The following is a 339,472-nucleotide window of genomic DNA, read 5'->3' as shown; positions in this document are numbered from 1 at the left end:
GTTGTTGATCGTCTGGATCTTACGGGTCACCTGACCGAAGCGGTCGTGGCAATACTGGGTAGATCCACCGGGGTGAACCACGCGTCCAACCCGGCCTATGGCGAAGCGCTCTGTCGCTGCGCATGCCGCCGGTGCGACGTCGTGCTGCACCCCCACATCTTGAATGGGATCGGGGTAGCCGATGGACGTTACGCGGTTCAACGCATCGTAGCCATAGGTCGCGGTGACGCCACGCGCATCGCTACGCGTCACCCTGTTGCCTGCGGCATCGACGGTCATCGTGGCGCTCCCCGTGTCCGGGCTGGAAAGGACCAGCAGGTCACCGAAGCCGTTGTACTGATAGCTAGTATGCAGTCCCTCGGACGCGCTCATTTGATGCAATCTTTCTCAGGGCAGAAGAAACGGCCGAAGATACATAGCGGCTGAATTGCATCAAAGCGACGGCGGTCGACACGTCAGCACCCAACCTTTCAAGATGCGAGAAGAGTCTCGAGGCTCACGCCCGAGTGCCGACCCCAGAAACGCTTCGGCGCCTCCAAGTCCCGTCCTTGTCACATGGCAACTCTGAGCGCGGGCAACACTCGTTGGCGACATTAAACAAACTCTTACCGGCTTATCTGGCACTTTCCGCCTTACAGTAACGAGGACTATTCACGTCAGTTTCCCAGTACGTTCCCGCGTATATCAATGCTTCAGCCCCGCGTGCAGACAGCTCAATATCGTGTGCAAACCTGCCATCGCAGAAGATCATCCTCCGGCCCCTAGCGACGAATCGGTCAGATCGTAACGTCCATTCATTTCGCCTTGCCAAGTCAAGGAAGTGCCTTGAGGCCACCTCGACCGTCAACGCCGTCTTGGCTTCAGCCGTCATGCCGATAAATGTCCCGCGGGACAACGCTCTCTGCGTTCGGACATCACTATTCTGCGGGAATCTCAAACCCTCGTTAGCGGCCTTTAATTCCCCGTCGCTTGGTCGGCCAGACCAATCACCTCGAACCAGACTTCGCGTAACTGATAACCAACTTATCACAATAAAAGTACACACCAATGCAACTAGAACGAGTTTGGCTTTCACCACGAACCTCCCCAGCTTCCGTCACTTCGAGATACCTCACCAGGAGAGAACCCGCCACCTATTCCGACGCCCACCTCAGTCGAAGTGCCCGCGTTTGGAGAATAATTTAACCCTCCGCCCACGCCGCGATAGCCGCCTGCACCCGAAATTCCGAACCCCCCGAGATGATCATAGACCTTGGCGCCCGTGGGAACTTCGCATTGATTGAGCCACCCAATACTCAGCGAAGCCTGCAGGCGCCCATTGGGAGAAGGATAAGGTCGACTTAGTCCGCCAGTCACAAATGTGTTCCCGCTTCGAGAAAAAGAGCGAGACGCGCCAAAAACATAGAATGACACACTGACCTTGACAAAGTCAGGGGAGCGAATGTTGTGCCCTTGGCCCCACATTTTCATCTCGTTTGGACTCCCCACCACCTGTAGTCCGAGTGGATCAACCGATCGCAATGGATCTCCCTCCACATACCCATATGTGCTAAGCCCGCCCAATAACCCAATCGGATCACTCTGCACATACCGCCCCACCCCCGCATCATAATCCCGCTGGTAGTTGTAGTTCAGCCCGCTCTCCGGCGTCGCCTGCTGCCCCGGGAACCGCAGTGCAAAACCGAATGCAATCCCATCGCCATCCGGATCCTCATTCGCAGCATCCGCCCCGAACGCCTCACCCGTCAGCGCCCACTCCCACACAGCCACATTACGCGCCGCATCAATGATCACGCGCGGTGTCCCCAGGTGATCCGGCTGCACATACCCCAGCGCAGGCACACCCGCGCTGGATTCACTGAACACCGCAATCGGATAGTTCTCCAGCCACACCACCTGTTGCAGTGGCACCCCGCTTGCGCTGTATTCGCCCAGCCATTGGCCGGATTCGTCATACAGCGTCGTGGTGGTCTTGCCGCCCGCCTGCCGCAGCACGCGCTCGCCCCGGTGGTTATAGCGGTAGATTCCCAGCGAAGTGCTCCCCTGCTTGGCCTGCCCCAGTCGGCCGGCACTGTTGTACCCGTAGGTCAGGCCGTTCATCTGCGTCGTATTGCCCGCTGCGTCATAGCTCCGCGCCTGCCCACCCACGCCGGTCAGGCGATGGCTGGTAGCCGGGTAGTGATACGCCAGCGTTCCGGCAGCGCTGCCGGCCTGCGACCGGTTACCGGTCGCATCCCAGCCATAGGTATGCGTCGGCATCCCCGCAGCATCCGCCGCCTGCAGCAGGCGCCCCATTCCGTCGTAGCGGTAGGTCGCGAGCACGCTTCCGGATGCACCGGCACGCAGCTGGGTAAGCGCCCCCACTGCGTCATATCCAAATCCCAGCTTGAGCCCACCGGTCGAGGCATCGCTGACGCTGCTCACCCTGTAGTCCTGGTCATGCGGACGGTTCAGGCGACGTTCGTTTCCATAGGTCCAGCCGGTGATCGGACCGAATGGCGCATGACCCACCTGCTTGACCAGAACCTGTCGAGCCAAAGTTCCACGCTTCAGGCCTACCTGGGTGACGCGGCCCTGGGCATCCCGCATGTAGTCGACCACCGCCCCACCAGGATAGATCACAGAGGCAAGCCGTCCCGCCTTGTCGTACGTGTACCGCAGGGTCGTTGCGACGTTGTTGATCGTCTGGATCTTACGGGTCACCTGACCGAAGCGGTCGTGGCAATACTGGGTAGATCCACCGGGGTGAACCACGCGTCCAACCCGGCCGATGGCGAAGCGCTCTGTCGCTGCGCATGCCGCCGGTGCGACGTCGTACTGCACCCCCACGTCTTGAGTGGGATCGGGATAGGCGATGGACGTAACGCGGCTCAACGCATCGTAGCCATAGGTCGCAGTGACCCCACGCGCATCGGTACGCGTCACCCTGTTACCTGCGGCATCGACGGTCATCGTGGCGCTTCCCGTGTCCGGGCTGGAAAGGACCAGCAGGTCACCGAAGCCGTTGTACTGATAGTTGGTATGCAGGCCTTTTGGATCGGTAACGCGCGTAACGTTGTCCAGCGCGTCGTACTGCATCAGGGTTTCGGCCGCGACACCCGTACTGTCCTGCAGCGAACGCGCCAAGCGATTCAGCGCATCGAAACCCTGCGTGCTGGGGCGAAGCAAGGCGTCGGTGACGAGGGTCGGATTGCTGTTGGCGTCATAGCCATAGGTCGTAGCGTGGTTACCTGCGTCCTTGAGCGCGGTCAGCTGGCCCAGCGTGTCGTATACGCGTGCCAATGTGCGGCGAAGCGTACCTGCGTTGTCTAGCGCCTTCTCCTGCAGGCGATTTCCCGCATTATCCAGAACATAGTGCAGTGTGTTCCCTGCCGTGTCGGCGATGTCGGTGAGCCGCTGCGCGGCATCGTATTCGTAGGTGACCGCACTACCATCAGGCTGGTTCACCTGCTTGACGTGGCCTGTCGGCCAGTACGCGATCGAAGTAACCCGGTCGTCCGAGGTGGTTGCGCCACGGACGATCACCTGTGTCGGCCAGCCACGGGCGTGGTACCGATAGTCGGTAATTACATTGTTCGCGTCCCGCGAGGAAAGTATCCGCCCCGCCGCGTCGTAGGCCAGCACGTCGACCTTGTGCCCGAGACCGCTGGTGGTGCTGCGCAGATCGCCTTTGCGGAGCGTACACGCGCCGGTGCTGCCGCAGCCGGTATCGTCAGCGGTGTAGTACGCGTAGGTGACGGTGTCGGCCACGCCGCTGCGCGGGCCGTCCACGCTGCGCAGCAGACCAACCTCCGGACAATCAGCGCCCACCGTTTCGCAGTAGGCAAACGTGGTCACGCGTGTCTGCCCGCTCACAAGGTCCTGCACGGTGATCGAGACCGGCTGCATCCTCGCATTGCGCGTGATGCGGGTTTCGCGGTTGGCTTCGCGCTGCAGTACGACGCGATTGCTGCCGACCGCCACTTGGGTTGTCGATAGGCGCTGCTCGGGCAGGCCCACTGCTTCGGTCACGGTGTGGCTCTGCACCGCACCCGCAGTGGGGTCATTGATGTCTGCATACAGGTGGCTGGACGTCGTGCCGCGACGGTCCGTGACGCTCTGCACGCGTCTGCGGAAATCCGTGGTTTCCGGCAGGTAGGTTCGGCTGATAGTTCCCTGGGAATCGGTGATGCCATTGACCTTGCGCGGCAGGCCACTGGTGCCTGAGGCCGTCAGCCCAAAGTTCGACTGCCGACCGAGCGCATCGGTCACGACGGTACCCGTCGCGGTATAGGCCAGTTTGACGCCGTCCACGCCGACGTCGCTCTGCGTGCAGTCGCCCGAATGCCGGCTGCAGGTGACCCGGCCTTTTTCGTCGTAACCGAACCAACTGAATCGCTGGGCATCTTCGGCAGTGATGCCGGTCAGGTGCTGGGGGAAGCGGCTGTCTTCATAGTGGTACGTCCGCGTACCACTGTCGGGGTAGGTTGCCGAAAGCAATTTGCCGTCGCTGGCGTACAGATATGAAGCCACGACGGAGTCGCCCGTTGAAAGCGAGGAGATGACCGCGTCGTCGGAGGGAAACTGATACTGCAGCGTCAGTTGGCGGCCCGTCGAATGCGTGATGGACATCAGGCGCCCGCGTGCGTCATGGACATACTGCAACCAGGTGCCGTCCTCGAATTCACGCCATTGCAGCCGCCCTGCTGCATTGAAGACCATGACTTCGTCGCGGCGCCGCAGCGTCCAGTCGGTGCCCTGCTGCGATACGCGGTCACCGCTGCCATTGTTGGCCTCGTACTCTGTCCCTTGCTTGACGAAGGCGATGTGGCTGCCGTCTGCCTCCACCAGGCCGACCTTCAGTTCGGTCCCGGCAGGCATCGTGGTCGTATCGACGCCCATGGCGAGCCGGATGTTATGTGAGTGCGTCCAACCCGGACCAAAGGCACCACCGGCCGTACTGCTTTGGGAGTGATAGTAGCGTTCGAAGGTCAGCCAGCTGACGGAAAGGTCGTCCTCAGTTTCGAACTTGTCACCTGTCGTGGGATCGCATGGATTGCCGACCTGGCACTCGTTGGTGACCGGGCTGCTCCAGTAGGTGACCCCTATAGCACCAGCCCCCTCATAATCAGGTGCCATGCCGCATGCACCGAGGCCGGAGTTCCACTTCAGCAGGATACTGTTCGGACAGGCGACCGTGCGATTCCGTTGCGCATATGCCCTCCCCGCCATCGCACTACAGGTGCCGTCGCTCTCCTGAAGGTACAACACCCGCTGAAACTCGGATTCTTCGGCAGTATTGTTGACCTCGTCGCCGCCGGGGCCTGCTGAAATGCGCTTCCAGTCGGGTGCGGAGATCGTGGCTGCGGGACACTGGGGATCACTCAAAGACACAAGGTAGCTCAGGAGCTGCTCTTCACTATCAAAATTCCGCGATCCCGACCTCTACTTCCAAGGCGACCGGTTCATGGGCTGCGGCTTCACCCGATAGGCGTAGATTGTTTTGTCTTCAAGAATGGTCTGGTCGCGCACCTCCCACGAGAAAGCACCAAACTGTTGATACATTTCGAAGGAGGCTTCAATCACGCGCTGGGCGTCACGTTCGGTCGGCAAAGGCTGCCCACCGGTGGTGGCGTAGGTGTGCCAGCCCTTGGTGACTTCCTGCGCGCGGGCCAGACCAGGCGCCAGAATGAGCATGAGCACAGCGGCCGCGCACATGCGCGGGACTGCCATTGAAAACGTCAACATCCTTGTCTCCATCCGTTGAGAACGCGGTGGCAGCCGCAACCAACACGGCAGCCCCTGCGCCATCAGAACCCAGGAAGGAAGTGAATGTTTGTGCCCGGCGTCTCGGTTAGCGCATTGCAGGTTTGAGACAGCCGGTTGCCGGCTGACGCCGCTGCGTACGCCGAGCATGGCGATACCGGTCGTGCTGACCGGCACTCTGCGCCCGCCGAGCATGGCTCGGCGCTACCGGGCAAGGTCAGTGGACGGTGGTGTTCCCGCGCGGATCCAAGCGATCGATCACGCCCTGCATGGCACTGTCGAAGGCGCCGTCATCCACGTGCGGGCGCAGGCGGCCCAGGCGCACCATCACCGCCAGTTCTTCCGGCGATGCGACGCAGAAGCGTACGCCGCGGCGGTTGACGAACAGCAGGCGCTGCGAGATCGGGCTGATCCACGACAGCTTGCCGGCCTGCACTTTGCCGTCCTTGTCGATGAAGTCCAGCCAGATGCCGACTTCCATGCGGCGGAATCGATCCGCGTCCGCATTGTCGAAATTGTCGTCTTCCACCGATGCGGTCACTTCCACCGATGCCGTATCCGAAGCCGGCGGGGCGGGCAGTACCACCTGCGGCAGCTCAGGCAGGGCGCGCTCCAATTCCGGGCGCGACTCGGCGATGCTCTGCAGGGTGTCGTGCAACGCATCGACGGCGCGCGCGGCGCCATCACCGTGCACGCCGACGCTGGCGAACACGCGCCCCAAGGCCGGCTGCCAGGCCTGCAGCCACGGCTTGCCGACGATCTTGCGGCGCGCTTCGGCCACTTCGTCCAGCAGGCCGTCGGCCAGGGTCAGGGCTTCGGCCACCGATGCGCCTTCTTCGCCTTCGCGCAGCAGCGCCAGGGTGAGGTGGTGCTGCCACGGCTGGCGCAGGAATTCGGCGATCGCCTGCGGCAGCGTGGCGTCGGCAATACGCCGGTCCAGCTCGGCACTGGCGCGGGCGCGGGCCATTTCCAGTTTCTCCTGGCCGCGCTGGGTTTCCGCGGCGCGCCGCTCGGCGATTTCAATCCGGCGCCGATGCTGGGCCAGGAAATCGCGGAACTCTTCTTCCAGGGTCAGGAAGATGGCGAGGTTCTCATTGAACTCCGCCACCAGCCGTTCGATGATTTCTTCGACCTTGCCCATCAGCACGCGCTCGGCCTGGCTTTCGCCGGTGTTGCCTTCGCATGCTTCGGCCAGCGAATTGAGCAGCTTGCGGGCCGGATGGGTCTTCTGTACGAACATGCGGCGGTCCAGCATGGCGACCTTGACGAAGGGCACCACCAGCCGGCCGATCAACTCGCGCGAACGTCCTTCCAGCTCACGCTCGTCCAGCATCACATCGAACAGCATGCCGACCAGGTCGATGGCATCTTCGTCCTGCGGATCGAGCCGGGCCTGGCTGGGATCCACACCCAGCTGGGTGGCGTTGGACAGCACTTCGCTTTTCAGGCGCTGCGCCAGCGATTCACCGTCTTCGCCGATCGCAGCGCGCAGCGTGGCACTCGGCGTGGCCTGCAGCAGCGACAGCACCGACATCATTTCGCGCTGGCTCAGCGGTCGCTGCTGACCCACCGCGACCTGCGCGGCGGACGTGGCGTCCTCGCGCACATGGCGGGTCTGCCGCAGCAGTTCGTGCAGCGCGTCCAGCAGCATGCCCTGCTCACCGCCAGCACCGCCGTGGCCACCGTCGACTTCACCGGGGTGCCCCTGAAGGTTGCCGCGCTGCTGGGCCCAGCGGTCGGTAAAGCGCTGCGCCCACGCCGGTGCTCCCTGGTTGCCATCGGCGCCGTCGGCGCCGGGCGGATGACGCTGTTCCACCAGATCGTCGAGCATGCCCTGCGGCGGCGGGCTGGGGGCCCGTTGCGGGGCCGCACGGCGCGGCGCGGAGACGTTCGGCAACACCCCGGCCTTGGCCAGGTGGTCGTCGATTTTTTCGTAGATCTTGCCGATCGGGGCGTGCAGGTCGCGCTCGCACAGCTTGATCAGCACCAGCCGCACTTCCGGCGCCAGCTCACAGCCGGCGAAGGCTTCGTGGATGGCTACGCCCAACTGCTCAGGGCTGATCGGATTGGTGTCGGCGTCCAGTTCCAGGCCGCCACCGATCCAGCCCAAGCGCAGGTCCAGCCGGCCCAGCACGGACTTGAAGTCGCGCAGCAGCAGCATCGCGAACTGACGCACCGCCAGCCGCGATTCCAGTTCGTGTTCGCCGACCAGGCTCAGGCCGTCGTCGCGGTGCCCGGAAAGCGTCGCTTCCGCCGACAACGGCGCGCCGCTTTCAAAGGCGTCCCAGCTGCGCTGCAGGTGGGCGGAGAAACCATCGCTGATCTCCTGGCGGCGGCGACGCAGTTCACGCATGCCGTCCAGGAACAACAGCTGGGAGGCGCCTGCGGTAGCGGCGCGATCGAACAGCACGTCGTCAAACCGCGAAAGCACGGTCGTGAACGCAAGCGTGATGGCCGGCAATGCCGCCTCACGGACCAGCATGAGCTGGGACGCGTCGCGTCCCGGCGCTCCCATCGGACTGGGCGTCACCATGCGAGAAGGCTCCCCACCTTCGCAGAATCTCGATACGACAACGATGACATGACTGCCCGCGCCTCCCCAGCGTGAGCAGATCGATGGTAGGCCGTCCACGCCACTGCGGACAGTGAAACAGTCCTCACTTCCGCACCCCATGACCAGACGACCGGCAAGGTACGTATCGTAAGCGCTGCAGGGCCTGCAGCGCGAGCGCTGCAACGCGCTCGGCGCACGGCGGGGGCATGATGGACATCACAGTTGTCGCTGGGGGGAGGTAAACGGGCCGACGGCCCGTCCGGCCTCGAACTATACCGCCGCAAACGTGATGAACCGTTCATCTATGGCGTGAAGACAGTTCGCAGTTTGGCGGTTCACGATGGCGGACATCACGGCGACTCAGCGGGGCGCCAGATGGCGCTCGCTATACTGGCGTTCCGCTCCAAACGGATGGCTCCCCCGCATGTCTGAACCTGCTGCCTTGCTCGCCCTCGACGCCCGCCGTTCCGTGCCTTCGCGGCAGCTGGGCGAGCCCGGTCCGGACGCCGCCACCCTGCTGCGCATGTTGCAGTCTGCGGTGCGTGTGCCTGACCACGGCAAGCGGGTGCCGTTCCGTTTCCTGAAGATCAGCGGGGATGCCCGTCATGCCCTCGGCGCCTTCCTGGCCGAGCGCGCCCTGCAGCGCGATCCGGACATTTCCGCCGCGCAGCTGGACAAGGATCGCCAGCGCTTCTCGCACGCGCCACTGGTGATCACCGTGGTGGCCAGCCCCAAGCCGGACGCCAAGGTGCCCGAGCAGGAGCAGCTGATGACCGCCGGCTGCGTCTGTTTCGCGTTGCTGCAGGCCGCCCAGGCGTTCGGCTTCGGCGCGCAGTGGCTGACTGCCTGGATGGCCTTCGACCCGGCCGTGCACGCCCACCTGGGCCTGGCCGAAGGGGAACAGATCGCTGGTTTCATCCACATCGGCACCCCGAAGACTCCCGTGCCGGAACGCGACCGGCCGGATGCCGCCGCGCTGCTGCAGGACTGGACGGGCACGGCGTGAGCGCGAGCGTGGACCCGCTCGACGCGCTGGATCCCATAGCCGAGGGCATCGCGCAGGCGCTTGCCGCTGAAGCCGGTGCACGCGCGCCGCTGTACCTGGTGGATGCCAGCATCTACATCTTCCGCGCGTGGCACTCGCTGCCCGACCAGTTCCAAGACGCGCAGGGCTGGCCGACCAACGCGGTGCACGGCTTTGCCCGGTTCCTGCTGGAACTGCTGGAGCGCCAGCGCCCGCAGCACATCGCCATCGCCTTCGACGAGGCGCTGGACAGCTGCTACCGCAATCGCCTGTACCCGGCCTACAAGGCCAACCGCGATCCGGCGCCGGAGGAACTGCGGCGCCAGTTCGTCCACTGCAAGGCGCTGTGCGCCGCGCTCGGGCTGGCGGTGATGGGCCACCACGATTACGAAGCCGATGACCTCATCGGCAGCGCCCTGCACGCGCACCGCGCCAGCCACCGCGGCATCATCATCTCCGCCGACAAGGACCTGTCGCAGCTGCTGCTGCAGCATGACGAACAGTGGGATTTCGCCCGCAACGTGCGCTGGGACATGCACGGGGTGAAGGGCCGGCTCGGCGTACACGCGCACCAGGTCGCCGATTTCCTCGCGCTGTGCGGCGATGCGGTGGACAACATCCCCGGCGTCACCGGCGTGGGCAGCAAGTCCGCCGCCGTGCTGCTGGCCCATTTCGGCAGCCTGGACGCGTTGTACGAACGCCTGGACGAGGTGCCGTTCCTGCGCCTGCGCGGCGCCAGCCAGATGGCGGTGCGCCTGCGCGAACAGCGCGAGCACGCCTTGCTGTGGCGCGAGCTGACCACCATCGCACTGAATGCACCGCTGGATGGCACCGTTGCCGGCATGCCGCGCGGCCACGCCGACGGCGAACTGCTGGAAGGCCTGTGCAGCACCCTGCGCTTCGGCCCGCTGACCCGCCGCCGGCTGTTCGCCGCGGCCGGTCTGGCCGACGCCTCCGCACCTTCTCCTTATCCTCCATCGAGCGAATTCGCATGAGCCAGCGCAACAACGAACCCCCGCGCGTCGTCTTCGAAGGCAAGTTCCAGCGCATGGTCGTGCGCGGGACCTGGGAATACAGCGAACGCACCCATGCCGGTGGACTGGCAGCGATCATCATCGCGGTCACTCCACAGGACAACGTGCTGTTCGTGGAACAGTTCCGCGTACCGCTGCAGGCCAAAACGATCGAGATGCCGGCCGGGCTGGTCGGTGACATCGACGTCGGCGAATCCATCGAGATTTCCGCCGTACGCGAGCTGGAAGAAGAAACCGGCTGGACCGCTGAACAGGCCGAGGTGCTGATGATCGGCCCGACGTCTTCCGGTGCCAGCAGCGAGAAGATCGCCTTCGTGCGCGCCACCGGGCTGACCCGGGTTGGTGCCGGCGGCGGCGATGAAAGCGAAGACATCACCGTGCACGAAGTGCCGCGCACGCAGGCCGCTGCCTGGCTGGTGCAGAAGATCGCCGAAGGTTACGAGCTGGACGCCAAGCTGTGGGCCGGGCTGTGGATGATCGACCACCATCTGGACGGTACTCCGCGTGGCTGATACCGGAGCGCACGTGGCGTCGGCGCTGCTGGGAGCGGGTGACCCTGCGGTCTACACGATCCACCAGCCGCAGGGCACGTCTGACTTCCTGCTGCTGGCCGACCATGCCGGACAGCAAGTACCGCGTGCGCTGGCCTCACTCGGACTGCCGCAGGCCGAGCTGGACCGGCACATCGGCTGGGACATCGGCATTGCCGGCACCACCCGCGCGCTGGCGCAGCGGCTGGATGCCTGGGCCATAGAACAGACATATTCGCGGCTGCTGATCGACTGCAACCGGCCGCTGGCATCGCCCACGCTGATCCCCGAAACCAGCGATGGCACCGTGGTGCCGGGCAACGCGGCGTTGACGGCGGCACAGCGGCAGCAACGCATCGATGCCATCCACGCGCCGTACCACGCACGCATCAACGCAGAACTGGATGCACGCCGCGATGCCGCGCGCCCGACCCTGCTGGTGATGATGCACAGCTTCACCCCGGTGATGAACGGCGTGCAGCGTCCTTGGCATGCCGGCGTGCTGTACCACCAGGACACGCGTTTCGCGCATCCGCTGCTGCGCGCGCTGGGCGCGGAAGGCGACCTGGTGGTCGGTGACAACCAGCCCTATTCGGTCACCCCGAGCAGCGATTACGCGGTGCCCGTGCACGGTGAAGGCCGCGGCCTGGTGCACGTGGAACTGGAGATCCGCCAGGACCTGATCGCCGATGAAGCCGGCCAGCAGGCCTGGGCGGAACGGCTGGCCCGGCTGTTCAGCGGACTGCAGGCAGCGCTGCTGCAACGGTAATGCCATGCGTAGTGACGGCCGCTGGCCGTCATCCCCCGGCACTGGCTCCGCTCTGGTGGGTGACGACCGTTGGTCGTCACACGCTTCTGCCAGTGAAGGCGTGACGACCAACCGTCGTCACCCACCGGGTGCAGGGTCACCCGCATCTGTTTGACGGCCAGCGGCCGTCACTACCATGCTGCGCTCAGGCGAACGAATCGGTTGCGCGCACCAGCGCGTCCACGTTCTCGGCTTCGAACGCCGAATGGCCGGAAGCCGGGCTGATCTGCAGCTTCGCCTTCGGCCAGGCCTTGCTCAGTTCCCAGGCGTTGGCCAGCGGGCACACCACGTCGTAGCGGCCGTGCACGATCACGCCGGGGATGTCGGCGATGCGGTGCGCATCACGCAGCAACTGCTCTTCCACTTCGAAGAAGCCACCGTTGACGAAGTAGTGGTTTTCGATGCGCGCGAAGGCCAGTGCGAACTGCGGATCTTCATGGCTGTTGACGAAATCATCGTCCACGTGCAGGAAGCTGGTCGCCCCTTCCCACACGCTCCAGGCCTTGGCCGCGGCCAGCCGGGTGGCTTCGTCTTCGCTGGTCAGGCGGCGATGGAACGCGGAGATCAGGTCGTGGCGCTCAACGGCCGGGATCGGCTTCAGATAATGCTCCCAGGCATCCGGGAACAGGCGGTTGGCGCCTTCCTGGTAGAACCATTCCAGCTCCCAGCGGCGCAGCATGAAGATGCCGCGCAGCACCAGTTCGGTCACCCGCTGCGGATGGGTTTCGGCATACGCCAGCGCCAGGGTGGAACCCCAGCTGCCGCCGAACACCTGCCAGCGATCCACCGACAGGTGCTCGCGCAGTTTTTCGATATCGGCCACCAGGTCCCAGGTGGTGTTGTCCACCAGATCCGCGTGCGGGGTGGAACGACCGGCGCCGCGCTGGTCGAACAGGATGATCCGGTACTTTGCCGGGTCGTGGAACTGGCGCATCTTGTCGCTGCAGCCGCCGCCCGGCCCGCCATGCAGCATCACCACCGGTTTGCCGTCCGGGTTGCCGCACTGTTCGAAGTACAGCGTGTGGCGGTCGTCGACCTTCAGGGTGCCGACGTCGTAGGGGGTGATGGCGGGGTACAGCGTACGCATGCTTGCAGCTCCGTGGTGATGCCCCGCACGCGGCAGGACAGAGCGCCCATTCTAGGCCGGTCGCCGGCCCAGCGTGACCCGGTCGCGCTGCTCCAGGTCCTGTACCGTTTCCACTTCATCCAGGCCGGCCTGCTGCAGCAGCACGCGGATCGCCGCGCCTTGGTTCCAGCCGTGTTCCAGCAGCAGCCAGCCACCGGGCAGCAGGTGGGCGCTCGCCCCGTCGGCGATCAGGCGGATGTCGTCCAGCCCATCCTGCCCGGACGCCAGCGCGGTGGTTGGCTCGAAGCGCAGGTCGCCACGCGCAAGGTGCTCATCGTCGCTGGCGATGTAGGGCGGATTGCTGGCGATCAGGTCGAAGCGGCGCCCCTGCAGCGGCGCATACCAGGAGCCCTGCGCGAACGCGACGTTTCCCACCGTGTTGCGCACCGCATTGCGCTTGGCCACGGCCAGCGCCTCGCCACTGAAATCGGTCGCCAGCACCTGCGCAAGAGGGCGTTCACTGGCCAGCGCCAGTGCAATGGCGCCGCTGCCGGTGCCGAGGTCGGCGATCGTGCGGGGGCGCTCCGCAGGCAGCCGCGCCAGCGCCTGTTCCACCAGCAGCTCGGTCTCCGGACGCGGGATCAGGGTGGCCGGGCTGACCTCCAGCTGCAGCGTCCAGAAGCCCCACTGGCCAGTGATGTAGGCCACCGGTTCGCCTGCCACGCGACGCGCCAGCAGCGCGTGGAAACTTTCGTGATCGGCCCGGTCGACCGGATCCGTGGCATGGGCGAACAGCCAGCTGCGCGGACGCTGCAGCGCATGCAACAGCAGCAGTTCGGCCTCGTGCCGTGCCTCTGGACCGGGCAGCTGGGCCGCGGCGTCAGCCAGCAGGTCGCGTAACAGCATGTCGGGGCGCGCGCTCATGGTCAGGACCTTGCAGGGGGGCGGCAGCTTAGCCCAAGGCGTCGCAACGAGCCCGGCCCGCGGCGACATTACGGCACGGGAGCCGATGCGCGTTGTTCAGGTCCAGCCCTGTGACACATTGGCTGAGGCTATCACGTCACTGGCTCAGGAACTTCCGCAAGTCATTGAATTAAAATAGATAGAGCGGGCGCGTTCGCAAATTCGCTCGCTAGAACAAACGCCTATCAATAGCCACGACCTATTGGATAGATGCAATCAATGGATTGTCCTTATCGAATAGGAGCCGTTACTCTAGGTCCTGTCGCAACACCCACTCCCCTTCACCCAAGAGGAATATCCATGTCCCTGATCAACACCCAGATCCAGCCGTTCGAAGCCAATGCGTACCTGAATGGCGAGTTCATCAAGGTTTCCGACCGCACCCTGAAGGGCCAGTGGTCCGTCCTGATCTTCATGCCGGCCGCTTTCACCTTCAACTGCCCGACTGAAATCGAGGACGCGGCTGACCATTACGCTGAGTTCCAGAAGGCCGGTGCCGAGGTCTACATCGTCACCACCGATACCCACTTCTCGCACAAGGTCTGGCACGAAACCTCGCCGGCGGTGGGCAAGGCGCAGTTCCCGCTGGTCGGCGATCCGACCCACCAGCTGACCCGCGCCTTCGGCGTGCACATCGAAGAAGAAGGCCTGGCCCTGCGCGGCACCTTCATCATCAACCCGGAAGGCGTGATCAAGACCCTGGAGATCCATTCCAACGAGATCGCCCGTGACGTGTCCGAGACCCTGCGCAAGCTGAAGGCTGCCCAGTTCACCGCCGCCAACCCGAACCAGGTCTGCCCGGCCAAGTGGAAGGAAGGCGAGAAGACCCTGACCCCGTCGCTGGACCTGGTCGGCAAGATCTAAACGCTGCACCTCGCTCCCATGCCCGCCCCACGCGGGCGTGGGGGTGAACCGAAGCCAGCCGCGCAAGCCAGCAGCCGCCAGCCCCTTCCACGCTGCTGTCTTCGGTTCACCCCTACCCCCTGTTGGTCCGCTACGCTCAGTCGCGGCGCCACGCCCCCGTTTTGCCTGAAGCCAGGAGAAGACCATGTTGGATGCCAACCTGCAGTCGCAGCTGAAGACCTATCTGGAGCGCGTGACGCGCCCGATCCAGATCACCGCGCATGCCGACGACGGCGCAAAGGCGCAGGAGATGCTGGAGCTGCTGACCACGATTGAAAGCCTGTCCGACCAGATCAGCCTGACCGTGCTGCGCGACGGCGCCGGCCGCGTGCCGTCCTTCGACCTGGGCAGCCCGGGCCAGGACATCCAGCTGACCTTCGCCGGCCTGCCGATGGGCCATGAGTTCACCTCGCTGGTGTTGGCCCTGCTGCAGGTGGGCGGCCACCCGTCCAAGGCGACGGCCGAAGTGATCGAGGCGGTGCAGAACCTGGAAGGCGAGTTCAAGTTTGAAACCTATTTCTCGCTGTCCTGCCAGAACTGCCCGGATGTGGTGCAGGCGCTGAACCTGGCCGCCGTACTGAATCCGCGCATCCAGCACGTGGCCATCGACGGGGCCCTGTTCCAGGACGAAGTGGAACAGCGCCAGATCATGTCGGTGCCGACGGTCTACCTCAACGGTGAAGTGTTCGACCAGGGCCGGATGACGCTCGAGCAGATCGTGGCCAAGCTCGATACCGGTGCCGCCAAGCGCGATGCCGCCAAGCTGGCGACCAAGGACGCTTACGACGTGCTGGTGGTGGGCGGCGGTCCGGCCGGCGCGGCCGCGGCGATCTATGCCGCGCGCAAGGGCATCCGTACCGGCATCGCGGCCGAGCGTTTTGGCGGCCAGGTGCTGGACACGATGGCGATCGAGAACTTCGTTTCCGTCAAGGAGACCGAAGGCCCGAAGATGGCGATGGCGCTGGAACAGCACGTGCGCGAGTACGACGTGGACATCATGGACCTGCAGCGCGCCACCGGCCTGGTGCCGGCCGGCGAAGATGGGCTGGTGCAGGTGCAGCTGGAGAACGGCGCGGTGCTGAAGTCGCGCACGGTGATCCTGTCCACCGGCGCGCGCTGGAGGCAGATGAACGTGCCCGGCGAAGACCAGTACCGCAACAAGGGCGTGGCGTACTGCCCGCACTGCGATGGCCCGCTGTTCAAGGGCAAGCGCGTGGCGGTGGTGGGCGGCGGCAATTCCGGCGTGGAAGCGGCGATCGACCTGGCCGGCCTGGTATCCCACGTCACGCTGCTGGAATTCGACGACAAACTGCGTGCCGACGACGTGCTGCAGCGCAAACTGCGCAGCCTGGGCAACGTGACCGTGCTGACCAGCGCACAGACCACCGAGGTCCTGGGCGACGGGCAGAAAGTGACGGGGCTTGTCTACAAGGACCGCGTCGGCGGCGATTCGCATCGGGTGGAACTGGAAGGCGTCTTTGTGCAAATAGGACTGCTGCCCAATACCGAGTTTTTGACTGACGCCATCACCCTCTCGCCCCGAGGCGAAATCGTCATCGATGATCGTGGCCAGACCAATCTCCCCGGAGTGTTTGCCGCCGGTGATTGCACGACCGTACCGTACAAGCAGATCATCATCGCCATGGGCGCTGGATCGACGGCCGCTTTGAGTGCCTTCGACCACCTGATCCGTACGTCCGTGACCAAGAGCAGCGGTGCAGTCGCCGAAGCTGCCTGACACAGGTTCCCAGATCACCGGGGACACCGCATGTCCGCTGGGTAAGCCACGCCGTCCCGGTCCCTACCCAATGAGGTCTCAGGATGAACCTACGTGATCTGAAGTACCTGGTGGCCTTGGCCGACCATCGCCATTTCGGCAAGGCCGCTGCGGCGTGTTTCGTCAGCCAACCCACGCTCTCCACCCAGATCCGCAAGCTGGAGGAAGAGTTGGGGTTGCCGCTGGTGGAACGCGCGCCGCGCAAAGTGATGCTGACTCCCGCCGGCGTGGATGCGGCCGCGCGCGCCCGCGTCATCGTGGCCGAAGTGGAACAGATGAAGGAAGCCGCGCGCCGCAGCCGCGACCCGGAGGCTGGCGCGGTCCGGCTGGGGATCTTCCCGACGCTGGGGCCGTACCTGCTGCCGCACGTGATTCCACGCATCCGCGAACGCTTCCCCCAGCTGGAGCTGCTGCTGGTTGAGGAAAAAAGCGACGTGCTGCTGGCACGGCTGCGCGAAGGAAAGCTGGATGCTGCGTTGCTGGCGCTGCCGGTGCTGGACGACCAGCTGCACACCGAATTCCTGTTCGAGGAACCGTTCCTGCTCGCCGTATCGGCCCAGCATCCGCTGGCCAACCGTCGCCAACTGGATGTGCAGGAGCTGTCCGCGCAGCGCCTGCTGCTGCTCGAAGACGGCCACTGCCTACGCGACCAGGCGCTGGAAGTCTGCCGGCTGTTCGGCGCCAACGAGAAATCCGAGTTCCGCGCCACCAGCCTGGAGACGCTGCGCCAGATGGTCGCCGCCGACGTGGGCATCACCTTGATGCCGACGCTGTCGGTGAAGCCGCCGGTTCCGCGTTCGGAGAACATCCGGCTGCTCGACCTGGTCGGTGACAACCCGCCAAGCCGCCGGATCGCGATGGCGTGGCGCCGCAGCTCGGCAATGAACGGCTTCCTGGAGCAGCTGGCAGACCAGTTCAAGCACCTGCCCGCCTCCCTGTTCACGTTGTCGGGCGGGCCGCTGCTGCCCTCACGACAAGCCGCAAACGACATCAGCGCCCTGCCGGGCTGAGCCGCAGCCGAACAATGAAGACGGCGGCGTGCGCGGGTGGGTCGATTCCTGCCCCGTTTGTCCCCACAATATGAATCAGGCGGCGCCAACTGGTGCCGCCTTTTGTATGTCCCTTTCAAGGAGTAGTTGCATGACCACCGCAAGCGGCCTGCCGCCGTCCATCACCGTTTCATCCCATGACCTGGCCCGCCTGGAGGCGCTGCTGGACTCTCCTGCCGCGAGCGCCTTGCCGGCTGCTGCGGCGTTGTCCGATGAATTGACCCGTGCCACCGTACTGACCCCTGCCGAAATGCCAGCCGGCATCGTCAAGATGCATTCGCGCGTTGAATGCGAAGACGCGACGACCGGCGACAAACACGTGCTGACCCTGGTCTATCCACGCGAAGCAAACGTCGACGAACATAAAGTGTCGGTGCTGGCACCGGTGGGCACCGCGCTGCTGGGCCTGTCCATCGGCCAGAGCATCGACTGGGATGCGCCAGGTGGACGCAAGCTGAAACTGCGCGTTACCGCGGTTCACGACGACACACCCTGAACAATTCCCGCTACCCGGCTGCGCGCCACGCGCGCCCGCACTGATGGAGCTGCAATGAGCACTACCCCGTCCAAACTGGCCCAGCTGCGCGAACTCTCCGTGGTGGTCGCCGATACTGGTGATTACGACGCCATCAAGCGGCTGCAGCCAGTGGATTGCACCACCAACCCGACCCTGGTGAAGAAGGCGCTGGACCTGCCGGTCTATGCCGACCTGATCGCCCGCGAACTGGCCTGGGGCCGCGAACAGGGCGGTGAGCGCGAGAGCGTTGTCAACGCCGTGGCGGACCGCCTGACGGTCGGTGTCGGCACGCTGTTGAGCACGCTGGTGCCGGGCCGCGTGTCCACCGAGGTGGATGCGGACAAGTCGCATGATACCGAGGCCACTGTCGCCAAGGCGCGCCGCTTCGTGCAGATGTATGCCGACGCCGGCGTGCCGCGCGAGAAGATCCTGATCAAGATCGCCGCGACCTGGGAAGGCATCGAAGCGGCACGCGTGCTGCAGGCCGAAGGCATCGACTGCAACCTGACGCTGATCTTCAATTCCACCCAGGCACTGGCCTGCAGCGAAGCCGGTGCGTTCCTGATCTCGCCCTTCGTTGGTCGCATCCTGGACTGGTACGTGGCCAACGGCCAGGCGCCTGCAAGCATCGATGAAGACCCCGGCGTGGTGTTCGTGCGCGGCGTGTATGCCGAGTTCAAGCGCCGCGGTTCGCCGACGGTAGTGATGGGCGCCTCGTTCCGTTCCACGGCGCAGATCGAAGCCTTGGCCGGTTGCGACCGCCTGACGGTTTCGCCGGACCTGCTGGAAAAGCTGGACGCCGAGCATGGCGAACTGCCGCGCGCGCTGGTGGCGGGCTCTGCCGAATCTGTAGCAACCCCGCCGATCGATGGTGCGCGCTTTGCTGCGGACCTGGCCGCCGATCCGATGGCGACGGAGAAGCTGGCGACCGGGATCGAGGCGTTCGCCAAGGATCTGGAAAGCCTGCGGGCGCGAATCCGCGCGGAGCTTTGATTTTGTTGGGTGGGTCGAACGGGTGAGACCCCCTCGCGGGTGGCTGCGTACAACTGGCTACGCGCTTGGGGCCGGGCGGTGGGGCTGGTCGGGGGACGGCAAAAGCCGCTCCTGCGGGCCTCGTCTCGCGCCATCCATGGCGCTCAACGCCCCCGCCCAGCCCCACCGCCCGGCCCCCTGACAGGTTCCGGGGGCCGCCACCCGCGCAATAAAGAAGAAGAAAGCGGTAGCGCCGACCCATGGTCGGCGAGCGCAGCGGGCCCTTGACGGAAACATTCCGCCGACCATGGGTCGGCGCTACCAAGGCCGACACGGACCTGTCGAAGGTGGGGCGGGGTGGGTTGGCGGGAACGCTCATCGCCATGGATGGCGATGGCGAGCCTACACGGACGTATTCACGGCGATTCCCGCCAACCCACCCCGCCCCGCCAACACGCAGCCCTGCAGCTTTTGACCTTGCCGTTGCCGTCGCTTTAAACGTTGCTCGAAAAGCGTCAGCCCGCCGCAGGCGGCAACCCGATCGGGCAGCTCACGCCGGTGCCGCCGATTCCGCAGTAGCCGTTCGGATTCTTCGCCAGGTACTGCTGGTGGTAGTCCTCGGCGTAGTAATACTCCGGTGCCGGATACACGATCTCGGTGGTGATCGGCCCGTAACCGGCCGCCTGCAGCTGGCCCGCATACGCGTCCCGGCTGGACACCGCCGCGGCGTACTCGGCCTCGGTCAGGCAGTGGATCGCCGAACGGTACTGGGTGCCGGTGTCGTTGCCCTGGCGCATGCCCTGGGTCGGGTCGTGGCTCTCCCAGAACACTTGCAGCAGCTGCGCCACGCTGACCAGCTTCGGGTCGAACACCACCTCGACCACCTCGGTGTGGCCGGTCAGCCCGGAACAGACCTCTTCATAGGTCGGATTCGGGGTTACCCCACCGGCATAACCGACCGACGTGCTGTACACCCCGGGCAACGTCCAGAACTTGCGCTCGGCGCCCCAGAAACAGCCCAAGGCAAAGCGGATCCGCTCGAATCCGGCGAACCGGTCCTTCAGCGGATGGCTGTTCACGAAGTGCTGGTTGCTTTGCAGCGGCAGCGGCTGGTCGCGGCCCGGCAGGGCCTCTTCCGGGCGCGGCAGGCGCTGCTTGAAGGCCCCGATGCCGAGGATGCCGTTACCAAGTCCCAACATGTGGTGCTCCTAGGCCGGCTGTCCGGCAAGATCGTCTGTGTCTGAAATGGGGTCGCCAGGGGCAGCGCCCAAGTCCAGTCCGGCAACGATCGATTCAGCCTCCGGCCGCGCCGCCTCGGGGATGGCCACCCGCAGCACGCCGAACAGCGGCAGCTCGCCCATCCCGCCCAGCAGCGATTCGCCGAACACGAAGGCGGGAATGCCCGCATCCTCCAGCGCGTGCTTCACCAGATGGGCGTCGAACAGATTGTCGGCCTTGTAAACGATATGCATGGCAGCTCCTCGGCAGCTGGCTGCCAGCATACGCCCGCCCCGGTATACGGGCGGTTGCCCGCGGCGATGCCGGGCAAGCCAGCCGCCGACACGCTAGACTGGCGGTCTTTCTGCCCTTGATTGCCGCATCATGTCCGAGCACACCCCTGCCAGCCCCGAGACCCCCGTCGACAGCCCCGAGAAGCGCGATTTCATCCGCCAGATCGTGCGCGAGGACCTGGCCAGCGGCAAGCACCAGGCGATCAAGACCCGCTTCCCGCCCGAACCCAACGGGTACCTGCACATCGGCCATGCCAAGTCGATCTGCCTGAACTTCGGCATCGCCGGCGAGTTCGGCGGCGTCTGCAACCTGCGCTTCGATGACACCAACCCGGCCCGGGAAGATCCCGAGTACGTGGCCGCCATCCAGGACGACGTGCGCTGGCTGGGCTTTGAGTGGAACGAACTGCGGCATGCCTCGGACTACTTCCAGGCCTATTACCTGGCCGCGCAGAAGCTGATCGGCGCCGGCAAGGCCTATGTGTGTGACCTGTCGGCCGAAGAAGTGCGCGCCTACCGCGGCACCCTGACCGAACCGGGCCGGCCCTCGCCGTACCGCGACCGCAGCGTGGAAGAAAACCTGGACCTGTTCGCGCGCATGCGCGCCGGCGAGTTCCCGGACGGTGCCCGCACCGTGCGCGCGAAGATCGACATGGCCAGTGGCAACATCAACCTGCGTGATCCGGCGCTGTACCGCATCAAGCACGTCGAGCACCAGAACACCGGCAGCGAATGGCCGATCTACCCGATGTACGACTTCGCGCATGCGCTGGGCGATTCGCTGGAAGGCATCACCCATTCGCTGTGCACGCTGGAATTCGAAGACCATCGCCCGCTGTACGACTGGTGCGTGGACAACGTGGACTTCGCGCACGACGACGCGCTGACCGCGCCGCTGGTCGATGCCGGCCTGCCACGCGAGGCTGCCAAGCCGCGCCAGATCGAATTCTCGCGGCTGAACATCAACTACACGGTGATGAGCAAGCGCAAGCTGATGGCGCTGGTCACCGAACAGCTGGTGGATGGCTGGGACGACCCGCGCATGCCGACCCTGCAGGGCCTGCGCCGGCGCGGTTACACGCCGGCGGCGATGCGCCTGTTCGCCGAGCGCGTAGGCATCAGCAAGCAGAACTCGCAGATCGATTTCAGCGTGCTGGAAGGCGCGCTGCGCGAGGACCTGGACAGCGCCGCGGCCCGCCGCATGGCGGTGATCGATCCGGTCAAACTGGTGCTCGCCAACATGCCGGAAGGCCACGAAGAATCGCTGACCTTCAGCAACCACCCGAAGGACGAATCGTTCGGCACCCGCGAGGTGCCGTTCTCGCGTGAGCTGTGGATCGAGCGCGAAGACTTCGCCGAAGTGCCGCCGAAGGGCTTCAAGCGGCTGCTGCCGGGCGGCGAAGTCCGCCTGCGCGGTGCCGGCATCATCCGCTGCGATGAAGTGATCAAGGATGCCGACGGCACCATCACCGAACTGCGCGGCTGGCTGGATCCGGAATCGCGTCCGGGCATGGAAGGCGCCAACCGCAAGGTCAAGGGCACCATCCACTGGGTCAGTGCGGTGCACGCGGTGCCGGCCGAAGTCCGCCTGTACGACCGCCTGTTCTCGGTGGCCGACCCGGACGACGAGTCCGATGGCAAGACCTACCGCGACTACCTCAATCCCGCATCGCGCCGGGCCGTGACCGGGTATGTCGAGCCTGCCGCAGCGATCGCCACGCCGGAACAGTCGTTCCAGTTCGAACGCACCGGCTACTTCGTCGCTGATCGCCGCGACCACACCGCGGCCAAGCCGGTCTTCAACCGCAGCGTGACCCTGCGCGATACCTGGTCGGCCTGACCCCGACCGCCCCGCGCGCGGCTCACCCCGCGCGCCATCGCCGCCTGCCCCTGCCCGTCCGCTTCATCGGACGCGGGCTACACTGCGCGCGGCTGTTGTTGTGTTCCACCCCCGTAACCCGATGAGAGGCACCCCGCGATGCTGTATGCGCAAGTCCACCTGACCCTTCCCGCCTGGATCCATGACCAGATCGACCTGGATCAGCGCTATCCCGGCGACGAGGCCAAGGTCGCGCTGGCCATCGCGCTGTCGAAGTCGAACGTCGAGCACGCCAGCGGTGGCCCGTTCGGGGCGGTGGTGTTCGGCCCGGATGACCAGGTCATCGCCGTGGGCGTGAACCGCGTGATGCCCCACAACACCTCGCTGGCGCATGCGGAGAACATGGCCTACATGCTGGCCCAGCAGCGCCTGCAGACCCCGCGGCTGAACGATGTGCTGTCCCCGATCACCCTGGCGACGTCGTCCCAGCCCTGTTGCCAGTGCTACGGCGCCACCGTCTGGGCCGGCATCGATCGGCTGCTGATCGGTGCCAGTGCGGCCGACGTGGAAGAACTGACCCCGTTCGACGAAGGCCCGCTGCCGGCGGACTGGGTGGGCGAACTCAACAAGCGCGGCATCGAGGTGGTGCAGGGCCTGCACCGCGACGACGCGCGCGCCGTGCTGCGCACCTATGGAGAAGCCGATGGCGCCCGCTACTGAGACGTCTGCTGCCACGGCAGGAATCGGCCTGCTGTGCCTGTGCCGCCAAGGCTTCGAACCGGAACTGGCCGGCGAACTGACCACGCGCGCGGGTGAATTCGGTTTCGCCGGCTACGCGCGTACCCAGCGCAATGATGGCTACGTGCTTTTCATGTGCGACGAAGCCGCCGCGCTCAGCCGCATGCTGTCCTGGCGCGAGCTGATCTTCGCGCGGCAGAAGCTGGTGGTGCTGGCCGAACTGCCGCAGCTGGATCCGGCCGACCGCATCACCCCGATGCTGGCGGTGCTGGGTGATGCGCCGCGCTTCGGCGATCTGTGGGTGGAACACCCCGACTCCGATGCCGGCAAGCCGCTGTCCGGGCTGTCGCGCGCGTTCGGCAATGCGCTGCGCCCGGCCCTGCGCAAGGCCGGGAAACTGACCGACAAGCCGAACGAGAAGCTGCCGCGCCTGCACGTGGTGTTCGTCGATGGCACGCATGCCTTCGTCTGCGTCGCCTCACCGATGGACAGTGCGCCGTGGGCACTGGGCATTCCGCGGCTGAAGCTGCTGCCGGATGCGCCTTCGCGCTCCGCGCTGAAGCTGGAAGAAGCCCTGCTGACCCTGCTGACCGCCGAAGAACGCGAGGCGCTGATGAAGCCGGGGATGCGCGCGGCCGACCTGGGTGCCGCGCCGGGCGGCTGGACCTGGGTGCTGACCCGCCAGCACCTGAAGGTGCTGAGCATCGACAACGGTCCGCTGCGCCAGCACGTGCTGGACACCGGGCTGGTCGAACACCTGCGTGCCGACGGCTTCCACTGGTCGCCCGAACAGTCGCTGGACTGGATGGTCTGCGACATGGTGGAGCAGCCGCGCCGGGTCGCCGAACGCATGGCGACCTGGTTCCGCGAAGGCTGGTGCAAGCACGCGATCTTCAACCTCAAGTTGCCGATGAAGAAGCGCTGGGACGAGACCCGGCTTTGCCTGGAACTGTTCGAAGAGCAGGCCGGCAAGTCGCTGACCGTGCGCGCCAAGCAGCTTTACCACGACCGCGAAGAGATCACCGTACTGGCTTCGCCGCTGCGCTGACCCGTCCGGTAGCGCCGAGCCATGCTCGGCGGGATACCGGCACCGTGCGAAGCGTTACCACGAAGCCGGACGTGGGCGCGGCGCGCTCATTTCCGCCCGCGCCGCGCCTGCACTGTGGATGACGGCGGTAGCCGCTTCGATACCCGCATAGACGCAGGAAAGCTCGGTCGCATCGCAGCACTCCACGCCCATCAACCAGTCCTTGGACCAGCGCAGCCCCGATGCCCGCAGCTCCGCGCGTGTCGCTTCGTACTCACCCTGCAGGCGCTCCAGGCTGGTTGCAAGCTTGCGCCTGCTCATGGGTTGCGGTGATTCCTGCAGCTGCTCTCGTTGCAGCCGGTCATGCAGCTTCTGCGCCCGGCTTGAGGGCGTGACGCCTGCGACACTGGCGTTGACCACTGTCAGCAACAAGCTTTCCAGTGCTTTCTTCGCCGCCGCATCAAGCGGCGGTTCGGCGCGGCGGGGAGCGCCCACGCAATGGCTGCGCAGCGCGCGGAACGGGGCAAGGCAGCCCTTGACCGGGAAGCTCATGCGTTTGCTGACTTTGTGGCGGAGGCGGCCACGCGCAGGCTCCAGTTGAACTGCCGTGCCGACTCGAGCGCTGCGCGCGTAGCACCGATCTCCTGCGCCCGTCCACTGCCCGGGCGGGCCCCGGCACTGCGCTGCATCAGGACGTGCAGGATGGACCGCTGCTCATGCTTTACCGCGCGAACCTCGTTGATGATCTGCGCAGGCGTCAGTTTGTTGCTGCCCATGATGTGCGCATCCAGGCGTTGTGCGGCCTTGCAGAGGGAAACCTCACCGCGCAGGGTGCCTGCGTTGTTGACGCGCTTCAGCAAGGCGGCGATCGGCGCCCGTTCACAGCCCGGTGCGTTGGCGATGCGTGCCTGTGCGGCCACCCGGGCGGCCTGTGCCGGTTTGAAAATTTGGACAAGCAGATGACTGACATTCATGGACGGGTACGCTCGCATGGGAAGGATCATGGGACTATGCCCAGCGCGCGCCGTGATGGCTTTCAGAATCAGGACGCGCCACCTGATCCCGTCCCAGAGGAACCTGCCATGCCCTCCCGTTGCGTCCCCCTGCTGATCCTGCTGGCTGCCGGCCCCGCCCTGGCCCAGCAATCCCGGCCCGCGGCCGAGAGCCAGCCGCTGCGCGATGACGCCGGCATCGTGCGCGCGCAGGAACTGTCCGCAGGCAGGGTGACCGGCAGCGTGGACATCGTGGTGCCGCTGGGCGAAACGCCGGTGACGGTGCGTTCGCTGACGCCGTCCAGCGCGGCCGGCCAGTACCGGATCCATTTCGCCGAACTGGACGTGGACGGTGACGGCTACATCAGTGCTGACGAGGCGCAGGCCAATCCGTCGCTGGCCGACGAGTTCATTTCGCTGGACGTGAAACGCCGCGGCAAGCTGGACCGGGAAGACCTGGCCGGGTGGTTGCTGGATTGAATCCCGGCATGTGGCGACCGACGGTCGTCACCCACCACGACGCTGGTCATCACCCACCACCACTGATCACACGCCCGCCGCGCGCTTCCAGAACAGCTGCAGCAGCGGCGACAGCTTGCCGGTGCAACCCAGCACGCGGCCGCGTGCCAGGGTCAGGTGCAGTTCGTCGTTGGAGAACAGCCGGTTGATGCCATCGAAGCTGTAGGCGGCGATCGTATTGTCGCTGCGACGTTCGCGCGCCCAGCGCTGCAGCCGCTGCGGTGACAGCTGCGGCTGGCCACGGCGCTGCGCCGAAGGCGCCAGCCAGCGCTGCAGCGCGGCCACGTCGCGGAGGCCCAGGTTGACGCCCTGGCCGGCCAGCGGGTGCACCACGTGCGCCGCATCACCCAGCGCCAGCACCCGGCCGGCGACGTAATGGCGGGCCAGCTGGCGGCGCAGCGGGAAGGCCGCGCGGCTCGACGCCAGCTGCAGCTCGCCAAGACGGCCGCCGAAGGCGCGGGTCAGTTCGCGGTTGAACGCCGCCTCTTCCAGCTGCAGCACGCGCTGCGCTTCGTCCTCCGGCAGGGTCCACACGATTGAGCTGCGCTTTTCGGCCACCGGCAGCAGCGCCAGTGGTCCGCCAGGCAGGAAGCGCTGCCATGCCGTGGCCTGGTTGGGCAGCGCACTGTCCACGTAGGCCACCACGCCACGCTGGAGGTAATCGTGGCGGTCCACCTCGATCCCGGCCAGCTGCCGCAACGTGGATTCCGCGCCATCGGCGGCAATGGCCAGCGTCGCTTCGATGCGGCGTCCGTCCTGCATGCGCAGGCGCACGCCATGTTCGTCCTGCTCCATGCCTTCGACGCGGGCCGGGCAGTGCACCTCCACCCCGGCGGCCGGCAGCGCGGCCCACAGGCGATCGACCAGCAGGCCGTTTTCGATGATCCAGCCCAGTTCACTGCGGCCGAATCGGTCCGCGTCGAACAGCAGGTCATCGCCCCCCGCGGCATCCCATACCTGCATGCGGCGATACGGATGCGCGCGACCGCGCGCGATCGACTCCCACACGCCGAGACGCTGCAGCAGCTGTACGTTGTCAGCGGCAAAGGCGAACACCCGCAGGTCCGGCTGCGCGGCCTGCCACGGCGGCGGCTCGTGGCCTTCAACCACGACCACCGACAGCCCGGCATCGGCCAGCGCCAGCGCGCAGGTGGCGCCCACCACGCCGCCGCCGACGATCACCACATCGGTGCGTGCGCGGCGGCTCATGCGGCTTCCCCGCGGCACAGTTTCGGCACTTCGCCTCGGAAGCCCATCGAGCCGCCAACCAGCATCGACTGCAGCGATGTGGCCTGGGCCGCCAGCAGGCCAAGGCTGCGCAACGGGCGCAGCAACGGGGCATCGTTGCTGGTCAGGCGCGCCAGTCCACCAGAGAACGCGATGGTCTGCGCACGGTCTTCCTCCCTTCGCGCTGCATAGGCGTGCAGCAGCGGATCGGCACCGGCGTCGCCGTCGGTTTCCAGCAGCTCGGCCAGGGTCAGCGCATCGCGCAGGCCCAGGTTGAAGCCCTGCGCGCCCAGCGGGTGGATGGTCTGCGCCGCATTGCCCAGCAGCACCGCGCGTTCGCCGACCAGCGCACGCGACAGCACCTGGCGCAGCGGATAGGCCGCGCGCGGCCCGGATTCAAGCAGCCGTCCGGCGCGCCAGCCCAGCGCCGCCTGCAGCCGCGCCAGCCAGGCCGCCTCGTCCAGTGCCATGACGGCATCTGCTTCGTCGCGGGCTACGCCATGCACCACACCGAAATGGCGGTCACCGCGCGGCAGCAAGGCCGTCGGGCCGGTATCGGTGAGCCGCTCCCATGCGGTGCCATCCGGTGCACGTTGGCTGCGCACGCGCGCCACAAACAGCGTCTGCTGGAAATCATGTTCCTCCACGCCGATCCCCAGCGCGCTGCGTACGCCGCTGGCGGTGCCATCGGCACCGACCACCAGCCGCGCCTGCAGCGTGTGCTCACCGGCCTCATCGTGCACCTGGACCTGACGATAGCCATCGACGACTGCGCCCAGGCCGATGAAACGCGCCGGGGCCCGCCGCTGCAGCTGCGGCAGTTCCTGCAACCGCGCTTCCAGGGCCATGCCGAAGTCCCGCGCCACCACCACCTGGCCGAACCACGGCCGGCCATAGTCGGCGGCCGCCAGCTGCACGCGCCCGAAGTCCCCGGCGCGACTGACATGGATGCGGGTGATCGGGCCCGGCGCGCTGGACAGCTTCTGCATCACCCCCAGCGCGGTCAGCGCATTGATCGTGGCGGCGGCGAAGCTGAGGTTGCGCTGGTCGAACACGGCCGGCAGCGAACCGGCAGCGCTGGCTTCCAGCAGGCAGGCACTGCGGCCGATACGCTGCAGCGCGATGGCCAGGCTGGCGCCGACCAGCCCGCCGCCGATGATCAGGACATCAACTCGTTCGCTCATGCCGCCATGATACGCGTTCGCCCGCCGCCCCTGCCCCGCCGCCGCGCCTGCACGGGGCGTGCAGCCGGTCTAGAATGGGGTTTGTTCACTTCCCCGTGCGCGTCCTGATGACCACCTCCCCGCAACGTGCCTTCGTGCTGACCTGCCTGGTGCTGTTGATGGCCGCCACGCGGGTGAACCATTTCGCCGCCATCCCGGATGCCTCCTGGGCGGTGTTCTTCATCGGCGGCTTCTACCTGCGCAGCTGGACCCGCTGGGCCTTCCCGCTGCTGATGGCACTGGCGGTGCTGGTGGACTGGATCGTCATCGGCAGCCTCGGGCTGGATTTCTGGCAGCACTACTGCGTGTCGCCGGGTTACTGGATGCTGCTGCCCGCCTACTTCGCGATGTGGGCCGGCGGCATGGCGCTGGGCCACGGTTACCAAGGCGCGCAATGGTCCACGCTGGCCAAGGCGACCGCGCTGGTGGTTGCCGCCGTTGCGGTCTGCCACCTGTTCGCCCAGGGCGGTTTCTACTGGACCACCCGCAACGTCGCCGATCCCACCGTGGGCGGCTGGCTGAAGAACTACGCGGACTGGTTCGTGACTTACCTCGGCACCACCACGCTGTACGTTGGTCTGGCCGCTGCGCTGCAGTTGGCCGTGGAGCAGGTCGGCAAGCTGCGCCAGGCGCAGCGTGACGTCCGCGGCTGAGGTACAGGCAGATGGGCAACCGGCTTTCACGCATCTATACCCGCACCGGCGATGACGGCAGCACCGGGCTGGGCGACGGCAGCCGGGTCGGCAAGGACGATGCGCGCGTTGCCGCCTTCGGCACGGTCGACGAGGCCAATTCGGCGCTTGGCGTGCTGCTGGCCGTGCCCCTGCCTGTCGACGTGCAGGCGCTGCTGACCCGGCTCCAGCACCAGTTGTTCGATCTGGGCGGCGAGCTGTGCATCCCCGGCCATGCGGCGATCACCGATTCCGACGTCACTGCGCTGGAACAGCAGCTGGATCACTACAACGCCGACCTGCCCACGCTGAAGGAATTCATCCTGCCGGCCGGTGGCGAAGCCGCCGCACGCTGCCACCTGGCCCGCACCATCGTGCGCCGGGCAGAACGCGAGACGGTCGCCCTGTCGCGCGTGGAAGCGGTGCGGCCGCAGGCGCTGCATTACCTCAACCGGCTTTCCGACCTGCTGTTCGTGCTGGCCCGCGTACTGGCCCGCGCCGACGGTGCCGGCGAAGTACTCTGGCAGCATTCGCGCCGCCACGGCTGACCTTTCCGGATCCCCTGCGCCCATGCTGGTCTACACCCATCCTTCCTGCCTGCAGCACGACCCCGGTCCGGACCATCCTGAATCCCCGCAACGCCTGCAGGCCGTGCTCGACGCGCTGCACGCGGCGTTCCCGGCACGGCTGGACTGGCGCCAGGCGCCGCCGGCCAAGCGCGGCGACCTGGCCCGCGTGCACGATGCCGAGCTGATCGACCTGGTGCTGCAGGCACAGACCGCCAACCTGCGGCAGATCGACATGGACACCCGCACCTCGCCCGGATCGGCCACCGCCGCCCTGCATGCCGCCGGCGCCGGCATTGCCGCGGTGGACGCGGTGATGCTGGGCGAGGATCCGCTGGCGTTCTGCGCGGTCCGTCCGCCCGGCCACCACGCCACCGCCAGCACGGCGATGGGGTTCTGCCTGCTCAACAACATCGCGGTGGCCGCCGCGCATGCGCGCGACCGCTACGGGCTGGAGCGGATCGCCGTGGTCGACTTCGACGTCCACCACGGCAACGGCACCCAGGACATCTTCCAGCTGGATCCCCGGGTGGCTTACTACAGCACCCACCAGGCCGGCCTGTTCCCGAACTCGGGGCTGCGCCGCGACCGTGGCGCGGGCAACCTGCTGAACATCCTGCTGCCGCCGGGCAGCGGCAGCCTGCGCTTCCGCAATGTCTGGGCCGACGAGATGCTGCCGACCATCGATGACTTCCGGCCGCAGCTGCTGCTGGTGTCGGCCGGCTTCGATGCGCACCTGCGCGATCCACAGGCCGACCTGATGCTGGAAGCGGAGGACTTCGCCTGGATCACCACCGAACTACACGCATTGGCCCGCCGCCATGGTGCTGGCCGGGTGGTGTCGATGCTGGAAGGCGGCTATGACCTGCAGGCCCTGGCCGAGTCCAGCGTGGCCCATGTCGGTGCCCTGCTGGAGGGCCAGGCGGGGGCCGCCTGATGAACCCCGGCCGCCGAAGATGAGCGGCCTTCATTGCCCCTATGCAAGGGATGGGGCAAGCTACGGATCGTTTTCGCCTGAACCATCACGCGTGCGCAAAGCCTTCCGCCTGCTGCCCCTCCCCCTGAGTATCGCCCTCTGCCTGCCGGCGTTCGCCGAAGACAAAGCGCCGAACTGGGGTCTGTGCCCTGCCACCGACGCCCTGCCCGCCTTTGGCGACGCACCGCCGGCGGACAAGGCTGCCGCGGAAACGCGCACCCAACAGCCCACCGACATCGAGGGCGACCAGCTGTATGGCACCTCCACGGTGCCGCAGTACCAGGGCAACGTCGCGCTCAAGCGCGGTGACCAGTTCCTCGGTACCGACCACCTGAGCTTCGATACGGAAACGGGCAATTACACCGCCGAGGGCAATGTCCGCTACTCCGATTCGTCGATCCGGATGGTGGCCAAGCGCGCCGAGGGCAACCAGGAAGCGGACACCCACAAGATCTCCGACATCCAGTACCAGCTGGTGTCGCGCCGTGGCAACGGTGGCGCCGAGTCGGTGGACCTGCAGGGTGCGGTGGGACAGATGCACCGCTCCACCTATACCACCTGCGATCCGTCCCAGCCGATCTGGAAACTGTCCGCCCCGCAGATCGAAGTGGACAACGACGAAGGCTTCGGTACCGCGCGCAACGCCGTGCTGCGCATCGGCAAGGTGCCGGTGCTGTGGGCGCCGTACTTCAAGTTCCCGATCGATGATCGCCGCCAGACCGGCCTGCTGTATCCGGAGCTGGGCCTGTCCGGGCGCAACGGGTTCGATTACGCCCAGCCGATCTACTTCAACCTGGCGCCGAACTACGACGACACGCTGACCCCGCGCTACATGAGCAAGCGCGGCTTCATGCTGGACAACGAATTCCGCTATCTGTACGACGGTGGCCGGGGCGAGCTGCGTACCGCCTACCTGCCCGATGACAAGCTGCGCGAAAAGGATCGTGGCCGCGTCGAGTATTCCGGTTACCACAACTTCAACGCGAACTGGCAGGCCCGCGCCGGGCTGGCGTGGGTCAGCGACGAGCGCTACCTGGAAGACTTCGCCAACAAACTGCTGGGCGTGACCGCGTCCAACCTGCAGAGCCAGGCGGGCATCTACGGCACCGGTGAAAACTGGACCGCCGGGTTGATGGCCGACTACTGGCAGCTGACCGATTACACCCTGACCGAGGAGGCGCTGCCGTACAACCGGCAACCGCGCCTGTTCGGCACCTGGGACCAGCCGATCCTGCCGTGGCTGGAAGTGGGCGTGTATGCCGAAGCCGTGCGCTTCGTGCATGACGACGTGCATGACAAGATCATCGATGCCGACGGTGAGTACGTGCGCAACGGCGTGGAGCGCGAAGTGCTCGGCGGTTCGCGGCTGGACATCAAGCCCTACGTGACCATGCCCTTCAGTGGCGCGGCCTGGTACGTCACCCCGACGCTGGCCTGGCGCTACACCGGGTATGACCTGGAACAGGGCCTGGCCGACAGCATCCGCGCCAACAACCTGGCCGCGGCAGGCATCACCAATCCGACCCCGGACCAGCTGCGCGGCAACACCTCGCCCCATCGCAGCGTGCCGATCGCCAGCCTGGACGCGGGCATGTTCTTCGACCGCGAGACCACCATCGGCGACAAGCCCTACCTGCATACGCTGGAACCGCGCCTGTTCTACCTGCGCACCCCGTACCGCGACCAGAGCGAGCTGCCGGTCTTCGATACGCGTGACTTCACCTTCAGCTGGGGCCAGCTGTTCCGCGATTCGCGCTATACCGGCGCGGACCGCCAGAACGATGCCAACCAGCTGACGATGGCACTGAGCACCCGTTTCATCGACCAGTCCAGTGGCCGCGAGCGGTTCTCGGCCAGCATCGGCCAGATCCTGTATTTCGACGATTCCCGCGTCACCCTGCCGAGCAACCCCAGCCCGGTGGAACAGGGCAAGTCGGCCTGGATCGCCGATACCAACTACATGATCAACGACCGCTGGAACCTGGGCGCCACCTACCAGTGGGATCCCAAGAACAAGCGCGAGGACCTGGCCAGCGTGCGTGCGCGCTACCTGATGTCCAACGACGGCATCGTCAACCTGACCTACCGCCACCGCATCAACCCCGATGGCACCAACCTGCTCAAGCAGGGTGACCTGTCCTTCCTGTACCCGATCAACCCCAGCTGGAGCGTGGTCGGCCGTTATTACTACTCCATCGAGGACAGCAAGCCGCTGGAAATCATCGGTGGCGTGCAGTGGGACAGCTGCTGCCTGGCCGTGCGCGCCCTGGCCCGCCGCTACGTGCGCAACCGCGAAGGCGAGCTGAATACCTCCTTCCAGCTTGAGTTCGTCCTCAAGGGCCTGAGCTCCATCGGCCAGAACACGGACCGTACGCTGCGCCGTGCTATCCTCGGCTACAACCGCGACGACCTCTATCTCGTGCCCCCCAGCACCACCGGCGCGACCCGCGACGACTACGATCCGAATCTGATCCCATGACCAAGACCTTCCCCGTCCTACTCGCCTCCCTGCTGGCGGTGTCCACTGCGTCCGTACCCTTGCAGGTACTGGCCCAGCAGACCCAGCCACTGGATCGCATCGCCGCCGTCGTCGACGAAGACGTCATCCTGCAGAGCGAACTGGACCGCGCGCTGGCCAACATCAAGACCCAGTACGCCGGTCGCGAGAACCAGCTGCCGCCGGACGATGTGCTGAGCCGGCAGGTGCTGGAGCGTCTGGTGCTGGTCAAGCTGCAGGTGACCCGCGCAGAAGGCAGCGGCATCCGCGTGTCGGACCAGGAACTGAACCAGGCCATCAACTCGATCGCCCAGCAGAACGGCAGCAACCTGGAGACCCTGCGCGCCCGCCTGGCCCAGGACGGCATCGATTTCGATGAGTTCCGCCGCTCGGTGCGCGACGAGATCATCGTCCAGCGCCTGCGCCAGAGCTACGCGCAGAGCCGCGTCAGCGTCAGCGAAGGCGAAGTGGATGCGGCCATCAAGCAGCAGGCCGTCACCGGTACGCAGTACCACCTCGCGCACATCCTGATCGCCACCCCCGATGGGGCCGACGCCAGCCAGATCGCCACCGGCAAGCAGAAGGCCGACGGCGTGAAGGCGCTGCTGGACAAGGGCGAGCTGGACTTCAACGCGGCCGCCGTCCGTTACTCGGACAGCCCCAATGCACTGGAAGGTGGCGACCTCGGCTGGCGCTCCATGGACGAGATCCCGCAGGCGTTCCTGCAGGTGATGCAGGACATGAAGGCCGGCGACGTGGTCGGGCCGCTGCGTGGCCCCAGCGGCTTCCAGCTGCTGAAACTGGTGGAAGTCCGCGATGCCAATGCGGCCGCGTCCACCGGCCAGACCATCACCGAATACCACGCCCGCCACATCCTGGTGCGCGTGACCGACCAGCAGAACGATGCCGCCGCCAAGGCGAAGATCGATACGCTGCGTGCCCGCATTGCCGGTGGCGCTGATTTCCAGGCCGTGGCCCGCGAGTCGTCCGAAGACACCAACAGCCGCGGCCAGGGCGGCGACCTGGGCTGGTTCCCGGTCGATGCCTTCGGTCCTGACTTCGGCCGCCAGGTGGAAGGGGTGACCGACGGCAACATCAGCCAGCCCTTCCGCACCGATGCCGGCTGGCACGTGGTGCAGCGCGTGGCGACCCGCCAGACCGACGTCGGCGTGGACAACCAGCGCGCGCAGGTCCGCGAAACCATCGGCCGTCGCAAGCTGGAAGAAGAGTACAACCGCTTCCTGTCCGAACTGCGTGGCGAAGCCTACGTCAGCTTCCGCAGCGGTGACAGGGCGGAAAACACCGCCACCCCGCCGCAGTCCTGAGCCATGCTCCCAGGCGCGAAGCTCGCAGGAGCGGTGCTCCCCGAGCTCGCCCTGGTGCCGGGCGAGCCCGCCGGGATCGGTCCGGAACTGTGTATCCGCCTGATCCAGCAGCCGCGCACTGATTGCCGGCTGCTGGCCTTCGCAGACCCCGCTACCCTGCACGCGGCAGCCGATGCGCTGTCGCTGCCGCTGCAGTTGCTGCCGGCCGATGCCGAAGCGCGCCTGCCGGGCGACCTGCGCCTGCACCCCCTTGCCAATGCGGTGCCCAGCCGGTTCGGCCACGCCGACCCGCGCAACGCCGCCGCCGTGATCGGGGCGCTGCAGGCCGCAGGCCAAGCGTGCCTGGACGGCCGCCTGGACGGCGTGGTGACTGGCCCGGTGCACAAGGCGGTGATCAACCAGGGCGGCATCGCCTACAGCGGCACCACCGAACTGCTGGCCGACCAGGCCGGAGTCAAGGTGGTGATGATGCTGGCCAATGCCATCGTGCGCGTTGCGCTGGCAACCACCCACCTGCCGCTGCGCGAGGTCGCCGATGCGATCACCGCCGAGGGGCTGGAGCACACCCTGCGTACCCTGCATGCCGCCCTGCGGCGTGAGTTCGGCCTCGCCCATCCGCGCATCGCGGTGCTGGGGTTGAATCCGCACGCTGGGGAAGACGGCCACCTGGGCCGCGAAGAGCTCGACCTGATCATCCCGCTGCTGCAGCGCCTGCGCGCCGAAGGGATGCAGCTGGTGGGCCCGCTGCCGGCCGACACCGCGTTCCTGCCGGCCAAGCTGGCCGGCTTCGACAGCGTGCTGGCGATGTACCACGACCAGGGCCTGCCGGTGCTGAAATATTCCGGCTTCGAACAGGCGGTGAACCTCACCCTGGGCCTGCCCTACCCGCGCGTTGCGGTCGACCATGGCACCGCGCTGGAGCTGGCCGGACGAGGCATCGCCGATCCTTCCAGCCTGCAGGCTGCCACTACCCTGTGTGCGCAACTGGCCCGGCAACGTAGACTTAGCGCATGAACCAGTATTCCCCCTCTGGCACGGCATTCACCGCCCCGGCCAAGAAGCAGTTGGGCCAGCACTTCCTGGCCGACCGCCATTACATCGACAGCATCGTGCGCGCGGTCAATCCCAAGCCCGGCGACCGCCTGGTGGAGATCGGCCCAGGCCAGGGTGCGATCACCCTGCCGCTGCTGCGCCAGCATCCCGAACTGACCGTCATCGAGTTCGACCGCGACCTGATCGCACCGCTGACTGCCGCGGCCGCGCCACTGGGCGCGCTGACCATCATCCAGAGCGACGTGCTGCGGGTGGATTTCACCGCGCTGGCGCAGGCCGAAGGTGGCAGTGGACAGATCCGGCTGGTCGGCAACCTGCCCTACAACATCTCCTCGCCGATCCTGTTCCACGCGCTGGACCATGCCGCCGTGGTGCGCGACATGCACTTCATGCTGCAGAAGGAAGTGGTCGACCGCATGGCCGCCGGCCCGGGCAGCAAGGTCTTCGGCCGCCTCAGCGTGATGCTGCAGGCGTACTGCGAAGTGACCTCGCTGTTCGTGGTGCCGCCGGGTGCGTTCCGGCCGCCACCGAAGGTCGATTCGGCCGTGGTGCGGCTGGTGCCGCGTGATCCGTCCACGGTCGGCATCCACGATCCCAAGCGCTTCGCCGACGTGGTCAAGGCCGCTTTCGGCCAGCGCCGCAAGACCCTGCGCAATGCGCTGAACAACGTGGTCAGCGCCGAACAGTTCGCCGCTGCCGGCGTGCGTCCGGATGCCCGTGCCGAACAGCTGGAGGTGGCGGAATTCGTCGCCCTGGCCAATGCAAGCTGATTACACTGCCAAGATGCACGACGACCAGTACGCCATGGACGTGGAAGTGGCTCCGCGCTTCCTCGATGACCAGTCCGCCCCCGAGGACGGACGCTTTGCCTTTGCCTACACCATCCGCATCCGCAACAGCGGCCGGGTCGCGGCACGCCTGGTGGCGCGCCACTGGCGCATCACCGACGCCGAAGGCCGCGTGGAGCATGTCGATGGCGATGGGGTGGTCGGCGAGCAGCCGCGGCTGCGTCCCGGTGAAGACTTCCGTTACACCTCCGGTGTCATGCTCGGTACGGAGCACGGCACGATGCAGGGGCACTACGACATGGTGGCCGACGACGGCACCGAGTTCGCCGCCGACATCGCGCCGTTCGTGCTGACCATTCCCCGAACCCTGCACTGACACGGAGGCCAGGCCATGAGCGTGTGGGCTATCGGCGACCTGCAGGGTTGCTATGACGTTACCCAGCGGTTGCTGGAAAAAATCCGCTTCGATCCGGCGCAGGACACCCTGTGGTTCGCCGGCGACCTGGTGAACCGCGGCGGGCAGTCGCTGGAAACGCTGCGGCTGGTGCATTCGCTGCGCGACCACAGCGTGGTGGTGCTGGGCAACCACGATCTTTCGCTGCTGGCGGTGGGTGCGCGCAGCGAAGAAGAACAGCGCAAGGTCAACCCGGACCTGCTGCGTGTGGTCACCGCCGAAGACCGCGACGTGCTGCTGGACTGGCTGCGCATGCAGAAGCTGGTGCACACCGACCGTGAGCTGGGCTGGATGATGGTGCATGCCGGCATGGCGCCCAAGTGGACCACCCAGATGGCCGAAAAGCATGCGCGCGAAGTCGAGCAGCAGCTGCACGGCAACGGGTACCGCAAGCTGCTTCGCAACATGTACGGCGACAAGCCGATCTGGGCACCGAACCTGACCGGCTACGACCGCTCGCGGGCGATCATCAACTTCTTCACCCGCATGCGTTACTGCACCACGCGGGGACGCATCGGCATCGAAGACAAAGGCACCCCGGGCACCCAGGAGCAGGGCCTGTACCCCTGGTTCGAAGTGCCGGGCCGGGTCGAGCGTGACCTCAAGGTCGTGTGTGGCCACTGGTCAGCACTTGGCCTGACCATCACCCAGGGCGTGCATGCCATCGATACCGGCGCGGTGTGGGGCGGCAAGTTGACCGCGCTGCAGCTGGATACCGACGAACTGCGCGTGGTGCAGGTACCCGGCCGCGATGTGCCGGCACCGGTGCCCGGCGCGCGACCGCCGGCACGTGCCCCGAAACCACGCCCGGAAGGCCAGCAGACCGCGCAGCCCAAGCCACAGCAGCACGCGCAGGCGCAGCCCGGCGGGCAGCCTGCAGGCGGCGAAACGCGTACCCGTGGACCCCGCCGTCGGCGCGGTCGTGGCCGCGGCAACGGCGGTGGGGGTGCAGGCAGTCCGCCCACGGCGGACTGACCGCTGTACCCGCCCTCAGCGGCGGGTGTAGTGCACGAAGCGGAACGCGAACGGATGCCGCGCATCGGCCGCATGCGGCTGGCTGTCCACCTGCTGCCACAAGGCTTCATCGACGACTGGGAAGTGGGTATCCGCCGGTACCTCGGTGTCCACCCAGGTCAGATACAGGTCGCTGGCATGCGCCATCATCAGACGGTAGATCTCGCCGCCGCCGATCACGCACAGTTCGTCGGCGGCTTCGGCGTGGCAGATCGCCAACGCCTGTTCACGCGATGCCACCGCGCGCATGCCGTCGAACGGCACCTGGCCACTGCGGGTCAGCACCAGGTTGGTCCGCCCGGGCAGCGCGCGGCCCAGCGATTGCGCCGTCTTGCGGCCCATCAGCACCGGCTTGCCCAGCGTCAGCGCCTTGAAATGCTTCAGGTCGTCGGGCAGGTGCCAGGGCAGCTGGTTGCCGTGGCCGATACCGCGATTGCGGTCCAGCGCGGCGATCATCGAAAGGCGCGGGGAACTCACACCGCCACCGGGGCCTTGATCGCCGGGTGCGGATCGTAACCGTCGATGCGGATGTCCTCGAAGCGGAAGCCGAACAGGTCGGTGACCTCCGGGTTCAACCACAGCGTCGGCAGCGCGCGGGGTTCGCGCGCGAGCTGCTCGCGGGCCTGCTCGAAATGGTTCGAGTACAGGTGGGCATCGCCCAGCGTATGCACGAAATCGCCCACGCCCAGGCCCGTGGCCTGCGCCACCATGTGGGTCAGCAGCGCATAGCTGGCGATGTTGAACGGCACCCCGAGGAAGATGTCCCCACTGCGCTGGTACAACTGGCAGCTGAGCTTGCCGTCCACCACGTAGAACTGGAACAGGCTGTGGCACGGCATCAACGCCATCTGCGGCAGCTCGCCCACATTCCAGGCACTGATCACCAGCCGGCGCGAATCCGGATTGCGCTTGATCTCGTCCACCAGCCACTGCATCTGGTCGATCTGCCGGCCATCGGCAGCCGCCCAGCTGCGCCACTGCTTGCCATAGACCGGCCCCAGGTCGCCGTTCTCGTCGGCCCACTCGTCCCAGATCCGCACCTGGTTGTCTTTCAGGTAGGCGATGTTGGTATCGCCCTGCAGGAACCACAGCAGCTCGTGGATGATCGAGCGCAGGTGCAGCTTCTTGGTGGTGACCAGCGGGAAGCCATCGGCCAGGTCGTAGCGCATCTGCCAGCCGAACACGCTGCGCGTACCGGTGCCGGTACGGTCGCTCTTCTCCGCACCGTGCTCCAGCACGTGCCGCAGCAGGTCCAGGTAGGGCTTCATGGCTTGGCTCCAGCAGCGGCGACGGGCAGCACGGGCTGCAGCACCGGCGCGCGATGGGACAGCCACAGCAGCACCAGGCCCAGGGCCACAAGCGGCAGGCTCAGGATCTGGCCACGGGTCAGCCAGTCGAAGGCCACGTAGACGCCGTTGTCCGGCATCCGCACGAATTCCACCGCGAAGCGGAACAGGCCGTACATCAGCGCGAACAGGCCCGATACCAGGTAACGGTTGCGCGGTTTGGCCGACACCGCCCACAGCACCGCGAACATCACCAGGCCTTCCAGGAAGGCTTCATACAGCTGCGAAGGATGGCGGGCGTACTGGTTCAGCGCGCCAGCGGCGAACTCCGCCTTCAACGCGGCGGTATCGAGTTGCGCCAGCGGCGCCGGCAGCCCCGACGGGAACACCACGCCCCAGCTGCCGTCTGTGAACTTGCCCCACAGCTCATCGCCGATGAAATTGCCCACGCGCCCGAAGCCCAAGCCCAGCGGCACCAGCGGCGCGACGAAATCCATGGTGTCGAAGAAGTGCAGGCGGTGCCGGCGCGACCACCACCAGCTGGCCCCCAGCACGCCCAGCAGGCCGCCGTGGAAGCTCATGCCGCCGTCCCACACCTTGAACAGCAGCAGCGGGTTGGAAAGGAAATCGCCCAGTGCGTAGAACAGCATGTAGCCCACGCGACCGCCGACCACCACGCCGAGCATCGCGTAGAACAGCAGGTCGGAGAAACCATCGGCGTTGACGCCCGGCAGGCGCCCGGCGGCAATGCGGCGCTTGCCCAGCCACCAGGCCGAAGCGAAGCCAAGCAGGTACATGATGCCGTACCAGTGCACCTGGATCGGCCCCAGCGAGATGGCGATGGGATCGATATCGTGGAAATAGATCATGGGCGGTGCCTTGCAGGAATCGGGTTATTTTAGCGCCGCCGGCGGGCCTCAACCCAGAATCTGCGGCCAATCGGGCAATGCGTCCTGGTCTGACCGCGCGCCCGGCGGAAAGTGCCCGGCCAGCAGCGCCGATACGTCATTGATCGCCAGCACCAAGGCAGCCGCGGGATCGCGTCCACGCAATCCCTCGCGGAGCGTTGCGCAGATCCGCTGCCAGTCGGCTTCGGCGACCCGCCCGTGCAGGCCGCGGTCGGCGACGATTTCGATGGCATGGTCGGCCAGCAGCAGGTAGATCAGCACGCCGTTGTTGTGTTCGGTATCCCACGTGCGCAGCTGCGCGAAGGCACGCTCGGCGGCCTGGCGCGCGCTCACCCCGCGCCACAGCGCATCCAGCGGCAGGTCGGCTTCCACCGCGAACATGACCTGCCCGCCATGGTGTTGTTCGCCCGCGGCAATGGCCTGGGTGATCGCCTGCAGGGTGCTGGCCGGGAAGGTCCGCCGTACCGACGGGGACACGATATGCCGCAGTGCGCGTCCGATCATCACCAGCCTCCCGATGCGCCGCCGCCGCCGGAGCGGCCACCGCCACCGCCCCAGCCACCGCCGCCGCCGAATCCACCGCCGCCCCCGAAGCCGCCTCCTCCGCCCCAGCTGCCGCCGCCCCACCCGCCGCCGCCGGCGAACCGGCCCGGGTGCCCGGAGGTCACCGCCATCAGCAGGCCGACGATGCCGGCAATACCGCTGGCCAGCAGCAGTGAAGTAAACAGGAAGGCCACGACGGCCGCGCCGCCTGCGGCGATCAGCCCGCGCACCGGCCGCGGCAGGCGGCCGAGCACCGCGCGCAGGATCGACCCGACGAAGAAACCGATCACTACCGCCACTACCCAACCGTCGCCGCCGCCGTCGCCCTGCGGTGCGCGATGCGCGCTGACCGGTGCCGGCAGCGGCTCGCCATCGATCAGCTTGACCAGTACACCGGTGGCCTCGGTGATACCACCGGCATAGTCGCCAGCGCGGAACGAGGGCACCAGGTATTCCTGGATCACGCGGTTGGCGACCGCATCCGGGATCGCGCCTTCCAGGCCATAGCCCGGTTCGATGCGGACCCGTCGATCGTCCTTGGCGACCACCAGCAGCACCCCGTCATCCACGCCCTTGCGACCGACCTGCCACTGCTCGAATACCCGGGTGGTGTACTGCGCGATGTCTTCCGGCTGCGTGCTGGGCACGATCAGAACCTGCAGCTGGCTGCCCTTGCGCTGCTGAAGGTCGATCGCCTGCTGCTGCAGTTGGCGGGTCTGCGCGGCATCCAGGGTGCCGGTGGTATCGACCACCGGAGAATCCAGCTTCGGGATCGTGGCCAGGTCCTGCGCCTGCACGCTGCCCAGCGGCAGGCACAGCAACAGCAACCAGCCAAGCAGGCGCAGGTGCATCGATCAGCCGCCCGGCTGCGGGGCCGGCGCCTGCTGCGGTGCAGGCTGCGGGGCCGGCGCACCGGTGTTGAACTTCACTTCCGGCGCGTTGGAAATCTGCGCTTCGTTTTCCACGGTGAAGTTCGGCTTGACCTGATAGCCGAAGATCTTCGCGGTCACCACCTGCGGGAACGAGCGGATGTAGGTGTTGTAGTCCTGCACCTGCTGGATGTAGCGGCCGCGGGCCACGGTGATGCGGTTTTCGGTTCCTTCCAGCTGGGCCTGCAGGTCGCGGAAATTGGCATCGGACTTGAGCACCGGATAATTCTCGGTGACCACCAGCAGTCGCGACAGCGCACTGCCGAGCTCGCCCTGGGCCTGCTGGAACTGGCGCAGCGAGGCTTCGTCATCGGCGTTGACGTTGATCTGGCCGACCCGCGAACGGGCCTCGGTGACTTCGGTCAGCACCTGGCGTTCCTGGGTGGCGAAGCCCTGCACGGTGTTGACCAGGTTGGGCACCAGGTCGGCGCGGCGCTTGTACTGGTTGAGCACTTCGGCCCAGCTGGCCTTGACCGATTCGTCCTTCTGCTGGATGGCGTTGTAGCCGCAGCCGGACAACAGGGAAGCCAGCAGGAGCAAGGGGATGAGGCGGGTCAGCAGGCGCATGGCCGGGCTCCACGGGGGTGTTGGAAGCCGGAGCATCGCATGTTCCAGGTGAATGGGTTGCTGCGGGGTGCGTCGAACGGGTGGAACCCCCTCGCGGCTGGCTGGCGTGCAACAGCAGGCTGCGTGCTCGGCGCCGTGCGGTGGGGCTGGGCGGGGGACGGCAAGAACTGCGTCCATGCGGGCCTCGTTTCGCGCCATCCATGGCGCTCAACGCCCCCGCCCAGCCCCACCGCCCGGCGCCCTGACAGGTCCGGGGGCCGCCAGCCGCGTAAAAAAAAATGAAAAGCGGTAGCGCCGAGCCATGCTCGGCGAGCGCAGCGGGCCGTTGGCGGGAAGATTCCGCCGACCATGGGTCGGCGCTACCAGGCCCGCATGTCCGGGCCACCATAGACCTGTCGAAGGTGGGGCGGGGTGGGTTGGCGGGGGCGTTGAGCGCCATGGATGGCGCGAAACGAGGCCCGCAGGAGCGGCCTTTGCCGTCCCCCGCCAACCCACCCCCGCCCCGCCAACAAGCGATCCCGCTTTTGACGTTGACGTTGACGTTGCTTCAAAAAGCGGGCAGCCGGGCCGCAGGCCCGGCAACCACACCTGATCACCAGTTGCCGGCACCCGGCACGTGATGGGCCACCGCACGGCGCCGCATCAGCAGGTTCAACCACTCCACCAGCACCGAGAACCCCATCGCCGCATAGATGTACGGCTTGGGCACGTGCACGTCCAGGCCATCCAGGATCAGGACCGCGCCGATCAGAAGGATGAAGGCCAGCGCCAGCATCTTCACCGTCGGGTTGGCGTCGATGAAGCGGCCCAGCGGGTTGGCCGCCAGCAGCATCACCGCCACCGACAGCAGGATCGCCGCCACCATCACCGGCACGTGGTCGGCAATGCCGACGGCGGTGATGACCGAGTCCAGCGAGAACACGATGTCGATGATCGCGATCTGCAGGATCACCATCCCGAACACCGCCGAGGCCTTGGTGGTGGTCGGATCTTCGTCCTCGCCGCCGGTGATCAGCTCGCGGATTTCCATGCCGCCCTTGATGATCAGGAACAGCCCGCCCAGGATCAGCACCAGGTCACGGATGGAAATGCCCATGCCGGCCACGGTGAACAGGTTGGCCTGCATGTGCGCCAGGTAAGCCAGCGACACCAGCAGCAGGATGCGGGTGATGCAGGCCACCGCGATGCCCAGCTTGCGCGCGAACGGACGGCGTGCTTCGGGCAGCTTGCTGACCGCGATGGAAATGAACACCAGGTTGTCAATGCCGAGCACGATTTCCAGCGCACTCAGCGTAAGCAGGGTCAACCAGACGTTCGGATCTGAAAGGAGTTCAACAAAAGGCATGGGAAGGTCTTCGAAGTAAGTCGGGAGAGGGTGTCAGAACAAGCGCGGGACCAGGATCAGCCCCCAGCACAGCAGCACATTCATCATCAGCACGAATACCGCGGCCGAGCCCATGTCCTTGGCACGACCGGCCAGTTCGTGGATCTCCGGACCGTAGCGCTCGATCACCGCCTCGATGGCCGAATTCAACAGCTCGGTGGCCAGTACCAGCAGCATCGAGCCGATCATCAGGATGCGTTCGATCGCACTGTCACCCAGCCACAGCGCTACCGGGGTGAACAGCAGCAGCAGCCAGGCTTCCAGCCGGAACGAGGATTCGTGCAGCCAGGCCGCGCGCAGCCCCTGCCACGACCAGCGCGCGGCCTGCAGGATGCGACGCGGTCCGCGCGGCATGTGGCCGAACTGGTCAGCCATGGGAGCGTGCTCCGGCGGGATCGCAGGCGATCAGGTCGCAACGAAGCAACCGCAGGGACAGGAAGCGGACGGTCATGTAAGGCCAGGGTGGGCAGCAGGCGCCTATTTTGCCATAAGGCCCTGCCTGCCATCCCGCCGCGGCCGGCAGCGGCGCTCCCGCCCCGTTATCATCGAACGCTGCACCTTGTCGGAGTTTTTGATGAACCTGCCACGCCGCCCGCTGCTGCTCGCCCTCGCCCTCGGCCTGTCCACCGCCGGCTTCGCCCACGCGCTGTCGCCGCCGCGGCCCGCGCAGGTACCCGAAGAAGTGTCCAACGTGGCCTGGGCCGGTGACATGGCTGCCTTCGCCAAGGCCGACCAGGCCAGCCCGCCGCCGCGCGAGGGCATCGAATTCGTCGGCAGTTCCTCTATCCGCATGTGGGACAGCCTGGCCGCCGATTTCCCGGGCAAGCCGGTGTTCAACCGCGGATTCGGCGGCTCGGAAGTGCGCGACAGCACCTGGTACGCCGACCGCATCGTAGTGCCCTACGCCCCCTGCAAGGTGTTCCTGTACGCCGGCGACAACGACCTCAACAGTGGCCGCACGCCGGCCCAGGTCCGCGACGACGTGGTCGCCTTCGTAGCCCGCGTGCACCGCGACCTGCCGTCGACGACGGTGGAGTACATTTCGATCAAGCCGAGCCCGTCGCGTGCACACCTGCTGCCGGGCATCATCGAAGCCAACACGATGATCCGCAGCGCGCTGGCCGCCCTGCCCAGGACTGGCTACACCGACATCTACACGCCGATGCTGGGCCGCGACGGACAACCCGATCCATCGCTGTTCCGCGAGGACATGCTGCACATGACGCCGGCCGGGTATGCGATCTGGAAGAAGGCGCTGGCGCCCAAGGTCAGCTGCGATTGAACCGCCCGCCGCGGTAGCGACGGCCGCTGGCCGTCATGCTTTCCGCGTCCGCTTCGCTCGCCGAGCATGGCTCGGCGCTACCTGCATCCGGGTTCAGCGGAAGATGACGGTGGCCTCGGTGCCCTTGCCCGGCTGGCTGGTCAGGGTGACCTTCCAGCCGAAGCGGTCGCACAGACGGCGCACGATCGACAGGCCCAGCCCGGTGCCCTGCGGGCGGTCCGGCTCGGCACGGTAGAACGGCTCGAAGGCCTTTTCCAGCGCGTCGGGTGACATGCCGATGCCGGTATCGTGCACGCGCACCCGGTCGTGTTCGACGAACACGTCCACGCGACCCTCGTCGGTGTAGTTGCAGGCGTTGCGCACCAGGTTGCTGATCACCACCTGCAGCACCCGCGGCGGTCCGTGCAGCTCGACCACGCCACTGGCGTGCAGCTCCACGTGCACCGGCCGATCGGCCATCAGTTCGGTGGCGGTGTCCACCTCGTGGCGCACCACCTCCACCACGTCGAACATCTCCATCTGCGGCTCGACATCGGCTTCGCGCGCCAGGATCAGGAAGGCATCGATCACCGCCTCCATCTCGCGGCCGGCGCGCTGGATGCGCTGCAGGCTGCGCTGCTGGCGCGGCGACGCGGTCTCGTCGGCCAGCGCCATGTCACTGGCAACCCGGATCACGGTGAGCGGAGTACGCAGCTCATGGCTGGCATCGCGGGTGAAGTTGCGCTCGCGGGCGACATTCTCGGTGACCCGGTTGGCCAGCGAATGCAAGGCGGCGGCCAGCTGCCGGGTCTCCCCCTGCATGTCGGCGGGCAGCTTCTGCGGATCCAGGTCGCTGGCCTGCGGCTTGGCCGGATCCCAGCGCGATACCCGGCGCGCCAGCCAGTTGACCGGCGATACCAGCCGTTTGGAAGCGCGGTAAGTGACCCAGCTGGCGCCGTACACCGCCAGCAGGGTCAACAGCACCGGCACGATGCCGAACCAGAACGCCAGCAACTCCGCGCGTGAGCGCAGGAACACCAGGTACAGCCGTCCCTCCGGACGCACGTCCACCCAGACCAGCTGGTCGTCGCGGCGCAGTTCATGGAAACCGGCCGGAAGTTCGCGCAGGTTGGCCGGCAGCGAAAGACTGGAGCGCCCGGTTTCCACCAGGTAGCCGCGGATGTTCTGGGTATTGGGCGGCGGCTGGGTCGGCGAGGCCTCATGCAGCGTCCAGAAATACGCCGCTTCCTCGCGCAGTGCAGCGCTGACCAGGCTGTGCTTGATCACCAGCGACACCAGCCACGCACCAAGCAGAATGCCGAGGCTGGCCAGCATGGCCTGCAGGATGAAAGCGATACGTATCTTGCGCGGCAGGCCGTGCGGCATCAGGCGGAGTCACTACAGAAGATGGCCGCGCCGAGTATAGGCAGCGGGTGCGTCAGCCCCCCGTGCAGGGGCCGTTGGCGGCCTGCACAGGGATCATGACGGCGATGTCAGCCCATCGGCTGGGCGATATCGGCGATGCGGTAACCCGCACTCTGCACGGTATGCAGCAGCGGGCGGTCGAACGGCTTGTCGATGATCTTGCGCAGGTTGTACAGATGGCTGCGCAGGGTGTCCGAATCCGGCAGCCCGTTGCCCCAGATCTCGCGTTCGATTTCCTGCCGGGTGACCACGCGCGGCGATTCGCGCATCAGGATGGTCAGCAGGCGCAGGCCGATCGGCGAAAGCTGCAGTTCAGTGCCGGCGCGGGTGGCGCGCATGCTCACCGGATCCAGCACCAGGTCGGCGACCTTCAGCACTTCCGAACCCACCTGCCGGCGCTCACGACGGATCAGGGCACGCAGGCGTGCTTCCAGTTCCTGGATGGCGAACGGCTTGGTCAGGTAGTCATCGGCGCCAAAGCCCAGGCCGGTGAGCTTGTCATCCAGCGTATCGCGGGCGGTCAGCATCAGCACCGGCGTTGACTTGCGGGCGTCATTGCGCAGGCGGCGGCAGACTTCGATGCCGTCCAGGCGCGGCAGCATCAGGTCCAGCACGACCACGTCGTAGCTGTTTTCGGCCGCCAGACGATAACCGTCCAAGCCGTCCTGGGCGTAGTCGACCTCGAAACCACGACCTTCCAGATACTCACCGATCATCTCGGAGATATTGCGGTTGTCCTCGACGACCAGAACAAGGCCGGAGGTTTCCTTCGTCTGACGCATGGTCTTCCCTCTAACTTCAGCTTTGTGAAACATGCCGGATCGACGGTGCACGCGGCGTGAAGTGGATCCACACGCTCACTGAACGCTTCAGAGCAGCGGCTGCAGCAGCGGCCAGACGTTGGAAAGCACCTTCGGCTGGGCGCTGGCGGTGGGGTGCAGGCCGTCGGACTGCATCATTCCCGGCTGCAGCGCGACGCCCTCCAGCAGGAACGGCAGCAGGGGCACCTTGTACTGGTCGGCCAGCGCGCGATACACCGCGGCCAGGCGCTGCCGGTACGCCGGACCATAGTTCGGCGGCACATCAATGCCGAGCATCAGCACCTTGGCGCCGCCCTGCTGGCTGGCCACGATCATCTTCTCCAGGTTGGCGCGGATCTGGGCGGGGGTCAGCCCGCGCAGCGCATCGTTGCCGCCCAGCGCGATGACCACCACGCCGGGCTTCTCCCGCGCCAGCAGTCCCGGCAGGCGGGTCGCCGCCCCGGCGGTGGTTTCTCCGCTCATGCTGGCATTGACCACCCGAGCCGGCGAGCCCGAACGGGTGCTGAGCCGCTTGCCCAGCAGGTCCACCCAGCCGGTGCCGGCCGGGATATTGTGGGCGGCGCTGAGGCTGTCGCCGAGCACCAGCACAGTGGTTGCTTGACCTTTGGCACACGCCAGCACCGGCAACAGCAGCAACCATGCCAGCAGCATTCCCATCCGGCCGATGTTCCGGCCTTGTCCTGTAACGCGCATTGGAGTCTCCTCATCGACAGCCTGTCCCCCCGCAGCGCGCCCGTCGCCATCGCCGTCGACCAGGTCGGCAAATCCGTGCATGGCCCGGAGGGTGAAGTCCACATACTGGACAACATCAGCATGACGGTACATGAAGGCACCTCGGTTGCCATCGTCGGCGCCTCCGGTTCGGGCAAGACCACCCTGCTCGGCCTGCTGGCCGGGCTGGACCTGCCCAGCCGCGGCAGCATCACCTTGGCCGGCAGCGTGCTCGGCAGCCTGGACGAAGAAGCCCGGGCCCAGCTGCGCGCGCGCGAGGTCGGCTTCGTGTTCCAGAGCTTCCACCTGCTGCCGGCGCTGACCGCGGCGGAGAACATCGCCCTGCCGCTGGAACTGGCCGGGCGCGAGGATCCTGCCCGGGTCGAACAGGTGCTGGAAGCGGTGGGCCTGGCGCGCCGCGCGCGGCACTACCCGCGCCAGCTGTCCGGTGGCGAACAACAGCGCGTGGCGCTGGCACGCGCCTTCGTGGCGCGCCCGCGCATCCTGTTCGCCGATGAACCAACCGGCTCGCTGGACCAGGCCACCGGCCAGCACATCAGCGACCTGCTGTTCGCCTTGAATGCCGACAGCGCCACCACCCTGGTGCTGGTCACCCACGACCTGCGCCTGGCGCAGCGCTGCCAGTTCATCCATCGCATCGACAACGGTCGCCTGCAGCAGGTCACGCACGGGGCGGACGCATGAACCTGCTGCGCCACGCGCTGCGTTCGCTGCGCCGCGAAGCGCTGGCCGGCGACCTGCTGACGGTGTTTGCCGCCCTGGTGCTGGGCGTGGCGGTGATGACCGCGGTCGGCACGCTGGTGGACCGGGTCAACCTGGCGCTGGCCAACAGCACCGCGGAGATGCTGGGCGGTGACCTCGGCATCAGCGGGCGCGCCGAAGCGCCGGCCGAACTGGTCGGCGAAGGCACCCGGCGCGGACTGCAGAGCACCCGCATTGCCGCCTTCGGCAGCGTGCTGTTCCATGGCGAAGCCAGCCAGATGGCCACCATCAAGGCGGTGGAAGCCGGTTACCCGCTGCGCGGCCAACTGCGTGTGCGGACCGGCGCCGATGCCGTGTTGAACGAAGCCGCCGCTGCACCAGCACGCGGGGAAGCCTTTGCTGACCCACGCCTGCTGCAGGCCCTGGACCTGCGCATCGGCGATGCACTGGAGTTCGGCGCAGGCACGCTGCGGGTAGCTGGCAGCATCGAATCCGAACCGGATACGTCCAGCGAACTGCTCACCCTGTCGCCCACCCTGCTGGTCAACCGCGCCGACGTGGAGGGCACCGGCCTGCTCGATCCGGGCAGCCGCATCAGCTACCGCACGATGTTCGTCGGCGAGCCGGAGGCCATCGCCCAGTTCCGCCAGTGGCTGCAACCGCGCGTGCAGGGACTGCGCCTGCTCGGCGTGGGCGATACCCAGCGCGGGGTACGTGAGTCGTTCCAGCTGGCCGGGCGTTTCCTCGGCTTGAGTGCCTTGCTGGCGGTGCTGTTGTCCGGCGTCGCCACCGCGCTGGCGGCCAACCGTTTCGCGCTGAGCCGCATCGACCAGGTTGCCGTATTGCGCTGCCTGGGGGCGCGTCAGCGCGACATCCTTGGCAGCCTGGCGCTGCAGCTGTTGTTGATGGCGATCCCGGCCTGTGTGGTCGGTGTGCTGGTCGGCATGGCGGCGCAGGAAGGACTGGTGCAGATCCTCGGCGGGCTGGTGCCGCAGCGGCTGCCGTTGCCGCAGGCCATGCCGGCGTTGACCGGTGCGGGCATCGGCCTGCTGTTGCTGCTTGGCTTCGGCCTGCCGCCGCTGCTGCGGCTGCGCAACGTGCCGCCGATGCGCGTGCTCAACCGCAGTTTCGCCACCCTGCCACCGGCCTCGCTGCTGGTGTATGCCGGCGCCCTGCTGGCCAGCCTGGCGCTGACCGTGCAGGTCACCGGCGACCTCAAGCTGGCGCTGTGGGTGCTCGGCGGACTGGCCGCGCTGGCGCTGCTGGCCGCCGGTGGGGGCTTTGCCCTGCTGATGCTGGTGCGCGGCCTGCAGCATCGCCTGCACGGCAACTGGCGGCTCGGCCTGGCCGCGTTGACCCGCCGCCGCGCGCTGGCGGTGATGCAGCTGGTCGGGCTGTCGTTGTCGCTGTGTTCGCTGTTGATGCTGGCCGTGGTCGGTCCGGGCCTGCTGCAGCAGTGGCGCGACCGCCTGCCGGCGGATACACCGAACTATTTCCTGATGAACATCCAGCCGGACCAGCGCCAGATCGTGCTGGATGCGCTGACCGCGCAGGGTGCGGTGGATGCCAGCGTGGAACCGTTCGCCACCGGTCGCCTGCTGGCATTGAACGGTGACGCACCGCGTCGGCGTGGGGATGACCAGGACGCGGCGCAGGACAACGGCACGCAGCCAGCAGGCGCTGCGGACAACGACCGCGACCGGCCGCTGAACTTCAGCTGGCGCACCACCTTCCCGCCGGCCAACCAGCTGCTGGAGGGCCGTTTCTGGGCCGCCGACAGCACCGCCGCCGAGGCTTCTGTGGAAGAAGGCTGGGCCAGCCGCTACGGCGCCAAGCTGGGTGACCGGGTGACACTGCAGGTCGGCGAACAGCAGCGTGACTACACCATCACCAGCATCCGCAAGGCCGAGTGGAACAGCTTCCGGGTCAACTTCTTCGTGCTGGTCAACGCCAATGCGGTCGGCGATGCCCCGCACAACCTGATCTCGGCCTTCCATCTGCCGCGCGCCAAGGCGGCCGGACTGGGCCAGCTGGTACGCGAGCAGCCGAACCTGTCGCTGCTGGATATCGATGGACTGATCAGCGAGGTGCGGCAGGTGATGGACCGGGTCGCGCAGGCGATCCAGGTGGTGATGGGTTTCAGCCTGCTGGCCGGCGTGCTGGTGCTGCTGGCGGCGCTGCAGTCGACCGCTGGCGAGCGGCGCTACGACAGCGCGGTGCTGCGCACGCTGGGGGCCACGCGGCGCCAGCTGCGCGGTGCGGTGCTGGTGGAGTTCGGTGCGCTGGGACTGCTGGCGGCGATCCTGGCGGTGGGTGCGGCGGCGATCATCGGGGTGGTGGTGTCGCGGCAGGTGTTCGAACTGGCGCTGTTGCCGCCGTGGCCGGGGTTGCTGGCCGGTGGTGCGTGCGGGGTGGCGCTGAGTGTGTTCGCCGGATGGTGGGGCACGCGGCGGATCCTGCATACGCCGCCGGCGCTGGCGTTGCGCGAGGCATAGCCTGCAGGTGGGAGGGGCGCTCGGCTACGTGCCGACGCCGGGTGGGTAGGCCATGCAGGACACGCCGTAAACCCGTCCATGGGGGCTCGCTGTTCGCATCCATGCGAACAGACGGTCCTGCATGGCCCACCCACCCGACGCCCTGACAGGTTCCGGGGCCGCGGCTCGCGTAGACGGAACCCGGTAGCGCCGACCCATGGTCGGCGGGATATGTCCGGCCCATGGAAAATACACTGCGGCGGACAGCGGGCATTACCGACGCGGAAGCCGGGTCTTGGCCGATAACCCTCGGAACCAGACGCGATTAGCGTGGAGACTCCTTCAAGGAGACTGCCCCGATGCGCGCCCCCGTACTGCTGCTCTCACTTGCCCTGTTGTCCCCCGCCCTCGCCCACGGGCAGGCGTTCGTCCATCCCGGCATCCTGCTCGACGCGCCCGCGCTGCAGGCAACGCGGGACGCGCTGCGGGCCGGCGATCCACTCAAGACCACCGCCATGGCCGCCATGCGCCAGAGCCCCTTGGCGTCGCTGGAGCATGTCGCCACCCCGTTCGCGCGTGTGGAATGTGGTTCCTTCGACAAACCCAGCATCGGCTGCAAGCCCGAACGCGACGATGCCCAGGCCGCGTATACGCATGCGCTGCTGTGGGCTTACCTGGGCGAGGAGGCGCATGCACCAAGGCCGTGGAGATCATGGACGCCTGGGCCACCACGCTGACCGGTGGCCACGCCAACAGCAACGCGCCGCTGCAGGCGTCCTGGACTGCGCAATTGTGGACGCGTGCGGCCGAACTCATCCGGCACACCAGCACGGCGTGGCCGGAAGCGGATGCCCGACGCTTCGGCGAATGGCTGATCGCGCAGTATCTGCCGGACATCGACCGCATGGGACCCTGCCCCGGAGGGAACTGGCACGCCAGCGGCGTCGAGGCGCGCATGAACATGGCCATCTACACCGATCGTCGCGACCTCTACAACAGTGCGGTGGAGGATTGGAGTACCCGCTTGCCTACCTATGTCTACATGCCGGTCGATGGTGCCTCCCCGCTGCCGCGCCCCATCTGTGCGACGCCCATCGAAACCCTATGGTTCGGCCAGACCGTCATGGCGGCCGGACTGGCGGAAGAAACCTGCCGCGACCTGGAGCATACGGCCTATGGTCTGGCCGCCTATCTAAACGCAGCCGAAACCAACCGCCTGCAGGGTGGCAGCCTGTACCAGGCGCAGGGCGAACGACTGGTCGCTGCGATGGAGTTCCACACCGACATGCTGGCGCGCCCCGTTGTTCCTGCATGGTTGTGCAAGGGCAAACTGGTTTCAGATGCGCGGCACGCTGGAGATAGGCTACGCGCACTTCGGGGGCCGCCTGCGCCAGGCACTCCCGCACACTGCGGCGTGGCTGGCTGGGCATCGTCCCAGCCAAGGTGATTTCCATTTCCTTTGGGAGACCCTGACCCACGGCTCCGCGCTCGAGGAATAAGCACTGTTGACCTTTCGCGCACGCCGCAGGCGCATAATCCGCCGACCCCACCGGCGTGATCGACATGGCCCAGTACCTCTATCCCGTGCTGCTGCTCCTGGGCAGCAACATCTTCATGACCTTCGCCTGGTATGGACACCTGAAATTCAAGAGCGCACCGTTGATGACGGTGATCCTGATCAGCTGGGGAATCGCGTTCTTCGAGTACTGCCTGCAGGTGCCGGGCAACCGGCTCGGCAGTGCGGTGTATTCGGCACCGCAGCTCAAGGGCATGCAGGAAGTCATCACCCTGGTGGTGTTCGCGTTGTTCTCCGCGTTCTACCTCGACCAGCCGCTGAAGTGGAACCACTACGCGGCATTCGCGCTGATCGTGGTCGCCGCCCTGCTGATGTTCAAGGAGTGACCCCGCACGCCTCAGGCGTGCAGGGCGAGCGGAGCCGATTCTGCCGCGCCTTCGGCGCTTTCCAGCCGTGCGATGCGCCGGGCGGTCGCGCTGCCCAGCGATGACAGCGACGCGAGGCTTGCCGCCAGTCCGCTGCCCTGCTCCACCGCGTGCAGCTGCACCGCGCACATGCGCCAGCGCTGCCCGCCCAGGCTGCCGGCCAGGCGCCGCCACAGGCGCTCGCCGACACTGGCATCGTCGTCGGCAACCGAACGTACCGCCAGCCCGGCCACAAGCCGGTCCCAGGCGAGGAAATCGCTGTCCGGCAGCAGGTACAGCCGCCAGCAGCAGCGGCCGCGTGCATCGGTGAAGCACAGGCTCTCCCGTACACCTTCGCTGTCCAGACCTTGGCAGGCGTGGGCGGCAACGGCTTCCTGCCAACCGGCCAACTCGTTGCGGTCGGCCCGGTACAGGCACAGCACGGCGCCGAGGGCGGCCAGCTGACGGGCGGTAGGCCGGCTGATGGACTGCGATGACGGAAGGCCGCGCGGCATCGTCGCGCGTACTGCGGACAAGGCTCTGCTCATGGGATCACCGTGTTGTGCACCTGGCCGTGCAGAAAGGGATCCCCCGGGGCCGCCACCAGCGCCACGAAGGCGTTGGCCGGAAGACCGAGGGGGAGAGAGACAGAAGGGACGACCGCCCGTGGTGACCGCATCGCGCCACGGCGCGGCGCTGCCTCCGGAGAGAGGCGGCCGACCCGTTTACTTGGTCAGGATCAGCTTGTCGTTGCTGGTGTGGCGCAGCCGATAGAAGCGGTCACCATGTTGGATGAGGATCTCGCGACGCCCTTTCAGCAGGGCCCCGCTGTCGATCACTTCCTCGGCGGGCACGGCACGGACCGGGCGCTCACGGAGGGTCAGGGTTTCGGGACGAAGCAGCACTGCTTGAGCATTCATCGTCTGGACTCGGTGCGAGGGACGACTCAAATGATAACGATTCTCAGTTCGCAATCAACACCCATTCTCAAATTGATTGATGGGATTGATGATTGAACTCAGAATTTCAATAGCCTTGAACTATCAATGGTAGCTCCGAGCCACGCTCGGCGGATCCCCGGAAGCCCCGCCGAGCGTGGCTCGGCGCTACCGCCGTCAGGCGAACACCGCTTCCACCCGGCCCCACACACCGTCTTCCAGCGTCCCCACCAGATCAAGCGCCTGCAGGTTCTGCAGCAGCTGCTCGACCCGGCTGGCGCCCAGGATCACGCTGGAAACGTTCGGATTGCGCAGGCACCAGGCGATGGCCAGGGTGGCCGGGGCGACGCCCAGCTCGGACGCCAGTGCGGTGTAGTGTCGTACCTGTTGCAGGCGCGCGGCGCCGTCGGCACCCAGCACGATGTCCTGCAGCCAGGCCATGTCATCCAGCCCCAACCGCGAACCGGCCGGGAAGCCGTCGTTGTACTTGCCGGTCAGCAGGCCCGACGCCAGCGGCGAGAAGGTGGTGGTGCCCAGCCCGGCCTCGGCGTACAGGGGGGCGTACTCGCGCTCGACCCGGTCGCGGTGCAGCAGGTTGTACTGCGGCTGCTCCATCGTGGGGCCCTGCAGGTTGTGCTGGCGGGCGATGTCCAGCGCTTCCTGGATCTGCGTCGCTGACCATTCCGAGGTGCCCCAGTACAGCACCTTGCCCTGCCGGACCAAGGTGTCCATCGCATGCACGGTTTCTGCGATCGGGGTATCCGGGTCGGGACGGTGGCAGTAATACAGGTCCAGATAATCCACCCGCAGCCGCTTCAGCGCCGCATCGCAGGCATCGGTCACATGCTTGCGCGACAGCCCGCGCTGGGTCGGTGCCGGGTCCAGCGCACTGCCGAAGAACACCTTGCTGGACACGCAGAAGCCATCGCGCGGCAGCCGCAGGTCAGCGATCACATCGCCCATCACCTGCTCGGCGCGGCCATTTGCATAACCCTCGGCGTTGTCGAAGAAGTTGATGCCGTTGTCCCAGGCCGCCGCGACCAGGTTGCGCGCCTGGTCCCGGGCCACCTGGCTGCCAAAGGTGACCCAGGCGCCGAAGGACAGCGCGGAAAGCTTCAACCCGGAGGTTCCAAGGCGGCGGTAGAGCATGCACAACTCCTGCTGCAGGCCCGCAGATCGGGCCGGAAGGGGGTTCATTCTAACCGCGCCATGTCGCCTGCAGGCCTTGTCAATACCGCGCGGATCGGCGCTGATCGCCCCTCGCTACGCGCTTTTCCTTGCCCCGGCCCCTGCCCTGCTCTAGGCTTCCCGTTTTTCGCGGTGCCGTCAGGGGATTCAACATGGTCGAAGGTTTGGGCAGGATCGGCTTCGGCCTGTTTGGTCTGGCGGTGCTCATCGGCATTACCTGGCTGTTCTCCAACAACAAACGCGCGGTGGACTGGAAGCTGGTCGCGACCGGCCTGCTGCTGCAGATCGCATTTGCCGCCGTGGTGCTGCTGGTACCGGGTGGCCGCGACGTGTTCGATGCGCTCGGCCATGGCTTCGTGAAGGTGCTGAGCTTCGTCAACGAAGGCTCCGGCTTCATCTTCGGCTCGCTGATGAACGTGGAGAGCTACGGCTTCATCTTCGCCTTCCAGGTGTTGCCGACCATCATCTTCTTCTCCGCGCTGATGGGCGTGCTGTACCACCTCAACGTGATGCAGGCGATCGTGCGCGTGATGGCGCTGGCGATCACCAAGGTGATGCGCGTGTCCGGTGCGGAAACCACCAGCGTCTGCGCCAGTGTGTTCATCGGCCAGACCGAAGCCCCGCTGACGGTACGCCCCTACATTTCGCGGATGACCGAATCGGAGCTGCTGACGATGATGATTGGCGGCATGGCCCACATCGCCGGTGGCGTGCTGGCGGCCTACGTCGGCATGCTCGGCGGCGGCGATCCGGAATCCCAGGCCTTCTATGCCAAGCACCTGCTGGCCGCCAGCATCATGGCCGCGCCGGCAACGCTGGTGGTGGCCAAGCTGCTGATCCCGGAAACCGGCACCCCGCTGACCCGTGGCACGGTGAAGATGGAAGTGGAGAAGACCTCCAGCAACATCATCGACGCCGCCGCCGGTGGCGCTGCGGATGGCCTGCGGCTGGCACTGAACATCGGTGCGATGCTGCTGGCCTTCATCGCGCTGATCGCGCTGCTGAATGCCCCGTTGACCTGGCTGGGTGATGTCACCGGCCTGGCCGCGGCGATCGGTCGCCCGACCAACCTGTCCACCATCTTCGGCTATCTGCTGGCCCCGATCGCCTGGGTGATCGGCACCCCGTGGGCCGATGCCAGCACGGTCGGCTCGCTGATCGGCCAGAAGGTGGTGATCAACGAGTTCGTCGCCTACAGCGAACTGTCGCGCATCATCAACGGCCAGGTCCCGGGCGTTACCTTGTCCGAAGAAGGCCGCCTGATCGCCACCTATGCGCTGTGCGGCTTCGCCAACTTCAGCTCCATCGCGATCCAGATCGGCGGCATCGGGGGCCTGGCCCCGGAACGACGCCAGGATCTGGCCCGGTTCGGCCTGCGCGCCGTGCTGGGCGGTACCATTGCTACTTTCATGACCGCCACGATCGCCGGCGTCCTGACCCACTTTGGTTGATACCCTCGGGTACCACCGCGCTTCACTGAGAACCGTTTTCCTATGAGCAGCAACGTCGTCGTCGTCGGTTCCTTCAATGTCGATCATGTGTGGCGGTGCGAAGCACTGCCCGCCCCCGGCGCGACCATCGCCGGGCGTTACAGCACCGGCCCGGGCGGCAAGGGCTTCAACCAGGCCGTGGCCGCACGCCGCGCCGGTGCGCAGACCACCTTCGTCTGCGCGCTGGGCGACGATGCCGGCGGTGCCATGGCCCGCGGTCTGGCAGCCCAGGATGGCTTCACCCTGAGCGCAGAGGCGAGCACCGAACCGACCGGCACCGGTGGCATCTATGTCGATGCACGCGGCCGCAACACCATCGTCATCGGGCCGGGCGCCAATGCCGCGCTGAGCATCGGCTTCGTGCAGCAGCAGCAGGCGCTGCTGGCCGGCGCCAAGGTGGTGCTGGTGCAGCTGGAATCGCCGGTGGAAACCATCGAAGCCGCGCTGGCGGTGGCACGCGAGGCCGGTGTCACCACCGTGCTCAACGCGGCCCCGGCCGATGCGCCGTCCAGCATCGGCCTGCTCAAGCTGGCCGATGTCATCACCCCCAATGAAACCGAGTTCGCCGCGCTGCTCAGCCGCCATGTCGGCGAGCGCGTGGACCCGAACGACGTCGCTGCACTGGACGGTGCCAGCCTGCACGCGCTGTGCCGCAAGCTGGTCGGCAGCGGCACCGTGGTGGTGACCCTCGGTGCGGTAGGCGTGTTCGTGTCGCACGATGAAGACACCCTGCGCGGTGACAGCCAGCCGTACTACCGGGTGGGCGCCGAACAGGTGCATGCCATCGATACCACCGGTGCCGGTGATGCCTTCAACGGTGCGCTGGTGGCCTCCATCGCGCACGCGCCGGATGCCCCGTTCGCGCGCCACGTGCGCTTCGCCAACCAGTTCGCCGGCCGTTCCACCGAAAAGGAAGGCGCCGCCGCGGCGATGCCCCACTTCACCCCGGACGACCAGCCGGCGTAAGGCACCGGTAGTGACGGCCGCTGGCCGTCATGCCGTCGCCGCGCCCTTGGTGGGTGACGACCGTTGCCCCTGGTGGGTGACGACCGTTGGTCGTCACGCTGTTGTTCTTGCCGCTGCGCTCGCCGAGCATGGCTCGGCGCTACCACCCGGTCGCGGCTGCTCTTGCCGTTGGTGGGTGACGACCGTTGCCCCTGGTGGGTGACGACCGTTGCCCCTGGTGGGTGACGACCGTTGCCCTTGGTGGGTGACGACCGTTGGTCGTCACGCTGTTGCTCTTGCTGTTGCTCTTGCCGCTGCGCTCGCCCAGCATGGCTCGGCGCGCTACCCCCGACCGGACACGGACACCCAGCCGCCCACCATGCCCCCGCGCCTGGGGGCGGCGGAAGCAACCGTCAAGCATCTGCTGATGCCGGTGTGGCATGAGCCCCATCCGGATAGGCCTGAACCGGGGGCTGCCGGCAGCGGCCCGGCGTGCGCTGCCGCACTACAATGGCCGCATGCAGATCGGCCCTTATTCCATTGCCCCCAACGTCGTGCTGGCGCCCATGGCCGGCGTCACCGACAAGCCGTTCCGGCTGCTGTGCAAGCGCCTGGGCGCAGGGCTGGCTGCCTCGGAGATGACCATCTCCGATCCGCGCTTCTGGACCACCCGCAAGTCCCTCCACCGGATGGACCACGACGGCGAGCCCGACCCGATCAGCGTGCAGATCGCCGGCACCGAACCGCAACAGCTGGCCGAGGCGGCGCGCTACAACGTCGACCACGGCGCGCAGATCATCGACATCAACATGGGCTGCCCGGCCAAGAAGGTGTGCAACGCCTGGGCCGGCTCGGCGCTGATGCGCGATGAAAACCTGGTGGCGCGCATCCTTGCCGCGGTGGTCAACGCCGTCGACGTGCCGGTGACGCTGAAGATCCGCACCGGTTGGGACTGCGACCACCGCAACGGCCCGCGCATCGCCCACATCGCTGAAGACAGCGGCATCGCCGCGTTGGCCGTGCACGGCCGCACCCGTGACCAGCACTACACTGGCCAGGCCGAGTACCAGACCATCGCCGCGATCAAGGCGGCGCTGAGGATCCCGGTGATCGCAAACGGCGACATCGATTCGCCGCGCAAGGCCGCCCACGTGCTCGCCGTCACCGGCGTGGATGCGGTGATGATTGGCCGCGCCGCGCAGGGGCGTCCCTGGATCTTCCGCGAGGTGGCGCACTACCTGTCCACCGGCGAGGAGCTGCCGCCGCCGACCCTGACCGAGGTGCGCGACATCCTGCTCGGCCACCTGCAGGCACTGCACGCGTTCTACGGGGAACCGCAGGGCGTGCGCATCGCGCGCAAGCACCTGGGCTGGTATGCCAAGGATCGCCCGGAAAACGCGGCGTTCCGCGCCGTGGTGAACCGGGCCGAGGACCCGGCCAGCCAGATCGCGCTGACCACGGACTACTTTGATCGCTTGATTGCGGACACCCGAGAAACAGCTTCCGTAGATTGACCCCTTCGCCGGGCACTGGCCCGGCGCTACCCGGATATCCCCATGACGCCGCCGATTTCCTCGCCTACCTACCTGCACGGCTTTTCCAGCACCGAACAGGAGCGCCTGATGATCCAGGCCCGTCTGCTGGAGCCGACTATCTTCGGCCACATCGATTACACCGGCGTGCGCCGCCTGCTGGAAGTGGGTAGTGGCGTGGGCGCGCAGACCGAGATCCTGCTGCGCCGTTTCCCGGAGCTGCACGTGACCGGCGTGGACCTGAGCGAAGCCCAGCTGTCCACCGCACGCGCCAACCTGGAAAAAACGCCGTGGTGCAGCGATCGCTATGTGCTGCAGCACGCCGATGCCGGTGAACTGCCGTTCGGCGCGCGCGCCTTCGATGGCGCCTTCCTGTGCTGGGTGCTGGAACACGTGCCCTCGCCGGCCCGCGTGCTGAGCGAAGTGCGCCGGGTGCTGTCACCCGGCTCGCCGGTGTACATCACCGAAGTGATGAACGCCTCGTTCCTGCTGGACCCGTACTCGCCGCACATCTGGCGCTACTGGATGGCCTTCAATGACTTCCAGCACGACAACGGCGGCGACCCGTTCGTCGGTGCCAAGCTGGGCAACCTGCTGCTCGCCGGCGGCTTCCGCGACGTGCAGACCGACATCAAGACCATCCACCTGGACAATCGCGAGCCGTCACGTCGCAAGACGATGATCGCCTTCTGGGAGCAGGTGCTGCTGTCGGCCGCCGAACAGCTGCTGCAGGCCGGTACCGTGGACGAAGAGACCGTGGACGGCATGCGCCGCGAGTTCCGCCTGGTGCAGAACGATCCGAACGCGGTGTTTTTCTTCTCCTTCGTGCAGGCCCGCGCGACGGTGTATTGATGCGCAATCCTGGTAGCGCCGAAGGCAGCGGCAGGAGCCGCTGCCAACGTCGCCTGCGACGGCCCGCAGGGTGCCGGTCAGGACGACCGGCATAGCCATGCTCGGCGCCACCCACCACAGCGGCGCTACCGCGCGGGCTCGTGCCAGATCCGGTCCCACATCAGTCCCAATCGACGGCTGATGTCGGCGCGCGCTTCGGGGCTGCTGTAATCGCCACGCAACTGCTCCGGCACGATGCCCTGCCACCGCCCTTCGCGCTCGGCCGCCACCGCGAAATTGAACGTGTAATCCGGTTCCAGACCCATCCGCAGGTCGCTCAGCACCAGCCGGCCATCCACCACCTGCGCGCGCATGAAGCCACGATTGAACCATTCCAGCCGCTGCACGGCCGGAATGTCCGCAGCCTGGCGCAGTGCCTGCACATTGGACGGGAATCCTTCGAACTGCATTTCACCTTTGTCTGCCACCAGCGACCGATCAGCCACCACGTAGCCGCTGGGGGTCATCGCCACCACCCGCCACAACAGCGTGTTGAACGGCATGGGCACCGAAAACCGCGGCGCATCGCCCAGGCCCATCGCGGCCAGGCTGCGCTGCGCGGCGCGGTCCACCTGCGCCTTGGCCAGCAGGCTCCATCCCAGGTAACCACTGCTGACCACCAGGGCGACCGCCAGCGCCTTGCCGGCCCAAGGCCGGCTGCGCCCGAACCAGGCCAGCACGCAGCCCAGCAGCAACCACACGGTGTACAGCGGATCGATGATGAAGATGTTCGAGCCCATCACCGGCGAAGGCCGCAGCGGCCACCACAGCTGGGTGCCGTACACGGTCATTGCGTCCAGCAGCGGGTGGGTGACCAGCGCCAGCTGCATGGCCCAGAACCAGCGCAGCGGAGACTGCGCCACCCGGCCATTGCCGAAGCGCTTGAACAGCCACCAGACCAGCGCGGCGACCCACGGCAGCACCAGCAGCGAATGGCTGAAACTGCGATGTTCGGTCATCACCGCCACCGGGTCGGCGGCCCTGAAGCCGAGCCACAGCGCGTCCAAGTCGGGCAGCGTGCCTAGCGCGGCACCGGCCAGCAGGGCGGCGCGGCGATGGCCGACCGGGGCAATGGCGGCGGCTACGGCGCCACCGAGTACGATCTGGGTAAGGGAGTCCATCGACCGATGCTAGCAGCCCCGCGTTGCGGATGGTCTGGTGCCGCTGCGCTGGCTGCGCGTGGCGCGGCGCCACCACGGTCCGGTCATGGTTCCCGGCTACCCTCACCCCGGGCACGCGACCTTAACCACCGGCAACCTGTCGCAGTCCACAATGCACGTGCGACGCGCGCCGTGTATCATTCGCGCCCATCTTTCCATCCGAATTAAAGGATATAACGCCTGATGTCCAGCTACCTGTTCACTTCCGAATCGGTCTCCGAAGGCCATCCGGACAAGATCGCCGACCAGATTTCCGATGCGGTCCTGGACGCGATCCTGGCCAAGGACCAGCGCGCCCGCGTGGCCTGCGAGACCATGGTCAAGACCGGCGTGGCCATCGTGGCCGGCGAGATCACCACCAGCGCGTGGATCGACCTGGAAGCCCTGACCCGCCAGGTGATCCTGGATATCGGCTACAACAGCTCCGACGTCGGCTTCGACGGCGCCACCTGCGGCGTGCTGAACCTGATCGGCAAGCAGTCCCCGCACATCGCCCAGGGCGTTGACCGCAAGAAGCCCGAAGAAATGGGCGCTGGCGACCAGGGCCTGATGTTCGGCTACGCCACCAACGAGACCGACAGCTACATGCCGGCGGCGATCCACCTGTCGCACCGCCTGGTCGAGCAGCAGGCCAAGATCCGCAAGAAGAAGAACTCGCCGCTGTCCTGGCTGCGCCCGGACGCCAAGAGCCAGGTCACCCTGCGCTATGAAGACGGCCAGGTATCGGCCATCGACGCCATCGTGCTGTCCACCCAGCATGCCCCGGGCATCAAGCAGAAGGACCTGATCGAAGCGGTCCGCGAAGAGATCATCAAGCCGGTGCTGCCGGCCAAGTGGCTGCACAAGGGCACCAAGTTCCACATCAACCCGACCGGCAAGTTCGAGATCGGCGGCCCGGTGGGCGACTGCGGCCTGACCGGCCGCAAGATCATCGTCGACACCTACGGCGGCTGGGCCCGTCACGGTGGCGGTGCGTTCTCCGGCAAGGATCCGTCCAAGGTCGACCGTTCGGCGGCTTATGCGGCCCGCTACGTCGCCAAGAACGTCGTGGCAGCCGGCCTGGCTGACCGTTGCGAAGTGCAGGTCTCCTACGCCATCGGCGTGGCCGAGCCGACCTCGATCTCGGTCACCACCTTCGGCACCGGCAGGATTCCGGACGAGCAGATCGAAAAGCTGATCCGCAAGCACTTCGACCTGCGCCCGTACGGCATCATCAAGATGCTCGACCTGATCCACCCGATGTACCAGCAGACCGCGGCCTACGGCCACTTCGGCCGCAAGCCGAAGGATTTCAGCTACCTCGATGGCAACGGCGACACCGTCAATGCCACCGCCTTCTCCTGGGAGAAGACCGATCGCGCCGCCGCCCTGCGCGCGGATGCGAAGCTGAAGTAAGCAGAACGAAGGGCCGCGAAAGCGGCCCTTTTTTTTGGTAGCGCCGAGCCATGCTCGGCGGGTCGCATCACCGTTCGTTGGTGCCGGCGGCACCTCGCCGAGCATGGCTGGGCGCTACCCGTTGCGTCATCGCCCCATGCGAAGATGGCGGCATGTCGACCGAACTGAAATCCCACCAGCTCACCATGACCGTGTTGATGACACCGGACATGGCCAATTTCTCCGGCAAGGTCCACGGCGGCGCCGTACTGCGCCTGCTCGACCAGGTGGCCTACGCCTGTGCCAGCCGCTATGCCGGGCGCTATGTGGTCACCCTGTCGGTGGACCAGGTGATGTTCCGCCAGCCGATCTCGGTGGGCGAGCTGGTCACGTTCCTGGCCTCGGTGAACTACACCGGTACTTCGTCGATGGAAATCGGCGTCAAGGTGGTGGCCGAGGACATCCTGGAGCGCAGCGTGCGCCATGCCAACAGCTGCTTCTTCACCATGGTGGCGGTGGACGATGAAGGCCGGCCCACGGCCGTGCCAGCGCTGCAGCCCACCTCTTCCGATGAAAAGCGCCGGCACGCCGCCGCCCTGCTGCGGCGCCAGCTGCGGCAGGAGATGGAGCAGCGTCATCGGGAACTGCTGGCCTCCAATCCGCCTGCGCCGGAGGCCTGACGGTAGCGCCGAAGGCAGCGGCAGGAGCCGCTGCCAACGTCGCTTGCGACGGCCCGCAGGGTGCCGGTCAGGACGACCGGCATAGCCATGCTCGGCGAGCGCGCAGCGCGGCCTGTGTCAGACCTCGCCGTGCCGGAAAGATTCCGCCGAGCATGGCTCGGCGCTACCGTACGTCAGCCGGTGTTCTGTACGCCCTGCGAGACCCCGTTGACGCAGGCCACCAGCGCGCGCAGCAGGTCCTCGTCTTCGCCGCCGCTGGCGCGCCAGCGCTGCAGCAGGTCCACCTGCAGCACGCTGATCGGGTCCACGTAGGGATTGCGCAGGCGGATCGACAGCGCCAGCCGCTGGTCGTGTTCCAGCAACGAGGACTGGCCGGTCAGTTCCAGCACCCAGCGCTCGGTCAGCGCCCACTCGTCTTCCACCTTCGGGAAGAAGCTGCCGTGCAGCTCGCCGGACAGCCGCGAGAACTGTTCGGCGATGGTGATGTCACCCTTGGACAACACCATCGCGATGTCATCCAGGAAGGTCCGGAAGAACGGCCAGTCCCGCGCCATCTGCCGCAGAGTGTCCTCATGTCCGGCATCCACCGCAGCCTGCAGGCCGCTGCCTACGCCATACCAGCCCGGGATCACCGCGCGCGCCTGGCTCCAGGCGAACACCCAGGGAATGGCGCGCAGGTTGGTCAGCGCTGCGTCCTGGCCCAGCCGGCGTGAGGGACGCGAACCCAATGTCATCCGCTCGATGACGTCGATCGGCGTCGCGGTGCGGAAGTAATCCATGAAGCGCGGCTGGCCGACGAAGGCACGGTAGGCATTGCTGCTGGCATCGGCCACCACATCCATTACTGGCCGCCATGCCTCCTCGCGCGGTTCAGGCGCGCGCGGACGCAGGCTGGAACGCAGCACCGCGCCGGTGGCCTGTTCCAGCGAGCGCACCGCCAGCGCGCGGATGCCGTACTTGCGGTGGATCACTTCGCCCTGCTCGGTGACCCGCAGGCGACCGTCGATGCTGCCACGCGGCGATGCATCCACGGCGTGGGTGGTCTTGCCACCGCCACGGCTGATCGACCCACCACGGCCATGGAAGAAAGTCAGCGCGATGCCGCTTTCAGCGGCCACCTCCAGCAGTTCCACCTGGGCCCGCTGCAGTCCCCAGCGCGAGGCGGCGATGCCCCCGTCCTTGCTGCTGTCCGAGTACCCCAGCATCACCATCTGCACGTCGTTGCGCGCGTGCAGGTGCGCGCGGTATACCGGATCGGCCAGCAGGTCGCGCAGGGTCGCGGTGCCGTGCTTCAGGTCGTCCACGGTTTCAAACAATGGCGCGATATCCAGCGGCACGCCGCCGGCTTCATCCACCAGTCCGCCACGCCGCGCCAACGCCAGCACCGCCAGCACGTCGCCGCGGTCATGCGCCATCGAAATGATGTAGCTGCCCAGTGCATCGGCACCGTGCCGACGGCGCGCATCGGCCAGCGCGGAGAACACCGCGTCCAGCCGCTGGTTGCCCTCCTCGTCCGCCTGCGGCAGTGCCTGTTCGCCACTGGCGTAGGGGCCCAGCAAGGCCGCGCGTGCGCTCGCATCGCGGGCCTCCCATGCGGCCTCGCCATCCAGCGCGGTGGCCAGCGCACGTGCGTGCACGCTGGATTCCTGGCGCACGTCCAGCCGTGCCAGGTGGAAGCCGAAGGTCTTCACCCGCCACAGCAGGCGTTGCACCGCAAAGCCACCGGCGTGCTCGCCGCGGTTGGCGCGCAGGCTGTCGAAGATCAGCTGCAGGTCCTCGATCAGTTCACCCGGCCCGGCATAGGCACCGTGGCCGTCATCCAGCGTGGCCTGCAGCCGCGCGCGCATGCGGTCGTTCAACAGCCGGTACGGCATGTCGCCATGGCGCGGGCGCGACTGCACGTCCGGCAGCCGCTGCTGGTAGTCCGCCAGCCGCGCCTGCAGCGCATCGCTGACGCCCACCCGTTCGGTGGATTGGCTGAGCAGGCTGGCCAGCTGCAGCAGTTCCTTCTGGTACTGCGCCAGCACCGCGCGGCGCTGTGCATCCAGGGTGTTGCGGATGGTGCCGGCGTCCACGTTCGGGTTGCCGTCCATGTCCCCGCCCACCCACGTGCCGAAGCGCAGCAACCGCGGCAGGGGCAGGCCTTCGCCGAAGGTATCCGCCAGCGCCTGCTGCAGCGATTCGTACAACACCGGCATCACCCGGTACAGCACCTGCACCAGGTAGAAGCCGACGTGTTCGCGCTCGTCATCCACGGTGGGCCGCACCGGCGACGAATCGGTGGTCTGCCAGGAAGCAGTAAGCGCCATGCGGAAGCGCGCATCGTCGGCGGCCGCTTCGCCGGGCGTGCGCTGGCCATCCAGGTTGTCCACCAGGCTGGCCACCATCAGCTGCTCTTTTTCCAGCAGCGCGCGGCGCACCGCTTCGGTGGGATGGGCGGTGAACACCGGTTCGATATCGATGCGCGGCAACCAGTCCTGCAGTTCCTGCAGGGTCACGCCTTGAGCCTTGAGCTGCTGCAGGGCATCCTGCAGGCCATCCGGCTGCGGGGTGTGCGTACCCGCGCGCTGGTAGTCGCGGCGGCGGCGGATGCGGTGCACGCGCTCGGCGATGTTGACCACCTGGAAGTAGGTGCTGAACGCGCGGACCATGGCTTCGGCCTGCTGCGGCGAGCGGCCGGCCAGCCCATCGGCCAGGTCGGACAGGGGCGATTCGTTCTCGCGCCGTGCGATGGCGCGCGTGCGCACGCTTTCCACATCGTCGAAGAAGGCTTCCGATACCTGCTCGACCAGCAGGTCGCCGACCAGTGCGCCGAGGCGGCGCACGTCGTCTCGTAGGGGAATATCGGGGTTGGCGAACATGATGCTGCTGCGGAACTCGTTCATCGGCGACGCACGAACCTCAAGCAAGGATCCCTCGCCAAGCCTAGCGCAGTTCGATTGACCACCGGCGGTTGGTTTCAGTAGTGACGGACACGCAGCGTAGTGACGGCCGCTGGCCGTCAGCCTTGCCCTGGTGGGTGACCACCGTTGGTCGTCACGCGGTTGCCGTTGCCGCTTCGCTCGCCGAGCATGGCTCGGCGCTACCCTTTTCGCCGGGCATGGCTATGCCAGTCGTCCTGGCCGGCACCCTGCGGGCCGTCGCAAGCGACGTTGGCAGCGGCTCCTGCCGCCGCCTTCGGCGCTATCCGCTACCGGCCGATGCGTTCGCCCTTGCCGATGGTCTGTTCCAGCCAGCGCTCGCTCTCGGCCAGCATCGTCATGATCGATTCGCGCGCGCGGTAGGCGTGCGATTCGTTGGGCAGCATCACCAACCGCGACGTCCCGCCCAGGCCCTTCACTGCCGCGAACATGCGCTCGCTCTGCATCGGGAAGGTGCCGGAGTTGTTGTCATCCACGCCATGGATGAACAGGATCGGATCCTTGATGTTGCCGGCGTAATTGAATGGCGACATCTTCAGATAAGTGTCCTGCGCCTGCCAGTAGTTGCGCTCTTCGGCCTGGAAACCAAACGGCGTCAGCGTGCGGTTGTAAGCGCCGCTGCGCGCGATGCCGGCCTTGAACAGGCGGCTGTGCGCCAGCAGGTTGGCGGTCATGAACGCACCATAGGAGTGCCCGCCGATGGCGATGTGGTCGCGATCGGTGACACCACGCCGCACCACCTCATCCACCGCCGCCTGCGCATTGGACACCAGCTGTTCCAGGTAGGTGTCGTTGGGTTCCTTGTCGCCCTCGCCGATGATCGGCATCGTCGGGCTGGCCAGCACCGCATAGCCCTTGGCCAGGAACGCTTGCGGACCCCAGTAACTGACCGCAGTGAACAGGTACGGCGAGCCGGTGACCTGGCTGGCCGCCGCCGCACTCTTGTACTCGCCCGGGTAGGCCCACATCAGCAGCGGGCGCGGTCCATCGCGCTTGGGGTCATAGCCGGGCGGCAGCAGCAGGGTCGCGGTCAGGTCCACGCCGTCCTTGCGCTTGTAACGGATCTGCTCCTTGCTCACGCCACGCAGTTGCGGCAGCGGATGGGCAAACGCGGTCAGCGCGCGTGGGCTGGCCGCCGCATCGCCAAGTGGCTGCACGAAGTAGTTGGCCGGCTGCTCCGGGCTTTCGCGGGTGAACAGCAGCGAGGAAGCATCCGCGCCCAACAGCGCGATCGGCACCGAATAGGTGGGCGCCTGCGAATGGAACAGCCGCGTGGTCTTGCCGGTCGCCAGCTCGTAGCGGTCAAGGAACGGGCGGTCGCCTTCCGGCGATGCACCGGCGCCGTAGAAGTAGATGCTGTTGCCGTCGGCACTGGTCTGCAGCAGTGCGCGACCGTTGTCATCGCGCAGCGTGCCCGGCTTGCCCGGATCGCTGTAACGGTCCTGCGCATCGCGGTCGAACAGCAGCTTCGGATCGGTCGCCGCCTCATCCGGGGCAATCAACCAGGTCTTGGTGCGGCGGGTCTTCCACCACGACTCGTTGAGGAGGGCCAGGTCGCCGCGTGCCCAGGTGATGCCGGCATAGCGGCTGGCAAGCTGGGCCAGCGTCACCGGCGGCTTGTCGAACGGTGCGGCCTGCATCAGCACCGCATCGCGGATGCTGGCCTGCCGGTTCGGGTCTCCGCCGTCCTGGGCTTCTGCCCACACCAGGGTGGCCGGTGCATCGGCACGCCAGCTGATGTCACGCACGCCGGTCACTTCGGCATCGTTGCCGGTCGGCAGGCCTTCCACCAGCGGCCGCGTGGCCACGGTGTGCACCAGCTTGCCGGCGCGGTCGAGCACTTCGATGCGGCGCGGGAAACTGCTCACCGGCACCACATACGAATACGGCCGATGCACGCGCTGGCTGAGCAGGTAGCCACCGTCCGGTGACAGGCTCAGGCCGAGGTACACGCCGGCCGTGCCGACTGCGCGAGACTTGCCGTCCAGGCCGATTTCGGTGGGCTGGCTGTTGGCGTAGTAATCGAACAGGCGCGCGTCAGCCTCGTTCTTCAGCAGGTCCTGGTAGGTGCGGATGGACACCACGCCGCTGCCTTCGCTGGTCTGCTGGACGGCCGGGCCGGTTGGCGCCACGTCGCGCGACGGCGGGCTGCCGGCGTCGGCAAGGCGGCTCATCACCAGCAGGCCGCGGCTGTCGGGCAACCATTGGTAGCCATCACCGAGCACGGTGTTCAGCTCACCGCGCAGCCGCCGTGCGCTGGCGCTGGCGACGTCCACCAGCCACAACTCGTTGGCACCGCTGGCCGGATCAACCTGGTTGAAGGCCAGCCATTTCTGGTCCGGCGACCAGGCCAGGCTGGCCACCGACAGCGCCGGGGGCAGGCCGGTGATCTGCCGTTCCCTGCCATCGGCGATGCCCATCAGCCACAGCTTGGCACCGTAGCTGAAACGGCTGTCGGAGAACGTGCGCGGGTTGATCCGGCGGCCGGCCAGCTTCAGCTCCGGCTGCGCGACGACCTCGATGGACGGCAACGGCGGCATCTGCAGCATGGCGGCCAGATCGCGCTGAGGGGACAGGAACAGGCCCGGCGCGCGTGGTTGGTCCACCACCGCCTGCAGCGCGGCCGAAGGCAGCTCATAGCCCGTGGCGCCGGTGGCGGCCGCAGCGGTCGGCGCGGCGGCCCACACGGCCGGCGTCATCGCCAGCAGGACCATCGACAGCACCACTCCGTTCCAACGCCCCGTGCGGCGCGCGCGCTTGCTCATGGCCATCCTTTTGATGCGAGTGAATACCCGACCTTAACAGCCGCCGCCCTGTTCACCCCCTGCCGATGGTTGGGGCCCCCCCGGGCCGCGATATAATGGCCGCCTTCCCCTGCCGAGGGGCGCTGCGACCGGACAACCCGGCCAGGCTCGGAGGGTGGCAATGTAAAACGGCGCCCGGCTAGATACGAGCACCCGCTCGTCCACAACCGGAGCAATGAATGAACGCTGTTGCCAAGACCTTCTCCACCGAAGGTGATTACAAGATCGCCGATATCTCACTGGCCGACTGGGGCCGCAAGGAACTGGACATCGCCGAGCACGAGATGCCGGGCCTGATGTCGATCCGCCGCAAGCACCAGGCCGACCTGCCGCTGAAGGGCGTGCGCGTGACCGGCTCGCTGCACATGACGATCCAGACCGCGGTGCTGATCGAAACGCTGAAAGACATCGGCGCCGACGTGCGCTGGGCCTCGTGCAACATCTTCTCCACCCAGGATCATGCCGCCGCGGCGATCGCCGCCTCCGGTACGCCAGTGTTCGCCTGGAAGGGCGAGACGCTGGAAGAATACTGGGACTGCACGCTGGACGCGCTGACCTTCACCCTGGCCGACGGCACCCTGACCGGTCCGGAGCTGGTCGTCGACGATGGCGGCGACGTCACCCTGCTGATCCACAAGGGCTACGAGCTGGAAAACGGCAGCACCTGGGTCGACGAGCCGGCGGCTTCGCACGAAGAGCAGGTCATCAAGAACCTGCTCAAGCGCGTGGCCAGCGAGCGTCCGGGTTACTGGGGCCGCGTGGTCAAGGACTGGAAGGGCGTTTCCGAAGAGACCACCACCGGCGTGCACCGCCTGTACCAGCTGGCCCAGGCCGGCACCCTGCTGATCCCGGCGATCAACGTCAATGACTCGGTCACCAAGAGCAAGTTCGACAACCTGTACGGCTGCCGCGAATCGCTGGCCGATGGCCTGAAGCGCGCGATGGACGTGATGCTGGCCGGCAAGGTCGCCGTGGTCTGCGGCTACGGTGACGTCGGCAAGGGCTGCGCCGCATCGCTGCGTGCCTACGGCGCGCGCGTGGTGGTCACCGAGATCGACCCGATCTGCGCCCTGCAGGCGGCGATGGAAGGCTTCGAGGTCAACACCATCGAATCCACCCTGGGCCGTGGCGACATCTACGTCACCACCACCGGCAACAAGGACATCATCCGCATCGAACACCTGAGCGCGATGAAGGACCAGGCCATCGTCTGCAACATCGGCCACTTCGACAACGAGATCCAGGTCGATGCGCTGAACGCACTGGCCGGCGTGCAGAAGATCAACATCAAGCCGCAGGTCGACAAGTACGTGTTCGACAACGGCAATGCGATCTTCCTGCTGGCCGACGGCCGCCTGGTGAACCTGGGCTGCGCCACCGGCCACCCGAGCTTTGTGATGTCCAACTCGTTCGCCAACCAGACCCTGGCGCAGATCGACCTGTGGGCGAACAAGGACAGCTACGAGAAGAAGGTCTACCTGCTGCCGAAGAAGCTGGACGAGGAAGTGGCTCGCCTGCACCTGGAAAAGATCGGCGTGAAGCTGACCACCCTGAGCCAGGAACAGGCTGATTACATCGGCGTGCCGGTGGAAGGTCCGTTCAAGCCGGAGCATTACCGCTACTGATCCGCGGGTAACATCGCAGATCGTCTGGACGGGCGCCTTCGGGCGCCCGTTCTTGTTTGATGCCCGGTAGTACCGGGTGCTGGCCGGCAATGCCGGTTTGTCGAGTCCATGGCCCGGATCAAGCCACGCCCTTCAACAGCGCGCTACGATGCCGGCATGACTCCGGCCATCAACCTGCTCCAACGTGAGAACGTCGCCCACACCGTGCGCAGCTACGTGCACGACGCGCAGGCCGATTCCTACGGCGGCGAAGCCGTGCAGAAGCTTGGTTTACACCCAGAGCAGGTGTTCAAGACCCTGCTCGCCAGCACCGAAACCCAGGAGCTGCTGGTGGCCATCGTGCCAGTGGCCGGGCAGTTGGACCTGAAGGCGCTGGCCGATGCAGCAGGCTGCCGCAGGTGCGCCATGGCGCCAGTGGATGCGGCGCAGCGCGCGACCGGCTATCTGGTCGGTGGCATCAGCCCGTTGGGGCAGAAGAAGAAACTGCGTACCTTCATCGATGCCAGCGCGCAGGCGCTGCAGACGCTGCACGTCAGTGCGGGGCGACGGGGCTTGGAGGTGGAGCTTGCGCCGACCGATCTGGCGCGGCTGACCGGCGCGGTGTTCGCCACGATCCGGCGTTGACATGAAATGGGTCGTGAAAGGGGTCAGATTCCTTTTGCGCAGCAAAAGGAATCTGACCCCGCGTCCCCGCCTCGTGTCCCGCCCGTGACCCTTACCCCCGCCAGTTGGCGTTGGCTTCCCAGAACGCCATCGCGCGCGCGTAGGCCTCGCGGTCCAGCGGCACGCCGGAGCCGCCCTCCTCCACGCCCAGCGCGTTGCGCATCATGGTGATCGGTGCCATCGGCACTTCTTCGGGTTCGGCGGTGTAGATGCAGCCGACGATGCCCCAATCGGCGGTGATGTGCGTCCCCTCCTTCGCCAGCTGCTCGGCGCTGTACAGGATCACCACCAGATAATTGGCCACTGGGGATTCCACGCCTTCGAACCAGCGCACCAGCACCGGCAGTTCGTCGCGGTTGCGCGCTTCGTAGCCGCTGCGCAGCTGGTGTTGGTTGGCCACGGTGATCGGCACGGTCAGGCAGCGGGTGCTGGTCCAGTTCTCATACACGTGCAGTTTGCAGAACGGGGCGTAGCCATCCAGTACCTTGAACGGTGCGTGCGTGTTGAGGTGCTGCACGAACTGTTCGGCCGAACAATCCTGGATGGTGTTGGCGCGCGGGGTACGCGGAAACAGACGGGGACGGGCGAATTCGGTTAGTACGATGGACATGGCAGGCACGGCAGGAAGTCTGCCCCAAGGGTACAGGGCGCATCGCGGCCGGGCACCCTGTGGTTACCTCATGACCACCCGCACCCGCATCTCTACCCCCAGCGCACGCAGCGTGCCCACCACGGTGGCGAAGGCCAGCGTGCGCCGGCCCGCCAACTGGCGGTGCAGCACCTCGCACGGCAGCCCGCAGACCCGGGCAACGCGCCGCAGGTCGGCGCCATCGATGAGGGTGAGCAGGGCTTCGGCCAGGATCGGCGCATCACCGCCGCTTTCGACCAGGCAGCCGTCCACGTGCCGGGCGACCTCGCGCGGGGTGCGCAGCACGCCAGCACCGCTGCCCCATGCCGGTTCATCGCGTGGATGCGGCACGCCGTAACACTGCAGCATGCGTTCCAGCTTGTGGATCACTTCCGGCGGCAGATCATGCAGACCCTCGCCGATCAGCGAGTGCAGGCGGGCGGCGTGGCGTGGGTGGGATGGCATCGGGGAAGCTCGCAGGCCGTTGAGGCCGCCTGCGCCGGGGCGCAAGGCGGCGGACGATGCGGGTTGGCATACCAGGACCTGACGAAAAACCGGCGGATGAAATCCCCACGCATCGCCCGCCAGAGAGCTGGCGTGCTGATGCATTCTCCCCGCCGTGCCCAAGGGGCAAGACAGAGCCAATTTCGATAGGTTTGCAGGATGCCAATCCCGGCCGGTGCTTCTACGTCACCGACCCGGACATCCTGCGCAGCCAGCCCCGTCCGGGTTCATCAGAAAAGCTGCAATCGACACCGCCGCTACCGCTTCAGAGCGCCATCCGCTCGCGCAGTTCGCGCGCCTGTCGGCGTGAGACTTCCGCGCGCGCCCCATCGGCAAGGATCAGCTCGTAACCGTCAGCGATGGTCGGCTCCACCGCGCGCACCATCCGCAGGTTGACCAGCGTGTTGCGGTTGGCGCGGAAGAACAACGCCGTCGGCAGCCGCGCTTCCAGCGCGCTCAGGCTGCGCGTCAGCAGTGCGTTCTGGTCGCGGAACCACAGGCGCGCGTAGTTGCCGTCTACCACGATGCGGCTGATCTCGGCCACCGCCACGAACCAGCAGCGTTCCCCATCGCGCAGGAACACCTGGTCCTGCGGGCACAGCAGCGCACGTTCGCCAAGCGCTGCGTCATCGGGCACGCGCCGTTCCAGCGCGCGTTGCAGTGCCTGCTGCAGGCGCGGCGCTTCCACCGGTTTGACCAGATAATCCAGTGCGTTGGCCTGGAACGCCTGTACCGCGTAGGCATCGTAGGCGGTGACGAAAACCACCAGCGGCACCCCTTCCAGCCCATCGAGTACATCGAAGCCGCTGCCGGAAGGCATCTGCACATCCAGCAGCACCACGTCTGGGCGCAGGCGGGCGATGGCCTCGCGCGCGGCCGGTACGTCATCGGCCTCGCCGACACAGCTCACCCACGGCAACGCAGACAGCAAGGTGCGCAGTTCCTGCCGTGCCAGGCGCGCGTCATCCACTATCAGGACCCGCAACGGCGCAGTCATTGCGGCACCTCCAGCACGGCCCGCATGCGGTCCCCTTCGCGCCGCAGTTCAAAGCGGCCGCTGGTGCCGTCCAGTTGGGCGCGCAGGTAGGCAAGGCCAACGCCATGGCCGGCGGTATCGGCGGCGACGCCCAGTGGATTCTCCACGCTGATATGCAGCACGCCGTCCTGCTGCCGTGCGGCGATGCGCAGTTCGCCACCGGACGGGGTCACCGCGATGCCATGCTTGATCGCGTTTTCCACCAGCAGCTGCAGCGCCATGGCCGGCAGCAGCGCGCCGCCGTACGCGCTTATGTCCTTGACCACGCACAGACGCTGTTCGTAGTGAATCGCTTCGATGGCGAGATAGTCATCGACCACGGCCAGCTCCTCATCCAGTGTCACCCGGCCGGCGCCGCCGTGTTCCAGCGCGTGGCGCAGGGTGCGCGACAATCGGGTCACCATTTCCCGTGCGCGTTCCGGGTCTTCGTGGATCAACGCGCGCAGGTTGTTCAGGGCGTTGAAAACGAAATGCGGATTGAGTCGGGCCCGCAGGGCATCACGCTCCAGTGCGCTGTGCGCGGCTTCGGCGCGCAACTGCGCCAGCTGGGCCAGGCGTGCACGCCGCAAGCTGTGCAGCCCGGCCCATACACCCGTCCACAAGGCCAGCACGATGACTGTGTTGAGCCAGTATCCGAGCGCCGATGCGAGGCTGTAATCGGGAGTGCCCGTAGGCAGTCGCACCCATGCGTTGCGCAGTGAAGCCAGCAGCACGGCGGCAATCAGCGCCTGCGCGAGCAGGGCGCCGAACACAACGCTGGCGGCCAGCTTGGACAGCAGCAACGGCGCTGGATCGTCCCACCAGTGCGCAGTGAGCGCACGCCAGCGGAGCACGCTGCTGATCGCCCACAACGCCACCGCCAGCGTCACCCCTATCAGCATGCCGCCACTGCTGGCGCCGCCAAACTGGGCCATCAGGAACACGTTGAGCAGCGCGTAGGCGGCCCAGGCGATGGTATTGAGCAACCAGAAGCGCAGCGGGGAATTCGGTTCGTGCATGGGCTAGCCTGGGCGGGTCATGCGTGGCGGGCTGGCGCCACGCATCAAGGCGCCTCGTCAGTCCGTGGTCTTCAGGAAGCTGCGGATCTGCCCGTACAGCCACTGCGGATCATCCCACATCAGGAAGTGGAAACCCTCCGCACTCATCTCGATCCGCACGCCTGGCAGCTTGGCGTACTGTGCCGCGAAGATGCCACGGGTGGACGCTTGGGTGGCCCCCATCGGCCGATATGCTGCCCAGCTTCCCAGCACCAGGGTCGGCGCGCGGATGCCCGCCACCGCGTCGCGCAGGTCGTTCACCAGCATCGAATGCATCGCCGCCGCCGTGGTGGCACGGTCACTTTCGCGGGCCCAGCGCACCAGCACCGGCATGTGGCCCTGGTCATGCAGCATGCCCTTCAATGCCGCCTCGGCCTGGGCCTGGTAAGCGGCCGGTTCGGCCGCCAACATGCCCGCCCGCAGATGGTCGGCCATCGGCTTGACGCTTGCTGCGGTGGTCTGCGGATTCTGGATGGCCGCATAGAACGGCAGCGAATCGACGATGACCAGCGGCCCCACCGCGTCGGGCGCGGCGATCGCCATCTGCAACGCCAGCACGCCTCCCAGGCTGTGGCCGATGACGGCCGGCTGCTGCAGCTTCTGCGCTTTGGCGTAAGCCAGCAGTTCGTCACGCATGGCCGGCAGGAAATCCTCCGGTAGCGGGTCGGCTGCGGCCGCACCGGCAAAACCGGGCAGCTGCACCAGGTGGCACTGCACCTGCGGCTGCAGGGCCGCGCAGGTCGCACGCCAGATTTCCGCGCCACTGTTGAGGCCGGGGATCATCAGTACCGGCTTGCCGCTGCCGACCACCTCGACCTGCACCTGGCCGGGCTTTCCGGTAGTGGCCGCCTGGCTGGTGCCGACGCAGGCCAGCAGGGCCAGCAGTCCGTTCATGGCCAGCAGCGTGACGCGTCTGGCGCGGTTCCGGGAGAGAGAGCGCTTCATCTGTTGAACTCCAGTCATTGCAGGGAAGCACAGCGTGCCGTGGCAGGGCGCCGCGCGGCACGAAGAATGACCAACGGCCGCAGGCGCACGGCAAGCGGCCGACCCACAGGATGGCCGAATGGGTTGCATATCCATCGCGATGAAGCGATATACTTACAGCGAGCCCGCCGCCGCCATCGCCATGACCTCTCTCAGCTTCGAGTTCTACCCGCCCAAGACCGATGAGCAGCGCAGCCAGCTGGACCGTACCGCCGCCAAGCTGCGCAGCTTCAGGCCGGAGTACGTGTCATGCACGTTCGGCGCCGGCGGCTCCACGCTCAGCTATACCTCCGAGACGGTGCGCCACCTCAAGCAGCACCACCGGTTCGAGGCCGCACCGCATCTTTCCTGCGTCGGCGGCAGCCGCCAGGAAATCCGCGAGCTGCTCAAGCTGTACCGCGCCATCGGCTGCAGCCGCATCGTCGCCCTGCGCGGCGACCTGCCTTCGGGCATGGGCCATCCCGGTGACCTGCGCTACGCCGCCGAGCTGATCGATTTCATCCGTGCCGAGCACGGCAACGCATTCCGCATCGAGGTCGGCGCGTATCCGGAAACCCACCCGCAGGCCAGCGACGCGCTGGCCGACCTGAAGCATTTCAAGGCCAAGGTGGACGCCGGCGCCGATGCGGCGATCACCCAGTATTTCTACAACGCCGACGCCTACTTCCATTTCGTCGATGCGGTACGCGCGCTCGGCGTCAGCGTGCCGATCGTGCCGGGCATCATGCCGATCTCCAACTTCAGCCAGCTGCGCCGTTTTTCCGAACAGTGCGGCGCGGAGATCCCGCGCTGGATCGGGCGCAAGATGCAGGCCTACGGTGATGACAGCGAATCGATCCGCGCGTTCGGCGCGGAGGTGGTGGCGCAGCTATGCCAGCGATTGGTGGAAGGTGGCGCACCCGGCCTGCATTTCTACACGTTGAACCTGGCCAAGCCGACCACCTCGGTGTTGAAACTGCTGCGCAGCTGACGCGGTTTCATCGCGTGGGCGGGCGCTGGGCGCTACCCTGCAGGCAATGAGAATCCTTGCCTGCCTGCCGTTGCTCCTGCTGCTGTCCGCCCCGCCTGCGCCGGCCCACGCGCAGCAGGCGCAACGCCTGAACCGCTGCACCGATGCCGGCGGACAAAGTGTCTACACTGATCGCCCCTGCGAAAGCCTCGGTGCCCGTTCGCGGCTGCCGGAACCCACTGCTGCGGCGGCCGGCAACACCCAGCAGCGCAACACGCTCGGGGCCAGCTGCCCACGTCGGCTGAGTGAACTGGTGGGCGCGCTGCGCGGCGCGATGGCGGCGAACGACGTCAACCGTCTTTCCACGTTGTATCTGTGGGGGTCGGTATCCGACGCCGGTGCCCAGCGCATCCTGGGCCAGCTGGAGTCCATCGCGCGGCGCCCGTTGGTGGATATCGTCCCGGTTTACCCGCAGACGCAGGAACCGCTGCTGCCCGCGGCGGATGGCACGGCGGAGGCCGCGGAAGATCGACCCAATCCGATCGCGCTGCGGTTGGAACAGGTGCTCCCAGGCACCGCCACGCCGGCGCGCAGCGTGCTGGGGCTGCGCCGGCAATACGGGTGCTTCTGGATCACGCTGTAGCCGCTGCGTCGCCGCGCTCGGCGGCTCTCCGTTCCGGGTTCGCGACGCCGGACGCAGGCCGCGCTGCGCGCTCGCTGTAGCGCCGAGCCATGCTCGGCGGCGTTCCGTTCCGGGTTCGCGATGCCGGACGCAGGCCGCGCTGCGCGCTCGCCGAGCATGGCTATGCCGGTCGTCCTGACCGGCACCCTGCGGGCCGTCGCAAGCGACGTTGGCGGCGGCTCCTGCCGCCGCCTTCGGCGCTACCGGTCGGTCGCACGGTTGGTCGGTCGATCGGTCAGCCGGTCAGGCGGGCCACAGGCCACGGATGGCGGCGACGCCCTGCGCGCCGTGGCGGCGGGCGGTGACGATGTCATCGGCACCCAGTCCGCCCAGCGCATAGATCGGCAGGGCCACCTGCGCGCGCAGGGCGGCGAAGCGCTCCCAGCCCATCGGCTCGGCACCGGGATGGCTGTCCGTGGCCTGCACCGGCCCCAGCACCACGAAGTCACAGCCCAGTTGCTGTGCAGCCTGCAGTTGCGCCAGATCATGGCATGAGGCCGCCACCAGTTGGTCGGCTGGCAGCGGACGTTCGCGCAGCGTGGCCAGTTGCTCGGCGCCCAGGTGCACGCCGACACCCAGCGTGCGCGCCAGTTCGATATCGCGGTTGAGCAGCCACTGCCCGGCACGGCGATGGCCGCGTACCACTGCTTCGCACAGCGCCACGCGCCGCAGATGGTCGGGCGGCAGGCGCAGCTGAATGCGCTGGTGCCCGTCCGCCAGGGCACGCCGCAGCTGCTCGCTCCAGCGCTGCTGGTCGGCATCGTCGTCGGCCGGCGGCGGCGTGATCAGGTAGCGGTCGGGCTGGCGCAGCGCGGCCACCACCGGCAGGTCGGCCGGCGGCATGGAATAGCGTCCCAGTTTTTCCGGCGCCACCCAGGTGATCGCCTGGCCTTCGCGGCCGCGCGGGCTGCCCTTCCAACTGCGGATATGCCGCACCTCCAGCACCAGGTCCTTGTCGGGGTAGCACTGCGGCACGTCCATCAGCCAATCGCCGACGTCCGCCTCGATGCCGAGTTCTTCCTGCAGTTCGCGGGCCAGCGCCTGTTCGGAGCTTTCACCGGGTTCGCGCTTGCCGCCTGGGAATTCCCACAGGCCGGCCAGATCGCTGTGTTCCGTGCGACGGTTGAGCAGCACGCGGCCGCGCGCATCGGTGATGACGCCAGCCACCACATGGATGGATCGTTTGGGGGAGGACATGGAGGCAGCATGCCGAATACAGCGAAGGTGACGCAAGCTGCATGGAAAGAGCCTGACGGCCAGCGGCCGTCACTACCGAGGCAACACCCGAACGGCCGAACGACAACGGGCTCCCGAAGGAGCCCGTTGCCGTCCCGCTACTGCTCAGTGGTGAATCAGAACGCCACGTTCCAGTTCAGCTGCGCACCGACTTCGCGCTGGCCGTCACCGGCGCGGCCCTGCGCGGCGAAGGACAGACGGCTGCGGCTGGAGGTATTGACCGATACGCCCAGCTCGGCGATGCCGACGTTGCGCGCCAGCGGCAGGCCCTGCACGGTGAAGCCCTCGCTGCCCGCCACGAAGCGATGCGCCGAGTCCGCGCGCAGCTCACCGGCCGCGTTCTGCCAGGCCAGCCCGGCCTCCAGTCGCGCACCGTCCGGCTGGCCGCCGCTGATGTCCCACGCAGCGCGCACGCCGGCCGTGGTGGTCCACGCTTCGTCCTTGCTGGCGGCGATCGCCAGGGCGGCATTGCCCCCGGTTTCGATGCCGGCATCGGTGGACAGGCGGGTGTAGGCCACTGCCACGTACGGAGTCAGCGTCAACGCATCGTCGAGCTGGAAATCCCAGCCACCTTCGACGAAACCGGAAACAGCATGCGCATCGCGGCGGTTGGACAGGGTCTGCCCCCACGCCGTGCCTGCACCGACCGTACGCCGCGTATCCAGCTCGTAATCGGCATAGCTGGCGCCGCCGTTGAGGTAGGCAGCGTCGCCGCGGAAACCGGCATACAGGCCGCTGTGCACGGCATCCACGTCGGTCGTCGCATTGCGTGCATTGACCTGCTGGCGCAGCGACTCCGGGCCACCGGCCACGCCGAACGTCCAGCGTTCGCCGATGCTCCAGTCGGCACCGGCCATCAGGCCCTGGCGGTGGTCGCGGGTGCGCGCGGCGCTGCCGTTGCCGTCGCGCTGGCTGGAGGCACCGCTGCCACCGATCCAGGCAGACGGGCCGTCGCCGGCCGGCATGCCGCTGCGCAGGCGCTGGTTGATGCCATCGCGCAGGAAGCGGTCTTCCAGCAGCAACGCACGGTTGCTGGCGTGGATTTCGCCGGACAGGTCATCAAAGGCCAGGCGGGCGCTGTCCGCATCCAGCATCAGCAGGCGGTTGTACAGTGCCAGGGCATCACCGGACTGCTGCAGCGTATCCAGCGCGGCCGCCGTGGCCAGCTGGTTGCCGGTCGCCGCGACAGTGACGAACACCTGCGGCGGCGGCGGGGTGATCGGATCCACCGGCGGATTGATCGGATCCACAGGCGGGTTGATCGGGTCGACCGGCGGGTCCACCGGGGGATCGACCGGCGGATCAACCGGTCCGCCGTCCTTCACTGTGATGTTCAGGCGCACGTCGTTGGCGGTGTAGCTCAGCGACGTGTCCAGGAAGGCCGAACGCGAGATCACGTCATCGAAGGTACCCGTCACGCCACCTGCCGCGCTCAGGATCGTGTAGCTCTGCCCATCCTGGTAACTGGTGGCCGGATCCAGCGCGGTCACGCGCACGCCGGTATCGCCGGTCAGGCCGGTATTGGCGCCGTGCCCGATGTACGCCTTGCCGGCCACGGTCAGCAGGTCCGCCTGTCCGTTGCCCAGCACGTCCACGTCGAAGAAGGCCTTGTTCGCGACCTGTTCGGGCAGCAGCGCGTTGGCGTTGTAGAACAGGTCGCCGTCGATGGTCATCGTGCCGACACCGCCATGGCCTGGCGACAGCGTGCCGCCATCGCGCACATAGGTGGTGCCGACCGTGGCATTGCCGGCCAGCACGCCGCTGCCGCTGATTTCGGCCAGCGAGCTGCGACGCACCTCGCTGCCGAGTCCCGCACCGAACTCGATGGTTTGCTGGAAGCCTGCCGCACCGTTCAGCACCAGCGTGCCGCCACGCACGTCGATCTGCTGCTGCAGGGCCTGGCTGGGGCCTGTGTAGCCTTCGCCCACGTACATGTCCGAGTTGATCACCAGGCTGCCGCCGGTGACGGAGATGTCGCCACCGAACGCGCGCAGGTCGCCATCAAGCGTGGTGTTGCCCGACACCTGGGTCAGCGCGCCGCCGTGCAGGTGGGCATTGGACGATCCCGTAGAAACGGTCTGGATGGCGTTGCCCAGGGTGATGTCACCGGTGTGGTTGAACACCAGCCCGCCGGCGTTGCTGTCCATCGAGATCGCTGCGCCATCGAGCGTGCCGGCTTCTTCGGCGGCCAGCCACTGCGGGCCGCCGTCGGCCACCGACCATGTCGCCATGCCACCGCCCAGCACCAGGTAGCCGCTCTGGTCCAGCAGGATGCCGCTGCCACCGGCTACCCGCCCACCGTTGTTCACACTCAACATGCCATACGGACCGCGCATCAGCACGGCGCCGACCGTCAGGCCGTTCACCGCTTCGATGGCCGATCCGACGCCACTGACGCGCACCTGTTCGTCCAGCAACGCCGGTGTCATGGTGACGTCGTTGAGGCCGCCGCTGATGTTGACCGAATCAGTGCGGATGACCGCGCCGTCCAGCACGTCCAGGTTGGTGCTGATGGCCATCGCACCGGTGTTGGTCCAGCGTGTATCCGCCCCGGTGATGCGTGCCGTGCTGGCGGTCGGGCCGAAGCTGTCCTTGATCGCCGCGCGATCGGATTCGATCACGCCACCGGCTTCCAGCAGCAGGTGGTTGCTCGCATCCACGCGCGCGGCGCGGATCGCCGAGCCGGCACCGGTCACCACGATGCTGCCGGTCTGGCCGTAATCACCGCTGCCCAGTGCGTCGTACTTTTCCGCATTGACTTCGTCGGCCGTGACCACGCCGCCACCTTCGACGCGCAGCGTGCCGTCGCCGTTCTGGCCCACCCGCACGGTGGTGGCGTCGACCACCGATCCCGCGCCGCTGACGGTCAGCGCGCCGGTCGCGTTGTTGGAGGCGCCAAGCACCAGATCCTGCGACACCAGCTGGCCGCCGCCGCTGACGGTGATCTCACCGCGACCGCCCTGGGTCGCACCGGACTGCGTGCCTGCGCCAACGTAGATGCCGCGACCGGCCTCGACGCGACCGCCGTCCACGTCGAGGCGGCCCTGCCCCACCTGGCCGACCAGCAGATTGTTGTCGGTAACCAGAAGCTGGCCGCCGTTGCGGACGTTGATCGTGCCGCTGCCCGCGGTGTCCGAGCCAAGGCTGACGCCGAAGTTGTTCACCACGGTATACGCCATCGTGCTGGTGACGCGACCGCCATCGATGTCCAGCGCGCCGGTGCCCTGGCGGCCGACCAGCAACTGGCGCGCGGTCAGGCTGGAGTCGGCGCCGCGCACCAGCGCGTTGCCGGTACCGCCGGCGCCATAACCCAGCGACACCGTGTTGTTGGACGTGGCCGTGCCGCCGTCGAGCAACTGCAGGGTGCCGGTGCCGGCCTCGCCGATACGCAGCGCCGCGCCGGTCATCTGCAGGTAGGCGGTCGGGCCGATCACCCGCAGGGTGCCATCGGCGCCGGCAACGGTACCCAGCGATACCAGGCCATTGGACGTCAACTGGCCGCCGCCGACCAGGTCGATCGCTACGGTGCCGGTGTTGCCGATGAAGAAACCGTCGGCGTAGACACGGGTGTCGCCGATGACTTCGTCGCTGGTGAAGTCGTAGGGCACTGCGAACGCGGACGGTGCCGCGGCGGTACCCAGGCACAATGCGGCCATCACGGCGACGCCGAGCGGTGAGCGACGGCGCGTTGCACCGACGGTGCGGGCCGGCGAGGACATGCCGGACGCAAGTTCAGAGGCCACCTGCATGGCACCGGTGGCGCGGTTGAAGACCAAACGGTAAATCCTGTTCATGAAGCTCCTTGGGGTAACGATCAAGACGCGGGTGAGCGCGTCGCGCGCGGGGGATGCGCGCTGGAACCCTGCGTGTGGAAGAACGCGCGGGGCCAGTGACCCTAAGGGGCTCGTCAGGAAAATCCGAGGGGGTGCTCCTTACTTTCGTGTGGGGATGCACCCGACATGCGGGTCAGGGAATTCTGATTGGCTCCAATAGGTGACATCAATCACACGAGACACATCGCATGTGATGTGTTTGTGGTTGCGCAACTCCTGCACTTCATCACTTGTTTCATGGCTATAGCGAGGCGCGTTTGCCACTTCCGGTGTAATCGCGACACGTCGGCGCGACGGATTCAGCGCAAAAAAAACCCCGCTTGCGCGGGGTTCTTTTCAATCTGCATCAGCGAAGGTGAATCAGCTCAACTGACCGTGGCAGTGCTTGTACTTCTTGCCGCTGCCGCACGGGCACGGATCGTTGCGACCGATCTTCGGCTCGCCGCCCTGCGACAGGCCGTCCTGCTGTGCGGCCTGCACCTGTGCAGCTTCTTCGTCGGCGCCATAGCCGCCGGCATCCTGGTGCTGGAACTGCGACTGGCTCAGGCGCGCCTGCACCTGCTGGCGCTCGGCCGCTTCCAGTGCCGCCACTTCCTCGTCGCTGCGGATGCGCACGCGCGAGAGCATGGTCACCACTTCGCGCTTGACGTCTTCCAGCATGCCGGAGAACAGCTCGAAGGCTTCCTTCTTGTATTCCTGCTTGGGCTGCTTCTGCGCGTAACCACGCAGGTAGATGCCCTGGCGCAGGTAATCCATGCGCGCCAGGTGTTCCTTCCAGCTCTGGTCGAGCACGGTCAGCATGACGTGCTTTTCCAGCGCGCGCATGGTCTCCGGGCCGACGCCGGTTTCCTTCGCCTCGAAGTGCGCATTGACGCGCTCCTGCACCTTCTGCGCGATGCCTTCGGCGTCCAGCTCCTCGTGCTGCCTGACCAGGTCGGTGACCGACATTTCCAGGCCGAAATCGGACAGCAGCGTGGCTTCCAGGCCCGGCAGGTCCCACTGCTCGTCGATCGAGTTGGGCGGCACGAAGCGCGCCACGATGTCGAAGATCACATCGTCGCGGATGCCATCGACATTGTCCTTCACCGACTCGGCGTCCAGCAGTTCATCGCGCTGGGCGTAGATCACCTTGCGCTGGTCGTTGTTGACGTCGTCGAAGTCGAGCAGGTTCTTGCGGATGTCGAAGTTGTGCGCTTCCACCTTGCGCTGCGCCTTTTCAATCTGGCGGCTCACCAGGCGGTCTTCGATGACGTCGTCTTCCTTCATGCCCATCATGCGCATCGCCTTCTGCACCCAGTCCGAGGCGAAGATGCGCATCAGGTTGTCTTCCAGCGACAGGTAGAAACGGGACGAACCCGGATCGCCCTGGCGGCCGGAACGACCACGCAGCTGGTTGTCGATACGGCGCGATTCGTGGCGCTCGGTACCGACGATGTGCAGGCCGCCGGCGGCCTTGACCGCGTCGTGGCGCTTCTGCCATTCGGCCTTGGCGGCGGCGCGTTGTGCCTCGCTGGCCTCTTCGCCCATCTCGTGCAGTTCGGTTTCCAGCGAGCCACCCAGCACGATGTCGGTACCGCGCCCGGCCATGTTGGTGGCGATGGTCACCGCGCCTGGACGGCCGGCGTTGGCGACGATGGTTGCTTCGCGGTCATGCTGCTTGGCGTTCAGCACTTCGTGGTGCACGCCGGCCTTGCGCAGGTGCTCGGACAGCATTTCCGAGGTTTCGATCGAGGTGGTACCGACAAGCACCGGCTGGCCGCGCTTGTTGCATTCCTGGATATCGGCCAGCACCGCGTTGAACTTGCCTTGGCGGTTGAGGAACACCTGGTCCGGCGAATCCTTGCGGATGGTCGGGCGGTTGGTCGGGATGACCACCACTTCCAGGTTGTAGATGCTCTGGAATTCGAACGCTTCGGTATCGGCGGTGCCGGTCATGCCGGACAGCTTGCCGTACATGCGGAACAGGTTCTGGAAGGTGATGCTGGCCAGGGTCTGGTTTTCGCGCTGGACCGGCACGCCTTCCTTCGCTTCCACCGCCTGGTGCAGGCCGTCGGACCAGCGGCGACCGGCCAGGGTGCGGCCGGTGAATTCATCGACGATCACCACTTCGCCATCGCGCACGATGTAATCCACGTCGCGCTGGTAGATGGCGTGTGCGCGCAGGGCGGCGTTGAGGTGGTGCACCACGGTCAGGTTCTGCGCGGCGTACAGGCCTTCGGTTTCGGCATCCAGGATGCCGGCTTCCACCAGCAGGCGCTCGGCGTGTTCCATGCCCGCTTCGGACAGGTGGACCTGCTTGCCCTTCTCGTCGATCCAGAAGTCGCCGTCGCCCTCTTCGCTTTCCTGTTTGACCAGGTTCGGCACGATGCGGTTGACGCGGATGTACAGCTCCGGCGAATCATCGGCCGGGCCGGAGATGATCAGCGGGGTACGCGCTTCGTCGATCAGGATGGAGTCGACTTCATCGACGATGGCGTAGTGCAGGCCGCGCTGGTAGCGGTCGGCCTTGGACAGCGCCATGTTGTCGCGCAGGTAGTCGAAACCGAATTCGTTGTTGGTGCCGTAGGTGATGTCGCTGCCGTAGGCTTCGCGCTTGTCGCCGTGCGGCATGCCAGGGTACACCACGCCCACGCTCAGGCCCAGCCAGTTGTACAGCTTGCCCATCTGCGCCGAGTCACGGCGGGCCAGGTAGTCATTCACCGTGACCACGTGGACGCCCTTGCCTTCCAGCGCGTTCAGGTACACCGGCAGGGTCGCCACCAGGGTCTTGCCTTCACCGGTGCGCATCTCGGCGATCTTGCCCAGGTGCAGCACCATGCCGCCGATCAGCTGCACATCGTAGTGGCGCATGCCCAGCACGCGGCGGCTGGCTTCACGGCAGACCGCGAACGCTTCCGGCAACACCTTGTCCAGGGCCTCGCCTTCGGCGATGCGCTGCTTGAACTCCGGCGTCTTGGCCTGGAGCTGCGCATCGCTGAGCTTCTCCATGTCCGGCTCCAGCGCATTGACCTTGGCGACGATGCGGTTGAGCTGGCGCAGCTGTCGTTCATTACGACTGCCGAAAACGCGGGTAAGCAGGCTGTTGATCATTGAGGGAACCGGTTGTCAGGTGAACGCCGGCACGGCTCCCTTCAGGAATCCGCCCGCCGCAAACGAAACGGGGCGCCCAGCGCCCCGTCGATGGCATCACCCATTGTAACTTGGGATGGAGGTCGGGGGTTTCAAGCGCTTGGCGCTTCGCGGGCGGTGAGGACCACCAGCATAGCCATGCCCGGCGGGATGCCCGCCACATTCGGCACATCCACGGTCGGGCTGCCGCTGCGCTCGCCGAGCATGGCTCGGCGCTACCGGAATCGGTCAGCCGCGGGAAACGCGACCCACCGGCGTGTTGCCGCCATCGCCGAGGAACTTGCGGGGATTGACCACCCGGCCGCTTTCCCAGACTTCAAAGTGCACGTGGGCACCGGTGGAACGACCGGTGGAACCGGCCTTGGCCACTTCCTGCCCGGCACGGACCAGGTCACCAACTTTCACCACCAGCCGCGAATTGTGTGCATAGCGGGTGACGTAGCCGTTGCCATGGTCGACGTCCACCACGTTGCCGTAGCCGCCCTTCACGCCGGAGAAGCTGACCACGCCCTCGGCCACCGACATCACCGGATCACCGACCTTGGCATGGAAATCGATGCCCTTGTGGCTGCGCGCACCGCGGCCGAACGGATCGGCGCGGGTGCCGAAGCTTGAGGTCACGTAGCTGTTGCGGATCGGCATGCGCGAGGGCACGGCGTTCTGCTGCAACTGGTGGTCGAACATCAGCGATTCCATCACCGAAAGCTGGCTGCCTGAAGCAGCGAACCGCTGCTCCAGCACCTGTAAGTCGGCGTTGATGTCCTTGACCGGGATGTCCACGGTCGGGCCGCCGGCATCGCCGTCACCCAGGCCGGGGGTTTCCTGGAAGTCGAATTCACCGTCTTCCAGCTTGCCCATCTGGGTCAGGCGCTCACCCAGGGCGTTGAGCCGGGTGGCCTGCGCCTGCAGCTCGCCGAGGCGGGCCGCCAGGGCGTTGACTTCGGTCTGCGACTGCAGGCGGACCTGCGCCAGTTCGCGTTCCTGGCGGTCGACCTTGGCCTGCAGGCGGGAATCGCCGAGCAGGTTGGCGCCCATTCCACCGGCGAAGCCGATAATGCAGCCCATGCCCAGCACGCTGCCCAACAGGGCGCGGGGGCGATCCTCGAAATAGAAGCGAAGACGCGCAAGTGGCGTTTTTGCCTTTCCATCACGCGTTTTGATTACGATCTTTTTAAATGCCATCAGTGAGTTTTCATGTCTGAGCCGAAATCCAGTACCCGTCCTGCTTCAGCACCGAAACCGGCACTGGATGCAGTCATGGGTGACAAGAGCGGGAACCCGCTGCGTCGTGCCCTGTGGCTCGATGCGTTGGACCTGCAGTTGCGCCCCCATCTGCCGCCCAGCCTGCGCAGCCATTGCCGGCTGGCCAACGTGAACGACGAGCACCTCGTTTTTCTCGTTGAATCCCCTGTGTGGCATGCCAAGGTGCGGCTCGCCGAAGCCCAGTTGATCAACGCGGCCCGGTCCATCGGGCTGAAGGCCACCAAAGTGACCATCAAGACTGCGTCCCCCGCTCCACCACGCTCCCCAGCGATCGACAACCGGAACGGACCCCACGCAGTTTCAGCCGCCACGCACAAAGGACTACGCGACGCCTTGGCTAGCCTCCAGGACACGAAACCGTCCAGGTCCTGATGACGGCGGAGCATCCGGCTCCGCTTCCCCGCGATGCCAACATTCCGTGGAAGTGGCGTGAAACATTTGCGAGGACCGTGGGGCATCCTAACGGCGGATGGCCGCTCAGTCGTTAGGGTTTTGTTATTTAAACGTTAAGTTCAGGCTTTCAGCGGTACAGGTTCACAAACTGTGACGCGCTGGGCGCTTGGACCCGGCGCGTCACATTTGGCGGCCTCAGAACGCGAAACGCCGCCCGGGGGCGGCGTCAAGTTATTGATATAGAATCGCTTTTTCAAGCGTAAGCGGGGGCGCCATAGGCGACAGGTTCCGCCGCTGCCTGGGAGTCGTAGCTCACCCATTCCCACGCGGTCGCGTCGGCCATCAAGGCACGCACCAGTTTGTTGTTCAGTGCGTGGCCCGATTTGAATCCTTCATAGGCGCCCAGCACCTGGCCACCGGCGAGGTAAAGATCGCCGATCGCGTCAAGGATCTTGTGGCGGACGAACTCATCGGCGTAACGCAGGCCGTCTTCGTTCAGCACCCGGAACTCGTCGAGCACGATGGCGTTGTCCATCGACCCGCCGAGGCCGAGGTTGCGCTCGCGCATGTATTCCAGGTCGCGCATGAAGCCGAAGGTGCGCGCGCGGGAGATTTCCTTGGTGTAGGCCGCGGTGGAGAACTCGATTTCCTGGCGCGACTGCTTGGCCGGGATCATCGGGTGGTCGAACTGGATGGTGAAGCCCAGCCTGTAGCCTTCATAAGGTTCGAAGCGCGCGACCTTGTCGCCTTCGGTGACTTCGACGGTCTTCAGCACGCGGATGAAGCGCTTGGCGGCATCCTGTTCGATGATGCCCGCCGACTGCAGCAGGAACACGAACGGGCCGGACGAACCGTCCATGATCGGCAGCTCGGCCGAGGACAGTTCGACGATGATGTTGTCCACGCCGAGGCCAGCCAGTGCCGACATCAGGTGTTCGACGGTCTGGATCTTGGCGTCGTTGCAGGTCAGGCCGGTGCACAGCGTCACCTCGGTGACGAGCTCGGCCTTGGCCGGCACGTCGACCACCGGATCCAGGTCCACGCGACGGAACACGATGCCATGGTTGACCGGTGCCGGGCGCAGGGTCATGTAGACCTTGTCACCACTGTGCAGGCCAACGCCAGTAGCGCGGATCGTGTTCTTGAGGGTACGTTGCGGGATCATGGGGTGTGGCCAGGTGCATGCGGCGGGCCGCGATGGCCTGCCCAAGGGGGTGGGACAGATTAACACGCGACCGGCCCTACCCCGGCTGAAGCCGGGCGGGTCATGGCGCGATGCAGGTAAAGCTCATGCATGACAGGGCTGCCGGGCCCATCCTGGCCCGGCGCCTGTAGTGCAGGACATGGTGCTGGCGACCGGGGAGGACAACCCCGGCGCCGGCGATCAGTCCGCCTGGCGGCGCAGGAACGCCGGGATGTCCAGGTAGTCGTTGGGCAGTTCAGCGGTCTGCGTGGTGGAGCTGCTGGAAGCCGACGAGGAGGAGGCCGACGAGGACGTCGCCACGCTGTCGCTGCTGGCCCGACGCAGGCCTAGACCCACCCCACCGACGGCCTTGGACACCGCATCGCCGCCGTTGTCGAAGTCGGAGAACTCCGGCTGGCCGGTGGTGGCGTTGCGGACCAGCTTGATCGGCGCACGTTCGCCCGGACGCTGGGTCTTGCCGGCAGCCACGCGGTTCAGGCCGGTGGCCACCACGGTGACGCGCACTTCGTCCTGCATGTCCGGATCCAGCACGGTGCCGACCACGACGGTGGCATCTTCCGATGCGAAGCCGTCGATGGTGCGGCCGATTTCGTCGAACTCGGCCATGGTGAAGTCCGCACCGGCGGTGATGTTGACCAGGATGCCGTTGGCGCCGGCCAGGTTCACATCGTCCAGCAGCGGGTTCTGGATGGCCGATTCGGCCGCAGCCTGCGCGCGGTCATCGCCGCGGGCGGTGCCGGTACCCATCATCGCCAGGCCCATTTCGGACATGACGGTGCGCACGTCGGCGAAGTCGACGTTGATCAGGCCCGGACGCACGATCAGGTCGGCGATGCCCTGCACGGCGCCCTGCAGCACGTCGTTGGCGGCACGGAAGGCCTGGATCATGGTGGCGTTGCGGCCCAGCACGGTGATCAGCTTTTCATTGGGGATGGTGATCAGCGAGTCGCAGTGCTGGCTCAGTTCCTCGATGCCCTTCAGCGCGACCTGCATGCGGCGACGGCCTTCGAACGGGAACGGCTTGGTGACCACGGCCACGGTCAGGATGCCCATTTCCTTGGCCAGCTGCGCCACCACCGGCGCAGCGCCGGTACCGGTGCCACCGCCCATGCCGGCAGTGATGAAGACCATGTCCGCACCCTGCAGCGCGTCCATGATGCGCTCGCGGTCTTCCAGCGCGGCCTGGCGGCCGACTTCCGGATTCGCGCCGGCGCCCAGGCCCTTGGTGACATTGGTGCCCAGCTGCAGCTGCAGCTTCGCACCGCAATTCTTGATGGCCTGCGAGTCGGTGTTGGCGGTGATGAATTCCACCCCGTCCACCGCAGAGTTGACCATGTGCGCCACGGCGTTGCCGCCGCCGCCGCCCACGCCAACCACCTTGATCACCGCATTGGGTGCCATCTTTTCGATCAATTCAAAATGCGCCATGTCCGTGTCCTCGGTTGTATCCGCTTCCTTTGGCATGTGGGCGGGGGAGGCATCCTGCCTTCCGCTGCATGCCGCCGTTGCGGCTGTAGTGGTTTGTTGTTGCTGTGTGGTGCAGTGTGTTGCGGTGTTGCGTTTCAAAGCAGCCGGCCGGGGCCGGCGTCGCCGCGGTCAGAATTCGCCGCGGAACCAGGTTTTCAGTTTCTTGAACATGCTTCCCGCGCGCCCGGCCGGTAGTGACGGCCGGCGCGGATGCTCGATCTGGCTGCCCATCAGCAGCAGGCCGACGCCGGTTGCGTGGACGGGATTGCCGACCACTTCGCCCAGCCCGGTGACGTGCTGGGGAATGCCCACGCGTACCGGCATCTGCAGCATTTCCTCTGCCAGTTCGACCACGCCTTCCATCTTCGAGGCACCGCCGGTGAGCACCATGCCGGCGCGCACCAGTTCTTCGAAACCGGAACGGCGCAGTTCGGCCTGCACCATCTCAAAGATCTCCTCGTAACGCCCCTGCACCGCCTGGGCGAGTGCGTGGCGCGGCATGCGGCGCGGCGGACGATCACCGACGCTGGGTACCTGGATGCTTTCCTCGGCGGTGGCCAGCTGGGCCAGCGCGCAGGCATAGCGCACCTTGATCTGCTCCGCTTCCGGGGTCGGCGTGCGCAGCATGTGCGCGATGTCATTGGTGACGTGGTCGCCGGCGATCGGCAGCGACGCGGTGTGGCAGATCGCGCCCTGCACGAACACGGCGATATCGGTGGTGCCGGCGCCCATGTCCACCAGCACCACGCCCAGTTCGCGCTCGTCGGCGGTGAGCACGGCCACGCTGGAGGCCAGCGAAGACAGCACCAGGTCGTCCACCTGCAGGCCGCAGCGCTGCACGCACTTGCTGATGTTGGCGGCAGCGGACTGCGCGCATACCACCAGGTGGGCGTGCACTTCCAGCCGCACGCCGGTCATGCCGACGGGATTGCGGATGCCTTCCTGCGAATCGTCCAGAACGTATTCGCGCGGGATGGCGTGCAGGATCTTCTGGTCGGCCGGGATCGCCACGGCCTTGGCCGCGTCGAGCACGCGGTCCAGGTCGCCCCAGGTCACTTCGCCGTCGCGGATCGGCACGATGCCGGGCGAGTTCTTGCACTGCACGTGGTTGCCGGAGATGGAGGCATACACCGAGCGGATCTCGCAGCCGGCCATCAGCTCGGCTTCTTCCACCGCGCGCTGGATCGATTGCACCGTCGATTCGATGTCCACCACTACGCCGCGCTTGAGGCCGCGCGATTCGTGCGAGCCGATGCCGATCACCTCGATGGGGTTGCCGGGCGAGTACTCGCCCACCAGCGCCACCACCTTGGAGGTGCCGATGTCGAGGCCGACGATCAACGATTTGTCACCCTTGCGATTCATGTCCTGTCCTGCGTTTTCTTCGGCGCTGCGGCCGGCGGTTCACCCCAGCTGAGGGTGAAGCCATTGGTGTATCGGAGGTCGGCGCGCTCGATCGGCGCGGCCTGGCTGGCCAACTGCGGCAACACACGTACATAGCGCTGCAGGCGCGAACGCGCGTCGTCGCGCCCCACCACCACTTCGGTCCCGTTGCTCAGCAGCAGCGACCAGCTGCCGCGTGCATCCATGCTCAGGCGGGTCACGTCCAGCCCGGACGGGGCGAACATCGAACGAGCGTCGTTGTAGAGCGTCACCACTTCTTCGGTCTGGCTGTCCGGGCCATCCAGCTGCGGCAGCTGCAGGTCGGCCAGCTTCTTCGGCGTGGGGAACAGCTTGCCCTGCTCTGACAGCAGGCGATCATTGCCCCAGCGTGCGAACGGCTTGTGCTCGATCAGCGTCACTTCGAGCACATCCGGCCACTGCTTGCGCACGCGGGCGCTTTCCACCCACGGCAGGCGCTCGATGCTGTCCTGCGCATCCTGCAGGCGCACCGCGAAGAAGCCGGCATGCGCATACGGCACCAGCACCTTCTGCAGCTGTTCAGCCGGCACCCGCTTGAACTCACCGTGCACGCGCAGCTTGGCCAACGGCCAGCGTTCGGCGCCCACCCAGCCGTTGAGCACGGCCACCACGGGCAGTGCCACCACGGACAGGGCGATCAGCCAGACGAAGATGCGCAGCACCGCGTTCATGCGTGGCGATTCTCCTGCGATGGATCGGCCAGGGTCTGTTCCAGCACGCGCCAGACCAGTTCTTCGAAACCGATACCGGCCTGGCCGGCGGCCTTGGGCACCAGCGAATGGCTGGTCATGCCCGGGGCGGTGTTCACTTCCAGCAGGAACAGGCGGCCCGTGCTGCGGTCACGCATCACGTCCACCCGGCCCCAGCCCCGGCAGCCGGCGGCGCGGAAGGCGGCCAGTGCGAGGCGACGGATCTCCTGTTCGTCCGCGCCGTCCAGGCCCGGGCACAGGTACTGGGTATCGTCGGCCTTGTACTTGGCTTCGTAGTCGTACCACTGGCCTTTCGGCACGATGCGGATCGACGGCAATGCGACATCGCCGAGGATGCCGACGGTGAGCTCGTCGCCGACCACCATCTGTTCCATCAGCAGCTGGCCGTCATAGCGCGTGGCAAGTGCTACGGCTTCGTCCAGGCCGGCGTCGTCGAAGACCCGGCTGATGCCCACGCTGGAGCCTTCGTTGGCCGGCTTGACCACTACCGGCAGGCCCAGCTCGGCGGCCTGCGCGTGTACGTCCGCGGCGGTCACCTTGCGGTACTGCGGGGTGGGCAGGCCGACGGACAGCCACACCTGCTTGGTGCGGATCTTGTCCATGCTCAACGCCGAGCCCAATACGTCCGAACCGGTGTACGGCACGCCGAAGGCTTCCAGCAGGCCCTGCACGATGCCGTCCTCGCCCCCGCCGTTATGGCCGTGCAGGATGTTGAACACCCGGTCGACCTCGCCGGCGACCAGCGCCTTGGACAGCGCCGGGATGCCATCGATGGCGAACGCGTTGACGCCGCGCGCCTGCAGTGCTTCGAGCACATTGCGGCCGGAATCCAGCGACACTTCGCGCTCGCTCGAGGTGCCACCGAGCAGCACGCCAACGCGGCCGAAGTCCGCCGGGTCGGTGCTGCGCAGCGCCGGGAAAGTGAAGCCGCTCATGCCTGGGCCCCCACGCTGAAGCCTTCGCTGGCGATCTGCTGTGCCACCGCGCCGATATCGCCCGCGCCCATCATCAACAACAGGTCGCCGTCCTGCAGCACGTCGGGCAGCACGTGCGCCAGCTCTGCGGCCTTGCCGACCACCACCGGTTCACCGCGGCCGCGCGCGCGGATGGCACGCGCCAGCGCTTCGGAATCGGCACCTGCGATCGGCTCTTCGCCGGCCGGGTAGACCTCGCTCAGTACCAGCGCATCGACGCTGGACAGCACCGCGGCGAACTTGTCGAACTGGTCGCGGGTACGGCTGTAGCGATGCGGCTGGAAGGCCACCACCAGGCGCTTGTCGGCCCAGCCACCGCGGGCGGCGGCGAACACCGCCTCCAGTTCGCTGGGATGGTGGCCGTAATCATCGATGACGCGGACTTTGGCACCGCTGGCGGTGGTGACTTCACCCAGGTCATTGAAGCGGCGACCGACGCCGGCGAAGCTTTCCAGCGCGCGCGCGATGGCATCCGGGGCCACGCCCAGCTGCCAGCCGACGGCGGCGGCGGCCAGCGCGTTGAGCACGTTGTGCTTGCCCGGCAACGCCAGCACCACTTCCTGGCTGGTGCCCTGCGGCAGGCGCAGGGTGAAGCGCATCCGCGCGCCTTCCTGCACCACGTTTTCCGCACGCACATCGGCGTGATCACTCAGCCCGTAACTCATCACGTGGCGCGGCGTCTTCGCCGCCAACGCGGCCACTTCCGGATCATCGATGCACAGCACGGCCAGGCCGTAGAACGGCAGCCGCTGCAGGAATTCGGCAAACGCCGCCTGCACGCGGGCGAAATCGTTGCCGTAGTTTTCCAGGTGGTCGGCATCGATGTTGGTGATGATCGACATCAGCGGATTCAGGCGCAGGAAGCTGCCATCGCTTTCGTCGGCCTCGGCTACCAGCCACTGGCCACTGCCCAGCTTGGCGTTGGCGCCGGCGGCCAGCAGCTGCCCGCCGATGACGAAAGTCGGATCCAGCCCGCCCTCGCTGAGCACCGCCGCGGTCAGGCTGGTGGTGGTGGTCTTGCCGTGCGTGCCGGCCACCGCGATGCCGCGGCGGAAGCGCATCAGTTCGGCCAGCATGGCCGCGCGCGGCATGATCGGGATGCGCTGGCTGCGCGCTTCCATCAGTTCCGGGTTGTCGTCGCGGATCGCGCTGGACACCACCACGCAATCGGTGCCGAGCACATTGGCGGCCGAGTGGCCGCGCATGATGCGCGCGCCAAGGCCGGCCAGGCGGCGGGTCGCGGTGTTATCGGCGTTGTCCGAGCCGGACACTTCGTAGCCCAGCGTCAGCATCACTTCGGCGATACCGCTCATGCCGGTGCCACCGATGCCCACGAAATGCACGCGCGGGAAGGCGCGCACCAGGTCGTTGGTGTCGTGCAGGCGGCGGATCATGCGCAGCTCCGCGGGGTGTCGGCGCGGTGGCGCGGCACGTTGTTCATACAGCTTCCTCGAGGATGATGTCGGCGATGCGCTCTGCGGCATCGACCTTGGCCAGCGCACGTGCGGCTTTCGCCATCTGCATGCGGCGGGCGGGATTTTCGGATAGTTCACGCAACAGTGACGTGATGCCGGTGACCAGCGCGTCGCCCTGCTTCAACAGCACGGCGGCATCGCGCTCGACCAGATACTCGGCATTGCGGGTCTGGTGGTCGTCGACGGCGGCCGGGAACGGCACCAGTACACTGCCCACGCCGACCGCGCACAGCTCGGCCAGGGTAGACGCACCGGAACGGCACACCACCACGTCCGCCCACGCAAAGGCGTCGGCCATGTCGGCGATGAAGGGCGTGATCTCCGCCTCGACGCCGGCCTTGGCGTAGGCCTCCACGGCCTCGCCATGCATCTTCTCGCCGCTCTGGTGGCGCACCGTCACCGGGTAGGCCGCGCCCAGCGCGGCGATGGCCTGTGGCACGCCGGTGTTGAGCGCGCGCGCGCCCTGGCTGCCGCCCACCACCAGCACGCGGAGGGGACCGCTGCGGCCGGCGAAGCGCTGTTCAGGCGGCGCGATGGCTGCGATCTCGGCACGGACCGGGTTGCCGACGGCCTCTTCGCGCGCGGCGAAGCTGCCGGGGAAACCGGTCAGCACGCGCTGCGCGAAGCGCGACAGGAAGCGGTTGGTCATGCCCGGTGCACGGTTCTGTTCGTGCACCAGCAGCGGCAGGCCGTGCAGGCGCGCGGCCAAGCCACCGGGGCCGGAGGCATAACCGCCGAATGCAATGACCGCACGCGGATGGCGGTCACGCAGGATGAAGCCGGCCTGGCGGATCGCGCGCAGCAGTCGCCACGGCGCGCCCAGCAGCGCCAGCTTGCCCTTGCCGCGCAGGCCGGCGATGTCCAGCGTGTCGATCGGCACGTCATGCTGCGGCACCAGACGCGTTTCCATCTGCCCGACCGCACCCAGCCAGGTCACCGGGACGCCACGCGCACGCAGCACGCGGGCCACGGCCAGGCCGGGGAAGATATGCCCGCCGGTGCCACCGGCCAGGATCATCACAGGACGGTCGGCAGGAGCGCGCGCACTCATGACAACCTCCCGAAGGTCGGTTCGATGCGGGTCTGCAGGCGGCTGGTGCCACGCGGGGCGGTTGCCCGCGCCGGTGCATCCGGGCTCGTTTCCTGGCTGCTGGCGACGTTGGCCACGCGTCCCGGAACGACCGCGGGCGCGGCGCCGCCCGGTGCGCGCACCACCTCTTCGCTTGCATCGTCGCCACCGCCCATGCGCACCGCATGGCGGCGCTCGGCGCGGTCCAGTTCATAGGAAACGCGCAGCAGCAGGCCCATCGCCACGCAGGTCATCAGCACGCTGGAGCCGCCGGACGAAATCAACGGCAGCGTCAGGCCCTTGGTCGGCAGGATGCCCAGGTTGACACCGATCGAGACGAAGCTCTGCATGCTGATCCACAGCCCGATGCCGAAGGCGATGTAGCCGGAGAAGTGGCGCTTCATTTCCACGCAGCGCATGCCCAGCCACATCGTGCGCCCCACCAGCAGCGCATACAGCGCCACGATCAGGCAGGTGCCGATGAAGCCCAGCTCTTCGGCGGTCACCGAGAAGATGAAATCGGTATGCGCTTCGGGCAGGTAGTACAGCTTCTGCACCGAGTTGCCCAGGCCGACACCGGTCCACTCGCCGCGGCCCACGGCCATCAGCGCGTTGGACAGCTGGTAGCCGTCGCCCTGCTGGTCAGCCCACGGATCCAGGAAGGAGGTGATGCGGCGCATGCGGTAGGGTTCGAAGATCGCCAGCGCGGTCATGCCGATCATGCCGAAGATGATCGGCATGGACATGCGCGGCATGTTGACCCCGCCCAGCACCAGCATGCCGGCGGTGATCGCCAGCAGCAGGGTGGACGAACCGAAGTCGGGCTGCAGCAGCATCAGCACCACCAGCGCGCCGGCCACGCCGAGGGGCTTGAGCATCGCCGGCCAGGTGGCGTTGACCTCGTCGCGGAAGCGCACCAGGTAGCTGGACAGCCACACGATGTACAGCACCTTGACCGCTTCGACGGTCTGGAATTTGGAGACGCCCAGGTTGATCCAGCGCCGGGCGCCGTTGACGCTGCTGCCGAGGCCGGGGATGAACACCACGATCAGCAACGCGAAGCAGCCCAGCAGCAGCAGCTGGTTGTACTGCTCGATGGTTTTCAGTTCGGTACGCATGGCCAGCCCGGCCAGCACGATGCCCACGGCCAGGAAGATCAGGTGGCGGTTGAGGTAGTAGAACGGGCTGCTCATCAGCGCGATCGAACTGGACGCGACCATCACCACGCCCAGCCCGGTCAGCGCGATGATCGCGCCGAGCAGCCACTTGTCGAAGTGGCCTCCGATGGCTTCAAGGCGTGTTGCCTGGCGCGACAGGTCATTCATCAGCGCACCTTCAACGTGGCCAGGCCAACCAGCACCAGCACCACCGAGATGATCCAGAAGCGCACGATCACGCGCGGCTCCGGCCAGCCCTTCAGTTCGAAGTGGTGGTGGATGGGGGCCATGCGGAACACCCGCTTGCCGGTCAGTTTGAACGAGGCGACCTGGATCATCACCGACAGCGTTTCAACCACGAACACGCCGCCCATGATCACCAGCACCAGTTCCTGGCGCACGATCACTGCGATGGTGCCCAGCACCGCGCCCAGCGCCAGTGCGCCGATGTCACCCATGAACACCATGGCCGGATAGGTGTTGAACCACAGGAAGCCGAGGCCGGCGCCGGCGATCGCCGCGCAGATGATCACCAGCTCGCCCGCGCCCGGGATCTGCGGGATCTGCAGGTAGTTGGAGAACACCACGTTGCCCGATGCATAGGCGAACACGCCCAGCGCGCAGGCCACCAGCACGGTGGGCATGATCGCCAGGCCGTCCAGGCCGTCGGTCAGGTTGACCGCGTTGGAGAACCCGACGATCCAGAAGTAGGCGATGGCCACGAAGCTGATGCCGGCCAGCGGCAGCGCCACCGATTTGAACATCGGGATGTAGAAGGTCAGCGCGGACGGCACGTCGGCGGTGAAGTACAGGAACAGGCCGGCGGCCAGGCCGAAGATCGACTGCAGCAGGTACTTGTAGCGCGACTTCAGGCCGTTGGGGTCGCGGCGCACGATCTTGATCCAGTCGTCGTACCAGCCGATGGCGCCGAAGCAGATCATCACCGCCAGCACCAGCCACACGTAGCGGTTGCTCAGGTCGGCCCAGGCAAGCACCGCCAGGGTGACGGTCAGCAGGATCAGCGAGCCGCCCATGGTCGGCGTGCCGGCCTTGGCGAAGTGGGTCTGCGGGCCATCGGTGCGGATCGGCTGGCCACCCTTGAACTGGGCCAGCCGGCGGATCACCGCAGGACCCATCCACAGCGACAGGAACAGCGCCGTCAACGCCGCCAGGATGGCGCGGAACGTCTGGTAGTTGAACAGCCCGAACGAGCTCTCCAGCTGCTGCAACCATCGAGCCAGTTCATACAACATGGGGGGCTTCCTCTCCTTGCGCGAGCAGCGCTTTCACGATCTTGTCCATGGCGCTGCCACGGGATCCCTTGACCAGGCAGCGCACGCCGGCCCGGAGGTCGTCCTGCAGCGCGCGCGCCAGTGCGTCATGGGTTTCGAAATGCCGACCACCGTCGCCGAATGCAGCCGACGCGGCAGCGCTGAGCGGCCCCAGCGTATACAGGCGCTTGATGCCGCCCTGGCGCGCGCGCTGGCCGGCCTGCGCATGCAGTGCCACCGCCTCCGGGCCGAGTTCGCGCATGTCACCCAGCACCAGCCAGGCGTCCTGGCCGCTGCTGGCCAGCGCATCGATCGCCGCCGCCAACGAACCGGGATTGGCGTTGTAACTGTCATCCACCAGCACCGCGCCGTTGGGCAGGCGGTGGGCGATCTGCCGTCCCGGCACCGGTTCGGTCACCGCCAGCGCGGCCACGATCTGCGGCAGCGGAATGCCCGCCGCCAGTGCCAATGCGGTTGCGGCCAGTGCATTGCCGATGTTGTGGCGACCCGGCAGCGGCAGCGTTACCTCCGCCTTGCCTGCCGGCGTGTGCAGCAGGAAGTGGCTGCCCGCGGCGTCGAAGCGAATTGCCGAGGCGGACACGTCCGCGCTGTGGTCCAGGCCGAAACGCAGCACACCGCAACGCGGTGGGGTACCGATGAAATGCTGCTCGAACCAGGGCGCGAAGGCGTCGTCGGCGTTGATCACCGCCACGCCATCGGCCGGCAACGCAGCGTAGATCGCACCCTTGGTGCTGGCCACGCCCTGCAGGCTGCCCATGCGTTCCAGGTGCGCGGCGGCGATGTTGTTCACCAGCGACCAGCGCGGACGCACGATGTCGGTCAGGTAGGCGATGTCCCCGGGCTTGCCGGCGCCCATTTCATAGACCGCGAAGTCGGCATCTTCCGGCGCTGCGATCACCGCCAGCGGCAGGCCGATCTCGTTGTTGAAGTTGCCCGGGTTGGCATGCACGACCTTGTGTTCGACCTGTGCATGCTGGCGCAGGATATCCAGCAGCAGCGTCTTGACGCTGGTCTTGCCGTTGCTGCCGGTGATGGCGAACACGCCGGTACTGCGGTCGCGCTGCATGCCAGCGGCGATGCGGGCCAGGGCCAGCTCGCTGTCGGCTACCAGCACCTGTGGCAGGTTCAGCGGCAGCAGGCGTTCAACCAGCAGCGCGCTGGCGCCGCGGGCCTGCGCATCGGTGCCGAAATCGTGCCCGTCGAAGCGCTCCCCGCGCAGCGCCACGTACAGGCTGCCGGGGCTCATCTGGCGGGTGTCGTTGCTGATGGCATCGATGGCGACGTCGTCGCCATGGATCTCGCCGCCGGCCCAGTGCGCGATCAGCGAAAGCAGGGTGCGCCTCATGCCACCCCCTCCCCGTGCGCACGTGACGCCAGCGCGGCGGCGGCCACGTCGGTGTCATCGAAGGCATGGCGGACGCCGTTGATTTCCTGGTAGGGCTCATGGCCCTTGCCGGCGACCAGCACGATATCGCCGTGGCCTGCCGCGGCTACCGCAGCGCCGATGGCGCGTGCGCGGTCACGCTGCACCACCACGGAAGACGCGTCAGCGAAGCCTGCGAGGATGTCGGCCACGATGCGGTCACCGTCTTCGCCGCGCGGGTTGTCGTCGGTCACGGTGACCCGGTCGGCCAGGCGTTCGGCGATCGCGGCCATCTGCGGGCGCTTGCCTGCATCACGCTCGCCACCACAGCCGAACACGCAGGCCAGCTGGCCGGCGACGTGGCCGCGCAGGCTGGACAATGCCTGTTCCAGCGCATCCGGGGTATGTGCGTAATCGATGACCACGGTGGGCTCGCCCGCCGCGCCGCCAAGGCGGTTCATCCGCCCATGGATCGGCTGCAGCTGGCCCAGCACGCCCGCGATGGTGGCCAGCGGATGGCCCAGCGCATGCAGGGTGCCGGCCACGGCCAACAGGTTGTCCACGTTGAAGCGACCGAGCAGCGGCGAGCGTACGTCAGCGCTGTGTTCGTCGATCTGCAGGGCGAAGGCCAGCCCCTGCCCGTCCAGTACGATGTCGCGCGCACGCACCGCAGCGCCAGCCGCATCGCGTGAACTCACGCCGATCGCCTGCTGGCCGGCCGGCAGGCGCGCGTGCAGTTCGCGGCCGAAGCCATCGTCGAGGTTGACCACCGAGGCACGCAGGCCAGGGCGGTGGAACAACCGCTCCTTCGCTGCGCCGTAGGTGTCCATGTCGCCGTGGTAATCCAGATGGTCGCGGGTGAGGTTGGTGAACACCGCCACGTCATAGTGCACGGCGTCCACGCGGCCTTGGTCGAGCGCGTGCGAACTGACTTCCATCGCTACCGCCTGTGCGCCGGCATCACGCAGCTCGGCCAGCAGGGCGTGCATCTGCAGCACCAGCGGGGTGGTGAAGCCGGTCGGCTGCACATCGCCGAACAGCCCGGCGCCGAGGGTGCCGATGCTGCCGCTGCGGGTGCCCAGCAGGTGCCAGGCCTGGGCCAGCAGCTGCACGGTGGAGGTCTTTCCGTTGGTGCCGGTCACCCCGACCATGCGCATCGCGCGCGATGGCGCGCCGTGGAACTGGTCGGCCATCGCGCCCATGCGCGCGCGCAGCCCGGGCACGGCGATGGCGTCAGCCGGTGCGGGCAGCTCCTGCGGCGCTGGTGGTTCGAACAGGATCGCCGACGCACCCGCGCCACGCGCCTGCTCGACGAAGCCGAGGCCATGCGCGCCAAAGCCGGCGATCGCCACGAAGGCATCGCCTGCACAGACTGCGCGGCTGTCCATCACCAGGCCGGTGATGGTCACGTCGCGGCCTGCCAGGGCCACATCGGGAAGCAGGCTTGAAAGCAGCATGGAACGGCTCATTGCGTGCCTCCCGTCGGTGCGGGGGAAGGCGCGGGGGCCTGCGCGGCCGTCGGCAACGCGGCGTCGAATTCAGCGGCGGCATCGGCGGGCAGCACGGCATCGGCCGGTGGCGTCGGCAGCACCGAAGCAGAATGCCCGGTCTTGCCCGACTGCTGCGCCGTCAGCCAGGACTGGATGTCGTCCGGCGGCACGTCCATCAGGCGCAGCGCACCGTCCATCACGTTGTGGAACACCGGCGCCGAGACCAGCCCGCCGTAGTATTTGCCGGCCTGCGGATCGTTGATGACGATCACCGTGGCGAAGCGCGGGTTGCTGGCCGGCACCACGCCGGCGAACAGCGCGTTGTAATGGCCGCGTTCGTAGCCGCCGGGGCCGGCCTTGCGTGCGGTGCCGGTCTTGCCGGCCACGTGGTAGCCGAGTACCGCAGCCTGCTTGGCGCCGCCCTGGGTGACCACGGTTTCCATCATCGCCACCACTTCCTTGGCGACTTCCGCATCGACCACCTGGCGCGCCTCGTTGTGCTGGCCCTTGACGAAGGTCGGCGGAATCAGCCGGCCGCCGTTGCCCAGCGCCGAATACGCAGTGGCGATCTGCAGCGGGGTCACCGACAGGCCGTAACCGTAGGACATGGTGGTCTTGGACGAGCCGCTCCAGCGCGCCGGGCGCGGCAGCACACCACCGGATTCACCGGGGAAGCCACTCCCGGGGCGGCTGCCGTAGCCGAAGTTGTGCACCGAATCGTAGAACACCTGGTCGGTCATCTTGGCCACGACCTTGGCCGCGCCGACGTTCGAGCTGCGGGTGATCACGCCGGTGACGTTGAGCACGCCGTTGTTACGCGGCACGTCGCGGATGGTGTAACGCCCCAGCGACATGTAGCCGGGGTTGGTGTCGATGATCGTGTCCTTGGTGACCACGCCGGCCTGCAGCGCCGAGGCGATGGTCAGCGGCTTCATCGTCGAGCCCGGCTCGACCAGGTCGGTCACCGCGCGGTTGCGGCGCGTGTCCGGCACCGCGCCATCCAGAGAATTGGGGTTGTAGGTCGGCAGGTTGACCATCGCCAGTACTTCGCCGGTGGCCACGTCCATGATCACGATCGAGCCGCCCGCTGCCTTGTTGGCGATCAGCGCGTTGCGCAGTTCGCGGTAGGCCAGGAACTGGATCCGCCGGTCGATGCTGAGCGTGAGGTCCTTGCCCGGCGTGGCGGCGCGCAACAGATCGCTTTCCACCGTTTCGCCCTTGCGGTTGCGGATCACCCGCTTGGCACCGGCTTCGCCGCGCAGCCATTCGTCGAAGGCCAGCTCCAGCCCTTCCTGGCCGCGGTCATCGATGTTGGTGAAGCCGAGCACGTGCGCCATCGCCTCACCCTGCGGGTAGAAGCGGCGGAACTCGCGCTGTGCGGCAACACCGGGGATCTTCAGCGCGACCACTTTCTCCGCATCGTCCGGGTTGATGCGGCGACGCAGGTACATGAATTCTTTGTCCGCCTTCTGGCTCAGGCGGCTGCTCAGGTCGTCCACCGAAAGGCCCAGCGCAGTGGCCAGCTCCGGAATGCGGTCCGGCGTGCGCAGCAGTTCCTGCGGGTTGACCCAGATCGAAGCGACCGGCGTGGAGACCGCCACCGGCTCGCCGTTGCGGTCGGTGATCATCCCGCGCGAGGTCTTGATCGGCAGTTCGCGCAGGTAGCGTGCCTCGCCCTGGCGCTGGTAGAAATCGCTGTTGATCAACTGCACGTAGGCGGCACGACCCACCAGCGACACCGAGCACAGGCCCAGCGCCAGCGCGACCCAACGCAGCCGCTGGCGCAGGTTGAAGGCATTGCGGGGACGGTTGCGACCGGTCTTGTTCATGGGCGGACCACCACCACGTCGGCGGCTTCCGGGAACTTCATGCCGAGTTTTTCACGCGCCACCTGGTCGACCCGGTTGGCCTCGGCCAGGGTCGCCTGTTCCAGCTGCAGCCGGCCGAATTCGATGTTCAACTCATCGCGCACGCGCTCGGCACGGGCCAGCTCGATGAAGGTCTGGCGATGGCGATGGCGCACGAACACCACCCCGATCGCCGAAGCGACCGTGCAGGCCAGCAGCACGATCAGGATCAACCGGCTCATCCGGCGACCTCGCGCTTCTGCGCCACGCGCAGCACCGCACTGCGGGCGCGCGGGTTGCCGGACAGTTCGTCGTCATTGGCCTTGATGGCCCCGCCGATGAGGTCCAGCGTAGGCACGAAGACCTGCTGCTCGGGCAGGCGACGATTGCTCGGAGGCGCTTTGGCCAACCGGTTCATGTATTGCTTGACGATGCGGTCTTCCAGCGAATGGAAGCTGATCACGGCCAGCCGGCCACCCGGCTTGAGCCGTTGCACGGCCGCATCCAGGCCGGCCTCGAGATCGGCCAGCTCGCGGTTGATATGGATGCGGATGGCCTGGAAGCTGCGGGTGGCAGGATGAATCTTGTCCTTGCCGCGCGGCATCACCGAGGCGATCGCCTCGGCCAGTTCGGCGGTGCGGGTGAAAGGCTGCTTCTGCCGGCGGGCGACCAGCGCGCGGGCGATGCGGCGGCTCTGGCGCTCTTCGCCATAGGTCCACAGCACGTCGGCGATCTCGGTGTCGTCCGCGCGTGCCAGCCATTGCGCCGCACTCTCACCGCTGTCCGGATCCATCCGCATGTCCAGCGGGCCGTCCTTGCCGAAGCTGAAACCGCGCTCGGCGACATCCAGCTGCGGCGACGAAACGCCCAGATCGAACAGCACCCCATCCAGGCCGGCGGCCGTCTGGTCCCACTGCAGCAGCTGGGCGAAGCTGCCACGGAAAATCGACACGCGCGGGTCCGGCGCGAAGTCGCGCTCGGCCACGGCGATCGCATCAGGATCCTTGTCCATCACCAACAGGCGGCCGCCCTCGCCGAGCTGCTCCAGCACGCCACGGGCATGACCGCCACGTCCAAACGTGCCGTCCAGGTAGGTTCCGTCTTCGATCACCCTCAGGCCTTCAAGGACCTGGGTGTACAGCACCGGCAGATGACCCGCCGGCGACTGCGACACCGGGAGGTGACCGGTCTGCGCTGTTCCGCGCACCCGGGCACCCCGGCTCACAATTTCAGATCGAGAAGCCCATCGCCCAGATCCTCGTCAGACAACGTCTGCTGGATCAATGCGCGGTGTGCCTGCTCGCTCCACAGTTCAAATTTGTCACCCATGCCCAGCAATACCGCCTTTTTTTCGATACCCACCGCGCCGCGGTGGCTGGCGGGGATGCTGATGCGGCCATTGCCGTCCAGCTCCAGATGTGCGGCCGAACCGACCAGTTTCTGCTGCAGCAGGCGTACCACCCGCTGGGTGTTCGGCTTGGCCATGACGTCGTCACGGACGCGCTCCCACTCCGATTCGGCATACAGCCAGAGGCAGCCGGATTCGAACGGGTTGTAGGTCAGGACCAGGCGGTTGTTGCTCACGCGCGCGACGAGGTCGCGATGAACGGTTGGAACCGCCATGCGCCCTTTATCGTCAACTGTGATGGCCGTCTCGCCCTGAAACACGACGCGTGCACCTTTCCTTCAGCGTGATGAAACATTGAACCACGAAAAACCACAAAAGACCCGGTTTTCCCTCTGTTGCCCACCTTATCAGCGGTCAAAGGGTTGTCAACAACTTTTGGACAAGAAAATCACCTGTCTCATCAATAGCTTGCAGCGATCTTTAGAGACTTGTTCAAGGCTTATCCACAAGTGGCTGTTTCGTCTCAAATTTTCAGATTTCGCCGAAGTTCATGGGTGTGCAGAGGGTGTGAAGTCGCTCCCGCGCATTCATTGAGCGTCCCGATTCCGTAGCAGGCGACTGCGCAAAACAGCACAATGCGAGGCATGTGCCTGCTTGCCCTGTCCTGGCTGCACCACCCGCGCTGGCGGCTGGTGATGATCGGTAACCGCGATGAGTTCCACGCGCGTCCAACCGCCGCGCTGTCCCGCTGGGCCGACGCGCCGCAGGTGATGGGCGGGCGCGACCTTCGCTCAGGCGGCGGGTGGGCAGGCGTCGGTACGGGCGCGCGGATGGCGGTGGTCACCAACGTCCGCGATCCGCTGGCGTCGCAGGCCGGGCCATCGCGCGGCGCGCTGGTAGCCGATTACCTGCGCGGCAGCGCAGCGGCAGCCGTGCACGCCGATCGGCTGTCGCGCGTTGCCGCAACGTACGCCCCGTTCAACCTGCTGCTGGCAGACGCGCAGTCCGTGCAGTTCCTCGGCAACCATCCGCCCGGACAACAGCAGCTGGCAGCCGGCATCCACGGCCTGTCCAATGGCGCGCTGGACGCGCCTTGGCCGAAGACGCGACGACTGATGGATGCGCTTGGGGCGTGGACCAATAGCGACACCTCGTCACTGGAGCCCTTGTGGACGGCCTTGGCCGATGAGCACCGGCCTGCCGATGCTGAGCTGCCGGACACCGGGATCGGACTGGAACGGGAACGCTGGCTCAGCCCGGCCTTCATCCGTGGCGACGACTACGGCACCCGCTCCAGCACCCTCATCCTGATCGACCACGATGGGCGGGGTGCCATCCACGAACGACGGTTCGGCCCGCAGGGCGTGGCCCTGGGCCAGGATCAGCTCGGTTTCCAATAACGCACGGGGCCCAAAGCCCCCTTTGGCAAAGGGGGCGCGGCGAATGCGATGGAAGGTGGCGGAGCCGGCCGATAAGCCGGGTTCTGTCGTGGACAGTCATTCCTCTAGGCGTTACGTCACCGCAACGCTCAAGCAACCTACCCGGACCCGACGCGGGCCGCGCCATGAGGTCCCTATTTGGTCTTGCTCCAGGTGGGGTTTGCCGTACCGGTCTGTTGCCAGACTCGCGGTGCGCTCTTACCGCACCATTTCACCCTTGCCACGCGCCCGAAGGCCGTTCGGCGGTATCTTTCTGTTGCACTTTCCGTCGGCTTGCGCCGCCCAGGCGTTACCTGGCACCTTGCCCTATGGAGCCCGGACTTTCCTCGGCATCCCGAAGGATGACGCGACTGTCTGGCCGACTCCGCCGCGTGCATTCTCCCACATCCGCCCATTTCCGGGGGCGCGATGATCAGCTGCCGTACAGCGCCTTGCGCGGGGCACCGGTCAGCTCGGCCGCCAGCTTGGCCGCGGTGGACGGCGGCAGGTGCTCGCTGAGGGTGGCGTACACGCGACGGCCTTGGGCCAGCTGTGCCTGCTCGTCATCGGCGGCGCCCTGCACCATCACCACGAACTCGCCCTTGCGCTGGTTCTCGTCGGCATCCACCTGCTGCTGCAGGCTGTGCAGGTCACCGTCGAGCACCGTTTCGAACAGCTTGGTCAGCTCACGCGCCAGCACCGCCGGCCGCTCGCCGCCGAAGACCGCGGCCATGTCGGCCAGCGACTCGGTGATGCGGTGCGAGGATTCGTAGAACACCATCGTGCGCAGTTCCCCGGCCAGGCCCTGCAGCCGATCGCGACGTCCGCTGGCCTTGGCCGGCAGGAAGCCTTCGAAGGTGAAGCGATCACTGGGCAGGCCGGCCACGCTGAGTGCGGCAATGGCCGCGCACGCACCGGGCACCGGGCTGACCCGGATCCCGGCCTGGCGCGCCGCGCGCACCAGCCGGAAGCCCGGATCGCTGACCAGCGGGGTCCCGGCATCGCTGACCAGCGCCAGTGACTCGCCGGCCTGCAGGCGGGCCACGATGCGCTGCGCCAGCACCTCTTCGTTGTGGTCGTGCAGGGCCACCAGCGGTTGGGAGATGCCGAAATGGGACAGCAGCTGGCCGGTGCGCCGGGTGTCTTCGGCACAGATCGCCGCCACCGTGCGCAGCACCTCCTGCCCGCGTGGGCTCAGGTCGGCGAGGTTGCCGATCGGGGTGGCAACGACATACAGCGTGGCAACGGTCATTTCAGCGGCACTCCAAGGTCAAGGGTAGAATCCTAGCGTGTACCCGGCCAACGCCGCTGCCCCTCCTGCATGGACCCGATCATGAACAAGCCTGTCGTCCGGATCTCCGCCCTGTCGTTGTCGCTGCTGTTGCTGGCCGGCTGCGCCACCACCAGCCTGACCAGTGCACCGGAGTCACCGGCCCAGAGCCAGGCCCTGCTGCTGATTGAACAAGGCCGTCCACGCGATGCCGCCATGCAGCTGGAAAGCCTGGCCGGCACCCTGCGTGGCGCCGCACGCAGCAACGCGCTGGCCGACGCTGCCTTTGCCTGGCACGAAGCCGGCGATGCGACGCGCGCGCGCAGCCTGATGTCCCAGCTGCAGCCGCGGCAGCTGTCCGCCGCCAGCCGCCAGCGCTACCTGCTGACCACCGCCGAACTGGCACTTGCCGACAAGCAACCCACGCAGGCGCTGGCCGCGCTGTCCGAACCGTCCACCGAGCTGCTGCCGGCGCTGGCATCGCGCTGGCAGCTGGCCCGCGCCGCTGCGCTGCAGGCCACCGGCGACAACTTCGGTGCCGCCCAGGAGCGTGCCCGTGCGCATGTCGGGTTGGCAGGCAAACCCCGTACGGACAACCAGGCGGCCATCGTCGGCCTGCTCGGTACGCTGGACGACGCCACGCTGCAGTCGCGCGCGGCGGCTCTGCCGGCCAATGATCCGCTGTACAACTTCGCCGGCCGCGCCTTGATCGCGCGCGGCATGTCGCTGCCGCGTCCGTTCGACCGCGACGCGGCCAGCGCCCAGTTCGACACCAGCAAGCGTCCGCCGGCGATGAGCGACGGCTACCGGCCGCCGGTGAAACTGGCCGTGCTGCTGCCATTGAGCGGCCGCCTCGCCACGGCCGCACAGCCGGTGCGCGATGGCCTGCTGACCGGTTACTACGGTGAAACCCGGCGCAAGCCGGAGATTGATTTCATCGACACCGCCGGGACCCCGGCCGGCGCCCTGTCGGCCTACGACCGGGCCGTGGCCAGCGGCGTGGATTTCATCGTCGGCCCCTTGGGCCGCGACGAAGTGGATGCCGTCTACGGCCGCGCCCAGTTGCCGGTACCGGTGCTGGCGCTGAACCGCGGCAAGGATGCGCCGCCGGCCGGCAGCGCGGGCTTCTCGCTGGCGCCGGAAGACGATGGGGTGATGGCCGCCGAATACCTGCGTGGCCGCGAACGCGCCAAGGTGATCGTGCTGCACAGCAGTGATGACACCGGCCGCCGCACCGCAGCCGCGTTCGCCGAACGCTTCACCCAGCGCGGCGGCCAGGTGCTGGCCACCATCGGGGTGGCCGACCCCGTGGGGGACATCAGCGCGCGCCTGCGCGCAGCCGGGCAGGCCGATGGCGTGCTGCTGGCGGTGCGTGCCCCGCAGGCCCGCCAGCTGGCGCCGCAGCTTGCCCTCGCCGGCGTCGGCGGCGGCACCCGCGTGGGTACCTCGCAGCTGACCGTGGGCAGCGGCAAGCCGGAAGAAGACGTGGCGCTGGACGGCATCATCTATCCGAACGAAGCCTGGAACGTGCGCGGCGTGGCCGGCCTGCCCAGCGCCGGTACCGCCGGCCAGATGCTGCCCAGCGCACGCGGTGCGGCCGGCCGGCTGTTCGCCTTTGGTTTCGATGCCTGGAAGATCAGCGCGTACATGGAATCGCTGGCCGCCCAGGGCGGGCTGTCCGGCGCCACCGGCACCTTGTACCTGGACGGCGGTGGCAACATCCTGCGCGTGCCGGCGTGGTCGACCTTCAGCGGCGGCCGGCCGATGCCGATCGCCAATGCCAACTGACAGGGCCCGGCGAGGGGCGGCGGTCGAAGCGGCCGCCGAGCGCCTGCTGTGCGCGGCCGGCCTGCAGGTACTGGATCGCAACGTGAACTTCCGCGGCGGCGAGCTGGACCGCGTGATGAACGATGGCGGCACGGTGGTGTTCGTCGAAGTGCGCTACCGCGCACGCGCGGACTTCGGCGGTGCCGCCGCCTCGGTGGACAGCCGCAAGCAGCAGCGGTTGGTACTGGCCGCGCAGCTGTACCTGCAGGCGCATCCGGCGCTGTGCGAGCAGCCGTGCCGCTTCGACGTGGTGCAGGCCAGCGGTGACCCGCCGCGCCTGCAGTGGCTGCGCGATGCGTTCCGGCTGGACAGCTGAGCGCACCCCTTCTTTGCTTCTGCTGGAATCACGATGAACACCGAACTGCCCGCCACGCTGGCTGCCGACCTGTCACTGCTGCTCGGCACCGACGGCTGGCGCACCGATGCCACCGCACTGGATGCCAACGCGCAGGACAATTCGTGGCGCCGCCAGCGGCCGCTCGCGGTGGCGTTGCCGTCCACCCGCGAACAGGTACAGGCCATCGTCAGTGCCTGCCGCGCGCATCGCGTGGCGTTGGTCGCGCGCGGCGCAGGCACCGGCACCACCGGGGCCGCGGTCCCCCTGCAGGGCAGCATCGTGTTGTCACTGGCGCGCATGAACCAGATCCTCTCCATCCGTCCGGGCGATCGCTGCGCCGTGGTGGAGCCCGGGGTACTCAACGGCGATCTGCAGCAGGCACTGGCCCCACACGGCCTGTTCTGGGCGCCCGACCCGTCCAGTGCGGACATCTGCAGCATCGGCGGCAACCTGGCCTGCAACGCGGGTGGGCCGCGCGCGGTGAAGTACGGCACCAGCCGCGACAACGTGCTCGGGCTGGTGGCGGTGACCGGCAATGGCGATCTGATCCGCTGCGGTGGCGCCTATACCAAGGATGCCACCGGTTACGACCTGACCCACCTGCTGGTGGGCAGTGAAGGCACGCTGGCGATCATCGTGGAAGCGACCCTGAAGCTGACCCCGGTGGCGGTGGCCCAGGCAGGGCTGCGCGTGCTGTATCGCGATGCCGACGCTGCCGCGCAGGCGGTGTCGCGGGTGATGGGGCAGCCCGTGGTGCCGACGCGGCTGGAGTTCATGGATGCCCGCAGCCTGCAGTTGCTGCGGCTCAACGGCGCCGACGTGCCGGACGCCGGCGCGATGCTGCTGATCGAAGCCGATGGCGACCATGACACCCTGCCCTACCTGCTGCAGGCCTTGGCCAACGCAGCCGAAGGCGAAGGCATGCTGGCCTTGGACGTGGCGATGGAAGGCGCCGCGCGGGAAAAGCTGTGGGCGGCGCGCAAGGCACTTTCACCTGCGCTGCGCAGCATCGCGCCGGGCAAGATCAACGAAGACGTGGTGGTGCCGGTGTCACGCATTCCGGCGCTGGTGAGCGGGGTGCAGGCACTGGCGGCCGAGTTCGATCTGACCATCGTGACCTTCGGGCACGCCGGCAACGGCAACCTGCACGTCAACATCCTGTATCACCCGGACGATGTGGATGAGAATGCGCGCGCGCAGGCCGCGCTGCCGCGGATCTTCGCCTTGACGCTGTCATTGGAGGGCACGCTCTCCGGCGAGCATGGCATCGGCCTGGCCAAGCGTGGATTCATGGCACAGGCCTTTACCCCGGAAACGTTGCTGGCGATGCGCGCGATCAAGTCTGCGCTGGATCCGGATGGGATTCTCAACCCGGGCAAGGTGTTGCCGCCGACCACGTAGTGCTCCCGCGGGAGTCAGTCGCAGGCAGTCGTGGCCGCAGCCTTCCCGCCGGTGCTGAAGGATGCGATGCATCGCCGGTAGAGATGCACGGGGCTACGTACTGGAATGGTCTGGTTGAAGTATGCAGGATCAGGCAGCCAACGCTCGCTACCCGTCATCATTCATACGCCGCAGTAATCGTGATGCTGGCAGCCACCGTGCCGGCCGCCAGAGCGGAACCTTTCGTGTAGAAGTAGCCGGCGCGCATCGGGAAGGTGGCCTTGTCCGCGGCCACTGTCAGCACCTGGGTATCGCCCTTCTTGATGTAGGTGGTTCCAGTTTTCTCTTTCAGCAGCGACAAGGACACCCCTTCGGCAGCGCCGGTGTTCTGCCAGCGATCGCCGTCGTTCTGAGCGGCGGTGCCCTCGAACGTGAGGGTGGCCTTCTTGACGCCCACACAACCCGTCAACGCGAGATCGACTTCGACCAGGCTGTTGTCGCCTTCCTTCAGTGTATTGGCCGGCATGGCCGGGAGCGTCACCGCAGGCACGTTCAGCGAGCAGGTGCCCGCCCGCAGTTGACCGCTGATGGTCAGGGTAGCCGCGCTCGCAGGCGCAGGCAGGACGACACACGCGCCGGCACCTGTCACAACGAGGCAAGAAGCAAGAGTACGGAAATACATGATGACGCAGTCCTTTCAAAGAGGAGTTGAAGAAAAGAAGAATTCAATCCATGGACCCCGTATGCGTACAGGTGGCCTGGATCCATTCCAGCCCGTGTGTATCGGGGGTTTCAGGGAGTTCATAGACAAGCCGGCAGAGAGCCCGGCCGTCGACTCGGGCGGTCAGTACGCCACGTGTCTGCGCGCCGCGCAGCTGGATCACACTGCCTTGACCTACCGCACCCACGGCCCGTCCCTGCTCGTCGTGAATCACGGTCGCGAAGGGCAGCGGGCGGCCCAGCCAGTCGACGGCATCGATGAACAACACGCGATCGCGACGTACATCGAACGTTACTGGCGCGATGCTGCCAGCCGTGGGCGCGACCTGTTGCGAGGTCCGTGCCACAGAGACGTCGAGCGGCAGTCCACTCGGGTCCAGCTCGATACGGTTCCAGCGATAGGGGCTTGCATGCGGAAGCACCGCGTAGCCGTTACGCGCTATGCGGATGTCGCCCCCCAGGCCCACGCGCGCCCCCTCCGCACCGGCGGCATGGGCCAGCACCAGCGTACCGGGGCTCGCTGGGCCCGCGTTGAGCCCCCCCGCGTGGAGCACCAGACTGCCCGCCGCGCCCAGCGAACGCGTCGCGCCCTGTTCCGCATGCCCCGCACTGGCATGGAATCGGCCATGGCTCGACTGCCATGTCCCGCTCAGGTGGCTGGTGTCGCCATGGCTGCCGCGGCTCGCCGATGCACCGTAGCTGAAAGGATTTGAAGCACCGAGGGAGCCGCTGAGGTCAAGGCTCTGACGCGATCCAGTGTCCGCGCGGTCCAGACGCGTGATCAGCCGCGGAGCGTGCATCGCCCGGCCCAGTGGCATGCTCATGCCAATCGCGTAACGCACGTCCTGGCCGCCGTCACCGAAGTCGCTGCGCGTCGCGGACACGTCGATGTTCACGCTGCCCAGTGACTGCTGCAATCCCATCTGATACTGCAGGTGACCTTGGGCATGTCGCCACGAGGTGCTCTGGCTGCCCATGAGGTAGAACTGACTGTGGTCGCCCAGTCGTTGGTTGATGTTCCAATGCAGACGGGAGCGCTCGGCCTTCGTTTCCTTGCCCCCGCTGTAGGGATCAAGGTGATCGGCCAGGCCGGAGAAACCCCGTGCCAATGTCCACGAAGAGGACAGCCCAAGCCGGGTCGCCGTACCGGCAACATAGCGTTGGTAATTCAGGCGAACACTGGAGCCTGAGCGCGCAGCGACACCTGGCGGGCGTGCAGAAGAAGAGGTGAGATCGGAACCGAACGCACCGATGCGCGTGTTCAGGGCAATGCCTGCCGAAGCGGCATGATAGTGCCCTGCCCACTGCGCGCCGGCCAATGCAGTGACCGTATTGGACAGGCCGCGCGCGTAGGTGGCTTCGACGAAACGACGGCCTGTCCGCAGCGGCGTGTCCCGGTAACTTGTCTGCAGACTGTCCAGTTGACCGGCAGCCACGTTCACGCGCGATAGACCCGCCCGCAGCGCCAAGGGCGCGGCGGAAAAACTGACGTCAAACCGTCGCTCACGACCATCCGCTTCCATTACGGTGACCTGCAGGTCGCCGCTGTAAGCTGTCGGGTAGAGGTCGTCAATGATGAAAGGCCCCGGCGCCACGCTCAGCTCCCGGATGACCTGCCCGTTCTGGCGTATCGTGACCAGGGCGCTGCCTTCTGCAGTTCCTCTTACCACGGGCGCGTAGCCACGTTGTGAATCGGGCAGCATCTGCTCGTCCGTCAGCACGCTTGCGCCGATGAACGGGACGGAAGGAAACAGGCTGCTGCTGGTGGCTCCCTGCCCCATTACAAGCCGGGCGTTCCAGTCGGCCAGATCACGCTGCAACGTAGTGGCGTGCGCCTGATGGTCCAGGCGGCCCCGTCGGCGGCTAAGTGAAAAACGGTGGCGCAGCCGCCATGACCCCGCATTGAAGCCAGCGGCGACGCCGAGATAGGCCGCGCTGCTCTGTGCAGCGGCGTAATGGTTGAACGTGTAATCGATGAAACCGGCGGTCAGCCCTTGATCGCGCTGCGCCGGTGCGACATGACCACGGGGGCCGGCGTCCAACGCGGCCTGCGGTACTGAAATCCGCAACTGCAGGGTGGCGGCATCCACCGTGACACGGGCGCCCTCCACCTGCGTCGATAGATCAGCACACCCGCCGGCCTTGTCGAGCGATTCGCGCAGCGCAGGGCGCAATGGCAGACGCTGCAGGATATCCACCGGCAGGCAGGACGCGCGTCCCTGCGGATCGATGTCGATATCGCTCGTATCGTCCAGCACACCGTTGATGCGGATCTCCAGGCGATGGATTCCCGCAGGCAATGAGTCGCCATCCGCATAGGACTGCGCACTGGCTGGGAGATTGCCGACCAGAAATCCCTCATTGAACACATATCGGCTCTCGTCACGTCCTGCAGCGCGCCCGGCGCAAGGGTGCGCCAAGATGATGGCCAAGGGCAGAAGAAGCCGGAGCGTGTTGCGCATGGGTGTTGCGGAGTATTCCGCCGAGGAGGACGAATAGGCCGCAAGTTAGGTGGATTCCACCGCCACTCACATCAGGTTTCCTGCAATCTGCACTGGCATGGAGAGTTATCGATTGACTCTCGTACCCCGATAGAAACTTGCTGCGCTGGACTTACACCTTCGCTCATATCGGCGACAGACAAGGTCGATAACACTTCCGGAACCGCAGCGCTCTCACCGTGCCGCCACGCCTTCCTCTTCGGACGTTCCCCTGATGAATCTCCTGCCTTGCGTTGTCACGGGCCTGCTTGGCACGACTGTCTCCTTCGCTGCTGGGGCCTTGCCGCTGCAGATACGCGGCGAGCTGGTCACCTCGACCTGCGAGGTCCAGGCCCGTCACCCCGCACTTGCGGTCCTGACCGGGCGCGTCGACCCGGCCGTGGTCAACGGCAATGCACGGGCTGGCCGAAAGGACTTCAGCGTGTTCCTGGCCTGCCCGGCATCCGGTGGCGACCCACCGCTGGACATCTGGATTGATGGGCTGCGCCATGTCGGCGTCGCCATCTCCGATGCCCAGGGCACACCTTGGCCGATCGGGGAATCGGGTGGCCGCTGGCTGCGCGTGCAACGCAGCCCACAGACCCGTGTCGACCTTACTGCCTGGCATGCATCCCCCGTAGGCGATGCCACGGCAGGAACCGCCGCTGCATCCGTCGAGCTCGTGGTGGCCTATCCATGAAGATCTCCGATGCCTTCTTTTTCAGGGTCGCCCTCATGCAGCGTACTCAGTGCTGGTTCCCCCCCATACTTGCGGCGATGCTGATCTCGCCGGCGTCGGCAGCCGTGGTCGTTGACGGAACGCGCGTGGTGCTTGATGCACGCCGCGGCAACGACGTCACGGTCACCGCCCGTAACAACGGCAACGTACCCGCGCTGGTGCAGGTGTGGATCGATGCGGGCGATGCGGGACGATCGCCCGACGACATCCGCACGCCATTCCAGCTGACGCCGGTGGAGCCGCGCCTGATCCAGGACCAGCAAAGCCAGGCCTACCGCCTCACCTACGCGCCGCACCCGGCTGACCCTGCACTGGCTTCAGATCGCGAATCGCTGTTTTATTTCAATCTGCTGGACATTCCCCCGAAACCGCGAGAGGCCCAAGGCAGCAATCTGCTGCAGTTCGCTGTGCGCTCGCGCATGAAGCTGTTCTTCCGCCCGGCAGGCTTAGCTGGCCAACCCGCGGCTGCGGCGGCAGGCCTGCGCTGGTCAACCGCACCTGACGGCGCCCCGCAGCTGCGCGTCTACAATCCCAGCCCCTATCACGTGACACTGACCCGCATCTCCCTTGCAGATGGAAAGGAGCTTGCTGCGGAGATGGTGGCCCCGTTCGGCACATTGCATGTTGCCTTGCCGGACACGGATGCACGCCCTGCGACGATCAGCTACGCGTGGCTGGACGACCATGGTGCGGAGCGCGAAGCGAAGGCGCACGCGCGGCCAGCAGATGACACTATCATCGCTGCTGCGCGGAGTTCACCATGAGCATCCGTCACCCTCGCATGCATGGAACAGCGGGCATGGCGATGCGCATGTTGCGCTGCGCTGTCACCGCAGGCACCTTTCTTACCGGCACGCTGCACGCCTGCAATGTGGTACAGGGCAGCGACCTGATAAATGGCGGTGAGATCACGATAGCGGATGAAACACGACCGGATGTCCTGCTGCATAGCGTCAGCAACGGGCGAGGCGGCGGCCTGCTGTTCACCAACTGCCCACGAGTGACGGCCATCGACATAGTGAGTGTCCCGCAGATGGCGGGACTGACGTATGTCCGCGACATCACATTCAATGGGCGTCCGTATCCTGCTTTTGGCTGGGGACCGGATTCGCCGCTGATCGTGTTCAATTTCGGAAAATACAGTGCCGGCGCGCCCCGCGGCACGGATAACACCCCCTACCGCGCAGACGCGACAAACACGTTCCAGGTGACCAGCGGCCACGGCGGAGGCGTGGACATGACCCTCGGCCTGGGCTATTACATCTATTCGCGCGGCGGGGCGATGACCAACGTAGCTCCGACAACCCTGAGCGCCATCACCACGATGCCGGGTTTCCCCGCCAATGGCTCATTGCAGCACAGCCTGTCATTCAGCCTGGTGATTCCCGCGCGCACCTGTGTCCTGTTCGATACCGCCCTGCAGCTGGGCCCAGCGTCGGCAGACCAGTTCCCCACGGTGGGCGCATCGACCGGCGACACACCATTGAACGTACTGATGAATTGCCCGCGCGATGGCATCAAAGTCAACTTGACGCTTCACGATGCAATGGACGCCGGCAACCAAGGCAGCATCCTTACGCCGACGCCATCCCACAGCGGCACAGGCATTGCGGTGCAGTTGCTGCGTAATGGCCAGCCCGTGCACTTTGGCAACCAATGGACGCATGCAGGCCCGCATGCCGGTGATCAGAACATCGAGTTGACCGCACGCTACGTCCGCATCGCAGGTGCGTTGACGCCCGGTAGCGTGCAGGGGAAAGCGATACTGACCGCTGACTACGACTGATCGCCGGCCGCCATGGGCGGAGACAGGAAATGTACGTAGCCGTGGACCGCTCCTGATCCTGGGCAGTGAACGCCTTCGCCATGCAGCATCGCACCGATGCGTGTCAGCGATATGCCAAGCTCACCGGACAGCGCCAGCAGGCGCCGCCGACTGGTAACGGCCGCAGTAAAGCACAGCTCGTAATCATCCCCCCCCTGCAGTGCGCAGGAGCGCGCAGCCTCGCTACCCAGCACACGCTGCAGCGCCGTCGAGCAAGGCAGCAGATCGGCGTCGACATGGGCCGCCACGCCGCTACGCGCGGCAATATGCCCCAGGTCTGCCATCAGTCCGTCGGACACATCCACTGCAGCGGTCGCGATACTGCGCAGCGCAAGCCCCAGCTGCACGCGCGGCACAGGCCGCAGCAATCGCTGGCGCAGGAACTCGGTCTCCGCATCAGCCGCGGGCCGGGTGACGTCCAGCTCACCACGCTGCCAAAGCGCAAGCGCACCGGCCGCATCACCCAACGTGCCGCTGACCCAGATGTCGTCGCCCACCTGCGCGCCATCGCGCCGCAAGGCCTGCCCGTGCGGTACCTGGCCGAACGCGGTCACCGACAACGACAGCGGGCCGCGCGTGGTATCGCCACCAATCAGCCGCCAGTCATGCGCATCGGCCAGTGCGAAGAAGCCGTCGGCGAAGGCATCGATCCACGCCGCGCTGGCTTCCGGCAGGGACAACGCCAGCGTGCCCCACGCGGGGGTGGCGCCCATCGCCGCCAGGTCGGAAAGATTCACCGCAAGGGTCTTCCAGCCGATGTCGGCGGGGAGTGTTTCCGGCGGAAAATGCACGCCGCTGTTGAGTGTGTCGGCAGTCACCGCCAGCCAGTGTCCGGCCAGCGGCTGCAGCAGCGCCGCGTCGTCGCCGATGCCCAGCACGATGTCATGGCGCCCCTTGCTACGGGCGCGGATACGGTCAATCAGGGCGAATTCGGCGAGGGACATACGAGGTGTCCGTGGCGCCGGACGTCGTCCGCCGCCATCACGGGTCAGTGGCCGCTTTCGGTCTTGCGCCACTCGACGGCGGCACGGTCCAGCACGCCGTTGACATAGGTGTGGCCGTGTTCGGAGCCGAAGCGCTTGGCCGATTCAATGGCTTCGTTGATCACCACGCGGTACGGGATGTCGGCACGGAAGCGCAGTTCATAGGCCGACAGTCGCAGCACCGCCCGTTCGATCGCATCGACTTCTTCGATGGTGCGGTCCAGGTACGGCGCCAACGCCTCGTCGATATCGCGACGGTTGTCGAGCACGCCATGCACAAGCGCTTCGAAGTAGGCCAGGTCGGCGACTTCGCGTGCCTGTTCGTGGGCGAACTGGGCGACCAGTGACTGGCCGTTGCCGCCGGAAATCTGCCAGGCGTAGATGGCCTGCACGGCACGGCGACGTGCGCGCGAACGCAGCACGGGATCGACGCCGTCACGGCGCACGGGTCTGCCGGACGGCCTGCCCTGGGAATGGTTGTTCATGGCAGCTGCTCCAGAAGATTGATCATTTCCAAGGCCGCCAAGGCGGCCTCTTCACCCTTGTTGCCATGACTGCCGCCAGCACGTGCTTCGGCATCCTCGGCACGTTCCACCGCCAGCACGCCATTCAGCACCGGCACGCCGAAGTCCAGCTGCACGCGCATCAGGCCTTCGGCGCAGCGGTCGGCCACGTGTTCGTAATGGCGGGTGTCGCCACGGATCACGCAGCCCAGGGTGATGATGGCAGCATGCTGGTGGGCAGCGGCCAGGCGCGCGGCGACCAGCGGAATTTCCCAGGCGCCGGGCACCCGGATGACATCCACGGCCTCTTCGCTGATGCCATTGCTGGACAGGCTCTGCCGCGCGCCGGTGACCAGCGCGTCGGTGATGCGGGCGTTCCAGCGGCTGGCCACGATGGCCAGGCGCGCCGATCCGGGAGAGCGAAGATCGCCTTCGAAATGGCTCATGTGCGGGTATGGGGGTACGTAAGAGAAGTCAAGTTTACCGCGCGCGGGCGGTGGGCGGGGCCTCCGTGAGCCCGCCCGCGCCATGCCGGGATCAGCAGCCCAGCGTTTCAACCACTTCCAGGCCATAGCCGGCCAGGCCGACCTGGCGACGCGGCGTGCCCAGCACGCGCAGCTTGCCCAGCCCGAGGTCGGACAGGATCTGCGCACCGGCCCCGTTGCGGCGCCACTGGCTTACATCCTTGTCCTTGCCGGGGGCGATCGGCTGCGGTTGCTGGCGCAGGCGTGCCAACAGGGCTTCGCCATCGCGCGGGGCCGACAGCACGACCATCACGCCGCTGTCTGCCGCGGCGATAGCGCGCAGCGCATCGGTCGCGGCCACGCCGAAATCGTCACGGCGCCAGTGCAGCAGGTCCGCCAACGGGTTTTCCACCTGCACCCGTACCAGGGTGGGGGTATCGGCATCGGGGGTGCCGCGGACCAGGGCGAAATGCAGATCGTGCGCGATGCGGTCGCGGTAGGTGACCAGGGTGAAGGCACCGAACTCGGTGTCGATTTCCCGCTCATCGACACGCTCGACTGTCTTTTCGGTGGCCAGCCGGTAGGCGATCAGGTCGGCGATGGAGCCCATCTTCAGGCCATGTTCGCGGGCGAATATTTCGAGCTCCGGCCGCCGCGCCATGCTGCCATCGGGGTTGAGGATTTCCACCAGCACGCCGGCCGGTTCCAGCCCGGCCAGCATCGCCAGGTCCACGCCGGCTTCGGTGTGGCCGGCGCGGGTCAGCACCCCGCCCGGTTGGGCGATCAACGGGAAGATGTGGCCCGGCTGGTGCAGGTCGCTGGCCTTGGCGGTGGGCTTGACCGCAGTGCGGATCGTGTGGGCCCGGTCATAGGCGGAAATACCGGTGGTCACGCCCTCGGCGGCCTCGATGCTGACCGTGAAGTTGGTCTGGAACTGAGCCGTGTTGGCCTGCACCATCGGCGCCAGGCCGAGGTCGGCTGCCCGCTCGCGGGTCAATGGCAGGCATACCAGTCCGCGGCCATGGGTCACCATGAAGTTGATGTCGCTGGGCTTGACCAGCTCGGCGGCCATGATCAGGTCGCCTTCGTTCTCGCGGTCTTCGTCGTCGACGATGACCACCATGCGGCCTTGGCGGATGTCTTCCAGGATCTCGGGGATCGGGGCGAAATTCATGCGCGTGCTCCTTCGCCCAGCAGGCGTTCCACGTAGCGGGCGACCAGGTCGATTTCCAGGTTCACCGCACTGCCGACCGCCGTGTTGGAGAACGCAGTGTGCGTGACGGTATGCGGGATCAGGGCGACGTCGAACCCCTCCTCGTCCACTTCATTGACGGTCAGGCTGACACCGTCGACGCAGATCGAGCCCTTCTTTGCGATGTAGCGGCGCAGGGCGGCCGGGGCGGCGAAGCGCCAGCGCTGCGCGCGTGCGTCGTCATGGATGGACAGGACCTGCCCCAGGCCATCGACATGCCCGCTGACCAGATGTCCGCCGAGCCGGTCGGTAGGGCGCATGGCGCGCTCCAGGTTGATCACCGCGCCTTCGGCCAGCTGGCCCAGGGTGGTAAGCCCCAGCGTTTCGGTCGATGCATCGGCCTGGAAGGTGTGCGCGTCGAAGGCGATCACGGTCAGGCACACGCCGTTGATGGCGATGCTTTCGCCCAGCTGGACGTTGTCGAACGTCAGGCTGCCGACGTGGAAGGTGAAGCGGACATCGCCGCCGAGGGTTTCGCGGGCGGCCAAGTGGCCGAGGCCTTCAATGATTCCAGTAAACAAGTAACGTTCTCCGCAGGAGTGAGCGAAAAACGCCGCAAGGCAAACAGGCACGCACGGCACCGCAAGGTTCCGTGGCACCGTCTTCTTTCATCCGGACTATGACCGTCGGCTCCGGCATCCGACCGGATCTGCTGACCCCCTGCCAGGATGACCCTGCCGGAGCGCTCGCGGGCTCGTGCCGTGTCGGGCACCTACCGCCGGTGGGGAATCGCACCCCGCCCTGAAGACGTTTGTATACCGGCGAACCGGCGGGGCTAGTGTAACAAATGAGGCTGAAGGCTCGCTTTTTGTGAAATTTTCGTTAGAATCCGCGCCGAGTGCGACAACGACGTCGCCCCGGGCGGTCGGACCGGCTGCCTGCAATGGAACGCAACCTCAAGGAAATCACGCATGCGCAAGATGCTGCTGGCCGCCTCCCTGCTCGCCCTGTCGCCGCTGTCGGCCTTCGCCGCCGACGATCTGAGCTACACCTACGTCGAGGCAGGCTGGACCCAGTTCCAGGTCAACGATGACTTCCTGGACGACCCCAAGGTCGACGGCGGCTACATCCGTGGCTCGTTCGCGATCGCACCGCAGGTCTACCTGTTCGGCGCCTGGTCGCAGGTGTCCAAGTCCTACGGCTTCGATGGCGGCAGCCTGAAGCTGGAACTGGACCAGCCCGAGTTCGGTATCGGTTACCACATGGGCATGAGCGACCGCGTGGACTTCACCGCCGACATCGCCTGGACCCGCCAGAACGCCGAACTGACCCTGAAGGAAACCGGCTTCGCCACCGTACGCCAGAAGGACCACTTCAACGCCGCGCGCGGCACCTTCGGCGTGCGCGGCAAGCCGTCGGCGCGCACCGAAGCCTGGCTGAAAGCCGGCTACATGGATGGCAGCGACATGGACGGCACCTGGGTCGGCAACGTCGGCGGCCAGATCAACATCACCCCGATGTGGGGCGTGGTGGGCGAAGTGCAGGTCATCGAAGACGTGACCCAGTACTCGGCCGGCGTCCGCGCCAGCTTCTGATCCTGTCGCTCCAGGCTGCACATGATGGGCTCCTTCGGGAGCCCATTTTTTTTCTGCTCGTGTTGAAGGGTGCGGAAGTGCCGACAGCATCCGGGCCATCTGCGACCCACGATGACGGTTGGCCCTGTCCGGGCCGCCACGCGGCCAGCCTGCCCACCTGCGACCTCCAGGCCGCGCGGGCATTCCACCGACTGCAGTGCCTTGCCAGCGCGTGTCTGATGGACAGCATCCCCGAAGGAGTACCGCCATGTCCTGCAGCGCTTCCTGGCCCTTGCCTCTCCCGCACGACAACGTCCGCTGGCTTCTGTCAGCCGCTCTAGCCTGCCTGCTGCCCTTCCCGGTCTCATCCTCCGAGCCGGTGCTGCAGGATTTCGTCTTCATCTCCGACACGCAACATCCGTGGACCGAAAAATCGGACTCTGGCGAGCCTGAGAGCAACGACGAGACGGTGCGTCGTTCCAAACTCTTCATCAACCGCCAGGCACTGGCCACGATGGAATACCGGATCAAGTTCGGCGGGCTCGACAACGTACCGCTGTTCCTCAACGGCGACATCACCGCATTCGGCCATGGCGGGGAACGGGACTACATGTACAACCACCCCTTCAAGGACTTCTATCGTCGGAATTTCTACGCCAATCTCGGCAACCACGATTACCAGAACAATGTGAACGACTGCGCCAACAACGGCTGCGCGCGGGACATGTACAAAGACATGGCGGGCTGGGCAAGAAGCTACCCCACACGCGCATTCGACTATTCGGTCAAAGACAACGGCTGGGAAATGCATCGTGGCAGCCTGGCTTACTCCCTGGTGCTCGGTGACATCCTGGCGATCCAGCTGCAGAATGAACCGACCTACAGCGTGACGTACGAATCCGCTCGAAGGACGTTCATCATCAATGACTCGCTTGACTTCCTCGAGACGGAGCTGAAGTGGGCGCGTACAGCTGGCAAGGATGTCATTCTCAACATGCACAAGCCACCTTATGCAAACTGGCAGTCGCCCGACAATCCGCGATTCCGGCAGCTCATGAAGGACAATGAAGATCTCATTCTCGGCATCTTCGCCGGACATCTGCACGGCTCGGCAGGAAAATACAAATCAGTCGGCACCATTCCGGTGTACCTGAGCGGCGCAGCTTCCCGTGAGACATTTCTCACCGCTTTTTATAATCCCCAGGACCGCGAACTGCTGGTGTTCAAAGTCAGCGGGAATGATTGGCGCAACAGGAAGCTGGTCGGACGTTCGAAAGCCACGTCTCCTCGCGACGCGTCAAGCCGCGCCCCGGACGGGTACTCGCCCCTTGGCATCAGCGCGCCTGCGGACGTAGCAGCAAGCGTTGATCCTCACCCACCCGTGTCTGTTCAATGACCTGCATGCGCAACTGCTGCGTCATGGCCTGGATGCCAAGTCCTGACAACAACGGCAGGCCCTGCTCGCCGAGCAGGGTCGGCGCCTGGTACAGCAGCAGCTCGTCGACCCAGCCGCCGGACATCAACGCACCCGCAAGCGTCGCACCGGCTTCGGTATGCACTTCGTTGATGCCCTGCGCTGCGAGCAGTGCAAGCACCGCGCCCAGATCCAGCCGACCGGCAACGCTGGGCACGCTGGCGAACTGCGCATCGGCTGCGTCAGGGGCCGTGATGGCCGGATCGTGCAGGTACAAGGTCGGTGCGCCGCCTTCCCGCACCCGCGCGCATTCCAGCGAGCGCAGCCGTGCATCGAGCACCACGCGCAACGGCGGCAGCACCTCGATGCCGGGCAGGCGCACGGTCAGCATCGGGTCGTCGGCCAGCACCGTATCGGCTCCGGTCAGGATCGCACCGGCCCTCGCCCGCCAATGCTGGACGTCTTCGCGTGCGGCCGGCCCGGTGATCCATTTCGAATTGCCATCTGCCATCGCCGTGCGGCCGTCCAGGCTGGCGGCCAGCTTGACCCGCACCCACGGGCGGCCGCGCTCGACGCGCGACAGGAAACCGCGGTTGAGCTCCCGCGCCTGCACGGCCATCAGCCCTTCATGGACCTCGATCCCCGCTGCGCGCAGCAGATCGAAACCGCCACCGTCGACCTGCGGGAACGGATCGCGCAGGGCGGCCACGACGCGGCTGACGCCGGCTTCGATCAGTGCCAATGCACAGGGTGGCGTGCGGCCGAAATGCGCACACGGTTCGAGGGTGACGTAGGCGGTTGCGCCCCGCGCCTGCTCGCCCGCTTCGCGCAGTGCGAACACTTCGGCATGCGGGCCGCCGGCGCGCTGATGCCAGCCCTGTCCGACCACCTGCCCGCCGTGGGCGATCACGCAACCGACCATCGGATTGGGCCGGGTGGTATAGGCGGCGCGTTCGGCCAGGCGCAGGGCGCCGGCCATGTGCAGGTGGTCCAGCGCGGAGAAAGCGCTCATCGGTGCTCCTTGGGCGCAGGCGCGCAGCGGTGCGCGTCAGCCTTTCTTTTTCTTGGTCAAGGCGATCACATCGCCCAGCAGTTGCAGCTGCTCGGTGCTGGCCGGCAGATCCCGCTCCAGCTTCTCGATTTCTTCGCGGAAGTCCGCGACATCCTCGAAGCTGCGGTAGACCGAAGCGAAGCGTACATAGCCGACATGGTCGAGCTTGCGCAGTTCGTTCATCACGAACTCGCCGACGCGGATGGAGGGCACTTCGCGCTCGCCGCAGATGCGCAGCTGGTGGATCACCGAACGCACCGCCGCTTCGATCTTGTCTTCCGGCACCGGACGCTTCTGCAGCGCGCGGTCGAAGCCGGCACGCACTTTTCGCGCTTCGAACGCCTCGCGGCTGCCATCGCCCTTGACGATGGTCGGCAGCTTCAGCTCGATGGTTTCCAGCGTACTGAAGCGCTCGCTGCAGGCCTCGCACTCACGCCGACGACGAATCGTCGCACCGTCTTCAGAGACGCGCGAATCGATTACACGGGTATCGGCATGTTGGCAGAACGGACAATGCATGGGGCGCCTTGAGTCTCGGAAACGTCATGCGATGGACATGGCGGCGTCGCAACGGTACCTGAGAAGGCCATGAGCAGCAAACAAGGGCCGCTCATGGCAGGCGGCAGGCGCGCGGTCGGGCGTCGTCGCCTGGCTGCGGAAGTCCCGATCGCTCAGCCGTACACCGGATACTTCCGGCACTGTGCGCTGACCGCGTCGCGCACGCGTGCGATCACCGCCTCGTCCGCCGGTGCGTCCAGCACGTCGGCGATCCAGTTGGCCAGATCGACACAGTCCTGTTCGCCATAGCCGCGGGTGGTCACCGCCGGGGTCCCCAGGCGCAGGCCGGAGGTCACGAACGGCGAACGCGGGTCGTTGGGGACCGAGTTCTTGTTGACCGTGATGTGGGCCTTGCCGAGGGCCGCTTCTGCGTCCTTGCCCGACACGTCCTTGCCGATCATGTCCACCAGCATCAGGTGGTTTTCGGTGCCGCCGGAAACGATCTTGTAGCCACGTGCGATCAGGGTCTTCGCCATGGCCTGGGCATTCTTCACCACCTGCTGCTGATAGGCGGTAAAGGAAGGCTCCAGCGCTTCCTTGAACGCCACGGCCTTGGCCGCGATGACGTGCATCAGCGGGCCGCCCTGGATGCCCGGGAAGACGATCGACTGCAGCTTCTTGACCAGTTCTTCGCTGGCGCCCTTTGCGATGATGATGCCGCCACGCGGACCACGCAGGGTCTTGTGGGTGGTGGAGGTCACCACATGGGCATGGTCCAGCGGGCTCGGGTAGACGCCGGCGGCGACCAGACCCGCCACGTGCGCCATGTCGACGAACAGATACGCACCGACCTTGTCGGCAATGGCACGGAACCGAGCCCAATCGACGACCTGCGAATAGGCCGAGAACCCGGCGACGACCATCTTCGGCTTGTGCTCGACGGCCAGGCGCTCGACTTCGTCGTAATCAATCAGGCCTTGGTCGTTCACACCGTACTGCACCGCATTGAACAGCTTGCCCGAGGCATTCACCTTGGCGCCGTGGGTCAGGTGGCCGCCATGGGCCAGGCTCATGCCCAGGATGGTGTCACCGGCCTGCAGCAGGGCGAAATAAACCGCCTGGTTGGCCTGCGAGCCGCTGTGCGGCTGCACGTTGGCGTAGTCGGCGCCATACAGCTGCTTGAGGCGGTCGATGGCCAGCTGTTCGGCGATATCGACGTATTCGCAACCACCGTAATAGCGCTTGCCCGGATAGCCTTCGGCGTACTTGTTGGTCAGCTGGCTGCCCTGGGCTTCCATCACCATCGGGCTGGCGTAGTTCTCGCTGGCGATCAGCTCGACGTGGTCTTCCTGGCGCTGGGACTCATCGGCGATGGCCTTGGCCAGTTCGGGATCGTAGCTTTCGATTCGGACGTCGCGCGGGAACATCGGTTTCTCCGGGGGCAGGCAGGAAAGGAACAGCAAGGCTGCCAATTGTAGTGCCTGCGCCGGGAGGGGGGCCAATGCCGGCTTCCCCACAAACGACGACGGCGCCACATCGGCGCCGTCGCGTATCAGCTTACCTGCCCGAGCCCGGATATCAGCGGCCGTTGATCACGAAGTCGGCCAGGATCCCGGTGGCGATGGCGACCAGCAACAGGTTGCCGCGGTCGTCCCGGACCCAGTGGTGACCGCGCGGCGGGCGACGCACGTGGTAGCTGTTGTAGTCGTTCACCACGTAGATCGGGCCACGGTAATAATCGCGGTAGCGGTGGCCGACTTTCCACCCATAGCCGGGCCCCGGTCCATACGCCGGACGGTAGGCAGGACGGTAGACCACGCGCGGCGGCGGGGCAGGACGGTAGTAGCCGTGATGGCGCCGGTCATCGCGCCAATGGCGGCGGTCATGTCGGCGGTCGTCACGCCAATCGCGCCGTGCCTCGCGACGATCGTTGCGGTGGTCGCGGCGATCATCGCGACGGTCATCGCGCCATTCGCGACGATCATGGCCGCGATGGCGGTGGTCATCGGCGAATGCCGGGCTCACCGCCGCAAAGGCCAGTACGGAGGCAACGGCACCGGCCAGGAATCGATTGATGCGCATTGTCTACCTCTGCAGGATGGGTGGGTGATGTCCATATTGCCCATGGGATCTGAATGTATTCCGGCTGGAAACGCTTACCGATGGGTCGGCCGGAACGCCTGTTCAGATTCCGGCAGGTATTTACTCGCCCTGGCTGATCGTCCAGCTTCCGAGCAGATTGACCGGGGCGCCGGTTCCTTCAACGGATACCCAGTACACGCCTGCCCCGAGGCGGGGCAACAGGCAGCGCCGCCACGCATCTCCTTGATCCTTGCAGACTGCTACCGGGAAGCCGCCCCCCGTCGCCTCTCCTTTTACCTGCAATGTCACGGCGGCATTGCCTCCCCAGGTGCGCAGGTCCACATCGGAGGGCTTGGTCAGCCGCAGCTCCAGGGTCTCGGCAAAGGAATCCTCGGCCATCCGGCGGGGAAATACCGGGACGACCTGGCCGGATCTGAGCTGGGGGCGCACCGGGGTCAGCGAGAGGTCGGCACGCATGTCCTTCGCGCCGGTGCGCAGACTGATCCGCAGGCGACGCGCCGAGGTACTGGCGGGCAGCGTCACCAGGCCGCCGACGATGCGCGAGCCATCCAGCACGACCTCCCGCAGCGGCTGCCCATCAGCGAGCGCGATCAGCAGGGTGCCTGACAGACCGGCGCTGTCCGTGGCGGCGACCAGTTCATAGGGCAGCCACTTTTCTGACCGTGCCACCTCGATATCGAATTCCCGCAGGCTGCCGGAGGCGAGCTCCAGATCCTGCAACGCCAGGCTCGATGGCAGCAGCGGCGGGGCCGTCTGGGCGGCAGCCGACAGCGGCAACAGGGCGGTGATCAACAACGTGCGGATGACGTTCATGCGTGATTTCCATGGGTTGGAGCCACCAGCCTGATCGGTGCCCCGGTCTGCCACAGTCGGGATAGCGGCCTTCAAATGCGGTCCTTGCGGCCCATGCCCGGTCGGTGCTCCCCCATGGCTGAATCCGCCGCCGCCTGCCATGGCAGTGAAAGGGGGGATCGGCGATAATCGTGGGTCAAATATTCCGTTTTCCGCCGGCCAGCGCTCTCGGCCCGGTGGATCGACCCTCTGGGAGACTGCATGTCCTCGCAATACATCTACACCATGAACCGCGTGTCCAAGGTGGTTCCGCCCAAGCGGCAGATCATCAAGGACATCTCGCTGTCGTTCTTCCCGGGGGCGAAGATCGGCCTGCTGGGCCTGAACGGTTCGGGCAAGTCCACCGTGCTGAAGATCATGGCCGGCGTGGACAACGATTTCGAGGGCGAGGCCCGCCCGCAGGCCGGCATCAAGGTCGGCTACCTGGCGCAGGAACCCGAACTGGACCCGACCAAGACCGTGCGTGAATCGGTCGAGGAAGGCGTCGGCGAAGTGCTGCAGGCACAGGCTGCGCTGGACGCGGTGTACCTGGCCTATGCCGAGGAAGGCGCCGACTTCGACAAGCTGGCCAAGGAACAGGAGCGCCTGGAGGCGATCCTTGCCGCCGGCGATGCGCACACCCTGGAAAACCAGCTGGACGTGGCCGCCGATGCACTGCGCCTGCCGCCGTGGGAAGCGATCGTCGGCACCCTGTCCGGTGGCGAGAAGCGCCGCGTGGCGCTGTGCCGCCTGCTGCTGCAGAAGCCGGACATGCTGCTGCTCGATGAGCCGACCAACCATCTCGACGCCGAGTCGGTGGAATGGCTGGAGCAGTTCCTGGCGCGCTATACCGGCACCGTGGTGGCGGTCACCCATGATCGCTACTTCCTGGACAACGCCGCCGAATGGATCCTGGAACTGGACCGTGGCCGCGGCATTCCGTGGAAGGGCAATTACACCGACTGGCTGACCCAGAAGGATGAGCGCCTGAAGCAGGAAGACAACCAGGAGAAGTCGCGCCAGAAGGCCATCCAGAAGGAACTGGAGTGGTCGCGCCAGAATGCCAAGGGCGGACGCACCAAAGGCAAGGCCCGCCTGGCCCGCCTGGAAGAACTGCAGTCGGTTGATTACCAGAAGCGCAACGAGACCAATGAAATCTTCATCCCGCCGGGCGAACGCCTGGGCAACGCGGTGATGGAGTTCAAGAACGTCTCGAAGAAATTCGGCGATCGCCTGCTGTTCGACAACCTGAACTTCCTGGTGCCCGGTGGCGCCATCGTCGGCATCATCGGCCCCAACGGCGCCGGCAAGTCGACCCTGTTCAAGATGATCACCGGCCAGGAAAAGCCGGATACCGGCGAAATCGTGGTGGGCCCGACCGTCAAGTTGTCCTACGTGGACCAGAGCCGCGACGCACTGGAGGGCAACCACAACGTCTTCCAGGAAATCGCCGGCGGGCTGGACATCCTCAACATCAACGGCGTGGAGATCCAGTCGCGCGCCTACATCGGCCGCTTCAACTTCAAGGGCCAGGACCAGCAGAAGCTGGTCGGTTCGCTGTCCGGCGGTGAGCGTGGCCGCCTGCACATGGCCAAGACCCTGCTGCAGGGTGGCAACGTGCTGCTGCTCGATGAACCGTCCAACGATCTGGACATCGAAACGCTGCGCGCGCTGGAAGATGCACTGCTGGAGTTCCCCGGCAATACCTTCGTCATTTCGCATGACCGCTGGTTCCTCGATCGCATCGCCACGCACATCCTGGCGTTCGAAGGCAATTCGCACGTGGAGTTCTTCCAGGGCAACTACCGCGAATACGAAGAGGACAAGCGCCGCCGCATGGGCGACGACGCCGCACCCAAGCGCCTGCGCTTCAAGGCGCTGAAATAAGGCAGCAACAGGAAAGGCCGCGCTCGCGCGGCCTTTCTCCTTCTGTAGGTCGCCCGCTAGCTGGCGACGCTCCCGGCGAGACTTCCATGGCCCTCCTCGAACGCCTGTTCCAGCTGCAGCAGCACGGCACCACCGTGCGCACCGAACTGCTGGCCGGCCTGACCACGTTCCTGACGATGTCCTACATCGTCTTCGTCAATCCAGACATCCTGTCCACCACCGGCATGGATGCCGGCGCGGTATTCGTGGCCACCTGCCTGGCCGCCGCGCTGGGCTCGCTGGTGATGGCCTTCGCCGCCAACTTCCCGGTAGGCATGGCACCGGGCATGGGCCTGAATGCTTTCTTCGCCTTCACCGTGGTGGGCGCAGCGGGCCTGCCGTGGCAGCAAGCGCTGGCGGCGGTGTTCATTTCCGGGTTGGTGTTCCTGGTGCTGTCACTGACCGGCGTGCGCGCCTGGCTGGTGGCGGGCATACCGGCATCGCTGCGCTCGGCGATCGTGGCCGGTATCGGTCTGTTCCTGGCGATCATCGCCCTGCAGAAATCCGGGGTGATCGTCGGCAACGAGGACACCCTGGTCGCGCTGGGTGCCCTCAACACCGCCCCGCCGCTGCTGGCATTGGCAGGCTTCCTGCTGATCGCCATCCTCGAAGCGCGCCGTGTGCGCGGTGCGATCCTGATCGGCATCCTGGCCGTCACCGGCGCCGGTTGGCTGCTGGGCAGCGTGCAGTACCAGGGGCTTGTTTCCTTGCCACCCAGCCTGGCCCCGACCTTCCTGCAGCTGGACCTGCCCGGCCTGCTGCACCACGACGGCGGCGCGCCGCTGGCGGTGCTGCTGCAGGTGGTGCTGGTGTTCGTGCTGGTGGAAGTGTTCGATGCCACCGGCACGCTGTACGGCGTGGTCGGGCGTGCCGGCCTGTTGAAATTGCCCGGCGCGCAGAAGCGTTTCGGCCGCGCGCTGCTGGCCGACAGCACCGCCATCGTCGCCGGTTCGCTGCTGGGCACCAGCAGCACCACCGCCTTCGCCGAGAGTGCGTCCGGCGTGCAGGTGGGCGGGCGTACCGGACTGACCGCGCTGGTGGTCGCCGCGCTGTTCCTGGCCGCCCTGCTGTTTTCGCCGTTGGCGGCGATGGTGCCCGGCTACGCCACGTCCCCTGCCCTGTTGTTCGTGGCGGGCCTGATGCTGCGCGAGCTGGTGGAGGTGGACTGGAACGACCTCACCGAATCGGTGCCGGCGGCGCTGTGCGCGCTGGCGATGCCGTTCACCTACTCCATCGCCAATGGGCTTGCGTTCGGATTCATCGCCTATGCGGCGTTGAAGGCTGGCACCGGGCGCTGGCGCGAGGTGCATCCGGCGGTCTGGCTGGTGGCCGGTTTGTTCGTGCTGCGTTACGCGCTGGAGTGATGCGTCCGCCGAGCATGGCTCGGCGCTACCGAGGTGGTTGGGATCGCCGGGTGTTGGTAGCGCCGAGCCATGCTCGGCGAGCGCAGCGGAAGGCGCACCGGATCAGAGCGCTGGCGGCAGCTCGAATACCTGGCGCAGGTAGGCCAGGTAACCGGGGTCGTCGCACATGCTCTTGCCCGGCGAATCACTCAGCTTCGCCACCGGCTGCCCATTGCAGCGGACCATCTTGATCACGATGTTCAGCGGCGTCGGACCGAGGTCATTGGTCAGGTGCGTACCGACGCCGAAGGCGACCTGGCAGCGGCCACGGAAGTAGTCGAACAGGCGCATGACCTTTTCGATGTCCAGCCCATCGCTGAACACCAGTACCTTGCTGCGCGGATCGACGCGGCGCTGCTGGAAATGCGCCAGCATCCGGTCACCCCAGTCGAAGGGGTCGCCGGAATCATGCCGCACGCCGTCGAACAGCTTGCAGAAATACATGTCGAAATCGCGCAGGAATGCATCCAGCCCGACGACGTCGGACAGCGCGATGCCGAGGTCACCGCGGTATTCACGCGCCCACGATTCCAGCGCGGCCACCTGCGAATCGCGCAGGCGCGGACCGATCGCCTGGAACGCCTGCAGGTACTCGTGTGCCATCGTGCCGTGCGGCGTCATGCCGTACAGCCGGGCGAAATGCACGTTGCTGGTGCCGACCAGCTGGGTTCCCAGCGCGTCACGCAGCAGGGGCAGCAGGCGGGCATGCCAGTCGCGCGAATAGCGCCGGCGCGTACCGTAGTCCGCGACCCGGCACTGCTCGAAACCTGGGGTGTCACGCAGCAGCGCCGCCTTGGCCTGCAGCCGGCGTTCGCCTTCGGCGATGTCGGCGGTGGTGGTGTTGCGGAACCAGACCTCGTTGATGATCGCCAGCAGCGGCACTTCGAACATGATCGTGTGCAGCCACGGCCCGGTGATGTCCAGCTCGATCTCGCCGGGCACGCTGTCCGAGGCACGCAGGCTGATGTACTTGCGGTCCAGGTGGAACAGGCCGAGGAAGTCGGCGAAGTCCGGCTTCACGAAGCGCAGGCCGCGCATGTAATCCAGTTCTTCGCTGCTGAAGCGCAGGCTGCACAGGTGATCGATCTCTTCGTCGATCTGGCCGATGAACTGCGCCAGGTCGATGCCTGGCGTGCGGCACTTGAACCGGTACTGCACCGTGGCGCCGGGGTACTGGTGCAGCACCGCCTGCATCATGGTGAATTTGTACAGGTCGGTGTCGAGCAGGGATTGGATGATCATGCCGCCATTATGCGCCGCGTGCGGGGGTTGGTGCCGGGCCTGCGGCCCGGCGCCTGCAGAGGCAACGGCAAGATCAAGAGCTGCAGGGCTGTTGGGTTGGCGGGGCGGGGTGGGTTGGCGGGAATCGCCGTGAATCCGTCCATGGAGGCTCGCCATCCGCATCCATGCGGATGAGCGTTCCCGCCAACCCACCCCGCCCCACCTTCGACAGGTCCATGGCGGCCAGGAAACCAGCGGCCCTGGTAGCGCCGACCCATGGTCGGCGGATGTCGGAGAAATGGGGCCTGATGGTTTCCGCCGACCATGGGTCGGCGCTACCGCTTTTTCTTTCATTTTTACGTGGCTGGCGGCCCACGGAACCTGTCAGGGCGCCGGGTGGGTGGGTCATGCAGGACCGTCTGTTCGCATGGATGCGAACAGCGAGCCTCCATGGATGGATTCACGGCGTGTCCTGCATGACCCACCCACCCGACGCCAAACCAGCCAGCCCAAACCAGGCAACCAACCACGAGGGGCTACGCCGCTCGCAGCAACCTGGGCACCTGCAGCACCGCATGCGCCCATATCGCCCCCCACACCGCCACCCGCACCGGCAGGCTGCGCTGTCGTGCTTCGAAGCGCTGGAAATACCGCCACAGGCCGCGATGCTTGTGCCATTCCACGAAGAACGGCCGCGAGCGGCTGGAGACGCCGCGTACGTGCAGCACCCGCAGGTCGTTGGCGATGGCCACCACGCCGCCGGCCTCGCGCACGCGACGGCACAGGTCGAGGTCTTCGGCGTGCAGCCGGTAGCCGGCATCCCAACCGCCGATGCGCTCGAACAGCGCGCGCGGCATCAGCATCACCGCACCGGAGATCGCCGGCACGCGCTGCATCGCCACGCTGGGATCTCGTGCGATGGCCAGCTTCGACCCGCTCCCGGGCGAGCGCAGCATGGCCAGGAAGTCAGGGTCGCGACGGCGCACCGCATCGTCGGCACGGCCGCTCTCATCGACCTGCTCCACGCCCAGCAGGCAGTCGCCCAGCGCCTGCGCGCGCTCGCACAGCAGGGCCAGGGTCTCCGCTTCCACCATCACGTCAGGGTTGATGAAGGCCAGCCACGGACTGCTGGAATCGCCGACGCCCTGGTTGTTGGCGGCGGCGAAACCGGGGTTGTCCGGGTTGGCGATGAAGCGCACGCGCGGATCATGGCTGGCATGCCGCTGCAGGATATCCACCGTGTCGTCGGTCGATCCGTTGTCCACCACGCGGATCTCTGCGATGCCACGCGCGTCGCGCAGGCGCTGCAGGCAGTCCTCGATGGTGGTGCTGCTCTGGTAGGTGACGACGACGGCAACGATGGCGGGGTTCAAGCGTGCGGCTCCTGCGGCGGCGATGCGGCGCCGAACAGATCGCCCTGCGCCTTGGGCATTATCGCGCGCTGGTAACGAAGCTGCAGGTCGTGGCGTGCGGCACGCAGCGGATCGTGCATCAGGAAATCGGCCAGCCGCGGCGTCCATGCCGGCCAGCGACTGGCCAGCGCTTCCAGGTCACCCGGTGCGTGGCCACCCTCGTCGGCGCGGGCGACGAAGGCGGTCTCGCACAGCACGTTGCGCCAGCCCAGCCCGGCCATGCGCAATCCCAGGTCGATCAGCGCCGCGCTCCAGCCGCCGTAACTGTCCGCGTCCAGTCCGCCTGCACGTTGCCGCGCGGTGCCCCGCACCAGCACCGCGTGGGTCACCGCCGAGGGCAGTTCCGGATATCCGGCCGGCATGTCGGCACAGGCGCGGGACAGCGCTTCCAGCGCGTCGGGCATGGCATTGACCTCGCCCATCCGCGGCCAGCCAACGGTCTCGCCTGCATTGCACCACGGCGTCGCCGTGGCGATCGAGGCATCACGGGAGAAGCAGGCCTGCAGCTGCTCCAGCCACCCTGGAGCCGCCACGCTGTCCGGCGCCAGCACCGCGACATCCAGGCCGGCGCAGGCGCGTAGCATCTCATCCAGATGGGCCACTTCCCCCAACGGCCGGGAACGGCGCGTGTACTCGGCCTGCAGGGGGGTGTGGGCCAGCCAGTGTTCCACCACGGCCTGCGCACGCGGGCCAGCCTGTGCGTCGTCGGCCAGCCATACGGCGGTACCGGGTGGCGTGCCTGCATCCAAGGCCGCCAGGCTGCGGTCCAATGCAGAATCGTCCACGCCCAACGGCAACAACACGATCGCCCCCATCCCGCCTCCGCTGTGGATGCACGGCGGGCGGTTGCCGCGGCCGTGTAGGGCGAGCGTAGCAAGCAGGACGGCCGCAATGCGACCGTCCCTGTCGTTCGCTATTTCCCGCGCGGCGTGTTGATCGGCTCCATGGCGCGGAAACGTCGGCTGTATTCGTCGGTCAGGTCCCGGGATTCCTGGCCGTTGCGGACGATGGTCGGGGTCAGCAGGACAATGACCTCCGAGCGCCCGCTGTTGCGCCCCTTGCTGCCGAACAGCGCGCCAACCACCGGAATACGACTGAGGCCGGGGATGCCGCTGCTGCTGTCGGTGCCGGAGTCGGTGGTCAGTCCGGCGAGCATGATCGTATCGCCGCTCTGCACCGCCGCTTCGGTGGCCAGCTTGCGCGTGGTGATGCGCGGGTTGCAGCCGCCGCTGGCCTGGTCGCAGTTGCTGGCGACCGCCTCGGCGTTGCTCACCTCCTGCACGATATCCAGGAACACCGTGCCATCACGGGTCACCCGTGGCCGCACCTTCAGGATCACGCCGGTATCGATGTACTGCACCTGGCCGTAGGTCCCACCGCCCACGCCGCTGTTGAACGAGGTGCTGGTGATCGGCACCCGCTCACCTACGTTGAGGGTCGCTTCGGCGTTGTTGCGCACGAAAATGGAGGGCGTCTGCAGCAGCCGGACATCGGACACCTTGTCCAGGGCACTGACCACTGCGGCGGCATTGCGCCCGAGGAAGGTCCAGCCCAGTCCGCTACCGCCGGTGACCGCACCGGAGAAGGTCCCCCAGATGTCGCGGCCTGCCGCATTGGGCAGCGTGGCGCCGCCCACCGCGCCGGTATACCCGACGCCCTGCACGGCGTTCTCGAAGTACCAGTTCACGCCATAGCTCAACTCACCGGTCAGCCTGACCTCGGCGACCTGGGCTTCGATATGCACCTGCATCGGCATCACGTCCAGCTTTTCCACCACCTCGCGGATGGAACGCCAGGCCTGCGGCGTGGAGCGCACCAGCAGGGTGTTGGTTTCTTCCACGGCGGACACGCCGACCGTGTCACCGGCGATCTCCAGGGTGACGCTGGCGTTGCCTGACTGGCGCTGCGGCAGGCTCATCGAAGAACCCCCCTGGCCGGGGCTGCTACCGGAGGTCCCCGACGCACTGCTTTCCAGTCCGGCGTCCTGCGCGCGGCTGTCGCCCCCGTCGATCCGCGAGCTGGTACCACCCGGTGCCAACGAGGCGCCGCTGTCGCCTCCACGACCACTGCCGCTGCTGCCGAAGGCCTCTGCCAGCCGTTCGGCAAGATCGCGCGCCTTGACGTAACGCAGCTCATAGGAGAACAGCCGTGGCGCACCGCCGGCGGTGTCGATGCGATCCAGCCACTGCTGGATCTGGTCCAGGTAACGCACCTGCGGGGTGATCACCAGTACCGCATTCGCGTTTTCCAGCGGGAGGAAGCGCAGCATCCCCGCGCTGGGCGTCTCGCTGTCCTTGCCGAAGATCTTCTCCAGATCGGCGGAGACCTGTTCAGCCTTTCCGGAACTGATCGGGAACACGCCCACCGACATCCCGGACAACCAGTCGACGTCGAAGATCTGCACGGTGTGCAGGTAGTTTTCCAGTTCCTGGCGCGTGCCACCCAAGGTGATGACGTTGCGTCCGCTGTCAACATTCACGATCGCGTTGGGCCGCGCGTAGGGCTCCAGCACTTTTTTCATCTCCGCAGCGGAGATGTACTGGAGCGGTACCACGCGCACTTCGAATCCGCGCGCATTGGCCGCTGGCGCGGTGCTCGGCGCCACCGTACCGGCCAGCGCCTGGTCGGCGGCCACGATGTTGTAGCGGCCGCCGCTGTAGACCATGCGTGCGTTGTTCCAGCCCAGCACCATCTCCAGCAGGTTGAGCGCCTGCGCGCCGGACACCGGCTTGGGCGTGGCCAGCGTCACCGTGCCCTGCACGCCAGGCGCGATGACGTAGTTCTGACCCAGCAGGTCGCCCAGGATGGCCTTGACCACCGCATGCAGCGACTCGCCTTCGAAATTGAACGTGGCATCGCCACTGCTGGCCTGCGCCAGCGCAGGTGACCGCGCCGCTGCGGCACTGCGGTTGATCATCGTGCCGGTGCCGCGGCGGATCACCGCCTTCGGCGCGCCCTGCTCTTCCGTCTCGAGGTTCTCGGTGGGCGTGCTGATGCCGGTGTCGAAACGCGCCTTGCGCTGCACGTCCGGAGTGGGCACCGTCGTGCATCCGACCAGCAGGGCGAGGGCGAAAGAGCAGCTAAGGAAACGCAGGTTCATGCTTTCACTCTAAGGGTTGGCAGCGCCGCCGGGGGGCGGCGTCGACTGGCGTTGCTGTTGCTGCTGGAGTTGCTCGCGGCGGGCACGGATGCGTTCGCGGATCGCGCGCATCTGTTCTTCGCTGGGGCCCTGGTTGGCAGGCGCTTCCTTGGCAGCCGGCATGGGCGCGGCAGCTGCAGGAACCACCGCCGGGCTCGGCTGCCCTGCGCGTGCCGCAGCGGCGGCGGGGGGCGGCACGGCGATGCCCGGCCGTGCCGCGCCGGCGGGCGCACGCGGATCGCGTAGCTGGGTAGGCGGTTGCCCGCCCTGGCCATCGAATACCGCCAGTTCCAGCACCTGCGCACCGTCGGGGCCAAGTACGGTCGCGCGGCGCGGTTCCAGCGCCAGCAGCTGCCAGCCTTCGAGCGCCTCGCCGTTCAGGCGCAGGCGCAGTGAACGGTTGTTGTCGCCGGACAGCGTGGCCATGCCGAAGCTGCCGCTGAGCAGTACGCCGGTCAAGCGCAATGCACCCCCGGGCGTGGCCTGCTGCTGCCCCCCCAAGCGGAACGGATGCGGCCGGCGGTCTTCGGCGAATACCGGACGCTCGGTGATGGCGCTGTAACTGGACGGTGCGGCCATCGGATCAGCCGCAGCATCGGGCAGCGTTGGCAGGCGGGGCGCGGCCACCTCGCTGTTGTCTTCGCCACGGATGCGGGTACCCACACCGAGCACCGTGGCCAACCAGGCCGCCGCCGCCAGCAGGGCAAGCCCCAGCAGGATCGCGCCGCGCAGGCTGAAGCGCTCACTCTGCATCGGTCTGCTCCACGTCGGCAGGGGGACTGCCGGCGGCATCGACCTCGTCGGTGGCCGGCGCGGGCGCCATCTCCGTTGCCGCGGCTGCCGCTTCGTCATCTCCCACAGAGGCAGGGGCCGCGCCGGCATCGGCGATTCCCGGCTGCAGATAACCGATCAGCTCGAAGGACACGTCAAGGCCGGTACCGGCTTCCTCGGTGGACTGTTGGAAGCGCTGTGCAAGCATGTTGAGGTTTTCCACGAACAGGCGTGGCGCCCCGGTTTCCAGCGCGTGCAGCACGCTGGCCGTTTCATCCACGCCACAGCGCAACCTGACCTGCAAGGCGACCCGGACATAGCTGGCCTCGGTACGGTTGTCCGGCATCGGCGTGCGGTTGCTGACCACGCAGCCGCGGTTGCCGGGGCTGGCGGACAGCACCACGTCCTGGACGCGCGAGGACAATGCCGCCGCCGCCGCCTCGGCGGTGGCTTCGGGCAGGAAGCCAGGCCGCTCACGCAGCGCCTGCTGCACCTGCTGCAGGCGCGCGCTCACCTCCGGTCGCTGGTCGATCTGTACCTGCACGCGGTGCTGGCGTTCCTGCAGTGCGACGATTTCCTGGTCGATCGCGCGCCACGGCACGGTAAAGAAGGGGTGGACCAGCAGCAGGTAGGCCAGCGCCAGCACGGCGAGCAACAGCGCCAGCGCCAGCCAGCGGTCACGGGGCGTCGTTGGCACCGGCATCGGCCGCTCCCTTCTTCGCCATGGTGGCGGCAGCGTCGGCCGAAGCACGCAGCTCGGCGGTCAAGGTGAAGCGGTCACGGCCGCCTGCGGTTCCATCGGCCTGCAGTACGCCGGTCAGGTTCACCCGCTGCCACAGGGCGGACTGCTGCAGCAGCGGCACCAGCTGGTTGGCCTCGCGGCTCAGCCCGATCAACTGCAGTTGCTGGTTCTCCACACCGATCTTCTCAAGGAAGCTGCCATCGGGCAGCTTCCCACTCAATTCGTTCCATACCGCCAGCATCGTCGGTCGCTTGTGACGCTCTTCGTCAAGGAAGCGCGCCCCATCCACCAGCGCCTGCAGGCGCGCGCGTTCATCGGCCACGCCACGTGCGTTGCGTGCACTGCGCTCGACTTCCGCACGCAGCGTATCGGCGGCCTGTTCGCGGTTATGCAGCAATTGGCCACCCGCCAGCAGCAACATTACCAGCGCGGCCAGCGCCAGCAGCAGCTCCAGCCGCAGCTGGGGATTGCGCATGTGCCGGCGCAACGGAGGCGGCAGCAGGTTCACCTTCAACGGTTCACCAGAGCGATCCAACACGTCGATGCCACTGACTGCATCGGCCCAGCTGCCAACGGCCTGCTGCCACTGCTCAAGGCGCACACGCGGCAGCACCACCAGCTCGACATCCAACTGGCCTGCGCCGGCATCACCCAACAGGCGTACGTCGTGGCTGACCTGGTCGGCGGTGAACGGGGTCTGCCGATCGATTTCGAAGCCCATCACGTCCAGCAGGCGACCCGCTGCAGCAGCCGGAACCCGCAGCGTGCGGCGCAGCACCTGGCCGCCATCCAACAGCCAGTAACGCGGCAGACGCTGCAGGCGCGGCGGCAATGCGGCGGCCAGCGCGGCGGCCTGGCACGGCCACGGCAGCGTGCCCACGGCCAGCCGCTGGGTGCCGATTTCACGTTCCAGATGCAACTGGTCATCCTGTTGCCGCAGCAGCAGGCGCGCTGGCGCCCAGCCCAGCGCCCACTGCCAGCGGGCCGGCAACCAGGCCAGCAGTGAAGTCCGCCACCAGTGCAGGAAGTGGCCGGCGCGCGGCGCTACCTGTGCCGCTACCTGCCTGAATCCTTGCTGCCACGCTGTCATTGCGATGCCATTCCCTGCTCCCATTCAAGCACTGTGTAAGCCCGCCCCATCGCCACGCTCTGGGCATTGCGCACCACGGCCCGGCTGCTGGCGATGCGACCGCGGTCATCCGTGACCCGACAGTCGATACTATAGGTGCCACTGCCGCTGGCAATAGAGGCAGGACGCGACGGATCGTCTGCGCCGCTCCATTCCTGCTCCCGCTGGGCCAACACCAGGGCGGCATCCAGGCCCAGCGCGGTCAACACCGGTCCGCGCGCGAAACGTCCGTCCGGGCGTGACTGGCGGCTGTGCAGGGTCACCATCGGCCGCATCTGGCGGTACAGCGCCGGGGTGATTCCCAGCACCCGCTGCAGCTCGCCAAGGGTCTCGAAGCGGGCGTTGCGCGGGCCGTACGGCAGGCCCGCGGCGACATAGTCGCCCAGCTCGGCGCCGCCTCCCGCGGGACTGAGGTCATCGGCGTCGCGCCAGTCGATGATCGCACCGGCCAGCTGCGTTGCCTGCTGCGGGTCGACCTGCAGTGCGCGCAGGAAGCCCTCGAGCAAGGCGGCGTCGGCCAGGTTCAGGTTGATCTTGCCGCCTTCGTCTTCAATGCGGATATCCACTTTCGCACCATCGAACTGCCAACGATACGGCCGTCCATCGGGCTGCCAGGGGGGACGCACGGGATCGGCGCGCAGCCGCGACATGGCATAGGCCACCCCCGCACGGCCGATTTCCTGCGCGCGCCCGGTGTCGTCCTGCACCCGCTGCTGCAGCTGTTCGATACGTGCCGACAAGGCGAAGGCGCCGACCAGCGCGGTCAGCAACGCAATCAGCCACAGCACCAGGACCAGTGCCGCACCGCGCTGGGGGCGGGGTCGCACGCCGGTCATCGCGCCTGCTCCTGGCCGCTGTTTTCCAGTGCCACGCGCAGTTCCGGCCACGCCGGTCCGCGCAGCGGCTGCACCTGCACGGAAACCAGCAACGGCGGGCGGCGCGTATCCGGCCAAGCGTCCACCCAGTCGCTCAGTTGGCCACTGGTTTCGTCGCGGCCGCGGTAGCGCAGCGTCACTTGGCGCAGGCCATCGGCCAGCGGCTCCGGCGCGCGCGGAGGACGCTCCTGGATCTGCATGCCGTCCTGCACCATCACCAGCCCCAGCTGCAGCCGCACGCCCTGCCCGCTGCGTACCACCTGCAGGTCATGCACGTAGGATCCACCGCGCCCGAGATAGCCCGGGACTTCGGATACGAAGCGCAGGCGCTGCGCTTCACCGATGAAATAGACCGGTTCCCGCGCAGGATCGGCGGGCTCGATGCGGCTGCGCAGGGCCTGGCTCAACTGCCGTCGCAACAGTCCCTGCACCGCGCGCATGCGCTCGTTGTCGGCGGCGATCGCCTCGCCACGCTGGCTGATGGTCATGGCCGAACGCACGGTGACAAAGGCCAACGCGAGCCCCGCGGCCAGCAGCGCAGTGGCCAGCAATACTTCGATCAGGGTGAAGCCTGATGCGCGATGGTTCATGGGCTGGCCTCCAGCGTCGGCGGCAGCAGGCGCAGCGTGCGCCAGCGCAGTTCACCGGCGCGCGGCTGGGTCCAGCGCACCTGCAGTTCAAGCTCCACCAGGCGTGGGCCGGCCGATGCCTGCGCCTGTGCGGGCGGCGCGGGCGTATCACGGGCTTCCACGTAGGGACGCACCTGCAGTTGCCACTGGTAACGGCCCTGCTCCCAGCGGCCCTGCTGCTGGCCTTCCTGCAGTGGCGACTCGATGCCCACGCTGGTCAGCAGGGACTGTGCGTGCAGCACCGCGCGGGTGCGTACATCGGCCTGCCCGACCTGCCGCGCGGCACCGGACAGGGTACCCAGCAACAGGGTCAACGCGATGGCGAGCAGCGCGAACGCGACCAGTACTTCGAGCAGGGTGAAACCGCGCACGCGGCGACGTACCCGCATTGCGTACCGGGCGTGTGTCACGGGGCTGCATCCGGAGCGGAGCGCACTTCGCCGGTCAGCCAGCCCACGTCGATGCGCAAGCGGGCGTCTCCTCGCTTCAGCACGATCCGGCCACCACTGGAGCCGCCATCGGGGTGGAACTCGATCGCGCCGCGCCCAGCGCCCGGCTGAAGCTGCGCGGCACCCTCGAAGCTCAGCTGCAACGATTCGGGCAGGCTGCCGCTGCGTCCGCCCGCGCCTTCCCAGCGGCGCGCACGGGGTTCGATGACGAAGCGCTGCACGGAACCACGCGCGATGGCTTCGGCGCGGGTCAGGCGCAGTTGGCTGGCCAGCTCCTTGCCGGCATTGCGCAGCTGGGCACCGGACATGCCACGCGCGAACATGCCGCCGGTGACCAGCCCGACCAGCGCGATCAGCGCGATGACCAGCAGCATTTCCAGCAGCGACATGCCGCCCACGCGCGGGTGGCACGCGGGCATCGGCTGCAGGCGCAGGCGGCTCAGCCCAGGCATGTGCAGGCTCTTCGCTGCATCACTGTTCGTAGCGGATGTCCGCATCGAAACTGGTGCCACCCGGCTTGCCATCCTTGCCCAGGCTGATCAGGTCATAGTCCTGGCTCTCGCCGGGGGCACGGTAATCCAGCGGCCGGCCCCACGGATCGTCCAGGTCCGATGCTTTCGCATAGGGGCCCATCCATCCGTTCACGCCACTGGGCGCGGTGACCAGTTCATCCAGTTTGCCCGGCAGGCGGTTGGTGTCCAGGCGGTAGTTGTCGATCTTGCTGGCAACGGTCTGCACCTGTGCCTTGGCCAGGTTCGCCTTGCCGCGGTCGGCACCGCCCAGCACGCGGCTGGCCACCAGGGTGAGCACCGCGCCGATCAGCACGATGACGATGATGATTTCCAGCAGGCTCATGCCGGACTGGCGGCGAGCGGAGGTAAAAGCTTTCAGGGGACGGTGTCGCATCGTCAGGGGTTCCTTTCCACGGGGAAAACAGGGTCAGCCAATGGCATTGGTCAGGTCGTACATCGGTACCAGCACCGCGATGATCACCAGCCCCACCACCGAGGCCAGCACCAGGGTGATCGCCGGCACCATCGCCGACAACATGCGGTCGATGCTGCGTGCGGTTTCCTGCTCGAAGGTATCTGCGGTCTTGAGCAGCATGGTATCCAGTGCGCCGGATTCCTCGCCGACCTGGATCATCTGCAGCGCCAGCCGCGGGAAGCGCTTGCCACGTGCCAATGCGGCCGAAAGTCCGTTGCCGTTCTTGACTTCATCGGCGGCCAGGTCGATGTCGGCGGCCAGCGCGCGGTTTCCCAGCACGTTGCGCGCAATGCCCAGCGCCGCCAGCAACGGCACGCCATTGCGCAGCAGGGTGCCCAGGGTGCGGGCCAGCCGCGCAGTCTCCAGCTTGCCGAGCAGGCCACCGATACCCTTGCGCTGCAGCAGCCAGCCATCCAGCGCCAGCCGGAACGCGGGCTGCCGCGCCTTGCGTTCGCCCAGCCAGGCCAGCAGCGCCGGCACCACGATGAAGAAGATCCAGCCATCGCGCACCAGCAGGCCCAACTGCAGCACCAGCTGGGTGAACCAAGGCAGCGTGACATCCAGGCTCTCGTACATCTGCGCGAACTGCGGCACCACGTAGCCGAGCAGGAACAACAGGGCCCCGCCGACCACCACCAGCAGGATCGCCGGGTAGATCAGCGCATTGACCACCCTGCCCTGCAGCGCGCGGCTGCGCTCCAGGTAATCGGCCAGCCGTTGCAGCGTGTCGTGCAGGCTGCCACCGGCTTCGCCGGCGCGCACCATGTTGATGTACAGGCGCGAGAACAGCCCGTGCTGGCGCTCCAATGCGCTGGACAACGATGCGCCGCCGCGCACGGTGTCGCGGATTTCGCTGACCACGCGCCGCGAGCGTTCGTCTTCGGGCAGGCTGAGCAGGATGGTCAGGGCACGGTCCAGCGGTTGGCCGGCACCGAGCAACGTGGACAACTGCTGGGTGAACTGCAGCAGCGCGGCGCCCTGGAACGGGCGCTGCTTGAACAGGCCGCGCAGGCGCCCCGCCTCCAGCCCGCCTTCGCTGGCCAGGCGGGTTTCCATCGGCAGGTGTCCCTGCTCCTGCAGCCGGACCACCAGTTCGGCCTGGCTGGCCGCTTCCATCTGGCCATCGACCACTTCGCCCTGCGCATCCAGTGCCTTGTATCGGAACACCGGCATGCTCAGCCTTCCTCGGTGGTGCGCAGGACTTCTTCCAGCGTGGTCTGGCCGGCCAGCGCCTTAAGCAGGCCGTCTTCGTACATGGTGCGCATGCCGCCACTGCGGGCGATGCGTTCGATCTCGCCCATGCCGTCGCGGCGCATCACCGCGCGCCGCAGTTCATCGTTCATGACCAGGAATTCGACGATCGTGGTGCGCCCCAGGTAACCCGTGGGCGCCAGCGCCGATGGCCGCGGACGATAGAGGTGGATGGTGCCTTCCGGCTGCAGCCGACGCAGGTCGAAGCGTTCGATTTCCTCCGGCGAAGCGGGATAGCGTTCGGCATGGGTCGGCTCCAGGCGGCGCACCAGGCGCTGGGCCAGGATGCCGTTGATGGTGGAGGTCAGCAGGTAGTCCTCCACGCCCATGTCCAGCAGGCGGGTGATGCCACCGGCGGCGTTGTTGGTGTGCAGCGTGGACAGCACGAGGTGCCCGGTGAGCGCGGACTGGATCGCGATACGCGCGGTTTCCAGATCGCGCATTTCGCCGATCATGATGATGTCCGGATCCTGGCGCACGATGCTGCGCAGCGCATTGGCGAAGTCCAGCCCGATCTGCGGCTTGGCCTGGATCTGGTTGATGCCTTCGATCTGGTACTCGACCGGATCTTCGACGGTGATGATCTTGACGTCGGCGGTATTGAGCTGGCTCAACGCCGTATACAACGTGGTGGTCTTGCCCGAACCGGTCGGCCCGGTGACCAGCAGGATGCCGTGCGGCTGCTCGAGCACCTTGCGGAAGGCCGGCAGGAATTCCTCGGTGAAGCCGAGGCGCTGGAAATCGAACACCACGGTTTCGCGGTCCAGCAGGCGCATCACCACGCTTTCGCCATGCGCGGTCGGCACGGTGCTGACGCGCAGGTCCAGCTCCTTGCCCTGCACGCGCAGCATGATGCGGCCATCCTGCGGAAGGCGACGTTCTGCGATGTTCAGCCGCGCCATGATCTTGATGCGGCTGATCACCGCGGCGGTGAGATTGGACGGCGGGCTTTCCCCGTCGATCAGCACACCGTCAACGCGGTAGCGCACTTTCAGTCGGGTTTCGAAGGGCTCTACGTGGATGTCCGAGGCGCGCAGTTCCACCGCACGCTGGATGACCAGGTTCACCAGCCGGATCACCGGCGCTTCGGAAGCGAGGTCACGCAGGTGCTCGATGTCATCCACCGCGGCCCCTTCGCCATCTGCGGTTTCCACGATCGCGCCCATGGCGCTGCGACCCTGGCCGAACCAGCGCTCGATCTGGTCGTCGATCTCCGACCGCTGGCCCACCCGTGGGTGCACGTCCACGCCCATGGCCAGGCTGATCGCCTGGCAGGGATACGGATCATGCACGTCGGCCTGCCACAGCAGCAGGCCCTGTTCATCCAGCGAAACCGGACAGACGTGGAACTGTTTGAGGAAGCGCAGTGTCACCGGCAACGCATCGACCAGCGACGACGGCGGTGTTTCCGGCATCTGCCGCGCATCCAGCAACGGCACGCCCAGCACATCGGCGCTTACCTGCGCCTGGTCGCGTTCGGACACCAGACCCAGGCGGACCAGCAGCGACAGCAGGCTGCCACCGGATTCGGCGTGCAGGGTGCGGGCGCGGACCAGATCGGCATCCTTCAACCGTCCGCGCAGGAGCAGCGCGTCGATCAGCGACGTTTCGATGGTGTCCACGTTGACCTGGTCGGCTACTGCGTTCACAAAGTGCCTCGCCTGCAATCGTCCAGACTTTAGCAGTTCGCCGTCGGTCACAGCCGTCCAGCGCGGGAAAATCTCGATTGCGTCAAATAAAAAGGCCCGCCAGCGAGCTGGCGGGCCGTCCAGGTCAACGTGTTGACTTACTGCGTGGCGAGCAGCGTGACGCCGGAGAACGCCGCGTCACCGGCCAGCTTCACGTAGTAGGTGCCAGCCACCGGCGCGGTGATGCGCACGGTTTCAGCATTGCCTGCACGGGTCGACTTGGCGGTGTACACCACGGTCGAGGTACCGGTGTCCGCGCCCACGTGCAGCGACACATTGCCGGTGCCGCCGTAGGTGACGAAGCTGACCGGTTTGCCGGCCGTGGCCACGAAGCTGTACAGCTTCTCGCTGCCGCTGGCGCCGGCGATGCCGGCCACGGCGACCTTGTTGGTCAGCGGGGTGGCAGGCGGTGCGCAGTTTTCGGTGCACGGCTCCTTCAACGCTTCATCCAGTGCCGCCTTGGCATCGACGATGCCGGTACCGATCGGCGTACCGGCCGGGATGGTGACCGGGAACGCACGCGCGGTCTGCTTGAGCAGCGTCTCCATCTCCGCCGGGGTCAACGGATCGCGGTCCGCATCGGCCAGCGCGCCCTGCACCAGGGCAGCCACGCCGGCGACATGCGGCGAAGCCATCGAGGTGCCGGCCATGCCCATGTAGCTGTAGGCACCGGAGGTCGGGGTGGTGGTGCCGTTGTAACCTGCCTGCCACACGTAGCCGCCCGGGTTGCCGTCGACACCGCCACCGCCGCCCGGGCCGGACAGGTCGACGACCGTACCGAAGTTGGAATAGGAGGCAATGCCGCCGGTGATGCGGCTCGCACCCACTGCGATCACGTTGCTGCAGCTGGCCGGGCGGAAGTTGGCCGCGTTGGAGGCCGAGTTGCCGGCCGCGACCACCACAAGGGTGCCGCGTGATACCGCGCCATTGATCGCATCCTGGTACAGCGGGTCACAGGCCGAGCCGCCGCCCAGGCTCATGTTGATGATGTCGGCCGGGGTCGCATTGGCTGGAACGCCAGCGACGGTGCCACCGGATGCCCAGGTGATCGCATCGGCAATGTCGGACAGGTAGCCACCGCACTTGCCCAGCACGCGCACCGGCAGCACGCTGGCCTTGTGCGCCACGCCAGCCATGCCGAGCGCGTTGTTGGTCGCTTCGGCGATGGTGCCTGCCACGTGGGTGCCGTGCCACGAGCTGTCTTCGGCCAGCGAGCCGTCGTAGCATTCGTTGTCGTTCTCGACCCAGTCGCCCATGTCCAGCGCACCGGGGACGCGCTCGTCGGTTGGACGACGCGACGTTTCCGCATCACTGATGAAATCGTAGCCGGGCAGCAGCGCGCCGCTGGCAAAGTCCGGGTGCTGCGGCAGGATGCCGGTGTCCAGCACCGCCACCACCACGCCTTCGCCGGCACCCACATCCCACGCAGCCGGTGCATTGATGCCACCGGTGGCGCTGTTCAGATGCCACTGGTACTGCGCGTAGTACGGATCGTTCGGCACCAGGGCCGGCGTTGCGTCAGCCTGGACGACGGCACGCGCGCGCGCCGGCGTGCCGGCATCGATGGCATACATGCGTGCGTCCGGCACGGCGTACTGCACGGCCGGATCGGCGCGCAGTTCAGCCAGCACCTTGTCCAGGTCGGCACCGGCCAGGCGGGATTTCAGGCGGATCAGGTCGGCACCCACGCCGAGACGGCGTGCGACCTGCGGACTGAACGCGGCAGCGCGGGCGCTGGCGGTGCCGCGGTTGCCGGACAACGTGGCACGCGACAGCGCACCATTGACGACCGCCACCTTGGCCGCGCTGCTGCTCGCCGCGCTGCTGCCGGCCTTGTACTTGACAATGATGCCGTTCGCCGCCTGCTGCTGCGCAGCGGGGACCTGCTGCTGCGGCGCACTGACCTTCAGGTCGGCGGCCTGGGCCATGCCCGCGCCTGCGGTCAGCGACAGTACGGCGGCGGTGAGTACGTTGATGCGAAGGTTCTGCTTGTTGATCACGTCGAAATCCTCTTCTGGGTCGATGGTGGAACCAAACCTGCGGCCTTACTCCCTGCAACTACCCCTGGCTGGCCTCGCCAGGGTTGCCGTGACCCGCCCCCTCAGGCTTCACTGGCCAGCGGCGACCGGACGGTCGCCGCCGTGTTTCTTCCCTCGTCCAGGCGTTACCAGCCGAAGCCGGCACCGACGCCTACCGAGCTGTCATCACTGCTGAACGCGCCACCGAAGGTCACCGTTGCGCGGTCGCTGACCGCACGCTGGTAGCCCAGTGACAACGCCGATTCGCCGCCCTGGAAGCCGACGCCGACGCCGACCCGGTTCTGGGTGCGCACACCGGCCGCACTGGTGGCCATGTTGAGCATCGCCGCGCTCATCGCGCCCTGCTGGTCGATGCGGCGGTCCATGTTGCGCAGCTTGCCGTCGACGTCGCCCTTGAACACGTCGAAGCTGTCGGCGACCGACTTGATGCGCGAATCGGTATAGCTGTTGGCCGAGGCCACGCCGCTGTCCAGCTGGCCCTTGTTGACCGCGTCGGTGGCCTGGGTACCGGCGGCGACGTTGGTCACCTGGCGTTCGTTGCCAACGCTGCCGACCGACACCGAGTTGGCGCGGTCTGCGACCGAGCCCTGGCCCAGTGCCACCGAATTGTCCGCCGAGGCCGTTGCCCCCAGGCCGATCGCCGTGGCACCTGCGCCACTGGCGACCGCGCCCTGGCCGACTACTGCCTGCGGGCTGACGTCCGCGGCCGGGGTGGCGACCGGCAATGTGCCGCCGGCGGCCGTGGACGGGCCGCTGCCACCGGCGGCCGGCGACGGTGCGGTGCTGACCGGCGTGCCCGAAGCCAGGCTCTGGCCCAGGTTGGAAACCCGGCTGTCCAGCGCGGTCAAGGCGTCGCCGACGTTGTTGTAGGTCTTGCCTTGGATGATGTAATTCGGCGCGACGAACACGCCCTGCAGGCCGACGCTGGCGCCACCGCCCAGCATGCTGGCCGCATTGGCCAGCGACTGGAAGAGCTGGCCACCGTTGACGGCCTGGCGGCTGTCGCCGCTGATGCTGCCGGCGGCGATGTTGTCCACCACCGTGCCCTGGGTGCCGCTGAAGGTCAGCTTGCCGTGCTCGGAGTCATCGTAGGCCAGGGTGTTTGCCTGGGTGGTCTGCAGGCCGCCGATGCGGTTGTCGATATCGCTGACCTTGGTTTCTACCGCACCCACCCGCTGGTTGGTGCTGGTCAGCTGCGAACCGGTCACCGCATCGCTGCTGTCGGCGGTCAGGCGACCATCGGCCACGTTGACGATGCGACGGGTCGCCGGTGCACTGGCTCCGTTGCCGCCGCCGACCGACACCACGTTCGCTTCCAGCGCCTGCGAACCGGCGCCGAGTGCGACGCTGCGTGCGCCGCTGGCAAGCGCGTCACCGCCAAGGGCGAGCGAGCCGGAACCGGAGGCCACGGCCGAGTTGCCGACCGCGGTGGCGTTGAACGCGCTGGCCTGCGAGAGACCACCGACCGCCGTGCTGAAGTCGCCACTGGCATCGGCACGGAAGCCGAGGCTGGCGGCCACGCTGCCGTTGGCACTGCTCTCTGCACCGATGGCCGTCGCCGCATCGCCGGCGGCGCTGCTGAAGTAGCCCACTGCCACCGACTCCACGCCCGATGCTTCGGACAAGGCGCCAGCAGCGGTGCTGCCGGTGCCACTGGCCACACTGGCGGCACCGAAGGCCGAACTGGTTTCAGCCGATGCCACGCTCTCTGCACCGTTGGCGGTAGCGTACTCGGCCGATGCAGCCGCATTGGCGCCGCTGGCAGTGGCATTCGCTGCTGCCGCCAGGGCATTGAAGCCGACTGCCGAGGCGTTGGCACCCACCGAGGTCGCGCCACTGCCCAGCGCGATCGCACCGTCCCCCAGCGCATTGCTGGCTTCGCCTGCGGCCAGCGCGTTCTCGCCGTCCACCAGCGCACCGGCGTCACTGTCTTCGCTGCCGCTTGCGGCGAAGTACTTGCTGGCCGTTGCACCGGCCGCGGCAACGGCTTCCAGCTGGGCCAGGTTCACCGCATCGGTGGCCTCGCTGCCGGCGGCCACGTTGGTGATCTGGCGGGTGGCCCCACCGCCACCGACCGACACGCTGTTGTCGCGGTCGGCGATGGAGTCTGCACCCAGCGCGACGCTGTTGAGCCCTGCGGATATCGCCGCGTTGCCGACCGCGGTGCTGTTGACCCCGGACGACCACGCACCACCACCGACTGCGGTGGAGTAGTTGCCCGATGCTTCGGTGGCGTACAGCCCACCGAGCGCGCCACCGACGGCCACGCTGTTGGTGCCACTGGCGATGCTGGCCTGGCCGGCCGCCGTGCTGTACGCACCGCTGGCCACCGCGTCCCCGCCGAGTGCCACCGAGTTCGCACCTGATGCATCGGCGAAGCTGCCCAGCGCAGTGGCATTGAACGCTGACGCCTGTGCGTAACCGCCCACCGCCGTGCTGTAGCCGGCGGTCGCTTCGGCGGCGAAGCCGAAGCTGGCGGCCGTGTTGCCGATGGCGACCGCTTCGGAACCCACCGCCGTGGCGCCGCTGCCATCGGCGGTGCTGAAGTAACCCACCGCGACCGCTTCTTCGCCGCTGGCTTCAGCCAGCACGCCGCTGGCGGTGCTGCCGGCGCCGGTGGCCATGCTGCCGGCGCCGAACGCCGCACTCATTTCACCCGAGGCCAGGCTCTCTGCGCCATTGGCGGTGGCGTACTCGCCAGACGCCACGGCGTTGGCACCGTTGGCGATGGCGTTGGCGGCCGTGGCCTGCGCGTTGAAGCCGCTGGCGCTGGCATTTTCACCCGAGGCCAAGGCATTGAAGCCGACCGCGGCGGCATTGTTGCCGATCGCGGTCGCGCCGCTGCCCAGTGCGATCGCACCGTCGCCGATTGCATTGCTGGCTTCACCCGCCGCCAGTGCATTTTCGCCTTCGACAAAGGCACCGGCATCGCTGTCCTCGCTGCCACTTGCCTTGAAGTACTTGTTGGTCGCTTCGCCCACTGCCGCCACCGCGTCCAGCTGGTCCAGGTTCACCGCATCGGTGCCTTCGGTACCCGCTGCCACGTTGGTGACCTGGCGCTCGTTGCCGGCACTGCCTACCGAGACCGTGTTGTCACGGTTGGCCACCGAGTCGGCGCCCAGCGCTACCGAGTTGACCGCATTGGCGCTGGAGAAATAGCCGATGGCCGTGCTCTGGTCGCCGGTAGCGAACGCCAGCGTGCCGGCCGCCGTGGAGTTGTCACCGCTGGCCTGCGCACCTGCGCCCACCGCCGTGGCTGCTTCGCCGCTGGCTTCGGTGGAGATGAAGAAGCCCAGGCCAGGCAGCAGATCGACCGGACCACCGATGGCCGTGCTGCTGGTGCCGGTGGCGAGGGTCTGCGTACCGATGGCCGTGGAGTAGTCGCCGATGGCGTTGGATACCGCACCGAAGGCAGCAGACTGCGCGCCGGAGGCATACGCACCCAAACCGTAGGATGCTGCACCGAAACCGCTGGCAACAGCGCTGGCACCGACGGCAGTGCCGCCGAGCCCAGCACTGGTGGCACCGGTATCCACCGGCACGCCGCCATTGGTGATCAACGGATTGCCGTCCTCGTCCACGGCTACGCCGCCAACGGCGACGCTGCCCGGGCCGGTGGCCTGCGCGTTGTTACCGAATGCGGCGCTGTTCTGCCCGGCTGCCAAGGCGTTGAAGCCGACCGCCGTGGCACTCTGACCCACCGCCGTAGCCCCACTACCGAGCGCCGTTGCGCCAACGGCCAGTGCGTTGGACGCCTCGCCGATGGCCGTTGCGTTGGCGCCGGAGGCGAAGGCACCGGCGTCGCTGTCATCACTGCCGGTGGCCTGGAAGTACTTGCTGGTCGCTTCGCCGGCGGCGGCCACCGCGTCCAGCTGATCCAGGTTCACCGCATCGGTGCCTTCGGTACCCGCTGCCACGTTGGTGACCTGGCGCTCGTTGCCGGCAGTGCCGACCGAGACGCTGCGTTCGCGATCGGCGATCGAACCGGCCCCCAGGGCCACGCTGTTGTCACCGGCAGCGCTGCTGCCCGCACCGATCGCGATGGCACTCTCGCCGAGCGCTTCGGAATTGGTACCGATGGAGATGCTGTTGATGGTGTTGCCGAGCGCCTGGTAACCCATCGCGACGCTGTAGTCACCGTAGCCGAATGCACCGCGGCCGACCGCCGTGGAGCTGGCGCCATCGGCCCAGCTGTTGTAACCGATGGAGGTCGACCCGCTCCCGCTGGCCCAAGCCGCCGGTCCAAACGCGGAGGCATTGGTCGCCGTGGCCCATGCGCTGGAACCGAACGCCGTTGCACCTGCCGCGGTGGCGAAACTGTAGCCGCCGACGGCGGTGCTTTCATCGCTGCTCGCCCACGCGCTGTCACCGATCGCCACGCTGTAGCCGCCGGTTGCGCGCGCTTTGTTGCCGCCGGCGAAGCTGTTGTCGCCGGTGGCCTGTGCGCCGGAGCCGAAGGCATTGCTGACCAGGCCGGTAGCCTGTGCCGCGTTGCCCACCGCAGTGGAACCGGCGCTGGCGGTGGTGCCGGTCAGTACCGCGCTGCCGTCATCGTTGAAAATCGGGGAGTTGTATTCGTCATAGGCTTGGCCGAGGCCACCGATGGCCACTGCGCCTTCGCCGCCGGCGCTGGTGTTGCGGCCGACCGCCACGCTGTCGTTGCCGACGGCAGCAGCACCTGCGCCCTGTGCGACGGCGCCATCACCGATGGCGTTGCTGGCCGAACCGGCCGCCAGCGCCCCTTCGCCTTCGGCCCATGCACCGATGTCGGTGCCGGTTTCCGGCTGTGCCTGGAAGTACTTGCTGGTGTTCTCCGCACCAGCGGCGACCGCATTGAGCTGGTCCAGGTTGACCGCGTCGCTGCCCTCGGTACCGGCGGCCACGTTGGTGATCTGCCGCTGCATGTCGGTATTGCCGACCGATACGCTGTCCGCGCGGGTAGCGATGGAGTCGGCACCCAGTGCCACGCTGTTGTCACCGCGTGACTCGGCCGCATTGCCGAGCGCGGTGCTGTTGGCGCCCGGCGACCAGGCACCGCCACCGACGGCGGTGGAGTAATTGCCGGAGGCTTCGGTGGCGAGCAGGCCGAACAGCGCCCCACCGACGGCCACGCTGTTGGTGCCACTGGCGATGCTGGCCTGTCCGGTTGCGGTGCTGTAGCCGCCACTGGCCGCCGAATCGGCGCCCACGGCAACCGAGCTGTTGCCCGTGGCCGCACTGCCGGTACCCATGGCGGTGGAGAAATCACCGGTGGCATTGGACACCGCGCCGAACGCGGATGCCTGCGCGCCGCTGGCATAGGCCCCCACGCCGTAGGACGAAGCGGCGAAGCCGCTGGCGTCGGCGCTGGCACCGACGGCCGTGCCGCCCACGCCGGCACTGGTCGCACCGGTGTCCACGGGCACCCCGCCGTTGGTGATCAGCGGGTCGCCATTGGCGTCCACTGCCGCACCGCCAACGGCCACGCTGCCCGGGCCGTTGGCCTGGGCGTTGTTACCGAAGGCGGCACTGTTCTGGCCGCTGGCCAGCGCGTTGAAGCCGACTGCCGTCGCATTGCTGGCGACGGCGGTCGCGCCGCTGCCGAGCGCGGTGCTGCCGTCGGCCAGCGCATTGGACGCCTCGCCGATGGCGGTGGCATTGGCGCCGGCCGCGAACGCGCCGGCGTCGCTGTCTTCGCTGCCGGTGGCCTGGAAATACTTGGCCGTGGTGTCGGCTACAGCAGCCACTGCGTCCAGCTGCTCGAGGTTCACTGCATCGGTGGCCTCGGTACCGGCCGCTACATCGGTGATCTGGCGCTCGTTGCCGACGCTGCCGACCGCGACCGAATTGGCGCGCACTGCCTCGGAGTTGGCGCCCAGCGCCACGCTGTTGGCCCCCCGTGCCGTGCTGTAGAAGCCGACCGCGGTGCTGTCTTCGCCGCTGGCCCAGCTCTGCGCGCCGAGCGCGCTGGCGCGGTCGCCGGGGGCGTAGGCGAAGTAACCGACAGCAGTGGCCTGCTCGCCGGATGCTTCGCTCAGCGTGCCGCTGGCCAGGCTGAGGTCACCGCTGGCGATGGCACCGGCGCCCACGGCCGTGGCCGATTCGCCGCTGGCCTGGGTCTGAACGAAGTAGCCCAGGCCCGGGATCAGGTCCGCCGGTCCGCCGATGGCCACGCTGCTGGTGCCGGTGGCGACCGATTCGGTGCCGATGGCGGTGGAGTAATCGCCGATCGCATTGGACACCGCACCGAAAGCGGACGCCTGCGCGCCGCCAGCGTAGGCACCCAGGCCATACGAAGACGACGCAAAGCCGCTGGCCTCGGCGCTGGCGCCGACCGCGCTGGCGCCCACCCCGGCACTCGTGGCGCCGGTATCCACCGGCACGCCGCCGTTGGTGATCAGCGGGTTGCCATCGGCGTCCACTGCCGCACCACCGACCGCCACGCTGCCCGGGCCGTTGGCCTGGGCGTTGTTGCCGAAGGCGGCGCTGTTCTGGCCGCTGGCCAGCGCGTTGAAACCGACCGCCGTCGCATTGCTGGCCACGGCGGCAGCACCGCTGCCGAGGGCCGTGCTGCCATCGGCCAGCGCATTGGACGCCTCACCGATGGCGGTGGCATTGGCGCCGGCGGCGAAGGCGCCGGCATCGCTGTCGTCGCTGCCGGTGGCCTGGAAATACTTCGCCGTGGTGTCGGCGACGGCAGCCACTTCGTCCAGCTGGGCCACGTTGACCGCATCGGTGTCGGCCGTGCCGGCCTTCACGTTGGTGATCTGGCGCTCGCTGCCGGCACTGCCGACCGACACGCTGTCGGCGCGGGTGGCGATGGAATCCGCACCCACCGCCACGCTGTTGCTGGCCGATGCCACGCTGCCTGCACCGAGCGCGGTGCTGCTGGTCGCGCTGGCCTGCGCGCCGCCACCGAAGGCGGACGCAAGCGATTTGCCAGCGATGGCGTCGGCGCCGATGGCCACGGCGTACAGGCCGGTGGCGGTGCTGCTGTCACCCACGGCCACTGCGGTCGCACCGGAAACCACTGCGTTGCCGGTCACCGCGCATTGCGCCAGCGAGCCGTCCGCCAGGGTGCACGCTTCGGTGCCACCGACTGCAACGGACTGGGCCAAGGCAGACGGCATGGCCGCTCCCCATCCCAAGGCCATCGCCAACGAGGCGCCCACCAGGATCGGACCACTGCCTCGGCGGCGCTTGTCGATGACGTTGCCGGGCTGGTCGGAAGAGGCCAGTTCCGAGGCCACGACCAGCTGTCCGAGTGCTTTGTTCCAGACCTTGCGATAAATCCGATTCATCTGCGTACGACTCCTGGTTGGGCTGGTTTTCGGGCAAAGCAACGCCACCGCCGGGCCCGATGGCCCAACGTCCCCTGAGGGCGTTTGTTCGCGTGATTTACTGCAGTTGCCGAACGGCGAGCAGTGCAACGTGAAGCGGTGCGCGCGGTCCTGCGGGTGCGGCTGACTGAATGTTTCCAGAACGAGCTAAAGGTTTAACGTGAACATTTCCTGACGTCAATAGCTTGACGAAGAAAAAAGAAATGACGTGACTGCCTTCTCGGTTCAGTGCATTCATGTGAAGAGTTCAGCCTGTTCCAAGCGAGCTGGACTTCGCCTGTTCAGTAACCTATCGGCGCCCAACGTCGCGCATCGAGCATGTTCCAAGAAAAAACCCGCCGGTTGCCCGGCGGGTTCTCAGTACGCCTGCGGATTGGCGCTCTGCATCACTGAACGGTGTTCAGCCGCACCATACGCGGGCGTTGCGGAACATCCGCAGCCACGGCGAGTCGCCCTGCCATTCAGCGGGTGCCCAGCTCAGGTTGAGCGCACGCGGCGTGCGTTCCGGGTGCGGCATCATGATGGTGACCCGGCCATCGGTGCTGGTCAGGCCGGTGATGCCCTCGGGTGACCCGTTGGGGTTGAGGGGGTACTGGCTGGCCACGTTGCCGTCGCCGTCGATATAGCGCAGTGACACCCGGGCAGCGGCCTGGTCCACGGCGGTGTCGAACACCGCGCGGCCTTCCCCGTGCGCCACCGCCACCGGCAGCCGCGAACCGGCCATCCCGCGCAGCAGGATCGAAGGCGATTCCACGACTTCCAGCAACGCGGTGCGGGCTTCGAACTGCTCGCTGGCATTGCGGCGGAACTGCGGCCAGTGCTCGGCACCCGGGATGATCGACTTGAGCTGGCTGATCATCTGGCAACCGTTGCAGACGCCGAGCGAGAAGCTGTCTTCGCGCGCGAAGAACGCCGCAAATGCATCGCGCAGCGCATTTCGCTCCAGGATCGAGGTCGCCCAGCCACGTCCTGCACCGAGCACATCGCCGTAGCTGAAGCCACCGCAGGCGGCCAGGCCGGTGAAATCGCGCAGGTCCACGCGGCCTTCGATGAGGTCGCTCATGTGCACGTCGAACGCACTGAAGCCGGCACGTTCGAAGGCGTTCGCCATTTCAATCTGGCCGTTGACGCCCTGCTCGCGGAGGATGGCGACCTTCGGCCGGATCCCGGTGTTGATGAACGGCGCACCGATGTCCTCATCCAGGTCGAAGCCCAGCTTCGGCTTCAGGCCCGGTGCGTTGAAGGCGCGTGCGACCTCGCGTTCCTGGTCGGCGGTCTCAGGGTTGTCACGCAGTTTCTGCATGGCATGGGTGACCGACCACCAGGCATCGAACAGCGCTTCCCAGCGCCACTCGACCACGTTTTCGCCGTGCAGCGATACACGCACCACCGGTGCGGTGGTCGGCCGCGCGATGCGCTGCGCGCACTCGGTCAGGGCGTGGCGTTCCACCAGGTCGGCGAACGCCGCCCGGTCTTCGCGCGCGACCTGCACCACCGCGCCCAGCTCTTCGTTGAACAGGCTGCGGAACGGATCATCCCCCCAGGCATCGAGCAGGATGTCCAGGCCCATCCGCGAGGCAAACGCCATCTCGCACAGCGCGGCGAAGGCGCCGCCGTCGCTGCGGTCGTGGTAGGCCATAAGCAGTCCGTCACGGCGCGCATCGCGGATCAGTTCGAAGAATGCGCGCAGGCGCTGCGGATCATCCAGGTCCGGCGCGGTGCCACCGAAGGCCGGCAGGCCACCGTGGTCGGCATGCACCTGGGCCAGGATCGAACCGCCCATGCGCTGCTTGCCGGCACCCAGGCCGATCAGCCACAGCTCGCTGTCCAGGTCCCGCTGCAGCAGCGGGGTCAGCTGCTGGCGCACGTCCAGCACCGGCGCGAAGGCGGTGATCACCAGCGACACCGGCGACACGCTCTTGTGCGCCTCGCCTGCGTCATGCCATTGCGCCTGCATCGACAGGGAATCCTTGCCGACCGGAATGCTGATGTCCAGCTGCGGGCACAGCTGCATGCCGACGGCCTTGACCGCGTCGTACAGCAACGCATCTTCGCCGTCGTGGCCGGCCGCGGCCATCCAGTTCGCCGACAGCTTCACCTCATCCAGCGCATCCACCGGTGCGGCGCACAGGTTGGTGATCGCCTCGCCGACAGCCATGCGCGCCGATGCGGCGGCATCCAGCAGGGCCAACGGGGTGCGTTCGCCCAGCGACATCGCCTCGCCGACCACGCCATCGAAGCCGGTCAAGGTGATCGCCACGTCCGATACCGGTACCTGCCACGGCCCGATCATCTGCTCGCGCGCAGTCAGGCCACCGACACTGCGATCACCGATGGTGACCAGGAAGTTCTTCGCCGCCACCGTCGGGTGCGCCAGTACCCGCAGGCCGGCTTCATGCAGGTCCAGGCCGCTGGTCTTCAGCGCCGGCCAGCGCGGTGCCGGCGGATGGTTGGTATCGCGATGCATCTTCGGCGGCTTGCCGAACAGCACGTCCATCGGCAGATCGATCGGGGCATCGGCCGGGATATTGCCCGGCGTCGCACCGTAGGCCACCACCAGGTGTTCTTCGGTGGTGGCCACGCCCACGGCGGCAAACGGACAACGCTCGCGCGCGCACAGCGCGGCGAACTCGGCCAGCCGTTCCTGGGCCACGCCCAGCACGTAGCGTTCCTGCGATTCGTTGCACCACAGCTGCATCGGCGACAGTGACGGATCATCGCTGGGCACCTTGCCCAGGTCGATCACACCGCCCACGCCGGAGTCATGCAGCAGCTCCGGGATGGCGTTGGACAGGCCACCGGCACCGACGTCGTGGAAGAATTTGATCGGGTTGTCCAGGCCCATGCCGACGCAGCGGTCGATCACTTCCTGGCAGCGACGCTCCATCTCCGGGTTGTCGCGCTGCACGCTGGCGAAATCGAGGTCTTCGGCACTTTCACCGGAGGCCACCGACGAGGCGGCACCACCGCCCAGGCCGATCAGCATCGCCGGGCCGCCCAGCACGATCACCGCATCGCCGGCCTGCAGTGGAATCTTGTCGACCTGCACGCGGTCGATGGCGCCCAGGCCGCCGGCCAGCATGATCGGTTTGTCGTAGGCGCGGGTGATGCCGCCCTCGGCCAGTTCGAAGGTGCGGAAGTAACCGAGCAGGTTCGGCCGGCCGAATTCGTTGTTGAACGCGGCACCGCCGAGCGGGCCGTCGAGCATGATGTCCAGCGCCGGGGCCATGCGCGGGTTCAGCGCGCGCGGCGCCTCCCACGGCTGCGGCAGGGTCGGGATGCGCAGGTGCGACACCGAGAAACCGGTCAGGCCGGCCTTCGGCTTTCCGCCGCGGCCGGTCGCGCCTTCGTCGCGGATCTCACCGCCGGCACCGGTCGCCGCGCCCGGGAAGGGAGCGATGGCGGTGGGGTGGTTGTGCGTTTCCACCTTGATCTGGAACGCGCTGGGCAGCACCGCTTCGCTGCGGTACTGGCCGCTGGCCGGATCCGGCCGGTAGCGTGCGGCCGGATGGCCTTCGATCACCGCGGCGTTGTCGCTGTACGCGCTGAGCGTGTGCTGCGGGGTCTGCTGGTGGGTGTTCTTGATCATCCGGAACAGCGAGCGATCCTGCTCCTGGCCGTCGATGGTCCAACTGGCGTTGAAGATCTTGTGCCGGCAGTGTTCGGAGTTCGCCTGCGCGAACATCATCAGTTCCACGTCCGACGGCTTGCGCCCGAGCTGGCCGAAGCGCTCGCGCAGGTAGTCGATCTCGTCCTGCGCCATGGCCAGGCCGAGGCGCTGGTTGGCGCCTTCCAGGTCATCCAGCGCCACGCGTTCCAGTTCGCCGCGCGCTGGGGTGGAGAACAGCGTGCTGCCCTGCTCCACTGTCTCCAGTACCGACTGCGTCATCGGGTCATGCAGCGCCTTCACCAACGCCTGTTGCGCGGCCGGATCGGTCGGCCAACCCAGCACGTCGATGCGCAGACCGCGTTCCACCCGGCTGACCGGCTGGCCCGCTCCGCGCACCAGTTCGGTGGCCTTGCTGGACCACGGCGAGAGGGTACCCAGGCGCGGCACCACGAAGCGTCGGGTGGCGCCTTCGGCCAGCGGCTCGGCCCGTTCACGCGCCTCCAGGATCCGGCACAGAGTGGCGGTATCGGCCACGCCCTGCCCGTCGGGCTGGATGAAGTAGACCTGCCAGGCTCCGCTGATGCGCAGATCGGCGGCAATGGACTGCAGGCGGGATTCGAGACGTTCGCGGCGGAACGCCGACAGGGCGGGCGCGCCCTCGAGGACCATCATGTCCGGGGAACCGTGGTTGGGAAACGGGCCCGATAGTGTACCGGAAGCGGCGTGGCGGGCCCCGATGGCCGATAACTGGAGGCCGCTGCGCGGACAACGCGCGACGGTGATCCTCCCCCAGCCCGACGAGCCCACTGCCATGCTGTCTGCTTCCGCGACCATTCTGTCCACTACGCCCGGCCCCCTGTCCTCGACCGCCCTGCTGCGCCAGGGCCTGCGCCAGATCAGCGCGGCCGGGCTTGCCCCCGCCCCTGTGCCCCGGCATGTCGTCAACTCCGGGCCGGGCCGGATCGCCCCGCACCAGGTAGACCTGGGGGGGCTTCGCGCCGTGCGTGAAAACGCGATGCGCTTCTGGCAGGGCCAGCAGGATCCGCTCAGCCTGGTGCGCCCTGCCCCATCGCCGCAGCGACCGCAAGCGAAACCTCAACCTCAACCGCCCGGGCCGCTGTATGGCGCCCTGCCGTTGCCGCCGCCGCGGGTATTCGCGCTGGCCCGCTGCGGCCCTTGGCAGAGGCCGCAGGTGTCGGCCCCGCCGAGAATCGTCGAGGCCGTGCGCAAGCGCTTCGAGCCCAGCCTGGAACTGGAAAGCGGGTTGAGCGAACAACCCATCGTGGTGCGCCGTGAGGAGCGTCATCCGCTGGGCCTGCTCAGCCTGCAGGGTCTGCCGCTGTTGGAGCGCAATACAAGCCACCGCAGCGAGCCCTGGCCCAGCCGCACCAGCACCAGCGTTGTGCGTGGCACGGTGGCGCGGGCGGTTGCCCAGAAGCAGGCGCGCGACCGAGCGGCCGTTGGCGGGGATCGCGTGTCGTCAGCAGCCAGGAGCGGCCTGGACCACGCCTTGCCCGCCTCACCCGACAGCGGCCTGTCGCTTGACTCCAGCGATGACGACAGGGAGACCTCGGATGCCGACATCTGCGCGCGGCGGATCGCAGCCTTCCATCAGACGTGTCCGGATAGACAGCGATTGGACGATCTGCTGCGTGGACTCATCCCGAAGCCGTCGGCGCAGTGTCCGCACCCCCCGCATTTCTACCCTGTCCGGCCGCAGGCCAGTGAACTGCATCCCTATGGCATCCACCGGGAGTTGCGTGCCGCGTGCCGCTGAGGTCGCCGGCGGCTGCGCGATTTCTGGCGGCGACCGGGTGCTTCAGCGACCACGCTGGGGTCACGCCCTACACCGAGGAAATCCCATGTTCTGCGTCAAGTACACCCCCCCATCCTTCGCCCCGCGCATCGCTGCCGAGCTGCCGCGTGCCGCACGGCAAGCCGAAAGCCTGTCGCTCTCACGCATTCACAACACCGACGCGATGCCGCGTTCGTCTGCCAGGATGGCCAACTACCGTGCGTTCACGCGGAGCTACACGCCCGCAGGACCAGAGGCCGGCTCCCGCCCCTGGATGATCGCCGAGAAAGCTGGCCCGACGGTCCCGGTGCCCGCGACTCTCCCCGCCGCCCGTAAGTTCTGCGCATTTACCGGAATCCCGTTGCGCAATGGGTTGCTCGATGTAACAAGCAGTCCCTCCGTACATCGCGCATCCCCCGCATTGCAGACTGGCTCCCGTGCGCCCACTGTCGTCGGCCGCCGCGCACCGGAAATGCGGCCGTTTTTCTCGATGTTGACCGGGGTCGCAGCGGCCACCACGGCTGAAAACAAGACGCAGCCCACGCCTTCGGCCGCTTCGGTGGTGTCGTCGGCAGGGTCGGCGGCTGCGTGTTCACGCGGCCAGGGTACAGCGCAGCGCAGCGGCGATGAGGTGCTCAACGACATCGGCGCACTCCGCAAGAAGTGGCAGGACGGGTACTTCGCATCAAGCGCAAGCCAGACGTCCGCAATGCAGGATTCCGCTGACAGGGTCAATCGTATCCGCGCGGAGATCGCGCAGGCGCGAAACAGCCGCACCTGAGTCACGCCACGCCGCGCCCCTCCTTTCCCGGACCTGACCACCATGCCTGCACCCTGCCCTGTTCCCAGCCCGGTCATCGCACCGCGCATCGCGTTTCCGTCCCCAGCGACATCGCACGGGTCTTCCCGGTTCTCCGTCGCGAGCGTCCGCAACGGCGAGCCCCCGGGTGGGCACGGGCATGGCGCGGGTGTCGCGGGTGTCTACATGGGCAGCGCCGACCTTCTCTCGGGCAACCCGGCTGCGCGGGCGTCCCAGCAGCCACCGGTCACCCGGGAGCTGTTCGAGCAGCTTGTCCGAGACCTTGACATCCGCCTGGCGGGCCTATCGACCAGCGCGCTGACGGACCAGCGGAACACGCTGCGGGAAGGGACGCAGGTTGGCAACGGGTCGCGGCAACCCACCGAGGTGGAGCGGCAGTGCTTGATCGTCGGCCTCACCCTGGAGCTTCTGCAACATCCGGGCGTCTGGAACGAAGGCGCCGGCGACCTGGTTCCGCTCATCGTTCACAGCGCCCACTGGCCCCCGGACATTGCACTGCGCATCGTAGACGCTGACGATGGCGCTATCCATCTCCATCGGCACGGCCAGCCCGAGTTGTCCCACCGTCGCCCTGGCGACCAGGAACTTCCCGAAGTGCAGGACAACGAGATCATCCTGCTGCGCCATGGCCGTCACTTCGACCTGCTGCGGCGCGATCGGGACAGGGTGATCGATGAGGTCACAGCCGACGGTGACTGCTTCTTCAGCTGCATTTCCAAGGCGTTGGGCCACGACGACATCGAAGCCTCGAACCTGCGGCTGCGCCAGGGCCTCGCCGAGCATCTGTGGAGCCAGCCCGAGGCCTTGCAGGCCGTCGCCGCGTTTGATGGGCCATTGCACGACCCAGGCCCCAACCAGGTGAAGCGAACAGCAGATCGTGTGGAAGAGAAGGGCGTTTTGATCCCGCCCCCGGATTACGAGGGCAGCGATGGCGTGAGCGCGTCGAAAGTGCCTGGGTCGGTCAGTGCATCGTTGATGCCGGCAATGATCGGCTTCTACAACGCGGAAATGCGACGGTTCATGCGCGACGATGTCTATCCCCCGCCCTTGCTTGCACGTATGCACGAAAAGCTGGTCAAGGATCTCTTCAACAAAGTGGTCGAGATGTTGGAGGCTAGCGACAACGGTTCACTGCGGCAGGAACTTGTCACCGCATTCGAAATGGATTTCGAAGCGCATAAAGCCACCAATGCGCACGAGCTCACGCGCGTGCAGGGCCTGATCGCCAAGGCACTCGAGAAAGTGCGCAATGAATATACCGAACAGATAGAAGGCGTGCTTACGGAAAATTCCCACGGGCTGGACGAAACCGCGCTGGAACGCATGAATCTGGACATCCGGCAACGCGTAGTAACGCAGCTGCAAGCTTCGCTGAAAGCGATCCGCAGTAATGAACCGCCGCAGGACCATGTGAAGAGCATCGAAGCGCACATGGACGGATACTTTGCCGCCGTGAAGCTAGCGAACGCCGAAAAACGGGCGACGTCGAAATCTGCTTCGTCTTCTGCATCGAAGTCTGCATCCAAATCTGCGGATTGACCCCCGCGGTCGCGGAGCTATCGGAATGCGCGCCGTGTTGTAGGCGATTGCACCTGGAGTCGTAAAAGGGGAACCAGCGCACGGTTTAAGGTCGGTTAAGATGACAACGTTGTCGCAACCGCCCGCCTTTGTAGCGCGGTGGTCTTGTCCGCCCCCCTCCGCCGCCTGTCCGCGGCGCCCGGACCTGCGTCACGCGCGGCGCCATCGTGGCCCGCGCGACAATCTGATTCGATCGGAGATATCCCATGCATGACCCGATTGCACGCAGTGCCGCTCGTTCCGTCCGCTGTTTCCCGCATCGCTCCGGGTGGCTTCTCGCCCTGGCCATCGGTGGCGCCCTGCCTGGGCTGGCGCAGGCCGCCAACTGCACAGGGGTGGGCCAATGGGACCAGGCCAAGATCTACCGCGCCGGTGACACCCTGCAGAAAGGGGGGGTGCTTTACCAGGCAAAACAGGACATCTGGAATGCCCCGCCGGACCACCCCGCCGGCGCCCCGTACTACACCAACCTCGGCGCCTGCGACGGCGGCGGCAGCAACCAGCCACCGGTGGTCAGCCTGACCTCCCCGTCCAATGGCGCCACCTTCAGCGCCGGCAGCACGGTGAACGTCAGCGCCAACGCCAGCGACGCCGATGGCAGCATCAGCAAGGTCGAATTCTTCCGTGGTGGCAGCTCGATCGGTATCGACACCAGTGCGCCGTACAGCGCCAGCTGGGCCAATGCCAGCGCCGGTACCCACACCCTGCGCGCGGTGGCCACCGACAACAACAACGCCACGGCCAGCACCGCCACGATCTCCATCACCGTCAACGCGGCCAGTGGCGACACCACCGCGCCCAGCGTGCCCGGCGCCTTGGCGGTCGGCACCCGTACCGCCTCCAGCGTCGCGCTGAGCTGGAATGCCTCCACCGACAACAGCGGTGGCAGCGGGGTGGCCGGCTATGACGTGTACCGCAACGGCAGCCTGGTCGGCTCCCCCTCCAGCGCCACGTACGTCGATGGCGGCCTGTCTCCTTCCACGACCTACAGCTACCGCGTCCGTGCGCGCGACAACGCCGGCAATGCGTCCGCCCAGGGCGGTACGGTCAGCGCCACCACGTTGGCCGGTGACGGCGGCACATCAGGCAAGCGGGTCATCGGCTACTTCACCCAGTGGGGCATCTATGGCCGCAACTACCGGGTCAAGAACATCGACAGCAGCGGCTCGGCGGCGGGTCTGACCCACATCAACTATGCCTTCGGCAACGTCCGCAACAACCGCTGCGAAGTCGGCGTCACCCAGCCTTCGGACCCCAATACCGGCGCCGGTGGCGATGCCTTCGCGGACTACAGCAAGGCGTTCTCCGCCGCCGAAAGCGTCAGTGGCAGCGCCGATACCTGGGACCAGCCGTTGCGGGGCAACTGGAACCAGCTCAAGCAGCTGAAGGCCAAACATCCCGGCCTGAAGGCGCTGATTTCGCTCGGCGGCTGGACCTGGTCGCGCGGTTTCTCCAGCGCCGCACGCCCGGAAAACCGCCAGGCCTTCGTAGCTTCGTGCATCGACGCGTACATCCGCGGCAACCTGCCGGTCACCGATGGCGCAGGCGGCACGGCGGCGGCGCTGGGCGTGTTCGATGGCATCGACATCGACTGGGAATATCCCGTCGCCTGCGGCATCGCCTGCGGTGCGCCGGAGGACAACGCCAACTTCACCGCGCTGCTGGCCGAGTTCCGCCGCCAGCTGGATGCGGTGCGGCCGGGTCTGCTGCTGACGGTTGCCGTGGGCGCCGGCATCGACAAGATCCGGGTCACCAATCCAGCGGCCTATCATCCGTACCTGGATTACATCAACGTGATGACCTACGACTTCCACGGCGCGTGGGATCCGCGGACCAACCATCACTCGGCGCTGTTCGATGCTCCCGCTGATCCGTCCACCGGCGACCAGCTGCAGTACAACAGCAATGACGCCATCGAAGCCTTCATCGCACGCGGTGTTCCGGCATCGAAGCTGAACCTCGGCATCGGCTTCTACGGCCGCGGCTGGAACGGCGTGGGCGGCGGCAACAACGGCATGTACCAGACCGCTTCGGGCGCTGCGCCAGGCACCTATGAGGCCGGCATCGAAGACTGGAAGGTGTTGAAGAACCTGGGCTGGCCGACCTATACCGACGCGGCCGCTGGCGCCACCTGGGCCTATAACGGCAGCACGCTGTGGAGCTATGACACCCCCGCCAACGTGACCCGCAAGATGACCTATGTCAAAGCCCAGGGACTGGGCGGGGCGTTCTTCTGGGAATTCAGTGGCGACGACGCGCAGGGCACGCTTTCACGCAGCATCAGTGATGGCCTGAAGTAAGACCAAGACGGCTTCCCGCGATCAGTGCGGGGAGCCGTCGTCTGCTTTACGGAGCGTCAGAAAGGTTTCGGCGGCCGCAGGCGGAACACGCTGGCCGGTGGCAGCGGCCAGGTAGCCGACTCGTCATTGCAGATGGAAACCCGGCGGATGGCCGTGGCGGCGGCGCCACTGCGGGTGTCCTGCGTGCCGGTTGACCCCGCCGTTGCAGGCCGCGGTGGCAGGTTTGCGATCGCGGTGGGCACCGCGCCGGCCGGGCGGGCGGCGACGGGTACCCTCGCCGGCGGGACCGCCGGTCGACCCAGCGGACGCGCCGGGTCAGCGGAAGAAGCAGCGCGCGGCATCATGAGAGATCTCCACCTGTGGATCTCTACGATGCACGCGCTTCACCGCGCCGGCTTGCATATTTACTGCAGCGGTTTCCGCCACTACGCCGGGCCGACCGGCATCACGGAGGGCCGAGATTCAGCGCGCGCGGCGGTCCAGAGCGGCCTTCAGCTGCGCAGGCGGCAGGTAGCCACCCAGCTGGGTGCCATCTGCGGCGAAAATCGCCGGCGTGCCGTTGACGCCGAGCTGCTGGCCCAATGCGTACTGCATGGCCACCGGGTTGGTGCAGTTCTTCGCCGGCACCGGGCTGCCCTGCTTGGCGGCAGTCAGGGCCTTGCGACGATCACTGGCGCACCAGACAGAGATCATGTCGGTGTAATCCTTGCTGCCCAGCCCCATCCGCGGGAAGGCCAGATATTCCACCGTGATGCCGTTGCGGTTGAGCTCGGCGATATCCTGGTGCAGCTTGCGGCAGTATCCGCATTCGATATCAGTGAATACGCTGATGGTGTGCTTGGCATTGGGCGCGGCAAACACGATGCGGTCACCGTGGTTTGCTTTTTCCAGCAGGCCGCGGCGATAACCCAGCAATCCCTCGCTGTTGACCAGCGCCTTGGCCTGGATGTCGTAGGGCTGGGACTGCATCAGGTACTTGCCATCATCGGACACGTACAGCACCTGGCCGGATACGACCACTTCACGGAAGCCGGGGAACGGCGCGGCACCGATGTAGTCGGGCTTGAAGTTGGGATCCAGCTGGGTCAACGCGGCGCGGACACTCTGTTCGGCACCACCGCGTGACGATGCGGCGGGGGCAGCCGGCGTTTTTGCGGCGGGCGGCGCCGGCTGCGCACACGCGCTGAGGCTGAGCATGCCGAACAGCGCGGCGGTAAGGACTCGGAACATCGGGGGCCCGCGGGATCATGAGGAACGCCGATTCTCGCACAGCAGGGCTGAGCGTCGTGCGATGGGCTGGAGGTGTCGCAATCGCCTGAGCGATTGATGGAAGCTTTGATGAAAGGCCTGCCGCAAGCTCGTTGCAAAACAACTCGGGGCGCCTCCATGCAGATCCTCAGCCAGCTCGGATTGATGTTCCGGGCGAACATGCTCCGTCAGCTCAGCGCCAAGGTGGAGCTGGCCCGCACCCATTACTCGCCGTCGCGTTTCACTGCCGCGCTGACCGGCATCAACAACCAGGAGCAGCAGCTGGCAGAGCGCTTCAGCCGCGGACACCTGAGCCTGGAGAAGCTGCAGCGGCAGGCAACCCGCCTGGCCAGCCATGAGGTCATCCTCAATGCCCGGCTGACGCCGGAAGCAGACAAGGATGTGTCGCCCGCACGCCAGCCGGTACAGACCGCCACGGCGTTCCGCAGCGTGTTGCTGCGCGCTTACTGCCTGTCGAACGGGGCAGCCAGGGAGAAGGTGGGTACGCTGCTGGCACCGGATACGGTGCGCGCCCGGGCACGCACCATGCTGGCCGATGCGGTCTGGAACGGGCACCTGGTGACCGTCGATGAACTGGCCGCGCAGGTCCGCCTGCAGGCCCACCACGAAGCACTGGACGTCGGCTGTGCACCGGATCAGCTGGCGCGTCTCGAACGTGATGCCATGCGGCAGATCCTCGCCTTCGTCGGCGCATCGCACCGCCATGCCGCCGCAAGCGAGGCCTCGCCCTACGTCCACCAGCTGCTGCGCGCCACCGTCGACGCGCTGCAACTACGCAGCGAAACGCCGCCGCCGTCCGGTTCCGACGTCCAGGTTCCGCCGTCGTGGAATCGGATCACGGACGCGTTCTGGCGGCCCGGCGCGGCACCGCCGGCGTACACAGCCTTCAGCGCGGCCGTCGCGGCGGCCGTGGACGACGCCCTGCCCCCGGGCCCGGCCGACGCCACCCTGCCGGAACAGCGCTGCCGCCGCACGTTCGAACTCCTTCAGTACATCCGCCATCACGCCCCGTCGGCTTCGCGGCCCGGCATTGCCGAAGCGCGTGAGCTGCTCGAACGCCATGCCCATCGCCTTGAAGGTGAAGCGGTCGATGTCCTTATCAAGGCCAACGACAAGGCGGCCCATGCGTTCCGGCGCAGCGCATCCTCCGGCTCCAGCGACGCCTGACCGATCAGCCGCGCGGATGATGCCTGGCGTGCAGCTTCTGCAGATGTTCGCGTGCCACCAGCGTGTAGATCTGGGTGGTGGAAAGCGAGCTGTGGCCGAGCAGCATCTGCAGCGCGCGCAGATCAGCGCCGTGGTTGAGCAGGTGGGTGGCGAAGCTGTGACGCAGGCCGTGCGGGCTGATCCGTACCGGATCAATCCCGGCCAGCACGGCATAGCGCTTTACCAGGTGCCAGAATGCCTGGCGGGTCGGCGCGCGCAGGCTGGGTTCGATGAACAACGGGACCTGGCCGCCGGCATCGGCTGGCACGCAGCGTTTGCCCGCCAGCTGCGGCCGCGCCTCCTGCAGGTAGCGTTCCAGCCAGTGCTGGGACTCTTCGCCCAGCGGCACCAGACGTTCCTTGCTTCCCTTGCCGGTCACCCGCAGCACGCCCTGGCGCAGGTTCACCGCGGTTGCCGGCAGGCCTACCAGTTCGCTTACGCGCAGGCCGGCGGCGTACATCAGTTCCAGCATCGCGCGGTCGCGCAGGCCCAGCGCCGTATCGATGTCGGGGGCCGCGAGCAGCGCGTCGATCTGGCTTTCGGCCAGTGCCTTGGGCAGCAGCCGTGGCAGTTTCGGCGGATCCAGCAAGGCGGTCGGATCATCGCTGCGTGCACCGCGGCGGACACTGTCGGCAAAGAACGCGCGCAGGGCCGACAGCAGGCGCGCGTTGCTGCGCGGCGACCACCCGTGACGGGTACGCCAGGCCAGGTAGTCGAACAGGCCGGCGCGATCGACGCCGGCAAGGCCGCCGGCCTGTCCGCTGCGCCAGCGCGCCAGCCCTTCCAGGTCCCGCCGGTAGCTGTCCACGCTGGCGCGCGCCAGGCCATGTTCGGCCCAGGCCGCATCAAGAAAACGCGTGATCGCCACCGAATCGGCGGCGTCGAGTTCGGGTAGCGCCTGGATCAGCTGGCGGCGTTCGGCAGGCGAGGAAGCGACGGACATGGGCGAAGGATACGCCGCACGCTGCGCACCCCACCAGCATTGCGTATGCTTCCCCGCATGGCTGATCCGCATGATGCCCCTGCCGCTGCCGCTGCCCCTGCCGCTGCCTCCGCACGCCCCGCTGCGCTGCTGGGCTGGCGGCTGCTGGCACTGCTGTACGACCTTTTCCCTGCGCTGGCGCTGTGGATGCTGGCCGGATCGCTGTTCGTGGGTGCATTCACCATCACCGGCCACACAACCCACGAAAACATCGCTCCGTTCAGCACGTGGCAGTGGGCGTTATGGGCGTGTTGCTGGGTGCTGACCGGCCTGTATGCCACCTGGAGCTGGCGCCGCGGCGGCCAGACGCTGGGCATGCGGCCGTGGCGGATCGCGGTGACCGGCGATGATGCGCAGGCGCCGTCGCTGAGCTCGCTGTGGGTGCGTTATGCCGTTGCAACCGTCTCGCTGTGCGGCGGCGGGCTCGGCTTCTGGTGGGCCTTGATCGACCGCGACCGGCTGACCTGGCACGACCGCGCCAGCGGCACCCGGATGATCCGCCGACCCAGGCGATGAGGCCGTGCCGGGCAGCTGAACCAACGCCGCACTGTCATCAAGCCGTCATCGATCCACGATAGATCGCACACCGGGGCGGTGCGTAGCCTGTGCGGCCAATTCGTTCGATGCCGTGATGATGATGCGCCTGCTGCTGGCCTGCGCGTGCCTGTGGCTGGCCGCCTGCTCCCCTACTGCTTCCACCTCGCTGAGCGAACGCCTGGTATCGCCCGGCGGTGCCTCGCCGTTGCTCGACCAGGCGCATATCGCGGCCACCATCGCCACCCTGCCGAACCGCAATGGCTATGTCACCAGCAGGCAGGACGTGCGGCTGTTCTGGCGCGCCTTCGATGCGGGCGATTATGGGCTGCGCTACCGCTATGCGCGCCCTCGCCATGAAGGCGGCGAACCGGTGGACATGGACCTGCGGCTGGAGCCACCGCGGCCGTTCCATGCGCGTGCGCCGCGCGGCACGGTGGTGCTGCTGCACGGCTGGATGATGAGTGGCGATGCGATGCTGCCGTGGTCACTGCAGCTGGCGCAGTCCGGCTACCGCGTCATCACCATCGACCTGCGCAACCACGGTCACTCAGGCGGTGGCCCGGCGGGTTATGGAACGGTGGAATCGGACGAGGTGATCGACGTCATCCGTGCCTTGCGTGCCCGCGGTGAAGTACAGGGTCCGCTGTATCTGTTCGGGGTGTCTTACGGCGGGGCGACCGCGCTGTTCACCGCCGAGAAACTGGGTGGCGACGTACAGGGCGTGGTGGCCATGGAATCCTTCGCCAATGCAGGCGATGCGATCCGCAGCATGATCCCTCACCTGCTGGCCAGCGAGCCGCATGGCTGGCAGGCGCAGGCGGTGGCGGCCTACGCCCGTTGGCGGTATGCCGACCAGGACATGAACGCGGTGATCGCCGCAGCCAACCGGCGGCTGGGGGTGGACCTGGACCAGGTGGATGTCAGCCGTGCGGTCGCTGCGAGCCACGCCTGCGTGCTGCTGCTTCACGGTGACCAGGACCAGCATATCCGCGTGGACCAGGGACGCCGGCTGGCGCAGGCCAGTCCGCGTGCGCACTACATCGAAATGCGCGGCGAGGACCACATCACCCTGCCGATGCGGATCGATCTGCTGGGCGGCGTGGTGGACGACTGGATGTCGCGTGATGTGTCTGCGCCGGAGGGCCTGTGTCCTGCCCCGCGTCTTCCGCTTGAGGCGAATTTCATGGCGCTTTCGCAGGGTGTGGGTGGGTCGAACGGGTGATGCCCCCTCGCGGGTGGTTTCTAGAGCTGCATCTGGGTTGGGGGCCGGGCGGGGAGGCTATGCGGGGCACGCGCAAGTACGTCCATGTAGCTCTTCGCGGCTCCTGCCGCTCAAGGCCCCGCATAGCCTCCCCGCCCGGCCCCTCTGACAGGTTCCGGTCGCCGCCACCCGCGTAATAAAGAAGAAGAAAGCGGTAGCGCCGACCCATGGTCGGCGAGCGCAGCGGGCCCTTGGCGGAAACATTCCGCCGACCATGGGTCGGCGCTACCAAGGCCCCCGCAGATCTGCCGAAGGTGGGGCGGGGTGGGTTCGTGGGAACGCTCATCCGCATGGATGCGGATGGCGAGCCTACATGGACGTACTTGCGGCGATTCCCACGAACCCACCCCGTCCCGCCAACGCAGCAGCCCTGCAGCTTCTGACGTTGCTGTTGCCGTTGCTTCGGCAGGTGCCGGGCGCAGCCCGGCAATCAAACACACTCAACCCGACTTGCGTCGGAACAGCATCGCGGAAATACCCAGCATCAGGATCGGCGGCAAGGCATACGCCACCCGGTAATCAAACTTCAACGCACCGGCCATCCGCCCGAAGAACAGCTGCAGCAGCCAGAAACCCAGCGCGAACAAAATGCCCAGGAACAAACGCTTGCCCATGCCGCCGCTGCGCAGCGAACCGAACGCGAAAGGCACCGCCGCCAGGCACAACGCCAGCACGTTCACCGGATAGAACCAGCGGCTCCAGTAGACATCCTCGTAATCACGCGCATCCAACCCATTGCGCTCGCGGTATTCGATGCTGGTGCGCAGGTCAGCCGCGCGCAGGTTGCGCGGCCGCGAGATACCGGTCGCCAACGCCGCCGCATCCAGCTGCGAATCCCATTTCTCGCTCGGCGCTTCCTCACGCGTCAGTGAACGCTCGCCAAAAATGTCCCGGCGCACCTGCTTCAGCACCCAGCCGGACGCATCGTGTTCGGCGGTGGCGGCATGGGTCAGCGATACGATCTCGCCTTCCGGGCCGATGCGGTACATGCGCACGTCGTGCAGCACCAGGCGCGTGCCGCCGCCCTCCACCAGTTGCTCTTCACCGCCCTGCGCATTGAGGAACGTATCGCCCTCGCGGGCCCAGACACCGGCGTAGCGGGCCACCGCCATGTCGCCGCCGCGCTTGGCACTCATGCGGATGTTGTCGGCACGTTCCTGACCCCACGGTGCGATCGTTTCTCCGCTCACCACCATCGCCCCGGTCAGCAGCGAAAGCGCGACCGCCACCGACAGGCTCAGGCGACGACGTGACAGGCCCAATGCACGCAATGCGGTCAGTTCGGAGGTCGCCGCCAGCTGGCCCAGGCCCATCAGCGAGCCGATCACCGCTGCGGTGGGGAAGAAGGTATAGGCACGGCGTGGCACGGTATACAGCACCCACGCCGCCGCATGGCCCAGGGTGTAACCGTTCTTGCCGACGTCCTTGAACTCGCCGGAGAACGCCATCACCACGTCCAGTCCCACCAGTACCGCCCAGGTCAGCAGCACGGTGCCGAACACCGCCCGGCCCAGGTAGTAATCGAAACGCATCGGACGCGGAATCATGCGGTCACTCTCTTCGGGCGCGACAGGTGGCCGTCACGCAGGTACATCCAGACCGCCAACGCCAGCAGCGGCAGCGTCAGCCACCACAGGCCGAGCCCATTGGGCACCTTGCCATCGGCAATCCAGCCGGTGCCGATGAACATCAGGTTCATGCCCACCATGTAAGCCAGGAAGGCCAGCATCATCCGGCCGTAGCGCTGCTGGCGTGGCGAGCTGCGCGCCAATGGCACGGTCAGCAGGGCGAAGGCCAGCGCGATCAGCGGCGGGGCGATGCGCGAGTGCAGCTGCGCCTTCGCCTCGGGCCGCTCATCGCCGATCAGCTGGCTGGTCGGCAACAGTTCGGGATCGTTGGACTGGCGGGTCTGCGCGCCGTCCGGCATGGCCACGTCGTTGCGCGCGAAGGTCGCCAGCCGGTAGCCCTTGCCGCCGTCGGCGGGGCCTTCGATCTGGTGACCATCGTTGAGCTGCAGGTAGCGGCGGTCCTTGCCTTCGAAGAACAGCTTGCCACTGGCGGCCGATACGACCTCGATGCGGCCCTCGCGGGCGCGGTTCATGAACACCCGGCCCAGGCCGGTGCCATCCGGGGAGATGGAAGACAGATAGACCACCCCGCCGTTGGACAGGTTGGTGAAGCGTCCCGCCTCCAGCCCGGCCATCAGCACGCTGCGGTTGGCCTGGTCGATCATCTGCTCGCTGGTGCGGTCGGCCCACGGACCCAGCCACAGCGAGCAGGCGCCGATCAGCCCGACCACCGGCAGCACCAGCAGCAGCAAGGGCTTGAGCAGTCGGCGCGGGCCCACGCCGATGGCCGTGATGACCGCCATCTCCGAATCGCGGTATAGCCGTGCCACTGCCAGCAGCAGGCCCAGCATCAGCGCCAGCGGCAGGATCAGCGGCATGTAGACGATGAACTGCAGGCCCAGCTGGGAGAACAACAGGCGGGCAGGCAGGCGCCCGTCGGCGATGTTGCCAAGGATATCCACCAGCACGCCGCCCACGCTGACAACCAGCAGGACGATCAGGGTGGCCAGGAAACTCTGGACGAAATCGCCCAATAGATAGCGGTCGAGCTTCAACATGGGCCGTGGTTTAAACTCTCAGGTTCGTTCGCGGGTCCGCCCAGTCTACTGGCTGGACGTAAACGGTCCGCGATTGTACGGATATGCCAACGGAATCTGATCAATGGCCCTGCAATTCACCCTGAACCAAGCGTCGCCGACCTCTGCCGGGGTCGACTGCGTGGTCGTCGGCGCCTTCGCCGATCTCTCCCTGTCGCCCGCCGCGCAGGCGCTGGACGCCGCCAGCGGCGGTCGCCTGGCCGCCCTCGCCCAGCGCGGTGATGTGTCCGGCAAGACTGGGGCCACGGCCCTGCTGCACGACCTGCCGGGCGTCAGCGCCCCGCGCGTGCTGGTGGTCGGCCTGGGCGATGCCGCCCGCTTCGGCGTGCCGCAGTACCTGAAGGCCATCGGCGACGCCGTGCGCGCGCTGAAGACCGGCGCCAGCCGCAGCGCGCTGTTCACCCTGGTCGACCTGCCGGTGAAGGACCGCGACGCGGCCTGGGCGATCCGCCAGGCGATCATCGCCGCCGACCACGCCAGCTACCGCTACACCGCCACCTTCGGCAAGAAGAAGACCGAAGAGGCCGGCCTGCAGCAGCTGGCCATCGCCGGCAGCGACGAGCAGGCCCTGCTGCAGGGCCAGGCGATCGCCAGCGGCGTGGAGTTCGCCCGCGAGCTGGGCAACCTGCCGCCGAACTTCTGCAACCCGGCCTACCTGGCCGACGTGGCGGTGAAGTTCGCAGGCGAGCACGACGGCGCCGAAGCGGAGATCCTCGACGAGACCCAGATGGAAGCGCTGGGCATGGGCTCGCTGCTGGCCGTCGCCCGCGGTTCGGCCAACCGTCCGCGGCTGGTGGTGCTGAAGTGGAGCAACGGCGGCGATGCCAAGCCCTACGTGCTGGTCGGCAAGGGCATCACCTTCGATACCGGCGGCGTCAACCTGAAGACCCAGGGCGGCATCGAGGAAATGAAGTACGACATGTGCGGTGGCGCCAACGTCATCGGCACCTTCGTCGCCACCGTCAAGGCAAAGCTGCCGCTGAACCTGGTGGTGGTGGTGCCGGCGGTGGAAAACGCCATCGACGGCAACGCCTACCGCCCGTCGGATGTCATCACCTCGATGTCCGGCAAGACCATCGAAGTCGGCAACACCGACGCCGAAGGCCGCCTGATCCTGTGCGACGCACTGACCTATGCGCAGCGCTTCGAGCCGGCCGCGCTGGTCGACGTGGCGACCCTGACCGGCGCCTGCATGGTCGCACTGGGCCACCAGACCGCCGGCCTGATGACCAAGCACGACGACCTGGCCAACGAACTGCTGGCTGCCGGTGAGCACGTGTTCGACCGCGCCTGGCGCCTGCCGTTGTGGGATGAATACCAGCCGATGCTGGATTCCAGCTTTGCCGACGTCTACAACATCGGCGGCCGCTGGGCCGGTGCGATCACCGCCGGCTGCTTCCTGGCGCGCTTCACCGAAGGCCAGCGCTGGGCCCACCTGGACATCGCCGGCGTGGCCAGCGACGAAGGCAAGCGCGGCATGGCTACCGGCCGCCCGGTCGGGCTGCTGAGCCAGTGGCTGCTGGACCAGGTCGCCCGCGCCTGATCCACTGTCGTCCTGTGGCCGGCATCCGTGCCGGCCATGACACGGCCCGGTTTCGACCGGGTCTTCGCCTGCAACCCGGACCCCGCCATGCCCCGCGCTGATTTCTACCTGATTGCCAAGCCCCGCTTCCTGACCGAGCCCCTGCGCCTGGTCTGCGAGCTGGCGCGCAAGGCCAACGATGCCGGGCTGTTCACCCTGGTGCTGGCGCGTGACCAGGCCCAGGCCGAAGAGCTGGACGAGCTGCTGTGGTCCTTCGATGCGGAGGCCTACATCCCGCACCAGATCGCCGGCGAAGACATGGATGAAGAGGAAGCCATGGTGCTGATCGCCGTGCCTGGTGGACTGGAACCGGCGCGCCCTCTGGTTATCAACCTGCGCGATACGCCCTGGATGGGCGAATGCGAGCGGGTACTGGAGGTCGTCCCGGCCGACCCGGACGCGCGCGAGCCGCTGCGCGAGCGCTGGCGGCAGTACAAGGACGCTGGTTACGATCTGTCCAAGCACGATATGTAAGCGGGCGCCGGATGTGCGCTGCCCTTGATGCGCCGACCGATCGCCCTGATTTTTCCCCGAACATCTTCTGGTTGCCCCGCATGACCCGACTCGACTCCAGCTACGACCCGACGTCCTTTGAAACGGACACCTACGACGCCTGGGAGAAGGCTGGCCACTTCAAGCCGTCGGGCAAGGGCGAGCCGTACACCATCCTGCTGCCGCCGCCGAACGTGACCGGCACGCTGCACATGGGCCATGCCTTCCAGCAGACCCTGATGGATGCGCTGGTGCGCTACCACCGCATGCGCGGCTACGACACGCTGTGGCAGGTGGGTACCGATCACGCGGGCATCGCCACCGAGATGGTGGTCGGCCGCAACCTGGCGTTGGAAGGCAATGGCGAGACCCGCGATACGCTGGGCCGCGAAGCCTTCATCGGCAAGGTGTGGGAATGGAAGCAGCAGTCCGGTGACACCATCGAACGCCAGATGCGCCGCCTGGGCACGTCGGCCGACTGGTCGCGCAGCACCTTCACCATGGATCCGCAGCCCTCACAGGCGGTGATCGAAGCCTTCGTGCGCTGGCACGAACAGGGCCTGATCTACCGCGGCCAGCGCCTGGTCAACTGGGATCCGGTGCTGAAGACTGCGATTTCCGACCTGGAAGTGGAGAGCGCCGAGGAAGACGGTTTCCTCTGGTCGATCGCCTACAAACTCGACGACGGGCTGACCTACGAGCACGTCGAGCGCGATGCCGACGGCGTGGAAACGCTGCGCGAAACCCGCGATTACCTGGTCGTGGCGACCACCCGCCCGGAGACCCTGCTCGGCGATACCGCGGTCATGGTGCATCCGGAAGACGCGCGCTACCTGCACCTGATCGGCCGCAGCGTGACCCTGCCGCTGACCGGCCGCAGCGTGCCGGTGATCGCCGATGACTACGTCGACCGTGCCTTCGGCACGGGCGTGGTCAAGGTCACCCCGGCGCATGATTTCAACGATTACCAGGTCGGCCTGCGCCACAACCTGCCGATGATCAACCTGTTCACCCCGGTGGCGGCGATCAATGACAACGCACCGGAGCGTTTCCGCGGGCTGGACCGCTATGACGCACGCAAGGCCGTGCTGGCCGAACTGGAAGACCTGGCGGTACTGGTGGAAACCAGGCCGCACAAGCTGCAGGTGCCGCGCGGCGACCGTACCGGCCAGGTGATCGAGCCCTACCTGACCGACCAGTGGTTCGTGAAGATGGACGAGCTGGCGCGGCGTGGGCTGGAACTGGTGGAAGGTACCGATGGAAAGCCGGGTGCGATCGGCTTCGTACCGCCGAACTGGATCAACACCTACCGCCACTGGATGACCAACATCCAGGATTGGTGCATCAGCCGCCAGCTGTGGTGGGGCCACCGCATCCCGGCGTGGTTCGATGAGGCAGGCACCTGCTACGTCGGCCGCGACGAAGCCGAAGTGCGCGCCGCCAACGGGCTGGGCGCGGACGTCGCGCTGACCCAGGAAAGCGACGTGCTGGAGACGTGGTTCTCCTCGCAGCTGTGGCCGTTCTCCACGCTGGGCTGGCCGAACGAACAGGCGATGGCCGAGCGCGGCTTCGACCGCTACCTGCCCTCGTCAGTGCTGGTCACCGGCTTTGACATCATCTTCTTCTGGGTGGCCCGGATGATCATGGCCACCGACAACCTGACCGGAAAACTGCCGTTCAAGGATGTCTACTTCACCGGCCTGATCCGCGACGGGCAGGGCCAGAAGATGTCCAAGTCCAAGGGCAACGTGCTGGATCCACTGGACATCATCGATGGCATTTCCATCGAAGACCTGGTGGCCAAGCGCACCGGTGGGCTGATGCAGCCCCGCGCCGCCGAGAAGATCGAGAAAGCCACCCGCAAGGAGTTCCCGGACGGCATCGCAGCGCACGGTGCCGATGCGCTGCGCTTCACCATCGCCGCGCTGGCTACCCACGGCCGCGACATCAAGTTCGACATGAACCGCGCCGAGGGCTACAAGAACTTCTGCAACAAGCTGTGGAACGCCAGCCGCTTCGCGTTGATGAACACCGAAGGCGCTGCGTTCGACGGCGCGCCCAAGCCGCGTACCGATGCCGAGCGCTGGATCCTTGCGCGCCTGGCGGCCACCACCGCCGAAGCGCAGGGCCACTTCGCCGCCTACCGCTTCGACCTGCTGGCGCAGTGCCTGTACGAGTTCGCCTGGAACGAGTTCTGCGACTGGTTCCTGGAGCTGAGCAAGCCGGCCCTCAATGGCGCCGATGCGGCCGATGCGGACAGCACCCGCCACACCGTGCTGTACGTATTGGAGGCGCTGCTGCGCCTGCTGCATCCGCTGACGCCGTTCATCACCGAACAGCTGTGGCAGCAGGTTGCGCCGCGCCTGGGTATCAGCGGCGATTCGCTGTCGCTGCGTCCCTACCCCAGCGCCGAAGAGTTCGCCGGTGACTACGCCCAGGCCGAAGCGGACGTGGAGTGGCTGAAGGCGGTGATCAGTGCCGTGCGCCGCGTGCGCAGCGAGCTCAACGTGGCCCCGTCCAGGCTGGTACCGCTGCGCCTGCAGGCCGGGCTGGAGCAGGACCGGGTGCGCATCGAGCGCTTTGCCGCCTCGCTGTCGTTCCTTCTGAAGCTGGAAACCATCCAGTGGCTGACCGATGGCGAAATCGCGCCGCCGGCCGCTCCCGCGATCGTCGGCGAGCTGAAGCTGCTGGTGCCGCTGGAAGGCCTGGTGGACCTGGATGCAGAGCGCGCGCGCCTGGACAAGGAACTGGCCCGCGTGCAGGGCGAAAAGGAAAAGAGCGAAGCCAAGCTGGCCAAGTTCACCGACAAGGTGCCGGCGGCGGTGGTCGAGCAGGAACGCGTGCGCCTGGTCGAATGGACCACCCAGCTGGCCGGCCTGCAGGAACAGCGCGCCAAGCTGTAACGCGCGGCGTGGGTCGTGACGACCGCTGGCCGTCACGTCGGGTAGGTGACGACCGTTGGTCGTCACGCGCTTAGGACGAACCGCTGCGCTCGCCGGGCATGGCTCGGCGCTACCTGACCACCGGCACGGTAATGATGGCCGCTGGCCGTCACGTCGGGTGGGTGACGACCGTTGGTCGTCACGCGCTTAGGACGAACCCCTGCGCTCGCCGGGCATGGCTCGGCGCTACCTGACCACCGGCACGGCAATGATGGCCGCTGGCCGTCACGTCGGGTGGGTGACGACCGTTGGTCGTCACGCGCTTAGGACGAACCGCTGCGCTCGCCGAGCATGGCTCGGCGTTACCTGACCGCCGCCACGGTAGTGACGGCCGCTGGCCGTCATGTGCCCCCGCTTACAGCGGCGGCATCCTGTCGATGTCGTCGGACACTAGTTCGATGGCCATCACCAGTGCATCCTCGCGGCCGTCGGCGGCGGGGTAATACCGCGGACGACGACCGATCTCGTTGAATCCTTCGCTGTGGTACAGCGACAGCGCCGGCGTATTGGTCGGCCGTACTTCCAGGAACACGCGCTGCACGCCACGGTCACGCGCCAGTCCCACGATGGCGCGCAGCAACTGCCGCCCGCGACCGCGTGACTGGTTGAGCGGGTCCACGCAGATGTTCAACAGGTGCGCTTCATCGGCGGCGATGCTCAACAATGCATAGCCGACCAGCAGGCCGTTTTCTTCCATCGCCAGGCCCGGATAACCCGCACGCAGGCAGTCCAGGAAGATGCCACGCGTCCACGGATACGGGTAACCCCGTTCCTCGATCACCATGACCGCATTGAGGTCGCTTTCGCGCAACGCACGCACGCTGGCCTGCACGGGACGGGCCACCGCGCTCATGCGCCGCGCCCTTTCCTGCGCAATGCACGCAGCACGGGCCACAGCGCACGCTTGGCGGCCGGATCGGCGCGCAGCGTGTCCAGCGGCCAGCTGTCCATCAAGGCCTGTGTTTCCGGATCATTGGGATTGCAGCCCGAGGCACGCAGCAAGGCGATCTGCAGGCGGTCCGGCAGACGTACGGACGGACGGCGCACAGTTTCCGTGCGCGGCGCGATATCGCTGCTGGTATCGATCGTGTCCACGGCAGCCGGACGCGGTGCAACCGGCGCGCGCGGGGCCGCCGGCGCCTGTCGCGGTACAGCCGGGCGCGAGGCCACCGGAGCGACGCTCAGTTCAACCGCCGGCGGCTCCATCAGCTGCGCCATGGCGGCCGCGGCCTCCAGCTCGGCCGCCAACGCGCCTTCATGCAGCACGCTGTAGCCCATCGCCTGCAGCCAGGCCTGCTGGGCCGGTGTCCACAGCACGGGCAGGTCGGCACTCACGCCGCGTCCGCACGCTTGCGCAGGCGCTGCATGGCCCACATGACCAGCCCGGACAGCGCATAGATGACGCCTACCGCCAGCAACACGCGTGGCAGGTCGATCACCGCAATCGCGATGCCGATCGGCAGCAAGGCCAACACCAGGAACGGCACGCGGTCGGCACGCGGTCCCTTCGCACCGCCGCCCTTGAAGCTCCAGAAGCGGATCCGGCTGACCATCAGCAGGGCCGACACCAGGGTCACCCCCAGCGCCACGTAGCGCAGCTGCTCACCGGTCCAGCCGAGGGTGCCATCAGCGAAAGCCCAGACGAAGGACATCATCAGGCCGGCCGCAGCGGGGCTGGCCAGACCGACGAACCACCGCTTGTCCACCACCGCCACCTGGGTATTGAAGCGGGCCAGGCGCAGCGCGGCGCAGGCCGCGTACAGGAAGGCGACCGCCCAGCCGACGCGGCCCAGCAGCTCACCGTCGTACTTCAGCGAGGACAGGGCCCAGTGGTACATCACCAGCGCCGGCGCCATGCCGAAGCTGACCAGGTCGGCGAGCGAGTCGTACTGCACGCCGAACTCGCTGCTGGTGCCGGTCAGGCGCGCGACCCGGCCGTCCAACCCGTCCATGACCGCGGCCACGAACACCGCGATGCTGGCGTACACGAAATCACCGTTCGCTGCGGCGATGATCGCGTAGAACCCGGCGAACAGGCCCGCCGTGGTGAACAGGTTGGGAAGCAGGTAAATGGTGCGCGAACGCGGCGGCGGCGGTGTGATGGGATCCATCCCCCGAGTTTAATCGACTTGCCAGCCGGCGGCTGCGGTGCTGCAATCACGCTTTCCCGCCGGTCAGGCCTGGAGTCTCCATGCGTACCCTGTTCTGCTTGAGTTTCCTGCTGCTGGCCAGCGGATCGGCGTTCGCCGGTCCGGTTTACAAATGGAAGGATGCCAACGGCGTGACCCAGTATTCGGAGAGTCCGCCGGCCGGCAAGGCCTTTGAAACCCGGCAGCAGACCCGCGACCCGGGCAATCCGCCGGCAGCGGCGGCGACCGACGCCCCGCTTGCCCCGCAGTGCGTCACCGCGCGGGCCAACCTGGCGCTGCTCGATGGCAGCGGTCCGGTCATGCAGGACACCAATGGTGACGGCACGGCCGAAACCGCGCTGGACGACACCCAGCGCGCCAACCAGCGGGCGCTCGCCGAAGCGGCCGCCAAGGCCTACTGCCCGCAGGCCTGAAACCCGCCCGCCGCCCACGACAGGCGCCGGGCTGGCAGAATAACGGCTTCCGCCGTTAGATGATGCCGACGATGCGCCTGTCCCAGTTCCACCTGCACACCACCAAGGAAACCCCCAGCGACGCCGAGCTGACCAGCCACCGGCTGATGCTGCGCGCGGGGATGATCCGCAAGCTCGCCTCCGGCCTGTATATCTGGTCGCCGCTGGGCCTGCGCGTGCTGCGCAAGGTCGAGCGCATCGTCCGCGAGGAAATGGAAAATGCCGGCGCGGTCGAACTGCAGATCCCGACGATCCAGCCGCGCGAGCTGTGGGAAGCCACCGGGCGCTGGGAAAAATTCGGCCCGCAGCTGCTGAAGATCAAGGACCGCAAGGAGCAGGAGTTCTGCTACAGCCCCACTGCCGAAGAAGCGCTGACTGATTTCGCGCGGCAGGAACTGTCCAGCTACAAGCAGCTGCCGGTCAATTTCTTCCAGATCCAGACCAAGTTCCGCGACGAGATCCGGCCGCGCTTCGGGGTGATGCGCGCGCGCGAGTTCCTGATGAAGGACGCCTACTCCTTCCACCTGCACGACGAAGACCTGGTCCGCGAATACGAAAACATGAAGGCTGCCTACAGTCGGATCTTCACCCGACTGGGCTTGGATTTCCGCATGGTACAGGCCGATTCCGGCGCGATCGGCGGCGACGCCTCGCAGGAATTCCATGTCATCGCCGATTCCGGCGAAGACGCGCTGGTGTTTTCCACCGGCTCGGATTATGCGGCGAACATGGAAGCGGCCGTGGCTGCCGAGCCCGCCGCCCGCACGGCCGCCGCCGAGGCAATGCGCAAGCTTGAAACCCCGACCCAGAAGACCTGCGAAGAGGTAGCCGCCCTGCTCGGACTGGCACTGCAGCGCACGGTCAAGTCGGTCGCGCTGATGGCCGGCGAGACCTTCGTGCTGGCGCTGGTGCGCGGTGACCACGAGGTCAACGAGATCAAACTGGCCAAGGTGCCCGGCCTGTCCGACCACCGGTTTGCCACCGAGGCGGAAATCAGCGAATACCTCGGCTGCGTGCCCGGATTCCTGGGCCCGGTGGGTCCGGCCAAGGCGATCCGTGTCGTGGCTGACCCGGAGGTGGCCGCACTTGCCGATTTTGTCGTCGGTGCCAATGAGGCAGGTTTCCACTTGGCCGGCGTCAATTGGGGCCGTGACCTGCCGGAACCGGAAATCGCTGATATCCGCAATGTGCAGGCCGGTGACCGCGCCCGCGACGGCGGCGAACTGAAGATTGCCCGCGGCATCGAAGTGGGCCACGTTTTCCAGCTGGGCCGCCAGTATGCGAAGGCACTCAATGCCACCGTGCTTGATGAGAATGGCAAGGCCGCGGTGCTGAGCATGGGCTGCTATGGCGTCGGTATTTCGCGCATCGTCGCCGCCGCCATTGAGCAGAACCACGACGAGGCCGGCATCGTCTGGCCCGACGCGATGGCGCCGTGGCAGGTGGTGGTGTGCGTGATCAACCCGAAGAGTGACGCTGCCGTGTCCACCGCCGCTGCCGAACTGCTGGAATCACTGCGTGCTGGCGGGCTGGATGCCGCACTGGACGATCGTGGCCTGCGCCCCGGCGCGATGTTCGCCGACATGGAATTGATCGGCGTTCCGCACCGCGTGGTGGTTTCCGAACGCGGCCTGGCCGCCGGGACTTTCGAATATCGCTCACGCAGTGCCAGCGAGGCCGAGAGCCTGGATCGCGACAGCCTGATGCGCAAACTGCTGGGGTAAAAGATTGAAAGCCGGGTTAATCCCGGCTTTTCTTTCGCCGTTCACCGCAAAAGTGCTATTTCCTGTTTGTGCTTGAAGTAAATGCACATTACTCTTGGGCCCGAGCCAAGGACTGGCAGACCCTTTCCATATTGTCTGGAGCACTGCATGAGTATTGATCTGACCGGTCTGTCGGCCCGTGAACTGGGTGCACTGATCCGCACCGCCAAGAAGCAGCAGACCATCGTCGCCAAGCGTCGCCCGATCACCAAGGTCCGCGCTCAGCTGGAAAAGCTGGCCAAGGTCGAGGGCTACAGCATCGAGGAACTGTTCGGCGGCGCACCGGCACCGCGCGCCCGCAAGGCCGCGACCAAGGCACCGTCCAAGACCGCCGGCCGCAAGCTGGGCAAGGTTGCCCCGAAGTACCGCAACCCGGCCAACACCAAGGAAACCTGGACCGGCCGCGGCAAGCAGCCGCGCTGGCTGGCCGAGCTGACCAGCAAGGGCAAGAAGGTGGAGGATTACCTGATCAAGAAGGCCTGAAAACCCTCGTGATCCTGAAGAACGCCGGCTGCGAAGCCGGCGTTTTTTTATGCTCGCGAAAGCGTGACGACCAACGGTCGTCACCCACCACAGCCCCACCTTTTTTATCTTCAGCGCGGGCCGGCAGCACCGGGAAACTGTCAGGGCGTCGGGCGGGTGGGGTCTGCAGGACGCTGAGCCGCATGGATGCGGCGATGCAGCCTACAAGGACGTACTTGCGGCGTGTCCTACAGATCCCACCCGCCCGACGCCAACCCCGACGCCGTTCAACCTGCCACCCGCTCGCCAGCAAACGACTACAACGTCTTCCGCGCCGGAATCAGCAGGTTTCCAAACAACAACCCCGCCACCAGCGCCATCACCACATTCAACACGGTCAGGAACACCCCCTGCCCCGCCCCGACATCCTGCTGCTGCACCAGCGTCAGCACCCCGCGCAGGCTGGTACTACCCGGCACCATCATGATGATGCCCGGCAGGCGGATGATCGCCCCTGGCCGCTGCACCAGCCGTCCAAACAGGTTGCCCGCCGCCGTCAGCAGCATCGCCGAAAGGAAGATACCCGCCGGCGCACCCCACGCATGCCCAGCGAATTTCGATATCGCATAGCCGGCCACACAGGCCGCCAGCACCCACGGAAAATCGCGCCGGCTGGCCTTGAACAGCATCGCGAAGGCGACCGCCGCGATCAGCAGTGCCGACCACTCCACCCACGCGCCCTGCGGCCGCGAGGCGCGCACCACCGGGTCCAGCCCGATCACATCGGCCAGCGTCACCGCGATCATCGCGCCCACCGTCAGCTTCATGATGGTGGTCAGCGCCCCGGCCACCCGCGCCGTGCCGGACACCCAGTGCTGGCTGGCCAGCTCGTTCACCGCATTGGTCAGGGACATACCCGGCAGCAGGATCACCAGCGAGGCGATCACCACGGTATTGAGGTTGAGCGCGCCCACGTAGGTGGCCACCAGCGTAGCGACCAGCCCCGCCAACAGCGCCGCCAGCGCTTCACTGGCCTCCCTGGTCGCCGCGCGTTTGCCGGTCCAGCGCCCCAGCAGGCCGATCAGCAGCCCGATCGCGCCAGCGGTGCCGATGTCCAGCCACGGCAGTTTCCAGAGACCGGCCACGCCGGCCGCGCCCAGGCTGTAGGACAGCACTTCCTTGACCTTTCCGCGCAGCCCGGGATCGGCGTCAAGCTGGCGCAGCGCGGTGTGTCCCTGGGCCAGGCTCATCCGGCCGTTTGCGACATCTTCGGCGATGCTATCTGCGACGCTGAGTTTATGCAGATCGTTTTCGCCAGGTGCCAGCCGGATCACGCGGGTGATGTCGCTGGAACCAATCGCCTTGGCCGGATCGCTGAAGCTCAGGATGATCCCGGTCGGATTGGACCAGGGCTCGCAATCCAACCCCAGCTGCTGGGCCAGGGCCACCACGGCAGCCTCCAGGCGCTGGGCGGTGGTGCCGTAGCTGTGCAGGCGCCCGGCGATCTCACAGACGAACGCCACGCGCTGCGCATAGGTGGCGGGGGGCGAGGCAATCGGGGAGGCGTCTACAGGCATGCGCGGTAGTATTACCCAGCCCCGGCCCGGGCAGAAGGACATTCGGACAGGACCTACGCTGCATGCGACATGCACACGCTATGCTGCATCCTTGATGCCGACCATGACCTCCGACCAGAATCCCCGGATCGAACGCGATGCCAATGAACCGGGCCGCATCCGCCTGTCCGGTCGTTGGACGCTGCATACCGCCCTTCAGGCCGCCGAGGTGCTGCGCGAGGTTCCCGAGGGGCTGACCGCCATCGATGCCACCGGCATCGAACAACTGGATTCGGCCGGCGTGCTGCAACTGCTGCGCGTCGCCCACCGTGCCGACCTGGGGCAGGACGCGCTGCAGTTCCGCGAAGACCACCAGGCCCTGGTCTGCACCATCGAAGAGGTCGCCGACGACCGGCCCAGGCCGAAACGGGATTTCGGCGTGCTGGCCGCGCTGGATCGGCTTGGCCGCAGCATGCACGCGACCGGCCAGAACATCGTGGCGCTGGCCAGCTTCCTCGGCGAAAGCCTGGTCAAGGGCGCGCGCCTGCTGAAGGAGCCGCGCCGTTTCCGCCTGACCGCCACCGTGCACCAGATGGAGCAGGTCGGGCTGGATGCGGTGCCGCTGGTGGCCCTGCTTTCCTATCTGGTCGGTGCGGTGATCGCCTTCCTCGGTTCGACGATCCTGCGCGACTTCGGCGCGGAGATCTACGTGGTCGAACTGGTCAGCATCGCCTTCCTGCGCGAATTCGCCGTGCTGCTGACCGCGATCGTGCTGGCCGGCCGTACCGCCAGCGCGTTCACCGCGCAGATCGGTGCGATGAAGGCGCGCGAGGAAATCGACGCGATGAAGACGCTCGGCCTGGATCCGATGGACCTGCTGGTGCTGCCGCGCATCGTCGCCCTGCTGATCACCCTGCCGCTGCTGACCTTCATCGCGATGATCGCCGGCCTGGCCGGCGGCATCACCGTGGGCGCCTTCGATCTGGATATCCCGCCGCAGATGTACATCGCGCGCATGTACGACACGATGGAAGTGCGCAACATGCTGGTCGGCCTGGCCAAGGCCCCGGTGTTCGCGCTGGTGATCGGCCTGATCGGCTGCCTGGAAGGCCTGAAGGTCGAGGGCACCGCGCAGTCGGTGGGCGAGCGCACAACCTCCAGCGTGGTCCAGGCCATTTCCCTGGTGATCATCCTCGACGCCTTCGCTGCGTTGTGGTTCATGCAGATGGGCTGGTGACGGTGAACGACGAACGCACCCACGAAATCCACGACGCCCCCGGCGAGGACGAATCGAAGCTGGCCATCCGTGTGCGCGGGCTGGTCAACCGTTTCGGCAGCCAGACCGTGCACGAAGGCCTGGACCTGGACGTGCGGCGCGGCGAGATCCTCGGCGTGGTCGGCGGCTCGGGCACCGGCAAATCGGTGCTGATGCGCTCCATCCTCGGCCTGCGCAACCCGGATGAAGGGCAGATTGAAGTGCTGGGGCGCGATGCGCGCGGTGGCGACAGCGAAAGCCGCCTGCACATCCAGCGCAATACCGGCGTGTTGTTCCAGGATGGCGCGCTGTTTTCTTCGCTGACCGTCGGCGAGAACGTGCAGGTACCCCTGAAGGAACACCATCGCGAGCTGCCCGAGCGCTGGCATTACGAACTGGCGCTGCTGAAGGTGAAGCTGGCGGGCCTGCCCGCCGATGCGATCAACAAGCTGCCTTCGCAGCTGTCAGGCGGCATGCGCAAGCGCGCCGGGCTGGCGCGTGCGCTGGCCCTGGACCCGCCGCTGCTGTTCCTGGACGAGCCCACGGCCGGGCTGGATCCGATCGGCGCGGCGGCCTTCGACCGCCTGATCAAGACTCTGCAGGAAGCGCTGGGACTGACTGTCTTCCTGATCACACACGATCTGGACACCCTGTATGCCATCTGTGACCGGGTGGCGGTGCTGGCCGACCGCAAGGTGGTCGCCAATGCACCGTTGGCCGACATCGAGAAACTGGACCATCCGTGGATCCAGGAATATTTCCACGGACCCCGCGCACGTGCTGCGCGCGGCGAACAGACCGAGAGTGCCTGAGTCATGGAAACCAAAGCCAACTACGTGCTGATAGGCGCGTTCACCCTGATCACCGGCCTGGCCCTGCTGGCCTTCGGCCTGTGGGCAGCCAAGTATTCGTCCGACCGCACCTGGCAGGAATACCGCGTGGTGTTCCGCGAGGCGGTCACCGGCCTGACCGTGGGCAGCCCGGTGCAGTACAACGGCATCGCGGTGGGGTCGATCATCGAGCTCAACCTGGTCCCGGATGACCCGCGCCAGGTGGTGGCCAAGATCCGCCTCAACTCCACCACGCCGGTCAAGACCGATACCCGCGCCAAGCTGGCGATCACCAGCCTGACCGGCCCGTCGATCATCCAGCTCAGTGGCGGCACGCCGCAGTCGCCGACACTGACCTCGGTCAACCGCGATCCCGCGCCGATCATCCCGACGACGCCTTCGGCGCTGCAGAACATCACCGACGTGGCCAACCGCATCGTCGAGCGCATGGACCAGGTGCTGAGCGACCGCAACGTGGCCGCGATCAATGCCACGCTGGCCAATATCGAATCGATCAGCGGCGGGCTGGCCGACCAGAAACAGGGCACCCAGGCGCTGCTGCTCAGCGCGCGCAATGCCGCGCGCAGCCTGGACGAGACCCTGAAGACCACCAACGGGACCATCCAGCGACTGGACCAGAACCTGGTGCAGGAGCTGCCGGGCATCATCGAGAAGCTGGACGCCACCATGACCAAGATGGATTCGGCGGCCGGCAATGCCAATTCGATCCTCGGCGAGAACCGGGCGGCCATCAACAGTTTCGCCAGCGACGGCCTGGGCCAGCTCGGCCCGACGCTGACCGAACTGCGCGGGCTGATCCGCGACCTGCGCCGGGTCAGCGACCGCCTTGAGAACAATCCCGCGCGCTACCTGCTGGGCCGCGACGCACCGAAGGAGTTCGAACCCGAATGAAGCGCATGCCCTCCCTGTCCGTGACGCGCCTGCTGCTGCCGGCTGCCCTGCTGGCCACCCTGGCCGGCTGTTCGATCCTGTCCGGTGGCGACCGCAACGCGGTAACCATCTATTCTCCTTCCGTGCAGGTGCAGGTGGATCCCTCCTGGCCGACAGTGGATTGGCAGCTGGTGCTGTCCAAGCCGAGCGCCACGCGCATGGTCGACAGTCCGCGCATCAACGTGCGTCCCCGCCCTTCGGAGCTGGAAATCTACGCTGGCGCGACCTGGGCGCAGCCGGCCACCGACATGATCGAAGACGCCCTGCTGCGCGGTTTCGAGGATTCCGGCCGGATCGCCGGCGTCGGGCGGGCAGCGGCGGGTATCCGTGCCGATTACCGGCTGGCCACCGACATCCGCCGTTTTGAATCGGATTACCGCGGCCAGCCGACGCCGACCGTGGTCATCGAGATCAACGCCAAGCTGATCCACGTGGTGGACCAGCGCGTGGTGATCGACCGGACGTTCCGCCAGGAACTGCCGGTGGGATCGACCGACGTGCCGGCGGTGACTGCAGCGTTCGAGAAGGGGCTGAATGCACTGACCGCCGATGTGGTGGGCTGGGCGCTGAGCAGTGGGCAGAAGGATACGGACGGCGGTTCGCTGCACTGATTGGTTGGTGCGTCGGTCGTGCCGGCCGCTGGCCGGCAGCTCTTGGCGGGCGATGTCATAATCCAGGCCAGCCTGTCCCGTGACCTTGCCGATGCCACTTTCCACGTCCATTGCCGTCTGCACCTACAACGGCGAGCGCTTCCTGCAGGAGCAGCTGGACAGCCTGCTGTGGCAAACCCAACGTCCGGACCAGATCGTGATCCGCGATGATGTCTCCAGCGACGGTACGCTCGACATCCTGCGCGCGTTCGTGCCGGTTGCTGAAGCAATGGGCATCATGGTTGACCTGCAGGTAAACCCTGAGAACGTCGGCTATCGGCTGAACTTCGATGGCGCACTGCGTGCCTGCACCGGCGAGGTGATCTTCCTCTGCGACCAGGATGATGTCTGGCATGCGGACAAGCTGGAGCGGTTCTGTGCCGAGTTCGAAAGACGCCCCGATCTGCTGGCGCTGCATAGTGATGCGCGGTTGATTGATGGCGAGGGGAACGTGCTTCCGCAGCGCCTTTTCCGTTCGCTGGGAGTGGGCGCACGCCAGATGCGGCGAATGCATCGCGGTGCTGGACTCGACCTCCTGTTGCAGCGCGACCTCGTGACCGGCGCCACCTTGGCACTCCGCAACAGTATTCTGCGGGACGCGCTCCCCCTTCCGCGCTCGGGATGGGTACACGACGCGTGGCTTGCCACGCTGGCCGCCATTATCGGGACGATCGACAGCGTGGAGCGCCCGTTGATCGACTACCGGCTGCATGACGGCAACCAGCTCGGCTTGGGCGGCAATGATCCTTTATCGCCCCAAGCGAGGCGACAGAAGCATCTTGAGCAGGATCTCTCCGAAGTTCTGCTCGCACGTCTACGCGCACTGCATGCGCCGGAACCCCTTCAGAAACTCATCGAGCGCAAGCAGCGCCATATCGCCAAGCGCCGCAACCTGCCGCGATCGCTTATCAAGCGGGTTCCAGCAGTGTTGGGCGAACTGCTGTCGGGCAACTACGGTCGCTTCGGACGCGGGCTGCTGTCCGCTGCAGTCGATCTGGTACGCAGCTGACCCGCTGAGGGGTTCCTGGTCAATTCCCGATCCAGCGGAAGGTCAGGTTGATGCGTTCCCCGTGCACGCGCGAGGATTTCGGTAACGCGTGCTGGTAGTGGGCCTGCGTGCTACCGGCCATCACCAGCAGGTCCCCCTCGGCAAGCAGGAACTCTGCCTTGGCCGCGTGCTGGTCTCGACGGCGCAGCAGGAAGCGGCGCGCAGCACCCAAGCTCAGAGAAGCAATCACCGGCTGCGGCCCCAGTTCCGCCTCGTCATCGCTGTGCCAACCCATGCTGTCCGTTCCGCTGCGGTAACGGTTGAGCAATACGCTGTTGAAGGGCGCGCACAACTCCTCCTGCAATCGATCACGAACGGGCATCAGCACATCCGCCCACGGATGCGGCAGAAAGTCTGCACCGGAGTACCGGTAACGCGCATCCGGATCGCCCATCCAGCAACTCAGCCGCGGTGAATCCACCAACCGCCCGAACATCCGGATCCTGTGCACTTCCCACGGAATGTCCCGCAGCAACGCTGCCTGCAGGGCCCCTGCCTGCGCAGGGGGCAGCCACCCCGCAAGGTGGCGCACATCAGCATCAGGCAGGTCCTGCGGGAACAGCGCGGCCATCAGCTTCGCTTGAACGCCACGCCGGTCTTTTCCACCAGCTCCGCCTCTTCAACGCCCGGCGCGGTTTCCACCAGCACCAGCCCGTCGCCGGTCACATCGAACACGGCCAGATCGGTGATGATGCGATCCACCACGCCGACACCGGTCAGCGGCAGCGAGCATTCCTTCAGGATCTTGTGCTCGCCGTTCTTCGCCGTGTGCTCCATCAGCACCACCACCCGCTGCACGCCGGCCACCAGGTCCATCGCCCCGCCCATGCCCTTGACCATCTTGCCCGGCACCATCCAGTTGGCCAGGTCGCCGCTGTCGGTGACCTGCATGGCGCCGAGGATGGCCAGGTTGACGTGGCCGCCGCGGATCATCGCGAAGCTGTCATCGCTGCCGAAATAGCTGGCGCCCGCACGCGCGGTAACGGTCTGTTTGCCTGCGTTGATCAGGTCCGGGTCGATCTCCGCCTCGGTGGGGAACGGGCCGATGCCGAGCAGGCCGTTCTCCGACTGCAGCCAGACGTCCACGCCGTCGGGAATGTGGTTGGCCACCAGGGTCGGCAGGCCGATGCCCAGGTTCACATAGGCACCATCAGTCAATTCGCGCGCAGCGCGCGCCGCCATTTCGTCACGGGTCCAGGCCATGTCAGTTCGCCTCCTGGCGCACGGTGCGTTGTTCGATGCGCTTTTCGGGCGTGGGGTTGTGCACGATGCGGTGCACATAGATCCCTGGCAGGTGCACCTGATCCGGGTCGATGCTGCCCACCGGCACCACCTCTTCCACCTCGGCGATGCAGACCTTGCCAGCCATCGCGCAGGCCGGGTTGAAGTTGCGCGCGGTGCGGCGGAACACCAGGTTTCCGGCTTCGTCCGCCTTCCACGCCTTGACCAGCGCCACGTCGGCGCGGAGTGCGGTTTCCATCACGTAGTGGCGGCCATCAAACTCACGCGTTTCCTTTCCCTCGGCCACCACCGTGCCGTAGCCGGTAGCGGTGAAGAACGCCGGAATGCCGGCCCCGCCCGCGCGCAGGCGTTCGGCCAGAGTGCCCTGCGGATTGAATTCCAGCTCCAGTTCGCCGGCCAGGAACTGGCGCTCGAACTCCTTGTTCTCGCCCACGTAGGACGAAATCATCTTGCGGATCTGGCGGGTGGCCAGTAGCTGGCCCAGGCCGAAACCGTCCACGCCGGCATTATTGGAAATCACCGTCAGGCCGTTGACACCGCTATCGCGTAGCGCGGCGATCAGCGCCTCCGGGATGCCGCACAGGCCGAAACCGCCCACCGCCAGGGTCTGGCCATCGGCGACCACGCCCTGCAGGGCGAGCGCCGCGCTGGCATATCGTTTATCGCGCTTGCTGCCGGTACCGGAACTATCCATTGCGTTGCTGTCCCACACGGTAAGGATGACGGCATTCTACCGGCACCCCGACCCCCGGCTGGGGTGCGGCGCAGCATTTGCCGCAGTGGGCGCAACTCGTAAACTGGCGGTCCCGGACACGCCTGCATCCCGATGTGCGGCCAGATGCCGCCCTGTTGGAAACATCGCCGATGTCCGTCCTGTTCGATGAAAATGATCTGCATCGCTGGCTCGACGAGCGCACGATCCGCAAGGCGGCCGGCTACCTGGACAGGGTGCATGACCTGCGCACGGAGGGGGACCTGCTGCGCGCCAAGGTGGACGGCACTGCCCCCCAGCCTTATCGGGTAACGATCAACCTCAAGGCACGCCTTCGTAGCCCCCACAGTCGCCTCCACGGCCGCTGCAGCTGCCCGGTAGGTGACAACTGCAAGCATGTGGCCGCGGTCATGCTGTGTGCCCTGCACGGGCCGGATGAGGATCGCGAAGACGAGAAAATCGAGGCACCGTTACCGCAGCACGCGCAACCGGTTCGCGCAGAGCTGCTCACCCGTCTGTCCGAATGGCATGCTCAGCACGCTGCACGCACGGGATCGAGCATGGGAAAGCAGAACCAAAAAAGCGTTGCGTTCGTGCTTTCCATATTCCAGTTCCGCCTCGGCATCCATGCGTACAGGATGCGGCGGACGGCCGACGGCGCGCTGGAGCGGGAGAAGCCGCTCGAGATTACCCCGGAGCTGGTCATCGATCCCCCCGGCTACGTCTCGCAACAGGACATCGCCGTCCTCGGACAGCTGTGTTTGCGCCAGCAGCGCAAGGGCGGCCGGCGTGTCGCCGTGCAGCCGTTGCTGGACATGATCCTGGCCTCCGGCCATGGCTGGGTACAGCACCCCGACACCCGGCAGTTGCTGCCCCTGCGCGCGGGCCCCGCTCGCGCAGGTCACCTGGAGTGGAAGGCGGCCGACAGCCAGCTGGGCGTATGCTCCCGGCCGGTGCTGCAGGTGGACGGGAACGCCGACGGGGCGGTAGAAGGTCAGTGCGCCTGTTATCTGGACGAGAGAACCGGGGAGACGGGTCCGCTGCAACTGGCGGTGGCCAGCCCCGACGCCGACGCTTTCCTTGGGCTGCCACCGCTGCTGCCCGACGAACATTCGCTTACCGCGCAGATGCTCCAGCAGCTGGACCCTGCCCTGCCCCTACCGCCAGCCACCGCCGATGCGATGCCCATCGCCCAGGTGGATGGCATGGTCCCGCACCTGATGCTGCATACCGAAGAGCAACAGCAGACGTGGGGCGCGCGAAGAGGTCAGATGCAGCGGCTGGAATTTGCCACGGTCTCCTTCGCCTACGGCGAGCACTTCAAGCACCTCGATGACCCCTCGCGCTTCGTGCGCGGCGCGGACGGAACGATCGAGCTGCTGCCACGCGACACGGCCGAAGAGGCAAGGCGTGAAAACGAGCTGCGCAGCAGAGGACTTCACCGCCATCCGCAGTCGCCAGCGCTGCTCAGCGGGGCCGGACCCCACTTCCACCTGCGCTCCTACGACTGGGGCAGCTTCATGCTGCGCGAGCTGCCCCGGCTGCAGGAACTGGGGTGGGTGGTCACCGTCCCGGAGGATTTCCGGCACCGCATCACCGTGGTGGACAGCGTGCTCTGGGATGTGCAGCCCGATGACACAGGCGCTGGCTGGCTGGACGTAGCGCTGGACATCGAAATCGATGGCCAGACGGTGCCGCTGGCACCGATGCTGGCGCAGTTGCTGCAGACCGATCCGCGCTGGACGCGGGGCGCGCTGGATGCCATCGACGACGAGGAGCGCATCCTGATCGCCTCGCCCACGGCAGGAGCGCTGTCATTCCAGGCGGGGCGGCTTAAGCCCGTCGTGACCCTGCTCGGCGACCTGTTCGGCAACGGCGCTGAACCCCTGCGTGTTTCCACACGCGACAGGGGACGCCTGCAGGCCCTGCAACAGTCCGGGAGCCTGCAGCTGCGCGGCGCCACCGATACCGGCGCGATGGTGCAGCGGCTGTTGCAGGAACCCACGCCACAACCGGTTGCGGCACCTGTCGGGCTGGCTGCCGTCTTGCGTCCTTATCAGCAGGACGGGCTGGCGTGGCTACAGTACCTGCGCCAACAGGAGCTGGGCGGCATCCTGGCCGATGACATGGGCCTGGGCAAGACGCTGCAGACCCTGGCGCACATATTGCTGGAAAAAGAAGGTGGACGGCTGGACCGGCCCGCGCTGGTGGTCATGCCGACGTCCCTGCTGTTCAACTGGCAGGAGGAGGCCGCCCGTTTCGCACCCGGTCTGCGCGTGCTGGTGCTGCATGGCCCTGCCCGAGAGGCGATGTTCGAACAGATTCCCGCCCACGACCTGGTGCTGACCACCTATCCGCTGGTGTGGCGGGATGAGGCCGCGCTGCAGGCGCATGCCTATCACCTGCTGATCCTCGATGAAGCCCAGCAGGTGAAGAACGCCAAGGCACGCGCGGCGATCACCCTGCGCACGCTGCAGAGCCGGCACCAGCTGTGCCTGACCGGCACCCCACTGGAAAACCACCTGGGCGAGCTGTGGACGCATATCGACTTTGTCCTGCCGGGTCTGCTGGGCAGCGAGAAAACCTTCAACCTGCATTGGCGCCATCCGATCGAGCGCAGCGGTGACGGCCAACGCGCGCAGCTGCTGGCGCAGCGGGTGCGACCCTTCATCCTGCGTCGGCGCAAGGACCAGGTAGCGACCGAGCTGCCACCCAAGACCGTGATCACCCGCCACGTGTCATTGGAGGGTGGCCAGCGCGACTTGTACGAGACAGTGCGATCGGCGATGCAGGAGAAGGTGCGCGAGGCCGTCGCCGGCAAAGGAATGGCCAAGAGCCACATCGTCGTGCTCGATGCACTGCTGAAGTTGCGCCAGGTATGCTGCGATCCACGCCTGTTGCCCGGTGAAGCCGCGCCGCGCACGCAGGGTTCGGCCAAGCTTGACCTGCTGATGACGCTCTTGCCGGAGATGGTGGAGGAAGGACGCCGCATCCTCGTGTTCTCCCAGTTCACGCGCATGCTGGAGCTGATCGCGCAGGCCTTGGACAAGAGCGGACTGGCGTTCGTCACCTTGACCGGCGACACCCGTGACCGGACCACCCCGGTGCGCCGGTTCATGCATGGAGAGGTGCCGATCTTCCTGATCAGCCTGAAGGCGGGCGGTGTCGGCCTGAACCTGACAGCTGCCGATACCGTGATCCATTTCGACCCCTGGTGGAACCCGGCGGCCGAAAACCAGGCCAGCGACCGGGCGCACCGGATCGGTCAAGACAAGCCGGTCTTCGTGTACCGCCTGATCGCCGCCGGCAGCATCGAAGAGCGGATCAGCGAACTTCAGCAGCGAAAGGCGGCGCTGGCCGATTCGATCCTGGAAAATGGCGGCGCGGCAGGGGCTGGGTTCAGCGAGGAGGACCTGCAGGCGTTGCTGGAGCCGCTTCCCGGGGCGCCGGCGAAGAAGGCCAAGCGGACGCCGAAGCGCGGTCATGAATGACTCGCTGCGGTGCTGGTGCATGCGGCCCTGACAACGATTCCCATACACATGGGCGTATAAACTAAGCGGCTGGACCCCCCAATGGAGTGACCGATGCCCCTGCCCGCCTTCAAGGCCTATGACATCCGCGGCCGCGTGCCGGACGAACTGAACGAAGACCTGGCCCGGCGCATCGGCGTGGCACTCTCGGACCAGCTGGAGCCGGGAACCGTGGTCGTCGGCCACGATGTGCGCCTGACCAGCGCAGCGCTGCAGGATGCGCTGGTAGTGGGCCTGCGCGGCGCGGGGCGTGAGGTCATCGACATCGGCCTGTGCGGTACCGAGGAAGTCTATTTCCAGACCGATCATCTGGGCGCTGCCGGCGGCGTGATGGTGACCGCCAGCCATAACCCGATGGATTACAACGGCATGAAGCTGGTGCGCGAGAAAGCGCGCCCGATCAGTTCTGATACCGGCCTGTTCGCGATCTCCGATGCGGTGGCAGCCGATACCGCAGCTGCCCTGCCGCCCAAGGCCGGCCAGAGCGAGCAGCACGACAAGAGCGCCTACATCGCGCACCTGCTGTCCTACGTCGATGTCGCTGCGCTGAAGCCGCTGAAGGTGGTGGTCAATGCCGGCAACGGCGGCGCCGGCGCGATCGTCGACCTGCTGGCGCCGCACCTGCCGCTGCAGTTCATCCGGGTCAACCACGAGCCGGACGGCAACTTCCCCAACGGCATCCCCAACCCGCTGCTGCCGGAAAACCGCGCCGCCACCGCCGAAGCGGTGCGTGAGCATGGCGCCGATTTCGGCATCGCGTGGGATGGAGACTTCGACCGCTGCTTCTTCTTCGACCACACCGGCCGTTTCATTGAAGGCTATTACCTGGTCGGCCTGCTGGCCCAGGCCGCGCTGAAGCGCCATCCCGGTGGCAAGGTCGTGCACGATCCACGTCTGGTCTGGAACACGGTGGAGATGGTCGAGCAGGCCGGCGGCATCCCGGTGCTGTGCAAGAGTGGCCATGCTTTCATCAAGGAAAAGATGCGCGCCGAAGATGCGGTGTACGGCGGCGAAATGAGTGCCCACCACTACTTCCGCGAGTTCGCCTACGCTGACTCCGGGATGATCCCCTGGCTCCTGATCGCCGCGCTGGTTTCCGAAAGCGGTCGATCGTTGGCCGACTGGGTTGAAGATCGCATGGTGGCCTATCCGTGCAGCGGCGAGATCAACTTCAAGGTAGTCGATGCGAAGGTATCTGTGGCACGCGTGATGGAACACTTCGCCTCACATGCGCCGGCGCTCGACCACACAGACGGCATCAGTGCCGATTTCGGTGACTGGCGTTTCAACCTGCGCAGCTCCAACACCGAGCCGCTGCTGCGGTTGAATGTCGAAACGCGCGGCGATGCGGCCCTGCTGCAGTCGCGTACCGACGAAATCTCCTCGCTGCTGCAGCAGTAACATCAGGATGTCCGTACCCATGAACAGCATCCAGCCCGTCATCCTGTCCGGTGGTTCCGGCACGCGCCTGTGGCCCTTGTCGCGCGAGGCGTATCCGAAGCAGTTCCTGCCGCTGGCCAGCGAGCTGACCATGCTGCAGGCGACGTGGAAGCGCGTCGAAGCCATCGCCGCGCGCGGACCGTTGGTCATCGCCAACGAGGAGCATCGCTTCGTCGCCGCCGAGCAGCTGCAGCAGGTGGGTGCCGAGCCTGCCGCGATCATCCTGGAACCGGTCGGCCGCAATACCGCGCCGGCCATCGCGGTAGCAGCCCTGGAGGCAACCCGTGAGGGCGCTGACGCGCTGCTGCTTGTGCTTCCATCGGATCACGTGATCAGTGACAACGCCGCTTTCCTACGCGCGGTCGAGCAGGCGGCAGGCGCTGCCGAGGCAGGCAAGCTGGTGACCTTCGGCATCGTGCCGACCGGTCCGGAGACCGGATACGGCTACATCAAGGCGGCCGCGGGAGAAGGCGCCCGCGCGGTCGAGCGGTTCGTCGAGAAGCCGGACCTTGCCACCGCGACCGACTATGTAGCCAGTGGCCAGTACTACTGGAACAGCGGCATGTTCCTGTTCAAGGCGTCGCGTTACCTGCAGGAACTGGAACGCTTCCAGCCAGCCATGCTGGCCAGCAGCTGCGATGCCTGGAGCAAGGCCCGCCGCGATGCCGACTTCACCCGCCTGGACAAGGAAGCGTTTACCGCGGTGCCTTCGGACTCCATCGATTATGCAGTGATGGAAAAAACCGCCGATGCAATGGTGGTGCCGCTGGACGCCGGCTGGAATGACGTCGGATCGTGGACCGCCCTGCGCGACGTATCGCAGCAGGATGGCGACGGCAACGCGCACCAGGGCGATGTCATCGCGATCGACTGCCGCAACACCTATGCCTACGGGCAACGCCTGGTGGCGATGGTCGGGCTGGATGACGTGATCGTTGTAGAAACCGACGACGCGGTGCTGGTCGGCAAAGGCGACCGCATGCAGGAGGTCAAGGCGGTGGTGGCCCAGTTGAAGGCCGAAGGACGCAGCGAGGCCACCTGGCACCGCAAAGTGTACCGCCCGTGGGGCGCCTACGATTCCATCGACAACGGCGCACGTTTCCAGGTCAAGCGCATCACGGTCAAGCCCGGTGGCACGCTGAGCCTACAGATGCACCATCACCGCGCCGAACACTGGATCGTGGTGAGCGGCACGGCCGAGGTCACCCGAGGTGAGGAAGTGCTGCTGCTCAGCGAAAACCAGAGCACCTACATCCCGCTCGGCGTCACCCACCGCCTGCGCAATCCGGGACGCCTGCCGCTGGAGCTGATCGAAGTGCAGTCCGGCAGCTATCTGGGCGAAGACGATATCGTGCGCTTTGAAGATACGTATGGTCGGCAGTAGCCGACCGTAGGTCCACGCACCCCACCTCGGAGACGGGGTCAGAGTCCTTCCGCGTCGCGGAAGGACTCTGACCCCACGGTACGATTCAGCCCGCGATCTCGCCGATCACCCGCTTCAACCCGTCCTGCCAGGCTGGCAGCGCGATGCCGAAATCCTGCTGCAGCTTGCGGTTGTCCAGTACCGACCAGGACGGCCGCTTGGCCGGCGTCGGGTACTCCGAGGTGGCAATTGCTTCCACGCTCGGCACCTTGGCCAGGACGCCACGTGCGAGGGCTTCGGCGAAGATCGCCTCGGCGAAGCCATGCCAGCTGGTCTGCCCGGAAGCAGTCAGGTGCCAGGTGCCGGACAGCCCGCCCGTGTGCTGCAGGGCCTTTGCGGTGACATCCGCAATCAGCGCTGCCGGCGTCGGCGTGCCAACCTGGTCAGCCACCACCCGCAATGCTTCACGCTCGGCCCCCACGCGCAACATCGTGCGCAGGAAATTGGCACCGTGCGAGGCATATACCCACGCCGTGCGGAAGATCAGGTGGCGCCCGCAGGCAGCACGCACCGCGTCTTCGCCGTCGCGCTTGCTGGTGCCGTACACGCCCAGCGGAGCGGTCGGCTGGTCTTCGTGGTACGGCGCGGTGCCTTCACCATCGAACACGTAGTCAGTGGAGTAATGCACAAACGGCACGCCGGCAGCCGCGCACCAGCGTGCGATCACGCCAGGCGCCTCGGCATTGGCACGGAAGGCCGCCTCCACGTCCTGCTCCGCCTTGTCCACCGCCGTATAAGCGGCTGCGTTGACCACGATGGCGGGTCGCACGCGATCCAGCATCGCAACCAGCGAATCAGGCTGGTTGAAGTCCGCGACCTCGCAGGCGCTGCCATCCGGCAGCAGGCCGCTGCGCGTGGTGGCAACCACCTTGCCCAGCGGGGCCAGCGCACGCAGCAGCTCCTGGCCGACCTGGCCGTTACCGCCGAACAGCAGGATCGTCATGCGACGAACACCGGCAGGCGGTCTTCGGCGATGTCCTTCAGGAACGGGGCAGCCTCATCCTTTGCCGACAACGTCGGATTGGAGATCGGCCAGTCCACCGCCACGTCGGCATCGTTCCAGCGAAGTCCCGAATCCGCCTCCGCCACGTAAACGTCGGTGCACATGTAGTGGAACAGAGCGCGCTCGGACAACACCGCGAATCCGTGAGCGAAGCCCTCCGGGATCCAGAGCTGCCGCCGATTTTCAGCGCTGAGAATCACTGACGCGTGTTTTCCGAACGTCGGAGAGCCTTGACGGATATCCACTGCTACATCGTAGACCTCACCCTCCAGAACGCTGACCAGCTTTCCTTGCGGCCGAGGCCACTGGTAATGAAGGCCACGCAGCACGCCGCGTGAGGACGACGAGACGTTGCTCTGGACAAAGTCCATCTGCAATCCCTCGGCCTCAAAACGCTCCTTGTTCCAGCCCTCGAAAAAGAATCCGCGGGCGTCTCCAAAAACCCGAGGCTCCAGTACGACGCATCCTGGGAGCTGAGTCTGGACGATTTTCACGGAATCGAACCCCGCTGGGCCAAAGCATGGAGATACTGGCCGTAGGCATTCTTGATGAGCGGTGCGGCCAAGGACTCAAGCTGGGCCACGTCAATCCAGCCGTTGCCCAGTGCGATCTCTTCAGGACAGCAGACCTGCAGGCCCTGGCGGGTCTGGATGGTTTCAATGAAGTTCGAAGCCTCCAGCAGCGACTGGTGGGTGCCGGTGTCCAGCCACGCGTAACCGCGACCCAGCGGCTCCAGGTGCAGTGCACCCTCGTCGAGGTAACGCTGGTTGAGGTCGGTGATTTCCAGCTCACCGCGCGGCGAGGGCTTCAGTTCAGCAGCGTACTCACTGGCCTTGCCGTCGTAGAAATACAGACCGGTCACCGCGTAGTTGGAACGCGGCTTGGCCGGCTTCTCGACCAAGCCGATCACCTTTCCATCCTTGTCGAACTCAGCCACGCCGTAACGCTCGGGGTCGTTGACCCAGTAACCGAACACGGTGGCACCATCGGCGCGCGCGTCAGCACGCTTCAGCACTTCGGTCAGACCATGGCCATGGAACACGTTGTCACCGAGTACCAGGCAGCTGGGCTTGCCGTCCAGGAATTCGCGGCCGATCAGGTAGGCTTGGGCCAAGCCATCCGGGCTCGGCTGGGCGGCGTACTGGATGTCCATGCCCCACTGCGAACCGTCGCCCAGCAACTGCTGGAACAGCGCCTGCTCGTGCGGGGTGTTGATGATCAGCACTTCACGGATGCCCGCCAGCATCAGCACGCTGAGCGGGTAATAGATCATCGGCTTGTCATATACCGGCAGCAGCTGCTTGCTGATGCCCTTGGTGATCGGATACAGCCGGGTGCCGGAGCCACCGGCCAGAATGATGCCTTTACGCTGCGTCATGGGTACGAGGTCCTTTGAGGGCTCAGGCGGTGGTGCCGATGCGCTGCAGGCGGTAGCTGCCATCCAGCACGCCGTTCACCCATTCCTGGTTGTCCAGGTACCAGTCGACGGTGAAGCCAATGCCCTGCTCGAACGTGTAAGCAGGCTCCCAGCCCAGTTCGTCCTTCAGCTTGGACGCATCGATCGCGTAGCGACGATCGTGGCCCGGGCGGTCGGTGACATAGGTGATCTGGCTGCTGCGCGGCTGGCCATCTTCGCGCGGACGACGTGCATCCAGCAGTGCGCAGATCGCCTGCACCACTTCGATATTCTGTTTTTCGGAATTGCCGCCCACGTTGTAGGTTTCGCCGACGCGGCCCTTGGCCAGCACGGTGCGGATCGCTTCGCAGTGGTCGGATACGAACAGCCAGTCGCGCACCTGCTTGCCATCGCCGTAGACCGGCAGCGGCTCGCCGGCCAGCGCCTTGGCGATCACCAGCGGAATGAGTTTCTCCGGGAAGTGGTACGGCCCGTAGTTGTTGGAGCAGTTGGTGGTGAGCACCGGCAGGCCGTAAGTATGGTGGAACGCGCGCACGAGGTGATCCGACGCCGCCTTGGAGGCGGAGTACGGCGAGTTCGGCGCGTACGGCGTGGTCTCACTGAACTTGCCGGTCTCGCCGAGGGTGCCGTAGACCTCATCGGTGGACACGTGCAGGAAGCGGAACGCCACGCCCTTGTCGGCCGGCAGCGCCTTCCAGTAGTCGCGCACCGCTTCCAGCAGGCCGAGCGTGCCGACCACGTTGGTCTGGATGAAGGCACCCGGGCCGTCGATGGAACGATCGACGTGGCTTTCGGCGGCGAAGTTCAGCACCGCATCGGGCTGGTGTTCGGCCAGCAAGCGCGATACCAGCGCACTGTCACCGATACCACCTTCCACGAAGACATGGTCGGGATTGCCTTCCAGGCTGCTCAGGGTCTTCAGGTTGCCGGCATAGGTAAGGGCATCAAGATTGATGACCTTGACGCCGCGGGCTGCTGCTTCGAGGACGAAATTACCGCCAATGAATCCGGCGCCGCCGGTGACAAGCCAAGTGGGCACTACCTGTTTCTCCTGTAATGTGATGAATGTCCAGGCCTCCAAAGCGCGGGCGATTCAGCCCCAAAGGATACAACGGGCCTCGATAGAAGGCGTCTCCGGGGGATGAATGGACTGCACCATGCCGCAATGCACCATCGTTAAGCTAACCATACGCATTCGCATGGTCGCCAATCGCCAGTTAGAATCGGGGTCCCACCCCCGAACCGGTTGCTGTTGCCAGGACCGGACGACCCCCGATAGTGAAGGACCCGTACCAGATGAAAATCCTCGTCGCGTACAAGCGCGTGGTGGACTACAACGTCCGCATTCAGGTCAAGCCGGACGGCTCCGGCGTGGTGACCGACGGCGTCAAGCTGTCTCCAAATCCTTTCGATGAAATCGCGCTGGAAGAAGCCCTGCGCCTGCGCGACAAGGGCATCGCCAGCGAAGTCATCGTCGCCACCATTGCCCCGGCCGACGCCCAGGCGCACCTGCGCAACGGCCTGGCCATGGGTGCCAATCGCGCCATCCACATCGTCACCGACGAGGCCATCCAGCCGCTGACCGCGGCCCGCGCCCTGCTCAAGCTGATCGAGAAGGAACAGCCGGAGCTGGTCATCCTCGGCAAGCAGGCAATCGATGACGACGCCAGCCAGACCGGCCAGATGCTGGCCACGATCTGGGGCCGCCCGCAGGCGACCTTCGCCAGCAAGGTCGAGATTGCCGATGGCAAGGCCACGGTGACCCGTGAAGTCGATGCCGGCCTGGAAACGCTGGAAGTGGACCTGCCGGCCGTGGTCACTACCGACCTGCGCCTGAACGAGCCCCGCTTCATCAAGCTGCCCGACATCATGAAGGCCAAGGCCAAACCCCTGGAGACGCTGCAGCTGGCGGATCTGGGCGTTGAAGCCGTGGATACCTTGAAGACCACCCTCTACGCCGCACCAGGCAAGCGCAGCAAGGGCGTAATGGTCAAGGATGCCGCCGAGCTGGTGGCCGCACTCAAGCAGAAGGGGTTGCTGTAATGAGCACGATTCTCGTCATCGCCGAGCACCACGACGGCAAGCTCAACGCCGCCACCGCCAAGACCGTCAGTGCGGCAACCGCCATCAGCGGCGCCGAAGTGCACGTGCTGGTGCTGGCTGCCGATCCGGCCGCGGTTGCGGCTGAGGCGGCAAAGATCAGCGGTGTCAGCAAAGTGCTGACCGTGGCCAACGCCGCCAACGCCAACCCGATCGCGCAGGTGCTGGCGCCGCAGATCGCCAAGGCCGCCGCCGGTTACAGCCACGTATTCGGTCCGTCCACCACCTTCGGCAAGGACCTGATGCCCTGCGTGGCCGCCCTGCTGGGCGTCGCGCAGGTGTCCGACCTGATGACCGTGGAAGGCAGCCATACCTTCAAGCGCCCGATCTACGCCAGCAACGCGATCATCACCGTGGAGGCCCCGGCCGACCAGACCGTGGTCGCTACCGTGCGCAGCGCATCCTGGCCCGAAGCTGCCCAGGGCGGCAGCGCCAGCGTGGAATCGCTGAGCGTGGACGCTGCCCTGCCGACCCATACCCGCTTCCTCGGCCTGGCTGCTGCCAGCAGTGATCGCCCGGACCTGCAGAGCGCAAAGCGTGTGGTCTCCGGTGGCCGCGGCGTCGGTTCGGAAGAGAACTTCAAGGTCATCTACCAGCTGGCGGACAAGCTGGGCGCTGCCGTCGGTGCCTCGCGCGCCGCCGTGGATGCGGGTTACGTGCCCAATGAACTGCAGGTCGGCCAGACCGGCAAGATCATCGCGCCGGAGCTGTACGTGGCGATCGGCATCAGTGGCGCCATCCAGCACCTGACCGGCATCAAGGATGCAGGCACCATCGTGGCGATCAACAAGGACCCGGATTCGCCGATCTTCGAAATTGCAGACATTGGACTGGCGGGCGACCTGTTCACGATTTTGCCCGAGCTGGAGAAAGCTCTGTAGGGCTCATTTGTGGAATAGTAGGCTCCGCAACGTCGGCCGCCCTGTGCGGCCGACGCTCTTCCCGTTCCAACTATTGGATTCTTCACCCGCGTGTCTCCAAATTCTTCAACATCCCTGTCATTGAACACTGCGGATCGGACTGGCACACGGGGTCTTCCGATTGGTCTGGAGGTATCTGTGGTCGTTCCTGTCTATGGATGCGCGGGCTGTCTTGAAGAGTTGACCGAGCGCATATTGGCCGCCGTTAGCGGTATGGGCCGGACCGTCGAGCTCATTTTCGTGGATGATGACAGTCCAGATCAGGCCTGGAGCAGAATCAGCGAACTCTCCGCGCTTCATCCTGCAGTGCGCGGCCTTAAACTATCAAGAAACTTCGGCCAACATGCGGCGATCAGCGCCGGAATAGCGCAAACGCGCGGCGCGGCCGTCATTGTCATGGACTGCGACCTGCAGGATGTGCCTGAAGAAATTCCGGCCCTCCTAGAAGCACTTACCGACGATGTGGAAATTGTCCTCGGGCAGCGTACCGAGCGACGGGACACTTGGTTGAAGCGCACCGGATCCCGCGCGTTCTACCGCACCCTTGGCTGGCTGACTGACACAAGCTACGACCCTAGTACTGCCAATTTTGGCGCATACAGCCGCAAAGTCATCGATGCAATGAACGCGATGCCGGAAACGGACCGATTCTTGCCTCTTCTTGCCCGGTGGACAGGCTTCAGAACCGCGCGCATTTCCGTGGAGCACGGACGACGCACGGAGGGCAGAAGTAGCTACACATTGCGCAAGCTGCTGCAAATGGCCACGCGGATCGCCCTGTCCTTCTCCGACAAGCCGTTGCGACTGGTCATGTCCGCAGCGTTCGCACTGGCCGGTGTCGGCCTGTGCGTCGCTGCGTTTGCTGTCTACCGCTACCTCGTGGGCGACATTCGCGTAGCAGGCTTCACCAGCATTCTCGCTTCGGTATGGCTAGTGGGCAGCTTCCTGATGGCCAGCATTGGCGTAGTGGGCCTGTATGTTGGACGTGTGCACAACGAAAGCAAGAGACGACCGCAATACATCATCTGGCGCGACTCATGGAACGACGAGAATGAATGAATCGCCGCTGCTCAGCTACTCGCCCCTAGATTCAAACCGCTTCTCCATTCGCGTGGAGCGCGCCAGCCTGGGCCGCCACGTTCCTGCGGCAAGCGCGATCAGCGCGATCCAAGCCTCTACGGCTGAGTTGATCATCGCCCGTTTCCCCGCCGGCGATTGCGCAATCCCCAACGCGCTTGTCCAGCGTGGCGAAGCCCTTATCCATGCCGATACGCTGGTCTACTATGACGTGGGCTTGCCTGCGCCGAGCGCCAAGGCAGCAGCCAACGTACGGCTTGCGGAGGTCACCGATCTCGAGGCGATCCGCAGCATCGCTTCCACGGCGTTCAAAAATTACCGCGCGCATTATGCTGCCAACCCGTTACTGCCTGCGGCGCAGGTTCTTGATGGGTACGTCGAGTGGGCGCAAAGCCGAGCCGATCCCTCCGACCCCAGCAGCGATACGTGGCTGGTATTTGACGACTGCGTTGCGGCTGGTTTTGCCACATGCGACATCAAGGATCGCGGGGTGGAAATCGTACTGAACGCAGTCCATCCTTCTTTCGAAAGAAGAGGCCATTACGGAACGCTGCTGCGTCACCTGCTGCACCACTATGCAGAAACCGGACTGGGCCGGTTGAGCATTTCCACGCAGATCTGGAACTACACCGTGCAGCGACAATGGTCCCGTGCAGGATTACTGTTGGAAAGTGCATACGACACCTTCCACATTGATCGGCGCATCGCCGCGCAGCGGAGCACATCATGAACTTATCCCCGACACTTTTTCCCTGGTCGATGGTTGCCGCAACAATCATCCTGACCAGCTATGGCCAGCTCGTCATCAAATGGCAGGCGACTTCGTATCAGGCGACCACGGCAGGGTGGTTGGGCAAACTGCCAACGGTGGTGCAGCTTCTTCTCCAGCCCTGGGTCGTATCGGCCTTTTTTGCTGCTTTCGCCGCATCGCTCTGCTGGATGTTGGCGGTGTCGCGTCTGGAGCTCAGCCGGGCATATCCGTTCATGGCGCTCAACTTCGTGATCGTATGTATTGCAGCAGTGCCCCTGTTCGGCGAAGCATTCACTCCATCCAAGGCGATCGGACTGGTGACCGTTATTGTCGGACTGGTCATAATCAGCCAAGGCTGATTTTACTTAATCGCATCGCAAAGAGACCTCATGATTCCGTTCAATCGCCCGTTCATGACTGGAAAGGAACTCCCCTTGATCAGCCAGGCTCATGCCAATGGCCATCTGTCTGGGGATGGGCCGTTTACCAAGCAGTGCCACGCCTGGTTGCGACAGCGCACCGGAGTATCTACAGCCTTGCTTACGCATTCCTGCACCGCGGCGCTCGAAATGGCCGCTCTGCTTCTGGATCTGAAACCGGGCGACGAGGTGATCATGCCTTCGTTCACTTTCGTATCTACTGCAAATGCATTCGCACTTCGAGGCGCAGTTCCTGTCTTTGTCGATGTGCGATCCGACACGTTGAACATCGACGAGTCACTGATCGAAGCGGCAATCACGCCGCGCACTCGGGCTATCTGTGTTGTCCATTACGCTGGTGTGGCTTGCGAGATGGACATGATCGTTGATATTGCGCAGCGGCGCGGACTGGCCGTTGTCGAAGATGCCGCCCAAGGCATCATGTCAACTTACAAGGGGCGAGCGCTTGGCACGATCGGTGATCTTGGTGCTTTCAGCTTCCACGAAACAAAGAATGTCATCTCCGGGGAAGGTGGCGCGCTGCTGTGCCGAGATGCCTTTTATGGAGAGCGCGCGGAAATCATCCGCGAAAAAGGCACCAACCGCAGTAGATTCTTCCGCGGGCAAGTGGACAAGTACACCTGGGTCGATGTGGGCTCGTCCTACCTCCCAGGTGAAATCATCGCGGCATTTCTGAGTGCTCAGCTGGATGATGCCGAAGAGATCACTGCCAGGCGCCTTGCAATCTGGGATCGCTACCATGCGTGGGCAGCGCCTCACGAAGCCGACGGCACCTTGCGGCGCCCGGTGATACCGGAGGCATGTGAGCACAATGCACACATGTATTACCTGCTGCTACCCAGCCTGGAAGCCCGTGCCCGCTTCATTGCCAGCATGAAGGCTCGCGCCGTTCAGACTGTCTTCCACTACATCCCCCTGCATTCTTCGCCTGCTGGAGAGCAGTTGGGGCGAGCTTCCGGCACGCTGGACGTCACCAACAACATCAGCAACCGGCTGGTTCGCCTCCCGCTCTGGCTCGGCCTGGAGTCGCAGATGGATGAAGTCCTGGACGCCGCCGAGGCGTCGATCCGTGAGGGCTGATGAAGATGACAGCTGACTTGCCAACGTCAAATGCGGATCCGGATCCGACCGGAAGCAGAGACGTATCGACACCGCAGTTGTCCTGGGGACATCGTGTCGACGCAGGCCTGTTGCTTCTGGTGTCCTACGCCGGCTTTTTCCTTGCGTCGAAGATGATCGGGTTCACTCCAGGCTATGGCCTTGATGACTACGGCATCATCCGCAGGGGCGCCGGCGAAAGCCTGGTCGATTTCTTCCTGTCACAGGGACGCTATGGCAGTGCGCTGATGGACGTCGTGCTGCATGCCAGCAACCTGACCATGGCCAGCTTTTCGACAATAGGGCTGGTTGCGACCGCCTTTTTCAGCGGACTGTTCTTCAAGGACGCACTGGATCTCCCCAAGCGATCTTCCCCCATCCTTGCGGTCGGCATCGGCGCCCTCCTGGGCTCCCATCCTTACTACGCAGAGTACGTATCGTTTCGTCAGGCAGCATTGCCGATGTCGGCGATGTTCCTGAGCCTGTGGGCTGCGCTCCGGCTGTATCGCCTCGCATTGGAGCAGGAGGAAGCCAGGGTATTCAACGTACTGGCGAGTCTTTTCGCCATGACACTGGCGATGGGATTCAATCAGTTGGCCGTTTCATACATGTCCATCGCTGTGTTGTGCGTGCACATGCAGCGACTGCAGATGGGCGTCACCCCCACCTACATGGGAAAATCTGCTGGCAGTTGGGCCTGGCTTGAGCCGATCATCAGGGCCATGTTGATCGGTGCAGTACTCATCGCCACCAGTACGATTGTGGCGAAGATGACCATGCTCATGTTCGGCCTTGAGCCTACCCAACGCGCGGAGCTTATCGGGGCGGATATGCTTGGCCAACGCAGCGAAGCACTGATGGGACTTGTGCAGGTTATATGGGCCGATTCGGAGACCGTCGCCGGCTGGCCAGCAAAAATCCTTGCACTGGCAGGTTTCTTTGTCTTGCTTGCCTCCTCTTTGCGCGGGTATCGGCGGGCGGGATGGCTTTCGCTTGTGACGTTCTTGGCGGCTACAGCCGCTGCACTCATACCGACGGCGGCGTCGACGATCTGGTGGCCGGTGCCACGTACACTGATAGCTGTTCCCTTCGCCTTGGCGGCCGCCATTGCACTGCTTGCGGCACGTGGTGGCCGTTTGGCTACACTGGCAGGTGTGCTGCTCGTTGCCAGCGCTGGAATTTTCTCGGCGCACAGCACTCAGATTCTTTCCAACCAGCAACGCCTCAACCGCTGGGACCAGATGCAGGCCCGTGACATTACCCAGATGGCTGTGGGGAAATTCTCCGGGCAGGCATCCAAGCTCGCGCTTGTTGATTCTGACTGGGGACACGATGTGGCGCGTGAAATCGCCCAAGGCGATCTCAATATTTCCGCATTGAGCGTTGCTTGGGCGCTCGATCCGCTGTTCGACGAAGCCACTGGCCGTGATCAAACGGTTCGTCTGGCACCTGAATTCAGTGAGTTCTGCTCGACATCGCCGAAGTATCCTGACCCTGCCTCACTCCATCTGGAAAATGGTGAGGTTGTCGTTTGCATGCAATGAGCAACCTGGTCACCACTGCACCTGCCTTCCAACTATCTCGGGCCCACGTCTACATATGAAAGTTCTGGTAACCGGAGGATCCGGCTTCATCGGCTCACATACCTGTATTGAACTACTGGCAAGCGGCCACGATGTCGTGATCAGCGATAACCTAAGCAATAGCCAGGTTGACGTGCTTGACGCCATTCAATCCATCTCAGGGAAGAAAGTCGCGTTCACGCGTTGCGATGTCCGCGATGGCGAGGCGATGAAGACGGTCCTGAGGTCGCACTCGATTGATGCAGTCATTCACTTCGCGGCGCTGAAATCCGTTGGTGAGTCGTGGCGACGCCCGCTCGATTATTTCGACAATAATATTTCCGGAACGATCACCCTCCTGCAGGCCATGGAAGAGGTTGGCGTACGCCATTTCGTTTTCAGCTCGTCGGCGACGGTATACGGCGATCCTGACCACTGCCCCATTTCCGAGTCCGCCCCGACCCGCACCACCAATCCCTACGGGCGCACCAAACTTGTCTGCGAGCAGTTGCTGTCTGACAAAGTCGCTGCAGACCCGCACTTCCACGTGGCCTCACTTCGCTACTTCAATCCAGTGGGAGCACACCCATCTGGATTGATCGGCGAATCGCCCAATGGCACGCCCAACAACCTGATGCCTTATGTCTCCCAGGTTGCAAGCGGACAACGCGAGTATCTTCAGGTATTCGGTAATGACTACAATACGCCGGATGGAACCGGAGTTCGGGACTACATCCACGTCGTGGACCTGGCTGTCGCCCACGTTCTGGCACTCGATCACATTGTCGGGAATGGTCAGAGCATGACGGTGAATCTGGGTACTGGCAACGGGTACAGTGTTCTGGATGTGGTTGCCGCGTTCGAGCGCGCCAGTGGTCGCAGCGTCCCGGTGCGCATTGTTGATCGCAGGCCCGGTGATGCAGCCAGCTGCTTCGCAGATCCGACACTCGCACGCGAAGTGCTGGGATGGCGCGCCATGCATGACCTGAACCAGATGTGCGTGGATGCCTGGCGCTGGCAAGTCCACTCCGGCGCGACCCTCACCTGACCTGGATCCAGACATCACTAATGCTGCCCCAGATCTCAGCAGTCATCACTTTCCACCGCGAAGGGCTATTGGCCCACAAGAGTCTTTTGTCACTTCGTCGATGCAGACTTGCTGCGGAGCGGCGAGGCATTGCAGTGGAGGTAGTCGCTACGCTTGACAATGCCGACAGTGAGACGTCGCGCATTGTTTCCATGCACCGCGACACAGGACTGATCGACCAGTTGCTGGAGGTGCACTGCGCCGATCTCGGACTTTCCAGGAATGCTGCAATCCTGTCAGCGAGGGGAACATGGATCCTGATCTGCGATGGTGATGATTACCTGTCTGCGGACTTCATCACCCGTTGCTGGGACACCGCGGCCGGTGACGAGCACGTTATCCTGCACCCCGAATTGATCGTGACATTCGGCGCAGAGACCGGAATCTGGTGGCAGACCGCTAGCAATGCCGCAGAGTTCGACGCCAACTGCATGCTGGTCACTAATCCTTGGAATTCATGCAGTTTTGGTGCCAAGGACATCTATCTGGAAACACCGTACGTACTGGCACGTCCAGGAGAGTCCGGATTCGGCTTTGAAGACTGGCACTGGAACTGCCAAACGCTGGCGTTGGGCCACCCCCACCTTATAGCGGAAAAGACCGCTCATTACGTGCGCAAGAAGGAGTCGGGGTCATTGAACAACGCCCATGCGGGTAACCGTGCACTCATCCCACCAACTCGCTTGTTCGCGCCTCGCCCGTGACTTCCAGAGCCTTCATTCGCCGCATCTACCATATCGTGGATCGCCTGATGCTGTCCAAGCTCCAGGAAAGCACGCAGCGCCGACTCCTTTCCCTCATACTTGCGATGATCAGGCGTGTCTGCCCGTCTGCAGGCGGGTCACTGTCAGTCGACCGCCTTCTGGCGCGCAGGAACCTGCGCGAACCGGCAAAACCGATGCGCACACTTCCCGCATGGGCGGTTGATGATATGCGGGGCCTCGCCGTGGAAGTGGACACGCTGCTGTCATCTGGCGCATTCCTCCAATCAGCTCCGGTAGCCCGCTACGCGCCCACGCACTGGGTGGACGCCGGCGCGGCGTATCAGCGCATCCTGGACGAGGTGGGAAATCGTCGCTTTGACACGATCCTGTTCGTGCCGTGGCTCAAGCGCGGTGGCGCCGATCTGGGGGCGCTGCATCACGCAAACCTTTGCCATGGTGACCTAGGGCAACGCACCTTGGTCATTGCCACCGAATCTGGAGACTCGCCTTGGGCTGGTCGCCTCCCCAGGGATGTCGCGTTCATCGATGCAGGCGAGGAAATGGCCGCGCTTAGTGGGCCAACGCGGGAGCCGGAAATCGTGCTCGCCAGGCTCGTGCTACAACTTGCGCCGGACCGCATCCATATCATCAATTCGCATACGGCCTGGAGAATGCTTGAGCAGTTTGGTTTGGCTTTACGGCAACAGACGCGCGTCTTCGCTTCACTGTATTGCGATGAATTTACGGTCGACGGCCGGGTGGATGGACTCGCACAGCGGCATCTTCCCACTACGTCTCACCTGCTGGATGCCGTGATCACAGACAACAGCGCTTCTCCGGTGAGCTGGAACCGCATGTTGGGAATCAACCACGATCTTTTCAAGGTCGTTCATTTCCCTGCGCCACACATGACACGCGCGGCACGTGCGGATGCAGCAGGCAACCGTGTGTTGTGGGCCAGTCGTCTCGAACGCCAGAAAAGACCGGAGTTGCTGCTGCAGCTTGCATCCCGCATGAAGCACCTGCATTGGGACGTCCACGGAACGGCCCTGGCCGCCGACGATCCGGTGCACAAGGAACTGCGCCGCTTGAACAATGTCACGTTGCACGGCCCGTTTGACAGCTTCCGTGACATCGTTTCTGCGGAGCATCTGGCTTACGTTTACACCAGCGCTTGGGATGGCCTGCCAAACGTGCTGCTGGAAGCCGCGCAAGCTGGCCTTCCTATTGTGGCGCCAGATGTGGGTGGAATCCGCGACCTGGTGCCTGCGCGGTGGTTGCTCGCCGCGAATGCCGACGCTGCGGACTATGTACAGGCTCTCGAGGGGCTGCAGGCCAACAGCGATAGTCGGCAACAGCGCTTGCGTGAGCAGGACGAGCGCGTCGCCCTGTTCACTTGGGAATCATTTGCCAATGGCATGCGTCGGATAGAGGGCTACGCGGACATGTGACAGCGGCTGCCGCAGGGGCTCAGCTCCTGCGCAGCTGTCTAAGCCATCCGCCAATACGCGTCCTGAGTGAGGAAGCAATTGGCAGGCGATTCCCTACCAGACGCGCCGCTTCGAAAAGCCCGACGTTCCCGGAGGCGTCAAAACGACGGGTTCTTGCGAAGCGGTTAGCCACCCGCAGCGGCCGTGCCCACCGCCAGGAACGACTGGCCATGATCTCCTGAAGGAGCTTCGTGCTGGCCTCGTCTCTTGCCCTGTGATACACGCTCGCGTCATGCTCCGCTTCGGCCTGCAGACGGTAGCGGCGAGCCTCGAAGCCAACCGCGGTGAGCTGCTCGTTGCACGCCAGAAGACGATCCTCAATCATCCTCTGTTGCTCGAGGACATATCGCCGGACCTGGTCCAAGTGGCCAAATCGTTCGCCGGCGGGCAGCGATGTATCAAACAGACGTTCCAGGCGGCCGTTGGCGTCGGCGGCAGCGGCATTGGCCGCTTGAATCGCCGCATCCATGATCTCGCAACGTTCGCTGGCAGACTGCAACTGAAGCGAGAGCTCATCTCGACCCTGTTCCACGGCCTGCAGCGTCGCATGCATCTGCGCAAGCTTGGCCTCCAGTTCCTGTCGCTGCGCTTCCTTGAGCAGGCTGTCGGCTGAATTCGCAGCATGCTTTTCCAGTAGCTGACCCTTTTCCTCCTGCAACTGGGTGACCGTTTGCCAACTGTCACCCAGCAGCGTCTCCAGCCGGGGCTCTCCCTTGAAATGGAATCGGCGCCGTCCAGGAGCGATCGATTCCCACATCAACGCTCCTCCCTCGCGATCCGCGCTGTCGACTACGGCATCAAGCTTGCCGAGCCACCGGCTTCGCGCTTCCAGATTGGCTCCATGCTCAACCAGCGGAAGTGTCTCCAGGAAGGACTCGAAGCTATTTTCCACTCCCAGCGACCGGCGCTTCTGGTCATAATAATTGTTGCTGCCACGCAACCAGCAAGGAATGCCGTTGAGCTGCAACCACATGGTGACGTGGTAGGAACAGGAGTAGCCGAACTGACCTACCAGCACGCGCGGCTCCCGCGTTCCCGGCGGAGCCAGAATGGCCTCCACGAGCAGCGCAGCTTGGACGCCGGCAAATGGAAATGCCCGTTCAAGCCGCTTGACCGTTTCCAAGGAGTCGATCACCTGTTCGCGACCATCCTGGAACGCCTGGAACAAGACAGGCAGCTGCGAGCCGCCCATACGGGCGGATACCAGTGAGAGATGATGCGTCATCTCCAGCAATGCGGTGTCATTACCCGTGTAGCCGGAGGAGTTGAGGTGAAGGAAGGCCCCCTCCCCTCGGCGAAACTGATACAGCCTAGAGAGCGATTGCAATTGCTCCACGGCATCGTCAAAGGAGAACTCAGCAGACACGCCCTGCTCCTGAACGTTGCGCAGGGAGTCGCGGTCGCGCACACCTACCAGACGCGGCCTGTAGGTCGCGACATGCTCGGCTACTCGTTTTGAATAGCCGGCAGCGACCTGTTGCCCCGAAATAACGTAAGTAGTTCCAGGGAGCTGGCGGAGGAGTTCCTCGGCAATGCTGAGAGAGAAATCGCCCCACATCTCGTTGAGGAATCCCCCGCCATACAGATGGACCAGAGAAACGGCGTTGACCACCAGCACCTGGTGAAGCCCCAAGCGCGCCAGATCCTCGTCGTTCAGGGGCTCGGTCGCCACGAACATCAACGCATCGACCTTGTAAACCCGCCTGAGCGCATCGACTCCAACGAATCTGGAGATGGCCTCAAGGGCGAAGATCGAAACCAGATCCAGCGCCGACGTCTGCTGCAGGTGCGAAACCGCGCCGACGTGCTGTAACACGTCGCCGAAATTGCCATAGCCAAAGTCGCTGCCGAGCAGCACCGCCTTGGGGCGACCGGATCGCAGAACTTCGATACTTTCCGCGTCAGCGTAGAAGAGCATTGTCGACATCAAGAAACCTTACGGGAGTCCAGCCAGCCGAGATCGAGGGCCCCGGCAACCCTTTCTGCAAAAACATCCGCGCCGTGCTGCGCAGCGATCAGTTCGCGCGCCCGAAGCCCCAGTTGCAGCGTAGCCTCCCAATCGCCGTAGATTTCTTTCACGGCATCCACATACGCGGCTATCAGAGAGGCCTCATCAACGCTGTTCACCAGTTTCCCGGTCACGCCGTCAATCACCACCTCACGGATACCGCCAATGTCCGGCGCTATCGCAGGCAGTCCAGCGCCCAACATCTCGAGCAGCACGTTCGGAAGTCCATCAAAGTCGCTGGTGTAAATGAATGCGTCATATTTTTCGATAGGCAAATCCGACACGGACGAGAAACCGCCACGATAGTTCACCTTAGCGCCAGCCGGGCCGGTGCCCGAACCAAAGATCGCCTTCACATCAACGCCCGCGTCGGCCGAGCCAAACGCGTCGATCTCGACATTGACGCCGGCGGTCTTCAATGCTGTGGCGATCTGCAGCAGACGCTCCGGCCGCTTCTGCACATCCACGCGCGATGCCCACAGCAGCCGCTTCTGTACCGAACGCCCTGCGTCTACCACGCGCGGTACGTCACATTTCGCATAGACCACCTCGTAGCTGGGAAGCGGGCCGAGAAAGCGTTGATCATCGTCCAGAACGGCATTGCAATCGGTCACGACTTTCCAGAACCCGGGCAAATGCTTGCGCATCACGCTCACGCCCCAGGGACCACGCCTGATCTTGCCCTGCCAGCTGTACGTGCCATCACAGAAACGATAATAAACAATCCGGAAACTGGCACCCATTACCGGGCCGAACGAGTCCAGCAGCCGATGCGCAAACCCAGAAGATTTCAGGTGCAGACGCGCGCCGTCGGAAGACACCGCCAGCAAGGCTCGGATGGTCATGGCATCCCGCTCGACCTCGTTCAGGGCCGGGAACGCATTGCAGATATCGAGGAATACGCTACCGGCCGGGAGACGCGACACCCATTCGTGCCGCGGCGCGGACTCTCCCGCAACGACCAGCAGACGCGAATCAGGCGCCTGCTCGGCAATCCTGTCCAGCACCTGCATGATGTATTTTTCGCCACCGCCTGGGCGCAGCCAAGGCAACAGCACGATATCAGTGAAGATCTCTCCCCCGATCATCCGGTAGAGATTTTCCAGCTGCATTCCCCAATGTGCCGGGTTCCACGGCATGGGGCTGTAGCTTCCCGCCGACTCGACCCGGTACGCTTCGATCTCGGGCTCCAGCTCAACGGCGTCGCGCAGATAGCCCATCAGCTTTGATGAGGAAGTAAACAGTGCGGTATTGTCCGCCGAGGCGATCTCCTGCCGCTCCCGCACAAGTTTCGCCCAATCTCCGCCCTGGGAGCGCGAACGCTGGACGTCGGCAAGAAACACCTTGCGATCAAACAACAGGCCGTGCGGGATGAGGCGTGATGACGCGGCATCCGCCTGCCGGAGCAGACTGCCGTTACGCTGCCGATAAAAGATGACCGTGTCGGGCGCAACCACCATATCGAAACCGCGGGCACGAAGATTGCAATTGAGATGCCAATCCTCATAGGCGAACCCTGACGCCACCCTCAAATCGTCGTAGCCGCACTGGTCGAACGCGGCCCGCGGCACGAAAATACGGGAAATGTAGGGGTGATGAAGCGCGAAATCCCCTGCAGTGAGATATTTCGAGTCGAAGTATCGGACGTTGTGGTAACGGTCGCCGAAGGCACAGAGATATTCAATGAAAACGACCACGTCCGGATTTGGATTGTTGCGGGCGGTCTCCAGCAAGGCGACGATGGCGTTGGATGAAACCAGGTCATCGGAATCCGAGGTCCAGACGTACTCACCCGTGGCTCGCTCGATGCCTGCGTTTCGCGCCAACCCAAGTGAGCCCACATTCACTTCAACCGTCTCGATACGGGCAAATCCCTCGAGACGCTGCGCGTTGAACGCCTCCCGGGTTGCGTCGTCTGTCCGGTCAAAAACCGCTATCAGTTCGACCGAAATGCCCGCTTTCCTGGCTTCGTGTGCGCACGCTTCAAGCGACAAAAGGGTAGGCGTCAGGAGTAATGACTCCCGATGCAGGTTCAACACCACGCTCACTTCCATACGGCTCACTGGCATTCCACCTTGAAGGGCATTCTGAATTTGAACCACATGGGTTCGTCGTTGTCTGTCAACACATCGAAGACCGCCGCCAATTCGTCGGCATAGATGACGACATTGTCGCTGCGGTCCCATCGGCTGACCTGATTGATACGAATCGCAACCGAGTAGGATTGCCCCCCTCTCAGCAGATTCGCCCCCCTGAATCTGACACGCAACAATTGACCCGCATGCACTTCCACGCCCTTGCGGAAGCTGTTGAAAATGCTTTCCCCCGTCAATTCCTGACCGAACTGGTCCTTGATGAGGAAACCAACGCTGACGTTTTTCAACGCCTTGTGGAACTTGACGTCAATGGCCAACGAGAGCTCGTCCCGCTGTTCGATTCGATCAACCGGTTTGCCATCAGCGTTGAGTACTTGCACCGTCTGCACATGCAGAACGGCACCGTCGGCAGGCATTTCCGCATCGATCGGCGTTGCTTCTTCCTGATCGTTTGCAACAACCTGCGTTGGGCCTGCCACCTCCACGTTGTCGAGCTCATCGTGGATGGGTACGTCGTTTGCTTCAAGAATAAGCCTGTTATGTTCGACGAATACATCATTCATATAGGCATTGGTCACCTCGGTGACATTTCCCTGCATTTTCAGGGTGCCGCCATCGATCCAGATCGCGTAATCGCACAGAGCTCGGACCGCGTCAATCGAGTGGCTGACAAACAGCACGGTGCAGCCACTCTCCATGAGCTTGCGCATGCGCGCCATGCTTTTGTGCTGAAACCATGCATCGCCGACGCTGAGCGTCTCATCGACAATAAGGATGTCCGGGTCCACGTGGATGGCGACAGAGAACGCCAGACGCGCGAACATGCCGCTTGAGTAGGTCTTGACTGGCTGATGCACATGATCGCCGATGTCGGCGAAGGCGATGATCTGATCAAGCTTTCCATCCACTTGGGCGCGGGTGAGACCCAGCAACTGGGCGTTCATGTAGATGTTTTCGATACCAGTGAATTCGGGATTGAATCCCGAGCCCAGCTCAAGCAGCGCCGAAACGCGTCCAGCCACCCTCGCCTCACCTGTCGTCGCCGCCAACGTGCCACAGATGATCTGCAGCAGCGTCGATTTTCCGGCGCCGTTCTTGCCGAGAATCCCGTATACCTTTCCCTTCGGAATGCTGAAGGAAATATCACGCAACGACCAGAATTCCCGGTAGAAACGCTTGTTTCCACCACCAAACAACATCTGCATCAGACGATCACGAGGCGTGTCGTAGATCTGATAGCACTTGCTCAGGTTACTTACTTCAATGGCGTTCTCAGATGACATCTGCGAAACCCTTTCTGGTCTTCTGGAACCAAGCAAAGCCCAAGACAACCATCGCCAGCGACAGTCCAAGCATCTGGCACCATGTCATCCAATGCATGGTGCCATGCCATATGAGCAGGTCTCTTGACTGCTCAATGAAATAGGTCAGCGGGCTCAGGTAGAGGTATGGTCGGAATGCCTCGGGCATCGCAGCCACCGGGAAGAAGACAGGTGACATGAACATCATGGCCGTGGTGACGACGGCGATGACCTGTCCCACATCGCGAAGATACACGCCGAGCGAAGCGAGTAACCAGGAGATGCCCAAACACATCAACGCCAACGGCAGAAGCACGACCGGCAGCCAGAGGGCCTGTATCGACGGGACACCAAACAGGACACCGTAGAAAAGCAGCCATACCAGCATACTGACTGCGAAATGGAACAGCGCGGCACCGAGCGCTACCACTGGAAGGATCTCCAATGGAAAAATCACCTTTTTTACATAGTTCGCGTTGGACAGGATGAGTGAGGGTGCACGGTTCATGCACTCCGCAAACAAACCAAAGATCATCATGCCGATGAACAGAACTACCGCGAATTCTGTCTTGGAGCCCGAACCACCTGTCCAACGGGCTTGGAACACGACGCTGAAGACAAAGGTGTATACGACCAGCATCAAGACGGGCGTAAAGAAGGACCACAGAAGGCCCATGACCGAACCCCTATAGCGGCCGACTACCTCTCGCTTGATCATATCCAGAATCAAGACGCGGTAATGCACTATTGAGCGGATCGCGGTAGTCGGGGCCAGGCTCATCGCTTGGTTTGAATTGAACATTCTTGACTTCCTGAATTGCTGGCGTCGCCCCTCCCAAACGGAGGGCGAGATACGTGGTTTCAACTGAACGAGAGCAGTCAGCCCGAAAGCGCCCTCTCAAGATCCACCATAAGATCCCCCAACTCCTCAACCCCGACACTCAACCGCACCAGCCCCGCACTGATCCCAAGCTTCTCCCGCCGCTCAACCGGAATCGAAGCATGCGTCATCACCGCCGGATGGTTGACCAGGCTCTCCACCCCGCCCAGCGACTCGGCCAACGTAAACAGCTCCGTCCGCTCGCAGAACACCTTCGCCGCCTCGAACCCGCCCTTCAGCACGATCGACACGATGCCGCCGTAGCCGTTCATCTGGCGCGTGGCCAGCTCATGCTGCGGATGGCTCTTCAACCCGGGATAGATCACCTTCTCCACCGAAGGCTGGGTTTCAAGCCACTGCGCCAGCGCCATCGCATTGGCGCAGTGCGCCTTCATGCGCAGCGGCAGCGTCTTCAGCCCACGCAGCGCCAGGAAGCTGTCGAACGGTCCCTGCACGCCACCGATGGAGTTCTGCAGGAAGGCCATCTGCTCGGCCAATCCCGCGTTGTCACCGACCACCACCATGCCGCCGACCATGTCCGAATGGCCGTTGAGGTACTTGGTCGCCGAATGCAGCACCAGGTCCGCGCCGAGTTCCAGCGGGCGCTGCAGCATCGGCGAGGCGAAGGTGTTGTCGACCACAATGACCAGGCCGTGCTTCTTCGCGATCGCGGCGACCGCGGCGATGTCGACGATCTTCAGCATCGGGTTGGTCGGCGTTTCAATCCAGACCATCTTCGTGGCCGGGGTGATCGCCGCTTCGAACGCGGCCAGGTCGGTCAGGTCGACGAAGCTGAAATCCAGGCCGGCGGTGCGGCGACGCACGCGCTCGAACAGGCGGAAGGTGCCGCCGTAGATGTCATCCATCGCCACCACGTGGCTGCCGGCGTCCAGCAGCTCCATCACCGTGGAGGTGGCGGCCATGCCCGAGGCGAATGCGAAGCCACGCGAGCCGCCTTCCAGCGAGGCGACACAGCGCTCGTAGGCGAAGCGCGTCGGGTTGTGGGTGCGCGAGTATTCGAAGCCCTGGTGCTCGCCCGGGCTGCTCTGCGCATAGGTGGACGTGGCGTAGATCGGCGGCATCACCGCGCCGGTGCTGGGATCGGGCGATTGGCCGCCGTGGATGGCCAGCGTGGCCAGGGAAAGCGCGCGCTCGTGGGCCGGCTTTGAGGAGTCAGACATATAAGGGTTTCCTGCTGGGCGCCCAAGTGGTCGCCGTTGAAGGTTCGGGAGTCTATCAGCGCGGCCTTAACGACCTTTGACGCGGATAAACACGGATTCAGTGCGTAAAATCTGCGAACGCCACCTTACTGAACGCGACGGCGCAGGTAGTTCAGCAGATCGATCCGGGTGATCAGGCCCAGGAACGTATCGCCGTCCATGATGATCGCCACCTGGCCGCGGTCGAACACCGGCAACAGCGCTTCGATCGGCGACTTCACGTCCAGCCGGTCCAGCTTGCTGACCATCGCGGTGGACACGGTGTCGCGGAAGCGCGATTCATCGCCGTAGACGTGCAGCAGCACGTCGCTTTCATCGACGATGCCGACCAGCGTGTCGCCATCGACGACCGGCAGCTGGGACACGTCATACAGCTTCATGCGCTGGTAGGCGGTGGTCAGCAGGTCGTTCGGGCCGATCACCACGGTGTCCCGTTGGCCATACGGACGCAGGATCAGGTCGCGCAGATCGCCGTGCTGCGGGCGCTCCAGGAAGCCGTTGTCCAGCATCCAGTAGTCGTTGTACATCTTGGACAGATACTTGTTGCCGGTGTCGCAGACCAGCACCAGCACCCGCTTCGGCGTGGTCTGTTCCTTGCAGTACTTCAGCGCCGCCGCCAGCAGGGTACCGGTGGACGAGCCGCCCAAAATGCCTTCCTTGCCCAGCAGTTCGCGGGCGGTATGGAAGCTCTCGGCGTCGGTGATGGCATACGCCTTCTTGACCCGGCTGAAGTCGGAAATCGACGGCAGGAAGTCCTCGCCGATGCCTTCCACCAGCCAGCTGCCGGACTTGTCATTCAGTACGCCGTCGTTGATGTACTCGGCCAGGATCGAGCCGACCGGATCGGCCAGCACCAGTTCGGTCTTCGGCGAAAGCGTGGAGAACGCGCGGGACAGGCCGGTCATGGTGCCCGAGCTGCCGCAGCCGAACACGATCGCGCCCAGGTCGCCGCCCATCTGCTCCAGGATTTCCGGGCCGGTGCCGAACTCGTGCGCCGCCGGATTGTCCGGGTTGCCGAACTGGTTGATGAAGTAGGCGCCCGGGATCTGGTCGGCGATGGTCTTGGCCAGGTCCTGGTAGTACTCCGGATGGCCCTTGGCCACGTCCGAACGGGTCAGCCGCACTTCGGCGCCCATCGCCTTCAGGTTGAAGATTTTTTCCCGGCTCATCTTGTCGGGAACCACGAGCACCAGCTTGTAGCCCTTCTGCTGGGCCACCAGCGCCAGCCCCAGGCCGGTATTGCCCGCCGTGCCTTCCACCAGTGTGGCGCCGGGCTTGAGGTCGCCGCGCTTTTCCGCCGCCTCGATCATCGACAGGCCGATACGGTCCTTGATCGATCCGCCCGGGTTGGCGCTTTCGAGCTTCAGGAACAGCTCGCAGACACCGGTGTCCAGGCGCTGGGCCTTGACGATGGGGGTCTGGCCAATGAGGTCGAGGACGGAAGCATGGATGGGCATTCGGGGGACTTCGATTCGCGCCGCGCAGGGCCGGACATTGGATTATCCGCTGTATGGGCGTGAAGATGGTAGGCCTTGCAGGCCTGCCGGCGGGTAGGCATGTACGCCGAAGCCAAGTGGCGCGGACGACATGGACCGACGAGGAGGTCCACGCCGCCCGCGACAGGGAACACGGGGGGCGAAACAGCCCGGGCACCACGATCGGCGGTGCCCGGGCGGTGGCGGGCTCAGCGGCTCGCCAGCAGGACGGCCATCATCGGCCGGAACGCCCGACGGGGCGTGGATGGGTCAATGCGAGGGGGAGGATTGCGATTGCGGGGCGGTCTCGAGCATGCGCAGGAGACGTTGCTTGGCCAGCAGCTTTTCCCGCTTCATCCGGCCCAGGGTGACATCACTCACGGCGAACACGCCGAGCTCGGCATCCATGCACTGGCGATTCAACTTCCGGTGTTCGTCATGCAGGGTCCGGAACTCCGGATCGCGCGCGCGGCGGGCCTCGATCTCGCTCTGGGACTGATCTTCAAACATGATGTACCTCCTTCAGCAGAAACACGAACGCCCCGGCCTGGCGGCACGGGGCGTCTGTCGGGAAAAGAAGGGCGCGGTCCGCGCGCAGGGCGGCGTTCCGTCCGGCATTCCACACTGGCCCGTGGATGATTGCCTGCTTCGGTTCGTGCCCAGATTGCATCGGCCCGGCCCTCCCATCGTCCGGTGCGCGGAATGCGTCCCGGACGATTGACCCTACGCTTGCCCGAGGGGGGCTACAAGCCCCATGCGACAAAAAACCCTCTTGCGGCGACGAGGGGTTCAGGCAAGTGAGACCGGACGCCCATTTATTAACGAAAACAATACTTTAAGGTGAAACGATCACCTCTGCCGAACGGGCGCGCGTGGACGCCGCCTTCTTGCCGGCGACCTGGATGCGGTTGCTGGCGACACCTGCAGCGACCAGTGCGTCGCGCAGCGCCTCGGCACGTCGCTGGCCCACGCCGTTGGCGCTGTCATAGGCCTCGATCCGCACCCGCCCCTTGCGACCGATGTTCAGGTACTCGCCGAGTGCCTTCGCTTGGTTCTTTGCCGCGTTGGACAGGGCGGCCTGGCCATTGGCATAGGCATCACCGGTCAGGGTGAACACCTCACCGCGGCTGTCGAATTTGCTGGCCGGCAGCTTCTGCCCGGAGACCAGTTCGGCCTCTTCGCGGGCCAGCTTGGCGGCGTTCTGCTGTGCGGCGCTGAGGCGCTGCTGCTGCTTGCCGGCCACGCTGGTCAGGGCATTTTCGGCGTCCTGGCGGGCCAGCGCTTCGCTTTCGGCAGCCAGGCGCAGGCGCTCGGACTCTTCAGCCTGGATCTGTGCCTGCACGCGCAGGCGCTCGGCCTCCTGGCGCGCGCGCGCCGCCTCGCGACGGCTGGCCTCGATCAGCAGATCGCTGCGGGTGCGCTCCAGCTGGTCCACTTCACGCTGGGCCAGGGCGGCGCGCACGGCGGTCTCGGCGATCTCCACCCGGCGCTCGGCCAGGTAGCGGGTCAGCTCCTGGTCGCGGCGCTTGGCGTTGCTGAAGGTGCTGATCGCCTGCTGCGCCTGCATCCGTTCAAAGGCGCCCAGGTTGGCCGTGTCCGGATTGGCCGAGATCGCCATCAGGCGCTGGTTGAGCTGCATCACCATCGGGTCATCGGCGGCGACGGCCAGCAGCGGCAGGGCCAGAAGACCGGCAGCGAGATAGATCGAACGTGCACGCATCAGCGGTTTTCCCCGGTTTCGAGCTGGCGCTGCAGCTGGTTGACTTCATTGCGGCGCAGCTGCAGCTGCGAGGTCGCGGTGGCTTCCTCGCTGCGTGCGCGGGCCAGGTCGGCATCAGCGGCAGCGCGCAGCGCCATGGCCGGCGCGTTCTTGCGCTCGCGGCGGTCGTCTGCGGCGCGCTGGGCCTGCTGCAGCCCTTGCCGGGCCATGCCGATCAGGTCCGGCGCGTACTGGTCGGCATCTGCCTGGGTGGCGCGGTCCACCGCCTGGCGGGCCTGGGACAACTCAAGCGCGCCGTCCTGGGCGAAAGCCGCAGTGGGGGCGGAGAGTGCGAATGCCAACGCCATCACATACAGGCCATGGCGCATTTGTGCGAAGCTACGTTGATTCATTTGGGGAGGCCGTGCCGGTTGTTGTGCACGGCCATTGTCGTCATGCCGACGCCATGCTTGCAACTTGAGCCGTCGGCGACTCGTTTTTGGGGAAAAACGCGATGGATATCGGCTACTTCCTGAAGCTGATGACCGAAAAGAACGCTTCGGACATGTTTTTGACGACCGGCGCGCCGGTCTACATCAAGATTGAAGGCAAGCTTTACCCGCTGGGCAACACCGGCCTGCCGCCGGGCATGGTCAAGAAGATCGCCTATTCGCTGATGGACGAAGGCCAGGTGCCCCAGTTCGAACGCGACCTGGAGCTCAACATGGCGATCGCCCTGGCCGACACCGGGCGCTTCCGCGTGAACGTGTTCAAGCAGCGCGGCGAAGTCGGCATGGTCATCCGCGCCATCCGCAGCCGGATCCCCAGCATCGAAGAGCTGAACCTGCCGCAGGTGCTGAAGGACGTCATCATGACCCCGCGTGGCCTGGTGCTGGTGGTGGGGTCCACCGGCTCGGGCAAGTCGACCTCGCTGGCGTCGATGATCGACCACCGCAACAGCACTACGACCGGGCACATCCTCACCATCGAGGACCCGATCGAGTACCTGCACAAGCACAAGATGTCGATCGTCAACCAGCGCGAAGTCGGGCTGGACACCCACGCCTTCCACAACGCGCTGAAGAACGCGATGCGTGAAGCGCCGGACGTGATCCTGATCGGCGAAATCCTGGATGCGGAAACGATGGAGGCCGCAATCGCCTTCGCCGAAACCGGGCACCTGTGCCTGGCCACCCTGCACTCCAACAACGCCGACCAGACGATCGAGCGCATCCTGAACTTCTTCCCGGAAAGCGCGCATCGCAACGTGCTGATGAACCTGTCGTTGAACCTGCGCGGCGTCATCAGCCAGCGTCTGGTGAAGGGCCACGATGGCCGCCGCCTGCCGGCGACCGAAGTGCTGATCAACACGCCGATGATCCGCGACCTGCTGCGCCGCGGCCAGGTGCACGAGATCAAGGCCGCGATGGAAGCTTCGCTGGAAGAAGGCATGGAAAGCTTTGACCAGTGCCTGTTCCGGATGGTCAAGGACGGCATCGTCGACATCGAAGAAGCGCTGCGCGCGGCCGATTCACGCGACGGCCTGGCACTGAAGTTCCGGCTGTCCGAAGGCAGCAGCGGCGAGCACGATCCCTACGCGGACTTCTCCGCCGGCCAGCCGACCATCTCGCACGGTTTCTGAAAAAAGGGGACGGAGGGGATTAAGTCGTTTTCGACCGTGTCGGGTCGAAAACGACTTAATCCCCTCCGTCCCCTTTTTCGTCAGGCGGCGTCGGGCTGGTTTTCGGGGCGGGCGGTGTCGAAGGCGGGCAGCGCCAAGCAGGCCGCTTCGATACGGCGGAGGATCGGGTAACCGGCCAGGTCGAGTCCGAAGCGATGCGCGTTGTACAGCTGGGGGATCAGGCAGGCATCGGCCAGGCCGGGCCGGTCACCGTGGCAGAACGTGCCGGTGTCCGGGCTGGCGGCCAGCATCGTCTCCATCGCCGACAGCCCTTCGGCCATCCAGTGCAGGGTCCACTGCGTGCGCGCATCCGGGGGCAGCTGCAACGGCCCCTCCAGGTACTGCATCACCCGCAGGTTGTTGAGCGGGTGGATATCGCAGGCCACCAGCTGGGCCAGGGCGCGCACCCGTGCGCGCCCGGCCGGGTCGGCCGGCAACAGCGCGTCGGCGGCGAACACCTCGTCCAGATACTCCAGGATCGCCATCGACTGGGTCAGCACCAGCCCACGATGCTGCAGCGTCGGCACCAGCTCCTGCGGATTCAACCGGTGATAGCTGTCCTGATGCTGCTCACCGCCCCCGCGCACCAGGTGCACCGCGTGGCCCTGCCAGGCCAAGCCTTTCAGGTTCAGTCCGATGCGCACGCGGTAGGCCGCGCTGGAACGCCAATAGGTATGCAGGACGATCTCGCCCTGCCCGCCCGCAGCAGGCGCCGATGCGCCGCTCACGGCGTGGCGGCCTGCTCGATGCGCTGTTCGATGGCACCGAAGATACTGGCCCCGTTGGCGTCCAGCATCTCGATGCGCACCACGTCGCCGAAGGACATGAACGGCGTGCTCGGCTTGCCGTCGCGCAGCGTTTCCACCGTGCGCAGCTCGGCAAAACACGACGCGCCCTTGCTGGTGTCCTCGTTGGCGATGGTGCCCGAACCGACGAGGGTGCCCGCGCCGAGTGGACGGGTCTTCGCCGCGTGTGCCACCAACTGGCCGAAGTTGAACTGCATGTCCACGCCGGCTTCCGGCGCGCCGAACCACGCGCCGTTGATGTGGGTCACCAGCGGCAGATGCAGCTTGCTGTCACGCCAGGCATCGCCGAGCTCATCGGGGGTCACGAACACCGGCGACAGCGCCGAGCGCGGCTTGGACTGCAGGAAACCGAAGCCCTTGGCCAGCTCGCCCGGGATCAGGTTGCGCAGTGATACGTCGTTGACCAGCCCGATCAGCTGGATGTGCGTGGCTGCCTGTTCCGGGCTGACGGCCATCGGCACGTCATCGGTGACCACCACGATCTCCGCTTCCAGGTCGATGCCATGGTCTTCGCTGACCACCTTCACCGCATCGCGCGGACCATGGAAGCCGGCACTGGTCGCCTGGTACATCAGCGGATCGGTATAGAAGCTGTCGGGCACCTCCGCGCCACGTGCCCGGCGTACCCGCGCCACGTGCGGCAGGTAGGCACTGCCATCCAGGAATTCATAGGCGCGCGGCAGCGGCGAAGCGAGCGCCTGCATATCGATGTCGAACACCCCATCGGCATCGCCGGCATTCAGCGAGTCGGACAACGCCTGCAGCCGCGGCGCGCTACGCGCCCAGTCTTCCAGCGCCGCCTGCAACGTCGCCGCGATACCGGTGGCGCGCACCCCGCGCTGCAGGTCACGCGAAACGACGATCAAGGTGCCGTCGCGGCCACCTTCCTTCAAAGAACCAAGCTTCATGGGCACATCCGGCTGAGGTGGCAAACAAGTTTCAAGTGTAATCAAACCCCCGCGACGCCGGAAAGCTGCGCCGCCGCATGGCAAGGAGTGTATGCCGCGCATGCCGATGATCGGAGACCCCGCTCGCGCCCTACCCTCCGCCGAGCACGGCTCGGCGCTACCCGCTCCCAGACGCCACGGAACCTGTCAGCGGGGCCGGGCGGGGAGGGTTGGCAGGACGCTGAGCCGCATGGATGCGGCGACGCAGCCTACAAGGACGTACTTGCGGCGTGTCCTGCCGACCCTCCCCGCCCGGCCCCCACCCGGATCCGGCTTTTCCTGAACACGCACCTTTGCGCCGGATCTCATTCTTCGGTTAGACTTCGCCGGTCTGCAGCGGTCGTCCGTTTCCCTCCGGGATCGCCGGCGAGCCAGGTCACCCGACCCCTCGCCCGCCCCCACTCCGGCGCCGTTCGTCACGCATTCCAGCCTGCGCTCTCCGCGCCGGCTGCACCCAATTTCTCGCAGCGCGGTTCACGGGAACGCTCCGAGTCAGCCGATCTCATCGATCTGCCCCCGCTTGGCCATTCGGCCAGGCGTTCTCTGTTTTTGGAGCTTTCTCGAATGTCTTTTGAATCCCTGGGCCTTGCGCCCTTCCTGCTGCGTGCGCTTTCCGAGCAGGGCTATGAAACCCCCACCGCCATCCAGGAGCAGGCCATCCCGCTCGCCCTGGCCGGCCGCGACCTGCTGGCCGGCGCACAGACCGGTACCGGCAAGACCGCTGCCTTCGGCCTGCCGCTGCTGCAGCACCTGGCCACCAATTCGCAGGAAGTGTCCAACGGCGGCCCGCGCAAGCCGCGCGCCCTCATCCTGACCCCGACCCGCGAACTGGCCACCCAGGTGCATGACAGCCTGCGCGGCTACAGCAAGTACCTGCGCATCCCGAGTGCCTGCATCTACGGCGGCGTCGGCATGGGCAACCAGCTGGACATCCTGCGCCGTGGCGTGGACCTGCTGGTGGCCTGCCCGGGCCGCCTGATCGATCATATCGAGCGTCGCAGCATCGACCTGTCCGGCATTGAAGTGCTGGTGCTGGACGAAGCCGATCGCATGCTCGACATGGGCTTCCTGCCGTCGATCAAGCGCATCCTGGCCAAGCTGCCCAAGCAGAACCGCCAGACCCTGCTGTTCTCGGCGACGTTCGAAGAGAGCATCAAGCAGCTGGCGATGGAGTTCATGCGCAACCCGGAGCAGATCCAGGTCACGCCGAAGAACACCGTCGCCGAACTGATCACCCACCGCGTGCACCCGGTCGATGGCGGTCGCAAACGCGACCTGCTGCTGCACCTGCTCGCCCAGGACAGCCGCGAGCAGACCCTGGTCTTCGCCCGCACCAAGCACGGCAGCGACAAGCTGGCCGCGTTCCTGGACAAGTCCGGCATCAAGACCGCCGCGATCCACGGCAACAAGAGCCAGGGCCAGCGCCTGCGCGCACTGGCTGATTTCAAGGCCGGCCGCGTGACCGTGCTGGTGGCCACCGATATCGCCGCGCGCGGCATCGACATCAACGAGCTGCCGAAGGTGATCAACTTCGACCTGCCGATGGTCGCCGAAGACTACGTGCACCGCATCGGCCGTACCGGCCGCAACGGTGCCACCGGTGAAGCGATTTCGCTGGTTGCCCAGGATGAAGTGAAGCTGCTGCGCCAGATCGTGCGCCTGCTCGGCCGCGACATGGACATCCGCGACGTGCCGGGCTTCGAGCTGCAGGTGCCGATCCGCTGGGGCAACAGCGCCCCGGGCAAGGCTGACAGCGATATGGGTGACCGTGGCGTGCGCAAGACCTCGCATGCCCGTCGTCCGCATGGCGATGCGCCGCGTCACGCCCATGCAGGCCCGAAGAAGGCCGGCGGTGGTCGTCGCGAAGGCGGCGGTGGTGCCGGCCAGGCGCGTGCTGCGCAGGGCCAGGGCCAGCGCCGTGGTGGCGCCGGCCGCAGCCAGGGCAGCAGCCGCGCGGTCTGATCCGCGCCCTGCGCAGGTGACCGATTTCGGTCGTGGCGCCTGATTGAGAAAGGGACGGAGCGCGAGCTTCGTCCCTTTTTCGTTTGCGTCCGCCGAGCATCGCTCGGCGCTATCAACGGGCTGTTTCAGAAGCTGTAGGCCACGGTCACGCGTGCATTGCGGCCCGGCTCGCTGTACCGGCCGATTCCCTGCTCGTTGACGTAGCCATACAGCGTATTGGTGCCCTCGTAGATACCGCGCACGCGCTGCCACAGGTAGTACTCACGATCGGTCAGGTTGTACACGCCGGCACTGACCCGCAGCTGGTCGGTGACGTTCCAGCTGCCCACCAGGTCCAGCACGGTGTAGCCATCGGCCTTGCCGACCCAGTCGGGCGTCTCGCGCGTGCCGTTGGCCAGCGTGGTGTAGGCATCATCGGCATTCTTGCCCCACGCATGGGTCAGGTTGGCGGTGACATTCCACACCGGTGACGGCGCGTAGCGCAGGCCGACCACCACACTGGCCGGCACGATGCTTTCCAGCGGGTCCCCGTTGGCCTTCTCGCCTTCGCTGTAAGCGGCGGCAATGCGGGAGGACCACGCGTGGCTGAACTGCCAGCGCCCTTCCAGCTCGGCGCCCTTCACCGTGACCTTGCCGGCATTCATCGGCATGGTGGCGTTGTAGCTGTACTGGATCGGCGCGGCCGCAGTGGTGCGGTAGCCGTTGGGGTACGCCTGTGCGGTGGTCACCGTCTCGATGAAGTTGCTGTAGCGGTCGCGGAACAGCGAGAAGCCCAGCTGACCACGGTCGGTGCTCCAGCGGTAGCCCAGTTCCACGTTGAGGCTTTTTTCCGCGTCCAGGTCCGGGTTGGACGAGGACGTATCGAACTGCACCTGGGCACCGGTGATGGCATCGAAGGCAAGCGTGCTGCCGGTCGGTGAGTACAGATCGGCCACGCTCGGCGCGCGGAAACCGCGCCCGACCTGGGCCCACACGGCATGATCGGGCAGGAAGCGGAACTCGGCACCGAGCTGCCAACTGGGCGCGGAGAACCGCAGGTCGCGCACGCTGCCGGTCGGATCGACGAAGGTCGCGTCCACTGTCGGCGAGTAGTCATAGCGGTCATAGCGTGCGCCGCCACTGAGCACCAGACGCTCCTCCATCAGGGTGATGCTGTCACGCAGGTACAGGTTCCAGTTGCGCGCATCGGTCTTCGGCACCTGGCGGGGATCCTGCTCCACGGTGGCGATGTCGCCGGCCGCATACCAGCGCGTATCCACGGCGGTGAAGTCGACGTCGCGGGTCTGCCAGGCCAGGCCGTAGACGATGTCATGGCGCGCGCCGGCGTTGTCCAGCACCTTGCTGAAATCCAGCGCTGCACGGTCCAGGGTCTGTTCGGTGGAGCGGTTCTCGCTGCGCAGGCAGGGCACGGTGCGGCCCGGGCAGCCACTGCCGGCGAGGATGGTGGTCAGCCCACGGCTCTCGGTGACCTGGTGGTCCAGCTGCGCTTCCATGCTGTCGAACAGCGCATTCTGCGGGCGGTACTGCCAGCGCATGCCATAGCGGTCACGGTCGTTGCGGTCGTCACCACGGCGCTCCAGGTAGCCTGGCGAATAGACCCGCGACAGGTTGTCCACTTCATTGCGGGCGCGGCCGCGCTCGACCATGAAGCCCAGCGTGTTGCGCTCGTCCAGCTGCAGGTCCAGCTTGCCCAGCAGGTTGTCGCGGGTGCTGTCCACCGGATCCGGGGTCCGCCGGCCAACGCCGATCCGGTCCACCGTGGTGTCGTACCAGCTTTCCGATTCGTGGCCTTCGCGGCGGGTGTAGACCAGCATCGATTCGGCGATGCCGGTGCGGTTGGCGAAGGTCAGCGTGCCCATCGTTTCGTCGTTGGAACCGCTGTAGCCGAACTTCATGCCGACATGCGTATCGTTGCCGGCCGCCTTCAGGTAGTCGGCGGGGTCCTTGGTGGTGAACACCACCGCGCCGCCCAGCGCCCCGCTGCCGGCGGTGATGGAGTCAGCGCCCTTGATCACCTGCAGGCTCTTCAAGGTGTCGATGTCGACGTCGCCGCGGCCACCGCGGAAGAACTCGTAGGAACGCGCGGTTTCGACCGATTCGCCCAGGCTGAGCCCGTCGACGGTGATCGCCACGCGATCGCTTTCCAGGCCACGGATGTTGAACCCGTTGTCACCGAAGCGCCCCATGTCGACCGCGCTGACGCCGGGGATGTAGCGGATGGCCTCTTCCATGTTGTTGGCCATCTCCGCGTCCAGGTCGGCGGCGCTGAGGACGGTGACGTTCTGGTTGCGCGAGGTGCTCTTCTTCGCGCGCTCGGCTTCCACGCGCACGGTATCGAGGGTGCCGGCATCAGCCGGTGCATCGGCATGCGCGGCGGGAATCGCGGACAGGCTGGCGAGCACCGCCAGCGAGAGCAGGGACAGGGACAGGTTCATCGGGAAAGCTCCGCAGTAAGAAAGGGCTGGACGTACGCCGTTCCTGGCTGTCGGCGCGCTGGACGCCGGTGCGGGCTGGGAGGTCGTGGAAGTTCGTGTTCCGCGCGCGCGAGGCGTGGTCGCGGCGCCGTGGTGCCGGCGGCATGCCGGCACCGGGTTGGATCAGGGTGTGGCCACCGGTTCCGGGTCGCGCGCATCGACGATGCGGTCGCCGTTGGTATCGGCGCGCTCGAACAGGCGCTTGCCCGACACCTGGTACTCGGCGAAGGTCATCTGCCCGTCCTTGTCGGTGTCCAGCGCACCGAAGCGCACACCCGCTTGGCGTGCACCAGCCTCGCGCACCTTGGCGCGCTGCGCATCCAGGCGCCCGGCAAACTCGGCGGTGTACTCGGCCAGATCCAGCTGGCCATCGCCGTTGGCATCGGTGGCGGCGAAGGTCGCGGTACGCGCGGCATAGAATTCGGCCCGGTCGACCACGCCGTCGCTGTTGCGGTCATACAGTTCCAGCATGCCGTTGGCGGTGTGCGACGTCGGCATCTTCAGCGGATCCCGATTGGTCGACGCTGCGCTCTCACGGGTGGCGTCCTGGCTCTTCTCGTAACCGGCCCAGGTACGTTCACCGGCCGCGTCGAACTCCTCGCGGCTGATGCGGCCGTCGTTGTTGCGGTCCAGCGCGTTGAAGCGCGTACCAGTCTGCCGCAGGTGGCCTTCGCGCGCCTTGGCCAGGCGCGCGTCGAAGCGCTGCAGGTATTCGTCGATGTACTCCTGCTTATCGACGCTGCCATCGCCGTTGCGGTCGGTGGCGGCGTAACGGGCGCGCCGGAAGGTCTCGAACTGCGCCCAGCTGACCGCGCCGGTGTCCTGCGGATCGAACTGTTCAAGGAAGTCGGCGGCAGCGGAGGACGGTGCCTTCGCGCCGGTCTGGGGCGCCTGTGCAACAGCGCTGCTGGTTGCGGCCAGCAGGGCCAGGAAGATCACGCTCTTGTTCATTCGGGTGGGCCTTGGAAGGAGGGTTACGGTTCCAACACGCGGAAGCTGAGCGTGTAGTTGTTGCCGTACTGCGGCGCGGCCGCGCCTTCGGGTGCCGCGCCGCGGTAGCGGATCAGCGCCAGGTAGGCGCCGGCATGCTGCAGCGGCAGGCTGGCCTTGCCGGCGGCATCGGTGGTCAGCTCGATCGGTGCCGGCTGCGCCTGTCCATCGCCGAGCGCGCGGTTGATCTCGACCTTCTGCGCTGGCAGCGGCTTGCCGTCGTAGCGCACTTCGAACTGGAAGTGCTCGCCGACGTACAGATCGCTGGGGTGGGTTACGGGCACCAGCTCCAGGCCCTTGCCATACGGTGCGAGCGCTGCGGTGGTCGGCGCGCCGGCGGTCAGGTACACCTCCGAACGCGACAGGCTCTGGTAATGCGAGACGATCTTCGCCCCCGCCGGCAGCGGCTTGGACGGATCGCGGCTGCTTTCCACCTTGCCGTTGACTTCAAAGGTGCGGAACACCGCACCCAGGCGGTTGCCGGTGCTGAAGCGATAGGTGCCCTTCTTGCCCGGCAGGCGCTGTTCCACCACGGCGCGGGTCTTGAGCAGGTGCACGGTATCCGGCGCGTGCTGCATGCCATCCGGATCGGTCACAACGAAGGTGCTGTTGTCGAACACCACTTCAGGCACGAAGAAGGTTTCGGCGAAGCTGGCATCCAGGGTCACCAGGCTGGTGGGCTGGATCTGGAACGTCGCAGGCGCCAGGTACGGCGTATGCGCATGGGCAGGCATCACGGTGGCGGCCAGTAACAGGCCGGCCAGCAGGCAGGTTTTCATCGGCATCTCGAGTGGAAGGCACCGGCCCCAGTCCGGCGGCGCACACTCTATGCCTATTGCGAATGATTCGCAATACGATTTTGGTGCTGCGAGCGGCGGGGCCCCTCGCGGCGGGTGGGTCAGGAGCGGGTTGCTGGGTTGGCGCCGGGTGGGTGGGCCATGCAGGACACGCCGTGAATCCGTCCATGGAGGCTCGCTGTTCGCATCCATGCGAACAGACGGTCCTGCATGGCCCACCCACCCGGCGCCCTGACAGGTTCCGGTGGCCACCGGCCGCGTATAAAAAAATGAAAAGCGGTAGCGCCGAAGGCAGCGGCAGGAGCCGCTTCCAACGTCGCTTGCGACGGCCCGCAGGGTGCCGGTCAGGACGACCGGCATACCCATGGTCGGCGGCTCTTTATCAGTTCACCTGACACCATCCGCCGACCATGGGTCGGCGCTACCGCAGGTTCCATGGCCCCCATGGACCTGTCGAAGGTGGGGCGGGGTGGCTGTGCAGGACCGTCTTTTCGCATGGATGCGAAAAGCGAGCCTACAAGGACGTACTTGCGGCGTGTCCTGCACAGCCACCCCGCCCCAGCAACACATAGCCCTGCAGGCTTTTGCCTTTGCTTCAAAGCGGGCCGCCGGGCTGCAAGCCCGGCAAACCCACCCCTACCCCCGCGGCTTCGCAGGATTCAGCAGATTGCCGAAGAACAGCGCATTGACCAGCAACCGGTCCGTCCCGTGCCAGTACTTGCGGTGCGCCGGATCATCGGCGAACAGCACCACATTGCCCTGCCCCTGCGGCGACACCAGCAACCACGCCGAACCGCTCACCCGCGCTCGATTGCGCTCGGACAGATACCCATTCACGCGCATCTGCTCGTCCACCCGCACCACCGTGGAGAACGGATTGGCGCTGGGCTGCAGCACCACCGCGTTTTCCTTGTTAACCGCCAGCTGCCGGCGCGGCGTGCCGAAGCCCAGCGGATGGCTGGTATCGATGTCTGCGCTCAGGATGTTGCCACTCACCCGCTCGATCGCAGCGATGTCGCGCTGGTCGCCGAAGGCTTTACGCGAGGCATCGGCGGTCACTTCGTCCGCGCCCAGCTTCTCGCCATCCGCCAGCTTTTTCTCGATCGCCCAGCGCGATGCGGTGCCGTAGGTCACCAACGATCCACCGGCCTGGATCCAGCGCTTCAGCGCGCCGACCGCCGCTTCATCCACGCCCTCGTACTTGCCACCGGACAGCACGATGGAGGTGTAGCGGTCCAGCGGGACCTTGCCCAGCTGCGAAGGGTCGATCTTGCTCGCCGGCAGCTGCAGCTGCTGGTCCAGCAGGAACCACGCCGAGCCGATCTCGGTCGCGTTCACGCCCTCGCCCATCACCAGCGCCACGGCCGGCCTGCGCAGCGCCTTGACGCTGTCGCTGCCCAGGTCGATGCCACCGCGGCTCTGGCCGCTGGCCAGCGCGTACGCCTGCACGCCACTGTCCTTGGCCGCGGCCTGTACCGCCTCCAGCAACGCCGCACCCTGCAGCGGCTGGCCGGCGACCGGCACCACGATGCTGCCCGGGGCGAAGTCCACCTCGCCGGCCGACGTTCCGGCAGTAAATGCCCGAAATGCTGCGCGCGTGGACAAGCCCTTGGCCTGCAGCGCATACAGGGCGCGGCCGGCGTTGTAGTCACGCCAGTCGATCACATACGCATAGCCGGCTTGTCCGCCCTGCACGCCACCATGGGCATCCGCCACCGCAGTCACCCGTGCGCCCTCGCCGATGCGGCTCTTGCTGGCCGCGAAGGCCACGCCGTAGGCAGGCGCGATCGCATACGAAGTACTGCCATAGAACACATCGCCCTTGATCTGCGGCGTGTCGGCGAAGATCGAATGCACCAGCCGGAACTGCGGCTGCGCCGCCAGCACCACGTAGGCACTGCCCGGTTCGAAACGGCGTCCATCCACGGTCACCGCAGACGCCAGCGCATGCACCTCGATCCGATGCAGCAGCAGCAGTTCCAGCAGCTTGCGGGTCAGTGCCGGGTCGTGCGCGTCGCCGAACACGAAGCTCTTCAACTGCTGCTGGCCGGCCTGCTTCAGCGCAGACTGGAAGAAGGATTTCTGCAGCGACAGCAGGCCTTCGCGCTCTGCGACCGCGCCGCGCACCGTGCCCAGCCCGGTGGCCACCTGGTTGCGGATGGTGAACGGGAATGTCAACGGACCGTTGACCGATTCCTGCACGCGTCCGCGCGAGCTCGCCTGCTCGACCGTCACGCCCACCCCGCCATGGAAATCCGGGTAGGTGGAGCCATACACCGGCGAGAAGTTGTCATAGTTTTCACCGGTGTAGTACAGCGAACCCAGCGCATCCAGCGAAGCGGCGTGGTACTTGGCCAGGGTCTTGTTGAACTCGTACGACGACGCGGGCAGCAGCGGGCTGTGCATGCTCTTCGGCGACGGCTCGAAGTAATACGTGCTGTCCTTGCCCATCTCGTGGAAATCGATCTGGACATTCGGATACCACTGGTGGAACACCTCGATCTTCGGCCGGCTGTCCTGCTGGGTCAGCGCCAGCCAATCGCGGTTGAGATCGGTGAAATAGTGGTTGGTGCGGCCCTGCGGGAACGGCTCCACGTGTTCCTTGTCGGCCGGATCAGGCGAGGCCGGGCTGGAGGCATACGCGTTGTGCCAGTTCGCCGCGCGGTCGCGTCCATCCGGATTCTGCGCCGGGTCGAACAGCACCACTGCGTTCTGCAGCCACTGCTGGGTTTCGGCGCTGCGGTTGGCTACCAGGTAGTACGCAGTGAGCATCGCCGCCTCGCCGCTGGAGGTCTCGTTGCCGTGCACGCTGTAGCCCAGCCACACCACCACCGGACTGTCACCGGCGGCGCTGCGCGGCTGCGCCGGGTCCACCAGGGTGGCGTGCTGCTGGCGGATCGATTCCAGCCGCGCGTGGTTCTGCGCACCGGTCAGCGTGGCGATCAGCAGCGGACGGCCTTCGTAGCTGCGGCCAATCTCCTGCACCGTGATCTTGTCCGACAACCGGGCCAGCTCTTTGAAATAGGCCACCAGTTGGTCATGCCGGGTGTAACGGCTGCCGACCTCGTAGCCGAGGAACTGCTGCGGTGTGGGAATGGCCGGATCGAAATCCGCGGCGTGCGTGGCCTGCGGGAAGAAGTAGGCGCTCTGCGCCTGCACCGGCGCGGCGGGTAGCGCGACCGCGGCGGCGGCGGCGGCGAGCAGGGACAACAACACACTGCGATGGAAGGACACGACGATTCCCCATGGATGATGGCGCTGCAGCGCCAGTACAGCCCAGCCAGCCACGTGCAGTGGCCGGCCGGCAGAGCGGATGACACGCGCGGAGCGCATCAGAAGCGGTAGTCGAAGCCCACCGTGAAGTAACGACCACGCAGGTCGTACTGGCTGAAGTCGTACGGCGCGCGGATGCCCGGGAACGAGGCGTCGTACGGCGGATCCTCGTCGCCCAGGTTCTGGATCTTCGCGTACAGGGTCAGCTGCTCGAAGCCGGTGTATCCCACGTACAGATCGAACTGGCTGTAGCTGTCAACGCGGTCCTGCACCGCCTGCGCGGTGGCGCTGGCCTTCTGGTCGTAGCCGCTGGTGTAGTACCAGGTGAGCGCGGTCCGCACGTCGCCATGGCTCCAGTCCAGCGTGGTGGTGGCCTTGTTCTTCGGCAGCGTGGCGCCCAGGTTGCTGCCGGCGTAGTTCACCAGCGGCCCGCCGATCACGGTCGGGCGGCGGTAGTCACGCACATGGGTATAAGCCGAACTCAGGTTGAAGGTGCCAAGGCGCTCGGTCGGTATGCGCTGGCGCAGCTCCACGTCGATGCCGGAGGTCTTCAGGTCGCTGAGGTTCTGGTAGCGGTTGTACACGGCCTGTATCTTGCCGCGCTCATCGCGCTGCACCGCGCCCGGCACGTCGTTGGTCACCAGCGTCTGGGTGTTGTTGGTGCCGACCAGGTTCTCCAGTTCGATCTTGTAGTAATCGACACTCAGGTTGGTGTTCGCCCACGGCGACAGCACCACGCCGAAGTTGTAGCTGCGGGTACGTTCCGGCTTCAGCTCGGTGTTGCCAACGGTGAAGAAGGTCGGGTTCTGCCGCGAGCCGGGCAGGTCCGGGTCACGCGGGTCGACCACGCTGCCGTAGGAAATGCTGGTGCTGTCCGAGTTCTCGGAGAGCGACGGCGCACGGAAGCCCTTCGATGCGGCAGCACGCACCAGCAGGAAGTCCAGCGGCTGCCAGCGCAGGCCCAGCTTGGGCGAGAACGCATCGCCGAAGTCATCGTAATGATCCGCGCGCGCGGCCACCGACAGTTCCAGCTTCGAGGCCAGCGGCACGATGGCCTCGGCGTAGGCGGCGCTGACCGTACGCTCACCGTGCACTTCGGCGATCGCCGGGCGCACCTGCAGGCCGGCGTCGATCTGCCACGGGTTGTTGGAATCCAGCTTCTCGCGGCGCCATTCCACGCCGGAGGCGAAGCCGATGTCACCGGCCCAGGTATGGCCGAGCGTGCCGGAAATCTTCGCATCGATGCCCTGCAATTTTGACTCGGCCGGGCGCAGGGTGGCGATGTTGATGCCATCCAGCACCGACTGCGGGGTCGCCGACGGATCCAACAGGTTGTAGCTGCCGGTGACCAGCGCATCGGCCAGCGCCCAGCGGTTGGCGAAGCCCCCGGATACCGTCTCGCGCTCGCTGCTGCGTGCACCGAAGGCGCCCACTTCCCAGTCCCAGCGCTCGCTGCTGCCACGCAGGCCGACCAAGCCACGGTAGGACTGCGAGCGGTTGGTCTTGATCGTGCCGCCGAGGTTGAAGAAGGTGTATTCGATCGGGATGGCACGGCCATACGGGTTGTACGGGTTGCCTGCCGGCAGGTTGGATGACACCGGCTCGGCCAGCCCGGTATCGGCGTTCAGCGCGAAGCGTCCGCTTTCCAGGGTGAAGAACGGGCTGCTCCCGAACCAGGACACGCCCTTGACCTCGCTGTACAGCACTTCGCCGAACGCTTCCACGTTGTCGCTGAGGCGGAAGGTGCCGTTGGCGTAGGCCTGCCAGCGCTTGGTCGACGGTATCAGGGTGGTGTACGGCGCCTGGTTGAAACCACAGGTATCACCGGCCAGGCCGTCGATCGGCGCACTGGCCACGCGGGTGGTGCCGTCCGGGCATTGCCCGTTGGCGTCCAGCATCGGCACCGACACGCCGTTGACCAGGTAACGTGCGCCCTTGGCCGACCAGCCGTTCCAGCGGCCGCCGGGCTGGTCGCTGTAGATGCCGGACCGCGTCAGGTCACGCTCGTCCTGGTCCAGGCGATCGCGGTTGTAGGCTTCCAGGCTGACCAGGATGTTGTAGCCATCGGTCTCCAGGTCGCCCAGGCCACCGACGAACTTCAGCTTGGTCTCGTCCAGCCCGCCCTGGTCGGCGGTGCCGACGCTGCCACCGATCTCCGCGCCCTGGTAGTTCTGTCGGGTGATGATGTTGACCACTCCGGCCACCGCATCGGAACCGTAGACCGCTGACGCGCCGTCCTTCAGCACTTCGATGCGTTCCACCGCGACCAGCGGCAGCGCATTGAGGTTGACGAAGGTATCCGACAGCCCATTGGCCGGGAAGCCGTAATTCGCCAGCCGACGGCCGTTGAGCAGCACCAGCGTGTTCTTCTGCGACAACCCGCGCAGGCCGATGCCAGCCGAACCGGAGGCCCAGCCGCTGTTGGAGGTCTCGTTGGCGGCGTTGCCGGTATTGGCGGAGATCGAACGCAGCACGTCGGCGACCGAGGCCTTGCCGGTCGCTTCGAGCTGTTCACGGCCGATCACCTGCACCGGGTTGGCGGTCTCGGTGTCGGTGCGTTTGATGTTGGACCCGGTGACACGCACGGCGGCCAGGGTGCTGGCATCGCCACTGGCAATGGTGTCGGCAGACGTTTCGGCGGCGGCAGGCAAAGGCGCGGCCAGGGCGGCGGCAAGGGCCGCCACGAGCAAGGTGTGCTGGGGCATGTCGAAATCGTGGGGTGGGTGGTGGTAACAGTTCCGCAGTAGCCCATGAATGGCCGCATCGCGACCAATAACATCTCTTCATACGGATATAAGAGAAGCTACCATCTCTTCATCGCGATGAAAAGGAAGATGTTGTGGATGCAACGGCTTTGTCGTCCCCGGACCGCTACAATCGCGGCATGGAAATCTTCAAAGTCTTCATGATCGAGGCAGCGCATCGGCTGCCGAACGTGCCCCCGGGCCACAAGTGCTCGCGCCTGCACGGGCATTCGTTCCGGGTGGAACTGAAGGTGGAAGGCGAGCCCGGCGCGGAGACCGGCTGGATCATGGATTTCGGCGACGTCAAAGCCGCGTTCCAGCCGATCTACGACCGCCTGGACCATCACTACCTCAACGACATTCCTGGCCTGGAAAATCCGACCAGCGAGAACCTCGCCACGTGGATCTGGCAGGAGCTGAAGCCGGTGCTGCCGGAACTGAGCGAAATCACGGTGCACGAGACCTGCACCTCTGGCTGCCGCTATCGGGGCCCCGCCAACCGCTGAGCAAGCGATTGATCCTGAACGGGATTTGCATCGCGGTTGAAATTTCCCCAGCCCCTGTTGCAATGCAGCACGAAAGGCGTATGCTGCATTGCAACAGGTCGCGAACCGCCGGATTCCGGAGCCGCAGACCGCCAGGACACTGCATGGGTCCCTCCCCCCGTGCAGTCGCAGGACCCGACAGATCCCTCCCTCTGTCGGGTCCTTTTTTTTGCCTAGGGCCGTGCCCGTGGCAGGCCGAACCGGAACGCCGCACCCTGCGCGGTCTCCAGCAGGGCGATCTCGCGCCCGTGCAACTGCACGATGCGCTGCACGATCAGCAGGCCGAGTCCACCGTTCTCGCCACGCCGCGGCCCGAGCGCTGCAGGCGCCTGGAACAAGGTGGCGCGCACCCCCGCATCCACGCCCGGACCGTCATCACTGACCGTGACCCACACGTTGTCCGCATCGGCCGCCAACGCAACCTGCACGTGTCCCCCCTGCGGCGTGTGCCGCAGCGCGTTGTCGATCAGGTTGGTCAGCACCCGCTCCACCAGCCCGACATCGGCACGCACCAGCGGCAGTCCCTGCGGAAATTCGGCATCCAGCTGCTGGCCTTTCGCCTGGGCGGACAACTCGAATTTCTGCAGCACGTCCTGCAGCAACTCCGGCAGGGCGAACACTTCCCACTGCAGCTGCACCTGCCCGTGCTCCAACCGCGCCAGCTCGAACAGCGCGCGTGCCAGCCCGCCGACCTTGGCACTCTGCGAAAGCGCGATTGAAAGATAGCGACGACGCTCGTCCACGCTCAACGTCGCCTCCTTCATCGCCAGTGTTTCCAAGTACCCATGCAGCGACGCCAGCGGCGTGCGCAGGTCATGCGAAATATTGGCCACCATCTCGCGACGCTGCAGGTCCTGCTGCCGCAGCTGCTGCCACTGCTCGCCCAGCCGGTGTGCCATCTGCGCGTGGGCATGCTCCAGGATCAGCAGTTCGTCGCGCTCGTCCTCGCGCAGGGCGGGCAGCGAAGGCAGGTCGGTGGGCGCATCGATGTCGAACGACTGGATGCGCCGGGTCAACTCACGCAGCGGGCGGGTCACCCAGTAGAACGCCACCAGTCCGGCCAGCATGCCCAGCACCGCAACCAGCGCCACCGACCACAGCATGGTCCGCCACTGGCTGCTCGCGGCCAGGTCGTCGGCGAGCATCTGGCGCTGCTCGCCCACCAGCACCACGTACACGTAACCCGCCGCGCGGCCCTGCACCACCAGCGGGGCCACGCTGAAGACCTTGCGCCCGCGTTCGCTGCGCGGATCATCGCCGAGGATCGGCAGCGGCGCGCCGGCCAGCAGTGCCTGCAGCGGCGCTACGTCCACCCGGCCGCGATGCAGGTGGCCACTCGGCGCATCGTGGCCGAGCACGCGGCCCTGGTCATCCAGCAGGTATACCTCCACGCTGGGATTGACTGCCATCAGCTGGCCGAACAGCGCGCGCACTTCCGGCTCGCGCATCCCGGCCTGGTCCATCAGCTCGCTGCGCTGGGCAATATGCCCGGCCAGCCCCAGCGACAGTCGCTGCACCACTTCCTGCTCATGCCGCAGCGCCATCCGCATCTGCATGCCCAGCAGCGCCAGGCTGCACAGCACCAGCAGCGCAGCGAACACCGCGGCCAGTTTCTGCCACAGCCGCAGGCGCAACCTCATGCATCACCTCCGGCGGCGCCGACCAGCTTGTAGCCGCGGCCCCACACCGTGAGGATCTGCTTCGGGTGGGCCGGGTCGGCTTCGATCTTGTTGCGCAGCCGGTTGATGTGGGTGTTGACCGTATGCTCGTAGCCATCGTGGCCATAGCCCCACACCTGGTCCAGCAGCTCCGCGCGTGCGAACACCTGCCCCGGATGGCGGGCGAAGAACAACAGCAGGTCGAACTCACGCGGGGTGAGCTCCAGTTCCCTGCCGGCGTGCAGCGCGACGCGCGCCAGCGGATCCAGCCGCAGGCTGCCCAGCTCGATCGCCCCGGCGTCCAGGCGCGCGCTCTGCGCCATCGCCTCGGCACGCCGCAGCAACGCGCGCACGCGGGCCACCAGCTCGGGCATGGAGAAGGGTTTGGCCAGGTAGTCATCAGCGCCCAGTTCCAGCCCGACGATGCGCTGGGTCTCGCTGCCGCGCGCACTGATGATGATGATCGGCACATAGCGCGCCATCGCCCGTGCGCGGCGACAGATCTGCAGGCCATCCACGCCCGGCAGCATCACGTCCAGCACCAGGGCATCCCACGGTCCGTCCTGTTCCAGCAGCCGCATGCCGTCATCGCCGCTGGCGGCATGCACCACCGTGTAGCCCTCGTCGGCAAGGTGCAGGCGCAGCAGGTCGGCGATATGGACGTCGTCTTCGACGATCAGGACACGCTGGGCATCAGTCATGGAGATAGCGGCAATCAGGAAGCGTAAGGGCATTGTCAGCGCAGGCCGACCCGGATGTATCACGGAAAATTGAACTCTCTGTGAGGATTCGTTGATCCGCCGGGGCGCAGCATGGCCCCATCGTCCCTGCTGGAGATGGCCATGTCACTGTCCCGACGTCACCTGCTTGGCCTGGGGGGCATGGCCGCTGCCGCCAGCGTGCTGGGCATCGGCGCCTGTAGCCGTGCCGCGCCGGCCGCCGCCGAAGCCGCGCCTGCCCGCCGTTTCGAGATCATGCGCAGCGACGCCCAATGGAAGCAGCAGCTGACCCCGGCGCAGTATGCCGTGCTGCGCCAGCAGGCGACCGAGCGTGCGGGCAGCAGCCCGCTGGACCGCGAAAAGCGCCGCGGCACCTTCCACTGTGCCGGCTGCGCGCTGCCGTTGTTTTCCTCTTCGACCAAGTTCGAAAGCGGCACCGGATGGCCCAGTTTCTGGGCGCCGCTGCACGATGCCGTCGGCGAACAGCGTGACACCCTGTTCGGCATGGTGCGCGTGGAAATCCACTGCCGCCGCTGTGGCGGACACCTGGGTCATGTCTTCAATGATGGCCCGCGTCCGACCGGACTGCGCTACTGCATGAACGGTGCCGCGCTGACCTTCGAGCCTGCCGCCAGCACCGATGCCACCGATGCCGGCAGCGCCTGGCGGGTGCCGGTCTGATGCCTTTTCTTTTGTTGATGGAGCGTCGCTGATGCTGTTGCTGCTGGCTTACCTGGGGGGTCTGTTGACCCTGCTCAGTCCCTGCATCCTGCCGGTACTGCCGTTCGTGTTCGCGCGTGCCGGCGGCTCGTTCCTGCGCAGCACCCTGCCGCTGCTGCTGGGCATGGCGATCACCTTCACCGTGGTGGCCAGCCTGGCTGCCGTGGGCAGTGCGTGGGTGGCACAGGCCAACCAGATCGGCCGCTGGGTCGCCCTGGTGGTCATGGCGGTGTTCGCCCTGGCACTGCTGTGGCCGGCCTTTGCCGACCGCCTGCTGGCACCGTTCCAGCGCGTCGGCGCACGCCTCAGCGCGCGTGCCGATGCCGCCGACGACGCCGGCCGTGGTGGGGCCGGTACGTCGCTGCTGGTCGGCATCGCGACCGGCCTGCTGTGGGCCCCGTGCGCCGGACCGATCCTCGGCCTGGTGCTGACCGGTGCGGCGCTCAACGGCGCCAGTGCCAGCACCAGCAGTCTGCTGCTTGCCTATGCCCTGGGCGCCGTCACCGCGCTCGCGCTGGCGGTGTGGGTGGGCGGCCGGGTCTTCAATGCGCTGAAGGCACGCCTGGGGCTGGGCAATGTGCTGCGCCGTGTGCTCGGCGTGGCGGCGCTGCTGGCGGTGGTCGCCATTGCGATGGGCTGGGACACGGGGGTCCTCACCCGGTTGTCCGCGGTCAGCACGGCACGGCTGGAACAGGGCCTGCTGGATGCGGTGCCCGGCGCGCAGGCGGGCGGTGTGGCGATGACCAGCACCGGCGCAGCCGCCGCTGATGTGCCGCTGCCGGTCGAAGGCGAGCTGCCTGCCCTGGAAGGCACCACCGGCTGGCTCAACAGCCCGCCGCTGAACCGCGAACAACTGCGCGGGAAGGTGGTGCTGATCGACTTCTGGACCTACTCCTGCATCAACTGCCTGCGCGCGATGCCGTTCGTGCACGAATGGGCCGAGCGCTATCGCGACCACGGCCTGGTGGTGATCGGCGTGCACACCCCGGAGTTCGCCTTCGAGCGCAACCCGCGCAACGTGATGCGTGCGGTCGAGCAGCTCAAGGTCACCTACCCGGTCGCGCTGGACAACGACTATGCGATCTGGCGAGCGTTCGAAAACCGCTACTGGCCAGCGCATTATTTCGTCGATGCGCAGGGCCGCATCCGCGCGCACCAGTTCGGCGAGGGCAACTATGCGCACTCCGAGCAGGTAATCCGCCGGCTGCTGCAGGAAGCGGGCCAGACCAACCTGCCACCGCCGGCCGATCCCACCGCCGCCACCCTGCAAGGCGTTGCCGAACAGGCCGACATGGGCAACCTGCGTTCGCCGGAAACCTACCTCGGCCATGCGCGTGCGGAACACTTCGCCTCACCCGGTGGCTTCCGCCGCGATCAGCCGTTCGACTACGACCTTCCGCAGCGGTGGGCGCTGAACCAATGGGCGCTGCGCGGCCGGTGGTCGGTCGACCAGGAGTCGGCCACGCTGGCCTCGGCGGGCGGACGCATCGCCTTCCGCTTCCACGCCCGCGACCTGCACCTGGTGCTGGCGCCAGCGGCAGACGGCAAACCCATCCGCTTCCGCGTGCTGCTGGATGGCAAGCCGCTGCAGGCCGCCGATGCCGGTGGCGATGTGCAGCACGACGGCACTGGCGTGGTCGATGAGCATCGCCTGTACCAGCTGGTGCGCCAGCGCGCGGACATCGGTGAGCACCTGTTCGAGATCGAGTTCCTGGACCCGGGTGTCCAGGCCTATGCGTTTACGTTTGGCTGAGGAGGTCGCATGAAATTCTCATTGGAACAAGGCATCGCCGCGGCAGTGGCCGCGCTGGTGGTAGGTGCGCTGGTGGTGTTCGCGGTCGATGCAGGCCCGGCCATCGGCGCGGGCATGGCACCGGCGCGCGCCGTCGAAGAAAGCCGCGCCCTGCCCGCTCCCACCGGCGTGGCGGCGTACAAGGACGAGCGCACGCAGGCCAGCGTGGTATTCGCCGGCGGCTGCTTCTGGGGCGTGCAGGGCGTGTTCCAGCACGTCAAGGGCGTGGGCAACGCGGTCTCCGGCTATATCGGCGGCGACGCATCGACCGCGCGCTACGAGATCATCAGCAGCGGGCGTACCGGCCATGCTGAAGCGGTGCGGGTGGACTACGATCCTCGCCAGGTCAGTTATGGCCAGCTGCTGCAGGTGTTTTTCTCGGTGGCGCACGACCCGACCCAGCTCAATCGCCAGGGGCCGGACCACGGGACACAGTATCGCTCCGCCATCTTCAGCGACGATGCCCGCCAGCAGGCCGCCAACCGTGCCTACGTGGGCCAGATCGGCGCCTCTTTCTCATCCCCGGTGGTGACCGAACTGGGCAGCGGCAAGCGCTTCTATCCGGCTGAGGCCTACCATCAGAACTACCTGGAGCGGAACCCGCAGGCCGCTTACATCCGCTACTACGACGCACCCAAGCTGGTGGCCCTGCAGCAGCGTTTCCCACAGCTGTACCGCCGCGAACCGGTGCTGGTGCCGATGAAGTAAGCGGGAAAAAAAGAACGCACGTCCATCAAGGGCGTGCGTGGGGGAAATGCCGGAGCTGATGCCAGCAAGGCCGGAGCTGATGCCAGCAAGGCTGCATCGTAGAGCGAAGGAAAACAGGGGTACAGTGGCAGGCTCCCCCTGTTTGGTTGGATACAGATGGACGCCCAGGCCGCGCCGCCCCGCTACCAGCAACTGGCCGATGAGCTGTCCCTGGCGATCCACGCCGGTCGCCTGCCCAGCGGTGCGCGCCTGCCCTCGCTGCGGCAGATGGCGCAGCAGCGCAAGGTCAGCCTGAACACGGTGATCGGCGCCTACCGGCAACTCGAAGATGCCGGGCTGGTGGTGCCGCTGCCGCGGTCCGGCTTCGAAGTTGCCGCCCGCCTGCAGGTTCCCCGTCGATCGCTGCGGGATGCACCCTCCGAGCCCACTGCGCCCAGCCAGCCGGCGATGCTGGCACGGGTGCTTGCCGCCCAGCAGCGGCCACAGGTGCTGGACCTGGCCTTCGCCGGCCCGCGCGGTCGCGTCTTCTATCCCGGCGTGCAGCTGCAGCGCGCAACTGCGCAGGTCCTGCGCCGCAGCCTGGCCACGGTGGAAACGTATGCGCGGCCGGATGGCTCGCAGGCCCTGATCCGGCAGATCGTGCAGCGCGGCCCGCGGATGGGCCTGCACACCGTGCCCGGCCGGATCACGCTCACCCATGGGGCAATGGAGGCCCTGCAACTGGCGCTGCGCGCGGTGACTGAACCGGGCGATGCGGTCGGCATCGAAGCGCCATCGTATTTCAACCTCTACCCCCTGTTGGCCAGCCTGGGCCTGCAGGCGATCGAACTGCCCACCCACCCGCAGCGGGGCCTGGACGTGGAAGCTCTCGATGCGCTGCTGGACACCACCGCACTGGCCGCGCTGGTGGTGATGCCCACGGTGCACAACCCGCTGGGCTGCACCATGCCGGTGGCGGCCAAGCAACGCCTGGCCGAACTGGCCAATGCACGCCGCCTGCCGGTGATCGAAGACATCGTGTACGCCGAACTGCAGCACAGCGAACCGCTGGAGCCGCTGCTGAAGGCCTTCGACCGCGACGGCTGGGTGATGGTGTGCGCGGGTTTTTCCAAGACCCTGGCACCGGACTACCGTGTCGGCTGGCTGGAAGGCGGGCGTTTCATCGACCGCATCGCGCTGCTCAAGTTCCATTCCAGCGGTGCCGAATCAAGGCTGCTCGGCGATGCGGTCGCCGCCTTCCTGGAAGCCGGCAACTACGAACACCACCTGCGCCGCATGCGCCGCCTGTACCGCGAACAGACCAGCAAGGTGCGGCAGCTGGTTGCCCAGCATTTCCCGCCCGGCACGCGGGCGACCGAACCCACCGGTGGCTTCCTGCTGTGGCTGGAGATTCCCGGCGTGGACACCGGCGAGTTGTTCGAACAGGCACTGGCCGAGGACATCGTGTTCATGCCCGGCCAGATGTATTCGCGCGGCGCGCGCTACCGCCACTGCCTGCGCCTGTCCTGCTGCCAGGAGCTGGATGCGCGTTACGTGGCGGGCATTGCGCGGATCGGGGCGCTGGCCACGGCACTGGCCGCCAGCACCGTCGTGCCTTGCTAGACTGGCGGCATGTTCGCCACTTCTTCGCTGACCGGCAGCAAGCCGGAACAATACGCCCAGCTGCTGGACCAGGCCCGTGGCCTGGTGCATGGCGAGAGCGACCGCATCGCCAACGCGGCCAACCTCTCGGCGCTGATCTACCACGCCGTGCCCCACCTCAACTGGGCCGGCTTCTACCTGTTCGACGGCACCGAGCTGGTGGTCGGCCCCTTCCAGGGCCTGCCCGCCTGCGTGCGCATTCCGCTGCACAAGGGCGTGTGCGGTGCGGCCGCCACGGAACGCGTAACCCAGCGCGTCGACGACGTCGACGCCTTCCCGGGCCACATCGCCTGCGATTCGGCCTCGCGTTCGGAACTGGTGGTGCCGCTGGTCAAGGACGGTGCGCTGATCGGCGTGCTCGACCTCGACAGCCCGCTGCTGGCGCGCTTCGATGCCGACGACCAGGCCGGCCTGGAAGCGATCGCTGCTGTGTTCGTCGACGCACTGCGATGAGCACCGTGCAGCTGCGCAACATTGGTCCGAAGAGCGCAGCATGGCTGCGCCAGGTCGGCCTGCGCAGCCGCGAAGACCTGCTCGCCATCGGCTCGGTGGGGGCCTTCGTCAAGGTTCGAAGGGCCGGCTTCAAGCCCAGCCTCAACCTCCTGTATTCGCTGGAAGGCGCTTTGCTGGACTGCCACTGGCAGGACCTGACCGAAGCCCAGCGCAGCGCGCTGGTGCACGACTACGAGGCGCGCATCGCCCTGCAGCCGCTGAAAGCGCCGGGGCCTGCCTCCGGCCCGGTGCGCGAACAACGCTTCGACGACAACAACGACTGACGGGGTAGTGACGGCCGCTGGCCGTCAACCTCTTTCCGCTGACCCCGCCGAGCATGGCTCGGCGCTACCGGTACCGGTCGACATCACCGCGAGGGTAGCGCCGAGCCATGCTCGGCGAGCGCAGCGGCGCCGCGGGCCTCCCGCCCCACTTTCAGGGCTGCTGCAGTTCCAGCAACTCGCCCCACAGCCCCGCATCTCCGCGCTCCACCCGCAACCGCAGGCGCGTGCCGTGGTCGATGCGCAGCGCCCAGCACAGTGCCACCGGCAGGCCACACACCTGCGACAGCACCATCCGCAGCGGCCCTCCATGGCTGACGATCAGCGTCGGTGCCGCGTCCTGCTCTTCTTCCTCATCGAACAGCCGGTCCAGCGCGCGCGCGATGCGGCGCTCGAAGCGACCCCAGCTTTCGCCATTCGGCGGGGCGAACGCATGCGGATCGCGATGGAACCCAAGCAGTTCCTGTTCCGGCAGGGCCTCGATCGCCAGGCCGTCCCAGTCGCCGAAATCGAGTTCTTCCCACTCTGCATCCGGCTGCACGTCCAGCCCGCGCGGCACCGCCAGCGCGACCGCGGTATGCAGCGCGCGCAGGCGTGGCGAGCTGATCACCCGCTCCCACTCATGGCCTTGGTAGGCCGCGCACAGCGCATCGTGCGCCCCGGCCAGCAGCGGCCGGTCGGTGCGACCGTCCAGGTGGGTGTCGCGGCCGGTGCTGGCGTGGCGGACCAGGTCCAGGATCATCGCTTGGCCCCGCTGCACCGGTCCGGGATCAGCGGGCAGGCACCCGGGCCTTGGGACAAGGGGGCAACGCAGTACGGCATGGACGTCATGGGCAGATCTGGAACGAAACAGGGGCCATTCTAGTGCACCGGCGCACGCGGCCTGCATCACCGCACGCGATGGCTTAGACTGCGCGCACTTCAAGGTGACCTGCGGCGTCGGCTGGCAGGTTGAAACGGGAAGCCGGTGACGCATCCAGGTGATGCCACTCCGGCGCTGCCCCCGCAACGGTAAGCACGTCACAAGCGGACCTCACGCCACTGTGCCCCCGGGCATGGGAAGGCGTCCGCCCGGTGGACCTCCACCGACGGCAAGCCCGGAGACCGGCCCGGAAGCACCAGGTTGCGATGCGGTGGGCATCGGCGACGGCCACCGCGTCCTGCGCGGTGCGCATCGCCCTGTCTCCGCGTTGCAGCTCCCTTTTTGTCCGCGCGGGCGTGCGCGGCAGTTGGAGTTACCCCATGACATTGCAGTCCCGAATCCTCTCCCTGGCCGTGCTGGCCGCACTGCCTGGCGTGGCTGGCGCACAGAACGCGGCCACCGCGCTGGACCAGGTGCTGGTCACCGCCACGCGTACCCCGATCGCGCTGGCCGACAGCCTCAGCCCTGCGCAGGTGATCGACCGCAGCGCCATCGAAGCCAGCCAGGCCACCTCGCTGCAGGACCTGCTGCGCGGCCGCGCCGGCATCAACCTGGCCAACACCGGCGGACTCGGCAAGCAGACCTCGTTGTTCCTGCGCGGCACCAATTCCTCGCACACCGTGGTGCTGGTCGATGGCGTACGCATCAACACCGGTGACTTCGGCCTGGCCATGCTGCAGGACCTTCCGCTGGCGCAGATCGAACGCGTGGAGATCGTGCGCGGCCCGCAGTCGAGCCTGTACGGCGCGGATGCGATCGGCGGCGTGGTGCAGATCTTCACCCGTCGTGATACCGGCGGCTTTGCACCGCACCTGGAACTGGGCGGTGGCAGCAACGGCCTGCGCCAGGCCAGCGGTGGCATCGGCGGCGGCACCGAGCGCGGCTGGTTCGGGCTGGATATCGCCTACCAGCACAGCGACGGCATCGATGCGTGCCGCGGTTCGGCGGCGACTTTCCAGGGCTGTGGCGCGGACGAGCCGGATCGCGATGGCTACCGCAATCTCTCCAAGAGTGCGCGGGGTGGCTACACGTTCAACCCACAGTGGAGCGTGGAAGGCAGCGCGCTGCGTGCCGAAGGCGAGAACCACTACGACGGCTACTACAACTACTCTGAAACGCTGCAGCAGGTGCTCGGCGGCAAGCTCCGCTACACCCCGTCCGAGCGCCTGGCGGTGACGGCCGGCATCGGCCGCAGCGACAATGAATCGGACAACAGCGGACCGTTCGATGCCTTCGGCAGCGCACAGACCCACCGCGACAGCGCCTCGCTGCAGGTCGACGCCAGCCTGGCCGACAACCAGCTGCTGAGCGGCGGCGTGGACTGGAGTGATGACAGCCTGGATGGCAGCAGCGCCGGCTACCTGGTCGACAGCCGTGACAACACCGGTGTGTTCGTTCAGTACCAGGGTCGCTTCGGCCGGCACCAGCTGCAGGCCAGCGTGCGCAACGATGACAACCAGCAGTTCGGCAACCACACCACCGGTTCACTGGCTTGGGGTGTGGAGCTGGGCGCGGGCTGGAAGCTTACCGCCAGCCACGGCACCGCGTTTAAGGCGCCGACCTTCAGCGACCTGTATGACCCGTGGAGCGGGGTGGCCACGCTGGATCCGGAAAAGGCACGCAGCAGCAACATCGGCATCGCGCAGCAGGGCCAGGGCTGGCGCTGGGGCTTGGATGTGTATGAGACGCGCGTGGATGACCTGATCACCTACGACGCGGCCACCTTCCGCATGACCCAGGTGGAAAAGGCGCGTATCCGCGGCGCCGAGCTGACCGCCGCCACCACCTTGGCCGGCATCGACATCAACGCACAGCTGAGCTACACCGCCCCGCGCAACCGCACCGTCGGTGCGCAGTACGACAACTGGCTGGCGCGCCGTGCGCAGCAGACCGCGCGCATCGACCTGGACCGCCGCTTCGGCGACCTGCGCGTCGGCCTGACCGGCTTCGGCGCCGGCAAGCGCTACGACGATGCCGCCAACACAGTGAAGCTTGCGGGCTACGGCACCCTGGACGTGCGGTTGGAGTACGCGCTCAGCGATGACTGGTCGGTGCTCGCACGGGCCGCCAACGTGTTCGACCGTCGCTATGAAACCGTCGCTTGGTACAACCAGCCCGGGCGTGAATACCAGCTCAGCGTGCGCTACCAGCCGAAGTAACGCGCACGGTAGCGCAGCGCTCCGTGCGCGGAGACATTCCGCCGACCACGGCTCGGCGCTACCCACCAGCCCGCATCGGTAGCGCCGACCCATGGTCGGCGAGCGCAGCGGCCCGTGCGCGGAAACATTCCGCCGAGCACGGCTCGGCGCTACCCACCAGCCGCCATCGGTAGCGCCGACCCATGGTCGGCGGGCGCAGCGGGTGCGGTCGGCCGTTACCCGACTCTGCCCGCGCGCAACCCTGGCAACTGGCGCAGGTCGTCGACGACCGCCACGGCCTCGTTGTGCTGCAGGTCCAGTCCGCGGGGATAGCCATAACGGACCAGCGCCACCGGCATGCCGGCATCCAGCGCGGCGCGGTAGTCGGTCAACGAATCCCCCACCATCAGGCAGTCGCCGGGCGCGAAAGCAAAGTGCCCGGCGATATGCCGCAGTGGCTCGCCGCTGGGCTTGCGCTGCGGCAACGAATCGCCGCCCAGCACCAGCGCGAACCGATCGCCGATGCCCAGGTGATCCAGCAGCGGTTGTACCAGCGCACTCGGCTTGTTGGTGCAGATCGCCATCGGCACGCCACGTTCCTGCAGCTGCTGCAGGGCCTCGGCGACGCCATCGAACAGCCGCGGGCTGCGCAGCAGGCACTCACGGTAGTGCACCATGAAGCCCGGCATCACCCGATCCAGGTCGATCGTGCTGCCCGCCGCGGTGAACGCCTGCTCCACCAGCCGACGCACGCCGTCACCGATCCAGGTCAGCACGGTGGCTTCGGCCACCCGCGGCAGCTGCCAGTCTTCCAGCGTGCGGTTCAATGCTTCGGCGATGTCACTGGCACTGTCCACCAGCGTGCCATCCAGGTCGAACACCACCAGCGGATACGGATACGTCGCTACGTCGCTCACAGGCCTGCCATGTCATGCGGGGGAACCCGCAGTGTAACGGCCGCCCACGGCCGCTTCATTGACCGGCGCTGGCTAGCAGTACGCGGCAAACGCCGGGCTGGAGAACCGCTCCACCAGGAAGTCGACGAAGCTGCGCAGCAGGGTGGACTGCTGCCGACGCGAGGCATACACCGCGTGCAGCCCCATTGCTTCCAACGAGTAATCGGCGAGCAACGCGACCAGCTCACCGCTGGCCAACAGCGGATTCACCTGGTAGGCCGGCAGCATCGCGATGCCGGTGCCACTGCGCACCGCCTCCAGCAGCAGCGACGAATCGTTGGCACTGATGTTGCCGCTCACGCTGACCGCCACCTCGCGTCCATCCCGCTGCAGGCGCCACACGCCCTTGCCGACGTAATGGTGGGTCAGGCAGTTGTGCGTCGCCAGCTGTTCGGCGCTGTGCGGGGTGCCCTGCTGCTGCAGGTAGGCCGGCGCGGCGCACAGCACCGAACGGCAATCGGCCAGCCGACGCGCGATCAATGCCGGATCGATCTGCCGCGATATGCGAACCGCCAGGTCGATCCGCTCCTCCACCAGGTTGACGATGCGGTCCACCATCAACAGTTCGATACGCGCTTGCTTGTAGCGCTTCACGTAGTCGGCTACGGCCGGGGCCAGGTGCAGCTGGCCGAACGACACGCTGGCCGTCACCCGCAGCACGCCATGGGGTTCGGGATCCTGGCTGGCCAGCTCGTCTTCCAGTTCCTGGCGCATTCCACGCATCTGCTGGAAGCGCGTCAGCGCGATCTCGCCCGGGCCGGTCAGCGCGACCCGGCGGGTGGTCCGGTGCAGCAGGCGCGCACCCAGCCACTGCTCCAGCGCGGCCAGGTAGCGGGTAACCATCGGCCGCGACATGTCCAGCGCCTCTGCAGCCGCGGTCAGGCTGCCGCGCTCGGCCACTTCAATGAACACATCGATGGCGGTCAATCGGTCCATCTGCTCGATCCATGCAACAAACATGATCGTTATACGCTGTTTTTCGATCATGTAAGGGCACCTACAGTGACCGCTCACCCCGCTACGGAACGCCCCCCATGAAGATCGCCCTCGTCGGTGCCACCGGCAACATCGGCCGCCAGATCGCCCGCCATGCGCTGGCCAACGGCCACCAGGTCACCGCCATCGTACGCAGTGAGAAACAGCTGCCCGCCGAACTGGACGGCGCCGCGCAGGCCATCGCCCCGCTGGATGACAGTGCCGCGCTGGCGGCCGTGATTGCCGGCCACGATGTGCTGGCCAGTGCCTACGGTCCGCGCCCGGGCGATGACATCGGCCAGATCGCGGTGGTCGCCGGGCAGCTGCTCGATGCCGCGCGCCAGGCAGGCGTGCCGCGGCTGGTGGTGGTGGGCGGTGCAGGCAGCCTGGAAGTCGCACCGGGGGTGCAGCTGGTCGATACCCCGGATTTCCCGGCCGCCTACAAGCCTTTTGCACTGGCCGCACGCGAGGCGTTGAAGACGCTCCAGGCCGTGCAGGACATCGACTGGACGTTCTTCTCGCCGGCCGCGGAAATCGGCCCGGGCGAAGAGCGCGCGCAGTATCGCGTGCAGGCCCGCAGCTTCCTCGCCGACGCCGAAGGCCACAGCCGTATCAGCTACGCCGACTACGCCGCCGCGTTCGTGGAAGAACTGGAAACCCACGCCCACCCGCGCCAGATCATCACCGCCGCGTACTGAAACCCAAAAAGGGGACGGAGGGAATTAAGTTCGCTTAATTCCCTCCGTCCCCTTTCTGGAACAGGTCCCCCTGCAGGACCGGCTCGCGCTCGCGGAAGCCGCCCAGGCCGACGCCCACCAAGCGGTACAGCGTGTCCGGCGGCAGCTCCACGCGATCGCGCAGCGCCAGGGCGATGTCGCGCAGTTCCTCCATCGATTCCGGCGGCCGCTCCGGCGTGTAGCTGCGGGTGAGGATGCGGAACTGCGAGGTCTTCAGTTTCAGCACCACCGTGTGCCCGGTGCGGTCGGTCCGGCGCGTGGCGTTCCAGGTTTTCTCCGCCAGCTGGGCGATCGCCGGCGCCAGTGCATCCAGCGGAACATCCTCGGCGAACGTGTCTTCGGAGGAAATCGACTGCACCGGCTGGTCCGGCTCCACTGGCCGTTCGTCGATACCACGGGCACGGTTGTACAGACTGCGACCGAAGCTGCCGAAGGCCTCTTCCAGCGCAGCCAGCGACCAGCTGCGCAGGTCACCACAGGTCACGATGCCACGCGCCGCCAACTTGCCTTCCATCACCTTGCCCACGCCCGGTACCTTCTTCACCGGCAGCGGCAGCAGGAAAGCGTCCACGCGCTGCGGGGTGACCACGAACTGGCCATCAGGCTTGCGCCAGTCCGATGCGATCTTGGCCAGGAACTTGTTCGGCGCGATGCCCGCCGAGGCGGTCAGCGCGGTTTCATCGCGGATCTGCGCGCGGATTTCGCGCGCGATGTCGGTCGCCAGCGCGATCCCGGATTTCGGCACGGTGACATCCAGGTACGCTTCGTCCAGCGACAACGGTTCCACCAGGTCGGTATGGCGCAGGAAAATCTCGCGCACCTGCCGGGAAACGGCCTTGTAGCGTGCGAAGTCAGGCGGCACGAACACCGCATCCGGACACAGGCGTTCGGCACGCAGCGCCGGCATCGCCGAACGCACACCGAACACCCGTGCCTCGTAGGACGCCGCACACACCACCGAACGCGCGCCACGCCATGCCACCACCACCGGCCGGCCGCGCAGGGACGGATCGTCGCGTTGCTCCACCGACGCGTAGAAGGCGTCCATGTCAACGTGGATGATCTTGCGCATAGTGCTCATGGTGGGTGTTGGAAGGGCATTCGACCTTGGTGGGCCACACGCCGAAGTATGGTCGTTGCACATCAACAGGATGCGCGTTTTCAATGGTAAACACTACGCGTGCGTACGGTGGAAAAGTTTGATCGCGACGTGTGCTGTCATGCATCCTCGGGCGCTTGATCTTCCGTTCTTCGCTTCCAGGATCGTGCTTTCCATGACTCGTCTCCACGCGTTCGACCGCGACCAGCTGCTGGCCAGCGCCCGCGGTGAACTGTTCGGCGCAAGCGCCGGGCGCCTGCCCAACGACCCGATGCTGATGTTCGACCGCATCACCGACATCCGCGACGACGCCGGTCCGCATGGCAAGGGCATGGTACGCGCCGAACTGGATATCCGTCCGGACCTGTGGTTCTTCAACTGCCATTTCATCGGCGATCCGGTGATGCCCGGTTGCCTGGGCCTGGATGCGATGTGGCAGCTCACCGGCTTCTTCCTGACCTGGCTGGGCGCACCCGGCCGCGGCCGCGCGCTCGGCTGTGGCGATGTGAAGTTCACCGGCCAGGTACTGCCGGACGCCAAGCTGGTCAGCTATGAGATCGACATCACCCGCGTCATCAACCGCAAGCTGGTGATGGCACAGGCCGACGCCCGCATGCTGGTGGATGGCCGCGAAATCTACGTCGCCAAGGATCTGCGCGTGGGCCTTTTCACCTCCACCGAGAACTTCTGATGCGTCGCGTCGTCATTACCGGAATGGGCATCACCTCGTGCCTGGGCAACGACCTGGACACGGTGTCGGCCAACCTGCGCGCCGGCAAGGCCGGCATCAGCTACCTGACCGACCACGCCGAAGCCGGGCTGCGCAGCCAGGTCGGCGGCCGCGTCGACCTGGACCTGGATGCGCAGATCGACCGCAAGCTGAAGCGTTTCATGAGCGATGCTTCGGCGTTCGCCTACATCGCCGCACGCGATGCCATCGCCGATGCCGGGCTGACCCCGGAGCAGGTGAGCAACCCGCGTACCGGCCTGATCGCCGGTTCCGGTGGTGGCTCCAGCGAATGGCAGGTGGAAGCGGCTGACATCCTGCGCAGCCGGGGCGTGCGCAAGGTCGGCCCGTACATGGTGCCGCGCACGATGTGCAGCACGGTCTCGGCCTGCCTGGCCACCGCTTACCAGATCAAGGGCCTGAGCTATTCGCTGTCTGCGGCCTGCGCCACCTCGGCGCATTGCATCGGTGCGGCGGCCGACCTGATCCGCCACGGCGCACAGGACATCATGCTGGCCGGCGGCGGTGAAGACCTGCACTGGTCGATGAGCGTGATGTTCGATGCGATGGGCGCGCTGTCGACCAGTTTCAACGAGACTCCGGCCACCGCCTCGCGTCCGTACGACAAGGACCGCGACGGCTTCGTCATCGCTGGTGGTGGCGGCATGCTGGTGCTGGAAGACTACGACCACGCCATCGCGCGCGGTGCCACGATCCACGCCGAGCTGATCGGCTACGGCGTCACCTCCGATGGTGCCGACATGGTCGCCCCGTCCGGTGAGGGCGCGGTGCGCTGCATGAAGATGGCGATGGAGAAGGTGGACCGCCCCCTGGATTACCTCAACACCCATGGCACCTCCACGCCGCTGGGCGATGTCACCGAACTGGGCGCGATCCGCGAGGTGTTCGGCGAATCGATTCCGCCGCTGTCCTCGACCAAGGCGCTGTCGGGCCATTCGTTGGGCGCTGCCAGCGTGCACGAGGCGATCTACTGCCTGCTGATGATGCGCGATGGTTTCATCGCCGGTTCGGCCAACATCACCGAACTGGATCCGAAGGTGGAAGGTTTCCCGATCGTGCGCGAAAGCCGCGAGCAGAAGCTGGACACGGTGATGTCCAACAGCTTCGGCTTCGGCGGCACCAACGCCGCGCTGGTGTTCGGCCGGATGATGTAGTGACGGCCGCTGGCCGTCATCCCCGCCGCTGCGCTCGCCGAGCATGGCTCGGCGCTACCTTTTGACCGCAGCAACTTGTAGTGACGGCCGCTGGCCGTCACGCGCACTGCTGCGCTCGCCGAGCATGGCTCGGCGCTACCGCAACAGCGGCACCAACAGCGCGCGCACATCATGTAGCGACTCCACGATGCGATGCCCCAGCGCGCGCACCGCCGCATCCGGATGCACCAGGTCCGGCACCTGGATGGCCGTCATCCCAGCCGCCAGCGCAGCACGCGTTCCGGTCGGTGAATCCTCCAGTGCCAAGCAGCGCGCGGGATCGGTGCCCAGCCGCTGTGCGGCCAGCAGGTAGATGTCCGGCGCCGGCTTGGGATGCTGCACGTCGCTGCTGGTCACCACCGCATCGAAGTAATCCAGCAGGCCGCTGGCCGCCAGCTTGCGGCTGGCACGCGGCTGCCGCGTCGACGTAGCCACCGCGCGTGGCATACCGCGCTCCTTCAGCAGTTCCAGCAGTTCCAGGATGCCCGGACGCAGCGGCAGGCCGTCATGCGTGCGCGCGTCGTACAGCGCGTGGCAGTGGGCCAGCAGCGCATCGATGCGCGCGCCGTCGTCGATGTGACGCTGCAGCAGCTGCAGGCAATCCCGCTCGCCCAGCCCCACCATGTGCAGGAAGAAGCCTTCCGGCAACGCGATCTCCAGCGTCAGCGCCGCCTCGCTCCAGCACGCGATCGACACCCGTTCGCTGTCGATCATCAGCCCGTCCATGTCGAAGATCACCGCATCCGGGCGGAACGGCAAGGCAGGGATCGTGCTCACGGTGCGAACAGGGTCTCCAGGTCGGCAGCGGCCAACTGGCGCCACTGGCCCTCTTCCAGTCCTTCCAGGCCCAGCCCACCCACGCCGCTGCGATGCAGGGCCTGGACGTGGTTGCCGGTCGCGGCGAACATGCGCCGCACCTGGTGGTAACGGCCTTCATGCAGCACCAGGCGCGCGTTGCGCGGCCCCTGCACGTCCAGCTCGGCCGGCATCAGCGGCGTCTTCTCCGATTCCAGCATCAGCGTGCCACTGGCGAACAGCGCCACCTCGTCACCGCGCAGGTCCTCGGCCAGCTCCACCTCGTACACCTTGGGCAGCTTGGACTTCGGCGAGATGATCCGGTGCAGCAGGCCACCGTCGTCGGTCATCAGCAGCAGCCCGCTGGTATCGCGGTCCAGCCGGCCCACGGTGGACAGCACCGGATCGCGGTCGCGGAACCGCGAGGGCAGCAGGTCATAGACCAGCCGCCCCTTGTCCTTGATCGAACAGGTCACCCCGCGCGGCTTGTACAGGGCGATGGTCAGGCCGACCGGCGGATCCAGCGGCTCGCCATCGACGCGGATCGCTTCATGGGCCACCTGGTCGTCGGCATAAAGCACCTCGCCATCGGCATCGGTGATGCGTCCTTCGCGGAACATCCACTGCACCTGCTTGCGGCTGCCGTACCCCAGGTTGGCGATCAGCTTGACCAGCTTCACCGGCTGCCTCCGCGCACCGCCTCGATCAGCTTGAAGCCATCGCGTTCGGCCAGCACCCGCACCGTGCCGAAGCTGTCATTGAGCACGTTCTCGTACGGCAGGTGGCGGTTGGCCACCACGAACAGGCGCCCGCCGCGCTTGAGCGCCTGCGCCGCCACCGCGATGAAGCGCTGGCCGATGTCCGGGCGGTTCTCGCGCGAAGGGGTATGGAACGGCGGATTGCTGATGATCACGTCGTAGCCGGGCTCGATCCCGGCGGTCACGTCCTGCCACAGGAACCGCAGCGGCAGCGCACGCGGCGGCTCGGCCAGGTTGACCCGTGCCAGGTCCAGCGCGCGGCCTTCGGCCTCGTACAGGTCCAGTGCGGTGATCTTTGGGCAGCGCTCCAGCAGCTCACGCGACAGGTAGCCGTAGCCGGCGCCGAGGTCGGCGGCACGCCCGGCCAGGTCGGCCGGCAGGTTTTCCGCCAGCAGCACCGATGCCGGATCGGTGCGGTCCCACGCAAACACACCCGGACGGCTGGTGAAGCGTCCGCCGAGGATCCTGCGCGGGGCGTCCAGGCTCGCCCAGCGGCTGGCCAGTTCGACATCGTGCTGGCCCTGCGCCGGCGCGCTCCAGTACACCCGGCAATGGTTCTTGGTCAGGCTGCCGCCCAGGCCGGTCAGCTGCTTGAAGTCGCCCTCGCCGGAGCGCGCGCCCTCGTCGTTGTGCTGGCAGGCGACGATCGTGCCACCCGGCGCCACCAACTGCAGGGCGCGGGCGAACAGCGCGCGGGCTTCGTCGCGCTGACGCGGCGGCAGCACCAGCACCAGCCCGAAACGGCCCGCCTGGTCAGCGCCCAGCTCGGCGGACACCTCCAGCCCGGCCGATTCCAGCGCCTTGGCGAACGGTGCGAAGCTCTGCTCGCAGACCACTTCGCGGCCCTGCGCCTGTTCGCGCAGCGGCCATCCGTCACGCGCCCGCAGGAAGGCGACCGGGCCTTCCGGCCAGCGCAGCAGGCCTTGGGAGAGCGGCAGGAACAGGGTCTGCAGGGGAGCGTCGTCGCGGGCGGCCATCGGGCACGTAAGCCTTGGAATCTTCAGGGGGCGTCCATTGTACCGGCTCGGCGCCACCGCCCCCGTGCCGGAGCGCTTTGCGAAAACCGAACATCCCCTTGATGCCGCCCGAACGTCCCAGCGGTCAGGGTAAGCGGACCCATCCCAGCTCTGGAGATATCGAATGCGTGCCTTGTTCGTCGGTGGCGTGGTCGACAACAGCGAAATGGACCTGGAGGGCAGCCAGCCCCCGGTGCACTACCCGGAGGACACCGGTGGCGGCCACTCCCGCTACCGGCTGCACCAGGTCGGCAAGACCCGCGATGGCACCGTGGCCTATGCGGTCTACGGGGCGCCGGACATAACGGACGAGGAAGTCAGCCGGGTTGCCGATGAACGTGCCTACGAGCGCCGTTTCGAGGCCGAGGCTTCGTTGTTCGAACACTGATTCATGCGTGGGCCGGGCGGTCCCCGGCTCACTGCTTCAGCCAGTTCAATGCAGGGCGGTGCGTTCGCCGCTGGCCTGCACGTGGCGTACCGCCGCCACCAGCTGGGCCACCGAATACGGCTTGGCCACATGCTCCTGGAAACCCGATGCCAGTGCGCGACGCCGGTCATCAGCGCGGGCAAGCGCGGTCACCGCCACCGCGGGCAGTGCATCGGCGTCCACGCCCATGTCCTCGCGCAGCGTGCGGATGAGTCCATAGCCGTCCATTCCCGGCATGCCGATATCGGTCAGCAGCACGTCGAAGCGTTGGTGCCGGTTCTCGTCCAGCAGCGCCAGCGCTTCGCCGGCAGACGATGCCGAGGTGACCGCTGCACCCTGCTCTTCCAGCATGCGACGCAGGTACTCAAGGACTTCGACCTGGTCTTCCACCGCCAGCAGATGCAGGCCGCGCAGCGGATACGGTTCGACGATGCGCTCGATGATCGGGCCGCCACTGATCACTTCACGCAGTGGGCGCGAACCCTGGTCGGGCGAATAGCGCGGCAGGCGCACGGTGAACGTCGCGCCGCAGCCGTGGCCTTCGCTGGCCGCCGCCACGGTGCCGCCGTGCAGCTCCACCAGCTGCTGCACGATGGCCAGGCCCAGCCCCAGCCCGCCATGGCGGCGGGTGGTGGTGCCATCGGCCTGGCGGAAGCGGCCGAACAGATGATTGAGGAACTCCGGTGCGATGCCATCGCCGCTGTCCTGCACCGTCACCTGCCAGCCCTCCGGCAGGTCCTCCAGCCGCAGCGTGATCGAGCCTTCGGCCGGGGTGAACTTGATCGCATTGGACAGCAGGTTCCACAGCACCTGCTGCATCCGGGTGGCATCGCCGAGCACCAGGCACGGACGGTCCGGCACGTCCACGGTCACGTCCAGCGCCTTGCCCTCGGCGACCAGCTCCTGCGCGCCCATTGCCTGGCGCAGCTGCTCGGCAAGGTCCAGCACTTCCACTTCCAGCTGTACCTTGCCCAGCAGCATGCTGCTCAGGTCCAGCATGTCCGATATCAGCCGCTTCTGCGCATTGGCGCTGCTGGCGATCACGCCCAGGCCCTTGCGCAGTGGACTGTCCGGTTCCACCCGCTGCAGCAGCAGTTCGCTCCAGCCCAGGATGGTGGTCAGCGGCGTGCGCAGCTCGTGGGACAGGGTGGCCAGGAACTCGTCCTTCAGGCGCGCGGTGTTTTCCGCTGCGGCGCGCGCGGTGCGCTCGGACTGCAGCAGCTCTTCGCGTGCCAGTTCGATGTCGCGTCGTTCGGTCACGTCCGGGCTGCTGCCGGCCAAACCAACGAAGTGCCCATTGCGCGAAAAACGCGGCCGGGCGTTCATCTCCAGCCAGCGCCACTCGCCGTCGGCGCGCCGGGCACGCACCAGGGCATTCATCGAACGCTGCGCACTCAGCGCGCCGCGCAGTTCGTGCTCGAACACCGAGGCATCATCGGGATGCACCAGCCCGCGCCAGACATCTTCCGGCACCCGGTTTTCATCACCGCCGAAGAACTCGGTAAAGGCACTGTTGACGAAGCGCGAGTGACCCTGCTCGTCCAGCACCCAGACCGGCATCGGCAGGCCGTCTGCCAGGGCACTGAAGCGCGCCTCGCTTTCGCCCAGTTCGCCTTCCATCCGTTTGCGTGCGCTCACATCGAAGAACAGCACCGCGACCGTGTCATCGCCCTCGACCCCCACCCGCACGGCATCCACCGAATAGGCCCGGCCCAGCGCCTTGGCTTCCAGTTCGAACTGGGTCGCCTCACCGGTACGCGCTACGTGCCCGTAGATGGTGAACCAGTCCTTCTCGTGGTTGGGTTCAAGCTCGCTCATCCGCCGCCCGACCGGATCCACCAGCCCGGTATGACGTTCGAACGCTGGATTCACTTCCAGGAACACATAGTCAACGGGATGGTCCTGCTCGTCGAAGAGGACTTTGATCACGCAGAACCCCGCATGCATGCGCTCCAGCGCGTGCTGGTACAGGCTTCCGCCACCTGCGGCGGCGTGTGCGGGCAGGGCTTCCAGGGTCGAATTCACAGGGGACAAGGGCTTGGGCCACTGGGTAGCAATATATACAGCATGGTCCAGACTGCGTATTCGCAGCGTCAAGCGCCGGGCGTCATGCGCGGCGTGATGAACTTCCCGTAAGCGCAAGCCCGGGCGTGCTGGAGTGCCGCTTGTCCGGCGCGCCAGGCAGGACCACACTGGTGGCCACACTTACAGCGCTGCCACACGGCGCAGGAGCCTGCCATGAGCCGCCTTTCACTACGCAGCCTGCTGCTGGCAGTCCTGCTCGCCACCTCCGCCGGTGCCGCACTGGCCGCCCCGCGCACCGTGACCGATCCGCAGGCGCCGCGCGCGCTTGAAGCGTCCGGCCCGGTCAGCGTGCGATGGAACGACCCCAAGACCTTCACCGAGCTTCGCAACAGCACCAACCGCTTCGAGGCCGAGCGCGGCAACTGGGTTCATCAATTGGCCGAGTACGCGCGCAAAACCGCGGAGAAGACCCTGCAGCCCGGCCAGACGCTGGACATCACCTTCGTCGACATCAAGCGCGCAGGCGATTTCGAACCGTGGCACGGTCCGCGTGCCAGCGACATCCGGATCATGCGCGACATCTACCCGCCGCGGATCACCCTGCAGTACGCACTGAAGGACGCGGGCGGCCAAGTGCTGGACCAGGGGGAAGCCGCGCTGCGCGATTCCGGCTTCCTGCATGGCAGCACCGGCATGCAGAGCAGCAGCGACCCACTGCGTTACGAGAAGAAGCTGATCGACGACTGGGTGCGCCGCGACCTGGCCAAGCGGATCGCTGCCAACCCGTCCGCTGGATGATGACCGCTCCCTGGAGTGGGTGACGACCGAGGCCTGGTGGGTGAGGTGGGTGACGACCGTTGGTCGTCACGCTCTTCCTCTCCCCTCCCCCTCACCCCTCCACATACTCCCGGCGCACGCGCTTCACCGCGCACGGCAGCTGGTAAGCGCTGACCCCACAACGCGGCGCCAGCTCGGCCAGGCTCAGCGCCTGCCCGCCCCACAGCTGCACCTCGCTACCCACCCCCGCCTGCGGGTGTGCGGTGAGATCCACGGTCAGCATGTCCATCGACACCCGGCCGATCAGCACGCCCGGCTGGTCGTCGATCACCACCGGCGTGCCGTTCGGCGCGAACTGCGGATAACCGTCGGCATAACCCATCGCCACCACGCCCACCCGGGTTCGCTGGTTGGCCACGAAGCGTGCGCCGTAGCCGACCGGCTCGCCCGCTTCGATCCAGCGTTCGGCGATCACCTTCGAACGCATGTTCATCACCGGACGCAGGCGCGCGGTCACCGTGGAATCAACCGCCAGCGGGTTGGCGCCGTACAGCATCAGGCCCGGACGCACCCAATCGCTGCGCACATCCGGCCAGCCCAGCAACGCCGGCGAATTGCAGATGCTGGTCTCGCCGGCCAGCCCGGCCGTCGCCGTAGCAAACAGCGCCGCCTGTTCGTGGGTGCGTCCGCTGTCCAGTTCATCGGCACGCGCCAAGTGGGTCATCATGACGATGCGACCGACCTGCGGCAGCGCGGACAGGCGTGCATGCGCGGCGCGGAAGGCATCCAGGTCCAGCCCGAGCCGATGCATCCCGCTGTCCAGCTTCAGCCATACCGTCAGTGCCAGCGGACGATCGAAGGCGGCCAGCGCCTCGACCTGCCACGGCGAACCCACGGCGGTCCACAACCCGTGTTCGGCGATCAACGGCAGTTCGCTGGCTTCAAAGAAGCCTTCCAGCAGCAGGATCGGGGCGGAAATACCGGCCGCACGCAGTTCCAGCGCTTCTTCGATGGTCGCCACCGCGAAGCCATCGGCTTCGCTCTGCAGCGCCTGCGCGCAGCGCACCGCACCGTGGCCGTAGGCATCGGCCTTGACCACCGCCAACGCCTTGCCACCGCCCAGCGCGCGCGCGAGGCGGTAGTTGCTACGCAGCGCATCCAGGTCGATCAACGCACGTGCAGGGCGCATCAGCGGCGCCCCGCGTGCGCGTCCGCAGCGCGCTTGCCGCCATAGCGGAAGATATCCAGGCCTTCGGTGCTGATCTGCGGCTGGCGCGCGCTCATCAGGTCGGCCAGGTAACGGCCGGACCCGCACGCCATGGTCCAGCCCAGGGTGCCGTGTCCGGTGTTGAGGAACAGGTTGCGCAAGGGCGTGGCGCCGATCACCGGCGTGCCGTCCGGCGTTGCCGGGCGCAGTCCGGTCCAGAACTCGGCGCGCGATGGATCGCCGCCCTTCGGGTACAGGTCACGCACCACCAGCTCCAGCGTCTGCCGGCGCCGCGGCGACAGGGACAGGTCGAAGCCGGCCACTTCGGCCATCCCACCAACCCGGATGCGGTTGTCGAAGCGGGTGACCGCCACCTTGTAGCTTTCGTCCAGGATGGTCGACGTCGGCGCCATCGCCGGGTCGGTGATCGGCAGGGTCAATGAGTAGCCCTTCAGCGGGTACACCGGCAGGTCCAGCCCCAGCGGAGCCACCAGCGCCGGCGAATAGCTGCCGAGGGCCACCACGTAGTGATCCGCGGTTTCCAGCTTGCCGTCCACGCGCACGCCGGTGATGCGGTCGCCTTCGTGCTCTACCCCGGCGATATCCACGTCGTAGCGGAACTCCACGCCGGCCGCGGCCGCCATCGCGGCCAGCCGGCGGGTGAACAACTGGCAGTCACCGGTCTGGTCGCGCGGCAGGCGCAGCGCGCCGACCAGCCCGTCCACGTGGGCCAGCGCCGGTTCGGCGGCGATGATGCCGGCACGGTCCAGCACCTCGTACGGCACGCCATACTGCGCCAGTACCTCGATATCCTGCGCCGAAGCGTCCAGCTGCTGCTGGGTACGGAACAGCTGGGTAGTGCCCAGGTCACGCCCTTCATAGTCGATGCCGGTCTCGGCACGCAGCTGGTTCAGGCAGTCGCGGCTGTACTCGGACATGCGCACCATGCGCGCCTTGTTGATCGCATAGCGTTCCTGCGTGCAGTTGCGCAGCATCTGCCACAGCCAGCGGTACTGGGCCAGGTCCATGCCCGGGCGGATCGCCAGCGGCGCGTGCTTTTCGAACAGCCAGCCGATCGCCTTCTTCGGCACGCCCGGCGCCGCCCACGGCGAGGTGTAGCCGAACGACAGCTGCCCGGCATTGGCGAAACTGGTCTCCAGTGCCGGTCCCGGCTGGCGGTCGAGCACGGTGACTTCGAAACCGGCTTGGCGCAGGTACCAGGCACTGGTGGTGCCGATGACGCCGCTGCCGAGGATGAGAACGCGCATGAGACCTCTCCAACCCGATCAATTCCCTGCGCAGGAGCACGCTGGGACCATAATCAGAGAAGTATAGTCAGCCTGATCCAGCGAATTTGCGCGTTTTATGAAAGCGGCGCAGCATATTTCCCTGAAAACCATCTGCACAGGGCGACACCGTGGCCACCCGCACCCGCGAACTGGACAAAATTGACAGGAAAATCCTAAGGATCCTGCAGGCCGAGGGCCGGATCTCCTTCACCGAGCTGGGCGAACGCGTCGGCCTGTCCACCACGCCCTGCACCGAGCGCGTACGCCGCCTGGAACGCGAAGGCGTGGTCACCGGCTACCACGCCCACCTGGACCCGAGCGCGCTGAAAGCCAGCCTGCTGGTGTTCGTTGAAATCAGCCTGGCGTACAAATCCGGCGACATCTTCGAAGAGTTCCGTCGCGCCGCGCTGAAGCTGCCCAACGTGCTGGAATGTCATCTGGTCTCCGGCGATTTCGACTACCTGTTGAAGGCGCGCATCAGTGAGATGGCCTCGTACCGCAAGCTGCTGGGCAGCACCCTGCTGACCCTGCCGCACGTGCGCGAATCCAAGAGCTACATCGTGATGGAAGAGGTCAAGGAGACTTGGAGCCTGCCGATCCCGGACTGATCGGCCGGACGGGTGAGACCCCCTCGCGGGTGGCTTTCAAGCTTGAGCTGGGGGTGGGCCGGGCGGGGAGGCTATGCGGGGCACGCGCAAGTACGTCCATGTAGCTCTTCGCGGCTCCTGCCGCTCAAGGCCCCGCATAGCCTCCCCGCCCGACCCCCTGACAGGTTCCGGTGGCCGCCGCCCGCGCAAAAAAAAGAAAACCGGTAGCGCCGAAGGCAGCGGCAGGAGCCGCTGCCAACGTCGCTTGCGACGGCCCGCAGGGTGCCGGTCAGGACGACCGGCATACCCATGGTCGGCGGAAACCATCAGATCCCTCCCCCCAAAGCCGCCGACCATGGGTCACTGAAGGTTCCATGGCCACCATGGACCTGTCGAAGGTGGGGCGGGGTGGCTGTGCAGGACCGTCTTTTCGCATGGATGCGAAAAGCGAGCCTCCATGGACGGATTCACGGCGTGTCCTGCACAGCCACCCCGCCCCGCCAACACACAGCCCTGCAGCCGTTGCAGTTGCTCCTGCTTCGGCTTGAAAGGCAGGTGCCGGACGCAGCCCGGCAAACAAACAAACAAACAAACCCAACCCTACGGCTTGATCCTGGCGTCAGCACCCTGCGGCACGCTGTCGTGGTACCGCCCCGTGCGCGAATCGAACACCCGGTTCGGGCCCGCCGGCTTCACCCCCGGAATGATCCGCCCATCGCGGTCATACACCTTCGCCGGGGCCGTGCTCGCCGGCGGCGCCACCACCTTCGCCGGCCCGGTGCTGCGGATCGGCCCCGCCGCCGGCGGCGGGCTGGCAATCGGTCGTGGGGCCTGCACCGGCGACGGCGGCGCAGGCTGCACCACGCGCGGCGGCTGCGGAGCCGGCGGCGGCGGCGGCGGACGCACCGTGGTCGCACTGCGGGTTGCCGTCGGGCTGGACGGCGACGCCAACTGCGCCGATGCCAACGCCGGCACCAGCAACGCAGACAGCAGGATCAATGAACGCTTCATGGCAGCCCCCGGTAGTAGTTCAGCGCAGCGTGCGCCGCCTCCCGTGTGCCTGCCATGAACAGCGCCCACGCTTGCATGCCCCGCCCCACGCCCCCATCTCCGCAGGCAGCCCCCCCAGGAGACACCGCATGAGCGCCTTCGACCTCACGCCCCCGACCGACGCGCAGCGCCAGGCACTGGAATCCTCGCTCAGCCCCGACGAAGCCCGCGTGCTGCTCCAGCACGGCACCGAAGCGCCGTTCTGCGGCGTGTTCCTCGACAACAAACGCGATGGTGTCTACTGCTGCCGGCTGTGCGCCCTGCCGCTGTTCCGCTCCAGCACCAAGTTCGATTCCGGCACCGGCTGGCCCAGTTTCTTCGCCCCGTTCGCCCCCGAACACGTGCGCGAGATCCGCGACATCAGCCACGGCATGATCCGCACCGAAATCACCTGCGCCCGCTGCGGCAGCCACCTCGGCCATGTCTTCCCGGACGGCCCGCCGCCCACCTTCGAGCGCCACTGCCTGAACTCCGTCTCACTTTCGTTCACCGAAAACGGCGCGTCCTATGACGATCCACTGCAGCGGGGCGGCGCCGAAGCCGAACCCGCCGGCTGATCCACGGCGGCAAGCCCGCTGACGGATTTCACACATTGCCTCTTCAGAAACCGCGTGAACGCGCCGTTAGGGAGATACCCCCTCTCCCTGCGTCGCGTCCATGCTCATCCTCATTGGCTTCCTCGTCGTCATCGCCAGCGTGCTCGGTGGTTATCTCGGCGCCCACGGACGACTGGGCGCGCTGTGGCAGCCGTATGAGCTGGTGATCATTGGCGGCGCCGCCGTTGGCGCGTTCCTGGTCGGCACCCCGGCAAAGACCGTCAAGCAGACCCTGAAAGCCAGCGTGGCCGTGTTCAAGGGCCCGCGCTACAAGCAGCAGGACTACATCGACGTCCTCAGCCTGGTGTACGAGCTGCTCAACAAGGCCCGCCGCGAAGGCTTCATGTCGCTGGAAGACCATGTGGAGAAGCCCGGCGAAAGTCCCATTTTCGCCAACTACCCCAAGGTCCAGGCCGACCATCACCTGGTCGACTTCATCACCGACTGCCTGCGCCTGATGATCGGCAGCAACATTGAACCGCACGAACTGGAACCGCTGCTGGAGCTGGAGCTGGACAAGCACCATACCGAAGCGCTGGCGCCATCGCAGGTCATCACCAAAGTGGCCGACGGCCTGCCCGGCTTCGGCATCGTGGCGGCGGTGCTGGGCATCGTGATCACCATGGGTTCGATCGGCGGCCCGATCGAAGAAGTCGGCGCGCACGTGGCCGGCGCGCTGGTCGGCACCTTCCTCGGCATCCTGCTGGGCTACGGGTTCGTCGGCCCGATGGCCGCGGCGATGGAAGCGCGCGCCGAGCAGGACAGCCGCATCTACGAATCGGTGAAGACCGCCCTGCTGGCCTGCCTGCGCGGCTACAACCCGAAGATCGCGCTGGAGTTCGCCCGCAAGACGCTGCCTTCCGACGTGCGCCCGGCGTTCTCCGAGTTCGAGCAGCACCTCAAGACGGTCAAGTAAGCCATGAGCGAGACCAAGCCCACCGTCATCGTCCGCCGGGTCAAGAAGAAGGGCCACGCCGCCCACCACGGTGGCTCGTGGAAGGTCGCCTACGCCGACTTCGTCACCGCGATGATGGCCTTCTTCCTGGTGCTGTGGCTGGTGGCGTCCACCAGCAAGCCCGAACGCGGCGCGATTTCAGAATACTTCCGCAATCCCAGCCCGTTGTCCGGCACGAGCAGTACCCCGGCGCCGGGCATGGCCGGGCCGGGTGGCGCCAGCACCTCGATGATCAAGCTGGGCGGGGCGGCCGATGTCAGCCGCGGCAGCAGCAATGATCCCTTCCAGAACCAGCAGGAAAGCATTCCCAAGGCCGTCGACCCCGACTCGCGCCAGCAGGAAAAGAAGCAGCTGGAAGCGCTGATGCAGGAACTCACCGAGGCCATCAGCAAGAGCCAGGCGCTGGAACCGTTCAAGGACCAGCTGCTGCTCGACCTGACCCCGGAAGGGCTGCGCGTGCAGATCGTGGACAAGCAGAACCGGCCGATGTTCGACCTCGGCGGGGCAGCACTGAAGCCGTATACGCAGACCATCCTGCGCGAACTGGCGAACTACCTGAACCACGTGCCGAACCGGATCAGCCTGACCGGCCACACCGACACCGCCGCGTACAGCACCCAGCACGGCTACGGCAACTGGGAACTCAGCGCCGACCGCGCGAACGCGGCCCGCCGCGCGCTGGTGGACGGCGGACTGGATGAGGCCAAGGTCACCCGCGTGGTCGGGCTGGCCTCTTCGGTGTTGTTTGACAAGGCCAACCCGGCCAACCCGATCAACCGCCGCATCAGCATCGTGGTGATGACCCGGGATGCCGAAGCTTCTGCGCTGGCAGGCGCCGGCTCGCCGGTCGCGCTGTCGCCCACGGTGGCCGATCCAGACGTGCAGGCTGCGCAGGCGCCGGCCGTGGTGCCTGACGCCGCGCCGTAGCGCCAAGCGCGCCCTGCGCCGGGCCATTACAATGGCGGTCTTCCCTTTTTGCAGACTCCCACCATGTCCAAGCTTTCCAAAGCCAAGCGCGACAAGCGCAAGAAGCAGCAGCCCAAGCGCGCCTTCGCCCGCCTGAGCGACCAGCAGCAGGTGCAGAACCATGCCGTGCTGACCAACGAAGAAGGCCAGGTGGTCGCGGCCATCGGCCTGCAGGGCCGCCAGTGGCTGCTGTCGATCGGCGGCCAGACCATGGGCAACGCGGATGATCCGATGCCGATGCTGGCCATGCTCAAGCACCTGGCCAACGTGCAGGGCAAGGAAGGCCGCAAGGTCGACCTGCAGTACTCCGAAGGCCTGGGCGAACTGATCAAGGTCATGGCCGCCGAAAAGGAACTGGACGCCGACGCGTACCTGGACCAGCTGGCCGCCGAGTTCGACAACATCGACGCCGAAGACGCCGCTGAAGGCGAGGCCGCACAGGATGTCGCCGACGCCGAAGCAGCCACCGAGGCTCCGGCAGACGCAGAGGCGGAAACCGAAGCCGACGCCGACGACAAGCCGAAGGCCTGAAGGGCCCCGGGACTCCGGTGACGGTCTACGTCGACGACGCAGTACAGGCCTGGCGCGGACAGCGCTGGGCCCACCTGATGGCCGATACCCTGGCCGAGCTGCATGCCATGGCCGCGCAGCTCGGCATCCCGCGTCGCGCCTTCCAGAACAAGTCCAGCGGCGCGCACTACGACGTCACCGTGGCCCTTCGAGAGCAGGCCATCGCGCTCGGGGCGCAGCCGATTTCCCGGCATACCGATCGCGAACGGGTCAAGGCGGTGATCGCCAACGCCCGCGCGCAGTACCAGCCCGAGTAGCGGGCACCGGATCCGGCCCGGTCAGAACGGATCGCTGCCCAGCCGCACTTCCACGTTCAGCAGCGAACACAGCGCCAGCATCGCGTCGTCGTCGCGGGTCAGTGCCATCCAGCCGGTGAAGCCGTCGCTGCCGGCATCCACGCTCCACAGCGTGTAATTGTTCTCGCGCAGGCGGTCGAAGGCGGTGGACATCAGCTGCACGCCATCCAGCCCGATGCTGAAGTCTTCGTCGTCCAGGTCGCCGCCCCAGTCCACCTGCAGGTTGAAGCGCGCCGACAGCTCGTTGACCGCCGACATCAGCGATTCCAGGTCATCGCGTTCCACCTCGAAGCCGCTCTGCCAGCCGATCGCGGTGAACAACGGCGGGATCCAGTCGCTGTCCGGCTCCAACGGCTCGCCCTGTTCGGCCAGCAGCTCGCGCCAGCGGTTGAACTGGGCCAGCGCCAGCTCTTCGTCGCCGGGATTTATCAGCACCAGCAGGTTCCATGCACGCGCCTCGAAATCGTCCTCGTCGTAGTCGTGGGCGTCTTCTTCGAAGTCGAAATAATCGCTGTTGTCGGGCATGGTCGTGGTCCTGCGGGTACGGTGCTGTGGCACGCATTCTGAGGCCTGGCGGCCGCCGCCGGAAGCATCGGCGTTGGGTCGCGCGCCGCGTACAGGTATCCTTCACCCCATGAAGCCGGCCTTGGTGGCCGTCACAGTGAACCTGAAATGAGCGATACGCCTCCCGACCACCTGGCCATCAACCCGGCCAGCCCCCACCACGATGCGCAGGCGCTGGAGCGCGGCGTGGGCGTGCGCTTCAATGATGTCGAGCGCACCGATGTCGAAGAATATTCGGTCAGCGAAGGCTGGATCCGCGTGCAGGCCGGCAAGGCGCGCGACCGTCGCGGCAACCCGATGACGCTGAAGATCAAGGGTAGCGTCGAAGTGCGCTACCTCGACCTGAAGCCGCAGGCCTGAGGCCAACGCGGCGCCGCGACGGTAGCGCCGAGCCATGCTCGGCGGGCTGTATCAGGCACCGCGGCAAGAACCGCCGAGCATGGCTCGGCGCTACCGTGAGGGCATTGGCCCTCACTCCCTCTGCCGCGATTCCAGCAGGTCCAGGTTGCGGATCAACTTGCGTGATATCTCATCGGAGATCAGTCCGCGACGGGTCAGCCGGAACAGCTCCTCGCGTTCGGCGGTCAGCCCGGCGCCGCGCAGCTGGCGGTAACCGCGTTCCATCCGCCTGACCTTCTCCGGATCCGCATCCGGGCCATGCTCTTTTTCCAGGTTGCGCTGGTACAGCAGGCTCACCCGTGATGCCGCATCGTTGTACAGCTGCACGTTGTCGGTGGTCTGGTTCAGCACCAGCTGCTGGCGCATCCGCTCCACCCCGGCCAGCGCCGCCTTGGATGCCAACTTGCGCGCGACGTCCTCTTCCTTGCGCTCGCCCGAATCAGCAGGCAGCTGCAGGCCTTTCAACAACTGCGGCAAGGCCACGCTGGCGCCCACCAGCGAGAACAGGATTACCGCCGCGGCCAGGAAGATCACCAGGTCACGCGCCGGGAACGGATCGCCGCTGGGCAGGAACAACGGCAGGGTCAGCACGCCGGCCAGGGTGATCGCCCCGCGTACGCCGGCCACCGAGGTCGCCACCACGATCCGCCAGTTCGGCGCCTGGCGCTGCTCGTCGCCGCGACGCCGCGCGCGCAGCAGGTTCCAGCGCAGCGACAGCCATACCCACAGCAGGCGCAGCAGGATCAGCGCCAGGTTGATCACGATCACGTACACCGCCAGCCACCACGGACTCTGGTGGCCGCTCTCGCTCATCGTGGCCACGGCACGCTCCACGATGCCCGGCAGCTGTTCACCCAGCAGCACGAACATGATGCCGTTGAAGCTGAACTGCAGCATGTTCCACACCGCCGAACGCTGCACGCGCATGCTGCCGGACACGCGGCCGGTCAGCTCCACGTAGCTCATCGTGATGCCCGCCGCGACTGCCGCGAGGATGCCCGATGCGTTGATCTCTTCGGCCAGCAGATAGGCCGCGAAGGGAATCAGCAGGTTGACCAGCATCGCCGCGCCCGGCTCCTCGCCGAAGCGGCGCCACAGCCAACGCTGGAAGGTGGACACCCCCAGGGTCACCGCCACGCCGACCGCCAGCCCGGCCGCAGCCACCCACAGGAAGGTCATCGAGGCGGTGGCCAGCGAGAACGAACCGGTCATCACCGCGGCCACCGCGAAGCGGAAGCAGACCAGGCCGGAGGCATCGTTGAGCAGCGATTCGCCTTCCAGGATGTGCATCAGCCGCTTGGGGATCGGCGCCTTCGACGCGATCGCGCCCACCGCCACCGGATCGGTCGGCGAGATGATCGCCGCCAGCGCGAAGCACACCGCCAGCGGCATCACCGGGATCATCCAGTGGATCAGCAGCCCGGCGCCGATCACCGTGAAAATAACCAGTCCGAACGCCAGTTCCAGGATCGCGCCCTTGTCGCGGAACAGACCCTGCTTCGGAATGCGCCAACCGTCCAGGAACAGCAGCGGCGGCAGGAACAGCAGGAAGAACATGTCCGGGTCGAGATCGTGCCCGCGGTTGAATACACCGGCAATCACCGCGCCCAGCGCGATCTGCACCAACGGCAAGGGCAGCGAAAACGGCAGTACGCGGACCAGGTAACCGCTGGCCACGACGGCGACCAGCATCGCCAGGACCACTTCAATGGTGTGCATGCATCATCCAGATGACGGCGCCAACGGGGGAAGGATGGCCGTGCGACCAAGGCGCCAGTGACCGGAAAAAACTAGCACACCACGGCGATCAGGCCCACGCCTGCAGCGAGCGGACTCAGCGGGGCGACAGCAAACCACCGGCCCCGTCGAAGCGGTAGAGATCCATCGCCAGCATGCCGGCATCGATGCCCGCATCGATGCGTCGTGCCCCCAGCCCGCCCTCCCCTGCCGCGCCGATGGCGAAGTGCAGCGGCTGCAAGTGTTCATCGCTGGGATGCGCCTGCGCGGCACCCGGCGCCTGGGCCCGGTAGTCGAGCAGGGCATCCACGTCGTCGGCGGCCAGGCGCTGCTCCACCCAGCCGATGAACGGCCGCACGTAGGGCGCTTCCTTGCCGTCCTGGTAACGGCGGAAATCATGCAGGTTGTGGGTGATGCTGCCCGAGCCCACCAGCAGCACGCCCTGTTCGCGCAGCGGTGCCAGCGCCCTGCCCAGCGCCAGCTGGTGGGCCGGGCCCAGCTGCGGCTGCAGCGACAGCGGCACCACCGGGATGGAAGCGTCCGGGAACAGGAAGCGCAACGGCACCCAGGCGCCGTGATCCAGCCCGCGGCTGGGATCCAGGCGCGCCGGCAGGCCGGCATCCAGCAGCAGCTGCTGCACCTGGGCCGCCAGCTCCGGCGCACCCGGTGCCGGGTACTGCAGGCGATACAGCGCCTCCGGGAAGCCGCCGAAATCATGGATCGTCGGCGGCAGCGGATGCGCGCCCACCAGCGGATGCGCGCTCAGCCAGTGCGCGCTGGCCATGACGATGGCGCGCGGGCGTGGCAGGTCGGCCGCCAGTTCGGCCAGCCGCTGTCCGACCAATCCGGGCTGCAGCGCGGTCATCGGCGAACCATGCGAGATGTACAGGCTGGGCAGGCGGCTCATGGCGGACTCCTCGAAGGACACAGCGCCAGCTTATTGCCAGCAGCCCACGCGAGAAATACTGTGCTCCGAACCGGTTTGTTGCAGGGCAGAGACAATCGTAGATGCGAACGGCAGGATGGTAGCGCCGAGCCATGCTCGGCGAGCGCCAAGCGCGGTGCAGGCATTCCGCCGAGCATGGCTCGGCGCTACAGAACCACTTCCGCCGCGTCCAGCCGCTCGATCACCGTCTTCAGCGGCGCCGGCCGGCCGAGCAGGTAGCCCTGCACCTGGTCGCAACCGTGCGCGGCCAGCCACTGCAACTGCCCAGGCGTCTCCACGCCTTCAGCGATGATGGTCAGGCCCATGCTGTGGCCCAGCGACAACAGCGCGCGGCAGATCGAGGCATTGCGCGGATTGATCTCCACATCGGCGACAAAGCTGCGGTCGATCTTCAGGATGTCCAGCGGCAGGTGCTGCAGGTAGGACATGCTGGAGAAACCCGTGCCGAAGTCATCCAGCGACACGCAGATGCCCTGTTCGTGCAGCCGCTGCATGGTCTGCATCGCCTGGGCCGGCTTGCGCATCAGGCTGCTCTCGGTGAGCTCGACCTGCAACGCACCGCGTGCCAGCCCGAACTCCTCCATCGCGCGGCCAAACTCGCCGACCAGGTCGCTGTTGAAGAACTGCACCGCCGATACGTTCACCGCGATCGGCAGGTCGGCCCAGCCGGCATCCACCAGTTGCCGCTGGGCCTGCGCGGCAGCACGGATCACCCAGCGCCCCAACGCCAGGATCAGCCCGGTGTCTTCGCACAGCTGGATGAAATCGCCCGGCGGGATGAAGCTGCCATCGGCCTGCGGCCAGCGCAGCAGCGCCTCGAGCGCGGCCGGCGTGCCATCGCTGGCGTGGCAGATCGGCTGGAAATACAGCTCGAACTCGGCATCGATGGCGTTGTGGATGCGGCCAGCCAGCCGCAGCCGCTCGGCCAGCCGCGCGTTGACGCTGGGGTCGAAGCGCGCCAGCACATCACCTTCGGCGCGCGCGCTGTGCGCGGCCTGCGCCGCCATGCCAACCACCTGCGCCGCCACCAGCCCATCACCGGGCGCGTGCACGGCCACGCCGATGCTCGGCTCGAACTGGTGCAGCGAGTCCTGCCCGCGCACCGGCTCGGACACGATCTGCACCAGCGCATCCAGCGCGTTCTGCGCGTCATGCGCATCGCTGAAGGCGAACACGAAGTCTTCAGCCGGCTGGAAGGCCAGCCAGCCAAACCGCGCGCCCAGCCCGCCCAGCCGCGTGGCCATCGCCTGCAGCACCGCATCACCGATGTCATTGCCCAACGCATCGGAGATCAGCCGCAGCCCACGCAACTGGATGAAGGCCACCGTGTAGCCTTCGCCACACTCGTCCAACGCTTCGGCCAGCGCCCGCGTGTTGAGCAGGCCGGTCTGCGGATGGTGGCTGGCGTGGTAGGCCAGTTCACGCTCGTAGGCCAAGCGCTCGCTCACGTCTTCAGCGAGCACCAGGCAAGCCGCGCGTCCATCGAAATCCAGCCGCGAAAGATGCGCCCGCACCTCGAACACAGTGCCGTCCTTGCGCTGGTGCAGGCGGATTTTCGCGTCCTGCACCTCGCCGATGCGGGCTTCGGCGATCGCCCCGCGGATCTCTTCCCAGCCTTCGCGCGGCCGGATGTCCAGGATGCTCATCGCCAGGAATTCTTCGCGGGTATAGCCGTATTGGCTGACCGCGGCCTGGTTGACCTCCAGGAAGCGCAGCGTATCCGGGTCGAACACCCAGAACGGCGCCGGATTGCGGTCGAACAGCAGGCGGAACTGGCGTTCGGCCTGGTCGGCGCGCTCACGTGCCAGGTAGCGTTCGCTGATGTCGGTCATCGCACCGATCATCCGCCGCTGGCGATCGCCGATCATCACCCGCCGACCGCGTGCGGACACCCAGCGCACGTCGCCGCCCGGCAGCACGATGCGGAACACCTCATCCAGCACCGCATCACCGGCGAAAGCCCGGTCAAATGCCGCCTGCATGCGCACGCCGTCTTCGCGGTGCACGCGCTGGAAGAACTCGGACAACGGCAGCGCATCGACATCAACGCCGAAGATCTCGCGGGCCAGCGGCGACCAGTGCAGCTGGCAGGCATCTTCATCCACGTGCCAGGTGCAGACATGACCCACCTGATGGGCCAGCAGCAGCTCGGCGTGGCCGGTGCGCAGTTCCTCGGCCAGCACATGCTGGCGCCGCGCTGCACGGCCGACTCCCCACACCAGGCCGGCCAGCAGCCCGCAGTACAGCAGCAACATCGCCACCGAGGCGTACACGTAAGGCCACCATGCGGCCAGCACTTCGCGGTGGCCCAGTCCGGCGTACACCGCAAGCGGATACTGATGCAGCGTGCTCATCGCCGATATGCGCGCCACCCCGTCGACCGGGCTGGTTTCCACGCCCAGCGAACGCACCGCATCACTGCCCAGCGTCTCGCGGTGGGCCAACCCGAAGCGCTGCCCCACCACGTTGCCGTCCATCGGTGAGCGCGCCAGCACATGGCCTTCCACATCGCTGATCGACACCACCCCACGCGTGCCGATATCCAGCCCGCCGATGATCCGCTGCAGTTCACTGGTATGCAGGCGCACCAGCAGCCAGCGGTCCTGTTCCAGCTGCAGGGCCAGCGGCAGCACCCAGTTCAAGCCGTCGCGTCGCTGTGGCGGCCCCAGGTACAGGTCACTGCCACTGCCACGCCGTTGCCCGTCCACCCACAGCGGCAGCTGCAGGTCGCCGACGCCGCTGGTCAGCGCGCGGCCGTGCTGGTCCACCACCACGACGCTGTCCAGCTCGGCATGCCGGTGCAGCACGCCGGCGATGTTCTGGTCCAGCAGCTCCGGTGCCTGTTCGGGCACGCTGCGGAACAGTTGTGCAGCGTCTGCGCCGACGCCCTGCATCGCCCGTTCCAGGTTGCGCATCTCCAGCCACAGCAGGCGCTGGCTGCCCACGGCCAAGGTGCGGCTCTGGCGCTGGGCAACGTCCTGCCGGCGCTGGAAGTCACTGGCCAGCATCGTCGCCAGCCCGGCGGCGAACAACAGACCGAGCAGCATTCCACCCCACAACAGGGCACGCTGCGGCCGAACCAGCATGCGGCTCAGTGCGGCCATCGATGGCAACGTCGGCTGTGGTGGCCTGGTGCTCTCATGCGCTAACGTTTTCCTGTGATCCAGACCTAAGCGGCCGCGGATCGGCTTTCTTGACCGTGCTGTGCACTCTCCGGGGGTACCACGTCGAACGCGCTTCCTCCCGGCCCCGTCGTGCAGCATGCATCACGCCGATGACGACAGGAAGAGTGCCCGACCCTGTTCAGCCAGATCCGGCACACGCCGTCCCCGGTTTCGGTACGGTTGCCGTTGCAACCAGCCCCGCCAGCAGGGATTAGACTGGCGGTTTCCCGTCGCCCGAGTACTTCATGCCCACGTTGCGTCGCGCTCCCCTGCTGCTGGCGATCACCGCCAGCCTGTCCCTTTCGCTGGCTGCATGCAGCGGCGACACCCCGCCCAGCGCGCCCGTTGCGCAGCAGCAGGCAGCGGCCGCGCAGGCGCCCAAGCCGCAGCTGGGCAGTTTCGGTTTCGACGCCAACGGCATGGACCGCAGCATCGCCGCCGGCGACAACTTCTTTGATTTCGCCAACGGCACCTGGGTCAAGAACACTGAAATCCCGGCCGACCGTTCGCGCTTCGGCAGCTTCAACGTGATCGCCGAAAAGACCCAGGCCGACACCCGCGCCATCCTGGAAGGTGCCGCCAACAACGCCCAGGCCAGTGGCGAAGACAAGCTGATCGGCGATTACTACGCCGCCTTCATGGACGAAGCCGGGATTGAACAGCGCGGGCTGGCGCCGGTGCAGCCGCAGCTGCAGGCGATCGACGCACTGGCCGACAAGGCCGCCTTGGCGCGGGCGCTGGGTGCCGACGTGCGCGCCGACGTGGACCTGCTCAATGCCACCAATTTCTATACCGACCGCCTGTTCGGCCTGTGGGTATCGGTGGACCTGCTGCAGCCGGCACGCACCGCGCCCTACCTGGTGCAGGGCGGCCTGGGCCTGCCGGACCGTGACTTCTACCTGGGCGATGGCCGCATGGCCGAGCTGCGCAGGCAGTACCAGGAATACATCGGCCAGGTGCTGACCCTGGCCGGCGTTGCCGATGCGGGTGCCAAGGCGCAGCGCATCGTCGCCCTGGAAACCAGGATCGCCAAGGCGCACGCCACCCAGGAAGAAACCAACGACGTGGCCAAGGGTGCCAACCCGTGGACCCGCGAAGACTTCAGCGCCAAGGCACCCGGCATGGACTGGGCTGCGTTCCTGGAAGCGTCCGGACTGTCGCAGCAGCAGGACTTCATCGTGTGGCAGCCGAAGGCCGTTGCCGGCCTGTCGCGGTTGGTCGCCACCGAGCCGCTGGAGGCCTGGAAGGACTACATGACCTTCCACGCGCTTGATCGCGCAGCCCCTTACCTGCCGAAGAAGTTCGCCGATGCGCGCTTCGCCTTCCATGGCACCGCGCTGAGCGGCACCCCGCAGCAGAGCGATCGTTGGAAGCGCGCGGTGGACGATGCCAACCATGCCATCGGCGAGGCCATCGGCAAGCGTTACGTGGAAAAGCACTTCGATGCCAAGACCAAGGAACGTGCCGACGAGATGGCGAAGAACATCATCGCCGCCTTCGGCAAGCGTATCGATGCACTGGACTGGATGTCTCCGCAAACCAAGGCCAGCGCCAAGGCCAAGGTCGCGGGGCTGAAGGTCGGCATGGGCTACCCGGACAGCTGGCGTGACTACAGCGGCCTGGAGATCAAGCGCGATGATCCGCTCGGCAACGCGCAGCGCGCCGAGCAGTTCGAATACCAGCGCAACCTGGCCAAGCTGGGCAAGGCCCCGGACCACGGCGAGTGGGCGATGCTGCCGCAGACCATCAATGCGATGAACGTGCCACTGGAAAACCGCCTGGTATTCCCGGCCGCCATTCTGCAGCCGCCGTTCTTCGACGGTGCGGCCGACGATGCGGTGAACTACGGCGCCATCGGTGCGGTGATCGGCCATGAAATCAGCCACGGCTTCGACAACGCCGGCGCGCTGTTCGACGAAACCGGCCGGCTGCACAACTGGTGGACGCCGCAGGACCTGGAGAAGTTCAACGCGGCCGGCGACGCGCTGGCGGCACAGTTCAGCAGCTACGAGCCGTTCCCCGGCGTGCACGTCAACGGGCGCCTGTCGCTGGGCGAGAACATCGCCGACGTGGCCGGCCTCGGCACCGCCTACGATGCCTACCAGCTGTCGCTGCAGGGCAAGCCGGGCGAAACGCTGGAAGGCTTCACCCCGGACCAGCGCTTCTTCCTCGGCTTTGCCCAGGCATGGCGCAGCAAGAGCCGCGAACAGGCACTGCGCAATTCCCTGCTGACCGACGTACACGCGCCGGGCCAGTTCCGTGCGCTGACCGTGCGCAACCTCGATGCCTGGTATCCGGCCTTCGAGGTCAAGGAAGGCCAGAAGCTGTACCTGGCCCCGGAAAAGCGCGTCAAGGTCTGGTAAGCAGCAGGTCTGGTGGATGATCCGATCTGGTGGGTGATCCGGCCTGGTGGGTGACGACTGTCAGTCGTCACGCTCCCCCAGGCCACACCTTCAGCACCTCCACCCCGACCCCCATCCGCGCACACGCGCGGCTGGCGAGGCCATCCGGCAGCGCGCGGCGGAACAATGGCGCCGCGCCCTGCAGCACGCGCATCGAAGCGCGCGCCTGCAGTCGCTGCTTCGTCCCGTGCCCCAGCATCCCGCCTGCCCAGGGCGGCAACAAGGCCGCCGCCGCGCCCAGGAACACATCGCGCGAGAGGCCCGGCACCGGTACCGGCAGCCGCACCGACTGCAGTACCTGCAACACCTCGCGGGCCCGCTCATCCAGCCGCAGCTGCGGTTGCTGCAGCGCGAACCAAGCGTCCACGTCGGCTTCGCTGCGCGGCACGCCGGTGGCGCCCAAGGCCTCGGCCACGCGCCGGTATTCATCGTAGTAACGGTCGGCCAGCGGCCCGGGCACCGCACGCCCGTAGCGCCGGAAACCCTGCAGGAAACCATAGGCCTCGGTCACGTGCACCCACGTCAACAGCGCCGGATCATCCGCCGCGTAGGGCACGCCATCCACGCTGCCACGCACGTTGGCATGGATGCGGCGCACACGCGAAACCAGCTTTTCCACCTCGGCTGTCGGCGCGTAGGTGGTGCCAGCCACGAACGCGGTGGTGCGGCGCAGCCGGCCGACCAGGTCTTCGCGGAAATTGGAATGGTCATACACCCCGGCCAGCGCACGCGGATGCAACAGCTGAAGCATCAACGCGCACAGCCCACCAGCCAGCATCGAAGGCAGTTCGGCATGCACCCGCCAGGTCATGCTGTCCGGCCCGAACCAGCCAGGATCGCCCGCCGGGTGGTCATAGTCGATGCCACTCTGGCCGCGCGGGAAGGCGTCCAGTACCCAGCGGCGGATCGGGGCGGTCAGCGGAGAGAGCGGAGAAGACATGCGGCGGCTCGGGACTCGGCGGGTCAGCGCAGATTGCGCGTTTCCGGCCCATTGTCGGTCATCGGCGGTGACCTTACGCCTCACGTTGTCCGCCGCAGCCAAGGATGTGCGGCCGCAGCACGATTTCCACTGCGACATCTTGTCGCAGGGCATTCCGCCGATGCTGCATCGCATCACGCCCGTCGGCTGTCCACGTATTCATCCCGGCCGCCCCCGCGATCTTCGCGCCGCCCTTATTGCACGCCTCGCTGGAAGTGCTAGAACTGAATCCGCCTCACCGCTCAACGCATCGCCGCACGTTCCAACAGGGAGCCCGCCATGATTGCTTTGTTCAAAGGTCTAGGATTGTTGTTGCGCGACAACGAGCTGTACCACAGTCCGTTCGAAAAACAGGTCGCCCATTGGCGCGGCATGAGCGAACAGCAGATCCGCGACGAGGTCGCCGTGCTGGCGCAGGCGAAATGCCAGTGGCTGATGGCCTCCATCGTCGGCTGGCAGGCCTCCTCCCTGCTCATCCTCGGCCTGATCGCCAACTACCTGTGGCGCGATGACTTCCATATCACCTTCACCCGCGTGGTGATCATCATCGGTTCGTGGGTCTCGATCCTGTTCGTGATCTGGTTCATGGCCAACATGTTCGACCAGCAGGCCGGTTTCGAACGCTGGATGAAGGCCTTCAACAGCCGCGCGCGCATCACCTCCAGCGCCGACAGCGTGGAATGCGTGGCCGATGCGCTGGGCATGGCCGAGCACTATCCGGAAGTGCTGGATTACAAGCAGGCCGTCACCAGCCGGCGTGAGCTGCGCCACGAAGACATCCGCATCATGACCGAGATCGGGCGCATGCGGCAGCACAGCGAACTGGTCGGCCGCCTCAACCACGTCGGCGAAACCAGCAGCCACCGCGACCTCACCCTGCAACCGGCCTTCTGACGGTTACTGGCAGGGGACGCTGGCGCTGCTGCTGACGCAGCTCCTGAAGCCTTGCGGCAGGCCTTCGCGCTTCTGGGAGTGGCCAGCGCGGATGTCGAAGGCCTGCAGCCTGCCGCGTTCGCAGCGCTGCTGGCTGTCGCAGGTTTCCTTGAAGACCTGGTAATAGCAGCGCCCGCTGGCGCTGCGGACGCAGTTGAACGACGCGCTTTCCGCGCGCACCGAGGTGCGGCTGAACAGCTGGTCGATACCCTGTTCGCTGACGCGGGTGATCGAGGTGCTGGTGACCTTGTCCTGGCAACCGAACAACGACAGCAGGCAACTCAGCAGCGTGGTGAGATAACGCATGGCACGGTCCTTCCTTGTTGGCCCGGGGCGGCTTTACATGCCGCGGAACAGGCTCATGAACGGTTGACTGACGGTGAGCGTTTCAGGCCGGTCGCGCAGGCGCAGCACGCCGCGTCCGGTGTCATCGCGGCTGACCGCCGCCACGGCTTTCATGTTGACGATGGTGGAGCGATGCACCTGCCGGAACTGCCGCGCATCCAGCGCCTCCAGCAGCTCGCGCAACGGGGTGCGCAACAGGCTTTCCCCGGCCGCGGTAACCACCGTGGTGTACTTGTTGTCCGCGCGGAAATACACCACGTCTTCCAGCATGATCAGCACGGTATCGCGTCCATTGCTTGCAGTGATCCAAGCCAGCGGCGGGGTGTCGGCGTGCGGCTGCCCGTTGCCGAGGCGCTGCAGCAGCCGCTCCAGCACCGCATCGTCGTTGCGCGCTGAAGGCAGGCGCGCCAGCAGTCGTTCGCGCGTGGCCAGCAGGCGCTCGTCGCTGACCGGCTTGAGCAGGTAGTCCATGGCGCCCTGTTCGAAGGCATCAATCGCGTACTGGTCGTAGGCGGTCACGAACACCACCTGCGTGCGTGCGCTCAGCTCGCCCAGCGCGCGCGCCACCTGGATGCCGCTGATGCCGGGCATGCGGATATCCAGGAAGGCGATGTCCGGTTGCTTCTCGGCCAACTGCTCCAGCGCACTGGCGCCGTCTTCGCACTCGGCCACGATGCGCAGCTCCGGCCACAGCCGGCGCAACTGGTCCGCCAGCGCACTGCGCAGCAGCTCTTCGTCTTCGGCGATCAAGGCATCAAGCGGCATGGCGCGGCTCCTTGGCCACCTGCGGCAGGGTCATGGTGGCGGCCACGCCGCTGGGGAAGTTGGCGACGATCGCCACCCCCGCCTGCTCACCGCAGGTCAGGCGCAGGCGTTCGCGCAGGTTCTTCAGGCCGATGCCGGTACCGCTGGTGCCGTGGCCGAAGCCCAGGCCGTCGTCGGCCACGGTCACGGTGACGTGGTCATCGAAGGCCCGCGCGATGATCCAGATCGTACCGCCACCGGGCTTGGGTTCAAGGCCATGCTTCACTGCGTTTTCCACCAGCGTCTGCAGCGCCATCGAAGGCAGCTGCACGCGGTGCAGCGCATCGGGCACCTGCACCTCCACGCCCAACCGAGCGCCCATGCGGATGCGCAGGATTTCCAGATAGGCACGGGTACGCTCAAGCTCCACGCCCAGCGTGGACACCGACTCGTCCATGCTCGGCAACGAACTACGCAGGTATTGGATCAGGTGGCCCAGCATCACGTCCGCACGTGCCGGATCAGTGCGCGTCAGCACCTGCGCATTGGCCAGCGTGTTGTACAGGAAGTGCGGTTCCACCTGCGCGTGCAGCAGGTTCAGGCGCGCGACCGAAAGCTCTTTTTCCACGTAGGTCTGTTCGGCAGCGGCCTGTTCGTCGCGACGCTGGTCGGCCACGCGGCGGCTGACGGCCCGGGTCACGGCCTCGGCGTTCTCGTAGTTGCTGCCCTCATCCAGTGCCAGCAGGTCGGCCCACCAGCCGGCATCGGGTTCGAACAACAGCGTCACCGTGCTGGTGCCCTGGCCCGGGGTGATGGTCGCCAGGATGCTGTTGCGCTTGATCGCCAGCCGCGCCGGCAGGTTCCAGCGTGAAGGCTGGCGGCCATTCCAGGGATCCACCCGGCGCACGTAGGCACGTACCTGCAGGCTGCCTGCTGCACTCTCGATGTCTTCCACCCGCGGCAGTTCGGCAATCGCCGATTCCAGCAGGGCAAACGCCGGGCCGGCATCCATCGGCAGCTCGATCTGCCGCCGCTGGCGGCTGGACAGCGTGCTGCCGTCCAGCTTGCCGGCCACCAGCCACACCCGACGCACATGGGTGATCGCGCTGCCCAGCGCGGACAGCATCAGGAACATCGCCAGCAGCCCGAACACCCAGCCCGGACCATCGTTCATGCCGCTGAAAAGCCCGCTCCAGACCATGCCGGCCACGATCAGCGCCGCCGTCCAGGCCAACAGGTGTCGGAAGATCAAGGAGACGCTGGGGAACACGGAGGCGGCCTTCACGAAGGAATGGGCCGAGCATAGTGCGCCAGCCCACCACCGCAAGCATCCGGCGACGAAAGCCGGGAATCAGCCGACCAACCGCCCCCCGTAGTGACGGCCGCCCCGGCCCCGGTGGGTGACGACCGTTGGTCGTCACGCTCTTCCCGCCACCCGCCGAGCATGGCCCGGCGCTGCAACCCCCGCCTCAGCGGCGCTGCGCAGCGCTCTGGTCGCGCACCGCGCGGAAGGCTTCTTCGGCGTTCCAGTTCGGCCACGCACGTGAGTTCGCCAGCTCGCTACCCAGCGTGTACAGCACCTCCAGATCACGCGCAGCGCCAGCGAACTTCCAGTCCGGCTGCCACTCATCGCCCTGCTGGTGGTAGCGCTTGGCGGTGTAGTCGTCCGATGCCTTTTTACCCGCCGCGATACCGCCGTCCACCCAGTCCTGCCCGGCCGACCAGGACAGCGCCGGAACGCCACGCTTGGCGAACGGGAAGTGGTCGGAGCGGAAGAACAGGCCGGCTTCCGGTTTCGGATCCGGCGTATAGCGGATGTCCCAGCGCTGCGCCACGGTCTTCAACTGGTCCAGCAGCTCGAAGCGCGCAGTGCCGTAGATGCCGAAATCGCGTGATGGACTGAACGGCGCCATGCCATCCATGTTGATCACCGCCACGGTCTTTTCCAGCGGATACAGCGGATGGGTCGCGTAGTACTCCGACCCCAGCAGCCCCTTCTCTTCGGCGGTCACCGCCAGGAACAGCAGCGAACGCTGCGGCCTGGGCGCCTTGGCGAAGCCCCGCGCCAGCTCTACCAGCGACGCGGTGCCGCTGGCGTTGTCCAGCGCCCCATTGAAGATGCGGTCACCGCGGGCATCCGGCTCACCCACGCCGATATGGTCCCAGTGCGCGCTGTACACCACGGTCTCATCGGCGTGCGTGCTGCCTTCCAGGCGCGCGGCCACGTTGTGCGAGGTGATCACCTCGGTCTTCACCGCGTACTTCGCATCCAGGCTGGCAGCGGTCAGCGGCACCGGCTTGAAGTCACGCTGCTGCGCCTGCTGCTTCAGCGCCTCGAAATCCAGGCCGGCCGAGCGGAACAGGTCCACCGCGAGGTCGCGCTGGATCCAGCCTTCCAGCAACGGGTGGCTTTCGGCCGGCGTCTCACGCACCACGTCGAACATGGTGTTGGTGTTGGAACCTGCCACGGTGGCCCAGCCATACGATGCCGGTGCGGTCTCGTGCACGATCAGCACGCCGAGCGCGCCCTGGCGTGCGCCTTCTTCGTACTTGTAGGTCCAGCGACCGTAGTAGGTCATGCCCTTGCCGTCGAAGTCGCCCTGGCCGGTCTCGAAGTCCGGATCGTTGATCAGCACCACCGCGATCTTGCCCTTCAGGTCCACGCCCTTGAAGTCATCCCAGTTCTTTTCCGGTGCCTTCACGCCGTAGCCGAGGAATACCAGCGGGGCCTTGCTGATGTCGACCTGGTGGGCACCGTTCATTGCCGCGCGCACGGCGATCTGCTTGCCCTGCTCCAGCGGCACGGCCTTGCCGCCCTGCTGCAGGGACAGCTGCGGGGTGCCGACGATGTCGCCCTTCAGCAACGGCACGGCCTGGGTCCACAGGCGCTTGCCATCCTGCACGTCACCACCGGGCTGCAGGCCGGCGGCAGCGAACTGCTGGCTCAGGAAGGCGATGGTCTTCGCCTCGCCGGCGGTGGCCGGGGAGCGGCCTTCGTAGGCATCGGAGGCCAGTTCCTTGACGTCGGCGGAGATCCGCGCGCCGTCGAACTTCGGCGTCGCCGCCATCACCGCGGTGGACACCGACAGGGCCAGCACGCTCATTACCACTCGCTTCATTGCTCTCTCCAGCAGGGACTGCGACAAGACCTCGAGTGTAGCCGCTGCCTGCCCCGGTAGTGATGGCCGCACGCAACGGTAGTGACGGCCGCTGGCCGTCAATCCCCAGGCATCACCGAAGCGCATCCGCGCGGGCCAACAGCGCCTCGCGTTCGCGCGCGTTTCCACTCAACCGCGCCGCGTGCAGGAACGCAGCACGCGCATCTTCACCACGCCCCAGCCGCGCCAACACCTCCCCGCGCACTACCCACAACGGCGCGTGCGCCTGCAGCCGCGGTTCCAGCAGCAGCGGCTGCAGCTGCCCCCAAGCCACCAACGGGCCCTCCGCGCGCAGCACCGCCACCACCCGGTTCAACGCCACCACCGGGCCCGGCTGCACCTGCAGCAGGCGGTCGTACAGCGCCGCTATCGCCGCCCAATCGGTGTGCGCGGCAACCCGCGCACGGGCATGGCAGGCAGCGATGCCGGCCTGCAGCACATAGCGATCATCGTCACCGCGCAACTCCCGCGCACGCTGCAGTGCCGCCAGGCCACGCTCGATCTGCAGCCAGTCCCAGCGCGCGCGGTCCTGCTGCTCCAGCAGCACGGCACGCCCGTCCGCATCGGTGCGCGCGGCGCCGCGTGAGGCCTGTAGTTCCATCAGTGCCAGCAGCCCGTGCACCGCCGCATGCGCAGGCAGCCGCGCCACCAGCACCCGCCCCAGCCGCAGCGCCTCCTCGCACAGCGCCGGGCGCATCCAGTCTTCGCCGTGGCTGGCCGCGTAGCCCTCGTTGAATACCAGGTATACCACTTCCAGCACGGAGTGCAGGCGCGCCGGCAGCTCGGCGCTGCGCGGCACCTCGAAGGCCACCTGGCTGCGTTCCAGCGTGCGTTTGGCGCGCACGATGCGCTGGGCGATGGTCGGTTCGGGCTGCAGGAACGCGCGGGCGATTTCCTGCGTGGTCAGCCCGCCCAGCAGCCGCAGGGTCAGCGCCACCCGCGCATCGGCCGACAGCACCGGATGGCAGGCCACGAACACCAGTCGCAGCAGGTCATCGCCGATGTCATCGCGCAACGCATCGTTGTCATCCGGCGCTGACGCCGCAGCTGGATGCAGCATTTCGCCCCATCGCGCATGCTGCCCGGCAATCCGCTGGCGCTGGCGCAGCACATCGATGGCACGGTTGCGCGCAGCGGTCATCAGCCAGGCTCCTGGATTGTCCGGCATGCCCTCCAGCGGCCAACGCTCCAGCGCGGCCAGCCAGCAGTCCTGCACGAGCTCCTCGGCCCGGCCGACGTCACCGCCCAACATCCGTGCCAGGCGCGCGATCAACCCCGGCGACTCCATCCGCCACAATGCCTGCAGCCGCTCCTGCATGCTCAGGGCGTCTTCATGCAGTTGACCATCCACGGCTTGCCATAGCGGTCCTGCAGCATGCCCCAGCGATGCGCCCAGAACGTTTCGGCCATGGGCATGTGCACCACCCCGCCTTCGGCCAGCGCGGCGAATACCCGCTCGGCTTCCTCCGGGGTATCCACGTCCACGTTGATGGTGGTGCTCCCACCGCCGTCCTCGCCGGGGCCATCGGCAGCCATCAGCACCGCCGCGCCCACCTCCAGCTGCGAATGCGCGACATGATCCAGGGTCTCCGGCGGCATCTCGTTGCAGCCGGGCGAACCGTCGGACGGCGGCATGTCGCGGTACTGCATTTCCGCGGTGACCTTGCCGCCCAGCGCCTGGGCATAGAACGCCATCGCTTCGTGTGTCTGGCCCTTGAAGCCAAGGAAAGGAATCAGTTTCATCTTCGATACTCCGGTGCAATCGTGGATTGATGGAACAAGCTCAGCGCGCGGCGCTGTGTTCGCGCAGGCGCTGTTCCTTCTCGCGCAGTTCGGCGGTGAAGGCCTCACCGAAATCTTCTTCGGCCATCAGCGGGCGCAGTTCCAGCACATCGCCCGGCGCAAAGGGAGCGCGCTGCGCCCACTCCAGCGCCTCTTCCAGCGAGCGCACCTGCCACAGCCAGAAGCCTGCCACCAGTGAGTCGGGATCGGCAAACGGTCCGGCTTCGACCTGCGGCGCGGCCTCGCCGAAGCGCACGCGTTTGCCTCGGGCACTGGCATGCAGCCCTTCCCCCGCCAGCAGGATCCCGGCGCGCACCAGCGCTTCGTTGAAATGGCCCATGGCCGTTATTTGATCGGTGCTGGGCAGGGTGCCCGCCTCGATCCTGGCATTGGATTTGACGAAAACCATCACCTTCATGTCTACGCTCCCAAAATGGCCAGTAGTGCCCGGCCTTCATGATGTCGACGAACCACGGGCAGGGAAATCGACATCCCCCGCAAACGCTGGATCACCCGCCATCCGGTCACGTGCAGGGCCACGCAGCACGCGCCGATGCGGCGCCGCAACACAGCCTGGCACGGGTCTGCGCGATCATGGGCACCCGCCGCCCACGGACATCCGCCATGCCGCAGTACGCCCTGCTGATCTATATCGACCCCGCCCTGCTCGGCGCCCTGCCCAGCGAGGAATTCGATGCGCTGATGCGGGCATGCCTGCAGCATGCCGATGCGCTGCAGGCCGAAGGCACGCTGCTGGCATCGCAGAAACTTCAGCCGATCGAACAGGCCCGCACAGTGCGGGTACGCAGTGGCGAGGAACGCGTACTGGACGGTCCCTTCGCTGAAACCCGCGAACTGCTGGCCGGGTTCAACCTGATCCAGGCACCCGACCACGAAAGCGCCCTGCGCATCGCCCGCGGCTTCCCGTGGGCACGCTTTGGCAGCATCGAAGTGCGTCCATTGGAAGACCTCGACGCCGAACGGCGGCGCCTCGGCGCCTGAGCCAGCGCCGCAGCAGAGACCGCACCCAACTGCTCAGTCGACCAGCACCACGCGCAGGTCGCGCCCGCCCAGCGCATCGTTGCCACTGTGGTCGCGCGCGTGCGCCCGGATCACGTACTCACCCGGGGGCAAGGCCGCTGCCTGCCAGCGCCCTGCCGCCATCAGTCCATCGCGCACGGTGTTGGTCGCCAGGTAACGGAAGCGGGTGACCGCGCTGCCGTGCACGGTGATGCCACTGTCCGGCGCATACGCCACGCGCACCGCCTGCTGCTGCGGGGGCATGCGGTTGAACACGATGTTCCAGCGCGGCTGCTCGTAGCCGGCCAGCGGCTGCCCGGCCGCATCCCGTATCTGGTAACCCACTTGGTACAGGCCCAGCCGTCGGCGCGGCAGGTTGCCGTCCACCTGGTCCCAGGCCTCCACCACGATCTGCACGCCGCGCCCACTGCGTGACACCGGCACGCGTCCCTGCGCATCGGCGCGCAGCGGCTGGTCGGCGTCATCCAGCAGCGCCACATCGGTGATGCGCGGCGCCACGCTGTCCACGAAGCCGTTGAACCCGAGCAGCGCGGCATTGCGCTGGAAGCCGCTGCTGCCCACGCTCAGGTGCACGTGTGCCTGGCTGTTGATGCTGCCCAGACGGTCGCCGGCGTGGATCCGCGTGCCGCGGCGCAGGCGGATGCGCTCCAGCTTGCCCTCCGCATTGAACAGTTGCTGCCAGCGTTCGTCGAAGGCCACCCCGCGCGGATCGCGGCCTACCCGCATGTGCAGATAACGCAGCGGCCCGACCTCCAGCCCTTCGGCCTGTCCACCCACGGTCCAACTGGACAACGGGCTGTCGATCTTGCCATCGGCGATCGCCAGCACGGTCTGGCCGACATCGCCGCGCACGTCGAAGCCATCATGCAGGTGGTGGCGACTCTCGCCCTTGAAGTTGCCGCGTACCTCGCCCAGCGTGCCCACCACCTCGTGCCAGCCCTGCTGCGGCGCCAGCGGCCAGCGGCCCTCGGTGCGTGGCAACGGCGCATCATCGGCCGGCCCCACCCGTGCCGGTGCAGGCGCCTGGCCCGCATCCAACGCGGCCACCCGGTGCAGGCGCCACGCCGCTGCATCGGCCACCCGCAGGCTGCCATCGGCGGCTACCGCCAAGCCACTGGGGCGGGCAAGCCGCGGTACCTGACCGGTGCCGACCAGCGCGATCTGGTGGCCCTGCGCCGATACCTGGACGATGCGCCCGCTGCGGTCGCCCACGTACAGCACGCCGTCATGGCTGCGCGCCAGCGACAGCGGACCATTGATCACGTTGGAGGACGGCACCAGCGTATCCACCTGCCCGTCCATGCCGACCCGGCGGATCGCGTTGTTATGGAAGTCGGCTACCAGCAGCGCGCCGTCGCCGTCCCACGCCAGGGCCACCGGAGTATCGAAGCGGGCCACGCCGGGGAAGCCATCGATGTGCGCCGGCTCGCCCCCGCCGGCGAGGGTGCGCACCACGCCATCCAGGCTGATCACCCGGATGCGGTCGTTCCAGGTATCGGCCACGTAGACATTGCCGAGCGCATCCACCGCCACGCCCATCGGGCCATCGAAACGGGCCTGTGCCGCAGGGCCATCTGCGAAGCCGCGGGTGCCGCCGGCCAGCGTGGTGACCTGGCCATCCAGCCCTATGCGGCGGATCGCATGGTTGCCGGTGTCTGCCACGTACACTGCGCCGGCCGCGTCACGCGCCAGCCCGGAAGGGGTATGGAAACGGGCCTGCAGCGCCGACCCATCGGCCAGCCCCTCGCTGCTGCCGGCCAGCGTGGACACGCTGCCATCCGCTGCTATACGGCGGATCCGGTTGTTGTCGCCGGCATCGGCCACCAGCAGACCGCCATCGTCGAGCGCAAGCAGCGCGTACGGATCGGAAAAACGCGCTTGCGCTGGCGCCCCATCACGCAGCCCCGGCACGCCATCGCCGGCCAACGGCTGCAGCTGCGCGGTCCACCCCAGCGGGGTTGGCGCCGGTCCTGCCGGCACCGCCTCGGTGACCGGTCGCGGCAGGAAGGTCGCCGCAACGGCGAGCGTGGTAACCGCGGCAACTCCGATGATCCATCGCACACGCACCATCTGCATCCTTTCGTTTTTTCGCAGCGACGACGATAGCCGCTGCCGCAACGCGCGCCAAGGCAGTCCGGTGCAGGGCGGATACCGGCCGCCGACTCAACGTGCGGGAACTTCGCTGCGGAAGCCCATCGCCTCGCGGTAGCGCGCGTACAGTGCCATCACTTTTTCCACGTAGGCGAGCGTTTCGGCATACGGCGGCACGCCGTTGTAGCGGCTCACCGCGCCGATGCCCGCGTTGTAGGCCGCCGCCGCCAGAACGTGATCGCCCTTGTAGCGCCGCAGCAGCGCGCGCATGTGGCGGGCACCGCCATCTATCGACTGCGCGGCCGACAGCGGGTCCTGCACGCCGTAGTCGCTGGCGATGTCCGGCATCAGCTGCATCACCCCCTGCGCGCCCTTGGGCGACACCGCGGCCGCATCGAAGCCGCTCTCTGCATGGGCGATCGCACGCAGCCAGGCGTCCTCCACGCCCGTGGCCTTGGCCGCCGCCTTGAACTGTTTCGCATGCGGTGCCAGCTGTGCCGCGCCGACGCGCCCCAGCCCGGCATGCGCCGGCTCGCCAGGCGGGGTGGCCACGGTGAACTTCAGGTACACCCGCGATCCGGGCAGGTTGCGGGTGGAGTAGACCAGCCTGCCGTCCTGCTCGCGTTCGTACAGGGTGCCGCTGAACACCCCCATGTTTCCCCACAGGTTGGGCGCCTGCACGGCGCTGTCATCGATCTCTCTGGCCGTGCAACGCGATCCTGGCTCCGGCGCGGTTGCCATGCTCACCGTGTTGCCCTGCACGCAGCGGTACACCGTGCGCGCCTGCGCCGGCCCGCACGCAACGGCCAACAACAGCACACAGAAGCAGGCAGGCACGCGCATCGGCAGGAGCATCAGCAGGGAGGTCGGCGGCATGGTGTTCCGCGGACGCGGAATCCCCAGTGAAGACGCCGGCTGACGTTTCTGGCCGCCTTGGCCGACGCCCTGCGTGGCAGACAGCCCACACCGGGGGCGCGCCCGCCGGCCGCCCCCAATCCACCACAGCGTTCCGCTACGCTGGTGGGCAAGGCACACCTGCAGGCAGTGCCTGGCCCAACGCCTCCCCTTGGACACGGAGCTGTCGATGAACCGCCCGCGCATGCTGCTGTTGACCGCCCTGGTGGGACTGCTCGCCGCTGCGCTGCCGTTGGCGATGATGACCTGGCTGAGCTGGCATCACGCCGCCAACACGGCACAGGCCCAGCTGCGCGAAACCGCCGAACGCGCCCTGGAGCGGGCCGACCACTCCTACCTGCAGGCGCTCTCTGCACTGCAGGCCATGCAGCACACCCCGTTGGCGCCCTGCAGCCCGGAGCACATCCAGCTGATGCAGACCCGGGTGGTCACCACCTCGTCGGTGGACCAGATCAGCTATTTCCAGCAGGGGCGCGTGCGCTGCACCTCGTGGGGCCGTCCGGTCGCGGTATTCGCGCCCGGCCAGCCGGACCACACCACCGCCGACGGCGCCACCCTGCGGTTGGACCAGGAACCGCGCGCACCCTACGGACGGTGCATGTTGTCGTTGCGGCTGGGCGACTACGAGGCGTTGATGGATCCGTTCCATTTCGTCGACCTGATCGGTACGCGCGACATCCGCATCGCCGTCGCCACCCCGGACGGACGGTTGATCGCCCAGCAGTCACTGCCCGACCAGGCGCTGCTGCAGTCGCTGCTGCGCGACCCACGCACCGGTGATGACGGCACGCTCCTGTTCGCCAGTGCACGCAGCGAAGCGTGGCTGGCCATCGTGACCACGCCACGCACCGGGATGGCAGGGATCTTCCTGCAGCAGGCCTGGGTGCTGGTGCCGATCAGCCTGCTGCTGGGCGCAGCGGCGATCGCATGCACCATCGCCCTGTCGCGGCGGCGCTATTCCCTCAAAGGCGAGCTGAGCCATGCCATCCGCCGCAACGAATTGTACGTGGTCTACCAGCCGATCATCGAGCTGGAAACCGGCATCTGCGTGGGCGCCGAAGCCTTGGTGCGCTGGCGTCGCGCCGACGGCAGCGAAGTCCAGCCGGACCTGTTCATTCCGTTGGCCGAAGCCAGCGGGCTGGTGGGGGCGATCACCGACGAAGTGATCCAGCGGGTGATCGTTGACATGCGCGACCTGCTGGTCGGCGACCGCAGCGCGCACATCGCCATCAACCTGGCACCGGAAGACATGATCAGCGGCCGTGCGCTGAAGGTCATCGCCGCCAAGCTGGCCGGCACCGGCATTGCCAACCAGCAGATCTGGCTGGAGGCCACCGAGCGCGGCTTCATGGACATCGAAAAGGCGCGTGCGGTGATCTCCGCGGCGCGACATTCCGGGCACGCGGTGGCCATCGATGATTTCGGCGTGGGCTACTCCAACCTGCAGTACCTGCAGCAGCTGCCACTGGACGCGCTGAAGATCGACAAATCGTTCATCGATGCAATCGGTACCGACAGCGCCACCAGCCCGGTCACCGGCCACATCATCGACATGGCCAAGACGCTGGGGCTGTTCGTGGTGGCCGAAGGCGTGGAAACCGAAGACCAGCTGGCCTACCTGCACAGCCGGCAGGTGGAATTCGCCCAGGGCTGGCTGTTCGCCAAGGCACTGCCGCGCGAGGAATTCATCGCCTTCCACAAGCGCCGCCAGGAACTGTATGGCGCGGCACGCGAAGACATGCAGAACACCCAACGCCAGCCCGGACAGTAGCCGTCTTCATACGGTTCATGCGGCCGTCCTATAATCGGCGTATCCATTTGGAGGCTTACGCCAATGCGCCACTGATGCCGCCGTCTTCGTCGACGGCCTGATTCTTCTCCCGCCCCTGTACGCAGGGGGAGTCGATGGCATCTGTTGGAGGTCTGCATGACCACGCATCCGCTCACGCTTGAACGCGTGACCTGCCGCCTGCCTGATGGGCGTGCACTGTTTACCGAGCTGTCTTTCACTTTCGATCCTCTTGCCACCGGACTGGTCGGCGCCAACGGGGTCGGCAAGAGCGTGCTCGCGCGCGTGCTCGCCGGCAGCCAGGCGCCCACGTCCGGCCGCTGCCATGGCGGTGGGCGGGTGTTCCTGCTGCCCGCGCTGAGTGGCGCACCCCAAGGACGCGTGGCCGACCTGGCCGGTGTCGGCGATGTGCTGGATGCGCTGGAGCGGATCGGCGCAGGGCAGGTCGACATCGAAGACTTCAACCGCGTCGGGGAGCGCTGGGACCTGCGCGAAGAACTGCGCCTGCAGTGGCAGCGCAGCGGGCTGCCCGCCGACCTGCAGCCGGAGGATCCCGCCGCGCGCCTGAGTGGCGGGCAGGCGATGCAGGTGGCGTTGTCCGGCGCATGGGCCAGTGGCGCAGACTGGTTGATCCTGGACGAACCCAGCAACCACCTTGACGCACGGCGGCGTGCCCAGCTGCGCGAAGCACTGCAGCGCTGGCGCGGCGGGCTGCTGGTGATCAGCCATGACCGCGAACTGCTGGGCCAGATGGCCTGCATCGTCGAACTGGATGCGCACGGGCTGCAGCGTTTCGGCGGTGGCTACACAGACTACGTCCACGCCAAGGCCGTGCAGGAAGCCGCCGCGCAGGCGCAGCTGGACCATGCGCGACAGCAACACCGGCAGCAGCAACGGCATGCGCGCGCACTGCACGAACGCGCCCAGCAGCGGCAGTCGCGCGGCGCACGCAGCGCACGCGATGCCAACCAGGCACCGATCCTGCTGGGACTGCAGAAACAGCGCGCACAAGCCAGCGCCGGACGGCATGCGCAACTGCAGGCGCAGCGCCTTGCCGACAGTGCGGACCGCCTGCGCGAGGCCAGCGCCGGCGTCATCCCGGGCACGCAGCTGGTCGCCTTCGCACCGCCCAGCCCGCACGCCAGCCAGCAGGTCGTGCGGCTGCAGGGCATGCAGCTGCCGCACGGCTGCCGCGCACCGCTGGACCTCATCCTGCAGCGCGGCCAGCGGCTGGCCGTGGTGGGCGACAACGGCAGCGGCAAATCGACCCTGCTGCGGGTGCTGGCCGGCCAGCTGGCGCCGCGTGCCGGCAGCTGTGATATCGGCGTACCGGCGGCCCTGCTGGACCAGGCGCTGGTGACGCTGCACGCGGGCAGCAGCGCGCTGGCGACGCTGCAGGCGGCCTGCCCGGCCACGCCGGTGGCCGAACTGCGCACCCGGCTCGCCCTGCTGGGCCTGGATGCCGCGCGCATCGAACGGACCAGCGCCACGCTGAGCGCCGGCGAGCGACTGAAAGCGGCGATGGCGTGCACCCTGTATGCCGACCCCGCCCCCGGCCTGCTGCTGCTGGACGAACCGGGCAACGCGCTGGACCTGGACGCGCTGCACGCATTGGAGACCCTGCTCGGCCAGTTCACCGGCACGCTGGTCATGGCAAGCCACGACCCCGCGCTGCTGCAGGCCATGCAACCCACCCACGTGCTGCAGATGAACGAAACCGACTGGACCCTGCGGCCGTGGTGAGAGGAGGCTCGTCGGCACAGTGTTACTATGTAACACCAAGTTCCTGTTCCCGCCTCCGATGAAATCCAGCCAAGCCGCCCTGCTCGACGCCAGCGCCGTCGCCCTGTCCAGCCTGTGCCTGCTGCATTGCCTGGCCCTGCCGCTGCTGGCCGCCGCGCTTCCGCTGTTCGGTGCGTGGGCCGAAGCGGAGTGGGTACACGCCGTGTTCGTGGCCATCGCCCTGCCGGTCACCGGCTTCGCACTGTGGCGCGCCCACCGCCAGCACCCGCTGCCGGCCACGGCCTGGTTGGCCGCAGCAGCCGGCCTGGCGCTGCTGCTGGCGGGCGCTTTGGAGTTCCCCAGCCACGACAGCGAAACGGTGGTCACGGTGATCGGCAGCCTGCTGCTGGCCGCCACCCACCTGTGGAACGCGCGCCGCCGTCACCGCCAGTGCTGAGCAAGCGGTTACTGTAGGCGGCGGCCATCCGGCCGTGCAGGCAACGGAGCGCAGGCGATGTCAGCAAGAGGAAGTGCGATCAAACGCGGCGTGGTGCCCTGGTTCGGGCTATGCAGCTGGCTGGGCATGGTGATCGGCGTGCTGATCGAACAGGCGGCCCGCGCGATGGGCGCCAGCGGCAACAGCGCCACCGCGGTGGGCGTGCTGGCTGCGGCCATGTGCGGATTCTGCGCGGTGTTGGCCTCGCGCGTGCGCGATGAGCGCTGGCCGTGGCTGGCACTGGCCGGCGCGGCCTTTTCCGCGGTGCCGCTGGCGCTGTTCCTGGTGTCGATGATCCTGCACTGAGCCCCGCACCGGTAACGCGATCACCCGCTGCGTCCTACACTAGCGGCCCTGATTGCCACGCGAATGCCCCGTGCCCCACTATTCCGGCCCCCTGTTGACCCGCGAATCCGCCATTGCCCTGCAGCGCGCGGCCGATGCCGGCGCGCCCAGCTGGGCCGGTTCGTTGGACCTGGGACGCAGCGAAGAAGACGTCGGCCTGTCTGCCGATGGCTTCGTTTTCCGTGGCCAGTCCTACCCGTGGCCGGGCAAGGTAAAGGACCGCACGCTGTATTACTGGGACGGCGAGGAGTTCCTGCCGATCTCGCGCTTCAGCGCATCGCTGATCAAGCTGGTGCCAACTGAATGGGGCGCGCCGACCTTCGAAATCGACGGCATCAAGATGCTGCCCAGCGCCAAGTTGTCGCCGTTCGACGATGCGCGCCGCAAGGTGGACCTGATCGCCCCGGCGGGCAAGACCGTATTCGATACCTGCGGCGGACTGGGTTACTTCGCTGCCTGCTGCCTGGACGCCGGCGTGGCGCAGATCCGCTCGTTCGAAAAGAACCCGGACGTGCTGTGGCTGCGCACGCTCAACCCGTGGTCACCGGATCCGGACGCGGCCCGTGCCGGTGGCCGCCTGCAGTTGGCGCAGGGCGATGTATCCGAAGAAATCGCCGCGTTGCCCAGCAACAGCGTGGACGCCATCCTGCATGACCCGCCGCGCTTCGGCATCGCCGGTGAACTGTATTCGCAGGTGTTCTACGACCAGCTTGCACGGGTGATCCGCAGCGGTGGCAAGCTGTTCCATTACACCGGCGCACCGAACAAGCTGACCAGCGGCCGCGATGTGCCGCGCGAAGTCGCCAAGCGGCTGGAAAAGGCCGGTTTCAAGGCCGAACTCGCGCTGGACGGCGTGCTGGCGACCTATCGCGGCTGAGCCTTTGGGCCGCGTTAACCTCGCTGTCGGATCCTGCCGTAATCTTGGCAGGACACCATCGCTACAGAGCACGCCATGACCGACGCCCATGCCCAGCCCGCCGATGAAGCCGAACGCCAGCGCGCGCTGGACGCGCTGCACATCGTCGGCAGCCTGCCCGAACCGGCCTACGAAGACATCGTCAAGGTCGCGGCGGCGGTGTGCGGCACGCCGATGGCGCTGGTTACCCTGATCGATCGCGACCGCCAGTGGTTCAAGGCGCGCACCGGCGTGGAGGGCCACCAGACCGAGCGCAACGTCGCCGTCTGCGACCATGCGATCCGCCAGCCCGAACACCTGATGGAAATCGGCGACCTGCAGCAGGACGCGCGCTTCGCCGACAACCCCGTGCTCAAGGAAATGGGTGCGCGGTTCTACGCGGGCATGCCGCTGGTCACCGACGACGGCGCTGCGGTGGGCAGCGTGTGCGTGGTCGACCTGAACCCGCGCGAGCTCAACGAAACCCAGCGCGAGGCGTTGAAGGCGCTGGCGCGGCTGACGATGGCGCTGATGGAAGCGCGCAGCCGCGAACGCGAGCAGGCAGTGGCGGAAATCCTCAACCAGGGGCTGGAGATCGAAGCGGGCTCGGCACCGGAAGCGGCGGGCCGGTATTCGGTGGTGATCCTGGAGCTGCAGGACCTGGATGCGCTGTCGGCGCGGCTGGGCGAACGCGCACTGGAACGCCAGCTGCAGCAGTTGGACCAGCAGCTGGAGCAGTGCCTGCAGCCCGCACGCGGCGACAGCATCAACCGGGTCACCGGCAGTGGCGAGTTCATCGCGGTGCTGGGCGTGGAGCAGGACGCCGATACGCTGGCCGCGCTGCAGAAGGTGGCCCAGGACCTGCGCCGCACGCTGGGCGCATCGCTGCTGATGGGCAGCGCCGGCACCGACAGCGGCGAGCCTACGTCGGCGGTGTTCCTGCGCGCGGACAAGGCGCTGAGCGCGGCGAAGGACAGCGTGGCGGTGTCCTGATGCTGCATGCCTGACACATGCCGCGCTGCGCGCTCGCCGAGCGTGGCTCGGCGCTACCAGAGCCACGCTGCCCGGCTCGGCGGTTATTCGTAATTTACCTTCGCCAACGTCTTCACCCACGCCGGCACTTCCGGCTCACCCGCGTAGAAGGTCTTCGGCTGCTTCTCGGCCATCGCCCAGCGGTGCAGCCAGCTCGGCCCGTAGCGGCCGTCATACCCGGTGGTGCCGCGCGCGTACGCAGCATCCTGCATCGCCTCGTCCAGGCTGACGAAGCGATAACCACGCCGCTGCGTCGCCGCCACCAGCTCGGCGAAGGTCGCCGCGTTGAGCTCATTGGCATGCATCAGCCACACCTGCGGCAGCGCATAGTCCAGCAGCGCCACCGACTGCGCCTCGTAGTAATCCAGCTTGTTCAACATGTACGGCACGTAGCCGCGGCGCAGCTGCCGCAGCACGGCCTCGCGCGCCGGCGTGTCGGCCTGCTCGTTGAGCACGTTGGCATAGGCGAAGGCCCATACCCACTCTCCGTTGTCCACCGTGACCGGCGCGATGCGGTAGCCATGTTCGGCGAAGAACACGTCCATGCGCGCACGGTCTTCCGCCGTGCGGCCGGCGCGCAGGTACGGGTGGCGCATCCACGTCGGCACCTGCCCGCGCTCGGCCAGCAGCGGGCGCAGCACCCGCTCACCGCGAAGGAAATCCTGCTGGAACGCCTCCACGCCCTCGGCATTCAAATCCATGTGTGACCACGTGTGGTTGCCCAGCGCATAGCCCGCATCCAGCCAGTCGCGCAGCATCTGCACCCGCTGCGGCTGCACCACGCCGTCCACTTCCAGCTTGTTCTCGTTGACGAAGCCGACCACCGGCACGTTCGCCTGCTTCAACTGGCCCAGCAATGCCTGATGGCGCGCCTGCAGGTCCGCCGGCTGGATCTCGTCCAGTCGCGCCCATGGCAGGTCATCGATGGTCACCGCAATACGGCGGTCGATCCCGGCCGCATGGCCGACACCCGCGATGGCAAGCAACAGCAACGCAAAGAAACGTGAGGTCATCAAGGTCATCGGGGCCACGGCGCACGGGTAGTCGAGCAGCCCATGACTCTACCGCTGTTTGGCCGCCCACATGTTGTCCACCAGGTTCGGATACGGTCGCCCGTTCTCCTCCGCCCGCTGCCGCGCGGCGGCCTTCTGCGCGTCCGTCAGCGGGCGCGAGGCCTGCCCCTTGGGATTGGGCTTCTTCCAGGGCGGCGTGGTCGACTTGCGCATGACAGGTTCCCGTGGCGTGGACGCAACAACGCCCGGCGTTGCGGCCGGGCGTCATCGCAGGCAAGGGGCAAAGCTTACTTCTTCAGGAAGTTCAGCAGGGCCAGGTTGAAGTCATCTGCATGGCTGACATTGCAACCGTGCGGGGCATCTTTCAGCACCACCACTTCGCTGCCGGCGATGGCTTCGTGGGTGCGCTTTCCGGAGCCTTCGAACGGTACCGTGCCATCGCTGTCGCCATGCAGCACCAAGGTCGGCACGGTGACCTTCTTCAGGTCTTCGCGGAAGTCCGTGGTGCCGAAGGCCTTCTGGCAACCCAGTGCGGCGGTCTGGTCGGACTGGTGGGCCAGCGCCACCGCTTCCAGGCGCTGTGCCTCGGTCACCTTCAGCTTGCCGTTGGCACTGAAGAACTTCTTGGTGAAGTCGTCGAAGAAGGCTTCACGGTCCTTGGCCAAGGCGCCGGCCATCTCATCGGCGGCTTCCTGGGTAAGCGGGCCGTCGGGATTGTCACTGGTTTTCAGCAGGTACGGCGGCACTGCAGCGGCGAACACCACACTGTGCAGGCGCTCTTCACCGTGGTTGGCGATATAGCGCGCCACCTCGCCACCGCCCATCGAAAAGCCGACCAGCGAGACATCCTTCAGGTCCAGGTCTTCGATGACACCGGCCAGGTCAGCGGCCAACGTGTCGTACTCGTAGCCGTCAGCCGGCTTGTCCGAACGGCCGAAACCGCGACGGTCATAGGCGATCACCCGGTAACCGGCATCGCGCAGCACCGGCACCTGGGCCTTCCAGGATTCAGCCGACAGCGGCCAGCCGTGGATCAGGACGACCGGGCGGCCAGTGCCACCGGAATCTTCAACGTGCAGACGGACGCGGGACGCAGTCATGGCAACTCCATGGAAGGGGAAGGAGGGTCAACGCTAAGGGGCCGGGGCTTGGGCCGTCGTGAAAGATCGCGGCGCCGTCGTGACATGGCCTGCACGGCGCGGACCGGCGCACCTGATCGCCCGCACCGCGCGCATGCCCCCACGCTGCCCTATCATGACAACACCGTTGAAACGCCGATCCCGCAGGACCGCAGTACGCATGACGCAGCACTGGACACCTTCGCGCCTGGCCCTCGCCCTGCCCCGCGCTGCCGCATGGGAACTACACCTGGACGGCGAGGACGTGGTGATCCACCTCGGCGACGCCGTCCACCGGCTCACCCTCGGCTTCGATGCGCGATTGACCGTGAAGCGCGGCCTGCTGTGGGCCAGCGTAGTGATGCAGCGCCGCGAAGGCCCGACGATCACCCTGGACGGCCTGTCCCACGCCGACGCCGGCACCCTCAGCAGGGCCCTGGACACTGCCGAACAGGCGCAGGAACAGCGCGAGCGCGGCCCCGCCTTCCTGCATATCCTTGACCTGATGCGCCAATGGAATGGCGATGCCGAGGAACTGCTGACCGAACGCCGCGCCCAGCGGCGCTGGATCGGTCACGACGACCAGCAGGCGTTGCTGGACGCGCGCCCGCCCATGGGCCTGTCATCCACGGAACTGCATGCCCTGTTCCATGACGCCGACTTGCCGCTGGACGACGAAGAACGCGAATCGGCCCTGATCGAACTGGAGCTGTGGGAACAGGACTGGCACGCTGCCTGCGAAGCCGTCAACGCGCAGATCCTCGCCACCGAACGCAACGCAGCGCGCCCCCTGCTGGATCGCGTTGAAAGCCGCCCGCTCACCGACGAACAGGCGCACGCGGTGATCTGCTTCGACAACCGCGTGCAGGTAGTAGCCGCCGCCGGTTCCGGCAAGACCTCCACCATGGTCGCCAAGGCCGCCTATGCCATCCAGCGCGGTTACGCCGAGCCGCGCCAGATCGTCATGCTGGCCTTCAACAAGGAAGCCGCCGGCGAACTGCAGCAACGCACTGATCGCGCGTTCGCCCGCCTCGGCATGGGCGACAGCGTGGTGCAGGCGCGCACCTTCCACGCACTCGGCCTGGCGATCATCGCCAGTGTCACCGGGCGCCGGCCGGAGGTGCCCGACTGGGCGGTGGATGCCACGCTCGGCTTCCATCGACTGGCCGACCTCATCGACCAGCTGAAGGACCGTTCGCACGCCTTCCTCACCCGCTGGGACATGTTCCGGCTGGTGTTCGGCCGCGACCTGCCGGCGCAGGGCGGTGCGATGGATGCCGACGGCTGGGACAGGGACGGCAGCGGCTACGTGCGCACCCTGCAGGGCGAGCGCGTGCGCAGCGTGGAAGACTGCATCCTGGCCGACTGGCTGTTCTACAACGGCGTGCGTTATGCGTACGACCGCAGCCAGCGCTTCGACGCAGGCGAGGAGGCCTTCCACGCACAGCCCACGCAGTTCTATTACCCGGATGCCGGGCTGCATCACCGGCATGGCGGCGCGGACACCGATCCGCTGCCGCACACGGAAGGCCCTCATCTGGACACCAGCTCGCACGACCTGCGCATGGGCTGGGCCTTTGATGATCTGGGCCAGGCACTGGCCACAGGGGGCGTGACGGTCGATCCCAACCCGGACCGCGACGTACCGGACGACGGCCAGAAGCCGATGCCCGACGCCGAGCTGATCGGCCTGATGCGCACCTTCATCAGCCATGCCAAGAGCAACTGCCTCGGCCTGGACGACATGGCCGCGCGACTGCGCGAGATGCCCGACGACCAGTTCAAGGAGCGCTACCGTCGCTTCCTGGAGATCGCCGGACCGGTGCTGCAGGCATGGGACGACGCGCTGGATGCAGAGCACGCCATCGACTTCGAGGACATGCTCAACCAGGCCGCAGAGCACCTGGAACAAGGCCGCCATGCATCGCCGTATACGCTGGTGATGGCGGACGAATTCCAGGATGCATCGCGGGCCCGCGCGCGCCTGTGTCGTGCCTTGGTGCAGCAGCCGGGCACGTACTTCTTCGCAGTGGGCGATGACTGGCAGTCGATCAACCGCTTCGCCGGTGCCGACGTCTCGGTGATGACCCGCTTCAGCGAGTGGTTCGGCCACGGACAGGTGTTGCGGCTGGAGCAGACCTTCCGCTGCCCGCAGGCCCTGTGCGATGTATCCAGCCGCTTCATCAGCGCCAACCCGGCGCAGATCCGCAAGCACGTATGGTCAAGCACGCCGAGCCATGGGCCGGTGCTGCAGGCGTGCCAGGTTGATGCGCGTGATCAGCTCAGCGATGCCGTGGGCCAGTACCTGCAGCAGCTGCACGAAGCGTGCCTGACCGGCGCGATGCCAGCAGGCCGCGACGGCAAGCTCAGCGTCTTCGTGCTGGGCCGCTACAACGCCGACCGTGCCTATCTGCCCGGCAACTGGCGCTCACGCTTCGGCACCACGCTGGAGGTCAGCTTCCTTACCGCCCACCGCAGCAAGGGCATGGAAGCGGACGTGGTGATCCTGCCGGCGCTGCTGGACCGCGCCTTCCCCAACCTGCGCGCGGACGATGACGTGCTGTCGCTGGCGATGCCCAGTGGGGACACGTATCCGCTGGGCGAAGAACGACGGCTGTTCTATGTGGCGTTGACGCGGGCACGGCGCTCGGTGGCGATGTTCACGGTTTCCGGCAAGCGCTCGGCATTTCTGGATGAGCTGGAACGGGACGGCGCGGTTCAGGTCACCACGCTGGACGGAACGCCGGTGAAGGAACAACGCTGCCCCGCATGCGGTACCGGCGTCATCGTGAAGAAGACCGGGAAGTACGGTGACTTCCATTCGTGCTCCGGCTATCCGCGCTGCGAGCACAAGCCGCGGCTGACCGCGTAGGAACGACGGCGCGGTAGAGCCGACTTCAGTCGGCTGGGGCTTTGCGCGAAGACTCCTTCGTTTGGGAGAGTGCGGACTGAAGTCCGCACCTACCAAAGCCTGGGTGTGATGGGAACGCCATCAGTGACGACCAACGGTCGTCACCCACCCCCGCTTGCGGCATCACGCGCAGAAGCTTGACGGCCAGCGGCCGTCACTACCGGGTTACAGGGCGATGCGGGCTACGCTTTCCTGCGCGCCCTTTTCTTCCTTGTCGCCGTTCTTGATGCTTACGTACAGCACGTTGTTCGTGGCATCCAGTGCCAGGCTGTTCGGGTGCGTGGGCACCGACCACTCGCCGGTCTTCTGATAGCTGTCGCTGTCATAGCCGGTCACCGTGCCCGCTTCGCGGTTGGTCACGTACAGGCGCTTGCGCGGTGCGTCCAGCAGGATGCCCAGGGTGCCGGCGTCGGCCGGGATGCTGGCCAGTTCCTTGCCGGTGGTGCGGTCCAGTACCAGCACGCGCTTGCCGGGGTGCGTGGACGCGAAGCCTTCGATGCTGCTGCCCTGGTACTTGCGGATCATCTCCGAGCCCTGGTCGGTGATGAAAAGCCGCGGGCCGGCCGGGTCCAGCGCGATGTTCATCGGCTGCTCGGCGGTGACCTTGTAGCGCTGCTCCACCTTGCCGGTATCGGTACCGACCACCACCACTTCACCCAGCAGGTTGCTGGTGTACACGCGCTTGTTGGCGGCATCCAATGCCAGGCCAGGTGCCTTTGCGTTGCCCAGGCCGGGGATTGTGTCCAGCAGCTTCAGCGACTGCGTGTCCACCACGAACAGCACGCTGCCCTCGCCGGAGTGCCCGGTGACGTACAGGCGGTGGTTGGCGCCGTCCACCACCAGCTCGCGCAGGTCGTGGGTGTAGCTGGCCTTGCCGTCCTTGCCCACCTTCTTTTCCATCAACTGCACGATGCCGAGCGCCTTTCCCTGCGCGGTGTCGACCACCGTCACCGAGGTGTCCACGGTATTGCCCACGTACAGGCGGTCATTGGCATCGTCCAGCACCACGCCGAAGCCCTTGCGCTCCAGCGGGATAGTGGCCTGCACGGCCAACGTGACCGGGTCCAGCTTCAGCACCTGGGCGGGGCCGGCACCATCGCCGAAGCCGCCCGAAGAGGCCACGTACACCGCGTTCTGCCGGGCGCTGTAGGCCAGCTCGTACAGGCCCTGCGCCACGGCACTGCGCTGCACGGCGGCGGCGCTGCTGACGGCCGGCGTGGCCGCGTAGGCTGCGGGTGCGCCCATGCCGATGGCAATCGCCACGGCCAGGGCAGCAACGGTGCAGCGACGGGCCATGCCCGGGGTCTTGGGGGAGATCGAATTCATTGCAGCGTCCTTGTGTGAGTCAGGAAAGATCCTTGGCTCGCGCGGCCGCGTATGCAGTGCAGAAACACCGAAGCGGCCGGCCACACGACGAGTGCGTGGGCAGGCTGGCTGAGGACGACATGGTAACCCAGCTGCGTGGACGCGACCTCCCCGGCGGCGGCCGACTTTAGTCGGTCCTCGGCACATGCACGGCCCGCGGCTCCCGTGAACAGTGCGCCCGTTGAACCGGGGTAGCGCGGAAATCGCACTGCGAATCACGCGTGGACGGTGTCTTCCACGGCGCTTGGCACGCACCTGTTGCCCTTATCGATGACCAGCAGGTTTTCGTCCATCAAGCGATCTCCATAGTCCCTCGGACCAACCTGAGTGGAGATTTCCCATGGCACGTGCATCAGTAAACTCCAGTGCGCTGCTGGTTCCGATCCTTCTTGCCGGATCACTCTCCTGCGCGCACGCGGCCAATGCGCCCGGGAGTGCTGTGGTGGTGTTGGGCACGCAGGCCTACCGTTGGCGATTGAGCGAGTTGGCAGGTGACGAAGCGCCGCCCGCGCGGGGCCCGGTGGAGCTCACGCTCATCGCGCCGACCATGGGTCCACGCGTCACTGCCTCGAACCTACAGGGTGCGGCCGCGGTGCGGGCAATGCTGGCCGAGGTGCCGATCACCATCGAGTCTCCCGAGGGCGTATCGGCGACGGCGATGCTGGAACGCAAGCTGGTCAATGACGGCAGCAGCGCAGCGGGTTCCCTGGAGCGGCGCGACCCACGCGAGCGCCTGGAACTGCGCCTGCAACAGCCACCGCAGTGGGGACTGGCGCCCTACACAGTCAACGAACAGCTGATGGCAGCCTACGCCCACGATTACCAGGCCCGCTACAAAAAGGCGCTGACACGCACGCCCGGGCATGAACCGGACTGGTACATCGCCAAGTCCACCGATGGCAGGTTGGGCACCTTCATCTCATGCGATCCCGCCAGGGCCCTGCAGCCCTCGCTCAGCGGCCGCAACGACCCCACCATCGCCGCAATGGACCCCGCGCAGCTCGCCGGCTGCATCCACTACTTCACCGATGCCAGGCGGAATCTGTTCATCCAGATGAGCTACCAGCACACGTGGCTGAAGGACTGGAAGCAGATGGAGGACGGCGTGCGTGCCCAGATTGGCCGCGCAGAAGTGAAGTAGTTGACACGAAGCAAGGCGTCCCCTGACGATCAGCGACATCAGCCGCAGATACGAAGGAACGTGCATGCCTTGGTCAATCGAAGTTTCCATGGCGGGCTCAGGTTCTCCGTGACAGCAAGATGGATCTCTTGCAGCGCAGTAACGTAGATACGTTCAAGGCGAACCACCGATGACCACCCACGGCAGGCGAAAGGCGATCATCCATCTATTCTTCTTCGCAATCTTTCTTGGCGGCGGGATGCTGTCCTGGATGCTTCCCGCGTCGCTGTCAGGACTTTCGCTGATCTTTACGCTGGCCTGGTTCCCAGTCTGCCAATGGATCTCAGCCAAGCTCGTCGCAGCACTGGGATGGAACGATGACCCGAATGAGCATCGGCAGCGCCTGTAGTGCCGACCTTGGTCGGCACAGCTTGAAGAACCTAAATACAGCGGACTGAAGTCGCCTCTACATGACCCCATTCGCGCAGGCGAACCTCACCCCATCCGCTGCACGGCGGCCAGCTGTCCCTGCACCTGGCTCTGTTCCTGCATAGCCACCTGATGCTGTGACTGGTTGATGTGCTGCGCCTGTTCCATCGATTCATGCACGGGCGTCTGCGCGGCGACGGCGGTGGGCATGCTGGCGCGCAGGTGGGCGGGATCTGACGGATCACCCTGGACCACGAACACATTGGTGCCTGCATGACCCTGCTCGTTGGCTTGGCTGAGCAGTACGTGGTCCACGCGGGACAGGCCGTTTTCCTTTGCCAGGCAGAACAGGCTGCCGCACATGCGCTCGCTGGCTTCGTCCGACGCGCGGCCATGGGATGCATCCAGGGAGGCCACGCCGCGATTCACCTGGTCCATCATCGCGCGGTCGTTGTCGGACAGCAGGAACTGCTTCCAATCGCGTTCCGGCATGGGGTTACGCTCGACCTTGTTCAGATCGCTGTCCGGGAAGGGCGCCTTGATGCTTTCGATGGCGGGAATGTTCTTCGCGGGCTGCATGATGCCCTCGAATTCTTTGAAGGGAACCGGACCCACGTTCGCGTGAAGTCCTGCGTGATTCAGTGCGCCCCAGGTGAAATCCGTACAGCCATTGGAGAAGGCGTTGTAGCTCGGGTCGAAGCCGAAACGCGTCGGCGCCCTGCCGAACTCCTGAATCTTCTCGTACTGCTCTCGGGTCACCTCGATCGTACGTGCGTAGTACGGATCTACGTAGGTGTCCACGTCGTCGGGAGATACCCTACCCAAGTAACCCTCCGGCGTACGGCCGCCAGGCTGCCAACCCATGCTCCGCGCTTCTTCGCCATGCGACACCTTCAGGTACATATGGCCCGTCAGCGAAGTCTCACGAGGCGCATCTGGCCGCTCGGGATTGATCAGCGGAGTGCCGGGGGCGGCCGCGTAGATGGTCACGGTGTAGCGATCGTTCTGGTCCATTACTTACTTCGCTCTTGCGTTGTAGCCGATGATCAGTTCCGCCGGTCGTCCCTGCAGCAGGGGCCGCGGCTCCAGAAGTTCCAAGCTCAGGTGATACCTACCAGGCGCAGGCGCCGAGGCTCGGGCAAAAGACAGGACGTCATAGAGGACATCCGGTCGCTCCAAACCTGCCTCGTACAGCATCGTGCCGTCCAGGCCCGCTGCCCTGACGCCCGGCGTGAATCCGTCCTCGCCAAGGGGAATGCGCTCCTTCAGGTCAGGTGCAATCCGGATCAGCGGTACATCAACCCGCTCCTCACCCTCGATGCGTTGGAGATGGACCCGAGCCGGTAGGCCGCCGCGGACGATCAGGTCGGAGTGGGCAATGAAGGATTTCACCTCCGTCCCCTCGATGCGGACCCCGATGATCAAAGACGACCAAGCGAGCTCCCCAGGCGGCGGCAGCTCAAACTCCAGATCCGCGATCACACCCGGCTTATCCAGCGCCACTGGTCGCGTCAGCGGCACCTGCGTACGTGCGGCAGCCTGTGCGGCATCAAGAGGCGCCACGGGCGGCGGCGCAGGCGTCGGACCATTGCAGCCAGCAAGCGCCGCGAATGCGACAGCCAGCGCGGCATTTCGAAGACGTCCTGGTGTCGGTTTCAGCATGATGCATCCCTGTTCGAGGCGTGCCCGCACGGGCTGGCGGACGGTCGGATTCCCTTGCTGTGGGGAGCATAAGCGAAGCGCCTCAGCGCCAAGTGATGAACGTCTCAACCCCTACCACTACAGATCAGCACCGACTCGGCCGGGGGCGGGACAAGGAACACCGTAAAGCCCCCGATGCTAGGATCTCTACAGGCTCCTCATCCAAGGAATGGCATGAAGTTCAACCTGTTCGAAGGCGGTCGGCGCATTGCACTTCTGGTCACGCCGGTGGCCGTAGTTGTCCCAGTGGGAGTTGATGAAGCAACGTCCCGCCTGTGCACGCGGGGCTGCCCACGTTCAAACGGAATGTTCGCAAGAAAACGCCAAGAGGCTGTTTAATGAGCACGATCTCACCCTTTGACGCAGACACACGCGACTTCCCCGGTGAGGAAGCGCTGGATACCCTGCTTGCCAGCCAACGCGCTCCCGGCATCCTGCTGCAGCGTCCCTACCCTCCGGGCGCCTTCCCCAACGTGCGAAGCCGATTGGGCGGGAAGCCACAGTTGCCGGCAACGCTGGACTGGCCATTGGGCATGCATCATGGCGAGGAAACGCCCATGCATTTCCTTGCGCAGATCGACTGCTCTGAACTGCCGCGCGTGGATGATGCAATGCCGGGTAAAGGGATGCTGTTCTTCTTCGCCGTCAACGCAGAGGAGCAGATCTGGGACGACGACGAACCTGGCACCCGCGTGCGCGTGCTCTATGCGGAAGACGTGCCGGCCGATACCCCGCCAACCGATCCCCCAGCAGCACTGCAACCGATCCTGTCGGCCGTAGCGAGCGACCGGTCTTCGACCTTTCCCCGGCCGCAACTGGCAGGCGAGGACGGGCCGCGCCTGCATACCGAATGGCCACTCGTCGCGCATCGGCTGGACACCTGGCCGGAGTGGGACATGATTCCGGAAGGCGACGCCGATCCGGACTACGACGCGTACAGTCGCAGGGTCAGCGCGCTCCGGCTGGGCGCCGCTGCTGCGGCAATCAGCCAGGTACCCGGCGCTCAATCCGCCAAGCCGTGGGAACGCCCCGCGCCCATGCCGTGGAACTTTCCCGTGGCCTGGCTTCGCATGCAGAAGGATTTCCCGTACGCCGGGATCATGATGGAAGACATCGCGCGCACGCTGGCGTGTCGCTGCGCGTGTCTCGAGGATAGCGATGCGCTGGTGCGCGATGCCCTGCAATGGGTGCAACGCGGCAGGCAGATAGGACCGGACCAGGCTTGCCCTGCAGACGACGCGCTGGCGTTCCGGGAATGGATCGTGGGCCTGGCTGGGGAGCACGGCGAGGGCTCCGTGACGGGCAATATCATCGCGTCTGCCTTCACCCGGGGCGCGCTGTCGATCGTGGCACTCGCAGGCGGATCAACCGACGTTGCCCAGCGGGTTCCGCGAGAGCTTTACCAGGCAATGGAATCGAATCACCTGCCCTTCGAAGAAGATTCCCGCCATTGCGCCGCAGGCTATGGCTCACGAAGCCGGGCCGTGATTCACCAGATGCTGGGGCATGCGGTGCTGCTGCAGAATACCGGCGCGATGATCGAGGAGGATCCGGTGTGCCTGCTGCAGCTAGCCAACGACGACGCGATTGATCTCAAGCTGGGCGACTGCGGGCAGGCGACGTTCTGGATCCGCCGCAGCGACCTGGCGGAGAGACGATTCGATCGGGTGGAAGGCGTGGTGGAGTCGCTCTGATCTAAAACGCTCCCTAGCGCATCCCCATCGCACGTGCCTGCGCGTCTTCCTGCTGCGCCTGGCCCTGCTGTTCCTGCAGGCCTTGCTGCTGCTCGAGCGCCCTCTGCGCCTGCGCTTGGCTTGCCACCTCGAACTGCTGCAGCGACTCCTGTACCTGCGTCTGCGCGGCCTGTTCGGTGGGCATTCCCGCGCGCAGGTGCGCGGGGTCGTCTGCGCTGCCCTGCACCACGAACAGATTCTTGCCGGCATACGCGTCGGGTGTGGCCTGACTCAGCAACACATGGTCCACGCGCTCCAGACCATTCTCCTTGGCCAACACCAGAAGACTCGCCGTCATACGCTCACTGGTGGCGTCGAATTCGCGCCCGTGTTTAGCGTCCAGAGCAGCCACGCCTTGGCGAACTTGCTGGTACAGCGGGAAGTCGGGATGGCCTGAGTGCGTGGGATCCTGCGGCTGGACAGGTGCGGCGTCGTGCCGCGGCGCATAAGCTTGGGCAGCGGACTCCTGCGTAACCGCTGCGTGAGCAGAACGCGAGGCAGGATTTGACGTCTCGGCCAGGGTGGCTTGCGCCCATGCAGCAATGTCTTCCCTTGGCGCCGTAGCGCCATGCGTGGCCTGCTCAGCAGACGGCGTACGCTCGGCTCGCTGCCCTTCCTGCAAGGCAATCAGCGGCACGCGGTCAGTGGCATCCGGCTGCGTCACTTCAGGAATCGGCACAGCATCCCGGGCGCCCGCCATGGGTGCCTCCGCCGACGGCCTTGAGCGCTGCTGCTCACCCTCGGACTGAGCCACCTGCGCTGACGTATCGGGCACCGCGGCAGGCACGTTCTCGGCTTGCACGGACGCGCGCTCCCTGTCCGCCTCCTCGTACCCTTGGGCAGGCTGCTCATCCTGGCGCTGACGCTCTGCACGGTCTGCTTCGGCGGCTGATGCCGCGGCACGCTGCGGCTCTGCTGGTGTCTGCGTCTGCGTTTGCGTTTGCGTCTGGGCCTCCTTCGGTACAGCCGCAGGCTCCACCGGCGGCACTGATGCCGCAACTGCACTGGCCGCAGCCATCTCCGCAGCCTGCGCCGATGCCATGGAAGGCTGATGCACGGCCGGCCCCGGCGCCGCAGTGCGGCCTACCTCGCGCTCGCGCTGCACGTCCGTTTCCACCGTAGGCGTGCGCACCGGGTCTGGCTGCGCACCATGGGCCATCAGCGCCGCCACGGCTGCCGCCTGTTGTGCATCGGCCGTCGTAGCGCCCTGGCGGTTCGCCTCATGAAGCGCCTGGCGATGCGCGTCCTGCTCCTTCGGCGACAGCGCTTCGATGCGCAGCTCTGGCGTGTCCGGGACGGGCGCCTGTTGCTCCGGGCGCACGCTCACCGTGTCCAGCGTGGGAACGCCTCCGTCCGCCCGCGCAGGCACCACGGATGCCTGCTGCTGGGTGGACTGGACCCGGGCAATGTCTTCAACCGTGGTAGTCGCGGTAAGCACCATCCGGTTGCCGCCCGCATCGCTGAAGGCGGCAATCGCGCTTTCCGCACCCGGCGCGTGCGTACGCGGATCTGGCATCAGTTCCAGCACCACGTCGGGCGGCCGGCCGTTGCTGGCCAGGCTCTGCTCCACGGCAGCCGATGTGGCACTCAGCTCGGCCTCACTGCGTTCGATACCATGCTTCTGATACAGCGCTGTTACCTGCCCGCGGATGCCCTCCGGTGCCACTTCCAGGTTGGACCGGATCCCGTCGGCCATCGCGGTCATTTCCGCGACACCGGCGTTCTGGCTGCGCCAGGTGACGTCCAGCTGCTCGGTCATGTTGCGATTGGCCGTACTGTCGAAGATCAGGCCTTCGCTGATCCACCTGCCGTCCGCCTGGCGGGTGTAGTCATTGCCATCGCTGGCCCTGAGCGTATTGGCGTTGTCGCGGGCCTGTTGGACCGCCTGTGGAATGGACGGGTTGTCCGCACCGCCGAAGTCGCTCCAGCGCCCTTGGGCATGCGCCACCATGTAGCGCGCGGCCATCGCAGCGGGCGTATTGGCAGCGTTCTGGGCGATCACCGTCCGCGATTGCTCATCCAGCGCGAGCGCGCGCTCGGGCGAGACCGCGTCGTGCCGTGTCACCGGTACGCGGCCGTCCAGCGTCTCTCTGATCTCAAGCTGCCATTCGCGCGATTGCGGATCGCGGACGAACTCCCGGCCACTCTCGAAGGGGGCACGCGGCGGCTGGTCCACGCCGCTGGCGCTGAGCCGATAAGGATCCTGCGGCGTCGGCGGATTGGCCAGCCCCAGCTCGTACGAGGCCCGCGCTGCCTGCCAGTTCAACTGGCGTTCCAGCGTGCCTGATGCCACGTAGGCGGCGCGGAAGGTGACGTCCTGCCCCTGCGCATCCTGCACCGGGCGCACCTCTACCCCGCTGCCGGTATCACTGCTCTGCACCTGTTGCTGGTGCGCGCCACGCAGCCAGCGGCCCTCGGCATCGGCCGGGTCCCGCGTCCACGTGCGGCCCATCGGGTCGACCTGGGTGTAGATGCGTTCGATGTCTTTCTGATCGGCCCAGCGCTCACCAAGGTAGGCGCCGACCGCGCCCCCGCCGATGCCCGTGGCCAGCGCGCCCGGCCCTGTCCACGAACCCGTGGCGAGCCCAACGCCGGCCCCAGCAACGAAGCCGCCCAGCGCGCCGCCCACGTTGCGGCCCATGAAGTGCGCAGCGGTGGAATCGGCGCCCGCCGCATTGCCCTGCGCGTTCAACTCCACCCACTTGTGGCCCGACGTGGCGAAGTCGTGCGCCAGCAGCGCAACACCGGCCACGCCTGCGGCCTTCATTCCCGGGCTGACGCGCGCACCGTGTGCGGCGTCGCCTGCCATCTCGGCTGCGGCAGCGGCCCCCGGTGGACCACGCGGCGCGCCAGGTTGCCCGGGTGCGTGGGGCGTCATTTCCGCCACATCGGCATACAGGCGTGGGCCTGACCCAAATTGCGGACGCGCAGCGACCCACTCCGCGCGCACGCGCGTCATGTCGGCCAGGTTCAAGGCATGGAACTCATCCACGGGCCGGCTGAAGAGCGTTTTGTTTACCGCATCCCAGCCTTCGATCGGCGTGAGGTGCCGGCGCACGTGCGCCACGTCGACGGCGTGGCCGCTATTGATGGTGGCCTGCTGCGCGATGGTGCGCTCCAAGGCCTGGTACTCCGCAGCGGATGCGCTGACGAAGGCAAGTGGATCGGGGCCGAAGGCACTTACCGGGTAGCCGTTGATGCGTACGTCCGGGTGCTCGAGTGCGGTGCCGAGTTCGAAGTTGCTGAAGCCGCGATTGGGTGGTGCATTTTCGACGAAGGCAAGCAGGGGCTTGCCGGTGGCGATGGCGTTCTCGAAGTACTTTGAGCTACCGGCGTTCCACATCATGTCTCGAAGGGCGCCGGCATGGTCTCTGCCAAAAGGCTCTACTCCCTGAGAGGTCATGAAGCGCTCGAGTTTGTGCTGCATCACTGAGAATTCCGGATGCTGCGAAGGCGACTCAAACACCTCCCGTATGTACTTCCCCCATCGCGTGTCACCTATTATCCCAGCCGTTGGACCCACATCCCTCTTGTAGTCCAGCGCATTCTGGTAGTTCCCTACAGCCGAGCTATCGACTCCCGAGAAAGCGAGGTAATCGACTCCGGCTGCAAGCTCCGGGGGATGGAGGCGCAACTTCGCTTCCAGGAATTCTGCGTAGCTCGTGGTTGCATCCGGACCGGACCCTGGGGACTGAAGATAGTTGACTACCCTCTCCATCTTCTCTACTGAAATGGACGATCTGTCAGCCGTATCCTTGGCGCCACGCAATGTCGTCTGAGCAAAGTCGGCAAATTTGAAATCAGCCATCCGTTTATCCTCAGGCTATACGCGCCGGGACTAAGACATCGGCAAGTATTACCTCATCCTCGTATGGCAAGGCATTGCCCAGGCGATCAACCAACCCCTCCTCGATCAGGGTTTCGCGCCTCGTAAGTGCCACATACCGCAGGTCTTCTGAATTGGTAGTCTGCCCTGCAAAAGACATCACAAGCCCACGAGCGATACTTTCCAAGAAAACGGGATCCGCCTCTTCGCTTCCGAATATTGGCTTCAGCCGGAGTATGTCACGCACCACCCGCCCCAGCGTCAAGTTCAATGTATAGGTCCAGACGGGGTGCCCGGAGGTTCGGTCCACATGTTCATCACCTAGAAGACCCAGTCCGCCAACCAGGTCGCCCTGGCGACTTAACTCATACTGGTACTCGATGGAACCGACGCCCTCCGGCTGCTCACAAGGAAGCATCCTGGGACGCAGGATAGAGATCCCACTTTCCTCATCGAACGCCGAATACTCTCGAATGACAAAGTTGACCGCCATGCCTGTACCTCAGAAGATTCTATGCAATGCTAATCTCAACTAATACTATCTTACGCTCTGCTGAAACGGGGCATTTGTCTGAAGCGCATTTTGACCCTCTATTGAATCCTCTTCGGAATCTCGGAGGACTCCCGCATAGCTCCTGATATCTCCGCGACGCACGCAGAGAGATGTCCGGTCCGCCATACCAACTAGCCGCCGCTTGAACTGCGCAACAGCGCACTCACCGGATACCCATTGATGACTCCGTTCGGAAGCGTCAGCAGGGTAGCCAGCTCAAACCTGTTGAAGCTGCCGTCACGCGGAGCGTTCTCAACCAATGCCAGCAGTGATCCCCCAGCAGCAACGGCGTTGGTGATGTACTCCGCACACCCGGCGTTCCACATCATGTCATGGAGCGCACCGGCGTACTTTTCATGGAAGGGCGCGATGCCCTGCTCTTCCATGAAGGCTTCAAGAGCCTGCACCATCAGCAGAAAATCAGGATGCTGGTCCGCATTGATACGCAGGTCTTCGATGAACATTCCCCAGGGCGTGTCACACATCGTGCCGTAAGCCCCTGGTGCATCTTCCAGGTACGCCAGCGCGCTCATATAGTTGCTCATGCCCATGCCATCGATGCCGGAAAAGCTGATGTAGTGCATGCCATCGGGGAGCTTGGCTGGGTGCGCCTTCAGCTTTTCCACGACATACGTGGCGAAGCTCGCACCGGGAGCAGGCCCTGAGCCCGGCGAGGTCAGGTACTGAGTCGTCCGCTCAACCTGCTCGCTCGACAAAGCGCTTTGGTCACTGACGTTATACGCGCCCTCCAGCGTCGCGCGCGCGTAGTCACTGAACGTGAGGTTGGCCGCACGAACCGTCTCGGCCGGCACTGGAGAGAATTGTTTCTTCAGCCAAGACCAGATTGCCATTGGGGGAGATCACCTCAGGATCAGGAACTACGAACCCTGACTGGATCAGAGTATCGACAGTTGTCAGTGCCACGTAGCGCAGATCGCATGCATTTTTTGGCTTACCGGTGTGGGCCTTCACCAGCCCTCGCGCCATGCCAAACAGGAATCTGAGGTGATCTTCCGGATCTTCTATCGAAGCTCTCGGCTTCAGCATCGAAAAGATCATCTGGCTATTAAAAAGCTCAAGACCCAGCAGCTTCACGTCATGCCCCCCAAGGTTGATCGTCGTGTTGTGTCCCCACACCCCCAAGCCGCCAATCCGTCGACCGTTCTGATAGAACGCGTACTGGTACTCCGTTCCCGGGCTGCCATCCGACATCGTCATGGGAAGGGTGCGTGGCTCCGGGATCGTGATGCCACTGGCGGCATCGTAGGCAGCGCCCAAGCGTGACTGGAAATCAAGTGGCATGCTTCCTCCTTGAATAGAGTTATACCCGTTGAGCCATGCCACTCAGAGCGGCCGCTCAACTCTCCCCACCTCAACGCAGCTTGTAAAGCACCGCCGCGCCCGGGCGCGCCTCAAACGCAGGCACGGTCTGCTGGGTCAATGCATTGCCCTTGACGTCCCAAACCAGCGTCTCGACCGGGTAGTCGTCCTTACGCGTCATCTCACTGATCTTGCTGATGATCACCGCCGGTGCGTCAGCGGCGTCCGGGTTCCAGGCGAACACGCCCACGCGGCCATAGAACACGGCCGGGGCGGAGGCATCCAGGCGGCGGTCCGGGCACATCACCAGGCCGCGGTCGATCATGACGCGCAGTGCGCCAACCGGCACCTTGTTCACTGTCGGCGTGGTGCGCTCGGCGCTGTGGCCGGGGCAGACGTTGGCCGCGCGGGTGACCATGTTTGCGGCGACCTCGCGATCGGCCTGGGCAAAGGCCAAGGCAGGGCTGAGGCAGAGGGCGAGCAAGGAAATGGGGGACGTCCGGGTCATCGCAGGTTCCTTGGGTGGCTATGGGGCGAACTTAGCAACGGCTGGGGAATGAGTTGCAAAAATAATGTGAGGCCGCGTGTCGCGGCTGGCCGCCCTCACGGTCGCTTCAAGCCCTCGCAGTGGGCGCGTGGCGCCCGTGCCGGTGGCAGGTTCGCAATACGCGGGCGTGGCTTGTGGCGGGTCGATGCCGTGTCACTTTTGCATACTCGCCCATGTACGCAATGGCCTATGGCTGATGGTATGGACGCGCTGGCGACGAAGAGCGTCAGCCGGGATTGGCATCCTGTTTGTGACTGAATATTTTGCTCTGTTTTGCCCTCTGGGCACGGCGGAGAATGCACTGCATCGTGCACCGGTCATACGGTGGGCGGTGCGTGGGGATCCCTGATCCGCCGGCAATTTTTGTTCAGTCACCCGGTATGCCAACCCGCATCGCCCGCCACCTGACGCTTCGGCGCAGGTGGCCTCCAGCCTTGTGAGGTACGCCGATGGATTCGCACTACCCTCTTAGCGCAAAGCGCCTGTATGCCCTGATGGGCGATCGGATGATCGACTTCCCGCCCTACTTCATCGAACGCCTTGAGCGGAGGCTCGAAGCTTTTGAAACCTCACGCACCAACGAGCATCGCGTAATGCACCTCCGCGTGGTGCCGGACGCGGCAGCGGATGCACCGAAAGAGGACAGCGGTTGCCGCCGGGAGCCTCAGCGCACAGCCGATGTCGCCGTGCCGATCCGCACCCTGCAGGCGCTGGCCTCGATCTTCGAAGTGCTGCACTCGGTGCATGTAGGCCGGCAGCAGGGCCAGCCCGATAATGGCTTCGGCGAATACCTCGTCGAACGGCTGATCATCACCGGACGGGAACTGGTGCGGTCATCGGCGGATGCCATGTGGAGCGGGTCTTGAGCGGGCCGGGCGGCTACTTCGCCAATGCGCGCGTCAGCAACCTGCGTGCAGCCGAGATGGCCGAGTACCTGGATGCCCGCTTGAACATGGCCAACTACGATGAAACCACGTTCGCGCGCTCCCTGCTGCTGGTGTCCGAACTGCACGGCATGAGCCATATCGCGCGCGAATGCGGGCACGGCATCGAGGTCATGCGCCGGCAGTTGAGCGGTAACCGGCCGCTATACCTGGACAGCGTGCTGGGCGCGATGCGGGCGCTGGGTATCCGGTTGCGGATAGAGGTGATTTGATTGGAAAGGCTGCATTCAATCGATCCTGCATGGCTGGCGGCGTTTGATGCAACGCTGCGCCGTTACTTCGCCGTCGATCACGTAGACATCGGCGCGGATACGGAGGTATTGCAGCGTTACGCTGACTTGCCGGCCGCCGGCGGTGCGATGGCCTTTGCCGACGATCATGAGCTGTCGAGGCTGGACTGGTGGTCGTGGGGGCGGGCCTGACGGACACAAAGAAGATGGGTGTCGGGTGCGCGCCGGGTCGGCACGCGGTAATGTCGCAGAAGGCCCAAGGCAGGGGTACGTAGAGTCGCGCCGTTGCTACTGCGTCCGCTACCAACCGATCGCACAGCTTCTACACCGCCAGTGATTCCAAGGAAGAACATCATGCTGGGAACATCAAACCGTCCTAGCAATTTGAGCCTTGTCCTACTGCTCTTCGGCCTGCTTTTCCTGGTCCTGGCCATCGCGTACCACGTGAGTTTCATTGGCTTCGCGCTGATTCTGTTGGGCGCCTCCGGGCTGCGTGATACGCGCTGGCAGGTGGGCATCATCTTCGCGTGCCTTTGCATGGCGGCCGTGTGGGGTGGGTACCAAGTGGGCAAGCAACGGGCGCTGACAAATTCGCGTTCTTCAGCGGCTCAGGTTTCTGCGCCGGCCGAAACTGATCGGGAATCGGTACCAGCTGGGGACCAGATAGTGCAGTCGCGGCATTTCCGCGGCCAACATAGGACTCATCTGGTTCAGCGCATCCCCATCAAACGTGCCTGTGAATCTTACCGCTTCGAACAGCTGCAGAGGCTGCTCAAGCGGTGCCTGCGCTGCCTGTTCGGTCGGCATCGCGGTACGAAGGTGGGCTGGGGTTTCCGGCTCGACCTGGACAACGAACAGTTTCTTTATCGCGTGTGAGACGGGCGTAGCCTGGCTCAGCAGCACTTGGTCCACCCCTTTGGGTCCGCTGCCTTTGGCGAGCACCAGAAGGCTGGCGCCCATGCGCTCGCTGGTTTCATCGAACTCGCGCCCGTGCCGGGCATCAAGTGCCGCCACACCGTCGCGCACCTTCTGGTAGAGCGCATGGCCTGGATGGTCAGCTTCCATCGGTGATGAGGGCGGACGTAGCGTAACGGCCTAATCGGGAATGGGCGTCGCTACTGTTGTCGCCTTCGACGAATGCACTCACTGCTGGTTCGACTCGTCTGGCGCGCCTGCACGCGCATCCGGCTCGGCGCATGGCTGCTCGCGTTTCACGGGCGGCGGAGCCTGCGGCTTGCTCTCTGGCTTCCTAGGCAGCGCAGCAGCGGGCGCTGAAGCCGTGGCCGTTCGGTCAGCGGCTGAACTGTCTGCGCAGATGGAGCTGCAAAAGGCTAACGCTTCACATCTGCTACCACTGCGGCACATCAGCTTCGTCCTGCCGCGGTGCGTGGGAGCTGGATGCTACGGAGCTGGCGCAGCGCCTGCTTGTAGGACTTGCGCTCATCGGGCGAGAGCATGGCGGTACGCAGTTCGGGCGCGTCCGGTACGAGCGCGTCGCCTGCCCGTCGTGCTCGAATCGCAACCAGCGCCTGGTGCAGCTCATCGCTGCCGGTCACCACAAACTGACGTGCTACGCGATCCTGTATTCGATAATGCGCGATAGGGCCTGTTGCGTTGGAGCCGTAGATAGGAGAGTGCCCCGTCAGCTTGTCAAACTCAAGCGACGAGCGGCCATCGCGCGCCGTCAACCGACTCTCACGTCGCCGCAGCTTATATCCGTGGCGACTGTTTTTGGCGCGCCAAAAAAAACTCCAGCCGTGATTGAACTAGCCTCTGAATCCCGCTTAGCAGTGGTGCTTTCGTATGCATCCCAGTTCTTAACAAGATGACCGATAGTGTCAGATGCATGCCGAACCCGCTCCCGCGATGCAAGCGCGAAGAAGACCATGATGTACGCAAGTGCAACCAAACCCACCGGAACCCAGAACAGAACGTTTGCATGCTGCTTGGAGAGTGCAAATGCAGCGCTGGCACTAGCCGCAAGTGCGGGCATCAGTCCCAGTCGAAGGAAGTCTCCGGCCAAGAGGCTTATACGTACCCCCATTGCATCCCACTGACTGGTGAATTGGGAGAATGCAAATTCGACCAAGTAGCGTGGGTAGGCTCTCAATTGGCAAATCGACTGCCAGTTCTCCAAAGAGTCGCGCCGCATCCGGTCAAATATTGCTCCATGCACTCGACCGCGCGCTGATCGTAATTCGATTAAAGTGGAAAAAATGCTGACCAGGATCAACGCGACCCCGAAGATCAGCGAAAGGATAGCTCCCCAATAGATCCATTCATAAAGGTCTTGCTCGTACGATCCCAACTTCGCGACCAGGGCAAGCGGTATATAAGCTGAAGTGATTGACGCGTAGATACGGAATAACCAACGCTCAAACTTTTCAATCTTGGCTCGTAATACTCCTTTGCTGACCCTCGTGGAGGGTGCTGCCATAGACTCGAAAATAGAAATTAATTCTTTAATTGCTGCGGATTCAGTCTTCACTTAGCTCTTCGTCCATGATTAATTTGTAAGGAATTAGCTTATCCCGATCTTGTCGCACCAAGTGAGACTTGCGGAGGCGCTGGCGTCTCGCAGCGCCGATAGCGTGAATGCTGCGGTCAACGGCGTGCGAGATTATCACCCCGCCTCTGAGTCACTCCTTAGACTCAATTTCCAAGTGCAACACCCACTAACTAGTAGGGTGTCAGCCTGTCCAAGCATTACAACCATCTAAGCGCGGAAGAACGCGCCGTAGTCCAGATCGATATCCAGGATGGCAAGGGCATGCGATCCATCGCCAAGCGCTTGGGCCGCAGTCCCTCGACCCTGAGCAGCGAGCTGGCCCGACAAGGTGCGGCGTCGTATAGCGCCACCGACGCCGGCAGAGCCTATCGCACGCGCCGACTTCGCTCTGTCCCGCGTCGCAGGCTTATCGAGGACAGCGAGCTGTCTCAGTTCGTTCGTGATCACTTGGTGCTGTGTCGCTGGTCGCCCCAACAGATTGCTGCCAGGGTTCGCGATATGCACCCGGACGAATCCAGCCAGCGTCACCGACGAGACTATCTACGCCAGCATCTATGCCCATCCTCGCGGAAGGCTGAATGAAGAGCTGGTGGAAGTACTTCGGCAGAGCAAGCCGACGCGGGGTCTACGCCGTACGACGGCAGCCAAGCGGACGTGGGTTCCTGAGCAGTTGCGTATCGTGCATCGCCCGGAAGAAGTGCAGCAATGACTGGTTCCTAGCCCTGGGAAGACGATGTGGTAAAGGAGGCTCTCAACCGCCCCTGTGTAGGGACACTGGTTGAAAGAAAGACGCGTTTTGTGATCCTCTGCAGGATGGGTGGAGGTACAGCTGAGGCTGCGCTGGATGGCTTCAATCGCCAACTGAAGAAGCCGCACGAATCCGTACGCACCAGTTTGACTTAGGACCGAGGCACGGAGCTGACGTGCTACCCAGAGTTGATGGGCTGTCTGGATATCGACGTATGGTTTGCTGATCCTCACGCGCCCTGGCAACACGGCAGCAACGAGATCACCAACGGGTTGCTTCAGCGTTCCTGCCCAAGGGCATCGATCTGTCGAGCGCGAGCCAGGCATATCTCAACCATGTTGCGATGCTCATGAACACACGGCCACGCCAGACGCTGGGCTGGAAGACACCCGCCGAAGTGATGGACAAAGAGATCGCTGAATTCAGATCACGTGTTGCGCTTGCTTCTTGAGACCGTCGTCAGTTTTACTTCGGCGAATTCCCGAAAGGTGGGTCAGTTTTAAGTCGGCGTTGGCAGGCATGCCAATCAAGCACCTGTGACACCAGCACGCCTTCTGCGAGGCCTCGTATTTCCTGTGGCGCAGAAACGTCAGCGGCATATGCGCGTGCGAAGCGAAGCGGCTTAACTCGTGGGCTTAAACGCCAATCCAAGCTCGGATCTCTTCAGCGATCATGCTTTCGCTCAGCACAGGATCTGTCCCAGGTGACGCCACCCAAGCAAACTTCCTTACCCGAATCTTTCCGACTGCGGCTGGCAAGGGTACCAAGCCATCCTCCCTTTGCCTAAAGCCGACGATGAATCCCCGCTCTGCCTCAAAACCAGATGCGAATGCCACTATTTGATTAAAGCTCGCCCGGTCCCAGTCGCCGCCGAAGTACTTGTACTTGACGTCCCCTACAATGCGGCCCCCGTCGACAACGAGATCTGGATTGAGCGTGATCCCACCCTCCGCTAACAGGAGCCCCCGCTTCCTCACATCCATAGGTGATAGCGCGTTTGCCAGGATGTTTCGCAATCCGCTCTCCACTATGCCTGGCGTTGGTATCAGGAAGCAGGTCCCCACGACACCGCCCGCTTCCATGGATGCTCCTCGAGACGCCAGAACTAGCTTTGCAAGCGGCAGCACCCTTGAGTAGCGCGCATGCAGACGTGTCGCTTGGAATCGCCAGTCGGATTCACCCAAGCTCCCCACCGGACCCATCGCCATTACGAGACGGCGCGCCCGCCGCCGCTGAAATATATCAATGGCCGGATCCGAAGCAACCGCTGCACAGCCCGCTTTAATCAGGCGATTGATCGCCGCGTCTTCGTCTAGCTCAGAATAGGTGCAATGAACCGATACTCGACCAGAGAGGTTTGCGAGTACCGTGGGTACAGGCTTCACGGAGCCTCTCACCTCAGAAAGCTCATCTTCGTACTCGCTGTAATCCCTATGGAGTCCAAGGCGTAGCACGCGCTCGGCTTCCGCCAGCAGCCATCTACAAACAAGTTCACGCAACTCTTGCGAGCTGCCGACGCGCGTTGGCGAGTCATCCACTCTCGGCGCCACCTCAGACCTCCCCATAAGGTGGCAGAAGTGGCTCAACGGGATCTTGGGCACAACCTGGAGCTGCAGGTCGCCCAGGCGGACTACGCCCACTGTGTTCCTAAATTTTACTAAATGTGTTCCATCAGGCCGATATCCGACACTAACCACCGATGCTCGTTGCTCCGTGTCACCGCCACCGTCGGTATACGTTTTGGATTTTGAGCCCCACCACTTTAGTCGGCTGGCCATCCGACGACCAACTTCCTCTAACGCCTGAACTTGCTGATCTGATAAGCGAACGGAGCATTCTCGGTTTTCCTCGAGAACTAGTTCAGTCGCCATAGCCAGGCCACAACTGGTTAACGCTCAGGGAGCCCATGCCATCCGGCTGATCGTAGTAGTACTCCTCAATGAGGGGCAGCAGCTTCCGCATCCAGACTTCCCTTAGAACTTTTGGGGACATGTCGTTGCGCATGAAGAAGGAATGGCCAATGGTGTGGTGTCGGTCCAGGTCCCTGGTGAGATGTCCATTGAGCCTGGACAGCCCTTCAATTACGGCTTCTGAGGGTAGGCCTTTTGAGTTGTAGTAGCGCTTCAACACATCCGCATCGGGAGCGAGCTCGAAAATCTCGAAACGGCGCCTCATCGCCGCATCTATGGAGCGAATGCTGCGATCGGCGGTGTTCATCGTTGCGATGAACAGCAGGTTGGAAGGCAGCTTGAACTCCTCGGAGAGCTGCAGACTGATTGCCTGATCCCGATACTCAAGAAGATAGAGAAGCTCGCCCATCACTCGAGGGAGATTTGCCCGATTTGCCTCATCCATGATGATGACGTAAGGGTGGTCTCGATCGTTGAGATGTCCCGCCTGGCGCATATCACGCACCACCTGAAGGACTACGCCAGCCGTCACATCGAACGAAACGCCTGAAGGACCTGCAATTGGGCGCAAACCTTCTATGAATGCCTCGTAGGTGTAGCTGGGATGGAACTGCACCAGTCGCACTGCACCCCTACGACCGTTGGTTAGGTAGGTTGCAAGTCTCTGGGCCACCCAGGTTTTACTGGTGCCAGGGGGGCCCGCCAGAATTAGCTGTGGCTGACTCCCACGCAAGCAATCGGTCATGCCGCCGAGTGCTTCTTCGGTGAGGAGCGTCTCAGCCACCAACCATGACATGTCCAGATCCGGTTCGGGCTCGGCTGAAACTGTCGACCTGTAAGCGCCGGCAGCATTTTGGCGGCCATCGTCGCCGGGGCATGAGTCTTCGAGTCGCTCGTACACGTAGCCGAATGCATTTTGATTCACCACGCTCAATGATGTAGAGAGCCCGTCTACCAATTCCAATTCTTCTACCGGGAAGGGGTCAATGAACTCGATGGCCTCAACTTTGAACCACGTCTTGTAAGCGCCGTTGGCGCTATCGTTAAATCGATTCCCTTCGTCGCGGGTCCCCGGTAGCGAGGGCCATGGGTTGGCGATTCCATCCGCTGACGGCGCGCAGCGGAGGGCGCCCACGCGCGCCCTAGCCACGATCTGCCGCCTGCCGCCATTGATGTAAAGCGTGAAACCTCTGGACAGCTGGTCACGAACGCCCTCTCGGAGCCTGAATGTCCAGCCGCTCGCCCATCCACCATGGCTGTCTATGCCCTCTCGTACAGAGCTAAAGTCCCGAGAGACTGTCCCCCATGTCCCTACGAGGGCGACGCGTCTTTCTAGCCCTGGCGCCACGCGGCCATTGTGAGCATCGACGACTGCGCCGTAAGCCCGCAGAGCAGCGTCAAGATCGGCGATCAGTGACTCATCGGAGGGGAGTTCATCCACACCGTAGTACTTGGATGCGATCGTGGACGCTTCATACATACGCGCCTTGCTGCCCTTGGAGCGGAGATCTACGCCCGCGAGGAAGTCGAAGCCGGCTCCAGCAAGGCTGGGAATAAGAGCCCGCACGCGATCTGCACGATCATTGAGCTTCCTAACCGCTTCTTTGCGATGAAGTGACTCGAGCTCCGTGATTCCCTGGGCGAGAGTGAGGTAGACGCCGTCCCCCGCCTCGCTGAAGAGGTAGACCACATAGACGCCACGCTGGGTGGTGGTGGTCTCTCGTCGATCCAGGATCGATAGCCAGGGGATTGTTGCCCAGTTGCCTTTGCCGTAGCTCGCTACCACTTTTAGGTACTCGTTGCCGGCAACAGTCGGAACGCTCTCGATTGCCTCTCTCAGCTCCCGGAAGACTTCTGAGACTTCATTCTCTCCGCCAAAGCTGACTTCGGAGCGCGTCCGCTGGTACGTGCGCAGAATCGTGCTAAGCATTCCCCTCAGGTCCTGGGCCTTTTCGCCTGGCAATTGATCTGTCATATGAAGCTCCTAACCACTGTCCGGTGGCCGCGAAAAGAACTGGCCAATTACGACAACAGTATCGGAACGCCATAGCCTTCATCAATGACCTCTCGGGTGCAAGGTCAGAGTGCATGGACAACTGAGATCTCGCAGGTGCAGTTTTCTCGGAAGGAAACACTGATGAGCGAAGTGATGGAAGAAGAGATCAAGCGGCGGACTGTCAGTCCGTGCTGACCCTTGAGATCATCCAAGGCAAAACAGGAGCTGGCCGCTGCGAGCCGCCAGTTACCTTATGCCAGCAGAGCTCCAGAGCTCCGCAGTCGATTTCGAACGCGGCATTGAGAACGCCCCGCGGGCCGATCCCGAGGCCGCAGGCAAGCAGTACAGGCGCCAGCCGAAGGATCTGCAGTAGGTTACGGCGCGGGCAAGCCGGACTCCGCGCATAAGAAAAAACTGCCCTTCTCATGGGTAGGGACGAGAGCTGATCCTCTCGATTCAGCAGCGACGCAAGGACTTCGTGGCATTGATGACTAAGAAGCGCCAGTGATTCGGCGTGGCCGTTTGTAAAGTCTTTTAAATACCGACAAAGGCGCAGACGCCGGCAAACCCAGGTTCGTAGAGCAGGTCAATGCCATCACGGAAGCTGAACCATTATTCGGCCACACATCGGCGGCCGCTCTCGTGAGTATGAACTAGAACACTGTGCAGCGGATCCCCCAGCCCACTGGCTGCCGAGTGTCCAAGAGACCCCGGGGGATCCCTGTGGATTGTGCCCAGCATCTACCGCAGGATTGCCTGATCCCCGCCCCCGCGGCATCGCCCAGATTGAAAAGCTAGCCTCGCCCGCCTCCCCACTTTCTGACGCTGCTGAATATTGGGGAGCTACCGCAAAGGGTTTCCCTAAACGGCACCATGCGGATTAAAGGGTCGGAAGTGACTGCGCAGTTCGACTGTCGTCGCCTGCGAATATTATGAAATCGAGAGCCCTACTAACATCGGAATGGCGCGATCACTATCGCGCGTTGTATTCGTCCCACTCATCACGCTCATCCTTAAGCCTATCCGCCTGCACGAAACTCAGCTCAGCCTGAAGGGCCGCAATCTCAAACAGTTCGGTAACTGTATCTGCACCCGGCACCCCCGCTGATCGATGAGAATAGAACGCACTCACTGCATAAACTCCTCTCAAATTGTCATTCAATCCACGCCCCTTGATACCTTCGTCAGCAGTTCGAAAATTATCATAGGCCTCACCGTACCGTCCGGAGTGGAATTGCGCCAGCCCACAGTTGCTCCTAAATATGCTCCCATCTTCTAGCTCATAAGCCACCTTGAAGGGCGCAACCGATTCCGCGAACATTCGCTTCTTGAACAGCGCAATTCCATAGGAATTTTGAATGCTAGCATCGTTCAAGCCAATTCTTCGAAACTTCAAGTAGTCCGCTACGACTTCGTCCGAAAGATCTTCGCTATTAAGACGACTAAGCACGCGACCCGGCGCGCTCAAATCAAACCGCGCCACACCGTTCACCGGCGCTGAAGCTGCCGCTATTAGGGAATAGTCGTATGCGTACTCTTCACTAAGAATTGAAATCAGCCCTTCGCCTGACTTTATCAAACTCCGCTCAAAAGCACCTATTTTGAACTTAACGAGGTTCCCGCAGACATTTCTTGCAGAGATCGCCAGCTCGGACAGATAAGCATCAAGCGAATCCTCTTCAATATTAAGCACAGTGGAGAAACATCCAAGCTCTGCATGCTGCGCCTTCACAACACCGTGCTGCTGCACGCTCATAACTGAACTGATCTGAGCTAGTATCTCGTTCCCCCGCACCTGCCCCTGTTCTTTCTCTACGGTTCGCAGCCCTTCAAGTCGGAGTGTGACCAGCGTCGAACCGGGCGCATTAAGTGATTTGAACTCAGAAATAACGGTTGCTTTCGATCCGACGCCATCGTCATTTAGCCCGGCCCTATGTGGAGCAGGCAATCCCCCAAATAGTCCTAGAGGAATTGACTCCAACAGACTCCCGGGGACCAAGTTTACCCCCTCCCGCCGTTCAGTCACATAACAGAAAGAAACCTCTGCCTCCACAGCGAACGCCACCAATTTGGCAATCTGCATGCGCGGTATCTTTCCCAAAACCTTGCGTGATCGACCGTCATCCACCGCGTATTCCTCATCTCCAGAGTAGCGCGTTGGGATGACAAAAAACTCCCGACCAGGCTCCACTCCCACATCGGAACCTATATCAATCACAACCACTGCCGCCGCGGCGTCGTCTTCGATTAATCTTCCAAACCTCTTCATGATCTCCGGAAAATAAATTGACCGATTACGCCCAGCGTTTTTCGCAGCGTATAGCGCTTTGTCGGCCTTTATTTTCACTTCACCCGCCATGCTCGAAAGATCCGTGGAAATAGACCCTGCGAGCCTAGCCACACCTATTGATGCTGTGAGTTTTCGATCTCTCTCTGCAGGAACAGGAATCCCCACACCAGCATCTCTCGCAAAGGTTTCCACCTGCGCATTAGACGGGATTGGTGAGTTTTGTATCGCAGTACGAATCTCGTCTAACCAGGCGAGCACTTCATTTTCAGCCAATGCCCCTACAACCAAGATATTGAATTCCTCACCTCCAAGCCGATAAAGCGAGAAAGCACAGTTTCCATACTTCACTGCTGCACGGCGGCACGCCTCATCTAAGTGCCAGGCAAATGCTCTTAATACAATATCGCCGTAATCGTGACCTCTACCATCGTTAATTCTCTTAAAGTGATCGATGTCAACGGTAGCCAATGTTAGCGCGGCGCCGGAACGTTCACCCAATGACTCTTCGGGCATTTTGGCGGCGGCAACATCGTGAATTGCTCGCGCCAAGTCTTTTTCAAAAGACTTCCTGTTTCGGCAGCCTGTCAGGGAGTCATGTAAGGCATCGAATCGATGCTGAGAGTTTTCGTGCTGCCTCGCGATGTCTACGGCCACTTGCTCAGCAGTGACATTTCTGACGGCTTTAAAGAACTGAACTTCCACGACAACGCCTACATCCCGCAGCGGGAAAAGTCGAGTCTTACCCAGCTTGGTAATTCCGGGTAAAGACAATGCCCCGTCAAGGATAGCGGCAGTCATTGACGACACCGGATCGATACTCCAACTATCACCTAGCTTCGCATGCGGGTATATACAAGACACGTTCTGAAGCTTGAGCGCCCTGAGGTCCGACATCAGTTCGTGAATCCATTCAGCCTTCATTATCGCAACGCCTCTGACCTGTAATTATTGGTGCATGTTTTTAAAATTATATGTAGATCTATTCGAGTTCCGGCGTGATAAACCTTTTACAAAAAAATGGCCAGCTAGTAGCTGGCCATTTTAAAATCAAACCCCAACAGGGTTCGACTTCTCCACATCAATCTTGTACTGCTTGATCGCCCGGGCCACATCCTTGCCCGTCATCTTCCCTTCCTTGGCCAGCGCCGCAATCGCAGCATGCGCGATGTAGTACCGGTCAACTTCGAAGAACCGACGCAGGTTGGCCCGCGTATCAGAACGACCAAACCCATCCGTGCCCAGCACGGTGTAGTGCCCCGGGATGAACGCACGGATCTGGTCCGCATACGCCCGCACATAGTCGGTCGCTGCAATCACCGGGCCCTGGCGGCCTTCCAGCAGCTCGGTCACGTACGCCTTGCGCTGTTCGCCTTCCGGATGCATGCGGTTGTAACGCTCGGCATCGAAACCATCGCGACGCAGTTCGTTGAAGCTCGGGCAGCTCCAGATATCGGCGGTCACGCCGAAGTCCTTGTCCAGCAGCTCGGCCGCGGCAATCGCTTCGCGCAGGATCGTGCCCGAACCCAGCAGCTGCACGCGCAGCTCGTTCTTCTTCGGCTTGCCGGCGTCGGTCAGCAGGTACATGCCCTTGACGATGCCTTCGGCCGCACCTTCCGGCATTTCCGGGTGGGTGTAGTTTTCGTTCATCAGGGTGATGTAGTAGTACTCATCCACCTGGTCTTCCATCATCGCCTTGGTGCCGTGCTGCAGGATCACCGTCACTTCGAAGCCGAAGGTCGGGTCATAGCTGCGCACGTTCGGGATGCCACCGGCGGCCAGATGGCTGTGGCCATCCTCGTGCTGCAGGCCTTCACCGTTCAGCGTGGTGCGGCCGGCGGTGCCACCCAGCAGGAAGCCGCGGGTACGCATGTCGGCAGCCTGCCAGGCGATGTCGCCCACGCGCTGGAAGCCGAACATCGAGTAATAGATGTAGAACGGCAGCATCGGCACGTTGGAAACCGAATAGCTGGTACCGGCGGCCATCCACGATGCAATCGCACCCGGCTCGCTGATGCCCTGCTGCAGCACCTGGCCGCTCTGGTCTTCGCGGTAGAACATCAGCTGGTCCGCATCCACCGGCTTGTACTTCTGGCCGAACGGAGCGTAGATGCCGATCTGGCGGAACAGGCCTTCCATACCGAAGGTACGCGCTTCGTCGGCCACGATCGGCACGATGTGCGGGCCCAGTTCCTTGTCACGCAGGGTGATGTTCAGGCTCTGCACGAAGGCCATCGTGGTGGAGTACGAACGTTCGCCGCTGCTCTTCAGCAGGCGCTCGTAGGTTTCCAGCTTCGGTGCGTTGAAGCTCTTGCTGGCCTTGCGGCGACGCTGCGGCAGGTAGCCGCCCAGCGCGGCGCGACGTTCCTGCAGGTACTTCACTTCCGGCGAATCCGGGCCGGGGTGGTAGAACGGCACCTGGCCGTCCTTCAGCTGCTCGTCGGTCACCGGAATGTTGAAACGGTCGCGGAAGTGGCGCACCGCTTCGTCGTCCAGCTTCTTGGTCTGGTGGGTCGGGTTCAGTGCCTCGCCGGCGCTGCCCATGCCGTAGCCCTTGACCGTCTTGGCCAGGATCACCGTCGGCATGCCCTTGGTGTTCACGGCCTGGTGGTAGGCGGCGAACACCTTGTGCGGGTCATGGCCACCACGGTTCAGGCGCCAGATGTCGTCGTCGGAAAGGCCCGAAACCATCGCAGCGGTTTCCGGGTACTTGCCGAAGAAATGCTCGCGGGTATACGCGCCGCCGAAGGCCTTGCAGTTCTGGTATTCGCCGTCGACGGTTTCCATCATCAGCTTCTTCAGGACGCCATCGGTGTCCTTGGCCAGCAGGGCATCCCAGTAACCGCCCCACAGCAGCTTGATCACGTTCCAGCCGCCGCCACGGAACACGCCTTCCAGTTCCTGGATGATCTTGCCGTTGCCGCGCACCGGGCCATCAAGGCGCTGCAGGTTGCAGTTCACCACGAAGATCAGGTTGTCCAGGCCTTCGCGGCCGGCCAGCGCGATAGCGCCCAGGGTTTCCGGCTCGTCGCTCTCGCCATCGCCGATGAAGCACCACACTTTGCGGTCGGACTTTTCGATCAGGCCACGGTTTTCCAGGTAACGCAGGAACTGCGCCTGGTAGATCGCAGCCAGCGGGCCCAGACCCATGGAAACGGTCGGGGTCTGCCAGTAATCCGGCATCAGCCACGGGTGCGGGTAGCTGGAAAGGCCACCGCCGTCGACTTCCATGCGGAACTTGTCCAGCTGCGCTTCGTCGATGCGGCCTTCCAGGTAGGAACGCGCATAGATGCCCGGGGCGCTGTGGCCCTGGATGAACAGCAGGTCGCCGGGATGGTTGTCACTCGGCGCGCGCCAGAAGTGGTTGAAGCCCACGTCATACAGCGTGGCGCCCGAGGCGAAGCTGGCGATGTGGCCGCCCAGGTCGCCCGGCTTGCGGTTGGCGCGCACCACGGTGGCCATCGCGTTCCAGCGGATGATCGAACGGATGCGCCATTCCAGGTCGGCGTCGCCCGGGCTCTTGGCCTCCAGGTTCGGCGCGATGGTGTTCACGTATTCGGTGGTGGGAGAGAACGGCAGGTACGCACCCGAACGACGGGTCAGCTCCACCATGCCTTCCAACAGTTGATGCGCGCGCTCGGGGCCCTCGACATCAATCACGGCCTTCAACGACTCGATCCACTCCTGGCTTTCCACCGGGTTCGGGTCGTTGTTCAGCAGCTCGTTCAACCAGTTCATTAGCGCTCCCATTACCGCACGCACGCGCGCGACTGTTATTGATTTCTAGACCGCAAAGTGTAGCGCACCAGTGGCTTCCATCACTTGGCTACGCCTGCGTATGGTCGTAAATGGCCTGTGTCCCTGCGGACTGTCCGAAGTTGTCCCGGCCAATGTTTCCAAGGTGTTACGCGCGCGGCGGAACCTGTTCCTTGCCCGGCCGGCCCCGGCCATGCCATTGATCCGGGACGGAAAACCAAGGATCACGCCATGGTTGGTCGCCCTACGCCGCCTGCCCCCACCCGACCCGCTGGCCGCAGCCTGCGCACGCGGCTGATGCTGTGGTCAAGCCTTGTGCAGGCCGCATTGTTGCTGCTGCTGGTGACACTGTTCTATCTGGGTGCGCGAACGCTGGTGCACCAGCAGGCAACCGAACAGCTGCGCTCGCTGGCCGACCAGACCGCCCGCAGCCTGGGCAATTCGCTGCGTTCGGCGGAAATCACCGGCGATATGCTGCTGTCCCCGCTGGGCCGCCAGGCCTTCGACGCCATCCAGCTGGATGGCCTGCTGCGCGCGGCGGTGGTGGCCGACCCCAACGTGGACGGGGCCACGGTGATCATCGAACCGGACCGCGTGGCCGGCCTGCCCGATGGCTACGCGTGCAATGACATGCTGCACGATGGCAGCGTGCACCGGTCCTGCAGCGGCCAGCTGGGCTTTGAGACGCACCAGCGCGGTTGGTACCGCGATGCGCTGCGCGCCAGTGGCCCGTGGTGGTCGGCGCCGTACACCAACCCGCAGGCCGAAGGGCGTCTGTTCATCACCTACAGCAATCCGCTGCGGCTGGCCGGCGAGCTGCTGCCGGCCGGGCTGGTCAGCGTGGACGTGCCACTGGCGCGGCTGCAGCAGGACCTGGGTGAACTGCCGCGCAGCGTCGGCCTGCGCGCCACCCTGCTCGGCCCGGACCACCGCGTGGTGCTCAGTTCGGTGCCGGAAATCGAGCCGGGCATGTCCTTGCAGCAGTACCTGCAGCTGCGTCCGGACCTGGCGCCGCTGTTCGACCTGCGCCGCCCCCTGCTCCACCCGGAACGCGGGCTGGAACACCGTGGCAGCGATGGCACCCGCTTCCTCAGCCGGGTCGCCCCGTTGCAGCAGCCCGGCTGGCAGGTGGTGCTGTCGGCGGACCGCGCGTTGCTGCTGGCGGACCTGCGCCGCGTGGCGCATTGGGCAATCGGGCTGGGCTTGCTGGGCGTGGTGGTGTGGCTGCTGTTGGTGCGCCGCCATGCGCTGCGGCTGCTGCAGCCGATGGAAGCGCTCACCGCCGCCGCGCGCCGTTTCAGTGCCGGCCAGTTCCACGAACCGCTGCCGGTACCGCGCCACGATGACGAGGTCGGCGAGATGACCCGTTCATTCGAAAGCGCGCGCCGTTCCATCCTGCAGCAGATGGACACCATCGCGCGGATGGCCAGCGCGCGCGAACGCACGGAAAGCGAAATGCGCATCGCCCATGGCATCCAGCAGGGCATGCTGGCACCACCGCCGCGGATGCAGGCCGATGGCTTCCAGCTGCGCAGTGCGGCGCTGCTGGTGCCCGCGCGCGAGGTCGGCGGGGATTTCCAGCACATCGCCCAACTGGACCGCACCACGCTGTGCTTCGTCATCGGCGATGTGTCCGGCAACGGCGTGCCGGCGGCGTTGTTCATGACCCGCGTGCTGACCGTGCTGGAAGCTTCGATGCTGCGCCATCGCCATCCGCCGACGATCCTGGCCGAAGCCGGGCGCCATATCGCCGAGCGCAACCAGGCGTGCATGTTCGCCACCGTGTTGTGCGGGGTGGTGGATGTAGCCAGTGGCCGCTTCGAACTGGCCAGCGCCGGGCATGAATCGCCGCTGCTGCGCCAGGCCGATGGCCGCGTGCGCGTGCAGGCGATGCACAGTGGCCCGGCGCTGGGCATCAGTGCCGATGCCGGCTACCCGTGCGCGCGCGGGCTGCTGGCACCGGGCGACTACCTGCTGGCCTATACCGATGGCATCAGCGAGGCGCAGTGCCCGCGCCAGCGCTGGTTCGGGCTGGACCGGCTGCGCGAGGTGCTGGCGGCCGAGCCCGACGACCGCCGCGTCTGCGCTCGCGTGGTGGATGCCCTGCACGCGTTCTGCGAAGGCGCCGGCAACCCGGACGACCTTGCGCTGGTCAGCGTGGGGCGGCAGGCGCTGGTGCCACCGCTGCGGCTGCGCGCGGCGGCTACCCCCGATGGGCTGGCCTACCTGCTGCAGCGGCTGGTGGCGGGATTGCACGGGATGCACCTGGACAGCACGCGCATCGGCGTGGCGCGGCTGATCGTGGAAGAGCTGGGCACCAATGCCATGGCGTATCAGCGCGTTGTGTCGGATGTGACTCTCGACGTCCTCGCGACCCTGGATGAGGATGGCCTCGCACTGGACGTGTGCGATGACGGGCAGGCATTCGACCCCACCGTTGCGCCCGTACCAGACCTGGACGAGGCGATGGAACGCCGCGCCATCGGGGGTTGGGGCCTGCACCTGGTGCGCTCGCTGAGCGACCACATCGAGTATTGCCGTCGCGATGGCAGCAATCACGTCCATCTTCTGCTGCTGCCGCCTGCAGCGCGTACGGAGTAGTTGCCCATGTCCCGCCTGACCCTGCGAATCGACCCCGGTGACAGCCCGTACCAGCGTGTGTTCGTGTCCGGCTGGCTCGATGGCAGCACCCATGCCGAACTGGACGCCGCACTGGCGCCGCTGCTGCACGATGGCACCCACATCCTGGAACTCAACCTGGCCGGGCTGGAGTACATATCCAGCGCCGGGCTGCGCTCCATCTTCCGCGCCCGCAAGGCCCTGCACCCGCACGCCGGCCGCGTGCTGGTGATGCAACCCCGCCCGGGCGTGCGCAAGGTGTTCGAACTGGTCAAAGCAGTCCCGGTAGAAGAAGTCTTCGCCTCCCAGGAAGAACTGGACAACTACCTGTCCGTCATCCAGCAGAAAGTAGCCAACGGCGAACTCTGAAGCCGCTACACCCACCCCTGGTGGGTGACGACCGTTGGTCGTCACAGCCCAACCCCTTGCACCCAACCCCCTATCGATATATCGTTTCGCCACCCGATACCGATATATCGAAATGACCCCGCCGCGCCCCACCCCCGCCACCACCCGCCTGCTCAGCCGCGGTGACCTGCGCCTGCTGGTGCTGGCGCTGCTCGGCGACCAGCCGCGCCACGGCTACGAACTCATCCAGCACGTCAGCGAGCTGTTCGTGCGCGCCTACACGCCCAGCGCCGGCACCATGTATCCCTTGCTGGCCAGCTTCGAACAGGCCGGCTGGGTGCTCGCCGAAGACGACGCCGGGCGCCGCCGCTTCCGCATCACCGACAGCGGTCGCGCCGAACTGCTGGCCCGACGCGATGAAGTGAAAGCCGCCCAGCACCGCGCCTGGCACCGTGCCCGCGAGATCGCCAAGGCCGACATGCCGCCGGACCTGCGCGATGCCCTGCGCCAGTTCAAGAGCGCGCTGGTGCGCCACCACGGACGCTGGCAGGAAGGCGAAACCACCCAGGTGTCCGCCCTGCTGCTGCAGGCGGCCGCGCTGTTGAACGGCCAGCCGCCCGCGCCGGCCGAATCCCCCGAACCTGCGACCCCGCCCGCCTGAGCCAGCCCGGTCGCCCCGCGCCTGTCGCGTCCCCTCCCTCTTCAGGAATCCCCTATGTCTTCCCATGAAAACAAGCGCCTGCGCCTGGATGTCCGCTTCCGCGAACTGACCGTGCTGCGCATCGAAGAAGTCACCCCGAACATGCGCCGCGTGGTGCTGGGTGGCGCCGACCTGGCCGGCTTCGATTCACCCGGCCCGGATGACCACATCAAGCTGTTCTTCCCCAACCGCAGCGGCGAGATGGTGCTGCCGACAATGACCCCCGAAGGCCCGCGCTACCCGGAGGGCAAGGAACCTTCGGTGGCGCGCGATTACACCCCGCGCGGCTGGGACCACGAAGCCGGCGAGCTGGCGATCGACTTCGTACTGCACGGCGACCACGGCGTGGCCGGGCCATGGGCCGCACGCGCGCAGCCAGGCGACACGCTGGCGGTCGGCGGTCCGCGTGGTTCGTTCCAGGTGGCCGATGATTACGATGGCTATGTGCTGATCGGCGATGAAACCGCGCTGCCGGCGATTGCCCGCTGGCTGGATATCCTGCCGGAGGAAGCCGAAGTGCAGGTGCTGATCGAAGTGGCCGACGAGGCCGAACGCCAGGACCTGCCGCAGGGCGACAACGTGCGCATCCAGTGGCTGGAGCGCAATGGTTTCCCGGCCGCAAGCAGTTCGCTGCTGGAAGATGCGCTGGTGGACTTCGAGGCGCCGGAGGGCGATGTGTTCTATTGGATCGCCACCGAATCACGCCGCGCGCGGATGATGCGCAAGTTCTTCGAAGGCCACCATGCGGTGCCGCGCGATTGGATCCGGTCCACCGGGTACTGGAAAGCGCACGCGGACGAGACTGACGGGGATTGAACGGTCCGGTAGTGACGGCCGCTGGCCGTCAATCCGCCTTTTGACGGCCAGCGGCCGTCACTACCGAATTGACGCGATAATGGCCGCATGACCGACCTCTTTGCTGCCACCGTCGCTGCGGCGCTTTCGCGCCTGCAGACCGACCCTTCCGCCTTCGACACCGTGCTCGCCCCCCATGGCGAGGCCGGCGCCCTACGCCCCACGCTGCGCGACCTGCTGGAAACCCGCCAGCTGGCGCTGAAGGCCGATGCCGATGTCGGCCTGGTCGCCGACATGCTGCGCCGCGACCAGAAATTCGCTCCGCCGGGCCGTCCTTCCATCCACCTGGTGCAGCTGCGCAAGCAGCAGGCCAGTGCCAAACAGGCGGCGTTGATCGCGCGCCAGGCGTATGGCCGCGCCGCGCAGGATTTCGTGCGGGCGCTGTCGTTGAAGATCACCCCGCGGCTGACCCCGATCGCCGTGGCCGACCGCTGGATGCAGACGCAGTTGGGTTGATTGGCCGCCGCTGCGTTAACGGGTCGCAGATCGTCACACGGTAGCGCCGAGCCATGCTCGGCGAGCGAAGCGGCGCTCTGCCGGCGCATCGCGCGATGCGGGATTCCGCCGAGCATGGCTCGGCGCTACCCAAGCACCAATGAGGCAAAAAAAAACCCGCCGTCACCGGCGGGTTTTTTCATTCAATGCACCTTGGATCAGGCAGCCGGCTTTTCGCCGGTAGCTTCGGTGGTGATGCGGATCTTCACTTCGTCGCTGACGTTCGGGGCGTACGCGCCGACGCCGAAATCGCTGCGCTTGATGGTGGTGGTGGCATCGAAGCCCGCCGCCGGCACCTTGGCCATCGGGTGCTCGCCGCCGCCATTGATGGTGACGTCCAGGGTGACCGGCTTGGTCTGGTCCTTGATGGTCAGGTCGCCGGTAACGGTCAGCTTGTTGGTGCCGGCCGATTCCACCTTGGTGCTCTTGAACGAGGCCGCCGGGAACTTGGCGGCATCGAAGAAGTCGGCGCTCTTCAGGTGCTCGTCGAACTTGGCGGTGAAGCTGTTCAGGCCGGTCAGCGGCAGCTTCACTTCCACGGTGGACTTGGTCACGTCGGTCGCGTCATACACCAGGGTGCCTTCGGCGCTGCCGAAGTGCGCGGTCGGGTTGGAGAAGCCGAAGTGGCTCCACTGCGCCAGCACGTCGGTGTGCGACGGGTCCAGCTTGTAGGTGCCCGAAGCGATCTGGATCGCGTCGGCAGCCGGCGCAGCAGCGGCGGCATCAGCGGCCGGGGTGGTGGTCTGCTCGGTCGCGGCCGGGGTCGCGGCGGCATCGGCGGCCGGGGTGGCTTCGTCGGCCGGCTTGGAGCAGGCGGCGATCGCCAGGGTCAGGGCCAGCGGCAGCAGCAGCTTGGTGGTCTTGGTCATGTTCAGGACTCTCTCTCGATTGTTTCGCTAAGGGAATGGACTGCAAACATCGACCCGTCCACGGGACCGGCCGATTCAAACATAAACACGGTTCAGACGATGCGAGCGGCTTCGTCGAAGGACAGGCGCGGCGAACGCGGGAACAGGCCGGCGGTGTCGCCGTAGCCCAGGTTGACCAGGAAATTGCTGCGCAGCGCGGTGCCGGCGAAGAACGCTTCGTCCACCTTGGCCGGATCGAAACCGGTCATCGGGCCGGCGTCCAGGCCCAGCGCGCGCGCGGCCAGGATCAGGTACGCACCCTGCAGGCTGCCGTTGAGGAAGGCCGGCTTCTGGCGGTTTTCCTGCGGGCCGTCGAACCAGCTCTTGGCATCGGTGTGCGGGAACAGGTAGGGCAGCTTTTCGTGGAAGTCCAGGTCGTGGGCGATGATCACCGTGACCGGGGCGGCCATCGTCTTGGCCAGGTTGCCTTCGGACAGCGCCGGGGCCAGCTTGGCCTTGCCTTCCTTCGAGGTGACGAACACGAAGCGGGCCGGGCTGGAATTGGCCGAGGTCGGGCCGAACTTCACCAGGTCGTACAGCGCGCGCAGCGTGGATTCGTCCACCGGCTTGTCGTGGAAGTCATTCGCGGTGCGGGCAGTGCGGAACAACTGGTCAAGCGCGGCAGCGTCGAGTTCGTGCGACATGCATCCTCCAGGTAAAGAGCGTCAGCCCGGTGCTGCCTGCCAACAGGCCTGCAGCCGGGTCCATGCGGGGCAGTGTAGAGTGTCGCGTCTGTTGCAACACCCAGCAGGGCTGAAACGAATTAATGCCAATCGTGAAACGATCGAGTGCGCCCTCGACGATTACCGATGGCCGCGCCGGCAACGTCCGGCAGGCCGTGGCGCTGGCCGGCGCGCTGCGTCTGGGCACCCACCAACCGCTGATGCTGGTGCCGCAGGCGCCTTGGCGCTGGCTGTCGCCGCGGCGCCTGCCCGGCGACGTCCAGCACGGGTACGGCGAGGCATTCGCGACTCTCGCTGATCGGCCGCCTGCGCTGGCGATAGGCTGTGGCCGACAGGCCGCCGGGGCATTGAGGGTGCTGCGTGCGCGGGGAAGCCGGGTGGTGCAGATCCTGGATCCGCGCATCAGCGCGCGCCACTGGGACCTGGTGATCGTGCCCGAACATGACCGCCTGCGTGGCGGCAACGTGCTGACCCTGCTCGGCAGCCTGAACCCGGTGGACGATGACTGGCTATCGCTGGGGCGGGCCGCCTTTGCCGATTTCCGCAGCCTGCCCGGCCCGCGCACCGCGCTGCTGGTGGGCGGGCCCACCGCCCATGCGGCCTGGGACGAACAGGACATGCGCGGGGTGTTCGCGCAGCTCGCCGCGCAGATCCGTGCAGAGGGCGGCAGCCTGCTGGCGACCACCTCGCGGCGCACGCCGCCGGTACTGTCCGATGCGCTGCGCGACACCTTCGCCGACATCCCGAACGTGATCTGGGGCGATGGCGGCGACGGGGTGAATCCGTATGCCGGGCTGCTGGGCTGGGCCGACCGGGTGGTGGTATCACCGGATTCGGTGAACCTGCTGTCCGAAGCCAGCGCCACGCGCGCGCCGGTGATGGTGGCGCTGGCGGCCACCGCGCAGGGCCGCATGCAGCACTTCCAGCAGGCGCTGCACGAACGCGGCCGGCTGCAGCCGCGCTGGCTGGACTGGGACCATGGGCCCCTCGAACCGCTGCGCGAAACCACGCGCGTAGCCGCCGAAGTGAAGCAGCGCCTGGGCCTGTGACGTTGGTAGCGCCGAGCCATGCTCGGCGAGCGCAGCGGCAACGAGGATGACGGCTGTTAGCACTGCACCCACCCAGCATGGCTCGGCGCTACCGGGTTCGGTCTATGATGCCCTCGACATGGACCGTCCTTTCTTATCGCTCGCCCTGCTTCTGCTGCTCGCTCCGGCCACCACCCGGGCCGACAGCGGCACCTGCCGCGAACGCTATCCCACCCCCGCCGCCGAAGCGGCGATGTTCGACGTGGCCTGGACCACCGCCGAGCGCCTGGACACCCTGCCCGACGTGGACGTGGTGATCGCCGCGCGCGGCGGACAGGACCTCAGCCGTTATGGCCTGCGCCACAGCCACCTGGCCTTCCTGCTGCGCGAGCACGACGGACGCTGGCGCGCCGTGCACCTGCTCAACCGCTGCAAGACCGACCGCTCGCTTCTGTATTACGAAGGCCTGGCCAACTTCATCGGTGAAACCGGCGGCCATACCGACCTGCGCATCGGCCTGCTCGAGCCCGCCCTGGCGGCCCGCCTGAAGGCGATGCTGCAGTTGCCGGCCACCGCTGCGCACGCCTTGCACGAACCACGCTACAACGTGGTCGCCTACCCGTACCGCACCGATTTCCAGAACTCCAACGGCTGGGTGCTGGAAGTGCTGGCCGCCGCGATGGCCAGCGCTGATGGCGCCGCGCCGCTGCAGGATCGCGCCCGGGTGCAGGAGTGGCTGCGCGCCAACGGCTACCTGCCCAGCGTGCTGCATATCAGCCTGGGCAAACGCGTAGGCGCGCGCGTGGCGGTGGCCAATGCCACGACCACCGACCATCCACTGGCCGAGCGCGTGTCCGGCAACTATTCGGTGGTGACCGTGGAATCGGTGTTCGACTTCCTGCGCGCACGCCAACAGCTGCCGCAGGAACTTTCCATTCCGCATGTTCCCGTGGCCGGTGCCACGGCCGCTACGCCCTGACCCCATTCCGCAGGAGACACGCATGTCCCGTTCCTTTGCCACGCCGGCCCTTGCCCTGATCCTCGCTTCGTCGCTGCTGGCCCCGCCGGCACGCGCCGGCGACCTCAACAGCAGCGAAACCACGATGCTGATCTCCATCGTGTTCACCGTATCGGTGCCATTCGCCGCGTCGGTGGGCCTGGCCGAACTGTCCGCCGCGCCGTTCAAGGCCAGCGCCCGGCACAAGGCGGCCAAGCGGGTGCCGGCCAAGCCGCTGCCGGAAATGGAAGTCAAAGCGGTCACCACCACCACCGAAGGCGGCCGCACCGTGCAACTGCAGGTGCCGGGCAAGGACGACCAGACCGCCACCCTGGAATGGCCGGCGCGCGCGGATGATCCCGGTGCGGGCTTCGTGGTCGGGCAGACGGTGGCCTTCGTGCCGACCCCGGCCGGCGCCGGCTGGAACGTGCACGATGCCGCCGGCCGCCAGCTGGCCTACGTGCCTACCGCCTACGCCGCGGCGGACAGCGCCAGCACCACCTGGTAATGGCTGCCGGCTGAACGCTCCCGGTTGGCCGCGTGCCCTGCCGGGGCCGATAATGCGCGTCTTCCTTTGAATCCGTGGCTCGCCATGCCTGTGCGTCCTGCCCCTGTGTTTGCCCCGATGACCCTGCGCGCACTGCTGCTGGCGGTGCTGGCGATGGGCGCGGTGGTGCTGGGTTCGAACGTGCTGGTGCAGTACCCGATCAACGACTGGCTGACCTGGGGCGCCTTCAGCTATCCGGTCGCGTTCCTGGTGAGCAACCTGATCAACCGCCGCTTCGGCCCGGGCCCGGCCCGCCGGGTGGCGTGGGCCGGCTTCGCGCTGGCGGTGGTGCTGTCGTTCTGGGTGGCCACGCCGCGCATCGCGGTGGCGTCCTGTTCGGCGTTCATCGTGGCGCAGTTGCTGGACATCACCGTGTTCGACCGGCTGCGTCGGGGCAGCTGGTGGCGCGCGCCGATGGTGGCCACCACCTGCAGTGCCACGGTGGATACCGCGATCTTCTGGAGCATCGCGTTTGCCGGTTCGGCGCTGCCGTGGATGAGCTGGGCGCTGGGCGACCTGGCGGTGAAGCTGGCGATCGGCGTGTGCCTGCTGGCCCCGTTCCGCGCGTTGTTGTGGAAGATGGCGCCGGTGCACGGCGCGAGGTAACCCGGTAGCGCCGAGCCGTGCTCGGCGAGCGCAGCGGCAACGCAACAGCGTGACGACCAACGGTCGTCACCCACCAGCGCCGGGCGCCGTAGTGGCGACCTTGGTCGCCACCCACCAATGCCGTCATTACCCCGGCGTCAGGCGTCGAACGGGAGGCCTGCTTCCACGCACGCGGCGCTGATGCTCGCGCGTGCCTGTTCCAGCGCGTCACTCGGTGCGGCCATGCGCGGGCGGCGGTCCAGCGTGCAGGCCAGTCCCAACTCCAGCAGGGTCGCGTGGGCGGCCTGCAGTGCAGTGGCCCGTTCGCACGGCAGCCAGCCGCTGGCAGCCAGTGCGTCGATGAGCCCCCGCGTATCACGGGGTTCAAGCAGCGCCGGATGCGCGGACGCTGCCCCCAACACGCCGGCCTGCAGCAGGAACTCCAGGTCCACCACCCCGCCCGCGCCCTGCTTGAGGTCCATCCGCGCGGCATCGCTGCGGTCCAGTTCGGCGCGCATGCGCTGGCGCATCTTGACGATGTCCGCGTGCAGCACCTCGCGCTCGCGCGGGCGGCCCACCGTCTGCGCGCGTACGTCTTCAAAGGCTTCCAGCAGGCCGGCATCACCGGCCACGCCGCGCGCGCGCACCAGCGCCTGGTGTTCCCAGGTCCATGCGCGTTCGCGCTGGTATTCGCGGTAGCTCGCCAGCGATGACACCAGCGCCCCCTTGCCGCCATCCGGGCGCAGCCGCACGTCGATGTCATACAGCCGTCCGCCGGCGGTCACCGCGCCCAGCAGGGCCATCACCTTCTGCGCAAGCCGTGCATACCAGCGCCCGGGCTCCAGCGGACGGGCGCCATCACTGGCCTCCACGTCGGCTGGATTGTCGTGCAGGAACACCAGATCCAGGTCCGATCCGAAGCCCAGTTCCAGCCCGCCCAGGCTGCCGTAACCGATGATCGCAAAGCGCCCACCGGGGATGTCACCGTGCGCGCGGCGCATGTCCGCCTGTGCCAGCTGCAACACGACATCCACCACCACCTGCGCCAGTTCGGCCAGCTGGCGGGTGCTGTCCACCGCGCCCTGGCGGCCATCCAGGCTGGCCATCGCCATGCGGAAGCTCAGTGCCAGGCGGATCTCGTTGAGCCAGCGCAGCGCCGATTCGGGGTCTTCCACCGCCAGCACCTGCGCGCACTCGGCCTGCATTTCCTCGCGGCTGGGCAGCGGCCCGGACACGCGCACGTCCAGCAGTTCATCCAGCAGCAGCGGGTAGGCTTCCAGCCGTTCGGCCAGCAGCGCGCTGCGTGCCAGCACGTCCACCAGCCGCGCCATCGAACTGGGTTGTTCGTCCAACAGCGCCAGGTAACTGGTGCGGCGCAGGATCGCCTGCAGCAGGCCCAGCACGCGCTTGAGCGCGGCATCGGGCTGCGGTGACCGGGTAGCGGCATGCAGCAGCGCCGGCAGCACGCGGTCCAGTCGCGTGCGCGCGCCATCGGACAGCGACTTCACCCCGGATGACTGCGCGAAATCACGCAGCATCTGGTCCGCGCCGTGGGCATCGGCGAAGCCGGCTTCCACCAGCAGTTGGGCGTCGCCGTGTTCGGGCAGGCCGCGCCAGTAGCTGGCCACCGCATCCGGCGCGGCCTTGCCCTTGCGCGGGGCCAGCAGCGCGCCGAATTCGGTACTGACGCGCTGCTGCTGCACGGCCAACGCATCGCGCAGGCTGTGGAAGTCCGGGTAACCCAACCCGATCGCAATCCGCAGCCGGTCCAGCGGATCGGCCGGCAGGGTATGGGTCTGCGCGTCGCGCAGCATCTGCAGCCGGTTTTCCAGCCGGCGCAGGAACAGGTAAGCCTCGTGCAGCGCCGCCCCGTCTTCGGCGGCGATCTGCCCCGCGTCCACCAACGCGGCCAGCGCATGCAGCAGCCGCCGCTCGCGCAGCACGGGTTCGCGGCCGGCACGGATCAACTGCAGCGACTGGCACAGGAACTCGATTTCGCGGATGCCACCGGCACCGCGCTTTATGTCCTCGTGCATGTCACGCCGCGCCACTTCGGCGGTGATCGCCGCCTTCATGTCGCGCAGTCCATCCAGCGCGGTGAAGTCCAGGTAGCGGCGATACACGAACGGGCGCAGTGATGCCAGCCACTCCTCGCCCGCTTCGATGTCACCGGCCACCGTGCGTGCCTTCAGCCAGGCATAGCGTTCCCAATCGCGGCCTTCGCGCTGGAAATACTGGTCCATCGCCGCGAACGACATCGCCACCCGGCCGGCCCGGCCGAACGGGCGCAGGCGCAGGTCGACGCGATGGCTGAAGCCATCGGCGGTGGTGTCATCGAGCAGTTTGGCCAGCCGCTGGCCGAGCCGGGCGAAGTATTCATCGGCATCCAGCGGGCGCCCGCCATCGGATTCACCGCGCTGCGCGAAGGCGTACACCAGGTCAACGTCGGAACTGAAATTCAGTTCGCCGCCGCCCAGTTTGCCCAGCCCGAACACCACCAGCCGTTGCGCCTTGCCGGCGTCATCGCGGACCACGCCGTGGCGGCTGGCGAACTCGGTTTCCAGCGCGCCCAGCGCCAGCTGCAGGCACTGTTCGGCCAGTCCGGTGGACCCGGCCAGGGTCTGCTGCACGCTGTCCATCCCGGCCAGGTCACGCCACACCAGACGGGTCGACATCGCCGCGCGGTAGCGTCGCAGCAGGCCCGGCCAGTCGGCCGGCTGCTGCGGTTCCAGCACCGGCGGGGCCAGCGGCGGGCAGCCGTCCTGTGCCAGATGCGACAGTAGGGCAGGTTGTCGGCACAGGGTGTCGATGGCGAAATCACTGGCGAGGGCCAGTTGGCGCAGGAAGGGTTGCAGGCCGCTGTCCGGCGCGGTGCCCAGTGCGACGGCCAGCCGCGCGAGGGCACGGTCAGCCAATGGGACGAGGTCGTCGGGGAGCGGCGCGAAGGGTTGGGTCATGGGAGGATTGTAGGGCGCTGCGGCCTGTTGACGGCCAGCGGCCGTCACTGCCGAGGGCAACAGCGTGACGACCGACGGTCGTCACCCACAAGCGGCCGTCACTACCGCAGGCGAGAGCGGTAGCGCCGAGCCATGCTCGGCGAGCGCAGCGGCAAGCAACCGCGTGACGACCAACGGTCGTCACCCACCCAGGGCAGGCGCTGACGGCCAGCGGCCGTCACTACCGCGGGCAGGAGCCTGTTCAGCTGTACCCTGCAGGCGTAAAAAAGCCCGCTTGCAGCGAACTGCCAGCGGGCTCTGCTCCCTCCCCCACGTCGGGATGCAGGTCCATCGTGCCGACTGCAAAACCACATTGCACGCTGCAGTGCAAAACAATACCGGAGGGTACAGAAGCCTTCACGCTGGAAGCGCCATCCCACCAAGGTCGCAGGTCCCGTACGGATGGGTTTGGCCGATAATCGGGGTTTCCCCCACGAAACATCGTCGTCATGCCTGCAGATCGCATCGCCAACGCGCGTCTCCGTGACCGCGTGGTCTCCGCCGAGGCCGCAGCCGCGCTCATCCAGCCGGGTGAAACCGTCGCCATGAGCGGCTTCACCGGCTCCGGTTACCCCAAGGCGGTGCCGGTGGAACTGGCCCGCCGCATCGAAGCGGTGCACGCGCAAGGGCTGCCGTTCCAGATCAGCCTGATGACCGGCGCCTCCACCGCCCCGGAGCTGGACGGTGCGCTGGCCAAGGCCGATGGCATCGCCATGCGCATGCCGTTCCAGAGCGATCCGGATGCGCGCAACCGCATCAACGAAGGCAAGCTGGATTACATCGACATCCACCTCAGCCACGTCGCCCAGCATGTGTGGTTCGGCTTCTACGGCGATATCGACACGGCGGTGCTGGAAGTCTCGGCGATCCGCGAGGACGGCTCGCTGGTGCCGTCCACCTCGGTCGGCAACAACAAGACCTGGCTGGACCTGGCCAAGAAGGTGATCATCGAGGTCAACGAGTGGCAGCCGGCCGGCGTGGACGGCATGCATGACATCTACTACGGCACCGCGTTGCCGCCACACCGCAAGCCGATCCCGCTGGTGCAGGCCAACGACCGCATCGGTGAGACCACGCTGCGCTGCGACCCGGACAAGATCGTGGCGGTGGTGCGCACCAACGGGCCGGACCGCAACAGTCCGTTCAGTCCGATCGACGCCACCAGCGAGCAGATCGCCGCGCACCTGATCGAATTCCTCAAGCACGAAGTGGCCAAGGGGCGCCTGCCGGCCAACCTGCTGCCGCTGCAGAGCGGCGTGGGCAATATCCCCAACGCGGTGCTGGCCGGGCTGGCCAAGAGCGGCTTCCGCGACCTTGCTGCCTTCACCGAAGTGATCCAGGACGGCATGCTCGACCTGCTCCGCGATGGCGTGCTCAGCTACGCCTCGTGCACCGGTTTCGCGCTGAGCCCGCAGGCCAACGAAACGTTCAAGGAGAACATCGATTTCTACCGCGAGCGCATCATCATGCGCACGCAGGAAATCTCC

General features: G+C 66.2%; 288 protein-coding genes, 1 other RNA gene, 4 pseudogenes and 3 riboswitches (1 of these 296 cut by a window edge). Of the genes and pseudogenes, 129 read left to right on the top strand and 164 right to left on the bottom strand.

All coding sequences use genetic code 11. The features are described from left to right. The 4 genes and pseudogenes from SOM47_RS10190 to pacR all read right to left on the bottom strand — a co-directional run. Window positions 1-360, bottom strand: a pseudogene (locus tag SOM47_RS10190) (hypothetical protein); the annotation flags it as partial. Window positions 361-1,071: 711 nt separating this feature from the next. Continuing rightward, the gene (locus SOM47_RS10185; protein WP_320505468.1) at window positions 1,072-5,367 is read right to left on the bottom strand and encodes an RHS repeat-associated core domain-containing protein; all 4,296 of its coding nucleotides are present in this window, start codon (window positions 5,365-5,367) and stop codon (window positions 1,072-1,074) included. A gap of 57 nt (window positions 5,368-5,424) precedes the next feature. Then, window positions 5,425-5,727 (bottom strand): hypothetical protein, encoded by a 303-nt coding sequence (locus SOM47_RS10180; RefSeq protein WP_320505467.1) that lies wholly within the window; start codon window positions 5,725-5,727, stop codon window positions 5,425-5,427. Window positions 5,728-5,962: 235 nt separating this feature from the next. After that, window positions 5,963-8,278 (bottom strand): PacR family protein, encoded by a 2,316-nt coding sequence (gene pacR, locus SOM47_RS10175; RefSeq protein ID WP_414715785.1) that lies wholly within the window; start codon window positions 8,276-8,278, stop codon window positions 5,963-5,965. A 445-nt stretch (window positions 8,279-8,723) separates the two neighbouring features. On the opposite strand from pacR, the gene SOM47_RS10170 reads away from it, so the two are divergent. From SOM47_RS10170 to SOM47_RS10155, 4 genes are read left to right on the top strand one after another with little or no spacing between them, the layout of a single operon-like run. Continuing rightward, entirely contained in the window at window positions 8,724-9,305 is a 582-nt protein-coding gene (locus SOM47_RS10170) for a nitroreductase family protein (protein WP_042613052.1), read from the top strand. Between the two features lie 35 nt (window positions 9,306-9,340). Next, a complete protein-coding gene (locus tag SOM47_RS10165) occupies window positions 9,341-10,318 on the top strand; it encodes a 5'-3' exonuclease H3TH domain-containing protein (protein WP_042613075.1) in 978 nt (325 codons plus the stop codon). Next, window positions 10,315-10,869 (top strand): NUDIX hydrolase, encoded by a 555-nt coding sequence (locus tag SOM47_RS10160; protein WP_320505466.1) that lies wholly within the window; start codon window positions 10,315-10,317, stop codon window positions 10,867-10,869. Before SOM47_RS10165 ends, SOM47_RS10160 begins: the two co-directional genes overlap by 4 nt. Then, window positions 10,862-11,656 (top strand): N-formylglutamate amidohydrolase, encoded by a 795-nt coding sequence (locus SOM47_RS10155; RefSeq protein WP_042613050.1) that lies wholly within the window; start codon window positions 10,862-10,864, stop codon window positions 11,654-11,656. Before SOM47_RS10160 ends, SOM47_RS10155 begins: the two co-directional genes overlap by 8 nt. A gap of 184 nt (window positions 11,657-11,840) precedes the next feature. Here SOM47_RS10155 and pip read toward each other — a convergent pair whose 3' ends face one another. Beyond that, window positions 11,841-12,782, bottom strand: coding sequence for a prolyl aminopeptidase (gene pip, locus SOM47_RS10150; protein ID WP_042613049.1), 942 nt, complete (start codon window positions 12,780-12,782; stop codon window positions 11,841-11,843). Between the two features lie 51 nt (window positions 12,783-12,833). Then, window positions 12,834-13,667 (bottom strand): peptide chain release factor N(5)-glutamine methyltransferase, encoded by an 834-nt coding sequence (prmC, locus tag SOM47_RS10145; RefSeq protein ID WP_414715787.1) that lies wholly within the window; start codon window positions 13,665-13,667, stop codon window positions 12,834-12,836. 357 nt (window positions 13,668-14,024) lie between these two features. On the opposite strand from prmC, the gene ahpC reads away from it, so the two are divergent. From ahpC to SOM47_RS10120, 5 genes are all read left to right on the top strand, one after another. Continuing rightward, window positions 14,025-14,588, top strand: a complete 564-nt coding sequence (gene ahpC, locus SOM47_RS10140; protein WP_042613046.1) for an alkyl hydroperoxide reductase subunit C — start codon at window positions 14,025-14,027, stop codon at window positions 14,586-14,588. Window positions 14,589-14,772: 184 nt separating this feature from the next. Further along, window positions 14,773-16,365 (top strand): alkyl hydroperoxide reductase subunit F, encoded by a 1,593-nt coding sequence (gene ahpF, locus SOM47_RS10135; RefSeq protein WP_042613045.1) that lies wholly within the window; start codon window positions 14,773-14,775, stop codon window positions 16,363-16,365. Window positions 16,366-16,448: 83 nt separating this feature from the next. Continuing rightward, complete coding sequence (locus SOM47_RS10130; RefSeq protein WP_042613044.1) at window positions 16,449-17,414, top strand: LysR substrate-binding domain-containing protein; 966 nt, start codon at window positions 16,449-16,451, stop codon at window positions 17,412-17,414. Window positions 17,415-17,544: 130 nt separating this feature from the next. After that, entirely contained in the window at window positions 17,545-17,949 is a 405-nt protein-coding gene (gene rnk, locus SOM47_RS10125; protein WP_042613043.1) for a nucleoside diphosphate kinase regulator, read from the top strand. A 54-nt stretch (window positions 17,950-18,003) separates the two neighbouring features. After that, window positions 18,004-18,963, top strand: a complete 960-nt coding sequence (locus SOM47_RS10120) for a transaldolase (protein WP_042613042.1) — start codon at window positions 18,004-18,006, stop codon at window positions 18,961-18,963. A gap of 494 nt (window positions 18,964-19,457) precedes the next feature. On the opposite strand, the gene msrA (SOM47_RS10115) is transcribed toward SOM47_RS10120, so the two are convergent. Both msrA (SOM47_RS10115) and SOM47_RS10110 read right to left on the bottom strand, forming a co-directional pair. After that, window positions 19,458-20,120: a peptide-methionine (S)-S-oxide reductase MsrA gene (msrA, locus tag SOM47_RS10115; protein WP_042614798.1), complete on the bottom strand. Its 663-nt coding sequence runs from the start codon at window positions 20,118-20,120 to the stop codon at window positions 19,458-19,460. A gap of 30 nt (window positions 20,121-20,150) precedes the next feature. Beyond that, window positions 20,151-20,414, bottom strand: coding sequence for a putative signal transducing protein (locus SOM47_RS10110; protein WP_042614796.1), 264 nt, complete (start codon window positions 20,412-20,414; stop codon window positions 20,151-20,153). A 130-nt stretch (window positions 20,415-20,544) separates the two neighbouring features. Here SOM47_RS10110 and SOM47_RS10105 point away from each other — a divergent pair, with 130 nt between their 5' ends. The 3 genes from SOM47_RS10105 to rlmM all read left to right on the top strand — a co-directional run bounded on the left by SOM47_RS10105 (window position 20,545) and on the right by rlmM (window position 24,058). Then, window positions 20,545-22,293, top strand: coding sequence for a glutamine--tRNA ligase/YqeY domain fusion protein (locus SOM47_RS10105; RefSeq protein ID WP_042614795.1), 1,749 nt, complete (start codon window positions 20,545-20,547; stop codon window positions 22,291-22,293). A 138-nt stretch (window positions 22,294-22,431) separates the two neighbouring features. Then, window positions 22,432-22,992 carry a nucleoside deaminase gene (locus SOM47_RS10100; RefSeq protein ID WP_042614794.1) on the top strand — a complete coding sequence of 187 codons (561 nt, stop codon included), beginning with the start codon at window positions 22,432-22,434 and terminating at the stop codon, window positions 22,990-22,992. Then, complete coding sequence (gene rlmM / locus SOM47_RS10095) at window positions 22,976-24,058, top strand: 23S rRNA (cytidine(2498)-2'-O)-methyltransferase RlmM (RefSeq protein ID WP_042614793.1); 1,083 nt, start codon at window positions 22,976-22,978, stop codon at window positions 24,056-24,058. The genes SOM47_RS10100 and rlmM overlap by 17 nt, the downstream gene beginning before the upstream one ends. A 54-nt stretch (window positions 24,059-24,112) precedes the next feature. On the opposite strand, the gene SOM47_RS10090 is transcribed toward rlmM, so the two are convergent. Then, complete coding sequence (locus SOM47_RS10090) at window positions 24,113-24,589, bottom strand: hypothetical protein (protein WP_042614792.1); 477 nt, start codon at window positions 24,587-24,589, stop codon at window positions 24,113-24,115. After that, window positions 24,586-25,011 (bottom strand): hypothetical protein, encoded by a 426-nt coding sequence (locus tag SOM47_RS10085; protein WP_042614791.1) that lies wholly within the window; start codon window positions 25,009-25,011, stop codon window positions 24,586-24,588. The genes SOM47_RS10090 and SOM47_RS10085 overlap by 4 nt, the downstream gene beginning before the upstream one ends. A gap of 108 nt (window positions 25,012-25,119) precedes the next feature. Between SOM47_RS10085 and SOM47_RS10080 the strand changes: the two genes are divergently transcribed. After that, on the top strand, window positions 25,120-25,509 hold the full coding sequence (locus tag SOM47_RS10080) for an EF-hand domain-containing protein (protein ID WP_042614790.1): 390 nt from the start codon (window positions 25,120-25,122) through the stop codon (window positions 25,507-25,509). Between the two features lie 66 nt (window positions 25,510-25,575). Here SOM47_RS10080 and SOM47_RS10075 read toward each other — a convergent pair whose 3' ends face one another. Further along, window positions 25,576-26,757, bottom strand: a complete 1,182-nt coding sequence (locus SOM47_RS10075; RefSeq protein WP_042614789.1) for a UbiH/UbiF family hydroxylase — start codon at window positions 26,755-26,757, stop codon at window positions 25,576-25,578. Beyond that, on the bottom strand, window positions 26,754-27,959 hold the full coding sequence (gene ubiH / locus SOM47_RS10070) for a 2-octaprenyl-6-methoxyphenyl hydroxylase (protein ID WP_042614788.1): 1,206 nt from the start codon (window positions 27,957-27,959) through the stop codon (window positions 26,754-26,756). Before ubiH ends, SOM47_RS10075 begins: the two co-directional genes overlap by 4 nt. 107 nt (window positions 27,960-28,066) lie before the next feature. Here ubiH and SOM47_RS10065 point away from each other — a divergent pair, with 107 nt between their 5' ends. From SOM47_RS10065 to SOM47_RS10025, 9 genes and pseudogenes are all read left to right on the top strand, one after another. Further along, a complete protein-coding gene (locus tag SOM47_RS10065; RefSeq protein WP_042614787.1) occupies window positions 28,067-28,651 on the top strand; it encodes a hypothetical protein in 585 nt (194 codons plus the stop codon). A gap of 11 nt (window positions 28,652-28,662) precedes the next feature. After that, complete coding sequence (locus SOM47_RS10060; RefSeq protein ID WP_042614786.1) at window positions 28,663-29,217, top strand: cob(I)yrinic acid a,c-diamide adenosyltransferase; 555 nt, start codon at window positions 28,663-28,665, stop codon at window positions 29,215-29,217. A gap of 22 nt (window positions 29,218-29,239) precedes the next feature. Next, the gene (locus SOM47_RS10055; protein ID WP_042614785.1) at window positions 29,240-30,172 is read left to right on the top strand and encodes a histone deacetylase family protein; all 933 of its coding nucleotides are present in this window, start codon (window positions 29,240-29,242) and stop codon (window positions 30,170-30,172) included. Between the two features lie 91 nt (window positions 30,173-30,263). Further along, window positions 30,264-32,690, top strand: a complete 2,427-nt coding sequence (gene lptD / locus SOM47_RS10050; RefSeq protein WP_042614784.1) for an LPS-assembly protein LptD — start codon at window positions 30,264-30,266, stop codon at window positions 32,688-32,690. Beyond that, window positions 32,687-34,018: pseudogene (locus SOM47_RS10045) on the top strand (peptidylprolyl isomerase); the annotation flags it as partial. The gene lptD and the pseudogene SOM47_RS10045, both read left to right, overlap by 4 nt. A gap of 48 nt (window positions 34,019-34,066) precedes the next feature. Next, window positions 34,067-35,047: a 4-hydroxythreonine-4-phosphate dehydrogenase PdxA gene (pdxA, locus tag SOM47_RS10040; protein ID WP_042614782.1), complete on the top strand. Its 981-nt coding sequence runs from the start codon at window positions 34,067-34,069 to the stop codon at window positions 35,045-35,047. After that, window positions 35,044-35,856 carry a 16S rRNA (adenine(1518)-N(6)/adenine(1519)-N(6))-dimethyltransferase RsmA gene (gene rsmA, locus SOM47_RS10035; protein ID WP_042614781.1) on the top strand — a complete coding sequence of 271 codons (813 nt, stop codon included), beginning with the start codon at window positions 35,044-35,046 and terminating at the stop codon, window positions 35,854-35,856. The genes pdxA and rsmA overlap by 4 nt, the downstream gene beginning before the upstream one ends. A gap of 13 nt (window positions 35,857-35,869) precedes the next feature. Further along, window positions 35,870-36,250: a Co2+/Mg2+ efflux facilitator ApaG/CorD gene (gene apaG, locus SOM47_RS10030; RefSeq protein ID WP_042614797.1), complete on the top strand. Its 381-nt coding sequence runs from the start codon at window positions 35,870-35,872 to the stop codon at window positions 36,248-36,250. Between the two features lie 15 nt (window positions 36,251-36,265). Beyond that, window positions 36,266-37,303: a symmetrical bis(5'-nucleosyl)-tetraphosphatase gene (locus SOM47_RS10025; RefSeq protein WP_320505465.1), complete on the top strand. Its 1,038-nt coding sequence runs from the start codon at window positions 36,266-36,268 to the stop codon at window positions 37,301-37,303. A 15-nt stretch (window positions 37,304-37,318) separates the two neighbouring features. On the opposite strand, the gene SOM47_RS10020 is transcribed toward SOM47_RS10025, so the two are convergent. From SOM47_RS10020 to SOM47_RS09985, 8 genes are all read right to left on the bottom strand, one after another. Further along, window positions 37,319-37,798, bottom strand: coding sequence for a dihydrofolate reductase (locus SOM47_RS10020; RefSeq protein WP_320505480.1), 480 nt, complete (start codon window positions 37,796-37,798; stop codon window positions 37,319-37,321). A gap of 17 nt (window positions 37,799-37,815) precedes the next feature. Then, window positions 37,816-38,610 (bottom strand): thymidylate synthase, encoded by a 795-nt coding sequence (locus SOM47_RS10015; RefSeq protein ID WP_320505464.1) that lies wholly within the window; start codon window positions 38,608-38,610, stop codon window positions 37,816-37,818. Next, window positions 38,607-39,497: a prolipoprotein diacylglyceryl transferase gene (gene lgt / locus SOM47_RS10010; protein ID WP_042614777.1), complete on the bottom strand. Its 891-nt coding sequence runs from the start codon at window positions 39,495-39,497 to the stop codon at window positions 38,607-38,609. Before lgt ends, SOM47_RS10015 begins: the two co-directional genes overlap by 4 nt. Window positions 39,498-39,545: 48 nt before the next feature. Further along, on the bottom strand, window positions 39,546-40,040 hold the full coding sequence (locus SOM47_RS10005) for a TPM domain-containing protein (protein WP_042614776.1): 495 nt from the start codon (window positions 40,038-40,040) through the stop codon (window positions 39,546-39,548). Beyond that, on the bottom strand, window positions 40,040-40,930 hold the full coding sequence (locus SOM47_RS10000) for a TPM domain-containing protein (RefSeq protein WP_320505463.1): 891 nt from the start codon (window positions 40,928-40,930) through the stop codon (window positions 40,040-40,042). The genes SOM47_RS10005 and SOM47_RS10000 overlap by 1 nt, the downstream gene beginning before the upstream one ends. Window positions 40,931-40,933: 3 nt before the next feature. Beyond that, window positions 40,934-41,575: a LemA family protein gene (locus SOM47_RS09995; RefSeq protein WP_042614774.1), complete on the bottom strand. Its 642-nt coding sequence runs from the start codon at window positions 41,573-41,575 to the stop codon at window positions 40,934-40,936. A 592-nt stretch (window positions 41,576-42,167) separates the two neighbouring features. Further along, complete coding sequence (locus tag SOM47_RS09990; protein ID WP_042613703.1) at window positions 42,168-42,920, bottom strand: TerC family protein; 753 nt, start codon at window positions 42,918-42,920, stop codon at window positions 42,168-42,170. 33 nt (window positions 42,921-42,953) lie between these two features. Further along, window positions 42,954-43,334, bottom strand: coding sequence for a diacylglycerol kinase (locus SOM47_RS09985; RefSeq protein WP_042613702.1), 381 nt, complete (start codon window positions 43,332-43,334; stop codon window positions 42,954-42,956). A gap of 199 nt (window positions 43,335-43,533) precedes the next feature. Here SOM47_RS09985 and SOM47_RS09980 point away from each other — a divergent pair, with 199 nt between their 5' ends. Further along, a complete protein-coding gene (locus SOM47_RS09980) occupies window positions 43,534-44,241 on the top strand; it encodes an SGNH/GDSL hydrolase family protein (RefSeq protein ID WP_042613701.1) in 708 nt (235 codons plus the stop codon). 93 nt (window positions 44,242-44,334) lie between these two features. Here the strand turns inward: SOM47_RS09980 and SOM47_RS09975 are convergent, their stop codons facing one another. The 3 genes from SOM47_RS09975 to SOM47_RS09965 all read right to left on the bottom strand — a co-directional run bounded on the left by SOM47_RS09975 (window position 44,335) and on the right by SOM47_RS09965 (window position 47,159). Further along, window positions 44,335-45,606, bottom strand: a complete 1,272-nt coding sequence (locus tag SOM47_RS09975) for a sensor histidine kinase (RefSeq protein ID WP_042613700.1) — start codon at window positions 45,604-45,606, stop codon at window positions 44,335-44,337. A gap of 107 nt (window positions 45,607-45,713) precedes the next feature. Further along, window positions 45,714-46,427, bottom strand: coding sequence for a response regulator transcription factor (locus SOM47_RS09970; protein WP_042613699.1), 714 nt, complete (start codon window positions 46,425-46,427; stop codon window positions 45,714-45,716). A gap of 87 nt (window positions 46,428-46,514) precedes the next feature. Next, entirely contained in the window at window positions 46,515-47,159 is a 645-nt protein-coding gene (locus SOM47_RS09965) for an arylesterase (RefSeq protein WP_042613698.1), read from the bottom strand. 75 nt (window positions 47,160-47,234) lie between these two features. Here SOM47_RS09965 and SOM47_RS09960 point away from each other — a divergent pair, with 75 nt between their 5' ends. From SOM47_RS09960 to SOM47_RS09940, 5 genes are all read left to right on the top strand, one after another. Next, the gene (locus SOM47_RS09960; protein ID WP_320505479.1) at window positions 47,235-47,882 is read left to right on the top strand and encodes an ABC transporter ATP-binding protein; all 648 of its coding nucleotides are present in this window, start codon (window positions 47,235-47,237) and stop codon (window positions 47,880-47,882) included. Then, window positions 47,879-50,395: an ABC transporter permease gene (locus tag SOM47_RS09955; protein ID WP_320505462.1), complete on the top strand. Its 2,517-nt coding sequence runs from the start codon at window positions 47,879-47,881 to the stop codon at window positions 50,393-50,395. The genes SOM47_RS09960 and SOM47_RS09955 overlap by 4 nt, the downstream gene beginning before the upstream one ends. 338 nt (window positions 50,396-50,733) lie before the next feature. Beyond that, complete coding sequence (locus SOM47_RS09950) at window positions 50,734-51,111, top strand: hypothetical protein (RefSeq protein ID WP_052811941.1); 378 nt, start codon at window positions 50,734-50,736, stop codon at window positions 51,109-51,111. Next, window positions 51,087-51,821 (top strand): alginate lyase family protein, encoded by a 735-nt coding sequence (locus SOM47_RS09945; protein WP_052811940.1) that lies wholly within the window; start codon window positions 51,087-51,089, stop codon window positions 51,819-51,821. Before SOM47_RS09950 ends, SOM47_RS09945 begins: the two co-directional genes overlap by 25 nt. A gap of 116 nt (window positions 51,822-51,937) precedes the next feature. Beyond that, window positions 51,938-52,276 carry a DMT family protein gene (locus SOM47_RS09940; RefSeq protein WP_042613704.1) on the top strand — a complete coding sequence of 113 codons (339 nt, stop codon included), beginning with the start codon at window positions 51,938-51,940 and terminating at the stop codon, window positions 52,274-52,276. Between the two features lie 11 nt (window positions 52,277-52,287). Here the strand turns inward: SOM47_RS09940 and SOM47_RS09935 are convergent, their stop codons facing one another. From SOM47_RS09935 to SOM47_RS09925, 3 genes are all read right to left on the bottom strand, one after another. After that, on the bottom strand, window positions 52,288-52,842 hold the full coding sequence (locus SOM47_RS09935; RefSeq protein WP_042613696.1) for a hypothetical protein: 555 nt from the start codon (window positions 52,840-52,842) through the stop codon (window positions 52,288-52,290). Between the two features lie 177 nt (window positions 52,843-53,019). Further along, a complete protein-coding gene (gene hemP / locus SOM47_RS09930) occupies window positions 53,020-53,214 on the bottom strand; it encodes a hemin uptake protein HemP (RefSeq protein ID WP_042613695.1) in 195 nt (64 codons plus the stop codon). Between the two features lie 195 nt (window positions 53,215-53,409). Continuing rightward, window positions 53,410-54,381, bottom strand: coding sequence for a potassium channel beta subunit family protein (locus tag SOM47_RS09925; protein WP_042613694.1), 972 nt, complete (start codon window positions 54,379-54,381; stop codon window positions 53,410-53,412). 191 nt (window positions 54,382-54,572) lie between these two features. On the opposite strand from SOM47_RS09925, the gene SOM47_RS09920 reads away from it, so the two are divergent. The 4 genes from SOM47_RS09920 (at window position 54,573) to SOM47_RS09905 (ending at window position 59,239) form a co-directional block, all read left to right on the top strand. Beyond that, complete coding sequence (locus SOM47_RS09920) at window positions 54,573-55,871, top strand: NupC/NupG family nucleoside CNT transporter (RefSeq protein ID WP_042615331.1); 1,299 nt, start codon at window positions 54,573-54,575, stop codon at window positions 55,869-55,871. Between the two features lie 42 nt (window positions 55,872-55,913). Then, the gene (locus SOM47_RS09915; RefSeq protein ID WP_042615330.1) at window positions 55,914-56,876 is read left to right on the top strand and encodes a ribokinase; all 963 of its coding nucleotides are present in this window, start codon (window positions 55,914-55,916) and stop codon (window positions 56,874-56,876) included. 497 nt (window positions 56,877-57,373) lie between these two features. After that, a complete protein-coding gene (dusB, locus tag SOM47_RS09910; protein WP_320505461.1) occupies window positions 57,374-58,369 on the top strand; it encodes a tRNA dihydrouridine synthase DusB in 996 nt (331 codons plus the stop codon). Between the two features lie 42 nt (window positions 58,370-58,411). Beyond that, window positions 58,412-59,239: a methyltransferase domain-containing protein gene (locus SOM47_RS09905; protein ID WP_320505460.1), complete on the top strand. Its 828-nt coding sequence runs from the start codon at window positions 58,412-58,414 to the stop codon at window positions 59,237-59,239. A 125-nt stretch (window positions 59,240-59,364) separates the two neighbouring features. Here the strand turns inward: SOM47_RS09905 and SOM47_RS09900 are convergent, their stop codons facing one another. Further along, window positions 59,365-60,399: a metal-dependent hydrolase gene (locus SOM47_RS09900; RefSeq protein WP_320505459.1), complete on the bottom strand. Its 1,035-nt coding sequence runs from the start codon at window positions 60,397-60,399 to the stop codon at window positions 59,365-59,367. A 222-nt stretch (window positions 60,400-60,621) separates the two neighbouring features. Here SOM47_RS09900 and metK point away from each other — a divergent pair, with 222 nt between their 5' ends. Together metK and SOM47_RS09890 are read left to right on the top strand one after the other, a co-directional pair. Beyond that, on the top strand, window positions 60,622-61,833 hold the full coding sequence (gene metK / locus SOM47_RS09895; protein WP_042615327.1) for a methionine adenosyltransferase: 1,212 nt from the start codon (window positions 60,622-60,624) through the stop codon (window positions 61,831-61,833). Window positions 61,834-61,985: 152 nt separating this feature from the next. Continuing rightward, window positions 61,986-62,492, top strand: coding sequence for an acyl-CoA thioesterase (locus tag SOM47_RS09890; RefSeq protein WP_042615326.1), 507 nt, complete (start codon window positions 61,986-61,988; stop codon window positions 62,490-62,492). Between the two features lie 173 nt (window positions 62,493-62,665). Here the strand turns inward: SOM47_RS09890 and ppc are convergent, their stop codons facing one another. Both ppc and SOM47_RS09880 read right to left on the bottom strand, forming a co-directional pair. Beyond that, the gene (ppc, locus tag SOM47_RS09885) at window positions 62,666-65,377 is read right to left on the bottom strand and encodes a phosphoenolpyruvate carboxylase (RefSeq protein ID WP_320505458.1); all 2,712 of its coding nucleotides are present in this window, start codon (window positions 65,375-65,377) and stop codon (window positions 62,666-62,668) included. 305 nt (window positions 65,378-65,682) lie between these two features. Beyond that, on the bottom strand, window positions 65,683-68,178 hold the full coding sequence (locus SOM47_RS09880; RefSeq protein ID WP_320505457.1) for a S9 family peptidase: 2,496 nt from the start codon (window positions 68,176-68,178) through the stop codon (window positions 65,683-65,685). 108 nt (window positions 68,179-68,286) lie between these two features. Then, window positions 68,287-68,361: riboswitch (S-adenosyl-L-homocysteine riboswitch) on the top strand. A 35-nt stretch (window positions 68,362-68,396) separates the two neighbouring features. Here SOM47_RS09880 and ahcY point away from each other — a divergent pair. Beyond that, window positions 68,397-69,842, top strand: coding sequence for an adenosylhomocysteinase (ahcY, locus tag SOM47_RS09875; RefSeq protein ID WP_042613665.1), 1,446 nt, complete (start codon window positions 68,397-68,399; stop codon window positions 69,840-69,842). A gap of 156 nt (window positions 69,843-69,998) precedes the next feature. Beyond that, window positions 69,999-70,466, top strand: coding sequence for a Cys-tRNA(Pro) deacylase (ybaK, locus tag SOM47_RS09870; protein WP_320505456.1), 468 nt, complete (start codon window positions 69,999-70,001; stop codon window positions 70,464-70,466). 91 nt (window positions 70,467-70,557) lie between these two features. Here ybaK and SOM47_RS09865 read toward each other — a convergent pair whose 3' ends face one another. The 5 genes from SOM47_RS09865 to SOM47_RS09845 form a co-directional block, all read right to left on the bottom strand. After that, window positions 70,558-71,115, bottom strand: a complete 558-nt coding sequence (locus SOM47_RS09865) for a DUF3228 family protein (protein ID WP_320505455.1) — start codon at window positions 71,113-71,115, stop codon at window positions 70,558-70,560. A gap of 63 nt (window positions 71,116-71,178) precedes the next feature. Then, on the bottom strand, window positions 71,179-71,598 hold the full coding sequence (locus SOM47_RS09860) for a helix-turn-helix domain-containing protein (RefSeq protein WP_192084393.1): 420 nt from the start codon (window positions 71,596-71,598) through the stop codon (window positions 71,179-71,181). A gap of 304 nt (window positions 71,599-71,902) precedes the next feature. Beyond that, window positions 71,903-72,634 carry a LytR/AlgR family response regulator transcription factor gene (locus SOM47_RS09855; protein ID WP_320505454.1) on the bottom strand — a complete coding sequence of 244 codons (732 nt, stop codon included), beginning with the start codon at window positions 72,632-72,634 and terminating at the stop codon, window positions 71,903-71,905. Beyond that, entirely contained in the window at window positions 72,631-73,671 is a 1,041-nt protein-coding gene (locus SOM47_RS09850; protein ID WP_320505453.1) for a sensor histidine kinase, read from the bottom strand. Before SOM47_RS09850 ends, SOM47_RS09855 begins: the two co-directional genes overlap by 4 nt. 57 nt (window positions 73,672-73,728) lie before the next feature. After that, complete coding sequence (locus SOM47_RS09845) at window positions 73,729-74,604, bottom strand: alpha/beta fold hydrolase (RefSeq protein WP_320505452.1); 876 nt, start codon at window positions 74,602-74,604, stop codon at window positions 73,729-73,731. 232 nt (window positions 74,605-74,836) lie between these two features. On the opposite strand from SOM47_RS09845, the gene metF reads away from it, so the two are divergent. Further along, on the top strand, window positions 74,837-75,664 hold the full coding sequence (metF, locus tag SOM47_RS09840) for a methylenetetrahydrofolate reductase [NAD(P)H] (RefSeq protein WP_320505478.1): 828 nt from the start codon (window positions 74,837-74,839) through the stop codon (window positions 75,662-75,664). A gap of 46 nt (window positions 75,665-75,710) precedes the next feature. Continuing rightward, window positions 75,711-76,286 carry a DUF4124 domain-containing protein gene (locus SOM47_RS09835; RefSeq protein WP_320505451.1) on the top strand — a complete coding sequence of 192 codons (576 nt, stop codon included), beginning with the start codon at window positions 75,711-75,713 and terminating at the stop codon, window positions 76,284-76,286. Between the two features lie 282 nt (window positions 76,287-76,568). Here SOM47_RS09835 and SOM47_RS09830 read toward each other — a convergent pair whose 3' ends face one another. The 4 genes from SOM47_RS09830 to SOM47_RS09815 all read right to left on the bottom strand — a co-directional run bounded on the left by SOM47_RS09830 (window position 76,569) and on the right by SOM47_RS09815 (window position 85,705). Continuing rightward, window positions 76,569-77,522, bottom strand: a complete 954-nt coding sequence (locus tag SOM47_RS09830) for a Nudix family hydrolase (RefSeq protein WP_042613659.1) — start codon at window positions 77,520-77,522, stop codon at window positions 76,569-76,571. Window positions 77,523-77,677: 155 nt separating this feature from the next. Then, complete coding sequence (locus SOM47_RS09825; RefSeq protein WP_320505450.1) at window positions 77,678-81,355, bottom strand: autotransporter outer membrane beta-barrel domain-containing protein; 3,678 nt, start codon at window positions 81,353-81,355, stop codon at window positions 77,678-77,680. 399 nt (window positions 81,356-81,754) lie between these two features. Beyond that, window positions 81,755-84,484, bottom strand: a complete 2,730-nt coding sequence (gene secA / locus SOM47_RS09820; RefSeq protein ID WP_042613657.1) for a preprotein translocase subunit SecA — start codon at window positions 84,482-84,484, stop codon at window positions 81,755-81,757. A 267-nt stretch (window positions 84,485-84,751) separates the two neighbouring features. Continuing rightward, entirely contained in the window at window positions 84,752-85,705 is a 954-nt protein-coding gene (locus SOM47_RS09815; RefSeq protein WP_042613656.1) for a M23 family metallopeptidase, read from the bottom strand. Window positions 85,706-85,717: 12 nt separating this feature from the next. On the opposite strand from SOM47_RS09815, the gene SOM47_RS09810 reads away from it, so the two are divergent. Continuing rightward, entirely contained in the window at window positions 85,718-86,158 is a 441-nt protein-coding gene (locus SOM47_RS09810) for a DciA family protein (RefSeq protein ID WP_042613655.1), read from the top strand. A 274-nt stretch (window positions 86,159-86,432) separates the two neighbouring features. Here the strand turns inward: SOM47_RS09810 and lpxC are convergent, their stop codons facing one another. The 15 genes from lpxC to mraZ form a co-directional block, all read right to left on the bottom strand. Beyond that, entirely contained in the window at window positions 86,433-87,344 is a 912-nt protein-coding gene (gene lpxC, locus SOM47_RS09805) for a UDP-3-O-acyl-N-acetylglucosamine deacetylase (RefSeq protein ID WP_192084380.1), read from the bottom strand. Between the two features lie 219 nt (window positions 87,345-87,563). Continuing rightward, entirely contained in the window at window positions 87,564-88,811 is a 1,248-nt protein-coding gene (ftsZ, locus tag SOM47_RS09800) for a cell division protein FtsZ (protein ID WP_042613653.1), read from the bottom strand. 168 nt (window positions 88,812-88,979) lie between these two features. Beyond that, a complete protein-coding gene (gene ftsA, locus SOM47_RS09795) occupies window positions 88,980-90,215 on the bottom strand; it encodes a cell division protein FtsA (protein ID WP_042613652.1) in 1,236 nt (411 codons plus the stop codon). After that, a complete protein-coding gene (locus SOM47_RS09790) occupies window positions 90,212-90,943 on the bottom strand; it encodes a cell division protein FtsQ/DivIB (RefSeq protein ID WP_042613651.1) in 732 nt (243 codons plus the stop codon). Before SOM47_RS09790 ends, ftsA begins: the two co-directional genes overlap by 4 nt. Further along, window positions 90,940-91,917, bottom strand: coding sequence for a D-alanine--D-alanine ligase (locus tag SOM47_RS09785; RefSeq protein ID WP_320505449.1), 978 nt, complete (start codon window positions 91,915-91,917; stop codon window positions 90,940-90,942). Before SOM47_RS09785 ends, SOM47_RS09790 begins: the two co-directional genes overlap by 4 nt. Then, window positions 91,914-93,350: a UDP-N-acetylmuramate--L-alanine ligase gene (gene murC / locus SOM47_RS09780; RefSeq protein ID WP_320505448.1), complete on the bottom strand. Its 1,437-nt coding sequence runs from the start codon at window positions 93,348-93,350 to the stop codon at window positions 91,914-91,916. Before murC ends, SOM47_RS09785 begins: the two co-directional genes overlap by 4 nt. A gap of 43 nt (window positions 93,351-93,393) precedes the next feature. Next, a complete protein-coding gene (murG, locus tag SOM47_RS09775; protein ID WP_320505447.1) occupies window positions 93,394-94,482 on the bottom strand; it encodes an undecaprenyldiphospho-muramoylpentapeptide beta-N-acetylglucosaminyltransferase in 1,089 nt (362 codons plus the stop codon). Beyond that, entirely contained in the window at window positions 94,479-95,825 is a 1,347-nt protein-coding gene (gene ftsW / locus SOM47_RS09770) for a putative lipid II flippase FtsW (protein ID WP_320505446.1), read from the bottom strand. The genes murG and ftsW overlap by 4 nt, the downstream gene beginning before the upstream one ends. Next, window positions 95,825-96,910 carry a phospho-N-acetylmuramoyl-pentapeptide-transferase gene (gene mraY, locus SOM47_RS09765; protein WP_057507808.1) on the bottom strand — a complete coding sequence of 362 codons (1,086 nt, stop codon included), beginning with the start codon at window positions 96,908-96,910 and terminating at the stop codon, window positions 95,825-95,827. The genes ftsW and mraY overlap by 1 nt, the downstream gene beginning before the upstream one ends. Beyond that, on the bottom strand, window positions 96,900-98,294 hold the full coding sequence (locus SOM47_RS09760; protein WP_042613645.1) for a UDP-N-acetylmuramoyl-tripeptide--D-alanyl-D-alanine ligase: 1,395 nt from the start codon (window positions 98,292-98,294) through the stop codon (window positions 96,900-96,902). Before SOM47_RS09760 ends, mraY begins: the two co-directional genes overlap by 11 nt. After that, entirely contained in the window at window positions 98,291-99,781 is a 1,491-nt protein-coding gene (locus SOM47_RS09755) for a UDP-N-acetylmuramoyl-L-alanyl-D-glutamate--2,6-diaminopimelate ligase (protein WP_320505445.1), read from the bottom strand. Before SOM47_RS09755 ends, SOM47_RS09760 begins: the two co-directional genes overlap by 4 nt. After that, window positions 99,778-101,631, bottom strand: a complete 1,854-nt coding sequence (locus SOM47_RS09750; protein ID WP_192084373.1) for a peptidoglycan D,D-transpeptidase FtsI family protein — start codon at window positions 101,629-101,631, stop codon at window positions 99,778-99,780. The genes SOM47_RS09755 and SOM47_RS09750 overlap by 4 nt, the downstream gene beginning before the upstream one ends. Then, entirely contained in the window at window positions 101,628-101,891 is a 264-nt protein-coding gene (ftsL, locus tag SOM47_RS09745) for a cell division protein FtsL (RefSeq protein ID WP_042613642.1), read from the bottom strand. Before ftsL ends, SOM47_RS09750 begins: the two co-directional genes overlap by 4 nt. Next, window positions 101,888-102,856, bottom strand: a complete 969-nt coding sequence (rsmH, locus tag SOM47_RS09740; protein ID WP_042613670.1) for a 16S rRNA (cytosine(1402)-N(4))-methyltransferase RsmH — start codon at window positions 102,854-102,856, stop codon at window positions 101,888-101,890. The genes ftsL and rsmH overlap by 4 nt, the downstream gene beginning before the upstream one ends. A 14-nt stretch (window positions 102,857-102,870) precedes the next feature. Further along, entirely contained in the window at window positions 102,871-103,317 is a 447-nt protein-coding gene (gene mraZ, locus SOM47_RS09735) for a division/cell wall cluster transcriptional repressor MraZ (RefSeq protein WP_042613641.1), read from the bottom strand. Between the two features lie 324 nt (window positions 103,318-103,641). Here mraZ and SOM47_RS09730 point away from each other — a divergent pair, with 324 nt between their 5' ends. Further along, window positions 103,642-104,397 (top strand): NRDE family protein, encoded by a 756-nt coding sequence (locus tag SOM47_RS09730; RefSeq protein ID WP_320505444.1) that lies wholly within the window; start codon window positions 103,642-103,644, stop codon window positions 104,395-104,397. Window positions 104,398-104,453: 56 nt separating this feature from the next. Here SOM47_RS09730 and rnpB read toward each other — a convergent pair. Together rnpB and rsmI are read right to left on the bottom strand one after the other, a co-directional pair. Beyond that, window positions 104,454-104,802, bottom strand: an RNA gene (gene rnpB, locus SOM47_RS09725) — RNase P RNA component class A. 46 nt (window positions 104,803-104,848) lie between these two features. Beyond that, complete coding sequence (gene rsmI / locus SOM47_RS09720; protein WP_101100342.1) at window positions 104,849-105,667, bottom strand: 16S rRNA (cytidine(1402)-2'-O)-methyltransferase; 819 nt, start codon at window positions 105,665-105,667, stop codon at window positions 104,849-104,851. Window positions 105,668-105,748: 81 nt separating this feature from the next. On the opposite strand from rsmI, the gene SOM47_RS09715 reads away from it, so the two are divergent. Genes SOM47_RS09715 through SOM47_RS09705 form a run of 3 tightly spaced genes read left to right on the top strand, consistent with a single transcriptional unit; the run spans window position 105,749 to window position 109,250 of the window. Beyond that, window positions 105,749-107,473 carry a penicillin-binding protein activator gene (locus SOM47_RS09715; RefSeq protein WP_192084370.1) on the top strand — a complete coding sequence of 575 codons (1,725 nt, stop codon included), beginning with the start codon at window positions 105,749-105,751 and terminating at the stop codon, window positions 107,471-107,473. After that, a complete protein-coding gene (locus SOM47_RS09710) occupies window positions 107,463-107,828 on the top strand; it encodes a YraN family protein (protein ID WP_042613637.1) in 366 nt (121 codons plus the stop codon). Before SOM47_RS09715 ends, SOM47_RS09710 begins: the two co-directional genes overlap by 11 nt. 33 nt (window positions 107,829-107,861) lie before the next feature. Next, window positions 107,862-109,250: an FAD-binding oxidoreductase gene (locus tag SOM47_RS09705; protein WP_042613636.1), complete on the top strand. Its 1,389-nt coding sequence runs from the start codon at window positions 107,862-107,864 to the stop codon at window positions 109,248-109,250. Between the two features lie 157 nt (window positions 109,251-109,407). On the opposite strand, the gene SOM47_RS09700 is transcribed toward SOM47_RS09705, so the two are convergent. Continuing rightward, window positions 109,408-109,911, bottom strand: coding sequence for a fimbrial protein (locus SOM47_RS09700; protein WP_192084368.1), 504 nt, complete (start codon window positions 109,909-109,911; stop codon window positions 109,408-109,410). A 43-nt stretch (window positions 109,912-109,954) separates the two neighbouring features. Continuing rightward, window positions 109,955-112,411: a fimbria/pilus outer membrane usher protein gene (locus tag SOM47_RS09695; protein ID WP_320505443.1), complete on the bottom strand. Its 2,457-nt coding sequence runs from the start codon at window positions 112,409-112,411 to the stop codon at window positions 109,955-109,957. 253 nt (window positions 112,412-112,664) lie between these two features. On the opposite strand from SOM47_RS09695, the gene SOM47_RS09690 reads away from it, so the two are divergent. The 3 genes from SOM47_RS09690 to SOM47_RS09680 are packed head-to-tail and all read left to right on the top strand — an operon-like array spanning window position 112,665 to window position 114,954. Continuing rightward, window positions 112,665-113,129 (top strand): fimbrial protein, encoded by a 465-nt coding sequence (locus tag SOM47_RS09690; protein ID WP_192084366.1) that lies wholly within the window; start codon window positions 112,665-112,667, stop codon window positions 113,127-113,129. Further along, window positions 113,126-113,932, top strand: a complete 807-nt coding sequence (locus SOM47_RS09685) for a fimbrial biogenesis chaperone (RefSeq protein WP_320505442.1) — start codon at window positions 113,126-113,128, stop codon at window positions 113,930-113,932. Before SOM47_RS09690 ends, SOM47_RS09685 begins: the two co-directional genes overlap by 4 nt. Further along, a complete protein-coding gene (locus tag SOM47_RS09680; RefSeq protein ID WP_320505441.1) occupies window positions 113,929-114,954 on the top strand; it encodes a fimbrial protein in 1,026 nt (341 codons plus the stop codon). Before SOM47_RS09685 ends, SOM47_RS09680 begins: the two co-directional genes overlap by 4 nt. Here SOM47_RS09680 and thiL read toward each other — a convergent pair. From thiL to SOM47_RS09655, 5 genes are all read right to left on the bottom strand, one after another. Further along, window positions 114,945-115,937 (bottom strand): thiamine-phosphate kinase, encoded by a 993-nt coding sequence (thiL, locus tag SOM47_RS09675; RefSeq protein WP_320505440.1) that lies wholly within the window; start codon window positions 115,935-115,937, stop codon window positions 114,945-114,947. The genes SOM47_RS09680 and thiL overlap by 10 nt on opposite strands. 44 nt (window positions 115,938-115,981) lie before the next feature. Then, the gene (gene nusB / locus SOM47_RS09670) at window positions 115,982-116,461 is read right to left on the bottom strand and encodes a transcription antitermination factor NusB (RefSeq protein ID WP_320505439.1); all 480 of its coding nucleotides are present in this window, start codon (window positions 116,459-116,461) and stop codon (window positions 115,982-115,984) included. Beyond that, on the bottom strand, window positions 116,458-116,925 hold the full coding sequence (ribH, locus tag SOM47_RS09665) for a 6,7-dimethyl-8-ribityllumazine synthase (protein WP_320505438.1): 468 nt from the start codon (window positions 116,923-116,925) through the stop codon (window positions 116,458-116,460). Before ribH ends, nusB begins: the two co-directional genes overlap by 4 nt. 91 nt (window positions 116,926-117,016) lie before the next feature. Next, entirely contained in the window at window positions 117,017-118,117 is a 1,101-nt protein-coding gene (ribB, locus tag SOM47_RS09660; protein ID WP_192084363.1) for a 3,4-dihydroxy-2-butanone-4-phosphate synthase, read from the bottom strand. Continuing rightward, window positions 118,114-118,716, bottom strand: coding sequence for a riboflavin synthase (locus SOM47_RS09655; RefSeq protein ID WP_320505437.1), 603 nt, complete (start codon window positions 118,714-118,716; stop codon window positions 118,114-118,116). Before SOM47_RS09655 ends, ribB begins: the two co-directional genes overlap by 4 nt. 75 nt (window positions 118,717-118,791) lie before the next feature. Then, window positions 118,792-118,948: riboswitch (FMN riboswitch) on the bottom strand. Between the two features lie 158 nt (window positions 118,949-119,106). Here SOM47_RS09655 and SOM47_RS09650 point away from each other — a divergent pair. Both SOM47_RS09650 and SOM47_RS09645 read left to right on the top strand, forming a co-directional pair. Beyond that, window positions 119,107-119,730, top strand: a complete 624-nt coding sequence (locus tag SOM47_RS09650; protein WP_101100332.1) for a hypothetical protein — start codon at window positions 119,107-119,109, stop codon at window positions 119,728-119,730. A gap of 247 nt (window positions 119,731-119,977) precedes the next feature. After that, complete coding sequence (locus SOM47_RS09645; RefSeq protein ID WP_320505436.1) at window positions 119,978-121,105, top strand: metallophosphoesterase; 1,128 nt, start codon at window positions 119,978-119,980, stop codon at window positions 121,103-121,105. On the opposite strand, the gene ribD is transcribed toward SOM47_RS09645, so the two are convergent. The 5 genes from ribD to SOM47_RS09620 all read right to left on the bottom strand — a co-directional run bounded on the left by ribD (window position 121,044) and on the right by SOM47_RS09620 (window position 125,588). Next, complete coding sequence (gene ribD / locus SOM47_RS09640) at window positions 121,044-122,135, bottom strand: bifunctional diaminohydroxyphosphoribosylaminopyrimidine deaminase/5-amino-6-(5-phosphoribosylamino)uracil reductase RibD (RefSeq protein ID WP_320505435.1); 1,092 nt, start codon at window positions 122,133-122,135, stop codon at window positions 121,044-121,046. The genes SOM47_RS09645 and ribD overlap by 62 nt on opposite strands. A 36-nt stretch (window positions 122,136-122,171) precedes the next feature. Continuing rightward, window positions 122,172-122,693 carry a transcriptional regulator NrdR gene (gene nrdR / locus SOM47_RS09635; protein WP_042613625.1) on the bottom strand — a complete coding sequence of 174 codons (522 nt, stop codon included), beginning with the start codon at window positions 122,691-122,693 and terminating at the stop codon, window positions 122,172-122,174. A gap of 152 nt (window positions 122,694-122,845) precedes the next feature. Continuing rightward, complete coding sequence (gene glyA, locus SOM47_RS09630) at window positions 122,846-124,099, bottom strand: serine hydroxymethyltransferase (RefSeq protein ID WP_042613624.1); 1,254 nt, start codon at window positions 124,097-124,099, stop codon at window positions 122,846-122,848. 151 nt (window positions 124,100-124,250) lie between these two features. Beyond that, on the bottom strand, window positions 124,251-124,754 hold the full coding sequence (locus tag SOM47_RS09625) for an RcnB family protein (protein WP_042613623.1): 504 nt from the start codon (window positions 124,752-124,754) through the stop codon (window positions 124,251-124,253). 120 nt (window positions 124,755-124,874) lie between these two features. Beyond that, window positions 124,875-125,588, bottom strand: coding sequence for a hypothetical protein (locus tag SOM47_RS09620; RefSeq protein ID WP_320505434.1), 714 nt, complete (start codon window positions 125,586-125,588; stop codon window positions 124,875-124,877). A gap of 240 nt (window positions 125,589-125,828) precedes the next feature. Between SOM47_RS09620 and ettA the strand changes: the two genes are divergently transcribed. Beyond that, entirely contained in the window at window positions 125,829-127,493 is a 1,665-nt protein-coding gene (gene ettA, locus SOM47_RS09615) for an energy-dependent translational throttle protein EttA (RefSeq protein WP_042613621.1), read from the top strand. 86 nt (window positions 127,494-127,579) lie between these two features. Next, entirely contained in the window at window positions 127,580-128,896 is a 1,317-nt protein-coding gene (locus SOM47_RS09610; protein WP_042613620.1) for an NCS2 family permease, read from the top strand. A 102-nt stretch (window positions 128,897-128,998) separates the two neighbouring features. Here the strand turns inward: SOM47_RS09610 and pncB are convergent, their stop codons facing one another. The 17 genes from pncB to purL form a co-directional block, all read right to left on the bottom strand. Next, window positions 128,999-130,177 carry a nicotinate phosphoribosyltransferase gene (gene pncB, locus SOM47_RS09605; RefSeq protein ID WP_320505433.1) on the bottom strand — a complete coding sequence of 393 codons (1,179 nt, stop codon included), beginning with the start codon at window positions 130,175-130,177 and terminating at the stop codon, window positions 128,999-129,001. A gap of 515 nt (window positions 130,178-130,692) precedes the next feature. Further along, window positions 130,693-131,529 carry a glycosyltransferase family 2 protein gene (locus SOM47_RS09600; RefSeq protein ID WP_320505432.1) on the bottom strand — a complete coding sequence of 279 codons (837 nt, stop codon included), beginning with the start codon at window positions 131,527-131,529 and terminating at the stop codon, window positions 130,693-130,695. After that, a complete protein-coding gene (locus tag SOM47_RS09595) occupies window positions 131,526-132,383 on the bottom strand; it encodes a glycosyltransferase family 2 protein (protein ID WP_320505431.1) in 858 nt (285 codons plus the stop codon). Before SOM47_RS09595 ends, SOM47_RS09600 begins: the two co-directional genes overlap by 4 nt. 98 nt (window positions 132,384-132,481) lie before the next feature. Next, complete coding sequence (gene gspD / locus SOM47_RS09590; RefSeq protein WP_320505430.1) at window positions 132,482-134,668, bottom strand: type II secretion system secretin GspD; 2,187 nt, start codon at window positions 134,666-134,668, stop codon at window positions 132,482-132,484. A 9-nt stretch (window positions 134,669-134,677) separates the two neighbouring features. Further along, a complete protein-coding gene (locus SOM47_RS09585; protein WP_320505429.1) occupies window positions 134,678-135,460 on the bottom strand; it encodes a type II secretion system protein, XpsN-like in 783 nt (260 codons plus the stop codon). After that, on the bottom strand, window positions 135,450-136,181 hold the full coding sequence (gene gspM / locus SOM47_RS09580; protein ID WP_320505428.1) for a type II secretion system protein GspM: 732 nt from the start codon (window positions 136,179-136,181) through the stop codon (window positions 135,450-135,452). Before gspM ends, SOM47_RS09585 begins: the two co-directional genes overlap by 11 nt. Then, window positions 136,156-137,310 (bottom strand): PilN domain-containing protein, encoded by a 1,155-nt coding sequence (locus SOM47_RS09575; protein WP_320505427.1) that lies wholly within the window; start codon window positions 137,308-137,310, stop codon window positions 136,156-136,158. The genes gspM and SOM47_RS09575 overlap by 26 nt, the downstream gene beginning before the upstream one ends. Next, window positions 137,307-138,185 (bottom strand): type II secretion system minor pseudopilin, encoded by an 879-nt coding sequence (locus SOM47_RS09570; RefSeq protein ID WP_320505426.1) that lies wholly within the window; start codon window positions 138,183-138,185, stop codon window positions 137,307-137,309. The genes SOM47_RS09575 and SOM47_RS09570 overlap by 4 nt, the downstream gene beginning before the upstream one ends. Beyond that, window positions 138,182-138,814 (bottom strand): prepilin-type N-terminal cleavage/methylation domain-containing protein, encoded by a 633-nt coding sequence (locus SOM47_RS09565; protein WP_320505425.1) that lies wholly within the window; start codon window positions 138,812-138,814, stop codon window positions 138,182-138,184. The genes SOM47_RS09570 and SOM47_RS09565 overlap by 4 nt, the downstream gene beginning before the upstream one ends. Beyond that, window positions 138,811-139,242, bottom strand: a complete 432-nt coding sequence (gene xpsI, locus SOM47_RS09560) for a type II secretion system protein XpsI (RefSeq protein ID WP_320505477.1) — start codon at window positions 139,240-139,242, stop codon at window positions 138,811-138,813. The genes SOM47_RS09565 and xpsI overlap by 4 nt, the downstream gene beginning before the upstream one ends. Window positions 139,243-139,259: 17 nt before the next feature. Continuing rightward, on the bottom strand, window positions 139,260-139,754 hold the full coding sequence (gene xpsH / locus SOM47_RS09555) for a type II secretion system protein XpsH (RefSeq protein WP_320505424.1): 495 nt from the start codon (window positions 139,752-139,754) through the stop codon (window positions 139,260-139,262). 19 nt (window positions 139,755-139,773) lie between these two features. After that, entirely contained in the window at window positions 139,774-140,208 is a 435-nt protein-coding gene (gspG, locus tag SOM47_RS09550) for a type II secretion system major pseudopilin GspG (protein WP_223181789.1), read from the bottom strand. A gap of 33 nt (window positions 140,209-140,241) precedes the next feature. After that, on the bottom strand, window positions 140,242-141,462 hold the full coding sequence (gene xpsF, locus SOM47_RS09545) for a type II secretion system protein XpsF (protein ID WP_182656999.1): 1,221 nt from the start codon (window positions 141,460-141,462) through the stop codon (window positions 140,242-140,244). A 2-nt stretch (window positions 141,463-141,464) separates the two neighbouring features. Continuing rightward, window positions 141,465-143,189 carry a type II secretion system ATPase GspE gene (gene gspE / locus SOM47_RS09540; RefSeq protein WP_042614244.1) on the bottom strand — a complete coding sequence of 575 codons (1,725 nt, stop codon included), beginning with the start codon at window positions 143,187-143,189 and terminating at the stop codon, window positions 141,465-141,467. Window positions 143,190-143,326: 137 nt separating this feature from the next. Then, entirely contained in the window at window positions 143,327-145,228 is a 1,902-nt protein-coding gene (locus SOM47_RS09535; protein ID WP_320505423.1) for a S8 family peptidase, read from the bottom strand. Between the two features lie 164 nt (window positions 145,229-145,392). Continuing rightward, window positions 145,393-152,547 (bottom strand): ESPR-type extended signal peptide-containing protein, encoded by a 7,155-nt coding sequence (locus tag SOM47_RS09530; RefSeq protein ID WP_320505422.1) that lies wholly within the window; start codon window positions 152,545-152,547, stop codon window positions 145,393-145,395. A gap of 439 nt (window positions 152,548-152,986) precedes the next feature. Continuing rightward, on the bottom strand, window positions 152,987-156,868 hold the full coding sequence (purL, locus tag SOM47_RS09525; protein WP_042615334.1) for a phosphoribosylformylglycinamidine synthase: 3,882 nt from the start codon (window positions 156,866-156,868) through the stop codon (window positions 152,987-152,989). Between the two features lie 64 nt (window positions 156,869-156,932). Between purL and SOM47_RS09520 the strand changes: the two genes are divergently transcribed. The 4 genes from SOM47_RS09520 to SOM47_RS09505 all read left to right on the top strand — a co-directional run bounded on the left by SOM47_RS09520 (window position 156,933) and on the right by SOM47_RS09505 (window position 162,689). Continuing rightward, entirely contained in the window at window positions 156,933-157,973 is a 1,041-nt protein-coding gene (locus SOM47_RS09520) for a hypothetical protein (protein ID WP_320505421.1), read from the top strand. An 85-nt stretch (window positions 157,974-158,058) separates the two neighbouring features. Beyond that, window positions 158,059-158,772, top strand: a complete 714-nt coding sequence (locus SOM47_RS09515) for a hypothetical protein (RefSeq protein WP_042615336.1) — start codon at window positions 158,059-158,061, stop codon at window positions 158,770-158,772. Between the two features lie 204 nt (window positions 158,773-158,976). Then, window positions 158,977-160,350 carry an OTU domain-containing protein gene (locus tag SOM47_RS09510; RefSeq protein WP_320505420.1) on the top strand — a complete coding sequence of 458 codons (1,374 nt, stop codon included), beginning with the start codon at window positions 158,977-158,979 and terminating at the stop codon, window positions 160,348-160,350. A 245-nt stretch (window positions 160,351-160,595) separates the two neighbouring features. Next, window positions 160,596-162,689: a glycosyl hydrolase family 18 protein gene (locus SOM47_RS09505; protein WP_320505419.1), complete on the top strand. Its 2,094-nt coding sequence runs from the start codon at window positions 160,596-160,598 to the stop codon at window positions 162,687-162,689. Between the two features lie 462 nt (window positions 162,690-163,151). On the opposite strand, the gene SOM47_RS09500 is transcribed toward SOM47_RS09505, so the two are convergent. Beyond that, window positions 163,152-163,919: a thioredoxin fold domain-containing protein gene (locus tag SOM47_RS09500; RefSeq protein ID WP_320505418.1), complete on the bottom strand. Its 768-nt coding sequence runs from the start codon at window positions 163,917-163,919 to the stop codon at window positions 163,152-163,154. 156 nt (window positions 163,920-164,075) lie between these two features. On the opposite strand from SOM47_RS09500, the gene SOM47_RS09495 reads away from it, so the two are divergent. Continuing rightward, window positions 164,076-165,125 (top strand): hypothetical protein, encoded by a 1,050-nt coding sequence (locus SOM47_RS09495; protein WP_320505417.1) that lies wholly within the window; start codon window positions 164,076-164,078, stop codon window positions 165,123-165,125. Window positions 165,126-165,129: 4 nt separating this feature from the next. Here SOM47_RS09495 and xerD read toward each other — a convergent pair whose 3' ends face one another. Continuing rightward, entirely contained in the window at window positions 165,130-166,107 is a 978-nt protein-coding gene (xerD, locus tag SOM47_RS09490; RefSeq protein ID WP_320505416.1) for a site-specific tyrosine recombinase XerD, read from the bottom strand. Window positions 166,108-166,164: 57 nt separating this feature from the next. Between xerD and SOM47_RS09485 the strand changes: the two genes are divergently transcribed. Beyond that, window positions 166,165-166,662 carry an RDD family protein gene (locus SOM47_RS09485; protein WP_192084344.1) on the top strand — a complete coding sequence of 166 codons (498 nt, stop codon included), beginning with the start codon at window positions 166,165-166,167 and terminating at the stop codon, window positions 166,660-166,662. A 115-nt stretch (window positions 166,663-166,777) separates the two neighbouring features. Then, complete coding sequence (locus tag SOM47_RS09480) at window positions 166,778-167,905, top strand: alpha/beta fold hydrolase (protein ID WP_192084343.1); 1,128 nt, start codon at window positions 166,778-166,780, stop codon at window positions 167,903-167,905. Window positions 167,906-168,384: 479 nt separating this feature from the next. Here the strand turns inward: SOM47_RS09480 and lptG are convergent, their stop codons facing one another. Together lptG and lptF are read right to left on the bottom strand one after the other, a co-directional pair. Further along, window positions 168,385-169,491, bottom strand: coding sequence for an LPS export ABC transporter permease LptG (gene lptG / locus SOM47_RS09475; RefSeq protein ID WP_042615078.1), 1,107 nt, complete (start codon window positions 169,489-169,491; stop codon window positions 168,385-168,387). Next, window positions 169,488-170,570 (bottom strand): LPS export ABC transporter permease LptF, encoded by a 1,083-nt coding sequence (gene lptF / locus SOM47_RS09470; RefSeq protein WP_320505415.1) that lies wholly within the window; start codon window positions 170,568-170,570, stop codon window positions 169,488-169,490. Before lptF ends, lptG begins: the two co-directional genes overlap by 4 nt. Before the next feature lie 103 nt (window positions 170,571-170,673). Here lptF and SOM47_RS09465 point away from each other — a divergent pair, with 103 nt between their 5' ends. From SOM47_RS09465 to SOM47_RS09455, 3 genes are all read left to right on the top strand, one after another. Further along, a complete protein-coding gene (locus SOM47_RS09465; RefSeq protein ID WP_320505414.1) occupies window positions 170,674-172,152 on the top strand; it encodes a leucyl aminopeptidase in 1,479 nt (492 codons plus the stop codon). A gap of 87 nt (window positions 172,153-172,239) precedes the next feature. Then, window positions 172,240-172,665, top strand: coding sequence for a DNA polymerase III subunit chi (locus SOM47_RS09460; protein WP_320505413.1), 426 nt, complete (start codon window positions 172,240-172,242; stop codon window positions 172,663-172,665). Window positions 172,666-172,745: 80 nt separating this feature from the next. Continuing rightward, on the top strand, window positions 172,746-175,586 hold the full coding sequence (locus SOM47_RS09455; RefSeq protein WP_320505412.1) for a valine--tRNA ligase: 2,841 nt from the start codon (window positions 172,746-172,748) through the stop codon (window positions 175,584-175,586). A gap of 394 nt (window positions 175,587-175,980) precedes the next feature. Here the strand turns inward: SOM47_RS09455 and rimI are convergent, their stop codons facing one another. Genes rimI through pssA form a run of 3 tightly spaced genes read right to left on the bottom strand, consistent with a single transcriptional unit; the run spans window position 175,981 to window position 177,736 of the window. After that, complete coding sequence (rimI, locus tag SOM47_RS09450) at window positions 175,981-176,478, bottom strand: ribosomal protein S18-alanine N-acetyltransferase (RefSeq protein ID WP_192084339.1); 498 nt, start codon at window positions 176,476-176,478, stop codon at window positions 175,981-175,983. Then, window positions 176,475-176,960: a hypothetical protein gene (locus tag SOM47_RS09445; RefSeq protein ID WP_320505411.1), complete on the bottom strand. Its 486-nt coding sequence runs from the start codon at window positions 176,958-176,960 to the stop codon at window positions 176,475-176,477. Before SOM47_RS09445 ends, rimI begins: the two co-directional genes overlap by 4 nt. Beyond that, on the bottom strand, window positions 176,957-177,736 hold the full coding sequence (gene pssA, locus SOM47_RS09440; RefSeq protein ID WP_042615517.1) for a CDP-diacylglycerol--serine O-phosphatidyltransferase: 780 nt from the start codon (window positions 177,734-177,736) through the stop codon (window positions 176,957-176,959). The genes SOM47_RS09445 and pssA overlap by 4 nt, the downstream gene beginning before the upstream one ends. Before the next feature lie 80 nt (window positions 177,737-177,816). On the opposite strand from pssA, the gene SOM47_RS09435 reads away from it, so the two are divergent. The 3 genes and pseudogenes from SOM47_RS09435 to SOM47_RS09425 all read left to right on the top strand — a co-directional run. Beyond that, window positions 177,817-178,188, top strand: coding sequence for a DUF4124 domain-containing protein (locus tag SOM47_RS09435; RefSeq protein ID WP_042615516.1), 372 nt, complete (start codon window positions 177,817-177,819; stop codon window positions 178,186-178,188). 71 nt (window positions 178,189-178,259) lie between these two features. Beyond that, window positions 178,260-179,951 carry a proline--tRNA ligase gene (locus tag SOM47_RS09430; RefSeq protein ID WP_320505410.1) on the top strand — a complete coding sequence of 564 codons (1,692 nt, stop codon included), beginning with the start codon at window positions 178,260-178,262 and terminating at the stop codon, window positions 179,949-179,951. A 147-nt stretch (window positions 179,952-180,098) separates the two neighbouring features. Further along, window positions 180,099-180,467, top strand: a pseudogene (locus tag SOM47_RS09425) (H-NS family nucleoid-associated regulatory protein); the annotation flags it as partial. A gap of 302 nt (window positions 180,468-180,769) precedes the next feature. Here SOM47_RS09425 and SOM47_RS09420 read toward each other — a convergent pair. Continuing rightward, window positions 180,770-182,029: a threonine/serine exporter family protein gene (locus SOM47_RS09420; RefSeq protein WP_042613803.1), complete on the bottom strand. Its 1,260-nt coding sequence runs from the start codon at window positions 182,027-182,029 to the stop codon at window positions 180,770-180,772. Window positions 182,030-182,132: 103 nt separating this feature from the next. On the opposite strand from SOM47_RS09420, the gene SOM47_RS09415 reads away from it, so the two are divergent. The 5 genes from SOM47_RS09415 to SOM47_RS09395 all read left to right on the top strand — a co-directional run bounded on the left by SOM47_RS09415 (window position 182,133) and on the right by SOM47_RS09395 (window position 186,703). Beyond that, a complete protein-coding gene (locus tag SOM47_RS09415; RefSeq protein ID WP_320505409.1) occupies window positions 182,133-183,245 on the top strand; it encodes an ABC transporter permease in 1,113 nt (370 codons plus the stop codon). Window positions 183,246-183,247: 2 nt separating this feature from the next. Further along, entirely contained in the window at window positions 183,248-184,075 is an 828-nt protein-coding gene (locus tag SOM47_RS09410; RefSeq protein WP_320505408.1) for an ABC transporter ATP-binding protein, read from the top strand. A 3-nt stretch (window positions 184,076-184,078) separates the two neighbouring features. Then, window positions 184,079-185,005, top strand: coding sequence for an MlaD family protein (locus tag SOM47_RS09405; RefSeq protein ID WP_042613801.1), 927 nt, complete (start codon window positions 184,079-184,081; stop codon window positions 185,003-185,005). A gap of 5 nt (window positions 185,006-185,010) precedes the next feature. Then, window positions 185,011-185,655 carry an ABC-type transport auxiliary lipoprotein family protein gene (locus tag SOM47_RS09400; protein WP_042613807.1) on the top strand — a complete coding sequence of 215 codons (645 nt, stop codon included), beginning with the start codon at window positions 185,011-185,013 and terminating at the stop codon, window positions 185,653-185,655. A 91-nt stretch (window positions 185,656-185,746) separates the two neighbouring features. Then, entirely contained in the window at window positions 185,747-186,703 is a 957-nt protein-coding gene (locus SOM47_RS09395; protein ID WP_192084336.1) for a glycosyltransferase family 2 protein, read from the top strand. Between the two features lie 19 nt (window positions 186,704-186,722). Here SOM47_RS09395 and SOM47_RS09390 read toward each other — a convergent pair whose 3' ends face one another. The 3 genes from SOM47_RS09390 to SOM47_RS09380 are packed head-to-tail and all read right to left on the bottom strand — an operon-like array spanning window position 186,723 to window position 188,678. Continuing rightward, window positions 186,723-187,313 (bottom strand): alpha-ketoglutarate-dependent dioxygenase AlkB family protein, encoded by a 591-nt coding sequence (locus SOM47_RS09390; protein ID WP_320505407.1) that lies wholly within the window; start codon window positions 187,311-187,313, stop codon window positions 186,723-186,725. Next, window positions 187,313-187,945 carry a CoA transferase subunit B gene (locus SOM47_RS09385; protein WP_042613798.1) on the bottom strand — a complete coding sequence of 211 codons (633 nt, stop codon included), beginning with the start codon at window positions 187,943-187,945 and terminating at the stop codon, window positions 187,313-187,315. The genes SOM47_RS09390 and SOM47_RS09385 overlap by 1 nt, the downstream gene beginning before the upstream one ends. A gap of 1 nt (window position 187,946) precedes the next feature. After that, window positions 187,947-188,678, bottom strand: coding sequence for a CoA transferase subunit A (locus SOM47_RS09380; RefSeq protein ID WP_320505406.1), 732 nt, complete (start codon window positions 188,676-188,678; stop codon window positions 187,947-187,949). Window positions 188,679-188,848: 170 nt separating this feature from the next. Here SOM47_RS09380 and SOM47_RS09375 point away from each other — a divergent pair, with 170 nt between their 5' ends. From SOM47_RS09375 to SOM47_RS09365, 3 genes are all read left to right on the top strand, one after another. Continuing rightward, window positions 188,849-192,187, top strand: a complete 3,339-nt coding sequence (locus SOM47_RS09375; RefSeq protein ID WP_320505405.1) for a DEAD/DEAH box helicase — start codon at window positions 188,849-188,851, stop codon at window positions 192,185-192,187. 93 nt (window positions 192,188-192,280) lie between these two features. Then, window positions 192,281-193,627 (top strand): phosphohexomutase domain-containing protein, encoded by a 1,347-nt coding sequence (locus tag SOM47_RS09370; RefSeq protein WP_320505404.1) that lies wholly within the window; start codon window positions 192,281-192,283, stop codon window positions 193,625-193,627. A 19-nt stretch (window positions 193,628-193,646) separates the two neighbouring features. Beyond that, window positions 193,647-195,050, top strand: coding sequence for a mannose-1-phosphate guanylyltransferase/mannose-6-phosphate isomerase (locus SOM47_RS09365; RefSeq protein WP_192084330.1), 1,404 nt, complete (start codon window positions 193,647-193,649; stop codon window positions 195,048-195,050). An 85-nt stretch (window positions 195,051-195,135) separates the two neighbouring features. On the opposite strand, the gene rfbD is transcribed toward SOM47_RS09365, so the two are convergent. From rfbD to rfbB, 4 genes are read right to left on the bottom strand one after another with little or no spacing between them, the layout of a single operon-like run. After that, window positions 195,136-196,032 carry a dTDP-4-dehydrorhamnose reductase gene (rfbD, locus tag SOM47_RS09360; RefSeq protein WP_320505403.1) on the bottom strand — a complete coding sequence of 299 codons (897 nt, stop codon included), beginning with the start codon at window positions 196,030-196,032 and terminating at the stop codon, window positions 195,136-195,138. Beyond that, window positions 196,029-196,586 (bottom strand): dTDP-4-dehydrorhamnose 3,5-epimerase, encoded by a 558-nt coding sequence (rfbC, locus tag SOM47_RS09355; protein ID WP_192084328.1) that lies wholly within the window; start codon window positions 196,584-196,586, stop codon window positions 196,029-196,031. Before rfbC ends, rfbD begins: the two co-directional genes overlap by 4 nt. Continuing rightward, a complete protein-coding gene (gene rfbA / locus SOM47_RS09350; RefSeq protein ID WP_320505402.1) occupies window positions 196,583-197,470 on the bottom strand; it encodes a glucose-1-phosphate thymidylyltransferase RfbA in 888 nt (295 codons plus the stop codon). The genes rfbC and rfbA overlap by 4 nt, the downstream gene beginning before the upstream one ends. Before the next feature lie 22 nt (window positions 197,471-197,492). After that, on the bottom strand, window positions 197,493-198,548 hold the full coding sequence (gene rfbB / locus SOM47_RS09345) for a dTDP-glucose 4,6-dehydratase (RefSeq protein WP_192084326.1): 1,056 nt from the start codon (window positions 198,546-198,548) through the stop codon (window positions 197,493-197,495). 257 nt (window positions 198,549-198,805) lie between these two features. Here rfbB and SOM47_RS09340 point away from each other — a divergent pair, with 257 nt between their 5' ends. From SOM47_RS09340 to SOM47_RS09295, 10 genes are all read left to right on the top strand, one after another. Beyond that, the gene (locus SOM47_RS09340; protein ID WP_320505401.1) at window positions 198,806-199,552 is read left to right on the top strand and encodes an electron transfer flavoprotein subunit beta/FixA family protein; all 747 of its coding nucleotides are present in this window, start codon (window positions 198,806-198,808) and stop codon (window positions 199,550-199,552) included. Further along, window positions 199,552-200,490 (top strand): electron transfer flavoprotein subunit alpha/FixB family protein, encoded by a 939-nt coding sequence (locus SOM47_RS09335; RefSeq protein ID WP_192084324.1) that lies wholly within the window; start codon window positions 199,552-199,554, stop codon window positions 200,488-200,490. The genes SOM47_RS09340 and SOM47_RS09335 overlap by 1 nt, the downstream gene beginning before the upstream one ends. Window positions 200,491-200,667: 177 nt before the next feature. Next, complete coding sequence (locus SOM47_RS09330) at window positions 200,668-201,588, top strand: glycosyltransferase family 2 protein (RefSeq protein ID WP_232767772.1); 921 nt, start codon at window positions 200,668-200,670, stop codon at window positions 201,586-201,588. Continuing rightward, on the top strand, window positions 201,581-202,336 hold the full coding sequence (locus SOM47_RS09325) for a GNAT family N-acetyltransferase (protein WP_249404458.1): 756 nt from the start codon (window positions 201,581-201,583) through the stop codon (window positions 202,334-202,336). Before SOM47_RS09330 ends, SOM47_RS09325 begins: the two co-directional genes overlap by 8 nt. Continuing rightward, the gene (locus tag SOM47_RS09320) at window positions 202,333-202,716 is read left to right on the top strand and encodes an EamA family transporter (protein WP_192084322.1); all 384 of its coding nucleotides are present in this window, start codon (window positions 202,333-202,335) and stop codon (window positions 202,714-202,716) included. Before SOM47_RS09325 ends, SOM47_RS09320 begins: the two co-directional genes overlap by 4 nt. A gap of 30 nt (window positions 202,717-202,746) precedes the next feature. Next, window positions 202,747-203,877, top strand: a complete 1,131-nt coding sequence (gene rffA, locus SOM47_RS09315) for a dTDP-4-amino-4,6-dideoxygalactose transaminase (RefSeq protein ID WP_320505400.1) — start codon at window positions 202,747-202,749, stop codon at window positions 203,875-203,877. Then, window positions 203,877-205,439 (top strand): hypothetical protein, encoded by a 1,563-nt coding sequence (locus SOM47_RS09310; RefSeq protein WP_320505399.1) that lies wholly within the window; start codon window positions 203,877-203,879, stop codon window positions 205,437-205,439. Before rffA ends, SOM47_RS09310 begins: the two co-directional genes overlap by 1 nt. 55 nt (window positions 205,440-205,494) lie before the next feature. Further along, window positions 205,495-206,505: a UDP-glucose 4-epimerase GalE gene (galE, locus tag SOM47_RS09305; protein WP_192084319.1), complete on the top strand. Its 1,011-nt coding sequence runs from the start codon at window positions 205,495-205,497 to the stop codon at window positions 206,503-206,505. 20 nt (window positions 206,506-206,525) lie between these two features. Next, the gene (locus SOM47_RS09300; protein WP_192084318.1) at window positions 206,526-207,248 is read left to right on the top strand and encodes a glycosyltransferase; all 723 of its coding nucleotides are present in this window, start codon (window positions 206,526-206,528) and stop codon (window positions 207,246-207,248) included. 47 nt (window positions 207,249-207,295) lie between these two features. After that, window positions 207,296-208,699, top strand: coding sequence for a glycosyltransferase family 4 protein (locus tag SOM47_RS09295; protein WP_192084317.1), 1,404 nt, complete (start codon window positions 207,296-207,298; stop codon window positions 208,697-208,699). Between the two features lie 19 nt (window positions 208,700-208,718). Here SOM47_RS09295 and SOM47_RS09290 read toward each other — a convergent pair whose 3' ends face one another. The 9 genes from SOM47_RS09290 to SOM47_RS09250 form a co-directional block, all read right to left on the bottom strand. Next, window positions 208,719-210,656 carry a polysaccharide pyruvyl transferase family protein gene (locus SOM47_RS09290; RefSeq protein ID WP_192084316.1) on the bottom strand — a complete coding sequence of 646 codons (1,938 nt, stop codon included), beginning with the start codon at window positions 210,654-210,656 and terminating at the stop codon, window positions 208,719-208,721. Between the two features lie 8 nt (window positions 210,657-210,664). Continuing rightward, window positions 210,665-212,800: a glycosyltransferase gene (locus SOM47_RS09285; protein ID WP_249404468.1), complete on the bottom strand. Its 2,136-nt coding sequence runs from the start codon at window positions 212,798-212,800 to the stop codon at window positions 210,665-210,667. 5 nt (window positions 212,801-212,805) lie between these two features. Beyond that, complete coding sequence (locus tag SOM47_RS09280) at window positions 212,806-214,125, bottom strand: ABC transporter ATP-binding protein (RefSeq protein WP_192084314.1); 1,320 nt, start codon at window positions 214,123-214,125, stop codon at window positions 212,806-212,808. After that, the gene (locus SOM47_RS09275) at window positions 214,115-214,945 is read right to left on the bottom strand and encodes an ABC transporter permease (RefSeq protein ID WP_249404457.1); all 831 of its coding nucleotides are present in this window, start codon (window positions 214,943-214,945) and stop codon (window positions 214,115-214,117) included. Before SOM47_RS09275 ends, SOM47_RS09280 begins: the two co-directional genes overlap by 11 nt. A 77-nt stretch (window positions 214,946-215,022) precedes the next feature. Next, window positions 215,023-216,204 carry a cystathionine gamma-synthase gene (locus SOM47_RS09270; RefSeq protein WP_320505398.1) on the bottom strand — a complete coding sequence of 394 codons (1,182 nt, stop codon included), beginning with the start codon at window positions 216,202-216,204 and terminating at the stop codon, window positions 215,023-215,025. A gap of 125 nt (window positions 216,205-216,329) precedes the next feature. Then, a complete protein-coding gene (locus SOM47_RS09265) occupies window positions 216,330-217,700 on the bottom strand; it encodes a pyridoxal-phosphate dependent enzyme (protein WP_320505397.1) in 1,371 nt (456 codons plus the stop codon). A 288-nt stretch (window positions 217,701-217,988) separates the two neighbouring features. Further along, on the bottom strand, window positions 217,989-218,228 hold the full coding sequence (locus tag SOM47_RS09260) for an HP1242/YdcH family protein (protein ID WP_101100166.1): 240 nt from the start codon (window positions 218,226-218,228) through the stop codon (window positions 217,989-217,991). A 325-nt stretch (window positions 218,229-218,553) separates the two neighbouring features. After that, entirely contained in the window at window positions 218,554-219,438 is an 885-nt protein-coding gene (locus SOM47_RS09255; protein WP_192084311.1) for an OmpA family protein, read from the bottom strand. Continuing rightward, window positions 219,438-219,806: a DUF4398 domain-containing protein gene (locus SOM47_RS09250; RefSeq protein ID WP_192084600.1), complete on the bottom strand. Its 369-nt coding sequence runs from the start codon at window positions 219,804-219,806 to the stop codon at window positions 219,438-219,440. The genes SOM47_RS09255 and SOM47_RS09250 overlap by 1 nt, the downstream gene beginning before the upstream one ends. A 125-nt stretch (window positions 219,807-219,931) precedes the next feature. On the opposite strand from SOM47_RS09250, the gene SOM47_RS09245 reads away from it, so the two are divergent. Continuing rightward, window positions 219,932-221,059 (top strand): PilT/PilU family type 4a pilus ATPase, encoded by a 1,128-nt coding sequence (locus SOM47_RS09245; RefSeq protein ID WP_042613770.1) that lies wholly within the window; start codon window positions 219,932-219,934, stop codon window positions 221,057-221,059. 80 nt (window positions 221,060-221,139) lie between these two features. Here the strand turns inward: SOM47_RS09245 and maiA are convergent, their stop codons facing one another. Further along, the gene (gene maiA, locus SOM47_RS09240; protein WP_320505396.1) at window positions 221,140-221,826 is read right to left on the bottom strand and encodes a maleylacetoacetate isomerase; all 687 of its coding nucleotides are present in this window, start codon (window positions 221,824-221,826) and stop codon (window positions 221,140-221,142) included. Then, window positions 221,823-222,812, bottom strand: coding sequence for a fumarylacetoacetate hydrolase family protein (locus SOM47_RS09235; protein ID WP_320505395.1), 990 nt, complete (start codon window positions 222,810-222,812; stop codon window positions 221,823-221,825). Before SOM47_RS09235 ends, maiA begins: the two co-directional genes overlap by 4 nt. A gap of 603 nt (window positions 222,813-223,415) precedes the next feature. Between SOM47_RS09235 and SOM47_RS09230 the strand changes: the two genes are divergently transcribed. Next, a complete protein-coding gene (locus SOM47_RS09230) occupies window positions 223,416-224,813 on the top strand; it encodes a DEAD/DEAH box helicase (RefSeq protein WP_320505394.1) in 1,398 nt (465 codons plus the stop codon). Between the two features lie 125 nt (window positions 224,814-224,938). Here the strand turns inward: SOM47_RS09230 and SOM47_RS09225 are convergent, their stop codons facing one another. The 5 genes from SOM47_RS09225 to SOM47_RS09205 all read right to left on the bottom strand — a co-directional run bounded on the left by SOM47_RS09225 (window position 224,939) and on the right by SOM47_RS09205 (window position 235,052). Next, window positions 224,939-227,248, bottom strand: coding sequence for a TonB-dependent hemoglobin/transferrin/lactoferrin family receptor (locus SOM47_RS09225; RefSeq protein WP_320505393.1), 2,310 nt, complete (start codon window positions 227,246-227,248; stop codon window positions 224,939-224,941). A 162-nt stretch (window positions 227,249-227,410) separates the two neighbouring features. Then, window positions 227,411-228,238, bottom strand: coding sequence for an EF-hand domain-containing protein (locus SOM47_RS09220; protein ID WP_320505392.1), 828 nt, complete (start codon window positions 228,236-228,238; stop codon window positions 227,411-227,413). Window positions 228,239-228,261: 23 nt separating this feature from the next. Further along, window positions 228,262-229,056: a DUF4198 domain-containing protein gene (locus SOM47_RS09215; RefSeq protein ID WP_320505391.1), complete on the bottom strand. Its 795-nt coding sequence runs from the start codon at window positions 229,054-229,056 to the stop codon at window positions 228,262-228,264. Window positions 229,057-229,710: 654 nt separating this feature from the next. Beyond that, complete coding sequence (locus tag SOM47_RS09210) at window positions 229,711-232,308, bottom strand: M14 family zinc carboxypeptidase (RefSeq protein WP_320505390.1); 2,598 nt, start codon at window positions 232,306-232,308, stop codon at window positions 229,711-229,713. Between the two features lie 98 nt (window positions 232,309-232,406). Beyond that, window positions 232,407-235,052, bottom strand: coding sequence for a TonB-dependent receptor (locus tag SOM47_RS09205; protein WP_320505389.1), 2,646 nt, complete (start codon window positions 235,050-235,052; stop codon window positions 232,407-232,409). Between the two features lie 179 nt (window positions 235,053-235,231). On the opposite strand from SOM47_RS09205, the gene queD reads away from it, so the two are divergent. After that, on the top strand, window positions 235,232-235,597 hold the full coding sequence (gene queD, locus SOM47_RS09200; protein WP_042614954.1) for a 6-carboxytetrahydropterin synthase QueD: 366 nt from the start codon (window positions 235,232-235,234) through the stop codon (window positions 235,595-235,597). 212 nt (window positions 235,598-235,809) lie between these two features. Here the strand turns inward: queD and SOM47_RS09195 are convergent, their stop codons facing one another. Then, the gene (locus tag SOM47_RS09195) at window positions 235,810-237,276 is read right to left on the bottom strand and encodes a sensor histidine kinase (protein ID WP_192084303.1); all 1,467 of its coding nucleotides are present in this window, start codon (window positions 237,274-237,276) and stop codon (window positions 235,810-235,812) included. Then, entirely contained in the window at window positions 237,273-237,995 is a 723-nt protein-coding gene (locus SOM47_RS09190; RefSeq protein ID WP_042614932.1) for a response regulator transcription factor, read from the bottom strand. Before SOM47_RS09190 ends, SOM47_RS09195 begins: the two co-directional genes overlap by 4 nt. A gap of 141 nt (window positions 237,996-238,136) precedes the next feature. On the opposite strand from SOM47_RS09190, the gene msrB (SOM47_RS09185) reads away from it, so the two are divergent. The 6 genes from msrB (SOM47_RS09185) (at window position 238,137) to SOM47_RS09160 (ending at window position 243,650) form a co-directional block, all read left to right on the top strand. Beyond that, window positions 238,137-238,694, top strand: coding sequence for a peptide-methionine (R)-S-oxide reductase MsrB (gene msrB / locus SOM47_RS09185; RefSeq protein WP_192084302.1), 558 nt, complete (start codon window positions 238,137-238,139; stop codon window positions 238,692-238,694). A gap of 28 nt (window positions 238,695-238,722) precedes the next feature. Beyond that, on the top strand, window positions 238,723-240,486 hold the full coding sequence (locus tag SOM47_RS09180) for a cytochrome c biogenesis protein DipZ (RefSeq protein WP_320505476.1): 1,764 nt from the start codon (window positions 238,723-238,725) through the stop codon (window positions 240,484-240,486). A gap of 9 nt (window positions 240,487-240,495) precedes the next feature. Then, on the top strand, window positions 240,496-241,233 hold the full coding sequence (gene msrA / locus SOM47_RS09175; RefSeq protein ID WP_042614933.1) for a peptide-methionine (S)-S-oxide reductase MsrA: 738 nt from the start codon (window positions 240,496-240,498) through the stop codon (window positions 241,231-241,233). Between the two features lie 156 nt (window positions 241,234-241,389). Beyond that, window positions 241,390-242,835 carry an aminotransferase-like domain-containing protein gene (locus SOM47_RS09170; protein ID WP_414715784.1) on the top strand — a complete coding sequence of 482 codons (1,446 nt, stop codon included), beginning with the start codon at window positions 241,390-241,392 and terminating at the stop codon, window positions 242,833-242,835. Between the two features lie 9 nt (window positions 242,836-242,844). Continuing rightward, on the top strand, window positions 242,845-243,327 hold the full coding sequence (gene msrC, locus SOM47_RS09165) for a free L-methionine (R)-S-oxide reductase MsrC (RefSeq protein ID WP_042614935.1): 483 nt from the start codon (window positions 242,845-242,847) through the stop codon (window positions 243,325-243,327). Then, the gene (locus SOM47_RS09160) at window positions 243,324-243,650 is read left to right on the top strand and encodes a TfoX/Sxy family protein (protein ID WP_192084301.1); all 327 of its coding nucleotides are present in this window, start codon (window positions 243,324-243,326) and stop codon (window positions 243,648-243,650) included. The genes msrC and SOM47_RS09160 overlap by 4 nt, the downstream gene beginning before the upstream one ends. A 151-nt stretch (window positions 243,651-243,801) precedes the next feature. Here SOM47_RS09160 and SOM47_RS09155 read toward each other — a convergent pair whose 3' ends face one another. Then, window positions 243,802-244,389, bottom strand: coding sequence for a histidine phosphatase family protein (locus SOM47_RS09155; RefSeq protein ID WP_320505388.1), 588 nt, complete (start codon window positions 244,387-244,389; stop codon window positions 243,802-243,804). Between the two features lie 165 nt (window positions 244,390-244,554). Beyond that, window positions 244,555-244,774, top strand: a riboswitch (cobalamin riboswitch). Between the two features lie 115 nt (window positions 244,775-244,889). Between SOM47_RS09155 and btuB the strand changes: the two genes are divergently transcribed. Beyond that, window positions 244,890-246,728, top strand: a complete 1,839-nt coding sequence (btuB, locus tag SOM47_RS09150; RefSeq protein ID WP_320505387.1) for a TonB-dependent vitamin B12 receptor — start codon at window positions 244,890-244,892, stop codon at window positions 246,726-246,728. Window positions 246,729-246,943: 215 nt separating this feature from the next. Here btuB and gph read toward each other — a convergent pair whose 3' ends face one another. Together gph and SOM47_RS09140 are read right to left on the bottom strand one after the other, a co-directional pair. Beyond that, window positions 246,944-247,624 carry a phosphoglycolate phosphatase gene (gene gph, locus SOM47_RS09145; RefSeq protein ID WP_320505386.1) on the bottom strand — a complete coding sequence of 227 codons (681 nt, stop codon included), beginning with the start codon at window positions 247,622-247,624 and terminating at the stop codon, window positions 246,944-246,946. Window positions 247,625-247,696: 72 nt separating this feature from the next. Then, window positions 247,697-248,599, bottom strand: coding sequence for a LysR family transcriptional regulator (locus SOM47_RS09140; RefSeq protein ID WP_320505385.1), 903 nt, complete (start codon window positions 248,597-248,599; stop codon window positions 247,697-247,699). A 98-nt stretch (window positions 248,600-248,697) separates the two neighbouring features. On the opposite strand from SOM47_RS09140, the gene SOM47_RS09135 reads away from it, so the two are divergent. Further along, a complete protein-coding gene (locus SOM47_RS09135; RefSeq protein WP_320505384.1) occupies window positions 248,698-249,336 on the top strand; it encodes an NAD(P)-dependent oxidoreductase in 639 nt (212 codons plus the stop codon). Between the two features lie 34 nt (window positions 249,337-249,370). Here SOM47_RS09135 and dinB read toward each other — a convergent pair whose 3' ends face one another. Beyond that, on the bottom strand, window positions 249,371-250,456 hold the full coding sequence (gene dinB, locus SOM47_RS09130) for a DNA polymerase IV (RefSeq protein ID WP_042614941.1): 1,086 nt from the start codon (window positions 250,454-250,456) through the stop codon (window positions 249,371-249,373). A gap of 193 nt (window positions 250,457-250,649) precedes the next feature. On the opposite strand from dinB, the gene fabA reads away from it, so the two are divergent. Together fabA and fabB are read left to right on the top strand one after the other, a co-directional pair. Beyond that, window positions 250,650-251,165, top strand: a complete 516-nt coding sequence (gene fabA / locus SOM47_RS09125; RefSeq protein WP_042614942.1) for a 3-hydroxyacyl-[acyl-carrier-protein] dehydratase FabA — start codon at window positions 250,650-250,652, stop codon at window positions 251,163-251,165. Next, entirely contained in the window at window positions 251,165-252,376 is a 1,212-nt protein-coding gene (gene fabB / locus SOM47_RS09120) for a beta-ketoacyl-ACP synthase I (protein ID WP_042614943.1), read from the top strand. Before fabA ends, fabB begins: the two co-directional genes overlap by 1 nt. Window positions 252,377-252,511: 135 nt before the next feature. On the opposite strand, the gene SOM47_RS09115 is transcribed toward fabB, so the two are convergent. The 3 genes from SOM47_RS09115 to SOM47_RS09105 are packed head-to-tail and all read right to left on the bottom strand — an operon-like array spanning window position 252,512 to window position 254,945. After that, window positions 252,512-253,192, bottom strand: coding sequence for an HAD family hydrolase (locus SOM47_RS09115; RefSeq protein ID WP_320505383.1), 681 nt, complete (start codon window positions 253,190-253,192; stop codon window positions 252,512-252,514). After that, window positions 253,189-253,890 carry a pseudouridine synthase gene (locus tag SOM47_RS09110; RefSeq protein ID WP_042614945.1) on the bottom strand — a complete coding sequence of 234 codons (702 nt, stop codon included), beginning with the start codon at window positions 253,888-253,890 and terminating at the stop codon, window positions 253,189-253,191. The genes SOM47_RS09115 and SOM47_RS09110 overlap by 4 nt, the downstream gene beginning before the upstream one ends. Next, on the bottom strand, window positions 253,887-254,945 hold the full coding sequence (locus tag SOM47_RS09105; RefSeq protein ID WP_192084293.1) for a class I SAM-dependent methyltransferase: 1,059 nt from the start codon (window positions 254,943-254,945) through the stop codon (window positions 253,887-253,889). The genes SOM47_RS09110 and SOM47_RS09105 overlap by 4 nt, the downstream gene beginning before the upstream one ends. A 163-nt stretch (window positions 254,946-255,108) precedes the next feature. Here SOM47_RS09105 and SOM47_RS09100 point away from each other — a divergent pair, with 163 nt between their 5' ends. Beyond that, window positions 255,109-255,372 carry a hypothetical protein gene (locus tag SOM47_RS09100; RefSeq protein ID WP_042614947.1) on the top strand — a complete coding sequence of 88 codons (264 nt, stop codon included), beginning with the start codon at window positions 255,109-255,111 and terminating at the stop codon, window positions 255,370-255,372. A 45-nt stretch (window positions 255,373-255,417) separates the two neighbouring features. Here the strand turns inward: SOM47_RS09100 and SOM47_RS09095 are convergent, their stop codons facing one another. Then, on the bottom strand, window positions 255,418-257,358 hold the full coding sequence (locus tag SOM47_RS09095; protein ID WP_341850246.1) for a PAS domain-containing hybrid sensor histidine kinase/response regulator: 1,941 nt from the start codon (window positions 257,356-257,358) through the stop codon (window positions 255,418-255,420). Window positions 257,359-257,649: 291 nt separating this feature from the next. Between SOM47_RS09095 and SOM47_RS09090 the strand changes: the two genes are divergently transcribed. Next, window positions 257,650-258,234, top strand: a complete 585-nt coding sequence (locus SOM47_RS09090; protein ID WP_320505382.1) for a DUF3016 domain-containing protein — start codon at window positions 257,650-257,652, stop codon at window positions 258,232-258,234. A 91-nt stretch (window positions 258,235-258,325) separates the two neighbouring features. Here SOM47_RS09090 and alr read toward each other — a convergent pair whose 3' ends face one another. Both alr and SOM47_RS09080 read right to left on the bottom strand, forming a co-directional pair. Continuing rightward, window positions 258,326-259,402 (bottom strand): alanine racemase, encoded by a 1,077-nt coding sequence (gene alr / locus SOM47_RS09085; RefSeq protein WP_320505381.1) that lies wholly within the window; start codon window positions 259,400-259,402, stop codon window positions 258,326-258,328. Further along, window positions 259,402-260,688, bottom strand: coding sequence for a D-amino acid dehydrogenase (locus SOM47_RS09080; RefSeq protein ID WP_320505380.1), 1,287 nt, complete (start codon window positions 260,686-260,688; stop codon window positions 259,402-259,404). Before SOM47_RS09080 ends, alr begins: the two co-directional genes overlap by 1 nt. Window positions 260,689-260,837: 149 nt before the next feature. Here SOM47_RS09080 and SOM47_RS09075 point away from each other — a divergent pair, with 149 nt between their 5' ends. After that, window positions 260,838-261,317: an Lrp/AsnC ligand binding domain-containing protein gene (locus tag SOM47_RS09075; RefSeq protein ID WP_042614952.1), complete on the top strand. Its 480-nt coding sequence runs from the start codon at window positions 260,838-260,840 to the stop codon at window positions 261,315-261,317. Window positions 261,318-261,896: 579 nt separating this feature from the next. Here the strand turns inward: SOM47_RS09075 and SOM47_RS09070 are convergent. Next, window positions 261,897-262,307, bottom strand: coding sequence for a classical arabinogalactan protein 4 (locus tag SOM47_RS09070; protein ID WP_320505379.1), 411 nt, complete (start codon window positions 262,305-262,307; stop codon window positions 261,897-261,899). Window positions 262,308-262,435: 128 nt separating this feature from the next. On the opposite strand from SOM47_RS09070, the gene msrB (SOM47_RS09065) reads away from it, so the two are divergent. From msrB (SOM47_RS09065) to SOM47_RS09045, 5 genes are all read left to right on the top strand, one after another. Further along, window positions 262,436-262,903: a peptide-methionine (R)-S-oxide reductase MsrB gene (msrB, locus tag SOM47_RS09065; protein ID WP_042612775.1), complete on the top strand. Its 468-nt coding sequence runs from the start codon at window positions 262,436-262,438 to the stop codon at window positions 262,901-262,903. Window positions 262,904-263,003: 100 nt separating this feature from the next. Then, window positions 263,004-263,858 (top strand): flagellar motor stator protein MotA, encoded by an 855-nt coding sequence (motA, locus tag SOM47_RS09060; protein WP_042612774.1) that lies wholly within the window; start codon window positions 263,004-263,006, stop codon window positions 263,856-263,858. Between the two features lie 3 nt (window positions 263,859-263,861). Further along, complete coding sequence (gene motB / locus SOM47_RS09055; protein WP_320505378.1) at window positions 263,862-264,824, top strand: flagellar motor protein MotB; 963 nt, start codon at window positions 263,862-263,864, stop codon at window positions 264,822-264,824. A 63-nt stretch (window positions 264,825-264,887) separates the two neighbouring features. Further along, on the top strand, window positions 264,888-265,394 hold the full coding sequence (locus SOM47_RS09050; RefSeq protein WP_042612772.1) for a hypothetical protein: 507 nt from the start codon (window positions 264,888-264,890) through the stop codon (window positions 265,392-265,394). Window positions 265,395-265,411: 17 nt separating this feature from the next. Further along, window positions 265,412-265,690: a DUF4031 domain-containing protein gene (locus SOM47_RS09045; RefSeq protein WP_042612771.1), complete on the top strand. Its 279-nt coding sequence runs from the start codon at window positions 265,412-265,414 to the stop codon at window positions 265,688-265,690. A gap of 21 nt (window positions 265,691-265,711) precedes the next feature. Here the strand turns inward: SOM47_RS09045 and SOM47_RS09040 are convergent, their stop codons facing one another. Continuing rightward, window positions 265,712-266,254 carry a DUF6630 family protein gene (locus SOM47_RS09040; protein WP_042612770.1) on the bottom strand — a complete coding sequence of 181 codons (543 nt, stop codon included), beginning with the start codon at window positions 266,252-266,254 and terminating at the stop codon, window positions 265,712-265,714. 147 nt (window positions 266,255-266,401) lie between these two features. Between SOM47_RS09040 and SOM47_RS09035 the strand changes: the two genes are divergently transcribed. Further along, window positions 266,402-266,653, top strand: coding sequence for a DUF3297 family protein (locus tag SOM47_RS09035; RefSeq protein ID WP_042612769.1), 252 nt, complete (start codon window positions 266,402-266,404; stop codon window positions 266,651-266,653). Window positions 266,654-266,764: 111 nt separating this feature from the next. On the opposite strand, the gene SOM47_RS09030 is transcribed toward SOM47_RS09035, so the two are convergent. The 3 genes from SOM47_RS09030 to SOM47_RS09020 all read right to left on the bottom strand — a co-directional run bounded on the left by SOM47_RS09030 (window position 266,765) and on the right by SOM47_RS09020 (window position 272,479). Continuing rightward, window positions 266,765-268,411: a Na+/H+ antiporter gene (locus SOM47_RS09030; RefSeq protein ID WP_042612768.1), complete on the bottom strand. Its 1,647-nt coding sequence runs from the start codon at window positions 268,409-268,411 to the stop codon at window positions 266,765-266,767. A gap of 115 nt (window positions 268,412-268,526) precedes the next feature. After that, window positions 268,527-269,336 (bottom strand): DODA-type extradiol aromatic ring-opening family dioxygenase, encoded by an 810-nt coding sequence (locus SOM47_RS09025; RefSeq protein ID WP_320505377.1) that lies wholly within the window; start codon window positions 269,334-269,336, stop codon window positions 268,527-268,529. 185 nt (window positions 269,337-269,521) lie between these two features. Then, window positions 269,522-272,479, bottom strand: a complete 2,958-nt coding sequence (locus SOM47_RS09020; protein WP_080335058.1) for an EAL domain-containing protein — start codon at window positions 272,477-272,479, stop codon at window positions 269,522-269,524. Window positions 272,480-272,784: 305 nt separating this feature from the next. Here SOM47_RS09020 and SOM47_RS09015 point away from each other — a divergent pair, with 305 nt between their 5' ends. Beyond that, window positions 272,785-274,902 carry a M13 family metallopeptidase gene (locus tag SOM47_RS09015; RefSeq protein ID WP_192084285.1) on the top strand — a complete coding sequence of 706 codons (2,118 nt, stop codon included), beginning with the start codon at window positions 272,785-272,787 and terminating at the stop codon, window positions 274,900-274,902. A 67-nt stretch (window positions 274,903-274,969) separates the two neighbouring features. On the opposite strand, the gene SOM47_RS09010 is transcribed toward SOM47_RS09015, so the two are convergent. Beyond that, a complete protein-coding gene (locus SOM47_RS09010) occupies window positions 274,970-275,881 on the bottom strand; it encodes an oxygenase MpaB family protein (RefSeq protein WP_192084284.1) in 912 nt (303 codons plus the stop codon). 318 nt (window positions 275,882-276,199) lie between these two features. On the opposite strand from SOM47_RS09010, the gene SOM47_RS09005 reads away from it, so the two are divergent. Continuing rightward, window positions 276,200-276,814, top strand: a complete 615-nt coding sequence (locus tag SOM47_RS09005; RefSeq protein WP_042612764.1) for a hypothetical protein — start codon at window positions 276,200-276,202, stop codon at window positions 276,812-276,814. A 3-nt stretch (window positions 276,815-276,817) separates the two neighbouring features. Here SOM47_RS09005 and SOM47_RS09000 read toward each other — a convergent pair whose 3' ends face one another. From SOM47_RS09000 to SOM47_RS08970, 7 genes are all read right to left on the bottom strand, one after another. Further along, complete coding sequence (locus SOM47_RS09000) at window positions 276,818-277,159, bottom strand: hypothetical protein (protein WP_192084283.1); 342 nt, start codon at window positions 277,157-277,159, stop codon at window positions 276,818-276,820. Window positions 277,160-277,192: 33 nt separating this feature from the next. Further along, the gene (locus tag SOM47_RS08995; RefSeq protein WP_192084282.1) at window positions 277,193-277,963 is read right to left on the bottom strand and encodes a LytR/AlgR family response regulator transcription factor; all 771 of its coding nucleotides are present in this window, start codon (window positions 277,961-277,963) and stop codon (window positions 277,193-277,195) included. Next, the gene (locus tag SOM47_RS08990; RefSeq protein ID WP_192084593.1) at window positions 277,953-279,212 is read right to left on the bottom strand and encodes a sensor histidine kinase; all 1,260 of its coding nucleotides are present in this window, start codon (window positions 279,210-279,212) and stop codon (window positions 277,953-277,955) included. The genes SOM47_RS08995 and SOM47_RS08990 overlap by 11 nt, the downstream gene beginning before the upstream one ends. A gap of 199 nt (window positions 279,213-279,411) precedes the next feature. Continuing rightward, window positions 279,412-281,061, bottom strand: coding sequence for a M28 family metallopeptidase (locus tag SOM47_RS08985; RefSeq protein ID WP_192084281.1), 1,650 nt, complete (start codon window positions 281,059-281,061; stop codon window positions 279,412-279,414). Window positions 281,062-281,173: 112 nt separating this feature from the next. Then, a complete protein-coding gene (locus SOM47_RS08980; RefSeq protein ID WP_414715786.1) occupies window positions 281,174-282,418 on the bottom strand; it encodes an RNA polymerase sigma factor in 1,245 nt (414 codons plus the stop codon). 2 nt (window positions 282,419-282,420) lie between these two features. After that, complete coding sequence (locus SOM47_RS08975) at window positions 282,421-282,843, bottom strand: VOC family protein (protein ID WP_192084280.1); 423 nt, start codon at window positions 282,841-282,843, stop codon at window positions 282,421-282,423. Between the two features lie 40 nt (window positions 282,844-282,883). Beyond that, window positions 282,884-283,300, bottom strand: coding sequence for a YciI family protein (locus SOM47_RS08970; RefSeq protein WP_192084279.1), 417 nt, complete (start codon window positions 283,298-283,300; stop codon window positions 282,884-282,886). A gap of 206 nt (window positions 283,301-283,506) precedes the next feature. Between SOM47_RS08970 and SOM47_RS08965 the strand changes: the two genes are divergently transcribed. Further along, complete coding sequence (locus SOM47_RS08965) at window positions 283,507-283,884, top strand: YciI family protein (RefSeq protein WP_192084278.1); 378 nt, start codon at window positions 283,507-283,509, stop codon at window positions 283,882-283,884. A 33-nt stretch (window positions 283,885-283,917) separates the two neighbouring features. On the opposite strand, the gene SOM47_RS08960 is transcribed toward SOM47_RS08965, so the two are convergent. Beyond that, window positions 283,918-285,993: an NHL repeat-containing protein gene (locus SOM47_RS08960; RefSeq protein WP_192084277.1), complete on the bottom strand. Its 2,076-nt coding sequence runs from the start codon at window positions 285,991-285,993 to the stop codon at window positions 283,918-283,920. Between the two features lie 93 nt (window positions 285,994-286,086). Beyond that, window positions 286,087-286,857, bottom strand: a complete 771-nt coding sequence (locus tag SOM47_RS08955) for a lytic transglycosylase domain-containing protein (protein ID WP_192084589.1) — start codon at window positions 286,855-286,857, stop codon at window positions 286,087-286,089. A gap of 241 nt (window positions 286,858-287,098) precedes the next feature. Here SOM47_RS08955 and SOM47_RS08950 point away from each other — a divergent pair, with 241 nt between their 5' ends. The 6 genes from SOM47_RS08950 (at window position 287,099) to SOM47_RS08925 (ending at window position 293,169) form a co-directional block, all read left to right on the top strand. After that, complete coding sequence (locus SOM47_RS08950; protein WP_192084276.1) at window positions 287,099-288,700, top strand: EAL domain-containing protein; 1,602 nt, start codon at window positions 287,099-287,101, stop codon at window positions 288,698-288,700. Window positions 288,701-288,856: 156 nt separating this feature from the next. Then, window positions 288,857-290,461 (top strand): ATP-binding cassette domain-containing protein, encoded by a 1,605-nt coding sequence (locus tag SOM47_RS08945; RefSeq protein ID WP_192084275.1) that lies wholly within the window; start codon window positions 288,857-288,859, stop codon window positions 290,459-290,461. A gap of 58 nt (window positions 290,462-290,519) precedes the next feature. After that, entirely contained in the window at window positions 290,520-290,897 is a 378-nt protein-coding gene (locus SOM47_RS08940) for a MerC domain-containing protein (RefSeq protein ID WP_192084274.1), read from the top strand. A 57-nt stretch (window positions 290,898-290,954) separates the two neighbouring features. Further along, on the top strand, window positions 290,955-291,242 hold the full coding sequence (locus tag SOM47_RS08935; RefSeq protein ID WP_197974362.1) for a hypothetical protein: 288 nt from the start codon (window positions 290,955-290,957) through the stop codon (window positions 291,240-291,242). Between the two features lie 70 nt (window positions 291,243-291,312). After that, on the top strand, window positions 291,313-292,158 hold the full coding sequence (locus tag SOM47_RS08930) for an MnmC family methyltransferase (protein ID WP_192084273.1): 846 nt from the start codon (window positions 291,313-291,315) through the stop codon (window positions 292,156-292,158). A 75-nt stretch (window positions 292,159-292,233) separates the two neighbouring features. After that, window positions 292,234-293,169 carry a GAF domain-containing protein gene (locus SOM47_RS08925; protein WP_042612752.1) on the top strand — a complete coding sequence of 312 codons (936 nt, stop codon included), beginning with the start codon at window positions 292,234-292,236 and terminating at the stop codon, window positions 293,167-293,169. An 83-nt stretch (window positions 293,170-293,252) separates the two neighbouring features. On the opposite strand, the gene SOM47_RS08920 is transcribed toward SOM47_RS08925, so the two are convergent. The 3 genes from SOM47_RS08920 to SOM47_RS08910 all read right to left on the bottom strand — a co-directional run bounded on the left by SOM47_RS08920 (window position 293,253) and on the right by SOM47_RS08910 (window position 295,321). After that, window positions 293,253-294,221: a polysaccharide deacetylase family protein gene (locus tag SOM47_RS08920; RefSeq protein ID WP_192084272.1), complete on the bottom strand. Its 969-nt coding sequence runs from the start codon at window positions 294,219-294,221 to the stop codon at window positions 293,253-293,255. 48 nt (window positions 294,222-294,269) lie between these two features. After that, window positions 294,270-294,434, bottom strand: a complete 165-nt coding sequence (locus SOM47_RS08915; RefSeq protein ID WP_182657244.1) for a hypothetical protein — start codon at window positions 294,432-294,434, stop codon at window positions 294,270-294,272. A gap of 74 nt (window positions 294,435-294,508) precedes the next feature. After that, entirely contained in the window at window positions 294,509-295,321 is an 813-nt protein-coding gene (locus SOM47_RS08910; RefSeq protein ID WP_123700302.1) for an alpha/beta fold hydrolase, read from the bottom strand. Window positions 295,322-295,520: 199 nt separating this feature from the next. Between SOM47_RS08910 and SOM47_RS08905 the strand changes: the two genes are divergently transcribed. Continuing rightward, the gene (locus tag SOM47_RS08905) at window positions 295,521-298,211 is read left to right on the top strand and encodes a UvrD-helicase domain-containing protein (protein ID WP_320505376.1); all 2,691 of its coding nucleotides are present in this window, start codon (window positions 295,521-295,523) and stop codon (window positions 298,209-298,211) included. A 204-nt stretch (window positions 298,212-298,415) separates the two neighbouring features. Here SOM47_RS08905 and SOM47_RS08900 read toward each other — a convergent pair whose 3' ends face one another. After that, window positions 298,416-299,576: a YncE family protein gene (locus SOM47_RS08900; RefSeq protein WP_320505375.1), complete on the bottom strand. Its 1,161-nt coding sequence runs from the start codon at window positions 299,574-299,576 to the stop codon at window positions 298,416-298,418. A gap of 379 nt (window positions 299,577-299,955) precedes the next feature. Here SOM47_RS08900 and SOM47_RS08895 point away from each other — a divergent pair, with 379 nt between their 5' ends. Together SOM47_RS08895 and SOM47_RS08890 are read left to right on the top strand one after the other, a co-directional pair. After that, window positions 299,956-300,756, top strand: coding sequence for a hypothetical protein (locus SOM47_RS08895; RefSeq protein WP_320505374.1), 801 nt, complete (start codon window positions 299,956-299,958; stop codon window positions 300,754-300,756). Window positions 300,757-300,925: 169 nt separating this feature from the next. After that, window positions 300,926-301,144: a hypothetical protein gene (locus tag SOM47_RS08890; protein WP_320505373.1), complete on the top strand. Its 219-nt coding sequence runs from the start codon at window positions 300,926-300,928 to the stop codon at window positions 301,142-301,144. An 86-nt stretch (window positions 301,145-301,230) separates the two neighbouring features. Here SOM47_RS08890 and SOM47_RS08885 read toward each other — a convergent pair whose 3' ends face one another. Both SOM47_RS08885 and SOM47_RS08880 read right to left on the bottom strand, forming a co-directional pair. Continuing rightward, window positions 301,231-302,178: an XVIPCD domain-containing protein gene (locus tag SOM47_RS08885; RefSeq protein WP_320505372.1), complete on the bottom strand. Its 948-nt coding sequence runs from the start codon at window positions 302,176-302,178 to the stop codon at window positions 301,231-301,233. Window positions 302,179-302,181: 3 nt separating this feature from the next. Next, the gene (locus tag SOM47_RS08880; protein ID WP_320505371.1) at window positions 302,182-302,826 is read right to left on the bottom strand and encodes a hypothetical protein; all 645 of its coding nucleotides are present in this window, start codon (window positions 302,824-302,826) and stop codon (window positions 302,182-302,184) included. Window positions 302,827-303,203: 377 nt separating this feature from the next. On the opposite strand from SOM47_RS08880, the gene SOM47_RS08875 reads away from it, so the two are divergent. After that, on the top strand, window positions 303,204-304,559 hold the full coding sequence (locus tag SOM47_RS08875) for a DUF1963 domain-containing protein (protein ID WP_320505370.1): 1,356 nt from the start codon (window positions 303,204-303,206) through the stop codon (window positions 304,557-304,559). A 13-nt stretch (window positions 304,560-304,572) separates the two neighbouring features. Here SOM47_RS08875 and SOM47_RS08870 read toward each other — a convergent pair whose 3' ends face one another. The 5 genes from SOM47_RS08870 to SOM47_RS08850 all read right to left on the bottom strand — a co-directional run bounded on the left by SOM47_RS08870 (window position 304,573) and on the right by SOM47_RS08850 (window position 310,805). Further along, a complete protein-coding gene (locus tag SOM47_RS08870; RefSeq protein ID WP_320505369.1) occupies window positions 304,573-308,406 on the bottom strand; it encodes an XVIPCD domain-containing protein in 3,834 nt (1,277 codons plus the stop codon). A 10-nt stretch (window positions 308,407-308,416) separates the two neighbouring features. Beyond that, a complete protein-coding gene (locus tag SOM47_RS08865) occupies window positions 308,417-308,917 on the bottom strand; it encodes a hypothetical protein (protein ID WP_320505368.1) in 501 nt (166 codons plus the stop codon). A gap of 191 nt (window positions 308,918-309,108) precedes the next feature. After that, window positions 309,109-309,828: a hypothetical protein gene (locus SOM47_RS08860; RefSeq protein ID WP_320505367.1), complete on the bottom strand. Its 720-nt coding sequence runs from the start codon at window positions 309,826-309,828 to the stop codon at window positions 309,109-309,111. Then, entirely contained in the window at window positions 309,746-310,279 is a 534-nt protein-coding gene (locus SOM47_RS08855) for a hypothetical protein (protein WP_320505366.1), read from the bottom strand. The genes SOM47_RS08860 and SOM47_RS08855 overlap by 83 nt, the downstream gene beginning before the upstream one ends. A gap of 70 nt (window positions 310,280-310,349) precedes the next feature. Beyond that, complete coding sequence (locus SOM47_RS08850) at window positions 310,350-310,805, bottom strand: hypothetical protein (RefSeq protein WP_320505365.1); 456 nt, start codon at window positions 310,803-310,805, stop codon at window positions 310,350-310,352. Between the two features lie 488 nt (window positions 310,806-311,293). On the opposite strand from SOM47_RS08850, the gene SOM47_RS08845 reads away from it, so the two are divergent. Next, complete coding sequence (locus SOM47_RS08845; RefSeq protein ID WP_320505364.1) at window positions 311,294-311,710, top strand: hypothetical protein; 417 nt, start codon at window positions 311,294-311,296, stop codon at window positions 311,708-311,710. After that, window positions 311,707-312,000, top strand: coding sequence for a helix-turn-helix domain-containing transcriptional regulator (locus SOM47_RS08840; RefSeq protein WP_320505363.1), 294 nt, complete (start codon window positions 311,707-311,709; stop codon window positions 311,998-312,000). The genes SOM47_RS08845 and SOM47_RS08840 overlap by 4 nt, the downstream gene beginning before the upstream one ends. A 15-nt stretch (window positions 312,001-312,015) precedes the next feature. On the opposite strand, the gene SOM47_RS08835 is transcribed toward SOM47_RS08840, so the two are convergent. From SOM47_RS08835 to SOM47_RS08820, 4 genes are all read right to left on the bottom strand, one after another. Further along, entirely contained in the window at window positions 312,016-312,168 is a 153-nt protein-coding gene (locus tag SOM47_RS08835) for a hypothetical protein (protein WP_320505362.1), read from the bottom strand. A gap of 450 nt (window positions 312,169-312,618) precedes the next feature. Beyond that, a complete protein-coding gene (locus tag SOM47_RS08830) occupies window positions 312,619-313,083 on the bottom strand; it encodes an XVIPCD domain-containing protein (protein ID WP_320505361.1) in 465 nt (154 codons plus the stop codon). 299 nt (window positions 313,084-313,382) lie between these two features. Then, a complete protein-coding gene (locus SOM47_RS08825; protein ID WP_320505360.1) occupies window positions 313,383-313,706 on the bottom strand; it encodes a hypothetical protein in 324 nt (107 codons plus the stop codon). Next, window positions 313,703-314,506 carry a hypothetical protein gene (locus tag SOM47_RS08820; RefSeq protein ID WP_320505359.1) on the bottom strand — a complete coding sequence of 268 codons (804 nt, stop codon included), beginning with the start codon at window positions 314,504-314,506 and terminating at the stop codon, window positions 313,703-313,705. Before SOM47_RS08820 ends, SOM47_RS08825 begins: the two co-directional genes overlap by 4 nt. 207 nt (window positions 314,507-314,713) lie before the next feature. On the opposite strand from SOM47_RS08820, the pseudogene SOM47_RS17670 reads away from it, so the two are divergent. After that, a pseudogene (locus SOM47_RS17670) lies at window positions 314,714-315,726 on the top strand (IS30 family transposase). A 184-nt stretch (window positions 315,727-315,910) separates the two neighbouring features. Here the strand turns inward: SOM47_RS17670 and SOM47_RS08810 are convergent. The 4 genes from SOM47_RS08810 to aceE all read right to left on the bottom strand — a co-directional run bounded on the left by SOM47_RS08810 (window position 315,911) and on the right by aceE (window position 325,206). Then, window positions 315,911-317,053, bottom strand: coding sequence for a 5-methylcytosine restriction system specificity protein McrC (locus SOM47_RS08810; protein ID WP_320505358.1), 1,143 nt, complete (start codon window positions 317,051-317,053; stop codon window positions 315,911-315,913). Window positions 317,054-317,135: 82 nt separating this feature from the next. Beyond that, window positions 317,136-319,160 carry an MrcB family domain-containing protein gene (locus tag SOM47_RS08805; protein WP_320505357.1) on the bottom strand — a complete coding sequence of 675 codons (2,025 nt, stop codon included), beginning with the start codon at window positions 319,158-319,160 and terminating at the stop codon, window positions 317,136-317,138. 994 nt (window positions 319,161-320,154) lie between these two features. Further along, a complete protein-coding gene (locus SOM47_RS08800; protein ID WP_320505356.1) occupies window positions 320,155-322,392 on the bottom strand; it encodes a diguanylate cyclase in 2,238 nt (745 codons plus the stop codon). Window positions 322,393-322,518: 126 nt separating this feature from the next. Further along, window positions 322,519-325,206 (bottom strand): pyruvate dehydrogenase (acetyl-transferring), homodimeric type, encoded by a 2,688-nt coding sequence (gene aceE, locus SOM47_RS08795; RefSeq protein ID WP_182657260.1) that lies wholly within the window; start codon window positions 325,204-325,206, stop codon window positions 322,519-322,521. Window positions 325,207-325,455: 249 nt separating this feature from the next. Here aceE and SOM47_RS08790 point away from each other — a divergent pair, with 249 nt between their 5' ends. The 5 genes from SOM47_RS08790 to SOM47_RS08770 all read left to right on the top strand — a co-directional run bounded on the left by SOM47_RS08790 (window position 325,456) and on the right by SOM47_RS08770 (window position 330,202). Beyond that, window positions 325,456-327,825 carry a SpoIIE family protein phosphatase gene (locus tag SOM47_RS08790; protein ID WP_320505355.1) on the top strand — a complete coding sequence of 790 codons (2,370 nt, stop codon included), beginning with the start codon at window positions 325,456-325,458 and terminating at the stop codon, window positions 327,823-327,825. A 6-nt stretch (window positions 327,826-327,831) separates the two neighbouring features. Then, a complete protein-coding gene (locus SOM47_RS08785) occupies window positions 327,832-328,212 on the top strand; it encodes an STAS domain-containing protein (protein ID WP_042612722.1) in 381 nt (126 codons plus the stop codon). Between the two features lie 112 nt (window positions 328,213-328,324). Further along, on the top strand, window positions 328,325-328,852 hold the full coding sequence (locus SOM47_RS08780; RefSeq protein WP_192084242.1) for a PadR family transcriptional regulator: 528 nt from the start codon (window positions 328,325-328,327) through the stop codon (window positions 328,850-328,852). A gap of 54 nt (window positions 328,853-328,906) precedes the next feature. Beyond that, the gene (locus tag SOM47_RS08775; protein ID WP_192084241.1) at window positions 328,907-329,707 is read left to right on the top strand and encodes a siderophore-interacting protein; all 801 of its coding nucleotides are present in this window, start codon (window positions 328,907-328,909) and stop codon (window positions 329,705-329,707) included. Window positions 329,708-329,794: 87 nt separating this feature from the next. After that, window positions 329,795-330,202, top strand: a complete 408-nt coding sequence (locus tag SOM47_RS08770; RefSeq protein WP_192084240.1) for a hypothetical protein — start codon at window positions 329,795-329,797, stop codon at window positions 330,200-330,202. Between the two features lie 197 nt (window positions 330,203-330,399). Here the strand turns inward: SOM47_RS08770 and SOM47_RS08765 are convergent, their stop codons facing one another. Both SOM47_RS08765 and SOM47_RS08760 read right to left on the bottom strand, forming a co-directional pair. Then, window positions 330,400-331,110 (bottom strand): YceI family protein, encoded by a 711-nt coding sequence (locus tag SOM47_RS08765; RefSeq protein ID WP_192084239.1) that lies wholly within the window; start codon window positions 331,108-331,110, stop codon window positions 330,400-330,402. Between the two features lie 92 nt (window positions 331,111-331,202). After that, the gene (locus SOM47_RS08760) at window positions 331,203-331,793 is read right to left on the bottom strand and encodes a malonic semialdehyde reductase (RefSeq protein ID WP_192084238.1); all 591 of its coding nucleotides are present in this window, start codon (window positions 331,791-331,793) and stop codon (window positions 331,203-331,205) included. A gap of 128 nt (window positions 331,794-331,921) precedes the next feature. On the opposite strand from SOM47_RS08760, the gene SOM47_RS08755 reads away from it, so the two are divergent. The 4 genes from SOM47_RS08755 (at window position 331,922) to SOM47_RS08740 (ending at window position 335,010) form a co-directional block, all read left to right on the top strand. Further along, window positions 331,922-332,881 (top strand): mitochondrial fission ELM1 family protein, encoded by a 960-nt coding sequence (locus tag SOM47_RS08755; protein WP_320505471.1) that lies wholly within the window; start codon window positions 331,922-331,924, stop codon window positions 332,879-332,881. 118 nt (window positions 332,882-332,999) lie between these two features. Then, window positions 333,000-333,839, top strand: coding sequence for a DUF2145 domain-containing protein (locus SOM47_RS08750; protein ID WP_320505354.1), 840 nt, complete (start codon window positions 333,000-333,002; stop codon window positions 333,837-333,839). A gap of 22 nt (window positions 333,840-333,861) precedes the next feature. Then, on the top strand, window positions 333,862-334,365 hold the full coding sequence (locus SOM47_RS08745; protein ID WP_320505353.1) for a hypothetical protein: 504 nt from the start codon (window positions 333,862-333,864) through the stop codon (window positions 334,363-334,365). Between the two features lie 84 nt (window positions 334,366-334,449). Then, complete coding sequence (locus tag SOM47_RS08740) at window positions 334,450-335,010, top strand: queuosine precursor transporter (RefSeq protein WP_042615107.1); 561 nt, start codon at window positions 334,450-334,452, stop codon at window positions 335,008-335,010. 137 nt (window positions 335,011-335,147) lie between these two features. Here SOM47_RS08740 and glnE read toward each other — a convergent pair whose 3' ends face one another. Then, a complete protein-coding gene (gene glnE / locus SOM47_RS08735; protein WP_320505352.1) occupies window positions 335,148-337,946 on the bottom strand; it encodes a bifunctional [glutamate--ammonia ligase]-adenylyl-L-tyrosine phosphorylase/[glutamate--ammonia-ligase] adenylyltransferase in 2,799 nt (932 codons plus the stop codon). Window positions 337,947-338,434: 488 nt separating this feature from the next. Between glnE and scpC the strand changes: the two genes are divergently transcribed. Then, window positions 338,435-339,472, top strand: partial view of a succinyl-CoA:acetate CoA-transferase ScpC gene (gene scpC, locus SOM47_RS08730; protein ID WP_320505351.1) — the 5' portion only. The gene runs 477 nt beyond the window's last position; the window shows 1,038 of its 1,515 coding nt (coding positions 1-1,038); the start codon lies at window positions 338,435-338,437; the stop codon falls past the right edge of the window.

Origin of the sequence: Stenotrophomonas sp. CFBP8980 (assembly GCF_034046095.1) — a bacterium.
Taxonomy (GTDB): domain Bacteria; phylum Pseudomonadota; class Gammaproteobacteria; order Xanthomonadales; family Xanthomonadaceae; genus Stenotrophomonas; species Stenotrophomonas lacuserhaii.
Note: the sequence above shows the minus strand (reverse complement) of the source record. Positions and strands in the feature narration are given on the sequence as shown.

Coding starts and splice junctions, on each gene's coding strand:
- SOM47_RS10180 (WP_320505467.1), bottom strand. CDS start 5,727: ATGTTGACGTTTTCAATGGCAGTCCCGCGCATGTGCGCGGCCGCTGTG.
- pacR (WP_414715785.1), bottom strand. CDS start 8,278: ATGGTGACGCCCAGTCCGATGGGAGCGCCGGGACGCGACGCGTCCCAG.
- SOM47_RS10170 (WP_042613052.1), top strand. CDS start 8,724: ATGTCTGAACCTGCTGCCTTGCTCGCCCTCGACGCCCGCCGTTCCGTG.
- SOM47_RS10160 (WP_320505466.1), top strand. CDS start 10,315: ATGAGCCAGCGCAACAACGAACCCCCGCGCGTCGTCTTCGAAGGCAAG.
- pip (WP_042613049.1), bottom strand. CDS start 12,782: ATGCGTACGCTGTACCCCGCCATCACCCCCTACGACGTCGGCACCCTG.
- prmC (WP_414715787.1), bottom strand. CDS start 13,667: ATGCTGTTACGCGACCTGCTGGCTGACGCCGCGGCCCAGCTGCCCGGT.
- ahpC (WP_042613046.1), top strand. CDS start 14,025: ATGTCCCTGATCAACACCCAGATCCAGCCGTTCGAAGCCAATGCGTAC.
- ahpF (WP_042613045.1), top strand. CDS start 14,773: ATGTTGGATGCCAACCTGCAGTCGCAGCTGAAGACCTATCTGGAGCGC.
- SOM47_RS10130 (WP_042613044.1), top strand. CDS start 16,449: ATGAACCTACGTGATCTGAAGTACCTGGTGGCCTTGGCCGACCATCGC.
- rnk (WP_042613043.1), top strand. CDS start 17,545: ATGACCACCGCAAGCGGCCTGCCGCCGTCCATCACCGTTTCATCCCAT.
- SOM47_RS10120 (WP_042613042.1), top strand. CDS start 18,004: ATGAGCACTACCCCGTCCAAACTGGCCCAGCTGCGCGAACTCTCCGTG.
- SOM47_RS10110 (WP_042614796.1), bottom strand. CDS start 20,414: ATGCATATCGTTTACAAGGCCGACAATCTGTTCGACGCCCATCTGGTG.
- SOM47_RS10105 (WP_042614795.1), top strand. CDS start 20,545: ATGTCCGAGCACACCCCTGCCAGCCCCGAGACCCCCGTCGACAGCCCC.
- SOM47_RS10100 (WP_042614794.1), top strand. CDS start 22,432: ATGCTGTATGCGCAAGTCCACCTGACCCTTCCCGCCTGGATCCATGAC.
- rlmM (WP_042614793.1), top strand. CDS start 22,976: ATGGCGCCCGCTACTGAGACGTCTGCTGCCACGGCAGGAATCGGCCTG.
- SOM47_RS10090 (WP_042614792.1), bottom strand. CDS start 24,589: ATGAGCTTCCCGGTCAAGGGCTGCCTTGCCCCGTTCCGCGCGCTGCGC.
- SOM47_RS10085 (WP_042614791.1), bottom strand. CDS start 25,011: ATGAATGTCAGTCATCTGCTTGTCCAAATTTTCAAACCGGCACAGGCC.
- SOM47_RS10080 (WP_042614790.1), top strand. CDS start 25,120: ATGCCCTCCCGTTGCGTCCCCCTGCTGATCCTGCTGGCTGCCGGCCCC.
- SOM47_RS10075 (WP_042614789.1), bottom strand. CDS start 26,757: ATGAGCCGCCGCGCACGCACCGATGTGGTGATCGTCGGCGGCGGCGTG.
- ubiH (WP_042614788.1), bottom strand. CDS start 27,959: ATGAGCGAACGAGTTGATGTCCTGATCATCGGCGGCGGGCTGGTCGGC.
- SOM47_RS10065 (WP_042614787.1), top strand. CDS start 28,067: ATGACCACCTCCCCGCAACGTGCCTTCGTGCTGACCTGCCTGGTGCTG.
- SOM47_RS10060 (WP_042614786.1), top strand. CDS start 28,663: ATGGGCAACCGGCTTTCACGCATCTATACCCGCACCGGCGATGACGGC.
- SOM47_RS10055 (WP_042614785.1), top strand. CDS start 29,240: ATGCTGGTCTACACCCATCCTTCCTGCCTGCAGCACGACCCCGGTCCG.
- rsmA (WP_042614781.1), top strand. CDS start 35,044: ATGAACCAGTATTCCCCCTCTGGCACGGCATTCACCGCCCCGGCCAAG.
- apaG (WP_042614797.1), top strand. CDS start 35,870: ATGCACGACGACCAGTACGCCATGGACGTGGAAGTGGCTCCGCGCTTC.
- SOM47_RS10025 (WP_320505465.1), top strand. CDS start 36,266: ATGAGCGTGTGGGCTATCGGCGACCTGCAGGGTTGCTATGACGTTACC.
- SOM47_RS10020 (WP_320505480.1), bottom strand. CDS start 37,798: ATGATCGCCGCGCTGGACCGCAATCGCGGTATCGGCCACGGCAACCAG.
- SOM47_RS10015 (WP_320505464.1), bottom strand. CDS start 38,610: ATGAAGCCCTACCTGGACCTGCTGCGGCACGTGCTGGAGCACGGTGCG.
- lgt (WP_042614777.1), bottom strand. CDS start 39,497: ATGATCTATTTCCACGATATCGATCCCATCGCCATCTCGCTGGGGCCG.
- SOM47_RS10005 (WP_042614776.1), bottom strand. CDS start 40,040: ATGATCGGACGCGCACTGCGGCATATCGTGTCCCCGTCGGTACGGCGG.
- SOM47_RS10000 (WP_320505463.1), bottom strand. CDS start 40,930: ATGCACCTGCGCCTGCTTGGCTGGTTGCTGTTGCTGTGCCTGCCGCTG.
- SOM47_RS09995 (WP_042614774.1), bottom strand. CDS start 41,575: ATGCGCCTGCTGACCCGCCTCATCCCCTTGCTCCTGCTGGCTTCCCTG.
- SOM47_RS09990 (WP_042613703.1), bottom strand. CDS start 42,920: ATGCCTTTTGTTGAACTCCTTTCAGATCCGAACGTCTGGTTGACCCTG.
- SOM47_RS09985 (WP_042613702.1), bottom strand. CDS start 43,334: ATGGCTGACCAGTTCGGCCACATGCCGCGCGGACCGCGTCGCATCCTG.
- SOM47_RS09980 (WP_042613701.1), top strand. CDS start 43,534: ATGAACCTGCCACGCCGCCCGCTGCTGCTCGCCCTCGCCCTCGGCCTG.
- SOM47_RS09975 (WP_042613700.1), bottom strand. CDS start 45,606: ATGCCGCACGGCCTGCCGCGCAAGATACGTATCGCTTTCATCCTGCAG.
- SOM47_RS09970 (WP_042613699.1), bottom strand. CDS start 46,427: ATGCGTCAGACGAAGGAAACCTCCGGCCTTGTTCTGGTCGTCGAGGAC.
- SOM47_RS09965 (WP_042613698.1), bottom strand. CDS start 47,159: ATGCGCGTTACAGGACAAGGCCGGAACATCGGCCGGATGGGAATGCTG.
- SOM47_RS09955 (WP_320505462.1), top strand. CDS start 47,879: ATGAACCTGCTGCGCCACGCGCTGCGTTCGCTGCGCCGCGAAGCGCTG.
- SOM47_RS09950 (WP_052811941.1), top strand. CDS start 50,734: ATGCGCGCCCCCGTACTGCTGCTCTCACTTGCCCTGTTGTCCCCCGCC.
- SOM47_RS09945 (WP_052811940.1), top strand. CDS start 51,087: ATGGACGCCTGGGCCACCACGCTGACCGGTGGCCACGCCAACAGCAAC.
- SOM47_RS09940 (WP_042613704.1), top strand. CDS start 51,938: ATGGCCCAGTACCTCTATCCCGTGCTGCTGCTCCTGGGCAGCAACATC.
- SOM47_RS09935 (WP_042613696.1), bottom strand. CDS start 52,842: ATGAGCAGAGCCTTGTCCGCAGTACGCGCGACGATGCCGCGCGGCCTT.
- hemP (WP_042613695.1), bottom strand. CDS start 53,214: ATGAATGCTCAAGCAGTGCTGCTTCGTCCCGAAACCCTGACCCTCCGT.
- SOM47_RS09925 (WP_042613694.1), bottom strand. CDS start 54,381: ATGCTCTACCGCCGCCTTGGAACCTCCGGGTTGAAGCTTTCCGCGCTG.
- SOM47_RS09920 (WP_042615331.1), top strand. CDS start 54,573: ATGGTCGAAGGTTTGGGCAGGATCGGCTTCGGCCTGTTTGGTCTGGCG.
- SOM47_RS09915 (WP_042615330.1), top strand. CDS start 55,914: ATGAGCAGCAACGTCGTCGTCGTCGGTTCCTTCAATGTCGATCATGTG.
- dusB (WP_320505461.1), top strand. CDS start 57,374: ATGCAGATCGGCCCTTATTCCATTGCCCCCAACGTCGTGCTGGCGCCC.
- SOM47_RS09905 (WP_320505460.1), top strand. CDS start 58,412: ATGACGCCGCCGATTTCCTCGCCTACCTACCTGCACGGCTTTTCCAGC.
- SOM47_RS09900 (WP_320505459.1), bottom strand. CDS start 60,399: ATGGACTCCCTTACCCAGATCGTACTCGGTGGCGCCGTAGCCGCCGCC.
- metK (WP_042615327.1), top strand. CDS start 60,622: ATGTCCAGCTACCTGTTCACTTCCGAATCGGTCTCCGAAGGCCATCCG.
- SOM47_RS09890 (WP_042615326.1), top strand. CDS start 61,986: ATGTCGACCGAACTGAAATCCCACCAGCTCACCATGACCGTGTTGATG.
- ppc (WP_320505458.1), bottom strand. CDS start 65,377: ATGAACGAGTTCCGCAGCAGCATCATGTTCGCCAACCCCGATATTCCC.
- SOM47_RS09880 (WP_320505457.1), bottom strand. CDS start 68,178: ATGAGCAAGCGCGCGCGCCGCACGGGGCGTTGGAACGGAGTGGTGCTG.
- ahcY (WP_042613665.1), top strand. CDS start 68,397: ATGAACGCTGTTGCCAAGACCTTCTCCACCGAAGGTGATTACAAGATC.
- ybaK (WP_320505456.1), top strand. CDS start 69,999: ATGACTCCGGCCATCAACCTGCTCCAACGTGAGAACGTCGCCCACACC.
- SOM47_RS09865 (WP_320505455.1), bottom strand. CDS start 71,115: ATGTCCATCGTACTAACCGAATTCGCCCGTCCCCGTCTGTTTCCGCGT.
- SOM47_RS09860 (WP_192084393.1), bottom strand. CDS start 71,598: ATGCCATCCCACCCACGCCACGCCGCCCGCCTGCACTCGCTGATCGGC.
- SOM47_RS09855 (WP_320505454.1), bottom strand. CDS start 72,634: ATGACTGCGCCGTTGCGGGTCCTGATAGTGGATGACGCGCGCCTGGCA.
- SOM47_RS09850 (WP_320505453.1), bottom strand. CDS start 73,671: ATGCACGAACCGAATTCCCCGCTGCGCTTCTGGTTGCTCAATACCATC.
- SOM47_RS09845 (WP_320505452.1), bottom strand. CDS start 74,604: ATGAACGGACTGCTGGCCCTGCTGGCCTGCGTCGGCACCAGCCAGGCG.
- metF (WP_320505478.1), top strand. CDS start 74,837: ATGACCTCTCTCAGCTTCGAGTTCTACCCGCCCAAGACCGATGAGCAG.
- SOM47_RS09835 (WP_320505451.1), top strand. CDS start 75,711: ATGAGAATCCTTGCCTGCCTGCCGTTGCTCCTGCTGCTGTCCGCCCCG.
- SOM47_RS09830 (WP_042613659.1), bottom strand. CDS start 77,522: ATGTCCTCCCCCAAACGATCCATCCATGTGGTGGCTGGCGTCATCACC.
- SOM47_RS09825 (WP_320505450.1), bottom strand. CDS start 81,355: ATGAACAGGATTTACCGTTTGGTCTTCAACCGCGCCACCGGTGCCATG.
- secA (WP_042613657.1), bottom strand. CDS start 84,484: ATGATCAACAGCCTGCTTACCCGCGTTTTCGGCAGTCGTAATGAACGA.
- SOM47_RS09815 (WP_042613656.1), bottom strand. CDS start 85,705: ATGGCATTTAAAAAGATCGTAATCAAAACGCGTGATGGAAAGGCAAAA.
- SOM47_RS09810 (WP_042613655.1), top strand. CDS start 85,718: ATGTCTGAGCCGAAATCCAGTACCCGTCCTGCTTCAGCACCGAAACCG.
- lpxC (WP_192084380.1), bottom strand. CDS start 87,344: ATGATCCCGCAACGTACCCTCAAGAACACGATCCGCGCTACTGGCGTT.
- ftsZ (WP_042613653.1), bottom strand. CDS start 88,811: ATGGCGCATTTTGAATTGATCGAAAAGATGGCACCCAATGCGGTGATC.
- ftsA (WP_042613652.1), bottom strand. CDS start 90,215: ATGAATCGCAAGGGTGACAAATCGTTGATCGTCGGCCTCGACATCGGC.
- SOM47_RS09790 (WP_042613651.1), bottom strand. CDS start 90,943: ATGAACGCGGTGCTGCGCATCTTCGTCTGGCTGATCGCCCTGTCCGTG.
- SOM47_RS09785 (WP_320505449.1), bottom strand. CDS start 91,917: ATGAGCGGCTTCACTTTCCCGGCGCTGCGCAGCACCGACCCGGCGGAC.
- murC (WP_320505448.1), bottom strand. CDS start 93,350: ATGATCCGCCGCCTGCACGACACCAACGACCTGGTGCGCGCCTTCCCG.
- murG (WP_320505447.1), bottom strand. CDS start 94,482: ATGAGTGCGCGCGCTCCTGCCGACCGTCCTGTGATGATCCTGGCCGGT.
- ftsW (WP_320505446.1), bottom strand. CDS start 95,825: ATGAATGACCTGTCGCGCCAGGCAACACGCCTTGAAGCCATCGGAGGC.
- mraY (WP_057507808.1), bottom strand. CDS start 96,910: ATGTTGTATGAACTGGCTCGATGGTTGCAGCAGCTGGAGAGCTCGTTC.
- SOM47_RS09760 (WP_042613645.1), bottom strand. CDS start 98,294: ATGAGGCGCACCCTGCTTTCGCTGATCGCGCACTGGGCCGGCGGCGAG.
- SOM47_RS09755 (WP_320505445.1), bottom strand. CDS start 99,781: ATGAGCCGTTCCATGCTGCTTTCAAGCCTGCTTCCCGATGTGGCCCTG.
- SOM47_RS09750 (WP_192084373.1), bottom strand. CDS start 101,631: ATGAACAAGACCGGTCGCAACCGTCCCCGCAATGCCTTCAACCTGCGC.
- ftsL (WP_042613642.1), bottom strand. CDS start 101,891: ATGAGCCGGTTGATCCTGATCGTGCTGCTGGCCTGCACGGTCGCTTCG.
- SOM47_RS09730 (WP_320505444.1), top strand. CDS start 103,642: ATGTGCCTGCTTGCCCTGTCCTGGCTGCACCACCCGCGCTGGCGGCTG.
- rsmI (WP_101100342.1), bottom strand. CDS start 105,667: ATGACCGTTGCCACGCTGTATGTCGTTGCCACCCCGATCGGCAACCTC.
- SOM47_RS09715 (WP_192084370.1), top strand. CDS start 105,749: ATGAACAAGCCTGTCGTCCGGATCTCCGCCCTGTCGTTGTCGCTGCTG.
- SOM47_RS09710 (WP_042613637.1), top strand. CDS start 107,463: ATGCCAACTGACAGGGCCCGGCGAGGGGCGGCGGTCGAAGCGGCCGCC.
- SOM47_RS09705 (WP_042613636.1), top strand. CDS start 107,862: ATGAACACCGAACTGCCCGCCACGCTGGCTGCCGACCTGTCACTGCTG.
- SOM47_RS09700 (WP_192084368.1), bottom strand. CDS start 109,911: ATGTATTTCCGTACTCTTGCTTCTTGCCTCGTTGTGACAGGTGCCGGC.
- SOM47_RS09695 (WP_320505443.1), bottom strand. CDS start 112,411: ATGCGCAACACGCTCCGGCTTCTTCTGCCCTTGGCCATCATCTTGGCG.
- SOM47_RS09690 (WP_192084366.1), top strand. CDS start 112,665: ATGAATCTCCTGCCTTGCGTTGTCACGGGCCTGCTTGGCACGACTGTC.
- SOM47_RS09685 (WP_320505442.1), top strand. CDS start 113,126: ATGAAGATCTCCGATGCCTTCTTTTTCAGGGTCGCCCTCATGCAGCGT.
- SOM47_RS09680 (WP_320505441.1), top strand. CDS start 113,929: ATGAGCATCCGTCACCCTCGCATGCATGGAACAGCGGGCATGGCGATG.
- thiL (WP_320505440.1), bottom strand. CDS start 115,937: ATGTCCCTCGCCGAATTCGCCCTGATTGACCGTATCCGCGCCCGTAGC.
- nusB (WP_320505439.1), bottom strand. CDS start 116,461: ATGAACAACCATTCCCAGGGCAGGCCGTCCGGCAGACCCGTGCGCCGT.
- ribH (WP_320505438.1), bottom strand. CDS start 116,925: ATGAGCCATTTCGAAGGCGATCTTCGCTCTCCCGGATCGGCGCGCCTG.
- ribB (WP_192084363.1), bottom strand. CDS start 118,117: ATGAATTTCGCCCCGATCCCCGAGATCCTGGAAGACATCCGCCAAGGC.
- SOM47_RS09650 (WP_101100332.1), top strand. CDS start 119,107: ATGCGCAAGATGCTGCTGGCCGCCTCCCTGCTCGCCCTGTCGCCGCTG.
- SOM47_RS09645 (WP_320505436.1), top strand. CDS start 119,978: ATGTCCTGCAGCGCTTCCTGGCCCTTGCCTCTCCCGCACGACAACGTC.
- ribD (WP_320505435.1), bottom strand. CDS start 122,135: ATGAGCGCTTTCTCCGCGCTGGACCACCTGCACATGGCCGGCGCCCTG.
- nrdR (WP_042613625.1), bottom strand. CDS start 122,693: ATGCATTGTCCGTTCTGCCAACATGCCGATACCCGTGTAATCGATTCG.
- glyA (WP_042613624.1), bottom strand. CDS start 124,099: ATGTTCCCGCGCGACGTCCGAATCGAAAGCTACGATCCCGAACTGGCC.
- SOM47_RS09625 (WP_042613623.1), bottom strand. CDS start 124,754: ATGCGCATCAATCGATTCCTGGCCGGTGCCGTTGCCTCCGTACTGGCC.
- SOM47_RS09620 (WP_320505434.1), bottom strand. CDS start 125,588: ATGAACGTCATCCGCACGTTGTTGATCACCGCCCTGTTGCCGCTGTCG.
- ettA (WP_042613621.1), top strand. CDS start 125,829: ATGTCCTCGCAATACATCTACACCATGAACCGCGTGTCCAAGGTGGTT.
- SOM47_RS09610 (WP_042613620.1), top strand. CDS start 127,580: ATGGCCCTCCTCGAACGCCTGTTCCAGCTGCAGCAGCACGGCACCACC.
- pncB (WP_320505433.1), bottom strand. CDS start 130,177: ATGATCATCCAATCCCTGCTCGACACCGACCTGTACAAATTCACCATG.
- SOM47_RS09595 (WP_320505431.1), bottom strand. CDS start 132,383: ATGGGGGCGATCGTGTTGTTGCCGTTGGGCGTGGACGATTCTGCATTG.
- gspD (WP_320505430.1), bottom strand. CDS start 134,668: ATGAACCTGCGTTTCCTTAGCTGCTCTTTCGCCCTCGCCCTGCTGGTC.
- SOM47_RS09585 (WP_320505429.1), bottom strand. CDS start 135,460: ATGCAGAGTGAGCGCTTCAGCCTGCGCGGCGCGATCCTGCTGGGGCTT.
- gspM (WP_320505428.1), bottom strand. CDS start 136,181: ATGCCGGTGCCAACGACGCCCCGTGACCGCTGGCTGGCGCTGGCGCTG.
- SOM47_RS09575 (WP_320505427.1), bottom strand. CDS start 137,310: ATGACAGCGTGGCAGCAAGGATTCAGGCAGGTAGCGGCACAGGTAGCG.
- SOM47_RS09570 (WP_320505426.1), bottom strand. CDS start 138,185: ATGACCGGCGTGCGACCCCGCCCCCAGCGCGGTGCGGCACTGGTCCTG.
- SOM47_RS09565 (WP_320505425.1), bottom strand. CDS start 138,814: ATGAACCATCGCGCATCAGGCTTCACCCTGATCGAAGTATTGCTGGCC.
- xpsI (WP_320505477.1), bottom strand. CDS start 139,242: ATGCGGGTACGTCGCCGCGTGCGCGGTTTCACCCTGCTCGAAGTACTG.
- xpsH (WP_320505424.1), bottom strand. CDS start 139,754: ATGCCTGGGCTGAGCCGCCTGCGCCTGCAGCCGATGCCCGCGTGCCAC.
- gspG (WP_223181789.1), bottom strand. CDS start 140,208: ATGCGACACCGTCCCCTGAAAGCTTTTACCTCCGCTCGCCGCCAGTCC.
- xpsF (WP_182656999.1), bottom strand. CDS start 141,462: ATGCCGGTGTTCCGATACAAGGCACTGGATGCGCAGGGCGAAGTGGTC.
- SOM47_RS09530 (WP_320505422.1), bottom strand. CDS start 152,547: ATGAATCGGATTTATCGCAAGGTCTGGAACAAAGCACTCGGACAGCTG.
- purL (WP_042615334.1), bottom strand. CDS start 156,868: ATGATGGTCCTCGAGGGCGCGCCCGCCCTGTCGGCGTTCCGCCGCGAA.
- SOM47_RS09520 (WP_320505421.1), top strand. CDS start 156,933: ATGGCCGATAACTGGAGGCCGCTGCGCGGACAACGCGCGACGGTGATC.
- SOM47_RS09515 (WP_042615336.1), top strand. CDS start 158,059: ATGTTCTGCGTCAAGTACACCCCCCCATCCTTCGCCCCGCGCATCGCT.
- SOM47_RS09510 (WP_320505420.1), top strand. CDS start 158,977: ATGGGCAGCGCCGACCTTCTCTCGGGCAACCCGGCTGCGCGGGCGTCC.
- SOM47_RS09505 (WP_320505419.1), top strand. CDS start 160,596: ATGCATGACCCGATTGCACGCAGTGCCGCTCGTTCCGTCCGCTGTTTC.
- SOM47_RS09500 (WP_320505418.1), bottom strand. CDS start 163,919: ATGTTCCGAGTCCTTACCGCCGCGCTGTTCGGCATGCTCAGCCTCAGC.
- SOM47_RS09495 (WP_320505417.1), top strand. CDS start 164,076: ATGCAGATCCTCAGCCAGCTCGGATTGATGTTCCGGGCGAACATGCTC.
- xerD (WP_320505416.1), bottom strand. CDS start 166,107: ATGTCCGTCGCTTCCTCGCCTGCCGAACGCCGCCAGCTGATCCAGGCG.
- SOM47_RS09485 (WP_192084344.1), top strand. CDS start 166,165: ATGGCTGATCCGCATGATGCCCCTGCCGCTGCCGCTGCCCCTGCCGCT.
- SOM47_RS09480 (WP_192084343.1), top strand. CDS start 166,778: ATGATGATGCGCCTGCTGCTGGCCTGCGCGTGCCTGTGGCTGGCCGCC.
- lptG (WP_042615078.1), bottom strand. CDS start 169,491: ATGATTCCGCGTCCGATGCGTTTCGATTACTACCTGGGCCGGGCGGTG.
- lptF (WP_320505415.1), bottom strand. CDS start 170,570: ATGTTGAAGCTCGACCGCTATCTATTGGGCGATTTCGTCCAGAGTTTC.
- SOM47_RS09465 (WP_320505414.1), top strand. CDS start 170,674: ATGGCCCTGCAATTCACCCTGAACCAAGCGTCGCCGACCTCTGCCGGG.
- SOM47_RS09460 (WP_320505413.1), top strand. CDS start 172,240: ATGCCCCGCGCTGATTTCTACCTGATTGCCAAGCCCCGCTTCCTGACC.
- SOM47_RS09455 (WP_320505412.1), top strand. CDS start 172,746: ATGACCCGACTCGACTCCAGCTACGACCCGACGTCCTTTGAAACGGAC.
- rimI (WP_192084339.1), bottom strand. CDS start 176,478: ATGAGCGCGGTGGCCCGTCCCGTGCAGGCCAGCGTGCGTGCGTTGCGC.
- pssA (WP_042615517.1), bottom strand. CDS start 177,736: ATGGATCCCATCACACCGCCGCCGCCGCGTTCGCGCACCATTTACCTG.
- SOM47_RS09435 (WP_042615516.1), top strand. CDS start 177,817: ATGCGTACCCTGTTCTGCTTGAGTTTCCTGCTGCTGGCCAGCGGATCG.
- SOM47_RS09430 (WP_320505410.1), top strand. CDS start 178,260: ATGCGCCTGTCCCAGTTCCACCTGCACACCACCAAGGAAACCCCCAGC.
- SOM47_RS09420 (WP_042613803.1), bottom strand. CDS start 182,029: ATGCCTGTAGACGCCTCCCCGATTGCCTCGCCCCCCGCCACCTATGCG.
- SOM47_RS09415 (WP_320505409.1), top strand. CDS start 182,133: ATGACCTCCGACCAGAATCCCCGGATCGAACGCGATGCCAATGAACCG.
- SOM47_RS09405 (WP_042613801.1), top strand. CDS start 184,079: ATGGAAACCAAAGCCAACTACGTGCTGATAGGCGCGTTCACCCTGATC.
- SOM47_RS09400 (WP_042613807.1), top strand. CDS start 185,011: ATGCCCTCCCTGTCCGTGACGCGCCTGCTGCTGCCGGCTGCCCTGCTG.
- SOM47_RS09395 (WP_192084336.1), top strand. CDS start 185,747: ATGCCACTTTCCACGTCCATTGCCGTCTGCACCTACAACGGCGAGCGC.
- SOM47_RS09390 (WP_320505407.1), bottom strand. CDS start 187,313: ATGGCCGCGCTGTTCCCGCAGGACCTGCCTGATGCTGATGTGCGCCAC.
- SOM47_RS09385 (WP_042613798.1), bottom strand. CDS start 187,945: ATGGCCTGGACCCGTGACGAAATGGCGGCGCGCGCTGCGCGCGAATTG.
- SOM47_RS09380 (WP_320505406.1), bottom strand. CDS start 188,678: ATGGATAGTTCCGGTACCGGCAGCAAGCGCGATAAACGATATGCCAGC.
- SOM47_RS09375 (WP_320505405.1), top strand. CDS start 188,849: ATGTCCGTCCTGTTCGATGAAAATGATCTGCATCGCTGGCTCGACGAG.
- SOM47_RS09370 (WP_320505404.1), top strand. CDS start 192,281: ATGCCCCTGCCCGCCTTCAAGGCCTATGACATCCGCGGCCGCGTGCCG.
- SOM47_RS09365 (WP_192084330.1), top strand. CDS start 193,647: ATGAACAGCATCCAGCCCGTCATCCTGTCCGGTGGTTCCGGCACGCGC.
- rfbD (WP_320505403.1), bottom strand. CDS start 196,032: ATGACGATCCTGCTGTTCGGCGGTAACGGCCAGGTCGGCCAGGAGCTG.
- rfbA (WP_320505402.1), bottom strand. CDS start 197,470: ATGACGCAGCGTAAAGGCATCATTCTGGCCGGTGGCTCCGGCACCCGG.
- SOM47_RS09340 (WP_320505401.1), top strand. CDS start 198,806: ATGAAAATCCTCGTCGCGTACAAGCGCGTGGTGGACTACAACGTCCGC.
- SOM47_RS09335 (WP_192084324.1), top strand. CDS start 199,552: ATGAGCACGATTCTCGTCATCGCCGAGCACCACGACGGCAAGCTCAAC.
- SOM47_RS09325 (WP_249404458.1), top strand. CDS start 201,581: ATGAATGAATCGCCGCTGCTCAGCTACTCGCCCCTAGATTCAAACCGC.
- SOM47_RS09320 (WP_192084322.1), top strand. CDS start 202,333: ATGAACTTATCCCCGACACTTTTTCCCTGGTCGATGGTTGCCGCAACA.
- rffA (WP_320505400.1), top strand. CDS start 202,747: ATGATTCCGTTCAATCGCCCGTTCATGACTGGAAAGGAACTCCCCTTG.
- SOM47_RS09310 (WP_320505399.1), top strand. CDS start 203,877: ATGAAGATGACAGCTGACTTGCCAACGTCAAATGCGGATCCGGATCCG.
- galE (WP_192084319.1), top strand. CDS start 205,495: ATGAAAGTTCTGGTAACCGGAGGATCCGGCTTCATCGGCTCACATACC.
- SOM47_RS09300 (WP_192084318.1), top strand. CDS start 206,526: ATGCTGCCCCAGATCTCAGCAGTCATCACTTTCCACCGCGAAGGGCTA.
- SOM47_RS09295 (WP_192084317.1), top strand. CDS start 207,296: ATGCTGTCCAAGCTCCAGGAAAGCACGCAGCGCCGACTCCTTTCCCTC.
- SOM47_RS09290 (WP_192084316.1), bottom strand. CDS start 210,656: ATGCTCTTCTACGCTGACGCGGAAAGTATCGAAGTTCTGCGATCCGGT.
- SOM47_RS09285 (WP_249404468.1), bottom strand. CDS start 212,800: ATGGAAGTGAGCGTGGTGTTGAACCTGCATCGGGAGTCATTACTCCTG.
- SOM47_RS09280 (WP_192084314.1), bottom strand. CDS start 214,125: ATGTCATCTGAGAACGCCATTGAAGTAAGTAACCTGAGCAAGTGCTAT.
- SOM47_RS09275 (WP_249404457.1), bottom strand. CDS start 214,945: ATGTTCAATTCAAACCAAGCGATGAGCCTGGCCCCGACTACCGCGATC.
- SOM47_RS09270 (WP_320505398.1), bottom strand. CDS start 216,204: ATGTCTGACTCCTCAAAGCCGGCCCACGAGCGCGCGCTTTCCCTGGCC.
- SOM47_RS09265 (WP_320505397.1), bottom strand. CDS start 217,700: ATGCCCATCCATGCTTCCGTCCTCGACCTCATTGGCCAGACCCCCATC.
- SOM47_RS09260 (WP_101100166.1), bottom strand. CDS start 218,228: ATGTTTGAAGATCAGTCCCAGAGCGAGATCGAGGCCCGCCGCGCGCGC.
- SOM47_RS09255 (WP_192084311.1), bottom strand. CDS start 219,438: ATGCGTGCACGTTCGATCTATCTCGCTGCCGGTCTTCTGGCCCTGCCG.
- SOM47_RS09250 (WP_192084600.1), bottom strand. CDS start 219,806: ATGCGCCATGGCCTGTATGTGATGGCGTTGGCATTCGCACTCTCCGCC.
- SOM47_RS09245 (WP_042613770.1), top strand. CDS start 219,932: ATGGATATCGGCTACTTCCTGAAGCTGATGACCGAAAAGAACGCTTCG.
- SOM47_RS09235 (WP_320505395.1), bottom strand. CDS start 222,812: ATGAAGCTTGGTTCTTTGAAGGAAGGTGGCCGCGACGGCACCTTGATC.
- SOM47_RS09230 (WP_320505394.1), top strand. CDS start 223,416: ATGTCTTTTGAATCCCTGGGCCTTGCGCCCTTCCTGCTGCGTGCGCTT.
- SOM47_RS09225 (WP_320505393.1), bottom strand. CDS start 227,248: ATGAACCTGTCCCTGTCCCTGCTCTCGCTGGCGGTGCTCGCCAGCCTG.
- SOM47_RS09220 (WP_320505392.1), bottom strand. CDS start 228,238: ATGAACAAGAGCGTGATCTTCCTGGCCCTGCTGGCCGCAACCAGCAGC.
- SOM47_RS09215 (WP_320505391.1), bottom strand. CDS start 229,056: ATGAAAACCTGCCTGCTGGCCGGCCTGTTACTGGCCGCCACCGTGATG.
- SOM47_RS09205 (WP_320505389.1), bottom strand. CDS start 235,052: ATGCCCCAGCACACCTTGCTCGTGGCGGCCCTTGCCGCCGCCCTGGCC.
- queD (WP_042614954.1), top strand. CDS start 235,232: ATGGAAATCTTCAAAGTCTTCATGATCGAGGCAGCGCATCGGCTGCCG.
- SOM47_RS09195 (WP_192084303.1), bottom strand. CDS start 237,276: ATGAGGTTGCGCCTGCGGCTGTGGCAGAAACTGGCCGCGGTGTTCGCT.
- SOM47_RS09190 (WP_042614932.1), bottom strand. CDS start 237,995: ATGACTGATGCCCAGCGTGTCCTGATCGTCGAAGACGACGTCCATATC.
- msrB (WP_192084302.1), top strand. CDS start 238,137: ATGTCACTGTCCCGACGTCACCTGCTTGGCCTGGGGGGCATGGCCGCT.
- msrA (WP_042614933.1), top strand. CDS start 240,496: ATGAAATTCTCATTGGAACAAGGCATCGCCGCGGCAGTGGCCGCGCTG.
- SOM47_RS09170 (WP_414715784.1), top strand. CDS start 241,390: ATGGACGCCCAGGCCGCGCCGCCCCGCTACCAGCAACTGGCCGATGAG.
- msrC (WP_042614935.1), top strand. CDS start 242,845: ATGTTCGCCACTTCTTCGCTGACCGGCAGCAAGCCGGAACAATACGCC.
- SOM47_RS09160 (WP_192084301.1), top strand. CDS start 243,324: ATGAGCACCGTGCAGCTGCGCAACATTGGTCCGAAGAGCGCAGCATGG.
- SOM47_RS09155 (WP_320505388.1), bottom strand. CDS start 244,389: ATGATCCTGGACCTGGTCCGCCACGCCAGCACCGGCCGCGACACCCAC.
- btuB (WP_320505387.1), top strand. CDS start 244,890: ATGACATTGCAGTCCCGAATCCTCTCCCTGGCCGTGCTGGCCGCACTG.
- SOM47_RS09140 (WP_320505385.1), bottom strand. CDS start 248,599: ATGGACCGATTGACCGCCATCGATGTGTTCATTGAAGTGGCCGAGCGC.
- SOM47_RS09135 (WP_320505384.1), top strand. CDS start 248,698: ATGAAGATCGCCCTCGTCGGTGCCACCGGCAACATCGGCCGCCAGATC.
- dinB (WP_042614941.1), bottom strand. CDS start 250,456: ATGAGCACTATGCGCAAGATCATCCACGTTGACATGGACGCCTTCTAC.
- fabA (WP_042614942.1), top strand. CDS start 250,650: ATGACTCGTCTCCACGCGTTCGACCGCGACCAGCTGCTGGCCAGCGCC.
- fabB (WP_042614943.1), top strand. CDS start 251,165: ATGCGTCGCGTCGTCATTACCGGAATGGGCATCACCTCGTGCCTGGGC.
- SOM47_RS09105 (WP_192084293.1), bottom strand. CDS start 254,945: ATGGCCGCCCGCGACGACGCTCCCCTGCAGACCCTGTTCCTGCCGCTC.
- SOM47_RS09100 (WP_042614947.1), top strand. CDS start 255,109: ATGCGTGCCTTGTTCGTCGGTGGCGTGGTCGACAACAGCGAAATGGAC.
- SOM47_RS09095 (WP_341850246.1), bottom strand. CDS start 257,358: ATGCATGCGGGGTTCTGCGTGATCAAAGTCCTCTTCGACGAGCAGGAC.
- SOM47_RS09090 (WP_320505382.1), top strand. CDS start 257,650: ATGAGCCGCCTTTCACTACGCAGCCTGCTGCTGGCAGTCCTGCTCGCC.
- alr (WP_320505381.1), bottom strand. CDS start 259,402: ATGCGCCCTGCACGTGCGTTGATCGACCTGGATGCGCTGCGTAGCAAC.
- SOM47_RS09080 (WP_320505380.1), bottom strand. CDS start 260,688: ATGCGCGTTCTCATCCTCGGCAGCGGCGTCATCGGCACCACCAGTGCC.
- SOM47_RS09070 (WP_320505379.1), bottom strand. CDS start 262,307: ATGAAGCGTTCATTGATCCTGCTGTCTGCGTTGCTGGTGCCGGCGTTG.
- msrB (WP_042612775.1), top strand. CDS start 262,436: ATGAGCGCCTTCGACCTCACGCCCCCGACCGACGCGCAGCGCCAGGCA.
- motA (WP_042612774.1), top strand. CDS start 263,004: ATGCTCATCCTCATTGGCTTCCTCGTCGTCATCGCCAGCGTGCTCGGT.
- motB (WP_320505378.1), top strand. CDS start 263,862: ATGAGCGAGACCAAGCCCACCGTCATCGTCCGCCGGGTCAAGAAGAAG.
- SOM47_RS09050 (WP_042612772.1), top strand. CDS start 264,888: ATGTCCAAGCTTTCCAAAGCCAAGCGCGACAAGCGCAAGAAGCAGCAG.
- SOM47_RS09040 (WP_042612770.1), bottom strand. CDS start 266,254: ATGCCCGACAACAGCGATTATTTCGACTTCGAAGAAGACGCCCACGAC.
- SOM47_RS09035 (WP_042612769.1), top strand. CDS start 266,402: ATGAGCGATACGCCTCCCGACCACCTGGCCATCAACCCGGCCAGCCCC.
- SOM47_RS09030 (WP_042612768.1), bottom strand. CDS start 268,411: ATGCACACCATTGAAGTGGTCCTGGCGATGCTGGTCGCCGTCGTGGCC.
- SOM47_RS09025 (WP_320505377.1), bottom strand. CDS start 269,336: ATGAGCCGCCTGCCCAGCCTGTACATCTCGCATGGTTCGCCGATGACC.
- SOM47_RS09020 (WP_080335058.1), bottom strand. CDS start 272,479: ATGGCCGCACTGAGCCGCATGCTGGTTCGGCCGCAGCGTGCCCTGTTG.
- SOM47_RS09015 (WP_192084285.1), top strand. CDS start 272,785: ATGCCCACGTTGCGTCGCGCTCCCCTGCTGCTGGCGATCACCGCCAGC.
- SOM47_RS09010 (WP_192084284.1), bottom strand. CDS start 275,881: ATGTCTTCTCCGCTCTCTCCGCTGACCGCCCCGATCCGCCGCTGGGTA.
- SOM47_RS09005 (WP_042612764.1), top strand. CDS start 276,200: ATGATTGCTTTGTTCAAAGGTCTAGGATTGTTGTTGCGCGACAACGAG.
- SOM47_RS09000 (WP_192084283.1), bottom strand. CDS start 277,159: ATGCGTTATCTCACCACGCTGCTGAGTTGCCTGCTGTCGTTGTTCGGT.
- SOM47_RS08995 (WP_192084282.1), bottom strand. CDS start 277,963: ATGCCGCTTGATGCCTTGATCGCCGAAGACGAAGAGCTGCTGCGCAGT.
- SOM47_RS08985 (WP_192084281.1), bottom strand. CDS start 281,061: ATGAAGCGAGTGGTAATGAGCGTGCTGGCCCTGTCGGTGTCCACCGCG.
- SOM47_RS08980 (WP_414715786.1), bottom strand. CDS start 282,418: ATGCAGGAGCGGCTGCAGGCATTGTGGCGGATGGAGTCGCCGGGGTTG.
- SOM47_RS08975 (WP_192084280.1), bottom strand. CDS start 282,843: ATGAAACTGATTCCTTTCCTTGGCTTCAAGGGCCAGACACACGAAGCG.
- SOM47_RS08970 (WP_192084279.1), bottom strand. CDS start 283,300: ATGAAGGTGATGGTTTTCGTCAAATCCAATGCCAGGATCGAGGCGGGC.
- SOM47_RS08965 (WP_192084278.1), top strand. CDS start 283,507: ATGCCGCAGTACGCCCTGCTGATCTATATCGACCCCGCCCTGCTCGGC.
- SOM47_RS08960 (WP_192084277.1), bottom strand. CDS start 285,993: ATGGTGCGTGTGCGATGGATCATCGGAGTTGCCGCGGTTACCACGCTC.
- SOM47_RS08955 (WP_192084589.1), bottom strand. CDS start 286,857: ATGCGCGTGCCTGCCTGCTTCTGTGTGCTGTTGTTGGCCGTTGCGTGC.
- SOM47_RS08950 (WP_192084276.1), top strand. CDS start 287,099: ATGAACCGCCCGCGCATGCTGCTGTTGACCGCCCTGGTGGGACTGCTC.
- SOM47_RS08945 (WP_192084275.1), top strand. CDS start 288,857: ATGACCACGCATCCGCTCACGCTTGAACGCGTGACCTGCCGCCTGCCT.
- SOM47_RS08940 (WP_192084274.1), top strand. CDS start 290,520: ATGAAATCCAGCCAAGCCGCCCTGCTCGACGCCAGCGCCGTCGCCCTG.
- SOM47_RS08935 (WP_197974362.1), top strand. CDS start 290,955: ATGTCAGCAAGAGGAAGTGCGATCAAACGCGGCGTGGTGCCCTGGTTC.
- SOM47_RS08925 (WP_042612752.1), top strand. CDS start 292,234: ATGACCGACGCCCATGCCCAGCCCGCCGATGAAGCCGAACGCCAGCGC.
- SOM47_RS08920 (WP_192084272.1), bottom strand. CDS start 294,221: ATGACCTCACGTTTCTTTGCGTTGCTGTTGCTTGCCATCGCGGGTGTC.
- SOM47_RS08915 (WP_182657244.1), bottom strand. CDS start 294,434: ATGCGCAAGTCGACCACGCCGCCCTGGAAGAAGCCCAATCCCAAGGGG.
- SOM47_RS08910 (WP_123700302.1), bottom strand. CDS start 295,321: ATGACTGCGTCCCGCGTCCGTCTGCACGTTGAAGATTCCGGTGGCACT.
- SOM47_RS08905 (WP_320505376.1), top strand. CDS start 295,521: ATGACGCAGCACTGGACACCTTCGCGCCTGGCCCTCGCCCTGCCCCGC.
- SOM47_RS08900 (WP_320505375.1), bottom strand. CDS start 299,576: ATGAATTCGATCTCCCCCAAGACCCCGGGCATGGCCCGTCGCTGCACC.
- SOM47_RS08895 (WP_320505374.1), top strand. CDS start 299,956: ATGGCACGTGCATCAGTAAACTCCAGTGCGCTGCTGGTTCCGATCCTT.
- SOM47_RS08890 (WP_320505373.1), top strand. CDS start 300,926: ATGACCACCCACGGCAGGCGAAAGGCGATCATCCATCTATTCTTCTTC.
- SOM47_RS08885 (WP_320505372.1), bottom strand. CDS start 302,178: ATGGACCAGAACGATCGCTACACCGTGACCATCTACGCGGCCGCCCCC.
- SOM47_RS08880 (WP_320505371.1), bottom strand. CDS start 302,826: ATGCTGAAACCGACACCAGGACGTCTTCGAAATGCCGCGCTGGCTGTC.
- SOM47_RS08875 (WP_320505370.1), top strand. CDS start 303,204: ATGAGCACGATCTCACCCTTTGACGCAGACACACGCGACTTCCCCGGT.
- SOM47_RS08870 (WP_320505369.1), bottom strand. CDS start 308,406: ATGGCTGATTTCAAATTTGCCGACTTTGCTCAGACGACATTGCGTGGC.
- SOM47_RS08865 (WP_320505368.1), bottom strand. CDS start 308,917: ATGGCGGTCAACTTTGTCATTCGAGAGTATTCGGCGTTCGATGAGGAA.
- SOM47_RS08860 (WP_320505367.1), bottom strand. CDS start 309,828: ATGGCAATCTGGTCTTGGCTGAAGAAACAATTCTCTCCAGTGCCGGCC.
- SOM47_RS08855 (WP_320505366.1), bottom strand. CDS start 310,279: ATGCCACTTGATTTCCAGTCACGCTTGGGCGCTGCCTACGATGCCGCC.
- SOM47_RS08850 (WP_320505365.1), bottom strand. CDS start 310,805: ATGACCCGGACGTCCCCCATTTCCTTGCTCGCCCTCTGCCTCAGCCCT.
- SOM47_RS08845 (WP_320505364.1), top strand. CDS start 311,294: ATGGATTCGCACTACCCTCTTAGCGCAAAGCGCCTGTATGCCCTGATG.
- SOM47_RS08835 (WP_320505362.1), bottom strand. CDS start 312,168: ATGATCGTCGGCAAAGGCCATCGCACCGCCGGCGGCCGGCAAGTCAGC.
- SOM47_RS08830 (WP_320505361.1), bottom strand. CDS start 313,083: ATGGAAGCTGACCATCCAGGCCATGCGCTCTACCAGAAGGTGCGCGAC.
- SOM47_RS08810 (WP_320505358.1), bottom strand. CDS start 317,053: ATGGCCAGCCGACTAAAGTGGTGGGGCTCAAAATCCAAAACGTATACC.
- SOM47_RS08805 (WP_320505357.1), bottom strand. CDS start 319,160: ATGACAGATCAATTGCCAGGCGAAAAGGCCCAGGACCTGAGGGGAATG.
- SOM47_RS08800 (WP_320505356.1), bottom strand. CDS start 322,392: ATGAAGGCTGAATGGATTCACGAACTGATGTCGGACCTCAGGGCGCTC.
- aceE (WP_182657260.1), bottom strand. CDS start 325,206: ATGAACTGGTTGAACGAGCTGCTGAACAACGACCCGAACCCGGTGGAA.
- SOM47_RS08790 (WP_320505355.1), top strand. CDS start 325,456: ATGGTTGGTCGCCCTACGCCGCCTGCCCCCACCCGACCCGCTGGCCGC.
- SOM47_RS08785 (WP_042612722.1), top strand. CDS start 327,832: ATGTCCCGCCTGACCCTGCGAATCGACCCCGGTGACAGCCCGTACCAG.
- SOM47_RS08780 (WP_192084242.1), top strand. CDS start 328,325: ATGACCCCGCCGCGCCCCACCCCCGCCACCACCCGCCTGCTCAGCCGC.
- SOM47_RS08775 (WP_192084241.1), top strand. CDS start 328,907: ATGTCTTCCCATGAAAACAAGCGCCTGCGCCTGGATGTCCGCTTCCGC.
- SOM47_RS08770 (WP_192084240.1), top strand. CDS start 329,795: ATGACCGACCTCTTTGCTGCCACCGTCGCTGCGGCGCTTTCGCGCCTG.
- SOM47_RS08765 (WP_192084239.1), bottom strand. CDS start 331,110: ATGACCAAGACCACCAAGCTGCTGCTGCCGCTGGCCCTGACCCTGGCG.
- SOM47_RS08760 (WP_192084238.1), bottom strand. CDS start 331,793: ATGTCGCACGAACTCGACGCTGCCGCGCTTGACCAGTTGTTCCGCACT.
- SOM47_RS08750 (WP_320505354.1), top strand. CDS start 333,000: ATGGACCGTCCTTTCTTATCGCTCGCCCTGCTTCTGCTGCTCGCTCCG.
- SOM47_RS08745 (WP_320505353.1), top strand. CDS start 333,862: ATGTCCCGTTCCTTTGCCACGCCGGCCCTTGCCCTGATCCTCGCTTCG.
- SOM47_RS08740 (WP_042615107.1), top strand. CDS start 334,450: ATGCCTGTGCGTCCTGCCCCTGTGTTTGCCCCGATGACCCTGCGCGCA.
- glnE (WP_320505352.1), bottom strand. CDS start 337,946: ATGACCCAACCCTTCGCGCCGCTCCCCGACGACCTCGTCCCATTGGCT.